This is a genomic window from Rossellomorea yichunensis (genome assembly GCF_032337515.1).
GTDB lineage: Bacteria > Bacillota > Bacilli > Bacillales > Bacillaceae_B > Rossellomorea > Rossellomorea yichunensis.
In genome coordinates, this window is record NZ_JAVYAD010000003.1 from 115,344 (window position 1) to 576,716 (window position 461,373).

Below are 461,373 nucleotides of genomic sequence, written 5' to 3' on the forward strand. Positions count from 1 at the left end.
AATCAAGCCGGGATCCATGGGGAAACCATTTCCTGGAGTGAAAGCGGCAATTGTGGATGATCAAGGAAATGAAGTGCCTCCATACCGCATGGGGAACCTAGCGATCAAAAAAGGCTGGCCGTCCATGATGAACCAGATCTGGAATAATCCACAGAAGTATGACTCATACTTCATGCCTGGTGATTGGTATGTTTCGGGAGATTCAGCTTATATGGATGAAGACGGATTTTTCTGGTTCCAGGGCCGGATTGATGATGTCATCATGACGTCTGGAGAACGAGTAGGTCCATTTGAAGTAGAAAGCAAGCTCGTAGAACATCCGGCAGTTGCCGAAGCAGGCGTTATTGGAAAGCCTGATCCGGTTCGCGGCGAAGTCATCAAAGCGTTCATCGCTCTTCGCGACGGATACGAAGTGACAGATGAGCTGAAAGAAGAGATTCGCCAATTCGTGAAAAAAGGATTAGCTGCCCATGCGGCTCCAAGAGAAATCGAATTCAGGGACAAGCTGCCAAAAACACGAAGCGGGAAAATCATGCGTCGAGTGTTGAAGGCATGGGAATTAGACCTTCCTACCGGTGATTTAAGTACAATGGAAGATTAATAGATGAAAGAACCTCTGCTCTTGGTGAGTAGGGGTTTTTTTGTGGTCTGGGGTGTGGGAGGCGAGGGTGGTGGAAATTGTCGATTTATGAGAAGTGGCAGGTAAACTAAAAAAATGGCAGATAAAAATAGAATATGGCAGATAAACTGAAAAACCGGCAGATAAAATAAAAATACGGCAGATAAATCTCCAGAATGGCATGAAAGATTATAGGGACAGTCAAAATCCAGCACTACATCCTCATCCAATATAAAAAAACGAGCAAAAAGGAAATACTTTTGCTCGTTTTTTATATTGCGATCTAATTCTGCTCAGCAGGTGGTTCAGGTTCAGTTGGTGGCTCGGTTCCTCCATCGCCACCGCCGCCGTCACCGCCTCCATCATCAGCAGGAGGTGGTGGCTCAGGCTTGTCTGGTTTAGGGGGAGGATCAGCCGGTTTATCACCAGGCGGTTTCGGATCCGTTGCCGGCTTCTCAGGCTTCGGTTCCGGTTTTGGCTCTGGTTTTCCGATTTGTACAGTGTTGGAAGCTGCAGATTGTTTTCCAGCTACATCAACGGCAACCACATAGAAATCACCATTTCCAACGGAAACTGAATAATTCCCGCCAGACTTCACACTGCCGACCTTGCCGCCAGATTTACTATATACACGATATCCGACGACATCTCCGCTTACAGAAGGGGTCCAAGTGATGGTATTACCATTAGCACTCGCTTTAACCGTCCCTGGAGCAACTCCGTCGTCAGAAATTTTGTTTTCTGCAATCAGAACATTTTTGAATCGATTGTCACCTTCTGGAATGAGTTTATTTGGATCTCCAGGTACAGAACCAAATACATTCTTCACAAAGTCAGGATTCAAGATCACTCCCGGTTGTGAAAATTCTTCCGGCGTATTAGGCAGTGCTAAATATTTCTTTCCGTTTACCATGACATAACGGCTCATGAGTAAGCTGTCATCTGTTTTGGTCGGTACATATTTAGCGTTGAATAAGTCACTTTTCACTAACCCGGCCTGACTGCATGCTTCTGATGGAAGCAATCCGGAAATGGAGCAGAAGGATCTTCTTACAATGCCTTCCGGTGCTGTGAACGAACCTTCGGGATCAATCAGTTCAGGAGCCAGGTCTCTCGTATCATTCAATAGGTATGACCATAGGCGGATATTTCGCAATCCATAATGTCCATATTGTGCTCTCGATGCTGCTGTATTTAATGATGACGGTGTATCATATCCGAACCAGGTTCCGAATGTAATGCTCGGATTGGATGCGACAAACCAGTGATCCTTGTATTCCTGACTCGTTCCGGATTTCCCGGCCCAGTCAGAACCAAAGTTCAGGAATTTCTTCGCATAGCGACCTGTCCCAAGTGAATGATCCAGGGTATCCCTCATCATATCGATGGCAAGGTAAGCCGTTTGTGGACTGAATACATCCACCGGTTCTACTTTATGTTCGAACACCACATTGCCATCTTGATCGACAATTTTATCGATCATGTAGGCATCTATGAATTTACCGCCATTTGCAAAAGTAGTATAGGCATTTACATTTTCTTCGACTGTTACACCACTTGTGGTGGCTCCCAGTGCAAGTGACAGGTTGTTATCATATCTGCTGTTTAGTGATGAAAAGCCCATTTTCAGAAGGAATTCTTTAAATGGATTTCGGTTATAGATATTGGCATATGTTCTTACAGCAGGTAAGTTCAATGATTCTGCAAGTGCATATCTTGCAGGGAAAAGTCCACGTTCATTAAGCGAGTAGTTTTCAGGCGTCCAGCCATTGATATTGACACCAACGTCAGGAATAGGGGATCCAGGTGAAATGTATCCGTATTCCAGTGCCGGGGCATAAGCAAGTAAAGGCTTCATGGTAGACCCGTTCGATCTCAGTGACTGGGTGGCGTGGTTGATTTGTTCCGTTTTAAAGTCACGGCCGCCAATGAAACTGATGATGCGCCCTGTTTTATTTTCAATCATGATCGCTCCGACCTGAACCGGCTCCTGCACCTCAACTTCTTCTCCTGTCTCAGGGTCCGTTCCCGCTACATATTTCGGAGGTCCATACATTTCGTAGGCATCTTTCGTCTTTTGCATTTGGTCATAGATTTTTTTATCGATGGTTGAGTGAATCTGATAACCGCTTTTACGAACATTGCGGTCCGCGAGCGTTCGGTATTTTTCTTCAAGTTCATCATTATTTTCAAGATCCTGTTTTGAATAGCCGTCTTTTTCGGCAAGTACATCCGTCATGATGTCCACTGCTCTGCTTTCAAGTTCGGCAGTCAGCCAAGGATATTGTTCACTCGGTGATGCCTTAGGCTTGATGAAATCTTTCGACAGGTCATAGGCAACAGCATCATCGTACTCTTTTTTCGTAATATAACCTTCTCGGTGCATTCTGTAGAGTACAGTGTTTTTTCGGCTCATTCCAGCTTCCAGATTCTCTTTCATTTCTCCGCTATTGGTAAATGGAGTATAAGAGAATGGGGCTTGTGGAAGTCCTGCAATGAACGCAGATTGAGGCAAGGTTAAGTCCTTGGCGTCGACTCCGAATATCCCTTGGGCAGCAGATTGGACCCCGGCGATATTTCGACCGGATGAATTACGTCCAAGTGTCGCTACATTCAGGTACGCTTCCAGAATTTCGTCCTTTTCAAAGAAACGTTCCAAGCGAAGGGCGAGGAGTATTTCCTTTGCTTTTCTTTCAAATGACACTTCATTCGTCAATATTTGGTTTTTGATTAGCTGTTGTGTGAGTGTACTTCCACCTGATTGAGTGGAGGAATTGGTGAATTCCTGTAGTACGGCACGCATGATCGCTTTCGGTACAACACCGTTATGTTCTTTGAAGTATTCATCTTCCGTGGCAATAACAGCATTTCGCAGATCTTCAGAAACATCTTTGAGCTTTACTTCTTCCCGCTCCAAGTCTGTTCGGAGTTTACCCAGATATACATCATTGGCAAAGTATAGCTGCGATGTTTCTTCGTAGTTGTAAATGTCCTTTTTCATTTGGTCATAAGGACGGATCGGTTCTTCCTTGACGAGAGAAGCGAAATATCCCGCTCCGACTCCTCCTGCAAATGCGAATCCCAGTACAAAGATCACGACCAGGATCAACGACAGATTCCAGAATACTCCGTATGTAATTCTTGCTCGTTTTTGAACTCCAGTATTTGAAAAGAACCTGATTGCAGGATCTAGTTTTTCGAGTAATTTGTTCCATTTTTCCTTCATATATCATTCCCCCCAGAACATTCCCATTATAGCATAATTACAGGAATGCTGTCGTAAAAAGTCAAATAAAATGGTCTTTTATCATGCGTTTAGTTGACTAATATTTTAGAATATGGTAAAAACCTTATATAGCGAAATGAATGACGATCCGGCACACAGTCGGATTTACTTACAAAAAAATGAACGTGTGATCGCAATGAGAGGAATAAGTAGTCTGCCTTCCCTGTTATAAAGAGAGTCAGTGGTTGCTGTGAACTGACACAAATGGCCGATGAATTACATCCTGGAGCTTTTGCTGTGAACCCTAGTAGCAGCAAACGGTTAAAGCCGTTATCTTTAATGAGTGAAGGATGTAATTCCTTAATTTGGGTGGTACCGCGCGACAGCGTCCCTGCATTTATGCAGGGACTTTTTTGTTGTCTTGTTTTACAAAAAAGGAGGAAAAGAACATGGATTTGATAAAGGACTTGGAATGGCGTGGAATCACGTATCAACAAACGGATGCTGAAGGGTTGAAGGACCTGTTGAATAAAGAAAGCATCTCCATCTACTGCGGGATCGATCCGACAGCAGACAGTATGCATATCGGGCATCTGCTCCCATTTTTAACATTGAGACGCTTCCAGAATCAAGGGCATCGTCCCCTTGTGCTAGTGGGAGGGGCAACCGGCTTGATTGGTGACCCGAGTGGTAAAAATGAAGAGCGTAAACTGCAGACAATTGAAGCGATTCAGGGGAATGTAGCGAGCATTAAAGTGCAGCTGGAAAGCATCTTTGATTTCGAAGGGGAAAATGGCGCAGTGATGGTGAATAACTATGACTGGATCGGAGCGATGGATGTTGTCACTTTCCTTCGTGATTTCGGTAAGCATGTGGGTGTAAATTACATGCTGGCAAAAGATACGATCGCGTCTCGCCTGGAATCTGGTATTTCGTTCACTGAATTTACGTACACCATTTTGCAAGCCCTGGACTTCAATCATCTATACGACAACTACAATTGTAAGCTTCAAATCGGTGGGAGCGATCAGTGGGGGAATATCACGACTGGCCTTGAACTGATCAGACGTACCCATGAAGAAGAAACGAAGGCATTTGGTTTCACGATTCCACTCGTCACGAAAGCGGATGGAAGTAAATTCGGTAAAACCGAAAGTGGCGCGATTTGGTTGGATCCGAAGAAGACATCTCCTTACGAGTTCTACCAGTTCTGGATCAATGCAGCTGATGCAGATGTCGTGAAATACTTGAAATACTTTACATTCCTTTCACACGAAGAGATCGATGCTTTGGCACAGTCAGTTGAAACGGAACCTCACCTTCGCAAGGCGCAAAAGGCACTTGCTGAAGAAATGACAAAACTGATTCATGGCGAAGAAGCACTGGATCAAGCGATCCGCATCACACAAGCATTATTCAGTGGTGAGATTAAATCTCTATCAGCTTCTGAAATCCTAGAAGGATTCAAAGATGTTCCTTCATTCGAGCAGTCTAAAGGAGAAGAGATCGGATTGATCGACCTTCTCGTGAATGCGAAAATTTCACCATCTAAGCGACAAGCGCGTGAAGATGTCGGAAATGGTGCAGTATACCTTAACGGTGAACGTGTAACAGACCTTCAGCATGTGATGGGTGAAAAAGACATGATCGAAGGACAATTTACCATCATTCGCCGCGGAAAGAAGAAATATTTTAGAATTCAGTACGTATAATATTATTATTGAATCTGACAGTGCGGTATCCGTTTCTCTTTTGTGGAGCGGGTACCGTGCTTTTTTTGTGTGGAAGAGGGAGTTGAAAATAAAAGTTCCAAAGTTGAAAGTATATCTGAAAAGTTGAAAAGAAATGCTTCTGATGAATAAGTCCGGTACCGAAAACCGACCTGAATCGTAATGAATTCGTATGTATTTTATATTAAATATCCAAATGCTGACTCTGCCTAATAAAGAAAAGGTTTTTAAGGCACAAAAAAACACTGCCCATAAAATGGACAGTGTCTTTCTTACAAAGATTAACGAGAGTAGAACTCAACGATAAGAGCTTCATTGATTTCAGCTGGTAATTCAGAACGTTCAGGAACGCGTGTGAATGTACCTTCTAATTTGTCAGCATCGAAAGTTAGGAATTCAGGAACAAAGCTGTTCACTTCCATCGCTTCTTTGATGATGTCAAGGTTACGTGATTTTTCACGAACTGAGATTGTTTGACCAGGAAGTACGCGGAATGAAGGGATGTCTACGCGAGATCCGTTCACTGTTACGTGACCGTGGTTAACAAGTTGACGTGCTTGACGACGAGTACGAGCTAAACCTAAACGATAAACAACGTTATCCAGGCGGCACTCAAGTAGCGCCATGAAGTTTTCACCGTGTTTACCTTGTAATTTGCCAGCTTGGTCAAATAGGTTACGGAATTGACGCTCAGTTACTCCGTACATGTGACGAAGTTTTTGCTTCTCTTGAAGTTGTAAACCGTACTCAGAGATTTTTTTACGTTGGTTAGGACCATGTTGTCCAGGAGCGTAAGGACGCTTTTCTAATTCTTTACCCGTACCGCTTAGAGAGATTCCAAGACGACGAGATAATTTCCAGCTTGGGCCAGTATATCGAGCCATGAATGACTCCTCCTTTATTGTTTTTATTTTGTTGTAAAATAAAAACACCTGTGAATAAACAATTATGTGTATTTTGTTTTCATGTACCTTCGCCCTAGCAGCAGAGGGTTACAAGATACACCTCAAAGTGTAGAGGAACAAAATACGATCATAAAGGACTTCACTGAAGCTGCATTATTTTACACAAAGAATATTATATGACGGGAGAGAATAGAAGTCAAGGAAGTATTTTAAGATGAATAGGTTTCATAGATTCTTGCGAGTATTGTTCTCTAAACAAAATAGTCCAAAAGTCATTTCTTGTGATATAATAAATAGTGGAAAATATGTTGAATAGGTGAATGTCGTTGAAAGAATCAAAAAGAGAAAAGTCCCTTCGATTTGGATTGATCGGTCTGTGCGTCCTGGTTGTTTTCGGAGGGTTTGTTTATTCTACCGATTCCTCGGAAAGAGTAGATGAGTCCGGGCAATCGATTCATGCGGAGGTATTAACTGCAGGAAGTCGAGAGCAGAACCCCGTCATCGCCGTAGCAAAGATGGCTCAAGATCAGCCTGTCCTTATTATATATGAACTTGATAGAAGTAATCAGTATTATTTCAAGGTATTACATAGTGTGTCGTTACAGAAAAGAGTGAAAAAGATAGGGCTCACCAAAGGTAAAGAGGGGATTTGGGTCCAATTAGATAAGAAGCAATGGGTGTTATTTTCAAAATCATTAGAGGTTTTACAAGAGAAGAAGGAGGCTCCATCTTCAGTGTTCTCAAGTAAAAAACCCTTTAAATATGATGAGCATCATCAGTTGATAGACATTTCCCTTATAGAGAACAAAGACCCGATACAACTGGATTTGTCAGATCATAAAGCTGAACCCGTGGAAGTCCATTCCTTATCGGTGGATCAGCCTTTATGGCTCGTGGTATTACAAGAAGATCTGGTGCTGGCTCAAGGTCATTGATGTTAATAGTTTCACAAACCTTTTAGGTGTGGGTGAGAAAAATGTACGTTGTTCATAATTCATTGCTTGAATATAAGTCAAAGCTGTTTGATTTAATCTATGAAGAAATGTCAGTTGAATTGGGGCATTCTGCTCATTTGCAAAAGTGGCTGACAATTGTTAAAGACTGCCTTGATATTGATCGGGCATTTTTATATTTTTATAGCGAGTCTGCTTATTTCTTATATCACCCCAGTGACAATGAGGAAGTTCCCCTCACACTTGCTGAAACAAAGGAGAAATACATTTTTCGACCTGTAATGGTTGAGGAAGAGGATGATTGCACCATCCGCTTTCACTTTACGAATAAAGATGGCAGTCCTCTGGCGATGCTTTTAGTAAAAAGGAATGTATGTAAAGAAGTGGAAGACGATGGCTGGCTCGATTCCTTTTGGGAAGCCAGCAATCAGTTTTTACAGCATACAGGTGGAATCCAGACCGTACTCGAAGATGAAAAACGGTACAGGGAACTATTTAAAGTAACGGAGATCTTTCACTCAACAAGAGATGTCCATACGCTTCTCGTGCAGATCATTGAAACGTTGAAGCAGGTATTTCCGATCGATGAATTTCACTTGTTATTGTCTAACGACAGGTATGAATTCGGGACACTCCCCATTAAAAATTTTGACTTTGATCGTGCCAATGAGTCTGCCATGCAGGCATTTGTCAACGGGAGTATCGAAGTGAGGGAACAGGATGTCCTGTATGCACCATTAAAAGGAAAACAGGGGATCTATGGCGTGCTCGAAGTGAAGTCAAAGGCCCATTTCACCTTTACGGAACAGAAGATCGAGTTCATTCGCTTACTTGCCTATACGGCAGGGAATGCCCTTGAAAATGCCAAACTTTATGAACAGTCTAAAAGGCTCATTACCGATTTGCAGCTTATAAATGAAACCTCCCATCAGTTAAATTTGAATTTACGATTAACGGATACGGTCTTGTTTTTAAAGAAACAGATTAAACGATCCTTTCAGGCATCAGCCATCGGATTTGTTCTCCTTCAAAAAGGGGAGTATAAAATCCTGGAAGAAAGCTCTTCTGTTTTTTTTGAAGAAGAAGGTGATAAGTATATCTCCTATGTTATGGGGAGAATCGAGAAGGAACGGGACGCCATCTTTTTAGGTGATGTAAGTGATCGATTCGAGGAGGGAGCGGTCTTTCCTTCGGTTATGGCCGTACCAATGATTCAAAATGAAGCCCTGCTGGGGTTTTGCATGGTCTTACATAAAGAACCGTACATGTTTTCATTTGATATGTACAAGCTGCTTCAGTCGTTTATCCATCATTCGACCCTGGCAATCACCAATGCAACCCTACGTGAGAAACTGGAGCAAATGGTCATTACCGATCATATGACTAAATTATTCGCACGAAATTATCTAGATGATGAAATGGAATCTTCGATGAACAAGGATTCAGTGGGAACCTTACTATTGATCGATATTGACGATTTCAAGTCGATAAATGATAATTACGGCCATCAAATTGGTGATGAAGTCATTATCGGAGTAGCGAACCTGATTAAAGATATCGTAGGTAAAGATGGATTTGTTGCCAGATGGGGAGGAGAAGAATTAGCGGTCTATCTGCCTTCTCTTGACCATGAGGCCGGTTCTGACATTGCTCAACGCATTGTCGAGGAGATTCCTGTGAATACAGATCCTTCAGTGACTTTGTCCTGTGGCTTATCCACATGGAGAGTAAGGGACGAACAGTGTCCAAAGTCTGTAAAGGAATTAGTAAAGAAAGCAGATGAAGCACTCTATCATGCGAAGAATAACGGTAAGAACCAGGTTGTGAAAGATTGTGATGGAATCATCCTGGAATAAGAGAGTTCCTGAACCCGTGAATGAGCTGCCATGGCTTTTCCGGGTTCTTCTTTGTTGGACATTTTCCTTTATCACTTTAGTGTAACCGCTTTCTTTTTTGTTGTGGTTATCATATTCTAGAATAGTAGTTACTTAGACTTAAAGGGAATACTGGGAGGAATACTATATGAAAGAAGAGAAGCGTTTTGAAACAAGGGTGATTCATGAGGGGTATGCATCATCTCAGCACTTTGATAGTTTAGCGCCGCCTTTATATCAAACTTCTACTTATACCTTTGCAAATGCGAAACAAGGGGAAAATCGCTTTGCCGGTGAAGAGGAAGGATATATATATTCAAGACTGGGTAACCCGACAGTATCGATTCTGGAAGACAGGATGGCATCATTGGAAGGGGGCGGGTCTGCCCTTGCCTTCGGTTCCGGCATGGCAGCTGTATCCGCCGTATTATTCTCCTTGACTAAATCAGGAGATCATATCCTATGCTCTCAAGGCGTCTATGGCTGTACGTTCGGTTTACTTCAGCTGCTTCAAGAGAAATTCTCCATTCAACATGATTTCTCTTCCATGAGTACAGAAGAGGAAATCCGGGAGAAAATCACTGAACATACGAGCTGTATTTATGTAGAAACACCCATCAATCCGACTATGCAGTTAATCGATCTTGAGCTTGTCGTGAAGGTCGCCCGTGAAAAGGGAATTCCTGTAGTGGTAGATAATACATTCTGTTCTCCTTATTTACAACGACCGTTGGAACTTGGATGCGATATTGTCATCCACAGCGCGACGAAGTATATCGGTGGTCATGGAGACGTGGTCGCGGGGCTCGTTGTGGGATCACAGGAGAAGATGGCAGAAATTCGCATGACGACTCAGAAGGATATTGGAGGAATCATTTCTCCTTTTGACGCATGGTTATTATTGCGGGGGTTAAAAACGTTGGCTGTGCGAATGGACCGTCACTGTGAAAGTGCAGAGAAGATTGCAGGCCTATTAGCCGAACATCCGGCAGTAGAATCTGTCATCTACCCGGGCCATTCCAATCATCCTCAACATGAGGTCATGAAGAAACAAATGAAGAAAGCCGGAGGAATGATTTCCTTTACGATTAAGGGTTCGAAGGAAGAGGCACAGAAGCTGATGGATGATCTTGAAATGATCAAGATCGCCGTGAGTCTGGGGGATGCAGAAACATTGATCCAGCATCCGGCTACCATGACTCATGCAGTCGTACCCGAAGAGTCAAGAAAAAGCATGGGAATCAGTGATACTCTCCTAAGGCTTTCCGTAGGATTGGAAGCGCCGGAGGATATTTGGGATGATTTGTCGCAGGCGTTGAATAAGGCATAAGTAAAAAAGGAAGGAACCGGGCTGGTCGGTTCCTTCCTTTTTAGTGATGTGTTGTAATCGTGATTAGTGAGCTGCTGGTGTTCACAATTTGGCGCAACAAATGCTGGAAGTGGCACAACAAACGTTGAAAGTGGAACAACAACCTGCCAAAGTGGCACAACAACCCCTCCAATTGGACCAATCCCATGCAAAAAAATAATAAGACAGACCCTATCGGCAGGGTCTGTCAGAATGGAGTTTAAAGGTGGCGCATTAGTTCTTCCACAAAAATCTCCAAGTACTTCTGATCCTCTTCGTCAAATCTGGCTTTTTCCGGACTGTCAATATCCAGAACACCGATCAGTTTTCCATCTTTCACAAGTGGGACGACGATTTCTGATTGAGAGGCTGCATCACATGCGATATGTCCGGGGAATTGATGAACATCATCGATTAAAAGTGTTTTTTGTTCGCTTGCAGATGTACCGCAAACGCCTCTGCCAAGTGGGATCCTTACGCATGCAGGAAGTCCCTGGAATGGCCCTAACACCAGTTGATTGCTTTCTTCTTCATATAAATAGAATCCTACCCAGTTAATACGGTCCATAAATTGATTTAAGAGGGCAGAAGCATTACTTAGATTCGCGATTTGATTTGGTTCGCCTTCTAATAAAGCTTTCAGTTGTTTCGTCACAAGACCAAAGCCCTGTTCCTTTGTACCTTGATATTTTTCTGCTTTAAACACCAACAACTCCCCCAATTCTACATAATGTGCGTTATTTCATGTCCGTTTGTTTCCCAAAGCCCTCTGTACAACAAATCCTGTCGAGAAATACTTAAAGGAAATCCACATGAAAACACGAATTCTTTGAGTAAACAAACTATAATAGAAACATCTATTGAACCATTTTTAGCATAATTCATCGAAACCTTCAATGATTTAGATTTTTTCATCAAAAGATTTTTAATAGATTGAATTCTTGTCACTGTTTTTTTCATACGCCTATCATATTTGAAAGAAGGGGAAATATGAAAAAACTAGATACCTCCATACCGACGAAAGATGCCATTTTTCAAGCAGCCGTTTATTTGTTTTATGATCATGGCTTTGATGGGACCTCTGTCCGGGATATAGCAAAAAGAGCGAATGTTAACCCCGCTACCATCTCCTATTATTTTAAAGGAAAGCAGGGTGTGCTGGAAGCTTGCTTCACTCATTTCTTTGAACAGTATCTGCGTTTTCTTCAGGAAGAAGTGGAAGCCTTGAACTATGTAAGTGCGGATTTATGCTTAAAGCGGGCAGTGTATAAAATCTTGAAATTCCAAAGTGAACATCATCAATTATCCAGGTTCATCTGGAGGGAAGTTTCGATTGATTCGCAGGTTGTGCGTGAAATCATTTCTTCGTATTTAATGAAAGAAAGACACTATATGAAGCGATTGTTTGAACAAGGGATGAAAGATCATGCCCTGAAGAAACAACCTGTCAGCTTTTTGGTGATTCAGCTCAAATCCATGCTGACGATGCCGTTCCTTAATAGTCAGCAACTAAGGGAAGTGTGGCAAATGTTCCCTCAGGAATATTATTTTATCGATCAATACTATAAAAATATCGATCAGTGGATTGATTTACTTCTCGTTTCCGAAGCGAAGGAAATCATGAAGAAAGAACTCATTATCTAAGCAGTGAAAAGCAACAAAAGAACTCTTCGAAGTTAATAGAAGAGTTCTTTGTTTTTATCACAGCATCTCTGCTCTAGCTTGACCGACACCTGCAGCTGTATGGGCATCGGAGCCATAAACGGTTTTGATTCCTAAAGTAAGAGCTTGTTGGATGATCTCTGTTGGGGGATAGGGCTCACCACAATAGGGCTTCACCAGGCCTGCCCCATTATAATCCAGTTCCAAATTTCTCGATGCCATTTCTTTTAATATCAAAGAAGTTTTATCTGAAAAAGCATGGGAAGCCGGATAAAGCCTTTGAAATTTCTTTACGAGGGTCATATGGCCGATCCGCTTGGGCTTATAGGGTCCCAAGTCAGCTTTGATCGACTTTATTACCGTATCATAATAGTGTTCGTAAATCGCATCGACGGATCCGTAATAATCAATCATAGAATGGAATACATCAGGACTGTAGTCCAGGCAATTCCATTTTCCTCCGTGCTTTAAAAAATGGACGGAAAGAATACTATCATCCAATCGGGGTCCGTAAATATTTAAAAATTCAGCGGTTTCTTCTTCAAAGCCTGCAATGTAATCGACCTCTAACCCTGTACGAATCGTGATTTCACCTTTGTATTTCTCCTTTAGGATATCCAGGATTTGAAAGTATTCCAAAAGATGTGATGGATCCATTCCGCTATCCTTGTCCGGGGTTGTATCTTCAAAGCCCTGGGGAAGTGGCGCATGCTCCGTAAATGTTATAACAGAAAAGTTTAAAGAGAGCGCTCTTTCAATATACATTTCAAATGTATCGGCACTTCCATGAGGACAAAAAGGGGTATGAATATGTCCGTCCACTTTCACCAAAGGTCTTCACTTCCTTGTAAATAGTGATTAATTCTAAAAAAAGGCTTTTTTCTTAAACAGTGTGAATTATAACATAGGACCTGCAAATGATCTGTTAACCAGTGTGTGCTCGATGGTAATTAAAACCATTTTTTGTCATTTGGTTTATTTTATCGTTCTCTTTACTGTTTCATTTTTTCTTAACGATAAGGGCGACCCAAATCTACTGTTATTTCCGCTCCTTTTTGGTTTAATTAGGCAGTAAGAATATAGAATCACAGAGTGGATTGGAGCGGAAGGCACTTGACTTCCTCCCCGCGGAAAGCAAGTGCCTGTAGCGGAAAGGAACGGTCCCATTTTTCATACACCACTCATTTCAAAAAAATAACACAATTTTTAACGAAAACAGCCTGAAAAATAAAAAGTAATATTAAAAATACATAAAAAAAGTCTATTTTTCCTTGAATTTGCTGAAAATGACTTTTTATCACTGAAAAATTAGAAATTAATAGTCAAAAATTGTCGTTAACATGGTATCATTATAGCAATGAGAATTTATTAATGAAACATTCAAATTGATATAGATGTCTACTGAATAGTTGAACAGGGGGCTTAAGATGCAATACGTCATCGCTGGAATAATACTTATCTTAATCATATTCCTTATCGGATTTATCTCTAGAAAAAAATATTACGCTGAAATTGATCGCTATGAAGCTTGGAAAATAGATATTATGAACAAGCCGGTTTCAGATGAACTCTCCAAAGTGAAGCAACTGAATATGACGGGGCAAACAGAAGAATTGTTTGACGGTTGGAGACAAGGATGGGATGAGATTGTTGCGGTGCAGCTTCCTGATGTTGAAGAACTGCTATTCGATGCAGAAGAGTACACCGATAAATTTCGATTTACCAAAACGAAAGAGATCCTATCCCGAATTGACAAGGTCTTGACTGAGACCGAACAGAAAATCGAGCAAATTCTGACAGAGTTAAATGAACTGATCGGCAGCGAAGAGAAGAACCGTGAAGAAATTCAATCTCTTCAAGAAGACTATCGAAATAGTAAAAAGCAGTTACTTGCGTATCGTCATACATATGGTCAAACCGCTAAGTACATAGAGAACATTTTAGATAAGCTCTCTGAACAGATGGATCAATTCAATGACTTAACAGAGCAGGGGAATTATCTGGATGCAAGAGAAATAGTCCTTAGTCTGGCACAGGAAATGAAGGATGTTTCCTACAAAATGGAGACGGTACCGAAACTGATCACCGATTGCGAAAACCTTCTGCCTACACAGTTGTCCGAGCTTGAAGCGGGATACGTGGAGATGAAAGGTCAAGGATACAAGCTTGATCATATTGATGTAGAGAATGAGGTTGCATCCCTGAAGGATACCTTGCTCCACTTTAATAAAAATCTTGAAGAGCTGAAGGTAGAAGAGGTAGAAGAAGGAATTCAGGAAATTAAAGTAAAGGTCGAGAACCTTTATGATTTACTGGAAAAAGAAGTACATGCCAAACATTTTGTCCAACAGTATAAAGATCAGACGACTGAAGGATTGATCAAGGCAAAGGAAGATAATGAAGATATTCAATCTGAAGTAACGCTTGTGAAACAAGGCTACCATCTTCAAGATGCGGACCTTGATACACCGTACGAAATTGAGACGAAGATCATTCAGCTTTCAAAGCGTCACGAAATGTTGATGAATAAAGAAGAATCGAATGGAACTGCGTACTCCTCACTAAGTGATGAGCTGAAAGAAATCCGAAACGGCCTGGAAGAATTGGATCGTGAACAGAGTGAGTTCTCCATCTACTTACAAAACTTGCGTAAGGATGAACTGGCAACCCGCGAAAAAATCCAGGAGCTTAAGAAAAAGGTGGCTGAAGCGAGCCGCATGATTTCAAAGAGTAATGTACCCGGCTTACCTGCTGATTACAAAGATCTTCTCGATGAGGTCCATCGGAAGATTGAGCAAGTGAATGCCAGCTTAACCGAAAAGCCTTTAAACATGAAGTTTGTTCAAGAAACACTACTTGGAGCAGAAGACACTGTCGATCATTTTTACACGAAGACGGGAGATCTGATCGAAAACGTACTTCTATCAGAGAAAATCATTCAATATGGAAATCGCTACCGCAGTAAGTATAGTTCAGTCAGGGATGGTCTTCAGTCTGCTGAAGAATCCTTCCGTCAATACGATTACCGCAAAGCATTGGAAGAAGCGGCAACAACGATTGAAAAAGTAGAGCCGGGTGCTCTTAAGAAAATCGAGAAAATGATGGATATTGAGGAAAAATAATAATCATCATAAATAAAAAGGACTGATTTAGAATGAACTTCTAAATCAGTCCTTTTTTCATGTAATCAACTGGCTTCAATCGTACGCTTTGTCTGTCCTGCAAGTGCGGCAATGACGAACCCAATGATTGCACCGATCATAGCAGGCACTAACCAGCCGATCCCTTGTGTATAGAATGGAAGGAATTCAAGTGATTGACTGATGGCAGTCACGTCAATCCCGGCGGTTTTAATCCCATCAATTAAACTGATCAAGCCTGTTGGAATTAAAGCTCCCACGTATACGAGGGAATATCCGTTAAATCCATTGTGCATGAACGACAGTAAAATCAATACGATGGCCAATGGATAGATGAAAATGAGTACCGGTAATGATACAGCAATCAGCTGAGTCAACCCAATATTGGCAATAATCATACTAAATACAGACATGATGATCACTAGCTTCGGATAAGATACAGGAAGAATCTTTGCGAAATATTGTGAACATGCAGAAACTAGTCCGACTGACGTAGTAATACATGCAAACGTGATCGCCAGTCCCAGGATGATTGTTCCTAAAGAACCGAATAAATGACTCGCTGCCGCTGATAGAATGGCACCACCGTTAGCTTGAGTACCGATGGAATCTGTACTTGTAGCTCCAATGTAACTTAAAGATAAATAAACAAGTGCTAAACCGATGGCAGCGATGACCCCTGCAATGATCGTTATCCGAGTCAGGTTTGCTTTACTCGTCACACCACGGTCTTTAATTGAATTAATGACCACAATCCCGAATACTAGTGCTGCGATGGTATCCATCGTCAGATACCCCTCAATGAATCCCTTGAACAGCGCTCCATCCTGATAAGCGGGGTTCGGTGCTCCGAAATCTCCCATAGGAGTTACGATACTCTTGACCACTAAGATCGTAAGGATCACGATCAGGGAAGGTGTTAAAATCTTTCCGATTCTGTCTACGAGCTTTGAAGGATTCATCGCAAGCCATGCGGTTAATCCAAAAAAGATGATCGTATAAATGAATAAAGGAGTTCCGTATTTTGCAACATCTTCAGGTAAAAATGGGATCACTCCGATTTCATAGGCAACTGTACCGGTTCTCGGAATCCCGAAAAATGGCCCGATGGCCAAATACATCACAATGGTGAAGACTAGTCCATATAAAGGATGAACTCGATTTGCAAGTGTCTGAAGATCTCCTCCAGATTTGGCGATGGCGATAACACCCAATAAAGGAAGTCCTACTCCTGTAATGAGAAATCCGAAAATACCGGTCCACACATGTTCCCCGGCCTGCTGACCTAAAAAGGGCGGGAAAATCATATTGCCTGCTCCGAGGAAAAGAGCAAAGAGCATTAATCCTATAGTAAAGATTTGGCTGAATGACAGCGCTTTCTCATTCATATATAACCCTCCGTTTGTAATCGTTATCATAAGCAAAATTATCTTATCATAAGATTGTAGAAAAATGTCGAAAAACTAAATAGTCTTACAATTTAGTATATTTAAATAACTTTTGCGATTATTTCCTTTATGATTCTCGCAAAAATTCTGTCATTTTTCAATGATTATTTTTGGAAATTGCTAAAAATTCTCGAATGATCTTAGAAAATTAGTATTGCTACAATAATATCCTGCCATGCATGTTGAATAAGATTTGGGTTCAGGATGATTTATGGTAAGATTAATGATTGTATATATTACTGTGAAATCCGCAGGTCACCATAAGTAAAAGAAGGTGAAATCTTGATTTATTTAGATAATAGTGCAACAACCAAGCCATATAAGGAAGTATTGGATACATTTCTTAAAGTGAATGAACACTTTTATGCTAATCCTTCATCGATTCATTCCTTTGGAGGGCGTATTGAAAAATTAATTCAACAGTCCAGGGAACAAGTGGCCTCATTATTAGGTATAAAGCAGAAAGAGGTATTCTTTACCTCTGGTGGAACAGAATCGAATAACCTGGCGATAAAGGGGACGGCTTTACAATACGGGCACAGAGGGAAACATATTATTACCACGAATATAGAGCACCCTTCCGTCCGGAGTGCCGTTAAACAATTAGAGTTATTCGGGTATTCAGTGACATACCTCGATGTCGATGCGCAAGGAAGGATTCAACCTGAACAAGTAAAAGACGCGATCCAGGAAGACACCATTCTCGTCTCTGTCATGCAGGTGAACAACGAAATCGGGAGTGTTCAGCCGATCAGGGAAATAGGGATGCTGCTTTCTGACTATCCAAAGATCCTTTTTCACGTTGATGCTGTTCAGGCATGCGGGAAGGTCCCCCTTATTCTCCACGAAAGGCATATTGATTTATGCAGCATTTCCGCTCATAAAATACATGGCATTAAAGGAACTGGAATGCTCTATGTGAGGGACGGACTTGAGCTATCCCCTATCATTTCAGGTGGGGAGCAAGAAGGGAATCTCAGAAGCGGTACGGAAAACACAGGTGGAATTGTGTCATTTGCAAAGGCATTAAGGATGCACCTTACGGAAAGTAAACAACAGCTTCCTATGATGGAGGAAAACCAGCGATATTTAAGAAAAGAACTGGAAAGAATGGAAGGTGTGACCGTTCATACACCAGTGGAGCACCATGCTCCTCACATCCTTAACTTTTCTATAGAAGATTTCAAAGGTGAGGTCGTCGTTCACGCATTGGACCTGCATGATGTGTTCGTGTCCACAACAAGTGCATGTTCATCAAAGCAAAGTAAGCCAAGTCGAACCCTTCTATCGATGGGTGTATCAAAGAGCCAGGCGAACAGCTCCATTCGTATCAGTCTGTCTTTTCACAATACGATGGAAGAGTGCCGTCAGTTCATACAGTTATTAAAAAAAGAAATAGAACAATTACAAAAGACAATGAGGAGATCACGATGAATTATAATCGCATATTAGTCAGATACGGTGAAATTTCAACAAAAGGCAGAAACCGAAAGATGTTCACGGCCAAGCTACGGGAAAATATTTTGCAGGCATTGAAAGATTTTCCAACGATTTCAGTTTCAGCAAGCCGGGATCGATTGCATATCCAATTAGGGGAAGAGAACGGGGAAGAAATCATTCCAAGATTGGAGAAAATCTTTGGAATCCAATCCTTCAGTCCGGTTGTAAAAGTGGCTCAGGATATCGAGGAGATCAACCAAGCAGGATTGGCCCTCGTTCAAAAGAGTTTCACACCGGGGAAAACATTCAAGGTGTCTGCCCGGAGAGCGGATAAAAAGTTCTCAATGGATACAAACGAATTGAATTACGAGGTTGGATCCTATATCCTCCGAAATATGGATGGATTAAAAGTGGATGTGAAAAATCCAGATATCAACCTTAATGTAGAAGTTAGAAAAGAGGGTGTCTATCTCTCCTCGGAAATTTATCAAGGCTCAACGGGGATGCCGGTTGGCGCAAGCGGAAAAGCGATGCTCATGCTATCAGGAGGCATCGATAGTCCGGTTGCCGGGTATTTAACGATGAAACGAGGCGTTGAAATAGAGGCGGTCCATTTCCACAGCCCACCTTTTACAAGTGAGCGGGCAAAGCAAAAGGTGATCGATCTTTCCAAGAAACTGTCTGCATTCAGTGGAAAGGTGAAGTTGCATATCGTACCGTTCACGAAAATTCAGCAAACCATTCATGATCAGGTTCCTGAAAATTACACGATGACTTCAACGAGACGTATGATGCTCCGTATTGCTGATGAGATTCGTGAAAAGAATGAAGGATTGGCCCTGGTGACCGGGGAAAGTCTTGGACAGGTAGCGAGTCAGACGTTAGAAAGCATGCAGGCCATTAATGATGTGACAAATACACCGGTACTCAGACCGCTCATCGCCATGGACAAGCTTGAAATCATTGATATCGCTCAAAAGATCGATACACATGATATCTCGATTCTCCCATATGAAGACTGCTGTACCATCTTCACGCCACCTGCACCAAAAACAAGACCTAAAAAAGATAAAGTGACGTATTATGAAAGCTTTGTTGATTTTGATACTCTTATTAAAGAAGCCGTCGAAGGTACGGAAACCATCACCATTGATGGATCAACAGGTTCAAATGTAGAAAAAACCTTTGACGAACTACTCTAAAAATTTAGGATTATTTACCAACAATTTTCTTTGCATGAAGCCATGTGTTTTTACACAATCTATACTCACAAGGAGGTGAAAACACATGGCAAACAGAAGTTCAAATCAATTAGTAGCTCCAGGAGCTCAACAAGCAATCGACCAAATGAAATACGAAATCGCTTCAGAATTCGGAGTTCAACTTGGTGCAGATGCAACAGCACGCGCTAACGGTTCTGTAGGTGGTGAAATCACTAAACGTTTAGTTCAAATGGCTGAACAACAAATCGGTGGCGGATACGCAAAATAATTAAATACAATGGCTACAAGGAGCGAGATTCTCTCGCTCCTTTTTAATTTTTTCTTTTTGGCTCTATTAAAGTCTAATGTTGTTTTTTACTATGATGAAAGAGGCTGGAACAAAACTAAAAAACCACGATATAAAGACGAACAATAGGTAGGTTCTTAATACCGCTAATGATTTCCGTGCAAGACTACGCTTTCCGCGGGTAGCTCGTGAGCCTCCACGGCAAGCCTGCGGGTGGAGAAATGCGGAGGGGCTTCGCTCAGAGGCCTTATGACATTTGCCTCTAAGCCCTATAGCTGGACAAGTCTCACATAAGTTACTTTTCCCGAGGGAGTCTTCGTCCTGCACTCCAATAAACCGCTGGAAATAGCTAAAATTAAATGTACGAAAATAAATAATAGACCGAATAAATATGCCTAATAGCCAGCAGATCTGTTCGTGTTTTTCTTAGACTAAAACACTTTAGTCCCAGCCTCTTTAGGGTGTTATTCAACTAACTTCTTCAATAATGAAATAATTTTTAATACTTTTATTGTTCTCTGATGATTTTCCGTGAATCACTATGTAATTGATAACGGGTGTAGAATTACCATTCATATTCAATATTATAAAGGTTGGTTTTATCGATTAAATGCCGTTAAGTTTGTTTCTGGGAAAAATCGTAAAAATATCTACAATAGGAGCTTTCTGGTGTTTTTCAAAACGTAATTAGGTAGCCGGAATAAGAAGCACAGAGTGGAGCGGAAAGGAACGGTCCAAGGTTACACACTACAACTCATTCAAAAGATACAAGGTTCACCGCCAGCCCCGTGAAAAGCGAGCATCCTGTAGCGGAAATCAACTATTACTTTCTTCTTTAAGATAGCTAGAAACTTTAAGACAAGAGCCTTTTTCTTTGAAAGTTGATGTTATTTTTTGATCGGATTTTGTAAATCACCCCTGATTTATGACCCTTTTGTCGAAAATCCTCATAATTTGTATATAGGAAAAATATAAACGAATAATTTAAAAAATTTGAATTATTTTGTATAATAGAGAAGAATCGACAAACAAGGGGGAGCCAGAATGAAGAGAGAAGAACTTATTGCACCAGAAAAGTACAATTTAGTAGAGGAAGTAGAGAAGTACGCAGGTGATCAACAGAAGCTTGCAATTAAATGGGAAAACGAAGAGGGAACGAAAGCCGAAATCAGCTACCGGGAATTATTGAACAATGTAAATAAAATTGGAAACGTTTTCTTGGGTTCGAACCTGGTAAAAGGCGATGTCATCCTTGTGATGGTTCCCCGTTTAATCGAAGCGTACGCTGTGTACCTTGCTGCTCTTAAATCCGGGCTCGTGGTGATCCCAAGTTCAGAAATGCTTAGAACAAAGGATCTTGAATACAGAATCGACCACGGTGACGTGAAAGGAATTGTAGCTTACTCTCCATTTGTTGAGCAGTTTGAAAACGTAAGAGGAATGGAAAATCTCCAAAAGTTCGTTGTGGGGGACAAACAAGAAGGATGGATTGCATTAGAGGATGAAATGAAAACAGCTTCTGAAGAATTATCCTTCGCTGATACAAAGCGTGATGATATGGCGTTCCTTTCTTATACGTCAGGTACGACTGGAAACCCTAAAGGAGTTGTCCATACTCATGGCTGGGCATACGCTCACTTGAAGACGGCAGCCCGTGAATGGCTATCCATTGATGAGGGAGACACGGTTTGGGCTACTGCAGGTCCGGGGTGGCAGAAGTGGATATGGAGTCCGTTCCTGTCTGTACTGGGATCCGGAGCCACTGGACTTGTATATCAAGGTAAATTCGAACCTAATAAATATCTTCAATTGCTTCAGGACAATGGAGTCAATGTTCTGTGCTGTACACCAACAGAGTATCGCCTGATGGCCAAAGTGGATAATCTAGGTTCTTATAAACTAAATCAATTACATAGTGCAGTATCGGCTGGTGAACCATTAAACAGGGAAGTTATCGATGCCTTTAAGAGACATTTTAATATAGAAGTCCGTGATGGTTATGGCCAAACCGAAAATACGCTCCTCGTCGGTATCATGAAAGGCATGGAGCTGAAACCGGGCTCAATGGGGAAACCAACTCCAGGAAACAGAGTGGAAATCATTAACGAGGAAGGGTATCCATGTGAAGTCGGAGAAGTCGGGGATATCGCGGTTCATGTAGAAACACCTGCTCTATTCAAAAATTATTATAAAGATCCCGAGCGGACTGCGATGCAATTCAGAGGGGATTATTACATTACAGGTGATAAAGCGAAAAAGGATGAAGATGGCTACTTCTGGTTCGAAGGAAGAGGAGACGATATCATCATCAGCTCCGGATATACCATTGGACCATTCGAAGTGGAAGATGCCTTAGTCAAGCACCCATCGGTTCAGGAGTGTGCCGTTGTAGGAAGTCCCGATGAAGTAAGGGGACTGATCGTGAAAGCCTTTGTCGTACTGCGAAATGATGTGAATCAAGAGGATCCCGAATTGATTCCTGCTCTACAGCAGCATGTAAAAGACTTAACAGCACCGTACAAATACCCCCGTAAAATTGAATTTGTGAGAGAATTGCCGAAAACAACTTCAGGAAAGATTAGAAGAATCGAACTGAGACAAAAAGAAATGAGTTCAGTTAAAAACTAATCAGGGATAGGGAGCCTTTAGGGCTCTCTATTTTTATGAAAAGGCTTTTTTTTGTAAAGTTTGTTGCTTATTGTAGATGGAGAAAGTAATAGTTGATTTCCGCTACAGGATGCTCGCTTTCCGCGGAGCTGGCGGTGAGCCTCCTCGGCTGCGCCTGCGGGGTCTCAACTGTCCAGCTACGGGGCTTAGGGGCTCGAGGTCATAAGCCAAGTCTGCCAAAAAGGCAAAGAGCGCCTTTCCGGCAGACTCGACTTATGCTTGTCGCCCCAAGGCAAAGCCCCTCCGCTTTTCGTACTGTCCAGCTATTCCCGCAGGAGTCGATCATCCTTCCGCTCCAGTCAACTTTCTGAGCATGAATCCTTAATGGAAAACAATTAAAACAAGAATTTTAGTAAACAATCTCATTTAAGTGTATGTAGAGATTGATTTACCTTTTAAGGAAGAATAATTTTTTTAGTTACTTTGTTTTCTTGCACACCTTGAAGCTCTGTCAAGAAAATTCTGTTAAAGATGGTGAGGGGAACTGCGTAGACTCCTGCGGAAGTACGGACGTGCCGAGACCCCGGAAGCGAAGCTGAGGAGGCTCGGCCGAACGTCCGCGGAAAGCGGAGCAGTTCCCCTCACCATCCAGCATAAACTGGTTGACAGAGCCCTCACAGATACTATTTTAGAATACAACAATCTCTATGAAAAGAACCTTATAAAAAACCTTTCTCTTTCAGATTCCTCCTATAATATGGTACATTTGAAAAACAGAATTTTTTTATAAAGAAGGGGTAAACATCATGGGCACTTTATGGAAAAACGGAATCATTTATACAATGCAAGAGGAAGGGCATCACGTTGAAGCGGTCTACACGGAAGATGGGGTCATCAAAGGAGTGGGCTCATCCGAAGACTTGGCGAAGAGTGAACAATTCACTATTGAGTCCGAAGTAGATCTTGGGAAAAAAGTGATGTTTCCCGGGTTTGTCGATAGTCACATGCACTTGATTGGGCATGGCGAAACGTTAATGAGGCTGGATCTTTCCAGTATGAATAGTAAGCAGGAAGTATTAGAGGCAATAAAAGAAAAAGCAAATGGGCTCATGAAAGGTGAATGGGTCATTGGCGAAGGCTGGAACGAAAACCTCTGGAGTGATGCGGCGGTTTTAACCAAGCAGGAAATTGATGAAGTCGTACCGGATCATCCTGTACTCCTGAAACGCATTTGCCGTCATGCCATGGTGGTGAATTCACCCGCTTTAAAAAATGCAGGTATCGATGAGGGGACTCCCGATCCTTCCGGTGGATTGATTGAGAGGGATGAAGCTGGTGAATTAAACGGATTGTTAAAGGATAAGGCTCAGGATCTGATGATCGATGCATTACCGGCCATCTCCTCTGAGTATCTTGTAGGTGCCCTGACGAAAGGAATCGAAAGCTGCTGGGAGCACGGACTGGTAGGTGGACATACAGAAGATTTAAGCTACTATGGAAACTTTAAGAAAACGTATGATGCATTTGTACAAACAATCACCGAGGGCAAGAAGAAATTCAGGGCTCATCTATTGGTTCATCATGAAGTGATTGAAGATTGGAAGGAAGATGGTCACCATTTCCTCAGCGGCAATCAATTTATTGAATTCGGTGCCATGAAGATCTTTGCTGATGGGGCTTTAGGCGGCCGGACTGCCCTATTAAGCTATCCATATGCCGATGACCCAAGCACAAGCGGAGTCAGCATCCATACAAACGAAAAACTCCTTGAACTTGTGAAGAAGGCTAGAAAGTATGATCTTCCGATTGCCGTTCATACGATTGGAGATCAGGCTTTTGAAAATGTACTCGATAGCATCATGAAAGTGCCATCTCACTTTGGAAGACGGGATCGACTCATTCATGCCCAAATCCTCCGTAAAGAGCTGATCGAGAAGATAAAGGATCTTCCGTTAATTCTTGATATTCAACCAAGGTTTGTTGCGTCGGATTTCCCTTGGGTAGTCGAGAGACTTGGAGAGGAAAACATGGAGTATAACTATGCGTGGAAAACACTTCTTGAGGAAGGCATCCCATGTGCCGGTGGATCTGATGCGCCAATCGAGCCGATTAATCCGCTTTGGGGAATTCATGCGGCGGTTACGAGAACGAATCCATTGGATCCTGACAAAACAGAGTATCGCCCTGAAGAAAAGCTTACGATGTATGAAGCCCTCTCCCTGTTTACAAAGGGAAGTGCCTATGCCTGTCACCATGAAAGTGACAGAGGGCAGATACGTGAAGGATTTACGGCGGACTTTACCGTTTTAGACATCGATCCGTTCAAAGTGGATGCCGATCAATTGTTAAACAAAGTAGTAGCTATGACGGTGGTAGACGAGACCATCGTTTATAAAAAAAATAAATAATCATTGCCCCCAAAACTTTTCATGGATATAATGGAGATATTTCGGAAATAGAAATAGTTTTGGGGGTGTTTTTATGAAGCAAAACGATCAAGCTGGAATCATCTACACAGCTTTTTCATATTTTTTATGGGGAATTCTCCCGATCTATTGGAAATGGTTGAATCATGTTTCCGCCTATGAAATTCTCGCTAACCGCATTTTTTGGTCCTTTTGGTTTATGCTACTATTTTTATTCGTAAGTAAACGCTGGAAGGACTTTTCCTTATATTTAAAAACATCTCTTACGAAAAAGAAGCAGCTGTTTGCATTACTACTCGCTTCTTTATTGATCAGTACGAACTGGTTCATTTATATTTGGGCCGTGAATACAAATCAAATGGTGGAAGCGAGCCTGGGGTATTATATTAATCCCCTGGTGAGCGTATTGTTAGGGGTATTTATCCTGAAGGAAAGCTTGTCAAAAGCTCAAATGGTCTCATTTGGTTTGGCCGCGATCGGGGTTCTGATTCTCACGATTTCCTACGGTGATTTCCCATGGATCGCTATCGGTCTTGCATTCTCTTTCGGGTTATACGGATTAGCCAAAAAGCTCATCCAGGTCGAATCATCCATCGGCCTGACCCTGGAAACCCTGACCATCGCTCCAGTGTCCCTACTCTACCTGGGCTATATGTACAATGAAGGTTCCATGTCCCTTTTCCATGTATCGTTAGGGACGGACCTCTTATTGATGGGTGCGGGGGCGGTAACCGCCATCCCTTTATTGTTCTTTTCAAAGGGTGCTCAACAAATCCCGCTTTATATGGTCGGATTCCTGCAATACATTGCACCGACCCTCACATTGATTCTCGGCATATGGGTCTATAACGAAACTTTCTCATTCACCCATCTCATTTCGTTTATGTTCATATGGCTCGCCTTAACCATCTTCACAGCTTCAAGAGTGCAATACGCCAGAAAGCGAAGACGGGAAGCGAGATTATCCGCTTGATAAAATGCGAAAAGCTCCAGCATGTGCTGGAGCTTTTTGTATAGGGACGGACCTTGGTTTTGTTCACAATTTGGAACAACAAACGGGGAAAGTGGCACAAGTTTATCCGGAAGTTGCACAAGTTTGGTCGAAAGTGGCACAAGTTAGCCTGGTTTTGGCACAACAGAGAGGAAAATGGGGTTCTGATTCCCATTCAGAACCCTATTTTTTTATAAGAACGAACGCTTCACTTTCTCCCAGAACGAATTATCCTTCAATTTCACGGTTTTAATGATTTTATCGCTTAACTTCGCTTCGACTTTTTCTACGTGTTGAATGCTAAGAGCCTCATTGTCCATTCCCATTGCAGGATAGTCATTACCGTCCTGAACGATCTTAAGAACCAGGCGGCGCTTATCGCTAAGAATGAAGGAAGACCCTAGCGTACGGTAGCGGTTATTATTCAAGGACGCCATCTCACTCACTTGAATGCAAGGCAGCATCGGATCCACGACTGCTCCGCTGACCGATTTATTATAAGCGGTACTTCCCGTCGGAGTCGCTATGATCATCCCATCTCCCCTGAACGTTTCGAAATGGTTATCATCGATGAAAACGTCCATGACGAAGGTTTTGATGATGCCGGAGCGGATGCTGAATTCATTCAGGCAATGGAAGGAGGTCTGGTTATCGACGGTAATTTCAATGGTCGGATATTTACGTACCTCGATTTGCTCGGTTGTCATCGCTTCAATCATTTTGGATGTGTCATCAATATGGAAGTCGCAATACATACTCAGGGTGCCACCTGTAGAAATACCTGCATACAAGCAATCCTGTCTGAATCCGGTTTGGCGGACGGCTTGAAGAAACGTACCATCCCCTCCGATACTGACGATGATATTGGCTGTCTTTGGAGAATCGACAATGTTGAAATCATAACGGTTGGCAAGCTCATATAATCGGTCCAGCTTTGCTTGCATCCCTTTTTCATTTAAGGCATAGAAATAAATATTTCGACGGTTATTCATCGTATGTAGTACCTCCCTGAAATAAAAAATAAGATAATTTTTCCCATTTCCATGAAATTTTGCTAGAATCTAACTTAGTGAATATTCTATCATGTTTTCACATGAGAATGATATTTATATCCTTACATAAGATAGGGTAAACAAGGGAGGAATATACAAGATGAATGCAAAAAGATGGACGGCATTAGGTATTGCTGTTGGGTTATTCTTTGTTTCTGTCGTAGTCAATTTCGCTACATCTGCGGCGACCGGTGATTTTAATAAAGCATTTGAAGACATGCTTGGCGCAACAGACAACCCTTTTTCAGAAGAAGTGATTGATGAGGGGGATGCCCAGAAACGAATCGCTGTTTTAGAAGTAGAGGGTGTCATTCAGGATACGGGTGGCGCTAATTCTCTATTTGAAAGCCCGGGATACAACCATGAACTCTTTATGGATAAGCTGGATGCGGTTCAAAAAGATAAATCTGTCAAAGGGATTATTTTAAAAGTGAATTCCCCTGGTGGCGGCGTAGTGGAGAGTGCTCAGATCCATTCGAAGCTTGTAGAAATCATGGATAAAGCGAAAAAGCCGATTTATGTATCAATGGGGGGCACGGCAGCCTCCGGAGGTTACTACATATCTGCACCGGCTACGAAAATATTCGCCAGCAAAGAAACACTGACCGGTTCACTCGGTGTAATCATGCAAAGCATCAACTATTCGGAGCTCGCAGAGAAATATGGAGTCGATTTCGTGACCATCAAGAGCGGACCGTACAAAGACATCATGAGCCCGACACGTGAAATGACGGAAGAAGAGAGAAAGATTCTTCAATCCATGATCGATAATTCCTATGAAGGCTTCGTCGATGTCATCGCAAGTGGCCGTGATATGTCAGAAGCAGAGGTCAAGAAAATCGCAGACGGAAGAGTATATGATGGAATCCAGGCCAAAGAAGTCAATCTGATTGACGAATTCGGCTATGTAGAGGATACCATTGAAGCCATGAAGAAAGATTATAAGTTAAAAGGTGCTCAAGTATTTGAATATACTGCAGGCGATCCTTTCTCCGAATTCTTCAGTATGGGTGCAAAGAAAATGATAGGGCAGGACATGGAAGCAGCGGCATTAATGAAGCTGCTATCTAAGCCGAATTCTCCACGATTAATGTATCTATACTCTGAATAAGGAAGGTGAAAGAAGTGAGTGACACACAAGATCGTTCTGTACTACATGATGAAGAGCGGGAGCGGATCGAAATCGATTCCCCTTCTCCTGATCAATCAAGGCCCGTGAATCACGATGGATATTACTTAGCAGGATTTTGGATAAGGTTCTGGGCGTACTTACTGGACCTAATCGTGATTGGCAGCATTACACGATTAGTGGTGAATCCCGTCTTTAAACTATTGGATATTTCACTTTCTGAAGGCTCCATGTTTGCACCGATTTCAATATTAACGAGTATCGTCTTCTATGGCTACTTTATTTTGATGACGAAATACTTCAGCCAAACGATCGGGAAAATGGTGTTCGGCATTAGGGTCATCGATTTAAAAGGAAGGAAGCCTTCGTGGGGAACGATTATATTTAGAGAGTTGATCGGCCGATTTATCTCTACTACGATCTTTATTCTCTACGTGGTTGTAGCCTTTACGAATAAAAAACAAGGAATACATGATTTGTTCGCTGATACTACGGTTGTTCAGGAAAAGAAGCAGCTGGAGTTTAAGCCTGCTCTTTAAATAATTGTTGTTTTGAAACCAAACCTGTTTATATGGGTTTGGTTTTTTAAAATTGAGAGAAGTATTTCGGTTTTACATTAAATGTAAAACGACGCAAAAACCGTTAAAAATGACGCAAATAATTGAAAAAAGACGCAATAAATGAAAATACGACGCAATTCCAACGGGAAACGACGTAATTATTAAAAAGCAGACGTTCAGATTCCCCTCAAGTGCCGCAATATTCATCAAATATTTCTCTTTTCCCCATAAAACAAGCCCGGTCCCCATACAAAATCTCTCCTCCCTAGTTTAATTTCCCAGGCAAAGGCCATAATAAGAGGTTGAAGGGTGTGAAAATATGAGTTGGTGGATTTGGACTATACTAATCGTTATGGCACTTATCTTGTTGATCTTATTTCTTCTGATTATTACGAAGCTTACTGTTACTCTCACGTTGTACCACGGAAATGATAATGACCATTTCAAGGTGAAGCTGAGGGCATGGTTTGGCTTGCTAAAATATACAATCGATATCCCGTTAGTCAAACTCGATGATGATGGTCCGAATATCGTGTATGAGGAAGAAAAGAAAAAAGGCAATGAAAGCAATCCATCAAATAAAAAAGTTTCTAAAAAGAAAATCACTCCAAATGATTTTATAGATAGTTTGAATGATACGAAGCAACTCATCATACATGTCCAGTCACTTCACAGAATCATCAGGTCGTTTCTCAAGAAAGTCAAACTGGATCATGTGCAATGGAAAACGTTATTCGGCACTGGCGATGCAGCTTCAACAGGGACGTTGACTGGGACAATCTGGGGGATGAAAGGAAGTATCATCGGGATTCTGAGCGGTTATATGCGCCTTCAATCCATGCCCGTCATAGAGGTGACTCCGACGTTCCAGCATGCTGTGATCCAAACGCAATTTTCATGTATTATCCAGTTTCGCATAGGGAATGCTATCCTAGTAGGTTTCAAGATACTTCGGTACTGGAGAGGCGGCATGGCTAAGTTCAAGACAAAGCCCCTTTCCACACTTTCTGGAGAAAAACATTCAGTTTAATAAGGAGGTCTTTACATGTCAGAACATCCTATTGAAGGTCTAATGACCACGGCAATGGAAAATTTAAAAGAAATGATCGATGTGAATACGATTATCGGTGATCCCGTTGAAACACCCGATGGAAGTGTCATCCTGACAGTATCAAAGGTTGGCTTTGGATTTGCTGCAGGCGGAAGTGAATTCATCCTTGATGGTGGTAAAGGAAAAGATGATGGTGGCGGAAAAGGCGGAGATAGCGGAAGCAATCAATCATCCCAGAAGCAGCAGCCATTCGGTGGAGGGAGCGGGGGCGGTGTCTCCATCACCCCGATCGCTTTCTTGATCGTCAGTTCAAAAGGAATCAAGATGCTTCATTTAGATGAAAGCACTCATCTGATCGATCGCCTGCTGGACTTAGCTCCCGGTGCCATCGAAAAGATTCAGGGCATGATGAAAAAGGACGATAACAAGCAGGACAATAACAGTCAGGGTAATCACAATCAAAAACTTGACCTGTAAAAGATAGAGAGCTTACTCGAGTATGAGTGAGCTCATCTTTTTTTTGAAAAGAACCCCTATTATTTGCTTTACCGTATCGTTTTTCTGTACTATAAACATGTACATATTATTATGGAGGAGGAACAAATAATGGCAAACATTACATTTAAGAATAACCCTGTCACTCTATTAGGTAATGAGGTAAAAGTAGGGGACAAAGCTCCTAACTTCACAGTATTAGCTAATGATTTATCGGAAGTCACACTGAATGATTCCAAAGGCAAGGTGCGTTTGATCAGTGTCGTTCCTTCCATCGATACAGGTGTTTGTGATGCACAAACAAGAAAATTCAATGAAGAAGCAACCAAGTTTGATAATGTAGAAGTATTGACGATTTCCGTGGATCTTCCATTCGCTCAAAAGCGCTGGTGCGGGGCAAACGGTATCGAAAACGTTCAAACGCTTTCCGATCACCGCGATCTTTCTTTCGGTGAAGCATTCGGCGTACACATCCAAGAGCTTCGTCTGCTTGCACGTGCTGTGTTCGTAGTAAACAGCAACGATGAAGTGACATATGTTGAATATGTAAGCGAAGCAACGAACCACCCGGATTATGACGCTGCCGTTGAAGCAGTGAAGAACGCTAAATAATTCCGTCCCAACTGAACAATGCTTAGACATGCTGACCTGACTTTCCCATGGTCAGCATTGTTTTTTTTACAAACGTTATGGACAGAGGTAAAATAGATGAATGAAATTGTGATAAAGGAATGAGTGCCGATGATTAATTCGCCAGTCGAATCATTATTTGGAATAATCGATGAAACTGCTACACTGCTGCAAGAGGAATTAGCATGCAGCTATTTAGAAGCTGTTGCCGAAACAGGTGAAAACCTATTTCAGGGTGACGTCCTGCAAGAGGAAGTAAGTGAGCTGACCAAGAAACGTTTGAACAAAAAGTACGATGAAGTGACACTTTCTCAGCTGGAGAATGAAAATATCCGTAAAGCCTTTCAATTTGCGATACTAAAAGGAATGAAAGAAAACGTACAGCCGAATCATCAAATGACTCCGGACTCACTTGGTTTATTTATCAGCTACTTAGTCAATAAATTCACCCGGGGCACGGACAAGCTCACCATCCTGGATCCGGCGATCGGAACAGGAAACCTCCTGACGACGGTATTGAATCAAATGCCAGGAAAAGAAACACAATCCATCGGGGTCGAAATTGATGAAGTATTGATCAAACTTGCATACGTAGGAGCCGATCTTCAAAAACATCCACTACAGCTCTTTAATCAGGATTCAATCGAACCACTGTTCATCGACCCTGTAGACCTTGTGTTATGTGATCTGCCAATCGGCTATTACCCGAACGATTTACGTGCACAGGACTATGAGCTGAAAGCAGAAGAAGGCCATTCATATGCCCACCATCTGTTTATGGAACAAAGCCTGAAGCACACGAAAGACGGAGGATACCTTTTCTTCATCGTGCCAAATGGACTTTTCGAATCCCCATACAGTGCACAGCTGCAAACGTATTTGAAAGAAAAGGCAGACATCCAAGGCTTCTTACAGCTGCCTCTTTCCCTGTTCAAAAACAAAAACTCAGCGAAAAGCATTCTGATCCTTCAAAAGAAAAAAGATGGCCTGAAGCCACCTAAAGAAGTATTGCTTGCCCAGCTGCCAAGCTTATCGAATCAAAGAGCCCTGCAGGACATCATGTCTAAGATCGATCAGTGGCTTGCACAGAATAAACAATAAAATTTTACTGGACTGCCTTTTGGCGGTCTTTTTTTGTGTTTTACTCTCCATCTGTTACGGGTATGAAGGAAACGAGGCATTCGATTTTGGGATATCGACCGTTTTTGCGACTTATCAACCTTTAATCGGATATATCGACCGTTATCCAGATATATCGACCGTTCTACACAATCCGACAAAAATTGCGGACCTCCAAGCTCCCGCTTCCACGCTACTATCTTTTTATCACCACGAATTCTGTTTTTTGCGAAAATATTTAATTTAACATGAAAACGATGTCATTTCAAGCTTTTTCTTGAAATAGGGGGGAGTCAGTGATTTAATGGGGAATTGAGAGATAAAAAATGATTCAATGAACAGAATAAATAAGAGTCAAGAGATCGAAAACAAAAGGAGCGATACAACGTGGCAAAAAAAGTGATTGCAATTAATGCTGGAAGCTCTTCTTTAAAGTTTCAGCTTTTTGATATGCCTGAAGAAACGGTTATTACAAAAGGTCTTATTGAACGTATCGGACTGAATGATGCGGTATTTAATATAACGGTTAATGATGAGAAACGTGAAGAAGTGACAGATATTCCGAACCATGAGGTAGCGGTTAAAATGCTGCTTGAAAAGCTGACAGGCTTTGGCATCATCGATTCACTTGATGAAATCGACGGGATCGGACATCGTGTCGTACATGGTGGCGAGGTCTTTAATGAATCCGTTCTGATCACGGACGAAGTAGTATCCAAGATTGAAGAACTTTCTGATCTGGCTCCACTTCATAACCCGGCAAACCTGACGGGTATCAAGGCATTCCATAATGTATTGCCGAATGTACCTGCGGTTGCTGTCTTTGATACAGCGTTCCACCAATCCATGCCGGAAAGCTCGTTCTTATACAGCCTTCCTTATGAGTACTATGAAGATTACGGAATCCGTAAGTACGGCTTCCACGGTACTTCCCATAAGTATGTATCCGAGCGTGCTGCGGAAATGCTTGGCCGTCCGAAAGAGCAAGTCCGCTTGATTTCTTGTCACCTTGGGAATGGGGCAAGTATCGCAGCGATCGAAGGCGGTAAATCAATCGATACATCCATGGGCTTCACTCCACTTGCTGGTGTTGCCATGGGAACTCGTTCAGGTAATATCGACCCTGCCCTTATCCCGTTCATTATGGAGAAAACGGGATCAACGGCTGATGAAGTATTGAACATCCTGAACAAGAAATCCGGTATGCTTGGTGTATCCGGGTTCTCAAGTGACCTTCGTGATATCGAGCAACAGGCTTCTGAAGGTAACGAGCGTGCGGAACTGGCTCTTGAAGTGTTCGCCAACCGTATCCATAAATACATCGGTTCTTATGCATCCCGCATGTACGGTGTAGACGCAATTGTCTTCACAGCAGGTATCGGTGAAAACAGTACGCTAATCCGTGAAAGAGTCCTTCAAGGCTTGGAATTCATGGGCGTATACTGGGATCCGGCACGTAATCAGGTCCGCGGTAAAGAAGCATTCGTTAACTACCCGCATTCACCTGTAAAAGTCATGATCATTCCGACAAACGAAGAAGTCATGATTGCACGTGATGTAGTGGAAAAAGGAAATATCTAATAAACTTACACAGGATCGCCTTTCGGGGGGATCCTGTTTTTTTACTTTCTAGTCGTAGAAAACGATAATTTTCGACAAAAGGATCATAAAATTGAAAAGCGGATCATATATGAGAATCTTGGATCATAAGTTGTCGAAACCGGTTCATATATCAGATTTCCGGTTCGAAAATTGTCAAAACCGGTTCATATATCTAAACAGAGGGTCATATAGTGGATTGGATCATGCTGGTTAAATGTGTGAAGGCTTTTAATGACCTTGATCACCCTGTTATAGTCCAATTTGTAATGGAATTTTCACTATTTCATGTAGGTTTGTTTCTGGTGATAGGGGCATTATGCTGTACAAGCTAGAGGATTCTTTAGTAAGGATCACCTTCCACGAAAAATCATGCGAGATATGATGGGAATCATTCCGGATTAGCGATTATCGTGCGGGATTTTAAAAAATCGTGCCACATTGTCGAAATGTCTATGTGCCGTCCCACAAGCATTTCACTAAGTGACTAACTTTACTGACTATTCCAAACGCTTACTCATAACAAAAGGATTGTCCTCCCTAGATATGGTATACTATACGTAATTTAACGAATGTAAAAGGAGTGGGAGAAGTGAATTGGTCAGAACGAGATAATCAGGTATGGCAGTCGATTAAAGCGTGGAGAGAAGAATTATTTGAATACGAAGCGAATGATTTGGAGCATACATATGTGAAATGGTTGGATTACGCATTTGAATCCATCCCTGAAGATGTTCAGGCTCAATTTTTCCAGCGGCTGGATGGCTGGTTGTTCCACATGCACTCTCTTATTCAAGGTTCACAGATGCAAAATGACGCCCGTGAGCGCATCCTTGTGACGGCACGAGCCTTTAATCAAGACATTCAGACGGTCGAGGATCTTCATTATTTAACGATTGATCAGCTTCATTACATAGCGGAACAGCATGCGGGACGACATCGCATCTACTCCCTGTTACAAGGAGGGGTGACGGGGACCGGCGGCCTAGTAGCGATCGGTTCTGATCTGCCTGCCATGCTCGTCATCAATCTTCGTTCGGTGCAGCTCATTGCCATCACCTATGGATTTGATGTGCAGACCCCATTTGAAATGATGACGTCACTGAAAGTGTTTCATGCAGCGACCCTTCCTGCAAGGCTCCGTGCCCTTGCGTGGGAAGATTTGATGGAGGATTTAAATAAGAAGGATTCCAATTACTTCTATGATGGATCGGAGCAGCTGACGGACTACACGTGGCTGGAAGGATCCATGAAACAGGCGCTTAAAGCCATGGCCATCACTATGTTCAAAGGGAAGAAGTGGTCCGGTCTGCCCCTTGTAAGCATCGCCATCGGAGCGGGTTCGAATTATCAGCTTTCCAGAAAAATTACCGATTTTGCGGAAAAATATTATCAGTACCGCTATTTACGCGAAAAGAAAAATGACCAATAAACGACGGGGAATGATGTGATCACATCATTCCCCTTTGTGTTTTATCCGGAGTGGTCCGATACCAGATCCATAAATCATTGATCTCTGAAGCTCTCTCGGAAATCTCTCCGTTGATCATGCAGGATCTGTCGAAATTGTCTTCCTGGGCTAACTTCGCCTGCAGTCTTTCAATCTCCTCTTCTATTTCCTGGATCCGGTCAGGAATCATTCCCCGCACGCGCTCCCATTCAAGAAGAATGATTTCCTGTTCCTCAGGAGAGTAAGAGGGCCAATCCTTCGAGACCCGGGGAAGATGAATTCCAAGTCTTGAATTATATGAAAAAAATTCGTTTTTCATCTATATGGATGCTCCTTACTTTTCATTCTTCTTTCATCCTACAATAAATGAACCGACAAGCCCAGTACAAAGGGAATCTCACATTCCATCGATAAAATATTTATACAAATTTATGAATAAGTATTGATGTATCTCTCATTAACTGCTAATATAAATTCATCTTAAAGAATAAATATTCATTTTATATAAAATCAACAGGAGGAGATACGGATGAATAAAAAAGTGGTATTAGCCTATTCAGGTGGTTTAGATACGTCAGTCGCGGTTCAATGGTTAAAGGAAAAAGGATATGAAGTGATTGCATGTTGCCTGGATGTCGGGGAAGGAAAAGATTTAGATTTTGTTCAAGCGAAGGCGCTGAAAGTAGGAGCTTCAAAAAGCTTTGTGATTGATGCCAAGGAAGAATTTGCGAATGAATATGCCCTTCTTGCATTACAAAGTCACGCCCTGTACGAAGGAAAGTATCCACTGGTATCTGCTTTATCAAGACCTTTGATTGCCCAAAAACTTGTGGAAATCGCTGAGCAGGAAAATGCTACTGCGGTCGCACATGGATGTACAGGGAAAGGGAATGACCAGGTGAGATTTGAAGTATCCATCGCTGCATTGAATCCTAATTTAGAAGTGATTGCACCGGTTCGCGAATGGAAATGGTCACGTGAGGAAGAGATTGAATATGCGAAGGACAAGGGCATTCCTATTCCGATCAATCTTGATTCTCCTTATAGCATCGATCAGAACTTATGGGGTAGAAGCAATGAATGTGGTGTTCTTGAAGATCCATGGGCCGCTCCACCTGAGGATGCATATGATTTAACGTCCAGTATTGAAGAGTCACCAAACGAAGCTGATGTGGTAGAGATTACATTCTCTAATGGTGTTCCTGTTGAATTGAATCATGTCGCATATCCGCTGCATGAGATCATTTCCAAACTGAATGTCATCGCTGGTAAGCATGGGGTCGGACGTATCGATCATGTGGAGAACCGCCTGGTCGGGATCAAGTCACGCGAAGTGTATGAGTGTCCAGCTGCCGTCACGCTGTTAAAGGCACATAAGGAGCTTGAAGACCTCACGCTTGTGAAAGAACTTGCTCATTACAAACCTGTGATCGAGAAGAAAATGACGGAATTGATTTATGAAGGATTATGGTTTTCGCCACTGAATAAAGCACTGAAAGCATTCCTTGATCAAACTCAAGTGTATGTAAATGGTGTCGTACGCGTGAAGTTATTCAAGGGTCATGCAATCGTGGAAGGAAGAAAATCACCGAATTCCTTATATGATGAAAAACTTGCGACCTATACAAAAGCCGATGAATTCGATCATGATGCAGCCGTTGGATTCATTCAGTTATGGGGTCTGCCGACAAAGGTTTCAGCAATGATCAACGCTGAAAAGAAGGAGAAAGTGACTCTATGAGCAAACTCTGGGGAGGACGTTTCACAAAGAAGCCTGAAGAATGGGTGGATGAATTCAACGCATCCATCTCTTTCGATCAGGAGCTCGTTCTAGAAGATATTGAAGGCAGCATCGCCCATGTGAAAATGTTAAAGAAATGCGGGATCTTGACTGTCAGTGAAGCGGATCAAATCCTTGACGGACTTCATGTGCTGTACGGAAAAGCCGAAAAGAATGAACTTCAGTTTTCTGTCGAGTATGAAGATATTCACCTGAATTTGGAGAAGCAGCTGATTGATTTAATCGGCGAGGTCGGCGGTAAACTTCATACAGGCAGAAGCCGAAATGACCAGATTGCGACCGACATGCATCTGTTTCTAAAGAGACGCGTGGAGGAGATCGTGAAACTCGTTGAGGACCTTCAGGAGGCGATCATCTTTCAGGCGGAAAAAAATGTAGAAACGATCATTCCCGGATATACTCATCTTCAACGTGCCCAGCCGATCTCTTTCGCTCATCATCTGATGTGTTATTTCTGGATGATCAATCGGGATAAGGAGCGTCTCGTTGACTCTCTTAAAAGAATCGACATATCTCCATTAGGCGCAGGTGCACTGGCTGGGACGACATTCCCGATCGACAGGGAATATTCAGCTGATCTTCTCGGCTTCGGTTCATGCTATGAAAACAGTCTCGATGCCGTAAGTGATCGTGATTTTATCCTGGAATTCCTGAGCAACAGTTCGATTATGATGACGCATCTTTCCCGTTTAGCGGAAGAAATGATTCTGTGGTCCACGGAAGAGTTTCGATTCATCGAGCTTGATGACAGCTTCACGACAGGCAGCAGCATCATGCCGCAAAAGAAAAACCCGGATATGGCGGAGCTTGTCAGAGGGAAGACAGGAAGAGTGAATGGAAATCTCATTTCTCTACTTACCGTTTTAAAGGGCTTGCCTCTTGCGTACAACAAGGATATGCAGGAAGACAAGGAAGGTATGTTTGATACCGTTAAAACGGTGGTGGGATCCCTGAAGATTTTCACGGGAATGATCTCTACGATGAAAGTGAACACGAAACAAATGGAGAAAGCGGTTGGTAACGACTTTTCCAACGCGACAGAGCTTGCAGACTATTTGGCGACAAAAGGGATTCCGTTCAGACAAGCCCATGAAATCGTCGGGAAGCTGGTTCTCTATTGTATTGAAAAAGGCTGCTATCTGAAGGATGTTTCTTTGGAGGAGTACGGTGAATTTTCTTCCTTGATTGAAGAAGATATTTATTCGATTTTGACTCCGTATTCGGCGGTTGAAAGAAGAAAGTCGTATGGTGGTACCGGGTTTGAACAAGTGAAGGTTCAGATTGAGAAGGGGAAAGCTCATTTGAAATACCTTACAGCTCAATCAGTGTAGAAAAAGAGAGCCGTTGAACGTAGTGATAATCTAAATTCAACGGCTCTCTTATTTTTATGAAATTACTCTTCCACTTCTTCTGTTCTTACAACAAGAACATCACAATGGGCAGCACGTGTGATATGCTCTGACACACTTCCGATGAGGAATCGTTCGACGGCGTTGAGTCCGGTTGCGCCGCATATGACAAGGTCTGCTCCTACGTTCTTTGTTGCTTCTCTTGGGATGATCACTTTCGGGGAGCCGTACTCGACATAGGTTTTCACTTTTGTTAACCCTGCTTCTGCAGCTTCTGCTTTGTACTCTTCTAACAATTCTTCAGCATACTTGATAGCTCTTTCTCCTACCGTCCGATCATAGGATTCGATTGCCGCGAAGGAACGGGTATCAATCACGTGTATCAATGAAAGAATAGCATCATTCCGTTTAGCGATGGCGATCCCTTTTTTGAATGCCCATTCCGCTTCTTTGGATCCATCTACAGCTACTAATATGTTCTGATATTTTAAACTCATTGTTATCCCCTCCTTACCATTATCATACTATATTTTTCCACTCATATCTGTAGCCAATTTTCGAACAATATAAGGGAATAGATTACTTAGTATAAGGGGGAATCGACATGAAGAAGAAGGATCCGAAAGAGCAGTTTTCGTATGATGAGCAGGCAAATGAACAGGTGAGCCAGCAGATCATGGATTCTTATACGAGCGGAGTCATTGATACGGAGAATGGTCAATATGGCACGTATGAGAATGAAGAGTATGAGAAGTAGGCTGTAAAGATATCTATTTTCTACAAGCTTCCATGCTTAGGGTAATATATATGAAGCTGAAGCTGAATAAAGGCAGTCGAAAGCAAGCAGGATATTTTCCTGCTTGCTTTTTTATTGGCTGACATTGATTGATTTTTCTTATATCAATAAGAGAATGTTATGAATGTCCTTTCAGTTTTCATATTATTCGAATGCCCCTTTTTACAGTAGAATGAAGAGTAAATGATGGGAAAATATGTTATACAGGAAATTCTACTTTGTTGTATGGGGGAGCTACAAAAATGAAAGCCGTTATTCAAAATGAGTTCGGAAATTCAGATGTACTTGTATTCACGGATGTGAAATGCCCGGAAATAAATGAAGATGAAGTGTTGATAAAAACCGCATTTACCAGTGTGAACTATGCAGATATCAAGTCACGTAAAGGTACTAAAGTGAAGGGGAACTTCCCCTTTATCCTTGGGCTGGATGTTTCGGGAACCATTGAGAAAGTTGGGAAATCGTCTGCATTTTCCGTCGGAGACCGTGTCATCGCCTTTCCCATTGGTGGCTCATACGCAGAATATGTGAAGGCAAATAAACAATTGGTATTCAAGATCCCAGACAGTCTTCCTTTTGAACAGGCTGCTGCCATGCCGACCGTATCAATCTTGTCTTATCTTCTCTTACATGAAGTCGGTCAAGTGAAAAAAGGCGATACGATCGTTATCCATAGTGCTGCCGGTGGTGTTGGTTCTATGCTTGTACAACTAGCCAAACTTGCTGGGGTAGAAACGATCATTGCAACAGTGGGGAACATTCGGAAAGAAAACTATGTGAAGAACTTAGGGGCAGATCTCGTTTGTACATATGACTCGTTTAAAGAGGAAGTCCTTACGAACACATATGATCAAGGAGCAAATGTAATTTTCGATTCAGTAGCAGGTGAAGTCACTTCCAGGAGTCTGGAATGTTTGGGACTATATGGGACCCTTGTTCAATTTGGCAACAGCAGTGGAAAAGCTGGTACCTTTAAAACAAGCGATGTTCATAGTTCCTGCAGGAATGTAAAAGGTTTCAGCTTGGGAACGACCAGGAAACATCGACCGGAACTTTTAGCCCCTGTTGCTGATCAGGTTATAAAGTTATTTGCCTCCAAGAAAGTCATCCTGCCCGTCGCACAGATCTTTGAATTGAGAGATGCAGCAAAAGCGCATGAATTGATAGAGAGTCGTGATTATGAGGGGAAAGTGTTGATTAAGGTATAAATCTTTTCTGAGAACGATTTCTCAGATTAAGAGAACACCGTTGCCCTTGAAATAGCCGAAGCGGTAGTTGAATGAAAGGGTACATGATTCTATGAACGCAGGATTGAATATGAGCATCCACATTAATATAAAGATAAAAGACCCTACCCAAAAGCGTAATCTTATAACGTCTTCGGGAGGGCTTTTTTTGTGAACAATATCCTACCTCACTCCTGACAACCCCCGATTAATAAACCGGTTCAATATCGCCGCCATCTCTTCAGGCGTCTTATCCATTCCATTCTCGACCCAATTTTTGATGACATGAATACTTCCGCTCACCATGAACATATTGATGTATTCATAGGTTTCTTGATCGATCCGGCTTTCGGTGATCCAGTTTTTGAAGATGAATTCGTGGGTGATGAGCATGCCTTTTTTTAGAAAGTACATATCGGTGTTCTCGCTGAGAAGGGCCTCGCAGATATCGCTTTTGTCGGCGATGTATTCGAATAGTTTTTCGGTCATTTGCAGGGCTTCTTCTTCTTTTGAGAAGTTATACTTACCCAGTGTGACGGTCAGGTCCTCGATGAATTCTTCTTCGATTGCTTCGAGCAGTTCGTATTGGTTTGAGTAGTGGGCATAATAGGTGGAGCGGTTGATGTCTGCAGTTTCGCAGATTTCTTTGATTGTGATGCTTGAGATTGATTTATCCTGCAGTAGTTTCAAGAGGCTTTCTTTTAAAACCATGCGTGTATATTTTTTTCGTCGGTCCATTTTTGAGTTCAAAGATCAGCGTTCCTTTCCTGCTTTTTCTGAGTTATCCAACATACGCGAAAGATGTGTTGAGTATTGAACATTCCTTATGCAACTGTCCGTTGAATATCCAACACGGTGTTTATTATAATGATAATGTGAAAATGTGAAAGAGACAAGAGAGGATGAAAGATGATAAATATTGCATCTTGGATCATAAAGCATAAGAAAGCTGTTCTGATTGCGTTTATACTGGTGACGGTGCTGTCAACGGCGGCGCAGTTTTTTGTGAAGGTCAATTATAATATGGTCGATTATTTGCCTGATGATGCCCAGTCGACACAGGCCATGGACATCATGGAAAAGGAGTTCACGGGTGACGTTCCTGATACGCGGGTCATGGTGACGGGTGTGACGTTACAGGAGGCACTCGAATTTAAAGAAAAGCTGGAAGCCATTGACGGAGTATCGGATGTGATGTGGCTGGATGATATGGTCGACCTGAAAACGCCTTTGGAAGTGGCGGACAAGGAGACAGTCGAGAATTACTATAGTGATCAGAATGCGCTGTATTCCATCAGTGTCGCTACCGGCGACGAGGTCCGGATCACCGATGAAATCTATGAGCTGATCGGTAGTGATGGTGCGATTGCCGGTGAAGCGGCCAATACGGCAAGTTCTCAGAAAATGGCCGGAAGTGAATCGATGTATGCAGGGATGTTACTGGTACCCCTCATAATTTTGATTCTGGTCGTCTCAACGACTTCGTGGATCGAACCGCTGTTCTTCCTGACGGCGATCGGGGTGTCGGTTCTCATCAACCTGGGAACGAATATCTTCCTAGGGGAGGTTTCCTTCGTCACCCAGTCGGTTGCGCCGATCCTGCAGCTGGCGGTGTCTCTGGATTACGCGGTGTTCCTGCTTCATAGCTTTTCCGATTACCGGAAAGTGACGGATGATCCCGAAGAAGCGATGAAGCTGGCGATGAAGAAGAGTTTTCCTGCGATCACGGCAAGTGCGGCAACAACGTTCTTCGGGTTTATCGCCCTTACGTTCATGGAGTTTCAGATCGGGTCGGATCTCGGGTTGAACCTTGTGAAGGGGATCGTCCTGAGTTTCATCAGTGTGATGGTGTTCCTGCCTGCATTGACGCTTGTTTTCTATAAATGGATGGATAAGACGAAACATAAGAGCTTTGTTCCGAGCTTCACGGGTATCGGGAACAAGGTATTGAAATGGAAGGTTCCGAGCCTGATCTTTGTATTTGCGATTCTGGTCCCTGCCTTCCTGGGGCAAACGAATACGTCATTCATTTACGGGTCAGGTGAGCAGCCGGAAAACACCCGTGTCGGGAGTGACTTCAAGAAGGTGGAAGAGGCATTTGGTGAAACGACACCCATCGTTCTTTTAGTTCCAAAAGGAGATACGGCCAAAGAAAAGGAGCTCGTGGAGGACATCGAATCCCTTGATTATGTGACTGGAGTCATGGCGTATGTGAATCAGGTTGGCTCTGAGATCCCCCCTGAATACCTGGATAAATCGATCACGGATGAATTCTACTCTGAAAATTACAGCCGGATCGTCATTAATACGAATCAGGGTACAGAAGGAGCGGTTCCTTTTGCCATCGTAGAGAAGGTGGAAGAAGCGGCGGCGGATTATTACGGGGATGAAGCTCTGGCGCTGGGGGAGAGCGTGACGCTTTATGACATCAAGAATACCGTCAATAAGGATAATGTGGTCGTGAATGTGCTGACGGTCGTGACGATTGCCCTTGTGCTTCTGTTCAGCTTTAAATCGATTACGATTCCGGTGGTGCTGCTCATCACGATTGAAGCAGCCGTATGGATCAATTTATCGATTCCATATTTCACGAATACACCACTCGTATTTGTAGGCTACTTGATCATCAGTACGGTACAGCTTGCCGCGACGGTCGATTATGGGATTTTATTCACTGAGGCCTATACCCATTATCGCAAGGAAATGCCTGCTAAAGAAGCAATGGTGAGAACCCTGGATGAGAAGACATTCTCGATTTCGATTTCGGCAGCGATCCTTTCGAGTGTCGGCTTTATTCTGTGGATCACCTCTTCCAATCCAATCGTTGGATCCATCGGTCTATTGATGGGCAGGGGGGCGCTGCTAGCTTTTATCATGGTCCTCTTGGTCCTGCCGGCGATGCTCCTGGTATTCGATAAAGTCATTAAGAAGACAACCTATAAAGCAAATTATTATGAGGAGAAATGATGATGAGAAAAAAACAATTACGTTATTCTGCACTCGCGTTGATGCTATTCTTGCCTTCATTTCTTAGTGTACCAGCCCAAGCGGCATCGGAAGGAAAGGTCACTTCAAAGGATGAAGTCGTGTACGTGACATTGGACGCAGCTGGAGACCTGGATTCTATCTATGTCGTGAATACCTTCGAGGTAGCTCGTGCCGGAAAGATCCTCGATTACGGGGAATTCAGCAGCGTCAAGAATCTGACGAATCTGAAGAAGCTTGAGCTGGAGGGGCAGAAGATTGAAATGGATGCCCCAGAAGGAAAGTTCACGTATCAAGGAAACATGAAAGAAGATACAAAGTTACCATGGGATGTGACGGTATCGTATAGCTTGGATGGGAAGAAAATCGATCCATCACAACTTGCAGGTAAAAGTGGACACCTCGAAATCAACATCGATACTGCTGAAAATAAGAATGCAGGTACTGTCTTCTATGAGAACTATTTATTGCAGGTTTCCCTGAACCTGCCGAATACGTATGAGAACATCGAAGCGACAGACGGAATGGTGGCGAATGCTGGGAAGAATAAGCAAATCACCTTTACCGTCATGCCTGGAAAAGAGAAAAAGCTAAGCGTGGAAGCGGATGTATCGGACTTTGAGTTCGAGGGTGTTCAAATCGCGGCGGTCCCTTCCACACTCCCAATCGATACGACGGGAACAGAAGGTATGACGGATGATATGTCGGAACTATCAGATGCCATCGGGAAGTTAAATACCGGGGTGGACGACCTGAAAAATGGTGTGTCCCAATTGAACGATGGGGCATCGAGCCTGCGTGACGGTTCGGCTCAATATAAAAATGGCATCAATGAATTGAACGGTTCTTCGTCTCAAATTGTCGGAGCCTCGAATTCTATCGTCGATGCACTGCGAACCATCAATCAGTCACTGGCTGCGAATCCTGCTGAAATGGATTTATCAGCTTTGAATGAGCTGCCGGCTGGTTTAACGCAATTGGCAGATGGCCTGACACAAGCCGCGAATGGGTTATCGACCCTGCAGAAAAACTATTCTTCAGCCTACGCAACATTGGACGCTGCTATGGCGGGAATCCCTTCTTCCGAGCTTTCGGAAGAAGAAATTGCCGCATTATATGAAAGCGGAGCGGATCCCCAGGTAGTGGATAAACTGGTGGAGTCCCATCAAGCTGCGCAAAAAGTGAAGGGGACCTATGCAAGCGTCAAGGAAGCCTTCGCGGCCGTGGAACCGACCTTGAATCAGGTGAGTGGTTCCGTGAACGAGATGAGCGGACAGCTGACTTCCATCTCGAATAATCTGTCTGCATCATTGAAAGAAACGGATATGAGCGGGTTTGCTCAGCTGCAAAAAGGACTGGGTGAATTGTCCGCCAACTACGGCGACTTCCACTCCGGATTGGTCCGCTATACAGAAGGCGTAGGTCAGTTATCCACTTCTTACGGGAAGCTTCATTCCGGCATTGCTGAACTGGCTGGAGGAACAAACGAATTAGAAGGTGGAGTCGCAGACCTTCACAGTGGAACGAGCGAATTGCATAAGGAAACGAAAAACCTTCCTGACAAAATGCAAGAGGAAATCAATAAGATGATGGCTGAATACGATAAATCGGATTTCAAGCCGGTATCCTTCGTTTCCTCCAAAAACGAAAAAGTATCTTCCGTGCAATTTGTGATCAAGACAGAAAGCATCGAAAAAGAAGAACAAGAAACGAAGAAAGCAGAGCCGAAGAAAGAAAAAGGATTTTGGGATCTGCTGATGGATTTGTTTAAGTAACCTGAAAGTATTTGATGAATGACACAAAGGTGGTTGGTTTTAGTAACCAATCTTACTTTTGTGTCATTTTTTGTGTGTCAATTTAAAAGTTTTTTATTTTGTAATAGCTTTCCTTACAATCTAAGTTCAAGCTAAAATGTAATAGAGTAGTATTAATTGTTTCAAGAGTCAGCGGGACAGTCATTGATTTAATGGGGGACGTATTGATGAATCTTATATATGAAGTGATTCCGGAAGAACAGGCAGAATACTGCCGGGATCTGTGCAATGAATTGATGGACTTTCAACAGTCAAAGGCATCCATTACACCTGAACGGTTTGACAGCATGAATTTTGATACCAGGATGCTGCCATCGATCCAAAGTGCTTTACACAATTACATAGTGGTGGTGAAGGATCCTCATAAACATGACGAAGTTGTCGCCTATGTGTATACCAACATTTCACCTAAGGAATCGTATTCGAATGATTTTGCCACATTTTTCGATCTTTCATCGGTTAAGAGAGGGAACGTAGGTTGTCTATCTCAATTTTATATTAAAGAGGGGTATCGACAATTTGGTGTGGGATCCAGGCTCTTTAACATGTCTATGGATTGGTTGAAAACATTCGAGGATGTCGAGGATTATTTTGTCTTTACATCGAATGGGAATCAAGAGGCATTGGAATTCTATCAGCGTAAAGGGTTCTCAATTTCTCATGATATCCTGGACGGATTTATCACGATTTTACGAAGTCAACGCTGTGGTTAGGGGAGTTTTTGACTATCCAGGCTTGAAAATATATAGTTGTAATCAGATAAGGTTTATCTTGAACGGCATCATTTTAAAATAGGAGGGAACAAGATGGATGTTTTTGCACCATATTTAGCAGGTATCGATAATCCCGATCACCGCAATCGATTGGAAGAAATCCTGACGTGGGTTATGGAGAAATTCCCGCAAATGGAACCAGTGATGAAATGGAATACCCCTATGTTTACCGATCACGGCACATTTATCCTCGGTATTGACGCAGCGAAGCATCATGTAAGCGTAGCACCTGAGGCGGTAACCATGACGGAGTTTGCCGAAAGGATTGAACAAGCCGGCTACAGTGCCACTAAGGGCTTGTTTCGAATTAAGTGGAAAGACCCGGTGGATTACAAATTGCTTGAGGATATGATTACATATAATATTCAGGATAAAGCAGAATACACAGCCTTTTGGCGGAAGTAGATAACACTTAGAGTCCATATAAGAAGGAGTGTTCCATGATGATAAAGCCGAATCGTAAGGTTGATGGATTTATAAAAAAAACCAAGACGTGGAAGGAAGAATTTGAGAGGTTGAGAAGCATCCTTCTTGGCTTTGAGGAGTTGGACGAAGAAATCAAGTGGATGCATCCTTGTTACACGCTAGAGGGTAAAAACATTGTATTAATGCATGGATTCAAAGACTATTGTGCTCTTCTGTTTCACAAAGGCGCCTTATTAAAGGACCCCGACGGGATTCTCATCCAACAAACGGAGAATGTGCAGGCAGCGCGCCAGATCCGGTTCACGAATGTTCAAGAAATCATAGAAATGAAGCCAATCTTGAAAGCGTATATCCAGGAAGCCATTGAAGTGGAAAAGGCCGGTTTGCAAGTGGAATTAAAAAAGACGGAAGAATACACCATTCCTGAAGAACTTCAAACTAAATTCGACGAAGTCCCTGCCTTGAAGACGGCTTTTGAAGAATTGACGCCTGGAAGGCAACGAGCCTACATTCTTTATTTCTCTAAAGCAAAACAGTCCAAAACCCGCGAATCCAGGATTGAAAAATATATGGAGCATATTCTTGAGGGTAAGGGATTGAATGATTAAAAAAGAGGAGACTAAATGACTCTATTAACACCGATAATCATAACAGGTGCCGTTCTCGCATTGGCTTGGATTGTAGGAAATAATGAGAAGGCTAACGAACAAAACAAGTGAAAAAGAAGATCCCATGAATAATAAGGACGAAGGCAAAATAGGTATATAGAAAGACTGTTGGTACAAGTTCCATTTTGTACTGAGCTCTGGATTGGGGCTGATTCTATGTATCGAAATAGAGATAGACTTGTGAATATCGTCATTGTATTGCTCTTTTGCATCCTTATCTTTCATATCATCCGGATCATCCTTCACGTTAAAGTTTACTTCGTGTATAGCATGGGGTTGGGATATCTTTTATTTATTGGACTAATCATCTTCCTGATTATGTTCCTATATTTGAAAAGGTGACGTTCCTCAAGGAAAACGCAATGAAGGAGATTGCGTTTTTTTATGGACATTTAAAGGATTTTCACAGGAGTTTAGTAGAATATGAAAAGTGAGGATACAATTTCTGTGAATGGAGGGATGTTACTTGAGAAAACTGCTCGTGTTCGGCGCAAGTGGATTAGTCGGGAAAGCGTTGGTGGAAGAGTCCAAAGGTTCCTTTGATGTATATGGTACATATGCAACCAGACCAGTAGATCTCCCTGAAGAAAAACAATTTCAATTAGAAATCAGCGATATGGATAAGATGAAAGAAATCGTTCATTCCATCAAACCCGATAGCATCATTTCATGTCTAAGAGGTGATTTTGACCAACAGCTTGAATTTCATAGGGAGCTGGCATTGGAAATCGAAAACACAGAAAGCGTACTCTATTATTTTTCAACGGCAAATGTGTTTGATGCGGATTTCACGAAGCATCATTCAGAAGAAGACATTCCTAACGCTGCATCACCTTATGGACAGTTCAAAATTGAGTGTGAAAATATGCTGCAGGAAGTTTTAAAGGAACGTGCGGTCATGATACGGATTCCGCAAATTTGGGGGAAGAAGTCTCCGAGATTGGATCAAATCAGAAGTGGAATTGAGAATAACTCAATCGATGTATACAGTAATCTGGAGTGTAATCATCTAACGGATGAATTCCTTGCAAAACAGCTGAAATACATCATCCTCCATAAACTTTCAGGAGTTTTTCACTTTGGTGCAGTCGATATGATGTCTCAAAATCGTTTTATTGAAGAATTAGTCAGCACTCTTACGGACAAAGAAATAAAATTTCATTATCGTTTGCTTCAAGATACACCGGATACATATTATTTTGGATTGAAGAGCATTCGAAACGATCTTCCGGAGAGTTTGTTGAAGACGAATAGTGAAATGATAGCCAATGTAGTTGGTTCATCATGAAGAAGTCTTATGCAGGAGGGGAAATAACGGAAAAGATCAGAGGTGATCTCTTCCGTTATTCTCCCTCTTTTTTTAGTTGATAGAGAATCACATTCACAACAATAAAAAGTCAAAAAGCGGGAAGTCTAATACGAGAAGGGGTGATCAGGAAAATGATACTGATCTTATTCACGGCATTATTTTCACTCGTATTGTTGTACTCTCTGAAGGGATTATTAAAAAGATTCAGGGCGATCGAGGTAATGATCCTCAGTTTATTCAATTCCTTTTTATGCCAACACATCAATTTCAAAATCTTTTCTGCATATGATCGACTTTCCGTTAAAGAAGAGATCATTCCCAGAGTAGTAAGTTATCTTCATTATGGATTATTACTGCCGCTCTTATTAATGTGGGTATTGTATTTCTTTCGTTCAAAGATACAAACGGTTTTTAAACTTATGATTGCCATGGTCTGGATGGGGATTGATGTTGGATCAAAATCTTTTTTATTACAAATAGGGATGTTGAAATCTGAGACTGCTGGATGGTATCCAATAGTAGATGTGTGTATCACGGCTGGAATTCTTCTATTTTCGTATATTTTCATGGTTCGTTTTGTCTTTATTTTAAAAAAGGAGCTCGTTTTTGTTGACTAACACACCAAAGATTCTAGAGCCTCTGACACCTAAAACATTCGATGAAAATGAGATTTTTGTCCTTTCTATTGTTGTCCTATGCGTGTGTATTTTGGTATTGGTCCATCATCTGGAGCCACACCTACTGCAAACAGAAATCATAGCTTTGTTTGTTTTTAACATTTTACTTGGAACAATAGGAGATCGAATCCTGGCAGAACCACCACTGGATTTATACGACACACTCGATTATGGGCATGGGGAATTTTTTGACTCCATTCTGCAAATAGTCGTATACCCCATCCCGATCATCCTTTTCATTCACTTCTATCGAAAATGGAAGCCAAACAAGGTTGTTTATATTTTATTGTATGGCTTCTTTCTTGTTGGGCTCGAATGGATTTCAGCAGAATACTTTGACGTTTTTCAATTTAAAACGTGGAAGACATCCTATTCTTATGTTTTCTATTGTTGCGTCTTAACAGTCAATCTGATTTTTGCTTGGCAGATTAAGAAATATTTAAGCAGGGGCATATAGTGAAACATTATTTTATTCTTTATATGATTTTGAAATCGAAAGGTGTATAGTGCATAGTCGGTGTCTAGATATACGAGGTTCCGTGAATGAATGAAAGACAACTGACGGATTAGGACGATAAGGGCCAGGGTATATGTGGTAAATTATTAATATAGCAAGATTTATCGGGAAATAAGTAACCTAAGAATAGAATATATACTTTTAAACCTAATCAAATCATAAATAAATGGAACAATGAAACATGAAAGTGGAACGATTACTGGCGATTATCATCAAGTTATTAAATACCAATAGAATAACGGCAAAAAAGCTAGCCCAAGAGTTCGAGGTCTCTGTACGGACGATTCAAAGAGATATCGATTCAATTAACCTGGCGGGTATTCCGATTGTTTCATATAAAGGTTCGAACGGCGGCTATGGAATTCTTGAGGAATACAAAATCAGTACAGGATTATTTAATGCTATAGAATATGAATTGCAGCTCACTGCATTAAATGGTGTATATAAAACCTATGATGATAAACAATCATAAATTGTACAGGTGGCAATAGTCATTATACACTCATATATAGAGGATGATAGATGGTGCTGCGTCTCTCTGAGGTGTTTAAATATACCGGTTGTCATTTTAGTTGAAGTACTACTAAACGAGGTGGAAGAGATGGTTAGAAGAATATAGATTGCCTCCTCAATTTGATTTGTATTAAATTTTGGAGGCTAACTAATTAAGTAGGGGTTGGAAATATTATGAAGCAAAATAAGTATGATGATGAGAACTTTTTTTCTGAATATAAAAATATGGAACGTTCCGTTAAAGGTCTTGAAAGTGCGGGAGAATGGCACGTATTAAAAGAGCTTTTACCCGAACTTCGAAATAAGAGTGTACTTGATTTGGGGTGCGGTTTTGGCTGGCATTGTCGATATGCTCGGGAACAGCAAGCAAAGTCTGTTATCGGAGTAGATATATCTGAAAACATGCTTCAACAAGCCCGTGAAATGACCGATGATCCTTTCATTTCTTACATTAAGATGCCAATTGAAGACATTGATTTTTCTAATTCACAATTTGATGTTGTGATCAGTTCACTGGCTTTTCACTATATTGAGTCCTTTGGAGCAATCTGTAAAAAGATCTATGATAGTTTACAGCCGGGAGGTTCTTTTATCTTTTCAGTTGAACATCCAATGTTCACTTCCCGACAGGAACAAGATTGGTATAGTGATGACCAAGGGAATCGGTTACATTGGCCCGTTGACCATTACCAATTAGAAGGTCTACGTGAAACAACGTTCCTGACCGAAAATGTTGTAAAATATCACCGTACATTTTCTACTTATGTCAATGACTTACTAAATGAAGGCTTTAATATAAGGAAATTGAAAGAACCGATTCCCTCTGATGAAATGTTAGAAAGTGCACCTGAAATGAAAGATGAACTCCGCAGACCTATGTTCTTGATCATCTCAGCTGAAAAGTAATGCATCTCATCGCTCCTACGGAATGTAGGGGGGATTTTCGCCTTCCCCTACAGTGTCTTCAAGCGGAAGGCGGTATGCAAGCTTTCTTCCCTTTAAGCAAAGAAGACTCGTCAATTGACGAGTCTTCTTTGCTTATATTTGCTGTCAGTATATCATTAAAGCCTTGAAGGTTGGCTTTAGTACCTCAAAAAGGACCCCCATACCGCTTCTTTCTATGAAGTCTTGACAGATTCACTTGATACAATTTTTGAAGGGACTCCGATCCCTGTTTCTTTGATGATGATGCCAGGCTTGGACTTGAAAAGAGAGAACAAGACACACCCTGCTATGACAATGACACTGCCGGCAGCTTGAAGACCATTCATCTTTTCTCCCAAAAAGACGAAGGCCAATAAGGCTGTGAATACAGGGTTGAAGTTCAAGAACAATCCTGAAGTACTCGGCCCCAGGTTATTCACCCCGATATTCCATAAGACCATGCAGACAACCGTGGAAATCACGCCGGTATATAAGATTGACTGCACGAAAGAGGCGTCTATACTGGTCACCCGGAAAGTAGAAAGATTAAAAGGAAGAAGGATGAGCAGGCCAAATAGTCCGGAGTATAAAATGGACATCATGGGAGTGACGGTCTTCATTGCCCACTTACTGCAAACGGAATAGATCCCCCACATCACAACCGCAGCCAGCATATAGAGATCCCCTTCATTAAATTGCAAGGAATAGACCATCTCCACGTTCCCTTTGGACAGGACAAGCAACACGCCAAAGAGCGAGATGAACATGGATGACAGTTGAAATGCGTTCATCTTTTCCTTCAGAAAAATAAAAGAGATCCCGGCAATGGAGAACATATTTAACGTTGAGATCAGGCCCACATTGGTGGCAGATGTCTTTTCCAACGCCATGAATTGAAGTGCCTGAAAAAGGGCTACCCCTGTCAGGCCCATGAAAAATAACGGCAGGATCGATTGAATGGGTGGAACCAGTTTTTTTTCTTTCCACCAGACAATCGGGAACAGGCAGACGACGGCGATGGCCCATCTTAATATGGTCAACGTTCCCGGGGATGCATGTTCCACAAGGGTTTTCCCCACAATGAAATTGCCTCCCCAGAGAAGACTTGTCAGTAACAACAGATAATAATATTTCACATCATTTAGCCCCTTTTCGAAGAGCCATTGTGCACAATGACATTGTCTATAAGAATAATTTTAACATTTTACTGAAAATACAAAAGAACATATTGTATAATTAGTATTAATCGAATAAATTGAAAGTTTAATAGCTATTTAGATTATGAAAATTCATTTATACATCGTTTTATCAGTGGTTTTTGGAACAATTGAAAAGGGTGGATGGAGCATGGAGACGGTTGTAAGCAGGGTTTTGGACCAAATGGATCTCAAGCTATTGGATTTGCTTCAAAAGGATGGGCAACTCAGTAATCTGGAACTTTCGAAGCGGGTCAATTTATCAGCGCCAGCCGTACACGCAAGAATCAAACGGTTGGAAATGGAAGGATATATCAAAAAGCAGGTAGCCATTCTAAACCATGAAAAACTGGGATTTGACTTATTATGCTTCGTATTTATGAGCACGAATGAACATCGAACAGAAAAGTTGGAAGCAGTGGAAGAGACATTGGAATCCATGGAAGAAGTCCTGGAATGTCATTGTTTGACCGGGGAATATGATTATCTCTTAAAGGTGGCCTGTAAGGATCGCAAGGGGCTGGAGCTCTTTATCAGAAGGCTGAATGAAATGGGGATCACGAAGATTCAGACGAGCCTTGCGTTAAGGGAGATCAAGGATTCTACGGTGTTGCCGATACAGTGGGAAAGCTAAAATCCCGGGAGGAAATGGTTACGGGTCTGCCACACAGCCCATTGGCGGAATGCTGTGGGGCAGACCCGGCCGTTTATGATGAGGTTGGATCATATATCTTGTTGCAGCTTCTCCACTCATTCCGATCTACCGATTTCTTTGTCGTTCTGTCCTATTACCTTTATAAACAGAATAGAGGACGAGCATGGCCCCCCTTACGAATTTCCGGACTGGTCCATTCGGAAGGGCGTAATCAATCGAATGCCTATGATATAATGAGAGTACACAACATAATACGGAAGATGGGGTAGCGGCTCACACTCCCGAGTGAAGGGAGGTGATACGCTAATGATTGCTGTAGGAGATGTATTACAAATCATGATTGCCTTTGGAACATTGATTGTAGCAATTGTCGCGGTTACACAAAAAAAGAAGTAACCATCGTCCCCACCGCTCATGAGGATCATTGATGATTACTTCGTTTCGATTGACTCTAAAGTGAGCCGCTGCACTTTCGATGCAGTTTATGTTGTGGAGGAGTCCTGATTGCCGTCAGGCTCCTTTTTTAGTGTACTTAACTATTTTTATTATATACATAAGTTAATACGTTAGTAAAGAATAGTGAATAAATGGATGCAGCACCGTCTATAATAAAAAAATAAAAATATTGACAAATTTAACTTGTATCATTTACATTTGTTCTAACATATATTGGATCACTTACATTCCATGACGAGAACGAGTAGGTATGGAATCTGTTCTACAGAGAGTTGACGATTTGGTGGAAGTCAACGTTCAGATCATATTGAATATCCTCTCCGAGAAGCAAAGCTGAAGGTACTTTAAGCTTTGACGGGTTTCCGCCGTTAAAAGGAACGCGTATGATTGTACGTTGAATGAGCGCTGTCAAATAAACTTGAAATCGAGTTTATGGATAGAATCAGGGTGGTATCGCGGGTTGAAACTCGTCCCTAACATTGGTTAGGGACGAGTTTTTTTATTTACAAAAAAATAGAGGTGTGATGACATGAAAAAGGTGAATGTAAACGAAAAGTCGGTCGAAAGAGAGCAGCGGATCCAGGATTTCTGGAATTCGAATCATATTTTTGAAAAGTCAGTGGCAAACCGTGAAGGGCAAAAGTCGTTCGTCTTCTATGAAGGACCTCCGACTGCCAATGGGCTACCACATGCCGGTCACGTTCTGGGGCGTGTGATCAAAGATTTTGTCGCAAGGTATCAGACTATGCGTGGATATCAAGTCAAACGTAAGGCAGGCTGGGACACACACGGTCTCCCTGTGGAATTGGGCGTCGAAAAGAAAATCGGCGTGTCCGGTAAACAAGAAATCGAGGAATACGGTGTTGAGAAATTCATTGAAGAATGTAAAAAGAGTGTGTTCGATTATGAGAGGCAGTGGCGCACCTTTACGGAGGCAATTGGATACTGGGTTGATATGGATGATCCCTATGTAACCCTTCAGAATGATTATATCGAAAGTGTCTGGCACATTCTTTCAAAAATCCATGAGAAAGGGTTGCTCTATCAAGGGCATCGGGTCGCTCCTTATTGCCCGAGCTGCCAAACCTCCCTCAGTTCCCATGAGGTAGCTCAAGGATATAAGGATGTAAAAGATTTATCCGCGACAGCTAAATTCAAGGTGGAAGGAAAAGAGCATGAATACTTTCTGGGCTGGACGACAACACCTTGGACGCTTCCTGCCAATGTTGCGCTCGCCGTCCATGAAGACGTGGATTACGTGAAAGCCAAACGGGGTGAAGAGACGTATATCCTGGCAAAGAACCTTGTGAACGATGTGTTGGGAGACGACTTCGAAATGGTCAGTGAGCATAAAGGGCACGAATTTGTAGGGGTTTCGTATCAGCCGCCGTTCAACAATCTCACGCTTGACCGCGGGCATGAAGTGATTTCGGCATCGTTTGTGACCGATGACAGCGGAACCGGGATTGTTCATCTGGCTCCCGCTCACGGTGAAGATGATTATAATGCCATCAGAGAAAGCGGATTGGATTTTGTCAATATTGTCGATGAAAAAGGCTGTTATACCAACGAATTCGCGCCTCTTGCAGGAGAATTCACAAAGGACAGCGACGTGAAGATCATCAAGATGCTCTCGGATAGCAATCTTCTCTTTTCCAAGGAGAAGTATGAACACAGCTATCCACACTGCTGGCGCTGTGACTCACCCCTCCTCTATTACGCAATGGAAGGCTGGTTCATCAAGACAACGGCCATAAAAGAGACCATCTTAAAGAACAATCAATCCGTCGAGTGGTATCCGGAACATATGAAAGAAGGAAGATTTGGGAAATTCCTTGAAAATATGGTGGATTGGAACCTGGGAAGGAATCGTTATTGGGGAACACCACTAAACGTTTGGGTTTGCGGGGAATGTGATCATCAGTATGTCCCGGGAAGCATTCAGGATCTAAAAGAACATGCGATCAGGGGTTGGCAGGACAATCTTGAACTTCATAAACCATATGTCGATGAAGTCATCGTGGAATGTCCGTCCTGTTCCCATGAAATGAACAGGACGAAAGAAGTCATCGATGTCTGGTTTGACAGTGGTTCGATGCCGTTTGCACAGTATCATTATCCATTTGAAAACAAAGAGTTATTTGATCAACAATTCCCGGCAGATGTGATTGCCGAAGGAGTGGACCAAACGAGGGGCTGGTTCTACAGTCTGTTGACGGTTTCCTCCCTCTTCACAGGGAAAGCTCCATATAAGCGTGTTCTATCACTCGGGCACATACTGGATGAAGACGGACGTAAAATGTCTAAAAGTAAAGGGAATGTCATCAATCCAATGGATCTCGTTGAGAAGTTTGGGGCAGATGCTCTCAGATGGGCATTGCTTGCAGATAGTGCCCCTTGGAATAACAAACGCTTCTCAGAAAACGTCGTCAGCCAGGCAAAATCGAAACTGGTGGACACGCTGAATAACGTTCATTCCTTTTACACCCTGTATGCAGTGATCGATGGGTTCGATCCTCATAAACACGAGGCTGGAACCCCGTCTCTACTCGATCAGTGGATGTTATCACGACTGAATTCGGTTATCAAAAACGTAACGGACCATTTAGATCAATATGACTTTACCGCAGGAGCAAGAGAATTATCCATCCTGGTTGATCAGGTGAGTAATTGGTATATCCGCAGATCACGTGAACGCTTCTGGAGCGAAGGGTTGAATGAAGATAAATTGGCAGCATACCACACATTAAATCGAGTATTAGTCAGTGTAGGCCGGTTGCTGGCACCATTCACTCCGTTCATTGCAGAGGATATCCACAAAAACTTGACCAATGAAAGCGCCCATCTGGCTGATTTTCCTAAAGAAAATCAAGAAGACATCAATCCAGCATTGGAAACGGAAATGGATCGCGTCTTACAAGTAGTCGAACTTGCCCGATCTGCCCGTAATACGACGAATATCAAAACAAAGCAGCCTCTATCCAGGCTAACGGTAGTGGGAGAGATGGAAGATACGGAATTACTTAGGAAGTATGAATACATCATTCAAGATGAAATCAATGTAAAGAATGTACAATTGCAGGACCAAGCAGGAGATTCCGTGCAATATGAATTAAAGCTGAACTTCCCGACTGCCGGTCCGAAACTCGGTAAGCTCGTGGGCCTTGTGCAGAAACATTTACAATCGTTAGATCATGAAGAAGCAAGCAAGGTTGTAGAACAAGGGCATCTTGACTTTGAGTCTCCAACCGGGGAAAAGGTATCAGTCGAGAAAGATGATCTCATCGTTCATAAAAAAACACATAAAGGGTTGGAAATGGCTTCAAACACAACCTTCAGTGTTTTCCTGGATACAACTATCACAGAGGATTTGCGTAAAGAAGGGAAGGCCCGGGAGCTTGTTCGCGCCGTCCAGCAATACAGAAAAGAATTGAATCTTGCTGTGGAAGAGCGTGTGAATCTTGTCCTGGATGTTGATATATCAATGAAAGATGTTCTGGAGCAATTCGAAGATTTACTGCAAAGCAGCCTCTTAATTAAGAGCATGGTGTTTGAGAAAAGAGAAAGCATGAAGACAGTCGAGATTGATGGTGACTGCGTAAGGATATTTGTAGAAGTGTGATCAACATAACCATTTTAGGGCTTATCCGAGTTTGGGTAAGCCCTTATTTTGTCTTGAGAATATGGAGTGCTCAGAGATCAAATATTCTGAGCTTTTTCATGGCTGATTATATTGTGATCATCGTACCTACTTCTGATTATACCCTCGTTCTCCATACGGCTGCAGTTTCTCCAACCACTTTTCTTCCAACTCATCCAGAGCTTCTTTTTCAGTGACAAATGGATCATCATTCTTTTTCAGTTTTTCCAACAGCTCGAATGTAAAAGCGTCTTTCCCGTACTGGTTCCATTCGGTTTGTAACGCTTTGCTGGTGGTGAATCCATTGTTTTCGAGCATGAACTTGATCCCGTTCAGGGTCTTCAGGTTTTTCGTCCTTCCGATATAGATTTTATTGTTTTGCTGATTCAAGATTTGAAAGACACCTGCTTCAACCGGTGTTTCTTTATACTGTTGTTTTAACTCTCTTTTTCGATCCATGTTTAGACCTCCTGTTAGTTCTTTACTTCTTTAACCAGTACTTGCTTCCGTCTGATTTACGGTCTATAAACCCATATTCAATGAGATATCTTCTGATGAGCACATAATCGTCATAAATGCCTTTTAATATTTGATTTATTTCTTTTTCCTCGTACACTTCGTCTTTCTTTAACTGTTTCGAAATCTCACGAAGAATGACCAGCCTTTGCTTTTCCTTTGGGGGGAATTTCGTCAATGCACCGTCAGAGAAGTACTTCTTCACGATTTGATCCTGTTCGGTCTGTGTAATATTGTACCGTTCGTCCACCATGGTGGCTGTCTTATGAACATGGACAAACGTCGGGGCATTTTCATCTTTTTCTTTCAGCAATTCCATCATGGTCAGGAAGGTCTTGGCTTGACGCTCCTTTTCTTTTAAAGCAAACCGGTGATGCCGGATAGTGGACGCACTTCCGATATCCAGTTCTTCTTTGATTTCTTTATCATTTTTCCCTTGATAAAAGAGGGTCAATAAACGTTTTTGGTGCTCGGTCAGACCCGTGAGCTTTTTATCCATTCCAATTAAATAATCAAATACAGACAGGTGCGTACGTTCAATGTGAACACCCATATATTTTTCAGCGAGGTAAAATTTATCTTCGTAAGGATAGACCATGCCTTTTTCAATGATCTCTCCGCACATAAGACAAATAAAGGAATCTTCTTCTTCGATAAACCCCCTTTTCATTTCTTCCAAAGAGGCACTCCAAAACAAGTTGGAAAGCTCCATTCCTTAACACATCCTATTCTTTTTATCTTTAACGAATTAATTGTTACTATATAAACGTATTTAAAATATGTTTGTCAATTTATAAACATAATATAAAATTGTTTGTTATTTGTCAAATGGGGTGTTAATGTTCCTCCATTTAAAAGTCACCAAATAGATCGATCAGCAGACTTACCCAAAAATCCAATCACAGTCTGGACCAGATGCAACGGGCGTGGTATCTTCAGATTATCAAGGTATGTAATGGAACGGAGGCCGAAATGGATGAACGACGTGACGAACATTAAATGTGAAAACATAACAGATGATATCATTCAGGAATACCAACAAAAGGGCTATGAGTTGGTATTCCAAGAATATGTGATGGAACACTCCTTAACGGACATCCCTAAAATCGAAACACCATTTCCATTTATTTTCAAAAGTTGGTCACCATCATTGAAAGAGCCATTTTATGAAGTTTACGAGGCTTCATTCAAGGACCGTCCCGGTTTTCCAGGGTGGCCCAGGGAGAAGTGGGTGGAGTGGATATCGTCCGGTTCTGATTTTCTACCGGAACGGTCCTATATCGTAACTGTCAATGACCAGGCGGTAGGTTTCATTGCAACCGATCAGGAGACTGATACAATCGGGTATATCATTCAAGTGGGTGTGATTCCGGAGTGGAGGGGAAAAGGGATCGCTGTTGTATTGACTTGTAAATGCTTAGAAGACCTCCGACAAGATGGTATGCAATCCGTCGTCCTCCACGTGAATCAAAACAATCCCGGAGCCATAAAGCTTTATGAACGTATAGGATTCAAGACTGTCCGGAAAAGAGGCACGTTTGGAATGACATCTTAGAGTGTCTGCGCAAACCGGGACGGTTCTTACTCCACTTTTCGGGAATCTAGTAGAGACGGAACCGTCCCCACTGTATCCATAATTACCATCATCTATTTCTTCACCTATTTGTAGTCTAAATATATTTTTGAATGTGTCGATATATTAAATATATTAATTTAGATGCGATGAATGGTTATCTGTATGTGGGCGCTTGGATAATCGGGGAGCAACTAGCGCAACCGGCTAATTGAACTTTACTGTTTGATTAGCTTTTTTTTATTATTGAACGTTACTTTCTATGCCCAGAAACCTAAAGATGAATGAATAATGAAGTACATAAGCAAATGTTCAAAAGAAGGGGATACGTATATGAACCAATTAACTAGTTAGGCAAGCACCCAAGTTTTAGATATAAAGGATGTTCTATTAGCTCTTGAAACAAATTTGGCTATGATAGAGTTCTCCTTAGACAGAAAGGTAATTTGGGTAAATGATAACTTCGCCGATGCAATGAATTACCGGGTACAGGAAATGCAAGGGATGGATCACAAACAGTTCTGCACGATGGAATATAGCCAAAGCAAAGAATATACAGAGTTGTGGGACAACCTCCGGCAAGGGAAAAAATCTCAAGAAAAAATTGAAAGAGTTGATAGACAGGGAAACAAACTTTGGCTGGAAGCAACATATATTCCTATTTTAGATGGAAAGGGTTCTGTCCATGCAGTCCTGAAAATTGCCACAGACATTACAAAAAGGGAAACTACAACGATAGAGATCATTTCCAAATTAAAGAGCATGCCGAATAATCTAGTTAACTCAGTTATGGACAATTCTAATGAAAAAGTAGAAGCGTTAGAGTCTTTAAGGGAACAAATTAAATTAATTGATGAAACGTCGAAATCGATAAAAAATATTTCTTCTCAAACAAACTTGCTTTCTTTAAATGCGGCGATTGAAGCAGCCAGAGCGGGTGAACACGGAAGAGGATTTAATGTAGTAGCCCAGGAAGTGAGGAAGCTCTCTGTGAATGCTGATAATGCCATTAAAGAGGTTAATGCTAACATTGAAAATATTACAAATGAACTAATAAAAGTTAATCAAATTTCAGAAGACTTACAAAGAATTGTTACAGAATCTAAAAATGAAATTGATCAAACCATTAACAAGTTAGAAAACCTTACTACAAATAAAGAGTAAGTGTAGGTAGCGGGTGCTGTGTTACATATTAGGAGAATATAAAGAGCGTGTTCTGAACAACTATGGTTAAATAGGCTCTTTAAATGCAACCCATGCAAACCGGGGACGGTCGTAAGGGAAAGGTTAAGACGGAACCGTCCCCACTCTGTCTGCACGGTGATGGATTAAAGGGTTGGTGACTGACCCAATTTTAGATTTGGATTTTAATGATTTATTTAAGATGAACTAGCATTGTTCCAACTTGGGATAAATGCTTTTTTTATGAAGTGATATTCCTAATGGATTCTATTTCTTTTTATAAATTTATTTAAAACGTGACCGATTTATTTTCATTTGCGTCTAAGTGTATAAGAAAAGGGGGAACAGTTTTGGAGCAACAAGAATTAAATGAATGGTTTAATCAATATGGAGAGTCAATCCTGACTTACATACTTTTAATGGTACGAGACTATCAACAAGCAGAGGATTTAACACAGGAGACCTTTCTTAAAGCATATAGGCGTCAACAGCAATTTGAAGGGAAATCATCTGTGAAAACGTGGCTATTTGCTATTGCTCATAATGTAACAAAGGACTATTTTAGAAAGAAAAATCCGTTAAAACACTATCTGGGCTTAACAATGGAAGAGAAAGACTGCAAGCCGCTACCTGAACAAATCGTAGAAATGAATTTCGAATCTGAACAATTATATAGAGCCATTCAACAATTAAAAACTTCTTATAGGCATGTCATCATTTTAAGGAAGTTAAAAGAATTTTCAACAGCAGAAACAGCTATTGTTTTAAACTGGTCAGAAAGTAAAGTGAAAATGACGTTAAAAAGGGCGCTAGTTGAATTGAAGAAGGTATTGAGTAAAGGAGGGATAATCGATGAAATACTCTAATGATCAATTTAAAGAATTAGAAGACCAATTTAAGATAGCAGACAAATCGAAAGAACAACTTAGAAGTAAAATAATGAAGAGTACATATAAAAATAAAAAGAGCCATTTTAAAAAATATGGTTGGATTGCAGCAGCGTGTATGCTCTTTATTGTCATATCTCCGTTCTACTCAACGACGATGGCAAGTATTGTAGAGAAAGTGTTACCAATTTCTATCACTCCTAATGTGTCAGATGGACAACAGAATCCTGATTTAACATCTAAGCTCTTTAAATTAGTCGAAAAGGAAGGATACACTGTTAATTCCGTAGGGACAACACCATCTCCATTCACCATTGAAATTTCACTCGTTTTGAAAGAATCTACATTAAAGCAAGCAAAAGAAGACCTTGAATCTAAGATCACAAATTATCTATATGAAAATGGGTATGACGAGTACGAATTAAAGATTATCGAAGCACCTGAAGTTCCCAATAATGAGCGAGGCGAAGATTCTAAAAAACTTTATGACCAGGTACGGGAGATTGTGAAGGAAGTATTCGCATCCTATGGATATGCCGAAGAGGCAGAGTATGAGTTAGCGGGAATTAAGGGAACTGACGCTACAACAATCGTCACAATTGATATGCCCGACCATATTGAAGAGTCAAAGGAAATTATTGCAGATATTGAAAAAGAAATAGAATTACAAAATTTAGATGTGAAAGGTATTGAGGTGGATACTTTCAACTTAGAACATCGTCAGCAAGATAATCGTTGGTCCTTTATTTCATCTGATATATATGACGCAATGGCAGGGAAATCGACTTATCAATTGGCAGGACTATCGTACAATGTGAAGAAAGGACACTCTTATGTATGGATAAAAACGGATTTGGATGAACCACTTTCTCAAGAACATATTGAAGAAATTGAAAAAGCAGTACAAGAATATTTAGCTTTACCAGAAACGAAAGAGCAAATTCGTAATGACGAGTATACCATTCAATTCTTATTAAAGAATGGAGAATCATTTGTGGAAATCACAAGCTGAAATTGAGGTCAGACCCTCTGAGCGAAGGTGGCATGTAGGGATAGTGGAATTAGATTCAACAGTAAGGGGTTGGAGTTCCCTAGCTTCTTCAGTCACCGGTGTAAGGGTAACAATCTTTAATGCCCTGAATCTTTGAGGATGCGGCTCGATAGATTCAGGGCTTCCTATATTTATAAAGAGATAATAGAAACTTTCGAATTTACTTATAAATATACATTCAGTTGTTTAATTTTCTAACTGCTTTTCAAGATTCTTATCGAGTACGAATACCTCCATACGCTCTCCCATTTTCGTACTGATGTCACTATGGCTCGACAGGACTTTGCATTTTGTATGCTGTTCTACTATCTCTTCGATGTTTTGGCTGTACATTTCCCGCAATACCTGACGCATTTGTTTCACGAGGACTCTACCTTTATCGTGCTCGACAAGGTGTTTTTCTTCAACCGTTAACACGCCCTTGAACCTTGCAATGACCATGTCCTCTAAGATGTATGTTCGGGTTTCCTGTGGACCGCGGCCGATCAGTTCTCTTTGCATTTTTATGAAGGCTTCGCTTAATTCAGCTTCTAATCGTCGTTTAGAGATTTTCACGTTTTCTCCCCCTTGCCACTATCAGATCAATTTCAAGGATTATCTTACTCAGACGTGTTAAAAGTTGTCAATCATTAATTTTCATAGAATAAAATAGCTGAAATAATTCGAATCAGTTAGAGATTTAGAGTATTTGATGATTTTCGTTAGAAAAATAAACCTATTTAGCTAGATTTAGAGATTTTTAATAATTTACAAATTCAATAAGCCGGGAGTAATATATTCCTTGTAAAGCACAGCTCAATATTTCGGCCTAGTCTCGGAAACGAGAACGGAGGACCCAATCAAGTGGGGTTAATTCTACGTATGTAGAAGGGATGAGATTAAAACTCTTTCGCCATCCTACCCGTCAGCTAACTTCGTCGGCTAAAGCGAAGGAGGTCATAAAGACCACCTTTTTCAGGGGGCTTTTTTTGTTGTTTTCATAATGGCAAAAGGGGCAGCTTGACTAATAAGTAGGTCTTTTTATTATGCCTATTTTGAAGAAGTGAACATGGAAGACAGAATGCATAGAAGGCTATAACAGCCGGCTAGGCGTTAAGTAGACCAATGTGTACTTTTTCTTCAGATGAACAAGAGATGTCAGAGGATCGCATTCTTTCAGGATGCTGATTCATCTTTGCTCTTGCCTGTCATACTGGGGGAAAAGTGAGCATTGGTCTATTTTTGTTTTCTGAAGGTGGATCTTTCTTCCTGTAAGGGGATCTTTTGGATGACCGTCCATGTCTTTTTCTAGGGTGTGCCTCAATGATCTCTGTAGTAAGGAATGGTAGAGGTGTGATGACTGCATTTGGAAGGAGGATTAATGTGTTCATTCAAGAACGGCAAAAGGGTACAACGCTTGTTTATATCCCCACTTGGGAAATGCTGCAGGAAATAGAGGATTGCTTAGATAGATCCCATGCTTGCTGTTTTGTTTCATCCATTCCACAAGTTGTCGAAGTTCTGAAGGGGCGAGGGTTTCAAGATGTCATGGGGCTAGGTCAATATGAAGAATTTCTCGATCATCGAAATCATTTCAATAAGGTCATCGTATTTGAAAGTCACTTTTCAGATACGTTATCGATGATGAAAATCATTCAAAACAGTACGTCCGCACCAATCATAGTGGTCACGGGTGTCCATGGTTATCCAGTGCGCCTTTATCAGTCAATCGGTGCAAGATATGTCGTGTATACAAAAAGCAGGAATGTTTCGTGTTTTCTAAGATAATATCAGGAGGTTTTACACATGTTGGATTTCATAATGATCGGTTTTTTCTTCCTTCTCCCGGTTTTAATGTCGGGGGTTGCCAATTGGTCCTCCACTGTGGTGGATCGAGGAGGTAAGGACTCATGATGCTCTTACTTGGTGTAACGGCAGTTATTACACTTTATTTATTTTATGTATTATTCAATCCTGAAAAATTCTAATTAGTTGGGGGTATCACAGGTGATGACGACCATTCTATCCATCATCATTACATTGGCGGCAATGATTCTGATTGCAAAGCCGGCCGGAGTCTATTTGGCAAAGGCGTTCGACTATAATCATACGCCTTTAGACCAAATTTTTGGTCCATTTGAACATTTACTTTTCAAGGTCAGTGGAATAAAAAAAGTAAATCAAACCTGGAAGCAATACGCATTGGAGCTTGTCTTCACGAACGGTTTCATGATTTTCATTGTTTATCTTGTTTTCAGAATGCAAGGGGTCCTGCCATTGAATCCCAGTGGCAATCCTGGAATGGATCCCACCCTTGCCTTTAATACAGCGATCAGTTTTATGACCAATACAAATCTTCAGCATTACAGCGGGGAATCAGGTCTTTCCTACCTTGGACAGATGATCGGTATTCTCTTCATGATGTTCGCCGCACCGGGAACGGCTTTGGCGGTAGCCATCGCCTTTGTAAGAGGGCTGACAGGTGCTGAAATCGGTAACTTCTTTGTCGATTTATTCAGGGCCATTACTCGTGTTCTCATGCCGATCGCCTTTGTCACTGGCTTTATTTTCATAGCGTTAGGGACCCCACAAACGTTGGAGCCATCGGTTACAGTGAACACGATTGAAGGTGGTAGCCAGGAAATCGCCCGTGGTCCTGTCGGAACGTTCTTGTCCATTAAAGAACTTGGGAATAATGGTGGAGGATTCTTCGGCGTCAATTCCGCCCATCCCTTTGAGAATCCGAATGCCATCAGCAACTTTATTCAGATTCTGTTAATGTTCCTGCTTCCATCCGCCCTGCCTTTTACGTATGGAAAGATGGTCGGGAATCCAAAGCAAGGACGTGTCCTGTTTGTATCGATGGTTATGGTTTTCGTTGTGTTCCTTTCAACGGCCCTATTCTATGAATCTCAAGGAAACCCGGCACTGAATGCCATGGGGATCCAGACCGATCAAGGCAGTATGGAAGGGAAGGAAGTGCGGTTCGGTACCGGTCAATCGATCCTTTATGCCATGGTCACGACAGCAACGGAAACAGGTGCAGTGAATACGATGCATGATACATTAACCCCTATCGGAGGGATGCTTGCCCTTTCCAATATGTTGTTGAACACAGTATTCGGAGGGGTGGGGGCCGGCTTCATCAATGTGGTCATGTACGCCATGATCGCTGTGTTCCTTTCAGGATTGATGGTTGGCCGGACACCGGAATTCTTAGGCAAAAAAATCGAAGGCAGAGAAATGAAGCTGATTGCCATTACGATGCTCATGCATCCTCTCTTAATATTAGGGGCATCTGCTCTTGCCCTTTACACTCCTCTTGGGGTGGAAGGCATTTCTAACAACGGTTTTCATGGGATTTCCCAAGTGGTTTATGAGTATACGTCATCCGCTGCCAATAATGGTTCGGGCTTTGAAGGACTTGGAGATGCCACTCCATTCTGGAACATCTCGACAGGAATCGTCATGTATATTGGAAGATTCTTTGGACTAGTCACGATGCTTGCTGTTGCCGGGTCGCTTGCATCCAAGAAAATGGTACCCGAGACCATAGGAACCTTCCGAACGGATACGTCGTTATTCGGTGTGATCCTTATTGGAACGTTCTTTATAGTCGGAGCGCTAACGTTCTTCCCGACACTTGTATTGGGCCCGGTAGCAGAATATCTGACATTGTAGATGGGAGTGGAAGAAATGGCAAATCCATTACTGAAAGAGACACATAAGGTTGCTGAGTTTCCAGGTAAAGAGCGAAAAGGTCTTCCTCCTCAGCATTCCAATCAAAATGAACAGAAGGACGGAAACAACATGATGGATAAAGAAATGGTCATGAAGGCCCTGAAAGATTCATTCATCAAGCTCGACCCTAGAATCATGGTGAAGAACCCGATCATGTTTGTAGTGGAGATTGGATTCATCATTACATTGATCCTGTGTTTTGTACCTGATGCATTCGGCAACAGTGATGTGGCACCATGGTTCAATATAACAGTCAGCCTGATTCTTTTATTTACAGTGCTGTTTGCAAATTTTGCTGAAGCATTGGCAGAAGGGCGAGGGAAAGCACAGGCCGATTCATTGAAAAAGTCAAAACAGGAAATGTCGGCCAATCTTCTTAAAGGGAATGGGAAAACAGAAAGCGTGGCTTCTACCTCTCTTAAAAAAGGGGACGTAGTCGTTGTCTACCAAGGTGAAATGATTCCCGGTGACGGTGAAGTCATTGAAGGGCTTGCCTCGGTGGATGAGTCCGCCATCACGGGGGAATCTGCTCCTGTTATCAAGGAAGCCGGCGGCGATTTCAATTCCGTCACCGGTGGAACAAGAGTCGTCAGTGACCAGATTAAAGTCCGAATCACCAGCAATCCGGGTGAGTCGTTCTTAGACCGTATGATTTCATTGGTGGAAGGGGCAGAGCGTCAAAAGACCCCGAACGAAATAGCCTTGAATACGGTTTTGACAAGCTTGACCCTGATTTTCATGATTGTTGTCGTCACTCTTCCATTCTTTACGGACTATTTGGGGTTCTCCCTGGAGATTCCTGTGTTGATTTCGCTGCTTGTCTGTTTGATTCCGACAACCATCGGGGGACTGTTGTCAGCAATCGGGATTGCGGGCATGGACCGTGTGACTCAGTTCAATGTACTCGCCATGTCAGGGAAGGCAGTGGAAGCCGCGGGGGATATCAACACCATCATTCTGGATAAGACCGGTACCATCACATTCGGTAACCGTATGGCGAGTGAATTTATACCGGTTGGGGATGCATCAAAAGAAGAGCTCTTCTACTGGACGGGAATCAGTTCGTTACAAGATGAAACACCAGAAGGACGTTCCATCATCGAACTGCTGAAAGAGAAAGGAAGCAAGTTCGATGCTTCTGTTGCAGTAGACGCTCAGTTCATCGAATTTAAAGCAGAGACGAGGATGAGCGGAATGGATCTGACAGACGGTCGCCAGGTGCGTAAAGGGGCTGTCGATTCCGTAAAGGCGTGGGTGAAAGCGCAAGGTGGTACAATCCCGGCAAGTCTGGATGAAGGGGCGAGAGAAATCGCACGTGAAGGCGGTACCCCATTGGCCGTAGCGGTGGAAGGGCGAATCTATGGATTGATCTACCTGAAAGATACCGTGAAACCGGGAATGAAAGAACGGTTTGCTAAACTCCGTCAAATGGGGATCAAAACCATCATGGCAACAGGGGATAACCCATTGACGGCTGCGACGATTGCACGGGAAGCAGGGGTTGATGAATTTATCGCTGAATGTAAACCAGAAGACAAAATTGAAGTGATCAAATATGAACAGTCACAAGGGAAATTGGTGGCGATGACAGGTGACGGTACGAATGATGCCCCTGCACTCGCCCAGGCAGATGTGGGGCTTGCTATGAACAGCGGGACCACAGCCGCAAAAGAAGCGGCGAATATGGTTGATTTGGACTCGGATCCGACAAAGATCATCGAAGTGGTTTCAATCGGGAAGCAATTGCTTATGACCAGGGGGGCGCTTACTACGTTCAGTATCGCCAACGATATCGCGAAATACTTTGCGATCATCCCTGCCATGTTCATGCTCGCCATCCCAGAGATGACAGCATTGAATGTAATGGGGCTGTCAACGCCGATATCGGCTATCCTTTCAGCACTGATCTTTAATGCCATCATCATTCCATTGTTGATTCCACTTGCCATGAAAGGAGTCGCATATAAGCCGATGAGTTCCAATGCATTATTAGGAAGGAACTTGACGATCTATGGTCTTGGCGGGGTCCTGGTGCCTTTCATAGGAATTAAACTGATCGATATGACGATTTCATTATTTATATAAATGTGAGAAAGGGAGATTAAAATGAAGCATAGCCAACTTGCCGGTCCGATTATCAGATCAAGCTTTACCATCATGGTGCTCGCGGGACTGGTGTACCCACTGGCATCAACAGGGATAGCACAGGCCATCATGCCGGATAAGGCGGATGGGAGTTTAGTTTATAATGATCGAAATGAAGTGGTGGGATCGGAATTGATCGGGCAAAACGTTAGTGATCCAACCTTCTTTCATGGAAGGGTGTCCGCCATCGAATACGATGCTTCAGGTTCTGGATCCAATAACTATGCCCCATCCAATGAGGATATGATCAACCGAACAGAGGAATCATTGGAAGTGTGGAAAAAAGCTAATCCGGACACACCGATCAGTGAAGTTCCGGTCGATCTCGTGACAGATTCAGGCTCAGGTCTTGATCCTCATATTTCGGTTCAAGGTGCACTAGCGCAGGTGAACAGAATATCAGAGATGACTGGTGTTTCGAAGGAGAAACTGAAGGAATTGATTGAAAAGAACACCAAAGGGAAGGAATGGGGGATTTTCGGAGAAGAGCGTGTCAATGTGCTCATGCTTAATCTCGACCTGCAGGAGATTTTATAAACGGAAGAGCCCTGACAATTTTGTTGGTCGGGGTCTCATCCTGCTTGGAGGTGAACAGGAGTGGAAACGGATCATCCTTATTTCAGGAGAAGGACCCCTGAAGAAATTCTCCAGACAATCACAGAATCCACACGAGGGCAATTGAAATTATATATCGGTGCTGCACCTGGAGTGGGAAAGTCTTATAAAATGCTTCAGGACGCTGCTGATTTAAAAAAGGAAGGAAAAGACGTGGTGATTGGATTCATCGAGACCCACGGACGTGCAGAAACGGAAGCTCAACTGAAAGATCTTGAGCAGGTACCGTTAAAGATCATGAATTATAAAGGAAAGAAATTTTACGAACTGAATGTTGAAGGAATCATTGAGAGAAAACCGGATATTGTCCTTGTTGACGAACTTGCCCATACGAATATAACAGGTTCCATCAATTCAAAGAGATATGAAGATGTAGCTTTGATCCTCGAGGCCGGAATCGATGTCCTGTCAGCTGTGAATATTCAACACCTGGAAAGCGTGAACGATATCGTCCAGCACATAACAGGTGTGAAAGTAAGAGAAAGAGTGCCGGATACCTTTGTCCAAAAGGCCGCTGAAATCCAACTGATAGATGTGACACCTGAAGCCTTAAGAAAGAGGCTGAGGGAAGGCAAAATTTATGCTCCCGTGAAGATTGAACAAAGTTTAACCCATTTCTTCACCACAACAAATTTATCAGCACTTCGTGAACTGGCATTAAGGGAGATTGCAAATGATGTTGATGAGAGAATTGAACAAATAAGCGGTGATCTCCAGCATGGACCCATCGGAGTGAACGAGAAAATACTGGTTTGTATCCATTACGGACCCACGGCGGAAAAGCTGATAAGAAGAGGCTGGAGGATGGCACATCGCCTGAAGGCAGAATTATATATTTTGAACATTACTTCAGAGAGATTATCCCATGCAGATCATGTTAGAGAGCAAAAAATAAAAGAATGGAAAATGCTTGCCGAACAGTTTAATGCCACATTGATATTCGAAGAACAACAAAACAGGAAGCCTGCTGCTGTCATCATCGAAGTCGCCAAAAAATATAACGTCACCCAAATCTTACTAGGGCAGTCTGCCAGAACCAGATGGGAGGAAATAAGAAAAGGATCTATCGTCAACATGATCATGAGGGAAACAACGAATATCGATATACACATCGTTGCAGATGGAAGATAAAGAGGAGGTCGGAATTTGAATATCGCTTTTTTCTTAGTTCCCAAAAGGGACGTTGCCTATATTAAATATGAATCGACTATGAGGCAGGCACTCGAGAAGATGGAGTATCATCGTTACACATCAGTCCCGCTGATCAGTGAGGATGGGAAATATGCAGGGACCCTGACAGAAGGGGATCTCCTATGGAAAATAAAAAACACCCCCGGACTCACGTTTCAAAATACCAGTAAGGTAATGCTCTCTGACATTCCTTTGCACAGGCAGCAACAACCTATTCATATAGATGCTGAGATGGAAGATATCATTTCCAAATCTATGGAACAGAATTTTGTTCCGGTAGTCGATGATCAGGATCACTTTATAGGGATCATCAGAAGAAGAGAAATCATTGATTATTGTTTCAGGCAGATGTTGAATGACGAACATAAGTTGTGAAAGTGATTTTCTCGGAAAAAGAGCATAAAGGAAAAATTAAACCAACAGGTCAAGAATGCACACAGATAAGTGTACCATTTTACTGTATGCTGAAAGGTACACTTATATTGTATTAACGTTTGTTATATTAGGTTTCCTCCACAAAGTATAGTATCTTGTCAACTCCTCATACTAACTTTAGGGAGGATGAAGGATGCCTAAAATAGAAATGTACCTAAAAGAAAACATCGAAAACATAAAGAACACCTTTCACGATACATCTGACCTTATCGTAAGAAATATAAAGTCTGGCTGCGAAGGTTCCCTAGAAATGAATATTGTCTACTTAGACGGAATTATCGATACAAATCTTATTCAGGATTATGTGGTAGGACCGTTATTAGAATCATTCAAGGCAGAAGATTTTAATGAAACACTCATCGATCAAATCATTGGAAGAATAGTTGAATCTGCAGATGTGAAAACCACTTCTCAGTATCAAGAATTGATCGATGCGATTGTACAAGGAAGTACCGTATTACTGGTTAACGGGTTTCGAGAAGGCATCCTTATACCATCTCCCAAGTGGGCAGAAAGAAGTGTCGAAGCGTCAATTGGAGAACGTTCAGTAAGAGGTCCGCAAATTGGATTAACAGAAAAGATGAAAACAAATATCAATTTGATAAGAGGTTCATTAAAAACGCCGGATTTGTGTGTGGAAACAGTAGAAATTGGCACCACTTCACCAACATCTGTTTCCATCTTATATATAGAAGGCACTGTCGATAAAGGGATATTAAAAGAAGTCAAAAAGAGGTTAAATAGTCTCAACTTAAAGTATGTCCTTAGTGAAAGAGTATTGGAGGATGTATTAGAAGGAAAGCCAAGGTCTATTTTTTCCCGGCTAAGACATTCAGAACGAATTGACGGGGCAGTCTCTTCCTTATTTGAAGGAAGAGTGGTAGTGATTGTGGACGGGTACCCTTTCGCCATTATAGCTCCTGCTTTATTTATCGATTTTATTCAAGCACCTGATGATTATCACATATCAATGGGCAAATTTACGAGCCGAATCATCCGTTTTATCGCCTTTCTATTAGGAGTGTACCTGCCAGCGGTTTACATAGCGTTAGCAAATTTTCATAAAGATGACTTACCAAACAAGATTTCGAAAGCAATCATTTCTGACGATGAACTATTGCCAACCTTTTGGGAAATCGCCATTCTTTTATTCTTGGTAAGAATATTAGTAGATGTTTCGTTTCGTCTTCCGCAAAGCGCGGTCATATTGGTGTCATTAATCGGGACGATCGTCATTGGCGAAACGGCGGTCACCGCCAAATTGATCCACCCAGTCAGTCTGATCGTCATAGGGATAACCGCTCTTTCCAGTTTCTTGGGAGCTAACAGAGGACTGGTGGAACCTGATTCCACCTTAAGGATACTTTTTTTGATAACGGCTAATTTTTTTGGATTTAATGGAATCATCATTGGGACAACCATTCTAATTTTGTATATGGTGAGTCTGAAATCGGTCTGTGTTCCTTATCTTTCACCTATCATTCCTTTTAAGATGCAGGAATTGAAGGATACGTTTTATCGAGAAGATTTACAGAAGCTTACTAATAGCAAGCATTCTTATACTGAAGATGGTGATTGATTGTAGCAATGTGCAAGTATTGACCCTCGGCACGGTGGAGAATTAATGTACCGAGGGCCAGGGCACAATAATAGATCACGGTCATTTTATCCAGTCTTTTTATTGGGATGCTGGATGTTTATTATTTTTCTCTTCTCATAGATTCGCTAAATTGGGATGAATGTTAGCACGGCAATAAAGAAATGAGGCTAGTTCTGCGAAAACCGGCATTTTACAGAAATTTTACTTTATTCATTGAAAAGAGTGAAAAATGAGTGTACGATAAAAAGAATATTCTTAGAAACGAATCCTGATAGAAGGTATAGTAGAGACACTTATGAAGCGAACTGTATGATTTTTTCATAGTAGGAGGAGAAAATCTGCATTCGTTTCGTGGAGGGGTCTCTTTTTCATATAAGGAGGATGGCGGGATGACAGATTATATAAATGAAGCAACGAATTTCTTCTGGCAGCATGACATCTTTTTCCGGATTGTGGTGAGCGCGGTCTTGGGATTCATCATCGGATGGGACCGATCCGCGAAGAACAAGCCCGCTGGATTAAAAACCTATACGTATGTGTCAGTGGCATGTACGTTGATCACAATCGTATCGATCGAAGGCGCAGAGATGCTCAGTCAGCCGGATAGCGGAAAAATGATGGATCCTTTCCGTCTGGCTGCCCAGATTGTATCAGGGCTCGGATTCTTAGGTGCAGGCGTGATCCTGAAAGACGGTCTGCGGGTGAAGGGCCTCACTTCTGCGGCGATGATTTTCTACGTGGGGGGTGTAGGAATCGGAATTGGCGCAGGGTTTTACTCGATTGTCATCTTCGCCACTCTCGTCACGTTCATCATGACGAGGATCGGAAACTTCTTTGAAGAACGGGAAATCAAGGCGATGAGTCTGCCGAAACTGCGGAAGAAAAATGATGAGAATGAGGAATAAATGTAGGGTTGAAATGGATAGGTGTTAGAGATCAACAACTACTTGATGGGGATATGAGAAATTTTACAGGGATTCTTCCTCTGTATTTCGAATGCAGTTTCCATGTCAAGCTAGTTGTTTTTTCATTTGATTACATATTCAACATCTCTCCTTTTGTGTTTACACCATAAATCATTACCGAAATTATTGTGGCTGGAGCACGTTGTTTCGTGTCGATGCTTATCGATATAATTGTCTTAAGATTTAAATTCTTCGTTTAATCACCCCGGTCTTGAGGTAACAGTCACTATAAGGAGGTGTTGTAATCATGGAAGCAATCAGTAAGCGTTTTTTCTTGTTTCTTTCCCACAACAAGGCATTGGATAAGATGGCCAAACGGTGGGGGTCAAGATTTGGGGCTAACAAGCTTGTGGGTGGAGAGACCTTTGTCCAAGCGATTCCATTGATTACTCAATTGAACGAGGAGGGATTCCAGGTTACGGTCGATCATCTTGGTGAGTTCGTCGATTCCACAGAGGTGGTGCGGGAGAATGTCCAAGGATGTATCCAGAGTATCAGTGCCATTGCTTATCATGGGCTGGAGACTGAAATCTCTGTCAAACTGACTTCCCTGGGGTTGGATATCAGTCAAGATCTTGTCATGGAAAGCATGGAGTTGATTCTAGAGAAGGCAAATGAAAGCGGAATCACGGTCACTCTCGATATGGAGGATTCCTCGAGGTGCCATGCCATCCTTGACGTTTACAAGAAGCTCCGTCAAAAGTACGACAATGTGGGGACGGTGATCCAATCCTATCTCTATGTATCAGACAAGGATGTGGATGATCTCAATCAGTTCTCCCCTTATTTGAGGCTTGTGAAGGGTGCATATAATGAATCGGGTAAAGTGGCGTTCCAGGAGAAGAAAAAGGTGGATGAGAATCTGAAGCATCTCATCAAGAAGCAGCTCTTGAACGGCCATTATACAGCGATTGCAAGCCATGACGAAGCGATCATCGATTACACCATCGGATTAGTGAAAGAACACAATATCCCGAATGACCGCTTCGAGTTTCAAATGCTTTACGGAATGCGGAACCAACTGCAGTCCGAATTGTTGGAAAAAGGATACACCGTCCGCATTTACCTGCCATATGGCGAGGACTGGTTCGGGTATTTCATGCGACGTCTGGCGGAACGGCCGGCAAACATCGCATTCGCATTAAAAGGAATCTTCAGCAAGTAACATCCAGACAGAATGTAATCAGAAAGGAATGTGAAGAGAATGAGTAACGGAATTTACAACATCCCAACACCTACAAATGAGCCTGGCAATACATATGCCCCAGGTACGAAAGAAAGAGAAACGTTAAAAGCTGAATTAGAACGCCAATCTGGTATCGAGGTTGAGATCCCGGTCATCATCAATGGCGAGAAAGTCAAGACAGATACAGTGAAGCAAGTAGTGATGCCACATGATCACAAACATGTGTTGGCGACCTATTCACAAGCTGGAGAAAAAGAGCTTCGAGATGCAGTGGAAGCAGCAATGGCTGCGAAGGATTCTTGGTCCAATATGCCATGGCAGCACAGAGCATCCATCTTCTTGAAAGCGGCTGACTTAATTTCTGGTCCATACCGTGATGTCATCAATGCGGCTACAATGTTAGGCCAATCCAAAACAGCCTACCAAACGGAAATCGATGCGGCACAAGAATTAGCTGATTTCTTACGCTTTGGGGTGGATTATGCAAACCAAATCTATCAAATGCAGCCGGACAGCATGAAGAACATCTGGAATCGCCTGGAGTACCGTGCTTTAGATGGTTTCGTACTAGCGATTTCTCCATTCAACTTCACGGCCATCGGTGGAAACTTGCCGTCAGCTCCTGCCATCATGGGGAACGTAGTTGTGTGGAAACCGGCTACAACGGCTCTACTATCAAACTACTACTTTATGCGTATCCTGGAAGAAGCTGGACTGCCTAAAGGCGTTATCAACTTCGTCCCATCCCGCGGTTCACAAGTCTCAGAGGTCGTTTTAACAGACCCACGCATGTCCGGATTCCACTTCACTGGATCCACAAGCGTGTTCCAGACGATTTGGAAGACAGTAGGGGAAAACATCACAAACTACAAATCATATCCTCGTTTAGTTGGGGAAACAGGCGGTAAAGACTTTGTCTTCGCTCACGAAACAGCTCAAGCAGACAAAGTAGTCGCTGCACTTGTTCGTGGTGCATTCGAATACCAAGGTCAAAAATGTTCAGCAGCTTCCCGTGCTTACATCCCTGCAAGCATGTGGGAAGAAGTGAAGAATGGTGTCGTGGAAGAAACGGCGAAGCTTAAAGTAGGGGATGTCAGAGACTTCAGGAACTTCATGGGTGCGGTCATTGATAAACCTGCCTTTGATTCCATCACAAGCTACATCGACTATGCGGCTGATTCTGAAGAAGCTGAAATCATTGCAGGCGGTACGTATGATGATTCTGTTGGATACTTCGTTCAACCGACTGTCATCGTGACAACAAATCCAAACTTCAAAACGATGACCGAAGAAATTTTCGGACCGGTATTGACGATCTATGTATATGAAAACGAACAATTAGAAGAAACACTGACTTCAGTGGATACTGCTTCCATGTATGCCTTAACGGGTGCGATCTTTGCACAAGACCGTGAAGCGATCATGCACTTGGAACGCCGCCTATCCGGTGCAGCTGGTAACTTCTACATCAACGATAAACCAACAGGTGCCGTGATCAACCAACAACCATTCGGCGGTTCACGCGGTTCTGGTACAAACGATAAAGCAGGCTCTATTTTCAATATGATTCGCTGGACCAGTCCTCGTATCATCAAAGAAAACTTTGCTCCAACAACAGACATTACCTATCCATTTATGGATGAGGAATAAATCGAACACGAAAAGCTCTCCCGACACGGGGGAGCTTTTCATTTTTTATTGAGGGATTTAACGCTATAATAGGAATCACAAACACTCGTGGAAAGGTAAGATTCCTATGGAAGCACTTGATATCATCCTCCAAACAGAAGATATTCATAAAGCAACGGAATTGATCAGCTCAAAATTGGGCAATCCCGTTATCATTGAAAACAAAAATTTTGAACTGATTTCATACAGTTCCTCTTCTAATAAGTTCGATCAAACACAGTTAAAGACAATCCTCACGAAAAAATGTCCGGTCTTCATCATCGATCGACTGAAAAAAGAGGGCATCGTCCACCAGCTCGAGAAACATACGGATCCGATCCGGGTACAGGCGATGGAAGAGTTAGGATTTCACCAGCGCGTCGTCATTGCCGCCAAGTACTTGGGAAACACGATGGGGTATATTTGGGTTCAGGAATCCAACCGTCTTCTCGAAAATGAAGAGCTCGCTTTCCTTGAAGAAATCTCCGCTCATCTTGGAAACCTGATCAATGATATGTTCGCAAAGGTCAATATCAAAAAGGACAGAAAAGAAGAAGTACTGTGGCATCTCCTACAGCACGAGTACGGAAGTGAAAGCCAGCTCCGCCATGATGCATCACTCGTTAAGTTGACCCTGCCTGAACGGTTCACGGTAGCGGTGTACTCGATCGCATCGTCGGACTATAAGCCTATGCTCGACCAATTGGAGAAGCTGGTCCAGGAATCCAGCTTCAACACAAAGATTTATTCACTACGAACGGAATACCAGGTGATCCTCGTTCTCTACGGCAAAGCAGACACACCATCTTCCTCCCTGGAACTAGCCAGAGATCTAGTCGAAAAGGTGAAAGAAAAAACAGGGGAAGAAGAATTCTACCACTTCCTGATTGGGATCGGGAAGGAATACACCACGTTATATCAAATGAGAAAGAGCTTCTTGGAAGCGTCAGAAGTCATTGAAACGGCCAACTTCATAAGTCCGCGTCCTGAATCGATGCCGCGGGAATTTGCTCAATTGGGCATTTATCGATACTTGCCAACGCTCTATGAGAAAAACACATCAAAGGACTATTACAGTGATGACTTGTTGGTATTGATTAAGAATGATGTGAAGAAACAGACAGACCTTCTTAAGACACTTGAGGTGTACCTGGCAAATGACGGAAAGGGTAAACAGACCGCTAATGAACTGTTCATCCATCCGAACACGTTGAATTATCGGATCAAAAAGATACAGGAACTGACTACGATTGATTTTAATGACTTTAATATGAAGGTATATTTGTATACGGAGTTGTTGTTGTTGAATAATGTGGAAGCGTATTATCAGCGGTATAAGGATGCTTTGAAGGGGATTTGACCATCATAGCCTGGTAAAAAATTATTTCAATGGGGTATGTATTGGGAAGAAAGATGTAAATGTAGGATATACCTTATTTAAACCAACAGGTGTGAAGAGCCATTTTACTAAGGTCGATTTAACAAAGAAACTTATATGAATGGGATGAAGATTGGAGGACTAGTGATAGCATTGAAGGTGACAAAATGAATATGTATTTATCAACCAGAGAGTTAGCATACTGGGGTTATCTCCATTTGAATAAAGGAAAAATAAACGAAAAGCAAATTGTTCCTAGAGAAATCATAGATATGGCAACTTCTCTTCAAAGTCCATTGACTATTCATAAAGACTTACTTCAAAATGGATTCTTGTGGTTGGTTAAGGATTTACCGGCTACAAAGACAGAGATAGGTCATCAAGTACCCAAAGGTTCATACCAAATACTCGGATTTACTAACGAATCCACAGTAAGTTTATATTGAATATCTCAAATTTGAGTATTCCGTTATACTGGCAAGTATATCAATTTTTAATCATGATAAAGTCTTAATGTTAAAAGAAAATGAACCCAATGCCATCCATAAGTGGAACTTTCCGAGTGGGCATATAGAGTATGGAGAGGATATTTTTTATTCAGCTAGGAGGGAAGCCAAAGAGGAAACGGGTTTAGATGTAAAACTGATTGGCACGACAGGGGTATATAATTTTATTAGTAATACGAACAATCAAGTCATTTTATTGGTGAGGTTACTGGAGGTATCTTACATCTTGAAGAAGATGTAATTACAGACAGCAGATGGATAAAAACGAATGACCTTTTAGCATTTGAAAAAGAGGATTTACGAGAACCGCATGTACTAAAACAAATAATTAATAACTTATTAGAAGAAAACATCTATTCAATTAGCGTAATGAATGAGCAACTTTTTAAGGGCTAAAACGAATGTCATGCTGATCATATTAAGCAATCGCCTATTTAATAAAATAATGCAGAGGGACGATTCGGTTCCCGCTGGTTATTAAGATCACCTGTCGATTTTTGGACAGGTGATTTTAGTTTTATTTAATCAGTACTTTCTTCTATATCTGCCTTCAATTCTTTAAACCATTTTAAGTTCACTAAATGGTGAGAACGGGAATTTTCGTTCATGCGACGAAAATAATCAATTTCACCAGGTAATTCCTCAATGGTAGCTAAATAATCATCGAGGAGAGCAATTCTTGCTTCAGTTTGATCAATTTGGGATTGGATTAATGCTACTAATTTGTTTTGATCGAATACATCTGCAAAGAGTATTGCCCCATATACTGGTAAGTTTACATACTCGGATTTCGTTCCGTATTTGGCCATTAATTTATCAAATTCTTCTTTTCCTAAAGACGTGATCTTAAAGGTATGAATATCACGATTGTTGTTTGGACGTACTTGATGTGTTTCTTCAATGAACCCTTTCTCTTCAAGTTGTTGCAAATTGTAATAAAATGATCCTTTTGTATAGTTTACGATATATTTGTAATGGCGTTTTTCCATTAAACTTAATAGTTCGTATCCATGAGCGCCGGGGTTTTGAATAAGTAAGCCAAGGATAAGTAAGGGAATCAAGGGTGCATTACCTTCGCCATCTGTGCTTCAAATTCAGAGTATGTGATTTTGCCCAGAGCCAAATTCATACTGTGAATATAGATTTGTTCATTTTTTGAATAGGTATGGTTTGTCTTTAGTGATTGATTTTCATCTGCAAGAGGCCCTGAGATATGACACTTTTTCGAAAATGCCTCGAAGTAGCGAAAACCGAATTTGCGTTGGGAAACGGCATTCAAATGAATACCATCCTGATTGGCAGTTAGACCTTCTGCCGATACAAAATAACAATTTGGCTGCTCATGTGCAAACCGACGTAATTCTTCGTTGATTTTTTGAAACTCTGATGAGTACTTTCCGAAACCTTCTTTCCCTAAGAAATGACCAAGCTCACCAATGATTAGTGGGACATCTTGAAGGTTTAATTCGTTACGTAACGTTTCAATGATAAGAGATAACTTTTCATAATACGTCTCATGTAGAGATTGATGGCTGTCACTCTCACCTTGATGCCAAAGGATGCCACAAATTTCACTGGTTTCAAGAGCAAAGCGGCCTTCTGACAAAGCATGTTGAAAAAGAGTATCTTGCGGGTGCCAATCATTCAAAGAACTGCCACCTTCCGCACAAGGAATCAATCCAATTTCATCATCCGGGTTGGCTTTCGAACACAGGTCGGCAAAAGAGGCTGCCAGACTAACACCAGCCACAGGACGGTCATAATTAATTGGCTCAGTCATCATTTGCCACTGTCCGTTCCGAAGCATCTTTATTTTTTCATTATAGATCGGTTCTACCTCATGCAAGAATCCACGACCGGCCATATTCGATTGTCCTACCATTAAAAAAGATTTTATCATTACAGTTTCATTCCTTTACACAATAGTCTAATTAGACTAAGCTAGTATAGAGTCTAATTAGACTATTGTCAATATACTATGAGGGGACTGATGATGTTGAAAAGTGTCAGAATGTTAATAATTCGGATGTGTGTTGGTCTATTCGTTCTAAGTCTTATCAGTCTAAGCCTCTTTGGAAACGGATTAAAGCAGACGGAGGCAAAAGAAAAAGGAGAACAATCACAAGGTACAAGTCATGGGACTGCTCATAAGTTCATGCAACTCGAGAAAAAGTTTGATGCCCGGCTCGGCGTCTATGCTATTGACACCGGTACAAATCGCACGGTGGTCTATCGACCTGATGAACGGTTCGCGTACTCATCCACCTTTAAGGCTTTGGCTGCAGGGGCAGTACTACAGCAAAACTCAATTGAAGAACTTGACGAGGTCATCACCTACACCAAAGATGACCTCGTCACGTATTCCCCAATTACTGAGCAACACGTGGATACCGGGATGACCCTTAGAGAAATTTGCGATGCGGCTATCCGGTACAGCGATAATACCGCAGGGAACCTTCTATTAGAGGAAATCGGCGGACCTGACGGCTTCGAAAATGCACTGAGGCAAATCGGCGATCATGTCACCGAGGCTGATCGCTTTGAGACGGATTTGAACAGTGCCATCCCAGGAGACATCCGTGATACCAGTACAGCAAGAGCACTAGCCATTAACCTGAAGGCTTTCACGGTCGACGACGTGCTCCCGATTGATAAGCGTACAATCCTGACAGATTGGATGAAGGGGAATACTACTGGAGATGAACTGATCCGTGCGTCTGTACCTAAAGGATGGGAGGCAGGCGATAAAACCGGAGCGGGAGGCTACGGAACGCGAAACGATATCGCTATCGTCTGGCCGCCGAATAGAGATCCCATCATCATCACGATTCTATCCAGCCGTGATACTGAGAACGCCACCTATCATAATGAACTTATAGCAAAGGCGGCCAAGGTTGTACTGAATTCTTTTAAGTGATTTTCCAAGAGGAATAGTAACTGCATTCTTTGGCATTACTATTCCTTCAGACGCGGGGACAGGTCCATTGGCTCTTTGAATAGGAGCTGTGGTGCCTGTCCCCGTGGCGCTTACTTACCAGAGCTGACAGATACACGGAAAAATTCCGCTTAACTCAGCATTACTATTTAAAAAGGCATCAGAAACATGAGAGTATTCATTGCAAGTTCCTTCTTCAGTGAGGAACAAGTTGATCGGGTACAAAGACTTGAACAATCCCTCATACGAATCCGTATGTGTCAGAAATCTTCTCCGCACGATTTCATCAATTCGGACATCTTGAATTTGGATCAAAGAATGAAGGCGGAAAGTATTCCGCAATGACCTGAGGCATTTAAGGCGTTCGGATGTAGTGTTGGGTATCCGCGATTACGAAGGCAAGTATGTGGACAGCGGAACTGGCGACATACAATTTTCACCGGATACCGAAAGCTCCGTATGAGGGGCCGGTGATTTGATGGGGTGTTAACGGAATAAAATGTCACGGCTTCTTAGAGAATGGACGGAGGCGGTGTTATTTATTTGATGATTATTCCGTTAAAGGGACAGTTATTTGAATAAGGAGATTGTTTAATTTAAAATATTTTGAAATAATTGGTATTAAATTAACGGGCAGTTTAATTGAAGAACTCAACAATCAAGTTCATTATATTTTCAAACTTAGAGGTGATATGCTTTTTCTATAATGGAATGCGTCAGGCAAAGCAACAAACTTTGCTTGTTGGAATTATGAGTATCAGGTAACTTCTTCAATATGGAGGGATATAAATGACTGTTAAATCTCAAGAAGAATACATAGCAAAATTTACTGAAGAGCATTTAATTAAGCATTGGATGTTTTTTAAAAGCACTCAAGGGAGTAAAAGTATTGATTCTGACTATTTTAAACATGTTTCAGCGAACCCCTATAATCGTGTGTTATACGCAAATCAACTTGAAATAGAAGAAAGTGAATTGAAAAAGCTACTACACAACGAAGGTGAACCTCTATTGTGGATTATAGGTCCTTCTACTAAACTCTCAGACACAGATAAATCTTTCTTAGAGGAGAATTTTAACCTTTACCAAGAATGGACTGGGATGGGTTTAAGTGTAAATCGCACTAAGTCAAAAAACGAAAAACGTTTAGGTTTTGATATCAAACGAGTTAATTCTGAAACTGAATTAAAAGAGTGGATTGATGTTTATGTAGAAGGGTACCAAAAACCAATTGCTTATAAAAGTGCACTTTATAATCGGTATAAGCAAATTATGAACAGTGACCAGGATCATTATCACTTATATATAGGTTACTTTAATAACAAACCAGCAGTGGTAGGATCTTTGTTTATGAATGATGGGATTGCAGGTTTGTATTGTATAACCACTGCCCATAATATGCGGAGAAAGGGACTGGCAACGAATTATCTAAAAAGTATATTGCAAATCGCTTCCCAACAAGGTGCTTCAGATTGTATTTTACACGCAACTGAAGCTGGCAAACATATTTACGAAAAAGTAGGTTTTATTACTAATTCTAGTTTTCAAGTCTATGCGTTTATAGGTAAGTGATGCTTACACATAGAGTCAATCTTCAACTAAAGGGGACTTTAACAGAATAAGAAGTTAATAAAAACGTAAAAACCCAGAGTCATATTGGCCTGGGTTATTACTGTTAAATACAGTGTTATTCACACTGCTATTCCTGATGCTAATTTGGGTATGATAAGGTATTCTCTCCTTAAACGGAATTGCAAATTCTTTGGGTTTTTAATAATTTTCATAAATGTGTAACGTTTCTCTTTATGAAGTTACTAAACATATGACAGCACTGAAAGGAGGCACATTATTGGATGAATTTAAACAATTATACGATAAACATGAAAAACAGATTTATAAATACTTATTTTATTTAGTTGGAAACAAACATCTCGCTGAAGAGTTGACCCAAGAGACATTTTTTCAAGCATTTAAGTCAATACATCGTTTTAAAGGCGAAAGCAAAGTGTCTACTTGGTTATTCCAGATTGCCAAGAATACATATTATACTTATATGAGGAAGAATAAGAAGATCGATAGAAATATAGATCCCGCTACTATCCAAGAGAGTTTGGCTATCCAGCAAACACCTGAGGAAATATATGAAAAAAAAGAAGAATCTATCCGCTTAATGAATGCAATAAAAAAGCTGAAACAACCGCAACAAGAAATCATGATTTTACGTTTTTATAATGAATTGAGTTTTAAGGAAATCGGTGTCATTTTTGATAAAACTGATTTATGGGCAAGGGTTAACTTCTATAGGGCTAAGGGTAAGTTGTCAAATATTCTTGATGGAGGTGTAGAAACTTGAGTAAGAAATGTAGTGTAGTTAAAGATTTACTTCCGATGTATAAAGAGGATCTTACAAGTGAAGAAACAAACCAATTTATTGAGGATCATGTGGAGTCATGTAAAGAATGTCAGGATTACTTGGAGGGTATTGAAAAGGTTCTGCCAACAGACGAATCAACAGGTTCAATTGACGATAAATCCGATCAGCAGCTACTGAACGGTGTTAAACGAAGAATGAACAACCTTATATTGTTGTCTTTGCTAGTTGGTGTTTTCATTGGTTCCTTAGTATTCTTTAACCTAATGCTATCGCTAGTTGTATTGGGTATTGCGTTGGTGTTTTTCGTGATTAGAACTAAAAATGAAGGAGTGAGGGGCAATATGAATAATAAATCGTTTTTTATTACGGTTTTAATAGCAAGTTTGTTTTCTATAATAATTTCTTTGAAACTATTCTTTAATCTGGGTGTGTATGCAGATGACTATGGTGGAAACGTAATTCAGGCTTCTGGTGGATGGTTCTGGCTGTATATGCGTTGGGTAAATGTAGGCTTAGTTCTTCTAATTCTAATATTTACTGTAAAGAAGTTAATACATCGGTAAAAGGCAATTAAGATTTAGAAACTTGTAGGGGGACTACCTCTACAAGTTTTTTTGTGTTTCTTATCTTAATGAAAAATATCCATAGACTTAATATTGTACATAATAGTGATTCATTTTGCTCTAAATATATATTGAAAAAACATTAGGCATTTTTAATTTTCTGTTATAAATTCACCTTCGATTTTCTCAACAATAATACATATACATTCCTTATTCTACTTGTTAGTTTTAATGTATAAGAAATACTGGAAATCATAAACAATTGAACATAAACTCTACTCGGTTCTGTTCATATAGGGGGAATAATTATTAAAGGGTATAAATTCATAGTTATCATTACAACATTTTTAATTGTCCTTTGTGGCATTGTTATTTTTAATTTTAATAGTACACCGAGTACAGCAACCACGAATGAAGATAAGGATAGTACAGATGTGGTAGAGGTTGAACTCAATGAAAACTCAATTAAAGACCAGCCTACTCTTGGAGATGAGGAGGTAAGTGTTCAGATAGTAGAGTTTGGAGATTTTATTTGCCCGGCTTGTCAGACGTGGAATGAAACGGTCTTTCCAATGATTGAAGAAGACTATATAAAATCAGGGAAAGCAAAATTTTCTTTCGTAAATGTGCTCTATCATGATGATTCGGAACTAGCTTCTTTAGCTGCAGAGGTAGTACACAAGAGAGATCCCAGCTCCTATTGGAAGTTTCATGACAACTTGTTCCGTCATATTAAAAAAGAAAGAGAAATAGACCAAGAAGGAATAGAAGAACTTATAAAAAAACACACAGACATTGCAATAGAGGATCTAAATGAAGATATGAAAAAGCCTGAATTCGCAAGAGAGTTGGAGTTGGATAAGAAGCTAATTAAAGAGCATGGAGTATCTCCAACACCATCTCTAATGATTAATGGAACACTTTTAGAAAACCCATTTGACTATGAAGAGATTGAAAAAGCGATCAATGGGCACGGAGAAGGGACATGAAAGAAATAGAGGATAAAGCATCGTCGAATTGGTTGCTCTACCTTGCATGGTTAGTATCCATAGCCGGGACCCTTGGAAGTCTCTATTTTAGTGAAATTAGAGGGTTTGTCCCATGTGATTTGTGTTGGTACCAACGTATTCTCATGTACCCTTTAATAGTGATTCTGGGTATAGGTACATTTTTTAAAGATTCTGCGGTTAAAAGATATGTTTTGCCTATAGCTATAATAGGGAGTCTCCTATCACTCTATCATTATCTCCATCAGAAGGTTCCAGGATTAAAGGTAGAGTCTTGCAATTATGGGGTTCCTTGCAATATGGAATACATAAACATGTGGGGTTTTATTACAATACCGCTCTTAGCAATGATTGCGTTTATGACAATAGCCATTCTGCTATCAATCAAACCGCTTAGGTGAATTTGAAAGGGGTGAGAAAAATGTAGGGACTTAGAAATTCGACATTCTGTACATAACTAAAAACAGAGAGGGGAAATTGGATGAAGAAGTTAATTGTTTTGTTCTTTGTAGCAATTATGAGTCTAAGTACGTCTGCTGCTTTCGCCGCTGAGAACACTAAAGGAAATATGAATGTTGATCAACTGAAACAAGAGAAAACGGAAATTGATAAACTGGAAAAGGATATTGCAAAAATTGAAAGTGTAAGCCCTGATGAACTAGAGAGTTTTTACGAAGAAAATAAAGAGTGGATTGCTGACGTAAACGACAGACTTGATGCTCATATGGCTAGTGTTCCTGAAGATGAAAAAGAAGCTGAATTGTTAAATTTACGTGATGGAGATAATCAATTTAGTACAATGGCTGTCTCTTCCAAATATTTCAACGATCATTATTTTCACAAAAGAAATGGTATGTGGACTTATAGTATGTGGCCAAAAACATCTACTAGATTGTTGAGATCTTATGCTAGTGCTGGATGGACTGAACTGACAAACTATTATTCAAACATTGATACAAATAGTTTGGAAGATCAATATTGGTGCCATTTTGAAGCGTTCATTGAATCAGATTGGGATATTGAACAAGGGCGACCAGATGTAGGTTTAATTAAGACAATTGCTGCTTTGTGTAATCCATAATAAAAAAAATAACCCCCTTTACCCACTAAATGCGAGAGTCGGTTGAGAGAGGCAACATTTTGAAGAACCGACGGGCAATAAAGTATTGAAACGTTTCTTAAAAAACTGAATTAAAAACTACAAATTATTTTTTATGAGAGGAGAAACAATAATGAAAAACAAATTTAAAAAAATGGTTTTCATCGCATTAACTACACTGATGGTGTTGGGCAATTTCACTCCCGCTTCCGCAGCAACTGAAACGAATGAATTTGAGTACTTAAAGGACGCAATCGCAACAATTGACGCTGTACCTTCTGAGGAAAGAACTCAATACGAAGAAGATAACCGTGAATGGATTGATGAAATTGGAGAGAGACTGGAAGCTTATTTAGAAACCTTTCCAGAAGAGGAGCAAAATGATGTAGTTAAGCGTCTTTTAAGCGATAACACTATGGTGAAAAATGCAAGTCTTAGCGATAACTCTATGGTGCAAATCGCAAGTCTTAGCGGAAATCTTGACGAATACTTTAATGACGTATGGTATCATAAACGTGGTGATTATTGGACATATTCAATGGAACCAAAGTGGTCCGTCAGACTTTGGGGACCAACAATGGAGGCTGCTTGGGATGAATTAGGAAGAAATTATTATGGTATCCGCAACGACAACGGAAGCCTATGGAACCAATATAAATGCCACTGGGATTATGATGTTTTTGGTGCAGTAGCAGGAAGCTGGGATTTAGAGGTGGGTAGACCGATTGTTTCTGGAACGAAAATGTTTACATCACGTTGCAATCCAGAGTAATTAAATGTAATAAATACGTTTTTGGTAAAAACAACTTTTTCACTTAAGAAAGGTAGCCCGGTAGATGGCTTATACAAAGCTATAAGAAAAGTGTTCCTATTTATAGGAGCACTTTTTTGGTAATACCGACCACTCAATCTATTAGCACCACATCAACTTAGGGTGGGTACTTTTTTGCTGTTCCCCTGCTTCAGTAATAGCAAAAAAACGTGTCCGTTACTACCTTGGGGTGGGAGTGCTTGCAGCAAGCTTTCGTCGCAAATGAGGTTTTGACAATTATATCGTAGTACGATATAATTTTTATATCATACTACGATATAAAAAGGTGGTGTTTAATTGGACAAAAGAATACGTAGATTTTATATGCCAATGACAGAAACTAGCTTTTATATTCTGTTTGCTTTGCAAAATGAAATGCATGGTTATAGTATCATGAAATATGTGAAAGATCTTACAGATGGTGAAATAGCTTTAGGTGCAGGGACGGTTTATACTAGTTTGTCCAAAATGGAAAAAGATGGACTAATTGTTTTTGTGAAAACAGAGAGCAAGCGAAAGTTTTATAAAATCACTGATTTAGGACGTGAAATCTTAGACATAGAAATCATGCGTATTGAGAGATTATACAAAAACACTAGAGCATAGGGGGATATTATTATGCTTAAGAAGAAATCAATCAGAAAGAATTTCTATATTTCAGATTTTGAGGAGGAGCAAGAATATTTATCATCCCAACACGATGCAGGATGGAGATTGACTGATATAAAAGGTAAGAGATACTTTTTTGAAGAATGCAATAAAGAAGCTGTTACCTATCAGATTGACTTTAATCCTAAAGAACAGCGTAAAAGTGAATATGTACAATTATTTGCTGATTTTGGATGGGACTTCATCACTGAAAAAGACGGTAGCTTTTATTTTTCAACACCTGCTCTACAGTGTAGCGAAGAGAAAATATTCAGTGATCGAGAAACGAAAATCGCTATGTGCAGAAAGATTATCAAACGTAAGTTAGTTCAACTTATACCGCTATCGGTCATTTCCGTTTTAGTTTCGTGTGTATTAGCATTAAATATGTTTCATTATAGATTTTTCCCATTAGGAATCATTTTCATTGTATCGCTGGTATCGCTTGGAGGATTAATGCTAACTCTTTACTCAACGAAGTATTTATCGGGCTTTATCAAACTTAAGAAAATAATTGAAGAAAATTAAAATTTAGAAAGGAGACATGACAATGTATGGTTTCTTAAATATCGGTAGTCTTTTGTTAGGTTTGATTGCATGGATATTGCCTATTGCAAGTCTGGCAAAGCGCAATAAAGAAAATAACAATACTTGGGTTATATTTTCTATAGTAAGTATTAGTGCCTGTGTAGTAGCCCTGATTTTTCAAATTTTATACAATGATTACTTAGTCAGAATAGAGGATTGGTCAGCGCTTATGGACACTTCTAAAGGTGTGGTCCGTCTTTCATCCCTACTAGCTATAGGAACTATAGGACTTAATGTAATTACTGCAATTGTATATAACAAAAAAAGATAATGATAGTAACTCAGGGGAACAGGAATAAGCACTTTAATTGTATTAGGGCTTACAGCTCAAAACAATGTTTATTGGGCATCGAAAAATCAACTGCAAATAGGCTTTTTTTCGCTCTCGAACGAACTTCTTACCACTAATAATCAAAGGGGTTTAATTATTTGATTCCATATAAAGGCTGAATTGAACAAAAGCAACCTCCTCATTAATATGGCTTAGGGGAGGTTGCTTAATACATAACAGAACATTTATGACGATAGATTACTTTGAAGAAGATGTGTTGACCGTCATTGTATTAATATCGCCCACTCGAGGATCTGGTAGTTCATCGTCAGCAAATGTGGATGTTGCAACAGTAGTGCCGACTAGTAATAAGAGTGTAGTAATAAATAAAGACTTTAATTTGAGTTTCATTTTCATTTCTCCTTTGATAGGTTTTTAAGTAATAGGTAAGCACTTTTGTACTTGTGGTTGTTCTCGTAATAATCAGCTAATAATTGAGTGAACTCAACTACGGTTGCCCGATCTTTTTTTGCTTTAAAGTGTGGTAAAGCGGTTGATTGCATGTATTCCTCAAAAGCGGCGGACTTCTCAGTTTTTTCTATGAAAAATTGAAGAACTTGAAATTTGATAAGATATTCGGTGTTTTCTTTATTAGAAGAATATCTACGTCCTTCTAAAGCGATTTCCTGAGCCTCTCTGTATTCTTCCAGATGTAAATGGGTTTTAGCTAAAAGGTACAAGGTATTACTTGGGTCCCCGCTCTCCCCTTTATAAGAAATAGATTTCTTATAATATTTTACCGCTTCTATATACTTCTCCATTTGGTTATGTATGAGACCCATATTGTGAAATACTTTGGCTTTTAATTTTTCATCTGAATTATTGTCTAATCCATTTAAGATGGCCTGGTACATAGCTAAAGCTTTATCGTTTTCCCCCATTTTGCGATAGTTTACTGCCAGGAGAAGATTGCAATTTTTACATAATCTGTAATTTAATATATTCTCATATCGAGAGAGAGCCATGGTTGTGTAATAGGTCGATAAAGATATATTTTCAAGTTTAGTATATACCAGGCCCATCTGGTAATATACCTCTTCGATGTCCTGTCTCTCCAATGATAGTTCTGCTTCTTTGTAGTGATGGAGAGAAAGTTTTAGGTCTCCGAGCATGTAGTTATATAATCCACAGAACCTATGATAAAAATCAAATGAAAATGGGTCGAGATATTCAGTTAAATTCAGGATTTCTGAATAGGTTTGTTCAGACCTTTCAACTAGACCCCTTAGCAAGTCGATTCTTAATGAAAATAGTTTCTTCACAAGATAGAATGAAGGGAGAGTAAGTGATTCATAATCTTTCTCAATCCTGTTGAATAAGGATACGACTTCTTCTTCTCCAGAATATTTTATTGCAGTATATAACCTCTCGATATCATCTCTAAATCTTGGAATTAGCTTTCTAGGATCATCTGATTGGATGTTCTGTATATTTAGCTTATCGCAAATAAGAGAAACGATTTCAGGATTCGGATTTATCTTATCGTTTTCAATTTTACTAAGATAAGATATTGAACATACCCCATAGGCCAGAGCGGATTGAGGGATCTCTTGCTTTTTTCTCTCGAATTTAATTCGACTTCCCAAAGTAAACTCTTGTATATTTCACACCTCCTTTTACCTACATATTATCAGAATTTGTAACATTTTGTGTGAAAATGTAATTTACAAGACTGGTTGAGAGAAGCGTCAAAAACTTTTTAAGTGCTTTAAAACAAGTATTTTTTCTTACATTTTCCTGCAGCTAATGAACGTTTAGGCTATGTAGAATCAATAGAATAGAATGGTATTATGCCTGAAACTAAAATAAGAAAAATGAAGATTATTTAGGGGAAAACCTTTAATTTTTTCAACATTAATATCTTGCGACGAGTAGGGTGAAATTTATTATATGGTTGTTTTAGCCTATGTTATTCGTGTGAAAAGGAGGAATATGAGTGGAATATAAAGGTCTGGAAACAAACCATGGGTGGACTCCACTTCGAAAAAGACGGTGAAAGTTAGTTACTTAATGATGAAAATAATGAGTTCTTACACGATACATACTATGCCCTCATAAAACTGAATGAATAAAGTTATATCCATCTTCAATAAAAAGGGACATTAATGGAGAGCCGGACAACGTTTACATGGTCTTTTGTGTCAATCATCAATATACTTCCCAGTAAAAAGGTAAAAAAGTTCAACAACTAGTTGAAAACTGGTTAAAATGCCCCATTTGATTAGTCCTCCGTAATACAATTAATTCAAAAACAGGATTGACAAACCAATTGAAATCCTTTACCATGACCCTAATGCTTAAACGTATCATAACTTTAACTTAATAAAGCAATATCTTCTTATCCAGAGAGGTGGAGGGACTGGCCCTGCGATACCTCGGCAACGGGTTCTTATGAATACCGTGCCAATTCCATCAAGTCATATGACTTGAAAGATGAGAAGAGTGGACATATACATATTTGTGCCTCTCTTCTTATGAAGGGGGGCACTTTTTATTTTCAGCCATGTCCTTCAAACACAGGCTTCAAGAAGAATACATAGCGAAAGGAGCAAGTCCTGTATGATCAGAGTTCAGAATGTTACGAAAGTATTCGAGGCGAAGGATGGACCATTCACCGCTTTGAAGAATGTTTCCTTCGAAGTGAAGAGGGGAGAGATTTATGGAGTGATCGGATTCAGCGGAGCGGGAAAAAGCACGCTTGTCCGCTGTCTCAATTTTTTAGAGAAACCATCATCGGGTGATATTTTCATAGAGGGGCGCAGCCTGAAAGATCAGTCGGCAATCGATCTGAGGAAAGAGCGGCACCGCATCGGGATGATTTTTCAGCATTTCAATCTGTTTCAATCCCGGACGGTGGCAGGGAATATCGCCTATCCTCTGAAACTTGCAAAATGGCCAAAAGAAAAGATCAGCGAGAGAGTAAAGGAGCTGCTCGTGTTTGTCGGACTTGAAGATAAAGCGAAGCATTATCCTGATCAACTGTCAGGAGGGCAGAAGCAAAGGGTGGGGATAGCAAGAGCCCTGGCGACATCGCCTTCGATTCTGCTCTGCGATGAAGCAACATCCGCACTTGATCCCCAGACGACGGATTCGATTCTGAACTTATTAAAGAGAGTCAACGCGGAGTATGGCATTACGATTGTGATGATCACCCACGAAATGGGGGTCATCCGGGAAATCTGTGATAAGGTCGCTGTCATGGAAAATGGAGAAATCGTTGAAGAAGGAAGCGTCTTCGATATCTTCTCCAACCCGCAGACCCGGACGACGAAAAATTTTGTGAAGAGTGTCATGAATGATCAGCTGCCGGCATCGGTTCTCGACAAATTGAATGACAGCAAAGAAGGGCGCATCTGCCGCCTCATTTTCAAAGGGGATTCGACGGGCACGCCGATCCTTTCCGAAACGGCAAAGAAATTCGATGCCCACATCAATGTGTTATTCGGCCAGATCACGGAACTCCAGGGTAAGCCGTTCGGGAATCTCATCGTACAGATCATTGGCAGCAAGAAAGAAACGGAAGAGATCCTGGATTATTGGAAGAACCGATTATTCGTAAGCGAGGTGGAGAAGCGTGCAAGTTAACTGGGAATTATTTTGGCCGAAAATTATAGAAGCGACATGGGATACCGTGGCGATGGTGTCATTCTCCCTCCTGTTTGCAACGTTGATTGGGCTTCCCCTCGGCATCATAGTCGTGGTCACGCGGAAGGGGCACTTACTTGAAAATAAAGTCGTCTTTTCCGTATTGAGCAGCATCATTAACGTGTTCCGTTCGGTCCCGTTCATCATCTTGATGGTGGCCATCATCCCCTTTACAAGATTGGTAGTGGGCACATCGATCGGAACGGCGGCAGCCGTCGTGCCGCTTGTCGTATTTGCGGCACCGTATATTGCAAGACTGATAGAGAGCTCGCTCCTTGAAGTGGAACCGGGTGTCATTGAAGCGGCGGAGTCCATGGGGGCCGGGCCGTGGCAGATCATCTTCGGGATACTCATTCCGGAAGCATTGAGTACATTGGTCCTGAATATCACGATCGCGACCATCGGCCTTGTCGGTGCATCGGCCATGGCCGGGGCAGTCGGAGGCGGTGGCCTCGGGGATCTGGCCATCGCTTACGGATATCAGAGATTTGAAACATCCGTCATGATCGTCACCGTCATCATTTTAATCGTGATGGTGCAGGGACTGCAGACAGCAGGGAATACCTTATCAAAAATCATCAGGAGACGTTAGGAGAGAGGAATATGAAAAAATCAATCAGCCTGGCGAGTATCGCCATTCTATTAATCACCCTTATATTGAGCGGCTGCTCGGGAGACAGCGCATCCGGTTCAGGTGAAAAAGAAGTCGTTAAAGTCGGAGTGAATGGATCTGGGGTGCCGATTTGGGAGTATATGAAGGAGAAAGCTGCGAAGGAAGGGATTGAAATCGAGATTGTGGAGTTTGCCGATTACGTGAGACCGAACCAGGCGCTGGCCGATGGGGATATCGACCTGAACGCCTTCCAGACGATTTCGTATTTTGATTCTTTCGTTGAAGAACATAATCTGGACCTTGTACCGATCGGCTCGACGATCATCGCGCCGATGGGAATCTATTCGGAAACATATAAATCGGTAGAAGACTTACCGAAAGGCAGTAAAGTAGCCGTTCCTCAAGAGGCGACGAACCTTGGCCGTGCCCTTCTCCTACTGGAGGAAGCAGGCTTGATCGAACTGAAAGAAGGATTTGATCAGTCACAGGGTCTCGAAGCCATAAAAGAAAACCCGAAAAACCTTGAATTCACACCGGTCGTCGCTGCCCAGACACCGAGGGTACTGCCGGATGTTGCAGCATCGATCATCAATAATGGTGTGGCTGTTGAAGCTGGGTTCGTACCGGTTGACGACAGCATCTATATCGAAGGTGCGGAATCCAAGCCATTCATCAATATCATCGCGGCGCAGGAAAAAGAGAAAGACAATAAAACCTATAAAAAGATTGTGGAGCTCTATCAGGAAGATGACGTAGCGGAACATATCAAGAAAACATACAAAGATTCCCTGATCCCGACATTCGTGCCGGTCAGTGAATTGCATTAGGAGGGAAAAGAGATGAGTCAACCAGCAGCGATTGCCGATCGTAAAAACAACATCGTCTCGGCAGTGGACCAACTGGCTGTGAAACTCGTGTCGGCCAGCCATCAGATCCACGACAAACCTGAAATCGGGAACGAAGAGTTCTTTGCTTCAGAGACCTTGACCACCCTCCTTGCAGCCAATGGGTTCTCCATTGAAAGGGGAGTGGCGGGTCATGAGACTTCCTTTGTGGCACGCAAACATTCAGGGAAAGAAGGGCCGGTCATCGGCTACCTGGCGGAATATGACGCACTGCCTGGACTCGGTCACGCCTGCGGTCACAATATCATCGGGACGGCAAGCTGCGGGGCGGCCATCGCCCTGTCGTCCGTACTTGATGAAACAGGAGGGGAAGTAGTGGTGTTCGGTACTCCTGCCGAGGAAGGCGGTCCGAACGGAAGTGCGAAGGGCAGTTTTGTAAAGGCAGGCTTGTTCGAAGGAGTGGATGCATGCATGATGGTTCATCCGTTCAACAGGACAACGCAGACAGGGAAAACCCTTGCAGTGGACCCCCTTGATTTCGAATTTAAGGGAAGGTCTGCCCATGCGGCAGCTTCCCCTGAAGACGGCATCAATGCCCTCGACGGAGTGATCCAGCTGTTCAACGGCATTAACGCCCTTCGTCAGCACGTGACCGATGATGTACGGATCCACGGCATCATCACCCACGGCGGGGACGCGCCCAACATCGTCCCTGACTATGCAAAAGCCCGCTTCTATATACGTGCTGCAACCAGGGAAGCATGCAATGAAGTCACGAAGAAAGTGAAAGCGATCGCTGAGGGATCGGCACTTGCCACGGGGACGAAACTGAATGTCATCAAAATCCAAAATGAAGTCGATCACTTTCAGCTCAACCGCCGTTTCGATAAAGTATTCCAGCGTTCCATCGAGTCACTAGGGGAATACTTCGACGATACGGAACGAAAGGGACTCGGCTCCTCCGATGCCGGAAACGTAAGCCGGGTGGTCCCGACCATCCACCCCTACATCAAAATAGGCCCCGAATCCCTCGTCGTCCACACGAACGAATTCAGGGAAGCGGCCAAATCCACCGAGGGTGACCGTGCCCTTGTGATCGGGGCAAAGGCACTTGCGCTGACGGGGTATGAACTGCTGACAGATAAGCAGCTTTTAGAGGGAATATGGAAAGAGTTTGGTACAAGTGAATAAGGATGAAAAGACAGTCAAATCAGGGCTGTCTTTTTTTGTGTGAAAGATATGCGGCAGTTCCAGCCAACAACCTTCCTTTAGTACTTTGATAGGCTAGGTTTATAACGTCTACTTTTGGCTTTATTTCCATGTAGAGGTTACCTCCTTATAAGTCTACTTTTAAAAGACCAAGTAAAAGTTTATAGTAAGCTATCGATAAAATCGGGAGGGGGAAGTTAAATAATTCTTAAAATTCAAATTAGTTAAAAAGTGTATTGACTTCTGAAAAAAATTCTATTATTCTTTAATTATAAATGTGTAACCGGTTACATATATTTTTTTGAATCAATGTGTAACCGGTTACATAAATCGGTATGGAAAATACAAATAAAAGAGGTTTTACAATGAATAAAAATATTCGAATACTGTCTCCTTGCGGGATGCTGGGGTATGGGTTTCCAGAGGAGTCGTTTCTAAATGGATTGAAAGAGGAGGTCCACGGGATCGTAGTGGATGCAGGATCTACAGATGCCGGTCCTCATAAACTGGGCGCTGGAGTCTCAATTGTAAGTAGAAGGGCTGCCAAGAAGGATTTAGACATTATTCTTCGAAACGGGATTTCTCGTAAGATTCCGATCATCATTGGGTCTGCTGGAGGAGCCGGGGCTAGAGTACATATCGAATGGACAATGAGTATTATCAATGAAATTCTCGAAGAAAATCAGTTGAATGCCAAGAAAGCGATCATCTGGGCAGACTTTACCGCTGAGGAAGTCATTGAGGCACTTCACACAGATAAAATCAAACCAATGGGAGAGAACATTCCGGAATTGACGGAAGAGACCATCAGAAAGAGTACATCGATTGTAGCTCAGATGGGGCATGAACCGATAGTGGAAGCATTGGAGAATGGGACAGATATTATTATTTGCGGTAGAGCGTACGATCCATCCCCATTTGCAGCAATTGGCATATATCATGGCAAAGATGCCGGTCTTTCGTATCATCTCGGTAAGATTTTGGAGTGTGGAGCATTATGCGCAGAACCGGGAACCACTAAGGATTCGATACTCGGAACGATTAGTGATGAATCTTTTACAGTTCAATCTTTAAATCCATTGAGGCTGTGCAATCCCATAAGTGTGGCTGCCCATACTTTCTATGAAAAAGAACATCCTTATCTTCTTCATGGTCCAGGTTTCAGTCTTGATTTAAGTGAATGCGAGTTTAAGGAAGAGGAACGGGGCATTGTTAGAGTTTCCGGCAGTAAATATATCCCCGATAAATCTCACTTTGTCAAATTAGAGGGTGCGAGATTAGTAGCTTATAGAACGTTTGGAATAGCGGGTGTAAGAGATCCTCTTTTACTAAATAAATTGGAAGAGGTCCAGGAGAAAGTGAGGGGACAGGCGGAGTCCTATTATAACGAAATTCCCCCCGATGATTATCAGATTAACTTCTATAACTATGGCAAAAACGCTGTTCTAGGAAGCAAAGAAGTAGAACCGTTTCATCATCACGAAATCGGTGTGCTGTATGAGGTTGTGGCAGAAACTCAGGAGATTGCAAGCAGCATCTGTTCGACTGTCAGGTCGACGCTATTGCATTACGGCTACGAAGGACGCAAATCTACAGCAGGAAACCTTGCCTTCCCGTTTGCGCCAAGTGATGTCGAATTTGGACCTGTATATGAGTTTTCCGTTTATCATCTTATGGAAATAGAAGAAAATCCTTTTCAGGTTGAATATGTATAGGAGGCAGTATGGAACCTTTATTTGAATTAGCTAAAGTTTTACGCAGTAAGAATTCAGGTCCGTTCGAGATAACACTGGATGTCCTTTTTGATTCAGTTGAAAACTACAAAAGAGTGAAGCATTCCGGAACTATAACCAAGGAAACGATCAGCAAGCTTTATCGAATAGGTGAAGATAAGATTCATCACCTGGTATTTTTTGATCAGGCATTAGGGTTTAAGGTGACGATTGCGAGGGATATATCGTCAGGTACCGTTGGTGACCGTGATGTATACGGGGCGCAGCAGCATGCTCCTTTAATGAAGATTATGATTGAATAGGATGGTGAAAGAAGTGACGAGGATTGCCGTTATTGGAAGCATCAATATAGATTATGTCGTTGAAACCGATGTACTCCCTATTATGGGAGAAACGGTTTCGGGAAAAAATTACTTTCTTTCGCCAGGAGGTAAAGGGGCCAACCAGGCTGTGGCCGCTTCCCGGTTAGGCGCAGATGTGGCTCTTTACTGCTCGGTTGGGAAAGATGAAAATGGCTCGATTCTACTTAGGAAGATGGCTAAGGAGAATATCAATTTAACCGGTGTGAATCACGTTGAGGGGGTGGCAACAGGTGCTGCTTTCATAGAACTGTGTAAAGGTGAAAATCGGATATTGATCGTGCCCGGAGCCAATGAGCTGACTAATTCAACCTATATCCGGAATGTACTAACAGAACTGATTCAATATGATGTGTTTTTATTCCAATTAGAAACCCCTATTGAAATGCTTGAGTTTCTTATTCCGATTCTTCATGAGAAAGGCAAGACGATCATTGTGAATCCGGCGCCAGCCTATAAACTCAGCAAAGCGTTGGTACAGAAGATTAGTTACTTGATTCCAAATGAACATGAATATAAAACCGTTCTCGGTACGGATCTGCCTTATGAGGAAATCATTAAGAACCACCCGAACAAACTGATTATAACAAGAGGGAAGGATGGAGTTACTTATTTCGATGGAGCGGATCCCGTCCATGTACAATCATTGGAAGTTACACCGGTCGATACGACGGGTGCGGGAGACACGTTCTCAGGTGCGTTTGCCGTGGCCATTAGTGAAGGGAAGAACCTGGTGGAAAGTATCCGGTATGGTAATATCGCTGCAGGACTTTCCATTCTGAAAAAAGGTGCCCAGAGCGGAATGCCTACAAAGGAAGAGATTGAAGAGTTCATGAATATAGGGGTGAGCAGCCATGAGAGTCAAGGCCTCTTTAAATCAAATTAGAAAAGATTGGGTCATCTATGCCATGCTCTTCCCTGCGATTTTATATTTTAGTATTTTTCATGTTATTCCATTGATAGGGATGAAGCTTGCTTTCCAGGATTATCGGATCATCGGTGACAACGTGTGGGTGGGGTGGAAGCACTTTAAAGTGTTATTCAGTACTCCTGCCTTTATGGATGTTCTAAGGAATACCATTATTCTCAGCACGATGAAGATTATTTTCTTCTTTCCGGTACCTATTATTCTATCTTTGATGATCAATGAACTTAGAAATGGAAGATTTCGCAAGTATATACAATCAGTCGTCTATTTACCTCATTTCTTATCGTGGGTGGTCATTGCTGGTATATGGATCAGTTTACTTGATCCATCCGACGGGGGGATCAATATCGTTAGAAATTTCTTCCAAATTCCGTCTCTTGATTTTATGACGAGTAAAGATCATATCCGCTGGGTGTTGGTGTTTCAGGAAATCTGGAGAAGTGCAGGTTGGGATTCGATCATCTATCTTGCAGCCATCATGAAAATAAGCCCGTCTTTGTATGAGGCAGCTAAGATCGATGGTGCTTCGAACCTTCAACAGATGAGATATATTACGCTTCCTGCCATGTTGAGTACGGTGGTGACCGTTTTCATTCTGAATCTGGGCTTCTTTATGAACGCTGGATTTGACCAGGTGTTCAATATGATGAACGACTCTGTCATCAGTGTGGTGGATATCTTAGATACGTATGTATATAGAATAGGTATATTAAATGGTCAATATTCCTATGCTACCGCAGCCAGCTTATTTAAAGGAGTAATCGGATTGATTCTTATCTTGAGTACTCACTTTATAGCTAAGCGGTTTTCAGGCAAGGGTGTTTGGTAAAGGAGGTTATCTGGATGAAGAAGCAAAACCTGACAAAGATCATCATATCGGTCACATTGTTTATAGTGACACTTACTGTGTTGATTCCAATCTTGAATTTGCTGGCGATGTCTCTATCTGACCCATTGAAAGTACATAAATTGGGAGGATTGGAGATATTACCGGAGGGATTTTCACTTATAAATTACAAAGTATTATTATCAAATCCTTTAGTGATGAAGAGTATCTTTAATACATTCTTCATTACCATTGTTGGTACATTTCTTAACCTATTTCTAACGTCCATGGCTGCTTATGTGCTGGCCAAAACCCAGTTTGTCGGGAAAAAATTAGTGGTTCTTTTTCTCATTGTGATCATGGTATTTGAACCAGGTTTAATACCTGAATATCTGTTAGTGAAAGACTTAGGTCTATTAAACACGTATTCTTCCCTTATTTTGTATAAGGCGATTAATATTTATTACTTATTCATTCTGATGAGATTTTTTGAAGACGTACCTGACAGCATATTGGAAGCTGCTCGGATCGATGGCGCTGGTCATTTTCGAATTTACACGAAAATCATGCTTCCCTTATCCAAACCGGGGTTAGCTACAATGGGATTATTCTATGGTGTCTACCATTGGAATGAATATTTCAGGGCTACCATTTATCTCACAGATCCTAACAAATGGCCACTTCAAGTCGTGTTAAGGCAGTTTGTCGTACAAAGGGACAATACAGCGATACTAGGCTCACAAAATATCCTTTCTTATGATCAAGTAGCGGCTCTTGATTTCGGTTCTTTACAAGCAGGAACCATCATCATTGCGATGGTACCATTGCTTATTTTATATCCTATGATTCTTAAGTATTATGCGAAAGGTGCTTTGGAAGGAGGGGTGAAGGACTGATAGAACTTCCAAAGTAAGTGGCAAACTATTTTATACATTAATTTATTAGGGGGAAATGGTATGAAAAAAGGGTTATTGCTGCTGGTAAGTTTGATGTTGATGTTTGGGTTGATCGCGTGCAGTTCGGACTCAAGCAACCAATCGGATAGTGGATCATCCGGTGACGGGAATACCATTCGAGTGGTCTATAAAGATGAAACCAATTCAAACCAGGTGTCAGTTAAATACTTCGATGAATTAGAAAAAGCTTTGAAGAAAGATAAAGATATGGATGTTAACTTTGAATTAGTAGATTTACCACAAGGAAATTATGCGGAAAAGCTTAACTTGCTTTTATTTAGTGGGGAAATACCGGATTTGATTTATTTCCAAGGTGGGGATCAGCAGATTTCAGATCAGGACTTGTTGGAAGATTTACGTCCATATATCAAGAAATCAGAGTATTTAAAGGACGCATTAGCTCCTTATAACAAGGAAAGGTTAGAAAATTATCCTTACCTATTATGGATCAAACCGCTTGCTCCAAAAGTGCCTGTCATCAGAAAAGACTGGTTCGATAAAATGGAAACGTCCACTGCTTTAATGGAGGACCCAACAATCGATAACTATTATGCCTTTTTCAAAGAGGTTGTAGAATCGAAGCCGGGTGGGGATAAACCTTCCTATGCTATTACAACGGCAGGGGATATGGCTGAAATCAATTACACCTTTGATATGGCTTTCGGATTAGATAAAACATGGTTGAAGAAGAGCGACGGCACTTATGAATACGCTAAAGTATCATCGAAAGAAAAAGAAAAACTGGCGTTCTATCATAAATTATATAAAGACGGGCTGCTTGACCCTCAGTATATTACGAAACAATGGGATACAAAAGAAAAGGCTTTCTATGATGGGGAAGCAGCTATCATTCCTGGAACGGCTGGAAAAGTCATTGATATTTATAACGGAAAGATGATGCAGGTGAATGGGGAAGAGTCAGAACTAGTTATTCTTCCACCAGCTAAAGGCGAAAGCCAAGGGTTTGGTGCGACTGATATCACGAAAGAAACACGCGGGCTTGGAATCTCATCTCAATCTGAAAACAAAGAACTGGTATTCGACATCCTTGATTACCTGGCAAGTCCTGAAGGTCAGAAGCTTGACCGCCTTGGATTTGAAGGGGAGCACTACAATGTGAAGGACGGAGAAATCGAACTGACAGATAAATACTATGGAGAATGGTATTCACGTTTCTGGGAGCCGACGGATATGGAACTTGATATGCCGGTTAAAACCCCTCTATTAAGTGAACCTGCGGCGAACTCTCAAGATTTAGCTACCAAGTATTATGCTGAAGACAATAATTTCATCTTACCTGAAGAGTATGTTTCCAGCTGGGATGCGATGGAGAACTTATACAAAGAGTTTTCTACAGACGTCATTACAGGGAAAAGGTCAATCGATGATTTCGACAAGTTCGTAGAAGAATGGAACAATGCCGGTGGAGAGCAAATCACCGATTATGCGAACAAACAATTAAAGTAAGGAGTTCCAAATATGACTTCATTTCAAGAACGAGTGAGAGGCGTCGTCTTATCTACCGCATTAGGTGATGCATTAGGCGCGACAATTGAGAAATTAAGCTACGAACAAATTAAGGAACAATATAAACGGGTGGAATCATTAGAGACCAAATGGTATAAAGCGGATGCTCCGGTCGAAGTGAATCTGGGTAGACAACGGGGATATGGTACGGTAACGGATGATACTCTTATGACCATTGCCTTGATCAATGTCTACAATAAAGAAGGCAGACATTTAGACGCATATGACCTGGGCAATCAGTTCGTGAAGGAGATTGCTTACAATAAAACCTACATTCCTGAATTTGGTCGGGAAGCGATGATCATCGACCGACTTTTCTATCCTGAGAAGTATATCTTTATGCGTCATGTGCTGGCGAACTGTGATCCGCGAGAAGGTGGAATTGGTAATATGGTCAATTGCGGAGCTGCCATGTATATTGCCCCAATCGGCATTGTAAATGCAGGAGATCCCAAAGCTGCATATGATGAAGCGATTCTGTTCGCAATGGGGCATCAATGCAGCTATGGGTTAGAAGCTGCAGGCGTATTGGCTGCCTGTGTAGCCAAAGCATTTGAGCATGGAGTAAATGTCGATGGCATCATTGAAACCGCCATCAGTCTTGCGAAAGACGGGACGAAAATGGCGATTGAAGAGCTTACATCGGCAGCCCGGAGTCTCCGGGATGAGGGAGTAGAGATGGATCAGGTCATTGATACTTTCCAAACCATTATGAAGAAGTATTCGCCTATGGGTGACGATGTTCACAGAAAGGTTGAGAAAGTGGGGATCCCTTCCAATCATTATACGCCAAGCCGACTATTTTCCATTGAAGAACTTCCAATGGCCCTTGCCTTTATCGTGTTAAATGATGGAGATTTCTATCCATCCATATATGATGGGATCAACTCCGGAAGGGACACAGATTCAATCGGTGTGATGATCGGGGTTATCCTTGGAGCAATGTATGGAGAAAAAGTAGTGAAAAAAGAAGATATAGAACTTCTACAAGAAACGAACAAAATCAATTTAATCGAGGTTTCCGATCGATTCTGTGAAACCGCGAAGCAAATATTGAAAAATGACTTAACGATTCAAGAAAAGAGAATGTCGTACTTCAATGAATACTGCTAATGGGGAGTGGATGATTTGATTCCAGAGAACTATTTAGAAAAAGTCTACGCAGGATTTTTAGGAATGAATGTCGGGATTCGACTGGGTGCTCCCATAGAACCCCCTGTGTGGACGGATAAGCGTATAAAAGAGGTATTTGGTGACATAAGGGGCTACACGAAGGAATACAAGACGTTTGCAGCAGACGATGATGCCAATGGACCTGTCTTCTTCATGAGGGCTTTATACGATGATGCCTCGAATAGAGAATTAACAGCAGAGGATGTCGGGAAAGCCTGGCTGAATTATTCCCGTGAAGGGATCGGGATGTTCTGGTGGGGAGGAGAAGGAATCAGTACGGAGCATACTGCGTATATGAATCTCTCCAGAGGGATACCTGCCCCTCGATCAGGATCCATTGAAATGAACGGATTGATTGAGGCAGAACAAATTGGTGGTCAGATCTTCATTGATACCTGGGGCCTGCTGTTTCCAGGAAGAATGGACAAGGCTGCGTCCTATGCAGAAAAAGCAGCAAGTGTATCTCATGATGGGAATGGCGTATATGGAGCGAAGTTTATGGCTGCATGTATCGCAAAAGCATTTGAAGCAACCTCGATGGATGACATACTGGATGCAGGACTCAGTGTGATTCCTGAGGATTCAACCTACTCAAGTGTAGTGAACGCTGTAATGGCGTTTCATAAGGACCATCCAGATGACTTTAGGGAATGCCGTCAATATCTTGAAGAAGAATGGGGTTACGATAAGTATACAGGTGTGTGTCATATCATTCCTAATGCCGGTGTTTGCATTCTTTCATTGTTATACGGTGGAGGGGATTTTGCCAGAACGATTGAAATTGCCACCATGTGTGGATGGGATACGGATTGTAACGCTGGGAATGTTGGAACCATAGCTGGAGTCTTTCATGGCATTGAAGGAATCCCTTCTCATTATAGAAAGCCTATCAATGACTTTATATGTACTTCCAGCGTATCAGGTTACCTTAACGTACTGGATATCCCGACCTTTTCGAAAGAAGTGGCGTTATTAGGGTATAAACTGGCTGAACTCGAGGCACCTTCCAAGTTAGCAGAGAGCTATAAGCCAGGGGAAGTATATTTTGATTTCATGCTTCCTGGTTCGACGCACGGATTCAGAACGGATAACGGATTTAAATCCCTTCTTTACCCTAGCGACGAAATCGGTCTTGATGGAAGAGGCTCTTTAAAAGTCGTGATTGACCGGATGATTGAAAGCGATCAGAGTAAGATCTTCTACAAACCGTTTTACAGAAGAAATGAATTTAACGATGAAAAGTATAAACCAACCTTTGCTCCAACAGTTTATAGTGGACAAAAGGTAAGCATGAAAATTTTCCTTGATCAGTGGGAAGGAGAGGGCATCACCCTTACTCCATATGTTAAAAATACGTACACGGGAGAAGAGCTTATCCAGGACGGTATTCCTTTACAGGATCAGGGCTGGAATGACCTTCAATTTATGGTGCCTGATACGGAAGGTGCATTGATCGATGAAGTAGGGTTTATCATCCGGACGACTTCCCCGCTAACAAACCGGGCTTTAGGCTGTTTATATATCGGGGAGTTCCATGTAAGTGGTAAGGCTTCCTATGGAATCGACTTTTCCAAACAGTATGTTGAATTCTTAAGCATTACTCCTTTCGCCCATCATCGAGGAGAGTGGAAGCTTGAAGAGAAGCAAATGAGATATCTTTCACCTGATAACTGTTCTTCTTACACTGGGAATTACTATTCACATGATTATGAGGTAGAAGTGAATGTACAGCCGAAATCAGGGGAAAGTCATTGCTTGATTTTCCGTGCTAACGGAATAAAGCGTCATTATCTTGTTGGATTTGATGGTGTTGGAAAAGTGTCGCTCATTCGTAATGACTTTGGCTATACGCGCTTAGAAACCGTTCCCTTTGATTGGAAACATGGAGAAAAGTATCAGTTTAATGTCCAATGTGAAGGTGAGAATCTAAAGTTCTCAATTAATGGTGAAGTGATAATGGAAGTTCAAGATGACGCGTATTCACAAGGAATGTTCGGTTTTGGTTGCTTGGAAGAAGGGGAAGGAACCCTTACCGAGTTCAAAGTAAGTGAGAAGTAATGTTTTTGTATAATAAGCATCAGAATCATGTCGGTTCTGATGCTTATTTCCCCTTTTTATTCCATCAATAGATATACTAGAAGGAAACGGCTGATAAAGAAAGAGGTACAATCTTGTGGAAAGAAAGTCAGTAACAATACGAGATGTGGCAAGAGAAGCAGGTGTATCCGTAGCCACAGTCTCAAGGTACTTGAATAATAGCGGATACATAGGTAAAGCAAGTGAGGAAAAAATCAAGAAGGTCATGGAATTATTGGATTACAAACCCAATGAAATTGCAAGAGGGCTGGCGAAGAAGAAAACAAACTCGATTGCCCTCATTATTCCGGATATCAAAAACCCATTCTTCCCTGAATTGGTCGTCGCCATAGAAGATGTGGCCAAATCAAAAGGCTACAGTCTTATCCTGGTGAACGCCGAGCATGAAGAGCTTCAGAATAATACCTTTTGGAGAACATTCCAGAATCGGTATGTGGATGGCTTTATCATTGCTTCCTTTCAATTCAGCGATAAAATGAGGGATGAATTAAAAGGACTTAATATCCCATTCGTTAAGATCGACCGAGCTGCTGATGGTGACTCATATAACTCTATTGAAGTAGATAACTATATGGGGGCCAAGCTTGCTACTGAACATTTAATTGAAATCGGATGTAAAAAAATTGCTCATGTATCAGGCTTACCCATTTCCAAGCCAGTCATCGAACGTATGAATGGATTTGTTGATACGATACGTCCTCATTACCCTGATAAAGAAATCCTGACATACGAAGGAGACTTTTCTTTAGAAAGTGGAATGAAAGTGACCAAACAAATTCTCAAGGAACATCAGGATGTAGATGGTATATTTCTAGGGAATGATCTGATGGCCCTCGGCTCCCTGAAACAACTCCAACTCTTAAAAATGAAAGTTCCGGAGGACATTGCCATCATTGGCTTTGATGGAATTCAATTAACCCAAATGGTCGAACCGGAAATTACCACCATTCAGCAGCCTATTTATGAAATTGGTGTAAAGGCCACCACCAATCTGATTGACTTAATCGAAAATAAGTCGACCGAACTTATGAAAATGGTATTGGATGTCCAATTGGTCAAGCGGGGATCGACTATCGGGTTCCGGGGGAATAGGGAATAATACTGGATTTATGCTCATTTATTTATATATTTAGGAAGCATTGGGATGAGAGTTCTCGTGCTTCTTTTTTTAAATGTAACCCCTCCTCAATGGTGCACGTCCATAGTTACAGTACTTCATCAAAGGTGATCCATTCAGGTCACTGATCTGAGAGTTAAGTTCACATGCATGAGTCACTTTATTCTCATCTGCAAACTTCTTGTACTGACTTTCCTGTGGGATAATGGGGGTCAGACCCTAGGCACAGTGGAGCGTAAATGAGGACCCACTGGCATTTGGGCTAAACATGTTGATGGAGTTTATTTTGGACCTGAGTTTGGAATGAAAAAGAGTTTAAGTGAAGAGGTAGATAATGCTTGTCTACCGGGGGTCTGACCCCATTTTTATTTGAAACGAGGCACCAGTAGCTGCAGGATTACAAACTGAGGTATGGCGAATGGTTCGATCTGAACCTCGCTTAAGGCAATGGCATTTGAACATTTCTGGAGAATAAAAGAAAATTTCTGATCAGTCATTCTGGACTGATTTTTTCAGGCGGTCAATATGGGGATTTTGAGAAGAAAAACCAAAAAACTCAGTGCTGGATCAATCATCAAGATTTAAATAAAATTTCATTTTACCTCGCAATAAAATAGGTTGTCAACCCTTAAGTTGTATTTTTATCAAAAAAATGCTATAATTATTACCTAGTGGTTTTTTATTGAACGTTTAGCTATATATCTTATTTATTTCGAAGGGAAATTCAAACAGTTTTTGTGAGCTTTTTAGGCAATAGTACCCGAGTTATTATACAAGGAGGACTAATATATTGAATTTAATCAATAAGAAAGTTACACATGAGCGGTTTGGTATGGGAAGTATCGTTAAACATAATGATACGGTAGTTGAAATACATTTCGCCTCGGAAAATAAAAAATTTGTTTACCCGGATGTATTTGGACAGCACTTGAAACTCCATGATAAAAGTGCTGCCAATTCACTTGAAAAAATTTTACACGAACAGGAAATGGAACTCAAAGAGAAAGAATTGCATAAGGAAGAGGAAAAGGAACGGCAAAGAAAATACCAGGAGCTTCGAGTGGGTCATGAAAAACTTATGAAAAATCATAAACTTCATCCCGAATCGCAGATGGTTTACCGGTGCGATATAGAAGAACAGAGTAGCTCCTTTTCAGATTGGACGGTTTCCTCTGGTGAAATAAAAAGTGGTAATAATAAGGGTAAGCCAAACAAACCCAGTCGCTTACACCAAAACAGTGCGGTCCTGCTGACAGCAGTCGATCCCGGCATGCTTGAAAAAGACAGACGGATATTAGGTGTCTATATGGTAAAGGATAATTTCATCGGTAAACTTTGTGAAGATGGAAACATTCCTGCCCATTCCCATTACAGACTCCAACTTACAGACGAGGAATCGGAGCAGATGCCTTTTTGGAAGTACTATGTCAATGAAAAATCCCCTCAAAAAACGACTTGGAATACAGGTAAGTACCGTTATTTTGATAATTCGTGGATGGCTCAGATTTTGCGCGACATCGTTTCATTGAAAAGTGACACGGAGGACCAAGAGCTGGCACAACAATTTCTGGACCACTTCTCTAAGATGAATCAAATAGTGGAGCAGGAGTTAAAAGAACCGAATGGAGCATTATTGCGTGCTTAGATAAGAACAGCGGGGGAACTGGCACATATAAGGTGAGAGAGTGTGTTAGGTTCACTGCGAATAGTGTTAAACAGGGACAAGGCGGACGCCTTGTCCCTTTTAGTCCCCGGTTAACTCGAATCGTGACATACCAGTCGTTGGATTTGATGGGAATGAAGATGAGATTACTAGCTTTCGCAATGGTAATCTGTCTGCGACTGTCGCTCAGCAGCTGAGAAGATTGGTCAGTTGGCTATACAGGCTGTGGCTGATGTGTTGCAAGGGAAGAAAGTAAAGGAGAAGTTTCCAGTGCGGTTGAAGTTGGTGCCGGAGAATGTTTGAGGAATCAGTAGAATAATTGTGATGGGAGCCCCTTTCGTGTATATGTGCGGAAGGGGTTTTTTCAGTATTTTTATAAGTTAATTTAGTAATTTCTTAACAAGAAGTATATTTTGCACTTTGGTAAATCAGCATACTTATATTGGAGTATGGATATATGACTCTTCAAGTAGGGGAGTCATTTGTTCATACCTACAAGCGGTCCATTTATTGCGTTACTTAATTGAATAGTAATTTATACATGACCTGCTTTACCTTAGGCTTCATGCACTTATATTTTTATTCAATAGTAGTAGATTTATTTGAAATATTCTCAAATTTATTGATCATTGATATAATTAGATGGATAATATTTCAATCTGGTGTTGTTAGAGCCTATTATGGAAGGAGGAGTTGTGATGGCAAGACGGGTTAGGAGTGACTGTACAGTGGGCACCTTTGAAAAGAAAAATGGTTTACCACCTGGAACTATTAGAAATCCCAATGGAAGAGATACGAGAAGTGACAAAAAAATTGGGACTATTCGAAAAGAGAATGAGAAAAGAACTAGGTGAAAATATGGTTATAAGTAATATAAGAAAGAAATAATAATTTTTTTTATGAAAAAAAGGAATTAGATGGTGGGACTCTCGGGGCTATGTATTCCTAATTCAAGCAGATAGTAAGGAGAGTACCGTACCTCTCAATTTATACCACCTAATTACAAATGTTAATATTAAGGAGGACTAACAAATGAGTGGTTTATCAATGATTGAAATGAAAGCTATGGATGATCACCAAATTGGTAAAAGGATTTATGATTCTTTATCTAAAACAGACCAACTACGTTTAGAAATTGAGTTCAATCCTCTAGGTCTTGAACAAACCATTTTGAAATTGGGTGAGTTGTATCGCGAGGCGGCAGAAGACCTGGCAATGGATGATGATGATGTGAAATTTGAGGATTTTCAAATTTTCGCTGAATATTTTCTGGATGATGAGGATGAATAGTAGTTTAGTGAAAGACCCGTATGGTATTATTTACCTCAGGAATCATAAGCACAATTACATCAAGAATAAAAATCGGTAGAATGAACTTATTTGAAAAAGCACTTATATTGGTTTAAGTCTTGGTACGATTGAGTGTTGATGTAATAGCTTACAGAATGAATTTAAATAATTATGATGATTATAAAAGTATTTCAATATAACTATTAAAAAATATTCGAACAAATTTCTAGTTTCTGAAAATATGAGTGGAGGTTTAGCTTCAATATTACACGTGAAAGAAAAATCCAAATCAAAGTAAAAATACTTGAAAAGGCTTTCTGAAAAAAGAAGAACATAATATGGTGTCTGCTCTGGTTCGTTAATAATTTGACCATTGCAGACACCATATTTTAAATTGAAAAAAATGTAAAAATATGAAAGGATATGTAGATTAAATAATTGTTAAATAGTAAGCTAGTATTAGCAAACACAAAACGAGGGAGAGAAAAAAGTTGACTCAAGTTAATGCTAACTTACAGGATTTAATCCAAAGAGGCGATGCGACTTCCTCTTGGAGTGGATTTACATATCAAGGGAATATAACAATCTATTCAGCGCTATGCCTATTGAATAAAATTGGAAATAATGTTGAGGAATTAAAAAGATATGAAATAGAGATAGAAAAACACGAGGATTTTTCAATTTTTTATGACAGGGAATTAAAATCTCTTCATCAAGTAAAGTCACTACAAAATAAGGAAAAAATTTCAGGCTATACCGAAGCTATTCTTCAACTTTTTGCAAAAGCAATAGATTTCCCTTGGGTTAGTGAAATTTCATTACATACAGCGTGTGAAGTTGAGGAATTTAAAAAAGAAGATTTAATTAGTAATCTAAAAAATTATAATCCTGCAAGTATCAGTGAAAATAAAAAAAAACTTTACGAGAGTACAAAAGAAAAGTTATTCGAGCAACAACTATTTGATGAGAAATTTAAAATTTTTAGAATCAATGATGATGTAAGCGGCTATATTCCAGCAAGAAAATCACTTCCACTTGGAGAGGTTAAAGAGAATATTCAGCTAGAACTGAAAAAATTTTATACTAACCATCACGAAAACCATACATATAAAACAAACGAACAGTATTCATATGCCTATTTAAACCTCTTAAAAAGAATGAATAAAAAGGTTTCTGAAATTCATGATGGGTCAGATAAGACATATTCTCTAAAATTAATAGATCTTTATCAAATAATTTACGATGAACATGTATTTGGTTGCACTGCTGAGACCTTAAGTAATTTTCTACTAAAAGAATTATATTCTCTTTTTGAACAATATTGTGAAGACCATCAATTAAATGATGAAAGGTTAGGGATTGTTAAAAATATATGGTTCAAACAGTGGGAGCTATTAGAGAGTCTGCCTAGTGTTGATTTCATTTTATTATGTCGCAGGTTATCCCCAGAAATAAAGAATATCACTACTGAATCACTTGACTTAAATATATATAGGAAGCTTTTGAATGAGTCAGGAGTTCGCCGGATGTTATTTTATTGCTTATTTGATTTGACCCACAAAATGGTTCATGGGGAAACTATAAAAAATATTTTTACTCTTAAAGATAATGATGATTATTTATTAACTCTTATTGACCGCAATAATCCCGATATAGTTGGAAGGGATATTATCAAAAATTTAAAAGATGATAAAAATCTTTTTGACTTACTATTTGATAATAAATACTACTTAACAGAATTGTTGGATGGGGTTTACGGGGGGAAACGTTCTGAGGATTTGATTGAAACTGAGGGTGCGATAACAGAGGGGAACCGAAAAAAAGAAAAAATCACATTACCAAAACAAATTCATTTTGTTAGTAAAGCTAAGATTTCAGGGAGGTAACCGATGATAGAAATATTTAAAAAATTATTTCATGAAGCAAATTATAATATAGAAGAAATACAGCCTGAATTTGAAGATAAAATAGATCATGGGTCATTCTTTGCAAAAGTTTCAAAACAAGACAGGTTTGACTTTTTCTTAGTAATGGAATTTAAAGAGGTTAAAATTGAAGAATCAATTCTGCAAAAGGTTGTAGATAAGTATTTTGAGTACATCGTTGAAACAAATTCGGAACAAGGCATTGATAAAAATCTCTCATTAATGATTCTCCTTCAAGAAGACACAGTTCAATTAGAGAATAAACTGAACACTTTTGTGTATGACTTAGAAGAAGATCCGTACGATTTCAAAAAATATGTTTTATCATACACAAAAGAACAGTTTGCATTGGTTGAACACCGAATTAAAAATGAAGTTAATTATACACATGTCTTTCAACAAGTAATCCAAAACAAGGAGATTTTTTCAGCCTTCAAGAACTCAAATAATAATGAGGCACGCTTAATCTACGACTTGATTTCAAAGTGTTTTATAAAACTTCATTTTTTAACGATGCAAGTAGACACTTTAAACTTATCCAACCTAGAAAATGAAATTATAAATGAATTGGCCCCTAACGAACAAGATATAAGGGATAAAATTATATCTTTTGAATCAAAGGATGAAATAAATTTAGATAGATTATTAGAAAAGCTAGAGGTGGTGAAGAAAGGTGAGTAGCAAATTATATATTAACCGACTTTATATTGAAAATTTTAAAACCATCGATAAAGCAGTAATTTCATTTGAAAATCAAGACATTACGGTTTTAGATGGTCCAAATGGATTTGGTAAAACAACCATTTTTGACAGTATTGAACTCAAAAGCGTTTTTAGATGATATTGGTATTAATTATGATCAATATTTTAATAAGAAAAAGGAATTTGTTAGCGATCTAGAGGAAAAAACTATAAAGTTTATTTCAGACTTAGAATCCCGTAAGCAAAGCACAAAACAATTTACTATGGACAATTACAAATCATTACAAGAAATTTTTATTAATATCTTTAATTCGAATTCTAGATTAGTTAATGATATTGGTGTTGAAGATATAGAACACAAGAAGCTTTATATTGAACATACTTTCTATGAGCAATCTAACCAGTTTTTTAAAGAAGTACAAAAACTTACTGACACACGTGAAAAAATAAATTCATTATGTATAAATTTAGATAGGATTATTGCTGTTTATATAAAAAAAATAAACCAGCATAGAGGGAAAATGATTAATGATTTAGAAATACCTTTTTATATTTATAGCGGAAAAGTTATTCAAAATCACCAGCGGGGCATAGGTGTATTTATAAAAGAAGAGAAAAACGACAGTGATGAAGACACTGAAGTGAAAGCCATCAATTTTGTACCACCTGAAGAAACAGACCATGATATAGTCCATTCCTTTAGTTCAGGGCAACTATCAGCTACCGTACTTTCTCTCACCTTAGCTTTAAATAAAGTTTATAATCAAAGCGGGTTAAACACGATCCTAGTAGATGATCCAGCTCAGACGTTGGATGAAATAAATATGGCTTCTTTTGTAGAGTTACTTCGAAATGATTTTTTTGATAAACAAATCATTCTCTCTACTCATGAGGACAACATATCACTATACATGAGATACAAATTTGCAAAATATGGTTTGAGGGCAGCCAATATAAATGTAAAAGAAGAACTAAATAAATAGTTTTTAGAGAGGTATGAATTCTACGAATATTTTATAAGTAGAATTCATACCTTTTTACAAACCTAGATATAAAACGGGTAGTTCTTGATTTAAGAAAAAAATGAGGAGGGAATGTTAATGCAGATAGGGGAAGATTCACTATTAATAGATGCCGTAAGAGGAGCAGTTGACTCATATATTAGAATGATTAACGAAGCTGAAAGAGATAATCTTATTGGGAAAGCAATTATTAAGCCTGAATGGTACTATTATATTGACCCGGATAATGATGATTTTGTTATATTACTTGTAGTTAGAGGAGTTCAGGAAAAAGTGACGCTAAAAAAAGGCGAGTGGAAATCCTACCAAACCAATATGCTTGGAAATGAAAAATTAATGCAATTAGCGAATAGATTGAGTTAGTCAGTAAATATATTCTACTATAAAACCCAGTATAAATCCGTGTAAAAGGGTTTGCTTATGAGTGATAAACCCAACATACATTAATGTTGGATCAGAGAAATTCACACTTATTAGCATTTGAAATCATAAGTTAAATGAGCTTTTAAGAAGTCCCCTTTTGTCAGCAAAGAGAGTGAACATGACATATCGGATTGACTCATTTTCATTAACCAAGTTTCTAAACAGCCTCCAGCCCTTCCACTCTCCCTCGTCTCTTACCAACCACATAAACCACACAAGTAACAATAAAACAACTAAACCCCGGCGACCAACCATCCGGAATCACCAAATAAAACACCATCCCAATCCCCAAAACAACCAACGCCTCACGATTAAAATTAGACTCCCCACTCGCCAGCCTCACAAGCGCACTCTCAGAAATCCTCCCTTTCCTAATAACCAAATAATCAGCCACCACAATCGCCGATATCGGAATGATCAGGATCCCGAGATAAGAAATATACTCCTGCGCATTATAAACCAGCTGCGGAAAGGAACTTAAAATAATCCCTGCGACACTAAACAACAGTGCACTTTGAATCCGCGACAGGGACGGAAGTGCGTTAAGCAAACTGTATCCGCCCGTATACGCATTACTAAGATTAATAGATATCATAGACACCATCGCACAAGCCGTGATCACCAAGAGAAGCAGACTAGAGTCGGTCAGTTGACTCGCTGCCACAAATGGATTCAAATCTTTGAACAAGCTGGCACTCAATCCTCCAAGCAGTGCGGTCATCATGAATCCGACGACGTTTCCTGCATATAAGCCCCAGAATCCGTGGCGGTCGCTTTTGCTGTAGCGGGTGATGTCGGATGATGCGCTGACGCCTGAGATGTATTGGACGAAGACGAGGCTTGAGTAGAATAGGAACGTTCCGATGGAGAATGGTTCCTGGCCTTGGCTTAGTGTTGTGAGGGAATCGGCTCCTTTTGTTAGGAATAGGTACAGGATGATTCCCTGACCGATCACTAGTATCGGAATGAATAGTTTAGTAGCTTTCTTGACGGCTTCGAAGCCGATGAGGGCTAGAAGGGTCATGATGATAGCCAGTCCAATGGCAACAGGAATGAATGGAATTGTATAGGGTGTTACTTTTTCCACCATGGAGATGATGACGAAGGTTCCTCCGATGGTTTGGACGCTGAACCAGTAGAGGGACGTCAGGGACCGGATGGGGGATGCGATGAGCATCGACAGCCGGGTTCCGATGATGGATCGCAGGACGTATTGGGCGGGCAGGCCGTAGCGGGAGCCCGGAAGAGAAAGGAATGATACGAATAGGAAGGCGACGCTTGCTCCAAGTACGGTGGAGATGAAGGCTGCCTGAAAGGATAATCCCCCTTCAAGGACGGCCAGAGCCGGGATGAGGAAGTTTCCTGCGTTCACGGAGAAGGCGAGCTGTATGATGAAGTATTCGATCCATGTAGTTGATTTTAATTGTGGTGGGACCTTTTCTAGTCCGAGTCTTTCGATCATGGGTTGTTTCATGGAATAATCTCCTTTGGGTATACTAAGATGCATCGTTTCTATTTTAAAGAATTTTTGGAAAAAAGCGAAGAAATAATCATTAAAATTTTTAAAGAAAAATAGAGATATTTCCTTATTTATTTGTTAGAATGTAAGTGCTTACAGGGTGAGTAATTGCCCTTCGCTATTATAGATGAATAGTGTTATATTTAGGAAGTAAATGCTCCAAGGAGCAATAGTGCATTTAGGAGGTTGGCTTAGTATGCGTATTGGTGTACCAACGGAAATTAAAAATAATGAAAATCGGGTGGCTATGACTCCCGCAGGTGTTGTGAATCTGGTTCTTTTTGGACATGAGGTTTACATTGAATCAGGAGCTGGATTGGGCTCAGGATTCACAGACGAAGATTACGTAGCAGCAGGTGGACACATCGTTGATTCTGCAGCGGAAGCATGGTCCATGGACATGGTCATGAAGGTAAAAGAGCCACTTCCAAGTGAGTACTCTTATTTCCGAGAGGGACTTATCTTATTTACATATTTACATCTTGCTCCAGAACCTGAATTAACGAAAGCATTAATCGATAATAAAGTGATCGGAATCGCGTACGAAACGGTTGAACTGAATCGTGCCCTTCCATTATTGACTCCAATGAGTGAAGTGGCTGGACGTATGGCGACTCAAATCGGTGCACAGTTCTTAGAGAAGATCCACGGTGGTAAAGGTGTATTACTTTCAGGTGTCCCTGGGGTTCGCCGCAGTAAAGTAACGATCATCGGTGGAGGAGTTGCCGGTACGAACGCAGCGAAAATGGCTGTCGGTCTCGGTGCCAACGTAACGATCCTTGACCTTAACCCGGATCGCCTTCGTCAGCTTGATGATATCTTCGGTAGCGACGTAACAACGCTTATGTCCAACCCATTAAATATCGAACAAGCTGTAAGAGAAGCGGACCTTGTCATCGGAGCTGTTCTGATTCCAGGAGCGAAAGCACCTAAATTGGTAACAGAAGACATGATCAAAGCGATGACGCCAGGATCTGTTGTAGTCGATATCGCCATCGACCAAGGTGGAATCTTCGAAACAACGGACCGCATCACGACTCATGACGATCCAACTTACGTGAAGCACGGCGTTGTACATTATGCCGTTGCCAACATGCCTGGTGCCGTACCTCGTACGTCTACTATCGCACTTACAAACGTAACAGTACCTTACGCGGTTCAAATCGCAAACAAAGGCTACAAAAAAGCGTGCTTAGACAACGAAGCGCTATTAAAAGGTATCAACACGTTGAACGGATATGTGACATACCAAGCTGTAGCCGAAGCACACGCTGTAGACTACTCAGATACAAGAACACAATTAGAGCAACAATAACACCACGAAGCCGACTGCATGGGAATGTTCAGTCGGCTTTTTTTTATGTAAATATAGGAGAGATTTTTAAGCCCTCAGTGTTATGTCCTTATGGTGATTGGAGTGCAATACTTTACATAAAAAAATGAGGTATACAGAAAAAGCCACATCCTGAAATGTGGCTTTTTCTGTATATCTTACTCTATTCGAGATTAGCGTGTTTTCCATACATTTTAGTAGAATCCAACCCTTTTTTCTCCATGAAGCGCAGGATGATGGCATCATAAAATAACAACATCGTTTGCTCAAATAGAGAGCCCATTGGCTGGATCGTTTTGTAATCACCTTCGGACTGGTCTTTCGTTACTCCTGGTAATGTAACGGTCAGATCAGCTAATTCTCCAATGGTTGATTCAGGAGAAATGGTTATTGCTGCGACGGTACCTCCCAAGCTTTTAGCTTTTTCAGCAATGGCCACTAACGTTTTGGTTTCTCCTGAGCCTGATCCAATGATTAATAGATCATCCTTTTCTAAGTTGGCTGTTACTGTTTCCCCAACGACATAGGCATCAATCCCCATGTGCATCATACGCATCACAAAAGATTTCCCCATCAATCCAGATCTGCCAGCACCAGCGACAAAGATTTTCTTGGATTCTAGAATCAGGTTTACTAATTTCTCTGCCTCTTCATCAGAGATTAAGTGCACTGCTTGTCTTAATTCTTCAACGACTTTGGCTAAATATTGAGTAGACTTCATCGTTTCATTACCCTTGGTGAATTAATTCCTGCATTTCACGTGCAGTCGCTCGTTTATCTTCTTTGCTTGTAATCCCGCCACCTACAATGATGAGGTCAGGCTGTTCTTTAATAACTTCCGGTAGTGTTTCTAATTTGATTCCACCGGCAATGGCAGTTTTGGCATTTTTTACAACGTTTTTGATCGTGTGTAGATCTTCAAAGGAATTTTTTCCTACAGCTTGCAGATCATAACCTGTGTGTACACAGATATAATCGGCACCAAGTTCGTCCAATTCTTTCGCACGGGCTGCAACGTCTTTCACGGCGATCATATCAACAAGGATTTGTTTCCCTTGTTTTCGGGCTTCTTCTACTGCGCCTTTGATTGACTCGTCTTCTGCCGTTCCAAGAATCGTAATGATGTCAGCACCCGCAGCAGAGGCTTGGCTTACTTCATATCCAGCTGCATCCATAATTTTTAAGTCAGCTAATACGGTTAAGTCAGGGAATGCTGCTTTTACTTCTTTCACTGCTTTTAGGCCTTCATTGATCACCACGGGTGTACCAATTTCTACAACATCAATATATTCTTCTACCTCTTTTACTAATGCAATGGCTCCTGGAATATCCACAAGATCTAATGCTAATTGTAACTTCATCTATATTCGCTCCTTATAATAAATTTTAATTGGTTATGCTAAGTGTTGTCATGAGAATGTATTTACTCACTAGCATGTTGTTTAGTATAATCAGTATGTAAATAAATTTAAAGTACGCACTTTTATCGCATATAGTGACAAAAAGTATACTATTGGATGAAATAAAGGGAGTTGACGTAAATGCCAAATTTAGGAGAGAAAAATTTTAACTGTGAGAAAGAATTAACGCTCGCAGTAATCGGTGGTAAATGGAAAATGTTAATTTTATGGCATCTAGGCAAGGAAGGAACGAAACGATTTGGTGAATTAAAGTCCCTTATGCCGGGAATTACCCAAAGAATGCTTGTAAACCAATTACGCGAACTTGAAGATCATTTAATCGTACACCGAGAAGTTTATCCTGTAGTCCCGCCTAAAGTTGAATACTCACTTACCGAGCATGGTGAAAGACTTTTACCGATTTTAGAGGCTATGTATGAGTGGGGCAAAGATTATGTCGAGAATGTATTGGAAAAGGAAACGGATGATCAATCAGCTGTAAAATAGAAAATCTCACTTACCAAGGGTTAACCTTGGTTTTTTTAATACTGTTTTTTTATATGAGTAGAGACTACAACTTAATTGCCACTACTCGCTTATTTTTATAAAATTGGGGTATAACATAAAGTAGCATACGAGAGTAAGGAAAATAGATAAGTTTATTTGGAGGAGATGCAAAATGAAGATTTCATACCATGGACATTCAGTAGTGAAAATCGAAACAAACGGAAAAACGATTTTAATCGATCCCTTTATCAATGGAAACGAACTGACGGATCTTAAAGTGGATGACGAGAAACCCGATGTGATCATCCTTACACACGGTCACAACGATCACGTAGGTGACACCGTCGAGCTTGCGAAAAAGAATGATTCGTTGGTAATCGCCAACCATGAACTGGCAACATACTTAAGCTGGCAATTAGTGAAGACCCATCCGATGCATGTCGGGGGAGCGTATGAATTTGACTTCGGAAAAGTGAAATTCACACAGGCTTTCCACGGCTCAGGTCTAATTACGGACGGCAATGAAATTATCTATATGGGAATGCCTGCGGGAATCCTCTTGATGATCGAAGGGAAAACAATTTTCCATGCTGGGGACACAGGCTTATTCTCAGATATGAAGCTGATCGGGGAGCGTCATCCGATCGATCTAGCCTTCCTTCCAATCGGAGATAATTTCACGATGGGACCTGAGGACGCGGCAACGGCTGCAAGCTTCTTAAAAGCGAAGAAAGTCGTGCCGATCCACTATGATACATTCCCGCCAATCAAGCAGGATCCGCATAAATTCATCGACATGCTCGAGGATTCTGAAGGACAAGTCATGAAGGCTGGAGATGTAATCGAATATTAAAAAGGTATGGGTGATGCATTTGCATCACCCTTTTTCTCATGTTTACACAATATCCTCCACTCTCTCGCATATACATGATACAAGCCTAGAGAGGAGGAAGAACGTTTGAAACAACGATACATCTTATGTTTACTCTTAGCAGGAGCATTTATCTATTATGGAGCTCCCCGCATGTCCATTTTTGCAGAAGGTCTTGAAGGGATCTTCGCCATCGGCTGGCTCGTACTCGCCACGTTTGTGGTAGCCGGAAACCTCGCAGCCCTTCTTTACACGCCTAAAGGAACAAGTAAGGGCAAGAAGTTGAAATCGAAGCCGGTGCGGAAAGTGAGATCAAGGTCGTATGGATAAATTTTTTAAGAAAGTGGTGTTTGTTTAAGGTGAACCTCTCAAGTTGATTGGAGCGAGCACCTGGAGCGGAAATCAACCTGCACTCTCTCTGTACAAAAGCATCAAAGTTCTCCCAATCAATGGGGCTTACACCAAAGTAAGCCCCGATTAAATTGAAACACCACGCTTTTCACATTATAATAAACATATGAAGCAGGACGTTATAAAGAAGGGTGAAAAGCTTGGCTACTAAACACGAACAAATATTAGACTACATAGATACCTTGCCAGTCGGTGAAAAAATCTCCGTCCGCCAAATTGCAAAAGCACTGAACGTGAGTGAAGGCACCGCGTACAGAGCGATTAAAGATGCGGAAACCAAAGGATATGTCAGTACCATCGAGCGGGTTGGTACGATCCGGATCGAACAAAAGAAGAAAGACAACATCGAAAAGCTCACCTATGCAGAAGTGGTCAATATCATTGATGGACAAGTTTTGGGTGGAAGAACGGGACTACATAAAATGCTCAATAAGTTCGTCATTGGAGCGATGAAGCTTGAAGCCATGATGAGATACACGGAAGCGGGGAACCTGTTGATCATCGGGAACCGGACCCAGGCCCATGAGCACGCACTGAGAGCCGGGGCAGCCGTTCTGATCACCGGGGGATTCGATACAGAAGATCATGTCAAGAAGCTTGCAGACGAGCTCGAACTTCCGATCATTTCTACTTCCTACGACACCTTTACAGTGGCGACCATGATCAACAGGGCGATTTATGACCAGCTGATCAAAAAGGAAATCGTATTGGTGGAAGATATTTTAACAAAAGCGGATGACACGGCTTACCTGCATATTAATGATACGTTGGAGGAATGGTACGAAAAAAATCAATATACATTCCACAGCCGTTTCCCGGTTGTCGATAACAATCTGAAAGTGCATGGCATGGTCACATCAAAAGACGTCATGGGGCAGGAAAAATATACGGGCATCGATAAGATCATGACCAAACAACCGATCACCGTCAGCCCGAATACAAGCGTTGCCTCAGCCGCCCATATCATGATCTGGGAAGGAATCGAATTACTCCCCGTCGTCAATGAACAAAACAGGCTCCAGGGAATCATAAGCCGTCAGGACGTATTGAAGGCACTGCAAATGATCCAAAGGCAGCCACAGGTCGGGGAAACGATTGATGATTTGATCAGTAACGGAGTAGAAGCAGCCGCTGAGAAGAAAGGCGATAAAGAAGTCTACCTTTTTGCGGTGACTCCTCAGATGACCACGGGAATTGGTACGATCTCGTATGGCGTCTTCACGACACTCATGACAGAAGCGGCCAATCGTTCATTGAAGCCCTTCAAAAAAGGCGATATCGTCATCGAAAACATGACCATCTATTTCATCAAGCCTGTCCAAATGGAGAGCATGCTCGAAATTCACCCAAAAGTGCTCGACGTCGGAAGAAAATTTGGTAAAGTGGATGTAGAAGTATATTGTGAAGGTGTAATGGTCGGAAAATCCCTGATGATTTGCCAGCTAATTGATCGTCATTAGTTCACTTTATTAACAACCCAAGTAAATGTAGTGATTAGTATGTATTTGGAAGTATTAGTTAAACAGATAATACTAATGTTGATTGGAGCGGAAGATGCTCGACTCCTGCGGGAATAGCGGGAAAGTTGAGACCCCGCAGGGCAAAGCCCGAGGAGGCTCAACTCACGCCCCGCGGAAAGCGAGCATCTGGAGCGGAAATCAACCACTACTCGCTCATTAAAAAGTACCAACAAACAAAAAAAGACTAGATAATCCATCTAGTCTTTCGTACCTTATTGGTTATCCAGTTCTTTAGCTTCCCTCTGAGCATAAGGAAGCACATGCTTGTACAGCTTATACCCAGCCCAGCAGCTTCCAAGTCCAATCAGGATGAAAAGACCGCCAATAAAATATGTCAGCGTTCCAGGGAATAAAAACAGCTGATTGATTCCAAACAAGGCAACAAATAGCCCTAGTGCGATGCTTGCCTTCGCCGATAACCATTTCTTTTCCATTGGTCGATTCGTTCGAACCTGTCTGATTTTATAAAAGACATAAAACGTGAATGTTACGACAATCAGTAGTGCGAGAAAATACATAGTTTTGTCCTCCATCGTTGACTTCTCTCGCTACTATTTTACAGATATCAGGACAGAATGCCAAATAAAAAATCCACTACAAAGGAGATTCCCATGAAAGAACAAATACTGGAACTCATCAAACAATATGAAACCATCATCGTACATAGACATGTTCGCCCGGATCCTGATGCATACGGCTCCCAGGGAGGACTGGTGGAAATGCTGAAAACGTCCTTCCCGGATAAAAAGATATATGCCGTCGGGCAAGAAGATGAAAGTCTTCATTATTTAAAACGCCTGGATGTCATTGAAGACCATGTGTTCGAAGGAGCTTTAATCATCGTTTGCGATACGGCGAATGAAGAACGGATCTGTGACCGTCGTTATAAGTTAGGGGATAAGCTCGTGAAAATCGATCATCACCCCAATGAAGATGCATACGGAGACTATTTATGGATCGATACATCCGCAAGCTCAGTAAGCGAAATGATTTATGAATTCTACTTGTTCGGTAAGGATAAAGGACTCACGCTATCCGATGAGGGCGCAAGACTTTTATTTGCCGGGATTGTAGGGGACACGGGAAGATTCCTTTATCCGAGTACAACCCAGAATACGTTTGATATTGCAGGCGAATTGATTCGCTTTGATTTTGACCGTAATGAACTATTCAATAAAATGTACGAGATCGATGCCAATGTCATCAAGCTGCACGGATATGTCCTTCAAAACTTTGAAATGGACGGGGATGGCTGTGCAAGCATGATCATGACGAAAGAAATTCTTGAAGAGCATCAGGTCATTCCTTCAGAAGCGTCTTTACTGGTCAGTACATTGGGGAACGTAAAAGGCATCAAAGCGTGGGTCTTCTTCATTGAAGAAAGTGATCAAATCAGGGTCCGTCTGCGTTCAAAAGGACCGGTCATCAACACCATCGCCAAAAAATACAACGGCGGCGGGCATCCATTGGCTGCAGGGGCTTCGATTTATTCATGGGAAGAAAAAGAAGAAGTGATGAAAGATTTAAGAGAAGTGTGCAGGAATCATCGATAAGTCTTAAGAGGAGCTGGCAGATGCCGGCTCCTCTATTTAATGTTCTAAAAATCGCCCACTTCAAATTTAATTGGGGTGTAAGTGGTTCGTACAGTATAAACCTGTTCAAGCTCCGGTCCATTGACTGGAGTGTTTTTTTGTTCTTCCCCTGTAAAATAGGCTTTTTTATCAGTAACAATACCCAGCAAGATCACATAAATTGTTTGGGAGTGTTCACATTTTAGTGAATGTACCTAAATGACAGAAATTTTTTCTTAGAAAGCTCAATTGTTTTTGTTCCTTATTGAGAGTGACATTGGGTAATTTTTTGGGGAGGTAATGAAATTGATGAATCATTTTCACAATGAACTTCAAAATCTGAATGTAGGTGATTTCCAGGCAACACAGCCTGTTTCATGGGATCAAAACATGTATGATCCGAATGACGAACGACTCTTTCTTGGATTTGGAGGCTGTTTCGGCGTTGGTTTCTCATGCTTCTTTAGCTGTTTTGGTTGTGGTGGCTGTGGTGGATGCTTCCGTTGCGGCGGGTGCGGAAGATGCGGCGGAGGTGGCCGGTGTGGCGGCTGCGGCAGATGTGGACGATGCGGCCGTTAATCAGCTTTTAGAATTTCGTGTTCAACATGATCCCTGTACGAGTCAGTGCAGGGGTCTTTTTTTATACATAAGGGACAAAGTGAGACTCATACGATGATAATGATAGTCACATTAGCGGGTGTAAGGAGGAGCGCTATGGAAAAATTGGACCCTTCTATGCGTTTAAAAGTAATGAGGGATACGTTTTATCTCCCTGAACCAAACAGCGGTGTTTTCTTTAGGAATAACCAATGCTCTTTCCGCATGGAGGGAAGTGGAATTGATCAATGGGTTGAGAAGCTGCTTCCGATGTTCAATGGGGAGTACTCCCTTGAGTATTTGACGAACGGACTGCCTGTACCTTATAAAAACAGGGTCATGGAAATAGCAGAGGTTTTGCATAAAAATGGATTTGTTCGGGACGTAAGCAAGGATCTGCCACACCAGCTGCCCCAACATGCAGTGGAAAAATTCGCATCACAGATTGAATTTGTCGATAGTTTGGCAGGTTCGGGCGCATCAAGGTTTGAAACCTACCGCGGGGCCAATGTCCTGGCAGTGGGGTCTGGTCCTTTTCTGACTTCACTCGTTTCATCGCTGATTGAATCGGGATTGGCTAAGCTGCAGGTGCTCTTGACCGATGAGGTACCGACGAATAGAGGCCGGCTGCAGGAACTCGTGGAACATGCGCGTAAAACGGATCCGGAGGTAGAGCTCCAGGAAGTCGGATTCAGTGAAGACGGATGGCGGGAGACCCTGAAGCCCTTCGATTCCATTTTATATGGTAGTCAAAACGAAAACCTTGAGGAATTGGAGCTCATTCATGCCATTTGCCGGGCTGATAAGAAGTTGTTTATTCCGGCGATTTGCAACAGGCAGACAGGAATCGCAGGACCCATCATCCACCCTGATTCCGAGGCGGGTTGGAAATCTGCTTGGAGGCGCATTCACACTACAGCCTTACGAAAAGAAGATCAGGTTTCGATCGAATCGGCGATCCCTGGAGCGATGCTTGCGAACATAGTCGTCTTTGAACTATTCAAAGAGATAACGGGAGTGACAAAATCAGATCAGCGAAATCGAATCTTTCTGCTGGATACAGAAACGCTTGAAGGAAGCTGGCATTCCTTTTTACCTCATTCCTTGGAGATTGGATATTCAGGAGCTGAAGGTGTTCAGAATGTGGAAACACGGATAGAACAGGTTTCAGAAAGATCTGACCCTGAAAAAGTGTTGTATCTCTTTACTCTGCTGACGTCTAAAGAGACGGGGATTTTTCATGTGTGGGAAGAAGGAGATACGAAGCAGCTGCCATTGGCTCAATGCCGTGTCCAGCCGGTCGATGTCCTGTCCGAGGGCCCTGCCGAACTGTTGGATGAGGTGATCTGCAGTGGCTTGACCCATGAAAAAGCACGCCGGGAAGCAGGGTTAAGGGGGATAGAGAGATACGCTTCAAGATTGGCCAGTTTGATCGTTCCTCGAGAGACGGGTGAATATATGGCCACCTGCACAGGAGCGACGTTTGCAGAATGCGTCGGCCGCGGTCTTCGGGAGTGTTTGACTGATGGGCTGAGGAAAAGAGAATCGGTTCAAAGCAGCACGATTTCCCGTCTTGAATTGGATAGGATTGAGGATGAAACATGCCGGTATTATTTACAGGCACTGACCACCATGCAAGGAAAGCCGGAAATCGGATTAGGGGAGGATTTGGCTGGATTTCCTGTCGTCTATGTTCGTGGAAGGAATGGCTGGTATGGGAATACCGATTTCACGATCACCATGGCACTGAGGCACTCTCTTAAGCATGCACTCTTTCAAGCCCAGAACGATAAGGAGGCTTTCGACGCAAAACCGGTTGTTGTTGCAATAGAGCAAGGAAAGCCAGAAAAAATCACCATTCCAGCCAGTGAAGACACACCCCAGCCCCTGAAAGAAGCAATCGAAACCTTAAAAAGGAATCAGAAGCAGGTAGTGGTATTTGAACTGAATATTGAGCCCGTTTTTAACCAGGAGCTCGGAGGCGTGTTTGGTGTGCTGCTGCGAGAGGAGGAAACCTGATGAATTCTTTCGTGGTGATTGTGGGGGATGGGCTGCTTGCGGACCTTGTATGTTCACAAATTTCAGCGCGGTATCCCGTTTTCCGGCAAGAAAACGTTGAGAAAAAGTTCCCGGCACAGACAGATTTGGTACTGACACTTGATGATACATGGAATCCGGCTGTGCATCAAATGGCGGAAGAAGTGATGCGGCAGTCGTCTATCCCATGGCTGAGAGGCTTTGTTTCGTTTGGAGAGGGAATCATCGGCCCACTGGTTCATCCGAACACACCAGGATGCTCACAATGTGCCGATTTGAGACGTCTCCTTGGAGGAAAGGAACGGAATGAGATGCGGGAGGTACAGGAAAAACTCGCTGAAGACGGTGGAATCTCGAAAGATCCATGGGCTTCGAATACCGGGTTAGTGCATATGACTCATATCATCGCAGCAGAAGTTGGCCGGGTCCTTGAAGGTGCAAAGCCACATTCCAAAGGACAGGTATGTTTAACCGACTTGAAAACATTGAACAGCTCCTGGCATTCCTTCGTTCCCGACTCATTATGCCATAATTGCAGCCCGATACCGGACGATTCGCCGGAGTTAGCTCGTGTTTCCCTCAAGCCCAGCCCGAAGATCCATGCCGGCAGTTTCCGCTGTACCCCCCTGGATGAACTGAAGAACGTCCTGATAAAAGACTATCTGGATAATCGGACCGGACTTTTCAACAGCAAGATGTATGACCTGGTGACGCCATTTGCAGATGCGAGTGTCAATATGCCGATGTTCTCCGGAGATGAAGGGACGGCCGGACGGACACAAGTCTACTCAGACAGCGAGCTGACAGCCATTCTTGAAGGATTGGAGCGTCACTGCGGCCTGGAGCCCCGGGGCAAACGGACAGTCGTCCATGATAGCTACCGACAGTTGGAGGAGCATGCACTGAATCCGCTGAAGGTCGGCGTCCACACCGAAGAAGAGTACGCGATGCCAGGTTTTCCATTTGAAAAGTTTGACCCTGACAGGGCTATTGACTGGGTGTGGGGTTATTCACTCATCGAAGAACGTCCGATTCTCGTCCCTGAGCTCCTTGCCTATTACAGTCTGGGCTGCAGCTCATCCGGTTTTGTTTATGAAACGTCCAATGGCTGTGCACTTGGAGGAAGCAGGGAGGAAGCGATTTTTTACGGAATCATGGAGGTGGTCGAACGGGACTCGTTCCTTTTGACTTGGTATGCCGAGCTCAACCTGCCGCGTCTTGATCCTCTTACATCAGGGGACGAGGAGCTGCAGTTAATGATCGAACGGATGAGGGCGGTCGCAGGGTATGATCTCTATTTATATAACTCCACCATGGAGCACGGAATTCCAAGCGTCTTTGCGATGGCCAAGAACAGGAAGGATAAGGGGTTGAATCTGATCCTCGCGGCAGGTGCCCATCTGGACCCAGTGAGAGCGGCAAAAAGCGCGATTCAGGAGCTCGCCGGGATGATGCTGAATCTGGATGAAAAATTGGAGAAGAACAAGGCGAATTATGAAAAAATGCTCGAAGATGATTCTCTAGTAAGGCAGATGGATGATCACGGCATGCTGTATGGATTGCCCCAGTCCGAGGAACGTTTCACCTTTTTACAGGATGACAGCCGACCTTCGCGAAGTTTCCAGGAGGAATTCAACTGGAGATCTCATCACACAGATCTGACGGATGACCTGAAGGACATTCTTGAAAGATTCCGAACCCGGAACCTTGATGTCATTGTGGTTGATCAAACCGCCCCAGAACTTGAAAAGAACGGACTATACTGTGTGAAAGTGTTGATTCCCGGCATGCTTCCCATGACATTCGGGCATCATCTCACCCGTCTGACAGGATTGGAAAGAGTCCTTAACGTCCCGGCGGAACTGGGATATGCCGACCGGCCATTGATCTATGAGCAGCTTAATCAAAAACCGCATCCGTTTCCTTAAGGTACTAGGAGGTAAGGAGGATGAGTCTGGAAGAATTTTTACACAATCTGCAATGTAATATCAATCGGGCCAATCAGCCAAACTGGGAAGTGGACTGGGAGGATGCCCCTCTCCCTTACAAGCTTTACCGGGGGCTGCGGGTTGTGCCATTGTCTTTGGAAGTACCTGTGTCACTGTTCGAGAGCCAGCCGCCGTCAACACCCGATTTAGAAAGAATCGGGCATTTTCTCTGGTATGTCTATGGCATCACCGGGGTAAGCCAGTCGGTGGATCCCGATGACTCCGAGCATCGGGAGTCTTACCCCATCCACTCCTATCGGCGGTTTGCTCCATCAGGAGGGGCGCTGTATCCGAATGAACTATATATCTATTTAAAGTTGGATGATTTGCCCGATGGAATTTACCATTATGATGTCGCCCACCATCGCCTCGTCCTGCTCCGGGAAGGGAATGTCGATTCGTACTTAGAACGGACATTTGGCAATCGCTGCGAGATTTCAACGTGTTTCGGCGCAGCCTTTGTTTCCACACGATTTTGGAAAAACTTCTTTAAATACAATAACTTTGCCTATCGGCTGCAGGGATTGGATGCCGGCGTCCTGATGGGGCAGCTGTTGGAGACGGCCAAACGGTTTGGATTCGAGTCAGGGGTATATGTTCAATTTCTGGATTCAGCGATCAATCGTTTACTTGGACTGACCGAGGAAGAGGAAAGCGTCTATTCCGTCATCCCGCTTTCAGTTGCTGCAACGAATTGGGCTGGAAACGGGAAAGGAGTGGAACGGGCATTCACCGCTAAAGAAGTATGCAGGGAGCTACCTGCTATTTCTGTGGAACTCTACGAAAAGTCTGAAAGAATTAGAGAGTTTCCTATGTTACTGGCAGCGAATGAAGCTTCTAAAATCGATTCAACCGGCGATTTTCAGAAACTCGGAAACCAACCGGCTTTTAGAAACGGAGAAAAAGAAATTCATCTGCCGGAGATCGAACCATTCTCCAATGATTTTGTTGAGATATGCAAAAATCGTTATTCCCCCGAAATGGATTTTGTCATGGGGAAGGTCAGTCAGCAGAGGCTTTCGACTATATTGAAAAAAGCCACTCAGTCCTACTCTTTTCGAAGTGACATCGACGAAGTTCCTTACGGAGATGAATCCCGTGTTTCGATTTTTGGCTGTTTATATAATGTGGAAGGCGTACCCAATGGCGCATACGAATATGATAGTGGCCGCCATTCATTACGGGAAATCAGCACAGGAGATTATCGTCTTCAGCTTCAATCGGGTCTGTCCCTTGATAACGTCAATTTGCTTCAAGTGCCGTTGTGCCTTCATATCATTGGAAACAAAGATTACTATCAAGCCCTGGGATACAGAGGCTACAGGATCATGCAAATGGAAGCAGGAATGCTTGTACAGCGCCTGCTTTTAGCCTCGTCTGCGGTCGGGTTAGGCGGACACCCGCTTCTTGGGTTTGATACGGCATTGACGGATAGAATGTACAAACTAGATTCAAAGGGTCAAACGACCTTGATTCAAATACCGATCGGACCATTTCGGGAGCGGGCTTGGATGAGGGGAAGTTTGATGAGTTGAGGAGGGGGGGCAATGGGGACGGGGTCACTTGGCTTTTAAAAGGAGCCTCGGTTTGATTCTTACAGATAAAGAAAATTCGATATTTTGGCACGATGATCGAATTTCTCGCATGAATGCATCTGAAACTCGCACGATTATTACGGAAGCCGCATGATTTTTCCAAATCCCGCACGTTAATTGTAAACCACGCATGAATCTTCGCTATACCCCTTTTCGAGGGGATAAGATGGAAGGACTGAAGGGTTGGAAAAGACTATTTTGAGGAAAAACTTTCAAAAAACGTCCCTTGTGCAGGCCATGGGGCGTTTTTTTGATGAAAATGAGGACGTTCCCCACTCGACTCGGATAGGAACGTCTCCAGTTAACCCTTGTTCAGTTAGAGGGCCATTTAATTGAGTAAGGGTATTGTGAATATTTGAAATTAACGGATAATAGTTGTTGAAGAACATGAGAAATAAGATGAAGCAACAAAACTTCTTAATGACTTCTTCAGGTATTTTAGGTTCGTAGGATCAACAACAGAATGATGCAAGTTAAGGAAAAAAGCGATAGGGCTAAGTGTTGTTTTCTTCAACCATTGAGATTATTCAAAAGGATAGAAGGGGGGAGAATGGATGGATCAGAAAAATATTAAATATCGAGTCTATACAAATTGGGCTAAATTTCTTGGATGTAACTATTCAGAATTGCTTGTTCCTAAAGTAAGTGTAATCCAGCATTCCGAGAGTTTAAATGGATATAATGGGTTTTACTGTTTCAACAATGGAACCTCATGTATGATATCCGCTCCTGTTAAATATGTGGGGAAGTTAGACAAAGCGGTAAGTGGACTTACACCCAACCAAGCATTTGATGCTGAATTGCTTGGTCATTCAATTGGTGATCAACATAAAAAAATCATTGGACCAGCCTTTCAAGGATATATAGATAATACTTCAGTTCTTCAAGCATCTTCTTCATCAGTGGTAGAGTATAAAACTGAACAGCACAGAACTTTACTTAAGGAATTGCGCGACTCATGTTCAGAAACTGATTGGCAACACAGTTCCATAGACGAGCAGAAGAGTCCCATTCTATTAAAGATACTTAACAAAAAAATAGTCGCAGCAGGTTCTTGGAGAAAAGGTGAGTCAGGTTTTTTTAGTATCGGGATCATTAGCCATCCTGCACATAGAGGTAAAGGACATGCAAAATCAGTTGTAAATGCCCTCACAAAGCGAGGATTATCCCGTGGTGCAACGATGCACTATCAAACTCTTGAATCAAATACCTCATCGGTTGCCATTGCTCATTCATTAGGATATGAGCGTTTAGGGAGGACCTTGGCTATTAGAATGAGTTAATGGACTTTAGTTATTCCAATATTCCATTATTGGGCAGGTTAATGGAATAAAGCCTATTAGTATAAAAAATGTTCGTATGGTAAGAACTGATAAAAAAGTTACCAAAAGGGTGGAAAAATGGAAAACTACACTAATGATAATACTGCTAGAAGATATAGAGCCCACGTTAGTATTCTTGGTACCACATAAATACACCTTAGAAACCCCTACATAATTGCTTGGTGGAGTGCAGCTTTTCCTGGTTTCGGGCATCTTCTGCTATCGAAATACCTTAGAGGATTTGTACTGTTCATTTGGGAAGTTATTGTTAATTTACAAGCCAACGTTAATTTAGCAATGATTTACTCTTTCAAGGCGAAATTGAAAAAGCAAAAGAAGTATTGGATACCCGCTGGTTATTGATTTATATACCAGTATATATATTTGGTATCTGGGATAGTTATCGGACAACTGTTGATATGAATAATATTTTTATATTGGCCTACCGTGAAGAACATCAGTTCAATTCCTTTAGTATCGGGGCGTTAGAAATTAATTATTTGGATAAGAGAAATCCTGTTATGGCTGTCCTGTGGTCAGCATTTGTACCTGGCTTAGGGCAATTATATATACACAGGATAGTGACAGCCTTCTTTGTCATCATCTGGGCTGTGCTCTTCTTTTATTATTCTCACGGATTGGAAGCAATTTCAAATTTATTTTCAGGAGAGATAAAACAGGCAACAGCAGTATTAGAACCGCAATGGTTATTGTTTTTTCCTTCTCTGTATGGGTTTGCTATTTATGATTCCTATATGAACACCGTGGAAAATAATAAGTTATACCATAAAGAACAACGCAAATATTTTTTGGAGAAGTACCAATCTCCATCTTTTATGGTACTAAAGGGACAGAAGGTGAAGTAAACATTGCAGCTCTTTTCAACATTCGAACATACCGTTCATATAGAACTGGCAGTTGCCACTTTGGAGAAAAAAGGTATTGCCAGTAAGAATATATTTATCGTTCCTTTAGATAACAACACGGAAGAGCGTAAGGTATTCGATAATATTCACCGCTCTGATGGAACTTTCATTGATTGATGTGGGAGCTGCACTAGCAACAGCTTTTTCAGTAATTGGTGCAAGCGTGGGATTTAAACTAGAATGGGGACCAATCTACTGGGGGTTAATTGGAGCAGCAGTAGGATTTCTGGCGGGTTTTGCTATTCGTCTTTTTACAGAAAAAGTGATAAAAAAGAGAAGAAGATTAATGAAAGGCTTTCATTCAGAGTTAATCTTGATAGTTGACTGTGAAGATTCTGAAGGGGAGTTAGTGGAGAATATATTGTTCAGCCACTATGCGTTAGGGGTGGCTAAAGTAAAGAAATCATACGATGTTCCATTATAGGGGGCGTTAATTCAAGAAAGATAAACGCTTTTTTAATGAATTTATTAAAAGGTGTAGCAGGCTCGTGGAAGAAGGTAATTAAAGACCGCAACGGAAGAACCGTTGGAATATAAAGGAATTGGCACTTTTTTATCATTAATGGGCTACTTGCAGGATTGAGTCCATTATGGATTGCTTCTAATTACTTTGCGGACCGTGAGTCAAGGAAACTGTCTCCTTGGTTCTTCGCCTTCTATATACGCTTAGAATCAGTCCTGCGGATATCATCTCCAGCAATATATGTGAACCTCCATAACTCATGAATGGCACGGAAACACCAGTGAGTGGAGATAAACCGAGATTCGTCAGTAGGCTTAGTATAAACTGAGCTGAAAAGACTGCAGCCAATCCTGTAATAAGAAATTTGCCATAAGGTGAATTCACACTTTTAGCGGTAATCGATATTCTACAAATAAAAAATATAACCAGGGATAAAGCCGTGATTGCGGCTAACCACCCAAACGAATAGATGATGAATGACAAAATGAAATCTGTATGGACCTCAGAAATGATTCTTGGGGTCACCTTTAGGGCACTTCCTATAAAATAAGCCTCTCCTATTTTATGATTTGTATAGGAGCTAACCATGGAATAATTATGATAATCCAACAAGTTCCAGATGGGCCATATAGAAGCAGTAAGGGTAAACGCTATAGTTTGCTTAAGGCTGGACCTTGACGTATGCATGATTGCTGCGCAGACAATGATGCTAATAATAGTAGCTGCGAAGGCTCCTGTAGTCGCCAATAAGACGATAGGTGTTGACATAATACCTATTCCAAACCAAGATTTTCGATTATCATTCCAATCCCAGGAATGAAAGATTCCTGCAAGAGCAATGACCAGTAGGAATGGAGTGATCTCAGTGAAATTAATAGTGGCAAAACCTACATTTAAAAATGGTACATCATCGACTCTAACTCCGATGAGAACGGTCAATAAGAGTATGAGGATTGTTGCCGCATAGAAGTGCTTGGAGTATTTCATCAATCTTCTGTAATCAAGCATAAATAGGCTTAGCATGAGCACGACACCCAACACGTAGAAGCCAAGACTTTTATTGAAAACTTTCAGTTCTTGAAGCTCTGTAAAAGCCGAATGAAATTGCAAATAATACATAACCAGCAGCCCAAATAGAGAAGCTGTCAGCACTGGCAGCAAGGTTTTCACATCCATTGGTGCTTTATGTGTTTTGTTAAGCTGCTTTCCCAAAACTCCTGCATCTCCCATACGTGCTAATGCTTGATCTATAGCCTCTTCTTCTGAAAGTCCCGTACTCATTGCCTCCTCTTTGAGCGTATGAAGGTGATCGTTAATTTCCAGTTTTATATGGGCATGTACATCCTTATTTTTAATCCGTTTACACAAATCTCTAATATACATTTCAAACTTATTATCTAATCCCATACGATTTTCTCCCCACTTAAAACTTCGTCAACAGCATTCTTGAAAACGGACCACTCTTCTTTTTTTTCTAGAATAAATTCTTTGCCCTGGTTATTAATCTTGTAATATTTCCTCTTTCTCTTTCCGGTCCCTTCGCCCCAGTAAGATACAATTAATTCTTTTTCCTCAAGGCTGTGAAGGATGGGATAGATCGTGCCTTCCTTAAAACTAAAAATTCCATTAGACTTCGATTCCAGTTCTTTGATAATTTCATAGCCGTACATTGGTTTAGAATTAAGCAAACTCAAAATAAGAGTAGTGGTACTACCCTTTAGCAATTCTTTGCTTATCTTCATAAAAAGTCCACCTTCCTGATGCATAGTAAATCTATGCATAGTTATTATATGTATAATTTATGATATAAATTAATTCCTGTCAATATGTCTATAAAGAAGAACGGCATGTTTTATATAACAAAGACTCATTAAGTAATTGTTAGAGCACATTCTTCTCATAAATTGCTTTTAATAGTTGAATGTGGTGTCAGTAAAAAAAGGATATGATTTTTATGTTTATGAAGCAAACATTGATTATTCAATAATCGGGGGAGTTGATCTAAGAAGGATTTACGATTTTTTTGTTGAAGTTATTGGATTAGGGGCAGGTTAATGGAAGATTCTGTTTAAGGTTAATTAATACTGTTACTAGTAAATAAAGCAGAGAACTGGTAGTTAGGTATAAGTGGGAGTTTCTATTGGAAGCCTTAAGGGCAGGTATAAATTATGTACACTTAGAATTTAAATCTGAAAAAATCACATTATCAGTGGCAACCTTTAATCAAAGAGCGATAAAACTATACAGAAAAGTTGGGTTTAAAGATGTAGAGACTTTTATGCAAGATAAAAATAGTAGTACATATGAGTTTCTAAAGATGGAGTATAAATGTCATTAACTCATCTTAATGTAACTGGAGAGAGGGTTGAAGAACGACTAATTGACCCGGCTATTCATGGGGACGGTTTTGTCGCTTCCTTTTATCGAAAAGGAAGCACAAGAACAGTCCCCATGCTTCCCGATGACTATGCAAGAAAGTCGAGAACCCGCTTGATCACAAGCTTCGTCGCGTCAGCATTGTATGAAGGTATGCTGCTGTCAGTGAAGAGATGTTCCTTGCCCTCATACAAAAAAAGCTCAGCGTGATTGGCAGACTCCACCAGTTCACGTGCCGCATTGATATCGCCGTCTTCAACGAAGAAAGGATCTTCATTCATGGCATGTATTTGCACAGGCAGGTCCGCTGGCCATGGAGATTCAAACTCCAAGGTCGGGAGGCAGGCATGGAAAAACAGTGCACCTCTTGAGCCTTCGCGGGTTTGAGCGAGCTGCTGTGCTGCCGGGACACCGAGTGAAAAACCAGCATAGACGACATCTCGCGAAAGGTCGCCGGCTGCCTGAATGCCACGCGCCATCACTTCTTCAAATCCGATTTCCTTCACATATCCTAAGCCTTCCTCCAGGGAGGAAAATGTTCGACCTTCAAATAAATCTGGCACATGCACTATATGCCCAGCATCTCTCAGCTGATCTGCGATTGATTCAATCCCCTTGGTCTTGCCTAAAACATGGTGTAACAACAAAACTTCTGCCATCATTTTCTCCCCCATTTAAATACGTCTTATGTATAAATTTCGACAAAAATACTGTTTGACCTGCCAGAACCTTAACTTCTTCCCCAAGGTCATAGATTTAATAGGAATTGTTAAATTCTTCTTGCGTTTAATCAGTTTTATTTGAAATGATTGGGATTTACAACGATACAGTCAGCATATTTAAAGGTGAAAAAGACCAAGGAGAAAACTATACCCACTTCCTTGGTCTTATTATAATGTGAAGCATTTAGTGAAATATAGTATCAAAAAAGTTAAGGGGATTTCTGTTAGTATAAGTATATAAGATTGTTCCACTAAAAGGCAGCTTAATGGAATAATATGAAACATACATAATCCGGTATCCGAATAACAATCGTGTGAATTTATTGAGAGAATTGTTTGAAATAAAAGGAAAACGACAAAATTTGTAGAATTATATTAGCATTAATAAATGAGGAAACGTTTCCATAAGGATGTGTTGGTGATGGTAACAATAAAGGAAGTTGCTAAAGAAGCTAAAGTTTCAATTTCCACTGTATCGAGAGTACTGAATAAGAGCGGATATACAAGTGAAAAAACGAAAGAAAAGGTTCTGAATGCAGTAAAGAAACTTAACTACCAAGGGAGTCTGGTAGCTGCTGCAATGAAGAAGAAACAGACATTAACTCTTGGTTTAATCATACCTGATATAAAGAATATATTTTATTCAGATTTGACTAGAACAATAGAAGATCGAGCAAATAGTCATGGATTTAACATCTTTTTATGTAATACAGATAACAATCTGCAGAAAGAAGCAGAGTATATACACCTACTGATCGCTAAGGGAGTCGATGGTATCATCTTTTCATCTCCAGAGGTTGATGATGGAAATATAAAAGAATTGAAGGAAAACTATCCTGAGCTACCAGTTGTCATATTAGGGGGGAAATTCCCGAAATTAATTCTTAATGAGATCGTAGTTGATAATGTTGATGGAGCATATAAAGCGATGAGACATCTTCTGGATTTAGGGCATAAGGATATTGCCTTTATCGGCGGGGACCTTGAAGCTTATGCATCAATCGAAAGGCACCAGGGGTACAAGTTAGCATTGAATGAACGAGGCGTGCCTATAAATGACGATTATGTGATTTTTGACAAGTTTTATATTCAAAGCGGGTATAAAAATGCAATGAGATTATTACAAAAAAATGATAGACCTACGGCAATCTTTGCGGTTAGCGATAGTGTTGCTGTAGGTGTCTACAAAGCTGCAAGGGAGTTAAATATAAGAATTCCAGAGCAATTATCAGTTGTTGGTTTTGATGATTCTCAATATGCGGAAATTTTGTCTCCTATGCTTACGACTATTCGTACTCCTATTAAAGAAATGGGTCAAAGGGCTATAGAAATCATGGTTAAAGCAATTAAGGAAAAGCAAATAATTAAAGAAACAGTCCTCTTTTATCCAAATCTAATTGAAAGGGAGTCAACTATGGCGATAGAAGCAGGTAATTCCAAAAGGATGACTTAGAATAATGTTTAAAAGACGTTTGATGATTCAGTGTTAATTAATATAATTTTATAAATTTTCAAAAAAATCATTGAAAGTGGTTTACTAAGTATGTATAATTTGATTTAAATAAGTGGAAACGTTTCCATCTTATTTAAATCATTTTTTTGTCTGAATACAATATATATTATTTACTCAACTAAATATCTTGGTATTTGTGCGATTAATAAGCTCCAAAATATACCTTTTATGTCCACAAACCTCCATAAAGCTCTAAAAAATAGCTTTTTATTCTATCTGGCTGATATCCAGATCGTAAATGTCAAAATCAAGTGGGATGGAATGAGGTCGTGTGGAAACGTTTCCAGAAATAGTCTTTTAACACTATCTGATATTCATTTACTGATCATTGATCAATCTAAACCATCTAAATTGATCTCATTTAAAATATACCTTTTGATTCATTCGAGGTATCAGACTAAATCACAACGATGAAAGGGGATTGTAATGTTCGACTACAACATATTTATTCAAGGGTTTCCCGGAAAGTCATCAACCCATGGGGGGGTAGGATGGAGTACAGTCACCTTATTGTCCCACAAGGACCAACACATTATTATTGATGTCGGCAGTTTCGGGGTCAGGCCATTAATATTAGATAAACTCGAAGCAAGAGGTTTATCTCCGAGTGACATATCGATGGTTTTACTGACACATACGCATTGGGATCATTGCGTTAATTGGACTATGTTTCCTAACGCGACCATCGTAGTGGGGCAGGCGGATATGAAGTGGGCATTAAACGAACCGCCTGGAGGATGGCATGTTCCTGAATTGTATGTGAAGGAATTAAATTCTTCTTCACAAATAAGGTTGGTCAACCATCTTGAAGAAATCGTTCCTGGGATTGTTGCGCATCAGACGGATGGACATTCACCGGGTCACTTGGCGTACACCGTAGACAATGGTGATTATAATCTGATATTCAGCGGGGATGCCGCTAAGAACAGGGCGGAACTCTTATCAAGGAATGCGGATATGACACTGAATCTATCAGAAAGCCAACAATCAATCGATTACCTTTGGAGATTGTGGAGAAAAAGGGAGAACAGTATTTTAGTACCTGGACACGATATCCCCATGAAACTTGTTAACGGGGAACCTGTTTATCTCCATGAAAGAAAAGCAGATTTGCAATACTGGTTTTCTGATACATTGGAGGATTATACAACGATCGAATTGGCAGATGAATCAGCGTTAGCTGAACAGACCAAGTAGGACTACCCATATTTCGAAAATATTTAAGGGGGTGTTCAATAAAAAAATGAAAAGGCTTACATGTATTTTCTTTCGCAAGTCAGCGTTTTAGTAATAGATAAAAATAATCGTTTGCCTGAAGAATTTAATCCAAACGAAATTGATATTGAAATTAAATGAGGTGTGAAAACAAATGAGTGATATAAAAAAGCAACGTGTGATCGTGACTGGCGGCTCTAAGGGACTTGGACGCGGAATTGCCCTGGCTTTCGCAGAGGCAGGTGCATCGGTGGTCATTGCTGATGTTGATACTGAAGCAGGCGAGCGCTGTGTGGAGGAGATCATCGAATCTGGAGGAGAAGGTCTGTTCGTCTATACGGATGTAGCGTCAAGTGAAGATGTGAAAAGCCTATTTGAGGAAGCCCGTCATTTCCAAGGCGGTATAGATGTGCTCGTTAACAATGCTGGTATTGGTCACGGGCCGCTCTCAGAAAGACACTTTCTGAAAACGGACTTCGCTATGTGGGAGAACCTCATGAATGTACACCTTAATGGACTTTACTACTGCAGCCAAATGGCAGCAAGGGCAATGGTCCACCAGGGTGAGGGCGGGAGCATTATCAATATGAGTTCTGGAGGGGCAACACGCGCCCATCGAAATCGTGTCGCTTACGATGCGACGAAGGGTGCAATTGAGGCCGCTACAAGAGCAATGGCACTTGATCTGGCTCCATGGAAAATTCGGGTGAATGCTGTGATGCCGGGCTCCATGTGGGTTGAAAACCGTACAGCAGTCGGAAATGAGTCTTCACCTGACCTTCTCATTCCACTCGGCAGGCTCGGAATGCCGCAAGACGTTGGGAATGGAGTTCGCTTCCTGGCATCGCCTGAAGCTTCATACATTACAGGTCATGTCTTAGCCATTGATGGCGGACTCACTTCTCAGCTCCGGGCGCCAAGTATGGATGCCGATGTTGCACTCTCTCTCGACGAAATCGATTTAGGGATGGCTTTAACCGGAAGCAAAGAGTAAATGCATTCCCGGACAACTCTAACTAGTTTCATAGAAAAGAGTAAATGTGCGAGATTTCTATCAGGATGAGCAGAAGTCATCCATATTAAGCACATAATAGATAGAAAAAGGAGGAGGAAAATATAGTATGAAAACGTCATTCACAAACATTTTCGGTGTGGAAAAGCCAGTATTAGGGATGGTTCATTTAGGTCCGCTGCCTGGATCACCCCTATATGAAGGGAATATCGATCAAGTATTAGAAGCTGCCATCCGTGATGCGAAAAGTCTTGAAAAGGGCGGAGCCAGCTCGGTCATGGTAGAAAACTTTAATGACTACCCGTTTTACCCTGAAACAGAGGAACCTGAAACAGTGGCAGCGATGACATTGATTGCTCATGAAATTCGACGCGAAGTGAAGCTTCCAATGGGGATTAATATCCTGAGAAACTCTTGGAAATCAGCATTAGCAGTAGCTGGAACAGTAGGGGCTGATTTTATTAGACTTAACGTCCTGACAGATGCGTATGTGACCGATCAGGGGCTCATTAACGGTACGGCGCACCTGGTGGCAAGATATCGTAAATTTCTTGGTTTAGAGAAGAAAGTCAAGATTTTCGCAGATATTCAAACAAAACATGCAGCTCCTTTAGCGGCCCGTCCTATAGATGTCCTGGCCCGTGATACTGCTTATCGTGGAATGGCAGACGCGATCATTCTTGCAGGTGAGGAATCAGCTCAGCCTCCTTCAATTGAAAATTTAGAGGCGGTGAGGAATGCAGTCCCTGATGTGCCGATCATCATCGGCAGCGGAATGAAAGTTGAAACTGCAAATCTGCTCAAATTTGCGGATGGAGCTGTCTTTGGATATGGGGCAAAAATTGATGATATTATGACGAACCCGGTTGACGAAGACAAAACACGCCGCTTCTGCGAAGGGGTAGACAGAGAAAGAAACTCTCAATTGGTTTAGTTTTAATAGAAGCAGAGTATTGAAGGCATTGGGATCGCTCATGGCCCCTCATACATACGAAACCTTATTTTCATTAAGGGTTTAGTGCTGATGTTTGTCTCTCGGTATTCTTATAGAAAAGATAATAGGAGGAGTTAACATGATGGTGGAACGAGTAATTATTGACACGGATCCGGGAGTCGACGACCTTGCCGCAATCTATCTTGCGCTCGCGTCTCCGGAACTGCGTATCGAAGCTTTAACGACAGTACATGGAAATATCGAGGTGGAAACTGCGACGCATAATGCACTTTCATTACTTGAATTAGCAGGCAGAACAGATATCCCTGTTTATCGCGGAGCAAGCAAGCCGCTTATACGCAAACCGCACTTTGCCAAGCATATCCACGGCAATAATGGTTTTGGCGGAGTAGAGGTCCCAGACCCTTCTGTATCGGAGGCGGGGGAGTATGCGGCAATGGAGATTGTGAGGATTTGTAACGAAGCACCGAACGAAATCACTATTTTGGCGATAGGTCCACTGACGAACGTGGCGCTGGCTCTCTCTATAGACCCTGGTATCGCGCAGAAAGTGAAAAGAATTATTGTCATGGGCGGTGCAGTCCGTGTCCCCGGGAACTATTCACCGGTTGCGTCCTTCAATCTGGCAGCTGATCCTGAGGCTGCAAGGGCAGTGTACGATTCGGGTGCGCCAATCGTTCAGGTCGGTCTCGATGTATGTACGAAGGTGAGAATCTCACCAGAAAATCTAAAACGCATAAGGGATACGAATACCCGTCCAGGATCCTTCCTCTTAGAGGCAGCTGAATTCCGGCGTAAGGCTTACGTTGCCGTCCAGCAATCGTCAGAAACGGAGACCGGCGTTTTCTTTAATGACGTACCAGCCGTAGCCTATGCGCTTTGGCCCGAACTCTTTGAGGTACAGCCGGCCTATGTTTCCATTGAAACGTCAGGGGAACTTACAGCTGGTCAGACTGTCACTGAGTTTACAGGACAGTGGGGTCATTCAGAACCCAATACCTCTATCCTGATGGATGTTGACGGAGAGACCCTGGCAGGACGATTTGCTGAACGTATTTCTACTTTAGAAACACAATATGCCGAATCGCCTAAATAACGCATTAAAATATTTGAATTTTTAGATAATTAGACTTCGAAGGGGTGACATCATGTCAACTCTCATTAAAAACGTCACAATCATTACGATGGATGATGATGCAGGTATCATCCAGGGCAGTGTCCTGGTGGAAAACGGATTCATAAAAGAAGTGATCCCGCATAACCCCGGGAGTGAACCGCCAATTCGAGCGAATGAAACAATCGATGGATCCGAAATGATCGTCATGCCTGGTATGACAAATGCTCATTATCATTCCTATTCAAATCTGTTAAAAGGGACAACCAGCCATTTTCCATTGGAGATATGGTCCCTTTATACAACAGCATATGGATATTCACTTGATGACGAAGATATCTACAATGCAGTACTTTTAGGTGTAATCGATATGATTAAAAGCGGTGTGACCAGTTGTATTGACCATTTTCCGCATATCAGAAGATCAGAAGCCGCACTTAAAGCATATGAGGCATCATCGATTAGAGTTGGATTTGCTCCCATGATGCATGATGTACCTGATCATCATTTCCTTCCAGTTGAGCTGTCGAGCGATAGGAAGCGAAAACTAGACGAAGCAGCACCGATATCAGTTGAAGAAATGAAAGCGTTTTATAACTCCCTTTTCAACAAGTGGCATGATAAAAATAATCGTATTCAAATTTTATTAGGACCGAATGCTCCGCAGCGATGTTCCGAGGAAATGCTGGCGTTATGTAGAGAATTAAGTGAACAAAGAGGGGCATATGTTCATACTCATCTTCTGGAAACAAAAATTCAAAAGGAAGTCGGAGATGCTGCATTTTCCGGTGGGATAGTTGGCAGACTGCGGGATCAACAATTGCTTTCAAGAAAGTTGTCAGCGGCTCATTCCATTTGGATTGAAGATGATGAGGCAGAGGTGTTAGCTGATCGCGGTGTTTCCCTTGTTCATAATCCAGTCAGTAATATGATGCTTGGCAGCGGGAGAGCGAACGTATCATCCTGTCTGCGAAAAGGAATGAATGTGGCCTTGGGGACGGATTCCTCCAATTGCGGAATCTCCCATAACCTTTTTGAAGCAATGAGGATAGCTGTTATGCACAGCCGGCAGGAACATTCTCAATTCCAAGAATGGCTGAAACCAATAGATGTGCTGAAAATGGCTACGATTGGCGGAGCACACTTATTGGGTGAAGAGAAAAAGCGGGGGAAAATTAAACAAGGTTATGAAGCGGATCTTGTTTTACTAACCAAACGTTCACCTGCTTTGGCGATGAACGAAGATCTTATCTCTCAGCTTGTGTATTACGAGAATGGGAGTTCGATAGAATCGGTCATGGTCAAGGGAGAATGGGTTCTCAGGAATCGCAGCATTGTTACATTCGATGAAGAAGCGATACTACAAGCAGTAAAAGAAAAACATGAGTCCCTAGTTGTAAAAAGCCAGGCAAGTATCCAATTGGCGAATGAATATGAGCCGTATTTCACCAATATGTATAAAAAGTTTCATCATCATCTTGGGGAGAAAAAAGCTGGCAGCAGATCGGATGCTGCTCATGAGCAAGGAATGCCTCAAGAAATTTAATCTTAGTAAAAGCCTATATTAAAAGGAGGATAAAAGATGAAAAGTATAGCAAAGGATTTTACGCTTATTTCCATATTGCTCATTCCCATTGGTGTTGCAGTCAATGTCGTTGCCGGTGAATTGGTTGAAATATTAAAGATTCCTCTCTTCTTAAATCAAATTGGCACGATGATTGTCGCGATGGTAGCCGGCCCCTGGGTCGGGGCAGTGACCGGAGGGGTCTCGAAACTGATATTTGGGATATTCAACCCTACTCAGCTTGCGTTTATGCCGGTTGCCATGGCTTCAGGGGTCGTTGTCGGTCTCATGGCAAAAAAGGGATTCACAAAAAATGCTTGGAAAGTTGCCTTTACAGGTTTCATCGTGGCCATCGTTGCCATATTAATCGCTACCCCGACAACGGTTATCGTGTTTGGAGGAGCTTCTGGAACTGGATCAGATACAGTCACTGCCGTTCTTTTAGCTTCAGGCAAAGAAATATGGACAGCTGTTTTAACACAGAAGATATTTGTTGAAAGTATTGATAAAATCCTTTCGATCATGGTTGCCTATATGATTGTTCGAAAGATGTCAGATCAATACCTTTCAAAACAGAAATACGGCCACTTGTATCTTAATACTTACAATCATAAAAACACTAAAATTGGAGCTTAAAAGCGTTGCATAAAGGCATGGGGTGAACATGTTGATAAACCTGCAGTCACTGCATCACTCACCCCATTATTTCGTACAAGAGGGCTTGAAAGCATTCATCCGATTCTTTCCATGAATCAGTGAAAAAATGTACCTTACTATGATAGGGGAGAAATACTTATGGAAAAACTAAGAAGCTTTATTCTAAGTCTTTATCCAACTACTAAATTCTTGTTTGCCGCCTTTTTGATGATGACCCCGTTACTGCTGCCAGGTTATATCTATTCCTATTTGGTTCCCGTGTTGTGTTTGATTATTGCGATGGCAGCTGGTAAAACAAAGCCGTACGTAGACTTCGTCTTAAAAGGATTAGTACCGATTGTTGTGATGATTTTTCTTTTGCAATCATTTTTCTATCCGGGAGAGACCATATTGTGGTCATGGAGCATCTTCTCCATTAAGCAAGAAGGAATTGAATTCAGTTTACAATTAACGTCCAAAATATTGGCGGTGGGATCAGCTATTGTTTTATTTTTTCAGATTACAAAAATCAATGATTTATCGCGGGCTTTAGAAATAGCAGGAGTTTCCCCAAAAGCTACCTATGTACTTTCATCCGCACTTACTATTATTCCGGAAATGAGACTGCATTTATTACGAATCATGGATGCACAAAGAACCCGCGGTGTAGAAACGGAAGGAAATCTTAGCATCCGGATTAAAGCATTTGTACCAGCATTAACCCCGCTGATTTTATCTTCATTTTCGAGCACAGATGAGAAAGCGATCACGTTGGAATCCAGAGCTTTCACAGCCCGTACCAAAAAGACAAGCTTGCACCATTTGGAAAAGACGAAGAGTGATCATGTAGTAAGAGCTATCTTATTGATTGTATTTGTTTCCATCTTGATCTGGAGGTTTTTCTTATGAGTGGAATAGAGATTAGAAATCTATCATACCAGTACCCTACTGGAAGTGAAAAGGTATTGCATGATCTGAATCTTACGATTGAAAGCGGGAAGTTCTATGCGTTCGCCGGCGTGAACGGCGGAGGGAAGACAACGCTCTGCAATGTGATCCGGGGGTTCATTCCACACTTTTTCAAGGGAGAAAGAACTGGAGAAGTGCTGATTGATGGGAAGGATGTTCAAGATTGGGATCCAAGTGATCTTGCTCAGAAAGTGGGGTTTGTGTTTCAAAATCCATTCACCCAGATCAGCGGCGTGAAGGAAACTGTTTTTGATGAGATTGCTTTCGGACTAGAGAATCTAGGGGTCGAAATCAGTGTGATTAAACAGAAAGTTCAAGACATTATTAAATTGCTGGGTATTGAGTATATCCAAGACAAAAACCCGAATGAGCTCTCTGGAGGCCAAAAACAACGGGTGGCTTTAGCCTCGATTATCGTAATGGAGCCGGATATTCTCATTTTTGATGAACCGACATCACAGCTGGATCCACAAGGTACGGAGGAAATATTCAGGGTAATCGATATTATGAAGAAAAAAGGAAAAACAATTATTTTAGTAGAGCACAAGATCGAATTGATTGCTGAATATGCAGACTATGTGATCGTTCTTCAGGATGGACAGATTAAGAAACAAGGAAGAACGGAAGAAGTGCTTTCTGAAGAGGATACACAGGACTATGGTTTAGGATTGACTCAGTATACGCTATTGGATTTACAAATGCGGAAACACAATATGCATACCGAAAGAATACCCATTACTGAGAGGGACTCCGTTCAAGTGATGAAACAATGGATGGAAGTACAAGGGGTGAAATTATGAGCTATTTAACTTTAAATGACGTTACCTATTGTTATCCCAATGGTTTTAAAGCGGTTGAGAATGTCAGCATGTCTTTCGAAAAGGGCGAATCAGTAGCCATTGTTGGACAAAATGGTGCCGGGAAAACAACAACAGTGAAAATGATGAATGGATTAACAAAGCCAACACAAGGTGATGTGATTATTGATGGTTTGAATACAAAAGATTATACAACAGCTCAGATATCTAAAAAAGTGGGGTATGTCTTTCAAAACCCTGATGATCAAATTTTTCACGAAAATGTAAAAAGTGAAATCAGGTTCGGGCCTAAAAACCTTGGATTTTCAGAGCAGAAAATTGAAGAAAACGTCATGAAGGCAGCAGAACTGACAGGCATTGTACCATTCTTGGATATCCATCCGTATAACTTGCCTTATTCCATGAAGAAATTTGTCACGATTGCCTCGGTCATTGCGATGGATACAGATACGATTATCCTGGATGAGCCGACTGCTGGTCAAGACTCTCTAGCCATTAAAAGACTGGGATACATTATTGATTCATTAGTTCAGGAAGGGAAAACGATCATTACCATTACACATGATATGGAATTTGTCGTAAATAACTTTGACCGTGTCATTGTGATGGCAAATAAGAGAGTCGTTCAGGATAGTCATAAGCAAGATGTTTTCTGGAACCATGGTGTCCTGGAAGAAGCGATGTTAAAACAGCCTCATATCAGCCGGTTATGTAATACATTAAATGTCAATGAAAAAGTATTAGATATAAATCAAATGATCGATGTGCTAAAAAAAACTTCAGGTAAGGTAAAGGTCACTCTATAAAAGGAAACTCTCTAATGACTAATGAATAGAGGAGAATCGAAATGAAAATTGGTATCATTCATGCAACTTGTAATGCTGTACCACCTTTAAATGCAGCCTTCAAACGACTGGCACCAGAAGTAACGGTCTTAAACTTTGTTGATGAGAATATCCAGTATCATGCGAACCAAATTAACGGAATCGATGACAAATTATTTCGGGATTTTGTCCATATGGCCAGTAAAGCACAGGAAGCGGGAGTGGATGCGATCATTGTAGCATGTACCGTCCTGACTCCTGTAGTGGATTCTGTGAAGCCATTTATATCAGTACCTATCTTTGCGGTGGATCGCCCGATGTTAGAAAAGGCAGTTACTACTTATTCGAAAATAGGCATCGTTGCAACGACTGCACCATCCGGACCAGCCACAAAAGCCCAATTAGAGAAGCTTGCCAAGGAATTGGGGAAAGAAGTTGAGGTAGATACAGAAGTCACTACGCAGGCTATGACAAAATTGAAGGCTGGCAATGAGGAAGAACATAATCAGCTTAATCGTCTTGCGGCAGCGGAATTGCAAAAAAGAGGATGCGAAGTCATCATTCTTGCACAGATTACACAAGCATGTGCAGAAGGTGAAACGAGTACATTGGGACTCCCGGTGTTAACAAGTCCGAAAGAAGCGGTAAAAGTGGTAATCAGTGCATTAGAACGGGATAAAGTAAACGCTTAGTTACGTAAATACAGCAAGTGCTTCTTCGATATTCAGCCCTTGAAATAATTTCAAAGAAAAAGGAGAGATTTCAATGAAAGTAAGTTTTATTGGATTAGGCGTAATGGGCACGGGTATGGCATTAAATCTTGCAAAAGGCGAAAAAGAAGGTGAGTATGAGTATCTCGTGTGTGATGCAAATCCAACTGCATTAGAGCAATTCAATACACAAGGGATTAACACCACAAACAATATTCTGGATACAGCAGATAGTGATTATATCTTTCTCTGCCTGCCGGACTTAGAGATTGTAAAAAAGGTTATAGTCGGAGAAAACGGTTTACTTAAACATATGGAGCCAGGACAGAAAATTGTTGATTTTAGCACAATAAGTTATTTAGGTGCAGTTGAAATCGCAGAAACCTGCAAAGAGAATGGAATTGACTATATGGATTGCCCTATTTCCGGTCACCCGAGAACAACGCTCGAAGGAACACTTACAATTATGTGCGGCGGGAATGAAGAACTATTTAATACAATAAAACCTATGCTTAACCGGATGGGGAAACAAATACTCTATATGGGTGAAAACGGGGCTGGACAACTGACGAAGATGATTAATAACTGTGTATTGAATATTTGTTGTGCAAGCTTCAGTGAACTATTACCAGTCGGCGTGAAACTTGGGTTGGATCCGGAAAAACTCGGTGACGTATTAATGACGGCTACTGGATCGAGTTTTGCTTCAAAAACATTGATTCCTAAGGTGTTAGAAGGGGATTTTGAGCATAGTTTTTCACTTGAAAGAGCTTATAAAGACATGGAGAGTATGAATGAAGTGTTAATGAAATACCACATTCCGCTACCAACCTTGAGTGGAACGATGCAAACGTATCAACTTGCCTTACAAAACGGACAAGGTGATTTCTACAAACATGCCATGATTTGTTATTTTGAAGATGTATTGGGTGTGAAGGTACGTAAAAAGAACTATCAAGAAGCAGAAGCTGAATTGGTGAATTAGTACATAAAACATAGGATGGGGGTGAATTTATTGCGCTTTGGTGTGATTGCAGATGATTTTACCGGTGCCAGTGACATCGCTTCTTTCTTCGTGAAAGGCGGACTTAGTACTGTTTTATACACGGGAGTACCTGAAATGGATGAAATTCCAAAGGCAGAGGTATGTGTAATCGCCTTAAAAACACGTACACAAAATCTAAAAGACGCTGTCAACGATTCACTCGACGCGATTGTCTGGTTAAAAGGGCAAGGGGCACAACAGTTCTATATAAAATATTGCTCCACATTTGATTCTACACCTGAGGGGAATATCGGCCCCATTTGTGATGCTGTATTAGAAGAGCTGGACGTTCCTTATACAATTCTTTGCCCTGCACTTCCGGTAAATGGACGTATTGTTAAAAATGGATGTTTATATGTAAATGGAGTTCCATTGCATAAGAGTCCAATGAAGGATCATCCGCTTACACCCATGTGGGATTGTGATCTGGTCCGTCTAATGGACGCACAAAGCAAATTTCCCAGTGTGAAAATGCCGGACGCTTTAGACAAGGAAGAAGTAAATGAACGGATTACAGGAATAGCAGCACAAAATAAGCATTCGCCTTTTTATATCATTCCAGATTACGAGAAAGAAGAAGACGCGGAACAGCTGGTAGAGTTATATGGAGAACTCAAACTTATTACAGGTGGAAGTGGCCTTGCCTATTCATTGGCGAAAATGGATAAGGAACATGCGGAAGCGGATGGATTTGAACGATCTCATTCACCTTCGTTACTATTAGCAGGAAGCTGCAGTGAAGCGACTCGTAACCAGATTACAGAATATCAAAGATCAGGTGGTAAAGCCTACTTCATGGATCCTCTTAAATTGATTTCAGGTGAAGAATCTGTCGAGAAGATTTGGGATGTGATCTCTCAAAACAAAGAAGAATCAATCCTGGTATACAGCAGTGACACACCTGAGAAGGTACGGGATATTCAGCAACAAGGGAAAGAAGAAGTTGCAGGAAGATTAGAAAAAGCAACGGCGGATTTAGCAGAACTTGCTGTTCAAGCCGGGTTTCACAGAATCATTGTTGCAGGCGGAGAAACGAGTGGAGCGGTGGCAAAAAGGCTTGGATACAAGGGATATCATATTGGAGATAGTATTTCACCAGGAGTACCTGTCATGATACCAATAGAAGATAAGCGTATCCGAATGGTGTTTAAAAGTGGAAACTTTGGACAATCTGATTTCTTCCTTCAAGCCTTATCTTTAACATAAGAGAGAAGTGGAAAATATGGAGCAAACATTAGATCAAAAGATTAAAGATGCTATTTGGGCTGCCAAAAGCCTCTTTCAACGCGGTAAAGCAACCGGGAGTGTCGCGAACCTGAGTTTTCTGCATGAAGGCAAAATATATGTGACTGCTACTGGTACATGCTTTGGAAATCTGAAACCGGATGAGTTTGCTGTACTGGACATGGATGGCGTCCAATATGATGAAACAAAACCAAGCAAAGAATGGCCGTTGCATTTATCGGTATACAAAGCACAACCGGATACGGGTGCAGTTCTTCATGTGCACAGCACGTATAGTGTGCTCTGGAGTTGTCTGCCTGGCCTTAATGAATCAGATTGTATGCCGGATCATACTCCATACCTAAAAATGAAACTGGGAACAGTCGGCTTAATTCCTTATGAAAAACCCGGCAGTACAGAACTGTTTCACGTTTTTAAAAAACGCGTACATGCAAGTGATGGATGGCTGTTGAGCCATCACGGTCCGGTAGTGCCGGGAAAAAGTATCATGGAAGCATTTTTTGCATTAGAAGAATTAGAGGAAAGTGCGCACATTGCTTGGGAGCTTAGAAAACTTAATACAGAGTGACTAAGTACTTTTGTCACACTTTAGAAGAAGGTGAAGACAATGTGGCATATTAAGGTATGTTAGCTGTTTTGCTGGTTTACTGATAGGCTTTTTATTTGGATTGACTGAACTTCCGATTCCAGCACCACCAACTTTATCTGGTGTGGGATGATCTTGGTATTTATTTTGGATATAAAGCCTATTTATCTATCATACCTGTAATAACAAAGTTATAATACTATTCTGATATTTCCATTATCCGGAGATATCCCTAGCCTAGGAATGATTGGTGCCGCAATCGCTGCAGCAAACTCCTCGGGGCGGGTGCTGAGAAGCGAAACATCAAAACTGTTAGTAAGAAAACCTGTCTCTACTAGAATGTCCGGGATCGGTGTTACCCCCACACCTAGTGCTGAGTTACCTTCTGACACCACAAAAAAGGGTGTAGAAGTAATCAAGCTATCAGCATCTAGAGGGGTAAGATATTGATAAAGTCGATAAAGGGGTAATAGAGGCATGTATCAGTCCCTTCAAAAAAGTTCTTCACCATCATAAGTTGTTGTCAAGTCCATGCTCCACTGGCACGATTGTTAAGAAATTATAGCCTAATTCCACAGTAATAGTGTGTTCTACATTTAACCAGAGATTAGCCCTTGGTACATAAATCAATGAATTTTAAGTATCTTCAAAGGAGAAATAAGAAGAGAACACCCCAGTGGAGGTGTTCTCTTCTTATTTATTTACTATCCGGTTATACGTCTTAACAGTCAAAATATAATAAAGAAGATAAATACCAATGAAGGCAAGCATAGCAATCAGCATTGGAACGAACATGTTAGCGCCTATCAAGTTTGACATAAAGTTGCTTGTAAAATGTAAAATAGCGGAACCGTGTATTACGCCAACTAATAATGGTAAGCCGAAGATGAAAAGCGTTTGCTTTTTAATGGACTTTGAGACTTCTTTCCTGCTGACACCCACCTTCCTTAATATATCGTATTGAGGTTTTACTTCATTAGCTTCTGTCAGCTGTTTGAAATAAATGATGCTTCCTGTTGCGGCCAGGAAAACCAGTCCTAAGAATCCCATAATAAAGAGGTTGAGGGCGTTACCTTCTTTACCTTCTTTATATTCAAGATAATAGGTTGAGGATGCCTGAAAATCTTCTCCAAACAAGCTGTTTAATTCCTTTGACGTTTCAACAGTTGCTTTTTCATCAGCCACTTCATACGCTTTATAGACCAGTGGAGCAGATTCGCTGGCGATTTCTTGAAACTTATCGTTGCTTACTACTACGAAAAAATCAGGGTAGTCAAAGGGAAGGACATTGCCTTCAACCATATCAATCATTTTCAGCTTTTCGCCAATGGCAGGCTGCTCCAGATTAATCGTTTCACCCTGAAAATCATCATCCGTGAACTTTGTCAGACGCGGTTTAATCACAGCTGCCTCATTGCCACGAAGTGAAACCGTATATTCACGGTCCAGTGCTGATGAAACTGAATTAAACGATTCTTCTGAAATGATTTTAATCGGATCAGTGAGGTAATCCAGGGAAAAGGAGAGGTCTCCTTTCGCTGTCACCATAGGTATGGTGAGCTGGGCCTTCACTGGATGTTGCCGATCATCCTTGATGATTTTTTCAATCTTTGTATCAAATGTTTCTCCTTTTGATAAATGCGAATAACTGAATGGAACATCTTCTTCTGATTGTCGGGCATTTCCGTAGTATCCGCCGTATGTCGCCCCGAAGAAGCTGATGGTTGCAGCACTTAAGATAGCAATGAGTGTGAATGTGCGTGCATTTCCTCTTAGGCGGAAGATCAATTGAGCTGTTTCTATTAGATTTGTCCCTTTATAATAATAGCCTTTCTTTTTTTGTGTCAGTTTTAACAATGAGACGGTGACGGACCTGAAGAATAGGTGCGTCCCTATGATAAGGATGATTAAAGCCGTACCGTAATTTAATTGGATATATTCGATGGTCATTTCTTCGGGAAACGGTCTCAAAATCAGCCAATAACTGATGGCAAGCAAGATTACTCCGATAATACTTGAGATTAGGGAGGCTTTTGGTTGCTGCTCTCCTTTTTTTGCTGCATTAAATAATTCTATTAATTTGAATCGATAGATCAAGCGGTACCCTTGGATAGAAGTGAACAGGATGATCACCATGAATACAAGCGCCGTTTGTGCGATGGCTTCTAGTGAAAATCCGAAATCGATCTCAGATGTGGAGCCCATGAGATGGATCAAGATCATCGAGAATAATTTTGATAAAATAGTTCCGAAAAGGATCCCTACGGCCAATGAAAGAACTCCCATAATAAGATTCTCATAAAACAACATTCTGCCAATGGTCTTCTTTTTTAACCCCAACATCGAATAGAGTCCGACTTCTCTCTTCCGATTTCTCATAAAGAATGAGTTGGAGTAGATAATGAAGACAGCTGCAAAAATGATTAAAACGAAAGAGGCAGCCATGAACATAAAGTTCATCGTGTCAGAGAGAAGAATATTTTCCTGTATTTTCTCACTATATTGAAGCGAAACGAAGGTAAAGTAAATGACCATACTGAAAACAAGTGAAATAAAGTAAACGAGGTAACTGCTGAAATTTCCTCTTATATTCTTTTTGGCAAGACTAAATAGAGTCATGTATTCCACCTCCAATGGCAGACAATACATCCATTATTTTATTGAAGAATTCTTTCCGTGAACCTTTTCCTTTCACCAGTTCTGTGAAAAGCCTGCCGTCCTTGATAAATAGAACACGCTGACAGTAACTTGCTGCAAAGGCATCATGCGTAACCATTAAGATGGTGGCTGCATCCTGTTCACTCAATTCTTTTAAGCTTTCCAATAAATCGGTTGCCGACTTAGAATCCAAAGCTCCTGTAGGCTCATCCGCCAATACAAGACTTGGATTGGCAACGATTGCACGAGCGGCTGCTGTACGCTGTTTTTGACCGCCTGAAATCTGGTAGGGGTATTTTTCTAATATGGACTGAATCCCGAATTTTCCTGTTACTTGATGGACTTTGGCTTCAAGCTCTTTTACATTCATTTTTGCCAAGGCCAGTGGCAGCAGGATATTTTCCTTCACCGTAAGTGTGTCTAACAGGTTGTAATCCTGGAAGATAAACCCCAGCTTATCCCGTCGAAATGAAGAAACTTCATCTTCCTTCATATGAAGAATGCTTTCTCCATCAATGAATAGATCGCCGGAAGTTGGCTGATCGATCGTTGCCAGGATATTTAACAGTGTGGACTTCCCGGCTCCGGAGGGCCCCATAATGCCGACGAATTCACCCTTTGATACCTCAAGATCGATTTCTTCTAGTGCTGTGAACAAATTTCCCTTGGCACCATGTATCTTTTTTAATTGGTTTGCTTTTAAGATTGAACTCATTTAGTTATCCTCCATATGAAGCATTATTGTATCTTACAGTTTCATTGTAAAAGATATCAATAGACTTCTACCTTACAGATCAGGTTTCCAACCTTACATTTTTGTCAGGATAATGCATTCCGCCGTCATTTTCTATAGTATAAGTAAGAGAATAAGCAATTATCAATTTTAAATCGGACATTTTGGAGGATACCGTTTTGAAAATCATGATCGTAGAAGATGAAGAAATAATTAGGGATATGCTGGAAGAAACAATCTTGAAATGGGGATTTGATGTAATCAAAACGGAGGAATTCAATGATGTATTTGGGCAGTTTACCAACGAAAATCCACAATTAATATTATTGGACATTAATTTACCGGCATTTGATGGTTTTTATTGGTGTAATAAAATCAGGGATGTTTCCAGTGTTCCTATTATATTCATCTCTTCCCGAAACACCCCCATGGACATGATCATGGCCATGAACATGGGGGGAGATGATTACATCCAAAAGCCTTTTGACACAGATGTGTTGATGGCAAAGGTCAATGCTCTCCTGCGCCGTTCTTATTCCTATATAAATGCAGATGCCAACATATTGGAGCATGAAGGAGTCGTTTTGAATCTGAAGGATTGGCAGTTGTCTTATGAGGGGAGTGCCAGCGAATTGACTAAAACGGAATTCACCATTCTCAAGATCCTCTTGCAAAATAAAGGGGCGGTCGTCAATAGGACGAAACTAATGAGGGCTCTTTGGAAGGATGAAAGCTTTGTTGATGACAATACATTGACCGTCAATATCACCCGATTGAGAAAAAAGCTTGCCGATTTAGGCAAAGAACAATTCATCACAACTAAGAAAGGTGAGGGGTACATCATCCAATGAGTTTACCAGATTATATTAAAGACAAACGCTACTTCTTAACTTTTTACCTGTGTATGATGGTATTCATTTCACTTGTGGTTTTCTTTGGCATTGAGCAAGAAAAAGGTTTGTCATTAATGCTGTACATCAACATCAGCTGTTTCTTTCTTCTGGTTCTTTACATCTCTGCAGGTTTCTTATACAGAAAAAAGTTTTACAGTGAATTCAAGTATCTGGTTGAAAGTAATCAAGAAGAAGTGCTTGCCGTTTTACCAGATGCTCAAAAACTAGAGCAAAGCCTTTTTTTGAATTTATTTCAAAAAATGCTGGGAAATTATCAAAATCAACTTCAACTTCTTCATCAAGAAAAGAAGGAGCAGCAAGAATTTATCCTATCATGGATTCATGAAGTGAAGCTTCCGATTGCAGCCAGCCGGCTGCTTATCGAAAATAGCGAAAACAGATCAGTGGAGTATATGACAGATAAATTCGAAGATGAACTGAATAAGATTGATGATTACGTCGAGCAGGCCCTTTTTTATTCTCGTATTGATTCATTCTCGAAGGATTATTTTATAGGAGAAGTACATGCGAATAAAATTATGATAACTAGCATAAAAAAATATGCCAAGATTTTTATTAATAAAGGTATTCGCTTACACATGACTGATGTAGAGATGAACGTTCAAAGTGATAGTAAATGGCTTGGATTTGTCATTGATCAAATCATAGCGAATTCATTGAAATACACCGATGTAAAAGGAGAGGTTTCAATCCGTTTCGAGGAAGATTCCAAGGAAAAAAGAATTCTTATAGAAGATAACGGAATTGGAATCGAAGAGGGAGATATCCGTCGTGTATTTGAAAAAGGATTTACTGGGGAAACGGGCAGGAATTATTCCAAGTCCACTGGAATGGGACTTTACCTTGCTAAGAGGTTAGCAACTAAATTAGGTCATGACCTATCAATCGAATCAAAGAAAGACATATTCACAAGGACGACCATTCACTTCCCGAAGATTAGGAGTTACTTATCATTCTAAAATAGGAAACTAATGATAGTGTGAGTTCATTTTTCTGAAATTCGTTTCTTAGTAAGGAAAATCTTGTTGGTGGGGTATTTCTACCTTCAATTAAAGACGGCGTTGATCTAAGAAGGATTAACGTGCAGATTAGTGGAAGAAGGTACTTAAACTAATGAGCAGGTTTGTCCAATAAGAAATCATAAAAGGAAGAGCATTAACTACAAAATAAGAAGATTTGACGTATGAATGTCTAATGAGAAAGTAATGCGAAAAATTGAGATGAAGCACATTAGTAATCAATAAAAATATAAGGAGGAATAGTTATGTGGGTAATATTTGGGGTTATTGCAATAGTAGCAACTATCATAAATCTTTATATGTATACAGCAGGAAAGGATTATAAGCTTGCTATGGCGATGGGACTATCATTTACAGCATTAACACTTTGTGCAGATTACAGTTATGTATCCCGGTGGGTAAAAGTGGAAGATTGGGCGGCTTTATCGGATGTAGTTCCTGGTATGGCAAGGGCATTATGGTTTTTGACAATTGTTTCTATCTTACTAAATATAGCCCCTATACTTTTAGAACGAAAAGGTAAGAGATAATTACTTATTGTTACATTATTAATATAATATGCAATTGATGTGTAAGTCTTTATGTATGACTAAAAGGGCGATAAGGCTCTCTATACCAAAAGTATAATGGAACCGTCCCCAGTCAGGCATTTAGGCATCAGCTATTTCCAGAAATCAGGCTTCATCAATGGTCTTACAGAAAGCTGGATTACAAAAAGAAGGAGTATTAAGGCAGAATAGGCTACTACACGAAAAGTATGAAGATGTTGATGTATATGGTCTTTTACGAGAAGAATACTAAAATTTTTTCTTATATATGGGTAACTGGGGAAGAAAGTAATACTCTCAATATGGAATCGATTAAGGAGAGAATTTAATGATTACAAGTAAGATGGCGAAGTTACATTTAGTCCAGTTTGACAAAAAAGACATCCCGGGTTTAATTGAACTGTCTGAATCAGTTGGGTGGGATTATGATGAACACGAGATTTGGACTGTTATGTCATCTGGTAAAGTATTTGGCCATAAAAATATTGAGGGTAAGATTGTTTCAAGCGCAGCCATTATCCCTTATGAAACGAATCTAGCCTCTATTGGTATGGTCATAGTCAACAAAGAATATAGAGGAATGGGATTAGGAAAAGAAGTGACACAACAATGTGTGAATTCTCTTTCAAGTGACTTTTCAATTATGCTAATTTCAACTGAAAATGGAAAGCCTCTCTATGAAAAAATGGGATTTCAAATCGTTGCCCATGTGCACAAGTACATATGTGATACCTATTCAACTTCTAATCCAGCCAATAGAAAAGTTATCATTGAACAATTTAATGAGAGCGACTTATATAAAATAATTGAGTTAGATGAAGAGGCTTATGGAGATAAAAGAAGCAGCTTTCTTAAACATAGAATTAATCAATCCAAGGATTGTGTAATGGTGAAAGATACCATAGGGAACATTATAGGTTTTGGATTATCTATATTAGGCCCTATCAATCTAATAATAGGTCCCATTATAGCACCGGATGCTCAGGTAGCATCTATGATTCTAGAAAAGCTGGCTATTGGACATCAAGGCAAATTAAGGATCGATATACCATCAGGTAATGGAGTGTTTATGGAAGCCGTAGAGAAATGCGGGTTTGTAAACGTGAGTAATCCACCCATTATGATGTTTAATTCCACTAAGATGCCACAGAGAAATGGTGAATTATTTGGAATTGCTGCTCAGGTGTTTGGTTAAGAGACTTCGATATTTATAATTTCTCCGATCTGAATGTCGGTAGCTTCTTGATTCGATTATCGTTGCAGTTTAGGCGAAAAAGCAGCTTTTATGCTATTGATAGTTGGCCAAATGAAGGGATAGATTACATGACTAAAGAAATGTTAGTGCAAATAAATGGTTGTAAACTATATGCAAAATTGGTGGGAGAAAATCATGAAAAACCAACTGTTGTAATGGATGCTGGATATGGTGATTTTTCCAAGGCTTGGGATTCAGTAATCGAAGATCTTTCAATGCTCTCTAATGTTCTAATTTATGATAGAGCGGGACTCGGGAAAAGTGACACAAGTTCTAATCCCAGAACTAGCGGTGAGATGGTAAAAGAATTGAAGGAACTTCTTATTGAAGCCAACATTAATCCCCCCTATATATTAGTAGGGCATTCCTTTGGTGGAGTAAACATGAGAATGTTTGCAACTGAATATCAAAATGAAGTTTGTGGACTTGTCTTGATTGATTCTACACCTGAAGATTATAGAGAAAGATTTCTCCCAACAATGTCAGAGGATTTTCAACAAGCTTACAATAAGCAATTCATTTATGAAGGGAATTATGGTGAATTTATGGAGAGCTTAAAGCAGTTGAAAGACACTAGACTTAAATTAAATGTCCCACTAATTGTTCTTTCAGCTGGAAAAAAAGCTCATTATTCAAAGGAATCACAAGAGTTATGGAATGATATGCAGAAAGAGATACTTGAAATATCCTATGTAGGTGAATTGGTGATTGCTGAAAACAGTGCTCATTATATACAAAATGATGAACCAGAAGTGGTAGTAAGTGCTGTGAAAAAGTTGATTGACAGTGTTTGAAGTTAGATTGTGAAAAATTACACTTGAATTAATCGTGGCGATAGCTAATAATGGGTCGATTCTTCAGCTTTATCGATACTCCATTATAGGGAAGGTTAATTAAACAAGAAGCATTTTGGGAAGTGACCATTATTAAAACAATATTGAGCAATGTAGCATTTGCAGTAGTGACAGTTTTTACGTTAGTTCATGTAGTAGATAATTATTTGTAAGGGATAGTTCCTTTAATAGGTTTGTGGATAATCTTTGACTACATAAAAAAATTCGAACAGAAAACGGTTGATATTAAAACGAAAAGAATCGGTGCATTTAGTTATTTTTTTACTGCCATTATAGGCTTGATATTATTCGAACTTGGGAGGGAATTCGAATAAAAAACATCAACACTAAAGAAAAGAACGAATGGAACATTATAATCTGCGGTTTAAGTATTATGGTACTTTAAAAGCATGGAATAAATGGTTGATATTTTCCTGAGCTGAACAAACATTAGTTTGTTTTTTTGAATTAGTAGCTGGAGAAACTTCAAGGATAAAGAAAAGGAGATGAAATGATGAATAAGTATGGTACATTACATGAATCAAATGGTCGTTATGCTTTAAGATTTGAACGATTTTTCCCTCAAAAGCCAGAAGATGTTTTCCTTGTTATTACAACTCCGAGGTACTTTTCCCAATGGTACCCTTTTGCCACTGGAGAGATGGATGTCAGACTTGGGGGCAAAATTGACTTCGATGACGGAGAAGGAGCGACTTATAAGGCTACCATCACTGAGTTAGAAAAGCCATATTTATTTGGTTTCCGTGAAGAAGGTGATCTAGTGAACATATCTTTGCAGGAAAGGGATAAAGGTTCTCTAATGATCTTCACCCATACTTTTGACGACGATTCATGGGCAGTTAATACCGCTGCAGGATGGCATCGGTGCTTGGATGTCCTTCGCCAGATAGTCAACGGACATCCAGTGGAATGGAAAGATAATGCCTCTGAATTAAAGGAGTATTATCAGGAAGCTTTTCGAGCGAATTAATTAAATATATTGAGTTAACCATTAGAGACTAATTGGTATAAGGTGCTTATTTCATGCAAGTGCTTTAATTGAATAAGAAAGATTGAAAGCCAACATTAGGTGCTGGCTTTTTATCATACTTAATAAAGGAAGCGGTAGGATGAAAGTCGTTGATTTTTGGTATCTAATTGGCTTGATTTGATGCTTTACTATGAGAAAGTAGAGACTTTATCTTGTATTAAAGTGTTCAACAAACGGGGGCGTTTATTGAAGAACGCGTCCTTTTCCTGTATTTGGCCAGTTAATAGAACAAATCTTTATTACAGAGTGGACTTTTACTATGTAATAACAAATAATTTTCTATTAAGTAATGCATCTTAATAGAGATTTTATTTATCGGAAATAAGTTTTCAACAATCAGGCGAGATTGTTGATCGTTTAACGAAGATTTGTTTTTTGCAAGGATTCTTACTCACCTTGAGAGGTAAGTAAGGGAAAAAGTGCTAGAAAATAGTCGGTACCATGCCTCCATCCATACGAATCGGAGAACCTTTAAAAGCGGAAGCATAAGGGCTACATATAAAGGTAGTTAATCTACCTATTTCAGCTGGCTTGATAAATCGTTGAATTTCAGATTGAGGTAGATTTTTAGTCATGAATTCTTTCTCTTTTGCTGAAAAAGTCATATCTTCATTTGGATACATCCCCTCAATTATATGATGCACATTTTCAGAGAGCGATGGTCCTGGCAAGATGGTATTGATTGTAACTTCTTTTCCTATTGTTAATTTAGATAGGCTTTTTGACAATGATAATAGCATTGATTTTGTCATACAATATTGAGGCATTTGTCCCGATGGCATAACTGCTTCTTCACTCGCAATAAAGATAATTCGGCCAAAATTATTTTTTATCATTTTAGGTAAGTAAAATTTGGATAGTCCATTTGCTGCAAGAACATTAGTACGGATATACTTTTCCCATACTTCATCGTCAACGTCCTCATACTTCATAATTTCATAAATCCCCATATTGTTAACTAAAATATCAATTTGGGGATGTTTTTTAAATAATGCTTCCCTTTGTTGATTATCTACAATATCGGCAGTAGCATTTTGAGGGAGGATATCAGGGAACTCTAGCTTAATTTCATTTACAGTTCGTTCTACCTGTTCGTAATTTCGTCCATTAATTAGTACATTAACACCTTCCTTTGCAAGTTCAATGGCAATTGCTTTACCGATCCCTCTTGTTGAACCAGTGACTAAAGCTGTTTTATTTTTTAAGTCCATATCCATAATACATTGCTCCTTTTAGATTGAAAGATATTCCTCTTCCTCTGTAGTTCTTATTCAGTTATCCTGCTGATAATACAGTGTCGAAAAGTAAACTAGTCAATTTATCAAGTTTGCACCGAGATGTTCAGTACGCCATTGTAAAGGGGTAGCACCTTCCCATATGTGAAAGGCGCGGTAGAATGAGTTTTGGTCTTCATATCCAATCAAAAAGGCAACCTCTTTAATATCCAACGACGGGTCTGCCAGGTATACTCTTGCCTCCTCATGTCGAACTTTTACTAACAAATGCTTGAAGCTTGTGCCTTCTTCAGTAAGCCGTCGTTGCAAGGTTCGATCACTTATCCCTAACTCGCTCGCAATAGTCTGAATGTCAGGGCGACCTCCTGCTAAGCTACGTTTCATGATCCACTTGACCGTCTCGCTAATTGAAGGGCTGCGTGGCTGCTCATTCAACGACTGTTCCAGTACCGGAGTCAGTATCTCTAGCAATTCTGCATTATACGAGACAAAGGGACGATCCAGATCTGCTCGATGTATAGTCAACCTGTTACAATTTGTACCGATCTGAATTCGGCAGCCGAAGTAATCTTCAAGTATCTGCATGTCGCCAATTGAATGGGTAGAAAATTCTACTAACTTTGCTGTCAAAGGTTGACCTGTGCCCCGGCGCCCCAGTTCGAGAAGAAATGCCAAAGTAATGCCAATTAATATGGACAGACCGGGTTGTTCACTATGAAATGTTTTTATTTCAATTGTACAGTGTTCACCTTCCTCGGTGATATGTAAGCTTTCAGGTGGGCAAAGTTGTTTGTACTTGGCCATTCGCTTTAAAGCATCACGGTAGTCACGAGCGTGGTAAGTTGCTAAGACAGTCGGAGGGAAATGATCTGTTTCAAAGGATGTCGCGAGCTTGATGATTCCTTTGGAGGTGTCATCAATGAGTTCGGAAAAAGCCTGCCAGATCGCAAAATATTGGGCTGTGGTGACAAATGGATCAGAAACAATGGAGATTGGCAATTGTGCTTTTCGAACTACCTCGTTGGCGACTATTCCCAATTGACGTAATCCTGTCCAAAATCCTGCAGGGATTTTTATACGATCAGAGGTATAGAACGTCATACATATGGGCCTCCTTTATCTATTTTCATTAGTAGTTTAAGCGTTTCCTTCTTTGCTAATAGTACAGTTTCATAGTAACTCTCCAACGATGCTTTGTAACTAGCGAATAGCGACAAAACACTTGCTAACTACGCCAAATTGTATTAATAACGATAGCAATACATAAAGATCTATTTACTAAATTGGTCCGTTTTTTTAAAGCTCTATCTTATTTTCCACTATTCAGCAAACAAAGCGCAATTGTTGAATAAGTACTAAGATGAGAAAATAACAGATTTATTTGCTGAGCAGTACACGAATAAAGTGCAATTACTTTTCTTATTCAAAAGACCGGGGCTTATCCTGAGCTGGCTGAGTTTCTTTTGTGTTTAAAGTTTTTCTTGAGTAAGCTGCTTGATTTTGAAATAATTGGTATTAAGTTAAAGGGCAGGTTAGTTGAAGAAGGAATCCAAATAATCGGTATCGAATTATATTATAAATTTCATAAGGAGATAACAAACGATGAAGTTCAATTCCGTTCACATTGATAGATTATTAATATAATGTACGAAAGGCTGGAATAAATCATGGCAAAAAAAGAAGCATCGAAAATTCAAACAGAACGATTGATTTTACGTCCGAGAGCAGAAAAAGACATTCCCAATATGCTTAAAATGTTTAACAATGATGAAGTAAGAGAATTTCTTGGGATTAATCCCCCTCGTGATGAAGACTCAATGTTAGAAATGGTTAGGAATCGTACTGAAACAAAATGGACTGTCGCATTAAAAGATACGGATGAATTCATCGGTGATGTAATGATTCCAGAAATAGCAGAAGGTTATCTTGGCGAAATTGGTTATCGCTTCATGAGGGAGCATTGGGGATGGGGTTTTGCGTATGAAGCGGTTTCCGCGGTCATTGAGCATTGTAAAAGCACATTAAATCTTAAACGCCTATGTGCTACTATAGATAATAAAAATATGCCGTCAAAAAAGTTAATTGAAAAACTCGGGTTTACTTTGGTAGCGGTGTTGCCTGAATCGAATTTAAGAGGCAGAGTTGCCGATATAGCTTACTATTCTCGTATAGTATAAGCATCCTTACGCTCTCCTGAGAAAGATGAACAAACAGGTGAGTGTTTAAATGGGGGGTATTTTTGGTCAAGCGATATGATTTTAGTGAAGAGGATTAGGCGGGAAAATATTGAAAGAGTGATTAAACAATTAATAATAGATGGTGAATTTGAAAGAGTATTTAGTCGTTGTGAATAATAGGCTTATTCCATTAACGGGAGCTATTGCTGAAGACCAATTAGGCAGCTGGTCTTCAGCGTTTTTTCTTTCTGACAGACTTATAAAATTCAGAAAACGATCAATTCAATAATCTTTTCGTATAAAAAAACTTATTAAGAAACATGCACTAGAAAAAATATAAATCATATATAGGTGATATCCCGTTTGAATGCTTGAGGAGGATATTATGAAACCACCTATGTTACCTAGTGAAAAATATTTCGGCAATTTAGAACTAGTTTATTCATTTTATGGGGCTATGCCTACAGGTGTTAGTGTTTCGGAAACTGGTCGTGTTTTTATTTGTTTTCCGAAATGGGGAGACGATGTTAAATTTACGGTAGCGGAAATTGTTGAGGATAAATTGCAGCCTTATCCTAATTTACAAACCAATTCGGTTAACCCTGAGAATATCACAATGACTTTCATCAGTGTCCAAAGTGTAGTTGCTGATGGAAGGGGAACGCTTTGGGTATTAGATACAGCGGCACCCAATTTTTCTGAACCAATTAAAGGTGGGGCGAAATTAGTCGCTGTTGATTTAAAAACCAATACAATTAGAAGAGTATATACCTTTACAGAGGATGTTGTCCTGCCAACAACTTACCTGAATGATGTCCGATTTGATTTTCGTGTTGGAAACGCTGGTTATGCCTATATAACGGATTCTTCTTCCAAAGGACCAGGAGCTATTATCGTCGTAGATTTAGAAAATGGAAACGCATTTAGACGGTTAAATGGGGCAAATTCAACTTCACCCGATCCCTATTTTATACCGAAAGTAGAAGGAAAAGTGTTGATGAATCGAAATAAAGATGGCGGGACTTCTCCCTTGAGATTGGCGTCTGACGGTATTGCGATTTCTCCTGATGGAAAGGTTTTGTTTTTTTGTCCACTAACAAGTCGTCATCTATTCTCGATCCCAACAGAAGCCCTGAGAGACAGAAATATACCGGACATGGATCTACCTTATCATGTGGAGTATTGGGGAGAAAAAGGTGCATCTGATGGAATGATTACAGATGCAAAAGGGGTCGTTGATGCTGGAGATTATGAGAACAATAGTATTCGAAAGATATTGCCGAATGGCATAATGGAAACCATCGCACATGATCCGAGAATTTTATGGCCGGATACTTTTTCAATTGGTCCGGATGAATACTTATATGTCATTGTGAACCAATTACATCGACAGGCGAGATTTCATTATGGAAAAGACCTGCGACAAAAACCTTATAGTTTACTTCGTATGAATATTGATGAATTACCTGCATCTACCATTTGATAATCAAAATTAGTTGGTTCATTTTTTTGTAAAATTTGACTGTAGGGCCAATAGGTCGTAATTTGTAAAAGTAAAAGAAAACGCGGTTGAAAATGAGGGGAATCGTATATTTCCCTTTTTTACGTGAGTCTCTTTATATTGTGGAATAAAGAATTGTGAAAATTGGTCATAGTAGAGCGGGGGCGGTTCTCTCTCTATCCCAAAAGTATAGTGGAACCGTCCCCAGTCAGCTATTTTAGTTGACCGAATCATGCAGATAGGAAACGGCAATCTGAAATGCCTTTATCCTTCTCTCGATGTAGGTACGCTGCCCACTTCCGGGCTTCAGCTTCTCAAGAAAGGAAGGAAGCGTAAACAGCAAACCCTCCAGAACCCCTTTTGCCTCTATCAAATCTTCTTTGCTGACATCTAAATCTTTGCCTTCCCAACATGCATGAAGCACATCTGCGCCAATCCTTGCTGCTTTCAATCGCTTCTCAAGCAACTTTGTCTGAGGAGCACCAGGTTTCATATGAGCAAGGGCATTTTCAGATTTACGAATGATGGATAGAAATGCTTCAATAGATTGCTGTTTTTCTTCCTCTGTCATATTTACCATGAGTCAATCACCTCGTTTCTCTTAGAATAGACTATTTGTAGTTTAACAAAAATACATAACCAGGACTGACATTTAATAAAGTGAAGTCTAGATACAATAGATTATTAAACTTACATAATTTTTAATAGTTCTCACCCGCCACAACTTAAAGCTAATAAAAAAATTCAAGAAATAAGGAGTTTAAACCAAATGGAAACAAAAGATAAAGTTCAAGCAGAGACCCTGCTTAACCACCTTTTCCGAGGATCTCAACTGGATGGAGTTCAATTCGGGGTATCCCCAGGTCCCTTTAGGCTATCTTTCTTTCATTATAAAAACACCGATGTCGAGGATGCCCAACTCTTTTTAAACATTGAATCTAAGTGGTGCCTTCTGTCTTCAAATGTAAAACAGTATCCTTCAAAAGAGGATGAAATAGAAGATCTTTCTGAAGAGGAAAACTATCTCCAAATCATTCGAATGAGAAGACAAGTGGTGGAAAAAATCGAACTGGTTGACGAGCATGCTCCCCACTTACTCATTCGATTTGAAAACGATTATTCATTATTTATAAACGGATATCATGACGAATTTGAATGTTGGCAAGCAGGGATTGATGGGGATAGTGAATTTGTAATTGCCTTACCAGGAAAAGACCTGGCTATTTGGACTCCTGATCATATTACTGAATGATGAATGCAGATCGCTTTGATTTGAGGAGGTAAAGAATTAGTGTAAAAAAAGTTAAAAAATACGCTTTCTCCCAGTTGGGATTGGGCGTATTTTTTGGTGCTTTTAATAAGGCAAGAAAAGTTAAGGTTCCTTTAAGCTTCCGTTAAGCTTCCTGTAAATTTCCACCATTATAATATAGAAAGAAGAATTCTTCAAAAAAAGTTGAATCGATCGATTTATCAACAGAATGTATCTTGTCAAAAGTGTGTCGACCAAGAGAAAGGTTACGTCAAACAAAATGAAACGTAAAGAGACTTATCGTGTAATAGGCATCATCGCATTGTTGTTCGGAGTAGCTCTGTTGCACTTGATTAATGAGAAGCAGCCAATCAAGGTCGCTGTACTCGATAGTGGAATTAATAAAGACCATCCGGCATTGAAAGGAAAGATACATAAATCATTTAATGCCATTCAGCCGAATCAACCGATTGAAGATCATTATGGCCACGGCACTCCGATCGCAGGCATCATAGCTGCCGAAGATTCGGGAGGCGAAATGAGCGGACTGGCTCAACATGTGTCCATTTATGATGTAAAGGTTCTAGATAAGAAAGGCAACGGGAAGGTAGCCGATTTGGTCAAAGGAATCAACTGGTGCATCCAAGAGAAGGTAGACATCATCAATATCAGTTCCGGTTTTCAAGTTGATGATCTACACCTTAAGAAGGCAATTGATGAGGCGCTTTCTTCAGGGATTATCATCATATCGGCAGCAGGTAATACACTGGGGCAAGAGGCTGACTATCCGGCACGCTATGAAGGCGTATGGTCCATCACATCTGTAAACTCCGACATGGTCCGATCTTCATTAGCGGCAAGGGGAAAGGTTGATTTCGCCGCAACTGGGACAGAGGTTCTTTCAATCAATAAAGATGGGGACTTGGAAACTTTCAGCGGTACTTCCTTCGCTGCTGCCCAAATATCTGGATATACAGCCCGCTACTTGTGAAAGCAATTCACAAAGAAGGGAGTGGGATAAAAATGTTTAAGGAAAGCATCAGTCTCCCCTTAATATATTTCTTGGCATCAACTGTTTGGCAAATAATCGATAATCGACAAGTTCAGTGGATAGATAATATAATGATCTGCTTTTTTATATTCTTGTTCTTGATGTTATATAATTGGTCGAAAATCCCTTATAAATGGAAGAAGGATAGTATCGGAAGTTTACATTAAAATCAACACAGCAAACATCAGGGGGAAAGTATATGAATATGCACATTAGAGAAGCCACCCGGAATGATTATGATGTGGTTCATCAAATCCAAAGACAAGTGCACGAAATTCATACAAAGGAAAGACCGGATCATTATAAGATGGCTGATACAACGTTAGACAAAGAGTATTTTAACAACTTGATAGAAGGAGAAAATACAAAGGTCTTCTTACTGGAAGAAGACCACCCAATCGCTTATACAATCCTTACGATCAAACATACTGAGGAAAGACCCATTCTCATTCCAAAGAAAGTGGTCTATATGGACGATTTTGGTGTTGATCGTATGTACAGAGGAAAAGGAGCGGGGAAAATATTCTTTGGGAAAATATTAGAATTCGCAAAGGATATAGAAGCAGACTCATTAGAATTAGGCGTGTGGGAGTTTAACGAAAATGCCATAAAATTTTATGAATCAATGAATGTAAAGACAAAAATGAGGAGGATGGAAATAGAGTTATAAAGCTCTCCTTGTCCCATCGTGTTCACTTGGATCTTCATGATTTGATATAATGTTTACCACGCAGCTTCAATGCTAAGGATAGGAGAGTGAAATATGGAAAATAACGTTTTTGAAGAGATGGCGAAAAGATACGATACAGAAGATCGAATAGAATTAGCTAAAGTAATTGTAAAGGAAGTAAAACAAGAACTACAAAATAGTAAATCAAAATCTCTAATCGACTACGGGAGTGGCACCGGTCTGATTAGTCTGGAATTAACGGATTTAGTGGAATCCATTTTGTTGGTTGATTCATCAGAACAAATGGTAGAGGTTGCGAAAGCAAAGATTTCTCAAAAAGCTATCACCAACTCGGAAGCACTTTATTCAGATTTTACCCAGGGAACTCCTGCTCTTAAGGCTGACATCGTGTTAATGTCACTCGTCCTTCTTCATATTCCCGATACTAAAAAGATTCTAAATGAGTTGTGCAACATTCTGAATGATGGTGGCAAGCTCATTATTGTTGATTTTGACAAAAACGATAACATCAGCCACCCGAGGGTTCATAACGGCTTTGTCCATGAAAAACTGAAAGAAAAGCTATCCGAAGCGGGATTTAAGTCAACGGAAATCAAGACATTCCATCATGGAGAACGTATTTTCATGAATCAGGATGCCTCCATGTTTATATCCAGTAGTATAAAGTGATTTAGGGGAAACAATAGCTTAACCATAGAAATCGAGTTTGAAATCATAAGGCTCTTTTCGCAAAGATTGTTGTTTTCTAATATAGAATCTGCGAGGGCTCTGTCAACCAGTTTATGCTGAATGGTGAGGGAACTTCTCCGCTTTCCGCTGACGTTAGGCCGAGCTTCCTCAGCTTAGCGGAACGGGGTCTCAGCACGCCCAAAATCCGCCCGAGTCTGCGCAGTTCCCCTCACCATCTTTAACAGAATTTTCTTGACAGAGCTTCAAGGTGTGCAAGAAAAAATTCTTCTTTCTTAAAAGGTAAATCAATCTCTACATACCTTAAATGAGATTGTTTGCTAAAATTCTTGTTTTAATTGTTCCCCATTAAGGATTCATCCTCAGAAAGTTGATTGGAGCGGAAGGATGCTCGACTCCTCCGGGAATAGCTGGACAGCTCGAAAAGCGCAGGCGGCTTGACCAGCCCCGACTAGCATAAGATGAATGGGCCGAGAAGGCGCTCTTTGCCTTCTTGGACCATTTAGCTTATGACCTCGAGGGGCTAGCCGCCGGAGCTGGACAGGTGAGACCCCGCAGGCGCAGCCGAGGAGGCTCACCGCCAGCCCCGCGGAAAGCGAGCATCCTGGAGCGGAAATCAACTATTACTTTCTCCCTCTACAATAAGCAACAAACTTTACGAAAAGAGCCAATCATAAAGATGTTAGGCTCGATTTTTTTTAGGTGGGTACACAATGATTATTCCACACTTGACATTGACGTGAATTCAATCAATGATGATGGTAATAAATGTGAGGGTGATTCAGTTGAAGGATTCAGTTGATATTCTAATAATTGAAGATGATGAGGATATTAATCGCTTACTATGTAATATTGTCAGGAAAAGTGGCTATTCCCCCAAGCCCGCATATTCAGGTACGGAAGCAGTGATCTACCTGGACAGTCAAAAATGGGATATGGTATTAATTGATCTCATGCTCCCGGGTTTATCTGGTGAAGATCTATTAAAAAAGGTCACAAATGAAAGTAATGTTCCGATCATTATCATTTCGGCAAAGCTTGAAACACAAACGAAGATCAATTCGTTAAGAGCTGGTGCAGACGACTATATTACTAAACCTTTCGATGTTGATGAGGTATCGGCCAGAATTGATTCCTGTCTTAGAAGGTACCGGGATCTATCAGATGCTCCACTGACAAATCAAATGTTTTATAAAGATATCGTATTGGACACGGACTCAAAAATAGTGACAGTGAATGATAATGAACTCAAATTAACGGCACGGGAATATGAGATATTGCTTCTCATGATGTCCTCTCCTAAAAAGGTTTTTTCAAAGGCTAATTTGTTTGAGAGTGTGTGGAATGAGAAATTCCATGGGGACGACAATACCATCAATGTTCATGTAAGTAATATCAGAAGTAAGCTTGCGAAAGCGAATCAGAATGAAGAGTATATTGAAACCATTTGGGGAATGGGCTATAAACTAAAAACTTAAGGTTTTCTTAAGATATGACTTAAGACTTTCTTACGTTTTCCTTCTTATACTTTAAGAGTGTTCAAAGAGGAGCCCTTTGAACAAGTGAATAAAGGAGGAAATATTGATGAATGGATATGTATTAAAAACCAGTCAATTATCAAAAACATATCAAAATAAAATGGCGCTTCATAAAGTGAGTGTCATGATCAAAAAAGGGTCTATTTATGGATTTATCGGTCAGAACGGTGCCGGGAAATCAACGTTGATTCGCCTAATAACCGGTCTCGCGTATCCAACGACAGGTACATTTGAATTGTTTGGAGAAAGCCAGGAACGAAATATTATTGAAGCAAGAAAAAGAATTGGAACCATCATCGAAGGGCCGGCGCTATATCCGCAAATGACCGCCGCTGAAAACTTGGAAGCTCACCGTCTGTTGAAAGGGATACCGGGAAAAGACTGTATCGAAAAGACCTTGAATTTAGTCGGTTTGCAGAATACAGGAAAAAAGAAAGCAAAGGATTTTTCATTAGGAATGAAGCAGCGTTTAGGCCTTGGTATCGCATTATTAGGGGATCCTGAGTTTCTGATTCTGGATGAACCGATCAATGGACTGGACCCTATGGGAGTTGTCGAAGTACGGGAATTACTTAAAAAGCTTAATCGAGAATATGGAATTACTATACTAATCTCCAGTCATATATTAAGTGAGCTGCATTTACTGGCCACTCACTATGGGATTATTCATGAGGGAGAATTGTTAGAACAACTTTCTGCGAAAGAACTGAATGAAAAATGTCAGCAGTACCTGCATATTAAAGTGGATGATCCAAACAAGGCTGCAACGGTAATAGAAAATCATTTTTCAACACAAGAGTTTGAAGTGATGCCTGATGGAACCATAAGGTTGTTTGCCTATGTTGACGTACCGGGTGAAGTTTCCAAAATCTTAACCAGTGAAGGGTTGGTCATAGAAGAATTTATGCCGATGGGAGAAGATTTGGAAACGTACTTTAGTCATCGCATCGGAGGTGTACAGCATGGGTAATCTACTAAAAACGGAGTGGTATAAATTAAGGAAGGACCGATCATTTCGATTCCTGACCTGGATGTTAGTTGCGGCTGCAGTGTTGTTTCCACTAATAGAATTCGATAATGGGGCTTCAGGATTACCAACTGTAAAGGATTATTATCGGGAGAGCATTCTCGGTCCTCATGCGAATATAGTGAAGCTTATTCCAAGTATTTTGGCAGGCTTCTTTATCACAAGCGAATATTCCATGGGTACGATGAAAAGTATCGTATCTTCAGGCAATAGCAGGTTCCGAATCTACTCTGCAAAGCTGATCGTATTTTCAATTGGAGCCATTATCATATCATTAATATTACCGATTATGATGACAGGATCCAGCGCCATCTATTTTGGATTTGCAGAGATGCCTGAGTGGACATATTACCTGCAAACATTGGGACTGATTATATTGTACGGGGCAGCCTTCGCTTCCATCATGGCGATCTTTTCTATCCTGTTTACAGACAGTGGGAAAACGATAGGGTTTCTTCTTCTGTTCTTTGTATTTGCTGATTGGCCCCTGCAGATGTTAGCGGCAAAAGTGCCCTTGTTTGAAACCATTTTAAATCATTCCATCTTTAAGTTGATTTATGACATTATCATTGTGGATACGTTGAAGAGCGGGGATGTATTAATCATCATAGTGGTTCCCATTCTGACGTTTCTGTTATTTGGTGCTTTAGGAAGCATGATTTTTCAAAGAAAAGAAATTAAGTAAAACGAAAGTGGGTGAGGTCAAATGATACTCTATTTATTGATGGCAGTTTTGGCAGCCTTCGCATATGTCCTCATCCGTTTTTATCTGTTGAAAAAGGAAATGAAAAGGGCAACCTTGCAACTCCGGCAATTACACCAACAGGACTCAGCGAAAAAATTGACGATTAGCTTTTATGACCGCGATTTCGAGGAGTTAGCACAGGAAATAAATAACCAGATTGATTTAACGAAAAAGGCTGAAGCAGTCAAGCGCTCCACTGAAAATGAACTAAGACAGGCTATATCCCATATTTCTCATGATATTCGAACACCCATGACATCAATCTTAGGATATATTCAATTTCTGGAATCAGATGAAATGAGCCATGAGGAAAAGAAGAAATACATTGAAACAATCAAAAATAGTGCAGGAAGGTTAAAGGTGTTACTTGAAGATTTTTTCGAGCTATCGATTATTGAACAAGCGGATTACCCTTTGAAAATGGAGAAGGTCAGTGTTAACCATTTGATTATTGAGTCACTATTAGGGTTTTATGAGGAGTTTAAAAAAAGGGATATAGAACCGGACATCCATATCCCGGAGCAAGACATTATGATGATGGCCGACTCCTCTCTCATGAAAAGAGTGATCGAAAATCTTGCAGTGAATGCCATTCGATACTCTACAGGAAATGTGACCATTCAGCTTAAAGAAATGGATACAGCCGTTCAGCTGAAAATTTCAAACTCTGTTGGGAAAATGAGTGAGCTTGACGTACATCAGATGTTCGACCGTTTTTATAAGGCTGATCAAACAAGAACCGGGAAAGGTACTGGGCTCGGTTTACCGATCGCGAAAAGCTTAATGGAAAAAATGAACGGAAGCATTCATGCTGAATTAAAAGAGAATCATTTAACGATGATTTGTGAATGGGAAGCGGAATCCGATTAATACAATACTCCACAATTACCATCAGAGCTGAAGTTTAGTCGTTACTAAAAAAATGGGCTATTATTTGATTGACAATTTGAGCTATTCTGCGATACTATATACTAGTAGTCAGTATTACTGAATATCAGTAGCACAAAATACCTGAGAGACAAATTACAGGGAGTATACGAAATACAATTGGGGGTGAACATTTGGAGAATTTTACTGAAATGCTGAAAGGAGTGCTTGAGGGTTGTGTGCTTGAAATCATCAGCCGCGGTGAAACGTATGGTTATGAAATCACGCAACAGCTGAGGGAACTTGGCTTCACGGATGTGGTTGAAGGCACAGTTTATACGATTACCATGCGCCTTGAGAAAAACAATCTGGTGGACATTGAAAAAAAGCGCTCTACTGTGGGGCCACCGAGAAAATTTTACACACTCAACGCAGCAGGTCATGAGAAGCTCGAAACTTTTTGGGGAAAATGGGATTTTGTCTCAAGCAAAATGAACGAACTCAAAACGAAAGAAATCAAAAGGAGAGGATAAGATGAAGTTTATTGAAATGATTATCGGAAATCTGGCTGACAAGCGGGAATGGAAGGCGATGGAAGCACGTGCGAAGACACTTCCTAGTGAGTACCTCAACGCATACAAAGCGATCCAAAAATATATGTGGACCGCCGGTGGTCTCACCGATTGGAAGGACACCAGCCGTATCTTTAATGGCATTCTCGATCTGTTCGAGGAAGGTGCAGCGGAAGGCAAGAAAGTAACTGACCTCACGGGTGAGGACGTAGCTGCTTTCTGTGATGAACTGGTGAAGGACTCCGAGACCTGGAGTGACAAGCATCGAGCTAAGTTGAACAATACGATTGGCCGTGAAAAAAAGTGAATGCAAAAGCGAATACCGACTGAATAGCGGGTTGAATGTGGTAGTACATTCACTATTCAGTTATTTTTTTAATCCGGTAGTAAGTATTACAGAATATCAGTCTTACTGAGTACTAGGGGAAAGGTAAACTAGCGCATTTTATAAGGAGGAAAAAAGATGAATGATGTAGCGATTTGTATAAAAGGGTTGAAAAAATCCTTTAAAGACAAGGAAGTCTTAAAGGGAGTGGACTTAGAGGTGGTCCGTGGTGAAATTTTCGCACTGCTGGGCTCTAATGGAGCGGGAAAGACAACGATCGTCAATATCCTCTCGACGTTGATGAAGCAGGATTGCGGTGAAGTGAGTATTTGCAGCTTTGATGTTCAGCGGCAACCGGATCATGTTCGCCAGAGCATCAGCCTGACTGGTCAGTTTGCAGCTTTAGACGGCATGCAAACCGGGCGGGAAAATCTGATGATGATTGCCAAGTTGCGTGGGGTTTCCAATCCCTCTCAAGTCGCCGATGATCTGCTTACAAGATTCAGTCTCACCGATGCAGCCAACCAACGTGCAGATCATTATTCAGGGGGGATGAAGCGCCGTCTTGATATTGCCATGAGCCTGATAGGGAAGCCGGCCGTTATATTTCTAGATGAACCGACCACGGGGCTTGATCCCGAAGCGCGGATTGAAGTCTGGGAGACCGTCAAGGAGCTTGCCGGCGGTGGCACGACCATATTGCTGACGACCCAGTACCTGGAGGAAGCGGAACAACTGGCGGACCGCATTGCCATCCTGCATGGCGGTAAAATCATCACGACGGGTACCCTTACGGAACTCAAGGAGATGTTCCCGCCAGCGAAAGTGGAATACATCGAGAAGCAGCCGACATTGGAAGAAATTTTCCTCGCAATCATTGGCAAAAAAGGAGGAGATGTAAATGAAAAGTAAAACAGGGGTACTACTGGGACGTTTAATGCGCAATATCTTACGCAGCCCGGATACGATTATCACGGTGGCGATCACGCCGATTATGATGATGCTGCTGTTTGTCTACGTATTTGGCGGCGCTATAGAGACTGGCACGGACAACTACGTCGATTATCTATTGCCGGGAATCCTGCTGATCACGATCGCATCCGGCGTCGCTTACACTTCTTTGCGGCTCTTTAATGATGTGAAAAGTGGTCTGATGGCGCGCTTCATTACCATGCCCATCAAGCGCTCGTCTGTATTGTGGGCCCACGTATTGACATCGCTTGTTTCCAATGCGCTTACTGTTGTGGTGGTCATCCTCGTCGCACTCTTGATGGGTTTCCGTCCCAGTGCTGATATCCTGGATTGGCTCGCAGTAGGTGGGATACTCGTGCTGTTTACATTAGCGCTGACATGGCTGGCAGTTATACCTGGATTGACAGCACGGTCCATGGAAGGAGCCACAGCATACTCGTACCCGCTGATTTTTCTGCCGTTCATCAGTTCAGCCTTTGTCCCCACTGAAACCATGCCTAAAATTGTCCGTGCGTTCGCGGAGAACCAGCCCGTGACTTCAATCGTGAATTCAATACGTGCCCTCTTATTTGAAGGGACCGTGGGCAACGATATCTGGATCTCGCTTGCCTGGTGCGTGGGTATTATGGTCATTGCTTACTTCATCGCTAGTAAAGTATTTAAACGCCAATTAGGTTGAATGCAACAATATGTTCATTACTGGTGTTGTGAATGTATTTGAAACTTCTAGATGAATTATAGGAAATCATCAACTATTTGTACTGATTTTGTAAAGGAATGTAGTTAAAGTTGAGGGGCGTTGATCTAGTATGGATGAACGCTTTTTATTGGGTTAACGGTCCAGATTGTTGAAGATGTGGTTTAGCACTGGTAGTGGGGAACCGTATCACAAATAGTGGTAAAGCAGAGGGAAGAAGTAATTCTGGATAAAGAAGTATTAAAAAGTCTAATTTATAATGAAGGAGACCGTTCGTGTAATATAGACGATCTCCTTTTGGTTTTCTTAAACTTGTACTTCACTCATCAATGCATGAGTATTATCTTCTGTATCTTTAAAAAATACCATCCACATTTCAGTTTGTCCCATTTTCGTTACCACATGTGGTTCATCGATAAAAGTAACTTCTTTACCTACTAAGCGCTCATATGTATCTTTAATATTATTTACTTGAAAATAAATAACCGAACTTGAATGAGCAAATTCCTCTTTTTCTGGAAGTGTCAACATGAGCCGCAGGCCATCGCATTCAAAAAATGCCATACTATCCGTGTTAAAATATAGAGAAAGTCCTAGTTTATCTTTATAAAAATCCAGTGCCCTATTTATATCTTTGACAGGTATTCCAATTTGCCCAACATTCTTAATCATTGTAGTATCCATAAAACATTTCTCCCTTCAAATTTCTTATTCCTAATAAGGATAAAGAATCTCCCTTATAATTACTTATCCGATCTCACTTTTTTTCGATATTCTCTAGGAGATAAACCAACATGTTGCTTAAACATTTTACTAAATGATACAGGGTTTTGAAATCCAAGTTCAAAGGTTATATCGGTCATATTACGGTCTAATTCTGCTAGTAATTGTTTTGCCTTTTGTATTCTGAATACTGAAATATGCTGATGGGGCGTTCTACCGTAAATTTGAGAGTAAGTTCTTAATAAATGGTTAGGTGATAAACAAGCAGCTTTAGCAACTTCCTCTAGTTTTATCGGTTGATTAAAATAAGATCTAATATAATCGTGTGCTATACTTACCCTTCTGTATAATTCTTCACGTGTAGAATTACGAATTGCATGTAATGATTCGATTTCTGTATATGTATTTATGTGTTCATTTAAAATAGAAAACATTATCTTATGGAATTGTTCCTCATAACCAACGGAATCAATATCAAGACTGGGTAATATCTGCATGAAATATTCCAGTTGATAAGATAGAGTATTATTCTTATGATAGGTTTTTTCAAAAAAACCAATTGAACTTGTATCCTTAAACGGATCACTTAGAAGACGCTCATTTGTTTCTTTTAAGGAATGAAGGACTTCTTCCGCAAACCCATCTTTAAAGAAAAGACAAAAGGATTCTACAACTTTAGGTTCTTCAATTGAAATGGTGTATGCACCTTCATTGAGGAGTAGGTATCTACTCTCTTCAACAGCAAAGAAGCCTTTGTTAGTCTTGTAATGGGCTTTACCATTAAAGAATGTTTTAATGGACAGTTGACCATTACCTTCCCAGTAAAACTGTTTACTTTTTGCATTCAAAACGAAATTGGTAGAATCATTTTTTGGCATAATACAATCTCCAGATAACTTATTTTTCCATAGTATTATTATACAATGGAATTTTAACTGTGTTCATATATATTACCAATGCATTTAGATGAACCGTACCATAAATAACGGCGAAATAAATCACTCCTTTTTCATTGTTATGGTACAATTGTTTGCGAAAAGATATTCCGCCAATGACTAACAGAGCTTTAATAAGGAGTTGTGTTTAATGAATAAAAATAAAAGCACAGAAATAAAACGCTCTTCAAAAGCAGAAAACATTCTATCTCAGATCAATAGTAAAACGAAGCTAGGCGACTTACGAAAAATCGCGAAGGACATTAAAAAAGATCACGAACTAGCTATGGAACTTTGGTCAACTGGAGAGTTTCTGCCAAGACTATTGGCAATCTTAATTATGGACAAAAAACTTCTTTCACAAGATGTACTAAATAAGCTTGATCAGGATATGCAGACTCACACATATGATGAGCGAAATAACTTAATGGATTGGTTAATGGCTAATCAGCTCACCAAAGACAAGAAGAACATTGCATTGATGGAGTCATGGGAAAATAGTCCATCTGCTCTTCAAAGGCGAGCTTTCTGGTATTTTCAAGCGAGATTGAGATGGACTGGACAAACACCGCCTGATAACACCGCAGACTTACTATCTGCAATTGAAGCGACTATTACGCAGGAAGAACCGGAAGTTCAATGGGCTATGAATTTCACCGCAGGCTGGATAGGCGTTTATGGTGAAAAGTATCGAGCACGTTGTATGAAACTTGGTGAGAAAACGGGTCTTTACAAAGATGAAATGGTATCAAAAGGATGTACTCCCAATTATTTGCCGGAGTTCATTACGATTGAAGTTAACAAACGAATTAATAAATAGTTACCACTGAAACATCCATAAGATTTGATGGGAAAATAAAGCAATTCAAAGCCTCAATATGGTAAGGATCTGAAAGTAACATTCCAGAATCCTTTTTGCTTGGAGGGAAATATCAAAATTTATTATGAGGAGGCTGGGACAAAAGTGTATTAGTATAAGTAAAACCCGAACTAATTTGCATTCTTAAAGGCAAATTAGTTCGGGTTTTTAATTTGTTCCAATGAACATTTAGATTTAGTGCTTTCCAGCGGTTGATTGGAGTGCAAGACGAAGACTCCTGCGGGAAAAGTAGCTTATGTGAGACCCCGCAGGCTTGCCGAGGAGGCTTACGAGCTACCCGCGGAAAGCGTAGTCTTGCACGGAAATCATTAGCGGTATTAAGAGCCTACACTTCTATTGTTCGTCTTTATTTCGTGGCGTTTTAGTTTTGTCTCAGCCTCTTTTTTTGTATCCGCAAACAATTCATTTGCAATAAAATTATTATAATAATTAATAAAAATTTATTGTAAATCGATAAACTTTGTATTAAAATCAAAATCAGAATAAATAAATGAGGTGCTGTTATGAATAAAATTACAACGATGTTCTTAAAAATAGCTGTTATTTTTTTAGGAGTCCCAATTCTTGCTCTATGCATCTTTTTGGTGCCTGAGCTGGCGGACCTTTCAGCGACATTACTTCCAGAGTTTACAGTGATAAAATATTTCGTTTTCATCGTTTTTGATGCATCAGCAATACCTTTTTATTTTGCTTTGTATCAGGCTTTTAAACTCCTGCGCTACATTGACAAAAATAAAGCTTTCTCTGATCTATCTGTAACAGCTTTAAAGAATATCAAATATTGTGCAATCACAATCAGTATTTTGCATGTACTAGTTTTGCCGCTCTTCTATATCTTTGCGGAAGTAGACGACGCTCCAGGAGTTATCTTTGTCGGATTGGTTGTTCCTTTTGCTTCGATGGTTATCTCAGTGTTTGCGGCAGTTCTCCAGAAACTTTTAAAAGAAGCAATTGATATAAAATCAGAAAATGATTTAACGGTCTGAGGTGAATAACAATGGCAATTATAATCAATATTGATGTGATGTTAGCAAAAAGGAAAATGAGCGTAACAGAGCTTTCGGGTAGGGTTGGGATAACGATGGCTAACCTTTCTATATTGAAAAATGGAAAGGCGAAAGCGATTCGATTATCCACCTTAGAGGCAATTTGTAAGGCTTTAGAGTGTCAGCCTGGGGATATATTAGAATACAAAAGTGACGAAGATAGGTAAACATTGTGGAGAGAAAATAACAATTATTAGGGGAGGTATTACGATGGAATCTAACAATTCGATTATTGAAAACATAGATAACCCTCATGAACTGGAGAGAATTTATAGAAAAGATCCAAAAGCTTTTAAACATTCATTCTTACAGGCATGGGAACAAATTCCTGACTCTCAGGTCCTTGGCGTTTGGTATGAAAGATTGCATTTTAAGGAGGCAGCTAATACAGAAAAGTCTTCCAAGGTCCAAAAAGATTTCATATTCATGGGCATTTTAGCCATTATGGCAGGGATATTTACCAGGATCATTTTCCATTTTGTCGAACAGGAAGTGATCGCTCCAATTAACCTGGCCTTTGGTATAATTCCTTTTATTGCTACCTATTTTGTTTACAAAAATACTCCGAAAAAAAGGGTTCTTTATTCCCTTGTAGGGTTGTTCCTGATTTCTGGGATTTATCTTAATATGTTGCCTTTAAATGATAAAGACAGTATTATCCTTGCTTATTTACACATTCCCATATTCTTATGGATCGTGTTAGGGCTTGCATTTACAGGAAATGAGTATTCAAAAGGTAGTACTAGATTAGCCTATATCAAATTTAATTTGGAATATGGAATTCTCTACGCCAGCATGGCTGTTAGTGGAATGATACTGGCAGCATTAACCATGCAGTTATTCAGCTTTATCGGCTTGGATATAGAGGAATTTTATTTTAGTAATATCGTTTTATTTGGTGCTTCCGCTCTCGCTATTGTGGCTGCATACCTGGTATCAATGAACCTTAAACTTGCTAAGAATATTACACCCTATATAGCTAAAATTTTTAGCCCTCTTGTCCTGGTCACATTGTTGGTCTATCTTATTGCTGTTATATGGCTCGGAAAAAATCCATTCTTGGACCGTAATTTCCTGATAGCCTTCAACGGAATACTTCTTGGTGTATTGGTCGTAACCATATTTTCCATTACCGAAAGCGACTCAGATGAGAAAAAAAACATTTCAGACTATATAAATTTTGCCCTGATTGTTCTTGCCCTTATCATTGACAGTGTGGCATTGTCAGCCATAGTGTTCAGACTTTCTTCTTATGGGATTACTCCAAACAGACTTGCTGTTTTAGGTGTAAACATACTTATCTGGGCTAATCTAATCTGGATTATGTTCTCCTATATGCGTTTTCTACAAAACAAAACCGGACCTTCAACTATTCAAGATTCCGTTACTAAGTATTTGCCGGTATACGGACTTTGGGCAGCTTTCGTAATATTTACTTTTCCTTTAATTTTTAATTAGAAAATAAGATAAGGCAGGTTAATTGAAGAAAAAGAACATTGGGAAGAGCTTAAACCCCCAATGTTCTTTTTGTTATCTATTAATGTTGTCTTTCTAAAGCCAATTTCAACCCAAAGCCAATTAATACAATACCGGTAGCTTTCTCCATCATACTTTGGATAATAGGAGTCATTAGCCATTTTCGTAGATAATTAATGAAAATTACATATACAATAAACCAGACGATGGACAATAACGTATATATTATTCCCATTAGTATAAGTTGTTTTGCTGCGTGAGATTGTGTGTTTACGAACTGAGGTAAAAATGTTAGAAAAAAGATTGCAACCTTAGGGTTCAAAACATTTGAAAAGAACCCCTGCTTAAAGGCCAATCCCTTTGCAGGTATCTCTTTCTGATTTTCTAACACCTGTTCTTTATTTTTCCCTTTTGATATAAATGATGAAACACCTAGATAAATTAAATAGGCAGCTCCAATGTATTTTACAATGTCAAAGGCAAGAGCAGATTGCATTAGCACCGCTGAAAGACCAAACGCAGCTGCAAATGTATGAACGAGAGCACCAGCTGTGATACCAAGGGCCATTTTAAAACCATCACTTTTTCCAGCTGATATCGTCCTCTTTGTTATTAAGGCGGTATCAATTCCAGGGCTCATTACTACGAACAAAGAAAGTACGATAAAAGTAAAAATGTCATTCATCATTCTGCTCCTCCTTACGATTTGAATAGCGTTATGATAAAATTATACTTAATTAAAGTTAATTTAGTTTAACATAGCTCAAAGGAAAAAGTTAAGTAGTATTTTATAAAATTAAATTGTATTTAACGGAGTGTATAATGGAAAATATCAATATAGGGAAAAAAGTTGAGCAGTACAGGAAATTAAATGATTTAAGTATTCGAGAATTAGCTAAAACAGCTGAAATAACACCTTCAATGTTAAGTCAAATTGAACGGGGGATAGCAAATCCCTCTATTCAGACTCTTAAGGTCTTAGCTAAAGTCCTAAATGTCCCCACATTTAGTTTCCTGCTGGAAGAGGTAAATACAGAAGAATTAGTCGTCAGGTCAAAGAATAGAAGGAAAATGGTGATTGATCATTTGTCATATGAATTAGTATCACCTGATATTTCTGGAAAACTGGCTACGGCTATTATGACGTTCCCTCCAAATAGTACATCCTCGGAAAAGCCCTTAGGACATAAGGGGGAAGAAGTTGCATTTGTCTTAACAGGGCAAATAAGAATTAATTTAGAACAAGAAGAATATATCCTTGAACCGGGGGATAGTGTGAAGATCCCTTCACATATGAAACATCGGTGGATAAATGACTATAATACAGAAGCAACGATCCTTTTCTCGGTCACTCCTCCCTCGTTTTAGGCAGACCATTATTCTTTTAAAGGGGGCAATAACTGGAGATCAGCTAATTGATCCGGCTATTGCCTTCTTCTATTATGGGGTCAGTCTAGTTTAAGATTGATGTTTAACTTGTATTCAACAATCGGCCAATTTAAATTGAATAAGAATACACTAAAGTCGATTTCGTAAAGGGAATCGGCTTCTTTAGTTTACCTGTAGTTCCTTCGATGAATTTAAAAAATGTTGTTGACTATTCAGTTGAACTGTAATAACTTATTATTAAGTTGTACTATATAGTTGAACTGAATAAAGGGTGAGAGTATGAAACATAAATTATTGCCTTTGTCTGAAACCATGCATTATATTTTATTAGCTCTCCGTGAGCCACTCCACGGCTATGCCGTGATGCAAAAGATAGAAACAATAAGTAATGGCACCGTTATTTTAGCAGCAGGTACATTATACGGTGCGATTGAAAACTTGAATAAACATGGTTGGATTGAACCTGTTGGAGATTCAGGCCGGAGAAAAATGTATATGATTACGACAGAAGGAAGAGCCATATTGAAAATGGAGCAAGAAAGGCTATTGCATATTTTATCATTGTATGAAGGAAGTGATTCGAATGAAGAAGTTTAAAATTTTCATTAATATTGAAAAAGAAGAGCATTGGCTGAACGAGCAATTACAAAAAGGCTATCGCTGCACAACCATTAGTGGACTGGGAATATACACTTTCGAAAAAACGGATAAAAGATATGTTATGCGACTTGATTATCAAGACTATTTATCTAAGAAAAAGTTCGTGGAATACAAAGGGATCTATGAGGATTTCGGTTGGAACTATATAAAGGGGTACTGGCTTAGTGGAATACGATATTGGCAAAAGGAAAATGATGATCAAAATGAAATCTTCTCTGATCGCCAATCAAAGGGTCATTATTATAAAAGGATAATGGGTTATTCATTTTGGTTTGGAATGATGTTTCTGGCTTATTCTTTTATGTACTACCGGGATTCGACATTATATCATGAAGGTCTTTGGAGTATGGAGAATGCATTATTTTGGAAAGCGTTTTTATTTGAAACGCCATTTGTTCTTTTGAAATTGTTTCCCGCATTTATGGTTGTTTTTTAGCTGGAAGTTATTATAAAGCTTATCGGAAGTATTCAATATTGAAAGAAGAATAGGAAGATCGTAAGCCGGGACAATCAATTTGTATAGGGAAATTATTAGAGGAGAAAAACTAACCAGAAAAGACTTTCTAACAGATGCTGGATGGATGAAACAAAGTTACTGACCTTTAGAATGGGGGGGCAGAAACCAGCACAATAACAATGAGCTGGTTTAGCCATATCATTTTTAGTCCTCTACTTCCCATTCTGGATTCCATACGACTTCCCACAAATGTCCGTCTAAATCCAAGAAGTGACCAGAATATCCTCCCCAAAATGTATCTTTGGCAGGGTCGGTGATTTTCGCCCCGGCTGTTTCTGCTTCCAGCATCACCTGATCCACTTCCGCTTTACTGCTTACATTATGGCCGATTGTGAATTCTGTGGGACTTCTGGGAGAAAGGGGTACATTTGCTTCTGCAGCTAAGCTTTTTCGTTCCCAGATGGCCAGTTTGAATCCATTTTGCAGATCGAAGAAGGCCACAGCACCATTCTCAAATTCCTGTCCCAATATCCCTTCTGTTGGAAGATGTAGACCGTTTTTATAAAATTCAAGTGATCTTTCCAGATTATCTACTCCGAGAGTTAGTACGGTAATTCTTGGTTTCATTGTTTTTTCCTCCTTGTCTCCTGATTCTTCTTCCTTAGGATACCTTATTCAAAGGGACCAAACTTGTAAAAAACGGACAACATTACGTTCGGGTAGGAAATACAATACTCGGAGCAAGTCCGTAAAATTGTTTGAATTCATTGCTGAAGTGAGCTTGATCGTAATAACCGTAGTTAAGAGCCACTTCCATAAGACGTGGGTTATGAACAGAATGAAGATCTTTCAAAATACTTTGGAAGCGGATAATACGTGAGAACTCTTTAGGAGAGACACCTAATTCATCCCGGAATACTCTTCTTATCGTTCGTTCACTGTAGCTGACCTTTTTTGCTAATGTTTGAATGGAGTTCATTCCATGATCCAAGAAAATATACTGAAGGGATGTCTGGAGTATATATGGACTCCTGTGAGTACCCAATATGTTTAAAAGGTGAATTAGTTTTGTTTCCACGATTTCCATTCTTTCAAGGTTTCCTTGCGCTTCTTGAATTTCCTCGGTAAATAGTAGACCTGCTATTCCCCATACTTCTTCAAGATAGACACGTTCATCAATAAATTCTTGTACAGGATAGTGTAGAAAACGCTGTGCGTGATTTGAAAATAGGCGAATGCCAAAAAAATGCTGCTCGCTCGTAAAGTTCAACGTATCAAAACGGGTCATGAGTCCTGTAATGAAAGCTCCTTTTGAAGGAGAGGAGGCAGTTAAGTCCACAATAATATCTATACATCCATCTGGTAATACCCTGTGGGTTTCCTGGGTATCTGAAGCATAATAATCCAGGCTCCAATAACAAGCTACATAGGGACTTAGTGAATGGTTGGGGGTGTATTCCTGATAGTTACTTCCGTTTGAATGTAAGATGGAAGGGGATTGTATTGGCAGGAAAGGATTCATGACGTCACCTCGATTAAACTTGAATAGTTCATACTACCATCTAGTTTAACCATTTCAGTGGGAGAATTCATTAGATTTGAGTGACAGGAAAGAAATATGAAAAGCACAAAGCTCCAAAGAATGCCTCCCTGGAGCTTTTTTCATGCTTATGGTTGGCTTGGGACTTTGATCTCTTTGATCATTTGTCGTATGGAGCCGAGATGGTAGGCGGAGTGGGCGATCGTTCCCAACAGACCCGTTGATGTCTGTTCATCTAAGGAGTTAAGTGAATCAATCTTTGTAAGGAGTGTGGTGTATTCTTGTTGAAGTTCAGAAGCGAACTGTGTCCATGTGTTTGTGTCTACGCTAGTGATTTTCCAGGAAGCTTCCCAGTCCTTGTCGGGTTCTTCTCCATTCAAATATGATCTCGCAACCCATAAATAATAGCGGGTATGATCGGTTTGGGCGGCGATCGTCGTACCGTTGACCGGTATAGAAGCTTCTTCTGCAGATAATCCTTCGAGCGTTCCGAATAAACCACTGCCCGGCTTCGATTCTGTGTACCAGCTTCCGCTTCCTTCAGGCCCTTGGAATGTTTCCTTCAACAACGTTTTAACAGCTGCCAACATCGAATTCTTCATCTTAGTACCTCCTGAATTTGTGATTAACCATCAAAAACACTTTAGCTGGTTATAAGTTTACTCCGGTTGTTTCTAACTGTCAATATGTATTATGATGGTTAGAGTAAAGGAGTCATGATTATGTCGGAAACAAACCCTTATATGATGGTCGGAGAACGTTTGTGTATGGACTTCATCAATACCGTCAGTTGGCGGGAAAGTGCGGAGAAAAGACGGGATTGGTTTACTAGTTATGCTAAATTGATCGACTGGTCGGTCCATGCCGAAGTCTTGACTGCCCAACAGGCACAAGATCTTCTTGTTGAAGCCGGGGAAAACCCTTCTCAAGCAGAAGAAGTCCTGAAGCAGGTGATCGAAATGCGTGAAGTCATGTATCGAATTTTCAAGAGCATTTCAAAGAAAACCTCGCCAGACGAGCAGGATCTTGCATGCTTCAATGAATACGTGAGCCACTTCTATCGTTCTTTGCAAGTCATCCATGAGAAAGATCAATACATGTTGAAGTTTAAACAACCAGAGAAAAATCTGGACACAATGCTGCCTCCCATATTGCAATCCGCTGTAAATTTACTTGTTTCAAAAAACGAATTGGAACGAGTCAAACAATGTGAGGGAGATCCTTGTGGATGGTTATTTTTCGATTCGAGCCGGAACCGGAGTCGCCGTTGGTGTTCAATGGCCGATTGCGGCAATCGTGCGAAAGTGCGACGGTTTTATCAAAAAGGGAAGTGACCATGATCGGTCACTTCCTAACTATAGGATGCTTCAGTGTTTTGGCCAGTAGTATAGTGAGTTAGCTTCATAGCATGAAGATGCATGATTTTTATAGTAATGAAGTTTTTTACACGTTAGTATTTTTCTGGAAATTCACATCTTTAATTGCTAAAATAATCCATTTTGTTATAATTAAATATGTTAAGAATTTGATTAGTGAAGGAGGTTGTAAATCGTGCGTTCAATGAAACATCATACAAGAACAATTAAATGTACGATGTCCAAACCTTCTTACTGTATATAGTAAATCATGAGCTATCTTAATCTTATTATTAAATGGGGACTATCGTATATTGATAGTCTCTTTTTTTATTCGGAAAGAGAGCAATTGTGAGTGAGGATTGTTCTTATTCATTAGGAGGAAAAAGCAGATGGTGGAGTTTCGATCAACCGAGTTGGAAATGGAAGAACATGAACTGAAAAAGTACCTACAAGAATATAAGAGTGGACAAAAACCATGGGACGTAAAGAATCATGTTGGTCTTGTCAAATCGATGATTCATTTTATCGGTACTACAGATGGTGAGCTAAGGGACAAGTTGATCTACAGTACCTTTTGTCAGTTAGCCATAGAAAACCAATTGGAGCATGAATTATTGATTGATCTATTGGATTACTGTTTTAGTGACGACATGTTATTCAAAGGGATACGTGAAAATGGCACGGATACCGTGTTTACAAGGGCGTTTACCTCACTTGTCATCGCCGTTATTTTATACAAGGATAATGAGGACGATTTTCTTCCCAAAAACGCTGTTTATAAAACAAAAGATCATTTAATCAACTACATCAACTCGGAAAATGACCTGAGGGGCTTTGTTCCAGGGAAAGGCTGGGCACATAGTATAGCGCATGTGGCAGACGCGTTTGACGAATTGATACTCAATAACAAAATCGAACAGAAAGATCTTTTAGACATGTTACGTCCACTGTGGGAGAAGATACTTGTTTCTGACAGTGTCTATGTTCATGGTGAAGACGAGAGAATGGTAACACCGATATTGGCCATGTTAGAAAAGGGAATGGACGTAGGGGAAATAGAACAGTTACTAAAAGGAGTACCCGCCGAACTGAAACGTAGGAAAGAACAAGTAAAGGAAGAGAATTATTGGTTTTTAGAAACTAACTGTAAGACATTTTTAAAAAGCTTTTACATAAAGATAAGTTCACGTGACGATTTGATTTCTCTAAACAAGAACATTGAGTTTTGTTTATCTGAATTGTAGTTACTTGCGCTTTAGAGGAAGTAGGGGATGAAAGAGAATAAAATGGTCAGAAGATTCGTTGATTCCGATACGGAATATGGTTGTTTAGTTAAAACAAAGGGGTGAAAAATATGAGAGAGCAAATTCAATCTTTATATAAACCTATCGAGATAGAAGGCGGATTAAGGTTGGTTTATCAAGAACCCAAAGAATACACTCGCTATTATTCCATTTATCATGGACAAAAAAATGCAGATTCCTATTTTAGAAGGTCCTCTGAGACTTTAATAGAAATCGCATCCATTCTTGATTGCGGATATTTTATTATGGAAGGTGAAACCGTCATTGGCGGTGTATTTCTAAAACCTAATTTCATGTCGGATTTATTTGTAGTGCCACCCTATAAGGATTATGAAGGGTTGGTCCACAAACTATTAAACTATTTAAAAAAGGTATCGAAGACTGAAGATAAAATCATTGTAAGAGAAGTTGTTGAAGATCATGTGGCAACGTATGAACAACTTGGATGCAAGATTCATGAAGTGAATGTATGGATGATTCGTCCGACGGAACCAATGATGGCCATTCTCCCTGAAGGGTATAGTTCAAGGGCTGTTTCAAGAGAAGATGCAAATGATATTGCATGCTTACTTATGAAAGCCTATACAGACAATCCGGCATATAAGCAAATCGGAACGAAAGAGGATTATCTTCTCCATGTAAACGAATTTATCGATCAACATAAACATAATAAAATCATGGATGAGTCTTCAAGAGTCGTGAGCGATAATCGTACGAACAACATTGTGGGCGTCTGTCTGCACATGGAATTTGAGGATTATCCACTTATCATGAGTTTAGTCGTGGACCCTGATCATCAACAGAGGGGACTTGGACGATACTTGTTAACCCATTCGATCAATCGTTCGAGTAAAGCGTACCCTGCATCCCGTTTATCTGTCATCAAAGATAATCAAGCGATTAGGCTTTATGAAGACCTTGGGTTTCTTAGAAGCAGATCGATAACTGATATGTATTTAGAGCACTGAAATATTGGAAGTAAGTGTTCATACTGACAGGAAAAAAATGTGAGAGGGATGTTCCCATATTTATTACAAATTGTATCTAATACTTACTCTCCTTTAGTTTTGGGCGAACACGGAATTTAGTCGTTTCTTATAATAAGTAAAGATCAAAACTAAACTGAAGGAGGATTCACATGGACAAACGGGTTCAGTTTGACTTTGAAATCGATTTTACCAATGGCGGTGGTATACAGGGGCAGGAATTCCGTCTTGATATCGAGGGGGATGACATCTCTGATCAGGAGCTGGCTGAATATATCGTAGAGGATATGAGGTTACTGATGGTAGGTGAAGTGAGGATATTGAACAAAAAGATCATTCATGAGAAGCATAAACGAAAACCTGAACAGTAACAGTGAATTCTTCGAAAGTGCATTTCAAGATTGGGAAATGCACTTTTTTGATTCGAGAATCATTATTAAGACCGTAATTGAATAGCGTGCTTTTTGGTTAAATAAAATGATTGTAAGAATTAAATGCATTTGAAATAATTGGATTAATGACATACAAAAGGGGTAGAAGCTATGTTGAGGAAACCAGAAACAAACGAATATCCTCCGTATTATAAGGAATATGTAAACAATGTCCCAGATGGAGAACTGCTCCACATTCTTGATGATCAACAAAAGGAAACAATGAATTTGTTAAGAGATTTAAGTGAGGAAATGGCCCAGTATCAGTATGCTCCAGGAAAATGGACAATCAAGGAAGTCATCGGCCACATAACCGACACGGAGCGCATTATGTGCTACCGCCTTCTCTGTATTGCAAGGGGAGAACAGGAGATGCTGCCTGGATATAATGATGATGAGTATGTGAGGAGAGGGCAGTTCAATCGCTTTTCATTATCAGACCTTTTACATCATCAAGCTCTTGTCCGCCAACACACCATTCTTCTTCTTAGCAGCATGGATGACGAATCGTTGCGCCGGCGTGGAAACGCCAATGGTTCTGAAGTGACGGCCCGTGCGCTTGGGTACATTATAGCGGGGCATGAAATTCACCATCGAAGGTTGATAAAGGATCGATATCTGAGTTCTCTTCAATAATGGGAGTTCAATCGAGCGTATCAATCCAGATAATTGAATAGTGGTTATAGTCAGGAGAAAGGATGAAAACGGATGATTTCAGAGCTTGAACAGTCTGAATTTTATAAATGCAAAGAATTATTAGTTCACGAGGGACTCTTGGAATCAAAAGCCGTCATTGAAGGTTGGAATTCCGGTCGTATATTTGTAGATGATCTTCAGGCTCCTACCTCTGGATTTATTTGGCTGGGGAGCAATAATGGGTTTATCTTTATTGGAAACGAAGAGAATGAGGGTTTTAATTGTCAACTGAACCATTTTTTTAATACAGTAATCAAACCCGAGGCCAGAAGAATGGGTTTAACAGGTTTTGAAGCAATAGGTGAGCATTCAAAATGGAATAAGACGATTAAAAACGTATTTGGCGAAAATTTGAGGGGTTACAATCAAAGGGTGTATGAATTACAAAAGGATTATTATATCCAGAAAAATGAACCTCTTTTAGAACAAGGATATGAAACTGTTAAAATCACAAAAAGTATGTTGGAAGACAAAGGTCACGTAACATATAAAAACGTTGGATTTTTGCATTCTAAACTATTAGAGTTTTGGCCATCGTTTGAAAGGTTCTTAAATCATGGTGTCGGGTATATGGTTGTTTTTGAAAAAGAAATTGTAAGCGTTTGTTTTTCAGGAGTTGTAGCTGGAAATGTGCAGGGCATTGACATTGAAACGTTACCACATCATCAAGGGGGGTGAAGCCATTGTTGTCCACAGAGAGATGTGAGTTACACATGTTAAAGGATAGTGATTCCTACCAAATAAAAAAATTATATGACAACGATCAGGTACGAAAATATTTAGGTGGAACCGTTAATGAAGAGTCATTTAAGCAAAGATTTCACGAAATGGTCCAGTCACCAAATAAAAAACATTATTGGACTATTTTCAATAAAAGTTCCCGGGAATTTGTAGGAATGGTTTTCCTTGATACCTATCATGATGGAATTCACACAGAAATCGGCTATCAATTTTTACCGGAGTTCTGGGGGAAGGGTCTTGCCAGAGAAGTAATCAATAGGGTATTACATTATGGAATTCATACCCTGAAATTAGACAAAGTCATGGCCGAAACACAGTCACAAAATAATGCATCTTGCAAACTATTATTATCGGTAGGGATGAGTTTAGAGAAGAAGATTCAACGCTTTGGAAATGAACAATCCGTTTTTGCCATATCGGGTTCTTGAAGAGTCTTTTTTTGAGAAGAATTCGGGTAGAGAGCCAAGATATAACCGGATGGCCAGTTTATCAATGAAATTACATATGGATCCGAAATGAAAATAGTAGGTGAATGCATGAGTTTATTAAAAGGTAAAAAGATCCTGATAACAAGCGGAGGTACGCTAGAGAAATGGGATACGGTCAGGGGACATACTAATTTAGCAAAAGGGACGATGGGGTGTTATCTAGCGGAAGAAGCGTTGAGTCATGAAGCAGAGGTCATTTACATACATGGCTATTTTGGAAAGCTTCCTGAAAACCATGTGAACATGCGATTGATACAATTTGAGGGCATAGAAGATTTAGGTGAGAAAATCAAATCGATTGTACAATCTGAGCCTATTGATGTGGTAATCATGGCAGCTGCCGGATCAGATTGGGTAGTCGATAAAATATTTGATCAACGAGGGAATCCGATTTTGGAGACAGGAAAAATGACGAGTGATGAACCCCCGATCATTCATTTTAAAAAAGCCCCAAAAGTATTATCAGAAATAAAGAAATGGAACCCAAACGTCTTACTCGTCGGTTTTAAGTTAGAACATACAGTTGATCATGAGTACTTATTCGAAAGGGCAAAGCTTAGAATGGAGACTGCCAAAGCGGAATTCATGGTTGCTAATAAAACAGGTTCACTCTATGGTGAAGAATCAGAACATTTTATTGTTTCTACATTTCAATTACCAATAAAGTATAGTAGTAAAAAAGAAACAGCTGAGGGATTACTACATTTACTTGCATATCATATAAACTAAATAATTGCTTTCTCATTGAACGGATAGGCAGTATTAGTATTTTACACGGAAGGGGTTCATGAATGGATAGGAATGAAAAAACATATCTAAGTATAGAAGAGCTTCTTTCAATACCAACCATATCAGGTTTAAACATAAGTGAGGATGGCATTAACGTAGCATTTGTCAAAAACACAGCTGACTGGGAAGACAATACATATAGGAATCACATATGGATATATGAAAAAAATAAGGGAGTATGTTACGCATTCACAACCAATGGGGTAGAGGGTACATGCCCATTATGGTCTCCGGATTCCAGACATATTGCCTATCTTCGCAGTGTGGATGACGGTGAGAAGAATCAGATCTTTGTGGAGTCGATCGATGGTGATGGCAGGGTTCAAATGACGGATGAGATAGAAGGGGTAAGTCAATTCAAATGGGACCCTACTGGCAAGGGCTTTTATTATGTTACACAGTCACGGGAATCTGAGGAAATCAAGAAACGCAGTAAGACGTATGGAGATTTCCATCATGTAGGAAGAGAATATAAGAATGATTGTTTATGGTATGTGGAATTAAAAGATTCAACTCGTCTTGATGAAAATGTTCCGTATCAACTAACGGACGGCAGGGATTTTCACATCCATGAATTTAATATTTCTCACAATGGGGAAAAGGTGGTGCTCATGGTTACGCCAAGCCCCGATGGAGAAGGTGGTCAGAATGGAGATCTCTACATACTCGATCGTCAATCAGGAGAGTTACAGAAGTTGAGTGGAGATAAGCTATTGGGAGGGAACGTCTGCTTTTCTCCTCATGGTAACAAAATATGTTATTCAGCAAGCATACGAGAGAAAGAGTACTATAAGACACATATCATGGACAGTACACTCGAAATCTATGATCTTATGAGCGGAAAGCGGATTCAACCATTGATAGATTTTGACCGGACGGTTACTCCAATACGTTGGACAGCTAAAGGGATTCTACTGATGTGGCAGGATAAAACAAATTATCTTATCGGCTTACTAACTGAAGATGGAAAGCTGAACATGTTAAGCGAAACAACAGAGTGCTGTATCATGGAGGCTTCTATAACAGGGGATGGAAATCACCTAGCTTATCGTAAGGCTGGACCAAATGAAACCTTCGAAGTCTATCTAGATAATAAAAAAATAACAAACGAGAATGGTCTTTTTGAGGGGAAACTCAAAAGTAACAGGGAGATCATCTCATGGAGTAGCAGTGATAATCTTGAAATAGAAGGGGTATTAACAACCCCAATAGACGTTGATTGGAATAAGAAATATCCCTTATTGGTCTTCATCCATGGCGGTCCAGCTTGGGCTTCCTTCCCTATCCATTCAAGCTGCTTCAATGAAAAATATCCTGTTGAATCGTTTATTGAAAAGGGCTTTATCGTTTTAGAACCAAATTACAGAGGAAGTTCAGGATATGGAAATGACTTCTTAAAGGCGAACTATCGAAACCTCGGAATCGGTGACTACCAGGATGTCATATCCGGGGTGGACACACTCGTGGAGCGGGGGATTGCAGATAAGGATCGAGTAGGGGTGATGGGATGGAGCCAAGGTGGTTTTATTTCAGCCTTCTGCACTACCTATAGTGATCGATTTAAGGCGATCTCGGTTGGAGGCGGAATTACTAATTGGGTCACCAATTACGTCAATACGGATTTACCTTCATTTATCAGAATGCATGTAGGAGGGACACCATGGAATGACCCAGAGATCTATGCTAAATCTTCACCCATGACCTATATTCAATCTGCCTGTACACCCACCTTGATCCAACATGGTGAAAAGGATGCAAGAGTCCCACTGGTCAATGCAAATGAGCTCTATAAAGGACTAAGGGATATGGAAGTGGATACAGAATTAATCATATTCGAAGGAATGGGATACAGCTCTGAGAAACCAGGAATACACCGGGCTATTATGAAGCAGAATCTGATGTGGTTTTCACACTATATTCTTGGAGAGAGTATGGATGGTTTTAGGGTTTTGTAATAACTGTTTAATGTCAAACTTATTGTCTAAACCAAACTGATCGTTGAAAGAAGGGAATAGAAACTATGAGTTCTGACAACAAGATAAAACTCAACGGCAGCGAATGGTGCAAAGCTTATACAGAAAGAAGAAGCATAAAAATGGGCTTTGATCTAAGAAGGATTAACGCTTTTTTTTGATGTTATTGGATTAACGGGCTGTTTAATTTTATAACAAATTTAAGTACTTTGGTCTGGAGGATTGATGTGTTCTTTGTTGAATTACACTTAATATATGAGTTTCATTAGGTCTTAATTTAAAGGTTTAGAGAGGGGAATTATATGAATCCTATTTTAATAGATGTTCCGTCACAATTAGAAACAGACAGATTAATTCTTCGGGCACCACAACAAGCTGGGGAAGGAAATGTAGTACACCAAGCTATTAAGGATTCAATTAATGAGTTAAAGCAATGGTTGGCTTTATTTCAGGAAATTCCTACTGTTGAAGAAACAGAAATTCTCCTGAGAAACGCCTATATAAATTTTTTGAAGAGAGAAAGCTTTCGCTATCTTATCTTTCATAAAGGTACTAATGATTTTATTGGAACTGCCAGCCTCCACAGAATTGATTGGAAGATTTCTAAATGTGAAATTGGATACTGGATTAACTCTCAATTTAGTGGCAAGGGATATATGACAGAAGCAGTAAGTGAGTTAACTAACCTTGGCTTTCAGCAACTCAACTTTAGAAGGATTGAAATAAGATGTGAATCAACAAACAATAAAAGTCGTTCGATTCCAGTAAAACTAGGTTTTGAATTAGAAGGAATCTTAAGAAATGATGAGTTATCCTCAGATGGCAGCAAGCTGACTGACACTTGTATTTATTCAAAAATAAAGTAAGCTTTGTGAAAGAGGATTCCACTCATTTTTATAATACTTATTCATTTAAACGGAAGCACTCTTCTATATGTAGAGGTTGTAAATTAGAGGAGTATGTGAATTGTTTCGCTTAAACGAAAGGGGGCAATAGCTGAAGATCACCAAAATGATCTCCAGCTATTGCCCTATTTATTTTTCAATGAAATGAAAAAAATCGAAACTTTCACTCTTTTAAAAACGTCTAATAGATAGTAAGTACTAGTTGATTGAGCAGGAATCCCACAGAAGGAGAATTTGGTGAAAAGTATCATCCTACTTCTTTCTACTTCGGGAAAGATCAATTTAGATAAATACAGTTAAATTTATAGCACCTCTACGGCTTTTCTTATTTTCAAGTAACGGGCCGTGAAAAGTGAATGGGGGATAAAACATGTGGGAACAAAAGCTAATTAAAACAGATCGAGGGGATTTCGAAATATTTGAAGCCGGGAATGGTGAACCATTATGTGTGACTCATCTATATAGCGAGTTTAACGAGCGTGGCTACCACTTTGCTGACCGGTTTGTGGACGACTTTAAAGTGTACCTTGTCAATTTGAAAGAATCGGGGAATTCCACTGAGATTCAAGATGAAGATGAGTTAAGCATGAGTGAAACCAGCAAGGATTTAGAAGCTATCCGATCTGCTTTAGGGTATGATAGCTGGAATTTTGCAGGACATTCCACAGGCGGGATGTTAGGGCTGGTTTATGCTGCTGATCATCCGGATTCTCTAAACCGATTAATTGTAGGTGGGGCGTCAGCTACCAATGAGTATGTGAATGATCAGGAAAGTATTTATTGTGATGAAAATCCCTATAACGACCGATTGAAAGAGGTATTTTCCATCCTGAATTCCGATGAGGCAACAAGAGAAGAACGGAAGCACGCACGCAGGGAATGGACGAAAATGTCTCTGAATGACCCATGCAGATATGATGAATACTTTTCTAAGCCAAGCAGTGGGAAAGTGGTTCAAAAACGCTTAGAGTATTATGCTTATAACGAATTGCCAACGTTTGATATCAGAGAAGACATTTCGAACATAAAAACCCCGACAATCGTTTTTTGTGGAAAACATGACTCTCAATGCCCATTTGTGTATTCAGAGGAAATTTTCAATCTTGTTCCCAATTCAACATTTTATATCTTTGAAAATAGTAACCATTCACCCCATCTAGAAGAAAAAGAAAAATTCAGCGGGATGGTGAAAGACTCTTTTCATTTGGTCTGAATGGATAGAAGTGAATAAATCAACAGAGGCTGGGACAAAAGTGTTTTAGTCTAAGTAAGACCTGAACCAATCCGCTACTTAGAGGCGGATTGGTTCGGGTTTATTATTTAATCTTGGTCCATTTGATTTTAGCAGTCTCCAGCGGTTGATTGGAGTGCAAGACGAAGACTCCTGCGGGAAAAGTAGCTTATGTGAGACCTGTCCAGCTATAGGGCTTAGAGGCAAATGTCATAAGTCAGATCGTCCATGAAGGCAAAGAACGCCTTCATGGCCAATCCGCCTTATGCCAACCGCCTCTGAGCGAAGCCCTCCACTTTTCTACCCGCAGGCTTGCCGAGGAGCCTCACGGGCTACCCGCGGAAAGCGTAGTCTTGCACGGAAATCATTAGCGGTATGAAGAACCTACACTTCTATTAATCGTCTTTATATTTCGTAATTTTGTAGTTCTGTCCCAGCCTCTTTTACCTTATGGCTAGAGTACAAACTTCCAATAAGCATAACAGATAAACGTACAAATCCACGAAACAAACCCAAAGGCGGTAACAATGGTCGTTTCACCCCAGCCATATTTTAAGCCATAGTGATAATGAATCGGAGTCATTCTGAAGATTCGTTTCCCTGTCGATTTAAATGAAGCAACTTGTAATATAACCGATAGCTGTTCAGCAAAATAGATAAAGAATAAAACGGGAATGAGAATCTCAACTTTCTCGATAATGGCAAGAAATGAAAGGGAACCCCCTATCGCTAATGACCCTGTATCCCCCATAAAAGCTCTGGCAGGAAAGATATTATAAATGAGAAACCCGAGTAAGCATCCAATCATGATTAAACAAAAAAGCTGCACCTCTGATTTGTCTGAAATCATAAAAAAGAAAAAGTAGGTAGGGATGGCCACAACTCCTAAAAGGCCGTCCAAGCCATCTGTAAAATTAATGGCATTTGCAGAACCGACAATAAATAAGGTGATGACAATGAAATATACCACTATTGGAAGATTCAAAGAGAGATTTTGATAAATACCAATCGTTGAGTTTATTCCGAGTTCGCTCATCAAATAAAAAAGCAAAGCCCCCGTAAAGAGAAATTGGAAAATAAGCTTGGTTCTACTTGATACCCCTCCAGGATCCTGGCGTGACGCTTTCCAAAAATCATCCAGGAAACCTATAAAGCTGAATAATATATACGTAATCGCCAGGAAATACATCAGTGGTGTAGGTGAAAAAAATAACGATACGATAATCCCGATAAAAAGAATGATGCCAAACATTAACGGAGTCCCTTTTTTGATTTGATGATTGGAAGGAAGTTCTTTTCGTATCGGTTGCAGGAGCTTTAATTTCCGTAAGAGTTCAATGAATAGCGGGGATAAAACGGAGACTAATATAAAAGCAATAATAGCCGGAATTAGTTGTTCGATCACTTCTTATCTTCCCCTTTTCTATTTACTATCTATAAATAAGTTCTAGTAAGAGTGGAGATATCCTCTAATCTACTTTCAAAACTTTTCTACATCTATAATGCATAAAACAAGAATTATAGAAGAAGCTGGTGAAGTTGAACTAAAATTCTTTGGGATGCAGTCAAAAACCATGTGGGCTATAAGTGAGCCTTAAAAAACTTTAAGGTCAAATGGATCTTTTTCGTATAGTTTGTTGCTATTGTAGAGGAAAAAGTAATAGTTGATTTCCGCTCCAGGATGCTCGCTTTCCGCGGGGCTGGCGGTGAGCCTCCTCGGCTGCGCCTCCGGGGTCTCACCTGTCCAGCTACGGGGCTTAGGGGCTCGAGGTCATAAGCCAAGTCTGCCAAAAAGGCAAAGAGCGCCTTTCCGGCAGACTCGTCTTATGCTTGTCGCCCCTGGGCAAAGCCCCTCCGCTTTTCGTACTGTCCAGCTATTCCCGCAGGAGTCGAGCCTCCTTCCGCTCCAATCAACTTTCTGAGCATGACTCCTAAATCGAAAACAATCTAAACAAGCTTTTTAGCAAACAATCTTATTAAAGGTAAGTAAAGACTGAATTTCCTTTTAAGGAAGAAGAATTATTTTTTCTATTTACATTGTTTTCTTGCACACCTTGAAGCTCTGTCAGGAAAATCCTGTTAAAGATGGTGAGGGGAACTGCGCAGACTCCGGCGGATTTTGGTCGTGCCGAGACCCCGGAAGCGAAGCTGAGGAGGCTCGGCCGAACGTCCGCGGAAAGCGGAGCAGTTCCCCTCACCATCCAGCATAAACCTGGTTGACAGAGCCCTGGCAGATTCTATTCTTGAAAACAACAATTATTGCAAAAAGAGCCAATCTAATAGATAAATGAAAACGATATATATATAACGGGTATTACCTTCTTCAACTATCGGATGATTGAAGAAGGAATTTGTTCTTATTTCTTGAATGTCTAACTTAAACGGAAAATGAAAGGAATTAGATAAAGGAGCGAATTTATTATGATGATAAAGGGTTTCGGGGGAATATTTTGGAGGACTAAAAATCTGGATGCTTTAAAGAAATGGTACAGTGAAGTGTTGAAGATTGAAATGGAAGATTGGAATGGGACTATTATTAAACCCCAATCAGGAAATGAAACCATTTTTTCTTTCTTTACTGAAGATGACCCTTACTTCCCAATGGAACAGCAAGTGATGTTGAATTTCCAAGTTTATAATATAAACGAGACAATTGAGCATCTGGAACAAGTTGGTGTACCCCTTGTAAAGGAAAAAGAGGTTAGTGAATATGGCACGTTTATTTGGATTAAAGATCCTGAAGGTAGACTGATTGAGCTATGGGAGAAATAAGTAAGTATACTGTATAGAAAAATGCTGATAATCAAGTCAACAGAACAGGAGGTGTCAATGTGAATCCAACAGGAACCGTACATATATTAAATGGAACAGAAATGTATAAGAATTTCAAAGAGACACAGTTTCTTGAAGCCGAATGGATGATTCCCTTCAACGAGGCCATGTGTTATGGGGAAACCTGTGGAGATTTATTTTCCGATGAATTTATCGAAATGCGTGCGAATGTTCATCAAGTAACAACTGCGCAATATGCTGAAATCACCTTAAAACCATTGCACCCTCTCTTTTGTGGGGATTTTGATCATATAGCCCTATGGTTTGATGAGGATATGTTTTGTCAAATGAACCTTCTCACGATACTCGCCTGGTTAGATCAAACAGATTATGAAGGTTCAATTGACCTCCATCTTGTCGGTGAAGATTTTCAACCTGAAAGTCATTACAGCCTAAAGGCAAAAGGATATGATCAACTCTACAAACAAGTAATGATTCATAAAGCAATGCCTAAGGAAGTTCATCCAATCCCTTTATCCAAAGGGGTTGAACTGTATTTGAATTACCTTAAGAAGGATAGTGATCTTATGTTGTATATTCAACAACACCAGGACGTCCCGATAAAAGAACTGGTGTCTCTTCTAATCGAAAATTTCAAAGACCACGGCTTAGGAGATACACAATACTTTGAAATGATAAAATCTTATCGTCAAAATTTATGACATCCAATTGAGTTAAAGCGTATATTCTAGCATGCAGCTGTTATTCCCGGTAAAGGTCTAATCCCCTTCGTACATTTTCTAAGATCTTTTCTGGCATTTCCCTGATCTTGAGATCCCTGCCGAGGAAAAGTAACCAGTTTGTGAATTCGGTTAATTCATCGGGCTTATGTACATGAACAAAAGTCTTTAGGATGGCTGTGGTTTGGTAAGGATTCGTATAGGCGATTGAAACTCTTAAAGGATGGTATTTTTTATACTGCGCAATCGCTTTTGGACCAAGTTCAAGGACAAGGTTGATTCCTTCTTCCCGCATTTTCAGTTTTTCTATAATCTCTTGCTCTCTCAGTCTTTTTTTCGGCGAGTATGGTTTGATGTCGAGGAGGAGGTCGGCGGGAAAAATCCGCTTCTTTTCTTCGGTTAAGTCAAAACCTTCAATGATCCAGGAGCTTTTTTCATGGTAAAGGTGCAGCAGATAGATGGGATAAGATTTGATATCCTTTTCTTCTTGGATCGTGAGCCATAAATATCTATCCAAAAGGAGGGTTTGGAAAAGTGTTTCCACCATGGGATGGGGGAGGTCTGATAGGTCCAGTAAGTCGGGATTATGGGGATTGGTTCCTTCAAACAGCAAGAGCTGGTTCAGGAGAATCAGGTCATCTTGCTGGCTTTCTGAGATGAGGCTGAGTAATTTTTCAGCTATTGATTGTCGGCTCTTTAGATAAGGGAGCTGCTGATTTCGTGTCGCCATAAAGGCAATAAATAGAGCTTTCACTTCATGATCGGTGAAACGGACCTCAGGCAGGACAGAATTGTGCATGACAAAATAACCCCCATCCCTTCCAGCTTCTGAGACAAGTGGCATCCCCATGGACTCAATTTCCCTGATATCTCGAATAGCTGTCGACCTGGAAACGTCAAACTCACGCATGATTTCAGAAATGGTAAAGTGAGCCCGGTTGTTGATATATCTCATAATCACATTAATTCGTTCAACTTTTTTCATCAGGACCTCCAGAAAGGTGTCATTTTTTGATACTATTTAACGCTATTATATATTTATCAAGTGATGGAGACAAATCGCTTGAAATACATGAACAAAAGGATGGTTTTAAATATGGCAGAGTATAAGTTGGAAGAAAAAGACGGTTTTATCGTAATAGGATTAGGAACCGATCTTAAGAGCGATTATACTGATTTTGCTGGATTGAGTAAGGAAAAGGCGGATTTTTGGCAAGCTGTAAGCGAAGATGGAAGGCTTGATACTTTAAAAGCCATAGCCACAAACGACTACATTTTTGCAGTGAACGAAGCAGTGAATAATAAAATGATGCATTATGCCGGCGTCATGGCAGAGGCATCGGCACCAGTACCGGATGGGGCCAGAGTGATTCAGTTTCCTAAGGGAGAATATGTGGTTGTGGAAGGCGAAGGGAAGACGGCTGAAGAATTAAATAATATGGTTACTGCCATTGCCTTTGGTCAAGTCTTACCAGAAGAAAAGGATGTTGCTTATGTCGGTGCACCAAATGCAACGGTCGAAATGGGGCACCGAAACGGGCAGGTATTTGGTGAAATGTGGATTCCTGTTGTTAGGAAATAAAGAGAACATAGGAATAAGCTTAGTTATGATGAGGGCGTAATCCTTAGACTGGATTACGCTTTTCTTATTGTATTTATTCCATAAGCGGTGATTTTAACGAAAAAACCCCATAAAAAAAGCTCTGGAGCAATATAACTCAGAGATTTTTCACAGACTATTTAATGAGGTTTAACCCTGAAAATTCGTTGTTTATTATAAATTTCGATCTCTTCCTAATACCATTATAGCATGAGGAAGATTCTTATTATAGACTGTTTATTCCCATTTTCTACTGCTAAAATCAATAGAACATTGATGGATAGGGGAGATGTAGAATGAGTTCGTTGGTTCTCAGTTTTCAGGAAATGGAACAAACGCAGCTTTTGCTCGTTGGTGGAAAAGGGTTGAATTTAGGGGAGTTATCAAAAATTCAGGGAATACAAGTACCAGAAGGATTTAGTGTGACAACCGTTGGATTTCAAAGAGCGACTGAACAAAATGAAACGTATCACGCTTTATTGGATCGATTAACCAAGCTCAAACCAGAGGACCGGGATCAAATTGGTGAAATCAGCAGGAAGATCAGACAAGTCCTTCTTGAGGTAGCCATTCCTTCCGGTGTTGCGAAAGCCGTTACTCAATATCTCTCCCGTTTCGGAGAAGACCATGCTTATGCCGTTCGTTCTAGTGCAACGGCCGAAGACCTGCCTCATGCTTCTTTTGCAGGGCAGCAGGACACTTACCTCAATATCATCGGCAAAGAAGCCATCCTGGAGCATATCAGCAAATGCTGGGCCTCACTCTTCACTGATCGTGCAGTCATCTACCGTATGAAAAACGGGTTTGACCACAGTCAGGTTCAATTGTCCGTTATCGTTCAAAGGATGATTTTCCCACAGGCTTCAGGGATTTTATTTACCGCCGATCCAGTTACGTCCAACCGGAAGGTGCTATCAATCGATGCCGGTTTTGGACTTGGAGAAGCATTGGTCTCAGGCTTGGTCTCAGCTGATTGTTATAAAGTGCATAAAGGGGAAATCATCGATAAACGGATTGCTACCAAGAAAAAGGCCATCTACGGACGAAAAGAAGGAGGAACGGAGACACAATCAATCCATCCGGATCAGCAAGATACACAAACTCTGAATGATCACCAAATTTTACAACTGGCACTTATCGGGAGACAGATAGAAGCTCATTTTGGTTCTCCTCAAGATATTGAATGGTGTTTAGTCGATGGCACCTTTTACATTGTCCAGAGTCGTCCAATCACGACTTTATACCCCATCCCGGAAGCGAATGATCAAGGGAATCATGTCTATGTGTCAGTCGGTCATCAGCAAATGATGACAGATGCAATGAAGCCACTGGGATTATCCTTTTACCTGTTAACGACCCCTGCACCGATGCGTTCAGCTGGTGGAAGGTTGTTTGTTGATGTCACACCTCGTTTGGATTCATATGCCAGCAGAAAAATGATAATAGATGCCTTGGGAAAATCCGATCCGCTCATAAAAGACGCTCTCACGACCATCGTAGAGCGAGGCGATTTTATCCAATCATCACCAGAAGATGAAAAAGTGCATAGTCCCAGCAATAGTAATAGGACTTCAAGTGATCCAACCGAAATGGAAGGTGATCCGTCAATCGTATCTGATTTGATCAAGGGTAGTCAAACCTCGATAGAACAGTTAAGGCAAACTATCCAAACGAAATCAGGACTGGAATTGTTCGATTTCATTTCAGAAGATATCCAGGAATTAAAGAAGATTCTATTTAATCCGCAAAGTTCCCGTGTGATCATGGCTGCCATGGATGCTTCATTCTGGATCAATGACCATATATACAAGTGGTTAGGTGAAAAAAACGTGGCAGACACGCTGTCTCAATCCGTCCCAAACAACATTACTTCAGAAATGGGTCTGGCCTTAATGGATGTCGCCGATGTGATTCGTCCTTATCCCGAGGTCATTGATTATTTACAACATGTCAAAGATGATACCTTCCTGGATGAACTGGTTACACTTGATGGTGGGCAGGAAACCCGGGATGCAATCGATGATTTTCTCATCAAATACGGAATGCGATGCAGCGGAGAAATTGATATTACGAAAGCCCGTTGGAGCGAGAAGCCTACTGCACTTGTCTCAATGATTCTCAGTAACATCAAAAACTTTGAACCGAATGAGAGCAAACGGAAATTTGAGCGAGGACGACAGGAAGCCTTGAAAAAAGAACAAGAGTTAGTAGATCGATTGAAGGAATTACCGGATGGTGAACAAAAAGTTAAAGAAACAAAACGAATGATTGACCTCATCCGGAATTTCAGCGGTTATCGTGAATATCCGAAATACGGCATGGTTAATCGCTACTTCGTTTATAAGCAGGCATTATGGAAAGAAGCCGAAAAACTCGTTCAAGCCAATATTCTTCAAGAAAAAGAAGACATCTACTATCTCACTTTTGAAGAACTTCGGGAAGTCGTACGCACCCATAAACTGGATGACGGGATGATCAGCAAACGAAAAGACGAATACAGACTATATGAAAAGCTGACCCCACCACGTGTGATCACGTCTGATGGTGAAATCGTTACAGGTGAATATAAAAGAGAAAATCTCCCTGCCGGAGCGATCGTTGGTTTACCTGTCTCTTCCGGAATGATAGAGGGGCGGGCACGTGTCATTTTAAATATGGAAGAAGCTGAACTGGAAGAGGGGGATATATTAGTCACTGCCTTTACCGACCCCAGCTGGACACCATTATTTGTATCCATCAAAGGTTTAGTCACCGAAGTTGGTGGCTTGATGACCCACGGAGCCGTCATTGCACGTGAATATGGCTTACCGGCTGTAGTCGGTGTTGAAAATGCTTCCAAAATGATAAGGGATGGGCAACGAATTCGCGTGAATGGAACAGAAGGGTTTATCGAAATATTGTAATGAATAAGCTATAGTCTCAAAAGGCGTATCCTTTAGGACACAGGGGATCCAAAGTATAGAAGTGGCATTTGGATTCCAGTGAAGAAAAACAACATTGGATCACGCTATATTTATACTTAAAGACACTCCTTTGTGAGTGTCTTTTTCTATTTGTCTATCAAATATGATGCGAAATTAAAAAAGAAAGTGAAGGAATGACACGGGAGCTTAAAATACCACATCTATTTAAGAATTATTTAAGAAATACATAAGAATGTTTTTAGAATTCTTCATTAAGATGAGGATATTACCGAAAGGAACACAGCGTACTCCCGAACGACTAAAATCATATAAATGAAAAGGAGTTTATCTTATGATAAAAAAATTAGGGTACTATTCAGTTATATCCCACTTATGGATACAATGGATTATGTTAGGGAGCATCTTGCTCAATACATTCATGGTCTATCCAAATATTTTTCACAACGTACCGAAAACATTTGAATCATCTATGGAATGGATGGAAGTCGCAAGTCCCCATACCTACTTTCCGCCCTTAGGATTTGTAAGTATAGTAACGGGTGTTCTAGCAACGATCTTAGGGTGGAAAGTGAAACCCGCAAGAAAGTGGATACTATTTAGTCTGCTGGCGATCATTTTGGAAGGGGCAGCTTCAATCCTATTTGAGTGGCCTCGAAATGAAATAATGTTTATTGAAGGGGTGGACGTTCATTCCGTAGAATTCCTAAAGCAAACGGTTCGAGAATTCAAAATGGTACATTGGTTCAGAGTTGCATGTAATATTTTCGGGTCATTGTTTATTTTTATAGGCTTTATTAAGTATGATCGTTTTATAACAGTAGACAAATGTAATCAAAGAGAGTTAAATATATAAAACGGGAAGCGCCGGACGGTTCTGCTTTTTTACAAGCAAGGGAAACGTCCGGTGTTTCCTCGATGTAAGGGAAATCATTTATTTTGATAGGGATGGGAAACAAATGAAAAGAATAAAAAAAGGCTTGAAAGTAACGATAGTATTCAGCCTCGCATTAACGATTTTTGTTTATCTAAATAATAGCTCTACGTTTACTGAAGAAAGAAAAGGAAAGCCAATCCTTTTGGCTCATCGGGGCTTGGCTCAAACCTTTCCAATGGAAGGGATTACTGGCGAAACGTGTACAGCAGAAATTATCAATGAACCCGAGCACCCAAACCTGGAAAACACTATTCCTTCAATGGAAGCAGCTTTCAAAGCAGGAGCAGATATAGTGGAAATTGATATCCAACCTACGGAAGATGGGGAATTTGCCATTTTCCACGATTGGACCCTTGATTGTAGGACAGATGGATCTGGGGAGACAAGAGACCATACAATGGAAGAACTGAGAAAGCTTGATATAGGATATGGTTATACAGCTGACAATGGAAAGACCTATCCTTTTCGAGGAAAAGGGTTAGGGCAGATCCCTACATTAAATGAAGTATTAACGCACTTTCCAAACAAGGAACTTTTAATTCACATTAAGAGTAATGATCCAAATGAAGGAAAACGGTTAGCCGATTACCTTTCTCAGCATTCAGAGGAAAGATTAGGCGATCTATCTGTATATGGCGGGGATGAACCTATTGAGACTCTAAAGAAGAAATTGCCTGATATGCGGGTCATGTCAAAAGAGACGCTAAAAAGCTGTCTACTTTCTTATGAAGCGTTAAGTTGGACGGGCTATATACCTGACTCTTGTAAAAATACGCAAATTCATATACCCGAGAAGTATGCATCTTACCTTTGGGGGTTCCCCGATAAGTTCATAAATAGAATGGAAGATGTCAATACGAGGGTTATTCTTGTTGCCGGTGATGGTGACTGGTCAGAAGGATTTGATGAGAAGGCAGACCTTGAGCGTGTTCCAGAGAGTTATAAAGGTGGAATTTGGACAAATCGGATAGACCGGATAGCTCCTATCATAAACAATTGATCGATGCAGGATGATGTCCTGATTAAGACAGTTCATATCATGAACTGTCTTTTTTATTTTGTCAGCTCTTATTACATTTAAGATATATTTAATAATTCGCTAAGAATTCGTTTAGAACTCCTTTGTAAGATACCTATAGAGTTTGAAACAAAGGAGGAAAATACGTGAAAGATCAAGGATTTAGGTTACGGACGGGAAGAGTGGGATTCTTTATACTATCAGTACTTTTTGCTGCATCTGTATTGGCACAGGTTTATATTGTAGGTGCCGCAACATTTGTAAACCCGGCAAACTGGGCTAAACATATAGAGTTTGTTCATCTATTCGGTTTTACTATACCGCTTTTGATGTTGATTTTTGCATACATCGGGAGATTGCCTCGTAGGAGCCTGATTCATGTCATGGGGATGATGTTAACCATTTTTATCATGTATTTCACTGCAAATATTACAAGTACACAGCCCTGGGCCGGAGCTATGCATCCAGTAATCGCTGTTGTAATGGCAGGGCAGTCAATGGCAAACGTTACAAATGCATGGAACCTGATAATCAAGAATAAAAGGGAGGAGCAAACGAAATGAGAACATTTGCGGCCATTATTTTAGGCTTAATAGGTGGCTTTGTATTAGGGATAGCTTTATCAAGTGTAATAGGAATTATAAGCATGGGATTATTCAATCAGCCATTTGGAATTAAATATCTACCATATTTTACAGCAGTGATATGTGCCATTTTAGTTCCCGTGATGGATGAAAGAAGTTTAAAGAAGGAGTGATTGAAATGTTTCTGGTGTTATAGGAGATAATATCAAAATTTAGGCTGCACTGATGATGAAAGAGTCCTCCATCTATGTGACAGGGTATTATATATAAAAGATGGACGAATAATGGAAAAGAAATGAATTGGGCTGTCAGGTCATCCTGACAGCTCAAGCTCTCCTTGTAAGGGAGAATCTGAGTCATAGTAGGTGATGGCATGTCCATAAAGAAAAGACTAATTTTATCGAATATAGGGATGATTGTCATTCCTATTGTCAGCTTATTGATTATGGAAGTAGTTGCGGGATATTTGTTTTTTTATGTGTTAAATACGAAGCCGGAAGGGGAGGATCTGCAATTTTTTCTTACCCTTCGTTTCGGGGCTATCGTAGTGATCTTAGTAATCACTAACGGCTTACTGACCTATTATATTTCCAGGAGTATTATAGAGCCTATAAAAAGGTTATCATTGGCAGCAAAAAGAATCAGTGAAGGTAATCTCGATTATAGTTGTGCTACAGAGAAGACGGATGAGTTAGGCCGATTGTCCAATACATTTGAAGAAATGCGGCTTAAACTGAAGGAAGCTGCAGCTATTCAAGAACAATACGATCTGAATCGTCAGGAGCTTATTGCCAGTATTTCTCATGATTTAAAAACGCCATTAACATCAATCAAAGGATATGTGAGCGGGATTCAAGATGGAGTTGCGTGTACTCCTGAGAAACTGAATCGCTATATGTCTAAAATTGAGAAAAACGCTAATGATATGGACGGCCTCATCGATGAATTGTTTCTATATTCGAAGCTTGACCTGGAACAATTGCCGTTTACGTTTGAGCGGGTAAAACTGAACGATTACTTTGAGGATTATATTGAAGAACTTTCTATAAAGCTTGAAAAAGAGCATGGTATAGCTGTGCTTTATCATGATAGGCATGGTTCTTATATCGTTGAGGCAGATAGGGAAAAATTAAATAGGGTCGTCATGAATATTACACAAAACAGTTTGAAATATATGGATAAAACTTATAAGGAAATTCAAGTCATTCTGAGTGAGGATCAGAGTGAAGTCCAGGTGGAAATCAAAGATAATGGAAGCGGAATCCCGAAAAAGGACGTACCTTATATCTTTGACAGCTTCTATCGGACAGACGAATCGAGAAACTCAGCCACGGGAGGTACCGGGCTGGGCCTATCAATAGCCAAAAAAATAATCGAAAAACACAAAGGGAAGATTTGGGCGGATAGTGAGCCTGGTGTGGGGACGAGTATTTATTTTACATTGAAAAAGGTGAAATAACGTGCAAAAAATACTGATAATAGAAGACGAGGCAGATATTGCTGAATTAGAGAGGGATTATTTAGAGGTGAATGGGTTTGATAGTGATATCGCATCGACTGGAGAGGAAGGGTTGAACCTGGCAAGGACCCATTCATACAGCCTTATTTTGTTAGATTTAATGCTGCCGGGAATCGATGGGTTTCAGTTATGCAAGAAACTGAGGGAGTTTCTGGATATTCCGATTTTAATGGTTACCGCAAGAAAAGAAGACATTGACAAAATCCGGGGATTTGATCGGGGAGCAGATGATTATATCGTAAAACCCTTCACTCCCAGTGAACTCGTTGCACGGGTAAAAGCTCATATTGCCAGGTATAACCGGTTAATCAACCGAGAAGAAAAGAAAAAAGAGATTGAGATTAAGAATCTTAGGGTCGATTTGGATTCACGCAGGGTATACGTCGATGAGGATGAAAAAACATTTACCGCCAAGGAGTTCGACTTATTGGTTTTCCTGGTGACCCATCCGAACAGGGTTTTCAGTAAGGAACACCTATTCGAGCGGATTTGGGGATATGATTCTTTGGGAGACATCACGACAGTTACCGTTCATATCAGGAAAATTAGAGAGAAGATCGAGCAGGATCCTTCAACCCCTGAATTTATTGAAACCATTTGGGGCGTTGGGTACCGCTTCAAGAAATAAGAGTATTGAAAACGGAATGGTATAATAAATGGACAAGAAATAGTAGACAGTATATAAATAAAATAACGAAAAAATATATGAAAGTGAGTGGAAGAGTATGAATAATCTCTCTCAAATGAGAATTCAAAAGCCGGCACATGAAATTTTTGAGGCATTTGTTGATCCTGAAAAGATAGGTAACTTTTGGTTTTCTTCAAGTTCTGAAAGGTGGGAGGAAGGAAAGACTGTTACGTTAAGATATGAAGAATACGACGCACAAGGTGATATAGACATAAAAGAAATTCAAGAACATAAGAAGATTGTCTTCGAGTGGGCAGGAAACCATAAAGTAACCATAACATTTGTGCAAGAAGAAAAAGGCAGCACAATTGTAGAGGTCAAAGAAGAAGGATTCGATGAGAACAACGAAACCCTTATCAGCCAATTACTAGACAATAAAGAGGGCTGGGTATACATGCTGACATGCTTGAAGGGATACATGGAGTATGGTGTCAATCTTAGAGCGGCGCTGGTTAAGGGAGAATTAGAGTAAGTGAAAGATAATATCATATTTTGGAAAGACATTAATCTGAGGGAAGGACCTTTAGTTTTTAGGTAAGCATAGGTCCGTCCCTCTTGTCTTACAAAGGCGGCAAAATGTCTGATTCAAGTTTGTCCAACCAGCTTTGGACCAAGGTGTTAAATACATCGACTTGCTCGATCTGGACATTATGACCAGCCATATCAACGACAGCAAACGTTGCCCTTGGATAATACTCTATTAGACGCCAGGCGTCCTGATAGCCTACTACATGGTCTTGCCGACCAGTTACAATTAACGTGGGATAGTCAAGTTTCTGTGAGAGCTCGAAGGTGAAACCATACCCATTTTCACGGATCCTGTTTACGAATTCATCATTCGTTTGGCTCGAAGGAAGCAGTATATCATCCCGGAACCTCTCCCATTCAGTCTTTTCTAGAACGACCCCCATGGAGGCAAATGCATCCGCTTCTTCTGAAGAAAGTCCTGATAGCAAATTGTGGTCTCTTTTGAAAACGGTCTTCTGAGGAAGTACTCTTTTGTCAGTTTCATCAATGACCATGGGTGCCAGAAGCATTAAGCCATGAACTCTGTCATGTCGGACCTGAACGATTCCCCTAGCCATATATCCCCCATATGAATATCCGCATACGATGAATGGTTGATCAGGAATCAGCTCGTCCAATAGCTCAACCACGGCTTCTAACATATCATCCGAGTTCTTAATGGACGATTGGGGTTTGGAAAGCCCCATTCCCGGCAGATCTATGTATATCCTTTTCCAACCGCTTCTGTTCTCGAAATTCGGTTCCATTGCATGCATCATCGCCTGATGGTCAAGCGTCCACCCATGTACCATTACAACGGGAAAGCCTTCTCCTATTACTTTATGGTAAATAGCCAAGTATCTTCTCCTCCTGTCTCAAAAACTTCCAATCTATTAAAAGTATATGTTATTTTCTGGATTAATCAAAGGATACATCTATTTGTGTGTTGAATGCTGTTAATGTAGTTTTTTAAATAAAATGAAACCAAACCCTGATTGATTCGTCTTAGCATTAAAGGGGAATGAGGTGAGGATCGTGTGGGAAAAGTTAAGGATGAAGAGGACTTTGAAGATCGGGATGCCTGGCTTGAAGCGATAATGGATGAGTATGGCGAACGGCTCACCAAGTTAGCCTATAACTATGTGAAGGATTGGAAGCAGGCCGAAGACATTGTTCAAGACGTATTTATTACATGCTACAAGAATCATGAAAAAATAGATGAGATTAAATCTTTCAAAGCGTGGATTTATCGCCTGGTCATTAATAAATCAAAGGATGTATTGAAGAGTTCTTCATTTAAGAAAGTGATGATGAATACAAGTCTTTTTTCACTTTTTACATCAAGGGATTTGTTACCTGAAATGAGTCTGCTAAAGCGAAGTGAGGAAGAGTTTCTTTCCAGGTGTGTATTGTCCTTGCCTGTAAAGTATCGTGAAGTGATCACGCTTTATTATTATGAAGAATGCTCGATTGAAGAGATTAAAGGGATATTAGGTCTGAACCAGAATACGATCAAAACGAGATTGAATAGAGGCAGGGCAAACCTGAAAAATATGATGGAAAGGTGGGGGGATGATGGAGAGCAAGCTTAAAGAATTAAAGGACGCGATGGATTCGACGACTCACAAAGGTCTTCACTTTAGGGAATTTCAAAAAAATAAGATTAGAAATGCAGTTCATACAAGTAGTACGGTCAAGACAAAAAGCCCTAATAAATTCGTTATTTTCCTCATGACCACTTTTGCCATCTGTTTAATAGGCTTCTTCGTTTCAACTGGTTTTTTGATCAAACAGAATGAAACCATCAACGGCAGCCCAAACACATGGCAAGTAATACACGATTATAAGGAGAATCAGAAAGTCGTATTCAGCATCTTTCCTGACCCTGAACTTCATGCGGGAAAGCCTAATGGCTATATTTTCAGTTTCAAGGAGCCCTTTGATATCTTTAAAGAAAAAGAACTCTCCATTTTGGCGGTTCACAAGGAAACTGGTCAACGTATTGAAGTATTATCTCCTCAAAAAATAACCGAGCCATCACCAGGGTACTCAAGTTTACAGCGCTTCACCACCAGCTTTCAAGTTCCTTATAGCGGATTATGGAGGTATGAAGTCTACCTTGACGGCGAGGCTTACGGTGATGTTGTCGTGAGTGTGGCTGAAAAGGAAGAAGAGAGGCCTGTCGTTTTACCGAAAGATATCCCGGACTACGTTAAGAAAAGTGATTTTGACAAAATCAACTGGGATCGAAAAGCAAGCACATTTGGACGTAATATAATCGGAAATGAACATCAATCAGGCATCATTGGAGCGGATATGCCAAGCTTGACAGCACAAAAATGGATGTGGCATTTGTGGAATACCCACGCTGCAGAACTAACAGTGGTTGGTTATCACCGGGAGACGAGAACCATCCACCCCGTATTGAATAATGGTGAAGGCTGGACCATTCCTCTGGGTGGAGAGAATAATGGGGCTGATGTTCATGCTCCATCGGCTGTTACCATTCCCGAACGTGGCGAGTGGGCGTTCGTGCTTTATGCGGATGGGAAGTTGTTTGATGTGGTTGTGTTAGAGATTGAAAAATGATTGTTAAGCCGGGGTTATGCCCGGCTTTTTGGTTTTTTTCTTCTTTTTACTAGCAAATGGAGGGGGGGGTTTTGCGAGTCGTAATTATAAGATCCATTTGGAACCTAAAAAGATTGAACAAATTCAGGCTACATTGAGATAAGATCCGGTTTGCGTTACTTATGATCCGGATTTTAGATTTATGATCCGCTTTCAGGATAATTGATCCTGAATTCAGATTTATGATCCTGAATTTTTATATTTGATCCAACATTAATCATTTGTGATCCGTCTGTCGAATAATCTTGGCCATCTGGCTGCAACGCTGCAAGATTCAACCTTACCTTTTATAAAATACAATTTCTTCAATATCCCCCAACCATTGCTTAGCATCAGTACCATCCTTGTTCCCTATCCACAGGTCCCTTTTCGTATCTGTTATAGATGTCCCTCTTAACCAAACGAGTTTTTCAATGGATTGGATGAACTGAGGGGCATAGTCTCCATATCCTTTAGGAGGACTCGTGATTTTCATTTGGTGATTCGAATCGATATTCAGAGTATAAAGGGCAGGCAGCGGGTGCTTACTGAAGTCATTGGTCCACTCGTGCTCTTTGATTCTTGAAACCACCAGTGATTTGTCAGTCATCCAGTCAAAATCCAGGTCAGCGAATTGGGCAGGGGTGTAAGTTCCTGAAACAGGCATTTCTTTTACTTTTAGATCTTTATTTTTGAAGCCGAATACGATTCTCCCTCCGCCTGAGATATAGGCTAGCGTATCTGTTGACGGTGACCATTTGGGTTGACCTACATCCAAAATCATCTCGTCCAGTACTTCGAAATTTTTTCCTTCCTTATTGATGACACACACCATATTGCTGTCCATGGACCAGGAAGCGGTTGGAGACACCACAAATGAAATCCACTTGCCGCTCGGTGAGTAGGTCAGCTGCTCGGCATAGACCGCAATCAGTTTGTTTTGATCACTTGTCCCAATTTCCCTTGGGAGGGTGAAAAATGGCTCAACCCCTCCAAAAAGAACAATGTCTTCATAGTTATCGCCGACTTTTTTAATGTACAAAGAGGCGCTTGACCATCCATCCGGATTGAGAGTTCCTGATGAAGAAAGAAGGAATCCACTTCCATCCGGAAGCCACGTGAAGTCACTGACCCCGGTTGCAATGTTGTAGAAACGCTTGAGGTCTGAGATATCTAAAATTCCTCTATTATTATAAGCAACATGGTTTTTATGGGGAGCCCATTCTGGAGAATGACCGTTATAAGAAATTCTCTTTTTTTCCCCGGTTTTAAGATTATAAGTCCATAGCTCTGACTGCGTTTCCCCTTTATCAAATTCAGAAGTGGTCTCTACTTGATAGGCAAGCCAGGTGCCATCGGTTGACCATTTGGGTTGAGAGCGGACGTTACCGGAATGCGTTATTTGTGTTTCTTGGTTATTTATCAAGGTCCACAAATTCCCCTCCCTAATAAAAGCAGCTTTAACTTGATTGTTTATGGATGCGGAGGGTGTTGATGGAAAAATAAGAGCAAGGATGATGGTAAAGAGGATAGCTTTTTTCATTGTGAATTCTCCTTTTCGCATATGCTCTTACTATTTTCCAGGACTGCTTACATTATGTGAAAAAGAGTGTGTGAATGAAAGAAGAGGTCTGGGCGGATTTTTGTACCGACCCTATTAAAGAAGGAGTTTTCTACTTTATGCTGAAGTACTATCAATATGAAACTTCAATTCCAAGGAGGAAAATACTCATGAAAAGAACTGACTTGCTCTTAAGAATGCTCGATACTACATACGACCAGGAAAGTTGGTATGCTCCATTCAAACCTGCAATAGAAGGACTCAAAGCAGAACAGGCTAGTTGGAGACCGGGTGGAGAGGCGACCAAAACCATATGGGAGAATGTAAATCATCTTACTTATTATAAAGAAAGACTAACCGCACAATTAGAAGGCCGTGAATGGAATCAAACTCTCGATGGAAATGAAACCTTCTATCTTACGGAACAACTAAATGATGACAAGGCCTGGAGTGCAGTTGTTGAACGTGTTGATTCCGCTCACCGTCTTTTAAGAGAAGCACTTGGTAGAACTACGACTGAAGAACTTGAACAGAATGCTCTGGAAGAAAAGCTCTTAGACATCATGCTTCATGAGGCATACCATACTGGTCAAATTATTCAAATGAGGAAAATGCAAGGTTCTTGGCCGTCACATCGTTGATTGGAGAAATAGCTGGAGGTCACTATAATAATCTTCAGCTAATTTTTGCATCTTCAATACTGGGTCTGGATAATAAGTGTGGTTAGAAATTAGAAATTAATGGATAATATTTTGTATGATAGTTTGAAGGTGGGAGTGATCCCAATGCGAGGAGTGGATCGAAATAATCATTAATCCAATAGAATTTCATATTCGTAATCTAACCTATACCATAAGGTCAGCAAGGAAAGATGATGCAAAAAGTCTCTCAGAAGTGCGATTGGAGGCAGACGGAGAGACAGAAAACATGGATAGGGAAAGGGTGAAGCATACATAGATGAGGTGGGCTTTATATACCTCATTAAAGAAGATACGGAGAGTGCCCAGAATCTCTTTTTGGTTTGTGAAGTGAACGACAGGATTGCAGGTTTCTCCAGGTGTGAGGGGAAATCATTAAAGCGTGTCGCTCATAAGGTGGAGTTTGGTGTATGTGTATTACAGGAATTCTGGGGATTCGGCATTGGGAAAAATTTATTAAAAGAGTCAATCCGCTGGGCTGATGCAAACGACATTAAGAAGATCACATTGAATGTCCTTGAAACCAATGAAAATGCCATCAAGCTCTATAAAAACAACGGTTTTGAAGTAGAAGGAGTATTGAAGAAAGATAAATTATTATCGGATGGACGTTATTACGATACCGTGGTGATGGGACGGTTGCATCCGTAAGGAGTGGTTTATATGAATCTGGGATTAAAGGAAATCAATGCTGACAATTGGGAGGAATGTGTAACCTTATCTGTTTCTGAACATCAGAAGGAGTTTGTCGCAGATAACGCTTATTCATTGCTGCAGTCAAAATATGTAGTAGATCAATTAATCCTTATTTCTCTAGCAATGGCTCATTATGAATATGCAATTTGATTTTTCATCTATAAAAAACTATTAAAAGGGTTGATACGTCAGTGAAAAAGTATAGCCTTCTTTTATTTGACTTGGATGACACGCTACTTGAAAATTCGTCTTGGTTTGATGACGGACTGGTTCAATCTCTTACAGAACATCCACTGACAAGGGACATGGATAAACAACTATTTCTGAAGAAAATAAAACAACCTCCAAAATCCTTAATAGACAAACTTGTAAGTAGGGAAACAAACACATTTGAATTTAAGAGAGAAAGATGGAAGAGTACTTTTGATTACTTTGACGTGAAGGTGAACATTGAAGCAATTGAACAGCTTGAAGCTCTTTTTACTAACACAAGTATGAAATTCATTACTGTTAACGAATATGTATTAAATTTAATGAATGAACTGAATAAGCATTATGAGATAGGGATTGTAACAAACGGACTTTATGAACCTCAACAGAAGATAATCAACATGGGCCTGGGAGATATATTCAGCCACAATAAAATCTTTCATGCTGAACAATTAGGTTTTAGAAAGCCTGATAGCAGAATCTATAATATTGCTCTAAAAACTTTTAGTAAGAAACCTGAAGAGACAATATTCATAGGTGATTCGTGGACTCATGATGTAATCGGTCCAATTGAAGCTGGAATGGAAGCAATATGGGTCAATTTTAGAGGGATAGAAAAACCAACCAATCATACTCCCTACGCAATTGTGTCTTCTATTGGGGAAATTAGATATATATTGCTAGGTAGCGGCAGTAATAAATAGTTAAGTCATTAAAGCGTGTAGAGGCCATACATAGACCAATTAAGTTATTAATCTACTTATCAACGAATCCAATTTAGAAGGTAGGAACTCAAATGTTAGCTTCAGCAAGCATTTTAAAGACATGGGGAAAATTCAATGATTTTCCCATGGAGACGTTAACGAAAGTTTGGTTTTATAACCAGGGAACTATTAAGAAACAGCGGGATGTCTCTCTTATGCGTGATCACAGGGAACAATTTGGCATGTCCGGGAATTGTTTCGATCTTGCACTCTGGTTACTTGATGAGTTTAAGAGGGATGGGGTCGAGGCGTATCCCGTCGGTCATAACCTGAACTCGGAAGATGCTCATGCGGCCGTTATCGCATTGAATGAAAAAGGGGAACGATTTCTTTGTGACCTGGGTGATCAATGGTTGAACCCCATTTTAATAGATACGGATAGCATGGATTATACCAACGAAAAGGTAAGTGGGTTCTTCCCTGCAGCCAGGGTACAGGTTCAAGATCATCCATCAGGCACAGAAATTCTGTATCATCGACCGAATGGAAAAGTATCGAAACAAGTGTTCCAGACACAGCCAATTGAAATGGATACGTTTTTAAAGGCTGCTGAGCATTCTCAACATTTAATTAAATCAGGCCCTCTACTGGAGTGCAGAATCCTATACAAATCTGAAATCGCTCATTGGGAGTTTTATAATTGGGAAAGCTTTCTGAGTACAACAGAAGGATTAATGAAGGATTCCAAGCTTGAAAAGGTGGAAGAATGGGCTGAAAGAATCCATGGGAAAACGAAATATAATAAAGAGGTTTTAATCCAAATATTAGAACGATATAAGCATATTCAAACAGAACAGGTTTAGTGTTGATCGGATATTTGAAGGAGAAAGGGAGACCAGAAATGAAAACCACTCAATGGCCAAAGGTTCAACTAAGGAAATTGATCCTACACGACACCGAGTACCGTTCTGGACCGGTTGCGGATGAGTATTCTGAGGGATGAGTTTTTCAATGGAAAATAGGAATTGTGGAGGAACAAATGGATCATCACAAATTTAATGAGTTTATCAAAATTACTAAAAACTTAAATGATAGTGGCATTATTCCATTGTTAATGGGTTCGGTTGGTTTAGAAGTGATCACGGGAAAGAGTTGGGATGCAGGGGACTTGGACATACATGTGCCTGGTGATAAGAGAGGGTGGGAAGTGCCGCCTGAATCATCGATACATAACTGGAACGAAATTGTGAACATCATGAATTCAATGGAATATCGCCTAATCGATTTGCATGAACATGAGTTCTCGAAAGATGGATTATCCGTTGAGTTTGGAATTATCGACACTTTACCTGACTTCGCAGGGATACGAGTGGAAGATCTGGAAATGCATCGAAAAGGGGATGTGAAGTACTATCTCTTAAACCCTGAGCAGTATCTAAGAGTTTACGAGTCTTCATCCAAGGACAGTTATCGGGCAGATAAAAATAATCACAAAGATATTGGGAAGATAGAGTACTTGAAGAGTCTAAAAAATAAATAATGTGCATGGCAGACTAAACCTGTGGCAAATTCAACATGAGGAAAGTGAGAGGTTTACCTTGAGGTTAAAAGCAGTTTCTTTCCTTTTGATAGTAGTTATGATTGTTGGCTGTGGCAATAGTGATGTTCTACATAATATAGACTTTGAGAAGACCATGCATTCAATGGTTGAAAATCAAAATAATAGGGAAATAAAGGTCAAACCATTAACGGACTTCAAGTGGGATAAAGCTTACTTGTTTGAACCATATACTCCTCAAGAGCATATTGAAAAGCAGATGGGGGTTGAATTTGAAGATCCGAGTAACATCAGGAGTAGAGATGATATCTACTTAATCGTTTTTCTTAATGAGGGGAACGTTGTTCAGTATGCAGAAATAACTCGTCAAAAAACGGACTTTTCGATTGGGGAAAAAGAGTATCTGTCTCCCTCAGAGGATGTATTGTTGATTGAAAGATACTAAACGAACATTTATTAAATTTTTTGTACAACTGAAAAGGAACATCTGTTTCCAAAAGTTCCCGAAATCAATTGAAAGGAGCTTATATGAATAACTATAAAATCATCTTATTCGATTTAGATGGAACACTTTCGGACCCAAAAGAAGGAATCACTAAATCGGTCCAATATGCATTAGAGAATTTGGATGTTGCGGTGCCTGATGTTCATGAGCTCGAATGTTTTATTGGGCCACCACTACAAGTTTCATTTGCTGAGTATTACGATTTTGATGAGGGAAAAACACAAAGAGCAATTGACTTTTACAGAGAGCGATTCAAGGAGAAGGGGATGTTTGAAAACAAGCTGTATTCAAATATTCCATCACTATTGGAAACGTTAAAAGAAAAAGGAATTACGTTAGTTGTTGCAACTTCAAAGCCTACTGTGTTTGCTGAACAAATAGTAAAGCATTTCAATATAGACCAGTTCTTTGCCCTGATTGCAGGAAGCAACCTTGATGGTACGAGAACGTCAAAAACTGAGATCATTCAATACATTCTGGATATCTATCATGAATATGGACTAGGCAACTTTATTATGATAGGAGACAGGAAGCACGATATTATTGGAGCACATAATACAGGAATTGACTCTATAGGAGTGACGTATGGATATGGTTCGTTTGAAGAAATAAGCCAGTCTGATCCTACTTATATTGTCAAAGATGTCGACGGGATAAAAGATGTGCTGGTAGGAAGTCGGGTAAAATGAACAAATCGTTCTTAAAGTGAGGTTATACACATGACAGACGTAATCATCCTAAACGGTGGATCCAGCTCCGGAAAAACGACGATCGCGAAATGTCTTCAGAATTCCTCTAAAGCGCCATGGCTAAGGTTCAGTATTGACGATTTGATTGAGGCTATGCCCGATGCCATGCTTAAGAAAGATAGCGGAATTAAGCTGGGTGAGGATGGGTCGGTCATTCCGGGTACGGAATTTCGTGCTCTGGAATCTGCATGGAGGCACGGTATGGGAGAGATGGCACGAAGAGGAGCACTGATCATTATTGACGATGTCTTCCTTAGTGGAATAGAAGCTCGTAAACGATGGGAAATTTCCTTGGATGGGTTGCAGGTGCTGTGGGTGGGAGTCTTGTGTGATCCCACTGTAGCGGCAGTCCGGGAGAGGGAACGAGAGGACCGCATTGAAGGTATGGCCGTTTCGCAGGCTGCAGCGGTGCACGAAGGCATGCAATATGATATTTCAGTTGATACAACTAAGACATCGCCAGAAGAATGTGCAAGAATGATCGAACGGAAAATCAAAGATTGAGAGCTGTTCAGTTGTTACTAAACAAACAATGTGAGCTGGCAGCTAAGAAATTTCATGTTCTATCTTTATTGAGGGAGTTTATCTTTGCTAGATTTACTTTAAACGCTAAAAAAGGCCATTCAAATGAATGGCCCTTTCTTATTACTGTTCACCTTGTTCTTGTGGCTCTCTATATCCCCAAAAAGTTAAATATTGACCACAATGGTCATTTATTGATATATTGAAAATGACCAAAGTGGTCATTTTGTGAAGGGAGGCAGCATAAATATTACTAAATTTAAAAATTTGAAAATAGAGAAACAAGAACGAATTATCAATGCAGCAATGAAAGAGTTTGTTAACAGTGGTTATGATAAAGCATCAACGAATGAAATAGTAAAGGAAGCACAGATTTCAAAAGGATCCCTATTCAATTATTTTAAAAATAAAAAGGATTTGTACCTGTTTTTAATTGAAGATTCAATGAAAATCATCGAGCAAATTTATGAGGAAATAGACATGAATGAAAGGGATCTCTTCAGAAGGATCTATCAAGTGGGATTGGTCAAATTAAACATTCAAAAAAAATATCCATTAGTATTTGATTTCCTTAAATCGCTTGGTGATGAGAAAGCACCGGAAGTAAAATCTGATATTGAGCGGATAAGGGGGAGCATTCTGGATGATGGCTTGAATAGGATCTACCAAAATATAGATTGGTCAAAATTCCGAGAGGGTGTTGATCCGGAAAAAGCAGTGCATATCCTTAATTGGACAATGCTTGGTTTTGCAGAATTACAAATGGCGAAGTTAGATTCTTTTCATCATGTTGGAATGGAGATATTCAATGAATGGAACAGCTATTCCGAAATTCTGAGACGTTGTTTCTATAAAGATGGGGAGGAATGAACAAATGAGCTTATTAAAAGTAACCAACTTATCGAAGAAGTTTGGCAAGTTTACTGCATTGAACAAGATCAATCTTGAGGTGAATAAAGGAGAGGTTGTAGGGTTCATCGGTCCAAATGGTGCAGGTAAATCAACCACCATCCGCGTATTATTAGGAATCTTAAAGGCATCAGACGGAGAGGTGAAAATTTTCAACAAAGACGCCTGGCAGGATGCTGTAGACATTCACAAGAACATTGCTTATGTCCCTGGGGATGTGAATTTATGGCCAAACCTGACAGGGGGAGAGGTCATTGATTTATTCGTGAAACTCAATGGTACAACGAATATGGCAAGACGAGAAGAATTGATAAGAAAATTTGATTTAGATCCATCCAAGAAGTGTAGAACATATTCCAAAGGGAATCGACAAAAGGTAGCTTTAGTCGCGGCCTTTTCATCTGATGCAGATCTCTACATTCTGGATGAACCAACTTCCGGGCTCGACCCATTAATGGAAAAGGTGTTTCAGGAATGTGTGATGGATGTAAAAAGACAAGGAAAAAGTGTCCTTCTTTCCAGTCACATATTATCAGAGGTAGAGAAGCTGTGCGACCGAGTCAGTATCATTCGCCAGGGTAAGATTATTGAGTCTGGTTCCTTAAGCGAGCTTCGTCACTTAACACGAACACAAATGCTGGTCGATACCAAGATGCCGCTAACAGGTTTAAATGAGCTGAAAGGCATCCATGAAATCGAAGAAAGCGAACATGGTATATCGTTTCAGGTTGATACTGAGCAAATGGATGCTGTTATCAAGCATATTAGTCCATTTGGTATTGTTAAGCTAGAGAGTGCCCCACCAACATTGGAAGATTTATTTATGAGTCATTATGAAGGAGCGAAGGATACAGGAGTGGGAGGTGTCCACTGATGGCAGCCAATTTAATGGCTAAAACGGCTTACCTTTCTACATTCATTTTCCGTCTTGATCGTGTCCGGATCCCAATCTGGATCATGTCCCTTACGTTTTTTACATTAGTCGTCCCAACAGCATTTAAGGATTTGTACAGCTCTCAACAGGAGAGAGATGCGATGGCCCAAACAATGGCCAATCCCGCGATGACTGCCATGACTGGTCCAGCTGATTTAAGCAACTATACGATTGGTGTCATGACCGCGCATCAGATGTTACTTATGACCGCTGCAGTGGTAGGGTTAATGTCCATCCTGCTTGTCACTCGCCACACGCGAGCTGCTGAAGAGGATGGACGTTTGGAAATGCTTCGTTCGTTACCGACGGGGCGTCTTTCCTACTTAAATGCAGTCTTACTTGTCGTAACGTCTACGTGTGTTGGAATCGCATTGATCAATGGTATTGGACTCTTTGCCCTTGGGATTGAAAGCATAGATCTTGAAGGGTCCTTACTCTATGGTACGGCATTAGGGGCGACTGGTTTATTCTTCGCCGGGGTAACAGCCATATTTGCCCAGCTGTCGGACAGTTCACGGGGTACCATCGGATATTCAATGGCCGTACTTCTTCTTTCCTATCTTCTTCGGGCCATCACGGACGTAAGCAACGAAGCGCTATCGTGGATTTCACCACTGGCATGGGTAACAAAAGCAGAAGTGTACGATACAAATAATTGGTGGCCGATTATTATCATGATTGCTGCTTCAATCGTTCTTTATGCCGCAGCGAATTATTTGAACGCCATTCGTGACTTGGATCGTGGCTTTTTACCATCCAAGCCCGGAAAAAAACATGCATCCCGCTTTTTGCAAAGTCCAATCGGTCTTGCATTAAGATTGCAACGAACCGGAATCATATCATGGGCCATCGGTATGTATGTGTTAGGTGCCTCTTATGGATCTGTTTTAGGAGATCTCGAATCCTTTTTTTCTGAAAGCGAAGCAATGAAACAGCTGCTACAACCAGCGGAAGGGGTAACGTTGATAGAACAATTCATCCCCATGTTGATGATCGTCATTTCATTGCTGGCAACTGTCCCTCCCGTTATGTCCATGAATAAACTGCGCGGGGAGGAGAAGAAGGAACGAATTTTCCACCTGTTAAGCAGAACCGTTTCACGAACCAAACTATTGGGCAGTTACTTCATCATTTCTATAGTCAATGGTTTTGTCATGATTTCCCTTGCAGCGCTCGGACTATGGTCGGCGGGTAATGCAGTGGTGGAAGGTGGATTATCCTTTGAAATGATCTTTGGCGCAGCCCTGTCCTACTATCCAGCCATGCTCGTCATGATTAGTATAGCTGTATTTCTTATGGGGTATTTGCCAAAGCTTGCGAGCATGATATGGCTTTATGTTTTTTATTCTTTTATCGTGTTGTACCTGGGAGGATTATTCCAGTTTTCGGATTGGATTGGCAACATTTCTCCATATGGTCACGTGCCTCAAACACCGATTGAAGACTTTTCTTTCATGCCACTTCTACTTTTATGCATGATTGCTTTTGTACTGACAGTGGCAGGATTTATTGGCTTTAATAAACGTGATATTGAAACTTAATAGTTGAAAAATAGGACCTCCAGTGAGCCTCACTGGAGGTCTTTGATTACTTTTGAGCCAGGATACTATATCAGAGATTAACAGAAATATATCTTTACAAATGAGAATGATAATTGTTATCATTTATATGGTATCTATTATGTGAGGAGATTGTACAATGGAAAATGCAAAATCAAATTTAGCAAAAATCATTCGGGAACGCCGTTCGATTAAAAGTGGATATATAGATAAAGAAGTGACAGAGGAAACTGTGCTTGAGATATTGGACGATGCGATCTGGGCACCGAACCATGGATTAAGAGAGCCTTGGCGTTTTATCTTTGTGTCTACCAAAGAGAAGGAAGGCTTTGTAGAAAATCTAGTGAAGACATTTTCTCCAGACATGCAGGAGAATAGAAGGAATTATTTCAGCCAACCCGCTGCTTTCCTTATTGTGGTCATGGAGGAAGATCCCAGACAAAAGCAATGGGAAGAGAATTTTGGTGCGGTCAGCTCGCTGATTCAAAACTTTCAGTTGCTGGCTTGGGAACAAAAGCTTGGAGTTGTATGGAAAACGAATCCACATATTTATGATCCAAATGTGCGTGACTTATTAGACGTGAAGCCTGGCGAGAAGATTGTAGGATTCTTGCATATGGGATACTTTGATAAAGTACCTCAGGTGAGGGATCGAACATCAGCAGAAGAGAAGTTGACGGTTTACAAGAACTAATTCCTAGGGAAAGTCCTATTTTAAAAAAGCAAACGACTCTTGACTCGCCATAACGGTTGGGTCTTTTTTTATGGTATCGGTGTTACCGCCGCTCATAAGCAAATCGTTGCCTTTTATCTTTTCAGCAAACGGGTAGTATAATAACTTATAAAAGAAATCCCAATTTTTTAAGCGAGGTAAAAAATGATCATTAGAAAGCGAAAGACAGATGAAGATCTCCCAATGGAATTACTGCTATTGGCAGATCCTTCAGAAGAAATCGTAAAAGAATATGTTACTCGGGGAGAGTGCTTTGTAGCTGAACTTGGACAGGAAATTGTTGGAGTGTATGTATTACTTCCAACAAGACCTGAGACCATCGAGTTAGTGAATGTGGCGGTTGCGGAAGAGATGCATGGCAGAGGGATTGGAAAGCAGCTGGTGATGGATGCTGTTAAGGTAGCAAGCTCCAAAGGCTACAAGACCATTGAAGTTGGTACCGGGAACTCTGGAATAGGCCAATTGGCTCTTTATCAGAAATGTGGATTTAGAATCGTTGGTGTGGATATGGACTTTTTCATCAGACACTATTCAGATGAAATATTTGAGAATGGAATTCAGTGCCGGGATATGATTCGGTTAGCTCAGGATTTATAGACGGCAGGGGGAAAGAGGATGAAACTTGAAAAAAGACCCCGTCCCTACAAGTAATTAGTTCCAACATTTAATTCTGCACACAGAATCAAACTACTATTTCATATGTGAAAATGATAAAGCAATATTTTTCACAAGAGTAATTAAACCATTATTTTTAAAAATACCTTATAATTAAGTTAAGAAACTGATGAAGTGTCGACCCATATTCTTCATAAGAAAGGGATGATAACGATGACGAAATTATCTTATAGTGGATTAAAATATGGAGAAAGTGATGTGGAAATAAAATTAATGGTGGATATACAAAATGATTGGTTTGAGGTAACCCACACCAAGGAAGTATCTCAAGTAATGAATAAGTCAACCGGTGAGTATATCCAAGTCCATCGAAACACTTTGAAATTTGAGGTTGTATCCTAGTATGAAGAAAATGCAAAATTGAATTTAATGTTAAAGCCATAACGAATAGCTAAATTCGTTATGGCTTTTCTTATGTTAATTTCACAGCTGAATTCGTAATCCTATTTATCACTCTACATTAAATCAGTACTTACCCTACAAGGGATTGGGTCTATTTCATTATGGCTGTCCTTTTTACGGAATCAATAAAATCTTTCCTGTACTTTTTCTGCTTTCCAGGTATTCATGGGCTTTTGCGCCTTCGCTTAATGGAAAGACCGTTGGTTCAGAAACCTTCAACTTTCCTTCTTGGATCCATCCGAATAATTCGTGAGAGCGGGTCACCCGTTCTTCGTGAGACGTCAATACATTCCATAGGTCTCCGCCTGTCAGGGTTTTCGAGGTGTCCATCAGCATTCGGGGATCAACGGAAACAGGATCTCCTCCAGCCATACCGAAGAATACGACCGTCCCTCCGATGCGGGTGACCTCAAAACTGTCCATTAACGTGGAACCTACGGATTCATATACAACGTCCACCCCTTTACCTTCAGTAACATCCTCAACATCCTTTTTCCAGTCATCGCTGTATAAAAACATGTGGTCGGCTCCAGTGGACAACGCCGCTTGTCTCTTTTCTTCTGAGGACGTTAAACCGATGACTGTGCCACCTAGAATCTTGATGATTTGTACAAGGAGCTGTCCCACACCGCCTGCTGCCGCATGGATTAAAGCAGTATCCCCATTTTTGATACTATAGCTGTCTTTCGTTAAGTAATGGGCAGTGAGCCCTTGTAATAAAAGGGAGGCAGCTGTTTCGTACGATATATCGTCAGGCAGTGGAATGGCTTTTTCCTTTGGTACGGCCACAAGTTCAGCGTTCGCATAGGGTACATCTGCAAAAGCTATGCGATCCCCGACCTCAATTCCTGTCACGTTGCTTCCAACACGATTGACGATCCCTGCCCCTTCATATCCACATATGTACGGAGGGTTTCCTGCTAAGTGATAGTTTCCTTTTCTTCTATATACATCGGCGAAATTCAGGCCGATTGCCTTCATTTCAACTAAAATGTCATCCCGTCCCATTTGGGGAGAATCGATCTCCTGATAATGGAGGACATCCGGTCCACCGAATTTTTCAAATATGAGTGCTTTCATCATTTACTCTCCTCTATAGAAACATTCATTTTTAGTGTAACCAGTTCCTATCCTTTTGACTAGCAATGAGCTTCCTTCTTCTTATGGGTACTTCCAGGTGCCTATGCCACTTCAAAGTACGTTCTTCCCAAAAAGTTAGCTATCCCTCATAATTCAATTTAGCTTTTCAAACAGTACCTGTTGGATTTAGCAGAAGAGGTTTGAAAGGTGTATAGAAACTTTAAAGATACTAGGGTACAAAAAAGTACTTACATGACTTTAAAGTGCGTACTTACAATATATATTTGTACCCGTTATCATGATGTGTACAGAGAAACGAAAGGCGCCTTCGATTCTCATTTCAATTAACGAATTATCCACTTTAAGGAGGAATATACGAAATGAGTTCAACCTCAGCTACAATAGATCAGTCAAAAACGAAAGGTGGCACACCGGCGTTACTTGCCCTTGCCATCAGTGCCTTTGGAATTGGAACGACAGAATTTGTACCAGTTGGACTATTATCATCGATTGCCGATGATTTATCGATATCGATTACACTTGCAGGACTATTGATTTCAGGCTACGCAATCGGAGTGGCCATTGGAGCTCCCGTATTGACTGCATTGACCAGTAAGATGAACAGGAAATCCCTTCTTATGTCGTTGATGCTTATATTCATTGTTGGGAACTCGGTTGCTGCACTTTCCACCAGTTTCGGGTTATTGCTCGTTGCCAGATTTATCACCGCATTCTCACACGGGATTTTCTTCTCGATCGGATCGACAATTGCCGCCGATTTAGTACCTGCCCATAAGCGGGCCAGTGCAATCGCCTTTATGTTCACAGGATTGACGGTCGCGACGGTTACAGGAGTACCACTCGGGACATTCATCGGTCAGGCATTCGGCTGGAGAGCCACATTCTGGGGAGTAGCCCTTCTCGGTGTCGTAGGCATCATCGCCAGTTCCATCCTTGTACCGAAGAACTTGAAGGAAGCACCACCAGCTAAGTTCAGTGAACAATTGAAGATTTTAACGAATGGTCGGTTATTATTAGCCTTTGCCATCACAGCACTTGGGTATGGCGGGACGTTCGTCGCCTTCACTTATTTAACACCTTTATTGCAGGACGTGACGGGATTCAGCGCAAAATGGGTGAGTATCATTCTTCTTGTATACGGAATTGCCGTGGCCATCGGAAATGTCGTCGGAGGGAAAGCATCCGACAAGAGTCCTTTAAAAGCGTTATTCTGGATGTTTGTGATGCAAGCCATCATTCTATTGGTTCTTACATTCGCAGCACCATTTAAAGTGGCAGGTCTGATCGCGATCTTCCTAATGGGATTATTCGCTTTCATGAACGTGCCGGGGCTGCAGGTCCTTGTTGTCAACCTGGCTGAAAAGTATGTACCGTCAGCAGTCAATGTGGCGTCAGCCTTGAATATCGCTGCATTTAACGTCGGGATTGCAATCGGTTCCTTTGTCGGTGGGATGATCGTCGATGGAATCGGCTTGATCCATACCCCGTGGATCGGTGCCATCATGGTGGCAGGAGCCGTTGTATTAACAGCATGGCTCCGCGGCATTGAACGAAAATCAGCCTAAGGACGATAGAATGGTTCAAGTATGGAAAGAGCGATCAGATCAACAGAAGATACATCGTTTGAGCGAATAAGATATTGTCATGACCAGTTGGACAGGGGCGGCCCTATACGCCGTCTCCTGTCAAATGAAAAAAGGGAGAGGAAAAGATGAATCCATTCTCACATCACAAAGCTTATAACCGCATGTATAAAGAGGGAGAATTGACGTTAGGCCTTCACATTCCTCTTGAAAATTACCGTTTCGACACCCCGACGATGGAAAAGCAGGTAGAACTGGCACAATTGTCAGAGAAACTTGGTTTCACAAGCCTTTGGTTCAGGGATGTTCTCCTCGAGGATCCGAACTTTGGAGATCCGGCAGTTGGGCAGATTTATGACATGATGATTTATTTAACCTATCTCGCCGGGAAGACCAATGATATTGCACTTGGAACGGCTGCGACGGTATTACCGCTTCGCCATCCATTGCGTGTCGCGAAGGAAATCGCCACTATTGATCAATTGTTCCCTGGAAGGGTTCTGCTCGGTGTATCATCGGGTGACCGACGGGCGGACTTTGCTGCACTCGGCGCATCCCATCCTGACCGGGGGCAGACATTCGTGGAAGCCTATCATTATCTACAGGACGTCCTGTACCGTGAATTTCCTCATATTGAGTCAACGAGAGGGGATATCCGAGGGGCGAATCTGGTTCCAAAACCGACCACACGCATCCCGACTTTCATTACAGGATATGCCCAGCAGGACATGAAGTGGTTCTCTGAACATGGAGATGGGTGGATGTACTATCCACGCAGTCCTCATGATCAAGAGCTGACCATCCGTCGTTGGAGAAGCCTTGTAGAAGAGTACCATCCAGGTCTCTTCAAGCCATTCAGCCAACCGATGCACCTGGATCTTGCCGGGGATCCAAATGAAATCCCAACACCGATCCGCCTTGGTTTCCGGATCGGCCGGAACTATCTCATTGAATTGCTGAACATCTATAAGGCCGCCGGAGTGAATCACCTCTTCTTTGCACTGTTTGACAGTGAGCGTCCGGCTGATGAAGTTATTCAAGAGCTGGGGGAGTATGTGGTACCTCACTTTCCGGCGATTCAGAAGTAGAAGGATTGACTGCACCAAAGCTCCCAGGCATTTGATCAAATGCCTGGGAGCTTTTCTTTTTTGTAGGGAAAACGACGGTAGCCCTTGAATGAGGATTTTTCGACAAACGGGTCATAAAATGATAATCAGGATTATAAGTTCCCCAAACCGGATCATATTTTCAAAAAGAGGATCATAAAGCGTCCAAACCGGATCATAAATCGCTAGAGAGAGTACTGATCGAAGGTATTACTCCGACAGAGCCCTTATTCAAGCAGTAAATACGAACATTTCAATAGATTTCTAGTTAGAATAGGAAGATTTCAGCCCTCCATTCGCCTGGTAAAATGAAAATGACCAACGTAGTATAGAGTAAATAGGAAGTTTGCAATTTGCATTTTAGAGGGGGCTAATAGATGAACATTGAAAAAACACTATTCGAAGAAGCGGTAGCCTTAATCGAAAAAAGATACCCGACAGGTTGGGGCGGTGCTGCTGCTATGTATACAAAAAGAGGAGAGGTCCTTACTAGCGTTTCTCCTGAAATCATCAATGCTTCCACAGAGTTATGTATCGAAACGGGAGCCATACTGGAAGCGCATAAACTGGATACTGAAGTGACTCATTCCATTTGTGTCGTGCGTGATGATGAAATTTCCGAGTACAAAGTTCTAACACCTTGTGATATTTGTCAGGAGAGGCTTTTCTATTGGGGAGCGAGCGTGAAGGTTGGAATTTTTCATCATGAAGGTGATCTACTATTTAAGACTTTAAAAGAACTTCAACCTTTTCATTGGTATGAGGCGTATAGAAAATAATGGAGAGCCGAATTCAAGGAACATTTCAAAAATACGGAATGTTCCTTTTTTTAATGCTATAATATGTTTTGGATAAAAAAGGGAGCTGTCGTCGTGGAGTTTGTTTCTTTACCAGTTATATCAATTGCACTATTTATTCTGATTATACATAGCATTGAAACCCTTGCTTATGCTGTCCGGTTATCCGGGGCAAGGGTGAAGCTAATCGCTTCGGGTCTATCTTTGTTTAATATGATGGTCATTGTTTCAAGGATGTCGAATATGATGCAGCAGCCTTTTACAGGCGGTCTCATCGATGCTGCACCAGATGGCAGAGAATTAGAAGTGATAGAAGGGCAATTCAGGGTGTTGATTGGTGCCTCGACTTTAGGGACAATCCTGGGAATTATATTATTGCCTACATTCGTTGCTTTGTTCTCCAGGGGAATTATCCACCTTTCAGAGCAGGGAGGTTCTGTTCCCCGATTGATCAAGCTTGGGTTTAAAAATGACCTTTATAAAAGAGGGATCAATCATATCGCCAAACCGGGTAGAAGATATTTGACGGGAATCAATTTCAGGGCAATCCCCAAGAGGTTGTTTTTCATCAATATGATGATTACAGCGGTTTACACGATTGGTGTTCTATCTGCGCTATATGCTGCGATCATCGTACCTGATAGAGGACACAGTGCGACGATGGCTTCGGGATTGATCAATGGTATCGCAACCATTTTACTTACCCTGTTCATTGATCCTAAGATTTCCGTGTTGGCTGATGATGTGGCAAATGGGAAGGGGAATTATACAGAATTAAAAGGTCTTTCCATCATGATGATCATTTCAAGATTGTTCGGGACAGTGATCGCTCAACTGATCTTTATCCCGGGCTCATACTATATTGCCTGGATGTCTCAGTTTTTTGTTAGTTAAGGAAAAGAGGAGGAATCCCATGTCTGGAAGTACATATTTTTACGCATCGGCAGTGCTTGTCCTCCTTTTTTTGATTCCATATTTAATCATAAGGGACATAAAGAAAGGGAGAAAACTCTTTGCCGTTTTTACATCCAATGTCATGCTGTTGATTTTGCTTTTTGTTGCACTGGGTGAAGTATTGAAAGTTTTTCTGAAGGAATCATCCATGATGTATTACAAGCAGGTTTTCTTTCTTGGTATTATCATACTTATTGTCTTACCGCTGTTCCTCCTTTTCTTTTACACTTTGAAAAAAGATATTCAGGAGTGGAAGGATCCTAATGAATATAAACACCAGTGGTTATTCAAATTCAGGTACCTATTGATGGCTGCTTAGGTGCTGTATTTATAGGGGCGCTGTTTCGATTTTATCAAATTTTTATTGTTTTGTTTTCGTGATTGAGAGGTAAATAAATGTGAATTTTGGAGGTTCCTTGTATGTCAATGAACAATGACCAATGGAAAAAAGATCGGATCGGGTCTGCTCATGCTGGCCGGAATCCTATGGTACTGGCCAAGATGACAAGTGGTTTTTCCGTAATGGGGGATACACAATTTTTACCTGGGTATTGTGTCTTGCTACCGTACGTTGAAGTGAATTCCTTGAACGACCTTGATACGAAACAGAGAAGTAATTATTTACTCGATATGAGCATAATTGGAGATGTCATAACGGAAGTGTGTAAACCGAAACGAATCAATTATTCGATTTACGGAAACACAGATGCCTTCTTACACGCCCACATTTTCCCCAGGTACGAATGGGAAAGGGAAGAGTATGTGACAAAACCAGTGTGGAATTATTCTCCAAAACATTGGATAGATAGTACTTACTTGTATTCAGAAGAAAAGCATTTGGTTTTAAAAGAAAAACTAATGGAGCGTTTTCATGAAAAAGGATACACGATGTAGGTGTCAATGGATAATATTGAGCTATTACACAATGAATATAAACTAAAATATCATTCAGAAGAAATTCATTTTTTGAGGAAGGAATTTCAGTTATTTGAATGTTTACTTCGGAGCCCGTCCCGTATTTTCACTCGGGATGAGCTGCTGGATGCAGTTTGGACAAGGGAAGAACCAACTGACAGGACGGTCGACGATCATATCTACAGAGTCAGAAAGAAATTGAAACCCCTTTCTTCCATTATGAGTATTGAGACCATAAGGGGAGTGGGGTATAAACTGAAGATCAGGGAAACGGTCAGGGAGAATGTCCTGCTGCAGGACGATGAAGTTTCTTTGAGTATGGCAATGCTTTTTCGTAAATATCACTTATATGGTCAAGGTGATGCCTTGAAGCTTCTGGAGGAAAATCAATCAGTGTTGGGATTTGAACTGGAGACACAGAACCGTTTGTACCTTCAATTCATGAAGGGGAATTTCAAATGGATAGCTGAATCGAGTGATCTTCCATTTTGGGATCGATGTTATTACTTACTGCACATATATTCCTACATAGCAGAGGACAAGAATAAGTGTCTGGAGTATTTTACAAAAGCCATGGCCAACCCGAACATTCCAGTAGATCACCGTACTGAAATGGAAATGTTAAATCGGTTACCCCTCCTTGTATTCACCGGGCAGCTGGAAGATGCGGAAATTCTTTTGGCACAATCAAAAAATGCGGTGCATGAAAAGAAAGTGGATGGGTTTATCCCACTCCTTTCCTTCATTGAGCTCTACATACTATTATCAAAAAAAGATGATGACCGGATAACAGGAAGACTAATGGAAATTGAGAAAGAGCTCCAACATTATCCTTTTTTAAGAGAGAGAGCAAGTTTTATGATCATTAAAGGAATTGCCTCACTCTATAAAAGGGATAGAATCGGAGCGAAACACTTTTTTGATCGGGGCTTGGACCAATTTTCACAAGCAAGATATGTCCCTGGACTATTCATCAGCCTGAATACCATTTTGTATTACTTGGCTGAATACGAGACAGACCTGGATTTATCCCGGGTATATTCCCTTCAATTGAAGAAATATGAGGAAGAGTATCAATTAATTAATCTAGAATCTATCATTCGAAACCAGCTTGATACTTATCTCTGATATTCCTCTGACATTCATCATTTATTCTTTGATAAAGAATGAATGTGGAGGGATCAGGTATGGGGAAAAATCCATCGATCTGGAAAGATCAAAATTTCATCAAGTTTTTTTCAGCTAATGCATTATCGAATCTTGGGAATTGGTTTGATTTCATCGCAGTTCTCATTCTATTCAGGTATACATGGAATGCCGACCCTATGTTGATTGCCATGATTCCTGTTATGTACGCTATTCCAAGTACGTTATTTGGCCAGTTGGCAGGGGTGTTTGTGGACCGGAAAGACAAGCTGAGAATCCTGATTTATTCAGACTGGATCAGGGGATGTCTAACGCTATTGCTGGTGTTCGTGTCCTCCCCTATTGTGGCTCTGTTCGTTCTTCTGTTAAGGAATACCGTTGGAGTGGTCGGCACCCCGGCTCAGCAAGGTTTAGTGAGGAACATTGTAGATGAAGAGAATCTAATGAAGGCTGTCACCATTAACGGTAGCCTGCTTCAATTGGTGAAAGTGGTGGGTCCGCTATTGGGTGGGTCTGTTTCGGGAGTCTTCAGCCCGGACATTTCAATAGGTATCAATTCGGTTGCCTTCATCCTCTCAGGAATCATATTATCAAGGATAGCTTTACGAAATAATGAGAACAACGAAGGAACAACCCCAGATGTTCACGCTCATTTCTTTCGTTCGTGGAGGGAAGGGTGGGAAATAGTCTTTAAGAACAGGATCTTGCTGGTAAGTATACTGTACGGGATGGTCATCACCCTGACGATTCAAATGATCGACGCTCAGCTTGTAACATTATTCAGTGAGGTGTTTCCCAACAAGACAGAGATGACAGGTTGGACGATCTCTGCTATCGGGGTCGGCTCTCTTCTGGTCATTCTTGTTCTTACTAAGCTGGATACAATCGAGAGCTATGGATGGTTCTTCGGGACTGGTAGTCTCCTGATCGGTGTTATGACAGGCGGTTTAGGTTTTCTGGATCATCAAAGTACATCCATGGTAGCGATCTCTTTTGCCTTTATCGGCGGCATTGGCACTGGGATAACATTTACGGCAGTGAATTACATGATCCAGAAGGAACCTCCCACAGAAGCGATAGGAAGAGTGTCGGGTATAGTGGACTCGACGCTAAGTATATTGTTCATTGCCGGTCCCCTTCTTGGCGGTGTACTTATTCATCACTTTGGCGTATTGCATGTGTTCAGGTGGATTGGCGTGGTCCTGATCCTTATAGGAACCGTTGGTATTATCATGAGGAAAGTCATTTGGAAAAGGAATGTGCAAGAGGCAGGAGATGTTATAGCCGGTGTTGAAAGGCGTCTGAGAAGAGAACGTGATTTAGGTTAAACCTAAGATTTTTCATTCTAATGGGAGAGCAAGCTGATGAAAATGAAGGGAATTATTGGGGGTGATACACTTGAAAAACGTCAAATTTAAACTTGAGTACATTCCTATAACGTTCATATTTATCGTGAGTTTAGTTTTACTGTTAACACTTATGAGTGGACTGTCGTCAATAAAGGAAGCTATTACATATGTATTGATCATTGTTTTACTTGGATTTTTAACCATAGATATAAAAAGGAAAACAAACAATAAAAATCATCAAGCAATGCTTATAAGTATGTGGTGTTAATATTTTTATTTTCTTATTTAGGATTATTTTAAGTGAATCATGTTTTAAGTTTTGGTATCATTGCCAAATATTTTAGCTCAGAAAGGGACGTGACGATGGGGAATTGGAAAAGGAAATTACTACATACAACACGCGGAGTATTTGAGCTATTTATCAAGGGTCAGGGAGCGCCGCTTTGTGTGACCCACCATTATTCAGAATTTAACCAAACCGGTGACTATTTTGCAGAGTCATTTACAAGGACAAACCAAGTCTTTTTAATCAACTTACGGGAAGCCGGTCAATCGGAGAAAGCAAACGAACCCTATCAGCTGAGTATGCTGGAATCCATATTCGACTTGGAAGCGATTCGTGAAGCTTTAGGGTTTCTTCAATGGGGGTTCGCCGGTCATTCAACAGGAGGGATGTTAGGGATACTTTACGGAATCCACTTTTCAGAAAGTCTCCATGTTAATGTGATCGTTGGTGCAGCTGCAAGAGAATATATGACCTTCTCAGAAGATTGTATTTATAATTCTGCGCATCAGGATTTCAACAGGATGCAGGAACTGATAGAAACGTTAAAACAGTCGGATTTACCAATGGAAAAAAGAAAAGAACTAACGGTGGAAAGGACGAAATTGTCTTTGTTCTCGCCTGGAAAATATGGTGAGCTTTTTTCACTAGACATTCATAAAGGGTTGTCTGCTGCACGAATGAACTTTTTTATCCGGGAGTTACAAGTTTATGATGTAAGTAGAAAACTGGAGTTTATTTCAGTCCCCACCTTGGTCATGTGTGGCAGATATGATGTCCAATGTCCTTTACTGTATTCCATTGAGATGGCTGAAGGTATACCTCACTCCAAATTAGTAATCTTTGAGATAAGTAACCATTATCCATTCCTGGAAGAGGCAGAGCGATTTGCGGAAGAGTATGATTTGTTTGTTAAGGGAAATCGTGAGCGTGCATTTATACGGAGTGAATGAAAGAACAGTGTAGAGGTTAAAGTCCTGGTGCAGATTAAAGAAAGATCATGCTGATGATAAGTGGCACTTTCAGCATAGTAGATGAGCTGCTTTTGGACGTGAAATGACTTTCGATTGTCTATTTTCAGCTGGAGTAGGATCCTGGACGGGTCTGAGTGGCCGGATTCGGATTGAAATTCCTGATGAGGAATCCTTCTGTGAAGAGATTGATCCGGATTGGGCTTTTTTTAATCCTGATTACAGATTATTAATCCTGTTTGGAATTAATTAATCCTGATTTTGATTTATTGATCCTCTTTTTGAATAATTGATCCTCCGTGTCGAATTTTCTTTAAATAGGTATGCATTACGACATGGAGTGCAGCTCTCCCGTCTTCGCTAACCGGCAGCAGAGGCCGCCCAAAATAAGACGAACCTCTCATCAAAAGGCACTAACGCCTCTCCAACAGGTTCGTCCACCAACATCATTCCTCATACTTCAACTCCAACGTAATCTGGGTAGTTGTATAAAAGTACATCTCACGTACTTTCAGATTAAAGGACTTATCATTCAATTTGACCGTTTTGTTTTCAATGATCTTCTTGATGAGTTCCTTATTCCCGTACACCGTTTCTAAGTCTTTAGTCAACAGGCTCCGTAAATCCTCGCTCAACTGGTCCTCTGTTTCGTGTATACTGAGTAACTCGACTTTTGTTTTCGTATTGTTGACGATCTTCACTTTGACTTCCTGGATGGTGAGTTCATGTTCGTTTTCAGTGTTTAGTTGTTTGTATTCTTCCTGAAGATAGGACAAGGTGTTTTTCAGTTTGCTGATGTCGTTTTTCTGTTCTTCTATCTTTTGGGCCTGCTTCTCATGCATGGTTCCGAACATGAATAAGAAGATCATCCAGCTGATGATTCCGCCTACAACCATCCCTGCGAAGAATCGCTGCCAGGAGGGAAGCCGATAAAAGGGTGGGATTCTCATGACGGCATATGCTCCTGTGTGAGCCATGAGATGATCATGGCAGCGGTGTTGGCTCCTCCTAAAGCGGAAAGAATTAAGAGGAATTGTTTGAAGAGTTCTTTTGTCTCCCCGTTCAGAAAGCCTTTTTCAAAGCTGTAGACCGTATCGAATGTTCCGCCGATCGCTGCGATGATGGCCCAGATGCGCAGGAAATCAGATAGTCGTCTCATTTCAATGAATAAAGGCTGTCCCATTGCGAATGAAGCCAGCCCGCCGAGGAGTGATCCCCCCAGTAATACCCCCATAGCAATAAAGAAGCTTTTGAATAATTCCGGAAAGAAAGCTTCTGCCATTTCATCATCTCCATCTATTACGTGTCTTTACGATAACTATATGGGATTAGTAGACAAGATATGAGGGAGAACATATTTTCTTTTTTGCGGTTTCTTTCCTATAATAAAAGTATATTGAGAAAAAGGTTGTGCATAACATGTCATTTGTTCATTTACAAGTAGCGAGTGCCTATAGTCTCTTGTCTAGCACGATATCGATAAATGGACTTGTACATAAAGCGAAGAATTCAGGGTATAAAGCACTGGCTTTAACCGATAAAAATATGATGTATGCCGCCATCCCTTTTTATAAGGCGTGTTTAAGAGAAAACATAAAACCGATTATCGGGTTGACCGCAGATATTGCGTCAGAGGAAGGATCCTACCCCCTTGTTCTCCTCGTGAAAAATCAAACGGGGTATCAGAATCTATTAAAGATTTCGAGTGCGATCGGGGCAAAGTCGAAAGATGGTCTCCCGTTAAAGTGGCTCTCTTCCTATAGTGAGGGGTTGATTGCCATCACTCCAGGGATCAAAGGTGAGATTGAGAACCTGTTATTGAATGATGAAAGTGAAAAAGCAAAGGAATGCATCCACACCTATCAACAGATCTTTGGCAGGAATTCCTTTTACTTAAGCCTTCAAAAGCATGGGATTCCGTCTGAAGATACACTTATTCCTTTGCTGCAGCAGGTAGCTGAAGAGACGGGAACGGATATGGTGGCTACCAATGATGTTCAGTATTTAGACCAGGAAGATCATTTCGCCCATGAATGCATGGGTGCGATCAGGGACGGTGTGAAGCTGTCTGAAGATGACAGGGACGTATTAGGTTCACAGGAGTACTACTTCAAGTCCAAAGAGCAGATGGTGGAGTTGTTTTCTGATCATGTAACGGAGCTTGAAAACACGATGAAGATTGCCGATCAGTGTCACCTGACCATCCCTTTCCATCAGCAGCTCCTCCCGAAATATCCTCTGCCTGAGGGAGTATCAGCCCTTCAGGAATTGACCCACCTTTGTGAGAAAGGCCTGAGTGAAAGGGTAGAGTCGGTTTCCGATGAGTACATAGAACGATTGGATTATGAGCTTGAAGTCATCGGCAGGATGGGATTCAGCGATTACTTCCTGATTGTCTGGGATTTTATGAAGTATGCCAAGGAAAGAAAGATCCTGACTGGACCGGGAAGGGGATCTGCAGCGGGTTCCCTGGTATCTTACGCATTGAGGATTACAGATGTGGATCCGATCGAACATCATTTGCTGTTTGAACGATTTTTAAATCCTGAACGGGTTTCCATGCCGGATATTGATATCGATTTTCCCGATCACCGACGGGACGAAGTGATCGAGTATGTGGAAGGGAAGTATGGGAGTCTTCACGTTGCCCAGATCATTACGTTCGGGACCTTTGCAGCAAAGGCAGCCCTTCGTGATACAGGTCGTGTATTCGGCTTGAATATGAAGGAGCAGGAACAAGTATCCAAGCTTGTCCCGAATCAGTTGGGGATCACACTGCAGGAAGCCTATGAAAAGTCTAAGGGATTCCGCGAATTTGTGACGAGCTCTGATCATTATAAGAAATTATTTCAGACGGCTCTTAAACTTGAAGGACTTCCAAGACACACGTCGACCCATGCGGCGGGAGTCGTGATGAGTGAAGCTCCGTTAGTGCAGTGGGTACCCATCCAGGGAAGTTCATCCGGAATCCATCTGACTCAATTCTCTATGGATATACTGGAAGAAATCGGTTTGTTGAAAATGGATTTCCTCGGACTCCGTAATCTAAGTATTTTAGAAAGAATTGTGAAGAACGTTCAAATGGGAACCAATAAATCATTCTCCATTGAGTCTATACCCATGAATGATCCTAAAACCTTTGAATTATTAAGTAAAGGACTGACCAATGGGATTTTTCAACTTGAATCAGAAGGAATGCGCAATGTATTAAAAAGACTGAAGCCTAATTCATTTGAAGATATTGTGGCCGTTAACGCGTTGTACCGTCCGGGGCCAATGGAAAACATCCCGACGTATATTAAACGGAAGCACGGCGTGGAGAAGGTGGACTATCCTTTGCCTGACTTAAAGCCGATTCTTGAAATGACTTACGGCGTCATTGTATATCAGGAACAAATCATGCAAATTGCTTCGAAAATGGCCGGTTTCTCCCTAGGGGAAGCAGATTTGCTCAGAAGAGCGGTTTCGAAGAAGAAAAAGGATGTCCTCGATCAGGAACGGGAGCATTTTGTTTCCGGTTCAATACGGAAAGGATATACCGAAGAAGTCGCGCACACCATTTATGACTTGATTGTCAGATTCGCAGATTATGGATTCAACCGATCCCATGCTGTTGCCTATAGTATGATCGCCTATCAATTGGCTTATTTAAAGGCACATTACCCTGCTTTTTTCTTATCATCCCTCCTGACATCGGTAGTGGGAAATGAGACGAAAGTGGCTCAGTATATCCGGGAAGCAAAGCTTTATGATATTGAGATCCTGCCCCCATCCATTAATACGAGTCAATTTGTATTTACGGTAGAAAGTAAGAACAGAATCCGTTACAGCTTAGGGGCTATCAAAGGAATAGGGGCAGCTGCTTTAAAGGAAATCATCCGTGCCAGAAAAGAAAAACCATTTCAGGACCTGTTTGATGTTTGCATGAGGGTATCTTCCAAAACGATTAACCGGAAAATCCTCGAAAATTTAGTATTGTCTGGGGCGTTCGATGAATTCGGAATGGACCGTGCCACGCTGCTTGCAAGCCTTGATGTAGCGGCCCAGCATGCGGAACTTGTCAACCCTGAAGGGGATCCCGATCTGTTTCATGAGGAAGAAGCGTTCCTGTTAAAGCCTAAGCATGTCGAAGTAGAGGATATGACGATCGATATCAAGCTTCAATTCGAGAAGCAGGTGCTGGGTCTTTACTTATCTGACCATCCCGTTTCATCCTACCGTCACCTGTATGATGATCTTGGCTTACAGCAAATAGCCGATCTTCATAAGGGGTCGAAAATCACTTTCGGCGGTTATATTACCGGAGTGAAATCCATCCGGACCAAAAAAGGGGAAGTGATGGCCTTCCTTGAAATCGGTGATGAAAGTGGCGAGATCGAAGCGGTGGTGTTTCCGAATGTCTATCGAAATAATATGACTCGACTAAAAGAAGGGAATATCCTCCTGTTTGGTGGAAATGTTGAAGAACGGAACGATAAGCTTCAGTTCATTGTGAATCAGGTGGAAGCGATGGAAGAAGTGCAGGCGAGAGTGAAAGCAGTGGATCAAAAGCTCTATTTGAAAATTCCCGTCGGTCAGGATGAAGAGGCGTGTACGCAGCGTATTCATCAAACGATTAACCGATTCAAAGGGGAGAATCCTGTCATCGTTTATTATGAACGTGAAAAAAAGAGTGTCCAGCTTCCGGACCATTTACGTGTGTCCCCGTCTCAAGAGGCTCTTAGGGAAATGCAGCAGGTTCTGGGTGAGGCAAATGTCATATTACAATAACATACTTTACTAAAACCAATATTTATATTATTGTTTAATAGAAAAAGGTGGTCAGACCACCTCTATAACTTTATTTTTTTCACTATATATCATGTACATTTAGAAGATTTATGTGAATCATGGATCGACATATAGCATGTAAAGAAACAGAAGGAGTGAGTTGATTGTCATTGCGTGAAGAAGCTCTGCATATGCATCGGGTAAACAAAGGGAAATTAGAAACAACATCCAAGGTGGAGGTCCGGAATGCGGAAGACCTGAGCCTGGCTTATTCCCCAGGGGTGGCAGAACCGTGTAAAGTCATTTATGACAAGCCTGAAACGGTTTACGATTACACAATGAAAGGGAATATGGTAGCCGTTGTTTCAGATGGTACGGCAGTTTTAGGTCTTGGAAATATCGGGCCGGAAGCTTCCTTGCCTGTTATGGAAGGTAAAGCGGTTCTATTCAAGAGCTTTGCCGGTGTTGATGCGTTTCCAATCTGTTTGAACACAACGGATGTGGACAAGATTGTAGAAACCGTTAAACTTCTTGAGCCTACCTTTGGCGGAGTGAATTTAGAAGACATAGCAGCTCCGAATTGCTTTGAAATCGAAGAGCGCTTGAAGAAAGAGACCAATATCCCTGTGTTTCATGATGATCAACATGGTACAGCCATTGTAACTGTGGCAGGTCTGGTGAACGCGCTCAAGATTGTTGGGAAGAAGATGTCAGAAATCAAAGTAGTGGCAAATGGAGCCGGTGCCGCGGGCATGGCGATTATTAAGCTTCTTTACCGTTATGGTGTGAGAGACATCATTATGTGTGATTCCAAGGGAGCGATTTACGAAGGTCGTCCCGAAGGAATGAATGGAATCAAGGACGAAGTAGCCAAGTTTACGAATCGTGATCAGATCAAAGGTGGACTGACAGAAGTACTAAAAGATGCAGACGTATTCATCGGTGTTTCTGTTGCAGGAGCGTTAACAGAAGAAATGGTGGCCTCTATGAAACAGGACCCGATTATCTTCGCTATGGCCAATCCTGTGCCTGAAATTATGCCTCAGTTGGCAAAAGCGGCTGGAGCAAAAGTGGTTGGAACCGGTCGATCCGATTTTCCTAATCAGGTAAATAATGTCCTTGCATTCCCTGGTATTTTCCGTGGGGCACTGGATGTTCGCGCCACTCATATCAATGAGAAGATGAAACAAGCTGCTGTTGAAGCGATTGCGGCTTTAATCGGAGAAGACGAGTTGAATGAGGATTACGTCATCCCTGCACCATTTGATAAGCGTGTAGCACCTGCTGTTGCAGCTGCAGTCGCAAAGGCCGCCATGGAGACGGGAGTGGCACGTTTAAAGGTGGATCCGGAAGATATTCGGAAAAAGACAGAAGATTTAGCGGTAATCGGGAAGAGTGAATGATGTCAGAAGTGAACTCTCTCCATTCCCACGCTAAAGTATATATTGGAATTGTTCACCAATTACGAGAAATGATATCTAAAGACGGCCTCAAGCCGGGTGATAAGATCCCTTCTGAAAGAGAGCTGTCCGAACGATTGAACGTTGGGCGCTCTTCTGTAAGGGAAGCATTACGGGCATTGGAATTGTTGGGCCTGATTGAAACCAAAAGAGGCGAAGGTACCTTTTTAAGGGACTTTCGGGATCATCACCTCATCGATTTGTTAGGAATGTTCATCCTCGAGGACCATAAAGCCCAGGAAGATATTCTTTATACGAAAATGATGATTGAAAAAGAAGCGCTGAAAGATCTATTTTCAGAAAAAAAGAAGATGGATGCCCTTTTTGAGAAAGTGTCAGAAGCGGAAAACCTGGATGATGTGTTCAGGGATATCGTGATGATGAATGCCAATCATTTGGCTCAACGGATTTGGAATATCTTAAATGATTTTGAAACATTGATTTGTGGAGAAATCAAGATTACGGAGCGAATGAGAGAAGAGATTACCCGAATGCTTCAAGGAATAGAAAACCAAGATAAAGAGACTGTGCAAGAGAAGTATAAAAGGGTCAGGGAAATTGTCGATAATGATGCGACAATTTCCAACATCTTTTTTTAAACCTTTCCATTAAACTGATAGTCAAGCAGTTATATATGTGCATTTACTACTAGAAATGAAAGCGGAAGCTGTCCCTGGGAAATTGATTTTAAAGCTGTATCACCTTCATTTTTTTCCTTCAGAAGACGTATAAGCTACTGTAATTAGTTAAGGAGGTTTCACCTTGCTTAAGGAACTTTTTAATAAATCCAAAAAGAAAAAATATGCAACGATCCCTTCTGAAGCGGCTAAACACGACGTTCCAGAAGGCATCATGACGAAATGTCCTGATTGCAAAAAGATCATGTACACGAAAGAACTTCAAAAAAACTTAAAGGTGTGCATTCATTGCGGATTCCATCATGGGATGAGCTCACCAGAGAGAGTCGATAGTTTTATAGATGAAGGTACCTTTAAAGAGCTTGATCATGATCTTGTTTCCGGGAATCCCCTGGGGTTTCCTGATTATGAAGGAAAAGTGGAAAAGGATCGGAAGAAGACAGGTATGAATGAAGCAGTATTAACTGGTTCAGGTAAGGTAAACGGAATCGAAGTGGTGACGGCCATCATGGATTCACGCTTCAGAATGGGAAGTATGGGCTCTGTGGTCGGAGAGAAAATTACGAGAGCCATCGAAGAAGCCGACAAGCGAAAAGTCCCATTCATCATCTTCACGGCATCTGGAGGCGCGAGAATGCAGGAAGGTGTCCTTTCCTTGATGCAGATGGCCAAGACCAGTGTGGCACTTAATCGATTGAGTGAAAATGGAGGACTCTTCATCTCGATCATGACGCACCCAACGACAGGCGGGGTATCCGCTAGTTTCGCATCCGTAGGGGATTATAATTTTGCTGAGCCGGGTGCACTTATTGGCTTCGCAGGCAGAAGGATCATTGAGCAGACGATCAGGGAAGACTTACCGGAAGACTTCCAAACATCAGAATTTTTATTGAAGCATGGTCAACTTGACGGAGTCATCTCGAGGCTCGAGTTAAAAGAGAAAATCGGGACAGTACTTGATATACATCAGTGGGACGGTGATCTGCCATGGTAAATGAGATGGAATTTGAAAAGCCTGTACTTGAGCTCAAGAAAAAAATAGCCGAGCTGAAGGAGTTCACTCAAAATTCAGACGTCGATTTATCAAATGAAATCGAGAAATTGGAGAGCAGGCTCACGAAGCTTGAAAATGATATCTATGAAAACATGAAGCCTTGGGAAAGGGTTCAGGTAGCTCGACATCCCAATCGCCCGACGACGCTTGATTATATCGGCTATCTCTTTACGGACTTCATCGAAATGCATGGTGACCGTCTGTATGGGGATGACGAAGCCATTGTTTCAGGCGTAGGGAAATTTCATGCTGTCCCGGTGACCATCATCGGCCACCAAAGAGGGAAAGATACAAAAGAAAATATTCGCCGGAACTTTGGGATGCCTCATCCGGAAGGGTACCGAAAAGCCTTACGCTTGATGAAGCAAGCGGACAAGTTCAATCGACCGATCATCTGCTTTATTGATACAAAGGGGGCATATCCCGGTAAAGCGGCAGAGGAAAGAGGGCAAAGTGAAGCCATTGCAAGAAATCTTGTAGAGATGGCAGGCTTGACCGTTCCCGTTATCTGCATGGTCATCGGTGAAGGTGGTAGTGGGGGTGCCCTGGCACTGGGAGTCGGAAACCATATCCATATGCTTGAAAACTCCACTTACTCCGTAATTTCACCTGAAGGGGCGGCAGCCATCCTGTGGAAGGATTCTACACAAGCGAAACGTGCGGCTGAATCCATGAAGATCACAGCACCGGATTTGAAGGAGCTTGGAATCATTGATGAAATCGTTACGGAAGTCAAAGGCGGTGCTCATAAAGATGTCGAAGAGCAAGCACAATATATCAATGATGTACTAAAGGCATCCTTGAAAGAATTAATCCCAATGAAGAAAGATGAATTGATACAGCATCGCTATGAAAAATTTAAAGCGATGGGTGAATATTCTGTTTTAAATGATTTAATTGGGGTAAAATCATAATGAACTATGGACTGACAAATAGGAAATACCATTTGTCAGTCTTTTTCATTAATTTTCCATCAAATTAAAGTTTTGTGACGGTATTTTGAAGGTTTTAACAATTAAAACGCTTCCATTTAATAGATTATTTCGTCTTTAGCATTTCCTTCGAGTAACTTGTTGAGAACCTTGTATCTTCGTGTTATTTTAGAAATAATCCATAGTCTATTGGTCCATAATAATGTAATGAATGCAACAGGATAGATTGTTCCATTTTTCCTTTTCTTAGATATATGTGAAACCATTAACAAGTTGTATAATTCATTTACATATAAAGGCATATTTCTTAATGAGGTGATCGTAGTGAGAAAGATTGGTGTATTAACAAGTGGTGGAGATTCACCAGGTATGAATGCAGCCGTTCGTGCGGTTGTGCGTAAAGCTATTTTCCTTGATATTGAAGTGTACGGTATTTATCAAGGATATAACGGATTGATCAACGGGAACATCAAGAAGCTTGAACTTGGTTCTGTTGGAGATATCATTCATCGTGGCGGAACGATGCTGTACACAGCCCGCTGTGAAGAATTCAAAACAAAAGAAGGTCAGAAAAAAGGCATAGAGCAGTTAGAGAAGCATGGAATCGAAGGTCTTGTTGTCATTGGTGGAGATGGATCGTACCAAGGTGCAAAAGCCTTAACTGAATGGGGATATCCATGTGTGGGTGTACCTGGAACGATCGATAACGATATTCCGGGAACTGAATATACAATCGGTTTCGATACGGCTCTGAACACGGTCATCGACGCGATTGATAAGATTCGCGATACGGCAACTTCACATGAAAGAACATTCATCATCGAAGTAATGGGACGCAATGCAGGAGATCTTGCCCTGTGGTCCGGTCTTGCAGGCGGTGCTGAAACCATCCTGATTCCTGAGGAGAAATTCGATCTTGATGATGTGGTGACACGTCTGAAAAAAGGTCAGGAGCGCGGGAAAAAACATAGTGTCATCATCGTGGCAGAAGGTGTCATGTCGGCAAATGAATTTGCTAATCGTTTTACTGAAGCAACAGGAATGGATACACGTGTTTCTGTCCTCGGCCATATTCAGCGTGGTGGAACACCAACTGCATCTGATCGCGTATTAGCAAGCCGCTTAGGCGCACGTGCAGTAGAGCTGTTGGTTAATGGAAAAGGCGGAAGAGCAGTAGGGATTGAGAAAAATCAACTAGTTGATTACGATATTATTGAAGCACTTGCCAAGCCACATCAAATTGACTTGGACATGTACAGACTTTCCAAAGAGCTTTCAATCTAAATTGTTGTAAGATTTCAGGAGGTAAAGAAAATGAGAAAAACGAAAATAGTATGTACGATCGGTCCTGCAAGTGAGAGTGTAGAAAAGTTATCACAACTGATCGAAGCCGGAATGAATGTTTCCCGCTTAAACTTCTCACATGGTGACCATGAAGAACATGGACAGAGAATCGTCAATATCCGTGAAGCAGCCGAAAAAGCCGGTAAAACAGTCGGGATCCTTCTTGATACAAAAGGTCCGGAAATCCGTACGAATAATATGGAAGATGGTGCCATTGAATTAACACAAGGTTCAAACGTCATCGTTTCCATGAATGAAGTACTGGGAACAACTGAGAAATTCTCCGTTACATACGAAGGATTAATCGACGATGTTCATGTTGGTTCCAAAATCCTTCTTGACGATGGTCTGATCGGATTGGAAGTAACGGAAATCGATAAAGCGAATGGCGAGATTCATACGTATGTTGCCAACAGCGGTGTGTTAAAGAACAAAAAAGGTGTAAACGTTCCGGGTGTTTCCGTAAACCTTCCAGGGATTACGGATAAAGATGCTCAGGATATCGTATTCGGTATTGGGCAGGGTGTCGACTTTATTGCGGCATCATTCGTTCGCCGTGCCTCTGATGTACTGGAAATCCGTCAATTATTGGAAGAACATGACGCTTCCCACATTCAAATCATCCCTAAGATCGAGAATCAAGAGGGTGTAGACAATATCAATGAAATCCTTGAAGTATCAGACGGATTGATGGTCGCTCGTGGAGATCTTGGTGTTGAAATCCCTGCTGAAGAAGTACCATTGGTCCAAAAAATGTTGATCAAGAAATGCAACTCAATGGGTAAGCCTGTAATCACGGCAACTCAAATGCTTGATTCCATGCAACGCAACCCTAGACCGACAAGAGCAGAAGCAAGTGACGTAGCCAATGCGATCTTCGATGGTACAGACGCGATCATGCTATCGGGTGAAACAGCTGCAGGTACGTATCCTGTTGAAGCGGTCCAAACGATGCACAACATTGCTTCAAGAGCGGAAACAGCCCTTAACTTCAATGATATCCTGGCGGCACGCAGCAAAGACAGTGAGCATAATATGACGGATGCCATCGGGCAATCTGTAGCGCACACGGCTCTTAACCTTGACGTTAATGCAATTGTGGCTCCAACGGAAAGCGGGCACACAGCACGCATGATTTCTAAATACCGTCCAAAAGCTCCAATCGTAGCAGTAACGGGAACAGATTCCGTATCACGTCGATTGGCACTTGTCTGGGGCGTTTACCCTACAGTTGGACGTAAAGTGACGACTACTGACGAAATGCTTGATATGGCAGTAGAAGAAAGCGTCAATTCAGGAATGACAAAGCATGGAGACCGCATTATCATCACAGCTGGTGTTCCGATCGGTGAATCTGGAACAACCAATCTGATGAAAATCCATGTGGTAGGCGACGTCGTTGCAAAAGGTCAAGGAATCGGCCGTAGATCTGCTTATGGTAAAGCAGTAGTGGCGATGACTGCAGATGAAGCAGTGAAGAATACTACACCAGGATCAGTTCTTGTGACAATTGGGACTGATAAAGACATGATGCCTGCTCTTGAGAAATGTTCTGCCTTGATCGTTGAAGAAGGCGGTCTGACAAGTCATGCAGCAGTTGTAGGTATCAACTTAGGAATTCCTGTAGTCGTTGGTGTGGACAATGCCACTTCTCTATTCACAAATGGTCAGGAAATTACAGTAGACGCTACTCGCGGTGTCATCTATAACGGACACGCAAGCGTATTATAATTTGAAATGTGAAAAGCCAGAGTCTGGAATGGACTCTGGCTTTTTGTCGGTAGCTAAGACAATCCTCACATAATACCTTAAAATTCTTAATATGTTATAATTAGAGCAATAAGTATTAAATTTTATGGAGGAATTCCTCATGAGATATATATTGTTATTGTTAATTATCGTGCCCGCATTGGAAATTGGGTTGCTTGTTCTTTCCGGACAAGCGTTTGGCTTGATCCCAACCGTTTTACTGATTATTACAACAGGAATTCTGGGAGCTTATTTGGCGAAGAAACAGGGAATGGAAGCACTCAGAAAAGCACAGCAGGATATGCAGTACGGTCAGCTGCCTGGAGATGCCATCATTGATGGATTGTGCATTCTGGTCGGAGGGGTCGTTCTGTTGACGCCTGGTTTTATCACCGATGCAATCGGATTCCTGCTATTACTTCCACCTACACGTAAAATGTTCAAACCGTTCATTTATAAGTTATTCAAGCGCTGGATCAATAACGGAAACGTAATTATATACAGATAATATAGAAAGCACTGCTCGCGGGGAGCAGTGCTCTTTCCTATTTTACACCCATAATAAACTTCCACGTATCTTCAAAAACACCGGCTCTTTTAAGAGTGGATAGAATGACCAGCACAACCGGACCAACGATCAAGCCAAGAAACCCGATCAGCTTAAAGCCGACAAAGAGAGCGATCAGGGTGGCGAGTGGATCGAGTCCGATGCTGGATGACAGGACTTTCGGCTCCATGATTTGGCGCTGTACAACAACAACCAAATAGAGAACGGATAAACCGATACCTAATCCGACGTTTCCTGTTATGAACTCATAAATGATCCATGGTACGAAAACCGCTCCTGTGCCAAGGTACGGTAAAATATCAACGAGACCCGTTACGAGTGCAATAGTGATAGCGTAATCCACTCTCAGAATGATCAATCCGATTAACACGATGATAGCCGTGATGGATATGAGCGTGAACTGTGCTCTTACAAATCCGAATAGGGCCCTTTTCAAATCGATGAATACTTTTCTCCCGCTGCTCATTGCCTTTCCGGGAATGATTTTCTCTGCTTTAGAAGATAATGTATACCAGTCTTTACTGATGAAAAATGTAGCTAAAGCGGCAAAAATCAAGACGGATGCCGCGTTGGGAATCCAAGAAATCAACTGAGGCAATTTGGTGAAAAAGTTTTGCAGGAAATCCCCTGCAGATGTGGCGATTTTCGTTCCGGCGGTCTGGACATTTTCTAAAATGGTATCCTGTTGCCCGGCTTCAAGGTTCTTGAATAAACCTGATAGCTGGTTGTATAGTGGAATCACCTGACCTACGATGAAATCCTCAGCATATTTGACCAGGGTCTGTACATGCTTAGGAAGCTCTTCTGCTAAATAATTCGCACCGGAAACAATCTCAGCGATCAATAAGGTGATAAGTCCCGCAAAGATCGCAATAATCAATATGAGAGATAAAGCAACTGCCCATATCCTGGGGAGCCATTTTTCAAGCCAATTCACAAGAGGATTGATGAGTAACGCGATGGCAATGGCAATGATAAAGGGATAAGCAAGCTTCCATATGTAATAGAGTGAAATCAACGAGAGCATGATGATGGCTAAAACGATTATGAACCGGATCGTTCGATAAACATATTCTACATTCAAGGGCTTCCCTCCTACCCGATCTTCTACTTCTATTTTAAAGGAGACAGGAAATGAAAGGAAGTTTAATTTAACGAGGTTGCTCAATTTTACAACAAATGATAAAAGTTGATATGGCAGGATAATGATTACGAAAGGATGAGGTAACTTATGTCACAGGCATTCCTGTTTTTGTTGCTCCTATTGGGAATTGGGTTCGCTGCAAAAAACCAGTCGATTATTATTGCCGTAACATTTCTAATCATTCTTAAGCTGGCAGGCATCGATGAAAAAGTGTTTGCGGCCATTCAGTCCAAAGGGATTAACTGGGGTGTTACAATCATCACGATTGCTGTATTGGCACCAATCGCTACAGGTGAGATCGGACTTAAAGACCTGTATGACTCATTAAAGTCACCTTATGCGTGGATTGCCCTGGCTTCTGGTATGGCGGTGGCGTTAATTGCGAAGAGCGGGTTAACTCTGTTGGAAGATGACCCTCATATTACGACTGCTTTAGTCCTCGGCACAGTCTTAGCTGTGGCATTCTTCAAAGCAGTAGCTGTCGGACCACTTATTGGAGCAGGTATTGCGTACCTCGTGATGAAGTTATATGAGTTGTTCTTATAGAATGCCAATGGAGTTCTTGTTGATTAAGGAATCTCTCTGATGAGAGTGTGTAACTGATATCATTTGACTTTGATTATACATCTTCGACATATTCAGTGATTTTATAACAGGATGAGAAACCCCTGTAATCACTCCGTTTGTACGCCTCAATGCTATGGTTTATTTTTCTAGAAAAATAATTTTTATAGAAATTGATGCGTTTTCATTCACAAAAGTCAGATAATTGTTTATAATAGGAAATGTAAGCGCATCCCAAGCTCTCGTCATATCACAGGAAGAGCCGGGAATCATTTTTTGTATAGGAATTGAGCAATCGCTCAACCTTTATTTATGTTCTTTTTAAACAAGCCTACTGACGTATTGATAGTCATGTAGGGTTTTATGCTCATATGAAAATGGGTAAAGAGAAATACTTAACAAAAGGAGAGGTTATTATGACAGCAACTCGCGGGTTAGAAGGGGTTGTAGCAACAACATCATCCATTAGTTCGATCATTGATGATACTCTTACATATGTTGGCTACAACATTGATGATTTAGCAAACAATGCCAGTTTTGAAGAGGTTATCTACTTATTATGGCATCTGAAATTACCTACTTCATCAGAGCTTCAGGAATTTACAGAACTATTAGCAGATAACGCTGAATTGCCTAAAGAGGTCATCGAGCACTTCAAGATGTACAACATCAAGGAAGTCCATCCTATGGCAGCTTTACGTTCTGCCGTGTCTTTACTTGGATTATATGATGATAAAGCAGATGTAATGGACGAAAAGGAAAACTATTTAAAAGCTGTTCGACTTCAAGCGAAAATTCCTACAATCGTTACGAGCTTTTCACGAATTCGTAATGGACAAGAGCCGATTGCTCCTCGTAAAGATTTAGGATTCGCTGCTAATTTCTTATATATGTTAACCGGGAAAGATCCTGAGCCGGTTGAAATCGAGGCGTTCAATAAAGCGCTTGTTCTTCATGCGGATCACGAGTTAAACGCTTCTACATTCACTGCACGTGTATGTGTCGCTACTCTTTCTGATGTGTATTCAGGTGTCACTGCTGCGATCGGTGCTTTAAAAGGACCGCTGCACGGTGGAGCAAACGAGCAGGTCATGAAGATGCTTACTGAAATCGGATCGGTAGATAAAGCAGAATCATATATCCTGGACAAACTAGAGAAGAAAGAAAAAATCATGGGCTTCGGTCACCGTGTATACCGTCAAGGAGACCCTCGTGCCAAGCACCTTAAAGAAATGTCTAAAAAATTAACTGAATTAACAGGACAAAGTGAATACTACGAAATGTCCGTTAAGGTAGAAGATGTATTTACATCTAATAAAGGCTTACCGCCTAATGTTGATTTCTACTCAGCATCCGTTTACCACAGCTTAGGCATCGATCATGACCTATTCACTCCGATCTTCGCTGTAAGCCGTGTATCCGGTTGGTTAGCCCATATTCTTGAGCAGTATTCAAACAACCGCCTGATCCGTCCACGTGCTGATTACGTAGGTCCTGGCAAACAGGAATATGTGCCTGTAGAACAAAGAGGTTAAAACATCAATATTTACAAATGGTGAAAATATTGGTGTAATGAATAAGGGAAGGGGACTGACTCTAAATGCATAAGGCAATTATGGGTCATCCCCTTTGATAATGAATAAATGGAGGTTACATAATGACACAAGGTGAAAAAATTACAAACCAGAACGGCCAACTTAATGTGCCAAACAATCCAATCGTCCCATTCATTGAAGGTGACGGAACGGGTCCTGATATTTGGGCAGCAGCTCAACGCGTCCTAGATGCTTCTGTTGAAAAAGCATACAAAGGTGAGCGCAAGATTTCATGGAAAGAAGTATATGCAGGGGAAAAGGCATTCAACAAAACGGGCGAATGGCTTCCAAATGATACACTTGAAGCAATCCGTGAATACTTCATCGCGATCAAAGGTCCACTTACAACTCCTGTCGGCGGCGGAATCCGTTCATTGAACGTTGCGCTTCGTCAGGAATTAGACCTGTTCACTTGCCTGCGTCCTGTACGCTACTTCGAAGGTGTTCCATCACCGGTTAAGCGTCCTGAGGACACTGACATGGTCATCTTCCGTGAAAATACTGAAGATATCTATGCAGGTATCGAATACGCAAAAGGTTCTGATGAAGTTAAAAAATTAATCACTTTCCTTCAAGATGAAATGGGTGCTAACAAAATCCGTTTCCCAGAAACATCCGGTATCGGGATCAAGCCTGTTTCTGAAGAGGGGACAAACCGTCTTGTTCGTGCAGCAATCAATTACGCGATCACAGAAGGCCGTAAATCAGTAACGTTGGTTCACAAAGGGAACATCATGAAGTTCACTGAAGGAGCTTTCAAAAACTGGGGTTACGAGCTTGCTGAAAAAGAATTCGGGGATAAAGTATTCACTTGGGCTCAATATGACAAGATCAAGGATGCTGACGGATTGGAAGCTGCTAATAAAGCACAATCCGATGCTGAAGCAGCTGGTAAGATCATCGTGAAGGATTCAATCGCTGATATCTTCCTACAGCAAATCCTTACTCGTCCGGCTGAGTTTGATGTAGTGGCAACAATGAACCTAAACGGAGATTATATCTCTGATGCATTAGCCGCTCAAGTTGGTGGAATCGGTATTGCTCCTGGAGCAAACATCAACTACGAATCAGGACATGCGATCTTTGAGGCAACTCACGGAACGGCTCCTAAATATGCAGGTATGGATAAAGTGAATCCTTCATCTGTCATCCTTTCAGGAGTGCTTATGCTTGAGCACCTTGGTTGGACAGAAGCTGCTAACTTAATCACAAAATCCATGGAGAAAACAATCGCTTCTAAAGTCGTAACATATGACTTCGCCCGTCTAATGGATGGAGCAACAGAAGTGAAATGTTCTGAGTTCGGTTCTGCTTTAATCGAAAACATGGGATAATCTTAATTTGAAATAGGGATGGGGTGCTTCGAACTGGAGCACTCCTTCCTTTACATAATGACACGAATAGGAGGAATTATGATGGCTATTAAACGTAGAAAAGTATCTGTTATCGGTGGAGGTTTTACAGGGGCGACTACAGCACTGATGCTTGCTCAGAAAGAGCTTGGAGATGTTGTACTGGTTGATATTCCTCAAAATGAAGACCCGACGAAAGGGAAAGCGCTGGATATGCTTGAAGCGAGCCCGGTACAAGGATTTGATTCAAACATTATCGGTACTTCCAATTATGAAGATACAAAGGATTCCGATATTGTTGTCATCACTGCAGGGATTGCCCGTAAACCTGGAATGAGCCGTGATGATCTGGTTCAAACCAATCAAAAGGTCATGAAATCGGTCACGCAGCAAATCGTTAAGTATTCGCCAGATTGCTACATCATCGTTCTGACAAACCCAGTGGATGCTATGACCTATACAGTATTCAAAGAATCAGGATTCCCTAAAGAGCGCGTAATCGGACAATCCGGCGTTCTGGATACAGCCCGTTTCCGCACATTTGTCGCACAGGAATTAAACCTCTCTGTGAAAGATATTACAGGATTCGTTCTTGGCGGCCATGGGGATGACATGGTTCCTCTTATTCGTTACTCGTACGCTGGAGGCATCCCTCTGGAAACATTAATTCCTAAAGACCGTTTAGACGCGATCGTCGAGCGTACCCGTAAAGGCGGAGGGGAGATTGTAGGCCTTCTCGGCAACGGAAGTGCTTATTATGCTCCTGCTGCTTCACTTGTTCAAATGGTAGAAGCCATCCTTAAGGACCAACGCCGCGTCATCCCAGCTATTGCATACTTAGAAGGTGAATACGGTTTCGAAGGTATCTACTTAGGTGTTCCGACCATCCTTGGTGGTAATGGACTGGAAAAAATCATTGAACTCGAACTAACCGAAGAAGAGAAAGCTGCACTCGCTAACTCAGCAGACGCTGTTAAAAACGTGATGTCTTCTTTGGCTTAATACACATTCAATCCAAAACTGGCTCTTTTATTAGGGCCGGTTTTTTTGTATTCCAAGTGACCGTAATAAACCTTGTTGTATGATTCACAACAGTTTTTTTATTCAACAAACGGGCAGTAAACTTATTTATTTAAGAGAGGTAGTAACTCAGAGTGATTTTTTAAAAACTACCTAACAGAAGGAGGAACTGCTCTATAAATTCATTTGCTGAATCTGACAGTGTATAATTTATATAAATAAGTAAAAGAGAGTGTGTATAGATTGAGATTAATTACATTAGAAAAAGTGATGAAACAAGAAGAGAATCGCATTGTATTGAAGAATATAGATTTAGTTATTGAAAAGACTTCACATATTGGGATGAAAATGGCCAGTGAAGAAAGTGCAGTGCTATTTGATCTGATATCAGGGGAAATTCCCCCTTCCAGTGGTAACATTGAGAGAGAAACAAAATCTATAGTATCAGAATATAAAGATGATGGCTTATACGATAATTTAACTGTTCAAAGCTACTTGAATTTTTTTAAAAAAATCGCAGGTTTTCCTCATCCTTTACAAAACCACATTGCAACATTTTCGCTTTTAGATGTTTGGCGAACTAAAATTAAGAAACTGACAGACGACCAGAAGAAAAGGGTGAGTTTACTCCGAATGTCTCTATTTTCCCCAGAAGTTCTATTAATTGAAAATCCACTTAATAATCTAACAGGCGAAGGAATTGAACTTTATTTAAAAGCATTGGAGCATCTTCGTTCAACTAATACTGCCACATTATTCACTTCCAATTCAATAGAAGATTTATTGCTGTTAAGCAACGATATCTATCGCTATAACCGACTAAGTGGACTTGAAAAAACGGATCTTACTAACGAACCTGATTCAATCTCTGGGGAAAATAATGATAGCGAAAAATTCATTCCAAACAACGTCTTCAAAGTGGCTTGTAAGTTGGCGAATAAAACGATTTTTTTCAGTCCTGATGAAATTGATTTTATTGAAAGTGTTAACAGCGTAAGTAATATACGGATAGATGATGAATATTTTCCAACAGACTTAACGATGAATGAACTAGAAAAGAGATTGTTGAAATTTGGATTCTTCAGGTGTCACCGTTCTTATTTAGTTAATTTGCAGCGGGTGTCTGAATTGATTAGTTATTCAAAGAATAGTTATACCTTAATTTTGAGAGGTAAATCTAATGTGAAACTGCCCCTTTCTCGAAATCGGTTGGAAGATATGAAAAAATTAATAGAGTTTTAAGGTTCATTTGAGGTTGAAATGAGTCCATTTCAACCTCATTTTGTTACATTCGAGCAATTTTATCGTACTATTCACCGGATATTTACGACTTTTCTATTGTTTTTTTCTAAACTAAAAGCAGTTGGCAATATTAAATGGACTTTGGTATTTATACAAATTTTTCTAGTCCACCTAAACATTCTTCATTATTAAAAAAGGAGAGAAAAGCAAATGGAAAAACACACAGTGATCCGTGTTGAACATTTATCAAAAAAGTTCAATGACGAATCTGCTTTAAAAGATCTCAACTTTTCAGTTCATTCGGGAGAAATATTTGGTTTTCTTGGACCTTCTGGTTCAGGAAAAACAACAACTATCAAAATATTGACTGGACAATTAGTGCAAACTTCGGGAAAAGCAATGGTTTTAGGAAAACCCGTTGAACAAATTAATGAAAGTATTTATGAACAAGTGGGAATTGTCACAGACAATAGCGGAATATACGAAAGAATGACCGTTTACAGTAATATGAAATTTTTCGCCAACATTTTAGATGTTGAGAAAGAACGTATTGATTTCCTTCTAACCAGAGTTGGTTTATTTGAACACAAAGATAAAATTGCCAGTAAATTATCCAAGGGAATGGCCCAACGATTAGTCCTTGCAAGAGCTCTTTTACATCAGCCGAAGGTACTTTTCTTAGATGAGCCTACCAGCGGGTTAGATCCCAGTACAGCTTTAGCAGTTCATGAACTACTTTCTGAATTAAAAGGGAATGGGACAGCAATATTCCTTACGACCCATAATATGGACGAGGCGACGAAACTTTGCGATAATGTTGCCCTTCTGAATGATGGAATCATTGTAGAGCATGGAACCCCTAAAGCTTTAAGCCTAAAGTACAATAAGGATAAAAGCTATCAGATCGTGTTAAAGGGTGAAAAGGAGTTCACACTCCCTCACTCTGATGATACGGCAAAGAAAATTAATCAGTGGATAGCTAACAATGAACTTGTAACCATTCATTCAACTGAACCGACATTAGAAAGAGTCTTCATAGAATTGACCGGGAGGGAATTACTGTGAGAATTTCAATAAGAAAGATAAAAGCAATCATAGGAATGAAATTTCAGACATTGCTAAGTAATACCAGTGTTATGTTAGGACCCATTCTTGCCTTAGGGTTTGTATTTGCTATAAAAAATATAATGCCAGATTTAGATGTAAATAAGGAAGGAATTAGCTTTTCTACGAATGCATTTGTGCTTAGCTTCGGGATTATCTTTAATATTGCAATAGCTGGTATTTCAATGAGCAGTAGCCCTTTAGCAGAAGAAAAGGAAAAAAACACTTTAAGAGTTCTAATGACATCTTCCGTAAACGGCTTAGAGTACTTGATCGGGACTCTTCTGCCACCATTATTTATCCTGATTCTAGTGAATATTCTAATGATTCCTGTAAGTGGATCCTCTTTTGAAGAGGTTCAGTTTGGAAGTTACTTGTTAATGACAACAGTAGCTAGCTTGATCAGCCTTTTAATTGGATACATTATTGGAATTCTTACAAAAAACCAAACACAAACATCATTATATACAATGCCTATTACATTACTTTTAACATCAGTGCCTGCAGTAAAACTCTTCAAAGAAGATTTGTCGGAAATTCTGGACTACACTTATACAGGTGTGTTAACAAACTTTGCAAACAGCATATTTTCTGAGACTGGATATCAATGGAACCTAACTGATATTAGCGTTCTCTTCGGTTGGTTCATTATTTGTTTAGTTATCTTTGTTTATGCGTACAAGAAAAATGGATTAGATAGTTAACTACTGGGGAAAATTTACTGTATGACATGCAGTATTTTTTTATCATCCCAGGAATATTTAGACTAAGAATCAAAAATTATTTATAAGGAGAGGTAAATGATGTTCAAAAAAAAAGGTGATAAACGTTTTGATGAAAAGTTGGTGCAAAATTCTCAGCAGGGCATTTTAATATCTATATGGGTTGATCGTCAAACAGGTGTAAATTATTTATACACATGGAGTGCGCAAGGATGCGCTCTTACCCCTTTATTAGATAAGAATGGTGAAGTAGTAGTGTCACAGGTAGAAGAAGCTAATTAACAATAATTATACGTATACAGAGGCTGGGTCAAAAGTGTTTTGTCTAAGTTAATCCAAACTAATTTGCATGCCAGGAGGCAAATTAGTTTGGTTTTTTTTATTCAATGTTCTTTTAGATTTTAGCTCTCTCCAGAGAAGTTAAGCCGTTTCTTACTATCAATCATCAAACTCATTGAACATGGCGTAACAGCTAAGTTAGCTGCGAAATAACGTACAAATAGTTTGCTATTAAAAATCACTGACCTACGCGTAAAAACTCTTTGTATGGAAACCCTATAAATGATAAAATAGTAATAGACAGATAATAAAAACAATTTTTATTATTTAAAATTGTAATCGTTTACATACGCGGAGGTGCTTCTTATGTTATTAGGGAAAAAGAGAAAACTGGGAAGGAAAATCGAAGAAATGACGATAGGTGAAAAGCTGACCCTTACAGAAAAAATAGAAGATAACGAACTGCTTCTTTACTTAGGGCTCACAAATGATGCCAATCCATTATACATCCAGCATGATTATGCTTCTCAGACGCCATTCAAAAAACCGATTGTGCCTTCAATCATGTTAACGGGCATCATCACATCTGCCGTTTCTAAATACTTACCGGGTCCGGGTTCTCATATAGTAGAGCAAAACATTGAATTCCCTAAACCGGTCTATCATTATGCAACAGTACAATTCCTGTTTGAAGTGATGGAAGTGGATCCCCACACTCATTTGGTAACTATCGAAGTAACAGCTACCAATGAAGAAGAGGAGAAGGTCATCAACGGTACCATCAAAGTATGCCCCCCACACCGCTTAGAGAAAATGAATAGCCATGCATTAGAAAACTTCTAACACCTGAAAGAGCTATGATATCCATAGCTCTTTTATTATGCAAAAAATGATAAAGAAAGCGGGAGAAGTGCATCATATAAAAGAAGAGAATAAGGTTTGGGTCGGTTTAGTAACGTACGGCAAGAAAACTAAAAAGTATTAAATCTCTCTAAATGATGGTAACCCTCAAGATTTATATTATAATGAAAGTACAATTACATAATTACGTTGGATGTTGGGGTTAATTTTCTTTTGTATGGAGGCACAACAAATGAGCAAAAAAATCTTGGTAGTCGATGATGAACAGTCTATTGCAACACTCTTAAAGTACAATCTTGAGCAATCAGGTTATTCCGTTACTACGGCACATGACGGTGAAGAAGGAAGGGATAAAGCGATTGAGCAATACCCGGACTTAATTATTCTTGACCTGATGCTTCCTTCCATGGATGGAATCGAAGTGTGTAAAGAACTGCGACAAAGGAAGATTAATATCCCCATTCTTATGTTAACGGCTAAGGATGACGAATTTGATAAAGTTCTTGGACTGGAGCTTGGGGCAGACGACTATATGACAAAGCCGTTCAGTCCTCGTGAAGTGGTTGCTAGGGTCAAGGCTATTCTAAGACGCAGTCAAGCCATACAGGAAGCGGCGGAACCAACTTCCGTTGAACCGACAGATTACAAGGAAGTGGGAGAATTAAAGGTTTATCCGGAACAGTATGAAGCTTATTTCCAAGGTGATCTAATGGAGTTGACACCCAAGGAATTCGAACTTCTTTTATATCTAACAGAAAATAAAGGCAGGGTCTTAACGAGAGATCAGCTATTAAGTGCGGTATGGAATTATGATTTTGCCGGGGACACAAGAATAGTGGATGTTCATATCAGTCATTTACGGGAAAAAATAGAATCCAACACGAAAAAACCAACTTATATAAAAACCATCCGAGGGCTTGGATATAAATTGGAGGAGCCTAAAAATCGATGACCAAGTTTAGAACAAAACTTCTTTTTGCTCTAATCACCCTGATCATCGCTGTATTGATAGGACTTGGGTTGCTTCTGGGTCAAATTTTCAAGAATTTCTATCTGGATACATTTAATTCCCGGATTCAAAAAGAGGCAAGGTTACTGGCAAATTCCATTGAAGAAAACGGGACACCGAAAGAAATCGATCCCGAGATGATCAAAGAATTGAGTGACATATTGGATGTCAGGATTACGATTCTTGATAACTCAGGAAGTGTAGTCCATGATACGGAAACCTCGGAATCACTGGTCGGTCCTCAGCAAAAGAGGATCATAAATGAAATCCAGGAGAACTGGGATGTAAAGCAAAAGCATAGAAAACTGGTGACAGCAGGTGTGGAGTACAGGTATTATTGGTACCCGCTAAAGGGCGGTGATAACCAGTTAAATGGATTGCTTATCATGAGTACCGAGGTAGAAGCCTTTGAGAAAGGAATACAGCAAATTTGGTTTGTGCTATCCATTTCCTTAGGTCTTGCATTAATCCTCATTATCATTCTGGGATCGAGAATTACGGTGAGGTATACAAAGCCCATTGAATCGGCAACGAATGTGGCAATGGAGCTCGCCAAGGGGAATTATCGGGCGCGGACATACGAAGACCGCCTGGATGAAACGACTATGTTAAGTACCTCCATTAACATTCTCGCCCGTAATCTGCAGGAAATGGTGAATTCACAGGAAATGCAGCAGGATCGTTTAACGACGCTGATTGAAAACATGGGGAGCGCCCTTCTCTTAATTGATCATCGCGGTTTTGTTGTATTGACGAACCGGACGTTCAGGGACTTCTTTAATCTGAAAGAAAGCCAGCTGAAAAAAGTCAGATACCATGAGGTCATTCACTATCAGGAAGTGAATAAGCTTGTGGAAGAAATCTTCATGACAGAAGAACGGTTAAGAAAGCAGATCCTTCTTCCTCACAAAATAGAAAGAAAGCATTATGAAGTATATGGGGCGCCTATCATCGGTCATAACGATGAGTGGAAAGGGATTGTCGTTGTATTCCATGACATCACGGAGCTTAAAAAGCTCGAGCAAATGAGAAAAGACTTCGTAGCGAATGTCTCTCACGAATTGAAAACACCGATCACATCCATTAAAGGTTTCTCTGAGACACTATTGGATGGGGCGATGAATGATCCCGATACGTTAAAGTCTTTCCTGGATATCATTCTGATGGAAAGCGACCGCCTGCAATCCCTTATACAAGACTTATTGGAATTGTCCAAGATTGAAAAACAGGGGTTCGAGCTTTCCCTGCATGAAGTAGAGATTGCCGGTTTAATTGAAGATGTGATTCCGATATTGAAAGAAAAAGCGAAATCAAAAGACATTTCCCTTCAAACGTCATTTGAGTCAAGGGGCCATGCGGAAGTAGACTCCTACAGACTAAAACAGGTTTTCATTAATCTGGTCAGTAATGCGATCGTGTACACTCCAAAGGGCGGGTATGTCTTGATTTCAGTGACGGAAGATAAAGAAATGGTTCATGTGAGCGTCAAGGATAACGGGATGGGAATCAGTAAAGAAGAACTTCCCCGCATTTTTGAACGGTTTTATCGCGTGGACAAAGCAAGAAGCCGTAATTCAGGCGGAACGGGCTTAGGTTTAGCCATTGTGAAGCATATCATCGAAGCCCATGAAGGAAAAATCGAAGTAGACAGTGAAGTGAATGAAGGTACGACGTTCACAGTTTCCTTATACAAGCAGTCTTCAAGCTATACGCTGGGTGAAGGGAAGAGCAAATCTTAGTAAGTTTACAATTATTTTACATTGCATTTACAATAGGTTTAAATCCTGTTAATAAAAGGGTGTTACGATACTAAGTGAAACCCCTTCATCCAAGGTGTTAAGAAAAGGCGAGAGCTAACCCCGTTCTCGTCTTTTCGCTTTTTTATTTTGAAAGCGCTATCAGTCTAATGAACAACACTTTACTTCCCCGCTGGCGCATGCATACAGTTAGGAACCCATTCATCTCGAGCACACAATATCAACTCCCTCTTTTGTCATCTTCTCTTAATATTATTGAAACCTTTTTGTAGTAAGTCCGTATATCTTAGTAGGTGATTAATAAGATATAGAGATAGAAAAGGGAGGGCGCATATGAGTTTAAAACGAATTTACATGGTGACAGGGATGGTTGTAGCGGCCATTATTTTAATTGTTGTGTTATTGACTTCCTGGTATACCGTTGATGAATCAGAACAAGCGCTTGTATTGACATTTGGAGAAGCGGGAGAGCCGGTCGTCGAGCCTGGGCTGCACTTCAAGATGCCATGGCCGATGCAATCAGTGGAAGTTCTGTCTAAAGAAACCTTCAGTCTCCAATTTGGATATGAAGAAAAAGACGGGAAGATCAAGGACTTTCCGAAAGAAACGAAAATGATCACGGGAGATGAGTACATCGTTCTCGCTGATCTTGTGGTTCAATGGAAGATCACGGATCCCGAAACGTACTTATTTAACTCAGACAACCCGAAGGAAATCCTTTACGATGCAACTTCATCTTCTTTAAGAAGCATTATAGGGAGCTCCTTGATAGATGATGCGTTAACATCTGGAAAAGCGGAAATCGAGGCGGAAGTAAGAGATTTACTAACGACCCTGATTGATGATTATGATATTGGTATTTCCATTCTTGCAGTGAAACTGCAGGATGTCGAGCTGCCGAATGCAGAGGTCCGATCAGCTTTTACAGCCGTAACGGATGCAAGGGAAACGATGAACACGAAAATCAATGAAGCAAAGAAATATCGGAACCAGCGATCAAATGAAGCAAAAGGTGAAAAAGATGCGATCATGTCCAGGGCAAAAGGGGATAAAATTGCGCGTGTGGAGCAGGCCCGTGGAGATGTAGCCGTATTTGATAAGCTGTACAACGAATACAAATCGAATCCTGAGATTACGAGAAAACGACTTGTATTAGAAACCTTGGAAAATGTTCTTCCAAATGCGGAAATCTATATTATGAAGGATAGTGGAGAAACGTTGAAATACTTCCCGATTCGACAGCTTGAAAATCAAAACGGCCCGGTGAAGCAGGAAGGGAGTGAAGAGAATGAGTGATCAAAACGTCTTTGACATCAATCAAAAGAAGAAAGACCCTATCGAGTGGAAGCGCTATACAAAATTAGGAATCTTCCTTGTCATTCTCGCTGCCGTCATTCTTCTGCTGTTTACCAGTCTCTTCATTGTCAAAGAAGGAGAGTATAAAGTCGTCCGTCAATTCGGGGAAGTCGTAAGAATAGACAAAGAACCCGGTTTGAAATATAAGGTCCCGTTCATTCAGTCTGTTACTACCCTGCCTAAGCATCAAATGACGTATGATGTAACGGAAGCTGAAATCAATACAAAAGATAAAAAGCGGATGCTCATCGACAACTATGCCGTGTGGCGTATCGAAGATCCTCTTAAAATGATCAAGAATGCAAGAACGGTCATTAACGCAGAGACAAAAATGGAAGAGTTCATCTACTCAGTCGTCAGGTCGGAGCTCGGACAATTAGAGTATGATGAAATCATCAATGATGAAAAGTCTTCCCGGGGAAGTTTGAACGATCGGGTGACGGACAAAGTGAACGAGCTTCTTGAACGGGATGGATACGGAATTGTCGTTCAGGATGTCCGCATGAAGCGTACGGATTTACCGGAAGCAAATGAGAACTCTGTCTATACGCGTATGATTTCAGAACGTGAATCAAAGGCTCAGGAATACCTCTCAATGGGGGATGCCGAGAAACAACGAATCACTGCTGAAACAGATCGTGAAGTAAAGGAGCTTCTGGCAAAAGCAGGAGCTGACGCCAATGTCATCAGGGCGGAAGGAGAATCCGAAGCTGCACAAATCTACAACAAATCGTTCTCCAAGGATCCCGATTTCTATGACCTGTATAAAACGCTGGAAACATATAAGAAAACAGTGGATGATAAAACGGTTATCATCTTACCATCTGACTCGCCGTATGCTAGGCTGTTGATGGGGTATACAGAATAAAAGGAGCTGTTGAAGATTGAGGTAATCTCATTCTTCAACAGTTTTTTTGTTCATTTAGGCTAATGGTTCGCTTGATTAAAGTATATTTGACGAGTTTTTAATGAAAATATGCTTCAATTATCCTTTTCAGGCGGTTAATACTTTGAAAATTATGCTCTCGATCACTTTATGATCCAGTTTGCGTTACTTATGATCCGCTTTTCGGATATATGATCCGGAATTTTGATATATGAACCACTCTCGGCGATTTATGATCCGAAATTCTGATATATGATCCCTTTTTTCCATTTGATGATCCGTTTGTCGAAAAATCATAATTTCCATAGAGATGACTCGAATTCAAAAATGAAATGAAAGTCATCTTAGAGGACTTAATAAGGCCCCCATTTTTCCTTTCATTCCCCAACATGATAGAATAAACATATAGATTCAGAAGCCTTTACAGGAGGTACTTACATGTCCAAAAAATTAGTATTGATCGACGGCAATAGTATTGCTTACCGTGCATTCTTCGCACTGCCTTTATTAAACAACGACAAAGGTGTACATACAAACGCAGTATACGGTTTTACCACCATGCTGCAAAAAATACTCGAAGACGAAAAACCATCTCATATTTTAGTCGCCTTTGATGCAGGGAAAACGACTTTCAGACATAAGACATTCAAAGAATACAAAGGCGGCAGACAAAAGACTCCACCGGAATTGTCCGAGCAATTTCCATATATCCGCGAGCTTTTGGATGCATACGGAATTAAACGCTATGAAAAAGAAAACTATGAAGCGGATGATATTATCGGAACGCTCTCCCTGCAGGCGGAATCTGACGGGTACGAGGTAAAAGTATATTCCGGGGATAAGGATTTGACACAGTTAAGCTCGAAGACTACTACGGTTTGTATAACGAGAAAGGGCATAACGGATATCGAAGTGTACACTCCGGAGCATATAAAAGAAAAGTGGGAAATCACTCCTGATCGGATCATCGATATGAAAGGCCTGATGGGGGATAGCTCTGATAATATTCCAGGCGTGCCGGGTGTAGGTGAGAAAACGGCGATCAAGCTGCTAAAAGAATTTGATTCCCTTGAAAAGCTGCTAGACTCCATTGACCAGGTCAGTGGGAAGAAATTAAAAGAAAAGCTCGAAGAAAATAAAGAACAAGCGATCATGAGTAAGGAACTCGCCACCATCCTAAGAGAAGCTCCAATCGAGATTGGTGTGGAAGAGCTGAATTATGACGGAATGGATGAAGGGAAACTAAAGGAAGTATACCGGGATCTCGGATTCAACTCATTACTCGAGAAGATGGGTGAGTCCACCCAAGAGGAGCCCCAGGAGCTGGATGATATCTCCTTTGAGGTAGTTGAAACCATCAAAGAAGAACATCTTTCAAACGAAAGTTCATTATACATTGAAATGCTGGAGGAGAATTACCACCTCGGAGAAGTAATCGGGATGAGTCTGCACAATGAGAAAGGCACGATTTTCTTTACGCTCGAGACCGCATTGAGTTCTGAAGCATTCAAGGAATGGGCTGAAAACGAAAGCGCAGCAAAGTATGTGTATAACTCGAAGGAAACGGTAGTGGCGCTAAAGAGACAGGGAGTTGACATAAAAGGGATCGAATTCGATCTGCTGTTGGCATCTTACATTATCAATCCTTCTGAATCGAGTGAAGACTTCGCTACTATTTCAAAAGGACACGGCCAGCCTTCTATTGAATCGGATGAATCGGTATATGGAAAAGGTGCCAAGCAGAAGGTCCCCTCCACTGAGATTCTATCAGAGCATCTTGCTCGAAAAGCATTCATTCTTCATGAATTGAAGAACACATGTATGGAAGAGTTAAAAGAAAATGATTTATATGAATTATATGCAGAGCTAGAATTACCCCTTGCCCTAATTTTAGCCGAAATGGAATTCACCGGAGTGAAAGTGGATCAAGAGCGTTTACTCACCATGAAAGAAGAGCTTTCACACCGCCTGGAAGAACTGGAAAAGAACATACATGAACAAGCAGGAGAGAGCTTTAATATTAATTCTCCGAAGCAGCTTGGCGTGATCCTTTTTGAAAAGCTTGGTTTACCGGTCGTGAAGAAAACTAAAACCGGTTATTCCACTTCTGCTGACGTACTGGAAAAACTGCAGTCCAAGCATGAAATCATTGACCATATCCTTCACTACCGTCAGCTAGGGAAGCTGCAATCCACGTATTTAGAGGGATTATTGAAGGTCGTCCATAAAGATTCGAGTAAAATTCATACACGATTCAACCAGGCACTGACTCAAACGGGCCGATTAAGCTCGACGGACCCTAACCTGCAAAATATTCCGATCCGACTTGAAGAAGGCAGGAAGATCCGTCAGGCGTTCATTCCATCTGAAAAGGGCTGGGTCATGTTCGCTGCAGACTACTCTCAAATTGAGCTTCGTGTACTGGCTCATATCGCCAAGGATGAGAAATTGGTTGAAGCTTTCAGAAATGATATGGACATTCATACGAAAACAGCGATGGACGTCTTTGGGGTGGCGAAGGAAGAGGTCACATCCAATATGAGAAGGCATGCGAAAGCCGTTAACTTCGGAATCGTATACGGAATCAGTGACTACGGTCTTTCTCAAAGCCTTGATATTACACGAAAAGAAGCAGGGGAATTCATTAAGAAGTACTTGGAAAGCTTCCCTGGTGTTAAAGAATATATGGATGATATCGTACAGGATGCAAAACAGAAGGGCTATGTGACTACTCTGCTTAATCGCCGACGTTATCTGCCGGAAATCACCAGCCGCAATTTCAACTTAAGAAGTTTCGCTGAACGTACAGCTATGAACACGCCGATTCAAGGAAGTGCAGCCGACATCATCAAGAAGGCCATGATTGATATGGCAGAAAGATTAAAAGAAGAAAATCTTCAATCACGATTATTGCTGCAGGTGCATGATGAATTGATCTTTGAAGCGCCTGAAGAAGAAATCGAAGTGTTAAAGAAGATTGTTCCTGAAGTAATGGAGAATGCGATGGAGCTAGAAGTCCCATTAAAGGTCGATTACTCATACGGTCAAACATGGTACGACGCGAAGTAGAGATTGATAAGGAGGTGGCAGAGTGCCGGAGCTGCCTGAAGTAGAAACGGTCAGGAGGACGTTAGAGCTTCTTGTAATTGGGAAGAAAATCAAAGACGTCTCGGTTTTTTGGCCTAAGATGATTAAAAGCCCCGACGAATCCGATGAGTTTGTTCATAGCTTGAAGGGGCAGGAAATACTTGAAATGAGAAGACGAGGGAAATTCCTGATCTTTTATTTAAACGACGTGGCCCTGGTTTCTCACTTGAGAATGGAAGGAAAGTACAACTTGTCCGACAGCCGGGACCCCATTGAGAAGCATACCCACGTCATATTTCATTTTACGGATGACACAGAACTCAGGTACCGTGATGTCCGGAAGTTCGGGACGATGCACCTATTCAGGAAAGGGGAGGAATTGCTTCATCTTCCCCTTCTGCAGTTGGGACCGGAGCCATTCCAATCCGAATTTACAGCCGGCTACTTGGCTGAAAAACTGGGCAAGACAGAAAGAATCGTGAAAGCCACATTATTAGATCAGACGGTCCTTGTAGGCCTGGGGAATATCTATGTGGATGAAGCGTTATTCCGTGCAGGCATACATCCTGACCGAAAATCGAAATCTCTTTCACAGGAAGAAATTGAACGTTTGCAGAAAGAAATCATTCATACCCTGACCGAAGCCGTTGAAATGGGAGGAAGTACGATTCGCTCCTATGTGAATTCTCAGGGACAAATGGGTATGTTCCAACAGAACCTCTTCGTGTATAGCCGGAAAGAAGAACCTTGTCGAAAATGTGGTACTCCCATTGAAAAGAAGGTTTCAGCGGGAAGAGGGACGCACTATTGTCCCGATTGCCAACGTTAGAAAGAACAATTAACATCTGATAAGCCCTTACCATATAGTATTGTAATGATTTTTGGGAGGGCTATTAGATGAGTGAAACAATCTCCTTATTACTGCTGGCGTTTGCTGTAAGTCTTGATAGTTTTAGCACAGGTTTAACTTACGGATTACGAAAAGTGAAAATCCCTACAAAATCAATCAGCATCATATCCATTTGTTCGGCAAGCTCCTTGCTGTTGGCCATGTTGCTTGGTCAGACCATCGGATCCATTATCTCTCCGCTTTGGGCTGGAAGGATCGGCGGACTGATTCTGGTTGTGATCGGGGCGGCGGTACTGTACCAGTTCTTTAGACCGGAAAAAGAAACGGTATTATCCCAAGAAAAAACGTTAATTAACTTTGAGATTAAATCCATAGGATTAGTGGTTCAAATTTTAAGAAGGCCGTTAACGGCAGACTTTGATAGATCAGGTACGATTACCGGTATTGAAGCATTTATGCTTGGAATCGCACTGTCATTGGATGCATTCGGTGCCGGAATTGGCGCTGCGTTATTAAATTTCTCGCCATTCATACTTACTTTAGCCATCCTGGTGATGAGCTTTACGTTCTTATTCTCAGGATTGAAGATGGGGGAATTCTTCTCTCATTTACGCTGGATTCATCGAGTGTCATTTCTCCCTGGAGTTCTGCTGATCCTTATAGGGATCCTGAGGTTTTAATGGCTGAGCTAGAAAGGAATAGGATAATGGCTAGCATTATAGGATTAACAGGTGGTATTGCAAGTGGAAAAAGTACAGTTTCCAAAATGTTAAATGAAAAAGGCTATACAATCATTGATGCTGATCTTGCAGCCCGTATGGTGGTTGAAGTTGATCAGCCGGCATACCTTGCGATCGTGGAAGAATTCGGTGAACACATACTGCACGATCACGATTCAACCATCAATCGGGAAAAACTCGGCCAGATCATCTTTAACTCTGAAGAAAAACGAAAAAAGCTGAATGGAATCGTTCATCCTGCCGTCAGAAGCATGATGCTCGCACATAAAGATGAAGCCATTCTTGCTGGTAAAAACACGGTTTTCATGGATATCCCCCTTCTATTCGAAAGCAACTTGACGTGGATGGTAGATCGCACAGTCGTGGTATACGTGAACGAAGAAACCCAACTATCCCGCCTAATGGAACGGAACAACTTTAACCATGAAGACGCATCATCCCGCATCGCTTCCCAATTCCCCTTAAAGGATAAAGCAAGCCTTGCCGACGCAATCATCGACAACAACGGATCTCTACACGAAACCAAACAACAGCTTGATGCACTACTAGTGGAATGGGATCTAAAACCATAGAATGACATATAAGCCGACAAGGAAACCTCTTGTCGGCTTTTTATTTGGTCCACTAGATAATTAGTAGTTATGACGATAAATATTGATTTTTTGGTTTGCGTTTGTATAAAGGAAAAATTCTAATCGTAACTATTGAGGCTTGATGGTGTTTGTCTGTCAAATGTATAGGCACTAAACATATATCAGCACAGAGTGGATTGAGCGGAAGGCACTTGACTCCTGCGGGAATAGCGGGACAGGTGAGACCCCGCAGGCGCAGCCGAGGAGGCTCACCGCCCGCCCCGCGGAAAGCAAGTGCCTGGAGCGGAAAGGAACGGTCAACGTTTAAATCAATTTCATTGAAAAAATGTATGAATTCAAACCGCAAAAATATACATTCAATAAGCTCATTTGTCAGAATAATAAAACATTAAAAATCCGCAAAATACTTATTAACATATTCTCTAAATATGTTATACTATTTTTAGCAAATAAACATATAAGTATAACATTAATATAGAGGGGAGCCGGATTTATGAAGGCGAAAATTGCAATCAATGGTTTTGGACGTATTGGGAGAATGGTTTTCAGGAAAGCAATATTAGAGGAAAACTTAGAGGTTGTAGCCATTAACGCAAGCTACCCGGCTGAAACATTAGCACATTTAATTAAGTATGACACAAATCATGGGACATTTCAGGCAGATGTGGTGACGGAAGATGATGCACTCATCGTCAATGGAAAACGTGTCCTACTATTAAGCAATCGTGATCCTAAAGCATTGCCTTGGGGAGAATTAAATATCGACATTGTGATTGAAGCTACCGGAAAATTCAATTCGAAAGATCAAGCGAGCCTTCATTTAGAAGCGGGAGCGAAAAAGGTCATCCTGACTGCCCCTGGTAAAAATGAAGACGTAACCATTGTGATGGGTGTAAATGAAAGCGCATTAAATATTGAAGAACACAGCGTCATTTCGAATGCATCTTGTACAACGAACTGCTTAGCGCCGGTTGCGAAAGTATTAGATGAGCAATTTGGTATTGAAAACGGACTTATGACGACTGTCCATGCTTACACAAATGACCAAAAAAATATTGATAATCCACATAAAGATTTGAGAAGAGCGAGAGCGTGCGGTCAATCGATCATCCCGACCACGACTGGAGCAGCAAAAGCATTATCATTGGTTCTGCCTCAATTAAACGGCAAGCTACACGGAATGGCATTGCGTGTCCCTACACCCAATGTTTCACTAGTGGACCTGGTTGTGGATGTGAAAAGAGACGTAACAGTAGAAGAAATCAACGAAGCTTTCATTACGGCTTCGGTTAGTTCTTTACACGGGGTGCTGCAATTTACAACAGAACCTTTAGTTTCAATCGACTTTAACACAAATCCTCATTCGGCGATCATCGACGGATTATCCACGATGGTAATGGGAAATCGAAAAGTGAAGGTACTGGCCTGGTACGATAATGAGTGGGGCTACTCATGCCGCGTCGTCGACCTGGCTAAATTCGTTGCATCAAAAATGAACGCAAAACAAGAAGTCAACGTTTGAAAGAATCCAAATAAAAAATAAGCCTCACCCTTAGAACGTACCTTTCACGGTGCGTTCTTTTCTTTTATTAAACTTTTTATAAATAGAAGGCATCGGACAGATCTATTAGGTAGTTGATGTATTTAGGATCCTTTGGCAGAAAGTTTGTTTTAGGAACAACTTTATACCAAAGAACTTTTTTTAGTGCTTATCTATTAAAATGTATAGTTAGTAAAAGTGAAGTATCACAGAGTGGATTGTAGCGGAAGGCACTTGACTCCTGCGGGAATAGCGGGACAGGTGAGACCCCGCAGGCGCAGCCGAGGAGGCTCACCGCCCGCCCCGCGGAAAGCAAGTGGCTGGAGCGGAAAGGAACGGTCAAGGTTTAGACTATAGCCAAATCAAACGATCTTCTACCCATATAAAAAAGTTTAAAAAAATTTATTGCAAAAGAGTTTTAAACAAAGTATACTATTTTTCGTGAACTTCTTATTAGCAAATGAATACTGATTTAGCTACTTAAAGGGTTAGGACCTCTTCGGACTAACTTTCCCCCGTGGTAGTTAAGATTTTGCCAAAGGACACGTTCATTTTGACGAAAAAAATTATGTCAAAGGGGGAAACACGAAAATGGAAACAATGGGTCGTCATGTAATCTCAGAATTATGGGGTTGCGATTTTGAAAAATTAAACGATGTAGTAGGAATTGAAAAAACATTCGTAGATGCTGCGCTTAAATCAGGTGCAGAGGTACGTGAGGTAGCTTTCCATAAATTTGCTCCTCAAGGTGTTAGTGGAGTTGTGATCATTTCAGAATCACATCTGACTATTCACAGTTTTCCTGAACATGGTTATGCCAGTATTGATGTATATACTTGCGGTGATTTAGATCCTAACATCGCTGCTGAATATATTGCAGATGCTCTTGGTGCTGACACACGTGAAACAATTGAATTGCCACGTGGTATGGGTCCGGTACAAGTGAAGAAGTCTCAGGCTCAAGCCCTTTAATCGAAGATAACTCAGAAGAGATGCGTATTAGATGCATCTCTTTTTTTATGCATTTGTACAGGAATTGATTTTGAATTTTCATTCCTGTGGTTTTCGTGTAAAATAAGGGTAAATAAAGGGAGGAACTTTAAATGAGCGGAATACGTACTTTTTTTAAACGGTTTCAATCAGAATGTGAGACTTCTGATCAGCACGAAGATAAAGACCTGAAATCACGCTATTATAAATCCATGCATCAAGGTGCATTTAATGCAGTGTTAGAGTTATTCTCATCCTCTGAGTATGAGGTGATTTCCCAGTCTAAGGACAGAGGTGAAATTACGGTCCGTAAAAATGGTACTCCCCAATTGTTTATTGTCGCAACGATCATCACGGTAAGGCCATTTGAGACGGCAGTCGATTTCAAGATCAGTGCGGATAAAGGGAGAATCTTTGGTACATATACGGTTTTAAAAGCACAGATTAACCATTATTATCAAAAGCTTGATAGCGAATTGACCAAAGTGAAATAACGGTAAAACCTTTATAAGCTTGTGTAAGTCGCAGCTTTTTAATATGATGAAAGTAATAGTATGTAATAACGGAGCTGATATTATGAAGTGCCCGTCTTGCCAGCATAATGGTACACGAGTAGTGGACTCCCGTCCTGCTGATGAAGGACGTTCAATCAGAAGAAGAAGAGAATGTGAAGAATGTAATTTCCGCTTCACGACCTTCGAGAAGGTTGAGGAGCTTCCTTTAATTGTGGTGAAAAAAGAAGGGGTAAGAGAAGAGTTTAGTCGAGAGAAGATTTTGAGAGGGTTGATCAAGGCTTGTGAGAAACGCCCGGTCCCTCTTGAGAGATTAGAAAAGATCTCAACGGATATTGAAAAGGAACTCCGTAATCAAGGTGCTTCTGAAGTAGAATCGGTTAAGATTGGTGAGATGGTCATGGATCAACTGGCTAAGGTAGATGAAGTTGCATACGTACGCTTTGCATCTGTGTATAGACAATTCAAGGATATCAATGTATTTATAGATGAACTGAAAGAATTAATAAAAAAAGAGTAGAAGAATGAGCTGAAGATGTAATTCTTTAGCTCTTTTCTCTTTATTTTTTTGAAAGGTAGAATCCAACTATGATGAAGAAGCATTGGAATGAAATACAACCAATCGATCACTACACGGTAGGGACAAATGGGATTCTTCAGGAATACGATCGGAAAATCATCACGTTTCTGTACCAGCCTTTAATTGGTTCGGTTTGTTACAGTCTTTATATGAGTTTATGGGGAGAAGTAGAAGAAAACAGGCTATGGTCCACACATTCTACCCATTATCACCTGATGAACATTCTGTCTGTCAATCTTCAGGAAGTATATGAAGCGAGAATGAAGCTTGAAGGGATAGGTTTGTTAAAGGCATACGAAAAAAGGGATAGCGAGGATCGGAGCTTTCTATATGAACTGCAGCCCCCTCTTACCCCGCAGGAATTCTTTCATGATGGTATGTTAAATGTGTATCTTTACCGTAAAATCGGCAGAACTCATTATTTGCGTTTAAAGAAATTCTTCACCGACGAATCGGTAGATAAACAGCAACACGTAAACATCACACGATCCTTTCAAGATGTTTTCACATCGGAACAAATTAATTTTCTCCACCACGATGCAAATATGGATTCCGAGACAAAGTCTGGTGAACAATATATGAAATATGGGAAGAATGGTGGTCTTCCACTGGATGATATCGATTTTGATTTTCAGTTACTACTTGCAGGGTTATCTGAATCAATGGTTCCACGAAAAGCCTTTACAACTAATGTAAAGGAAACGGTTCTGAAGCTGAGTTATCTGTACGGTATTGATCCTCTTCAAATGAAAAATATCGTCCTAAGCTCCCTGGATGCAGATGATACCATCGATATAGAGCTGCTGCGCAAAACCGCACGTGATTGGTATGGGGTTCAGACGGGCGATCAACTGCCAGATTTGACTACGAGAATAGAGACCAAGGCGCCTGTGAAATCGGATAAACCCCTCACGAAAGAAGAAGAGCTCATTGAATATCTGGAAACAACGTCACCAAAGGATGTTCTATCTGACATATCAAATGGAGGTGCTCCTTCTAAGTCAGACCTTCAGGCTGTTGAAGAGGTGCTCATGTCACAGAAGTTGCCGATTGGTGTCATGAATGTCCTGGTCCAATACGTTTTGCTGAAAACGGACATGAAGCTCACAAAAGGATATATGGAAAAAATAGCGTCCCATTGGTCGAGAAAAAAGGTGACGACTGCAAGTGAAGCCATGGAATTAGCGAAAAAAGAACACAAGCAGTATCTTGAGTGGGCTGAAGGGAAAAAGGAAAATAAAACGAATAGACGAAGAAAGCCGATTCGTACGGAGAAACTCCCGGATTGGTTCCAAGAGGGTGAAACCGAGAAAGAAAATGATTCTTCCCTTGATGGATATGATTTCGAAGCAGAAAAGAAGAAACTCGAAGAAGAGCTTAAAAATTTTCGGAAGTAGGTGAACGTAGCGGTGGAGAAAATAAATAACACCCTGAAAAGGTTGGCGGCTTCTGGTTCGTTTCAACAAAGATATGAGCAAATGAAAAAAGAGATACTTGAAAACAATGATGTGAAGGATTTTATTCGCAGGAATGAAGGCCGTGTAACAGGGGAAATGGTAAATGAGAGTCTGATGAAGTTATATGAATACATCTCTCAAAGTAAAGAATGTCGATACTGTCCTTCTTTACAGGAGTGTAAGAATATGATGGAAGGGTATGACCCTCATTTGGTGATAAGAGGAAACACCATCGACATCGATTACCATCGCTGCCCTCGAAAAGTCATTCACGATGAAAGAACGAGCGCACAGCGTTTAATCAAAAGCCTGTATGTGCCGAAGGATATTTTACAAGCATCTTTCTCAACCCTGGATCTTGATTCGAAAAGCCGATTGGAGGCTGTCCGATTAGCAAAGAATTTCGTGGAGAACTATACAGAAGGTACAAAAATGAAAGGACTCTATTTTTACGGCAAGTTCGGAGTGGGTAAGTCCTATTTGTTAGGGGCTATGGCCAATGAACTCGCCGAGAAAAAAATCGCGTCCCTGATTGTCTACGTCCCTGAGTTCTTTAGAGAAATCAAGCAATCGCTGGGAGACAACTCGGTAAATGAGAAACTGGAAATGGTTAAAGCTGCACCGATCCTCATGCTCGATGACATCGGCGCAGAAACCATGTCAAGCTGGGGGAGAGATGAAATCCTCGGGACGATCCTGCAGTACAGAATGCTTGAAAACCTCCCGACATTCTTCACCTCCAACTTCAACTTCAACGAACTCACCCACCATTTGACATACAGTCAACGGGGAGAAGAAGAAAAGCTGAAGGCTGCACGGATCATGGAGCGGATTAAATACCTGTCCCAGCCTGTGTTGATCGATGGAAGGAATAGAAGAGAATAGAATTAAGTGAAAAAGGAGAAGGTCATTCGCTTAGCGTTTGACCTTCTCTTTTTCATTAATGAATTTTCGGTGAAATAGATTCATTTATTTATTTATTTATTTCCTAAGCATTGTTCCAATAAGGGTTTATTCTATTGAATGAATGATAACGAATCCTGAGATGTTTAAAAATAACAATGTTGATTGGAGCGGAAGGGGGCTCGACTCCTGCGGGAATAGCGGGAAAGTTGAGACCCCACAGGGCAAAGCCCGAGGAGGCTCAACTCACGCCCCGCGGAAAGCGAGCCCCCTGGAGCGGAAATCCCACTACTCGCTTTATTTATTATTAATAGATTCAAAAAGAAACAATTAAATTCCCACATCAACTTCTAAAAGATACAAGCCTCCCATATATATAAATCAGGGATTTGGGTTTAAGGAGGCGAGAAAGTTTGATTGAATTTATTTTCAAGCAAAAAAATGATGCGTTAAAGCTTCAAGAACACCTCAATAAAGAGTTCATCCAATCATGGTTCCATGAAACACTCTTTCAACATTCAACTCACTATAATCTGACGGTAGAGGTTTCCCCCTTCTTCAAGGAAAAAGAAAAGCTGTTCAACGGGGTTTCCCACTTTGTCTTAAATGATAAATGCATGGACTGGTCCGAATCGGCCCTGAAAGAAAATTACTTCTATGAAGATATTGATGAAATCAATCAAATATTAGAGATCGTATCAGAGATGAGGATGGGTGAACGACCTGAATTGATGGAGCTGATCGGTGAATGGGACGAGGCAGAATACGTCCACGACAGCCTGGAGCTTTTGTTGGGAGGGACGGCCCCCATATCATTCGACTCTTTCAGCAAATTCAGGCTGAAGAAGCTTCAGGAGAGACTGCTCCTCATGCTGGATCTTGCTATCGATGAATACAAGATGGAGCAGGAGTATCAAATGTTTGTCCATATGCTGCGGGAGTATCTGGCATCAAGGGAGCAGAAAATGCGCACGATCCATCTGTATTCGACTGGTTACGGTTTTCGTTTCTTTGATGAAGACATGAAAGAGGTGACAAGGCAGGAATTGACGAAGGCGATTGATAAACGCCTTCTGACGAATCACCCGTTATACGTTGATTCGTACACCATCGCTCCGTTATTATCCCTTGCACCGGAGAAGATACTCGTTTACGGAAATGGGGACCATCAATTGATCAGGACGCTTCAGAATATTTTTGAAGAACGGATCGATCTTTTACCGATGAGTTATTTCCCTGATACACTACTCTATCCTTCCTGGGATATCGCGAATGAATAGGCTGCTTATTTTATGGAATGCTCTTGCTTTTCAAAACATAACCGATTATAATACCTACATAATAAGTCAATAAATAAAGGTTATGATGAGGACAACAATATTCCTATTCCATTCACAGAGAGGGAAGTCTTTTGGCTGCAAGCTTCCTAATTCGTTAGTGATATTTACCACCTCTGAACTTCAATTATGAACTGAATCTTCACGGATTCACAGTAATGATTGACGGCTAAATGTCGTTATTCGTTTTCAATGAAGTCATTGTCTGTATTTTTCGCACAATGAGAAGTTGGGTGGAACCACGAGTTTATTTATTAACCTCGTCCCTTCAAACGTGAAGGGGCGGGGTTTTTTATGTTTAATAGAGATTACTTAAGGAGTGAAATCACATGTCAGAAGTAGTGAAAATGCAGTTCCCTGATGGAAATGTCAAGGAGTTTCCTAAAGGGACGACAACAGAAGAAATTGCTGCGTCCATCAGTCCCGGACTGAAGAAAAAGGCGCTCGCTGGTAAAATAAATAATGTATTAATTGACTTGCGTACAGGGATTCAAGAGGATGGGGCTATTGAAATCGTTACACCTCCAGGAGAAGATGCACTGGAAATTCTTCGTCACAGCACAGCTCATTTAATGGCACAGGCCATTAAACGCCTATATCCTGAAACAAAGCTTGGGATCGGACCGGTCATTGAAGGCGGATTCTATTATGATATTGATTCCGAGCACACGTTCACTCCGGAAGATCTTCCACTGATCGAGAAAGAAATGAAGAAAATCACTGGAGAAAACTTAGAAGTTGTCCGTAAAGAAGTGAGCCGCGACGAAGCTCAGAAAATGTATGAAGAAGTCGGAGACGAGTATAAGCTTGAATTACTTGAGGCGATTCCTGAAGGAGAACAAGTTTCCATTTACGAGCAAGGGGAATTCTTCGATTTATGTCGTGGAATCCACATCCCTTCCACTAATAAAATTAAAGAATTCAAGCTGTTAAGCATCGCCGGGGCATACTGGCGCGGGAACAGTGATAATAAAATGCTTCAACGAATCTACGGAACAGCCTTCTTCAAGAAAGAAGACCTGGAAGAGCATCTGCGTCTTTTAGAAGAAGCAAAAGAGCGTGATCACCGTAAAATCGGTAAAGAATTGAATCTATTCATGAATTCGCAAAAAGTGGGACAAGGCCTGCCGATGTGGCTGCCTAAAGGTGCCACGATCCGTCGTATCATCGAGCGTTACATTGTCGATAAAGAAGAGCGCTTAGGCTATGATCACGTATACACACCTGTCATGGGAAGCGTTGAGCTATACAAAACAAGCGGTCACTGGGATCATTACCAGGAGAATATGTTCCCGGTCATGGAGATGGATAATGAAGATCTTGTCCTTCGCCCGATGAACTGCCCTCATCATATGATGATTTACAAAAACGGCATTCACAGCTATCGTGAGCTTCCGATCCGTATCGCCGAACTTGGTCTGATGCACCGTTACGAATTATCAGGAGCACTATCAGGACTTCAACGTGTACGTGGAATGACTCTGAACGATGCTCATATCTTTGTCCGTCCCGATCAAATCAAGGAAGAATTCAAGCGTGTCGTGCGCCTGGTTCAGGAAGTGTACAAAGATTTTGATCTGAAGGACTATTCTTTCCGTCTATCTTATCGTGATCCTGAGGATACGGAGAAATACTTCGATGATGATGAGATGTGGAATCGTGCACAAGGTATGATCAAGGAAGCGATGGATGAACTGGACGTTGAGTACTTTGAAGCAGAAGGGGAAGCGGCATTCTACGGCCCTAAACTGGACGTTCAAGTGAAAACGGCCCTTGGTAAGGAAGAAACTCTATCAACGGTTCAACTGGATTTCCTACTACCGGAGCGCTTTGACTTAACATATGTAGGGGAAGACGGGAAGCAGCATCGTCCGGTTGTCATTCACCGTGGTGTCGTATCCACAATGGAACGCTTCGTGGCATTCCTGATCGAAGAATACAAAGGAGCATTCCCGACATGGCTCGCTCCAACTCAGGTTCAGGTGATCCCGGTTTCCCCGGATGTTCACTTCGACTATGCGAAAGAAGTGAAAGAAAAGCTTCAGGCTGAAGGGCTTCGTGTAGACATCGATGACCGTAATGAAAAGATCGGTTATAAGATCCGTGAAGCACAGATGAGTAAGGTCCCTTACATGCTTGTAGTGGGAGACAACGAAATCAAGGAAACGGCTGTAAACGTCCGTAAATACGGAGAGCAAAAATCAGAAACGATTTCCCTTGATGAGTTCATCGGCCATATCACAAAAGAAGCGAAACGCTAAATAAGGAAGAGGGACGGACCTTGCTTCAAGGTCCGTCCCTCCTGCATAAATTTCTAAAAAACTATTGCACTCTCCTAAGATGTCTGATATTATGAAATACGTTGTGATATTAAATGATTATTTGACAGCGGTATTGTCATGTGATATATTATCTAAGGTGAATTGAATACAGTTTGGTACAAGAAGAAGCTACCCGCTTCTCACCTGAATAACGCGTTCGTGCTGTTTACAGGTATGTGATTGACTATTAAAGCCATTTATATATGCTTAATAATCAGGTGCGGGTGTTTCGACACTCGCATCTTTTTTTGTGTGTTGCACACAAAAAAGAAGCGAGTGCGTCGGCCAAAGCCGTGTATTCTTTTAATAAACCTTGGAGGTGGCTAATTATTAGCAAAGACATGATCTTAAACGAAACGATTCGTGCCCGTGAAGTACGTCTTATCGATCAAAACGGTGAGCAACTTGGGATTAAATCCAAGAATGAAGCTCTTGAAATTGCTGAACGTGTAAATCTTGATCTTGTTCTTGTTGCTCCAAATGCTAAACCACCCGTTGCTCGTATCATGGACTACGGTAAGTTTAAGTTTGAACAACAGAAGAAAGAAAAAGAAGCGCGTAAGAATCAGAAGATCATCAATCTTAAAGAGGTTCGTTTAAGCCCGACGATTGATGAGCATGATTTCAATACCAAGCTTCGTAACGCTCGTAAGTTCCTTGAAAAAGGAGACAAAGTTAAAGCGTCAATCCGATTTAAAGGTCGTGCAATTACGCACAAAGAAATTGGTCAACGTGTTCTGGATCGCTTCTCTGATGAGTGTAAAGATGTAGCAACCGTTGAATCAAAACCGAAAATGGATGGTCGCAGTATGTTCTTGGTGCTTGCACCAGTTAACGAAAAATAAAGGACCCGAGGAGGAAAAGCACATGCCAAAAATGAAAACTCACCGCGGCTCAGCTAAGCGTTTCAAGAAAACAGGTTCTGGTAAACTTAAACGTTCACACGCTTACACAAGCCACTTATTCGCAAACAAATCTACTAAAGCAAAGCGTAAGCTACGTAAAGCGGCTGTTGTCTCTAAAGGAGATTTCAAACGCATTCGTCATATGCTTGACAACCTAAAATAAGAAGTAATAGAAACAGGAGGGAATTATTATGCCACGCGTAAAAGGCGGAACAGTAACACGCAGACGTCGTAAAAAAGTTCTTAAATTAGCCAAAGGTTATTTCGGTTCAAAACATACTTTATATAAAGTAGCAAACCAACAAGTCATGAAATCATACATGTATGCTTATCGTGACCGTCGCCAAAAGAAACGTGATTTCCGTAAATTATGGATCACACGTATCAATGCGGCTGCTCGTATGAACGGTCTTTCTTACAGCCGTTTAATGCACGGTTTAAAGCTTGCTGGTATCGAAGTTAACCGTAAAATGCTTGCTGAGCTTGCGATTGCTGACGAAAAAGCATTCAACCAATTAGCAGATGCTGCTAAAGCTCAACTTAACAAATAATTAACTGCTGACTAAGTTAGCAGACAAAAAGGACTGGCCTATGGCCGGTCCTTTCTTATATAAAACTCATTGGAAAGCAGGTAGAAATCATGGGTACATTAGCAGGTATCTTATATCTATATGCCATTGTCATCAATATCATCGGCTTTATCATCATGGGCAAGGATAAGAGAAAGGCGCAGCGAAATGAATATCGCATCAAGGAAAGTACTTTGTGGCAGGTGGCGATTCTCGGAGGCAGCATCGGCGCCTATATGGGAATGAAGGTATACAGGCATAAAACGAAACATAAAGTATTCGCTTTCGGCTTTCCGCTGCTTGTCATGCTTCATAGTCTGCTTTTTATCTGGCTGAACACTAAGTTGTAGAAATTGAAGTTTTCATTCTTTAACCCGTCTCCATTACATACTATATAGAGAGTGTCTATAACAGCTTAGAAAAGCAGAAGGAGGTCACCTTAGCCATGGACGAACGGTTAGTTGCTGCATTCGCCCTCATGGAAGCTAGTGGGTATTTGGCTCCTGTTCTGTTTGTTTTATTTCATATTCTAAGGCAATTTCTGTTCATCCCTGTAGCCCTTGTATGTATGGCGGGAGGAGTGCTGTTCGGAAGTATATTCGGCACTCTGTATTCATTAATCGGATTAACGCTCTTATCTGTTACTTTTTATTTTGTCATAAAGAGCTTTACCTCATTCTATGAAAAGCTCCTGAGATTGAAGGAAAAATGGTTTGGAAGAAATGCTACACTCACAACCGGTCAAATTGCTATTCTGAGGCTAATTCCTTTTGTCCATTATCAGCTTTTGAACCTTTGTTTACTTGAACGTAAGAAAAAGCTTAAACCTTTCATCCGGGCCTCTGTTATTTCTAATATTCCCCTGGCGTTTTTTTACACGGTTTTCGGTCAATACATCAAACAATTCTCCCCTCCTATTCTCGTCATGATTTTTCTGGCACTCATCGTCCTATTTTACCTTCTAAGAGAAAAGGTAAAAGTGATTGAATGGAGAGAGTTCTTTCCGGGTAAATAAAAAATGGCTAGTACTTCTAGCCATTTTTTTATTGCTTTTTTTGAAGGAATTCATGGATCGGGCTTTTCCAATCCAGCTTTGCATTCGGGTATCTTTCTTTAATTTCATTCTGAAGGTATTGAAAATCTTCTTGAGTCAGTCCCTTTAAAGAAGAGATGTTTTTTGACCAAACAAAGATGGAAACCACCTCAAAGGATTTTTCTGTTGCTCCTAAATATTTTTCTCCTTCGAAAAGAACTCCTTTATACGTTACGTGAAAATTCTTACGTACATTTTCCTGATCATCGAGAAAGTAAAAACGTTTCTGTTCCTGGGCAAGTTCCAGCTTTCGCTTTGGGTCTATAATGTATTTTACACTGCGGTATAAAAGATAAAGAATAAGGAAAAAAATCACTAACCGAATAAGCCAAAGCATTACCATTACCTCCCTAGGCATAAGTCTTCTCCTATTATTTACGATAAAAACAGAAAAAGGTTTCATTTTATTTAAAATTTCTTTGAAAATTTGTCATACTAAGAGAGAACATCAGAAAAATAGGCATCATGAGGGGAGAAAACGTCATGAATATTGAAAAGTTATTGGACATGCAAGAGAAGCTCGATCAACATATCGAACAAGAACACGGATTAGAAAACGCAGATTTAATTGAAAAGAAAATCCTTGCCTTGCTTGTTGAAGTGGGGGAACTGGCCAATGAAACAAGAAGCTTTAAATTTTGGAGTAAGAAATCATCTTCATCGAAGGAAGTGATCCTTGAAGAATTTGTAGATGGAATCCATTTCATCCTGTCACTGGGACTTGAAATCGGCATCCAGCAATTCGATTTAGGGGAAACCAATTACGCAAATGAAGATGTCACGAAACAATTCCTGGAAGTATTCAAATCGGCGAATCACTTTTCGGAAGAGCGTTCAGTTGAGCATTTTCAACAGTTGTTCAGGCATTATGTCTATTTGGGAGAGCTGTTAGGATTCTCCCATGAAGAGGTGTTTGACGCTTATGTAAAGAAGAATGAAGTGAATTATAATCGTCAAAAAGAAGGATATTAATCCGGTTCATCAGCGATAGTTTAAGAAGATTCAGGAAATTTTGATGAATCGGACAGGTTTTAGTATAATGAGAGTGTATAAACATTTAGGGGGTCGAAACAGTGACGAAATTAGATGAAACATTGACAATGCTCAAGGATTTAACCGATGCAAAAGGTGTACCGGGGAATGAAAGAGAAGTACGAAACGTAATGAAGCGATACATAGAACCATTTGCAGATGAAATCACAACGGATAACCTCGGAAGCTTAATTGCTAAAAAAGTCGGCGATGAAAACGGACCTAAGATTATGGTGGCCGGACATCTTGATGAAGTCGGCTTCATGATCACTCAAATCGACAGCAAAGGGTTCCTGCGTTTTCAAACAGTGGGGGGCTGGTGGTCACAAGTGATGCTTGCCCAGCGAGTGACGATCGTGACGAGTAAAGGGGAAGTAACGGGAGTGATCGGTTCCAAGCCACCGCATATCCTGCCTCCGGAAGCCCGTAAAAAGCCGGTTGATATTAAAGATATGTTTATCGATATCGGAGCTTCAAGCCGTGAGGAAGTACAGGAGTGGGGAGTAAAGCCAGGGGATATGGTTGTCCCTCATTTCGAATTCACGGTGATGAACAATGAGAAGATGCTTCTTGCGAAAGCATGGGATAACCGCATCGGCTGTGCGATTGCCATTGATGTATTGAAAAACCTGAAAGGTCAAGAGCATCCAAACGTGGTATATGGTGTAGGTACAGTGCAGGAAGAAGTCGGCCTGCGTGGAGCGAGAACGTCAGCAGCCAAGATCCAGCCTGATATTGCCTTCGGTGTAGATGTTGGTATTGCAGGGGATACACCTGGCGTTTCCGACAAGGAAGCATCAAGTAAAATGGGTGAAGGCCCGCAAATCATCCTGTATGATGCATCCATGATTTCTCACAAAGGGCTTCGTGACTTTGTAACAGATACAGCGGATGAGCATAACATCCCTTATCAATTCGATTCGATTGCCGGTGGTGGAACGGATTCCGGTGCGATTCATCTAACGGCAAATGGAGTTCCTGCGTTATCCATTACCATTGCAACCCGCTATATCCATTCCCATGCGGCAATGTTGCATCGTGATGATTACGAGAATGCGGTTAAACTGATTACAGAAGTGATCAAGAAGTTAGATAAAGATACAGTGGCGAAGATTACATTTGATTGATTGTAAGGAAAGAGACCCTATTGGATTTAGGGTCTCTTTTTCATGAGATAGTGGAGCTGGCATTAAAAAGTCATTTGATCAGATAAGCTCATGTCGGCACCGATCGTTTTTTTAATAATGCGAATGGCACTCTCATTGTCCCCGTCCGACTCTGAAGCCATGCAATCCTTCGGTATCGAGATTTCATACTCTCTCATATAGGCATCATTGGCGGTGTATAGTACACAGATGTCTCCAGCTATTCCTGTTAGTATCAGGTGTTTAACTTCCAGCTGGTGAAGCAGGATATCAAGTTGCGTGCCGAAAAAACAGGAATGCTTCGGTTTGATGATAAAATAGTCATCTGTATCCGGGTGAATTTTTTCGATTACGGTTTCTCCTTTTTTCTTTTTGCAATGCTCGATGATGTCATTCATATTGTCCTGCCATAGACCGTAGTTATCATTCACATATATGACCGGAATGCCGGAATCCTTCGCTTTCCTCTTGAGTCCGCGGATATTATCTACAATTTTCAAAGTGTTTTCAAATAAGTTCTCTCCACCTTGGAAATCAAAAGTATTAATCATATCGATGATCAATAATGCGCTTTTCTCTTGAATCATACATTCGTTTCCCCTTCCATTTAGCTTTGTATGTTTTCAATACCACTGAAAGAGTAATACTAAAACAAAACTGGAGAAAATTTAAAATGGGGAAGGAAAAAACAAGGGCAACCCCTGGAAAGGGTCGCCCATGTTCTTACTGTGTTTGTTGCTGTTGCAATGATTCCTCTAATGTTTCGAGGACCATTTTTTGTTCCTGTGGATCTGCGTTTTGCCAGAAGACTTCAAGGAGTACCCCCAGTCCAGGAAGGGTTTTTTCTTCTCCTCCTTGGATTGCATCGACGATGGTGTCTCTCAGTTCGTCCTGGTTGTTGCCAGATACGTTGTGTATGATTGCTTTTCGTAAGTTAAGATTCATCACACATTTCTCCTTTTTGCTAGGATGAGGAATTCATTGTTATCTTGTCTCAAATTGAATTTATTATGTAGGAAAGTTAAGGTATAATGAGACCCTGAATAGTAATTAAAAGGAGCGGATACGATTGAAGTATATTCAATCCTCGAAAAATCCTGTTGTGAAGCAGTGGAAGAAGTTATTGACCAAAAAAGAACGGGACCTCACCCGTACATACATAATTGAAGGCTTTCACCTTGTGGAAGAAGCATTGAAACAGGAGGATACGGTCCTTGAACTGATCCAAGTGGAAGGAATCGATCTTCCTCAGAAATGGAAGGTGGACTCGGTTTCCATGACCATGGTGTCGGATGAAGTTGGAAAAGTCCTTTCAGATACGGAAACATCACAAGGGATTTTTGCTATTTGTAAGCAAAAAGAAGATGAGCATGATCGCGAAAAAGCAGAAACATTCATGCTTCTGGATGGCCTTCAAGATCCCGGGAATATTGGAACCATCATTCGGACGGCCGATGCAGCGGGGATTGATATGGTCGTGTTAGGAAAGGGGACGGTGGATCCATATAACCCTAAGGTTTTGCGCTCTGCACAAGGAGCTCACTTCCACTTACCGATTATCAGAAGGGATCTTACTGAAACCATTCCAGAGTTGAAAGAACGGAACATCCCGGTGTATGGAACAGCCCTGGAAAATGGTGCAGAGTACACAACGATCAAGCCCCAATCTTCTTATGCACTGATAGTGGGTAACGAAGGAAATGGCATGTCGAAAGAACTCTTGACTGAAACCGATCAGAATCTCTATATACCCATTTATGGGAAAAGCGAATCGTTAAATGTAGCGATCGCTGCGGGGGTTTTATTATACTATTTTAAAAATGGGCAGTGAATTTCTTGAAAAGGTTTGAAATTTGCCTGGAAATTAACTATAATAATGCACATATAACTTAAAAAACGTTGAAAGAGGAAAGTAGCACATGACCTTCTTTAAGGGAGAGAATGCCCTGGACTGAAAGCATTCTTAGGAACGCATGATGTGAAGATTTCACCTCTCGAGTTGGCATCGGGACCATTCATTTGATGAATGTAAAGATGCTCCGGCAAAGCCGTTATCCGAATGAAGTGAGCATGTCTGCCTATAAGGTTTTTTGCGAAAGCAAAATAACCATGGGATATGCTTATAAGGGTGGTACCGCGATATAAACCTCGTCCCTTTTTGGGATGGGGTTTTTTTATTTGTTTTTAAACCAATCCAGTACGATCATTCGGACGATATACATTAAAGGAGGAAGTATAAATGGAGGACAAATTACGATCCCTTCAACAAGAAGCAATCGAAAAAGTGAACGAAGCACAGGACTTAAAAGAACTGAACAATATCCGTGTAGCTTATCTGGGTAAAAAAGGACCTGTAACCGAAGCCTTAAAAGGAATGGGGAAACTTTCAGCGGAAGAGCGTCCTAAAATGGGGGCCCTTGCGAATGAAGTACGTGGAGCGATTACAGAAACCATTGAAGCGAAGCAGGCCGTGCTTGAAAAAGAAGCGGTTGAAAAGAAGCTTCAATCTGAAACGATCGATGTTACGTTACCAGGGCGCCCTGTTAAAAAGGGAAATCATCATCCGCTTACGATGATTGTGGAAGAAATTGAAGATTTATTTATCGGAATGGGCTATACCGTTGCTGAAGGACCGGAAGTGGAAAAGGATTATTATAATTTTGAAGCACTGAACCTTCCCAAGGGACACCCGGCCCGTGATATGCAGGATTCTTTTTATATCACTGAAGAAACCCTTCTGCGTACTCATACTTCTCCGGTTCAGGCAAGAACGATGGAACTGGCCAAAGGAAAAGGACCTATTAAAATTATTTGTCCAGGGAAAGTGTATCGTCGTGATACAGATGACGCAACACACTCTCATCAATTCACTCAAATCGAGGGACTCGTCATTGATGAAGACATCCGCATGAGTGACCTGAAAGGAACGCTTAATGTGTTTGCCAAGAAAATGTTCGGCGAAGATCGTGAAATCCGCTTACGCCCAAGCTTCTTCCCGTTCACTGAGCCATCAGTCGAGATGGATATTTCATGTAAAATCTGTGGTGGTAAAGGCTGTCGTGTATGTAAAGGAACTGGATGGATCGAAATTCTTGGAGCAGGAATGGTTCACCCGAACGTACTCGAAATGGCAGGGTTTGATTCAAAGAAATACACAGGATTTGCATTCGGAATGGGACCTGAACGTATTGCCATGCTGAAATACGGAATCGATGATATCCGTCATTTCTACACTAACGACACGCGTTTTGTCACTCAGTTCGGAACAGAAGAGTAAAAGAAAATCGGTAGGAGGTACTAATACATGTTTGTTTCATATAAATGGTTAGAAAATTATGTAGACTTATCGGGTGTCACACCTGAAGAGTTAGCAGAGAAGATTACAAGAAGCGGGATTGAAGTTGAAGGTGTAGAACGAATCGGTGAAGATATCAAAAATGTGGTCGTCGGCCATGTATTACAGTGTGAGCCACATCCGGATGCGGATAAATTAAATAAATGCTTAGTGGATGTAGGAGAAGAAGAACCTGTCCAAATCATTTGCGGTGCACCAAACGTGGCAAAAGGTCAAAAAGTGGCTGTCGCAAAGGTTGGAGCGGTTCTGCCGGGTAACTTCAAAATCAAGAAAGCCAAGCTTCGCGGTGAAGCATCTCACGGGATGATTTGTTCCCTGCAAGAGCTTGGAGTAGAAGGAAAGCTTGTACCGAAAGAACATGCAGAGGGAATTTATGTGTTCTCGGATGAAGCTGAAGTTGGCAGAGATGCAGTGGAATTATTGAATCTTGATGATGCGATTCTTGAATTGGGCTTGACGCCTAATCGTTCTGATTGCTTAAGCATGCTGGGAGTGGCGTATGAAGTAGCAGCCATTTTGGATCGTGAAGTGAAGCTTCCCCAAACGGAGTTATCCGAAGGCAGTGAAAAGGCGTCGGATTATGTATCGGTAAAAGTGGAGGCGAAAGAAGATAACCCTCTATACGGTGCTAAAATCATTAAAGATGTGAAAATCGGTCCAGCTCCATTATGGATGCAAAATGCGTTGATCTCAGCCGGGATCCGACCACATAATAACGTAGTCGATATTACGAATTATGTGTTATTGGAATATGGTCAGCCTCTTCACGCGTTTGATTACGACCGACTTGGTTCAAAAGAGATCCTTGTCCGCCGTGCGACTGAGGGCGAGACATTCGTCACACTTGATGATGCAGAAAGAACCTTATCAAGCAGCCAGCTTGTCATTACAAATGGTACGGAGCCTGTCGCTCTGGCAGGCGTGATGGGTGGAGCGAATTCTGAGGTCCAAAACGATACAACGACTGTCCTTCTTGAGGCAGCTTATTTCACCGGGGCGATTGTCAGAGGGGCCTCCAAAGATCACGGACTGCGTAGTGAAGCGAGCACACGATATGAAAAGGGAGTCGATCCTGATCGTGTCCTGAAAGCAGGGGAGAGAGCTGCGCAACTGATGGCAGAATATGCACAGGGGAAAGTGCTTGAAGGAACGGTATTATTTAACGAACTTGAAGTTGAGCCTGTGAAAGTAGAGATTACGTTAGAAAAAATCAACTCTTCACTAGGAACGTCCATCTCGTCTGACACAGTTGTAGATATCTTCCGTCGACTTCAATTTGACGTAGAAGTCAATGGAGAAACGTTTGTTGTAACGGCTCCTACAAGAAGAGGGGATATTACAATCCCTGAAGATTTACTTGAAGAGGTGGCACGTCTATTCGGTTATGACAACCTTCCGCTGACTCTTCCCAAGGGAGAATCAACACCTGGCGGACTATCGAACCATCAGTTGAAACGCCGTACGGTCCGCCGTTATTTAGAGGGAGCAGGACTCCTGCAAGGGATTACCTATTCACTTACAAACGATAAGAAAGCAACACAATATGCATTAGACGTAAGAGAGCCTGTCCGTTTATTGATGCCGATGAGTGAAGAGCGAAGCAATCTCCGCTTAAGCATCATTCCACAGCTTCTTGAAGTGCTTTCGTACAATAAAGCACGTCAAAATGACTCACTTGCCTTTTATGAAGTGGGATCCGTTTTCTTACAAGAATCAGGAGAAGAGCTGCCTAAAGAAGAGGAGCATATTGCAGGGGCTATGACGGGCCTTTGGCATCTGCATCCTTGGCAGGGAGAAAAGAAGCCTGCTGACTTCTATGTGGCGAAAGGTATCCTTGAAGGACTGTTCGAAGAAATCGGCGTTTCTGAAGCAATTTCTTACCGACAGGCAGCGATAGACGGCATGCATCCGGGAAGAACGGCTGAAATACTATTGGACGATGAAGTCATCGGTTTTGTTGGAGCGATTCATCCTGAAGCGGAAAAAGCCTTGGACCTGAACGAAACCTATGTGTTCGAACTGAAGGCATCACCAATCTTCCATTACGAAAAGCCGGCATTAAGCTACACGCCAATCCCACGCCATCCATCGATTACAAGAGATATCGCCCTGGTAGTCGATACAGAGGTGAAAGCGGGAGAATTGCAATCCATAATTAAAGTCGCAGGAGGCAAGCTGCTGAAAGAAGTATCCGTCTTCGATCTTTATGAAGGGGAACATATGGAAGCAGGCAAGAAATCCCTTGCGTTCTCGTTAAAATACTTCGATCCGGCTAAGACATTAACGGACGAAGAAGTGGTTAAAGTACATGATAAAGTACTGCAAACAGTGAAGGAAAAAGCCGGAGCAGAGTTGAGAGGGTAATACAGCTCAAAGTGGAAGGTGTCAGACAATGGTCTGGCACCTTTTTGCTGTTTGGAGTTGGTTTTGCCTGTTAAAAAATGAACGAATTTTAACAGGCGAATATTGAAGTGATTTCAACAGGAGAACATTCCGGAAATTTCATCAGGAAAATATCATCCATAATTCAACTGGTGAATCCAAGATAACACTGCCATCCAAAGAGAAATCCCCACCGGCATAACCGATGGGGATTTTATTTATTTCCCGGCTAACTTTATCGCCTTTTCACTATTGGCAAAATGCCATTTCGTCATAGATTTTAATTCTTCAATCCCTTTTCGTTTAATGATTTTCGCAGCTGCAACGTCTACATGCTTACCGGCACCTTTAGGTATTTCGACACCAGCTTTTTCACTCAATTTGTCCATTTCCTTTAAGAAGGCGAAACGTGCGATGATTGAGGCAGCGGCTACAGCAAGATGGATGCTTTCACCTTTTGTGCTGAAATACACGCGGTCCCGTTGGATTTTCTTTTGTGCAGAAATATGTTTGTAGTATGTATTCTTTTCGACAAACTGATCAATCAATATTCCTTCAGGTAGTTCCGGGGCCATTTTTTCCAAAAGATTCAGGATCGCCTGATTGTGCAAGAGAGCCTTCATCTTCCCCTGTGTCATTCCTTTGGCTTGCATCGCATTGTATTTAGGGTTATGCAGAATGAGTAGTGAATATGGTATGGCGGCTATTAAATCCCTGGCTATTTTGATGATTTGAGGGTCGGATAAATTTTTGGAATCCTTTACTCCGAGTTCCTTCATAAGGGGAAGGTGCTCTCTCTTCACGTAAGCACTTACCACCGTGATCGGCCCGAAGAAGTCGCCTGTGCCCACTTCATCTGATCCGATGACAGACCAGTCGGCGAAGTTTTCAGGCAGTGTCGTCGTACCCTTGGAAGGCGATTTTACCTTTGGAGCCTCAACTTTGCCCCACTGACTTGATTCTCCTTCTCCGTTAGATCCCTGAAACAACACTTTCCCCGATTTATAGGCAGTGATCGTGCATCCGGATGGCTTTGCTACAAAAACGGCACCCGGTGGCAGTTTGTCCGTTAATACGTTTTTGTAGTGGCCTTTCATTTTCTCGATTGTTTCTTTGTTTGCTTGAATGACGGTATTAGCCAAGTTCCTCTCTCCTTGTGACAAAATTCTTGTATATAATAAAAAATGTGAGCTAATATGACAAATTCCTTCCAAAATCAAAAGATTTCGTGGTATGATTATGTTTAGGATTCTTATGAATGGGGGGCTTTCAGGTTGTCTGAACAACAAAAAAATCGCACCACTGTAGACATATATGGTCAACAATATACGATTGTTGGGACTGAATCAACTAGTCAAATCCGATTTGTTTGTTCTAAAGTGGATGACAAGATGAGAGAAATAAACTCCATGAATCCATCTCTCGACACAAGCAGGCTTGCCGTTCTGACAGCGGTGAATGCCGTAAATGATTATCTCAAACTACAAGAAAAGTTTGAAGAGCTGGAACGAGAAATCAAACGTTTAAAGGATTGAAAAAAAGATGCTGGATTTAGCTTTGTTAATCATCCTGGTGATAGGATTTTTAATAGGTTTAAAACGTGGATTCATTTTGCAGGTGGTCCACATATTCGGATTTATTGTTTCTTTTATTGTAGCATACATATATTATGATCAGCTTGCACCGAAGTTAACATTATGGATTCCTTATCCTGTATTGGACGAGCAATCCACATTGAATATGATTTTTGAGTCGACCAATTTAGATCAGGCTTATTATCGTGTGATCGCATTTGCAATGATTTTCTTCGCAGCTCGGATCATTCTTCAAATCATTGGATCGATGCTCGATTTTGTCGCACATCTTCCTTTATTAAAGCAGTTGAATGTTCTTGGCGGAGGGGTATTAGGCTTTATTGAAGCATATTTAATGATCTTCATACTATTATTCATTGCCGTATTATTGCCGATCGAGTCGGTTCAAACATTCATTAATAACTCATTTATTGCGCAAGCGATGGTTAAACATACTCCTGTTTTCTCTGATTTGGTGAAATCTTGGTGGATTGAATATGTAGCCTGAAGAAGGGGCTGACTATAAGTATGCAATTCAAATTCGTTAGGGATGCCTTGGCGGATTTGTTCATCTTATAAGTCAGTCTTTTTTCTTTTTTTATCAATTTTGCTACTATATAGATGGGATCGTTTTGCTTTTGCAACTGACGGGGAGTCATAAAGGACCCTAATCGTTAATTCTAAGTTAGTAGGTGAATCTCTTGAATAAAAAAGATATTATAAAATTATTAGAGCAAATCGCGATATATATGGAATTGAAAGGCGAGAATTCATTTAAAATCTCTGCCTACCGAAAAGCGGCGGCGGCACTTGAGAATGATGACCGTAGCTTACAGGAAATCAGTGACTTTACGAAGCTGAGCGGAATCGGCAAAGGAACGGCTGGAGTAATCGAGGAATACATAAACGAAGGCACATCTTCTGTCCTTGAAGAGTTAAAGGAAGAGGTTCCAAAGGGATTGATCCCCCTCCTTCAATTACCTGGTTTAGGTGGAAAGAAAATTGCCAAGCTTTATAGTGAACTTGGGGTAGAAAATATAGAAGATCTGGAGCAAGCGTGTAAAGCAAATAAAGTACAAGGTTTAGCAGGCTTCGGTAAGAAGACGGAAGAGAAGATCCTGGCATCCATCGAACAGGTTGGCAAGAGACCTGACCGTCTGCCGATCGCTTTTATGAACGGGATCGCTGAGGAGATTGAAGGTTTTCTTCTCGGTATGGACAGCATCCAAACCTTTTCAAGAGCGGGAAGCTTAAGGAGAATGAGAGAAACCATCAAGGACCTTGATTTCATTCTGGCAACAGAGCATCCCCAAGAAGTAAAAGAAGGTCTGTTGAAGCTGCCCAATATCGTAGAAACCATAGCAGCAGGGGAAACAAAAGTTTCTCTGACTCTTTCGTATCATTGGGATGTCAGCATCGATTTCCGGATCGTAAAGACTGAAGAATATGCTACGGCCCTTCACCATTTTACCGGTTCAAAGGATCATAATGTCCGCATGCGCCAGCTTGCCAAAGAACGCGGGGAAAAGATCAGTGAATATGGCGTAGAGAATAGTGAAACCGGTGAGATACAGACATTTAAAACCGAAGAAGAATTTTATCACCATTTTGATTTGCCCTTGATCCCACCAGAGCTGCGGGAAGATGGGAAAGAAGTGGAAGAGTTCCATAAGGATTATTCCCTCATCACATTACAAGATATAAAAGGGGATCTTCATATGCACTCCACCTGGTCGGATGGTGCATTTTCGATTGAAGAAATGGTAGAGGCTTGCCGTGCCAAAGGTTATCAATACATGGCCATCACAGATCACTCCCAGTACTTACGTGTGGCAAACGGGCTGACTACAGAACGATTACTTAAGCAAATCGATGAAATTAAAGAAATCAACAAGAAGTATGATGATATAGAAGTCCTTTCAGGAATCGAGATGGATATTCTTCCTGATGGTACATTGGATTATGAGGATGAAATTCTTGAAAAAGTAGACCTTGTGATTGCCTCGATTCATTCGAGCTTTTCACAATCCCAAGAAAAGATCATGGAGAGGCTGACCACTGCCCTGAAGAGTGTCCATGTGGATATCATCGCTCATCCAACAGGGAGAATCATTGGCAGAAGAGAAGGTTATGACGTAGATATGGATCTTCTTATCCAGTTGGCGAAAGAAACGGATACGGCATTGGAGCTTAATGCAAATCCGAATCGGCTGGATCTGTCTGCAGAAAATATCCGAAAAGCCCAGGAAAAGAATGTAAAGCTCGTCATCAACACAGATGCACACAGTATCGACCACCTGGAATTCATGAAGGTCGGAATCGGGACAGCTCGAAAAGGCTGGATCAAGAAAGATACTGTCATCAATACATGGGATAAAAAAGAGTTAATCAAATTTATTAAGCGAAACTGATAAAAGGTGGAATACATTCCGTGAATTCTAAAGTATTAAAAACGTTAGAGTTTGATAAAATCAAAGAATTATTAAAGCAATATGCTGCATCTGCACTCGGTCATGCTAAGGTATCTTCTCTCATGCCTTCCGTTGAGTACGAAGAGATTACAGCTCTTCACGAAGAAACAGATGAAGCCATGACCATCCTCAGGTTGAAGGGTCATGCACCATTAGGCGGGATTTTCGATATACGTCCACACGTCAAGCGTGCTCAAATAGGCGGAATGCTGTCCCCTTCTGAATTCGTTCAGGTAGCGAGTACGATCCGAGCCAGCAGGAAGCTGACGCTTTTTGTAGAGGAGTTATTGGAAGAAGAGGTGGACATTCCCCTTCTGCAGGAGAAAATGGGAACGGTCATTCCTCTTCCCTATTTAGAACAGGATATAAGGAAAGTCGTGGATGATAACGGGGAAATCCTTGATACAGCCAGTGAAGCACTCCGCACGATCCGTACTCAGCTACGGGCCAATGAAGGACGGATCCGGGAGAAACTTGAACGAATGATCCGCTCTTCCAATGCTCAAAAAATGTTATCCGATGCGATCATTACCATTCGTAACGATCGATATGTGATTCCGGTTAAACAAGAGTACAGGGGCCAATATGGTGGGATCATTCATGACCAGTCATCATCGGGTCAAACGTTATTTATTGAACCGGAAGCCATCGTTCAATTGAATAATCAACTTCGCGAGCTTCGATTAAAAGAGCAATCTGAAATTGAAAAGATTCTCCGGGAGCTGTCTGAAAGTGTGCAAGAATCAGGAGAGGAGCTGCTCTTGATTGTCAGCGTCCTTTCAGACATTGATTTCATGTTCACCAAAGCGAAGTTCGGACGTTCCATTAAAGGGTCTAAACCGACGATCAATAATGAACGCCGGGTGAGGCTGAACAAAGCACGGCATCCCCTTCTGCCGATAGATGAAGCGGTGGCGAATGACATCGAGTTGGGGACTGACTTTTCTTCCATTGTCATCACAGGGCCAAATACCGGGGGGAAAACCGTTACCCTGAAAACATTGGGATTAACGAGCTTAATGGCACAGGCCGGTCTCCCGATCCCGGCTCTCGATGGATCAGAAGTGGGCGTCTTCCGTACCATCTACGCGGATATCGGAGATGAGCAATCGATTGAACAAAGTTTAAGTACCTTTTCGTCTCATATGGTCAATATCGTGGACATCCTTAAAAAGGTAGATCATGAGAGTTTAGTGCTGTTTGATGAACTGGGTGCCGGTACAGATCCTCAAGAAGGTGCCGCGCTTGCCATCTCCATTTTGGATGAAGTACATGGAACGGGTGCAAGGGTCGTTGCTACCACTCACTATCCTGAATTAAAAGCATATGGGTACAATCGTGAAGGAGTCGTGAATGCAAGTGTGGAATTTAATGTAGAAACATTAAGTCCTACCTATAAGCTTTTGCTCGGGGTCCCGGGAAGAAGTAATGCATTTGAGATTTCGAAGCGTTTAGGGCTTTCAGATTCAGTCATTCAGAGAGCGAAGTCCCATATCGGAACGGATAGTAAAGAAGTGGAAAATATGATTGCTTCCCTCGAAGACAGCAGACGTCAGGGTGAACGGGAGCTTGAGGAAGCCCATGAACTTTTAAGACAAGCCGAGAAAATGCATAAAGATATGCAGAAGCAAATGATGGAGTATTATGAGAAAAAGGATACACTGTACGAAAAAGCTCAACAAAAAGCCACTGAAGTCGTTGAAAAGGCGAAGGCAGAAGCTGAACAAGTGATCAAAGATTTACGAAAAATGCAGCATGAAAAATCAGCTCAAATCAAGGAGCATGAACTGATCCAGGCGAAGAAACAATTGGAAGATGCTACACCGAAATTGAAAACATCCGGTCAAAAGAAGAAAGTCAATCAGGCGAAGCATGAGTTAAAACCAGGGGACGAAGTCAAAGTCTTAAGCTTTGATCAAAAAGGTCACTTGGTCGAACGAGTGTCTGCGAAAGAATGGCAAGTACAGATGGGCATCATGAAAATGAAGGTGAAGGAATCAGATCTTGAATTCATCCAATCTCAACAGAAGGTAGAGACGAAACCACTGGCCACAGTGAAAGGGAAAGATTTTCACGTCAGCCTTGAGCTTGATCTACGTGGTGAGCGTTTCGAAAATGCATTATCCAGAGTGGAGAAATACATCGACGATGCGCTTCTTGCCGGTTATCCCCGCGTTTCCATCATTCATGGGAAAGGTACGGGGGCTTTAAGGCAAGGTGTGCAGGAATACTTAAAAAATCACCGATCGGTCAAAAACATTCGGTTCGGGGATGCAGGTGAAGGCGGAACCGGCGTAACAGTCGTTCAATTCAAATAATAGCCTTTAGACTGCTCATATGTCCTGATTTTCATAGTGAAAATAATAGAGTGGTTTAAATAAAGCGGTAAAGGGAGCTTTACGATGAAGAACTTTTGGGAAAATGAATTTGTTCAAACGGCTGGGAATTATAGCGTGGTCATACTATGTTTGGTCCTGTTCTTAGCTATCTTCGAACTGGTCACAAAGTATAAGAATTGGGAAGAAATAAAAAAAGGCAACTTGGCCGTGGCGATGGCAACTGGTGGGAAAATATTTGGGATTGCGAATATTTTCCGCCACTCCATCAGCCACAATGATACCATCCTGACTACAATCGGATGGGGTGTGTTTGGCTTTTTTCTATTACTGATCGGCTATTTCATTTATGAATTCCTCACACCCAAATTTAAAATCGATGAAGAAATCGCTAATGATAACAGGGCGGTTGGCTTCATTTCATTAGTTATTTCAGTTGGTTTATCCTATGTCATAGGAGCCGGTATATCGTAAGGAGAGGGAATATGGAAACATTGGCAAAGGTATTGCTCACTTTATGTGGGGGCTTTTTACTCGTTGGGATCATTTATATGCTGTTCTTTACGTAACGTTTGAATAACGAGATACAAAACAATCGATGCACTCTGTGAAGAGAGCTTGGAGATTGAAACAATGCTAAAATAATAATAATGTACGAGCAGACTGTCATAGGGTTGAATAGGCAGTCTTTTTTCTTTATTAAAATCATCTGTAAGGAAGGTCAAGCCTGAGAAATAGGAAAAAAGTATCGAGTGGATTGATTTCAAATTGTAACTGAAGTCCCCTTATATTATAATAGTGAATAGAAGAAATTTTCTAAAAATTCACAAGGAGGGATTACAATGAATAAACCATGGTTTGCTGAATATCCAGCAGAGATTCCCACGGAGTTAAATTTAATCGAAAAACCACTGCAGTCCTATTTAACTGAAGCAGCGACCCTTTATAGCAGTAAGGTTGCCATTCAATTTATGGGCAAGGAAATGACCTACACAGAATTACATGAATCCGCACTCAAGTTCGCTCATTACCTTAAGATCCTTGGAATTAAGAAAGACGATCGGGTTGCGATCATGCTGCCGAATACTCCTCAATCCGTAATCGCGTACTATGGCATTCTCTATGCAGGTGGAATTGTCGTACAGACCAATCCTTTATATATGGAAAGGGAAATTGAATACCAAATGAAGGACTCAGGTGCCAAAGTGATGCTGACATTGGATATTTTATATCCAAGAGTGTCAAAAGTAATGAAGAATACCGGACTTGAGCACATTATTGTAACCGCTATCAAAGACTACCTTCCATTTCCTAAAAATCTCATCTACCCATTCATCCAGAAGAAACAATACGGCATTGTTGTGAAAATCGACCACTCAGGACAGAATCATTTATTTACGGAGATCATGAAAACAGCCAAACCGGAAAGTACCGATCATGAATTTGACTTTGAAAACGATGTGGCTCTTCTTCAGTACACAGGCGGGACGACAGGTTTCCCAAAAGGGGTTATGCTTACCCATAAGAACCTTGTCGCCAATGCCTCCATGTGTGATGCGTGGCTTTATAAATGTAAAAAAGGAGAAGAGCGTGTCCTTGGAATTCTTCCATTCTTTCATGTGTACGGTATGACAGCCGTTATGATATTATCCGTCATGCAGGGATATAAAATGATCTTACTCCCTAAATTTGATCCGGAAACAACTTTGAAAACCATTCAAAAGCAGAAACCTACCCTGTTTCCTGGTGCACCTACCATCTATATCGGCCTGCTGAATCATCCTGAACTGAAGAATTATGACTTATCCTCCATCGATTCATGCCTTAGTGGTAGTGCCCCATTGCCTGTTGAAGTGCAGCAGCAATTCGAAGACGTCACCGGCGGGAAACTGGTTGAAGGGTATGGATTGACTGAATCTTCACCTGTCACACATTCCAATTTCCTTTGGGATAAAGAAAGAATAAAGGGAAGCGTCGGAGTTCCTTGGCCAAGTACGGATGCAGCCATCTTCTCACTGGAAACAGGAGAACCGCTTCCACCGAATGAAATGGGTGAAATCGTCGTGAAAGGTCCTCAAGTGATGAAGGGTTACTGGAATCGTCCAGAGGAAACCGAACAAACGTTAAGGGATGGCTGGCTATTGACCGGAGATTTGGGGTATATGGATGAGAGAGGTTACTTCTATGTTGTGGATCGCAAAAAGGATATGATCATTGCGGGAGGATTTAATATTTACCCTCGTGAAATCGAAGAGGTCCTTTATGAACATCCTGCGATTCAAGAGGTTGTAGCTGCAGGTGTTCCGGATGAATACAGAGGAGAAACCGTAAAGGCGTATGTGGTCCTGAAAGAAGGAGAAGTCCTGACAGAGGAAGAACTCAATGAATTTGCCCGTAAATACCTGGCTGCCTACAAGGTGCCCCGGATCTATGAATTTAGAAAAGAGCTTCCCAAAACGGCTGTTGGAAAAATATTACGCAGAGCACTTGTAGAAGAAGAACGCCAAAAAATAGAGGAAGAACAGAAAACAAGTTAAATGAATACCATTGGGCTTTTTCTTTTTGTTGTAAAATGGGACAAGGCATCTCTTCTTGACAAGTAAAGAGAAACCTTTTATTATAAAAATATGAATGAACAGTCATTCATATTTTCTTAAGGCAGGTCAAGAACTCATGAAACGAAATAAACCTAAATACAAGCAAATTATCGATGCTGCTGTTATAGTTATAGCAGAAAATGGTTATCATCAGGCACAAGTATCCAAGATTGCAAAGCAGGCTGGAGTCGCTGATGGAACGATTTATCTCTATTTTAAAAATAAAGAAGATATCCTGATTTCGTTGTTTAAAGAAAAAATGGTACTCTTTGTGGAAAAAATTGAGGAAGTTATAGCAGGAAAACAGACAGTTTCAGAGAAATTATTAGTGATGATTGAAAATCATTGTAAAATTCTGTCGGATGATCACCATCTGGCGATTGTGACACAACTGGAGCTCAGGCAGTCCAATAAAGATATCCGCTTAAAGATCAACGATGTATTAAAAGGATATCTGCAATTAGTCGATAAAATTCTGATTAGCGGAATAGAATCCGGTGAATTTTCAAGTGACCTGGATGTCAGGCTGGCTCGTCAAATGATCTTCGGGACTCTGGATGAAATGGTGACAACGTGGGTGATGAACGAACAGAAATATGACTTAGTAGCTCAAGTCCCTGCTATTCACAAACTATTACTTCATGGGTGTGGCGGCAGGAACTAAATTAGTTTAGGGGGATGAGAGATGGAAAGTTTATCATGGTCATTAGAGGGAAAGGTAGCAACGGTTCTGATCCAAAGACCTCCTGCTAATGCTTTAGCCAGTGGACTTATTAAAGAAATCGATTCAGTTCTGGATGAGCTTGAAGAAAACGCTGAAGTCCGGGTGATCTTACTGAAGGGTGAGGGTCGATTCTTCTCTGCAGGAGCTGACATTAAAGAATTCACAACGATTGAAACGGGTGAAGAATTCTCTAAATTGGCGAAAAAAGGCCAGGACGTTTTTGAACGGATGGAGAACTTTTCAAAGCCGATCATTGCAGCAATCCATGGCGCAGCTCTAGGCGGTGGTTTGGAGCTTGCAATGGGATGTCACATCCGATTGGTAAGCGAGAATGCAAAGCTCGGTCTACCGGAGCTTCAGTTAGGACTTGTACCCGGATTTGCAGGCTCTCAGCGCTTGCCGAAATTGGTTGGAAGAGCAAAAGCGGCAGAAATGCTATTAACGAGTGAGCCAATCAGTGGAACAGAAGCTGTACAGTGGGGACTTGCCAATAAAGCATATCCTGAGGATCAGCTCTTCGATAAAGCGAAGGAAATGGCCGATAAGATAGCGAAGAAAAGCCCAGGGGCGATGAAAGCAGCCATTGAGTTGTTAAGTTATACTAAAGATGATCGTTTCTATGAAGGTGTAATGAGAGAATCGGATCTTTTCGGTGAAATTTTTGTATCAGCTGATGCCAAAGAGGGTATTTCAGCTTTTGTTGAAAAGAGAGAACCGCACTTTAAAGGCTAGAATACATTCTTGTAATATAGTAAACTCTTATTGAGGGGCAGTCTTGAATGTTCAAGCTGCCCATTCAAAGGGGTTAAATTGTCAAAATCTTTTTAAGGGAAAGAATGTTTACATTATTAGGAGGGACTTACGCATGAACATCTATGTACTTTTGAAAAGAACGTTTGATACCGAGGAGAAAATTTCGATCCTAAACGGTCAAATTGCTGAAGATGGAGCTGAATTTATCATAAATCCTTACGATGAATATGCAGTGGAAGAAGCTATTCAAGTTCGCGATGCACATGGTGGAGAAGTGACGGTTGTGACAGTTGGCGGAGAAGAAAGTGAAAAGCAACTGAGAACAGCACTGGCAATGGGTGCAGATAAAGCAGTCCTGATCAACACAGAGGATGACCTTGATCATGGTGATCAATTCACTACAGCCAAAATCCTTGCCCACTATTTGAAAGAACAGGAAGTAGATTTAATCCTGGCAGGTAATGTCGCCATTGACGGTGGATCTGGACAAGTTGGACCACGTGTGGCAGAACAGCTTGATATCCCTTATGTAACTACGATTACGAAATTAGAAATTGATGGCGGAACGGTAACGGTCACACGTGACGTAGAAGGGGATTCAGAAGTAATTGAAACATCCCTGCCTTTACTGGTAACGGCACAGCAAGGATTGAACGAACCACGATATCCATCGCTTCCAGGAATCATGAAAGCGAAGAAAAAGCCACTAGATGAAGTAGAATTGGATGATATTGATTTAGATGAAGATGAAGTAGAAGCGAAGACAAAAACAATTGAAATCTACCTTCCACCGAAGAAGGAAGCAGGTAAAGTATTAGAAGGCGAATTGGATGCTCAAGTATCAGAGCTTGTTTCACTTCTTCGCAATGAAGCGAAAGTTATATAAGTCTGACTCATAGTAATAACTAACATTCAGGGGGTATTTAACATGGCGAGAAAAGTATTAGTACTTGGAGAAGTTCGGGACGGATCATTACGTAATGTTTCCTTTGAAGCGATTGCGGCAGGTAAAACAGTATCTGAAGGCGGAGAAGTAGTAGCCGTTTTAATCGGCAAAAGTGTAAGCGCTTTAGGTGAGGAAATGATTCAATATGGTGCGGACAAAGTAGTGGTTGTGGAAGATGATAAACTGGAGCAGTATACGTCAGATGGCTATTCACAAGCCGTTCTAGCAGTTATCGACCAAGAGAAGCCTGAAGGAATCATCTTCGGACATACTGCACTTGGAAAAGACTTGTCTCCTAAAGTGGCCAGTAAGCTAAGCACAGGATTGATTTCTGATGCAACCGATCTTGAAGAAGCTGGCGGGAACCTGGTATTTACAAGACCGATTTATTCCGGGAAAGCATTTGAAAAGAAAATTGTGACAGGCGGTGTGCTTTTTGCGACGATCCGTCCAAATAACATCGAGCCGTTAGCGAAAGATGAGTCACGTACAGGAGAAGTTTCTTCCCTTTCCGTTGATATTAAAGACTTACGCACAATCATTAAAGAAGTCGTACGTAAAGCAAGCGAAGGTGTGGACCTGTCTGAAGCGAAAGTCATCATCGCCGGCGGACGCGGAGTGAAAAGTGAAGATGGATTCAATCCTCTTAAAGAACTGGCGGATGTTCTTGGTGGAGCTGTTGGAGCATCACGTGGAGCATGTGATGCCGACTATTGTGACTATTCCCTGCAAATTGGTCAAACAGGTAAAGTCGTAACGCCTGACCTATATATTGCATGTGGTATATCTGGAGCTATCCAGCATTTAGCGGGTATGTCGAATTCTAAAGTCATCGTTGCGATCAATAAAGATCCTGAAGCGAACATCTTTAACGTAGCAGATTATGGAATCGTGGGTGACCTGTTCGAAGTGGTACCGATGCTGACTGAAGAGTTTAAAAAGCTTAAAGTATCTTCTTCTTGATTCAATTCACGTTTTGAAGTAGCGTCTATAGGGTATGAACATATTATGTAGTGAAAATAAGGATGCAGCCGGATGGCTGCTCCTTATTTTTCTTCCCTGTATATTCCGTTATCTGAAGGGAATATTACCTACGAGCAGATTAATAGCATCACAAAAAAAACGGTGATATACTAACGTTACATTCAAAGTTTTAGGAGGCGCATATAAATGGCAATTACACATGCTACTGATCAATCATTCTCTACTGAAACAAATTCCGGACTGGTATTAGCGGATTTCTGGGCACCTTGGTGTGGGCCTTGTAAAATGATCGCTCCAGTACTGGAAGAGTTAGATGGAGAAATGGGCGACAAAGTGAAAATCGTCAAAGTTGACGTTGATGAAAATCAGGAAACAGCAGGTAAATACGGGGTTATGAGTATCCCGACTTTAGTTGTCCTTAAAGATGGCGAAGTTGTAGACAAAGTAATCGGTTTCCAACCTAAGGAAGCACTTGCTGAACTATTAAACAAACACGTATAAGATAATCTTTGATACACCGGGCCTCGATTTGTGAGCCCCGGTGTTTTATTGTATTAAACTATCTATCAGACAGTTGGATCCTGAGCATGCAGCCCTGATACTTGTTGCCTTTGACCAAGCCGCCTCGTTTTAAGGGAATCAAAAAAATCAGATAAATGTTAAACCTTAAACCAACTTTAAATTGGAATCCATTCATTGAAAGCCTTACAATAGGCTAAGAAGGAATTCCAGACTGAGTTGGTTTTTATATGAAGAGAAACGAAAAAAAATAAAAAGTGACAAACAATAAAAATGAACTTCCTTTTACTTCACTCTATTCTCCGGGATACCAAAGTGAAAAAATATTCACAGGAACAACTCGATCCTGTTTATTCAACAAACACCGTCTATAACAGGGCAGATAAGAAGGGAGAGAGTCGATGAACCCTACCATTACGAATAAATTAGCTCTATTACCGGATCAACCCGGTTGTTATTTAATGAAAGACAGACAAGGTACGATTATTTATGTGGGGAAAGCGAAAGTATTGAAGAATCGTGTGCGCTCTTATTTCACCGGTTCTCATGATGCCAAGACTCAACGGCTGGTAGGTGAAATCGAGGACTTCGAATACATCATGACTTCATCTGATCTGGAAGCCCTGGTGCTTGAAATGAACCTGATCAAAAAATATGATCCTAAATACAATGTCATGTTAAAGGATGATAAAAGTTATCCGTTTATCAAGTTAACGAACGAGAGACACCCAAGACTTATTACGACCCGCAAAGTCCAAAGGGGGAAAGGGCGTTACTTTGGACCGTATCCCAACGCAGGAGCCGCTAATGAAACAAAAAAGCTTCTGGATCGGCTGTATCCGTTACGAAAATGCACGACCCTTCCTGATCGGGCATGTCTTTACTATCATATGGGTCAGTGTCTTGCTCCTTGTATCAAAGAAGTAAGTAAAGACACTTATAGAGAAATGACTGACGAAATTTCCAGGTTCCTGAATGGCGGATATAAAGATATCAAGAATCAATTAACGGTGAAAATGAATGAAGCAGCAGAGAATCTGGAATTTGAGAGAGCGAAGGAATTCCGCGATCAAATCCTTCACATTGAAGCGACAATGGAGAAGCAAAAGATGACCATGACCGATTTCACTGATCGGGATGTGTTCGGATATTCCGTTGATAAAGGCTGGATGTGTGTTCAGGTATTCTTTGTGCGTCAAGGTAAGCTCATTGAGCGGGATGTGTCACTCTTCCCACTCTATAATGAACCCGAGGACGAATTTCTGACTTTCTTAGGTCAGTTTTATTCGAAATCCAATCATTTTAAGCCAAAGGAACTTTTCTTGCCTGAGGAGATTGATGAAGAATTGGCGGCTAAGCTGATCGAGGTGAAAATCACCAAGCCTAAACGTGGAAAGAAGAAAGAGTTGGTCAAGCTTGCCGAAAAGAATGCGAAACAGGCACTTGAAGAAAAGTTCGCCTTGATTGAAAGAGATGAAGAACGGACGATCAAGGCGATCGAACGTCTCGGGGAGCATATGGGCATTTATACTCCTTTCCGGATCGAAGCATTTGATAACTCGAATATCCAGGGTTCGGACCCTGTGTCTGCGATGATTGTATTCCTCGACGGGAAACCTGCGAAGAAAGAGTATCGAAAGTATAAGATTAAAACCGTGAAGGGGCCTGATGATTATGAATCCATGCGGGAGGTCGTACGCAGACGGTACTCGAGAGTTTTAAAAGATGGTCTTCCTTTACCCGATCTCATTATCATCGATGGGGGAAAAGGGCAGATTGAAGCGGCGAGGGATGTCATTGAGAATGAATTGGGGTTGGATATCCCACTTGGCGGCCTTGCAAAAGATGATAAGCATCAGACATCGGAACTGCTGTATGGGAATCCATTGCAAATCGTTCCTCTTGAAAAGAGAAGCCAGGAATTCTACTTACTACAGAGGATCCAGGATGAAGTCCACCGATTTGCCATCACCTTCCACAGACAGCTCAGAGGAAAAAGCGCATTCCAGTCTACCCTCGACGACATTGACGGCATAGGACCGAAACGGAAGAAGCAGCTTCTCAAGCACTTTGGCTCCATGAAGAAGATGAAAGAAGCAACGGTGGAGGAATTTATTGAGATAGGGATTCCGGAAGCCGTGGCTAAGGAATTGGCTGAGAAGTTGAAGTAAGTAATAGTAAAACAAGTAAGAATGTGTTTTCTTTTGATTGGGCTTATATTTAAAAGAGTGTTGTTTTTATAATGGTTTTGTTTCGAAGTAACTGGTTGACTATGATAGTTGATTGGAGCGGAAAGCGAGCACCTGTAGCGGAAATCAACCACTACTCGCTCCTACTAACTATCAAAAAGGTTTACGACGTGAAACAAAAAATGAATTTTATTTTGAATTGTGCATTGAATCACAATTTTTTGTATGCTATAATTAACGAAAATTTATAACATTATCACTTTTTAAAGTGGTGATAGAGGTGCGAACTTCAAAAGTACAGGTAAAGAGGAGTATGAGCTCTGTTGAGATGCCTGGAAAGGGGAGAGTCGCCGAAGTGGTTTCGGTCTCATGCTGATTCCGCTGGTTCTACGTTTAAGAAATGTAGGATTGTCAAGATGATTCAATCTTGGAGAGCTATCTCACAATGCCCATGAACCTATTTAGTATGTTCTGCTGTATGTTCATAAAGCAATGAGATATTATTCTCATTGCTTTTTTTATTATCCAGCGCAGGTGATGAACCTGTTCCATGAACGTTTAGGATGATTGTGATTGTACTCTTCACCATCAAAGAATGAGTCTTAACCAAGCACTCGAGTGAGAAAGAGGGAGAAGCAGTGAGTATTATTGTTCAAAAATTCGGTGGGACTTCAGTAGGTTCTGTGGAAAGAATTCAAAATGTTGCGTCAAGAATCGCAGAAGAAAAAGAAAGAGGAAATGATGTTGTGGTCGTGGTATCTGCCATGGGGAAAACGACGGATACACTCGTTGGATTGGCAAGGGAAATTACATCGCAACCAAGTAAGAGAGAAATGGATATGCTTCTCTCTACAGGGGAGCAAGTCACCATTTCGCTCCTCACGATGGCCCTGATTCAATCCGGACATGATGCCATCTCATTCACAGGCTGGCAGGCCGGGATCGAGACGGAGTCCGTTCACAGTAATGCGAGGATCACCAATATCCATACTGAAAAGATGTTGAGTCACCTTCAATCGGGAAGAGTGGTGATCGTAGCGGGATTCCAAGGGATGACGGAATCTGGGGAAATTACAACTCTCGGTCGTGGCGGATCGGATACAACCGCCGTGGCGATCGCGGCTGCCCTGAAAGCAGAGCGCTGTGATATTTATACAGATGTAGACGGGGTATACACAACGGACCCGCGTTATATTAAAGGAGCAAGGAAATTACCGTCCATTTCATATGATGAAATGTTGGAACTCGCTAATTTAGGGGCTGGAGTCCTGCATCCACGGGCAGTGGAATTTGCCAAGAATTATCAAATTCCGTTAGAAGTCAGATCCAGTATTGAGAAAATTGAAGGAACGTATATTGAGGAGGAAGCAAGCATGGAACAAAACCTGATCGTGAGAGGCGTAGCATTTGAAGGTGAAATCACACGTGTAACTGTATTTGGACTAGGAAACGCATTAACGGGACTATCTTCAGTGTTTACCACCTTAGCCAAAAATCACTTGAATGTAGATATTATCATTCAAAGCCAAACCGATCAGAATACGACCAATTTATCATTCTCTATTAAAGAACAGGACCTGGTGGAAACCCTTGCTGTTCTGGAACGAAACAAAGAGCAATTAGGCTTTACCCATGTTGAGCATGAAAGTGAGCTTGCAAAAGTATCGATCGTTGGCTCCGGTATGATCTCAAATCCAGGTGTGGCAGCGGAAATGTTCGAAGTGTTAGCTCAAAACGACATTGTGGTGAAAATGGTCAGCACGTCTGAAATCAAAGTATCTGCTGTCGTAGACGAGGAAAATATGCAAAAAGCAGCAGGCGTCCTACATACTGCATTTAACCTGGATGCGGTGAAGATGGAAGAAATCACGTTATAATACTAAAGGAGCAAAAAGCGGAACAAGTGAAAAAGGGTTGCCTGTCATGGGCAACCCTTTATTAGAGTAGGAAAAGGATGTCGGTAAGGACTACTCTACTTTATCTTTCTCGTCCCATCTTACAATCACTTTCACTGAATGACTCCGTTTATGTAGTTCGTCGGCAGCCTCTGCCACACATTTCTTTTGTAACTGTACTTGTTCGGCTAGAAAGCCCGTTTCCAGTTTGAATGTTACATCCGACTTTAAGGCAAGGCGTCGTTCTAACACCGGTCCGCTTATTTCAAAGGTCATCTCATTCTTTTTTTGTTCCAGCAGTGTAAGAGTTCCCCAGCCGGCTTCAGCGAAAAACGATATCAGTTCCTCTGATGACTGAAGGGGGAATTTCCGAGAGAGCTGTTTTCCACCCCAGTATAATATATCGGGTGTATGCTTTCCTAAAATTTCTGGAATCAATATGTCACGTAACATTTCATATCCGAAGATTGGAACGGACGGTTGATGTACTTCTTCTTTTTTCTGTTCCAAGTAAATCCCCTCTTTCTATAAAACTATTATATACATGAAAAGTGGATTTATCATCCCATACCTTGAAAAATGACCTTGGGATATTTTGGTGATATAATTTTTATTTGATATTTATTTGAATTTTCGAACATTTAACGTGGCAATACCTCATCTTTTCTGTTATCAATAAATTGAAAATATTTTTGCGGTATTGTCGAAATTATGTATACGTTTTCTTGACGCTTCCACTCCTTGGGAGTAAAATGGACATGTCACATTATTGTTACAATATAAAATATGTATCGTCGTCTAATCATTCTTGAAAATTCATTAGAAAACGAATTCATATTTTATCATTAAGGGGGGTAAATCATGGCTGGAAATCGAGAATTTAATTATCGCAGGCTTCATTCATTGCTAGGTGTTATTCCAGTTGGATTATTTTTAACACAACATTTAGTCGTGAACCATTTTGCCACTGGCGGGGAAGAATCATTTAACCAGGCGGCACACTTCATGGAAAGTTTACCTTTCCGTTATATCCTTGAAATTTTTATCATCTTCCTTCCATTGTATTTCCATGCAATCTACGGAATTTACATTGCATTCACGTCTAAGAACAATGCAAGTAAGTTTGGTTATTTCCGTAACTGGATGTTTTTACTTCAACGTGTGTCTGGAGTAATCACATTTATTTTTGTTACTTGGCATGTATGGGAAACAAGGGTAGCAGCAGCATTTGGGGCTGAAGTGAACTTTCAAATGATGGAAAACATCTTATCTAATCCATTTATGCTAGGATTTTATGTGCTGGGTGTTCTTTCAACGATCTTCCACTTTGCGAATGGTTTATGGTCATTCTGCGTGAGCTGGGGAATTACAGTTTCACCTCGTTCTCAATTAATTGCTACATATGTTACGATCGGAATCTTTGTAGCGTTATCGGTTGTCGGTATGCGTGCAATTTTTGCCTTCGTATAAGAAGAAATAGATACGAGTCTAATAGATTAAATAAGTGCTCTCGAAGTATGGTAGGAAAAGGAGTGAGTCACGATGAGTAAAGGCAAAATCATCGTTGTCGGTGGCGGTTTAGCCGGCCTGATGGCCACAATTAAAGCAGCAGAAAAAGGAACGCAAGTAGATTTATTCTCACTGGTACCCGTTAAGCGTTCTCACTCTGTATGTGCACAAGGTGGTATTAACGGAGCCGTTAATACCAAGGGAGAAGGAGACTCTCCTTGGGAACATTTTGATGATACAGTGTATGGTGGGGATTTCTTAGCGAATCAACCGCCCGTTAAAGCAATGACTGAAGCGGCACCGGGAATTATTCATTTACTCGATCGTATGGGAGTAATGTTTAATCGTACACCGGAAGGATTACTGGATTTCCGTCGTTTCGGTGGAACGCAGCATCATAGAACAGCTTTCGCGGGTGCTACGACCGGGCAACAATTATTGTATGCCTTGGACGAGCAGGTTCGACGTCATGAAGTAGCCGGGCTGGTGAATAAGTTCGAAGGTTGGGAATTCCTTGGAGTCGTTGTGGATGACGAAGGAGTGGCAAGAGGAATCGTTGCTCAAAACCTGCAAACGATGGAAATTAAATCGTTTGCAGCTGATGCCGTGATCATGGCAACCGGTGGCCCTGGAATTATCTTCGGTAAATCCACGAACTCTGTCATTAATACAGGTTCAGCCGCATCGATCGTATATCAACAAGGTGCATATTATGCAAATGGTGAGTTCATTCAAATTCACCCGACAGCCATCCCTGGGGACGATAAGCTTCGCCTCATGAGTGAATCGGCCCGTGGTGAAGGGGGACGAGTCTGGACGTATAAAGACGGTAAGCCTTGGTACTTCCTTGAAGAGAAGTATCCTGCATATGGAAACCTTGTACCACGTGATATCGCAACACGTGAAATCTTTGATGTGTGCGTAAACCAAAAGCTTGGTATTAACGGTGAAAATATGGTCTACCTGGATCTTTCTCATAAAGATTCGAAAGAGCTTGATATTAAGCTTGGAGGAATCATCGAAATCTATGAGAAGTTCATGGGTGATGACCCACGTAAAGTACCAATGAAAATTTTCCCTGCGGTTCACTATTCAATGGGTGGACTATGGGTGGATTATGATCAAATGACCAATATCCCTGGTTTATTCGCTGCTGGTGAGTGTGATTATTCTCAGCACGGAGGTAACCGCTTAGGAGCGAACTCATTACTATCCGCTATATATGGTGGTATGGTTGCGGGTCCTAATGCTATTAAATATATTGCAGGACTTGAGAAAACTGTTGAATCCGTACCTTCTTCTTTATTTGACCGCTATGTAAAACAGGAAGAAGAAAAATGGAACAACATCATGTCCATGAATGGTACTGAGAATGCCTATGTCATTCATAAAGAACTTGGTGAGTGGATGACGGATAATGTGACTGTTGTTCGTCATAACGATAAGCTGAAACAGACAGATGAAAAGATCCAGGAATTAATGGAACGTTACCAAAACATCAATATCAATGACACGGCTAAATGGAGCAACCAGGGGGCAACATTCACACGTCAATTGTGGAACATGCTGCAGCTTGCCCGTGTTATTACAATCGGTGCTTTAAATCGTAACGAGAGCCGCGGAGCTCACTATAAACCTGACTTCCCTGAACGTAATGATGAAGAATTCCTGAAAACGACGATGGCTAAATACAATGCTGCAACGAATTCACCTGAATTCCATTACGAGGAAGTAGATACTTCACTGATTGCACCACGGAAGCGTGACTATTCTAAGAAAAAAGGGGGAAATAAATGATGAGTGAAAACAAAAGAGTCCGTTTTATCATTACTCGTCAAGATGGCCCGGAAACAGCCCCTTTCCAAGAAGAGTTCGAGCTTGATTACCGTCCCAATATGAACGTTATTTCTGCACTGATGGAAATCCGTCGTAATCCGGTCAATGCAAAAGGGGAACATACTACTCCGATTAACTGGGATATGAACTGTTTGGAAGAAGTATGTGGAGCTTGTTCAATGGTGATCAACGGGAAGCCAAGACAGTCTTGTACCGCTTTAGTTGATCAATTGGAACAACCGATCCGCTTGGAGCCTATGCGCACTTTCCCGGTTGTTCGTGACCTGCAGGTAGACCGCAGCCGCATGTTCGACAGCTTAAAGAAAGTAAAAGCATGGATTCCGATTGATGGAACATACGATCTTGGTCCCGGACCTCGTATGCCTGAGAAGAAACGTCAGTGGGCATATGAATTGTCGAAGTGTATGACATGTGGAGTTTGTTTGGAAGCATGTCCGAACGTAAACAGTAAATCGGACTTCATCGGTCCTGCTCCATTATCACAGGTCCGTTTGTTCAATGCCCATCCAACGGGTGCGATGAATCAGGATGAGCGTCTTGAGTCGATCATGGGTGACGGAGGCCTTGCAAACTGCGGGAACTCTCAGAACTGTGTTCAATCATGTCCAAAGGGGATTCCTCTAACGACTTCGATTGCAGCACTGAACAGAGAGACGACTTTCCAAATGTTTAAAAACTTCTTCGGAAGCGACCATATGGTTGATTAACAGTTAAACAAAAAGCACTTTCCTTTGGGGGAGTGCTTTTTTTTGCTTTTAAGGTTTCTTATTTTTCAGAAAAAGCTTATAATAATGAATGACCATTCATTTTCTTATTCTATATTCATTTCCCAAAAGGAGGAGCCAATTTGAAACATTTTACATACATTGAAGATATAGTAACATGGCAAAAAGAATTTTCGTTTTCAATCCATATAAAGGTTCGGTTTTCCGAGACTGATATGTTTGGACATATGAACAATACAATTCCATTCACTTATTTCGAAGAAGCTAGAATCGAATTTCTTAAACACAAAGGGTTTATGCAAGACTGGGTAAAACCTGAACACGATACGATTCCTGTCGTTGCGGATCTACAATGTGATTTTGTCAAACAAGTATTCTTCGACGAACAGCTCAAGGTGTGTGTAAAGGCGAATAGTGTGGGGAAATCTTCAGTGGATTTACACTATATGGGTCTGAATGAGAAAGAAGAGGTTTGCTTTACAGGTAGAGGAACCATGGTCCAAATATCAAAACAGACTGGAAAAGGTGTCCCTTGGACGGAAGAAATGAAGGCAAAGCTTGACTGCAAAATGGCGGTTTCTTAGCCCAGTGTAGTATGTGAAAAACCGTTGCCTATTTTTCATTTAACTTCCTCCTCTATGTCACTCTAAACCCTCCCTTCACATATGATATTCTGACGACCAACAATACCCATCCCCGCGGTTTAAAGCTGGCGAAGGCAAGGAGGGTTACCATAATTGAAGGACAATGATTTTACACACAAACCGTTGCTCACCAAAAGAGAAAAAGAAGTATTCGAACTGTTAGTTCAAGACAAAACAACTAAAGAAATTGCTAGTGATCTATTTATTAGCGAGAAAACAGTTCGAAATCATATTTCCAACGCCATGCAAAAGCTTGGAGTGAAGGGGCGATCTCAAGCTGTTGTAGAGCTTCTTCGCATGGGGGAACTCAAGCTTTAAATGTAAGGGACTGATTCTAATGGCAAACAATTAACGGGTCTTCCGCGGATGCCTATTAATGTTTGAATGAGAGTCAGTCTCTTTTAGTTCTGTCCCATTTGCGAACTTGTCTTGAATTTTTACCCGAAAAAGGCGAAAATGCTAATAGGGGAAGTCTAGGCTGAAAGAAAGGCCGCTTTTGTCCCATAATATAATAGAAGCTAAAGCAGGAAGGTCTTATGTGATCGATTCCCGTTTTCAATAAGGAGTACATGTCCAGTTTCTGATTTTAAAAGGAGAGTAATCATGACGAATTCTAAAGAAATCATTGGAGAACTACAAGTTGTTGCAGATATAGAAAAAGACCTGCGCTACATATCATCGATCATTAAACAAAAAGGAAGGGAAATATTAAGTCAGTACACCATCACTCCGCCGCAGTTCATCGCGTTGCAGTGGTTATTTGAGTATGGTGACATGACCATTGGTGATCTTTCAAATAAAATGTACCTTGCCTGCAGTACCACAACCGATCTCGTTGATAGAATGGAGAAAAATCAGTTGGTGGAACGTGTGAAGGATGAAAATGATCGCAGGGTCGTCCGGATTCATATGCTAAAAGAGGGCGAAAGGATTATTGAAGAAGTCATCAATAAAAGGCAAAATTATTTACAGAGTGTCCTGACGGATTTCTCCGAACAAGAAGTGTTACTATTAAAAGATAATTTAGCAAAGCTTCATCAAGAAATGAAACCAGAATGAGGGAATAACGTGATTCAACCAATTGGCATCATTGATTCTGGGGTTGGGGGGCTTACCGTTGCCAGAGAAGTGATGCGTCAGTTACCGAAAGAGACCATATACTATCTTGGTGACACAGCCCGTTGTCCCTACGGACCCAGAACAGCTCAAGAAGTGAAAACATTCACATGGGAAATGACCCATTATCTAATGCAATATGATATGAAAATGCTGATCATCGCATGTAATACCGCCACTGCGGTTGTGCTGGATGAAATTCAGACCCATTTGGACATCCCGGTTATAGGCGTCATTCACCCTGGGGCCAGGGCGGCAATCAAGCATACTCATAATAAGAGAATCGGTGTCCTTGGAACAGTGGGGACGATTAATAGCGGTGCCTATGTAGAAGCGCTCCACTCCCTGCATGGCAGCTTGGATGTTACGTCACTGGCCTGTCCCAAATTTGTCCCTTTAGTAGAGAGTGGAGAATACAATAGCTCCATGGCGGACGAAATCGTAGAAGAGACTCTCCGCCCTATTAAAGATACGGATATTGATACGTTGATTCTGGGGTGCACCCACTACCCTCTATTACAGCCTAAGATCAAAGCCTACATGGGTCAGGGGATCAGTGTGATAAGCTCTGGAGATGAAACGGCACGGGAAGTAAGTACGATTCTTGATTATTACAATCTCCTATACAGGGGAGTACAAAAGCCTGAACACCGCTTTTTCAACACAGGGTCATCGGCCATCTTTTCACGCATTGCCTCGGATTGGCTGACAGTTGGAGAAGTGAAAGCAGAAACCATTCGATTACAGGATTAGTATCTTGTGATCGGATGGTTCTTTTATTTTTTATGGGCAATCGGGGTATGAATGGGCTGAAAGTTGGTGAAATCCGCTATGGTGGAGGGATTTAACTGCTTCGGGGGAATGAAGCGAGTGCGGTGGCAGGGGTATCGACCGTCATTTCAATATATCAACCGTTTTTCCAACATATCAACCTTATTTTCAGTATATCGACCGTTCCACAAAATTAGACACACCGCCGTTTAAGTTCAGGACCAAGGCACCTCCGCATTAGGTTGTACTATTTTTATTAAAGTTTCGGTCTATTTTATAGAGCGGGCTCGTATATATGTTAGTACAAACTGTCTTTTAGGAGGTTTCCCAATGGCAAAAAAAGCAAAGGTGTCAATTGCTGTAACGGTTTTAGCTTCTTCTGTATATCTTTCAGGTTGTGGATTACTTAGTTTCGGTGATGATAAAGAGAAAATCGATCCTCCTCAAGACCTATCCTACTTAAAAGAAGGGGAGAAAGTGGATACGGCTAAAGGAGAAGACGCAGAAAAAGAGGTGAGCAAGGAAGAAGCGAAAGCAGAAACGGTCATGACAGAGCTTTATTTGATCGATAAAAATGGATATGTTGTCTCACAATCACTGCCGCTCCCAGGTGAAGATAGTGTGGCTAAACAAGCTCTTGAGTATCTGGTCGTAAATGGCCCGGTTCAAAATGTGCTGCCGAATGGTTTTAGAGCTGTTCTTCCGGCAGATACGCAAGTGACAGTCGATATTAAAGACGGAACGGCCATTGCCGATTTCTCTCCGGAATTCAATAACTACCAGCCGGAAGATGAGCAGAAAATTCTTCAATCCGTCACGTGGACGCTTACTCAATTTGAATCTGTTGAAAAAGTAGAGCTTAGAGTGAACGGATATCCACTGACTGAAATGCCTGTTAACGGAACGCCGATTGATGAAAAAGGATTGACGAGAAAAGTCGGTATTAACGTGGATACTTCAGGTGTAGTGGATCCTACCAGTACAAAACCGTTAACGGTGTATTATGTGTCACAAACCGATGATAAATCGTATTACGTACCTGTTACCAAGCGCGTGAGCTCAAATTCAGTGGATGAAGTAACGGCAGTTGTGAATGAATTGATTGACGGTCCGGGGTATTCCTCTTCGCTTGCAAGTGATTTTACAGGTGCGAAACTATTAGACGAACCGAAACTTGAGGATGGGACCGTTACATTGAATTTTAACGAAGCAGTTTATGGAAGCCTTGAAGAAAAAATGGTTTCGGAACATATGTTGAATTCTCTCGTTCTCTCTTTAACGGAGCAAAAAGGAATTAAAGGAGTCTCTGTTTTAGTGAATGGTGAAGCAACGGTAGTGTCTAAAGACGGCGAAACCATCACAGAACCAGTGACAAGACCAGAAAATGTGAATGCAATTAGTTTTTAAATAACAATTTTTTGATATACTATTATAGAAGCATCCGAAAAGAGGTTGGCATAATGCCGCCTCTTCTATTTTTGATTAGACCGTTTTTACATAACGTAAGAAAATACAGGAGGTAATGATATGAGAACAGATGGTAGAGAAAAGAATCAATTGCGGAATATTGAGATCGAGACAGATTATGTGAAACATCCGGAAGGTTCCGTCCTTATAACGGTTGGAGAAACGAAGGTCATTTGTAATGCCAGCATCGAAGAACGAGTGCCTCCTTTTATGAGAAACAGTGGAAAAGGGTGGATCACGGCTGAATATTCCATGTTGCCAAGAGCAACGGAAACGAGAAACATTCGTGAATCTTCTAAAGGGAAGGTTTCAGGAAGAACAATGGAAATTCAACGTCTTATTGGAAGGGCGTTAAGGTCTGTAGTCGATTTAGATGCTTTAGGAGAACGTACAATCTGGATTGATTGTGATGTCATTCAAGCAGACGGCGGGACGAGAACGGCTTCGATCACGGGAGCTTTCGTTGCTACGGCAATCGCAGTGGCTAAGCTTCAAGACAGCAAAAAAATCTCATCTTTTCCACTGAAAAGTTTCTTGGCAGCCACAAGTGTGGGTATTGTTGAAGAGCACGGGGCGGTTCTAGATTTGAATTATATTGAAGACAGCAGCGCATTAGTGGATATGAACATCATCATGACGGGTGAAGGCGAATTTGTAGAGCTGCAGGGAACAGGGGAAGAAGCAACCTTTACGATGGATCAATTGCATCAACTGTTAAAACTCGGACAAGAAGGAATCCACGAGCTATTCCAAATTCAGCAGCAATCATTAGGTGAAATAGTAAAGAGATTTCAATAAAGGGATGAGATTGTAGATGACAAAACGAGTGATCATAGCCACTAAAAACAGGGGAAAAGCAAAAGAATTTCAACATATGTTTGTTCCATACGGATATGAGGTACAAACATTACTAGACCTTCCTCATATTGAGGATGTTGAAGAAACCGGTGAAACGTTTGAGGAAAATGCCATTCTGAAAGCTGAAACGGTTGCGGAAATATTAGGTGAACTGGTGATCGCAGATGATTCCGGTTTGGCCATCGATGCCTTGGAAGGCCGTCCGGGAGTGTATTCTGCACGCTATGCCGGTGAAGAAAAGAGTGATGAGGCGAACATGGAGAAGGTATTAGGAGAGCTGGAATCTGTTGGAGAATCCGACCGCACCGCACGTTTTCACTGTGTTTTAGCGATTGCCGGACCAAATAGGGAAACCAGAACCGTTACAGGAACATGCGAAGGCACGATTTTACAAGAAAAGAGAGGAACGAATGGGTTTGGGTACGATCCGATTTTCTACGTTCCTGCTCTTGGAAAATCCATGGCTGAACTAACTCAAGAAGAGAAGAGTCAAATCAGCCATCGTGGAAACGCATTAAAAAAACTTAAGAACATAATCTCAGACTTTATTTAAAGGGTGAGCGGAATGAAACTATTGGTTGTAAGTGATAGTCACGGTTCAAGAGAAGAGCTATTGGAGCTATCGGAGAAATATCATTCTACCGTAGATGCCATGGTACACTGCGGAGATTCTGAATTAAGTGCAGATGATCCCGCATTATCCCCCTACCTTGTAGTGAGGGGGAACTGTGATATGGATGCCAGGCTACCCGACGACCTTATTGAAAAGGTAGAGGGCAGTTCAATCATGGTGACACACGGTCATGTGTATGGAATTAAAATGTCACTGATGAAGCTGCGTTATAGAGCAGAAGAAGTGGGAGCGCAATTTGTTTTCTTTGGCCATTCACACACACTCGGTGCAGAATTGAATAGTGGCACTTTGTTCTTGAATCCGGGAAGCATTCTTTTGCCAAGAGGCAGGAGAGAACGCACCTACGCATTGGTAGAAGCAAACGATCAGGAAATAAAGGTAACATTCTTAACGAATGATCATGTAGTTCTGGACGATTTGACTCAATCCTTTCAATTGTAAAATCATTGTGGGAACCTGCCACGGCGGGTTCTCTTCCAATAGTTCAGTTAGAAAAAACGGTTCCGGAAAAATAAATAAAACTTTTTTTGAAAATCTGTTGACTTATTGATGCTATGTGAATATAATAAATATTGTCCTTGAAAAACAAATCACGTCCCAGTAGCTCAGCAGGATAGAGCAACGGCCTTCTAAGCCGTCGGTCGGGAGTTCGAATCTCTCCTGGGACGCCATAAATCCTACATACACAAAGCTTACCTGAAAAGGGTAGGCTTTTTTTGTTATCCAAAAGATATCGTGCTAAACTAAAGGCAACTATAAATTATAGGCAGGTACGTTTTATGACTAATGGAAACCATGAAGGAAAAGGAAAAATCGTCCAATTTCCAGGATTGAAGGATCGGCTGCTGGAAAAGGGTGTGCAGGCACTTGAGAAAGGAGAGGTTCATGAATCCTCTCAGTTGCTCACGCAAGCCTATGAATTAGAGCCTGATAATCCTGATATTAATACTGCACTCGTGCTTTCTCTTTATGAAAGCAAGCAGTACGACAAAGCCAGATACATATGTAAGGAGATGCTCCTTGAAGGGATCGGGGACTATTTCGAAGTCGTAGATATGTATTTGATGATTCTCATCCAGCTTCATCAGCACAGGGAAGTGGTCGACACGATCAATGCACTGTTTGATGAAAAAGAAGTGCCCTTTGAAAAGGAAGAACATTTCAGGAAACTACTCCAATTCAGTGAAAAAGTAGTGAACGGAAAAGCGCAAATTCCTGAAGAAGCATCAGAAGAGGATCAATCGTCTATCTTATCCGGGAAGAGCCTGGAGGAACAGACATTGATCGTGGCACAACTGGTTCATCGGAACATTCAACCGTTCATTGGGGAGTTGTTATCAGTTTTAAAGGAACCAGCCGCCCACCCATTTCTTCAAACGATGATCTTAAATGTTTTAAGGGAGCATGGAATGGATAAAGAAGTAGATGTAGCGAAGTTTGGGGTGAAGGAGCAGGTGTCTCCGTCCGCATTGGAAGATGTGTTCGAGTCTGATTTCTTTAGGTTGGTCACAGACGCTTTGGACGATCTGCTGGCACAAACGAATCCTACCCTATTTCAGCACGCTCAAGAATTACTGAAAAGGCATACCTTTCTTCTCTATCCTTTTACAATTGAGGAGGAACCGAAAGCAATCGCTTCGGTGTATGCATACTACACGGCAGGGATGTTTGCCGATGCCATCCTTGAAGAAGAGTTAAAAGACCAGGTTGAAAACACACAGTCTCAGTGGATTCTAACAAGACTTAAGGAACTAGAGGAAATTTCCTCTCCTAATATTTAAATGCTCTCTGTTGAAAGACAGTGGCTGTATGTTATAATGTAATGGTTGTAATGTAAAAGTTTTTCATATATTTACGATGATAGTGCTAGATTCATACGGGACTATCTACTACTATGCGTAAAAATACAAGATCAATTATAGATTGTTGGAGGGAACAGTATGTCTGCAAAATGGGAAAAGCAAGAAGGAAACCAAGGAGTACTTACAATTGAAGTTGAAGCTGCAAAAGTAAACGAAGGTTTGGACGCAGCATTCAAAAAAGTTGTAAAACAAGTTAACGTACCAGGATTCCGTAAAGGGAAAATGCCTCGCGGAATGTTCGAAAAACGTTTTGGTGTTGAATCACTTTACCAAGATGCTTTAGATTTCATCTTACCTGAAGCGTATGCGAAAGCAATCGAAGAAACTGGAATCGATCCAATCGACCGTCCGGAAATCGATGTTGAGCAAATGGAAAAAGGCAAAGAGCTTATCTTCACTGCTAAAGTACAAGTGAAACCAGAAGTGAAGCTTGGAGAATACAAAGGTCTTGAAGTAGAAAAAATGGAAACAGAAGTAACAGCTGAAGATGTAGAAGCTGAACTTACTTCACTTCAAGAAAAACAAGCTGAGCTAGCTGTAAAAGAAGAAGGCAAAGCTGAAGAAGGCGACACTGTAACAATGGATTTCGAAGGATTCGTTGACGGAGAAGCATTCGAAGGCGGCCAAGCTGAGAACTATTCTCTTGAATTAGGTTCAGGTCAATTCATCCCAGGTTTCGAAGAGCAATTAATCGGGGTTGCATCTGGAGAAGAGAAAGAAGTAGAAGTTAACTTCCCTGAAGAATACCATGCAGCTGAACTTGCCGGTAAGCCTGCTACATTCAAAGTGAAAGTCCACGAAATCAAAGCGAAAGAACTTCCGGCATTAGATGACGAGTTCGCTAAAGATGCTGACGAAGAAGTTGAAACACTTGCTGAACTTAAAGAAAAAATCGAAAAACGTCTTCAAGAGTCTAAAAAGAACGAAGCTGAAACAGCCGTTCGTGAAACTCTTGTAAATAAAGCTTCTGACAACGCTGAAGTTGAAATTCCAGAAGTAATGGTAAAGGCTGAAGTAGACCGCATGATGCAGGAGTTCGAACAACGCCTACAAATGCAAGGTATGAACCTTGACCTTTACTTCCAATTCTCTGGTCAATCAGAAGAAGATCTTCGCGGTCAAATGACAGAAGATGCTGGTAAACGCGTTCGCACAAACCTAACACTTGAAGCAATCGCTGCAGCTGAAAACCTTGAAGTAACTGACGAAGAAGCAGAAGAAGAAGTTAACAAAATGGCTGAACAATACAACATGTCTGCTGACAACATCAAACAAGCTCTAGGCGGCCTTGACACACTTAAAGCTGACCTTAAAGTGCGTAAAGCAGTAGAATTCCTTGTTGAAAACAGCAAAACTGTAGCATAATAAAAATAGCAAACAAGGCGCGATTTCTTCGTGCCTTGTTTTGTACAATGAACGGTCATATTACACCGTATTTTGGCTCATTCGTGTGAAACGAACGTTTCACACGCTTTTCAGCAGAGCTGAAAAGTTGCCACAGAAACAAAAAACGAAGGAGCAAACGAGTTTGCTCCAGGCGTTTTTTGTTTCTGTGGCAAAATGAGCCAAAATACTATACTCTATCTAATAAGAAACTTTATCCATCAAACAAGAATAAGAACCACTATTTTTGGAAAAAGCTTATTTAACGGGGTTGCATTATTTTTCACCAGGAACATACATAATTAGATTTCTTACATTACCTGACTTCAATTGGACAAGATACTAACTAGCAATGTAAAATATTTGCTAAAATGCGTGTTACATAATAAGATGATTCTTAAGAATCGTATCAATTTCTTTACGAACATATAATATGATAAAATGCAGTACATAACTTTAGGTAATGGGATGTAAGAAATCGTTCGTTTATTGAAAATAGCACGATTTTATGAAGTTTTAACTAAGGGGTGAAAATCATTGTTTAAATTTAATGATGAAAAAGGACAACTGAAATGTTCTTTTTGCGGAAAAACACAAGACCAAGTTCGTAAACTAGTCGCTGGACCAGGTGTGTATATCTGTGATGAATGTATCGAACTTTGCACGGAAATCGTAGAAGAAGAGCTTGGGACGGAAGAAGAAGTAGAATTTAAAGACGTCCCGAAACCTCGTGAAATCCGGGAAATCCTGGACGAATACGTAATTGGTCAGGACCAGGCAAAGAAATCTCTCGCTGTAGCCGTATACAACCACTACAAGCGTATCAACTCAAGCAGTAAAGTCGATGACGTTGAATTGTCCAAGAGTAATATTGCGATGATCGGACCGACAGGTAGCGGTAAAACCTTACTGGCTCAAACACTTGCCCGTATTCTTAACGTTCCTTTCGCCATTGCTGACGCCACTTCACTGACTGAAGCTGGTTACGTAGGGGAAGACGTAGAGAATATTCTATTGAAATTAATTCAGGCAGCTGATTACGATGTAGAAAAAGCTGAAAAAGGAATCATCTACATCGATGAAATCGATAAAGTAGCACGTAAATCTGAAAATCCATCAATCACTAGAGACGTTTCAGGTGAAGGTGTTCAGCAGGCACTTCTGAAAATTCTTGAAGGTACGGTAGCAAGCGTTCCTCCACAAGGTGGTCGTAAGCACCCTCATCAGGAATTCATCCAAATCGATACGTCCAATGTACTATTCATTTGTGGTGGAGCATTTGATGGAATCGAACAAATCATTAAACGCCGTTTGGGACAAAAGGTGATTGGCTTCGGTTCTGATCCAAAAAACGCTGAAGTAAAAGAAGACAAATCCCTTCTTTCTAAAGTTGTTCCTGAAGATTTATTGAAGTTTGGATTAATTCCAGAATTCATCGGTCGTTTACCTGTGATTTCAAGCCTTGAGCCTCTAGATGAAGAAGCGCTTGTTGAAATCCTGACAAAACCAAAAAATGCGTTAGTAAAACAATATCAAAAAATGCTTGAATTAGATGATGTAGAGCTTGAGTTCACTGAAGATGCTCTGCTTGAAATCTCTAAAAAAGCAATCGAACGTAAAACGGGTGCCCGCGGACTACGTTCAATCATCGAAACCATGATGCTGGATGTAATGTTCGATCTTCCTTCCCGTGATGATATTAAAAAATGTATCATTACGAAAGAAACGATCCTTGAAGATGCGGCTCCACATCTAATGCTCGAAGATGGAACCATGATCGACCCGAACGAAGAAAAAACATCAGCTTAACAACTTAAAGTAAAGCCAAGAATGATTATTCATTCTTGGCTTTTTTAATTCGTGAACAGCTGTACAGGAGACCCTCTGTCCTTGCATTGAAATTTAATATAGAAGCAGGAGAGCTATCATAATGAGGTTGTTTGCTGCTCCTTTGTAGATGGTATTGGAATAACCCCTCAACCTATCTACAAAAAAGAGTTTCTTTGTTTATCTCTGTCATTAGGCAGTTGGAATAGAAGCACAGAGTGGATTGTAGCGGAAGGCACTTGACTCCTGCGGGAAATAGAGGAAAGGTCGAGACCCCACAGGGCAAAGCCCGAGGAGGCTCGACTTCCTCCCCAGGGAATCTTGTGACTGGAGCGGAAAGGAACGGACTCTATTTTCACACTTACTTGTTTAAAAGAAGAATTTATTTTTTCGGAATGGTGGAGCAAGCAGGTAAGGCTCACCGCCAGTCCTGAAGAAAGCGAGCACCCGGAGTGGAAATCAACCATTTCATGCTTAGTAGCAGTTAGGAATAGCCCCATGTTTCTTTATTTTACTCATTTTAGAACCAGAATTTTTTTGTTTATTCCCACAGGGTCAAGGAGATACTAACCGATAACAACTTGTATCTACTTGGAGGGAGACGAATGAGCTTTACTAGCATCGCTTTGTTTATCCAATTATTCTTCGGAATCATCATTGGATTGTATTTCTGGAACCTATTGAAAAATCAGCGAACGCAAAAAGTTTCCATTGATCGTGAGTCAAAAAAAGAAATGGAAGAGTTACGTAAAATGAGATCCATTTCATTAACTGAACCTCTTGCAGAGAAAGTAAGACCATCAAGCTTTGAAGATATTGTCGGCCAGGAAGATGGAATTAAAGCCTTGAAAGCAGCCTTATGCAGTCCGAACCCTCAGCATGTGATCATCTATGGTCCGCCTGGAGTCGGGAAAACCGCAGCTGCCCGGCTGGTCCTGGAAGAAGCCAAGAAGAATATGAAATCGCCTTTTAAACCTGCCGCCGTTTTTGTTGAACTGGATGCCACAACCGCACGTTTCGATGAACGGGGAATTGCGGATCCATTGATTGGGTCTGTCCATGACCCCATCTATCAAGGAGCGGGAGCCATGGGACAAGCAGGGATTCCCCAGCCGAAGCAAGGGGCTGTAACGAATGCCCATGGAGGAGTATTGTTCATTGATGAAATAGGAGAATTGCATCCTATCCAAATGAATAAATTATTAAAAGTACTTGAAGATCGCAGAGTGTTTCTTGAAAGTGCCTACTATAATGAAGAAAATCATCAAATCCCTACCCACATACATGATATTTTCAAAAATGGCCTTCCGGCAGATTTTCGTTTAATCGGTGCGACCACCCGTACCCCAAGTGAAATTCCGCCTGCCATTCGCTCAAGATGTATGGAAGTTTTCTTTAGAGAGCTTGAGCATGATGAAGTGAAAAAAGTAGCTGCCAGAGCCGTTGAAAAAGTAGAGATGATGATTAGTGACAAGGGCCTTGAAACGCTTGCCTCCTATGCCCGTAATGGACGTGAAGCGGTTAATATGGTTCAGATTGCGGCTGGAGTGGCCATTACCGAAAACAGAAAAGAAATCTTTGATCATGAACTCGAGTGGATCATCCAATCCAGTCAGCTTTCTCCCCGCTATCAGAAAAAAATCAATGAACAAGCAACGATCGGTCTAGTAAATGGGTTAGCCGTAACAGGCCCTAATACGGGTTCATTACTCGAGATTGAAGTAACGGTTATCCCTGCAACGGATAAAGGACTGATCAATGTGACGGGAATTGTGGAAGAAGAAAGCATTGGGGATCGTAGTAAATCAGTCCGAAGAAAAAGCATGGCGAAAGGCTCCATCGAAAATGTGATTACCGTGCTCCGTTCCATGGGAGTACCTGCTGATCAATATGATATTCATGTGAACTTTCCTGGTGGAGTCCCTGTAGACGGACCTTCTGCCGGAATCGCCATGGCACTTGGCATCTACTCTGCCATTTACCGTATACCAGTGAAACATACCATTGCTGTTACCGGTGAGATCAGTATCCACGGTCTCGTGAAACCAGTCGGGGGCGTGACCGCGAAAGTGAAGGGTGCAAAATTGGCAGGTGCAACCATAGCGATCATCCCTTATGATAACCAGCAAGCCATGTTAAGTGAAATTGAGGGGATTGAAGTGATCCCGGTGAAACAGCTTAAAGAAGTATTGGATCTTGCTCTTATGAAGGAAGCACCACAGCAAACTGATCTTATAACAGAACAAAATAAGAAAAGTGTATAGACTGTTGACCGATTCGGGTCTATCCGAATCGGTTTGTTTTTGAATGGAAGAGAAACTGGAATAAGCGATAAACGGTGTGAATAAAGTTGTAAATACCTATTTAATAGACACTACCTAGTAAATAAGTTAGAATTGTACAAAGACTTAGAGCAAAATTCGGAGGTGTTATATGTGGCAAATCAAAATAATTTAACGGTTCCCCTCCTTCCATTAAGAGGCTTACTTGTGTATCCAACAATGGTCTTGCATTTAGATGTTGGACGTGAGCGCTCCGTACAAGCTTTAGAAAAAGCAATGATGGATGATCATTTAATTTTCTTAACCACTCAAAGAGATATGAATATAGATGAGCCAACACAAGAAGATTTTTACGAAATGGGAACTCTTACAAAGGTAAAGCAGATGCTTAAATTACCGAATGGAACAATCAGAGTTCTGGTTGAAGGTTTAAACAGGGCGTCTATTGAAACATTTACTGATCAAAAAGACTTTTATGAAGTGGAAATTAAGGAATTCAAAGATTCCGATGTGAAAGAATCAGAAACAGACGCTTTAATGAGGACGTTATTGAATTATTTCGAACAATACATAAAGCTATCAAAAAAAGTTTCAGCCGAAACGTACTCCACTGTGTCAGATATTGAAGAGCCGGGAAGACTTGCGGATATCGTTGCCTCCCATCTTCCTTTGAAGATGAAAGAAAAGCAAAACGTTCTTGAAACACTGGATATCAAGAAAAGGCTTCAAATGGTGATCGAGACCATTAACAATGAAAAAGAAGTGCTTAGCCTTGAGAAGAAAATCGGGCAGCGTGTGAAGCGTTCCATGGAAAGAACCCAAAAAGAATACTACTTACGGGAACAAATGAAAGCCATTCAAAAAGAATTAGGCGACAAAGAAGGAAAAACCGGTGAAATTGAAGATTTGACATCAAAGATTGAACAAGCGGATATGCCTGAGGATGTTGAAAGAACCGTATTGAAAGAGTTGGCCCGCTACGAGAAAGTGCCATCAAGCTCGGCTGAAAGCTCTGTCATTCGTAATTATATCGAATGGCTTGTATCGCTTCCTTGGTCGACTGAAACTGAAGATCAATTGGATATCAAGCGTTCTGAACAGATCTTAAACCGCGATCATTACGGGCTTGAAAAGGTAAAAGAGAGGGTGCTTGAATACCTGGCCGTTCAACAGTTAACGCAATCTCTAAAAGGGCCTATCCTATGTCTTGCCGGACCTCCGGGTGTCGGGAAAACGAGCTTAGCCCGCTCGGTGGCTGAATCACTGGGTCGAAACTTTGTCAGGATTTCCCTTGGAGGCGTCAGGGATGAGTCGGAGATCAGAGGTCACAGGCGTACGTATGTGGGTGCGATGCCAGGGAGAATCATTAGGGGCATGAAAAAAGCAGGTACCATCAACCCTGTCTTCCTTCTTGATGAAATTGACAAAATGTCAAGTGACTTCAGAGGTGATCCTTCGTCAGCGATGCTTGAAGTACTTGATCCAGAACAGAATTCGAACTTCAGTGATCACTATATTGAAGAAACGTATGATTTATCCAAGGTCATGTTCATCGCAACAGCGAATGATTTATCGACCATTCCAGGTCCACTCAGAGACAGGATGGAGATCATCACGATTGCAGGTTATACGGAGCTTGAAAAATTAAATATAGCGAAGCATCATTTATTAGATAAGCAGATCAAAGATCATGGCTTAAATAAATCGAAGCTTCAAGTCAGGGATGAAGCGATTGTCGATATTGTTCGCTATTACACAAGAGAAGCAGGCGTGAGAAGTTTAGAACGCCACCTTGCAGCCCTTTGTAGAAAAACGGCGAAGATCATTGTCTCCGGTGAGAAGAAGCGAGTCGTGATTACGTCCAGTAATATTGAAGAGTTCCTGGGGAAGAAAAAGTTCCGTTATGGTCAAGCGGAAATAGAAAACCAAATCGGGGTTTCAACAGGTCTTGCTTACACGACCGTTGGCGGAGATACTTTGCAGATCGAGGTATCCTTAGCCCCTGGTAAAGGGAAGCTTGTGCTGACAGGTAAATTGGGAGATGTCATGAAGGAATCCGCTCAGACGGCATTTAGTTATGTTCGTTCGAAAGCGAAAGACCTTGGGATCGACGAGTCATTCCACGAGAAACATGATATTCACATCCACGTTCCTGAAGGAGCAGTCCCAAAAGACGGTCCTTCAGCAGGGATTACAATAACAACGGCACTGGTATCAGCACTGACAGGTAAATACGTCAATCGTGAAGTAGGAATGACAGGTGAAATGACTCTGAGAGGAAGAGTACTTCCAATCGGAGGAGTAAAAGAAAAAACATTAAGCGCTCATCGTGCTGGCATTAAAACGATTATCCTTCCCAAAGATAATGAAAAGGATATTGACGATATTCCTGAAAGTGTAAGGGAAGAATTAACGTTTATCCTTGTATCCCATATCGATGAAGTCTTAGAGAAAGCATTAGTAGGTGAAAAGAAGTGAAAGTAAATCAAGTTGAGCTAGTCATCAGTGCAGTCAGGCCCGAACAATATCCTGGGGATATTCTTCCTGAGTTTGCATTAGCGGGACGCTCGAACGTAGGGAAATCCTCATTCATCAATAAAATGATCGGTCGTAAGAGCATGGCAAGGATTTCATCCAAGCCGGGTAAAACCCAGACGCTGAACTTCTATAAAATAGAAGAAACCCTCTATTATGTGGACGTGCCTGGATATGGTTTTGCCAAAGTATCCAAAACAGAACGGGAAGCATGGGGGAAGATGATTGAAGCATACATCACTTCCCGTGAGCAGCTGAGGGCGGTTGTCCTCATCGTGGACCTGCGCCATGCGCCAACCAATGATGATGTGATGATGTACGATTTCCTCAAGCATCATGAGCTTCCATGCATCGTCATCGCCACGAAAGCCGACAAGATCCCAAAAGGCAAATGGCAGAAACACTTAAAAGTAACAAGAGAAACGCTAAATATGGACAAAGAAGACGATCTCATCATGTTCTCTTCCGAAACAGGCCTTGGAAAAGACAAAGCCTGGGACGCCATCAAGTCGTATTATAAATAAGTCTTAAAAAGAACCGGTTTCCACATATATGGAGATTGGTTCTTTTTTTATGACCAAATAGTGACAGCACCACTATAGCTTAAAAGTAGTATAAAAGAGGGTCTACAGAAGTCCGTATAAGGTTTTTTGACCTATAACACCAAAGCATATGAAAGGAAATAAAAGGATAGAGACGCATATGTACCTGTAAATGAGCTGAATCCGTTTCATCCACTAAAATGGAAAATTATAAGCTGTGGAAGCTATATTTGAATTTTGAGAATTTTCTCTTTTGTTGATAAAATTATGAAAGATTAAAAATATTACAAGCTACATAAGGGGGACTCTAGCCAGTGAAGAATTGGAAAAGCCTAGTCTTGTTAGTCATTTCTGTGCTTCTTCTATCAGCCTGTGGCGACAAAGCCACAACGGAAAATGGTGCGAAGTTAGTAGAGGAAGGCAAATTCATTTATGCAGCTTCAGGTGAATTCAAGCCATTCAGTGTAACAAATAATGATGGAACCATGTCAGGTTTCGATATTGAAGTGGCAGAAGCCGTTGCGAAAGAAATGGGTCTTGAACCTGAACAGAAGAAATTTAAGTTTGCAGGAATTGTAGAAGGAGTGAAATCGGGTCGTTTTGATGCAGCGGTTGCCAGCCATACGATCACGGATGAGCGCTTGAAGGAAGTAGACTTCTCAACTCCTTATTATTATTCCGGCCCGCAGATTTTCGTTCGTCCGGACAGTTCTGTAGAAACGCTGGATGACCTGGAAGGAATGGAGATTGCCGTTTCAAAGGGATCTACTTATGCAGAGACTGCCCAGGGAGTAACGGATAATATTCAACAATATGATAGTGACGTAGTCGCATTAGAAGCATTAAATAAGGGCAAGCATGATGCCGTTATCACCGACTTCATTACAGGCAAAGAAGCGATTGCTGCTGATTTGAATATCGAAGCGCGTGAGCTGATCGGCCGCAGTGAACAAGCCATCGCTGTAAGCAAAGAAAATGAAGCGTTACTGGATGAAGTCAATAAAGCTTTAGAAACATTAAGAGAAGACGGAACGCTCAAGAAAATCAGTGAAAAGTATTTCAATACAGATATCACATCAGATCCCGAAGAAGAGTAAAGGCAGCATGACACAGAGCGAATGTGCTTCTATGCGCATTCGCTTTTTGTCCGTTATTTACACGGATTGAATAGACTGGAGGGAAGTTCATGCACTTTTTTGAAACGTTAACAAGTACATATGATGTTTTTCTTAAAGGGATGTTATTAACATTCCAATTAACCTTTGTATCTGTTCTGATTGCGATTGTGATTGGTTTGTTTTTCGCTTTTCTCAAGATTTCCGGAATCAAGCCATTGGAACTTTTAGCGGATTTATATATTTTCGTAGTACGTGGAACACCATTGATTGTTCAAATCTTTATTTTCTACTTTGGATTAACCTCATTAAATATCTCAGGCTTCTGGTCTGTCGTAATGGGACTTGCCTTCCATAACGGGGCCTATATCGCCGAGATTTTCCGTGGAGCCATTCAGTCCATTGATAAAGGACAAATGGAAGCGGGACGGTCCCTCGGGATGTCTCTCGGGTTGTCCATGAGAAGAATCATTCTTCCACAGGCATTCAGACGGGCCCTGCCGCCACTGGGCAATCAGTTCATCATTGCATTAAAGGATTCATCTCTTGCATCATTCATCGGGATGTTCGAATTGTTCAGTGTGGCAACGACGCTTGGTTCCAACAACTTCGATTACATGACTTACCTGCTCGTTGTAGCGATCTATTATCTGGTACTGGTACTGGTATTCTCAACGATTGTCAATATCATAGAAAAACGGATGTCGGTTAGTGATTAATAAAGATGCGGGAGGGATGAGTGTGAGTCAGGAAATGATTAAAGTTGAAAAATTAAATAAATCCTTTGGTGATTTACATGTATTGAAGGACATTGATATCAGCGTAAAGGAAAGTGATGTGGTTTGCCTCATTGGAGCCAGTGGATCAGGGAAGAGTACATTGCTCCGCTGCTTAAACTTCCTGGAACTGAAAGACAATGGAAAGGTTGTCATCGAAGGCGATGAAGTCAACCAGGATACACATGATTTAAATAAAATCCGTCAAAAAGTTGGAATGGTGTTTCAACATTTCTACCTTTTCCCTCACAAAACGGTCCTGGAAAATGTGATGGAAGCACCTGTTTACGTAAAAGGTGTTCAGAAGTCCCAAGCAAAAAAGGATGCGAAAGAATTATTAAAGAAGGTTGGACTTGGGGATAAGGAAAATGTATACCCATCCAAGCTATCCGGTGGACAGAAACAGCGTGTGGCCATTGCAAGGGCACTTGCCATGAAGCCTGAAATCATGCTCTTCGATGAACCCACCTCTGCACTGGATCCTGAATTGGTCGGAGAGGTTTTGGCAACCATGAAAGAGCTTGCTTTAGAGGGGATGACGATGGTCGTCGTGACCCATGAAATGGGATTTGCCCGCGAGGTAGCCGATTGGGTCGTGTATATGCACGATGGCAGGATCGTGGAAGTGGGACCTCCCCAGGAATTGTTCAACGCTCCAAAAGAGCAGCGGACGAGAGAGTTTTTGGATTCAGTCCTCTAATAGTACGTACAAAAGCCCGGAGCAAATTCCGGGCTTTTATTATGGATTATTCAGGACTATTTTTTCTTTATAAACAATAAGTAGACACCGATTCCAATAATGATAATCGGCCAGAATTCCCATGCAGTCTCCACATTTCCTCCTATGAAACCAAACCATCCCACCACTTTGTCATAGAATAAGAGAATAATAGAAAGGGTTAAAAAGAGCACCCCTTGAAATAGCCCTGCTCTCGTTTTCTGGTACCTGAGCAGAAAACCCAATGCAATGATCAGAATGAAAGTCCCCATGTGATCCGGCCAGATTTCGAGTTTATTGACAACATGAAAGTGGAGACCGAATCCAACGAGAATCGTACCCGGTAATATCGCTTCATAATCTCTCCCGCCATATCCCTGTCCGAGAAAAGCAAATCCAACAATCATCAGTAAAGTTGGCCACGTGAAGAACTCCTGAAACAGGACTATGTTCGCTTGTTGTAAGTAAAAGTATGCCCCAAAGCCGATTAAGATCATTCCTGGGAAAATTCTTTGTTGTTGTTTCATACTCTTCCTCCCGTATCTTTTAATACTAAATGTTTTAAATGCTGTTTTTTCAGGGAAAATAATACATACTAATGATAATAAGCCCGGATGTCCAGGCGAAAAACCTTTCCATTACTTGATTCTTTAGGCTTGTTTTGGTACCCTACATTAGTAGGGAATGTCGAAATATAGAAGATTTTTTTAGAATTGAAAATGCTTTCATGCACATTCTTTATTAATCTTAAATGTATATGATGAAATGAATGTTTTGCAAGTATCGGAAGAAGCATGCCTTCTTTCCTTTATAAATGTATCATACTTAGGTTTCAATTTCTGTTCACATTTTGGTGTCGGGAGCTTTTTAGGACATGTTATAATAAGAGTAATGATTTTAGTTGGGGGTGTAGTGCATAGCATGTATACAATAGTCGTTGGTTTGAATTACAAAACGGCCCCTGTTGAGATTCGTGAGCGTTTATCATTCAATGAAACTGATCTTCCTTTCGCTATGAAGGCTTTGAAGGAAAAGAAGAGCATTCTGGAAAATGTGATTGTTTCTACATGTAATAGAACGGAAGTCTATGCAGTAGTGGATCAGCTTCATACAGGTCGTTATTATATTAAAGATTTCTTATCTCAATGGTTCGATATAGATAAAGAGGAGTTCACGCCTTATCTTTTCATTTATGAACAAGAAGGAGCGGTCGAACACCTTTTTAAGGTTGCGTGCGGATTGAATTCAATGGTGTTGGGGGAAACCCAGATTCTTGGACAGATTCGTTCAAGCTTCCTGAATGCACAGGAGTCAGGTGCGACTGGTACAGTATTTAATCATCTGTTCAAGCAGGCAGTGACGGTAGCGAAAAAGGGTCACTCTGAAACAGATATTGGTTCCAATGCTGTGTCTGTCAGCTATGCAGCCGTTGAATTAGCTAAAAAAGTATTCGGCAGCCTGGAGAAAAAGCATGTTCTTATTCTTGGTGCCGGTAAAATGGGAGAACTTGCGATCCAAAACCTTCATGGCAGCGGAGCCACTAAAGTGACGGTCATCAATCGTACGTTTGAAAAGGCTCAAACCTTGGCAGACCGTTTCAGTGGTAATGCCAAAACATTGAAGGAGCTTCAATGTGCCCTTGTAGAGGCGGATATTATGATCAGTTCTACCGGTGCAAAGGATTTTGTCATTACAAAAGAAATGATGTCACATGTGGAAAGCATGAGGAAGGGACGTCCTCTTTTCATGGTGGATATTGCGGTACCTCGTGACCTGGATCCTTCCATCGGAGAATTAGAAAGTGTCTTCCTTTATGATATCGACGATTTAGAAGGCATCGTTCAGGCGAACCTGGCTGAGCGAAAGAAAGCCGCTGAGGAAATCGAAATCATGATTGAAGCTGAAATTGTAGCTTTTAAAGAGTGGTTGAATATGCTTGGAGTTGTTCCGGTTATTTCAGCACTGCGACAAAAAGCACTTTCCATTCAAGCTGAAACGATGGAAAGCATTGAACGGAAAATGCCCGACTTAACTGATCGGGAGCGAAAAGTGTTAAATAAGCATACGAAGAGTATAATCAATCAGTTGTTGAAGGATCCGATCCTTCAAGCGAAGGAATTCGCAGGACTTCCTGATGCTGAAGATAAACTGGATTTATTCATCAATATCTTTAGTATTGAACAACAAGTGCAAGAGCAGAAACAAGTGAAAGCAGCCAATGAAAAGACTGAGAGCGATCTTAAGCTTGTACCACAACCTTCTTTTCAAGCATAAGTGAGGTTATTGTCTATGTTTGAACAAACGATGACTAGGCTGCATGAACTTATGATTGTTCTGTATGCTATTAGTATTCTCTTTTACTTTATAGATTTCTTAAACAAAAACCGGAAGGCGAATCTGTTTGCCTTCTGGTTACTTGCGATTGTTTGGATCCTTCAAACAATCTTTTTATTTCTATACATGATGAATACAGGCAGGTTTCCAGTCCTCACCATCTTTGAGGGACTTTATTTTTATGCCTGGGTCCTCATTACACTATCACTTGTCATCAATCGATTATTAAGAGTGGATTTTACGGTGTTCTTTACAAATGTACTGGGATTCATCATCATGGCGATCCATACGTTTGCACCGGTACAGGTTGAGTCACGGGCGATGGCAGAACAGCTCGTATCTGAATTATTGTTGATTCATATTACGATGGCCATCCTTTCGTATGGGGCATTTTCACTATCCTTTGTGTTTTCCTTGCTTTACCTCCTGCAATTTAAACTTTTGAAGGAGAAAAAATGGGGACAAAGGTTATGGCGGATCAGCGATTTGTCCAAACTTGAAAAGATTTCATATATATCGAACTCCATTGGTGTAGCCATGCTTCTATTGAGCTTGATACTGGGGCTGCAATGGGCATACATCAAACTGCCGGAATTCCTATGGTATGATCCGAAAATAGTAGGGTCATTCATTCTATTAATTTTATATAGTAGTTATTTATATCTTCGCATTAAAAAGAACGTATTTGGTAAATCTTTAGCTTTTCTTAATGTTGCAGCCTTTTTGATCATTTTAATTAACTTTTTCTTGGGTAGTAGGTTGTCTTCATTTCATTTCTGGTATTCATAAGTTTTCAGGAGGTCATTATGAGAAAAATCATTGTTGGATCGAGACGAAGTAAATTAGCACTGACACAAACAAATTGGGTGATCAATCAGTTGAAAGCACTGGATCCCTCTTACGAATTCGAAGTGAAGGAAATCGTTACAAAAGGGGACCAGATCCTTGATGTCACCCTGTCAAAAGTCGGCGGAAAAGGCTTGTTTGTAAAAGAAATTGAACAAGCGATGATGGATAAAGAGATCGATATGGCCGTTCACAGTATGAAAGACATGCCTGCGGTCTTACCTGAAGGATTGACCATCGGATGTATACCGATTCGCGAGGATCACCGAGATGCGTTCATCAGTAAAAATCATGTGGCGCTTAAAGACTTACCTGGCGGTGCAATCATAGGAACGAGCAGTCTGCGAAGAGGGGCACAGATTTTATCCGTTCGTCCGGATCTTGAAATCAAATGGATACGTGGAAATATCGATACGCGCTTATCGAAGCTTAAAAATGAGGATTACGACGCGATCATCCTTGCAGCGGCAGGGTTATCACGTATGGGCTGGACATCAGATGTTGTAACGGAATTCCTTGATCCAGACCTTTGCCTGCCTGCAGTCGGTCAAGGTGCGTTATCCATTGAATGCAGGGAAGATGATTCTGAGTTGCTGGAGCTTCTTCAGAAGTTTGCGTGTGTTGAGACGACTGAGACCGTTACGGCTGAAAGAGCGTTCCTTCATAAAATGGAAGGCGGATGCCAGGTGCCGATTGCAGGATTTGCTGAGCTGAAAGACAATGGGGACGTAGCTCTAACGGGGCTTGTAGCTTCACCTGATGGAAAAACGATTTATAAAGAATACATGGTGGGACCAAATCCTCAGCAAGTAGGGGAGAAAGTCGCTGAAAGCTTAACAGACCTGGGAGCCAAGGCTTTAATCGATCAGGTGAAAGAGGAGCTAGATCAATAATGAAGGGTAAAGGGCCTTTAGAAAACATAAAGGTTTTGATTACTCGCGGAAGTGAGGGATCCAGTGAAACGGCTTCCCTCATTGAAGACGTGGGAGGGGTTCCGATTGTGGTGCCGCTCCTTCATTTTCAACCTCATGAAGATGAGTGGGAAACGAATCTTCACACAACCATACATACGTACGAATGGATTATTTTCACAAGCAAAAATGGAGTAAGATTCTTTCTACAAGCATTGAAACGATTACAGCTCGATTTATCTTCTTTTTCCGGGAAGTTTGCTGCAGTCGGAAGTAAAACGGAACAATATTGCAGGAAATATGGGATTCCTGTTTCCTTCGTGCCCGATCATTTTACAGGAGATGACTTTGCAGACGAATTCATTTCGAAAGTGAAGCCTTCAGGAGACGTTCTGATCCCCAAAGGGAACCTGGCAAGAAACGTCATTGCTTCAGAGCTGGCCTCTGCAGGGGTATCCTGTCAGGAATGGATCGTCTATGAAACCGTCCTTCCAGAAGGGTGCATCGGTCAGTTGAAGGACATCATTGAAAAAGAACAACTTGATATCATTACGTTTACCAGCTCATCAACGGTTCATCATTTTATGAAGGTGGTCAATCAGTACAATCTTCATGATAAAATCGGGGACATACCCATTGCCTGCATTGGTCCCATTACAAAAAATACGGCTGAAAAGTACGGATTACATGTAAAAATTTGTCCAGGCATTTATACTGTAAATGAAATGGTAAACGAAATGAAAGAATTTATCACGAATAGACCATCAAAATAAAGCTTTATTTACTTAGGAGGTTTACACATGAAAGACCTGCATTTTAACCGTCATCGCCGCCTGCGTCAATCAGATCATATGCGTGCGTTAGTAAGGGAAACTCATCTAAGAAAAGAAGATTTAATTTATCCACTGTTTGTAGTTGAAGGGGAAAATATTAAGAATGTCGTTCCTTCCATGCCAGGGGTTTTTCACATTTCCCTGGATAACTTAAAAGCGGAAATGGATGAAGTGGTTTCCTTAGGTATCAAATCCATCATTTTATTCGGTGTTCCAGCTGAAAAAGATGAGGCAGGAACCCAAGCATATCATGACCATGGAATCGTCCAAAGAGCAACCCGATTTATGAAGGAACATTATCCTGAGCTTGTCGTCATTGCCGATACTTGTTTATGTCAATATACGAGCCACGGACATTGTGGAATCGTTAAAGATGGAAAAGTACTGAATGATCCTACGCTTGATTTATTAGCAAAAACGGCGGTAAGCCAGGCTGAAGCAGGAGCTGATATCATTGCTCCTTCGAATATGATGGATGGATTCGTTGCAGCAATCCGCCACGGATTGGACGAGGCCGGCTATCATGATGTGCCGATCATGTCATATGCCGTTAAGTACTCTTCAAGCTTCTATGGTCCATTCCGTGATGCCGCACACTCTACTCCGCAATTCGGAGATCGCAGAACGTATCAGATGGATCCTGCCAATCGCCTCGAAGCGTTAAGAGAAGCACAATCGGATATAGAAGAAGGCGCAGACTTCTTAATTGTCAAACCTGCCCTTTCCTATTTAGATATCATGCGGGAAGTGAAAGACCGTTTTAATGCCCCTGTTGTCGCTTATAACGTAAGTGGAGAGTACAGCATGGTGAAAGCAGCGGCTCAAAACGGCTGGGTAAACGAACAGGAAATCGTAATGGAAAAGCTGACAAGCATGAAACGTGCGGGTGCAGACCTTATTATTACGTATTTCGCAAAAGATGTAGCGAATTGGTTATCCTAAATGGTGGAAAGTTCCTGTAAGGATGACGAAAAGATCACTAAAGGAGGAAACCGGAATGCGTTCATATGAGAAATCGAAGCAAGCGTTCAAAGAAGCAGTAAAACTGATGCCTGGCGGAGTAAACAGTCCTGTACGGGCATTCAAATCTGTAAAGATGGATCCTATTTTCATGGAAAGAGGAAAAGGAGCTAAAATTTACGATATCGATGGAAATGAATATATTGACTATGTTCTATCCTGGGGACCACTCATTCTTGGGCACAGCAATGACCGCGTGGTGGAGTCCATTAAAAAAGTAGCGGAAAACGGGACAAGCTTCGGTGCCCCGACAGAGATTGAAAACAAACTTGCCGAATTAGTCATTGAAAGAGTTCCAAGTATCGAAGTGGTCCGTATGGTGTCCTCTGGTACGGAGGCGACGATGAGTGCCCTGCGTCTTGCGCGTGGATACACTGGACGCAATAAAATCCTCAAGTTCGAAGGCTGCTACCACGGTCATGGAGATTCCTTATTAATCAAGGCAGGATCAGGTGTTGCGACTCTCGGATTGCCCGACAGCCCTGGTGTACCTGAAGGCGTAGCAAAGAATACGATTACGGTGCCTTATAATGACTTGGAAAGCATCCGTTATGCCTTTGAACAATTTGGTGATGACATCGCTGGTGTGATCGTAGAACCTGTTGCAGGTAATATGGGTGTCGTTCCACCTCAGCCGGGCTTCCTGGAAGGCCTTCGTGAAATAACGGAAAATCATGGTTCTCTGCTGATATTTGATGAAGTCATGACTGGATTCCGTGTCGGATACGGATGTGCCCAAGGCTATTACAATGTAACTCCGGACTTAACTTGTTTAGGAAAAGTCATTGGTGGAGGTCTGCCGGTAGGTGCATACGGCGGTAAAGCTGAAATCATGGAAAGAATCGCTCCAAGCGGTCCGATTTATCAAGCCGGAACCCTTTCAGGGAATCCATTGGCCATGACGGCAGGATACGAAACACTGAGCCAGCTGACTCCTGAAACATACACAGAGTTCGCACGCAAAGCAGACCTGTTGGAAGAGGGCTTAAAGAAAGCGGCAGAAAAGCATAACATCCCTCACAGAATCAATCGTGCCGGTTCCATGATCGGGATCTTCTTCACCAATGAAGAAGTAACCAACTACGAAGGTGCGAAATCATCAGACCTGGAGATGTTTGCCGATTACTACCGTGAAATGGCCCATGAAGGAGTATTCTTACCACCTTCCCAATTTGAAGGACTTTTCTTATCTACCGCTCATACAGATGAAGATATTGAAAAGACCCTTGAAGCTGCTGAAAAAGCGTTTGAAAAGATTAGTAAGAAGTAATGATGATAGCCGATCCTTTTTATAGGGATCGGCTATTTTTTTACGGAAGCGGGGATGGCAGGAGTGTGTCGAATATTGTAGAACAGCCGATATCTTGAAAAAACGGTCGATAAATCCATCTGAAGGTCGGTAAATCAAAATAACGGTCGATAAATCAAAATAACTGTTGATAAATTAAAAGAACGGTCGATAATTCCAAACGACCAACATCAATCCGAAACACACCCCGGTTTCTAAATCAAAATCCCCACACTACCCACAACTTTTCGTTTTCCTATCATATTCCTCCTTTTCAGTTCATAAAGTGATAATGGCATTGTTTACTATTTCTTTGTTTGGAACCTGAAAGGAGGAATTTCTTTTGTCACAAGAACAACAATCGTGTTTGCGATTTTCCTTGGAAGAATCAATTTGGTTTAAAAAAGGACAGGAAGTTGAAGAATTGCTATCTATCTCCTTAGATCCTCATATAACGATACAAGAGCAAGAGCAGTATGTACTTATCAGGGGAAGCCTTGATCTTTCCGGTGAATATTTACCAACCTCACCGAGGGATGAAGAAGAGGATGAGTTTGAAGCGGGTGGTAAGTTTGTCCAAATAGTTGAAAAGAGGGAAAAAGGTGAGTATGAATTTGTCCACCGTTTCCCGGTCGATGTGACGATTCCGAAAAATAGAATTGCCAATCTTGGTGATATCGACGTGTTCGTGGAGTCATTCGATTATATGGTTCCTGAGAATGCTTGCTTAAAATTGAATGCCGATCTGACGATTACAGGGATTTATGGAGAACAGCAGACGCACACTCCCCTTGAAGCTGAATTTAGCAGAGAGGAAGATTACGAGCCGCTATACCGTTCGAGTGCAGTTGCTGAAGTAGAAGAGGAAACAACCGAAGAAGAAATAGAGACAGAGGAAGAGCAAGAAGAAAGAGAAGAAGTATACGAGTATGAGAACTACGACGTGGAAGAATTAACGGCGAACGTTGAAGAACAGGAGGAAGAAGAGGATTCTGCAGACGACGAGTACCAGCCGTTTAATCTGGAAGGTCGGACACCGCCATCTGAAGAAGACGATGAGATACCTGTACAGATTCAATACGATGCTCAGCCTGCTCATACCTTTGAGGAAAATTATTTCCGAAAAGAAAACGTGTTTGAAATGCCACAGCATGAACTGAGCGAGTCATCTGAAGAACAGCCGGCTGCACCAAAGACAGCCTACACACCGCCTCCTAAATATAATCAGCAGGAGGAGGAAGAAGAGTCCTCTTCATCATCCGCAGTAGAAGCAGAAATGGAAGATAGCGAAGAAGAGAAGGATGAAAAGAAAAAGACTAAAGGTAAAAAGAAATATGAGAGCATTTCCCTTACCGATTTCTTTGCGAGAAAAGAAGAGGAAAGGGGTGCAACATTAAGGGTATGCATCGTTCAAGAGGGAGAGACGCTGGATTATATAGCAGAAAAGTATGATCTGACCATTCCTCAGCTATTGAGGGTCAATCAGCTTGAAGCCAATCAAGACGTCTATGTAGGGCAGGTTCTATATATCCCGAAAAGCGAATTTGTCTTCAAGGGTTAAAAAAGGAATATAGCAAGGTCGCTCCCATCTGAGAAGAGCGCAATTGCAATATAGAAGGAACTACGGGGCTGACACCAAATTCATTGGAGTTAGTCCGTTTTTTTTAGAAAAGTAATCTTAGAAGGTGAGAGGTATGGTACAAACGCTGGAGGGATTAAAGCCTGTCTTACAACCTTATGGTGTCGAACCCCATTTTGTTGAGAATTACGGGAAGATTTCCAAAGTATTCTCCAATAAAGGGACACTTGCTGTAAAGCAGCTGACCGCCCAAACTGGAGTTGATTTTGTCAGGAATGTACAGATGTTGTTTCAAAGGGGCTATAACCGTATCGTACCGATCTATCCGACATTGGATGGGCGCTATGCGGTGTGGAACGATGGGCAGTTATATTATGTCATGCCCTGGCTCTTGAACCAGGAAAGGGAAGATCAATTTGAAAAGCATCAGAAAATGTTCCGGGAATTGGCAAGACTTCATACTCTCTCCTCTCAAGAAGTAAAGATTGATAAAGAAGAGAGAGAATCTCATTACGAGCAGCTGACATCCAGATGGGATAAAGAACAGCAGTTTCTCGATGAATATGTGGAAACATGTGAAAGGACAACGTATATGTCTCCTTTTCAATTCCATTTTTGCATGTACTATAAGGACGCTTCCCAGGCACTGAAATTTTCCCGGAAAATGCTGGATGAATGGTATGAGGAAACGAAGGAGCTTGAGAAGGTCAGAACGGTCATTACACATGGAAAGATATCGACGGAGCATTTTTTATTCGATGAGAGAGGCATGGGGTATTTTCACAACTTTGAGAACTCAAAAATGGCATCACCCTTCCATGACCTGCTGCCGTTTTTGTCCAGAACATTGAAAACCTATCCTAAGTATTATGAGGAATGTATCGAGTGGCTAACCACCTATTTTCAGCATTTTACCGTCCGTAATGAGGAGCGGCTCCTGTTCATGAGTTATTTGGCTTATCCAAGTTCTGTCATCGCTGTGGTGGAAAAGTATTTTCATACAGCGAAGGATAAACGGAATGAACGGAAATCTCTTAAGAAGCTGCAACGGCATTACTGGCTTCTGAAAAACACGGAATACGTGGTCATGCGTTTAGATGAAATGGAAAAAAAGAAGCAGGAGCAGGCGGCCGAGGCAGAATGAAAAAAGGACTGGCGAAGTCCACATTTCGTCAGTCCATTAAATCCAATCGAAATAAATGGCAAGGCCTATACCGATAAAAAGAGTTAAAAGAAGGACATCAAAAGTGGTGGGAAGCAAAATGGTCCGGACCCCTTGAAAGATCGTAAAGGGTATGATGAATTGCTTACATATTAACCGGGCGTTCCCCATCCATTTCTGCATGGTGTATTGATTGATTTTCTTCATATTCGTCCACTCACTTTCCTGGGTATATTCACTACTTTATTCTATGAATTGAGAAAAAGAATGGTGCATGAGTAGGCGAAATGAATATTTTCATGGAAAATTGGCGATAATGATTGACGAAAGTTTATCTTTTCCTATACTATAATGAGTAAATAAATAATACCTGAAAAGCAATGAACAGGAAGAGTACATTGATCCTTACTTTCAGAGAGGAAAATCATTAGCTGAGAGATTTTCTACGTTAAGACAATGGAAGGTCGCCTGAAGAGCTGTTTCTATGAATTTCAGTAGTAGAAGCCGGTTAAAAGCCGTTATGATCGTCGAGAGTTCAGGAGGCTTATTTCTCCTGAGAAAAAAGGTGGTACCGCGAATGGAATCCTTCGTCCTTTTCATAGGACGGGGGATTTTTTTATTTTTTTTAGAAAAGTGTAGTTATTCGCACTACTATAGGAGGAAAACAAATGGAAACTCAAGATCAGCAATTATCCATGCCGACAAAATATGATCCCAATGCCATTGAGCAGGGCAGATACAAATGGTGGCTGGAAGGTAAATATTTCGAAGCCAAAAACGATAAGGAGAAGGAGCCGTACACAATTGTCATTCCTCCTCCGAACGTAACAGGAAAACTTCATCTTGGTCATGCTTGGGACACAACGCTGCAAGATATCCTGACTAGAATGAAGCGCATGCAGGGTTACGATGTATTATGGCTGCCGGGTATGGACCATGCAGGGATTGCGACACAGGCAAAAGTAGATGAAAAACTTCGCAATCAAGGCATTTCACGTTATGACTTAGGTCGTGAAAAGTTCGTAGAAGAAACATGGAAATGGAAAGAAGAATATGCTGAGCATATCCGTCAGCAATGGTCTAAGGTTGGATTAGGCTTAGATTATAGCCGTGAACGTTTCACGTTGGACGAGGGCTTATCGGAAGCTGTACAAAAGGTATTTGTAGACCTATATAACAAAGGCCTGATTTACCGTGGTGAATACATCATCAACTGGGACCCGGCAACGAAAACGGCCCTTTCCGACATTGAGGTTATTCACCAGGATATACAAGGTGCATTCTATCATATGAGATATCCGTTGGCTGATGGAAGTGGTCACATTGAAATTGCCACAACACGTCCAGAAACGATGCTTGGTGATACGGCAGTTGCGGTTCACCCGGAAGATGATCGCTACAAACATTTAATCGGCAAAAACGTTACCCTTCCAATCGTGGGACGTGAAATTCCGATCGTAGGAGATGACTACGTTGATATGGAATTCGGTTCCGGTGCAGTGAAAATAACGCCTGCTCACGATCCGAATGACTTCGAAATCGGTAATCGTCACAACTTAGAACGCGTTCTTGTGATGAACGAAGACGGAACGATGAATGACAAGGCGGATAAATACCAAGGCATGGATCGTTTTATGTGCCGCAAAGAAATTGTAAAGGACCTACAAGAAGCAGGAGTTCTATTCAAGATTGAAGAGCATATGCATTCAGTCGGTCACTCAGAAAGAAGTGGAGCGGTGGTTGAGCCTTATCTATCGACTCAGTGGTTCGTTAAGATGGATCCTCTCGCAGAAGAAGCGGTAAAACTTCAGCAGGAAGAGAATAAGGTCAACTTTGTACCTGATCGCTTTGAAACGTCTTACCTGCGCTGGATGGAAAACACGCGAGACTGGTGTATTTCCCGTCAGCTTTGGTGGGGACATCGCATCCCGGCCTGGTATCATAAAGAAACAGGCGAAATCTATGTAAACAACGATGCGCCGAAGGACATTGAAAACTGGACACAGGAAGAGGATGTACTGGATACATGGTTCAGTTCAGCTCTATGGCCGTTTTCAACGATGGGTTGGCCGGATCTGGATGCAGAAGATTTTAAACGCTATTACCCAACGAATACACTTGTGACCGGCTACGATATTATCGGTTTCTGGGTATCGCGCATGATCTTCCAAGGACTGGAGTTCACAGGAGAACGTCCATTTAAAGACGTACTGATTCACGGACTCGTTCGGGATGCAGATGGACGCAAGATGAGTAAGTCATTAGGTAATGGTGTAGACCCGATGGATGTCATCGAAAAGTATGGTGCAGATTCCCTTCGCTACTTCCTATCTACAGGCAGCTCGCCGGGGCAGGATCTTCGGTTCTCCTTTGAGAAAGTAGAATCTGTTTGGAACTTTGCGAATAAGATCTGGAATGCATCACGCTTCGCCCTTATGAACATGGACGGAATGACGTATGACGAAATCGATCTTTCCGGCGAAAAATCAGTTGCGGATAAATGGATTCTTACCCGTTTAAATGAAACAATCGAAACCGTGACACGATTAGCCGATCGATATGAATTTGGTGAAGTGGGACGCGTTCTTTACAACTTCATCTGGGATGATTTCTGTGATTGGTATATTGAAATGGCGAAACTGCCTCTATATGGAGAAGATGAAGCGGCTAAGAAAACAACCCGTTCGATTCTGGCTTATGTACTCGACAACACAATGAGACTTTTACACCCATTCATGCCGTTTATTACCGAGGAAATATGGCAGAACTTGCCGCATCAAGGCGAATCCATTACTGTAGCTGCATGGCCGACGGTTCAAGATGAACTTACAGACGAAGCGGCAGCGGAAGAGATGAAGCTGCTCGTTGACATCATTCGTGCTGTACGTAATGTACGTGCAGAGGTAAACACTCCGATGAGCAAGCAGATCAACTTGATGCTGAAAGCAAAAGATGCACACACCCTAACGATCATCGAGAAGAACAAAGCGTATATCGAAAAGTTCTGTAATCCAGAGAAGCTGGAAATGGGTACAGATTTAGATACACCGGATAAAGCGATGACGGCGGTTGTAACAGGTGTAGACTTATTCCTTCCATTAGAAGGATTAATCAACATCGAAGAAGAGATTGCCCGTCTTCAAAAAGAACTGGAGAAGTGGACGAAAGAAGTTTCCCGCGTTCAAGGCAAATTAAACAACGAAAAATTTGTGAGCAAGGCGCCTCAAAATGTAGTGGATGAGGAAAAAGCAAAAGAAAAAGATTATTTAGAGAAACAAGCGACTGTTAAAGCAAGAATTGAAGAGCTTAAATCACTATAATCTTTTGATCAGAGGATAAGAAGAGGGCTTTAGAATCGGGTCTGATTGTTGAGGTTGAGGGGATGCATCAAGGTTTTCTCTCCGGCAATCTGCCCCGACCTGAGCCCTCTTTCTAATGAAACCTTAAGGGGAGTGACTGAAATTGTTAACCTATGAGAAGGCCGTTGGATGGATACACTCAAGACTAAGACTTGGAATCAAGCCGGGTCTAGAGAGAATGCAGTACTTACTAGAGAAGCTTGGGAATCCTCATGAAAAGCTTAAAACCGTTCATATCGGGGGTACAAACGGAAAGGGTTCTACTGTCACTTATTTACGAAATATATTACAGGAATCAGGGTATTCAGTCGGCACCTTTACTTCACCCTATTTTGAGAGGTTCAATGAGAGGATCAGCATTAATGGAGAGCCTGTATCAGATGAAGATTTAACTCTTCTTGTGGAAAAGATCAAACCCATTGCAGAAAGCATGGAGCATTCTGAATGGGGAACCCCCTCTGAATTTGAAGTCATAACAGCTATGAGCTTTTATTATTTTGCTGAAATGCAACCGGTCGACCTCGTCCTTTATGAGGTTGGGCTTGGAGGAAGGCTTGATTCGACGAATGTCATCACACCTATGGTTTCAGTCATTACGAGCATCGGTCTGGATCATATGCAATTCCTGGGAAGCAGATTAGAAGACATAGCCTTTGAGAAAGCTGGGATCATCAAACATTCTGTTCCTGTCATATCAGGGGTTCACCAGAAAGAAGCGGCTGAAGTGATAAGAAAGAAAGCGTTGGAAATGAATAGTGACCTGTTTGAACTTGGAGAGGATTTTTCTGTGGAACAAAAAGCCTTACTCGAAAGAGGTGAGAGATTCCATTACACATCTCCCGTTCAGAATGAAACGTATGAGCTTTCCATGATTGGTGCACACCAAATCAATAATGCAGCGATTGCAATTAAAGTGATAGAGCTTCTTAGTGAAAAGCATAATATAGCAAGCACGCATATCAAAGAGGGGTTAAAAAAGGCATCATGGCCAGGCAGAATGGAAGCTCTATCATACAATCCCGGGATTTATATTGACGGTGCCCATAATCCTGAAGGGGTACAAGCCTTGGTGAAAACCATTAAGGACCGCTTTATGAATAAAAGAGTAACTGTTCTTTTATCGGCACTCCACGACAAAGAATTAAAACCGATGATCACTCAATTGGAAGAAGCGGTGGAGGAAATCGGATTTACAACCTTTGACTTTCCACGGGTCGCTTCAGTTGAAGAGCTTTATGAATTATCTTCCCATCCAAACAAGAAGAAAGTTCACCAATGGAGAGACTACGTTACTGAAAAAATACAAGGAATGAAAGAAGAAGAAGTGCTGTTAATAACAGGTTCACTTTACTTTTTATCTGAGGTAAAACCATATCTGGTGGACCAACTGGAAAATTACAGAAAATAATAAGTGACTTTATTGAACTGCTTTGATAAAATATTCTTAAACTTGTGACTATTTAACTAGTATAGTATGATCGAACTATATTAAATTGATTGTGGCCTATGGGGGATAGATATGACGTTATCAGTAAAGAAGAAGCTTTACATATTACTGACCTGGCTTTCAGTTGTACCCGCCGGTTTGTATATTACATATCAATACTATCCTCCTGAAAATATTGCAGGAAATGAATTAGAGCTCTTAACATTGGTGGCTTTTGCTACCTTTATCCCGCTTATGCCCATTGTGATAAATGGTGCGACCATCTTCTTCATCCAGTGGGTGACACTTGTAGGGTTCATAAAGTATGGTTTATTTGTTGAAATCATCCTCATGCAGTTCTCAATTATTCCATTACTCATCCGGCTTCAATTGACTAAACATGATTGGCATAGAATCCCCTTGAATTCTGTCATGTTCTTTATCGTTTCATTAGTCAGTGGTCTAGTCTATTTTTTATTTGGTGGAGAAGTCGGATTAAGAGATATAAATCAATTAATACTCCCTATCCTGAGTTATCAAATCGTATCGATCATGGTTAACCAGATACTGCTCCTGCTATATCAACACTATCTGGTAAATAGTGATGTCCGCTTTTACAGCAAGGATTTTGTATGGGATTTTACGGCAAACATGATCATGTTCCCCCTTTCTTTATCTCTCTATTATTTAACGTTTGAACTGGGAGCCGTTGCTTCTTTATTGATTGGTATCCCTTTTGTGAGCTTATCTATCATCTTGAAGATGTATAACTCTTCTGAAAAGATCAATGAATACCTTCAAAAAGCGGGTGAAATCGGTCACCAATTAACGGAAAGCCTTAAAGTAAATGAAGTGCTTGATATATTCATCGAGAAGATCATTGAGACTCTTCCGGTTGAATATGCCTATATCCTTGACTGCCAGGAAGAAGAACTTGTCCTGTTAAGACGGGTTGAAAAGGGAGAAATGAAGTCTAATAACCTGCGACCATTAAAGAAAAGCCAGGGTATCAGCGGTGTAGTATGGGAAACAGGGAAGTCCGTCCTCTATACTTCACGATCTGAATGGACCGGGATCGCTGAAGGGTACATGCCAGATGGAGTGGAAAGCGTTCTGTGCGTACCCATTGTAAGAAGTCAAAAGGTACGGGGAATCCTTCTATTGGCTTCTTCCAAAAAGAAAGCCTATGAAAAATATCAATTGATGATCGTCGATATTTTATGCTCCTATTTCGGAGTGGCGATCGCAAATGCCAGGCATCATGAACGGACGAAGAAGAACAGTGAGAGATGTGCCCTGACAGGACTATATAATTACCGCTATTTTGAAGATCTCCTGTACCTGGAATTCAGTCATCTCGATGTTGGGAAAAGGAAGAGTCTTTCCCTCATCATGCTCGACCTTGATCATTTTAAGGTCATCAACGATAACTATGGTCACCAGAGCGGTAACGAAATCCTGATTGAACTTGCAGACCGCCTTCGTACCCTGATTGATACCAGGGGAACGGTTGCGAGGTATGGAGGGGAGGAATTTGTCATCCTCCTTCCGGATACGAATCGGGATGAAGCGCTCAGCCTGGCAGAGCATGTCAGGAGTGCGATAGCCAACAACCCCTTCACCATCCATGATAGCCTGGATGAATCCAACAAACAAATGATGGTCCGGATCACCGCAAGCATCGGAGTTTCGACCGCACCTGAAGATGCTGAAGATACCCTGGCGCTCATCCGTCATGCAGACCGTGCGCTTTATACGGGGGCGAAACAGGCCGGGCGGAATCGGGTGGCTCAGTATATGAAATAGTTAAAGGGTGTCTATTCGACAATAGACATCTTTTTTCTTTGTTTTTGAGCATTTAGTCCTATTATAATAGTTTGAAGATTGATATAATAAAAGCATTATAGGATAACCAAATGAGGGATATTATGAGAATTCAGGGAAAGATTTCACTACTATTACTTTTCATCCTCTTTCTAGCATTTATTTTAAATTCAACCGGCACCTATGCCAAGGGAACTGCAGATTTAAAAGTAGACTTCAATGTTACCCCGTCCCAGGAAGTAATTGTAAAACCAGTGGATAGTAATGCCAAAGCTTCATTAGACTTTCATATCAATCCAATAGGAGAGGTGAAAGAAACGAATCGACCTCCTATAGACGTCGTTTTTGTCTTTGATAAATCGGGATCGATGAATAGTACCAGGGATAAAATGCAAAATGCAAAGGATGGGGTGACCAATGCCTTACAATTCTTTGAGAAGAACAAACAAAGTAATGATCGATTCTCTCTTATAACGTTTTCTTCAGATATAGAAACGATACTTCCATTAAGTAATGACCTCGATGCCATTAAAACTTCGATGTTACATACCACCGCTTATGGAGGCACCAATTACACAGACCCCTTGCGTGCAGCGAAGAATATGCTGAAAGATTCCAAGAATGAAAAGTATATTGTCTTCTTAACTGATGGACAGCCGATGATTGCGACGGCGGTCGAAAAAGTGAAAAAAGAGGTGTGTACGAGGCCACTTTGGTTTTTTTGCGGTGAAACAAATGTTGTCGAGAGCGATCAACAATTGGTATATGACTTTCAAAATAGATACAGTTACAATCGATGGATGCATAAAATATATTCCCTTGATAATAGTAAATTGAAGTCTTTATACATTCCGTCATTTACTATGGATGGTACGTCATTTAATGCTGGTTGGTACAACCCTGGTGAGCTGGAAACCAACAGTCAGCAAATGGAGGCTTTGATCAAACAAAAAGGTCTCGAAGTATCCAAGGAGATCTACAACGATAAAATCACCATGCACACACTGGGTTACGGTGAAGGAGATCTTGATGACAGATATCTTGAAATGCTGGCACAACAAACGTCGGGTAGCTTCATCAAAGCAAGTGAAGGAAGTGTCTCCGATGCATTTGAAAAATTGGCGAATAAATTAAATTCAGTCAAATTGGATGGAGAAATCGTCGTACAGTTGCCGGAAAATGTGACAGTTGACCAAAATCAATACAACGTGATTAATAATACAGTGTATCTGCCATTTTCCACAGTATATGAAGTAGGACAGGGCGTACCGACACCAATTACAGTATCACTTCCGGTGGAATTCTCTAAAAAGGGATCCTATACGTTTAAGGATTTGAAAGTGCAGTATAAAACGGCAGAAGAAACAGACTTTCGCTCAAGTGATAAAAAGTCGGTGACGATTGAAGTGAAAGATGATGCACCCGCATCGGTAACAGGAAGGGTAGACTTAAATAGAATCAATCAGGACCTGTTCAATTTAATTATTGAGGATGGAAAAGAAACGAATACTTTTACCGGAGTGTTCAAACTGGATTTTGGCGGATTGGTAAATCCGAAAGCAAAAGGTTATTTAAGTGAGATCATTATACACCAGCCCTTACCTGAGGGGATCATTGTTAAAGAAAGTCCGGATATATCAATCCAGAATATGAATGGACAGAAAATTGCCATCATTAATGTTAAACAAAAGATGAGCTTTGAAAACGGTGCGTTTACTATACCTGTACTTGAGATACCTGTAACAATGAACGCCGTCTGGGCCATAAATAATGTAAAAATGCCACAAGCGAAAGTCTATTATGTCGATTCAAGATACGGGAACAAAGTAAGTAGTAATCTAAGCCCGAATAATAACGAAATCAGTGCGAAAGTTAGAACTCGTCAGCTGCAATATGGAAAAGAATTTGCATTTGATGGTTATTCAAACGGTACGATCAAAAAGGTGAAAATACAGGGGCAAACGGAAAATGTTGTAGCATCACTGGAAGCTGGAGTGGATGGTCGATACCCGATTATGCCTGTAAAGTCTTTAGTCAGTAGCCCAACCCACCTGAATATCAGCTACAGGGATAACGGGACAGCCATTTTACCATTCGTTCCTGAATTGATTGTTAAAGACCCACTCACTGATAAAATTTTAGATGATGGTTCTTCTGTATCGAATGAAGTGGAATTCTATCTCTCAAACGGTATTCCTGGAAGGGATGTTTCTTACAACTATCAACTTCTTAATGATGAAGAAACTACTGGAGAATGGACAGAAATTGAGTTGGGAGAAACGAAAACCATTGAACGTTTCGGGAAGAATGAAATCCGGGTAAAAGCCGTTGGCGGTTTTGCAATCGAGGATTATATTATTGAAAAAACCATTTGGATCGAGGGTGACGATTTAATACGTGTACCTTCACTAATTGAATTATATGTAGGAGAAACTCAGTCATTCAATATCGATATCTTCCCGTTTGGAAAACCGAACAATAATTATAATGTGAAGGTTCTGCAAGGTGATGACGGAATGATCAACTCCTCTTACAGTCAAGTCAATTCCACCAAAGAGAACCGGATGACAGGATTATATCCCGGCGAAGATTTAGTGGAAGTTCAAACTAAGAATGGGAAATACAAAAAGTTGATTCGAGTCATTGTTAAGTCAAGGATTGTAAATTTGAAAAGCATGGACTTCACAAAATCGAAGTACACTCTATTGCTTGAAGGGAACGCGTTCGATATACACTCTCATTTAGTATTCAATCCTGAAAATGCAACCAATAAAAACATAAAGAACGTCTTCGACACAGGTAACAATGTTGTAGACATCGTGCAAGAAAATGGAGTTTGGAAGGTCATACCTAAAAATGCAGGGGTGACGACCATAACGGTTACTTCTGAAGAAAACCCTCGTTTAAAGGCGATAGCGATTTTTGAAGTCGTTGCGGGAGATGATGAAACCGAAAATCCGGAGACCGGAGACGGGGATATCGATGGAAGATGGTGATAAGAAGGGAGGCCCACGTTGATGGACCTCCCTTTTTTCATTCAACTATGATCTCATCACTTATTAATGAGAGTGCTTCAACCTTTGGTAAAGTATCCAGTTTAGAAAGAAGGACATCTTTGTTATAGTTTACGATGAATCTTGACAATTTCTCTTGCTGCTTAGAGGGGGAGCTCTGATATGCGTCATCGATATTGTCTACGTCCCCACGCACAGCATTCACTGTAAGGTTTCCTTTTGAAAAGACACCTCCGTTAACATAAAATAATGAACCAACCCCATAAAGGGTAGCGTCGCTGTCAGTGTAGAAGAAAGCTTGTAACGGCTTGATACTTTCAACTGGATCCGGCAACAAATGGAATTCATTCTTTTCACTCTCCTGAGCATAATACTGAAATTCATTCATTCGTGTTAACAGTAACTCTCCTCTTGAGAGTAAAATTAATTTTCCAGTATTGTTAGTACCATCTTCATCTTCTTTACCGGTAATATTCAAGTTGGAAATGCTTGTTTTTCCCTTTGCGTAAATGACGGAATCAAATTTAATTTCATCATTCTCACCGGATGGATCATTGGCATCGCCCAGTATGGTTAAATTCCTGCCTGAAAATACATTCCCCGCTATAACCGAAGTGGAATTCTGTGATTGAAAAGAGATATTATCAAAACTAACTATATTCTCCTCCAGCTTTACGGGTGAATTTGCCTCTATTGATACTCTTCCTGCTGCAACGATATTATCAATGGTCATTTCCCCAATTAAATTAGAAATCGTCACATTACCAGTCGAAATAATATTCCCGACCTTCATTGGAGAACTTGAGATAATATTTACATCACCATCTACAAGCAGGTCCACCCCTGAACTCCGTAGCCCTCTAATAGTAATATTTCCACTCACTTTAACCTTCCCCTGTGAGTTTTCATTCAATATCCCACCTTCTACAAGAGCAGGAGAGAAGGAATTTGAAAGAAGAGCCGTTCTGATTGCGGTCATTAAATTTGTTTGGGTACCGTCATTTCTTATTGATAGATCAAGAGATTCTAATACTTTGCTAACCTCTTCTTCATACGTTTGATTAAATGAAATATCAGTAAATTGACTATCCTGTTTTACTTTGGGAGGTTCTATTAGCGGATAGAACTGATTTGAAGTTATCAAGCTTTTCATATGTTCATAATTCGCTTTATTATAGCTTGTATACAAGTCCCCGATAACGGAGGGAAATGGTGCCGGGAATGTTTTATCCTTTTTATTAGAAAGCTGGTAGTTTGCCTCTTCACTTATGCCTAAAGAGTTAGCATAGATGTTACCAACCAGATGTGGAGATCCGTTCAATCGAAGCTGTTCTCTTGAGCCTAGAGTATACTTGAGGAAGCTTGGGACGGGCGATAAAATGATCCTCTTTCTAACGGTCTTTTCGACTTTCCCTTGTTCAGAAGAAGGATTCTTTGTTTGAATCAGGATTTCATATACTCTCGTAAGGTTGGTACCAAGATAGTCCAGCTCAAAGGTTTTGAAATCAGGGATATTGGATTTGGTACAGGTGTCACCCAGCAGGTTTATTGCACTGGTCCCGCTCACATCAATGACTGTGACACATTTTATTCTATCAAGAGACTGATAGGATGGAAGAATGGAAGATTGAAAAAAATCTGCTACTTTTGTATTGATATTTGCTGGTGTCAATTTGCTCATTTCTAACTCTCTTGAGGGCTGCAATTGATAGACAAGCTTGGATGAAATTTCTTCAGCTGCCTTTAGCCCTTCATATGTAATGTCAATGTCGGTCTCTCTGACTTCGGTTCGTTTCGCTCCACCTATCGTCGAACTTATGATAGCCATACCGATTGTCACCATAACAAGAGATGTAATTAATACGGTAAGTAAGGCATTTCCTCTTTGATTGGTTAACAAGCTGTTTTCTCCCTTCTAAAATCCGAAGCTGCTCTCTAAATTAAGGGTTTTATCGAAATTGGGATGTGAAACTTTGTAAGATAATTGTATAATTGCTTCATTGCACGGTTTGGATGTGCAGGTAGAAGTGATAACGGACCCCGTAAAGTCAGATGGAGTAGTTATTATTTCCTCATCAAAGCTCCATTGTTTTTTCTCCCCGATTTGAACTAATTGCAGAATTTGTTCATCATTCACAATCTCTTCATCTTCTACCTGGTAGAAGGATTTACCTGAATAGGGCGCTACAGATAATGCACTGCTGTTTATAAACTTTACACAAGTAGTAGAGGCTGGCACGCACTCTTCAATTGTGTCGAAGGGGTATGAATATAGCTTCTTCATTACCATCGCAGAAACATAATCTGCGTCTTCTCTCAATTGAGCATCGATCGAAACTTTTTCATAAATCTTATAGCCGGTGATCATTGCACCGTATGTAACGGGTAACAGGATAGCAGATATGGATAGGGTAAGTAATAACTCAATAAGGGTAATGCCTCTATTATCGAATATCTTCGCTTTTAACTTTTCCATCAACTGTCGTACTGTATTCTCTATCATTGATATTCCACCTAACTTCGATTGTAATAGGAATATAGTAATCTGATTCATCAAGGTTCGTGACTTCCCCGGAATAAATTTCAGTCTCATATTCTAACCCGTTTATATTAATATTTTTCTTGTTCGGACAGGAATCAATCATTTCTGATTCAGTAGAGAAGTTAGGGAAGGTTTGGTATTCATCCCCGCAAATGAATAATTTTAAAAATTCATCTGTTGGATTTTCACTGCCTATATTCACTTCATAGAAAAAGTCCCTGACCTCAAGGAAGTCTTGTTTTTCCATGAACATCAAGACATTCCTGGCTACATTGATCCCGACTGTCTTCTTTTGATTGCCATTCGTATATGTACTGGATTGAAGGAAAAAATTCATGAAACTAAGAAGGACGATCCCCAGGATTGTAACCGAAACCAAAAGTTCAATTAAAGTGAAGCCTCTATTATTTCTATATATTTTTATTAGTTTCAACCCAACACCTGCTTTCAAAATACCTGACTTTATTATACAATATCTAGTAGTCGAAACTTGTAAAAAAAAGTCTGATTTATAAGAAATATATCATAGGGAGGAGATGAATGTAAGATGATATACCTATTTTCGTTGCTGGCACTCATTTTGTTGCTACCTATTTTATATTTTATACCGATAGGCATCAGTGTAAAAGGGAAACTACTCATTGCTGGTATTGCATTTGGGTTAACGCTCCTTGGACTAGTCGCATCGACCCAATATTCAATTTGGATGATCGGCATCATGTTAATGATTTTGTTAGGCCTTTCTTCTTATATGATTGAACAACGATTCAGTGGTCTTATAGTCCTGACTGCAGGCACTGAGATGGATTCAGGAGAAGAACCTGTGCAAATAGTCCATGATCATAAGGGATTAAAGGATCATTTACATAATAAAAAGGATGAATCACAAGTTGAGGATACTGTGGATTCCACTCAGGTTGAAGTTGATATGGCTCCAATTGAAATGGAAGATCTCTATGAAATTGAAGTGGACGTTGCAGAAGAAGAATCAGAAAATGATACCTCTATAGAACAAGATGAACCATTGCAAGCTTCGGAGATCAAAGAGATAATCCCTACTGTTGAAACAGAATCGATAAAGGTCGATGACGATGAAAGTGAATGGTTCATTGAGAATGCCAATGAATACGAAGATATTGGAAAAATGAATGAAACGGAAGAAGAAAATGAGTCTTCTGATATCGTTTTAAGTGAGATTGAGAGATTAATAAATGAACCTGACGAGACCATTGAGTATGAAAAGGAAGAAATGAAGGAAGCATTTGATGATGATTCGGAAGCTGTAGAAGACTTAGAGGGCTTACTTGCTTCAGAAGATGAATTGGAAGATGCTTTAGTTGATGATTTTGTAGAAGATGAGAAAGCTGAAATATCTGAGGGAACCCAGGATCGTATTGTTGAAGGTATCAGTGAAGAGGATCTTCACGTACATGCATTTCCTAAAAGGTCCAGGATCATGAGAGAGGTTATGAAGACCATGATTGAACAAATCACACTCTCGAAGAGTATATTATCCTCCCATCAGATGGAAAACATGATTAAGCATTACTTGCATCCAAGTTTACACGATCAAGACTACTATACATTTGCAAGAATATTAATGGATCATTACATTTCAACAGGGCAATATGAAGACTTACACATTTTTACTGAAAGGATTGCTGCTAAGAGATTCATAGAGTATCCGTACATTCAAATGGATATCGAACAAACAAATGAGTTTGCATGGAAAAAGTTAAACGAAATTAAAATGACAGAATAGGTGAGATGACATGAAAAAGAGTGCAGAAATGAAAGCTTTACCGATTATCAGTATATCCGATGGAAGTGAAATAGGGAGAGTCAAATCCCTTGTAATCAATCCGGAAAAGGGCTCGGTTGATTTTCTGACCATCGAGCATGAAGATTGGCAGGTCAGTGTGAAGGCGATCCCGTTCAAAAAGGTAGTCGGTATAGGCGAGTATGCCGTCACTGTCGAAAATGAGAATGCAGTGATCGACTTAAATGAAATCCCGATTGCAAACCAGCTGGTGAACAAAAAAATTAAAATCAACGATACCCGTGTGATGACCCGTAAAGGCCAAATGATCGGAAACATTCAAGAATTTTATGTGGATGATGAAACCGGGGCTATTGTTTCCTTAGAATTAAATGCCCAAGACAACACGTTTTTCCTTGGTACGGAACATGTACTGACATTTGGAAAAGATATCATTATTGTGAACGAAGACGCTGCAGAATATTTTAAAGGATCATTTGATCAACTTGTAAGCCATGAGCCTGTGTTCGAAGCAGAGACTGAAATTTTACCAACGCAACAACATGGCCTAGAGACAATTAAAACGAAACAGACTCAATTACTTACAGGAAAAAGTGTGATTGAAGATATATATAATTTAGAGGGTAATCTATTGATTGCTAAAGGTTCATCTCTAACGGAAGCCGATATTAAAGCTGCTCAGGACGCTGGTCCATCTGTTTTCGTTGATTTAACGATGAATATTAAGTAGGAGTCAGGAAGGAGCGCCTAGTGTGAAAAAAGGTCTATTTGGTAAGCTGATGACCGTTTTGTTCTTATCCACATTTTTTCTATATGGTTTTTCTCATTTAGGCGTCTTTGCTTATGAAACGTTCTTTGTTAAGTCACTCAATCTATCGAAACATGCAGCGGTTGCATCTATTAATCTGGGTGGAGCAAACAAAGAGGAAGCAATGAAGATACTGGATGAGAAAGTAGAGGAATGGAAGCTAAATCAAAACCTACTGCTGGATTTCAATGGAGAAAGTGCAAAAATCGATCCATCTCTCTTTCAATTTCATTTGGAAGAAAGCATAGAGAAACTTGTTGATGATGAAAGTACAAGTTTAATTGTGACGATGGATGAAAATGCATTCGATGCGTTTCTTTCAAATCAGTTCCCTGACTATAGGGGTGAAGACCTAAACCTTCCTTCTTTAATAGAGTATCTCCTCTCCTTGGCTGGTAGTCTTCATAAAGAAGAGAGCGTAAAGATATATGATTATGCAGCAAGCAATGAATCACCACAAGTAATTTTTGAGGCCGTGTCGAATGAATTAGAGGTTACACCAATGATCAAGAGCTTTATAGACAATTATCCCTCCATTCCCATTGCACCCAATTCGCAGTTTTCGTTTTCGGATTTTCTGGAAACAGAAGGATTTGTAGTCGAATCACAGGCTGATTTAAGTCCGGTTGCATCATTACTCTATCAAATCACCTTACATTCCAACTTTTCGATCATCGAACGAAATATAAGCAAGCTGCTTCCGGACTATGTGACACTAGGCTTTGAAGCGAAATTCAATCCGATGAATAACCAGGATTTTGTCATCACCAATCCTAATTCAACCGGTTATGAGCTGAAGCTTGCCATCCAAGAGAATAGAATCAAGGCTCAATTGCAGGGAATCCCTTTCCCAAACTCATATAATGTCCGTTTGTCTGAAAAAGAAACGTTTCCCCCAAGAGTCATTAAACAGTTTAGCCCTTTTGTTGAAAAAGGAAGCGTCGATATCCAACAAGAAGGGAAAGATGGGGTACTGATCCGGGTTTATAAGCAAAAATTGAGCTCTTCAGGTGAAATCCTTTCAGAAGAACTGATCAATGAAGATTTTTATGGACCACAGCATAAGATTGCGGTTTATCCGTTGCAGGAATTACAGGAAACCCCAAACGGAACATTTGATAATGTACCAACCGGGACGAATGGGGAAGAAGCGACGAATGAAGAATCGGGTGATGGGGAAAAAGATGAAACTTCCTCAATGGACGAGGAAGATAACGAGAGCAGTTCCACAGGGAAGGAAAGTGAAGGTACAGCCGATCAGGATTCTTCAAGTCCATCAGACGATGAAGTAAAACCAAAGAAAAAAGAGAGAAAATAAGTCGTAAAAGCGGGTGATAATGTGACCACGATTAGAAAGAGACTTGGAGACCTGCTCGTTGAAGCAGGAATCATATCCGAATCCCAGTTACAAGATACCCTGAAAGATAAAGCGAAAGGGCAGAAGTTGGGGGATGCCCTGCTTCAAAGGGGATATATTACAGAGCAGCAGTTGATTGAAGTATTGGAATTTCAATTGGGAATTCCCCATGTCAGCTTATACAGATACCCCTTTGAAACGAACTTATTCCACTTGATTCCTAAAGATTCGGCTAAGCGGAACCTGATGATCCCACTCAAAAAAGAGGGGGATAGGCTTTTCGTCGCGATGAGCGACCCGTTGGACTTTTACGCCATCGAGGATCTGCGTTTGGCCACAGGCTTTCAAATCGAGACAGCGATTGCGACCAAGGATGATATTTTGAAAGTCATCAATAAGTTTTATGACTTAGAGGATGGATTTGAAGACCTTTTCCAGGAGAATCGGGATCAAAATAGAGTAGAAGAAAATACGGTGGTGGATTCCGATTCACCCATCGTTCGATTAGTGAACGGAATCCTTTCAAATGCGGTGACCCAAAAAGCTAGCGATATACATATTGACCCCCAGGAAACCAAAGTCGTCATACGTTACCGGGTGGACGGCATTCTTAGAAACGAAAGAAATCTCCCGAAGCACATGCAAAGTATGCTGATTGCCAGGCTTAAAATCATGGCGAATCTCGACATAACCGAATTCAGGGTGCCTCAGGACGGACGAATCAAAGTGAATATCGACTTTCATCCAATCGATCTGCGTGTGTCGACTTTGCCGACGGTCTATGGAGAGAAAATAGTGTTGAGGATTCTGGATTTAGGTTCGAGTTTGAATGACCTGTCAAAACTGGGTTTCAACAAAGTAAATCAACAGAGGTTCATGAAGATGATCCAGCAGCCGACAGGGATTGTTCTCATCACGGGACCAACCGGTTCGGGGAAGTCTTCCACTTTATATGCAGCCTTGAATCATCTCAACAGTGAAGAAGTGAACATTATTACGATCGAGGATCCCGTTGAGTATCAGCTGGAGGGCATCAATCAGATCGGTGTGAATCAGAATGTCGGTTTGACCTTTGCCAAGGGGCTGCGTGCCATTTTGCGTCAGGATCCGAATATCATCATGGTCGGGGAAATTCGGGACAGGGAGACCGTTGAAGTCTCCATACGGGCTTCCTTAACTGGACATCTCGTGTTGAGCACCATCCATACCAATGACTCAATCAGTACGGTGACGAGACTACTGGATATGGGTGTAGAACCATTTTTAGTTGCTTCTTCACTGAGCGGGGTCGTGGCTCAACGCTTGATCAGGAAAGTTTGCCGTGATTGCAAACAAAAGATGGCGGCGACCAAACGGGAAATTGAGATATTCGCCAAAAGGGGAATGAAGATCGAGACCATTACGAGAGGGCAGGGTTGCTCTTCCTGTAATATGACAGGATACAAAGGCCGGATTGCCATTCATGAGGTCCTCGTCATGAATGATGACATGAAGAAGGTCATTCTGAACAACGAACCCTTCTCCAAGTTAAGGGAGCATGCCGTACGGAATAAAACCATCTTCTTAATCGATGACGGCTTGCTGAAAGTGAAGCAGGGCATGACCACGACCGAAGAAGTATTAAGAGTAGCGATTTCAGAGTAGGTGAATGAATTGAAAGAAAAAGTTGATTATCTTCTAAAGTCTGCTTTCGAGCTGGGCGCGTCCGATATCCATCTTACAGTCGGCTCACCTCCTATCTTCAGGATACATGGAGACCTTAAAAGGTTCGGTAAAGAAAATTTGCTGCCTGATAACACGGAAATGATGGCAAAGGCCATCATTTCTGAAACGATGTATCCTGCCTTTGAAGAAGTGGGTGAATTGGACTTTTCCTATGGAATCCCGGGCGTTTCAAGGTTCAGGGTGAATGCATTCAAACAACGATCATGCATATCTTTGGCCATACGTGTCATTCCGACTTCCATCCCTACAATGGAGGAATTATTTCTCCCCCATGCATTGAAGACGATTGCTGAAAAACCACAGGGTCTTTTCCTTGTTACCGGACCCACAGGGAGTGGAAAGTCGACCACGTTGGCATCCATCGTGGATTATATGAACCGGAAAATGAGGAAGCATATCATTACCCTGGAAGACCCCATCGAATACCTGCACAAGCACGGGGCATGCATCATCGATCAGCGGGAAGTGGGATTTGATACAAGGTCATTTTCAAAAGGCTTAAGAAGTGCCTTGAGACAGGATCCAGATATTATTCTCGTAGGGGAAATGAGGGACCTGGAGACGATACATACTGCCATAACGGCAGCGGAAACCGGACACCTTGTTCTGGCGACACTTCATACATCCAGTGCCCCGGCCACCATCGAGCGAATCGTAGACGTCTTCCCGCCGGAGCAGCAGTCACAAATCCGCGTTCAATTGGCATCGGTCCTTGTCGGGATCCTTTCACAGAGATTGTTTGCCACGGTAGATAAAAAAGGAAGAAGGGCCGCGACAGAGCTCCTGATGAATAATGCAGCAATCGGCAATTTGATCCGTTCAGAAAAGGTCCACCAAATTCAAAATGTCATGCAGACGTCCAAAACTTCAGGCATGCACATCATGAGCGACAGTGTGATGAAGCTTTATGAGAGTGGCATCATTTCAAAGGATATGGCGTTTCCTTATAGCAGAGAGGAGATTCCTCAATAGATGGGACGTTATAAGTACACAGGCAGGGACCAAAAAGGAAAGAAATCGGGCATCATCACGGCCACATCAAAGAAGGATGCCCTCATTCAGTTGAAGAAGCAGGAAGTAAGGGTCATTGAAATCCTGGAAATGCCTGAGACACTCATGACCAAAGACATAACGATCGGAAATCCGGTGAAGTTACAGCATCTTGTTATTTTTTTGCGACAGTTTGCGACCCTTCTTCAAGCTGGGGTTACAGTGGTTGATTCGACTCATATTCTGGCCGAGCAGACGGAGAGTAAGGCACTCGGCAAAGCACTTACGGAAATCGAAGATGAATTGCGGGACGGGAATCCGTTATCGGAAGCCTTCTCCCGTCACAAAAAGATTTTTGAACCTCTGATGATCAATATGCTGAAGGCAGGGGAAGCGTCAGGCAGCCTGGATGAAACATTGGAAGGGCTCGCCACTCATTATGAAAAGCAGCATATCACGAAACAGAAAATCATTTCGGCGTTAGCTTATCCTATGGTTGTCGGCGTTATTGCCATCGGTGTCGTCATATTCCTGCTGGCTGCCGTTGTGCCGACCTTCGTGAATATGCTGTCCGATTTCGGAGGCGAATTGCCAGCCATCACACAATTTGTTATTGCTTCAAGTGAATTCATGCAAAAGTTCTGGTACATCATCATTTTGTTTTTTGTATTCATTGCTATCACTCTGGCTATGTTAAGAAAAGACAAACGATCGAAGTATTATCTTGATTATGCCATCCTGAGAGTGCCGATTTTCGGGAAGATGCTGCAAAAAGCGGTACTCGCGAGAATGACACGGACACTTAGTTCATTATTTTCAAGCTCAGTCCCTATTTTGCAGGCATTAGCGATTGTTGAAAAGGTTGTGGAAAATGAAGTGGTGGCCCGTGTGATCGGCGAATCCCGCAGATCATTGGAGAAGGGGACGTCCCTAACAGACCCGATGAAGCGGCATTGGGCTTTTCCTCCATTGGTGACGCAAATGATCGCCATAGGAGAAGAGACAGGGTCCCTGGACTCGATGCTTGCGAAGGTCGCCGACTTCTATGAAAAAGAAGTGGAAAGTGCCACGGATCGTCTGAAATCATTGATTGAACCACTCATGATCGTCATGCTGGCAGGATTGGTCGGGACCATCGTCACTTCGATTCTCGTTCCGATGTTCGAAATCTTCAATAATGTTCAAAACTATTAGAAAATACCTATAATTTTACAAAAAATATGATTTTTTTGTCGGATGAGTGTTGTATACTAGTACTAGATTACTAGTTTTTAGTAAAAGATATATAAACAGGAGGAATTACCATGTTAAAGAAGATGGGTCAAAGACTGAAAAATGAGCGCGGATTGACGCTTATCGAATTACTTGCTGTTGTCGTTATTTTAGGAATTATCGCTGCGATTGCAATTCCTAGTATTGGTGGGTTGATTAATAACTCTCGTGCGGATGCCCATATTGCGAATGCTCAGCAGATGGTTAATGCTGCCAGATTAGCCATGACAGCAGAAGAAATTGCAGCTGGAGGTACTATTGATTTAGATACATTGGTTGATAATGGATATCTTGAGCAAGTTGATAACCCATCGGGCGGTGATTATGATGGAGAAGAATCATTGGTAACTATTGTTGCAGGTGGAGACCATACTGTTACCTTATCAAATGGTACGAATGTATATCTTCAAAATGCAAACCCAGATGAAATCACTCGAGAAGATGTAGATATGTAACATGGGTGTAATAGTATTCACCTACGGTCTCCTCCTAGGCTCCTTCTACAACGTAGTCGGCCTCCGGATACCGCTCAAAAAGTCAATCGTCAAACCAAGATCAGCCTGCCCGTACTGCCGGCACACGCTGACGGCCAAGGAACTGATACCAGTACTATCCTATATTATGCAAGGTGGAAAATGCGCTCAGTGTAAGGGGCGCATTTCTCCTCTTTATCCATTGATGGAAATAACTACCGGACTCTTATTCTTACTTTCTTATATTATGTTAGGCATACAGCCGGAGCTGGTTGTCGCTCTTACTCTCGTCTCCCTGTTCATGATCATCACGGTCAGTGACCTGAAATATATGGTCATTCCCGATAAAGTGCTGTTGTTTTTTTTAGTTTTATTTATCATAGAACGAATATTCATCCCGTTAAACCCGTGGTGGGACAGCGTTGCGGGCAGCGTTGCCGGCTTTTGCCTGCTTCTTCTGATTGCCATCATCAGCAAGGGAGGAATGGGCGGCGGTGATATCAAATTATTCGCTGTCATTGGTTTCGTCGTGGGGGTCAAGGTGATGCTTTTTTCCTTTTTCCTCGCTACCCTTTTTGGGGCGGTCGCTGGTATTACAGGCCTGATGCTTGGCTTTTACAAGAAAGGGCAACCCATTGCTTTCGGTCCATATATCGTAATAGGCACACTCGCAGCATACTTCTTTCACCAGCCAATCCTGCATTGGTATTTTTCTTTATATAGCTAAAGGGGTCATTCAAGATGTTATCACGTCTCTTCAATAAGAATAAAAATAAAATCAATATCGTCATCAGTGATCAATGGATTCGATTTGTAGAAATGAAATCTGTTTCTCCTTTACATATTCACCATTTTGGAGAGAAACGAATTGCTGACGGGATGATCTCAGATGGCAAAATCATTGAGAAAGAAGCTTTTCAAGCACTGTTGGAAGAGTGTGTCCTCGATTGGGGTATAAAGAAAAGGGAAGTTCAATTCATCGTTCCGAATACTCAGATGATCATCAGGAAGATGGAGATATCATCCGATATTGAGGACGATGAGGTGAAGAGCCACTTGTTCCTGGAAATCGGGACGAGTATACATCTGCCTTTTGAGAACCCGGTATTTGATGTGGTGGTTGTAGGAAATAAAGGAGACAAGAAAGAAATCATCCTGGTGGCGGCACCGGAGGATATTGTCATGGAATATCAGCAGCTATTGACTGATGCCCATTTAAAGCCGGTTGTGGCTGATATTAGTCCACTTGCCTTTTACCGATACGTACACTCTTTGGATTTAACTCGTAAAGAAGACCATGAAATGCTCCTCTATTTCAATCAGGCTAATGTGGCCGTGTCCATCTTCCATGATCATCAGCCTGTATTTTTCAGGCCGATTGGATTAGGTGAGGATCGGGAAGTGATGGATGAGAGGGTGTATCACAATGATTTCCAATCCCTTCAATTTGATGACGTGATGAAAGAAATCGACAAAGTCATCAGCTTTTACCGATATACACTTACAAATGATGAAGCAATGATTAATAAAGTATACGTAACCGGTGACCATCCCATGGTAGGGGATATCCAGACCCTTTTATCAGAACGGTTTGAAATCGACATTATCAAGGTGCCAACCGCTGCACGCGACGCCTACACCAATGAAGAACTATCGAGTGCGTTTTTACTCGCTATTGGTTTAGGGTTAAAAGAGGTGATATAGTGCTCGTCGATATCAATTTATTACCTCAAAATGAAAAAGGAAGCCGTCAGTGGGTGTATGTGGTTATCGGTGTGCTATCCGTCGGAATCCTTGCTCTTATGATTCTATTATTTCTTGCTGCGAATATCGGAAAAGATGTGGACGTCCTGACGACGGAATTACAGGGTACCAAGCAGCTCAGAGCGGAAAAAGAGCAAAGCATTTCTGATTTTGAATCATCGGATGCCTGGGTACAATTGGAGAGTGCTGTCAGCTGGGCGGAAAGCTACCCCATCGATACTGTGCCTGTCTTGAATCACCTGGTCGAATTACTGCCGGAGCGGGGTTTCGTGAAGGAATTTACATACGCGGAAGATGGGAGTATCCAACTCTCGATTCAATTTGATATAAGCAGTGAAGCTGCGTATTATTTAACGCATCTGAAGGGATCCAGGTACATTCAGGAAGCAACCTTATTGTCGCTGGCTACAGAAACCATCTCTGAAAATGATAGTTTAACAGCCGTTAATACGGAGACCATTTTACCAAGGTATATAGGTCAGTATGAAGTAACGTTAAATAGAACAGAGATAAAGGAAATGGAAACAGAGGAAACTTCCGAAGAGCAGGGAGGCGATTCGGAATGAATATACGATTCGAAAAAAGAGAATGGCTGCTGATCAGTACTTCGATTGTGATAGCAATAATCCTAATCCTCGGAGCAATATGGTTCTACTATCTACCCGTGAAAAATCAGAAGGAAAATCTACTGAATGAAATCAAAACGGAAAAGAAGCTGATTGAAGCATTGGATTCTAAGATTTCTTCCATTAAACAGGCTTCCTTTGAAAATTCGAGTTCACTGCAACAGAAGGTTCCAGTCAAGCCTCTCACTCAACAGCTGCTAATCGATTTTGAAAAAGCAGAAATCGTCTCGGACAGTTTTGTCACAAGCATTGAATTTACGGAAGGTGCTGTAGATCTTCCTGCAACTGAATCCTTGGGCGCAGGGGATGATGTTTCCCAAACGGATGTTGAAGTTACTGAAGAAGGCACTGAAGTGAATCCGGCATCTGATGTGGTCCTTCCACAAGGCCTTCAAAAACTGACAGCCACGATTTCTGTAGAAGCAAAGAGCTATTTTCATATAGAGGAGTTCATCAATAAATTAGAAGAGCTGCATCGTATCGTAGAGGTTGAACAGATTTCTTTCAGCGGACCGGCTGAATTACAGCAATACGAAGATGAAATCGAAAATATTCAATTGAATCTAGTCGTATCCGCCTTTTATTTACCTGGTTTAGTAGAACTAGAAACGGAGCTGCCAAAACTCGATGCACCTCCTCCGTCAAACAAAAAGAATCCTTTTCAGCAGTTCCCTGAACAAAAGTCAGAAGAACAAGATACCAATTAAAGGTCTGATGTAAATGCGAGAAAATGAAAAAGGATATACTCTAGTAGAATTACTGGCTGTGATTGTCATACTGGGAATCATTGCTGTCATTGCCACCTTAGCGATAAACAACCTGATTGAAGAATCCAAGAAACAGGCGTTTGTGGCAAACGCCCTTACGATGAAAAGTTCAGCGCAATACTATGCGAAGGATGCCATGCTTCAAGAGAAGGTAACGGGTAAGATTACGTATAAAGAGTTGATAGATGCTCAATTGATTGAACCGATATTGGATCCGCATTCTAAAACAGTCATGGCACCGGATGAATCCTCTTATGTTTTGGCTGATGGGGAGAGTGTGGTATCCATCTGTTTATGGGGGGAAGAGTATAATCTCTGTACAAATGTAGATGGAGATAAAGAAGAAATACCGTTTTCTACCCTTTCAGTTCAATCCCTGCAGAAAAACTAAAAAATTTGACGAAAACCTGTTAGGACAAGACGACAAAAGTCTTGTTCTTTTTTTTATTGGATGTGATAGCATGGAAAAAAATAGATGAAGGAGGGTGGCGATGATGAATAATAAAAGAGACGAAGATAAAAAGATATCTATTAAAATTAATGGTGAAAAAACAAATTTTAACGAAGATCTTCTTGTGTATGATTGGAAGTTGGGGGAGACTGAAGCAGCTGCCGGGGAAGAAGCGGAAGACAAAGGATTCGATTGGATCCTACCCGACGATGAGGAAGCTCAGCCTCCTAAGGAATACAAAAAAATCAATTATGTGACAGGGAACAAAAAGAAGCGCAAGTCGTTCAAAAATCCTTTTCAGGATTCTGTTAATCTTTTAATGTCGATAATTGGTGCGGTAGTGGTAGGAGCTGTGCTGGGGTTCGGCACGCTTAAAGTCATTACGACAACGGATGGTCCAGCGACGCCGGCGGCAACGTTGCAAGATACGACGGCAGAAGCAAATGCGGAAGGGAAGCAGTCCGTATCGGCAGTTGAATTACAGGATTTCTCAACGTCGATTCTTCAAGGCGGTGTGTTTTCAACAGAGGAATCTCTTAATGCCATGAAGGACAGCTTAGCAGGAAAAGGGTTGAGCAGCGCAAGTGTGGAAAAGGATGGACAATTCTTTCTTTTATTGGGTGTTTCGGGAGATCTTGAAACAGCCAAATCACTTGGGGCAGAATTGAAAGAACAAGGGGTGGACGTTTTTGCGAAAGATTTTGTATTTGGAGCTAAAGGAATAAATGCTTCAAAGGAAGAGAAATCCTTTTTGGAAAAGGGAAATGGGCTCTACAACACATTAGCTATGGAGAGCAGCAGTGGAATGATCGGTGGAACGCCTGACGAAAAAACGATTCAAACCATTCAATCTGGAGTGAAGGAACTGGAAGGAATCAAGGTGGGGCAAGATTCCATTGCCTCCATGAAAGAGTCCTTAGTCAATGCAGGGAATCTTGCGGCAGGGATGAAGACCCCGGATGATGCCCAAAAAGTTCAGGAAGAGTTATTATCCTACCTGCAACATTACAGTGGATTATAATTTCGACTGTATTAGACTATTTTCTAGGAAATAATATGATGTCTACAATAGGGCCTCTCTCATTTTGTCAGATTCAAGCTTACTGACCAAAGAGAGTTGGCTCTATTTTTACTTGTTTAAAAAGGCGGATTTTGGTAGTATAGTCATGTATCTCCCAATTTCTACTCTGAAAGGATTGGTATGGTGTGTCCAACCTCATACTCGCTTCACAATCTCCTCGTCGAAAAGAACTTCTGCAACAAATTCAACTTTCTTTTTCCGTTATCAGCTCTACAGTTGAGGAAACTTTTTCATCTGATTTAATGCCCCATGAAGTCGTCATGTATCTTGCCCGCAAAAAAGCGAAAGAAATCTCGAATCAATACCCCAGCCACTATGTAATCGGTTCAGACACTGTCGTAGCGAAGGATGACCGGATTCTTGGTAAACCGGAATCGAAAGAAGAAGCGAAAGAAATGCTATCAATGCTTTCAGGTTCTACTCATTCTGTCTACACGGGGGTTGCCATTCTGCATGGTGACGTGGAGGAACTCTTTTATGAAAAAACGGATGTAACGTTTTGGGAGTTGACTTCTAAAGAGATAGACGATTATATTGCATCTGAAGAGCCTTTTGATAAAGCCGGTTCATATGGTATTCAAGGAATCGGAGCGAAATTTGTCAAAGAAATTAAAGGCGATTATTTCTCCGTCGTTGGTTTACCCATCTCACGAGTGAATCGTGTATTACTTGAAATGGGCTATCTTCAACCATAATGACTCCCGAGCGTACAAAAAGGAGGAACCAATGGTTAAAACAATACCTCAGCAGGAAGAAAACAGGCTTATGATCCGGGATTTCCCTCAGGACGAAAGACCACGTGAAAGGCTGATTCAAAGCGGGGCGGCAAGCCTGTCGAATCAGGAGCTACTGGCTATCTTACTCCGGACCGGAACGAAATCCGAGTCTGTTCTGCAGCTGTCCAACCGGCTGCTCAACCACTTTGATGGATTAAATCTATTAAAGGATGCTTCCCTGGAAGAGATTACGAAAACGAAGGGAATCGGCCTTGCGAAGGCAGTTCAAATCATGGCCGCCGTCGAATTCGGTCGAAGAATCAGCAACTTGGCTTTTGATGACAGATATAGCATCCGTTCCCCCGAAGACGGAGCCAATTATGTCATGAACGATATGAGATTTTTGGCCCAGGAGCATTTTGTATGCCTATACCTCAACACAAAGAATCAAGTTCTCCACAAACAAACCATCTTTATTGGAAGTCTGAATGCTTCCATCGTCCACCCCCGGGAGGTCTTTAAAGAAGCCTTCAGACGATCCGCCGCATCGATCATTTGTATCCATAACCATCCCTCTGGTGATCCGACTCCAAGCAGAGAAGATATAGAAGTGACAAAAAGATTAGTGGAATGTGGTCGAATCATTGGTATTGATATACTCGATCATCTTATAATAGGGGAGAAGAAGTTTATCAGTTTAAAGGAAAAAGGGTATTTATGACACTATGATTTTTTTCCTGGTTGCGATATAATTAAGCTTATGATTTTTACAAACAATATGGTGATTCAATATAACGCAGTCTTTGAAAAAGAGAGTCATTCTTCAAGGGAATGAGTCTTTTCGTTATGCATGAACGAACAATTATTGTGACGAAAATTACGAGGATAGAGAGTGATTGGACGACTCTCCTGTGAAAGCACATATAAAACGTTAAAAACCAGCCAATTTGTATCAGAAAGGGAGATACCATTCATGTTTGGAACGAAAGATTTAGGGATTGATTTAGGAACAGCTAACACATTGGTGTACTTGAAAGGCAAAGGGATTGTCGTTCGCGAACCTTCTGTTGTCGCACTTCAAACAGATAACAAGCATATCGTTGCAGTCGGGAATGATGCTAAGAATATGATCGGTAGAACACCGGGAAATGTCGTGGCTCTTCGCCCGATGAAAGATGGGGTAATCGCTGACTACGAAACAACAGCCACGATGATGAAGTACTACATAAGACAAGCGACACGGAATAAAGGAGCTTTTTCCCGAAAACCTTACGTCATGGTCTGTGTACCTTCAGGAATTACCGGTGTTGAAGAAAGAGCGGTCATCGATGCGACAAGACAGGCGGGAGCAAGGGATGCTTATACGATTGAAGAGCCGTTTGCAGCTGCAATTGGAGCGAACCTGCCAGTATGGGAACCGACAGGAAGTATGGTCGTAGATATCGGTGGAGGAACGACGGAAGTAGCCATCATCTCTTTAGGAGGGATTGTGACAAGTCAGTCGATCCGTGTAGCCGGGGATGAGATGGATGATGCGATCATTAACTATATCCGCAAAACGTATAACCTGATGATCGGGGACCGTACAGCGGAAACGATCAAAATGGAAGTCGGTTCTGCCGGTGATTCTGAAGGAATTGAAGCAATGGAGATTCGCGGACGTGACCTTTTGACCGGTTTACCGAAAACGATCGAAGTAACCGCAGTTGAAATTGCATCTGCTCTTCATGATACCGTATACACGATTGTCGATGCTGTTAAGAGTACATTAGAGAAAACACCGCCAGAACTCGCGGCTGATATCATGGACAGAGGAATCGTGCTGACAGGTGGCGGGGCGCTTCTTCGTAATCTTGATAAAGTGATCAGCGATGAGACGAAAATGCCGGTCCTCATTGCAGAGGAACCTCTGGATTGTGTGGCAATCGGTACGGGGAAAGCCCTTGACCACATCCATCTATTTAAAAATCGGGGAAAATAAACATAATTAATGAATGGGGGGACGTTTCCTTAAGGATGCTTGGGTAGCCTTAAGGTCGGCCCCATCTTTTTTCGAACAACCATGAATATTTTGACGAATGATATCAAAAATAAACGATTTTTGATATAGTATTTACTAGAATGAGAAAAGGTTGAGGTGTACATCATGCCACAATTCTTCCTGAATAAACGTTTGATCATTCTGCTCGTCAGTGTCATAGTCCTTGTTGGATTAATCGGATTTTCTTTGCGGGAGCGAGATAGCATCAGCTGGCCTGAGCAGTTTGTAAAAGATATGGTAGGATTCGGACAGTCATTGGTTTCAAAACCTGTTAACTATGTAGCGGGAGTTGTTGAAAACGTTCAAGATCTTCAAAATACATACACAGAAAACGAAAAATTAAAAACACGTTTAGATGAATTAGTGAAGCTTGAAACAAAGGTGAAAGACCTGAAACAAGATAATAATGAATTAAGGGCGGTCCTTGAAAAGAAGGAAGACCTTCGTGCCTATAACACGATTCAAGCTACCGTCATTGCAAGGAATCCTGATCGCTGGCAAGAGCTCCTGACGATTGATAAAGGCGAAGTGAACGGGATTAAGTCAGACATGGCCGTGATTTCATCGGCTGGATTGATCGGAAAGATTAAAAGCGTAAATGAATTTTCATCTACTGTTGAATTAATTTCGACCAATAATACAAAAAACCGGATTTCCACTGTGATACAAGGGAAAGAACAAGACATCAACGGATGGATTGAAGGGTACGACAGCGATAAAAAAGAAATTTTGGTTAAACGGATTTCCAACGATATGAAAGTCGACAAAGGCTCTAAAGTGATGACATCAGGATTGGGAGGAGTATTTCCTAAGGGGCTGGTCATCGGGGAAGTGAAAGAAGTGAAACCGGATCAATACGGGTTGACTCAAACGGCATATGTAAAGCCTGCTGCTGATTTCTATCACTTGGAGCACGTCATGGTCATCGACCGTGACATCCAGGGTGTGACGGAACAGGAAGCGGATGCTGAGGAGGATGGCAATGATCAGTAGGCTCCTCCTCCCGTTTATGACCCTGCTTTTCTTTTACAGTGAGAGTTTATTTGTTCATCTTTTTCCAAATGAAGAGTGGTTTGATCAGAAAATCATTGTTCCGCATTTCCTGATTATCGTGCTGTTCTTTATTTGTGCGTTTTATCAATACCGCACTGCATTGCTTTACGGATTCATCTTTGGCTTTCTATTTGATATTTATTACACAGAAATCAATGGGATTTACTTAGTGCTCTTCCCATTTGTCATCTTTTTATCTCACCAGATGATGAGGGTATTACATAATAACCTCTTTGTATTGGGGATTATTTCACTTGTGAACCTTTCCGTATTGGAGTTTTTGGTGTATCAAATCAATTTAATTATCCAACGTACTGATTTGACTTTTATGCAGTTCGTGGACTGGCGTTTGTGGCCGACATTGGTCCTTAATATAGTGTTTTATTTAGTTGTGGCATTTCCACTCAGGAACTATCTTCTCCGAAAACGGAAAGAGTGGCTGGATGAATAAATTCTATTAGTAATTTTTTCATAAAAAGAGGAAATGGCACTGCTTATGTCGAATTTAATAGACGACTGAGGTGAAAAATTGCGCCATGAATAAAAAGCCAAATGTGATGATAAAAGGAACAAAAGAAGGATTGACCCTTCATCTCAATGATCAATGCTCCTTTCATGAGTTAAAGAAGGAATTGGACGATAAGCTGTCTGCACATTACCGGGAAACAGAAGGGACTCCACTGCTCACGGTCAATATCCAGACAGGGAATCGCTACCTGACGGATGAACAGGTAGAAGAGTTGAAAGAGATCGTAAGGCAAAAACGTAATTTAGTAGTGAATGAAGTATGGAGTAATGTGATTACAAAGAATGAAGCAGAGAAACTCATAGATGAACGAAATATAGAAACTTTAACCGGCGTGATCCGATCTGGACAAGTCGTGGAAGTGTCAGGGGACATCCTTATTGTCGGCGATGTCAATCCTGGCGGGAAAGTGCTGGCTGGAGGGAATATTTACATATTGGGTTCGTTGAAAGGAATTGCCCATGCAGGCCACAACGGAAACATGGAGGCTGTCATTGTCGCATCCAAAATGGTTCCGTCCCAGCTCCGGATAGGGGACTCCCTGAACAGGGCACCTGATTGGGTGGAAGAAGATGATGAGCACGAAATGGAATGTGCTTATGTCGATGATCAGGGACAAATTGTTGTGGATCGATTACAAGTTTTAAAGCATCTTAGACCAAATATTACTAGTTTTAAAGGAGGAAGCTAATGTGGGTGAAGCCATAGTTGTTACTTCAGGTAAAGGTGGAGTGGGAAAGACGACTACTTCTGCCAATGTTGGTACAGCATTAGCTCTACAAGGCAAAAAGGTTTGTTTAATTGATACAGATATCGGCCTCAGAAACCTCGATGTGGTGATGGGACTCGAAAACAGAATCATTTATGACTTAGTAGACGTTGTAGAGGGCCGCTGTAAAGTACATCAAGCTCTGGTAAAAGATAAGCGTTTCGAGGATAAACTATTTTTACTGCCAGCTGCACAAACAAGTGATAAATCCGCTGTTAACCCTGAGCAAATGAAGAAGCTAGTAGTAGATTTAAAGCAAGACTATGATTATATCATTATTGATTGTCCTGCGGGGATCGAGCAGGGGTATAAGAATGCTGTGGCAGGTGCCGATCGTGCGATTGTCGTCACGACACCGGAAATTTCAGCTGTACGTGATGCGGATCGAATCATCGGTTTGCTGGAGAAAGAGAATATTGAACCACCGAAGCTCGTCATTAACCGCATACGCAATCATATGATGAAAAATGGTGAAATGTTGGATGTGGATGAAATCACAGCCCATCTTTCCATCGACCTTCTTGGTATTGTTGCCGACGACGATAATGTGATCAAATCTTCCAATAAAGGTGAGCCCATCGCTCTGGATTCAACAAGCAAAGCCTCCATTTCCTACCGGAATATTGCCAGACGAATCCTTGGTGAATCGGTTCCGTTACAGTCTTTGGAAGATGAACGGACAGGAGTCTTTTCAAGAATTAAAAAATTATTCGGTGTAAAAGCATAAGAATCAATTCAGTCCCGGTAAAGCGCTTCGAGCGTTTTACCGGGACTTTTTTATTTTCCCCATGAATATTCTTTCAGGACAAGTCATACATTGTAGCAAATCATGTGTAATCGAATGGAGCTCTTTTTAATATGGATCTAACAACCCTTGTCCCTCATCATGACCAGAACCATTTAGTATAGAATCACTCTTGAACGGAGTGGCTCAGACGTTTATGAAACAATACCTTATAAAAAGGAATGGTGTACATGGGGAATCGTGCGGATGAAATACGTAAGAGGATAGCGAAACGAAAGAAAACGAATCCAGGCGAGAACTCTTCATACTTTCTCCCATCGGACGAGGAGCGCTATGGAATGGAACGGCAGACAAGCTTTGAAGGGGGACCGCCACCTGAGGGTATGCATCCATTATTTAAAAAGGAAACCTTTATGCTGAAAATACTTGGAGCGGGAATCATGGTATTAGTGACGGCGATTATGTTTAAGAGTCCTTCACCTGTATTCAATGAAGCGAAATCCGTGGTCACGAAAACCATGGATACAGAATTCCAGTTTGCCGCCATTTCCACGTGGTATGAGGACCAATTCGGAAAACCATTAGCGTTATTACCGACAAGTAATACCAAGAAAGAATCAACTAGTGCGCAAAGTGCGGAATATGCCGTACCTGCGTCGGGGAAGGTCGTTGAAAATTTTAAAACCAATGGACAAGGCATTATGCTTGAAACGGGCCTAGGTGAAGATGTAGCGGCAATGAAGGGGGGCTTGATTATATTTGCAGGCAAGAAAGAGGAGCTTGGGAACACAGTCGTCATTCAACATGCAGACAAATCAGAATCCTGGTATGGTCACCTCGAATCGATTGATGTGAAACAGTATGAATCGATCGAGAAGGGATCACTTGTAGGCAAGGTTTCCACCAGCAGCCAGAACGATGTGACAGGAGAGTTTTATTTCGCGATAAAAATGGGTGATGAATTTATCGACCCGATACAGGTGATGTCATTTGACTAATATATTTTCACTTTTGAAAAAATTTTATGTTCACCCTTTGCTATGGCTCGTCATTGCCATTGCGATTATGACGGCTCACTTTTTTGAACTGATACTGCTTCTCTTCATCATTACGATTCATGAATTGGGACATGGACTGATGGCCCATTCTTTTTCCTGGAGAGTAAAGAAAATCGCCCTGCTGCCTTTTGGTGGGGTTGCGGAGATGGATGAGCATGGAAACCGTTCTTTGCGGGAGGAGTTCTGGGTGGTGGCTGCGGGTCCCTTGCAGCACATATGGCTCATAGCTTCAGGTTGGGGGCTTATGGAGACCGGCGTGATCAGCCCGGATTCATTTTCGCTTTTTTTTCAGTTGAATATGATGGTGCTGCTGTTTAATCTTCTGCCCATTTGGCCGTTGGATGGAGGGAAGCTGGTTTCCTTGCTGTTGGCAACGAAGCTTAATTATTTGAGAGCATATGAATACACGCTTCTCTTTTCTTTTGGTTTACTATTGCTGTTTCACCTGGTTGTACTCATCATCGCTCCCCTTCATCTGAATCTGTGGATCGTTCTATCGTTCCTGTACTTTTCATTATGGGTGGACTGGAAACAGAGGCGGTATGCGTTTATGAAGTTTTTGTTAGAACGGTATTATGGGAAGAGTCATCAATTTATGGAACTGCGGCCACTTCCCATTGAAAGTGAAGATTCCATCATTACAGTAGTGGAGAAGTTTCAACGGGGGGTAAAGCATCCCCTCGTTGTCTTCGAAAAAGGAATTGAAGTAGGGAAGCTGGATGAAAATGAGCTCCTGCACGCCTTTTTTGCAGAAAAAATGACCTCGGCCAAAACGAAGGATCTCCTCTACCTTTATTGACGAATGAACACGAACTGTATAAAGTAAGGACATACTGGTAAAAGGGTTGGAAACAACCCTTTTTTCTTATGACTTTTTTCGTGGGAAAGGGGCTTTCGGTGTGGAAGAAATCATTGTACACAGTAAGGGCAGGGAAAAACGGTGGGTATACCGATCAGATAATGAAATCATTGGATTATATACATATCAGCCTGGAGAGGAAAGCTTAACAGGCAATATTTATCTTGGGAGAGTCGTCAAGGTTCAAAAAGGGCTGGGTGCGGCATTTGTAGATTTTGGCGGGGGTAAAAATGGCTACCTTCATGAAAAAGACATTCCGCAAAACATAGAGGCATACCATGCGGGAAACGATCCTCACCCCATTGGAAAATGCGTGCATGAAGGGCAAAAAATCATCGTGCAGGTCATGAAGGACGAGATGGGAACGAAGGGAGCAAGATTGACGGCCGTTATCGAGCTCAAAGGGGAACATCTTGTGTACATGCCACAAGGGTATTATGTGGCGGTATCTAAAAAAGTGGATGATGAAAACAGGAAGGTCTTAAGACGATTGGGGAATGAATGGAAAAATACGCAAGAAGGCATTGTGATGCGAACCAATGCGGTTGAAGTGAGAGAAGGTGTGTTACAAGAGGAACTGCACTCATTACGTTCAAGATATGAAAGCCTGGAAAGGGTGTCTCTGAGAGCAAAATGTCCTTCACTCTTATCCCGGCAGGACACTTTCTATGAGGATCTCCATGAACAACTGAAAAAGGGGAGTGGAGGAAGTATTGTAGTCGATGACTATGAAAGTCTTCTTCATCTAGAAGAAATGAGCGGAGCCGGGATAAAAGATAAGTGGACCTTCGAACACTATCAAGGCCATGAAAATATTCTCCGTCATTACCATGTTGCCTCTGTATGGGAGAACGCACTGAAAAAAGTGGTATGGCTCGATAATGGGGCATTTATTGTAATCGAGTCAACAGAAGCCATGACCGTTGTGGATGTGAATTCAGGAAAGTTTACAGGTAAAGACGATTTAGAACAGACTATATTACAAACAAATAAACTGGCAGCGAAAGAAATGGCGAAGCAACTCACCCTTCGGAATTTAAGCGGCATGATTCTCATCGATTTTATCGATATGAAAAAGGAAAGTAATAAACAGGAAGTGGTGGATGCACTTTCAGATGCGTTGGTATCGGATAAGCAGCGCACGACGATCGTGGGCTTTACACCCCTTGGCATTCTTGAATTGACGCGAAAAAGAACCCGTCAGCCCCTGTCTGCCTACTTGACTCGTCCTTGTTCAGTGTGTCAAGGTACAGGGAGGGAAATGACACCTGAGACGCTTGCATTCCAGCTTGAACGTGAGCTGTGGGAAATGCAGGCGATGGATGGCTCCCTGATCGAAGTGGAAGCGACTGGGGAAGTCGCAACCGTCTTTTCCGGATTGCAGAACGTTCACCTTAAAAGATTGGAAAAAGCGTTGGGGAAAGAAATCAAAATAAAAGAAATCACTCATGAACATCCTTATTATCATGTATCAAAGTTTATATGAATTTCTTGATTGTTATTGACAGTGCATCGATTTTTATGATAGGATTCTAATGTTATTGATTGTAGCACCCGTGCTACAACCGCTCATTACAGGTACAAAAGTGTGGAGCAATCCAACACCTGTCATTGGCGAGTCTGAGTTTATAAGGAGGTGCGATTATGTACGCAATTATCGAAACAGGTGGTAAGCAAATCCGTGTGGAAGCTGGTCAAGCTATCTACATCGAAAAGCTAAACGCAGAACAAGGCGATACGGTAACATTTGACAAAGTTCTATTCGTTGGTGGCGACGATGTGAAAGTAGGAAGTCCGTTAGTGGATGGAGCTACTGTAACAGCGAAAGTCGAAAAGCAAGGCCGCGCGAAAAAGCTTGTAGTATTCAAATACAAAGCGAAAAAGAACTACCGTCGTAAGCAAGGTCACCGTCAACCTTACACTAAAGTTGTCATTGACGAAATCAACGCGTAAGGCGTGATGAAATGATTAACGTTTACGTAGAGCGTTCATCCGGGAAAAGAATCCGTTCTTTCTCTATGGATGGACATGCTGATTTTGCCGAAAATGGGCAAGACATTGTTTGTGCAGGTGCTTCTGCTGTTTCATTTGGCAGTATTAATGCCATTATGGCGTTAACCGGTGTAGAACCGGCCATCGAGCAATCCTCTGATGGTGGTTATCTTCGCTGCGTCATCCCTGATGATCTTCCGGAAGAAACAGAGAGCAAGATTCAGCTGCTACTGGATAGCATGCTTATCAGCCTCCAAACGATTGAAAGAGACTATAGTGAGTTTATTAAAATAACCTTCAAAAAGTAGGAGGTGGAACAGATGTTAAGATTAGACCTTCAGTTTTTTGCGTCTAAAAAAGGAGTAGGTTCGACTAAAAATGGTCGTGACTCTATCTCAAAGCGTCTTGGTGCTAAGCGTGCAGACGGTCAAATGGTTACTGGTGGATCAATTCTTTACCGTCAACGCGGTACGAAAATTTATCCAGGCCTAAACGTCGGCCGTGGTGGCGACGATACACTTTTCGCTAAGACCGACGGTGTTGTTCGTTTCGAACGCATGGGTCGTGACAAGAAAAAAGTGAGCGTATACCCAGTTGCGAATGAAGCTTAATCGCATATCTTTAACGAAAACTCTAACCGACTTTCGGTTAGAGTTTTATTTTTATCAGGGATATGGGTGATGGCTCGGGTTTGATGGTGTTTCAGACAGATTTATATTGAATTTGGACTTTTTTTACTGAGAATTAGGGTTAAGATCGAGAGTATTTGATTCAAAAGCAGGTGTAAAAGCGATTTATTTTTAACTTTGACCTATTTATTTTCAAAAATTGAATTTTATTTTCAATTTCCACCCATTTATTTTCAAATTTAACGATTAATTTTCAATTCCTGTAAATCAAGCATCCCACCTAATCTTCATTCACCACCAATTTTACAGAAACAATATACGCGAGAGTCCCATCTTTGATATACTTACAGGTAGCACTTAAAGTATAGGAGTTAGATTATGAGCGAAAAATGGGGTGTAGTCGAGGCGTTAAGGCATGCTCGCCACGACTGGATGAATGATTTGCAATTAATAAAAGGCAACTTGGATCTTGATCGCGTGGAGCGGGCGAAGCAAGTGATCGAGGAAATGGTTCTCGTTGCACAAAATGAGTCGAAGCTATCGAATTTAAAGCTTCCATTATTGGCAGAATGGATATTAACATATAATTGGTCAAGACATTTGATTAAGCTGGATTTTGAAGTGATTCAATCGGAGTCATCACACGGGCTTGAAGATCGGAGACTTTACAACTGGTGCAAGGAGTTGCTAGAATTCCTTGAATCAAATGTAATGAACAATGTAGAAAATCAATTATCCATCTTACTGGACATTACAAAAGAACAATCCCGTTTTATATTTGATTTCACAGGTATACTAAAGAGTAGAAGCTTGGTGGAAGACTGGATAAAGAATCAACGATCAAACGGAGAAAATATAGAAATAGAACAACTTCAAGAAGAGGTTCTTGTCATTCATGTAGTCGCCCGATGAGGCGATTTCACGGATAAGTTAGGAGTGAGAGTATGTTTATAGATCAGGTCAAGGTTTATACAAAGGGCGGTGACGGCGGAAACGGTATGGTTGCCTTCCGTCGTGAGAAATATGTACCTAAAGGTGGTCCTGCCGGAGGAGATGGCGGTCACGGTGCAGACGTCATTTTTGAAGTGGATGAAGGCTTAAGAACGTTGATGGATTTCCGTTATCAGCGTCATTTCAAAGCCACTCGTGGAGAGCACGGGATGAGTAAGAATCAGCATGGACGCAACGCAGAAGATATGGTTGTAAAGGTTCCACCTGGAACAGTCGTGAAGGATGATGATACAGGTGAAACGATTGCAGACCTTGTTCAGCATGGTCAGCGTGCCGTGATTACGAAAGGTGGCCGCGGTGGTAGAGGGAATTCCCGTTTCGCTACGCCTGCCAACCCAGCTCCTGAGCTTTCTGAAAAAGGGGAGCCGGGACAAGAGCGTTATATCGTGATGGAATTGAAGCTACTAGCAGATGTTGGACTGGTTGGATTCCCGAGCGTAGGGAAATCCACATTGCTTTCAGTTGTTTCAGCTGCCAAGCCAAAGATTGCTTCGTACCATTTCACAACCATCGTTCCGAATCTTGGAATGGTTGAAACAGGAGATGGGAGAAGCTTCGTCATGGCTGATTTGCCTGGGTTAATTGAAGGAGCCCATGAAGGTGTCGGACTCGGTCACCAATTCCTGCGCCATATTGAACGTACACGTGTTATTGTTCACGTGATCGATATGAGTGGAATGGAAGGAAGAGATCCATACGAGGATTATCTGACAATCAATGAAGAGCTTAAGCAATACAATCTTCGTTTAACGGAGAGACCTCAAATCATCGTTGCCAATAAAATGGACATGCCTGATTCAGAAGAAAACCTGAAGATCTTCAAAGAGAAACTGCAGGAAGATTTCCCTGTTTTCCCGATCTCAGCTGTTACGCGTCAAGGGCTTAGTGAGCTTCTATATGCCGTAGCTGATAAAGTGGAAACAACTTCTGAATTTCCTATTCATGAAGAAGAGGAAACGGGTATCCACCGTGTCCTTTACAAGCATGAAGAAGAAGAGAGAGAATTCGAAATCACTCGTGATCCTGATGGAACATTCGTTGTCAGCGGTGCGAAAATTGAGAGGTTGTTCAAGATGACGGACTTCTCCCGGGAAGATTCTACGAGACGATTCGCAAGACAGCTTCGTTCGTACGGAGTGGATGAAGCCCTTCGTGAGCGTGGTGCCGAGAACGGCGACACGATCCGCTTGTTAAAATATGAATTCGAATTTGTCGATTAAGTTTCATCCTTCATCTATTTCAGACAGAAGAGCATTGACGGCTTTTATTAGCGGATGATGCTCTACAATAGTAAGCTGGGAGGTTTTCTCAGGGGCTTGATCTTTGCCCCTGTCCTCTTGAGCAAGACAATTGGAGGAATAGTCATTGGGGAAAAAATTTCAAGAGGGCAAGTTTTATTTAGTACGTGAAGATGTGCTGCCCGAAGCAATGAAGAAAACCCTGGATGCGAAAGAATTGATTGAAAGAGGCAAGGCAGACTCAGTATGGGAAGCGGTCCATCGGGTTGATTTAAGCCGGAGTGCCTTTTATAAATATCGTGATACTGTGTTTCCTTTTCACACCGTGGTGAAGGAGAGAATCATCACGCTATTCTTCCATCTGGAAGATCGTTCAGGAACGCTGTCTCATTTACTCAGTGAAACAGCCAAGCATGGTTGCAATATATTAACGATTCATCAGACAATCCCATTGCAGGGAAGAGCGAATGTCACGCTATCACTTAATGTGACTGACCTTACGATAGGATTGGAAGATTTGCTTTCAAAGCTGAGACGATTAGAATTTGTAGAAAAAGTAGAAGTATTGGGTTCCGGAGCCTGATGCTTCTTTTTTTTTGCTTAAAAACTCTTTCTCTTTGATGCTATACGTGTTAGAATGTTCAATAAATTTGGTGAGAGTGAGAGGAAGATCAGAGTGAAAATTGCCTATTTAGGACCCCAGGCTTCCTTTACAGATTTAGCTGTCAAGAAGGCATTTCCAGAACAAGATACGGTACCGTATGTAACGATTCCTGATTGCATTGAAGCGGTGATAGAGAATGAGGTGGATTATGCCGTTGTTCCATTAGAAAATGCCTTGGAAGGCTCAGTACATATTACAGTCGATTATTTGTTTCATGAAGCGAATTTAGCGATTACAGCAGAATTGACGTCCGCGATTCAGCAGCACTTGATGATACACCCGGAATGGAGCGATAGCGAAGAATCGATTCGAAAAATTCTTTCCCATTCCCATGCATTGGCACAGTGCCATAAGTTTTTACATAAGCGGTTTCGGGGCGTCTCTTTAGAACAAACGACCAGTACGGCAGCCGCGGCCAAATTCGTGAGTGAGAACCCTGATACGTTTCTCGGGGCGATCGGGAATGAGTTGGCGGCTGAAAAATACGGGTTACGGATCCTGCATGAAAACATTCATGACTTTGCCTATAATCATACAAGGTTCATCGTATTACATAAGACGGCCGATCCCTTGTCGCTTTCCCAGGAAAAAGCGATAGAGAAGACGACCTTGATGGTGACTCTCCCGAAAGATCGATCAGGAGCTCTCCATCAGGTCTTATCAACCTTTGCTTGGAGACAATTGAACTTAAGCAAAATTGAATCCAGACCGTTGAAAACAGGGTTAGGGGATTATTTCTTCTTGATTGATGTGGCCCACGAAATGGATGATGTGCTACTGCCGGGAGCGATCAGTGAAATGGAAGCCCTCGGATGCAAAGTTAAAATGATCGGGACATATTCTTCTTATTTATTGGATAATTGAACAGTGAAAAGGCAGATTTCTAATTAGAAATCTGCCTCTTTTATTAAGATTGAATAAGGAATCCTGCTTCTTGCAGGGCATTTTCTGCACTTTCGAGGGATTTTTCTGTTGATGCCATTAACGTATGTAAATGGACACCATCTGTCAGTTCAGATAAAAAGGAAGCGCCTGTGTCTTCTATCTTCTTCATGAACTGTTCTACCTCTTTGCGATTTGAGACCATGATGGATGCGGTTAAATCTCCGTATACCCCGTGCTCGATCTTCACATCTTTCACGGTTACGCCGTGATCGACAAGTAAGAATAGTTCTTCTTCCGAACGATCAGGCGGGTGCTGACAGGCAACAGTGCGTTCAATCAGCGTTTCCTGATTGGAAGTCGGCATGTACAGATAGCCTTGACTGGTCGCAATGATGGGCTCTCCTTTTGCTTTCAGCAATGTGATATCACTTACGATGACTTGTCGACTGACATTGGTCTGTTTTGCGAGATCTCCACCTGTTACAGGGGCATGTGTTGTGATTAGTTTATCGAGGATCCATTGTCTTCTCTCATCCCCAAGGATCTTTTTTCCTGCCAAAGATATCTCCTCCGTCCCCAATTTTATATAGGAAATCATACCACAACTCGTTCTTCAAGTTAAGGAAGATACATGAGCCGCATGGATTTCAGATAAAGTTTGTACCAATGCTCCTACATGTTCTTCCTTCGTATCTCTCCCGAATGAAATCCGGATGAATTCTTTTCCGGCTCTTTGGCCGACTCCCATACTTGTCAATGTCTTAGACATATCCTGTGAACCTGCCGCGCACGCACTGCCTGTTGAGATGCCCATTCCACGCCTGTTGCATTCGAGCATGAGCCATTGACCCTCGAGGCCGTGAATCCCAAGTCCGACCACATGTGGAAGCTGTGCGGGTGCAGGGCCTTCATAGAGGGTGTATGTTCCCGGCAGTTGTTCTTCCAATTGTGATAAGAAACGTGTTCTCAACCGAAAATAATGCGGTGTTGAAATTGAGTCATGACATATACTGGCGGCTGTCACGAATCCAGCGATCCCCGGGAGGTTCACCGTGCCTCCCCTGAACCCGTCCTCATGAGTCTGTCCCGGAATCATGGGAGATACATCAAGGGAAGGATTGATATAAAGAACGCCGACTCCCTTTGGTCCATAAATTTTATGAGAAGAGAGTGTGAAACTGTCGACGATGGTAGTGAATTCCGTGATGTCCATTTTCCCGAATGATTGAACCATATCGCTGTGCAGCAATATGTCACGGTTTATTAGCAGATTCTTAATGTCCTGCAATGGCTGGATCGTGCCGATTTCTCCATTGACGTGTCCGATGCTGACAATGATGGTTTCTTCTGAAATCGATTCTTCTAATACCTGAAGGTCAATCAATCCTTGAGAGGTGAAAGGGATCTTTGTAACGGTAAAGCCAAATTGCTCAAGAAAAGCTGCTGAAGAATGCAGGGATGAATGTTCAGCGCCACCCAGGATGATGTGCTTTCCTTTTTCTTGTCTGCTAAGTGCCAATGTGACAAGGGCCAAATGATTACCCTCTGTCCCTCCGGAGGTAAAGTATATTCCTTTAGACGGGACCCCAAGCATCCCTGCCAATTTTTCTCTGCATTTAGTCAGTAGATGCTGTGCTTTTCCGCCAATGTCGTGAAGACTGCTAGGATTGCCCCAGAACTCCTCACTGACTGTTTGAACCACAAGTAAACTTTCAGGATCTATAGGGGTTGTAGCGGCGTAATCAAAATAGTTCATCTTGTAACCTGCCTTTTATGAAAATAGTCTGAATATATGAGTCTGGTAAAAAACTCTTGTCATTAGTTTAAATATGTGTAAATATATGTGTCAAGACACCTGTAAATAATCAGGAGGGTTTTTGATGGGAAAAACCGATATTATTATCGTAGGAAGTGGCATTGCCGCCTTGCAATTGGCACGTCAACTTCAAAATCATTTTTATGTGATGATTATCACAAAGGATAAAATAAAAAGTGGTAACTCTTACCTCGCTCAAGGCGGGATTGCGGCACCTTTAGGACTGAAGGATTCTGTAAATGCTCATTTTAAAGATACATTGGAAGCAGGCCGCTATCACCAGGACGAAGATGGTGTGAATCAACTCATAGCAGATGGAAAAAGAATCGTACAATCCCTGGTGGATGAAGGAGCACCCTTTGATCGAAAAGTGGATGGAAGTCTCTCGCTGGGCATGGAGGGGGCACATAGTGAACATCGGATCCTGCATAGTGGTGGAGATCAAACGGGGAAATATTTAGTGAAGTACTTATTGAAATCCCTTTCAATGGAAAAGGTTGAATTCATCGAAGGGGAAATGGTTTACGAGCTTGTTAAAGACGACAACGGCCATTGCTGCGGGGTGAAAACAAAGGATAAGAATGATTCAATCCGCTATTACTATGCTTCCCATGTCGTCCTCGCCACTGGGGGAATCGGCGGTATATATTCCTCTACATCCAATCATCCAGCTGTGACGGGAGATGGAATGGCGCTTGCCTTTCTTGCAGGGGCAAAGCTATCAGATATGGAATTCATTCAGTTTCATCCGACCCTCCTTTGGCTGGACGGGAAAACATGCGGTCTTATCTCAGAGGCCGTCAGAGGGGAAGGTGCACTTCTGTTAAATGATAAGGGAGAAAGGATCATGGAGGGTGTCGATCCACAACTGGAACTTGCCCCCCGGCATATTGTCGCTGAACGTATTTATAAGGAGCGGCAAAGGGGAAGGGAAGTGTATCTGGATATTAGTAGAATAGAAGATTTCATGGGGAAATTCCCTTCCATCTCCACTCTTTGCTTGAAACATAACATTTCCATCAAGGAAGGGATGATCCCTGTTTCCCCTGGTTGTCACTTTATGATGGGTGGGGTCGTAACAGATCATGCCGGGAGAACGAATATCCCAGGGTTATATGCCATCGGGGAAGTTGCATGCACCGGAATTCACGGGGCTAATCGACTGGCAAGCAATTCATTATTAGAAGGATTGGTGTTCGGGGAACGCCTGGGTAAATTTCTTATTCAAAAGGGAGTCAGCCCCTCGCCTCATCTCCACTCCACATCCGATCAGATTAAAGAGGGAGAGTCCCTTAATATCCCCTTACAATCTGCAGATATAAAAGAAGGTATGATGGAGCGTGTCGGGATCATTCGGGATGAAGATGGGCTGCTCGCACATTTGAAGTGGTTAAAGGCACAGCCCCTGACATTCCATGAGCTTCTCGATTTTAATTCACGTGAAGAGATTCACATATATTTCATGTGGATCGTAAGCTTGCTCGTGACAAAGTCCGCTTTATTACGGAAGGAAAGCAGGGGAGGTCATATCCGATCAGACTTCCCTCGTGAAGATAATGATCAATGGTTAAAACGGAAAATGGTTTTACAAAACAATGATGGTAGATTGAGGGTGGAATATCATGAACAAAATGAAACTAAAATCTATGCTTGAAGACTTTTACCGTGAAGATCTGGGTGATGGAGATCACTCTTCTGAAATTCTGTTTTCTAAAGACGATGAAGGATCTTTTTCATTCCTGATGAAAGAGAGCGGTATATTTTGTGGGAAAGATGTGATCGAGGTTGGGTTCGGGCTCTTCAATCCATCAATCCAAGCAAGAGTGTTCATTGAAGATGGAGAAATGGTCGAAACGGGACAATTGATAGCTGAAATCAGAGGTCCTATGAGGGATCTTCTCCAGGCTGAAAGAGTTGTCCTCAATTTGATTCAGCGCATGAGCGGTATTGCCACCGAAACCCATCGAGCCGTACAGCAGGTTAAAGGGAGTGGCGTCCGATTATGTGATACACGGAAAACAACCCCGGGGTTACGGATGCTTGAGAAGTATGCCGTAAGGACCGGTGGAGGATTCAACCACAGAAATGGCCTTTATGATGCCGTCATGCTGAAGGATAATCACATTTCATTTGCCGGATCGATTTCAAAAGCTGTGAATAAGGTGAAGAGTCAAATCGGTCATATGGTGAAAGTGGAAGTGGAAATCGAAACAAGGGAGCAGTTGGTGGAAGCGATCGAAAGCGGAGCAGATGTCATTATGTTCGATAACTGTAGTCCAGAGACGATCCGGGAGTGGATCCCTCTTGTTCCCTCTCATATCGTGACGGAAGCATCGGGTGGGATCACGAGGGAAAGTCTCAATGCTTATGCAGAGACAGGTATCCATTATATCTCCCTCGGGTACTTGACCCATTCGGTGAAATCACTTGATATCAGCGCAAGAGTAAGAATAGCGAAAGGGGTATGAACATGGGGTTACTGGATGAATTAACAAAAGAAACGGGTGTATTACCTGAATCGATTACAAGCCTCACAACGGAAGAAATGGAAAACAGAGTGAGGGAAATCAAACGTCAATTAGGAAAGAAGCTTTTTATTCCAGGTCATCATTATCAAAAAGATGAAGTGATCCAATTTGCTGATGCCGTCGGGGATTCCCTTCAACTTGCCCAAATATCCGCTCAAAATAAAGAAGCGGAATTCATTGTGTTTTGCGGAGTCCATTTTATGGCCGAAACGGCAGATATTTTAACGGATGAAAATCAAGTTGTCATCTTACCCGATATGAGGGCGGGGTGTTCCATGGCAGATATGGCAGATATTTATCAAACGGAAAAGGCATGGGGCAAACTGACGGAGCGATTCGGTGATACAATCATTCCCCTCACGTATGTCAATTCCACCGCAGCAATCAAAAGCTTTGTTGGAAAGAATGGAGGAGCAACGGTTACGTCATCAAATGCACACAAAATGGTGGAATGGGCTTTAGGGCAGAAGGAACGGATTCTCTTCTTGCCTGATCAACACTTAGGACGTAACACAGCAGCAGATCTTGGTGTTTCCTTAAGTGAAATGGCTGTCTGGGATCCGATTAGAAACGAGCTGATCCATGATGGGGACCTTGATGGTGTGAAAGTGATCCTGTGGAAAGGCCACTGTTCCGTACATGAAAACTTCACAGAGAAGAATATAGAGGAAATCCGAAAAAATCATCCTGACATGAAGATCATCGTTCATCCTGAATGTCGCCGTGAAGTGGTGGAGAAATCAGATTTTAATGGAAGCACGAAATTTATTATAGAAACGATCGACCAGTCGGCTCCAGGATCTTCCTGGGCGATAGGAACAGAAATGAATCTTGTGAAAAGACTGATCAATCAACATCCCGATAAGACGATCGTTTCCTTAAATCCATATATGTGTCCTTGTTTAACGATGAATCGCATCGATTTGCCCCATTTAGTATGGTCATTGGAAAAGATTATGGAGGGAGTACCCGAAAATATCATTACAGTGGATGAAGATACTGCACGAAATGCGATTTTCGCCTTAGAACGCATGTTAGCCCGTGCTTAATGAAGTTAAATAATTATTCGTCCAAGCTGAAATATACCTTTCCATCGTCCGGGACGGTATATTTTTTTTGAATCACTCATAAGTTTTTATGTAGATGATTAGCAATTTGCCTATCTTGTCATAGGATATATAGACTTATGCCTGAGGAGGGAAAAAGAGTGAAAATCCATATTGTTCAAAAAGGGGATACTCTATGGAAGATCGCCAAGAAGTATGGCGTGAATTTCGAAGAGTTAAAACAGATGAATGCCCAGCTATCAAACCCTGACATGATTATGCCTGGCATGAAAATTAAAGTGCCGACTACAGGCGGATCCGTAAAGAAAGAGACACAGATCAAGTACGGTTCCAAGGAAATGCCAAAGAAGGAGATGCCTAAAGCAGAGCATCCGTTCAAAGAGCAGAAGCCTATGGCCATGCCAGTCGAAGAGCCAAAGAAAGAAAAGCCGAAAGAAGTACAAAAGCCATTTGCACCTAAAATGCCTCAACCAGTGGTGCCGGAAATTGATATTAACAACTACTACATGATGAATATGGCGAATATGCAAATGCAACAGCCAATGCAACAACCAAAGCAGCAAGCAAAGCCAAAACCAAAACCTCAAACGCCGCCTAAACCTACTAATGTACTTCCAAAAGCAAAAGAACAGCCAAAGCCAAAACCAAAGCAAGAAGCCGTTCAAGGTGTTCAAGAAGAAGAAAGCTTACAAATGCCATCTCAACCACAAGGAGGGAACAACCAGCCTATGTTTAACCCAAATAATTGCGTACCCGTATCACCTGTAATGCCAGGATCAGGTTTCTGTCCACCACATGGATGGGGAATGCATCCAGGAGGATATGGAATGCCGATGGGCCAAGGAATGCCAATGGGGCCTGGAAGCGGGGTTCAGGGAGCTTCCATGATGCCTGGAATGCAACAGATGCCGATGATGCCGCAAATGGGGCATGAAGAAGAGTCTTCATCTGTCATGCCATACATGCCGCATGGTCAAATGCCGATGCAACAGCCGATGCAACAGCCGATGCAACAGCCGATGCATATGCAACAGCCGATGCAAATGCCAATGCAACAACCAATGGGTCAGCCGTCCGGAGTAATGGGTGTGTCAGATGAAAATGACTATCCATCCGTTCAAATGCCGCAACAAGTATCACCGGCCATGATGTATCCTCAGAATTGCTATCCAGTCTCTCCTGTCATGCCGGGACCAGGATTCCATGGTGGGTATCCAATGGGGCCGGGAGGTCAAGTTCAGGGAGCAATGTCAGAAGAGTCTCCTTCTTCGATGTATGGACATCAAATGCCGATGGGCCAGCCATCAGGAGTCATGGGAGCCCAAATGGGTGGCCAGATGCCGATGGGTCAGCCATCAGGAGTCATGGGAGCCCAAATGGGTGGTCAAATGCCAATGGGTCAGCCGTCCGGAGTAATGGGAGCAAGCGACCAAGGTGATTGCGGATGCGGTGGACCTCAAGGATATGGGCCAATGATGCATCATCCGATGATGCAACAGCAAATGCACCATCAAATGCCTCAAGGAATGCAGCAACAACCATACGGCTTCGGACCAGGAATGATGGGGCAGGGAATGCCTGGCCAAGGTATGCCTGGCCAAGGAATGCCGATGGGACCCCAAGGTCAGGGAATGGGCATGCCAATGGGACCACAAGGAATGTTTGGTCCAAGGGCATTTTCCATGCCGAACTTCAATGACGATGACTTTGAGGGCTAACATGCATGTACGAGGGGACGATTATTCACATCGTCTCCTTTCTTTTTTACAATCTAAGTTAAACGATCCCGGAGCAACCCTTAAAATGCTAAAAGAAGGAAAATGGAAGCTCAAAAGCAATGGAAGAAAGTGGTTTGTGAAACGATTTCCAAATCAACTGAGGTTCTTACATCAGGAACGGCTGATTTCAACGTTGTTAAGGGAAAAGTTTTATCACGTACTGCCGTTTCATCCTATTCACGAGCGGGAGATATTACTATTTGAAGGATCTCCAATCGGTATTACCACATGGTTAGAAACGTCCCGGTCCATCCGTTATGATCAACCTGAAGATAGGGATGATGCTTTAAAGGTACTGAAAAAATTTCATTCAGTATCGAAAAAAATCAACCATTCATGGACAACTGAGATTCCACGATACAAATGGCTGAAAAAATGGAAAAAACGAATGATGCAGTTTCAATATAATCTTCCCTATTTGCAAGCCTTCATTCAACCTTATTATTTGTATACGTATTTAGAATGGGGGAAGTGGGCATTGAAAGAATTAAAATCGATCGACATCGAAGAGTATGGAAAGTGCATTACTCATGGAGATGTAGCACATCATAATTTCTTAAGAGGAAAGAACGGGATGGTGTATATGATTGACTTTGATTTAATGTCACTTTCTACAGAGTTAACCGATGACCTGCAGTTTTGTAACCGGATTTTACCTTATATAAATTGGTCTCTAAGTGACGTCAAAAGACTGACACCATTCAAATCATATGAGGATGAGCTCATCTTTTATCTTGGTTTAATGTATCCATCAGATGTGTTTCGAGAGTGGAATCGATTCATCCGTGAAGATCAATCCTATAAGCAGCGTGTTTGGGGTTACTTAATCAATTTAACCCTTCATCAATTTTCACAGCGAATGCAATTCAATCAAGAGCTGCATGGAGAAGTAAAAAGGATCAATACCCAATTGTAGGGGATGTCTCCAAACTTTGACCCGAATGAAAGGTGAGATCCTTTCACAACCTAATGGTGAGCACAAATTATGCTCAAGTATTGGGTTGAAGGAGGAATCACCATTGAATAAACGATTATTCATGGTACCATTAACAGCCGTCATGACATTGGGCCTTGCTGCATGTAACACTGGAGAAGAAGAAGCCCAAGATCGCTATACAGACTCCTATGAGCCCCTCGGCTTCTATTCAAACGAAGGCCACGGGGGAGATAAGGAAGATGAGAGGGACGGACCTCTAACTGAAATGTATGATCATTCTGTTGGGAGGGAAGGGCAGGATATCCGTCAAAAGAAACGTGATTTCCTTCAAGTGAAGGATGAAAATGGAAATCCTCAAAACCCTTCAAGACCACTCGCTGACTATGACGAGAATTTCATGGCCCAAGACGGCCGCGCGAGCCATGGTGATGCGAATTACCACGGTCATCTTGATGATAATACGCGAAATGCGAAGAGATCTTACTACACAGCTTATGAAGGTGACCTGGCTGAGAAAATTGGTGATGTCACAGGAAAAGTTGAAAATGTCAGTGACGTTCGTGCGGTAGCTTATGGTTCTGATGTCCTGATTGCTGTAGAGCTTGATGACCATAGCAAAATAGAAGAAACGAAAACCAGAGTGAAAAAAGCCGTACAGCCATATCTTCATGGAAGAACGGTTTCGGTCGTGACCGATGAAGGTACATTCAGTCGAGTCAGGAACATTGACAATGATTTACGTGACGGCGGCCCAAGAGAAGGTATTAACTTTGATATGCACGATATGTTTAAGTCAGTAAAGCACCGCAACAATGAGTAAGCAAGGTGAGACTACTTAAAGAGTTCAATCTCTTTGGTAGTCTTTTTTTGTTCTTTCAAAGTTCACCTTCTTGAGTAGGGAATGATGAAACAATGCTCCTTGAGGTCCGTCCCTCGAAAAAATTCACTTAGACTGGATATTCTTAACATGGTTTGGCAAGACTAGTGAATAGAGCGTTACATAATTTAAGTTCGAGGTGATCACGATGACGATTAAGGTTCGAATCGTGTTTATGGTGATGTTGTTGATAGGTGCTTTTTACTTCACGTTTTTTTATACAGAAGAGAAGCAGGCTGCTGATGGAGGCGAGCTGAATGAAACGCCGGCAGAGGTTGCGTCCGCCCACACAATCACGGTGATACTGGAAAGAGTATACATGGATGGTGAGGTCAGTGAGGAAATCGTGCAGGAAACGATTTGGAGCATGGAAGACTTCTGGGCTGCATACGAGGATTGGCAGCTAGTGGATATGACGGAAGAACAGGTCGTGTTTCAAAAACAGATGGATGATATATCCCCTCTCCTAAAGACAAATGGATACTTCGGTATATCCGATAATGGTGTTCTATCCATTTTTAATGGAAAACCGGGACAGGCAGAGATTATTCAATCCTTCTTCCAGATTGATGTAGAGAAGCTTGAAAGTAAGCGGCATGATGATTTAGTCAAAGGCATCCCCATTAAGTCGAAGCAGGAGTATGAAGAGGTTCTCGAACAATTTAAAGCGTACTCCGTCCCTAAATAAGAGTGTAAAACCAGTGCACATGCCACTGGTTTTTTTTCGTAGAAGTTTCCCCTGCCCAAGCTTTTCATAATCCGATAAAATTAGAACAAGTGTTTCTTTTTTGTCTCCCTTCCCCATCACTTCAAATAGTGATATGATACAATAGGTTTTATATGACTTCTGAAAAGGCTCTTTATGTAAGGTTTGTTGCTATCTTAGAGAAGAAAGTAGTAGTTGATTTCCGCTACAGGATGCTCGCTTTCCGCGGGGCTGGCGGTGAGCCTCCTCGGCTTTGCCTCCGGGGTCTCACCTGTCCAGCTATTCCAGCAGGAGTCGAGCACCTTCCGCTCCAATCAACTTTCTGAGCATGTATCCTTTAAAGAAACATATAAAATCAATAATTATTGCAAATAACCTCATATAAAGTGAGTAGTACTTGATTTCCTTTTGTTGAAGAGAAACTATTTTTTCTATAGATTTTACTTTGTCACTTTTGAGCTCTGTCACGAAAATCTTTTAAAGGTGGTGAGGGGAAATGCGTAGACTCCTGCGGAAGAACGGTCGTGCCGAGACCCCGTCCGGCTAAGCTGAGGAGGCTCGGCCGAACGCTAGCTGCAAGCGAAGCAGTTCCCCTCACCATCCAGCACACACTGATTGACAGAGCGTAGGCAGATAATATGTTAAAAACAACAACCTTTGCAAAAAGAGTCTTTTGAATTTGGATGAGAGACTAAAGATAAAGTAGTGAGATGTACCATTAGGGGAGAGAATGAGATGTATGAATATATAAAAGGGACAGTGACTCAAGTGGGTCCCGAGTACGTAGTGGTGGAGAATAATGGGATCGGGTATCAGTTGTATACGGCGAATCCGTTTGTTTATTCTAAATATCAAAATCAAGAGATTCAGATTTTTACATATCAGCATGTACGTGAAGATCTTATTGCCCTTTATGGTTTTCTGGAAATGGAAGAAAAATTGCTATTTATGAAACTATTAAATGTTTCAGGAATTGGTCCAAAAGGAGCTTTAGCGATTCTGGCTTCAGGTGCCCCCCAGCAGGTAATCACCGCCATCGAAGAAGAGAATGAGAGTTTCTTGACGAAGTTTCCCGGTGTGGGTAAGAAGACAGCTCGTCAGATGATCCTGGACTTAAAAGGGAAGCTTCAGGATGTTGTGCCTGATTATTTTCCAAGTTTATTCTCAAATCCGGAGGAGTCCGAAGTGTCCTCAGGGAAGGATGAAGCATTTGATGAAGCGATTCTTGCCCTTAAAGCCCTGGGCTATTCAGAACGTGAAATCAAGAAAATCACTCCAAAGTTAAAAGGAGAAGGGCATACATCAGACGAAATCATCAGGAAAGCTCTTCAGCTTCTATTGAAATAAGTGGATTCCATGAAGGGAGGAAGTCTGAATGGAAGAAAGAATCGTATCAGGCGAATCAGAGATAAATGAAGATTCCTTTGAATATTCCTTGCGTCCTCAGACAATAAAACAATATATTGGACAAGATAAAGTAAAGCATAACTTGGAGGTTTTCATTGAAGCGGCAAAGATGCGTCAGGAAACCCTGGATCATGTTCTTCTTTATGGGCCACCGGGATTGGGGAAAACAACCCTCGCTGCTGTGATTGCAAATGAAATGGGCGTAAACCTGCGCACCACATCCGGCCCTGCCATTGAGAGACCGGGAGATTTAGCTGCCGTCCTGACGGCACTGGAGCCCGGTGATGTGTTGTTCATCGATGAAATCCATCGTTTGCCACGGGCGATCGAAGAGGTTCTTTACCCGGCAATGGAAGACTTTTGTTTGGATATTGTCATAGGGAATGGTCCGAGTGCCCGGTCTGTTCGTTTGGACCTTCCGCCTTTCACACTCGTGGGAGCGACGACCCGCGCCGGTGCATTATCAGCCCCTCTTCGTGACCGATTTGGAGTTTTATGCCGTTTGGAATATTATAATGAGGAACAGTTGAATGAAATTGTTCAGCGGACAGCGGCGATTTTAAATACAAAGATCGAAGCGACTGCTTCTGAAGAATTGGCCAGGAGGTCGAGGGGCACCCCACGTATCGCCAATCGGTTACTCAGAAGGGTGCGGGATTTTGCCCAGGTGAAGGGCAATGGTGATATTACGACCAACCTTTCAAGGGAAGCCCTTGAGCTTCTTCAAGTGGACAAACTGGGCCTAGATCATATCGACCATAAGCTTCTAAAGGGCATCATCGAGCGCTTTAGAGGCGGTCCGGTAGGACTTGATACAATCGCCGCAAGTATCGGGGAAGAGTCACACACGATTGAAGATGTATACGAGCCGTATCTTTTGCAAATCGGGTTTATCCAACGGACTCCAAGAGGAAGGATCGTCACTCATCTTGTGTATGAACATTTCCAGCTGGAGGTGCCAGACAATTGACGGGAAAGTTACTGATGATTATAGGTGGAATCATTCTTATTATCGGATTCCTGATGCAATTTATCAAAATAGGTAAGCTTCCTGGAGACATTATTATTAAAAAAGAAAACACAACATTTTATTTTCCACTTATGACTTCTATTCTGTTAAGTGTTATACTTTCCGTTGTCTTTTATTTAATTGGGCGATTTAAATAGGAATCATGGGTGAGATTTAAATAAGCTAGGTGACAAATTGTGAAAGTAGAAGATTTTGATTTTCATTTACCGGAAGAACTGATTGCCCAGACTCCCCTGGAAAATCGTTCCGAGAGTAAACTGATGGTATTGGATAAAAATGATGGGTCCACAGATCATCTCCATTTTAAAAATATCGTGAATTTCCTGCACGAAGGGGATTGTCTCGTTTTAAATGACACAAGAGTACTACCGGCACGTCTTTTTGGACAAAAAGAAGATACGGGTGCCAATATTGAAGTGCTTCTTTTGAAACAAGAGGATGGAGACCGGTGGGAGACGCTTGTAAAGCCTGCCAAACGAATTCGCGTAGGCACTGAGATCGTGTTCGGGGACGGAAAGTTAAAAGCAACCTGTGTCGGCTTGAAAGACCATGGTGGGAGAATCCTTGAATTTCAATATGAGGGGATATTCTACGAAGTGCTCGATGAACTAGGGGAAATGCCTTTGCCTCCATATATCCGTGAGCGTTTGGAAGAACAGGACCGCTACCAGACTGTATTTGCCAGGGAAAGAGGTTCAGCGGCAGCTCCGACTGCAGGTCTCCATTTTACGGAAGAACTGTTGGATGAGCTGAGGGAAAAGGGTGTACATATTGCATTCATTACCCTTCATGTGGGACTGGGGACGTTCAGACCGGTTTCCGTCGATACGATCGAGGAACATGATATGCATGCCGAGTTCTATCAGGTATCCGAAGGGACCGCCCGTCTATTGAATGAAGTAAGGGCAAATGGCGGGCGCATCATTACAGTCGGAACCACATCCACCCGGACTCTGGAAACCATTGCTTCAAAGCACGGGACTTTCGTGGAAGAGAATGGCTGGACGAATATTTTCATTTATCCGGGATATGAGTTCAAGGGGATCGATGGTCTCATCACGAATTTCCATTTACCGAAGTCTACCCTGATCATGCTTGTCAGTGCCTTTGCGGGACAGGAAAACGTGATGCATGCCTATGAAACGGCAGTTAAAGAGAAGTACCGCTTCTTCAGCTTTGGAGATGCGATGTTTATTAAGTAATACGCTGATTGAACAAACTATTTACCCCTTTATGGAAAGTGGAAGGAGATTTCACACGTTGACTGCAATAAAATATGAATTGATTAAAACATGTAAACAAACCGGTGCAAGACTGGGCCGCGTCCATACGCCACACGGTTCATTCGAAACGCCAGCCTTCATGCCTGTAGGAACCATGGCCACTGTAAAAACCATGTCACCGGAGGATTTGAAATCCATGGAATCCGGCATCATTCTTAGTAATACCTATCATCTATGGTTACGTCCCGGTCATGAAATCATCAGGGAAGCTGGCGGCCTTCATAAATTCATGAACTGGGACCGTGCCATCCTTACTGATTCAGGCGGATTCCAAGTGTTCAGTTTGAGTAAGCTTCGCCAGATTGAAGAAGAAGGGGTCCATTTCCGTCATCATCTAAATGGGGATAAGCTCTTCCTCAGTCCGGAGAAAGCGATGGAGATTCAGAACGCATTGGGCTCTGATATCATGATGGCTTTCGATGAATGTCCACCGTATCCTGCTGAATACGACTATATGAAGAGTTCTGTAGAGCGTACGACACGTTGGGCAGAGCGCTGTCTGGAAGCTCACCAGCGACCGCAGGATCAAGGGTTATTCGGAATCGTCCAAGGTGGGGAGTACGAAGAGCTTCGGAAGCAAAGTGCCCGTGACCTTGTATCCATGGATTTCCCCGGTTATGCCGTAGGTGGCCTTTCTGTCGGCGAACCGAAGGACGTCATGAACCGCGTACTTGATTTCACGACGCCACATCTTCCTTCAGATAAACCTCGTTACCTGATGGGGGTTGGATCTCCGGATTCACTGATCGATGGTTCGATGCGCGGAATTGACATGTTTGATTGTGTCCTCCCAACCCGTATCGCCCGTAACGGTACCCTTATGACAAGCGAAGGCCGCCTGGTTGTGAAAAACGCTAAATTTGCAAGGGATTTCAGACCGATCGATGAGAATTGCGATTGCTATACATGTAAAAATTACAGCCGTGCGTATATCCGTCATTTAATTAAATGTGACGAAACGTTCGGAATTCGCCTTACGACTTATCATAACCTTCATTTTCTGTTAAAATTAATGGAGCAAGTCAGACAAGCGATTCGCGAAGATCGTCTAGGAGACTTTAGAGAAGAATTTTTCGAGCAATACGGATTCAACCGGCCTGATGCGAAAAACTTCTAAAAGCTAAACCATAAATAGATAGATGAAAGGAGGGGAAAAGAATGGGAGGAAGTTTAGGAACAATTCTACCTTTAGTATTAATGTTCGTTCTGTTTTACTTTTTACTGATCCGTCCTCAGCAAAAGCGTCAAAAAGCTATTTCAAAAATGCAAAATGAACTTGCTAAGGGTGATAGAATCATCACGATCGGTGGATTGCATGGTGCGATCGATGCCATCGAAGAAGGAAAAGTAGTCATTCTATGTGGTGACGGCAGCCGTCTTACATATGATCGTAATGCGATCAGAGAAGTAGTGAGAGCAGATCAAGTATAATAAAAAAGGGTTCCTCATCATTGTGCCAAGGCACTTTGGGAGGGACCCTTTTTTATTTGGTGAGGGAACTAGTTCTCCCTGTTTCCACCACTCATATTCACCCCGAGGATCCCTCCCATCATGGCTGTGAGGATATAGCAGCCATGATAGATGAGCTGCTCCATTGAAAATAGACTATCGTACCCGAGGTATTGAAATAAGAAGATGACCAGGGTGTAAATGAGCCCTGTTGATCCTCCGAGAACCCATCCTTTTGTCTTTCCTTTCCCACCAGACATAAATCCGCCAACAAATAAAGACAGAAACGATATGATGGTGACAAATAATGTGATGGAGCTTTCAGTCAGTTCCGTAAACCGAAGCAGCAAAGAGAATAATAAGCTTGCGACAATCGCTATGACAAATATGGTTGTTGTCCCGTATAGAACGGCACCTCCCATTTTTTTCGCCTCGATGATGGTCCTCTCCCTTCTAACTCATTAAATTTTATTCATGTGATAGTACAAGCATATTCATCCATCCCATGAAAAAGACTAGAAATTTTTCATGGTCAAGCCTCATAGACTAGTATGAAACTTCCTGGAGAAGGAGGGGGTGTGACCATGTCTCCGATGATCGTGTTGATTGTGTTTGTTTCTGTATACATCCTGCTGATAACTGAGAAATGGAACCGGGTACTCGCTGCCATGGCAGGCGGTGTTGCCATGCTTTTAATTGGGGCTTTTCCCATTGAGAAGGCGTTGTTTACGTATATAGATTGGAAAACCATCACTCTGCTTTTTTCCATGATGTTAATTGTAACGTTGACGAGTAAAACGGGGTTCTTTGAATATATCGCCATCCGGTTCGCACAATGGGTGAATGGGAATGGACTGGCTCTTCTTACCCTATTTTCCTTATTGGCTGCGGTCGGCTCTGCCTTTTTGGCTAACGTAACGATTGCCATGTTATTAGTTCCGATCCTTTTTAAACTGACGAAGCTTCTTGAACTTCCTCCCATCCCTTTTCTCATCATGACGATCCTCGCTTGTAATATTGGCGGAACGGCGACTTTAATTGGCGACCCGCCTAATATGATGATCGGTCAAGCGGTAAAACACTTTACGTTTAATGCATTTATTGAAAATTTATTACCCGTCGTTTTGATGGTTTACGTCGTTACTTTACTTATCATGTGTGTCCTTTACAAAGAAGTCCTCCTTGTAAAGGAAGACAGAAAGTTACTCCTGAAAGGAATTAAGGCAGAGGAGTATTTAAAGAAAGACAGGGGGCTCCTTCAGTCTCTGTTTGTGCTTGGCCTGGTGTTGGTCGGATTTTCTTTATATCCGATGTTTCATCTCGATGTGACGACCGTTTCCCTTGCCGGGGCTGTCCTGTTAATGCTGCTTCTCGAAAAGATTTATCCTCCGGAATCGATATTAAAAGAGGTGGAGTGGGGAACGCTGTTTTTCTTTATGGGCTTATTCCTTCTTGTGGGAGGGATCGAAGAAGCGGGATTCATAGATGAAATCGCCCGGGAAATTTTGCGGTTAACAGATGGAGATATGAAGAAAACGGCATTCGTCATTTTGTGGGGAACCGGTATATTGTCTGCCATTGTAGATAACATTCCATTTGTAGCTGCCATGATTCCGGTCATCCAGGAATTTGGTGAATTCGGTATGGTCAATATGGATCCATTATGGTGGTCGTTGGCTCTGGGTGCTTGTTTAGGCGGGAACGGTACATTGCTTGGTTCTTCATCAAATCTTGTGATTGCAGGACTGGCATCGAAAGAAGATGTACATATCAAGTTCTATCAATATTTACTTATTGGTGTACCCGTGACGTTGATCTCCCTTGCTGTTTCAACGATATATGTGTATTTCAAATATATTCAGCCATTTTTAGGTGGATAAATATTCCTCCCATTAATTTTCTCTATCTGTCGATACTACAAAAGACGAATGTATGAGGGGGAAAAGTAGTGGAGGAATATTTCCTAATTATTATACGCACTCTTTTTCTTTATTTTTTGATCATCTTTATTTTTCGAATCATGGGAAAAAGAGAGATCGGTGAACTGAGCATACTCGATTTAGTGGTCTTTATCATGATTGCCGAGATGGCTGTCATGGCCATTGAACAACCTAAGGACCCCATCATCCACACGTTGCTTCCAATGGGGGTCATTGTATTGATACAAATCGTATTTGCATGGGTTTCCCTAAGGTCCAAACCGTTTCGTGAACTGTTGGATGGGAAACCATCCGTTATCATCCATAACGGAAAAATCGACGATAAAATGATGAAAAAACAGAGGTATAACTATGATGATTTACTCCTGCAATTAAGAGAAAAGGATATCTTCAATCTGGCAGATGTGGAGTTTGCAATCTTGGAACCTTCCGGGAAATTATCGGTATTAAAGAAAGAAGATGGGGAGGAAGGTTCTCAGTCCATGACTTTGCCGTTGATATTAGATGGCGAGGTCCAAACCACTCATTTGGATATGATCGGGAAAACGGTTTTCTGGTTACGAAAGGAAATGAGGGATAGAGGCTTTAAAAATATACAAGAAATTTCATTCTGCAGCTTTCAGAATGGGCAATTCTATATTGACGAAAAAAATCATTAGTCTTATTTGTCAACGTTCACACAAAAACTCCTCAACAACATGTTGAGGAGTTTTTGTGTGATGGTTATACCGTAATAAATCGGCGGATGAATGGAATGCGTGCAAGGTCATTTTTAACGATAAGCTTAAGGCCGATGGAGAGGAGAAGGTATACAATCGTTGAAGACATGACTCCAAACAATAAGCGGAACACGAGGCCGTCACTGCTGAATAAGTATAGATACGAATAATGAGCCCATAATCCTGTGGCAATCAGTACGAATCCGGTCTTTAAGTAATCCCTTAAGTAAATCGTCATCGGGATATATTTAAGGATAGTCATGAAGTGAAGCAAGGTAACGAGCATAAATCCTGTTACAATACCGAGAGCAGCGCCATTGATGCCAAATGCGGGTTGAGAGGCAAGAATGAAGATGACCCCGGTTTTCACCACAGCTCCTATCAAACTGTTGATCATAGCGGCTCTTGCAAGGTTCAGAGCTTGGAGAACAGCTTGCAGGGGCCCTTGATAGTAATAAAATATAAAGAATGGGGCCATAATCATTAAGAAACCTGCACCACTCTCGCTCCCGTACATCACCTGCATGAGAGGCTTGGCATAAACATAAAGGATGACAACGGATATGCCTCCCGTAATCAAGCAGAATCTCAGCGCCTGTTGGAGCCTGTGCTCGATTAATGTGAAGTTTTTTTGAGAATTGGCTTCGCTTATGGCTGGTACAAGAGATTGAGATAATGAGAGTGTAATGAATGACGGGAGGAACAAGAGAGGCAGCGCATACCCTGTAAGGGATCCATACTGCTTCGTTGCCATCCCGGCCGCCACTCCAGCAAGGGCTAAGCTGTTGACAACGACGATCGGTTCGAAAAACCAGGCAATCGACCCGATCATTCTACTCCCGGTCGTAGGCAAGGCCACACTCATCAATTCGTTAAACGTCTCACGGCCGTTTCGGATCGAGGTGAAGAAATTTCGTCTGATTTTGAACTTTTTCTTTAATTTGAAGCTGGTGAAAAGGTAAAGAAGGGATGCGAGTTCTCCTAATACTGACGCCACCATGGCAGCAGCGGCTGCATATTCAATCCCATATGGAAGGAAGGTTTTCGTTAATACGGCAATCAACGTAATCCGGACCACTTGCTCAATGACCTGGGAATAAGCAGAAGGCTTCATGTTCTGTCTTCCCTGGAAATACCCTCTGATGACAGAGGAAATTGCTACAATCGGAATGATTGGAGCGATGGCAACTAAAGGATAATAGATTCGATCATCTGTAAATAAAGCTTCAGTCAAGTACGGAGCAAGTAGAATGAGAGCCGGTGTGAAAATGATGGAAAGCCCGAGTGTGATCGATAAGGAAACCACCAATATTTTTTTCACCTTCCGGATATCCCCCCTGGATTCAGCTTCAGCCACATTTTTTGAGATGGCTACGGGAAGGCCCAGTTGAGTGATGGTGATGACAAGGATCAGGGTCGGAAAAGCCATCATAAAAAGACCGACGCCTTCTTCACCGATGAATCTTGCGACGACGATCCGGTTTACAAACCCTAATATTCTAGTAATAAAGGCTGCCATCATTAAGATCATAGTGCCCTTAAGAAATTTTGACATAAAATTCCCTGCCTTCTCAAAATTGGTATTATCGTATACAATGATGTATATGCACAAGGGTGGACAAAGCATGACAAGTAGTGAACAATTCCGGCTATATTTAGCCCAGATGGGGTGAACGGGGAATGAAGAATAATCAGCATCCTTATGATCGTTTCTATGAATCGTTAGAACCAGCACTAATAAGCAAAGTAGAAGAATTTGAAATTCTTGGCTATGGAAAAGCAGATGTCTGTCGACTTTGGTCCTACTTAACGAAGAAGAAATGGAAGAAACCCGAAACGGATGTGAAATTCTTTCAGCTAGTGAGTGATGTGTTAACGGTTAAACCCGGGGAGTATATGAGCTTTGAAACGATTGAAGCATACAGGTCTCCCAATTGGTTTGCAGATGTGAATGAAGATGAATTGAACGAACTTCTTCGTCCGAATAAGCACGGAAAATAGCCCGAAAAGAAATTGACACCTTTTTCTTTCTCATAGATAATGAGAATGCCTGAAGTTTTTAGGAATTATATTACTTTTTGAAGCACATAGTTCGTATGGTTTTTAAAACGGCAAGGAGGATCTATACATAATGGTAAAGCGTGGCCGAATAATTGCCTTCTTTATACTTGTGGTATTACTTGCAGGTACTATGGGAGGAACAACGAAGAGTATTGTCGATAACATTAAATTAGGTTTGGACCTGCAAGGCGGATTTGAAGTTCTATATGAAGTTCAACCGATTAAGAAGGGGCAGGAAATTACGAAAGAAACGGTGTCCAATACAGCCGATGCATTGGACAAGCGTATTAACGTATTGGGTGTCAGTGAGCCTAATATCCAAATTGAAGATGGAAACCGGATCCGTGTTCAATTAGCTGGAGTGGAAGATCAAAACGAAGCAAGAGAAATCTTGTCCACTCAAGCCAACCTGTCGTTCCGCGACGTAAATGATAAAGTCCGGTTGGATGGTTCGGATCTTGCATCCGGTTCTGCGAAGCAAACCTTTGATGACAAGAACAATCCAATCGTTTCCTTGAAATTAAAAGATCGTGAAAAATTCTATGAATTGACGAAGGAAATATCTGCAATGGCTCCTCAAAATCAGCTGGTGATCTGGCTTGATTTCGAGGAAGGAAAAGATTCTTATCAAGCGGAAGTGGGGAAAGAAGATCCGAAATTCTTGTCGGATCCCGCTGTAAGACAGCCGATCAACTCCGATGAAGTCATCATTGAAGGGAATTTCACCGTTGAGCGTGCCCAGAATCTTGCTTCCTTATTGAATGCAGGAGCACTCCCTGTAAAGCTGGATGAAAAATATTCAACTTCTGTGGGGGCAAAGTTCGGTCAGCAGGCCCTTGATAAAACAGTCACTGCAGGGATCATCGGGATTGCGATCATCTTCTTATTCATGATTGCGTATTACCGTTTCCCGGGTCTGATTGCTACGATTACACTTTCAGTTTATATTTACTTAATTCTATTGATTTTCGATTTAATGAATGGGGTCCTGACACTGCCTGGAATTGCAGCCCTCATCCTTGGGGTCGGTATGGCCGTTGATGCCAATATCATTACCTATGAACGGATCAAAGAAGAAATGCGCGTTGGAAAGCCTATTCGTTCAGCCTTCCAAGCGGGTAATAAATCTTCGTTCTTAACGATATTGGATGCTAACGTAACAACGATCCTTGCAGCAACGGTACTATTCTTATATGGAACAAGCTCTGTAAAAGGATTTGCAACGATGTTGATTGTCAGTATCCTGACAAGCTTCGTAACAGCTGTATGGGGTTCACGTTTATTACTGGGACTGTGGGTAAACAGCCGCTTCTTTAATAAAAAACCAGGCTGGTTCGGCGTGAACAAAAACGAAATCAAAGACCTGGCGGAAAATTACGATACGCTGGATCTGCCAACTCGTTTCGATGGCTTTGATTTTGCTGCACAGCGCAAAAAATTCTTCGGATTATCAGCTATCCTGATCACGGCAGGAATCATCATCCTGGCCATTTTCAGATTGAATCTGGGGATTGACTTCGTGAGTGGTTCACGTATGGAAATCCTTGCTGATCAAAGCTTAAAGACAGAAGAGATTCAAGATGAATTGAAAGAAATGAAATTGCCTTCTGAAGATGTAGTGATTTCAGGGGATGATGGGAATATCGCCGTCGTTCGCTATACGGAAGATTTAAACAAAGATGAGATTGCCGCATTAAAGGACCGATTTAACGAACTGTACGGTGCGGAACCAAGCATCAGCACCGTTTCACCAGTTATCGGGAAAGAGCTTGCTAAGAATGCGATGATCGCTGTAGCGATTGCATCGATCGGGATTGTCATCTATGTGACGTTCCGCTTTGAATGGAGAATGGCAGCCGGTGCAATCCTTGCACTCCTGCATGATGCATTCTTTATCATTGCCTTCTTCAGTTTAACAAGACTCGAGGTAGATCTTACATTTATCGCAGCAGTCTTAACCATTGTCGGTTACTCGATAAATGATACGATCGTTACCTTTGACCGGCTGAGGGAAAACCTTCATAAGAAGCGCAGGCTGAAAACGGATAAAGATATAGAAGATGTCGTGAACCAAAGTATCAGACAAACGATGGGCCGTTCGGTGAATACCGTATTAACCGTGGTGTTTACAGTTCTTGCTCTTATGATCTTTGGTAGTGAGTCCATCCGTAACTTCTCCATTGCCTTATTGGTCGGGTTGATTTCAGGTACGTATTCTTCTGTATTCATTGCCTCTCAAGTTTGGCTTGTGTTGAAGAAGAGAGAACTGAAGAAAACAGGTACGATCAAAACCGTAAAAGAAAAGAAGACGTGGTCAGACGAACCGCAAGTATAAGAGTATGAATGGGTCCGGGGAGAGCTTCTCACCGGACCTGTCTTTTTTTGTTTTTTTACGGTATTGGGTTACAATACTAGTAGTTGAAAGGAGGCGACACCGCTTGAATCATGAAGACCGTTTTAGGAAAGCTGAAATAGCTGCAATGATTGGTGTTGTAGGGAATATTGTACTGGCGGTTATTAAGTGGGGAGCCGGTATATTAGGGAATAGTAGAGCGTTGATTGCAGATGCCGTTCACTCTGCCTCGGATGTTGCAGGGTCTCTCGCCGTCTTTATCGGATTACGTGCAGCTAAGCAGCCTCCTGATCAGGATCATCCATATGGACACGGGAAGGCCGAGTCGATAGCAGCAATCATTGTGGCAGTCTTATTGTTCTTAGTCGGGATTGAGATTGGAAAATCGTCTATAGAATCTTTCTTTCATCCTTTAACACCTCCAACAGCGATTGCTATCTATGCCGTCATCTTTTCCATTATTGTGAAGGAAGCAATGTTTCAATACAAATATCGATTGGGTAAAAGAATAAAGAGTGATGCTTTGATCGTCAATGCATATGAGCATCGTTCAGATGTCTTTTCATCCATTGCCGCACTTGTCGGGATTTCCGCATCCATCCTCGGGGGGAAATTCGATGTAGGCTTTCTTGTATACGCCGATCCGGTAGCGGGTATCTTTGTTTCACTCCTTGTCCTCAGGATGGCTTGGCACTTGGGAGCTGAATCCATACATAATACGCTGGATCACGTCATGCACGAGGAGGATATCGTACCCTTCCGTAAAATTGTGGACTCTGTACCTGAAGTGAAGGAAATCAATGAACTCCATGCCAGGGAACATGGGCATTACGTCATCATTGATTTGAAAATCAGTGTAGATCCGCATATGACTGTCGAGGATGGTCATCGCGTCGGGAAGCAGGTAAAGAAGAAACTTCTGGAGGAGTCCAATGTGAATGATGTATTCATTCATATTAATCCCTACAATCCGGCTTCTGAAGAAAGGGATGAACAAATAGACTTATCATAAGGAGGGGAATCCGATGAAATTTCAGTGGACATTATTATTAGGTATTTTCTTTGCATTGGTTGTTTCCGTTTTCGCTGTCATCAATGTAGATCCTGTCACCGTCAATTATTTCTTTGGTGAAGCTGATTGGCCTCTTATATTAGTTATACTTGGATCTGTATTCATGGGGGGAATCATTATCGGGTCGGTTGGATTGTTTCGATTATTCGTCGTCCAACGAAAAGTAAAGGCTTTAGAGAAAGAAAATTTACTATTAAAAGAACAAGCTGAAAATATGCATAAAGAAAAGGCCGAAAAAGTCCCTTTGAAAAAGAGTGCTCCCGGCTCAGTAGGGGAAACAGGGGAGTAAACAGCTTGGTGGATTTGCCACCAGGCTGTTTTTTTATTGAATAAGAAAAAAAACCCTCCTTCTATTAAGATTGAAACCACACCTTCCTTTTTGTATAATGAGTAAGGCTGAGGGGTGAACGTATGTTAAACTCAAAAACACGTTGGATGATGACAGAATCAGATCAACATAAAATATCAGAACTTGCAAATGAATTAAAAGTACCTTCGCTTGTGGCGAAATTATTAATCAACCGGGACCTGGACGACGTAGAAGAAGCCCGGAATTTTCTATTTGATACAGGCGATTCATTTCACGATCCATTTCTATTTGAAGATATGAAAAAAGCAACGGAAAGAATCCATAAAGCCATTGAAAATGGGGAAAGGATTCTTGTTTATGGTGACTACGATGCTGATGGAGTAAGCAGTACATCAGTATTGATGACAGTGTTAAGGGACCTTGGTGCAGAGGTGGAATTCTATATCCCAAATCGGTTCAGTGAAGGATATGGCCCTAATGAAGGTGCCTTTCGCTGGGCAAAGGAAGAGGAATTCACACTCATCATAACAGTAGATACGGGAATATCCGCTGTGAATGAAGCAAAATTGGCTAAAGAACTGGATATCGATTTGATCATTACAGATCACCATGAACCCGGACCGGAATTACCTCCGGCGTTTGCCTTGATTCATCCAAAGGTCGAAGGTACCACCTATCCATTTGGAGAACTGGCAGGAGTAGGGGTGGCATTCAAACTGGCTCATGCCCTTTACGGGGAACTGCCTGTCCACCTGCTTGACCTTGCTGCGATTGGGACCATTGCCGATTTAGTACCATTAAGAGGAGAAAATCGCCTTCTGGCCAAGCGTGGGATTGCCCAGCTACGGGTTTCAAACCGATTGGGAATCAAAGCATTATGCAGGATTGCAAATGCACAACAACAGGAGATTACGGAAGAATCCATTGGGTTCATGATTGCTCCCCGTATAAATGCTGTCGGCCGGTTAGGGGATGCAGATCCTGCCGTTGATCTTATGCTTACAGAAGATGCCGAGGAAGCAAAGGCCCTGGCTGAAGAAATTGACAGCTTGAATAAAGAAAGACAGGCGATCGTGTCTCAAATGACCGAAGAAGCGGTTGAGATGGTGGAGAATGATTTTCCCCTGAAGGATAACGCTGTACTTGTAATCGGGAAAGAAGGCTGGAACCCTGGAGTAGTCGGTATTGTAGCTTCACGCTTAGTCGACAGGTTTTACCGTCCGACCATCGTGCTCAGCTTTGACTCTGAAAAGGGAACAGCAAAGGGTTCGGCAAGAAGTATCGCAGGGTTTGATCTGTTCAAGAATTTATCAACCTGCCATGATATTCTGCCCCATTTTGGGGGACATCCGATGGCTGCAGGTATGACCTTACAGTTAGACGATGTAGCCCAGTTCAGAAATCGATTAAATGAGTTGGCTTCGACTGAATTAACGGAAGATGACTTTATACCGGTCACACAGCTTGATGCTTCTGTTACAGTGGACGAAATCTCCGTAGAGTCTATTGAAAAGCTTCAGCTTCTGGCCCCTTTTGGGATGCATAACCCAAAACCGAAGTGGATCATAGACAATGTAAGCATCGAACACTATAAAAAAATCGGATCTGCACAAAATCATCTGAAGCTGGTCTTAGAAGACAAAGGTGTACAATTGGACGGTGTCGGGTTTGGATTGGGAGAACTGGCCGATCATATGACCCCATTTTCGAATGCCTCTGTTATAGGTGAATTATCGATTAATGAATGGAATAATCGCAAAAAGCCTCAGGTGTTTTTACAAGATGTGAAAATTGATCATTGGCAATTATTTGATGTTCGCGGGATTAAACAAGTGCATAAATGGAATGGGCTTATCCCTGATGAAAAAAAAATAATTATTTGTTTTAATCCGGCTACTATAGAAAAGCTGAGTCTGGAAAAAGATGAAGTGACGCTTCTTGAGGATGGTTCATCACTTGAAGGACTTGCAACCGATAAGGCAAGCCTGGTTCTTCTGGATCTGCCCACTTCCAAACCAATACTTGAAGAGCTATTGAAGAAAGGTCATCCACATCGGATCTATGCTCATTTCTTCCAGGAAGAAGATCATTTTTTCAGTACGATGCCAACCCGTGATCATTTCAAATGGTACTATGGATTTTTAACAAAGCGTGGTTCATTTGATTTAAATAAACATGGTGATGACCTGGCGAAATACAAAGGCTGGTCAAAAGAAACAATAGATTTCATGTCACAGGTGTTTTTTGATTTGAAGTTTGTTACAATAGTGAATGGATTTATTTCTCTCAATCCTGAGAAAACCAAGAAAGATCTTTCTGAATCTCTAACATATCAGAAGAAACAACAACAATACGAGCTTGAAAACGAATTGTTATATTCTTCCTATCAAGAGTTGAAGACTTGGTTTAATGAAAGGATAGAAGAGTCTGTTACAATTGAGGAGGAAGTAAAAGCATGGACTTAAAACAATATGTTACGATCGTTGAGGATTGGCCTAAAGAAGGAATTAAGTTTAAAGACATCACTACATTAATGGATAATGGTGATGCATATAGATACGCGACAGATCAAATCGTAGAGTATGCAAAAGAGAAACAGATCGACCTGGTTGTGGGGCCGGAAGCACGAGGCTTCATCATTGGATGCCCAGTGGCGTATGCCTTGGGAGTGGGTTTTGCTCCTGTACGTAAACCTGGTAAGTTACCGCGTGAAACGATTCAAAAAGAATACGGATTAGAGTACGGTAAAGACGCTCTGACGATTCATAAAGACGCAATCAAGCCTGGACAACGAGTTCTTATCACGGACGACTTGCTTGCAACGGGTGGCACGATCGAAGCTACCATCAAGCTTGTAGAAGAGTTAGGTGGAATTGTTGCCGGTACAGCATTCTTAATCGAATTAACGTACCTGGATGGACGCGACAAGCTCGACAACTATGATATTCTTACATTAATGCAATACTAATATTGTTTATCAATTCTCATACACGTATATAATATGTGATATACTGTTAACTTAAGGGACTGACATCTGGTTTTGAATGTCAGCCCTTATTTTTTATTTGGAAGGGTCAAATCGATGATAGATGTGAAATTTTTCTCATCGACAATTATCGACAAAAATAGATGAAATCTGAGAATTTTATTCTAACCCCTTTACATAACCCTATTTTTTTTTGATAATAGTAACAATCATTAAAATCGAACACTAGTGAAATATATTAAAATACAAAGGTGATTTTGATCATGGCTAAAGATCAAGTACTAACCCCTGAACAGGTTATTGATAAAACAAGAGAATATTTAAATGATGAGCATGTAGAGATGGTTCAGAAAGCCTATGAGTATGCAAGGGATGCACATAGTGAGCAGTATCGTAAGTCTGGGGAACCCTATATCATTCATCCCATCCAGGTAGCGGGAATACTCGCGGATCTGGAAATGGATCCGTCAACCGTCGCTGCCGGTTTTCTTCATGATGTAGTGGAGGATACCGGTGTTTCTCTTGGGGAAATCGAGGAAGCATTCAATGCTGAAGTGGCCATGCTTGTAGATGGGGTCACAAAACTTGGAAAGATTAAATACAAGTCACAGGAAGAGCAGCAGGCTGAAAATCACCGGAAAATGTTTGTGGCGATGGCCCAGGATATCCGTGTCATCCTGATTAAATTGGCAGATCGTCTGCATAATATGAGAACGTTGAAACATTTGCCACAAGAGAAGCAGCGAAGAATTGCAAATGAGACACTTGAAATCTTCGCTCCATTGGCACATCGATTAGGGATTTCGAAGATTAAGTGGGAATTAGAGGATACGTCGTTGAGGTATTTAAATCCTCAACAGTATTACCGCATAGTCAATCTTATGAAGAAAAAGCGTGCGGAGCGTGAAGAGTATTTAGAGGACGTTGTCAATGAGGTTAAGGATAAGTTAGGCGACGTGAAAATCGTGGCGGAAATTTCTGGACGACCTAAGCATATTTACAGCATTTATCGTAAAATGGCCCTTCAAAACAAGCAGTTCAATGAAATATATGATCTATTGGCAGTACGTGTGGTAGTAGATAGCATTAAGGATTGCTATGCCGTTTTGGGAATCGTCCACACGTGTTGGAAGCCAATGCCTGGCAGGTTTAAAGACTATATTGCCATGCCAAAACCTAATATGTACCAATCTCTTCATACAACTGTCATCGGTCCAAAAGGGGATCCTCTTGAAGTGCAAATCAGAACGCTTGAAATGCACCAAATCGCTGAGTACGGTGTGGCGGCACACTGGGCATATAAAGAAGGAAAAGAAGCGAACGAAACGGTATCCTTCGAGAAGAAGCTCTCATGGTTCAGGGAGATATTAGAGTTCCAAAACGAATCTGCCAATGCGGAAGAGTTCATGGAGTCTCTTAAGATTGATCTCTTCTCTGATATGGTCTTTGTGTTCACACCTAAAGGAGATGTACTTGAGCTTCCATCGGGATCTGTTCCGATAGACTTTTCTTATCGTATTCACTCTGAAATCGGTAACAAAACGATCGGTGCCAAGGTAAATGGTAAGATGGTCACTCTTGACTATAAGTTGAAAACGGGGGATATCATTGAAATTCTCACGTCCAAGCATTCTTACGGCCCCAGTCAGGACTGGTTGAAGCTTGCGCAAACATCCCAAGCGAAGAATAAGATCAAGCAATTCTTCAAAAAACAGCGAAGAGAAGAAAATATTGAAAAAGGCCGGGATTTAGTAGAAAAAGAAATCAAGAATCAAGATTTCGATGTGAAAGAAATCCTTACTCCTGAAAATATTAAACGTGTATCTGAGAAGTTTAACTTTTCAAATGAAGAAGATATGTATGCAGCCGTTGGCTATAACGGGATTACGGCAGCTCAAATCGCCAACCGCTTAACGGAGAGAGACCGGAAAAAACGTGAACAGGAAGACAGCCTGGAAGAAACGATGAAGGAATTGAATGCCCAACCGGTCAAACGTAAAAAAGATGCCGGTGTCCAGGTAGAGGGCATTGACAATCTTCTTATTCGTTTATCCCGTTGCTGCAGCCCTGTTCCAGGGGATGAGATCGTAGGTTTTATCACGAAAGGCCGTGGGGTTTCTGTGCATCGTGCTGACTGTACAAACGTTATGGCTGATGAAGTAGAGCAGCGTCTTATTCCAGTGTCATGGGAAAGTGATAGAAATGACCGTAAAGAATACAATGTGGATATTGAAATCTCCGGTTACGATCGCAGAGGCCTTTTGAATGAAGTGCTTCAGGCGGTAAACGAGACGAAGACGAATATATCGGCCGTAAGTGGAAAATCCGATCGAAATAAAGTGGCAACCATCAATATGTCCATTTCGATTCACAATATATCCCACTTACACAAAGTCGTGGAAAGAATTAAACAAATTTCAGATATTTATGCTGTAAGAAGAATCATGAACTAAAGGAGATTTCTTTATGAAGGTTGTACTGCAAAGAAGTAAAGAAGCCTCCGTCACTGTTGATGGAGAAGTAAAGGGAGCCATTCGTTCAGGTGCTGTATTGCTCGTGGGGATCACCCATGAAGATACGGAAGAAGATGCTCGTTATGTTGCAGACAAAGTAGTGAACCTGCGTATTTTTGAAGATGAAGAGGGGAAGATGAATCATTCTTTGCTGGATGTAGAAGGCGAGATTCTCTCCATCTCTCAATTCACTCTTTACGGGGACTCTCGTAAGGGAAGAAGGCCAAACTTCATGAATGCAGCGAAGCCCGATCACGCAGAGTCTGTTTACGACTACTTTAATAAGGTATTAAAAGAAAAAAGTATCAAAGTTGAAACGGGCGTATTTGGAGCCATGATGGACGTGAATTTAACGAATGATGGTCCTGTTACGTTAATTATAGAAAGTAAATAAAGAAAAGCTGATCCTGCAATTTGCAGGATCAGCTTTTCTTTATTTTATTCATATAGCATGTTGTTCACATCGCAGCATCAGTCGGAGAAATAATCCCCTAATCCATGATAGATTGCCGTTGCCGCCAGGTCTTGAAAATACTGTGTATTGACATTGGCTTCCTCTGCCGGATTACTTAAGAATCCAAGCTCCAAAAGGACAGCCGGCTGATTGTTTTCACGAACAACGTGATAATCTCCTACCCGTACACCCCGGTCTTTCGTCGGTAACCGATCTGCAAGTCTTCCATGAATTTCCTCTGCCAGTTCTTCCTGGTGACCTTGATAATAGTAGGTAGTATGTCCGACGATAGAGGAATCTAGAATGCTGTCAAAATGGAGGCTGATAAAGGCATCAGCCTGATAATAATGAGATAATGATACCCTTGATGGTAATGAAAGATATTCATCGTTTTTCCTTGTTAAGACCACTTTGGCTCCAGCGCTCTTTAGCTTTTCGGCAAGGAGTTCCCCGGTTCTCATGGTAAGGAGCTTTTCCAATGTCCCACTTGCTCCCGTCGTTCCGCTGTCCCTGCCTCCATGCCCCGGATCAATCACCACGACTTTATCTTGTAAGCCGCCGCTCCGCTTGCGTGAAGGAGTAGTGTTTTCCCCGGTGCTGGATCGGATGGACACCACCCAGCCGGCAACAAAACCTGCACTGCCGTCCTCTAATTCAATTTCATACCAATCTCCGTTTTTGCTGATAACGGGGAAGGTGTCACCACTTGAGCCCCGTTCGATGACGCTTGCCCGGGCGTTTGCTTCACTTCTGATATTTGTACCGTTGTAAAGGATTGTGACGTTTTCATTTTCTGAAGATGGTTCACTCTCATAAGCGGAGGCAGTAACGGTTTTTTGGACATACCAACCGGCAATCCAGCCCTTTTTCCCATTTGAGAGCTCAATCTGATACCAATTGTTTTTCTCTTTTAATAAGGAATATTTCTCCCCTTTTGAGACCTTTCCAACGACACTCCCGTTTAAAGAGGTTTCATCACGGACATTTAAACCGTGAACCGTAATGATTCCAATAAGATCTGTGGACGGGGAAGAAGGCTCCTCTTCATCAGCCCTCGAAGAGAATTCTACATATGCATCGTTCACCCATGCCTTGTCGCTGCCAAATTGAATCTCGTACCACCCGCTGACACTTCCTGTTACATCTACGTGATCACCCTTATTTAATACTCCCAGGACGGAACTTTGAAGAGAAGGGGAGGTTCGAACATTAAGGGAGTTGTCGGTGATGATACCTTGTTTATTCTCACTTTTTTTCGATGGGGAAGAAGTTGTGTTGTTTTCCGACACGTATTCCTCATGCACCCAGCCGCTTTCATTTCCCCATTCGATGAGTAGCCATTCACCCTCTTCGTCGGAAACGGATATTCTATCACCCGTGTTTAAAACCGTCACGACTCCTTCAGAGGTGCTTGGCCCTTTTCTGACGCGTAACCCATCGGTGTTAACCCGTCCTTCCTGTTTGGGAGAAACATCGGAAGCGGCAGATTCTACTGATACTAACCATTCGGCTACCCAGCCCTCACCACTATCGGTCCTGACCTTATACCAATCATTTTGTGTGTCTACTATACTGTACTCTTCCCCTCTATGTACCTTCGTCAGAACCGGGTAACTGAGTCCTGGCCCCGTACGGACATTCAGAGTCGAAACACTGATCGTGGCCGTGCCTGTTTCTGCATGTGCATAATCAGCTTCGAGTGACTGAAAAGGAATGATCATGAGCACAATCAGCATCGATGCAATTATTTTCTTAATCATCTTCACCTCCTGTTAGAAATACAAACACCCATAGTAATATCGGATCTTTTCACTTAGATATTGATCAAAATTTCGACGATTTATCGAAAAAATCCCTTAAGGGTTTAATACGATAAAAAAAATTAAATTCCTCTAAAACGAAATAAAAATAGGTAATTGGAAATGATAGAGTTAAGGATTGTTTTGAAAGGGTGATGGAAATGAGGTCAAGTGAAAAAGGGTTTATGAATGCAAATGGTGATAACCAGCTGTTCGGTGTGGATTTTCATCAGTTTCTAGAACGTGAGAAAGATGCCTTAAACGTGGAACTTGCTTCCGAGTTCGGATTATCGTTGAAAGAAGTTAAGCTACTGAAAAAGAAAATGGAGAGATCGTAACGAAATTTTCTTTAACCTCTTGACATGAACTAACGGCATCCGTATCATTATAGAAATAAAATAACATTTACAAAAACCGTTGATCGAGCATAGTAGCTGATACCCACGTGTAAAGAGAGGAAATGCCTTGGCTGAGAGCATTTCTACAATGTGACTTAGTGAATGAACACTCAGGAGGTTTCTCTCTGAAAAAGTATCTTTAGTAGGAGATGAACGTACCAGGCGTTAACTGGCTAAGTGGAGGTCTTTATAGGCTTCAATTAGGGTGGCACCACGGGAATAACAGCTCTCGTCCCTTGTATGATATACAAGGGATTGAGGGCTTTTTTTATTTACATAAATATCAATGTGCTAGATAAAAGGAGGAAATCAACTTGTCCATTCAGATTCCACGAGGTACACAGGACATTCTACCAGGTGAAGTAGAAAAATGGCAGTATGTAGAGGAAGTGGCGAAGAATCTTTGCCACGCCTATCAGTATAAAGAAATCCGCACACCAATCTTTGAGGCGAGCGAGTTGTTTACCAGAGGAGTAGGGGATACGACGGATATCGTGCAAAAAGAAATGTATATGTTTGAAGATCGCGGAGGCAGAAGCTTGGCGCTCCGACCTGAAGGAACCGCTTCTGTTGTTCGCTCCTTTGTAGGAAATAAGATGTTCGGGCATCCAAATCAACCAACGAAGCTCTTTTACTCCGGTCCAATGTTCAGGTACGAAAGACCACAAGCCGGCCGCTACCGCCAATTTGTACAGTTTGGGGTTGAGGCATTGGGAAGTGAAGACCCGGCGATTGATGCAGAAGTGATTTCATTGGCAATGGGGATTTATCAGAAACTGGGACTTACTCAATTAAAGTTAGTCATTAATAGTCTTGGCGATACGGGTAGTCGAAATGCTCACAGAGAAGCCCTCATCAATCACTTTAAACCAAGAATCGGTGAATTCTGCGGAGACTGTCAGAATCGTTTAGAGAAGAATCCATTACGCATTCTGGATTGTAAAAAAGACCGTGACCATGAATTAATGTCTACAGCACCCTCGATTCTCGATTACTTAAACGACGAATCAAAAGCATATTTTGAAAAAGTCCAAACGTACCTAACAGGGATGGATGTTGAATTCGTGGTCGATCCGACTCTTGTTCGCGGCCTTGATTATTATAATCACACAGCTTTTGAAATCATGAGTGACGCAGAAGGATTTGGAGCCATCACGACCCTTTGTGGTGGAGGACGTTACAATGGATTGGTGGAAATGATCGGTGGTCCGGAAACTCCAGGAATCGGTTTTGCCTTTAGTATTGAAAGACTACTTTCCGCACTGGAAGCTGAAAACGTTGAACTTCCAATCGAGCAAGGCGTCGATTGTTTTATCGTTTCACTGGGAGAAGAAGCGAAGGACTATGCAGTAAAGCTTCTTCACAATTTAAGACAGGTGGGAATTTCATCAGAAAAGGATTACCTGGATCGCAAGGTAAAAGGTCAATTTAAAGCAGCGGACCGTTATGAAGCGAAATATGTAGCCGTCATTGGCGACAATGAATTACAGGAAAATAAAATCAACCTGAAAGATATGTCTACTGGTGAGCAGGAAGAAGTAAGTCTTGATCGTTTTGTAGAGAATGTGAAAAGCAAACTTGGTAAATAGAACCCGTTGATTTTGACAAGGAGGAGAACATGATGACAAAAAGAACAGCATATTGCGGAGACATCACAGAATCATACATCGGTGAAAAAATAACGATTAAAGGCTGGGTACAAAAGAGAAGGGATCTGGGTGGATTAATCTTCATCGACCTTCGTGACAGAGAAGGAATCGTACAAGTCGTCTTTAATCCGGATTTATCAGAAGAAGCCCTCGCCCTTGCGGAGAAAATTCGTAATGAGTATGTACTTAGTGTGACAGGTACTGTCGTGGCAAGAGGAGAAGGAACCGTCAATCCTAACCTGAGAACCGGGAAAGTTGAAATTCATGTAGAAGAGGTTCAAATCATAAATGAAGCGAAGACCCCTCCTTTCATGGTTGATGATCAAATGGAAGTGTCGGAAGATGTCCGCTTGAAATATCGTTACGTAGACCTTCGCCGCCCAGCGATGATGGAAACGTTGAGAATGCGTCATAATGTGACGACATCGTTCCGTACCTTCTTGAACGAAAATGGGTTCCTGGATGTAGAAACACCGATTTTAACAAAGAGTACGCCAGAAGGTGCCCGTGATTACTTAGTGCCAAGCCGTGTTCATCAAGGTGAATTTTACGCGCTGCCACAATCACCGCAAATCTTCAAACAATTGCTGATGGTATCCGGCTTCGACCGTTATTACCAAATTGCCCGCTGTTTCCGTGACGAAGATCTTCGAGCAGATCGTCAGCCGGAATTCACTCAGATTGATATGGAAATGAGTTTCATGGATACAGAGCAAATCATTACCCTTGTAGAAGATATGATGAAGAAACTGATGAACGATGTGAAGGATCACAATGTTCAATTACCATTCCAAAGAATGACGTATGATGATGCCATGAGTCGATACGGCTCTGACAAACCGGATACTCGTTTTAAAATGGAACTGATCGATGTATCGGAAATCGTGAAGGAATCCGGATTTAAAGTATTCGCAGGCGCAGTAGCAAGCGGTGGTCAGGTGAAACTGATCAACGTAAAAGGCGGTGCTTCCCAGTATTCCCGTAAAGACATCGATGGGTTAACAGAGTTTGTTTCCCGATACGGTGCAAAAGGACTTGCCTGGTTAAAGGTAGAAGAAGAAGGCTTAAAAGGACCTATTTCCAAATTTGTAACAGAAGAGGATGCATCGCAAATCTCTGCTTCAGCAAATGCAGAATCGGGAGACTTATTGCTATTCGTTGCGGATAAAAAATCAGTAGTGGCAGATGCCCTCGGTGCTCTTCGCCTGAAATTAGGAAAAGAGTTGAAACTTATCGATGAAACAAAATTCAATTTCTTGTGGGTGACCGACTGGCCGTTGTTTGAATTTGATGAAGGCGAGAATCGTTATTATGCTGCCCACCATCCTTTCACAATGCCGGTGAGAGAAGACCTGGAACGTTTCGAGACGGATCCTTCTTCTGTCCGTGCCGAAGCATATGACCTTGTATTGAATGGGTACGAACTTGGAGGGGGATCCCTTCGGATTTATGAGCGTGATATTCAAGAAAAGATGTTTAAAGTTCTTGGTTTCTCAAAAGAAGAAGCAAAAAAGCAGTTTGGGTTCCTATTGGAAGCCTTTGAATATGGAACACCTCCACATGGTGGAATTGCACTTGGTCTCGACCGTTTAGTCATGCTTCTTGCAGGACGCACAAATCTCCGCGATACGATTGCCTTCCCCAAAACGGCGAGTGCAAGCTGTGTATTGACGGATGCTCCTGGTGAAGTGAGTGAAGCTCAATTAAAAGAGTTATCTTTGTCGCTGGATGTAGAATAATGTAAATAAGTTCCGGGGGACATTCGTTGAAATCATCAAGGTGATATGATATTATTTAAACAATCACAAACGAGTCCTGATGTGTGCGACGTTTTTACCTAACAGTTTTGACCGAACACTTCAAACTTTGGGAGCTTGACGTTTCTGCTAGGCGTTCATGCCTCATGCCGAGGACTAACAAATAGTGGAATAAAGCACCCACCTGCCGAGAGCGGGTTCAAAACGAAGGAAATGATGGCGGCGGCACGATTGGGACTCGTCCAAATACGATTTTAATTGAAGATCCTATAAATGAAGAGTCAGGCTCAAAGTAGCCTGGCTTTTTTTGTTGAGTCTAAACCTTCTCTTAATAGGGTAAACGATAGAGGAGGACAACATTTCATATTGATTTTCGTTTCTCTATCCTTTATTCTAATTCAGTATAAACCTAGTTGAATACTTATAATGGAGTTGATTATTTTGCTACACCAGTTTTCAAGAAATGAACTAGCGATCGGTAAGGAAGGTCTTCAAACCCTTAAGAATAGCACGGTGGCAGTACTCGGAATCGGGGGAGTGGGATCCTTTGCAGCTGAAGCTTTAGCCAGGTCAGGTGTAGGCCGTCTTGTATTAGTGGATAAAGATGATGTGGATATTACAAACGTGAACCGTCAAGTTCATGCATTGCTTTCTACAGTAGGTCAGCCGAAAGTCGATCTGATGAGAGACCGCATCATGGATATTAATCCGGACTGTGAAGTCATCTCCTTGAAGATGTTCTATACGGAAGAAACCTACGAAGAATTCTTCAATCAAGGATTGGATTACGTAATAGATGCTTCTGATACGATTTCGTATAAAATACACTTAATGAAAGAATGTTTAAAGCGCGATATCCCATTGATTGCGAGCATGGGAGCGGCGAATAAAACCGATCCGACACGCTTCAAGATTGCCGATATCAGCAAGACTCATACGGATCCAATCGCAAAGGTGATCCGGACCCGCCTGAAGAAAGAGGGCATTAAAAAAGGTGTAACGGTTGTTTTCTCTGATGAGAGTCCCATCGTCATCCGTGAAGATATCAGAAAAGAAGTAGGGAAAGATGATGCAAAGATTCGTAAAGCCCAGCTTCCCCCTTCTTCAAACGCATTTGTCCCATCGGTTGCAGGTCTTATTGCAGCAAGTCATGTGATGAACCAGCTGTTAAAGCATATTGAAATCAAAAGAGTAAAAGACAAATAATGGTCATGTAATTGTAAGGACTGGATCCATTTTCGGATTCAGTCCTTTTTTGTTGAGAAGGATCAATGAATAATAGCAGACTTCCAATATTAGTTGATCTTCTTCCTCAGTCCGAAGTTATTTTTTCTTTTTCATTTCCCATCCTCTTCTCCTCTTATCACTAAACACACCAGCAAAAAAATAATTCCATTAATTAGGTGAATAAGGTATTGACGGTATAATGTGTCATAGTGTACTATCTAACTAGAACACTAAAACGCGTTATGAAGGAGTGCAAGTATGAAGGCATTTAAAGGTCTTCTTTGGAAAGACTTTAAAACCTCCAAGGTTTGGTTCTATGGATGGATTGGCATAATTTTTCTGATTTACATCATAGGAATGGTGATCGGAAACTTTGTCAACGAGCCAATAATCGTTCAAATATTCATTATCATGATCGGTGTATTTCACTTTGCATTTCTACCGGGCATTGTTCTGTCCATGCTTCGATTGGAAGGAAAGACGCAGCTTTGGCTCCATAGTCCGTATAGTGGATTCATTCTTTTATTGCCGAAACTGATTATTGCCATTATTTATTCTACGGCGTCACTTCTATTAGTGGATCTTTTAGGTGTTATCACCTTGGCTGTCTTCCCTAAAGACTCTCTTTTTTCCTATTGGCCAATCAAAGAAGGAATCCTATTTAATTTAGGAGTAACAGTAGTTGGCCTATATTTTTCCGGATGGACGATTTTCTTGTGGACCTTCTACCACTCACTTTCAAAGTTTCCATCCATCAAGAATATACGATGGATTTTTGTAGCTGGTTTTATCATTGTGTATCAAAGTGTTGTTGCATTTCTTATGAGCATTAAATGGGTGGAAAAAATACTCTTCAATGCTTTTACAGTTGAAGTGAGTTCGGGTGTCTTTCTCTCGATTGGTTCTAATGAGGCGAATGCCGGTTTTGAGCCTGAAATGATCCAGCTGCCCTTGCTGCCGTTTGTGTTTGAAGGAATGATCATGATAATCGTATTTATCATTTCCTGCTGGCTATTAGATCGTAAGGTTGAGGTGTAATACATGACAGAAGAATATACAGCCTCCAAGCCGATATACCTCCAAATAGCTGATCGGATCATACGTGAGATTGTAAGAAAAGAATTATCTCCCGGTGACAAACTGCCTTCTGTCCGGGAAATGGCCGTTCAATCCGGGGTGAATCCAAATACCATTCAGCGTACGTATAGCGAATTAGAGAGGATGGACATTGTGGAGACGAGGAGAGGGCAGGGAACATTTGTCACGGAAAAGGAAGAGGTTCTTTCGGTTTTGAACGAAAAGCTCCAAGAGGAAGTAATCGAGTTGTTCATTAAAAACATGAAAGAACTGGGGTTATCAAAAGAACAAATGATAAAAAGCGTCGAGAGATATCTTGCCGAAAGAGGGGGGGAATAGGGGTGGTTGTGAAATTTGAAGCTGTCACCAAAAAATATGGAAATGAATTGGCCTTGAAGAATACGTCGTTTCACTTCGAAAAAGGGAAGATTTATGGTCTGCTAGGCCCAAATGGCAGCGGGAAATCGACCACTTTAAAGATGATCGCGGGATTGGTTCTTCCAAGTGCTGGTTCAGTGACCATGAACGGTAAGCCGATCACCCGGAAACGAGCCGGTGAAGTGGCGTATTTAACAGAGTTGGATATGTTTTATGAAGCATTTACCGTTGATGGGATGATCCGGTTTTACTCTTCTCAGTTTTCGGACTTTGATATACAGCGGGCACATGAGCTAGTGGAATTCATGGAACTGGACAGTAAGAAAAAAATCAAGCATTTATCAAAAGGGAATCGCGGCAGACTGAAGCTTGTTCTTGCCCTGTCCCGAAATACGGAGGTCCTGCTCCTGGATGAACCATTTTCAGGGTTGGATCCCATGGTAAGGGACTCCATCGTGAAAGGCCTCTTATCCTATATCGATTTCGGGAATCAGACAGTGATCATAGCAACCCATGAAATCGATGAAATTGAAGGGATACTTGATGAAGCGTTTATCATCAATGATGGAGAAATTAAAGGGCACTGTCAGGTAGAAGAGCTTAGAGAAATAGAAGGATTGTCTGTCCTGCAGTGGTTGAAGCAAACATCGAAAAAAGAAGGGAAGATGAAATGATGAAGACGGTTGTGCAATTACAGGGTGTCTCAAAAGTTATTAAAGGCAAGACCATTATCGATAATTTATCCTTTGATGTGTATGAAGGGGAAGTATTCGGTTTTCTGGGCCCGAATGGAGCAGGAAAAACGACGACGATCCGAATGATAGTAGGATTAATGAATATTTCAAAAGGAGACGTTCTGATTTCTGGGAAAAGCATCAAAAAAGATTTCGAAGGTGCCATTAAGGATGTTGGTGCCATCGTTGAAAACCCGGAGCTCTATAAGTTCATGTCGGGATATCAAAACTTAAAACATTTTGCCCGCATGCAAAATGGAATCACCGAAGAAAGAATGAAGGAAGTCATCGAACTGGTAGGTTTAACAGACCGCATCAATGATAAAGTGAAAACCTATTCACTTGGAATGAGACAGCGCTTGGGTCTGGCGCAATGCCTGCTCCATAAACCAAAGCTTCTCATACTCGATGAGCCTACAAATGGCTTGGATCCTGCCGGTATCCGTGAAATTCGTGCGTATATAAGAAAGCTTGCACAGGAAGAGGGTATGGCGGTAATCGTATCTAGTCACTTATTATCTGAAATGGAAATGATGTGCGATCGAATCGGGATCATCCAATCCGGAAAGCTTGTGGATGTTCAGCAGGTACGTGATTTCGTTGAAGGTTCCGAACAGGTTTACCATTTTGAGGTGAATGAGGTAGAAAAGGTCAAAGCTGTACTAAAGAAGTTCGATCCTGGAATCAAATATGAAACGAAGGGTTCGGAAGTACAGGTCGCTTTAACGAAGGAACAAGTACCGAATGTCATACGGGCATTTGTGGAAGCAGATGTTCAAATCTATAGTGTCATGCCAATTGCCAAGACATTGGAAGATAGATTCTTGGAAATCACGAATGAAAAAGGAGAGGTCGTGCATGCTTAGTCTCATTAGAAATGAATGGACAAAAATATTTAAAAGGGTCGGAACATATGTCATGCTCGGATTGCTTATTCTCATTATCGGAGTGACGGCAGCTTTTACGAAGTATGATGACGGGAAAGCGAAGGAATCGGAAAACTGGAAGCAGGAACTCACAGCGCAAGTGGAAGCAGATAAACAAATGTTGTCGGAAAATCCAAATATGAACAAATTCATAGAGAAAGACACGGAACGAAGAATTGCGTTAAATGAATATCGCATTGAAAATGACATTCAGCCGAAAGTGAAAGAAACGGTTTGGACGTTTGTTGAAACGAATGCCTTTTCCGTACTTGTTGTAGGTCTGTTTGCCATCATTGTGGCAGCGGGAATTGTCGCAAGTGAGTTCAGCTGGGGTACGATCAAGCTTTTACTCATTCGTCCTATCTCAAGGACAAAGATCCTTCTATCGAAGTATTTCACCGTCATCTTATACGGAATGAGCATGCTACTAGTATTATTCGTCGTATCGTTCCTGATCGGGCTTCTATTATTTGGCGGTACAGATCAGTCCACCCACCTGGCGTATGTGGATGGGAAGGTAGTCGAACAGAACATTGTCGGGTATTTGCTCAAAACCTACTTATTGAAAACCATTGATGTCGTGATGATGGCTACAATGGCCTTCATGATTTCAACTGTGTTCAGAAGCAGCTCACTGGCTATCGGGATTTCCCTGTTTCTATTATTTGTGGGAGGCAATGCAACGAGCCTGCTCGCTCTTCGATTCGACTGGGCGAAATTCAGTTTGTTCGCGAACACAGATCTGACTCAATACACAGGTTTCACTCCACCGCTAGTGGACGGCATGACCATGGGCTTCTCGATCACCATGCTCATCATCTACTTCATCATCTTCCAGCTTCTTGCATTCATCGTCTTTAATAAGAGAGATGTGGCGGCATAGAAAAGCGTAGGCGGCTTGGTCAGACCCGACAAGCATAAGGCGAAGTTCCCGGAAAGGCGCCCTTTGCCTTCATGGGAAGTTTGACTTATGACCTCGAGGGTCTAGCCGCAGCAGCTGGACAACTAAAAATTAACAAAAAAGTGACGGACTCATCAGAGTTCGTCACTTTTATGCATACCGGTATAAATCTGAAAACTTCAAACGTGTGACTTGTTGAAGGAGAAAGGCTGATTCAGTAGAATCTTTTTTTCGAAGAGTATTTAAAGCTTCTATCATTTCATCATGAGTCATGATTCCCACACCGTGACCAAAATACTGATCCTCTTCTAAGAAAACAGAATTTTCCCCCATCCATATCGGATCGTCATAGTCAGGGTTAGAGAAATAGTAAACATCCCCTGGAATATAGTCAACGCCTTCATAGGTGACCATGCTCATATCATCGTCATAATTGTGACCCCAGACTAATAGGGGAGAGAACAGTTGATTAAAATAAGAAGTCCTGATCGTATCAAGAATCGATTTATAGTATATGAGGACAATGCTGGTGACGCATTCGAAGCTATAGGCAGAGCTATTTATGAATATATCTTCAATGGCCTCTGATGGAAGCTTCGAGTCGCGAAGTCTATATCCGTAGGGAGTCTTGATCCAATAAGTAGAGTTAAAATAGGAGTATTCAAAAGCAGCGAATTTGGCGTCACCTTCATCCATGCTCCTAGCATTGGCAATGAACCGTTCCCGCATCCTCAACTCAAATCTTAGCTCTCCTAAGTTACGGTAGCGATACTCAGTAGGACTGCTTTCCAGCGCTTTAACGATTCTTTCTTCTACAGGTGATAGATTCTGCAACCCAATACTTGACAATCCATTTTCAATGATAATCAATCCATACACCTCCAGGCCTTTTTACTAATGTATGATTGGGTGGAGAGATATGGCATTGCCACGTTAAAAAAAGAGCTTATCCCTAAAATAAACCTGCCAAAAAGGCAAAGAACGCGCCTTTCCGCCAGGTATGCCTTATGCTTGTCGCCTCTGAACGAGCCGCCTCCGCTTTTGTGACATCCAGCTCCGGCGGCTAGAGGCTCGAGGTCATAAGTCAAACCTGCCAAAAAGGCAAAGAACGCGCCTTTCCGGCAGGTTCGCCTTATGCTTGTCGCCTCTGAACGAGCCGCCTCCGCTTTTGTGACATCCAGCTCCGGCGGCTAGCCCCTCGAGGTCATAAGCTAAATTGGCCAAGAAGGCAAAGAACGCCTTCCAGGCCAATTTAGCTTATGCTTGTCGGGGCTGAACGAGCCGCCTCCGCTTTTGTTATTTCATCTGCTTATTAATTTTCTCATACACCTGAGCAATCGCCTGTTCAAACTTGCCTGTCGATTTAGGAGTATAGTATTGAGCGTTCTTAAGTTTTTCTGGTAAATAGGTTTGGGGTACCCACCCTGATTCATAGCTGTGTGGATACTTGTATTCGATCCCTCTACCAAGTTCTTTTGCCCCCTGATAATGGGCGTCTTTCAAGTGATCCGGCACCTCGCCGCTTTTTCCCTTACGGATATCACCGAGTGCTAGGTCGATGGCCGTGATCGCCGAGTTCGATTTAGGTGAGAGACAAAGCTCTATAATCGCGTTGGCTATAGGAATTCTCGCTTCCGGAAACCCGATTTTCTCAGCTGTTTCGACTGCCGCCAGTGTTCTTGGTCCCGCTTGGGGGTTGGCAAGTCCGATATCTTCATAGGCAATCACCAATAGTCTGCGGGCGATGCTCGGAAGGTCCCCGGCTTCAACGAGTCTGCCTAAATAATGAAGAGCGGCATTCACGTCACTTCCGCGGATCGATTTCTGAAACGCGCTTACGACATCGTAATGAGCGTCTCCATCTTTATCGTGTGAAAAACTTTTCTTTTGCAGACACTCTTCTGCGATGCTGACATCAATATGAATCACACCGTCTTCATCCGGTGAAGTGGACAAGACAGCCAGTTCCAATGCATTCAGCGAACTCCTCACATCTCCAAAGCTGCTGCTTGCAAAGTGGTCAATCGCTTCGGCGGTTACATCAAGTGAATATCCACCTAATCCACGTTCTTCATCTCCGATGGCCCGATGCAAGGCGATTTTCATTTCATCGATCGTCAGCGGCTTTAACTCAAAAATTTGGCATCTGCTTCTGATCGCCGGATTAATGGCATGGTACGGGTTGCTCGTCGTTGCACCTATCAATGTGATCATACCGTTTTCCAAATAAGGAAGGAGAAAGTCCTGCTTCCCTTTATCCAAGCGATGCACCTCATCCAAAAGAAGGATCACTTTCCCGGACATTTTGGCTTCTTCTGCTACAATTTGAATATCTTTTTTATTATTGGTTACGGCATTCAGTGTTTTAAAACGGTATTTCGTACTTCCGGCAATGGCGCTCGCGATGGATGTTTTTCCGATACCCGGTGGACCGTATAATATCATGGATGACAGCTGCTTCGCTTTTACCATCCTGTCTATGATTTTTCCTTCTCCAACTAAATGCTGCTGCCCGATGATCTCATCAATAGTCCTCGGTCTCATCTTAAATGCAAGTGGTTTAATCGACATGAAACATCTCTCCAAACTGACGTTCTAGTTAAATTCACTTTATCATAGGAGGTTCTCTTAAGGAAATATTGTGGCTGGGAAAAAAGGGGGGGGAGTGTATGAAGCCGCCCCTTTCACAGTGAGAGGACGGATATGCTATAATAACAAAAGTCAATATAGTAGAAAAATACGTCCCGATAAACGAGACGTTATTAAATATAGTAGAGGTGCTGGACATGAAGATATCAACTAAAGGCCGATACGGTTTAACGATTATGATTGAATTAGCTAAACGCCATGGTGAAGGGCCGACTTCACTGAAAACAATCGCACAGCAGCATGAGCTGTCGGAACATTATCTTGAACAGCTGGTTGCGCCACTGCGTAATGGCGGTCTTGTTAGAAGTATCCGGGGGGCTTACGGTGGGTATGTGTTGGGACATGAGCCATCTGAAATCACAGCGGGAGATATTATCCGGATCCTTGAAGGGCCCATTAGTCCTGTAGAAGGAATTGAAGATGAAGAACCGGCAAAACGTGAGCTATGGATCCGGATCCGTGATGCCGTTAAAGAAGTACTCGATAATACAACGATAGAAGATTTAGCCAGTCATTCAGATGACGGTGAATCAGATGCATACATGTTCTATATCTAGGAGGTAACGAAAAATGGAAAGAGTGTACCTGGATCATGCTGCAACGTCTCCCATGCATCATGAAGTAATTGAAGAAATGACTTCAGTGATGAAGGAGTACTTTGGTAATCCATCGAGCATTCATTCATTTGGCCGTGCATCACGTCATCTTGTCGACTCTGCACGTACCATCATCGCTCAAAGCATTCATGCAGATTACAATGAAATCATTTTTACCAGCGGAGGAACTGAAGCGGATAATTTAGCAATTATCGGTTCAGCCGGGGCGAATAAAGGAAAAGGAAATCATATCATTACGACACAAACCGAGCATCATGCGGTTTTACATGCGTGTGAATTTCTTGAATCCCAAGGATTTGAAGTGACCTATCTACCGGTTGACCGTACTGGCAGAATATCAGTGGAGGAACTGCAAAGGGAACTTCGAGATGATACGATACTTGTTACGATTATGTTTGGGAATAATGAGGTAGGAACGATTCAGCCGATTAAAGAAATTGGACAGCTCCTTCGAAATCATCAGGCTTATTTTCATACAGATGCTGTACAAGCGTTTGGCTTGACACACATTGACGTGAAGGAGCTTGGAATCGATTTGCTTTCGGTTTCGGGTCATAAAATAAATGGTCCTAAAGGAATAGGCTTTCTTTATTCACACAAAAACGTGGAACTTCAGCCTGGATTATATGGTGGAGAACAGGAAAGAAAGCGCCGAGCAGGTACAGAAAACGTCCCTGCCATTGTTGGTCTTGGAAAGGCTGTAGAAATTGCTCAAAAAACCATTGAAGAGAAGAATTCTCAATACCCTCGTTTCAAGGTTTTACTGAAAGAGACCTTAGCCGGAGAAGGCATTGATTTTGAAGAGAACGGATCTCTTGAGCATGGATTGCCCCATGTGCTAAACTTAAGCTTTCCCGGCACGGATGTAGAGTCCATGCTGGTGAATCTAGATATGTCAGGTATCGCTGTATCAAGCGGTTCTGCTTGTACGGCTGGATCTATAGAGCCTTCACATGTATTGGTCGCGATGTTTGGCAAACAGTCAGGGAATTCAAGGAACTCCATCCGTTTCAGCTTTGGTCAGGGGAACACGGATGAGCAGATTGTCTGGACTGCCCATGAAGTCGCAAAAATCGTGAAGCGATTAACAACTTAAGAAAGTCGTCTGAAAAGGGCGATTGAACGAATAAGGAGGTGGCGTTAGTGAAAAAAGAACCAAAGGATACGAGAGTGGTCGTTGGGATGTCTGGTGGAGTAGATTCTTCCGTAGCCGCATTATTATTAAAGCAACAAGGCTATGAAGTCATCGGGATTTTCATGAAAAACTGGGATGATACCGATGAAAATGGGTTTTGTACCGCAACAGAAGATTACAACGACGTGATTCGGGTATGTAACCAAATTGGTATTCCTTACTACGCTGTGAATTTTGAAAAACAATACTGGGATAAAGTGTTTACGTATTTCCTGGATGAATATAAAGCAGGAAGAACACCAAACCCGGATGTGATGTGTAATAAAGAAATTAAGTTCAAAGCATTCCTTGATCATGCACTGAAACTTGGTGCAGATTATCTCGCAACCGGCCACTATGCACAGGTTGAATACCGTGATGGAGAATACAAGATGCTCCGCGGTGTCGACAACAATAAGGATCAAACGTACTTCCTCAATCAGTTAGGGCAGGAGCAACTTGAAAAAGTGATGTTTCCCCTAGGCGGCATCGACAAGAAAAAGGTTAGGGAAATTGCTAAGGAAGCGGGCCTTGCAACTGCTGCCAAGAAAGACAGTACGGGGATTTGCTTCATCGGTGAACGCAACTTCAAAGATTTCCTAAGCAATTACTTACCTGCCCAACCGGGAACGATGGAAACATTAGATGGTAAAGTGATGGGAAAGCACGATGGATTGATGTACTATACGATTGGCCAACGTCATGGACTGGGTATAGGTGGAGCAGGTGAGCCTTGGTTCGCCATCGGTAAGGACCTTGAAAGAAACGTGCTCTATGTAGGTCAAAGCTTTGAGCATCCTGCCCTTTATTCCGATTCCATTCTAGCAACGGATGTCCACTGGACTTCAAATGGAGAGAAACCAGCTGAATTCGCCTGTACGGCAAAATTCCGTTACCGTCAGGATGATAACAACGTAACGGTCATTCCTTTAGAAGATGGTAAGGTGAAAGTCATCTTTGACGAGCCTATACGTGCTGTTACACCAGGACAAGCCGTTGTTTTCTACAACGGTGATGAGTGTCTGGGTGGAGGAACCATCGATACCATTTATAAAGATGAGAAAAAACTTACGTACGTAGGTTAAGGCTACCCACAAAAAGGACTGAGAAGAAGAGATGTACAAACTCTCTTCTCTCAGTCCTTTTTTCATCATTGATGGATATCAATATTGAGAGTACCTTATGTTATACTAGAAGGCGATACGCGGGAAAGTACCTTACTCAACTTGCATACATAAATCATAACAATATAGAGGTGTTTGAATTGGATAAGAATTTAAAAGGAATTGAGTTATTACAAGAAGGAAAAGTAGAAGAGGCTGTGAAGCTTTTTACAGAAGCCATCGAAGAAAACCCTAAGGATCCTGTCGGATATATTAATTTCGGGAACGTATTAATGTCAGTTGGAGACAATGAAAAGGCGAAGAAGTTTTTCGAACGGGCGATCTCGATCGACGACAATGCAGGGGCAGCATACTATTCCCTGGGGAACCTGTACTTTAATGAAAATAACTTTGATGAAGCAAAGGATCAGTTTGAAAAAGCTGTTTCAAAAGGTATGGAAAATGCCGACGTTTACTTCATGCTTGGAGTCAGTTTGTTCCAATTAGAGCAGCCGAGGCTCGCTCTTCCTTACTTACAACGAAGTGTCGAACTGAATGAAGAGGACACAGAGGCACGCTTCCAGTTAGGTCTATGCTTAGCGAAGGTTGAAGCATACGAAGAAGCGATTGTGCAATTATCTCAAGTAGTGGAAGCAGACCCAACTCACGCAGATGCTTACTACAACTTAGGGGTTGCCTATGCTGGCCATAAGGATGATGCAAATACGGCGCTGATGTATTTCAACAAAGCAATCGAAGTTCAACCAGATCATATGCTGGCGGGCTATGGCATCAAGATGATCGAAAAGCTGAAAAATGAACAAAGTGAATAGTTAGGAGGTTCACTGATTTGAGCCAGCAAGATTCTTTAAAGCTGTTTGGTGAGGAAGAAATCTATATAAAAGGAAGGCACCTTGTCACGATTTTTCATAATGAGGAAAATCTCTATACCGTCGTCCGTATCCGGGTAGATGAAACGAATGATACTTATGAAGACAAAGAAGCGGTCGTAACCGGGAATTTTCCTAAGATTCATGAAGATGAGACCTACGTGTTTTACGGGAGGTTTCAAGAGCACCCAAAGTTTGGCATGCAGTTTCATGCAAAGCATTTCAAGAAAGAAATCCCACAAACCACACAAGGTGTCGTCCATTATTTATCAAGTGATTTATTTAAAGGAATCGGGAAGAAAACAGCTGAGAAAATTGTGGAACATATCGGGGAAAATGCCATTACCAAAATACTCGAAAATCCAAGCCTCCTTGATGAAATTCCAAAGCTTCCAAAGGAAAAGGCGAAAAGTATTTATGATACGCTTTCCGAGCATCAAGGCTTGGAGCGGGTCATGATCATGCTGAATGATCTGGGGTTTGGACCCCAAATTTCCATGAAGGTCTATCAAGCCTATAAAGAGCAGGCGCTTGAGATCATTCAAAATAACCCCTATAAGCTCGTGGAAGATATTGAAGGAATCGGCTTTACCCGGGCCGATGAGATTGGTTCTAAGATTGGTTTGACAGGCAGTCATCCCGACCGGATCAAAGCAGGCTGTTTGTACACCCTTGAACAAACATGTGTAAAGCAGGGCCATGTGTATCTCGAGGCAGAAGAACTCATTGTAACGGTGAAGGAGCTCCTTGAGAAAAGTCAGCCCGAAAAGGTCGATTACACTGAAATATCCAGTCAACTGGTTTCTTTGGAGGAAGAGGGGAAAGTCATTGGAGAAGGCACAAAAGTGTATGTTCCTTCTCTTTACTTCTCGGAAAAAGGGATCGTGACAAACATCGAAAAGATTTTGTCTCAAACCCAATATGAAGATCAATTTCCTCAATCCGAATTTCTTCTGTCACTTGGAGCACTGGAGGACCGACTGGGAGTTCAATACGCACCTTCCCAAAAACAAGCCATCGAAACAGCGTTGATGTCTCCCATGCTCCTGTTGACCGGTGGACCCGGAACCGGTAAGACGACCGTCATTCAGGGGATTGTCGAGCTGTTTGCTGATCTCCATGGCTGCTCCTTGGATCCCAAGGATTACAAAGATGAACCCTTCCCTGTCTTACTGACAGCCCCGACTGGTCGAGCGGCGAAGAGAATGACAGAATCCACGGGCCTCCCTGCCATGACAATTCACCGTCTTCTAGGCTGGAACGGTCAAGAAGGATTTCAGAGTGATGAAGAACGTGCTATTGAAGGGAAGTTGTTAATTGTGGATGAAGTGTCCATGGTCGACACATGGCTTGCCCATCAATTATTGAAGGCCCTGCCTGAAGATATTCAAGTGATATTTGTCGGGGATGAAGATCAATTACCGTCTGTAGGTCCCGGCCAGGTACTAAAGGATCTATTGAAATCGGAAGTGGTGCCGACAGTCAGGTTAACGGATATTTATAGACAGGAAGAGGGCTCTTCCATTATTGAACTTGCTCACTATATGAAAAGGGGACAGGTTCCTGCAGATCTGACCAAACAGCAAAAGGATCGATCCTTCTTTCCATGCAGAACCAATCAAATATCCGAAGTCGTTCAAAAAGTCGTTGAGAACGCCAAGAAAAAAGGGTACTCCCCGAGAGATATACAGGTCCTTGCTCCTATGTATCGCGGCCCTGCAGGTATCGATCGATTGAATGAACTCCTTCAGGAAATCTTCAATAGCAATGACGGTACCCGGAAAGAGATCGCATTTGGAGATGTGAAATATCGTATTGGGGATAAGGTTCTTCAACTTGTCAATCAACCTGAAAACAATGTTTTCAACGGGGATATCGGTGAAATCGTCTCGATCTTTTATGCGAAGGAAAACACTGAGAAGCAAGATATGATCATTGTTTCATATGAAGGAAATGAGGTCACCTATACGAGACAAGATCTCATGCAAATTACCCATGCGTATTGCTGCTCGATTCATAAGTCACAAGGAAGTGAGTTTCCCATTGTGATCTTACCTGTCGTGAAAAGCTATTATCGGATGCTGAGAAGGAATCTTCTTTACACTGCCATTACCAGGAGCAAGCAATTCCTCATTCTTTGTGGGGAGCTTGATGCTTTTACGCTTGGAGTTGAGAGAGAAGATGATTTTCTCCGCAAAACAACCCTAAGTGAAAAACTGAACGGTTTAACCGCTGCAGAGAACACGGCAATTTCTTCTGAAGAAGACTTACCCATTGAAGAAATCTTGCTGAATGAGGATCCAATGATTGGAATGGAAGGCATCAGCCCCTATGATTTCATGAAAGCATAAGGTCAACGAATGAATATTTCTCCTGGAGAAATTATTCATTCGTTGACCTTTTTCTATACACTCTTTTGGAATCTCTTCCACTGATTATGCTGAGTCAGGTCAGGAGAAGTAAATTTATCTTTTGAATGAATGTTAGTCAAAAACATAGGAAAACATAGACCGTTCCTTTCCGCTCCAGGCACTTGCTTTCCTCGGGGAGGAAGTCAAGTCTCCTCGGGCTTTTGCCCTGCGGGGTCTCGACCTTTCCTCTATTTCCCGCAGGAGTCAAGTGCCTTCCGCTACAATCCACTCTGTGCAAGTATAGATAAACAAATTATATACAAAAGAGTAAAAATATTATGTTAACTCATAATTTGGAAGAACAGTGGACTTACTTTCAATTGGTTAATCAATTCCTTTAATTCGTCTGTGTATGGTACCAAATGTTAACTGCAGGATTAGCTATATCCTTTCCTTGAATGACAAAAAAATAGGATCGAAAAATAATCTTATCTGTACATAATCTTTTTTGCTCCGCGTTAAATTACCTCTAGTGAAGGGCAGTGGTCGCCTTCAATAGTGTAATGAAATTCTGTTTTCTATAGATTGTTTTTGTCACTTTTAATCTCTTTCACGCGATTTTCTTATAGATGGTGAGGGGAACTGCGTAGACACCTGCGGAAGTACGGGCGTGCCGAGACCCCGTTCGGCTAAGCTGAGGAGGCTCGGCCGAACGTCCGCGGAAAGCGGAGCGGTTCCCCTCACCATCCTGCACACACTAATGGACAGAACCAAGCAGATCTTCTGTTAAAAAGATCAATCTTTACGAATTGGACATATTAGTAACAATTATTGTTAACTATAAATAAATTTAAGTTGACATATATTTAAAGAAAGCGATATCCTTATCTTGTAGAAAAAAGACAGATGGGGGAAGACAGATGAACAGAAAATTAAGGACAATCGATCTTACACTGGCAGGGATGTTTGTTGCACTTATGGCGATAGGTGCCAACATCACGACATTCGTACCTTTTATGGTAGTGGGCGGCGTTCCCATTACGTTACAAACGTTCTTCGCCATTTTAGCAGGGGCGATCCTTGGAAGCAGGGTCGGGGCGATTTCCATGACAGTATACGCACTGGTGGGACTCGTGGGTGTTCCGGTATTTGCACGATTTGGAGCAGGATTATCCTCTATTGTGAGCCCGACATTCGGATTTATCGTTTCGTTTATTTTCACAGCATACATTACAGGTAAAATCGTAGAAAAACATAAAGGAATCAAGGTCTACATTTTCGCGGCGCTAGTCGGGATGACTGTCAATTATGTGGTTGGTACGAACTGGATGTATGCAGCATACAAGCTTTGGGCTGCAGCTCCTGAAGGATTTACATATAAACTTGCATGGGGCTGGATGGTGGTTCCTTTACCGAAGGATATCATATTAGCCGTGTGTGCAGGAATTATGGCTCATCGCCTGGAGAAATCGGTCCTGTCAAAGAGTACATTTAAGAATATAAAAAGAGCGGCATAAAAGGGGAGGAATTTCACATGAAAACGTGGAAGGAACTGGCACTTGGAGTGATCGAGGGAGAAGAAATCACAAACGAAGAGGCTTTATCGATTTTACAAAGTCCTGATGATGAGCTTCTGGAATTATTGCATAGCGCTTACCTGATTCGAAAACATTATTATGGGAACAAAGTGAAATTGAATATGATCATCAATACGAAATCAGGTTTATGCCCTGAAAACTGCGGATATTGTTCACAGTCCATTGTTTCAAATGCTCCGATCGAGAAATATCGCATGGTGGATAAAGAGACAATATTAAAAGGAGCCCAAAATGCTCACCAGCTAAATGTGGGAACATATTGTATTGTGGCGAGTGGAAGAGGCCCGAGCAATCGTGAAGTCGATCATGTGGTTTCGGCAGTAAAGGAAATCAAAGAGCAGTATAACTTAAAAGTATGTGCATGTTTAGGCTTATTAAAAGACGATCAGGCGAAACGGTTAAAGGAAGCAGGGGTCGACCGTTATAACCATAACATCAATACTTCAGAGAACCATCATGAAAATATCACCACTTCCCATACATATGAAGACAGGGTGAACACCGTTGAACAAGCGAAAGCACAAGGGATTTCTCCCTGTTCGGGAATCATTGTCGGCATGAAAGAGACATTGCAGGATGTGGTTGATATGTCCCGCAGCTTAAAGGTGTTGGATGCCGACTCCATTCCAGTGAATTTTTTACATGCTATAGATGGTACACCTCTTGAAGGAACAAACGACCTCGATCCGAGATATTGTTTGAAGGTTCTTTGTTTAATGCGCTTCATCAACCCGACAAAAGAGATCCGTATTTCAGGGGGACGGGAAGTGAATCTGCGCAGTTTGCAGCCACTGGGCCTTTATCCGGCAAACTCGATTTTCGTTGGTGATTACTTAACGACAGCCGGCCAGGAAGGTACAGCCGATCACCAAATGCTTGAAGATCTGGGGTTTGAGGTTGATTATGTGAAGGAAGTAAGTGAGCAGACAACATAATAAATAAATTTAGGTGGGTGCTTTGGAAAAGGTTACTCCTTATGAAATCAAGAAAATATCCCACACTATATAAGAACGGTGATTAAACATCGTTTGGGCGGATATTCTCATTGAACAAGTATAAAAAGAGCTCGGATTGGTCATGATGGTAGGGAATACACACCAGGTTTGGTGTAATAGAGGTGAACCTTACCGATGAAGTGTCCAAATTGTCAGAGCAAAGATATCGGAAAGATCGGCATCAACCAATATTATTGCTGGGGTTGCTATATAGAGCTTTCATTGTCAAAGGGAGTCATTCATACTCATCAAGTGGAAGAGGATGGATCACTGAGCTCCTTAGACGACTTGTTTGATGAGGAAGAACGCCGACTAAGCTAGGAAGAGGTGTCTTTCTTGAACAAAACATTTGCATCCATCGTTGGTTTTGGAGCAGGAATCGCTGCTTCTATCTATTCACAAAGATCCAATATGATGAACCAAAGACAAATGAAACGAATTCGTAAACAAGTAAAGAAACTTTTTTAACAGCTAAAAAGGCTGACTTTCGGGTCAGTCTTTTTTTATTTTCCTGGTTTTTTATATGAAGAGAACTTAGATCAGAAGAAAAAATCACTAAATCTTTATTGATATAGAAGCTGCTATTTGGATATCAGCGGAATTTTTGTTTTATCAGCGAAAACTCACTTTTATCAGCGGAATTTCCGATATATCAGCGAAATCCCAGCTTTATCAGCGGAATTTTAAATATATCAGCGAAAAGGCTCTCGCTCCTTACATCCCCACGATTTATTGTCGGGTATGCCCAAGCTGCCCATCACGTTTTGTTTAAGTCCAATGAATAAAATACCCTTCTATCTTCCAACAATATAGAAGAGAAGGGAGTGTAGATGATGGAAAAGAAACCCTATGCCAAATGGTTGTACCGACTTTCAATAGCTCTTATTCTTGCTATATTCCTATATATTCTCTACTTATTAAAGCCTGTATGGCATCCGGTCCTGGAAGTATTGTTCTTTTCGCTTCTACCCTTTTTGATAGGGGGATTCATTGCCTATTTGCTTCATCCAATAGTAGAAAAAATCCATGAGGCGGGCATTCATAGAGGGATAGCGATCATGCTCATCTACATCCTTTTCTTCGGAGGATTAGGGTATGCGGTCTATAAGGGGACTCCCATCATCATACATCAGCTGAAAGATTTATCAGAGAATGCGCCACTTTTTACAAAACAATACCAGAGGTGGCTGGACTATGTGCAAAGCGAGACCTCCACTTGGCCTGACGGAATACAATCTCAATTAGAGGAAAGAATTGACGGGATCGAAGCCTGGTTGACGGGGCTTGTCGCAGTCGTTCTGGCCACTGTGATGAAGTTCATGAACAGCTTGCTGCTTGTTGCAATAATTCCCTTTGTATCCTTTTATTTATTAAAGGATATTACGAAAGTGAAAAAATTCCTGTGGCAGCTTACCCCAAAAAAATGGAGGAACAGCGCGATTTCATTTTCAAAGGATGTGGATGAATCGCTGGGAGGCTATATCCGGGGACAGCTTTTAGTTTGTTTGATCATTGGGGGACTTTCAGCATTAACACTCTGGTTGATCGGTATGAAGTATCCCTTGATCCTCGGATTGATCATTGGAGTAACCAATGTAATCCCCTATTTCGGACCTATTATCGGAGCGGTTCCAGCAGCCATTGTGGCAAGTACGATCTCTGTCAATATGATGATATATGTCGTCATCATGGTCGTAGTTCTCCAATTCCTGGAGGGCAATATCTTATCGCCCCTCATTGTGGGAAAAAGCCTTCATATGCATCCTCTGTTTATTATGGCTGCCCTTATCATTGGTGGTGAAGTAGGGGGTGTGATCGGAATGATTGTTGCAGTACCTTTTTTAGCTGTGGTAAAAGTAGCGATTTTACATGGACGAACCCATTTCATTCATGCAGCAGGGGAAGATTAGCTGAAAAATTAAGAATCAACATTGACAAATACAGTGAATATTTCTATAATCCAACATATACAAGTATTCGTATAAAATGAAAGCTATGAAGGATCGAGTACGTTATAGTCCATCTACCAGAGAGGAATCCCCCAGGCTGTAAGGGATTTTAGATGAAGGATAACCGAATGCTAATCCTGAGTGCAGGTAAAGCCTGCCGTCTATCCGCGTTAAGGTGTTTTGAGGGATGAATAAAAGAAAAGCGGAAGGGCTTTCCTTTATTCATAACCAGGGTGGTACCGCGAGAAACAGCTCTCGTCCCTGTTTTAGGGATGAGGGCTTTTTTGTATTCTTTTTTAACCATACATATAAAGGAGGAAGCTTGAAAATGAACAAATTAACAGGCGCAGAAATTCGTCAGAAGTTTTTAGATTTCTTTCAAGAAAAAGGACACGGGGTGGAACCAAGTGCATCATTGGTTCCGCATGAGGATCCGTCCCTTTTATGGATCAATAGTGGGGTAGCGACATTAAAGAAATATTTTGATGGACGTGTCATCCCTCAAAATCCAAGAATCGTGAATGCCCAAAAGTCGATTCGTACAAATGATATTGAAAATGTAGGGAAAACAGCACGTCATCACACTTTTTTCGAAATGCTTGGAAACTTCTCGATCGGAGAATATTTTAAAGTAGAAGCAATTGAATGGGCTTGGGAATTTTTGACCGACGCGAAATGGGTCGGCTTTGATCCCGAGAAGCTTTCCGTTACCATTCACCCCGAAGATCATGAAGCATTTGACATCTGGAACAAAAAAGTAGGCGTACCAGCTGAACGAATCATCCGAATTGAAGGGAACTTCTGGGATATCGGAGAAGGTCCAAGTGGCCCGAATACAGAAATTTTCTACGATCGCGGGCCGGAATATGGGGACAATCCTGAAGACCCTGAATTATATCCGGGTGGAGAGAATGATCGTTACCTTGAGGTATGGAATCTTGTGTTCTCACAATTCAATCATAACCCTGACGGAACGTACACTCCGCTCCCTAAGAAGAATATCGATACCGGTATGGGACTTGAACGTATGGCATGTGTCGTACAAGAAGTACCTACAAACTTTGATACCGATTTATTCATTCCGATCATAAAGGCGACAGAAGAAATTTCCGGTAAGTCTTACGGAAAAGACAGTGACATAGACGTAGCGTTCAAGGTCATCGCTGATCATATCAGAACGGTTTCCTTCGCTATCGGTGACGGAGCACTTCCATCCAATGAAGGCCGTGGCTATGTATTAAGAAGACTGCTTCGCCGTGCGGTTCGATTTGCGAAACAAATTGAAATCAACCGTCCATTCATGTATGAGTTGGTTCCGGTTGTTTCTGAAATCATGGTGGATTTCTATCCGGAAGTGAAACAAAAAGCGGAATTCATCCAAAAAGTAGTGAAAAATGAAGAAGATCGTTTCCACGAAACATTGAACGAGGGGCTTGCTATTCTTTCTTCCATCATCAAGGTACAAAAATCTGCAGGTAACAAGATCGTTCCTGGTGAGGATGTCTTCCGTTTGTATGATACGTACGGATTCCCGGTTGAATTAACGGAAGAATATGCAGAAGAAGAAGGATTAACAGTTGATCATGATGGTTTTGAAAAAGAAATGGAAGCTCAGCGTGAAAGAGCGAGATCGGCTCGCCAGGATGTAGGAAGCATGCAAGTGCAGGGTGGAGTCCTTAGTGACATCACGGTAGAAAGTCACTTTGTAGGTTATGACACGTTAGAAACGACTGCTACTATTCTTGAACTGTTGGTTGACAATGAACGCCAGCCGAAAGTAGATAAAGGACAGGAATGTCAATTCATTCTGGACCAGACACCATTCTACGCAGAGAGCGGAGGACAAATCGGCGATAAAGGATACATTGAAGCTATGGGTGTGAAAGTTTTGGTAACAAACGTCAAAAAAGCTCCTAATGGCCAAAACCTTCACTCTGCCATCGTTGAAGTGGGTACGTTAGAGCAAAAAGCACAAGTTCTTGCGAAAGTGTCCCGTGAATCCAGAACAAGAGTGGAGAAAAATCACACAGCTACTCACATCCTTCATCAGGCATTGAAAGATGTTCTTGGAGATCATGTAAACCAGGCAGGTTCATTAGTGGAACCAGATCGCCTGCGATTCGACTTCTCTCATTTCGGTTCTGTTTCCCAGGAAGAGATTGAGCGAATCGAAACCATCGTCAATGAGAAGGTTTGGAAGGCTATTTCAGTGAACACAGCCCTTAAATCATTATCAGAGGCAAAAGCGATGGGGGCTATGGCTTTATTCGGTGAAAAATACGGCGAAGAAGTTCGCGTCGTATCGATTGGAGAATATAGCTTAGAACTTTGTGGTGGCTGTCATGTATCAAACACGTCTGAAATCGGGTTATTTAAGATCCTTTCTGAAAGTGGAATCGGAGCAGGCACGAGAAGGATTGAAGCTGTTACAGCAGAGAATGCTTATAAAGTGTTGAATGATCAAGTTTCTCAACTGAAGGAAGTAGCAGGCAAACTTAAAGCGAATCCTAAAGAAGTCGTCAACCGAGTGGACTCTTTATTAGTAGAAATGAAAGAGCTTCAGAGAGAAAATGAATCATTATCCGCAAAGTTGTCTAACATAGAAGCAGGTAGCTTAACGGATCAAGTCAAAGTCATTGACGGGGTGAATGTTCTTTCCGCGAAAGTGGCTGCTGGGGATAGCAATGGATTACGTACAATGATGGATGATCTTAAACTGAAATTGGGCTCAGGGGTTATTGTATTGGCAACAACTGGAGACGATAAAGTTACGATCATTGCAGGAGTTACGAAGGACTTAGTCGAAAAAGGATATCATGCTGGAAAACTTGTTAAAGAAGTGGCTTCACGCTGTGGTGGAGGAGGCGGTGGCCGTCCGGACATGGCTCAAGCTGGGGGTAAACACCCGGAAAAAGTAGAAGAAGCCCTGCAAATTGTAGAAGAATGGGTCAAATCCATTTAACTCCGTGTGAAAGTGGTGTACAATGTAGGTAACGATTAACAATTCGGTTGTCAAAAAGACAAGCCTAAAGAGAGGTGCTAAAAATGAGTTCTTTTGACAAAACGATGCGATTTGATTTTTCAGAGGAGCCGTTCGAACATGACGTGAAGGAAGTACTCCTGCAAGTTCATGATGCTCTTCAAGAAAAAGGGTACAACCCAATCAATCAAATCGTAGGGTACTTATTATCTGGAGATCCTGCTTACATTCCTAGACATCAAGATGCCAGAAATATCATCCGCCGTTTAGAACGTGATGAGATCATCGAAGAATTAGTCAAATCGTATTTGAAACAGCACAAAGAGGGATAATACATGCGTGTAATGGGTTTAGACGTCGGCTCTAAGACAGTGGGAGTCGCAATTAGCGATGAGCTTGGTTGGACCGCTCAAGGAATTGAAACGATTAAGATTGACGAAGATCAAGGTGTGTTCCGGATCGACAGATTAAAGGAACTTGCCGAAGAGTACCAGGTGGACACAGTTGTAGTCGGATTGCCTAAAAATATGAACAACTCAATTGGTCCCCGGGGAGAAGCGTCTAAAGCTTATGGTGAATTAATTCAGCAAGAGTTATCCCTTCCCGTTAAATACTGGGATGAACGACTGAGTACAATGGCTGCGGAACGAGTTCTTTTAGAAGCCGATGTAAGTAGGAAGAAACGTAAGAAAGTAATTGATAAAATGGCTGCAATGATGATCCTCCAAGGATACCTTGACAGCCAAAAATAATGAGGTGAATGTTCATGGAACACGGAGAAAAACAAATTACAGTAGTTGACGAACAAGGAAATGAACAATTATGCGAGGTTCTTTTCACGTTTGAATCAGATAAATTCAATAAATCATATGTCCTTTACTATCCACTGGGAGCAGATGAGAACGACGAAGAAGAAATTGAAATTCATGCTTCTGCTTTCCTTCCTGGAGACGAAGGTCAAGAAGGCGAATTAAAGCCGATTGAAACTGAAGAAGAGTGGGACATGATCGAGGAAATGTTAAACACTTTCTTAGACGAAGAAGAAGACGCAGAATAAGCAGTAAGCTATAGTTTCATAAGAAACAGGGACCGCAAAAAGGGACAAAAAATTCACCTTTTTGCAGGTCCCTGTTTCACTTTGTGCAAAATATTGTATAATAGTGGAGATGATGTCGAATTACCTTTAACGGATATCCCGCTTTTTTGCTCGAAAGGGGGAAATATAGCTTTGGAAAAGAACAAAAATATAAAAGAGACACTCATGAAAAAATTGCTGGAAAGACAAGAGGAGGCAAAGGTCATTAGAAAAATAGTAGGACTTGTCATTCTTTGTCTTGTCATCATTATTGGAGGAACGGCCATTGGTGGGTACCTTTACGTGAATTCAGCATTAAAACCCGTCGATCCGGACAATACGAAACCCGTAAAAGTTGAAATACCTATAGGCTCTGGAGTGACATCCATCGGGAACATTCTGGAGGAAGAAGGAATCGTTAAGAATTCTACAATCTTTAAATACTATGTGAAATTTAACAATGAATCCGGTTTTCAAGCAGGTTCATATGACTTGACACCTTCCATGACATTAAATGAAATTGTTAATAGCTTAAAAACAGGTAAGGTAATGAGAAAAGCAGAATTTAAGATTACCATACCTGAGGGACTGCAATTAGATCAAATCGCTGAGCTTATTGCTGATAAGTCGCCATACAAAAAAGAAGAAATTGTAGATAAATTAAATGACAAGAAATGGATCGAGCAATTAAAACAGGAATATCCGGCATTGATAACTGATGAAATATTGAAGAAAGAAATTAAACGTCCTTTGGAAGGATATCTATATCCTGCGACGTACCCTTTCTATGAGAAAAAGCCTTCGTTAGAAGCGATATTAATGAAGATGATTGCCCAAACGAACGAAGTCCTCGCTCAATATGAGGGAGCAATGGCAGATAGGGAATACACGGCCCATGAGCTTCTTACGTTATCTTCCCTCATTGAAGAAGAAGCAACAGAAAAAGCAGACAGAGGAAAAATCTCAAGTGTCTTTTACAATCGTATTGAAGAAGGTATGCCTCTTCAAACCGATCCGACAGTGCTTTATGCGTTAGGTAAACATAAAAAAAGAACCGTCTACAAAGATCTTGAAGTGGATTCACCCTATAACACTTATAAAGTGAAGGGGTTACCGCCAGGTCCGATCGCGAATGCAGGGGTGTCTTCGATTGAAGCGGCTTTGGAACCGGAGGATACAGAGTATTACTATTTCCTGGCTTCTGCCAATGGATCCGTCTATTATTCTGAAACATTAGAAGAACATAACGAGAAAAAGGCGAAGTACATTACAAACAAAGAAGAATAGAGCGGTGAGAAGAGGAAAGAAATATTCGCTTTCCTCTTCTCTATGTGATAAAATAGTACAAGTTATTTTTATATACGGGCGATATCTTTATGAAGATGTGTGTGAAGTAGAAAGCTCATTGTAGCTTTCTTCTTTTCATGTTGTCTAAAGAATGGATCGTTACCCGAGACCACTTATGAACATGATCGTGAGGCTTATTTATGAACGAACAGGTTATTCACTATATAGAATCAATCGTAAAAGAACGTTCCCCTTTACTTGCTGAGATGGAACAGTACGCAGAAGCTCATAACGTTCCGATTATGGAACTGGTAGGGATTGAAGCATTGCTGGGGATGTTACGTATACAACAACCGAAACGCATCTTGGAAATTGGGACTGCGATTGGGTATTCCGCTCTCAGAATGGCGGAGGCTCTTCCTCACTCGACAATCGTTACCCTTGAACGTGACGAAGAAAGATTCGACGCAGCCGAGGGCTATCTGTCTCGTTCTGAGTTTGGAAAGAGGGTCGTAACTTTATTCGGTGATGCATTGGAGCTCGGCGAAGAAGTGGAAAAGCACGGTCCTTTTGATGCCATATTTATAGATGCCGCCAAGGGTCAATACCTTAAATTCTTTGAACTCTACTCAGAAATGCTTTCAGGAGAAGGGGTCGTCTATTCGGATAATGTCCTGTTTAAGGGACTTGTCGCACAAGAAGAGGTAGAACAGAAAAGAATTCGGAACATGGTCAAAAAATTGAAGAATTATAATGAATGGCTCATGAATCATGGGCAATTTGATACGAGTATTTTACCCGTTGGAGACGGCATTGCCATCAGTAAAAAAAGAGGTGATCGCTCATGAAAAAACCAGAATTACTCGTGACCCCTGTCTCTGTTTCTCATATCGAAACGTTAGCATTGGCGGGAGCGGATGCGTTTATGATTGGCGAACAAAGGTATGGCTTAAGGCTTGCAGGAGAGTATTCAAGAGAAGATGTAGCAGAAGCGATCAAAGTGGCACACAAACACGGTAAAAAAGTGTATGTAGCCATGAACGCCCTCTTCCATAATGATAAAATTTCTGAACTTGAGGACTATATTGCATTTCTTCAAGAAGCCGGCGCGGATGCGATTGTGTTCGGGGATCCTGCTGTGTTGATGGCAGCCCGGGAAGTGGCACCGGATATGTCTCTTCATTGGAACACGGAAACGACTGCCACCAATTGGTATACATGTAATTATTGGGGTAGAAAAGGGGCAAAACGCGCTGTTCTGGCCAGGGAATTAAGCATGGATACCATTGTGGAGATGAAAGAGAATGCAGAAGTTGAAATCGAGGTCCAGGTCCACGGAATGACCTGCATGTTTCAATCAAAACGCTCTTTACTTGGTAACTATTTTGAGTATAGAGGCAAGGCGATGGAGATTGAAAACCGTAAAGAACAACGTAATATGTTCCTTCACGATGAAGAACGTCATAATAAATACCCAATATATGAAGATGAGAATGGCACTCATATTATGAGTCCGAATGATATGTGCATAGTCGATGAATTGGGTGAAATGATTGAAGCCGGAATTGATTCCTTCAAAATCGATGGTGTCCTGAAATCATCAGACTATATACTTGGGGTGACGAAACTATATCGAAAAGCCATTGATCTATGTATAGAGGACGAAGTTCAATATGACGAGCAGAAAGACGGATTTTTAGAAGAAGCGAAAAGATTGCAACCAGAAAATCGTCCATTGGATACTGGATTTTTCTTTAAAGAAACGGTGTATTAAGAACGAAATGAAGTTTGATCAGAACGGAGGAGTTACGATGGCCACGGTTGAGAAAAAACCAATATCCAAGATAGTAGATGGAAGACGTGTCATTGTGAAGAAACCTGAGTTACTGGCTCCTGCCGGTAATCTGGAGAAATTGAAGATAGCTGTCCATTACGGTGCAGATGCAGTTTATATTGGCGGGCAGGAATACGGTCTGCGCTCAAACGCCGGGAATTTCACCTTCGAACAAATGAAAGAGGGCGTGGATTTTGCTAGAGGTTATGGCGCGAAGATTTATGTAACAACCAACATCTATGCCCATAATGAGAATATGGATGGCCTGGAAGACTACTTACGTGGACTTCAGGAGGCGGGAGTCGCTGGGATTATTGTCGCTGATCCACTCATCATAGAAACATGCAGAAGAGTCGCACCAAATGTGGAAGTGCATTTAAGTACCCAACAGTCCCTTTCAAACTGGAAAGCAGTCCAGTTCTGGAAGGAAGAAGGACTTGACCGAGTGGTATTGGCACGTGAAGCAAGCGGCGACGAAATCCGTGAAATGAAAGAAAAGGTAGATATTGAAATCGAGACCTTTATCCATGGTGCCATGTGTATTGCCTATTCCGGCAGATGCACTTTAAGTAACCATATGACGGCCCGTGACTCAAATCGTGGCGGTTGCTGTCAATCATGCCGTTGGGATTACGATTTATATGAAGTCGACGGAGAAAATGAAAATCCTCTTTACGGAGATGGTGATGCACCATTTGCCATGAGTCCTAAAGATTTAAAGCTGGTTGAATCGATACCGAGAATGATTGAATTGGGCATTGACAGCTTAAAAATCGAGGGACGCATGAAATCCATTCACTACGTATCCACTGTCGTAAGTGTATACCGTAAAGTGATTGACGAGTACTGTAAAGATCCCGATAACTTTACGATTCGAGAAGAATGGCTGGAAGAGCTAGATAAATGTGCAAATCGTGAAACAGCTCCAGCGTTCTTTGAGGGAGTTCCAGGCTTCAAGGAGCAAATGTTTGGTGTTCATAATAAGAAAAACACAAATTATGAATTTGTCGGACTTGTGCTAGATTACGACGAAGAAACTCAAATCGTCACCCTGCAACAAAGAAACCATTTTAAAATAGGACAGGAAGTAGAATTTTTTGGTCCTGAGATCTCCAACTTTACACAAGTTGTCGAGAAGATGTGGGATGAAAAAGGAAATGAGCTTGATGTTGCACGTCACCCATTACAAATTGTGAAATTCAAGGTTCATCAGAGAGTATATCCTGATAACATGATGCGAAAGGAGAACACCTAATACTTATGAAGCATAAACCCGTTGTGATTGGTGTAGCAGGAGGATCCGGCTCAGGTAAAACAAGTGTTACCAAAGCCATATATGAACAATTTCAAGGTCATTCGATTCTAATGCTGCAGCAGGATTATTATTATAAAGATCAATCGAATCTACCTTTTGAGGAACGTCTTAAAACGAATTATGATCATCCATTGGCATTTGATAATGATCTATTAATTCAACATTTGAACGGTCTAATTGATCATCAGCCTGTAAATAAACCGGTCTATGATTATAAAATGCACACCCGTTCTGAGGATACGATTCTCGTTGAACCGAAAGATGTTATTATTTTAGAAGGAATTTTAGTATTAGAAGATGAAAGATTGCGTAACTTAATGGATATTAAGCTATATGTAGATACAGATGCCGATCTTCGCATCATCAGAAGAATGCTTCGCGATATTAAAGAGCGCGGCCGTTCCATCGATTCCGTCATCGATCAATACATCACAGTCGTTCGTCCTATGCATAATCAATTCATTGAACCAACAAAGCGATATGCCGATGTGATCATTCCTGAAGGCGGGCATAATCACGTGGCAATCGATTTAATGGTAACAAAAATTCAAACAATTCTTGAACAAAAGTCATTTTTGTAATACGATAGCATAGATAAAGACATATAGGTAGATTTTACATTTTCCCACATTGTAAAGAAGCAGGGAATGGAGAGAGAATGAATTCTCTCTCCATTCCCTACCTTTACATAACCTGCAAATGAACATTTACATAAAGAGTATGGGGAAACTCTTAGATAGAAAAGGAGTGAAGAGGGTCATGAGTACAGATAAAGTATTTCCGATGACAGCAGAAGGTAAAGAGAAGTTAGAAAAAGAACTGGAGAATTTGAAAACGGTTAAACGTAAAGAAGTTGTTGAGCGTATTAAAATCGCCCGCAGCTTTGGAGATTTATCCGAGAACTCAGAGTACGACGCAGCGAAAGATGAACAAGCATTTGTTGAAGGTCGTATATCTACTTTAGAGAACATGATTCGCAATGCGAAAATCATTCAAGAAGATGATATGAACTCAGATACAGTACAATTAGGTAAAAAAGTGACGTTCGTTGAATTGCCGGACGGAGACAAAGAAACATACACAATCGTTGGTAGTGCAGAAGCGGATCCATTTGAAGGGAAAATTTCAAATGATTCACCAATCGCGAAAAGCCTTCTTGGTCATAAGGTAGGAGCGAAAGTAAGCGTTCAAACTCCAGGTGGAGAAATGAATGTGAAGATTGTAGAAGTAAGCTGATCATGTAGAAGGGACTCATAAGCGAGTCCCTTCTTTTTTTATGCTGTGAATAAGATTATTTCACATGAAACTCGTCAACAATGGGGACGAGGTGACAAAATGAAACGAAAACGAATCAGGTTACTCAGTATCTTTTTATTACTTGCTCTTTTTGGGCTAGCAGCTAGACTGATGCAATTGCAATTATTCCAAACAGAATCTTATTCGAAACATCAAATCAATCTTCTCGAAGAAAGTGTCTCTCAACGAACGCAACAATTGGTGATTGATGAAGGCAGGGGAGAATTTCTCGATCGGAACGGGGAACCACTTACTTATACGGAGAAAAATGTTCTTGTTCTTTTTCCTTTCCTGAAGAAAATGGACTGGCCTGCAGAAAAAGTGGCAGATATTCTCCATGTACCACCTCAAACAATCCTATCAAAGCTTGCGGAAGCGAAAGGACCGATCATCTTTGGCGGAAGAGAACCGTTACAGCTGACGGAAAGCCAAATGAGTGACATTAATGCCCTTGAAATTCAGGGAGTGTTTGCACTCACTAAAAAGTTCAAAAGCACCGAAGTCCCTGCTTCTCAGTTGATCGGCGTAACAGGAGAAAATACAGAGGTATTTCATGAGCGCTATCCTGATAAAGTAAAAGGAGCGAATCAGAAAATTGGCGTGTCAGGCCTTCAAGAAAGCTTTGACGAGTGGCTGGTCGCAGAGGAAGAAGCAAAGCTGATCTATCATGTGGATGCCATCGGTGGTCCCCTTTTCGGTGTAGACGTGAAATATCTTGCCCCTGCCAATCCCTTCTACCCCCTTAATGTGAAAACGACAATCGATGCAAGGATGCAGCAAGCATTGGAAGAAGTCGCCGATACGTATAACATTCAAAAGGGTGGATTACTGCTTCTTGATATTGAAAAAAGTGAAATTGTAGCCAGTGTATCAAGGCCTTCCATGAGCAGCAAGGACCCGTTTAGTGGCGGGGCAACGAACCATATGCTGAAGGCGTTGATCCCCGGCTCCGTATTTAAGACCGTTGTCGCCGCTGCAGCCATGGACGAAGGGATTGTGGATGAAAGCAGGCTGTTTGCATGTGATGAAGATATTCTAGGTGGTCCTGCGGAAAAACCCCATGGGAACATTAATATTAAAACGAGTATCGCTGTCAGCTGTAACCGAACATTTGCGGATTTGGCGAATGAACTAACGGAGAAGGATGACCGTCTTCTTGATGAGTATGCTGAAAAGATCGGCTTGCTTGGAGACATTGCCTGGAAAGGGAACGTCTTTCATTATGAAAGTTTTCCTCAGCTTCAAGTGAGTGAAGGAAGGATTTTCGCGAATGAAGAACACAGAAATGAACCAAAACTTGTTTCTCAAACAGGCATTGGACAACAGGAAGTACGAGTCACCCCCCTTGGTATGGCCAATATGATGGCCACCATCGCAAGGGGAGGGGAAAAATATCAGGTTAGTGCCGTATCCGCAGTCGAGTACCAAAACGGAACGAAGATGTTTTCCTTCCCCAAACAGGAGGCAAAGGGTGAAACGATCACTCCATTTACGGCCATGAAGCTTCAGCAGTATTTAAGGGGAGTGGTGAACTCCAATGAAGGAACAGCTCCATACCTGCAAACAGCTGCCTACACGATTGCCGGGAAAACGGGAACGGCCCAAACAGGGAATTATCGGGGAGCAGAAACGAAGGAAAATGAATTATACAATAAATGGTTCGCCGGATATTTTCCCTTTGAAAATCCCAAATACTCCCTCGTTGCCGTCAACATGGATGTGAAGATCGATGAGGGAGGGATCTATCCGATTTTCAAAGATAGCGTAGATGCCATATATAATCTTGAGAATAATTAGCCCTGTTGTACAATGGTCCTGCGACCTTTTTCCCTTTCTTATGAAAGTAACTAAAACCAGCTGAGATGGATAATGTTTCGCTTTATTCTTTTCCTCTAATCATGTTAAAATGTTTAGGATAATAGGGAGGGAACGTAATGGCGAAATACCAATCTCGATTAGATAAACGATCCAAGAAGAATTCTAATAAAATTTTGAACATAATGATCGCAGTCGTACTTTTATTGATTATCGTTGTCGGAGCAACAATAGTGATGGGAGGCGGCGATGAGAAGGCATCATCTAACGTTGCTGATACAGAAACAAAAGGCTCAAGCGATAAGGATGCTGAAAAAGAAGATAAATCTGTTTCTCTAGATGAGGATAAAAAATCTGAGGAAAAAGATAATGAAGATAAAAAAGAAGAAGAAAAGAAGAGCGATGAAGAAAAACAAAAAGACAAAGCTTCTGATGAAGAGGACACTGTTGCATTAGAGGGGGAAGACCAAAGCGAATTAAAAGTGGAAGATAGTGACGAACCCAATGTGAAGAAAACAATGGTGCATCCTGACTGGAAGCCGGTTGGGACTGAGCAAACCGGTGAACACGTGTCTGTATATGATGAAGGCACTGTAGACTGGCAGGAAAAAATCAAGGCTACTTCTTATGCAACAGGCATTCCCGAAGAAAACATGACCGTTTGGTGGATGGAAGGGAATGGCGGACCTCAGAAGTCCATGGCTACCGTGACGGCTAAAGATACAAAAACCCCATACAGAGTTTATCTCCAATGGGTGGAAGGCAAGGGATGGCAGCCTACGAAAGTACAGGAATTAGTGGAAAATGATAAAGATTAATATGTGATGAAAAGGCTCTCCCTTTTAATAGGGAGAGCCTTTTTTGAATCAGTTTTTCACTTTAAAATGAACCGCCGCGCTATACAATCTTCTGCCATTTTCATCAATGGAAACGGCGTGATCTACATGATGAACGCTCAGCATGATCGCTTTATTATGCTGGATTTGTTCATCCACCTTCTTTTCCAATGTTCGTAAGCTATCTGCTTCAAAAAACTCTACTTTATCTTCTATTAAGTCAAATGAAATATTCATATGTTTATCCTCCTCTTTTACTGTGATCCCCTTACAGACAGGTTATCTCCCTTATTTTAGAGCCGGAAAACGGATTTTACAATTATTAATTGTTGAATTCATTCAAAGAATATGATAATTTAATAACAGTTTTTATTTTAATTCATAGTATGTTTATAGGAATTATAAACTTAATGTAGCTGAGGTGCATAACCATGGGTAGAGAATTTTTGGATTTGTTCCAGGATTGGGCAGATTCTTATGATGATACAGTAACGGGGAAAGACGTTGAATATCAAGCGGTTTTCGAGGACTATGAATCCATTCTTGACGAAGTAGTTTCCCGGTCAAAGGGAAGAGTAGTTGAATTTGGCCCGGGGACAGGGAATCTGACCAGAAGATTACTGGACGGAGGACTTGAAGTGGTTCCTTTTGAACCTTCCCCTGAAATGAGGGCCATTGGAATGCAGAAGCTTGGAAAAGAGGTAACGTTCATGGATGGAGATTTTCTCGACTTTTCTTTAGAAGGAAAGGCAGATTCCATCGTTAGCTCCTATGCATTTCATCACTTAACAGATGAAGAAAAGGGAAAAGCTTTTCGCATATATGGAAAGCTCCTAGCACATGGTGGTAAAATAGTATTTGCAGATACGATGTTTGAAACGGATCAGCACTATAAAGCCGCCATATCACAAGCAATCAAAAAAGAGTATTACAACCTTGCTGAAGATTTAAAACGGGAATATTACACTACCTTGGATGTTCTAAAGGAATTATTGGACCAAAATGGGTTTTCAGTCACTTTTAAGCAAGTAAATACCTTTGTGTGGATTATGGAGGCGACTAAACAGTAGAAAGAGGTTTTAGTAATGAAAATCGCCATCATTGGAGCAATGGAAGAAGAAGTAGCCTTACTTAGAGAAAATATTTCAAACCCGAAAGTGGAAACAATCGCAGGGTGTGAATATACAAGTGGAACGATGAAAGACAAAGATGTGATTTTACTTCGCTCAGGGATCGGCAAGGTGAATGCAGCGATGTCAACAGCCGTTCTTCTGCAGCATTTTAAACCGGATTGCATCATCAATACAGGGTCAGCTGGAGGATTCGATCCTTCACTAGATGTTGGTGATGTTGTCATCTCAACAGAGGTAAGACATCACGATGTGGACGTGACGGCTTTTGGATATGAATACGGTCAGGTACCGCAGCTTCCTGCCGCATTTACAGCAGACGAGAAATTAATGCAGACAGCCATCGATAGCGTGAGGGAACTTGGAGATGCACAAGTGGTGTCCGGGTTGATTGCCACGGGAGATTCATTTATGAATGATCCAAAGCGTGTAGAAGCGATCCGTGACAAATTCACCGGGTTACAGGCAGTTGAAATGGAAGCAGCCGCCATTGCGCAAGTGGCTCATCAATTCAACGTACCATTTGTCATCATTCGCTCACTTTCTGATATTGCAGGCAAGGAATCAGATGTTTCCTTCGAACAATATTTAGAAAAGGCAGCCCTCCACTCTGCCAAAATGGTTATGAGCATTGTAAAGTCTGTTTAATACGAGGAAATTACGGCTGACCCGGGTACCAACTTTCTCATCAAAACATACGGAACGGATGTGTTCAGTCGAGCCCTCCAATCGTATGCATTTGAGGACAGGGGAAGTGCATGGGGTCAGCTTTTTTTATGAAGGGGGATTGAATACATGGACGTGTATAACAGCGTACATGACCTGATTGGGAATACACCGATTGTCGAGCTTACAAACTTCCCATTAAAGAAGGGAATTCGCCTCTTTGCTAAGCTGGAATTTTTCAATCCTGGAGGTAGTGTGAAGGATCGCCTGGGCAGGGAATTATTAGATGATGCCATCCGTAACGGTAAAATAGAACCGGGAGGCACCATAATCGAACCGACTGCAGGGAACACGGGAATCGGCCTGGCGCTTGCAGCTGTGAATTCCGGATACAATGTCATGTTCTGCGTACCAGAAAAATTCAGCATAGAAAAGCAGGAGCTTATGAAAGCATTAGGCGCCAAGATCATTCATACCCCAACCGAGGAAGGAATGAAGGGGGCCATTGCAAAAGCAAATGAACTTGTAAAGGAAATCCCGAACTCTTATTCTCCGCAGCAATTTGGGAATGCGGCCAATCCGGAAACGTATTACAAAACGTTGGGACCTGAACTATGGAATCAGATGGATGGCAACATTCAAACATTTGTCGCAGGGGCAGGGACAGGTGGTACCTTCATGGGGACTGCTCAGTACCTGAAGGAAAGAAATAAGGACATCAAAACAGTCATTGTTGAACCTGAAGGCTCCATCTTGAACGGTGGACCATCAGGCCCTCATAAAACAGAGGGGATCGGCATGGAATTCTTACCTCACTATATGGATCCAAGCTATTTTAATAGCATCCATACCGTGACTGATGACAATGCTTATAAACGAGTAAAAGAGCTTGCGCTGATGGAGGGCTTGCTGGTCGGAAGTTCTTCAGGTGCAGTGCTGCATGCAGCATTACAGGAAGCGGAAGAAGCAGAGCCGGGAAGTCATATCGTCACGATTTTCCCGGACTCGAGTGAGCGCTATTTAAGTAAGAAAATATATGAAGGAGGACTCTAAACATGAAAAAGAAAACACAACTAATTCACGGCGGTATCCCTACAGATCCTCAAACAGGTGCGGTATCCACTCCCATCTACCAGGTGAGTACGTATAAGCAGGATGAAGTAGGAAAGCATAAAGGTTTTGAATATTCACGTTCAGGAAACCCGACAAGACATGCGCTTGAAGAGTTGATTAAAGATCTGGAAGGCGGAGAAAGAGGCTTTGCATTCGGATCGGGAATGGCAGCTATTACGGCAGTTATGATGATGTTCAATAGCGGAGATCATATAGTGATGACCGACGACGTTTATGGCGGAACGTATCGTGTCATGACCAAGGTCTTAAACCGCATCGGCATCGAGTCCACTTTCGTTGATTCGAGTGATATCGGCAATATTGAACGTGCTATTCAGCCGAATACAAAGGCTGTATACATTGAAACACCAACGAATCCACTGCTGAAAATTACCGATATCGAGGCAGCGGCTTCCTTGGCCAAGAAGCACAATCTATTGACGATCGTGGATAATACGTTCAGCACGCCATACTGGCAAAACCCAATCAGCCTGGGAGCAGACATCGTTCTTCACAGCGCAACGAAATACATCGGCGGACACAGTGACGTGGTGGCAGGACTGGTTGTTGTGAATTCTGAAGAGCTTGCTGAAGAATTATTCTTTGTACAGAATTCAACCGGCGGGGTTCTTGGACCACAGGATTCATGGTTACTGATTCGAGGCATTAAAACCTTAGGTCTGAGAATGGAAGAGCATGAAGAAAACACGAAGAAAATAGTCGAGTATCTTACATCACACCCGAAAGTATCAAAGGTTTACTATCCAGGATTAGAAACGCATCCGTACCATGCCATTGCCAAGAAACAGGCATCCGGCTTTGGGGGAATGGTTTCATTTGATGTAGGAAGTGAAGAAAATGCAGATCGTCTGCTCACGAACACGAAATACTTCACATTGGCAGAAAGTCTTGGCGCTGTAGAAAGTTTAATCTCGGTACCTGCCCGCATGACTCACGCGTCCATTCCGGCAGATCGCCGAAATGAGTTAGGGATCACCGATGGTTTGGTACGTATCTCTGTCGGTCTTGAAGACGTAGAGGACCTGATTGAAGATATTGAAAATGCCCTTTCCAAGTAATTCGACTATTGGCAGAACTGGTATCAATTACATGGTAGATGATATGCTTCAGTATGTTACCATAGAATGAGAGTTTACTAGTTCTAAAGTAGGTGAATGCGCATGAAGAACGCAAAAAAAAGAACCATTCAACAAAAAATGAACGACTTCAAACGATTTGGTTTTACGTTACTTGCACTTAGTGTCTTTATGTATTTAGGGGTTATTATTCCAACAGAAACCGTCACACCAAGTAAAACGATCACCCTCATGACAGGCACCGTTGTTTTACTCGGATTGTCACTTATATTTTTTACAAAAGCGATCAAATACAAAAGAGATATGCAATCTATAGATGAATAGATCATGTAAAGCGGGTTCTCATTGAGGACTCGTTTTTTCATGTCGTTTTCAAAGGGTGCTGGCGGTGAGTTTTGAATAGATTCCCAAAAGGTAAATTCATTTTTTATATGAGTGAAGTGCGAAAACCCGGACCGTTACTTTCCCCTCCAGTCACAAGATTCCCAGGGGAGGAAGTCGAGCCTCCTCGACGTCGCGTCTGTGAGGTCTCGACCTTTCCTCTGTTTCCCGCAGGAGTCAAGTGCCTTTCGCTCCAATCCACTCTGTGCTATTTATTTTTTGTAATCAAAAATAGTTCCCATTGTAGAAAATTTGTTTCTAAAAAAAACTATCTGGAAAGAAAGCACAAAACATCTATTGGTAACTCATAAACCGGTCATTAATCAATGTTTACTCTTCTTATTGCCACATTGAATCATTGGAATTGATATCCTATACATTCTATATTTGTTATTCTGATCTTTAAGCTCTGTCACGAAAATCTATTATAGATGGTGGGGAGAACTGCGTAGACTCCTAGGGAAGAACGGTCGTGCCGAGACCCCGGAAGCGTAGCTGAGGAGGCTCGGCCGAACACTAGCTGCAAGCGAAGCAGTTCCCCTCACCATCAAGCACAATACTCATTGACAGAGCACCGGCAGACCAGATGTTTTAAAATCATAAACCTGAAAAAAGAACATTCTAGAACCATGTGGAAATTTGTAGAAAAAATAATGAGGAAAGTGGTTTACTTTACTGTGAAAATTGGATATACTAACCAATGTAAGAAAAAAATCACAAGAGGGAGGTCGAAGAAAATGTTCGTGCTTAATGGAAAAAAAGACACAACTTCATATTGTTTTAATCATTCGACCACTTGTGGGATGCTTTACGCTTAATTTTAAATCCATTAAATGATAGCCACAGGGAGAATGAAGGTTCCTGTGGCTTTTTTGTGCCACAAGGATCGGTCTCTTTGTGGTTTTTTAGTATGCCTGGCAACTCACGAGGCACTTTGAAAGGGGTGATACGTATGACACTTAATCTTTTATTTATAACGGTAACGTTCAATAAGAAACAAGAAACGTTTGAAGAAGCGACGCACAATGAAACGGTTTCAAAATCCTATGAAGAAACGAAAACCAAGAACCAATACATGTCGCAATTGTTCTAAGGATATCTGAAAATGGAGAGGAGAATAAAATATGATTTATGTACAGGAGAAAATGCTTAATGCGCTATGGGTAGAGAAGGATACTGCCTAACGAAACAAAAGGTGGGTGGAACGATGTTTTTAAATATTGTTTTTTGGTCGGCTTTCTTCCATAAAAAGAAGAAGCAGGATAAGAAATAAGAATGAATGAGGAGGATGCCTTTCTATGAGGGTGTCCTTCTTTGTTTTTATTGGGGTTACGAGAGACGTAACACAGACACAGTTCTGTCAATCTTTAGTAATAAGTTGTTCACGAATGAAAGGGAAGAATCCGGCTTTTCGTGATACATTAATAGTAAGAAGTGCAGGTAGTAATGACTGTTAAAGAGGGAGTGATATTACGATGTTTTCAATGATAATGGGTCTTGTCGTAACATCTGTGATTGGTCTGATTATTGCCGCTGAAGTCAGTGTAGAATAGAGAATGAAAAAAAGCGATCCGAGTTTGGATCGCTTTTTCATGATTTGTTTCGCTTTTCTTTTTCCTCACGATAAAATTCATGAAACATCTTCATGAGTGCCCTTTTCTCGATTCGTGATACATAGCTTCTTGAGATTCCTAATTCCTTGGCAATTTCCCGTTGGGTTTTTTCCTCTTTCAAGTCTAATCCGAATCGCCCGACGATCACTTCTTTTTCCCTTTCGTCCAGCACACAAATGTATTTTCTTACTTTTTCAAGTTCCATACTTAATTGAATCGTATCGATGACATCATCACTTTCAGACTTTAAGATATCAATTAAGCTGATTTCGTTTCCTTCTTTATCTTGACCGATAGGATCGTGAAGAGAGACATCTTTTTTCGTTTTCTTGAGTGCACGAAGATGCATAAGAATCTCATTCTCGATACAACGTGCCGCATAGGTTGCAAGTTTCGTACCTTTGCCTTCTGAATAACTTTCAATTGCTTTAATCAATCCGATGGTCCCGATGGAAATTAGATCTTCTGGATCTTCCCCTGTGTTTTCGAATTTCTTGACGATGTGAGCAACCAATCGCAGGTTATGTTCAATGAGCATATTACGGGCATGCTCATCTCCTTCTGCCATCAGCCTTAAATATTTTCGTTCATCTGCTGCAGATAGAGGTTGAGGGAATGCATTGTTCTTTACGTAAGAAACGAGGAAAATTAACTCTTTAATGAAATACCCCAGTGCCGTTAGAACTCCAGACATATTCACACCTCCATGAGGACTTAAGCCTATACTCATTCATATGATAAGAAAGGGATGTCCTTGCATGTCCCTGGAAAGTAATCAAAGAAATCGTAAACTTTCTTTCCGGAGAATTCGGGTAATAAAGTTGGAAACTGCCTATACGCTATTTCCCTATGGACATATACTAGTAGTAAAAGTAGGTGAGGAGGTATTGCAATGCCGTATGGATACCCTTGTTATGGACCAGTCTATCCAGGTTATTATGGTGGTGGCGGATTTTACTTCGCTCTAGTCGTTGTATTACTAATCTTACTTTTCCTATTTGGTGGATGGTGGTACTACAATAACTGTTAGCCTGACAAGCACAACATTTATAACCTGACAGAGCCCTGTTCACAAGGTGAACAGGGCTAGTCATACCTCCTTACATCTTCTTCAATGTAAAAGGACTTACCATTAATACAGCTAGAGTAATTGTCATACATAAAATCAGCACACCTGAAACAAAAGGGATAGCCAGGTAGCACAGAGTCAGTAAACATCCGGCTACGGTGATCGGCAATCCTGTAAAGTAGCCATCGTTTTCTGAAATATTGAAGCGGGCTAACCGAAAAGCTCCACATCCAATATAAAATATGGTGAAAAACATCCCCGGAAAGTCATACTGATTAAGAACGGCTATATACAGGAGCAGGGCAGGAGCAATGCCAAATGATATGATATCACTCATGGAATCCAGCTGTTTTCCTAACTCTGACTCAATGTTCATTTTCCTCGCAACCATCCCATCGAAGCGGTCTGTTAAGGCAGCGATGAAAATCAATAACAAGCTTAGGTTTAATTGATTATGAAGTATTGAAATAATAGCAAATCCGCCTAATGATAAGTTGGACAAAGTAATGAGGTTGGCCGTTTGACTTTTTAGCTTTTTAAATGTTTGGTCGACGACTTCGGAGAGAAACAAACATCACTCACTCCCTTTGAATAAGTTTGTTCACTACTGAACATGTTTTCTGGCTAACATATTCACTCTACATACGTTTGCAGAAACAATTGGAATGGTAACCACAATATATGTTAAATCCCGCAGTGAAAAAAGATTCTTATAAATATAGTATATAATAATATTTTATTATATACTTATTAAACTGTTAAAGTTAATCGTTTTTTAGAAATTTGTGAGGGATATTAATGAAGCAATCCATTTATCGTCTATTTATCGAACTAACAAATAAAAAATGGTCCTCTTATATGATCAGGAAATTTGTACAGTCTTCATTGAGTCGGCCATTTATTTCATCATTTATAAAAACGTACAAAATAAATGTGGATGAAATAGAAGGCCGTGTAGCTGATTATGAAACGCTGCATGATTTCTTTATAAGAAATCTGAAAGAGGATGCAAGGGTCGTGAACTATAGTGAGGAACAAGCGGTCAGTCCAGTTGATGGATTACTGGCCGATACCGGCAGCATTTCCGATGACCTTGTAATTGAAGTCAAAGGAAAGCCCTACTCCGTTCTTGATATGCTTGGCAGTGAAGGGAAAGCTTCTGATTATAGTGGGGGGGAATTCGCAGTATTTTATTTGAGCCCTGCGAATTATCACCGTATTCACAGCCCGGTATCAGGCACGATTTTAAGCAGGTGGTCACTGGGACAGCATTCCTACCCGGTCAATGAACTGGGATTGTTGTACGGAAAAGAAGCCCTTTCAAAAAACTTCCGCTCTATTACGGAGCTGAAGCATGTAAGAGGGAAAGTAGCTGTCGTAAAAGTAGGAGCCATGTTTGTCAACAGCATTGATTATATTCATGAGGAAAAAGAATGGACACAAGGCGAAGAGGTCGCATACTTCAGCTTCGGCTCCACCGTCATTCTCCTTTTTGAAAAAAATACGTTCCGATTGTCGCCGAATAAAGAAGTACCTAGAAATGTGACGGTAGGGGAAACGATTGGAGATTTCATTAAATAACGCTGCTTTCTAAAGATTGAAGCGGAAATCAGGCACTGCTTCCTCAGTCACATCGTTACGAAAACATCCTTATATAAAAAAGAGGACGGATTTTAAACAAATCCGTCCCATTTCATGTTAGTATTCTACGATGAAGCTTTTATTTTATTAGTAAGAGATCGACGGTGAATTTCCATTTCGATGAGGCGAATGAATTCTGTATTGAGTTTCAACTCCAACGCTTTGAAATATGAATCAATCAACAGTTCGTCCGATAATTTCCTCATTAATGCCACCTCCAATAACCATCAACTTTTTTGTATTTCGAAACATAATGTTAGTACGTTTTTAAGTAGTAATTAAACTTTACCAAATTTGTTTTTTCAGAACAAGCGTTCCGTTATCCACAGTTCACGGTGGATAAGTTGTGACTAACTTGTATATAACTGGTAAATAAGCGATGTTTATGTCTTGTATAATGTGAATAAGGTTATCCACAACCATGAAAGCATCTGGAAATTTGTCGAAAAATATTTATTCTCCTTGGGAATATTTATGGAATTCCAGGAATATATGTGATTTATTTTGAATCTGCAGGAAAAATTGGTTATCATTAATCTGTTATACGTTAAAAGGTACTATAGAGAGAATCGATATCCGCAGAAACAATGGACGTTTGAGCTATACGACAAAGAAGAAAAGTAAACATTAAAGTATATAAATGATTATGAAATTTGAGGTGCTGCAAGTGATAAAGCAATTTTTACCCGATGAACAGGTTCAAGATATTTTCAGTATCAGACCGGAGTATTTAAAAGAAAAAGGAATTAAAGCGATCATTACAGATTTAGATAATACGTTAGTGGAATGGGATCGTCCCAATGCCACCCCTAAGTTAATCCAGTGGTTTAAAGAAATGCAGGAGCATGGAATCCTTGTGACCATTGTGTCCAATAATAACAAAAACCGGGTGGGAGCATTTGCAGAGCCTTTGGGCGTTCCGTTTATATTCCAGGCACGTAAGCCAATGGGACGTGCTTTCAAAAGGGCGATTCAGGAAATGGGTGTGAAGAAGGAAGAGTCGGTAGTCATTGGAGACCAGCTGTTGACGGATGTTTTAGGCGGGAATCGAAACGGCTTCCATACGATACTGGTTGTTCCCGTGGCACAATCAGATGGGTTCATCACAAAGTTCAATCGCCGTGTAGAACGAAGAATAATGAAGTTTTTCAAGCGTAAAGGCATGCTTGAGTGGGAGGATAAAAAGTGAGTCAAGTTGTATGTATAGGATGTGGCGTTGAAATCCAGACGGAGAATAAGGAAGGAATGGGGTATGCACCACCTTCTTCTCTTCAGAAAGAAGAGATCATTTGTCAACGTTGCTTTAGATTAAAACATTATAATGAAGTCCAGGATGTCCCCTTAACGGATGATGACTTCTTGAAAATATTAAATGAACTTGGTAATTCAGAAGGGTTGATTGTCAAGATTGTCGATATATTTGATTTCAATGGGAGCTGGCTGCCTGGATTGCATCGTTTCGTAGGATCTAACCCGATTCTGCTCATTGGTAACAAAGTGGATCTGCTTCCCAAGTCTGTAAAACCCACCAAGCTGATTCATTGGATGAAACATGAAGCAAGTCAATTAGGGTTAAAGCCTATTGATGTTCAGTTAGTGAGTGCTGCGAAAGGTCAGGGAATTACTGATGCAATCGAAGCGATTGAACATTATCGAAATGGAAAAGACGTGTATGTAGTAGGGTGTACAAACGTAGGGAAATCAACGTTTATAAACCGTATTATCAAGCATGTATCAGGTGAACAAGATGTCATTACGACTTCTCACTTCCCTGGCACCACTCTCGATATGATTCAAATTCCACTTGATGACGAAGAGTCACTCATAGACACGCCGGGAATTATTAATCACCATCAGATGGCCCATTTTGTTGATAAACAGGATCTGAAAATCATTACTCCTAAGAAAGAGATTAAGCCGAGAACCTTCCAGTTAAATCCAGAACAAACCCTTTTCTTCGGGGGATTGGCACGATTTGACTTCATGGCTGGTGAGCGTCAGGCATTTACCTGTTATTTCTCAAATGAGCTATCCATTCATCGCACAAAGATTGAGAAAGCCGATGAGCTCTATAAGAATCATGCAGGAGAAATGTTGCAGCCGCCAAGAAAAGATGATATGGACACATTCCCTCCACTTGTGAGGCATGAGTTCAGAATTAAAGAAGCAAAAACGGATATCGTCTTCTCAGGTTTAGGATGGATTACAGTGAATGACAGAGGGGCTACCATTGCTGCCCATGTTCCTAAAGGCGTTAGTGTTTTCTTGAGAAAATCATTAATCTAGGAGGGATTCTGTGGCTCTATATGGTGTTATAGGAGATCCAATTGCCCATTCTATGTCTCCCGAGATGCATAATGCTGCGTTTCAAGAATGTGGAATGGATTCTGCTTATGTGAAATTTCACGTGAGAAAAGAGCAGCTTTCCCAAGCCATTGATGGAATAAAGGCGTTGGGAATTCAAGGAGTGAATGTGACAGTTCCCCATAAGGAAAATGTCATGCCTCTTTTAGAAGAAATCGATCCATTGGCAGAGGCAATCGGGGCAGTGAATACGATTGTCAATGAAAATGGCAAGCTGATCGGTTATAATACAGACGGTCTTGGGTTTGTGGAAGGCTTGAAAAATATAGCGGATGAACAACTTGAAGATAAATCGATGCTGATTATCGGTGCCGGTGGTGCTGCAAAAGCCATTTATTATTCCCTTGCTTCTCTAGGGGTGAAGAGAATCGATGTGACCAACCGGACGCCACTGAGAGCTGAAAAGATGATCGAAGCGTGCCCTTTCGATTTGAACTCAGGTTTCATATCTTTAGAGGCTGCTGAAAACTCATTGGACCAATATGATGTGATCATCCATACAACATCTATAGGAATGTTTCCTCATATTGAAGACAGTCCATTAACGATCAAAGAGTTAAAAGAGGGATGCATCGTCAGTGACATTATCTATAATCCTTTGGAAACAGCATTGTTGAAACAAGCGAATCAGAAAGGTGCCCGTACTCAAAATGGTCTTGATATGTTTGTGTACCAGGGAGCCCTTTCATTTGAAAAATGGACGGGAATCTTTCCACCATATTCGATTATGAAAAACACCGTTTTACAACAACTAGGAGGTCAACATGTTAACAGGTAAACAAAAAAGATATTTACGTTCAGAAGCACATCATTTAAATCCGGTTTTTCAAGTAGGAAAAGGCGGAGTCAATGAGAATATGATCAAAACAATCGGAGAAGCGATTGAAGTAAGAGAATTGATGAAAATCAGCATTCTTCAAAACTGTGATATGGATAAGTCCGAGGTTGCTGACGAGTTATCCAAAGGTGTAGGGGCGGAAATCGTCCAAATCATTGGAAATACAATTGTTCTATACAAGGAATCGAAAGAAAACAAGAAATTAATCCTCCCACGATAAGGATTGATAGAATGATGAAAAAGGTTGGACTCCTTGGAGGGACATTCAATCCTCCTCATATGGGCCATTTGGTTATTGCGGAACAAGTTTTAGAGAAGGCGAATTTGGATGAAATACGATTTCTACCGAATCACGTTCCTCCTCATAAACAGGCGGATGAAAGTGTATCAGTAGAACAGCGTCTCTTCATGCTTCAAAAAGTGATTAAGAGCAACCCTCACTTTTCCATCGAACGGATTGAACTTGAAAGAGAGGGTGCCTCATACACTTACGACACCATTAAGCTATTAACCGAGAGGGAAAAGGAGACCGAGTTTTCATTTATAATAGGCGGGGATATGATCGAATATCTCCCGAAGTGGTACCGGATAGAGGAACTTCAGGAAATGGTCAGGTTCATTGGTGTTAATCGTCCTTCCTATTCACATGATACTTCGTTTAATGTTCAATTGGTGGAAGTACCGGCCATTGATATTTCTTCTTCCTACATTCGCAACACAGTGAAACTGGGGCGATCGGTACGCTACTTAGTCCCCGACGATGTGTATCGATTCATAAAGGAGGAGAAATTGTATGAATAGGGAAAAAGCCTTGGAAATCGTGAAAGAACATTTAACGGAACATCGTTATATACACACTTGTGGAGTCATGGAAACAAGCATAGAGCTTGCAAAGCGATATGGAGCCGATGAGAAAAAGGCAGAAATAGCGGCGATTTTCCATGACTATGCGAAGTTCCGGGATAAAGAGGAAATGCAAACGATCATTGTAGAAGAGAAGCTGGATCAGGATCTTTTACTGTACAATAGCGAGCTTTGGCATGCACCGGTAGGAGCGTTTCTTGTTGAGCGTGAAGTGGGTATACAGGATGAAGATATATTAAATGCCATCCGATACCATACTTCGGGTAAAGAAGAGATGACCAAGCTGGACAAAGTGATCTATTTAGCTGATTATATCGAACCGAATCGACAATTTCCCGGGGTGGAAGAAGTCAGGGAACTCGCAAAAGAGTCATTGGACCAAGGGTTGTTGAAGGCACTTCAAAATACAATGACGTTTCTTATGAAAAAAAATCAAGCGATCTACCCAGATACATTTCGCTTTTATAACGGATTAATTTTAAACAAGAGGAGATGAAGGAATGGAACAAAATTTAGTAGAATTAGCGTTTAATGCCGCTGATGATAAACGTGCTGAAGATATTGTTGTATTAGATATGAAAGGTGTTTCTTTAATTGCGGATTATTTTTTGATCTGTCACGGTAACTCAGACAAACAGGTGCAGGCCATTGCACGGGAATTAAAGGACAGAGCAGAAGAAAACGGCTATACAGTCAAACGGTTGGAAGGCTTTGATCAAGCACGCTGGATCTTAGTCGACTTAGGTGATGTCGTCGCTCACGTGTTCCATAAAGAGGAAAGAGGCTACTATAATCTAGAGCGTTTATGGGGAGATGCATCCTTCGTCGAAGTTGGACAAGGTGAGAGTCACTAAATGAGTTATGAACGTTTTGCTTATGTGTACGATTATTTAATGCAGGACGTCCCATACGACGGCTGGTTGGAGTTTGTCAATAAGCAAGCTAAAGCTTATTCAATCCAAGGGGGAAAAGTCCTTGACATCGCTTGTGGCACCGGGGAATTATCACTGCGCCTTGTCCGGGACGGCTACGATGTGACAGGTGTCGATCTCTCTCAGGATATGCTTATGGTAGCTCAGGAAAAGGCTTTTGAAATGAACGTAAAGATAAATCTGTTTCAACAGGATATGTCAAAGCTTGATTCCCTTGGTGAATACGATCTTATTACGATTTTTTGTGATTCCCTGAATTACCTGGAAGACGAAAAAGATGTGAAAAATACGTTCGAAAGTGTATATGCTCATCTTAAGCATGATGGCTTATTCCTATTTGATGTGCATTCCATTTATAAAATGACGCAAATATTTATTAACCAGACATTTACCCTTTCGGATGACCACGTCTCATACATTTGGGATTGCTTCCCTGGAGAAGTTCCCAATAGTGTAGAGCATGAACTGACCTTTTTCGTGAAAGATGAGGAAACGAATCAGTACGAAAGAGTAGAAGAGCTTCATAAACAGCGCACATACCCCATCCTGACCATGAAAGAATGGTTGGAGGATGCAGGGTTCGAAGTGTTGAACGTCTCCGCAGACTTCACACAGGAAGCCCCTACAGACCATAGCGAAAGAATTTTCTTTACGTGTAAGAAGAAATGATAAAAGCCGGATCGTCTCTTGAAAAGAGATTGATCCGGCTTTTTTATGAAAAAGATTTTTTAAAAAAAGAAGGAAAATATCAATTAGTGTCGAAATATAAAAAAGGAGCCTGTCTAGACTCCAAATTGTGACTTCGTTCCTTCAATATCATCCACGAACTTTTCCTGTGTGGCTTCAAATAATTTCTCGAAAACATCTCCCAGTTCTCTTTCCATTACGGAAATCCCTATTCCAGTCACTCCGCCTTTTACACAGACTTTTTCTTGAAGTGTCGGTAATGTATAAATATTTTTCTTCAATAAGTCCCCAAGACCAACAAGCATTTCAGATGCCAAAACAGTAGCTGTTTCCCTGTCTATTTCTGTTACTTCTGCAGCAGCGTTAATAAACCTTTGCGTAACATAACTGAAAAAAGCAGGTCCACAGCTCACAATGTCAGAAGCCACTCGCGTCACATTTTCATCAATGACTACCGGTGTGGAGATATGTTCAACCAGTGTCATTAAATCCTGCCTCCATTTATCTGAACAATGACTTCCATAAGTTAAAAGTGACACTCCGCTTAATGCACGATTCGTAATGCTAGGAATGAATCGGGCACAGGAACTGGTCAAGATCGATTCTAATTGTTCCACGCTTACCGGACTGGTTATTGAAACAACGCATTTATCCCTGGTGAAGCTTTTTTTATTCTCCTGAATCACATCATACACATCATGAGGTTTCACACAAATGAAGATTAAGTCAGCTGACTTGATCACTTCTTCATTTGAATGGCTTACATTCACTTTATTCCATTTTTCTTTTATACCTTCTGCTTTTTTTAATGAACGATTCGTAATATGAAGATGTGAAGGAGAAATCGCCTTTGATTCAATGAGAGCTTCAATAATGATTTTCCCCATGTTCCCCGTTCCAATGATACCCACTTTCATGTGCAGCCCTCCTTCTATCACACTCTCTCCTAAAACTTATGAATCCCTTTCAACGAATATTCCACCAGAGGTGATTTCCCGTGCAATCCTTAATTGAAAAATATAGAACGGTTCTTGTGATTCTTGCGATTTGTGCCATTGTCCTGATTGCATATATATTAAAGAATGCAACCGCCCCTCCTGTGAAAGAGGCTTCTTTTACTGCCGCTCCCGTAAAAAAAGAAACGGAGCCTGAAGAATTGAAAATTGTCGAAAAAGTATTTGTAGACGTAAAGGGAGAGGTTGTGAAACCTGGATTATATGAGGTCAGGCAGGGTGACAGGTTGAAGTTTGTGATCGATCGAGCCGGTGGTTTCACCGCAGAAGCAGATAAAAAAGTGATCAATTTAGCGGTAAAGGTATCAGACGAAATGATGATTTATGTCCCTAAAATCGGGGAAATAGAACCGCCCCTGTTGGCTTCTCCAATGCCTGGGAACGATCCGGGAAAGGATCGTATCAACATTAATACAGCCACTCAACAGGAATTCGAAACACTGCCAGGAATCGGCCCTGCGAAAGCTTCAACCTTTATCCAATATCGCGAAGAACATGGTCCGTTTGAGACTATAGAAGAGATTCAAAACATCTCTGGAGTCGGAGAAAAAACGTTTGAGAAATTAAAAGAATATATTTATGTCCAATGAATTGACGAAACATAGGAAGTCTTTATACACTTAAACAAGCAAATGAAAATTCACCTAAAAATATAGAAGGGGGAATGGTGATGGAAAGAATCGCTTGGCATCAATATTTTATGGCCCAAAGTCAGCTCCTTGCCCTGCGCAGTACGTGTACAAGACTGGCGGTTGGGGCAACTATCGTTCGTGAAAAACGAATCATTGCAGGAGGCTATAACGGCTCCATTGCAGGAGGGGATCATTGTATAGATGAGGGGTGCTATGTGATTGACAATCACTGTGTGAGGACCATTCATGCCGAAATGAATGCCCTGCTGCAATGTTCTAAGTTCGGGGTCGGAACGGAAAATGCGGATATTTATGTTACTCACTTCCCCTGTCTTCAATGCTGTAAGGCTCTTATCCAGGCAGGAATCAAAACGGTTTATTATGCAAAAGATTATAAAAATCATCCTTATGCCATCGAACTATTCCAAAAGGCAAACGTCCATGTAGAGAAAGTACCCTTTCAAGAGAGCAGCATCGACGTAAAACACAATGAAAAAGCCTCCATGATGCTTCAATTAATCGATGACTTGAGAAATCAAGGTGCTGAAGCCGAGAAGCTTGCTTACTATGAACAAGAATACATAAAACTATTCAATGAATAGGGGGATTTTCCTTTACCTGGCATTTTCAGTACTTTCGGGGACGCTACTTGCACTTCAATTTCATTGGGGTGCAGTCGTTCTTGCTCTGCTCCTTCTATCCCTTTTCCTCAGAAAAAAGACCACCACCATCCTATTTCTGTGCCTCCTATTTCTCTTTATTTCCTTTCTCAACAGCACTATTCAGGAAAAGAGACAGAAAACCGTCCTGTCATCAGAACCTGAACCGGTCGACTTACAAATTGTGATCAATGACATTCCATCCATCGATGGGGATTCCTTTGTTTCCCTCGCTCAAATAAAGAATGAGAAGGTCCTCATGCGCTATTATTTCTCTTCAGAGAAAGAAAAACGAAAATTCCAACATATGAAACCTGGTTTTCTGTGTGAAGTGAAGGGGGAGCTTACAGAACCCAAACCGAATAAAAATCCAAACTTGTTTCATTATAAAAATTATTTGGCTCATCGAGGAGTTTATTGGATACTTGACGTACAAGCATTCGGGGGATGCGTGGATGAAAGCAAATGGAAACACGCCCTCTTACATCTAAGGTTTGATGGATTGAAAAAAATAGAGAGGGATTTCCCATCTTCAACAGTAGGAGTGACCCAAGCGTTACTGTTTGGAGAAACAGGGATGATCGCAGAAGACACAATGAAGGCGTTCAGAGAGCTGGGTGTCGTTCATTTATTGGCAATTTCAGGCCTGCACGTTGGGCTGATCTTTGCGATTCTTTACTACTGCCTATTGAGGATCGGTGTCACAAAAGAATCGGTGACATGGATATGTATTGTTTTTCTTCTATGTTATATCGTACTGACGGGCGCATCTCCTTCCGTTACGAGGGCATCTTCCATGCTGATCGTGATTCTGCTCAGTAGGAAAGTGGCAAATAAGTTAAGTACAATCGAGAGTTTGTCCATTGTATTTGTGATGTTAGTTTTATATGACCCATATTATGTATTCAATGTTGGATTTCAGCTGTCATTTATGGTGAGTTTTTCTCTTGTAGTATCTTCAAGCATTATTCTAAATACTTCCTCATCCATTTCACAATTGGTGAAAGTAACACTTGTTGCCCAACTGTCTTCGTTACCCATCATCATCTATCATTTTTATGAATTTTCTTTGATAGGCTTTTTTACGAATCTTCTTTATGTACCCCTATTCTCAGTCATTGTTCTTCCCTTGACCATCCTCGTCTATATTCTGTCAGTTGAATGGTTGATCCTGCTCCATAAATATCTTATGGATGGAATACAGTGGGTATCTACCATTATCGCTTCTTTTCCATTCAGTACAATTGTGATGGGAAAGCCTCCATTTCTATTCTTGATTGGTTACCTCATCGCTATTTATGTTGTGTTTGTTTGGTTTGAAAAGAAAAAGTACATACTTTCCATGCTGCTCTTGATTTTCTGGGCATCCATTCACATGCTAATCAACACTTATAATCCTTATGGAGAGGTTGTATTCCTGGATGTTGGGCAGGGTGATGCTACACTGATCATGCTGCCGTACAATCGGGGGACCTATCTTATCGATACAGGTGGGGAAGTGCAGTTTCCGAAAGAAGAATGGGAAGAGAGGAAGAATCGTTTTTCTGTAGGGGAAGACATCGTCGTTCCTTTTTTGAAAAGTAAAGGGGTCACGTCCATTGACGCCCTGATCTTAACACACGGGGATCTCGATCATATTGGCGGATCAGAGGCGGTTCTTGAGGAAATGAAAGTGAAGGAAGTCTTGATCAGCCCTAACAGTGAAGAGAAAGGCGAAATGAGGAAAATCATGAAAATCGCCAGAAAAAAGAAAGTTCCTGTTAAAGAAGCACATTATCCATACAGATGGGCAGGTGATAATGATGGATTGCATATTGTTTCCCCGCAGGATGAAGAGTATGAAGGAAATAATGATTCCATTGTATTATATGGAGAAATCGGTTCATTGAAATGGTTATTTACTGGAGATTTAGAAGAGCAAGGGGAAAAAGAGTTCATCAGAAACTTCGATCTGCCTATTGATGTGTTGAAAGTAGGTCACCATGGGAGTAATACGAGTACAACCGAAGAGTTCCTCGTTGAGACGAATCCGTCTGTGGCGGTGATCTCTGCGGGTGAAACCAATCGCTTTGGGCATCCTCATCCTGAGGTAGTGGAACGATTGGAGATAAGAGGAATAACTATATATAGCACGGGAGAAAATGGGGCGATCACCTATCGTTTTTGGGATAAAAAAGGAACGTTTTCAGCCCACCTGCCATAGGATGTATGACAAAACAAATTAAGCGCTAATGAAAAAGGGGCAGACCTATCACAAGGAGTCAGGCACCTTCAAGCCATCTGTATGATACACCAGTACCATATATGGAAGTTGAAGAAACCGGATTCTGTAAGGTCTGCCTCCTATATTCATTAAGAGCCGATTAACTTAATAACAGTTGCAATAACGAACATTGTCGCAAAGAATCCAAAAGAAACAATAAATCCAACGCCTGAATCTACTGCATCATTTCTTTTTGATTGTACATTCTTTTCAAATTGGTTCACAACTACCCCTCCTATTTCTATTCTAGTATAGAACATCGCTAATGAAAAATCTATACTTCCCTTTACTTTTTCCTTTACTGACAAGAGTTGTCACCTATAAGTTTCCCGAGCTCAGGTGACACTAATCAATACAAAGGAAATACCGCTTGACGGAGATGGTTCCTAGGTCTTCTCCGTTAACGTTAATATAGATATAGGGGGTGTCCCATATGACGGATGTCCCCTTTACCACTTGCCAAAACCAAAAAGCTTTTTTACCATAGAGTAGAGAAAAGACTTAATGGAGAGTGCTGACTTGGTTATTGATATATGGAAAAAAATAGAGAAATCTCAATTTGGAGCTATGTATTTAGTTTACGGAAATGAGTCATTTATTATTAATGAAACGAAACAAAGAATTGTTTCAAGTGCCCTTTCAGAAGAAGAAATGGATTTTAATTTTTCCAGTTATGATCTGGAGGAAACCCCTGTGGAAGTGGCGATAGAAGATGCAGAAACCTTTCCATTTATGGGGGAGAGAAGGGTCGTCATCCTACAAAACCCTGTTTTTTTGACAGCAGAAAAAACAAAAGAGAAGGTAGAGCACAATATTAAAAGACTGGAACAATACATACAATCTCCTGCTCCCTATACGATTTTGGTCATTACAGCCAATTACGAAAAACTGGACGAGCGTAAGAAAATCACAAAGTCCTTGAAGAAACTGGCAGAAGTGGTAGAGGCCAAAAAGCTGAATGAGCATGAATTAAAGTCCTGGGTAAGAGAACGTGCTGCCTCTAATAGTGTTCAGATAGATGAAGATGCGATTGAACTATTACTGACCCTCGCTGGAACAAATTTAATGATGCTCACACAGGAGCTGGACAAACTTTCTTTATATGCAAGCGATACAAACAGAATCGACGTAGAAGTGGTGGAACGATTAACAGCCCGGTCCCTGGAACAAAATATTTTCACATTAGTGGACAAGGTCGTTCACAGAAGAATCGATGAGGCATTGAGAATTTATTATGACCTTCTCAAACAAAACGAAGAACCGTTGAAGATTCTATCGATCCTGGCAGGGCAGTTCAGATTGATATATGGAACGAAGGAACTATCACGAAGAGGTTACGGGCAGCAAAAAATTGCTTCCTACCTAAAAGTACACCCTTTCAGAGTGAAACTTGCAGCAGGACAGGCAAAGCACTTCAACGATAAACAACTCGCCCATATCATCGAATTGCTATCTCAAGGAGATTATGAAATCAAAACAGGGAGAATCAAAAAGGAATTAATGATTGAAATGTTTCTTTTTAAACTTCATGATCAGAGCTTTATGTGATCAGTGAATAATAAGCAAAAGAAAAACCACCTGGCCATGGGCGAGGTGGTTTTTTTTTCAATTAGTTCGCTTTTTTCATAAGGCGAGACTTTTGACGATCCGCAGCGTTTTTGTGGATAAGACCTTTTTGAGCTGCTTTGTCTAATTGACGAACCGCTTCTGTTGCTAATTCTTTAGCGTTATCTGCGCTGTTTGCAGCTGCAGCTTCTGCTTTCTTGATAGCAGTACGCATTGTAGATTTCACGGCAGCGTTTTGAGCGTTACGCTCGTTGCTAGTTTTTACACGCTTGATAGCTGATTTGATATTTGGCATTCCTGTCACCTCCTATAAAAGGATCGAGATTCTATGTGACTCGATTTAAATTCCTAAACAATAAGAACAAATGATATTTTATCAAACGAACAGTGATATTGCAATACTATGTAGTGAAATTAAACGAGTGAATGAACCCATACGAAAAAGGTAAACATAAAAAAATAGTAGATATCATCCCAAGCCTGGAGGTAGAGTCGAAATGAAAAAAGAAGAAATCGATTACAGTAAATATTCCATTCGTACCGATCTTGCCGTTGAAGCAAGAGAAATGGTCGTCACTGATAAAGCGGAAGATACGTCATCCATTCAAGGAGTCATGATTAAAGAGAAAGAAGAGGATGGGATAAAAGTTTCCCTTGTCACCGTTACACCAGAAGGAGAAGAGAAAATCGGTAAAAAACCTGGTAATTACTTAACCATCGAGGCTCATGGAATTCGCCAGGAAGATGCAGAACTGCAACAAAGAGTTGAAAAAGTTTTTGCGAACGAATTTAATCAATTTTTGATTAATAAAAAAATCAGTAAAAATGCAAGCTGCTTAATCGTTGGTCTCGGTAACTGGAATGTAACCCCCGATTCATTAGGACCCCGCGTCTGTGAAGACATCATTGTGACGAGACATCTATTTGAACTGCAGCCGGAATCTGTGGAGGAGGGCTATCGGCCGGTCAGTGCCCTCGTACCTGGTGTGATGGGGCTCACGGGTATTGAAACGAGCGATATCATTTTCGGAGTAGTGGAGAAATCCAAACCAGACTTCATCATCGCCATCGATGCCCTGGCATCCCGTTCCATTGAGCGTGTCAATTCAACCATCCAGATCTCGGATACAGGCATCCATCCTGGGTCAGGAGTAGGGAACAAGCGAAAAGGATTGGATCAGGAAACGTTAGGGGTTCCGGTTATTGCCATCGGTGTTCCGACCGTACTTGATGCTGTCACAATCGTAAGCGATACAGTCGATTTTCTTTTAAAGCATTTTGGAAAGGAAATGAGAGAAGGGGACCGTCCATCCAGATCCCTTGCCCCGGCAGGGTTGAGCTTCGGTGAGAGAAGGAAATTAACAGAAGAAGATCTTCCGGAAGAACAACACCGTCAAGCCTACATGGGGATTGTAGGTACACTCGAGGATCATGAAAAACGAAAATTGATTCATGAAGTATTGGCTCCCATCGGGCATAATCTGATGGTCACACCTAAAGAAGTCGACGTGTTCATGGAAGATATGGCCAACCTTATCGCAAGCGGCTTGAATGCTGCACTGCATGATGCGGTTGACCAGGAGAATACGGGATATCAGACGAGATAGATTGCAGATGAAAGCAGCGCCTTAGGGGTAGGTATTGACCCTTGAGGCGTTCTTTGATGAATTGGGAATAGAGTGCTCGGGTCTTGAGGGAATTTGTCAGCTCTCGAATCTCCCGGTTCGGGAATCAGTGTGCTCTAAAGTTTAGAAGAAATGATCGTTTCGCTGATATATTTGAAATTTCGCTGATAAAAGTGACGATTTCGCTGATAAAATCAGTATTTCGCTGATAAAATGAAAAATTCGCTGATATCCAAAAAGAGGAAAGCATTTTTCTGTAAAAATTGGAGCTTATTTTACCTCTGAAACCGAAAATATTAGATTTTTACGTAAAAGGGGTTATTCCCCCGCCTCAAAAATCGTGATTATCACTTTAAAAAGAAATTTCCTACCCATCTAATTTCACTCCAGCTTTCAATTCCCAACCCCCATCTACTTCTGATCCACTAAAAATAATAGATTCCCCCGTTTAACTTTCCACCAATAACCTCATAATGACTACTAAATATAGTTCTACTATCTCTAGTAATGACATACGTTGTACTAGAGTAGATTAAAGGAAAGGGTGGGAGAATGAGGTCGTATAATGCGCCTAATTATGTAGTAGCGATTAATATGTCAACGATACTGAAAGGGATGTTGATTTTCGTTGTAGGATTGCTCTCGATTTTTTCGATAACGGGCATCCTCACTTCCTTGAACCCTGAGTATAGAATTACATCGAATTCATTGAATCAAGCGGCTTCCAATGTGAAGGGTGATGCATTATATAAGATCTTGGCATTAGAAAACCGGTCTTTTAATCAGATTTTAACTGAAGAAGAGCAGGCTATACCGAATGTGTCATCCCTCCTTTTTCAGGTGGCTACCAATGTGAGCTTAGAAGATCCCCGAAGTTTCCTGGGGAGAGAGCTTCCGGGATTCTCGATTTTTGACGGGGATATCCTTGTGGCAGGGGAAGGAACGGATTTTACGAATATGCCGATTGAGTCGGTCCCACCTCCTGAAGCACTCGAAGCAGGGAATGAGGCACCACTCAAGAATGTTGAGAATCTTAAAGACCCGGATCAAAAGAGTGGGGATGTGGCACCTCCATTATCCACAGGGAATAAAAAAACCGTTCATCTTTATTTCACTCATACCCGAGAATCCTATCTCCCTTATTTGGATGGTGTGACCAATCCCGATTCAGCCATGCACTCAGAAGTCAATGTCACCAAGGTGGGGGACATGGTGAAGAGGAACTTAGAGGACCAGGGTATCGGAACGAGCATAGATAAAACCGACGTGATTCAGACCTTAAACAAAAAAGGATTGGATTATTGGGCTGCTTACCAGGAGTCGAGACCTTTAGTGCAGGCTGCCATGACAAGTAATAAAGACTTGCTGTATCTCGTTGATATCCATCGTGATTCTCAAAGAAGGGCTGTCACGACGGGAACGATCAAAGGAAAATCTTATGCTAAGCTTGCATTTGTCGTTGGGGAAGAGCATCCGAATTACGAGCAGAATTTAAAGGTGGCAACAGAGCTTCATAAATTATTGGAAGCGAACTATAAAGGGATTTCACGTGGAG

General features: G+C 41.4%; 447 protein-coding genes, 1 tRNA gene, 1 other RNA gene, 5 pseudogenes, 4 riboswitches and 8 other annotated features (2 of these 466 running past the window's edge). Of the genes and pseudogenes, 388 read left to right on the forward strand and 66 right to left on the reverse strand.

Going from position 1 to position 461,373, the window contains the following annotated elements:
• Positions 1-601, forward strand: partial view of an acetate--CoA ligase gene (gene acsA, locus RSX31_RS08455; RefSeq protein WP_315634259.1) — the 3' portion only. 1,118 nt of this gene lie to the left of the window's left edge; the window shows 601 of its 1,719 coding nt (coding positions 1,119-1,719); its start codon lies beyond the left edge, outside the window; the stop codon is at positions 599-601.
• Between the two features lie 301 nt (positions 602-902).
• Here acsA and RSX31_RS08460 read toward each other — a convergent pair whose 3' ends face one another.
• Positions 903-3,845: a transglycosylase domain-containing protein gene (locus RSX31_RS08460; protein WP_315634260.1), complete on the reverse strand. Its 2,943-nt coding sequence runs from the start codon at positions 3,843-3,845 to the stop codon at positions 903-905.
• A 187-nt stretch (positions 3,846-4,032) separates the two neighbouring features.
• Positions 4,033-4,241, forward strand: a binding site (T-box leader).
• Positions 4,242-4,294: 53 nt separating this feature from the next.
• Here RSX31_RS08460 and tyrS point away from each other — a divergent pair.
• Positions 4,295-5,557, forward strand: a complete 1,263-nt coding sequence (gene tyrS, locus RSX31_RS08465; protein WP_148996131.1) for a tyrosine--tRNA ligase — start codon at positions 4,295-4,297, stop codon at positions 5,555-5,557.
• Positions 5,558-5,856: 299 nt separating this feature from the next.
• Here tyrS and rpsD read toward each other — a convergent pair whose 3' ends face one another.
• Positions 5,857-6,459 carry a 30S ribosomal protein S4 gene (gene rpsD / locus RSX31_RS08470; RefSeq protein WP_034765742.1) on the reverse strand — a complete coding sequence of 201 codons (603 nt, stop codon included), beginning with the start codon at positions 6,457-6,459 and terminating at the stop codon, positions 5,857-5,859.
• 347 nt (positions 6,460-6,806) lie between these two features.
• Here rpsD and RSX31_RS08475 point away from each other — a divergent pair, with 347 nt between their 5' ends.
• From RSX31_RS08475 to megL, 3 genes are all read left to right on the forward strand, one after another.
• Positions 6,807-7,415 carry a hypothetical protein gene (locus RSX31_RS08475; protein WP_315634261.1) on the forward strand — a complete coding sequence of 203 codons (609 nt, stop codon included), beginning with the start codon at positions 6,807-6,809 and terminating at the stop codon, positions 7,413-7,415.
• 41 nt (positions 7,416-7,456) lie between these two features.
• Entirely contained in the window at positions 7,457-9,289 is a 1,833-nt protein-coding gene (locus tag RSX31_RS08480; RefSeq protein ID WP_315634262.1) for a sensor domain-containing diguanylate cyclase, read from the forward strand.
• Between the two features lie 166 nt (positions 9,290-9,455).
• Positions 9,456-10,637, forward strand: coding sequence for a methionine gamma-lyase (megL, locus tag RSX31_RS08485; protein ID WP_315634263.1), 1,182 nt, complete (start codon positions 9,456-9,458; stop codon positions 10,635-10,637).
• 238 nt (positions 10,638-10,875) lie between these two features.
• Here the strand turns inward: megL and RSX31_RS08490 are convergent, their stop codons facing one another.
• The gene (locus tag RSX31_RS08490) at positions 10,876-11,361 is read right to left on the reverse strand and encodes a GAF domain-containing protein (protein WP_315634264.1); all 486 of its coding nucleotides are present in this window, start codon (positions 11,359-11,361) and stop codon (positions 10,876-10,878) included.
• A gap of 284 nt (positions 11,362-11,645) precedes the next feature.
• Here RSX31_RS08490 and refZ point away from each other — a divergent pair, with 284 nt between their 5' ends.
• A complete protein-coding gene (gene refZ, locus RSX31_RS08495; protein ID WP_315634265.1) occupies positions 11,646-12,299 on the forward strand; it encodes a forespore capture DNA-binding protein RefZ in 654 nt (217 codons plus the stop codon).
• A 57-nt stretch (positions 12,300-12,356) separates the two neighbouring features.
• Here the strand turns inward: refZ and hisJ are convergent, their stop codons facing one another.
• Positions 12,357-13,145, reverse strand: coding sequence for a histidinol-phosphatase HisJ (gene hisJ / locus RSX31_RS08500; protein ID WP_315634511.1), 789 nt, complete (start codon positions 13,143-13,145; stop codon positions 12,357-12,359).
• A 599-nt stretch (positions 13,146-13,744) separates the two neighbouring features.
• Between hisJ and ezrA the strand changes: the two genes are divergently transcribed.
• Positions 13,745-15,439, forward strand: a complete 1,695-nt coding sequence (gene ezrA / locus RSX31_RS08505; protein ID WP_315634266.1) for a septation ring formation regulator EzrA — start codon at positions 13,745-13,747, stop codon at positions 15,437-15,439.
• Positions 15,440-15,504: 65 nt separating this feature from the next.
• On the opposite strand, the gene brnQ is transcribed toward ezrA, so the two are convergent.
• Positions 15,505-16,845, reverse strand: coding sequence for a branched-chain amino acid transport system II carrier protein (gene brnQ / locus RSX31_RS08510; RefSeq protein ID WP_315634267.1), 1,341 nt, complete (start codon positions 16,843-16,845; stop codon positions 15,505-15,507).
• Positions 16,846-17,187: 342 nt separating this feature from the next.
• Between brnQ and RSX31_RS08515 the strand changes: the two genes are divergently transcribed.
• From RSX31_RS08515 to rarD, 6 genes are all read left to right on the forward strand, one after another.
• Positions 17,188-18,339, forward strand: coding sequence for a cysteine desulfurase family protein (locus RSX31_RS08515; protein ID WP_315634268.1), 1,152 nt, complete (start codon positions 17,188-17,190; stop codon positions 18,337-18,339).
• A complete protein-coding gene (gene thiI / locus RSX31_RS08520; protein WP_315634269.1) occupies positions 18,336-19,547 on the forward strand; it encodes a tRNA uracil 4-sulfurtransferase ThiI in 1,212 nt (403 codons plus the stop codon). The genes RSX31_RS08515 and thiI overlap by 4 nt, the downstream gene beginning before the upstream one ends.
• A gap of 85 nt (positions 19,548-19,632) precedes the next feature.
• On the forward strand, positions 19,633-19,836 hold the full coding sequence (locus RSX31_RS08525; protein WP_315634270.1) for an alpha/beta-type small acid-soluble spore protein: 204 nt from the start codon (positions 19,633-19,635) through the stop codon (positions 19,834-19,836).
• A gap of 1,062 nt (positions 19,837-20,898) precedes the next feature.
• Positions 20,899-22,482 (forward strand): acyl-CoA synthetase MbcS, encoded by a 1,584-nt coding sequence (gene mbcS / locus RSX31_RS08530; RefSeq protein ID WP_315634271.1) that lies wholly within the window; start codon positions 20,899-20,901, stop codon positions 22,480-22,482.
• A 785-nt stretch (positions 22,483-23,267) separates the two neighbouring features.
• Positions 23,268-24,869 (forward strand): amidohydrolase, encoded by a 1,602-nt coding sequence (locus RSX31_RS08535; protein WP_315634272.1) that lies wholly within the window; start codon positions 23,268-23,270, stop codon positions 24,867-24,869.
• Positions 24,870-24,942: 73 nt separating this feature from the next.
• Complete coding sequence (rarD, locus tag RSX31_RS08540; RefSeq protein WP_148996122.1) at positions 24,943-25,860, forward strand: EamA family transporter RarD; 918 nt, start codon at positions 24,943-24,945, stop codon at positions 25,858-25,860.
• A gap of 209 nt (positions 25,861-26,069) precedes the next feature.
• Here the strand turns inward: rarD and RSX31_RS08545 are convergent, their stop codons facing one another.
• Positions 26,070-26,870, reverse strand: a complete 801-nt coding sequence (locus tag RSX31_RS08545; RefSeq protein ID WP_315634273.1) for an NAD kinase — start codon at positions 26,868-26,870, stop codon at positions 26,070-26,072.
• Between the two features lie 160 nt (positions 26,871-27,030).
• Here RSX31_RS08545 and sppA point away from each other — a divergent pair, with 160 nt between their 5' ends.
• From sppA to RSX31_RS08585, 8 genes are all read left to right on the forward strand, one after another.
• Positions 27,031-28,041, forward strand: coding sequence for a signal peptide peptidase SppA (sppA, locus tag RSX31_RS08550; protein ID WP_315634274.1), 1,011 nt, complete (start codon positions 27,031-27,033; stop codon positions 28,039-28,041).
• A gap of 71 nt (positions 28,042-28,112) precedes the next feature.
• Positions 28,113-28,598, forward strand: coding sequence for an RDD family protein (locus tag RSX31_RS08555; RefSeq protein ID WP_315634512.1), 486 nt, complete (start codon positions 28,113-28,115; stop codon positions 28,596-28,598).
• Positions 28,599-28,938: 340 nt separating this feature from the next.
• Positions 28,939-29,649, forward strand: coding sequence for a DUF2953 domain-containing protein (locus RSX31_RS08560; RefSeq protein ID WP_315634275.1), 711 nt, complete (start codon positions 28,939-28,941; stop codon positions 29,647-29,649).
• Positions 29,650-29,664: 15 nt separating this feature from the next.
• Complete coding sequence (ytfJ, locus tag RSX31_RS08565; protein ID WP_148970926.1) at positions 29,665-30,147, forward strand: GerW family sporulation protein; 483 nt, start codon at positions 29,665-29,667, stop codon at positions 30,145-30,147.
• Between the two features lie 129 nt (positions 30,148-30,276).
• Entirely contained in the window at positions 30,277-30,777 is a 501-nt protein-coding gene (gene tpx, locus RSX31_RS08570; RefSeq protein WP_148996118.1) for a thiol peroxidase, read from the forward strand.
• Positions 30,778-30,909: 132 nt separating this feature from the next.
• On the forward strand, positions 30,910-31,896 hold the full coding sequence (locus tag RSX31_RS08575; protein WP_315634513.1) for a class I SAM-dependent methyltransferase: 987 nt from the start codon (positions 30,910-30,912) through the stop codon (positions 31,894-31,896).
• A 405-nt stretch (positions 31,897-32,301) separates the two neighbouring features.
• Positions 32,302-33,495, forward strand: a complete 1,194-nt coding sequence (locus RSX31_RS08580; protein ID WP_148970924.1) for an acetate kinase — start codon at positions 32,302-32,304, stop codon at positions 33,493-33,495.
• 610 nt (positions 33,496-34,105) lie between these two features.
• Positions 34,106-34,945, forward strand: coding sequence for an EcsC family protein (locus tag RSX31_RS08585; RefSeq protein WP_148970923.1), 840 nt, complete (start codon positions 34,106-34,108; stop codon positions 34,943-34,945).
• 19 nt (positions 34,946-34,964) lie between these two features.
• Here the strand turns inward: RSX31_RS08585 and RSX31_RS08590 are convergent, their stop codons facing one another.
• On the reverse strand, positions 34,965-35,282 hold the full coding sequence (locus tag RSX31_RS08590; protein ID WP_315634276.1) for a hypothetical protein: 318 nt from the start codon (positions 35,280-35,282) through the stop codon (positions 34,965-34,967).
• Between the two features lie 210 nt (positions 35,283-35,492).
• Between RSX31_RS08590 and RSX31_RS08595 the strand changes: the two genes are divergently transcribed.
• Complete coding sequence (locus RSX31_RS08595; RefSeq protein WP_282138909.1) at positions 35,493-36,704, forward strand: argininosuccinate synthase; 1,212 nt, start codon at positions 35,493-35,495, stop codon at positions 36,702-36,704.
• A complete protein-coding gene (gene argH, locus RSX31_RS08600) occupies positions 36,701-38,095 on the forward strand; it encodes an argininosuccinate lyase (protein ID WP_315634277.1) in 1,395 nt (464 codons plus the stop codon). Before RSX31_RS08595 ends, argH begins: the two co-directional genes overlap by 4 nt.
• 62 nt (positions 38,096-38,157) lie before the next feature.
• Here argH and RSX31_RS08605 read toward each other — a convergent pair whose 3' ends face one another.
• Positions 38,158-38,610, reverse strand: coding sequence for a universal stress protein (locus RSX31_RS08605; protein WP_113969746.1), 453 nt, complete (start codon positions 38,608-38,610; stop codon positions 38,158-38,160).
• A gap of 107 nt (positions 38,611-38,717) precedes the next feature.
• Here RSX31_RS08605 and RSX31_RS08610 point away from each other — a divergent pair, with 107 nt between their 5' ends.
• Positions 38,718-38,870: a hypothetical protein gene (locus tag RSX31_RS08610; protein ID WP_282138907.1), complete on the forward strand. Its 153-nt coding sequence runs from the start codon at positions 38,718-38,720 to the stop codon at positions 38,868-38,870.
• A 281-nt stretch (positions 38,871-39,151) separates the two neighbouring features.
• Complete coding sequence (locus tag RSX31_RS08615) at positions 39,152-40,117, forward strand: quinone oxidoreductase family protein (protein ID WP_315634278.1); 966 nt, start codon at positions 39,152-39,154, stop codon at positions 40,115-40,117.
• A gap of 201 nt (positions 40,118-40,318) precedes the next feature.
• Here the strand turns inward: RSX31_RS08615 and RSX31_RS08620 are convergent, their stop codons facing one another.
• Positions 40,319-40,885 carry a TetR/AcrR family transcriptional regulator gene (locus RSX31_RS08620; RefSeq protein WP_282138906.1) on the reverse strand — a complete coding sequence of 189 codons (567 nt, stop codon included), beginning with the start codon at positions 40,883-40,885 and terminating at the stop codon, positions 40,319-40,321.
• Positions 40,886-41,044: 159 nt separating this feature from the next.
• Here RSX31_RS08620 and RSX31_RS08625 point away from each other — a divergent pair, with 159 nt between their 5' ends.
• From RSX31_RS08625 to RSX31_RS08670, 10 genes are all read left to right on the forward strand, one after another.
• Positions 41,045-43,102 (forward strand): efflux RND transporter permease subunit, encoded by a 2,058-nt coding sequence (locus tag RSX31_RS08625; RefSeq protein WP_315634279.1) that lies wholly within the window; start codon positions 41,045-41,047, stop codon positions 43,100-43,102.
• Between the two features lie 2 nt (positions 43,103-43,104).
• Positions 43,105-44,895, forward strand: coding sequence for a YhgE/Pip domain-containing protein (locus RSX31_RS08630; protein WP_315634280.1), 1,791 nt, complete (start codon positions 43,105-43,107; stop codon positions 44,893-44,895).
• Positions 44,896-45,101: 206 nt separating this feature from the next.
• A complete protein-coding gene (locus tag RSX31_RS08635) occupies positions 45,102-45,647 on the forward strand; it encodes a GNAT family N-acetyltransferase (protein ID WP_315634281.1) in 546 nt (181 codons plus the stop codon).
• A gap of 93 nt (positions 45,648-45,740) precedes the next feature.
• Positions 45,741-46,112 (forward strand): iron chaperone, encoded by a 372-nt coding sequence (locus tag RSX31_RS08640; RefSeq protein ID WP_148996109.1) that lies wholly within the window; start codon positions 45,741-45,743, stop codon positions 46,110-46,112.
• Positions 46,113-46,150: 38 nt separating this feature from the next.
• Positions 46,151-46,741, forward strand: coding sequence for a YdeI/OmpD-associated family protein (locus RSX31_RS08645; protein WP_148996205.1), 591 nt, complete (start codon positions 46,151-46,153; stop codon positions 46,739-46,741).
• A 526-nt stretch (positions 46,742-47,267) separates the two neighbouring features.
• Positions 47,268-48,089: a sugar nucleotide-binding protein gene (locus tag RSX31_RS08650; RefSeq protein WP_315634282.1), complete on the forward strand. Its 822-nt coding sequence runs from the start codon at positions 47,268-47,270 to the stop codon at positions 48,087-48,089.
• Between the two features lie 152 nt (positions 48,090-48,241).
• Entirely contained in the window at positions 48,242-48,727 is a 486-nt protein-coding gene (locus RSX31_RS08655; RefSeq protein ID WP_315634283.1) for a hypothetical protein, read from the forward strand.
• Positions 48,720-49,244 (forward strand): hypothetical protein, encoded by a 525-nt coding sequence (locus tag RSX31_RS08660; protein WP_315634284.1) that lies wholly within the window; start codon positions 48,720-48,722, stop codon positions 49,242-49,244. The genes RSX31_RS08655 and RSX31_RS08660 overlap by 8 nt, the downstream gene beginning before the upstream one ends.
• Positions 49,245-49,485: 241 nt before the next feature.
• Positions 49,486-49,776 (forward strand): helix-turn-helix transcriptional regulator, encoded by a 291-nt coding sequence (locus RSX31_RS08665; protein WP_315634285.1) that lies wholly within the window; start codon positions 49,486-49,488, stop codon positions 49,774-49,776.
• A 215-nt stretch (positions 49,777-49,991) separates the two neighbouring features.
• The gene (locus tag RSX31_RS08670; RefSeq protein ID WP_315634286.1) at positions 49,992-50,723 is read left to right on the forward strand and encodes a class I SAM-dependent methyltransferase; all 732 of its coding nucleotides are present in this window, start codon (positions 49,992-49,994) and stop codon (positions 50,721-50,723) included.
• 212 nt (positions 50,724-50,935) lie between these two features.
• On the opposite strand, the gene RSX31_RS08675 is transcribed toward RSX31_RS08670, so the two are convergent.
• Positions 50,936-51,877 (reverse strand): DMT family transporter, encoded by a 942-nt coding sequence (locus RSX31_RS08675; protein ID WP_315634287.1) that lies wholly within the window; start codon positions 51,875-51,877, stop codon positions 50,936-50,938.
• 211 nt (positions 51,878-52,088) lie between these two features.
• Between RSX31_RS08675 and RSX31_RS08680 the strand changes: the two genes are divergently transcribed.
• From RSX31_RS08680 to ileS, 3 genes are all read left to right on the forward strand, one after another.
• The gene (locus RSX31_RS08680) at positions 52,089-52,571 is read left to right on the forward strand and encodes an Lrp/AsnC family transcriptional regulator (protein ID WP_315634288.1); all 483 of its coding nucleotides are present in this window, start codon (positions 52,089-52,091) and stop codon (positions 52,569-52,571) included.
• 327 nt (positions 52,572-52,898) lie between these two features.
• On the forward strand, positions 52,899-52,988 hold the full coding sequence (locus RSX31_RS08685) for a putative holin-like toxin (RefSeq protein WP_219927342.1): 90 nt from the start codon (positions 52,899-52,901) through the stop codon (positions 52,986-52,988).
• Positions 52,989-53,270: 282 nt separating this feature from the next.
• Positions 53,271-53,526 (forward strand) — a binding site (T-box leader).
• Positions 53,527-53,577: 51 nt separating this feature from the next.
• Positions 53,578-56,670 (forward strand): isoleucine--tRNA ligase, encoded by a 3,093-nt coding sequence (gene ileS, locus RSX31_RS08690; RefSeq protein ID WP_315634289.1) that lies wholly within the window; start codon positions 53,578-53,580, stop codon positions 56,668-56,670.
• 126 nt (positions 56,671-56,796) lie between these two features.
• On the opposite strand, the gene RSX31_RS08695 is transcribed toward ileS, so the two are convergent.
• Both RSX31_RS08695 and RSX31_RS08700 read right to left on the reverse strand, forming a co-directional pair.
• Positions 56,797-57,147 carry a GIY-YIG nuclease family protein gene (locus RSX31_RS08695; RefSeq protein ID WP_282138890.1) on the reverse strand — a complete coding sequence of 117 codons (351 nt, stop codon included), beginning with the start codon at positions 57,145-57,147 and terminating at the stop codon, positions 56,797-56,799.
• Between the two features lie 22 nt (positions 57,148-57,169).
• A complete protein-coding gene (locus RSX31_RS08700) occupies positions 57,170-57,916 on the reverse strand; it encodes a DUF2087 domain-containing protein (RefSeq protein WP_315634290.1) in 747 nt (248 codons plus the stop codon).
• A gap of 264 nt (positions 57,917-58,180) precedes the next feature.
• Between RSX31_RS08700 and RSX31_RS08705 the strand changes: the two genes are divergently transcribed.
• The 4 genes from RSX31_RS08705 to RSX31_RS08720 all read left to right on the forward strand — a co-directional run bounded on the left by RSX31_RS08705 (position 58,181) and on the right by RSX31_RS08720 (position 61,858).
• The gene (locus tag RSX31_RS08705; protein WP_187443700.1) at positions 58,181-58,759 is read left to right on the forward strand and encodes a GNAT family N-acetyltransferase; all 579 of its coding nucleotides are present in this window, start codon (positions 58,181-58,183) and stop codon (positions 58,757-58,759) included.
• A gap of 151 nt (positions 58,760-58,910) precedes the next feature.
• Positions 58,911-58,995: riboswitch (cyclic di-GMP riboswitch) on the forward strand.
• Positions 58,996-59,185: 190 nt separating this feature from the next.
• Entirely contained in the window at positions 59,186-59,941 is a 756-nt protein-coding gene (locus tag RSX31_RS08710) for a methyl-accepting chemotaxis protein (protein WP_315634291.1), read from the forward strand.
• Positions 59,942-60,309: 368 nt separating this feature from the next.
• On the forward strand, positions 60,310-60,825 hold the full coding sequence (locus RSX31_RS08715) for an RNA polymerase sigma factor (protein WP_148996095.1): 516 nt from the start codon (positions 60,310-60,312) through the stop codon (positions 60,823-60,825).
• Positions 60,812-61,858 carry a DUF4030 domain-containing protein gene (locus RSX31_RS08720; RefSeq protein ID WP_315634292.1) on the forward strand — a complete coding sequence of 349 codons (1,047 nt, stop codon included), beginning with the start codon at positions 60,812-60,814 and terminating at the stop codon, positions 61,856-61,858. The genes RSX31_RS08715 and RSX31_RS08720 overlap by 14 nt, the downstream gene beginning before the upstream one ends.
• Positions 61,859-62,083: 225 nt before the next feature.
• Here RSX31_RS08720 and RSX31_RS08725 read toward each other — a convergent pair whose 3' ends face one another.
• Positions 62,084-62,452 (reverse strand): DUF2294 domain-containing protein, encoded by a 369-nt coding sequence (locus tag RSX31_RS08725; RefSeq protein ID WP_148996093.1) that lies wholly within the window; start codon positions 62,450-62,452, stop codon positions 62,084-62,086.
• A gap of 240 nt (positions 62,453-62,692) precedes the next feature.
• Positions 62,693-62,835: riboswitch (cyclic di-AMP (ydaO/yuaA leader) on the forward strand.
• A gap of 364 nt (positions 62,836-63,199) precedes the next feature.
• Here RSX31_RS08725 and RSX31_RS08730 point away from each other — a divergent pair.
• The 14 genes and pseudogenes from RSX31_RS08730 to RSX31_RS08790 all read left to right on the forward strand — a co-directional run bounded on the left by RSX31_RS08730 (position 63,200) and on the right by RSX31_RS08790 (position 77,547).
• The gene (locus tag RSX31_RS08730; protein WP_315634293.1) at positions 63,200-63,664 is read left to right on the forward strand and encodes a hypothetical protein; all 465 of its coding nucleotides are present in this window, start codon (positions 63,200-63,202) and stop codon (positions 63,662-63,664) included.
• A gap of 125 nt (positions 63,665-63,789) precedes the next feature.
• Positions 63,790-63,864 carry a potassium-transporting ATPase subunit F gene (locus RSX31_RS23330; RefSeq protein WP_397548089.1) on the forward strand — a complete coding sequence of 25 codons (75 nt, stop codon included), beginning with the start codon at positions 63,790-63,792 and terminating at the stop codon, positions 63,862-63,864.
• A 22-nt stretch (positions 63,865-63,886) separates the two neighbouring features.
• Positions 63,887-65,557, forward strand: a complete 1,671-nt coding sequence (kdpA, locus tag RSX31_RS08735) for a potassium-transporting ATPase subunit KdpA (protein WP_148996203.1) — start codon at positions 63,887-63,889, stop codon at positions 65,555-65,557.
• 132 nt (positions 65,558-65,689) lie between these two features.
• Positions 65,690-67,702: pseudogene (gene kdpB / locus RSX31_RS08740) on the forward strand (potassium-transporting ATPase subunit KdpB); the annotation flags it as partial.
• Between the two features lie 21 nt (positions 67,703-67,723).
• Positions 67,724-68,299: a potassium-transporting ATPase subunit KdpC gene (kdpC, locus tag RSX31_RS08745; RefSeq protein WP_148996090.1), complete on the forward strand. Its 576-nt coding sequence runs from the start codon at positions 67,724-67,726 to the stop codon at positions 68,297-68,299.
• A 60-nt stretch (positions 68,300-68,359) separates the two neighbouring features.
• Positions 68,360-69,508, forward strand: a complete 1,149-nt coding sequence (gene kdpDN / locus RSX31_RS08750) for a KdpD-like non-kinase potassium sensor (RefSeq protein WP_315634294.1) — start codon at positions 68,360-68,362, stop codon at positions 69,506-69,508.
• Between the two features lie 15 nt (positions 69,509-69,523).
• Complete coding sequence (locus tag RSX31_RS08755) at positions 69,524-69,943, forward strand: CBS domain-containing protein (RefSeq protein WP_315634295.1); 420 nt, start codon at positions 69,524-69,526, stop codon at positions 69,941-69,943.
• Between the two features lie 193 nt (positions 69,944-70,136).
• A complete protein-coding gene (locus tag RSX31_RS08760) occupies positions 70,137-71,582 on the forward strand; it encodes a spore germination protein (protein WP_315634296.1) in 1,446 nt (481 codons plus the stop codon).
• Between the two features lie 410 nt (positions 71,583-71,992).
• Complete coding sequence (locus RSX31_RS08765) at positions 71,993-72,508, forward strand: MgtC/SapB family protein (RefSeq protein WP_148996086.1); 516 nt, start codon at positions 71,993-71,995, stop codon at positions 72,506-72,508.
• A gap of 307 nt (positions 72,509-72,815) precedes the next feature.
• Positions 72,816-73,733: a proline dehydrogenase gene (locus tag RSX31_RS08770; protein ID WP_315634297.1), complete on the forward strand. Its 918-nt coding sequence runs from the start codon at positions 72,816-72,818 to the stop codon at positions 73,731-73,733.
• A 39-nt stretch (positions 73,734-73,772) separates the two neighbouring features.
• On the forward strand, positions 73,773-75,404 hold the full coding sequence (pruA, locus tag RSX31_RS08775) for an L-glutamate gamma-semialdehyde dehydrogenase (protein WP_315634298.1): 1,632 nt from the start codon (positions 73,773-73,775) through the stop codon (positions 75,402-75,404).
• Positions 75,405-75,510: 106 nt separating this feature from the next.
• Positions 75,511-76,782 carry a PucR family transcriptional regulator gene (locus RSX31_RS08780; protein WP_315634299.1) on the forward strand — a complete coding sequence of 424 codons (1,272 nt, stop codon included), beginning with the start codon at positions 75,511-75,513 and terminating at the stop codon, positions 76,780-76,782.
• Positions 76,783-76,967: 185 nt separating this feature from the next.
• Positions 76,968-77,246 carry a hypothetical protein gene (locus RSX31_RS08785; RefSeq protein ID WP_187443699.1) on the forward strand — a complete coding sequence of 93 codons (279 nt, stop codon included), beginning with the start codon at positions 76,968-76,970 and terminating at the stop codon, positions 77,244-77,246.
• A gap of 67 nt (positions 77,247-77,313) precedes the next feature.
• Entirely contained in the window at positions 77,314-77,547 is a 234-nt protein-coding gene (locus RSX31_RS08790; RefSeq protein WP_315634300.1) for an NUDIX hydrolase, read from the forward strand.
• A 280-nt stretch (positions 77,548-77,827) separates the two neighbouring features.
• Here the strand turns inward: RSX31_RS08790 and RSX31_RS08795 are convergent, their stop codons facing one another.
• Both RSX31_RS08795 and RSX31_RS08800 read right to left on the reverse strand, forming a co-directional pair.
• Positions 77,828-78,367 carry a PadR family transcriptional regulator gene (locus RSX31_RS08795; protein ID WP_148996082.1) on the reverse strand — a complete coding sequence of 180 codons (540 nt, stop codon included), beginning with the start codon at positions 78,365-78,367 and terminating at the stop codon, positions 77,828-77,830.
• Positions 78,364-79,206 (reverse strand): sialate O-acetylesterase, encoded by an 843-nt coding sequence (locus tag RSX31_RS08800; RefSeq protein ID WP_148996081.1) that lies wholly within the window; start codon positions 79,204-79,206, stop codon positions 78,364-78,366. The genes RSX31_RS08795 and RSX31_RS08800 overlap by 4 nt, the downstream gene beginning before the upstream one ends.
• A gap of 90 nt (positions 79,207-79,296) precedes the next feature.
• On the opposite strand from RSX31_RS08800, the gene bla reads away from it, so the two are divergent.
• The 11 genes from bla to RSX31_RS08855 all read left to right on the forward strand — a co-directional run bounded on the left by bla (position 79,297) and on the right by RSX31_RS08855 (position 87,602).
• Entirely contained in the window at positions 79,297-80,223 is a 927-nt protein-coding gene (gene bla / locus RSX31_RS08805) for a class A beta-lactamase (RefSeq protein ID WP_397541207.1), read from the forward strand.
• Between the two features lie 807 nt (positions 80,224-81,030).
• Entirely contained in the window at positions 81,031-81,813 is a 783-nt protein-coding gene (locus RSX31_RS08810) for a GNAT family N-acetyltransferase (RefSeq protein WP_315634301.1), read from the forward strand.
• Between the two features lie 277 nt (positions 81,814-82,090).
• The gene (locus RSX31_RS08815) at positions 82,091-82,594 is read left to right on the forward strand and encodes an RNA polymerase sigma factor (RefSeq protein WP_315634302.1); all 504 of its coding nucleotides are present in this window, start codon (positions 82,091-82,093) and stop codon (positions 82,592-82,594) included.
• On the forward strand, positions 82,591-83,178 hold the full coding sequence (locus RSX31_RS08820; protein WP_315634303.1) for a zf-HC2 domain-containing protein: 588 nt from the start codon (positions 82,591-82,593) through the stop codon (positions 83,176-83,178). The genes RSX31_RS08815 and RSX31_RS08820 overlap by 4 nt, the downstream gene beginning before the upstream one ends.
• Positions 83,179-83,612: 434 nt before the next feature.
• Positions 83,613-84,167, forward strand: coding sequence for a DsbA family protein (locus tag RSX31_RS08825; protein WP_187443697.1), 555 nt, complete (start codon positions 83,613-83,615; stop codon positions 84,165-84,167).
• Positions 84,164-84,586, forward strand: coding sequence for a disulfide oxidoreductase (locus RSX31_RS08830; protein ID WP_148996076.1), 423 nt, complete (start codon positions 84,164-84,166; stop codon positions 84,584-84,586). Before RSX31_RS08825 ends, RSX31_RS08830 begins: the two co-directional genes overlap by 4 nt.
• Before the next feature lie 80 nt (positions 84,587-84,666).
• A complete protein-coding gene (locus RSX31_RS08835) occupies positions 84,667-85,266 on the forward strand; it encodes a DUF2599 domain-containing protein (protein ID WP_148996075.1) in 600 nt (199 codons plus the stop codon).
• A 151-nt stretch (positions 85,267-85,417) separates the two neighbouring features.
• Positions 85,418-86,056, forward strand: a complete 639-nt coding sequence (locus RSX31_RS08840; RefSeq protein ID WP_315634304.1) for a DUF2599 domain-containing protein — start codon at positions 85,418-85,420, stop codon at positions 86,054-86,056.
• A gap of 336 nt (positions 86,057-86,392) precedes the next feature.
• Positions 86,393-86,701 carry a PadR family transcriptional regulator gene (locus RSX31_RS08845; RefSeq protein ID WP_148996073.1) on the forward strand — a complete coding sequence of 103 codons (309 nt, stop codon included), beginning with the start codon at positions 86,393-86,395 and terminating at the stop codon, positions 86,699-86,701.
• Positions 86,702-86,713: 12 nt separating this feature from the next.
• Positions 86,714-87,271 (forward strand): DUF2812 domain-containing protein, encoded by a 558-nt coding sequence (locus tag RSX31_RS08850; protein ID WP_315634305.1) that lies wholly within the window; start codon positions 86,714-86,716, stop codon positions 87,269-87,271.
• Between the two features lie 22 nt (positions 87,272-87,293).
• Complete coding sequence (locus RSX31_RS08855) at positions 87,294-87,602, forward strand: hypothetical protein (protein WP_315634306.1); 309 nt, start codon at positions 87,294-87,296, stop codon at positions 87,600-87,602.
• Between the two features lie 413 nt (positions 87,603-88,015).
• Here the strand turns inward: RSX31_RS08855 and RSX31_RS08860 are convergent, their stop codons facing one another.
• Complete coding sequence (locus RSX31_RS08860) at positions 88,016-89,248, reverse strand: helix-turn-helix domain-containing protein (RefSeq protein WP_315634307.1); 1,233 nt, start codon at positions 89,246-89,248, stop codon at positions 88,016-88,018.
• A 749-nt stretch (positions 89,249-89,997) separates the two neighbouring features.
• Positions 89,998-90,102, forward strand: a riboswitch (SAM riboswitch).
• A gap of 119 nt (positions 90,103-90,221) precedes the next feature.
• On the opposite strand from RSX31_RS08860, the gene RSX31_RS08865 reads away from it, so the two are divergent.
• The 21 genes from RSX31_RS08865 to RSX31_RS08965 all read left to right on the forward strand — a co-directional run bounded on the left by RSX31_RS08865 (position 90,222) and on the right by RSX31_RS08965 (position 111,655).
• Positions 90,222-91,247 carry a methionine ABC transporter ATP-binding protein gene (locus tag RSX31_RS08865; protein WP_315634308.1) on the forward strand — a complete coding sequence of 342 codons (1,026 nt, stop codon included), beginning with the start codon at positions 90,222-90,224 and terminating at the stop codon, positions 91,245-91,247.
• Positions 91,237-91,899 (forward strand): methionine ABC transporter permease, encoded by a 663-nt coding sequence (locus tag RSX31_RS08870; RefSeq protein ID WP_148970879.1) that lies wholly within the window; start codon positions 91,237-91,239, stop codon positions 91,897-91,899. Before RSX31_RS08865 ends, RSX31_RS08870 begins: the two co-directional genes overlap by 11 nt.
• 11 nt (positions 91,900-91,910) lie before the next feature.
• Complete coding sequence (locus RSX31_RS08875) at positions 91,911-92,747, forward strand: MetQ/NlpA family ABC transporter substrate-binding protein (RefSeq protein ID WP_315634309.1); 837 nt, start codon at positions 91,911-91,913, stop codon at positions 92,745-92,747.
• A 12-nt stretch (positions 92,748-92,759) separates the two neighbouring features.
• Entirely contained in the window at positions 92,760-93,956 is a 1,197-nt protein-coding gene (locus RSX31_RS08880; protein ID WP_315634310.1) for a M20 family metallopeptidase, read from the forward strand.
• 383 nt (positions 93,957-94,339) lie between these two features.
• Positions 94,340-95,689 carry an acyclic terpene utilization AtuA family protein gene (locus tag RSX31_RS08885; RefSeq protein WP_315634311.1) on the forward strand — a complete coding sequence of 450 codons (1,350 nt, stop codon included), beginning with the start codon at positions 94,340-94,342 and terminating at the stop codon, positions 95,687-95,689.
• An 8-nt stretch (positions 95,690-95,697) separates the two neighbouring features.
• Positions 95,698-96,009, forward strand: a complete 312-nt coding sequence (locus RSX31_RS08890; protein ID WP_315634312.1) for a DUF4387 domain-containing protein — start codon at positions 95,698-95,700, stop codon at positions 96,007-96,009.
• Position 96,010: 1 nt separating this feature from the next.
• Positions 96,011-96,952, forward strand: coding sequence for a ribokinase (locus RSX31_RS08895; protein ID WP_315634515.1), 942 nt, complete (start codon positions 96,011-96,013; stop codon positions 96,950-96,952).
• Positions 96,921-97,823 (forward strand): ABC transporter permease, encoded by a 903-nt coding sequence (locus tag RSX31_RS08900; protein ID WP_315634313.1) that lies wholly within the window; start codon positions 96,921-96,923, stop codon positions 97,821-97,823. The genes RSX31_RS08895 and RSX31_RS08900 overlap by 32 nt, the downstream gene beginning before the upstream one ends.
• 14 nt (positions 97,824-97,837) lie before the next feature.
• Positions 97,838-98,716: a carbohydrate ABC transporter permease gene (locus RSX31_RS08905; protein ID WP_315634314.1), complete on the forward strand. Its 879-nt coding sequence runs from the start codon at positions 97,838-97,840 to the stop codon at positions 98,714-98,716.
• Positions 98,717-98,776: 60 nt separating this feature from the next.
• Entirely contained in the window at positions 98,777-100,243 is a 1,467-nt protein-coding gene (locus RSX31_RS08910) for an extracellular solute-binding protein (protein ID WP_315634315.1), read from the forward strand.
• A 12-nt stretch (positions 100,244-100,255) separates the two neighbouring features.
• Positions 100,256-101,416 carry an ADP-ribosylglycohydrolase family protein gene (locus RSX31_RS08915; RefSeq protein WP_315634316.1) on the forward strand — a complete coding sequence of 387 codons (1,161 nt, stop codon included), beginning with the start codon at positions 100,256-100,258 and terminating at the stop codon, positions 101,414-101,416.
• A 6-nt stretch (positions 101,417-101,422) separates the two neighbouring features.
• Positions 101,423-103,534: an ADP-ribosylglycohydrolase family protein gene (locus RSX31_RS08920; RefSeq protein ID WP_397548083.1), complete on the forward strand. Its 2,112-nt coding sequence runs from the start codon at positions 101,423-101,425 to the stop codon at positions 103,532-103,534.
• A gap of 115 nt (positions 103,535-103,649) precedes the next feature.
• On the forward strand, positions 103,650-104,672 hold the full coding sequence (locus tag RSX31_RS08925; RefSeq protein ID WP_315634318.1) for a LacI family DNA-binding transcriptional regulator: 1,023 nt from the start codon (positions 103,650-103,652) through the stop codon (positions 104,670-104,672).
• An 808-nt stretch (positions 104,673-105,480) separates the two neighbouring features.
• Positions 105,481-106,335, forward strand: coding sequence for a malate synthase (locus RSX31_RS08930; RefSeq protein WP_315634319.1), 855 nt, complete (start codon positions 105,481-105,483; stop codon positions 106,333-106,335).
• A 716-nt stretch (positions 106,336-107,051) separates the two neighbouring features.
• Positions 107,052-107,207 carry a hypothetical protein gene (locus RSX31_RS08940; protein WP_315634320.1) on the forward strand — a complete coding sequence of 52 codons (156 nt, stop codon included), beginning with the start codon at positions 107,052-107,054 and terminating at the stop codon, positions 107,205-107,207.
• Between the two features lie 178 nt (positions 107,208-107,385).
• Entirely contained in the window at positions 107,386-107,643 is a 258-nt protein-coding gene (locus RSX31_RS08945; RefSeq protein WP_315634321.1) for a hypothetical protein, read from the forward strand.
• A 491-nt stretch (positions 107,644-108,134) separates the two neighbouring features.
• Positions 108,135-109,529: an ABC-three component system protein gene (locus RSX31_RS08950; protein WP_315634322.1), complete on the forward strand. Its 1,395-nt coding sequence runs from the start codon at positions 108,135-108,137 to the stop codon at positions 109,527-109,529.
• Positions 109,530-109,532: 3 nt separating this feature from the next.
• Positions 109,533-110,249 carry an ABC-three component system middle component 1 gene (locus RSX31_RS08955; RefSeq protein WP_315634323.1) on the forward strand — a complete coding sequence of 239 codons (717 nt, stop codon included), beginning with the start codon at positions 109,533-109,535 and terminating at the stop codon, positions 110,247-110,249.
• Positions 110,242-110,409: an AAA family ATPase gene (locus tag RSX31_RS23335; RefSeq protein ID WP_397548084.1), complete on the forward strand. Its 168-nt coding sequence runs from the start codon at positions 110,242-110,244 to the stop codon at positions 110,407-110,409. The genes RSX31_RS08955 and RSX31_RS23335 overlap by 8 nt, the downstream gene beginning before the upstream one ends.
• A complete protein-coding gene (locus tag RSX31_RS08960; protein ID WP_315634324.1) occupies positions 110,351-111,253 on the forward strand; it encodes an OLD family protein in 903 nt (300 codons plus the stop codon). The genes RSX31_RS23335 and RSX31_RS08960 overlap by 59 nt, the downstream gene beginning before the upstream one ends.
• Positions 111,254-111,370: 117 nt before the next feature.
• Positions 111,371-111,655 (forward strand): hypothetical protein, encoded by a 285-nt coding sequence (locus RSX31_RS08965; RefSeq protein ID WP_315634325.1) that lies wholly within the window; start codon positions 111,371-111,373, stop codon positions 111,653-111,655.
• Positions 111,656-111,872: 217 nt separating this feature from the next.
• Here the strand turns inward: RSX31_RS08965 and RSX31_RS08970 are convergent, their stop codons facing one another.
• Positions 111,873-113,189, reverse strand: coding sequence for a purine-cytosine permease family protein (locus tag RSX31_RS08970; protein ID WP_315634326.1), 1,317 nt, complete (start codon positions 113,187-113,189; stop codon positions 111,873-111,875).
• A gap of 241 nt (positions 113,190-113,430) precedes the next feature.
• Here RSX31_RS08970 and ald point away from each other — a divergent pair, with 241 nt between their 5' ends.
• Complete coding sequence (gene ald / locus RSX31_RS08975; RefSeq protein WP_148970863.1) at positions 113,431-114,549, forward strand: alanine dehydrogenase; 1,119 nt, start codon at positions 113,431-113,433, stop codon at positions 114,547-114,549.
• Between the two features lie 181 nt (positions 114,550-114,730).
• Here ald and hxlB read toward each other — a convergent pair whose 3' ends face one another.
• Both hxlB and hxlA read right to left on the reverse strand, forming a co-directional pair.
• The gene (hxlB, locus tag RSX31_RS08980; protein ID WP_315634327.1) at positions 114,731-115,288 is read right to left on the reverse strand and encodes a 6-phospho-3-hexuloisomerase; all 558 of its coding nucleotides are present in this window, start codon (positions 115,286-115,288) and stop codon (positions 114,731-114,733) included.
• Positions 115,289-115,295: 7 nt separating this feature from the next.
• Positions 115,296-115,928, reverse strand: coding sequence for a 3-hexulose-6-phosphate synthase (gene hxlA / locus RSX31_RS08985; RefSeq protein WP_315634328.1), 633 nt, complete (start codon positions 115,926-115,928; stop codon positions 115,296-115,298).
• A gap of 180 nt (positions 115,929-116,108) precedes the next feature.
• Here hxlA and RSX31_RS08990 point away from each other — a divergent pair, with 180 nt between their 5' ends.
• The 4 genes from RSX31_RS08990 (at position 116,109) to RSX31_RS09005 (ending at position 119,216) form a co-directional block, all read left to right on the forward strand.
• On the forward strand, positions 116,109-116,474 hold the full coding sequence (locus RSX31_RS08990) for a winged helix-turn-helix transcriptional regulator (protein WP_148996044.1): 366 nt from the start codon (positions 116,109-116,111) through the stop codon (positions 116,472-116,474).
• A 172-nt stretch (positions 116,475-116,646) separates the two neighbouring features.
• Complete coding sequence (locus RSX31_RS08995; protein ID WP_315634329.1) at positions 116,647-117,327, forward strand: metal-dependent hydrolase; 681 nt, start codon at positions 116,647-116,649, stop codon at positions 117,325-117,327.
• A gap of 105 nt (positions 117,328-117,432) precedes the next feature.
• A complete protein-coding gene (locus RSX31_RS09000; RefSeq protein WP_315634330.1) occupies positions 117,433-117,675 on the forward strand; it encodes a hypothetical protein in 243 nt (80 codons plus the stop codon).
• A gap of 221 nt (positions 117,676-117,896) precedes the next feature.
• Complete coding sequence (locus RSX31_RS09005; RefSeq protein WP_148970858.1) at positions 117,897-119,216, forward strand: DRTGG domain-containing protein; 1,320 nt, start codon at positions 117,897-117,899, stop codon at positions 119,214-119,216.
• Between the two features lie 272 nt (positions 119,217-119,488).
• Here RSX31_RS09005 and RSX31_RS09010 read toward each other — a convergent pair whose 3' ends face one another.
• Complete coding sequence (locus RSX31_RS09010; protein WP_148970857.1) at positions 119,489-119,794, reverse strand: YtpI family protein; 306 nt, start codon at positions 119,792-119,794, stop codon at positions 119,489-119,491.
• Between the two features lie 93 nt (positions 119,795-119,887).
• Between RSX31_RS09010 and RSX31_RS09015 the strand changes: the two genes are divergently transcribed.
• The 8 genes and pseudogenes from RSX31_RS09015 to RSX31_RS09050 all read left to right on the forward strand — a co-directional run bounded on the left by RSX31_RS09015 (position 119,888) and on the right by RSX31_RS09050 (position 129,736).
• A complete protein-coding gene (locus tag RSX31_RS09015) occupies positions 119,888-120,829 on the forward strand; it encodes a DHH family phosphoesterase (RefSeq protein ID WP_148970856.1) in 942 nt (313 codons plus the stop codon).
• A 327-nt stretch (positions 120,830-121,156) separates the two neighbouring features.
• Positions 121,157-121,426, forward strand: a complete 270-nt coding sequence (locus tag RSX31_RS09020) for a heterocycloanthracin/sonorensin family bacteriocin (RefSeq protein WP_148970939.1) — start codon at positions 121,157-121,159, stop codon at positions 121,424-121,426.
• A 135-nt stretch (positions 121,427-121,561) separates the two neighbouring features.
• The gene (locus RSX31_RS09025; protein WP_315634331.1) at positions 121,562-123,463 is read left to right on the forward strand and encodes a putative thiazole-containing bacteriocin maturation protein; all 1,902 of its coding nucleotides are present in this window, start codon (positions 121,562-121,564) and stop codon (positions 123,461-123,463) included.
• Positions 123,463-125,409 carry a TOMM precursor leader peptide-binding protein gene (locus RSX31_RS09030; RefSeq protein WP_315634332.1) on the forward strand — a complete coding sequence of 649 codons (1,947 nt, stop codon included), beginning with the start codon at positions 123,463-123,465 and terminating at the stop codon, positions 125,407-125,409. Before RSX31_RS09025 ends, RSX31_RS09030 begins: the two co-directional genes overlap by 1 nt.
• Before the next feature lie 20 nt (positions 125,410-125,429).
• Entirely contained in the window at positions 125,430-127,004 is a 1,575-nt protein-coding gene (locus RSX31_RS09035) for a SagB family peptide dehydrogenase (RefSeq protein WP_315634333.1), read from the forward strand.
• Positions 127,005-127,618: 614 nt separating this feature from the next.
• Positions 127,619-128,347, forward strand: coding sequence for a GNAT family N-acetyltransferase (locus tag RSX31_RS09040; RefSeq protein WP_315634334.1), 729 nt, complete (start codon positions 127,619-127,621; stop codon positions 128,345-128,347).
• A 117-nt stretch (positions 128,348-128,464) separates the two neighbouring features.
• Positions 128,465-129,252: pseudogene (locus RSX31_RS09045) on the forward strand (hypothetical protein).
• 3 nt (positions 129,253-129,255) lie between these two features.
• Positions 129,256-129,736: pseudogene (locus RSX31_RS09050) on the forward strand (hypothetical protein).
• A gap of 177 nt (positions 129,737-129,913) precedes the next feature.
• Here RSX31_RS09050 and RSX31_RS09055 read toward each other — a convergent pair.
• From RSX31_RS09055 to RSX31_RS09065, 3 genes are all read right to left on the reverse strand, one after another.
• Positions 129,914-131,182, reverse strand: coding sequence for an FtsW/RodA/SpoVE family cell cycle protein (locus RSX31_RS09055; RefSeq protein WP_315634335.1), 1,269 nt, complete (start codon positions 131,180-131,182; stop codon positions 129,914-129,916).
• On the reverse strand, positions 131,173-131,517 hold the full coding sequence (locus RSX31_RS09060) for a PadR family transcriptional regulator (RefSeq protein WP_256816753.1): 345 nt from the start codon (positions 131,515-131,517) through the stop codon (positions 131,173-131,175). Before RSX31_RS09060 ends, RSX31_RS09055 begins: the two co-directional genes overlap by 10 nt.
• Positions 131,518-132,240: 723 nt before the next feature.
• Positions 132,241-132,810, reverse strand: coding sequence for a dienelactone hydrolase family protein (locus RSX31_RS09065; protein WP_315634336.1), 570 nt, complete (start codon positions 132,808-132,810; stop codon positions 132,241-132,243).
• Positions 132,811-133,294: 484 nt separating this feature from the next.
• Between RSX31_RS09065 and RSX31_RS09070 the strand changes: the two genes are divergently transcribed.
• From RSX31_RS09070 to RSX31_RS09140, 15 genes are all read left to right on the forward strand, one after another.
• Positions 133,295-134,326: a LacI family DNA-binding transcriptional regulator gene (locus tag RSX31_RS09070; RefSeq protein WP_315634337.1), complete on the forward strand. Its 1,032-nt coding sequence runs from the start codon at positions 133,295-133,297 to the stop codon at positions 134,324-134,326.
• A 486-nt stretch (positions 134,327-134,812) separates the two neighbouring features.
• Positions 134,813-135,583, forward strand: a complete 771-nt coding sequence (locus tag RSX31_RS09075; RefSeq protein ID WP_315634338.1) for an MBL fold metallo-hydrolase — start codon at positions 134,813-134,815, stop codon at positions 135,581-135,583.
• Positions 135,584-135,755: 172 nt separating this feature from the next.
• Positions 135,756-136,595, forward strand: coding sequence for an SDR family NAD(P)-dependent oxidoreductase (locus RSX31_RS09080; protein ID WP_315634339.1), 840 nt, complete (start codon positions 135,756-135,758; stop codon positions 136,593-136,595).
• Positions 136,596-136,722: 127 nt separating this feature from the next.
• Complete coding sequence (locus tag RSX31_RS09085; protein ID WP_315634340.1) at positions 136,723-137,547, forward strand: BtpA/SgcQ family protein; 825 nt, start codon at positions 136,723-136,725, stop codon at positions 137,545-137,547.
• A gap of 142 nt (positions 137,548-137,689) precedes the next feature.
• The gene (locus RSX31_RS09090; RefSeq protein WP_315634516.1) at positions 137,690-138,664 is read left to right on the forward strand and encodes a nucleoside hydrolase; all 975 of its coding nucleotides are present in this window, start codon (positions 137,690-137,692) and stop codon (positions 138,662-138,664) included.
• A 52-nt stretch (positions 138,665-138,716) separates the two neighbouring features.
• On the forward strand, positions 138,717-140,228 hold the full coding sequence (locus RSX31_RS09095) for an amidohydrolase family protein (protein ID WP_315634341.1): 1,512 nt from the start codon (positions 138,717-138,719) through the stop codon (positions 140,226-140,228).
• A 36-nt stretch (positions 140,229-140,264) separates the two neighbouring features.
• On the forward strand, positions 140,265-140,882 hold the full coding sequence (locus RSX31_RS09100) for an ECF transporter S component (protein ID WP_282139165.1): 618 nt from the start codon (positions 140,265-140,267) through the stop codon (positions 140,880-140,882).
• 159 nt (positions 140,883-141,041) lie between these two features.
• Positions 141,042-141,791 carry an energy-coupling factor transporter transmembrane component T family protein gene (locus RSX31_RS09105; protein ID WP_315634342.1) on the forward strand — a complete coding sequence of 250 codons (750 nt, stop codon included), beginning with the start codon at positions 141,042-141,044 and terminating at the stop codon, positions 141,789-141,791.
• Positions 141,788-142,651: an energy-coupling factor ABC transporter ATP-binding protein gene (locus RSX31_RS09110; RefSeq protein WP_315634343.1), complete on the forward strand. Its 864-nt coding sequence runs from the start codon at positions 141,788-141,790 to the stop codon at positions 142,649-142,651. Before RSX31_RS09105 ends, RSX31_RS09110 begins: the two co-directional genes overlap by 4 nt.
• Positions 142,648-143,475, forward strand: a complete 828-nt coding sequence (locus RSX31_RS09115; protein ID WP_315634344.1) for an energy-coupling factor ABC transporter ATP-binding protein — start codon at positions 142,648-142,650, stop codon at positions 143,473-143,475. The genes RSX31_RS09110 and RSX31_RS09115 overlap by 4 nt, the downstream gene beginning before the upstream one ends.
• A 41-nt stretch (positions 143,476-143,516) precedes the next feature.
• The gene (locus tag RSX31_RS09120) at positions 143,517-144,185 is read left to right on the forward strand and encodes an aspartate/glutamate racemase family protein (protein ID WP_315634345.1); all 669 of its coding nucleotides are present in this window, start codon (positions 143,517-143,519) and stop codon (positions 144,183-144,185) included.
• Between the two features lie 73 nt (positions 144,186-144,258).
• On the forward strand, positions 144,259-145,188 hold the full coding sequence (locus RSX31_RS09125) for an NAD(P)-dependent oxidoreductase (RefSeq protein ID WP_315634346.1): 930 nt from the start codon (positions 144,259-144,261) through the stop codon (positions 145,186-145,188).
• Between the two features lie 30 nt (positions 145,189-145,218).
• Entirely contained in the window at positions 145,219-146,454 is a 1,236-nt protein-coding gene (gene otnK / locus RSX31_RS09130; protein WP_315634347.1) for a 3-oxo-tetronate kinase, read from the forward strand.
• A 16-nt stretch (positions 146,455-146,470) separates the two neighbouring features.
• A complete protein-coding gene (locus RSX31_RS09135; RefSeq protein ID WP_282139158.1) occupies positions 146,471-147,061 on the forward strand; it encodes a class II aldolase/adducin family protein in 591 nt (196 codons plus the stop codon).
• A gap of 82 nt (positions 147,062-147,143) precedes the next feature.
• Positions 147,144-147,212 (forward strand): hypothetical protein, encoded by a 69-nt coding sequence (locus RSX31_RS09140; RefSeq protein ID WP_315634517.1) that lies wholly within the window; start codon positions 147,144-147,146, stop codon positions 147,210-147,212.
• A 560-nt stretch (positions 147,213-147,772) separates the two neighbouring features.
• Here RSX31_RS09140 and RSX31_RS09145 read toward each other — a convergent pair.
• Positions 147,773-149,698 (reverse strand): ABC transporter permease, encoded by a 1,926-nt coding sequence (locus RSX31_RS09145; RefSeq protein ID WP_315634348.1) that lies wholly within the window; start codon positions 149,696-149,698, stop codon positions 147,773-147,775.
• Positions 149,685-150,452, reverse strand: coding sequence for an ABC transporter ATP-binding protein (locus RSX31_RS09150; protein ID WP_315634349.1), 768 nt, complete (start codon positions 150,450-150,452; stop codon positions 149,685-149,687). Before RSX31_RS09150 ends, RSX31_RS09145 begins: the two co-directional genes overlap by 14 nt.
• Positions 150,453-150,649: 197 nt before the next feature.
• Between RSX31_RS09150 and RSX31_RS09155 the strand changes: the two genes are divergently transcribed.
• From RSX31_RS09155 to RSX31_RS09180, 6 genes are all read left to right on the forward strand, one after another.
• Positions 150,650-151,321, forward strand: a complete 672-nt coding sequence (locus RSX31_RS09155) for a response regulator transcription factor (protein ID WP_315634350.1) — start codon at positions 150,650-150,652, stop codon at positions 151,319-151,321.
• Positions 151,318-152,343, forward strand: coding sequence for a sensor histidine kinase (locus RSX31_RS09160; protein WP_315634351.1), 1,026 nt, complete (start codon positions 151,318-151,320; stop codon positions 152,341-152,343). The genes RSX31_RS09155 and RSX31_RS09160 overlap by 4 nt, the downstream gene beginning before the upstream one ends.
• 305 nt (positions 152,344-152,648) lie before the next feature.
• Complete coding sequence (locus RSX31_RS09165; protein ID WP_315634352.1) at positions 152,649-152,933, forward strand: hypothetical protein; 285 nt, start codon at positions 152,649-152,651, stop codon at positions 152,931-152,933.
• 346 nt (positions 152,934-153,279) lie between these two features.
• Entirely contained in the window at positions 153,280-154,146 is an 867-nt protein-coding gene (locus tag RSX31_RS09170; protein WP_315634353.1) for a GNAT family N-acetyltransferase, read from the forward strand.
• Positions 154,147-154,274: 128 nt separating this feature from the next.
• Positions 154,275-155,000 (forward strand): alpha/beta fold hydrolase, encoded by a 726-nt coding sequence (locus tag RSX31_RS09175; protein WP_315634354.1) that lies wholly within the window; start codon positions 154,275-154,277, stop codon positions 154,998-155,000.
• A 553-nt stretch (positions 155,001-155,553) separates the two neighbouring features.
• Entirely contained in the window at positions 155,554-156,030 is a 477-nt protein-coding gene (locus RSX31_RS09180; protein WP_282139152.1) for an SRPBCC family protein, read from the forward strand.
• A 482-nt stretch (positions 156,031-156,512) separates the two neighbouring features.
• Here the strand turns inward: RSX31_RS09180 and RSX31_RS09185 are convergent, their stop codons facing one another.
• Both RSX31_RS09185 and RSX31_RS09190 read right to left on the reverse strand, forming a co-directional pair.
• A complete protein-coding gene (locus RSX31_RS09185; protein WP_315634355.1) occupies positions 156,513-157,307 on the reverse strand; it encodes an SDR family NAD(P)-dependent oxidoreductase in 795 nt (264 codons plus the stop codon).
• Between the two features lie 96 nt (positions 157,308-157,403).
• Positions 157,404-158,426: an AraC family transcriptional regulator gene (locus RSX31_RS09190; RefSeq protein ID WP_315634356.1), complete on the reverse strand. Its 1,023-nt coding sequence runs from the start codon at positions 158,424-158,426 to the stop codon at positions 157,404-157,406.
• A gap of 566 nt (positions 158,427-158,992) precedes the next feature.
• On the opposite strand from RSX31_RS09190, the gene RSX31_RS09195 reads away from it, so the two are divergent.
• The gene (locus RSX31_RS09195; RefSeq protein ID WP_315634357.1) at positions 158,993-159,502 is read left to right on the forward strand and encodes a GNAT family N-acetyltransferase; all 510 of its coding nucleotides are present in this window, start codon (positions 158,993-158,995) and stop codon (positions 159,500-159,502) included.
• 367 nt (positions 159,503-159,869) lie between these two features.
• The gene (locus RSX31_RS09200; RefSeq protein WP_397548085.1) at positions 159,870-160,985 is read left to right on the forward strand and encodes an L-dopachrome tautomerase-related protein; all 1,116 of its coding nucleotides are present in this window, start codon (positions 159,870-159,872) and stop codon (positions 160,983-160,985) included.
• A gap of 235 nt (positions 160,986-161,220) precedes the next feature.
• Here RSX31_RS09200 and RSX31_RS09205 read toward each other — a convergent pair whose 3' ends face one another.
• A complete protein-coding gene (locus tag RSX31_RS09205) occupies positions 161,221-161,583 on the reverse strand; it encodes a hypothetical protein (RefSeq protein ID WP_282139139.1) in 363 nt (120 codons plus the stop codon).
• A 189-nt stretch (positions 161,584-161,772) separates the two neighbouring features.
• Between RSX31_RS09205 and RSX31_RS09210 the strand changes: the two genes are divergently transcribed.
• From RSX31_RS09210 to RSX31_RS09265, 12 genes are all read left to right on the forward strand, one after another.
• Positions 161,773-162,255 (forward strand): hypothetical protein, encoded by a 483-nt coding sequence (locus tag RSX31_RS09210; RefSeq protein ID WP_282139138.1) that lies wholly within the window; start codon positions 161,773-161,775, stop codon positions 162,253-162,255.
• 277 nt (positions 162,256-162,532) lie between these two features.
• Positions 162,533-163,243 carry a S8 family serine peptidase gene (locus tag RSX31_RS09215; protein ID WP_315634359.1) on the forward strand — a complete coding sequence of 237 codons (711 nt, stop codon included), beginning with the start codon at positions 162,533-162,535 and terminating at the stop codon, positions 163,241-163,243.
• A 259-nt stretch (positions 163,244-163,502) separates the two neighbouring features.
• The gene (locus RSX31_RS09220) at positions 163,503-163,973 is read left to right on the forward strand and encodes a GNAT family N-acetyltransferase (RefSeq protein ID WP_315634360.1); all 471 of its coding nucleotides are present in this window, start codon (positions 163,503-163,505) and stop codon (positions 163,971-163,973) included.
• A 93-nt stretch (positions 163,974-164,066) separates the two neighbouring features.
• On the forward strand, positions 164,067-164,663 hold the full coding sequence (locus RSX31_RS09225; RefSeq protein ID WP_315634361.1) for a class I SAM-dependent methyltransferase: 597 nt from the start codon (positions 164,067-164,069) through the stop codon (positions 164,661-164,663).
• Positions 164,664-165,466: 803 nt separating this feature from the next.
• Positions 165,467-166,159: a response regulator transcription factor gene (locus RSX31_RS09230; RefSeq protein WP_315634362.1), complete on the forward strand. Its 693-nt coding sequence runs from the start codon at positions 165,467-165,469 to the stop codon at positions 166,157-166,159.
• Positions 166,160-166,265: 106 nt separating this feature from the next.
• A complete protein-coding gene (locus RSX31_RS09235) occupies positions 166,266-167,189 on the forward strand; it encodes an ABC transporter ATP-binding protein (RefSeq protein ID WP_315634363.1) in 924 nt (307 codons plus the stop codon).
• Entirely contained in the window at positions 167,182-167,931 is a 750-nt protein-coding gene (locus RSX31_RS09240; protein WP_315634364.1) for an ABC transporter permease, read from the forward strand. Before RSX31_RS09235 ends, RSX31_RS09240 begins: the two co-directional genes overlap by 8 nt.
• A gap of 21 nt (positions 167,932-167,952) precedes the next feature.
• On the forward strand, positions 167,953-168,861 hold the full coding sequence (locus tag RSX31_RS09245) for a sensor histidine kinase (protein WP_315634365.1): 909 nt from the start codon (positions 167,953-167,955) through the stop codon (positions 168,859-168,861).
• A 191-nt stretch (positions 168,862-169,052) separates the two neighbouring features.
• Positions 169,053-169,391 (forward strand): PadR family transcriptional regulator, encoded by a 339-nt coding sequence (locus tag RSX31_RS09250; protein WP_148969987.1) that lies wholly within the window; start codon positions 169,053-169,055, stop codon positions 169,389-169,391.
• A 1-nt stretch (position 169,392) separates the two neighbouring features.
• Positions 169,393-169,737: a DUF1048 domain-containing protein gene (locus RSX31_RS09255; protein WP_315634366.1), complete on the forward strand. Its 345-nt coding sequence runs from the start codon at positions 169,393-169,395 to the stop codon at positions 169,735-169,737.
• A gap of 156 nt (positions 169,738-169,893) precedes the next feature.
• Positions 169,894-170,667 (forward strand): ABC transporter ATP-binding protein, encoded by a 774-nt coding sequence (locus tag RSX31_RS09260; protein ID WP_315634367.1) that lies wholly within the window; start codon positions 169,894-169,896, stop codon positions 170,665-170,667.
• On the forward strand, positions 170,657-171,406 hold the full coding sequence (locus tag RSX31_RS09265; protein WP_148995989.1) for an ABC transporter permease: 750 nt from the start codon (positions 170,657-170,659) through the stop codon (positions 171,404-171,406). The genes RSX31_RS09260 and RSX31_RS09265 overlap by 11 nt, the downstream gene beginning before the upstream one ends.
• 324 nt (positions 171,407-171,730) lie before the next feature.
• Here RSX31_RS09265 and RSX31_RS09270 read toward each other — a convergent pair whose 3' ends face one another.
• Both RSX31_RS09270 and RSX31_RS09275 read right to left on the reverse strand, forming a co-directional pair.
• Positions 171,731-172,108: a VOC family protein gene (locus RSX31_RS09270; RefSeq protein ID WP_315634368.1), complete on the reverse strand. Its 378-nt coding sequence runs from the start codon at positions 172,106-172,108 to the stop codon at positions 171,731-171,733.
• A 59-nt stretch (positions 172,109-172,167) separates the two neighbouring features.
• Positions 172,168-173,025: a helix-turn-helix domain-containing protein gene (locus RSX31_RS09275; RefSeq protein WP_315634369.1), complete on the reverse strand. Its 858-nt coding sequence runs from the start codon at positions 173,023-173,025 to the stop codon at positions 172,168-172,170.
• A 208-nt stretch (positions 173,026-173,233) separates the two neighbouring features.
• On the opposite strand from RSX31_RS09275, the gene RSX31_RS09280 reads away from it, so the two are divergent.
• From RSX31_RS09280 to RSX31_RS09295, 4 genes are all read left to right on the forward strand, one after another.
• The gene (locus RSX31_RS09280; protein ID WP_315634370.1) at positions 173,234-173,902 is read left to right on the forward strand and encodes a DNA alkylation repair protein; all 669 of its coding nucleotides are present in this window, start codon (positions 173,234-173,236) and stop codon (positions 173,900-173,902) included.
• Between the two features lie 563 nt (positions 173,903-174,465).
• On the forward strand, positions 174,466-174,948 hold the full coding sequence (locus RSX31_RS09285; RefSeq protein ID WP_315634371.1) for a DUF2975 domain-containing protein: 483 nt from the start codon (positions 174,466-174,468) through the stop codon (positions 174,946-174,948).
• Positions 174,949-174,959: 11 nt separating this feature from the next.
• Positions 174,960-175,175, forward strand: coding sequence for a helix-turn-helix domain-containing protein (locus RSX31_RS09290; protein WP_148995982.1), 216 nt, complete (start codon positions 174,960-174,962; stop codon positions 175,173-175,175).
• A gap of 43 nt (positions 175,176-175,218) precedes the next feature.
• Positions 175,219-176,466, forward strand: a complete 1,248-nt coding sequence (locus RSX31_RS09295; RefSeq protein ID WP_315634372.1) for a DUF4153 domain-containing protein — start codon at positions 175,219-175,221, stop codon at positions 176,464-176,466.
• Positions 176,467-176,545: 79 nt separating this feature from the next.
• On the opposite strand, the gene RSX31_RS09300 is transcribed toward RSX31_RS09295, so the two are convergent.
• Positions 176,546-177,169 carry a LysE family translocator gene (locus RSX31_RS09300; protein ID WP_315634518.1) on the reverse strand — a complete coding sequence of 208 codons (624 nt, stop codon included), beginning with the start codon at positions 177,167-177,169 and terminating at the stop codon, positions 176,546-176,548.
• Between the two features lie 137 nt (positions 177,170-177,306).
• On the opposite strand from RSX31_RS09300, the gene RSX31_RS09305 reads away from it, so the two are divergent.
• From RSX31_RS09305 to RSX31_RS09315, 3 genes and pseudogenes are all read left to right on the forward strand, one after another.
• Positions 177,307-177,852 carry a cupin domain-containing protein gene (locus tag RSX31_RS09305; RefSeq protein ID WP_148969973.1) on the forward strand — a complete coding sequence of 182 codons (546 nt, stop codon included), beginning with the start codon at positions 177,307-177,309 and terminating at the stop codon, positions 177,850-177,852.
• Positions 177,853-178,152: 300 nt separating this feature from the next.
• Complete coding sequence (locus tag RSX31_RS09310) at positions 178,153-178,470, forward strand: PadR family transcriptional regulator (protein WP_315634373.1); 318 nt, start codon at positions 178,153-178,155, stop codon at positions 178,468-178,470.
• Positions 178,457-179,022 (forward strand): annotated as a pseudogene (locus RSX31_RS09315) (DUF2812 domain-containing protein). Before RSX31_RS09310 ends, RSX31_RS09315 begins: the two are co-directional and overlap by 14 nt.
• A gap of 172 nt (positions 179,023-179,194) precedes the next feature.
• Here RSX31_RS09315 and RSX31_RS09320 read toward each other — a convergent pair.
• From RSX31_RS09320 to RSX31_RS09330, 3 genes are all read right to left on the reverse strand, one after another.
• Complete coding sequence (locus RSX31_RS09320) at positions 179,195-179,617, reverse strand: VOC family protein (protein WP_315634374.1); 423 nt, start codon at positions 179,615-179,617, stop codon at positions 179,195-179,197.
• A gap of 82 nt (positions 179,618-179,699) precedes the next feature.
• Entirely contained in the window at positions 179,700-180,512 is an 813-nt protein-coding gene (locus RSX31_RS09325) for an AraC family transcriptional regulator (RefSeq protein ID WP_315634375.1), read from the reverse strand.
• Between the two features lie 146 nt (positions 180,513-180,658).
• Complete coding sequence (locus RSX31_RS09330; protein WP_148969970.1) at positions 180,659-181,132, reverse strand: hypothetical protein; 474 nt, start codon at positions 181,130-181,132, stop codon at positions 180,659-180,661.
• A 120-nt stretch (positions 181,133-181,252) separates the two neighbouring features.
• On the opposite strand from RSX31_RS09330, the gene RSX31_RS09335 reads away from it, so the two are divergent.
• The 11 genes from RSX31_RS09335 (at position 181,253) to RSX31_RS09385 (ending at position 191,414) form a co-directional block, all read left to right on the forward strand.
• Complete coding sequence (locus RSX31_RS09335) at positions 181,253-181,864, forward strand: CGNR zinc finger domain-containing protein (RefSeq protein ID WP_315634376.1); 612 nt, start codon at positions 181,253-181,255, stop codon at positions 181,862-181,864.
• A gap of 413 nt (positions 181,865-182,277) precedes the next feature.
• On the forward strand, positions 182,278-183,132 hold the full coding sequence (locus tag RSX31_RS09340; RefSeq protein WP_315634377.1) for a DUF2785 domain-containing protein: 855 nt from the start codon (positions 182,278-182,280) through the stop codon (positions 183,130-183,132).
• A 110-nt stretch (positions 183,133-183,242) separates the two neighbouring features.
• Positions 183,243-184,160, forward strand: a complete 918-nt coding sequence (locus RSX31_RS09345) for a GNAT family N-acetyltransferase (RefSeq protein ID WP_315634378.1) — start codon at positions 183,243-183,245, stop codon at positions 184,158-184,160.
• A 170-nt stretch (positions 184,161-184,330) separates the two neighbouring features.
• Positions 184,331-184,549, forward strand: a complete 219-nt coding sequence (locus RSX31_RS09350; protein WP_148969966.1) for a cyclase — start codon at positions 184,331-184,333, stop codon at positions 184,547-184,549.
• Positions 184,550-184,720: 171 nt separating this feature from the next.
• Entirely contained in the window at positions 184,721-185,245 is a 525-nt protein-coding gene (locus RSX31_RS09355) for a DinB family protein (protein WP_315634379.1), read from the forward strand.
• A gap of 72 nt (positions 185,246-185,317) precedes the next feature.
• A complete protein-coding gene (locus RSX31_RS09360; RefSeq protein WP_315634380.1) occupies positions 185,318-185,983 on the forward strand; it encodes a GNAT family N-acetyltransferase in 666 nt (221 codons plus the stop codon).
• A gap of 5 nt (positions 185,984-185,988) precedes the next feature.
• Positions 185,989-186,474 (forward strand): GNAT family N-acetyltransferase, encoded by a 486-nt coding sequence (locus RSX31_RS09365; protein WP_315634381.1) that lies wholly within the window; start codon positions 185,989-185,991, stop codon positions 186,472-186,474.
• A gap of 108 nt (positions 186,475-186,582) precedes the next feature.
• Entirely contained in the window at positions 186,583-187,263 is a 681-nt protein-coding gene (locus RSX31_RS09370) for a phosphopantothenoylcysteine decarboxylase domain-containing protein (protein ID WP_315634382.1), read from the forward strand.
• Positions 187,264-187,325: 62 nt separating this feature from the next.
• Positions 187,326-189,278: a S9 family peptidase gene (locus RSX31_RS09375; RefSeq protein WP_315634383.1), complete on the forward strand. Its 1,953-nt coding sequence runs from the start codon at positions 187,326-187,328 to the stop codon at positions 189,276-189,278.
• 320 nt (positions 189,279-189,598) lie between these two features.
• Positions 189,599-190,162 (forward strand): GNAT family N-acetyltransferase, encoded by a 564-nt coding sequence (locus tag RSX31_RS09380; protein ID WP_282138681.1) that lies wholly within the window; start codon positions 189,599-189,601, stop codon positions 190,160-190,162.
• Positions 190,163-190,571: 409 nt separating this feature from the next.
• Entirely contained in the window at positions 190,572-191,414 is an 843-nt protein-coding gene (locus RSX31_RS09385) for an alpha/beta fold hydrolase (RefSeq protein WP_315634384.1), read from the forward strand.
• 472 nt (positions 191,415-191,886) lie between these two features.
• Here the strand turns inward: RSX31_RS09385 and mraY are convergent, their stop codons facing one another.
• Positions 191,887-192,837 carry a phospho-N-acetylmuramoyl-pentapeptide-transferase gene (gene mraY / locus RSX31_RS09390; RefSeq protein ID WP_315634385.1) on the reverse strand — a complete coding sequence of 317 codons (951 nt, stop codon included), beginning with the start codon at positions 192,835-192,837 and terminating at the stop codon, positions 191,887-191,889.
• A 1,019-nt stretch (positions 192,838-193,856) separates the two neighbouring features.
• Between mraY and RSX31_RS09395 the strand changes: the two genes are divergently transcribed.
• Together RSX31_RS09395 and RSX31_RS09400 are read left to right on the forward strand one after the other, a co-directional pair.
• On the forward strand, positions 193,857-194,204 hold the full coding sequence (locus RSX31_RS09395; RefSeq protein WP_148995966.1) for a VOC family protein: 348 nt from the start codon (positions 193,857-193,859) through the stop codon (positions 194,202-194,204).
• A gap of 59 nt (positions 194,205-194,263) precedes the next feature.
• A complete protein-coding gene (locus RSX31_RS09400) occupies positions 194,264-194,926 on the forward strand; it encodes an AraC family transcriptional regulator (RefSeq protein WP_315634386.1) in 663 nt (220 codons plus the stop codon).
• Positions 194,927-194,966: 40 nt separating this feature from the next.
• Here the strand turns inward: RSX31_RS09400 and RSX31_RS09405 are convergent, their stop codons facing one another.
• Entirely contained in the window at positions 194,967-195,929 is a 963-nt protein-coding gene (locus RSX31_RS09405; RefSeq protein WP_148995963.1) for a helix-turn-helix transcriptional regulator, read from the reverse strand.
• A gap of 111 nt (positions 195,930-196,040) precedes the next feature.
• Between RSX31_RS09405 and RSX31_RS09410 the strand changes: the two genes are divergently transcribed.
• The 9 genes from RSX31_RS09410 to RSX31_RS09450 all read left to right on the forward strand — a co-directional run bounded on the left by RSX31_RS09410 (position 196,041) and on the right by RSX31_RS09450 (position 204,683).
• On the forward strand, positions 196,041-196,526 hold the full coding sequence (locus RSX31_RS09410; protein WP_315634387.1) for a GyrI-like domain-containing protein: 486 nt from the start codon (positions 196,041-196,043) through the stop codon (positions 196,524-196,526).
• A gap of 314 nt (positions 196,527-196,840) precedes the next feature.
• The gene (ppsA, locus tag RSX31_RS09415) at positions 196,841-199,447 is read left to right on the forward strand and encodes a phosphoenolpyruvate synthase (protein ID WP_315634388.1); all 2,607 of its coding nucleotides are present in this window, start codon (positions 196,841-196,843) and stop codon (positions 199,445-199,447) included.
• Between the two features lie 352 nt (positions 199,448-199,799).
• Positions 199,800-200,321, forward strand: coding sequence for a hypothetical protein (locus RSX31_RS09420; RefSeq protein WP_315634389.1), 522 nt, complete (start codon positions 199,800-199,802; stop codon positions 200,319-200,321).
• 103 nt (positions 200,322-200,424) lie between these two features.
• Complete coding sequence (locus RSX31_RS09425) at positions 200,425-201,402, forward strand: glycerophosphodiester phosphodiesterase family protein (RefSeq protein ID WP_315634390.1); 978 nt, start codon at positions 200,425-200,427, stop codon at positions 201,400-201,402.
• A gap of 164 nt (positions 201,403-201,566) precedes the next feature.
• Positions 201,567-201,983: a DUF6220 domain-containing protein gene (locus RSX31_RS09430; protein ID WP_315634391.1), complete on the forward strand. Its 417-nt coding sequence runs from the start codon at positions 201,567-201,569 to the stop codon at positions 201,981-201,983.
• Positions 201,980-202,177 (forward strand): DUF5957 family protein, encoded by a 198-nt coding sequence (locus RSX31_RS09435; RefSeq protein WP_315634392.1) that lies wholly within the window; start codon positions 201,980-201,982, stop codon positions 202,175-202,177. The genes RSX31_RS09430 and RSX31_RS09435 overlap by 4 nt, the downstream gene beginning before the upstream one ends.
• Positions 202,178-202,377: 200 nt before the next feature.
• On the forward strand, positions 202,378-203,463 hold the full coding sequence (locus tag RSX31_RS09440) for a sensor histidine kinase (protein WP_315634393.1): 1,086 nt from the start codon (positions 202,378-202,380) through the stop codon (positions 203,461-203,463).
• 1 nt (position 203,464) lies between these two features.
• Positions 203,465-204,151 (forward strand): response regulator transcription factor, encoded by a 687-nt coding sequence (locus RSX31_RS09445; RefSeq protein ID WP_315634394.1) that lies wholly within the window; start codon positions 203,465-203,467, stop codon positions 204,149-204,151.
• 97 nt (positions 204,152-204,248) lie between these two features.
• On the forward strand, positions 204,249-204,683 hold the full coding sequence (locus tag RSX31_RS09450) for an SRPBCC family protein (protein ID WP_315634395.1): 435 nt from the start codon (positions 204,249-204,251) through the stop codon (positions 204,681-204,683).
• Between the two features lie 88 nt (positions 204,684-204,771).
• Here the strand turns inward: RSX31_RS09450 and RSX31_RS09455 are convergent, their stop codons facing one another.
• A complete protein-coding gene (locus RSX31_RS09455; RefSeq protein WP_315634396.1) occupies positions 204,772-205,575 on the reverse strand; it encodes an alpha/beta fold hydrolase in 804 nt (267 codons plus the stop codon).
• 180 nt (positions 205,576-205,755) lie between these two features.
• Here RSX31_RS09455 and RSX31_RS09460 point away from each other — a divergent pair, with 180 nt between their 5' ends.
• Both RSX31_RS09460 and RSX31_RS09465 read left to right on the forward strand, forming a co-directional pair.
• Positions 205,756-206,310, forward strand: coding sequence for a sigma-70 family RNA polymerase sigma factor (locus RSX31_RS09460; protein WP_315634397.1), 555 nt, complete (start codon positions 205,756-205,758; stop codon positions 206,308-206,310).
• Complete coding sequence (locus tag RSX31_RS09465) at positions 206,294-207,307, forward strand: hypothetical protein (RefSeq protein WP_315634398.1); 1,014 nt, start codon at positions 206,294-206,296, stop codon at positions 207,305-207,307. Before RSX31_RS09460 ends, RSX31_RS09465 begins: the two co-directional genes overlap by 17 nt.
• A 319-nt stretch (positions 207,308-207,626) precedes the next feature.
• On the opposite strand, the gene RSX31_RS09470 is transcribed toward RSX31_RS09465, so the two are convergent.
• Positions 207,627-208,868 (reverse strand): TolB-like translocation protein, encoded by a 1,242-nt coding sequence (locus RSX31_RS09470; protein WP_315634399.1) that lies wholly within the window; start codon positions 208,866-208,868, stop codon positions 207,627-207,629.
• A 188-nt stretch (positions 208,869-209,056) separates the two neighbouring features.
• Here RSX31_RS09470 and RSX31_RS09475 point away from each other — a divergent pair, with 188 nt between their 5' ends.
• From RSX31_RS09475 to RSX31_RS09545, 15 genes and pseudogenes are all read left to right on the forward strand, one after another.
• Positions 209,057-209,527 (forward strand): DinB family protein, encoded by a 471-nt coding sequence (locus tag RSX31_RS09475; RefSeq protein WP_315634400.1) that lies wholly within the window; start codon positions 209,057-209,059, stop codon positions 209,525-209,527.
• A gap of 163 nt (positions 209,528-209,690) precedes the next feature.
• Positions 209,691-210,235: pseudogene (locus RSX31_RS09480) on the forward strand (N-acetyltransferase family protein).
• 12 nt (positions 210,236-210,247) lie between these two features.
• Positions 210,248-210,430, forward strand: a complete 183-nt coding sequence (locus RSX31_RS09485; protein ID WP_315634401.1) for a hypothetical protein — start codon at positions 210,248-210,250, stop codon at positions 210,428-210,430.
• A gap of 41 nt (positions 210,431-210,471) precedes the next feature.
• Positions 210,472-211,194, forward strand: coding sequence for an HAD family hydrolase (locus RSX31_RS09490; protein WP_315634402.1), 723 nt, complete (start codon positions 210,472-210,474; stop codon positions 211,192-211,194).
• A gap of 92 nt (positions 211,195-211,286) precedes the next feature.
• Positions 211,287-212,057 (forward strand): hypothetical protein, encoded by a 771-nt coding sequence (locus RSX31_RS09495; RefSeq protein ID WP_315634403.1) that lies wholly within the window; start codon positions 211,287-211,289, stop codon positions 212,055-212,057.
• Between the two features lie 176 nt (positions 212,058-212,233).
• Complete coding sequence (locus RSX31_RS09500) at positions 212,234-212,734, forward strand: phosphoribosylanthranilate isomerase (protein ID WP_282138704.1); 501 nt, start codon at positions 212,234-212,236, stop codon at positions 212,732-212,734.
• Positions 212,735-212,792: 58 nt separating this feature from the next.
• Positions 212,793-213,197 (forward strand): hypothetical protein, encoded by a 405-nt coding sequence (locus RSX31_RS09505; RefSeq protein ID WP_282138705.1) that lies wholly within the window; start codon positions 212,793-212,795, stop codon positions 213,195-213,197.
• 83 nt (positions 213,198-213,280) lie between these two features.
• A complete protein-coding gene (locus RSX31_RS09510) occupies positions 213,281-213,946 on the forward strand; it encodes an HAD family hydrolase (protein ID WP_315634404.1) in 666 nt (221 codons plus the stop codon).
• 30 nt (positions 213,947-213,976) lie between these two features.
• Positions 213,977-214,510: a chloramphenicol phosphotransferase CPT family protein gene (locus tag RSX31_RS09515; RefSeq protein WP_315634405.1), complete on the forward strand. Its 534-nt coding sequence runs from the start codon at positions 213,977-213,979 to the stop codon at positions 214,508-214,510.
• Positions 214,511-214,756: 246 nt separating this feature from the next.
• The gene (locus tag RSX31_RS09520) at positions 214,757-215,398 is read left to right on the forward strand and encodes a TetR/AcrR family transcriptional regulator (RefSeq protein WP_315634406.1); all 642 of its coding nucleotides are present in this window, start codon (positions 214,757-214,759) and stop codon (positions 215,396-215,398) included.
• Positions 215,399-215,402: 4 nt separating this feature from the next.
• On the forward strand, positions 215,403-216,311 hold the full coding sequence (locus RSX31_RS09525; RefSeq protein WP_282138709.1) for an ABC transporter ATP-binding protein: 909 nt from the start codon (positions 215,403-215,405) through the stop codon (positions 216,309-216,311).
• Positions 216,311-217,912, forward strand: coding sequence for an ABC transporter permease (locus tag RSX31_RS09530; protein ID WP_315634407.1), 1,602 nt, complete (start codon positions 216,311-216,313; stop codon positions 217,910-217,912). Before RSX31_RS09525 ends, RSX31_RS09530 begins: the two co-directional genes overlap by 1 nt.
• A 157-nt stretch (positions 217,913-218,069) precedes the next feature.
• Positions 218,070-218,624 carry a nitroreductase family protein gene (locus RSX31_RS09535; RefSeq protein ID WP_315634408.1) on the forward strand — a complete coding sequence of 185 codons (555 nt, stop codon included), beginning with the start codon at positions 218,070-218,072 and terminating at the stop codon, positions 218,622-218,624.
• A gap of 183 nt (positions 218,625-218,807) precedes the next feature.
• Entirely contained in the window at positions 218,808-219,260 is a 453-nt protein-coding gene (locus RSX31_RS09540; RefSeq protein WP_148995940.1) for a GNAT family N-acetyltransferase, read from the forward strand.
• Positions 219,261-219,491: 231 nt separating this feature from the next.
• Entirely contained in the window at positions 219,492-219,680 is a 189-nt protein-coding gene (locus RSX31_RS09545) for a hypothetical protein (RefSeq protein WP_148969922.1), read from the forward strand.
• A gap of 174 nt (positions 219,681-219,854) precedes the next feature.
• Here the strand turns inward: RSX31_RS09545 and RSX31_RS09550 are convergent, their stop codons facing one another.
• Positions 219,855-220,820 (reverse strand): quinone oxidoreductase family protein, encoded by a 966-nt coding sequence (locus RSX31_RS09550; protein ID WP_315634409.1) that lies wholly within the window; start codon positions 220,818-220,820, stop codon positions 219,855-219,857.
• Between the two features lie 380 nt (positions 220,821-221,200).
• Between RSX31_RS09550 and RSX31_RS09555 the strand changes: the two genes are divergently transcribed.
• The 10 genes from RSX31_RS09555 to RSX31_RS09600 all read left to right on the forward strand — a co-directional run bounded on the left by RSX31_RS09555 (position 221,201) and on the right by RSX31_RS09600 (position 230,198).
• Positions 221,201-222,406 (forward strand): MFS transporter, encoded by a 1,206-nt coding sequence (locus tag RSX31_RS09555; RefSeq protein WP_315634410.1) that lies wholly within the window; start codon positions 221,201-221,203, stop codon positions 222,404-222,406.
• A gap of 146 nt (positions 222,407-222,552) precedes the next feature.
• Positions 222,553-223,512 (forward strand): LLM class oxidoreductase, encoded by a 960-nt coding sequence (locus RSX31_RS09560; protein WP_315634411.1) that lies wholly within the window; start codon positions 222,553-222,555, stop codon positions 223,510-223,512.
• Between the two features lie 395 nt (positions 223,513-223,907).
• Positions 223,908-224,309 (forward strand): cytidine deaminase, encoded by a 402-nt coding sequence (locus RSX31_RS09565; RefSeq protein WP_315634412.1) that lies wholly within the window; start codon positions 223,908-223,910, stop codon positions 224,307-224,309.
• Between the two features lie 93 nt (positions 224,310-224,402).
• Positions 224,403-225,221, forward strand: a complete 819-nt coding sequence (locus tag RSX31_RS09570; protein WP_315634413.1) for a lipid II flippase Amj family protein — start codon at positions 224,403-224,405, stop codon at positions 225,219-225,221.
• A 19-nt stretch (positions 225,222-225,240) separates the two neighbouring features.
• A complete protein-coding gene (locus tag RSX31_RS09575; protein WP_315634414.1) occupies positions 225,241-225,600 on the forward strand; it encodes a hypothetical protein in 360 nt (119 codons plus the stop codon).
• Positions 225,601-225,701: 101 nt separating this feature from the next.
• Positions 225,702-226,175 carry an HIT family protein gene (locus RSX31_RS09580; RefSeq protein WP_282138716.1) on the forward strand — a complete coding sequence of 158 codons (474 nt, stop codon included), beginning with the start codon at positions 225,702-225,704 and terminating at the stop codon, positions 226,173-226,175.
• Between the two features lie 6 nt (positions 226,176-226,181).
• A complete protein-coding gene (locus RSX31_RS09585; protein WP_315634415.1) occupies positions 226,182-227,324 on the forward strand; it encodes a winged helix-turn-helix domain-containing protein in 1,143 nt (380 codons plus the stop codon).
• A 59-nt stretch (positions 227,325-227,383) separates the two neighbouring features.
• Complete coding sequence (locus tag RSX31_RS09590) at positions 227,384-228,670, forward strand: MFS transporter (RefSeq protein WP_315634416.1); 1,287 nt, start codon at positions 227,384-227,386, stop codon at positions 228,668-228,670.
• Between the two features lie 384 nt (positions 228,671-229,054).
• Positions 229,055-229,927, forward strand: coding sequence for an alpha/beta fold hydrolase (locus tag RSX31_RS09595; RefSeq protein WP_148996189.1), 873 nt, complete (start codon positions 229,055-229,057; stop codon positions 229,925-229,927).
• A gap of 103 nt (positions 229,928-230,030) precedes the next feature.
• Complete coding sequence (locus tag RSX31_RS09600; protein ID WP_282138719.1) at positions 230,031-230,198, forward strand: hypothetical protein; 168 nt, start codon at positions 230,031-230,033, stop codon at positions 230,196-230,198.
• 193 nt (positions 230,199-230,391) lie between these two features.
• On the opposite strand, the gene ytrI is transcribed toward RSX31_RS09600, so the two are convergent.
• Complete coding sequence (ytrI, locus tag RSX31_RS09605; RefSeq protein ID WP_148969916.1) at positions 230,392-230,895, reverse strand: sporulation membrane protein YtrI; 504 nt, start codon at positions 230,893-230,895, stop codon at positions 230,392-230,394.
• Complete coding sequence (locus RSX31_RS09610) at positions 230,892-231,227, reverse strand: YtrH family sporulation protein (RefSeq protein WP_044339284.1); 336 nt, start codon at positions 231,225-231,227, stop codon at positions 230,892-230,894. Before RSX31_RS09610 ends, ytrI begins: the two co-directional genes overlap by 4 nt.
• Positions 231,228-231,364: 137 nt before the next feature.
• Here RSX31_RS09610 and dnaE point away from each other — a divergent pair, with 137 nt between their 5' ends.
• From dnaE to RSX31_RS09650, 8 genes are all read left to right on the forward strand, one after another.
• Positions 231,365-234,715 (forward strand): DNA polymerase III subunit alpha, encoded by a 3,351-nt coding sequence (gene dnaE / locus RSX31_RS09615; RefSeq protein ID WP_315634417.1) that lies wholly within the window; start codon positions 231,365-231,367, stop codon positions 234,713-234,715.
• Positions 234,716-234,879: 164 nt separating this feature from the next.
• Complete coding sequence (locus RSX31_RS09620; RefSeq protein WP_148969914.1) at positions 234,880-236,118, forward strand: NAD(P)-dependent malic enzyme; 1,239 nt, start codon at positions 234,880-234,882, stop codon at positions 236,116-236,118.
• Entirely contained in the window at positions 236,118-236,774 is a 657-nt protein-coding gene (locus tag RSX31_RS09625; RefSeq protein ID WP_262371963.1) for a FadR/GntR family transcriptional regulator, read from the forward strand. Before RSX31_RS09620 ends, RSX31_RS09625 begins: the two co-directional genes overlap by 1 nt.
• Before the next feature lie 163 nt (positions 236,775-236,937).
• On the forward strand, positions 236,938-237,807 hold the full coding sequence (gene accD / locus RSX31_RS09630; RefSeq protein ID WP_148995928.1) for an acetyl-CoA carboxylase, carboxyltransferase subunit beta: 870 nt from the start codon (positions 236,938-236,940) through the stop codon (positions 237,805-237,807).
• Positions 237,801-238,781 (forward strand): acetyl-CoA carboxylase carboxyl transferase subunit alpha, encoded by a 981-nt coding sequence (gene accA / locus RSX31_RS09635; protein ID WP_148995927.1) that lies wholly within the window; start codon positions 237,801-237,803, stop codon positions 238,779-238,781. The genes accD and accA overlap by 7 nt, the downstream gene beginning before the upstream one ends.
• Before the next feature lie 342 nt (positions 238,782-239,123).
• Complete coding sequence (pfkA, locus tag RSX31_RS09640) at positions 239,124-240,083, forward strand: 6-phosphofructokinase (RefSeq protein WP_148969910.1); 960 nt, start codon at positions 239,124-239,126, stop codon at positions 240,081-240,083.
• A 30-nt stretch (positions 240,084-240,113) separates the two neighbouring features.
• Entirely contained in the window at positions 240,114-241,874 is a 1,761-nt protein-coding gene (pyk, locus tag RSX31_RS09645) for a pyruvate kinase (RefSeq protein ID WP_148969909.1), read from the forward strand.
• Between the two features lie 139 nt (positions 241,875-242,013).
• The gene (locus RSX31_RS09650; protein WP_148969908.1) at positions 242,014-242,400 is read left to right on the forward strand and encodes an FxsA family protein; all 387 of its coding nucleotides are present in this window, start codon (positions 242,014-242,016) and stop codon (positions 242,398-242,400) included.
• A 37-nt stretch (positions 242,401-242,437) separates the two neighbouring features.
• Here the strand turns inward: RSX31_RS09650 and ytvI are convergent, their stop codons facing one another.
• The gene (gene ytvI / locus RSX31_RS09655; protein WP_148995925.1) at positions 242,438-243,544 is read right to left on the reverse strand and encodes a sporulation integral membrane protein YtvI; all 1,107 of its coding nucleotides are present in this window, start codon (positions 243,542-243,544) and stop codon (positions 242,438-242,440) included.
• A gap of 147 nt (positions 243,545-243,691) precedes the next feature.
• On the opposite strand from ytvI, the gene RSX31_RS09660 reads away from it, so the two are divergent.
• From RSX31_RS09660 to RSX31_RS09805, 30 genes are all read left to right on the forward strand, one after another.
• A complete protein-coding gene (locus RSX31_RS09660; protein WP_315634418.1) occupies positions 243,692-244,150 on the forward strand; it encodes a DUF441 domain-containing protein in 459 nt (152 codons plus the stop codon).
• 434 nt (positions 244,151-244,584) lie between these two features.
• Entirely contained in the window at positions 244,585-245,703 is a 1,119-nt protein-coding gene (gene citZ, locus RSX31_RS09665; RefSeq protein ID WP_148969905.1) for a citrate synthase, read from the forward strand.
• A gap of 122 nt (positions 245,704-245,825) precedes the next feature.
• Positions 245,826-247,097: an NADP-dependent isocitrate dehydrogenase gene (icd, locus tag RSX31_RS09670; protein ID WP_148969904.1), complete on the forward strand. Its 1,272-nt coding sequence runs from the start codon at positions 245,826-245,828 to the stop codon at positions 247,095-247,097.
• An 81-nt stretch (positions 247,098-247,178) separates the two neighbouring features.
• Positions 247,179-248,117 (forward strand): malate dehydrogenase, encoded by a 939-nt coding sequence (gene mdh, locus RSX31_RS09675; RefSeq protein ID WP_113969592.1) that lies wholly within the window; start codon positions 247,179-247,181, stop codon positions 248,115-248,117.
• 252 nt (positions 248,118-248,369) lie between these two features.
• Complete coding sequence (locus RSX31_RS09680) at positions 248,370-249,377, forward strand: LytTR family transcriptional regulator DNA-binding domain-containing protein (RefSeq protein ID WP_315634419.1); 1,008 nt, start codon at positions 248,370-248,372, stop codon at positions 249,375-249,377.
• Positions 249,378-249,587: 210 nt separating this feature from the next.
• A complete protein-coding gene (locus tag RSX31_RS09685; protein ID WP_315634420.1) occupies positions 249,588-250,442 on the forward strand; it encodes an ABC transporter ATP-binding protein in 855 nt (284 codons plus the stop codon).
• Entirely contained in the window at positions 250,439-251,185 is a 747-nt protein-coding gene (locus tag RSX31_RS09690) for an ABC transporter permease (protein ID WP_148995920.1), read from the forward strand. Before RSX31_RS09685 ends, RSX31_RS09690 begins: the two co-directional genes overlap by 4 nt.
• Before the next feature lie 99 nt (positions 251,186-251,284).
• The gene (locus RSX31_RS09695) at positions 251,285-251,485 is read left to right on the forward strand and encodes a DUF6440 family protein (protein ID WP_315634421.1); all 201 of its coding nucleotides are present in this window, start codon (positions 251,285-251,287) and stop codon (positions 251,483-251,485) included.
• 363 nt (positions 251,486-251,848) lie between these two features.
• Entirely contained in the window at positions 251,849-252,325 is a 477-nt protein-coding gene (locus RSX31_RS09700) for a MaoC family dehydratase (protein WP_148995919.1), read from the forward strand.
• Between the two features lie 250 nt (positions 252,326-252,575).
• Positions 252,576-253,295, forward strand: a complete 720-nt coding sequence (locus RSX31_RS09705) for a response regulator transcription factor (RefSeq protein WP_315634422.1) — start codon at positions 252,576-252,578, stop codon at positions 253,293-253,295.
• The gene (gene pnpS, locus RSX31_RS09710) at positions 253,292-255,091 is read left to right on the forward strand and encodes a two-component system histidine kinase PnpS (protein WP_315634423.1); all 1,800 of its coding nucleotides are present in this window, start codon (positions 253,292-253,294) and stop codon (positions 255,089-255,091) included. Before RSX31_RS09705 ends, pnpS begins: the two co-directional genes overlap by 4 nt.
• A 351-nt stretch (positions 255,092-255,442) precedes the next feature.
• A complete protein-coding gene (hflK, locus tag RSX31_RS09715; protein WP_282138731.1) occupies positions 255,443-256,405 on the forward strand; it encodes an FtsH protease activity modulator HflK in 963 nt (320 codons plus the stop codon).
• Positions 256,398-257,333: a protease modulator HflC gene (hflC, locus tag RSX31_RS09720; protein WP_148995916.1), complete on the forward strand. Its 936-nt coding sequence runs from the start codon at positions 256,398-256,400 to the stop codon at positions 257,331-257,333. Before hflK ends, hflC begins: the two co-directional genes overlap by 8 nt.
• A 456-nt stretch (positions 257,334-257,789) precedes the next feature.
• Complete coding sequence (gene polA, locus RSX31_RS09725; protein WP_315634424.1) at positions 257,790-260,420, forward strand: DNA polymerase I; 2,631 nt, start codon at positions 257,790-257,792, stop codon at positions 260,418-260,420.
• Positions 260,421-260,442: 22 nt separating this feature from the next.
• Positions 260,443-261,267 (forward strand): DNA-formamidopyrimidine glycosylase, encoded by an 825-nt coding sequence (gene mutM / locus RSX31_RS09730; protein ID WP_315634425.1) that lies wholly within the window; start codon positions 260,443-260,445, stop codon positions 261,265-261,267.
• Between the two features lie 68 nt (positions 261,268-261,335).
• A complete protein-coding gene (ytaF, locus tag RSX31_RS09735; protein WP_148969893.1) occupies positions 261,336-261,968 on the forward strand; it encodes a sporulation membrane protein YtaF in 633 nt (210 codons plus the stop codon).
• A 26-nt stretch (positions 261,969-261,994) separates the two neighbouring features.
• Entirely contained in the window at positions 261,995-262,600 is a 606-nt protein-coding gene (gene coaE / locus RSX31_RS09740) for a dephospho-CoA kinase (RefSeq protein WP_315634426.1), read from the forward strand.
• Between the two features lie 514 nt (positions 262,601-263,114).
• On the forward strand, positions 263,115-264,143 hold the full coding sequence (locus RSX31_RS09745; protein WP_148969891.1) for a glyceraldehyde-3-phosphate dehydrogenase: 1,029 nt from the start codon (positions 263,115-263,117) through the stop codon (positions 264,141-264,143).
• A gap of 609 nt (positions 264,144-264,752) precedes the next feature.
• Positions 264,753-265,133 (forward strand): adenosylmethionine decarboxylase, encoded by a 381-nt coding sequence (gene speD, locus RSX31_RS09750; protein WP_034756998.1) that lies wholly within the window; start codon positions 264,753-264,755, stop codon positions 265,131-265,133.
• 131 nt (positions 265,134-265,264) lie between these two features.
• Positions 265,265-265,645, forward strand: coding sequence for a cytosolic protein (locus RSX31_RS09755; protein WP_148969890.1), 381 nt, complete (start codon positions 265,265-265,267; stop codon positions 265,643-265,645).
• Between the two features lie 82 nt (positions 265,646-265,727).
• The gene (nrdR, locus tag RSX31_RS09760; RefSeq protein ID WP_148969889.1) at positions 265,728-266,183 is read left to right on the forward strand and encodes a transcriptional regulator NrdR; all 456 of its coding nucleotides are present in this window, start codon (positions 265,728-265,730) and stop codon (positions 266,181-266,183) included.
• A gap of 71 nt (positions 266,184-266,254) precedes the next feature.
• Positions 266,255-267,640: a replication initiation and membrane attachment family protein gene (locus RSX31_RS09765; RefSeq protein WP_148970050.1), complete on the forward strand. Its 1,386-nt coding sequence runs from the start codon at positions 266,255-266,257 to the stop codon at positions 267,638-267,640.
• Between the two features lie 12 nt (positions 267,641-267,652).
• Positions 267,653-268,585 carry a primosomal protein DnaI gene (gene dnaI / locus RSX31_RS09770; RefSeq protein WP_148995911.1) on the forward strand — a complete coding sequence of 311 codons (933 nt, stop codon included), beginning with the start codon at positions 267,653-267,655 and terminating at the stop codon, positions 268,583-268,585.
• Between the two features lie 431 nt (positions 268,586-269,016).
• A complete protein-coding gene (locus tag RSX31_RS09775; RefSeq protein ID WP_315634427.1) occupies positions 269,017-269,883 on the forward strand; it encodes a putative sporulation protein YtxC in 867 nt (288 codons plus the stop codon).
• A 73-nt stretch (positions 269,884-269,956) separates the two neighbouring features.
• Positions 269,957-270,211 (forward strand) — a binding site (T-box leader).
• A 58-nt stretch (positions 270,212-270,269) separates the two neighbouring features.
• The gene (thrS, locus tag RSX31_RS09780) at positions 270,270-272,201 is read left to right on the forward strand and encodes a threonine--tRNA ligase (RefSeq protein WP_148995910.1); all 1,932 of its coding nucleotides are present in this window, start codon (positions 270,270-270,272) and stop codon (positions 272,199-272,201) included.
• A 174-nt stretch (positions 272,202-272,375) separates the two neighbouring features.
• Positions 272,376-272,515 (forward strand) — a sequence feature (ribosomal protein L20 leader region).
• A gap of 87 nt (positions 272,516-272,602) precedes the next feature.
• Positions 272,603-273,106: a translation initiation factor IF-3 gene (gene infC, locus RSX31_RS09785; RefSeq protein ID WP_034757009.1), complete on the forward strand. Its 504-nt coding sequence runs from the start codon at positions 272,603-272,605 to the stop codon at positions 273,104-273,106.
• Between the two features lie 22 nt (positions 273,107-273,128).
• On the forward strand, positions 273,129-273,329 hold the full coding sequence (gene rpmI, locus RSX31_RS09790) for a 50S ribosomal protein L35 (protein WP_032087387.1): 201 nt from the start codon (positions 273,129-273,131) through the stop codon (positions 273,327-273,329).
• Positions 273,330-273,357: 28 nt separating this feature from the next.
• Complete coding sequence (rplT, locus tag RSX31_RS09795; RefSeq protein WP_113969573.1) at positions 273,358-273,717, forward strand: 50S ribosomal protein L20; 360 nt, start codon at positions 273,358-273,360, stop codon at positions 273,715-273,717.
• An 89-nt stretch (positions 273,718-273,806) separates the two neighbouring features.
• Entirely contained in the window at positions 273,807-274,085 is a 279-nt protein-coding gene (locus tag RSX31_RS09800) for a DUF1294 domain-containing protein (RefSeq protein WP_148969885.1), read from the forward strand.
• Between the two features lie 95 nt (positions 274,086-274,180).
• A complete protein-coding gene (locus RSX31_RS09805) occupies positions 274,181-274,750 on the forward strand; it encodes a TVP38/TMEM64 family protein (RefSeq protein ID WP_315634428.1) in 570 nt (189 codons plus the stop codon).
• A gap of 28 nt (positions 274,751-274,778) precedes the next feature.
• Here the strand turns inward: RSX31_RS09805 and RSX31_RS09810 are convergent, their stop codons facing one another.
• Entirely contained in the window at positions 274,779-275,165 is a 387-nt protein-coding gene (locus RSX31_RS09810; protein WP_148969883.1) for a sigma-w pathway protein ysdB, read from the reverse strand.
• 146 nt (positions 275,166-275,311) lie between these two features.
• Here RSX31_RS09810 and RSX31_RS09815 point away from each other — a divergent pair, with 146 nt between their 5' ends.
• Together RSX31_RS09815 and RSX31_RS09820 are read left to right on the forward strand one after the other, a co-directional pair.
• Positions 275,312-275,800 (forward strand): dUTP diphosphatase, encoded by a 489-nt coding sequence (locus RSX31_RS09815; protein ID WP_282138737.1) that lies wholly within the window; start codon positions 275,312-275,314, stop codon positions 275,798-275,800.
• 101 nt (positions 275,801-275,901) lie between these two features.
• Entirely contained in the window at positions 275,902-276,987 is a 1,086-nt protein-coding gene (locus tag RSX31_RS09820) for a M42 family metallopeptidase (RefSeq protein ID WP_148969881.1), read from the forward strand.
• 62 nt (positions 276,988-277,049) lie between these two features.
• On the opposite strand, the gene RSX31_RS09825 is transcribed toward RSX31_RS09820, so the two are convergent.
• Both RSX31_RS09825 and sspI read right to left on the reverse strand, forming a co-directional pair.
• Positions 277,050-277,592: an isochorismatase family cysteine hydrolase gene (locus tag RSX31_RS09825; protein WP_315634429.1), complete on the reverse strand. Its 543-nt coding sequence runs from the start codon at positions 277,590-277,592 to the stop codon at positions 277,050-277,052.
• A 136-nt stretch (positions 277,593-277,728) separates the two neighbouring features.
• On the reverse strand, positions 277,729-277,950 hold the full coding sequence (sspI, locus tag RSX31_RS09830) for a small acid-soluble spore protein SspI (protein ID WP_113969566.1): 222 nt from the start codon (positions 277,948-277,950) through the stop codon (positions 277,729-277,731).
• 124 nt (positions 277,951-278,074) lie between these two features.
• On the opposite strand from sspI, the gene RSX31_RS09835 reads away from it, so the two are divergent.
• The 3 genes from RSX31_RS09835 (at position 278,075) to pheT (ending at position 282,724) form a co-directional block, all read left to right on the forward strand.
• Complete coding sequence (locus tag RSX31_RS09835) at positions 278,075-278,836, forward strand: TrmH family RNA methyltransferase (protein ID WP_315634430.1); 762 nt, start codon at positions 278,075-278,077, stop codon at positions 278,834-278,836.
• Between the two features lie 408 nt (positions 278,837-279,244).
• Positions 279,245-280,282, forward strand: a complete 1,038-nt coding sequence (gene pheS, locus RSX31_RS09840) for a phenylalanine--tRNA ligase subunit alpha (protein WP_148969878.1) — start codon at positions 279,245-279,247, stop codon at positions 280,280-280,282.
• A 27-nt stretch (positions 280,283-280,309) separates the two neighbouring features.
• Entirely contained in the window at positions 280,310-282,724 is a 2,415-nt protein-coding gene (gene pheT / locus RSX31_RS09845) for a phenylalanine--tRNA ligase subunit beta (protein ID WP_315634431.1), read from the forward strand.
• Between the two features lie 236 nt (positions 282,725-282,960).
• Here the strand turns inward: pheT and rnhC are convergent, their stop codons facing one another.
• Complete coding sequence (rnhC, locus tag RSX31_RS09850; RefSeq protein ID WP_315634432.1) at positions 282,961-283,884, reverse strand: ribonuclease HIII; 924 nt, start codon at positions 283,882-283,884, stop codon at positions 282,961-282,963.
• 132 nt (positions 283,885-284,016) lie between these two features.
• Here rnhC and zapA point away from each other — a divergent pair, with 132 nt between their 5' ends.
• From zapA to RSX31_RS09915, 13 genes are all read left to right on the forward strand, one after another.
• Positions 284,017-284,277: a cell division protein ZapA gene (gene zapA, locus RSX31_RS09855; protein WP_148969875.1), complete on the forward strand. Its 261-nt coding sequence runs from the start codon at positions 284,017-284,019 to the stop codon at positions 284,275-284,277.
• 7 nt (positions 284,278-284,284) lie between these two features.
• Entirely contained in the window at positions 284,285-284,824 is a 540-nt protein-coding gene (locus RSX31_RS09860; RefSeq protein WP_148995901.1) for a CvpA family protein, read from the forward strand.
• 193 nt (positions 284,825-285,017) lie between these two features.
• On the forward strand, positions 285,018-286,727 hold the full coding sequence (gene polX, locus RSX31_RS09865; RefSeq protein WP_315634433.1) for a DNA polymerase/3'-5' exonuclease PolX: 1,710 nt from the start codon (positions 285,018-285,020) through the stop codon (positions 286,725-286,727).
• A gap of 20 nt (positions 286,728-286,747) precedes the next feature.
• On the forward strand, positions 286,748-289,105 hold the full coding sequence (locus RSX31_RS09870; RefSeq protein ID WP_282138743.1) for an endonuclease MutS2: 2,358 nt from the start codon (positions 286,748-286,750) through the stop codon (positions 289,103-289,105).
• Between the two features lie 84 nt (positions 289,106-289,189).
• Complete coding sequence (locus RSX31_RS09875; protein WP_148969871.1) at positions 289,190-289,597, forward strand: DUF350 domain-containing protein; 408 nt, start codon at positions 289,190-289,192, stop codon at positions 289,595-289,597.
• Between the two features lie 368 nt (positions 289,598-289,965).
• Positions 289,966-291,660, forward strand: coding sequence for a long-chain-fatty-acid--CoA ligase (locus tag RSX31_RS09880; RefSeq protein ID WP_397548086.1), 1,695 nt, complete (start codon positions 289,966-289,968; stop codon positions 291,658-291,660).
• Between the two features lie 136 nt (positions 291,661-291,796).
• Positions 291,797-292,384 carry a TetR/AcrR family transcriptional regulator gene (locus RSX31_RS09885; protein WP_113969555.1) on the forward strand — a complete coding sequence of 196 codons (588 nt, stop codon included), beginning with the start codon at positions 291,797-291,799 and terminating at the stop codon, positions 292,382-292,384.
• Between the two features lie 21 nt (positions 292,385-292,405).
• Positions 292,406-293,176, forward strand: a complete 771-nt coding sequence (locus RSX31_RS09890) for an enoyl-CoA hydratase (protein WP_148969869.1) — start codon at positions 292,406-292,408, stop codon at positions 293,174-293,176.
• 133 nt (positions 293,177-293,309) lie between these two features.
• Entirely contained in the window at positions 293,310-294,083 is a 774-nt protein-coding gene (locus RSX31_RS09895; protein ID WP_315634434.1) for an electron transfer flavoprotein subunit beta/FixA family protein, read from the forward strand.
• Positions 294,084-294,125: 42 nt separating this feature from the next.
• Positions 294,126-295,106, forward strand: coding sequence for an electron transfer flavoprotein subunit alpha/FixB family protein (locus tag RSX31_RS09900; protein WP_315634435.1), 981 nt, complete (start codon positions 294,126-294,128; stop codon positions 295,104-295,106).
• Between the two features lie 207 nt (positions 295,107-295,313).
• A complete protein-coding gene (gene trxA / locus RSX31_RS09905) occupies positions 295,314-295,628 on the forward strand; it encodes a thioredoxin (RefSeq protein WP_148969866.1) in 315 nt (104 codons plus the stop codon).
• Positions 295,629-296,047: 419 nt separating this feature from the next.
• Complete coding sequence (gene uvrC / locus RSX31_RS09910; RefSeq protein ID WP_315634436.1) at positions 296,048-297,817, forward strand: excinuclease ABC subunit UvrC; 1,770 nt, start codon at positions 296,048-296,050, stop codon at positions 297,815-297,817.
• Positions 297,818-298,102: 285 nt separating this feature from the next.
• Positions 298,103-298,281: riboswitch (Lysine riboswitch) on the forward strand.
• A gap of 192 nt (positions 298,282-298,473) precedes the next feature.
• The gene (locus RSX31_RS09915; RefSeq protein ID WP_148969864.1) at positions 298,474-299,712 is read left to right on the forward strand and encodes an aspartate kinase; all 1,239 of its coding nucleotides are present in this window, start codon (positions 298,474-298,476) and stop codon (positions 299,710-299,712) included.
• A gap of 90 nt (positions 299,713-299,802) precedes the next feature.
• Here the strand turns inward: RSX31_RS09915 and RSX31_RS09920 are convergent, their stop codons facing one another.
• A complete protein-coding gene (locus RSX31_RS09920; RefSeq protein ID WP_262371960.1) occupies positions 299,803-300,240 on the reverse strand; it encodes a YslB family protein in 438 nt (145 codons plus the stop codon).
• A 351-nt stretch (positions 300,241-300,591) separates the two neighbouring features.
• Between RSX31_RS09920 and RSX31_RS09925 the strand changes: the two genes are divergently transcribed.
• The 21 genes from RSX31_RS09925 to RSX31_RS10025 all read left to right on the forward strand — a co-directional run bounded on the left by RSX31_RS09925 (position 300,592) and on the right by RSX31_RS10025 (position 322,333).
• Positions 300,592-301,200 (forward strand): succinate dehydrogenase cytochrome b558 subunit, encoded by a 609-nt coding sequence (locus RSX31_RS09925; protein ID WP_148969863.1) that lies wholly within the window; start codon positions 300,592-300,594, stop codon positions 301,198-301,200.
• A 72-nt stretch (positions 301,201-301,272) separates the two neighbouring features.
• The gene (sdhA, locus tag RSX31_RS09930) at positions 301,273-303,036 is read left to right on the forward strand and encodes a succinate dehydrogenase flavoprotein subunit (protein WP_148969862.1); all 1,764 of its coding nucleotides are present in this window, start codon (positions 301,273-301,275) and stop codon (positions 303,034-303,036) included.
• A complete protein-coding gene (gene sdhB, locus RSX31_RS09935) occupies positions 303,036-303,803 on the forward strand; it encodes a succinate dehydrogenase iron-sulfur subunit (RefSeq protein WP_148970048.1) in 768 nt (255 codons plus the stop codon). The genes sdhA and sdhB overlap by 1 nt, the downstream gene beginning before the upstream one ends.
• 140 nt (positions 303,804-303,943) lie before the next feature.
• Positions 303,944-304,405 (forward strand): acyl-CoA thioesterase, encoded by a 462-nt coding sequence (locus tag RSX31_RS09940; protein ID WP_148969861.1) that lies wholly within the window; start codon positions 303,944-303,946, stop codon positions 304,403-304,405.
• 153 nt (positions 304,406-304,558) lie between these two features.
• Positions 304,559-304,783, forward strand: coding sequence for a helix-turn-helix domain-containing protein (locus RSX31_RS09945; protein ID WP_032087424.1), 225 nt, complete (start codon positions 304,559-304,561; stop codon positions 304,781-304,783).
• A gap of 285 nt (positions 304,784-305,068) precedes the next feature.
• The gene (locus RSX31_RS09950; protein ID WP_148995893.1) at positions 305,069-305,524 is read left to right on the forward strand and encodes a MarR family winged helix-turn-helix transcriptional regulator; all 456 of its coding nucleotides are present in this window, start codon (positions 305,069-305,071) and stop codon (positions 305,522-305,524) included.
• 9 nt (positions 305,525-305,533) lie between these two features.
• Positions 305,534-306,334, forward strand: a complete 801-nt coding sequence (racE, locus tag RSX31_RS09955) for a glutamate racemase (RefSeq protein ID WP_148995892.1) — start codon at positions 305,534-305,536, stop codon at positions 306,332-306,334.
• A gap of 348 nt (positions 306,335-306,682) precedes the next feature.
• Positions 306,683-307,759, forward strand: coding sequence for a GerMN domain-containing protein (locus RSX31_RS09960; RefSeq protein WP_148969858.1), 1,077 nt, complete (start codon positions 306,683-306,685; stop codon positions 307,757-307,759).
• 120 nt (positions 307,760-307,879) lie between these two features.
• A complete protein-coding gene (gene rph / locus RSX31_RS09965; protein ID WP_148995891.1) occupies positions 307,880-308,617 on the forward strand; it encodes a ribonuclease PH in 738 nt (245 codons plus the stop codon).
• Positions 308,618-308,633: 16 nt separating this feature from the next.
• Entirely contained in the window at positions 308,634-309,230 is a 597-nt protein-coding gene (locus RSX31_RS09970) for an XTP/dITP diphosphatase (RefSeq protein ID WP_315634437.1), read from the forward strand.
• A 12-nt stretch (positions 309,231-309,242) separates the two neighbouring features.
• Complete coding sequence (locus RSX31_RS09975; RefSeq protein WP_315634438.1) at positions 309,243-309,752, forward strand: metallophosphoesterase; 510 nt, start codon at positions 309,243-309,245, stop codon at positions 309,750-309,752.
• A 153-nt stretch (positions 309,753-309,905) separates the two neighbouring features.
• A tRNA-Arg gene (locus RSX31_RS09980) sits at positions 309,906-309,982 on the forward strand.
• A gap of 108 nt (positions 309,983-310,090) precedes the next feature.
• The gene (locus RSX31_RS09985; protein ID WP_148995888.1) at positions 310,091-311,092 is read left to right on the forward strand and encodes a tetratricopeptide repeat protein; all 1,002 of its coding nucleotides are present in this window, start codon (positions 310,091-310,093) and stop codon (positions 311,090-311,092) included.
• A 159-nt stretch (positions 311,093-311,251) separates the two neighbouring features.
• A complete protein-coding gene (gene tig / locus RSX31_RS09990) occupies positions 311,252-312,538 on the forward strand; it encodes a trigger factor (RefSeq protein ID WP_148995887.1) in 1,287 nt (428 codons plus the stop codon).
• A gap of 555 nt (positions 312,539-313,093) precedes the next feature.
• Entirely contained in the window at positions 313,094-314,365 is a 1,272-nt protein-coding gene (gene clpX, locus RSX31_RS09995; RefSeq protein ID WP_113969530.1) for an ATP-dependent protease ATP-binding subunit ClpX, read from the forward strand.
• A 623-nt stretch (positions 314,366-314,988) separates the two neighbouring features.
• A complete protein-coding gene (lonB, locus tag RSX31_RS10000) occupies positions 314,989-316,647 on the forward strand; it encodes an ATP-dependent protease LonB (protein WP_315634439.1) in 1,659 nt (552 codons plus the stop codon).
• Between the two features lie 171 nt (positions 316,648-316,818).
• Positions 316,819-319,143: an endopeptidase La gene (gene lon / locus RSX31_RS10005; protein WP_315634440.1), complete on the forward strand. Its 2,325-nt coding sequence runs from the start codon at positions 316,819-316,821 to the stop codon at positions 319,141-319,143.
• Positions 319,140-319,724 carry a ribosome biogenesis GTP-binding protein YihA/YsxC gene (yihA, locus tag RSX31_RS10010; RefSeq protein WP_315634441.1) on the forward strand — a complete coding sequence of 195 codons (585 nt, stop codon included), beginning with the start codon at positions 319,140-319,142 and terminating at the stop codon, positions 319,722-319,724. The genes lon and yihA overlap by 4 nt, the downstream gene beginning before the upstream one ends.
• A 332-nt stretch (positions 319,725-320,056) precedes the next feature.
• Complete coding sequence (locus RSX31_RS10015; protein WP_148969848.1) at positions 320,057-320,839, forward strand: transporter substrate-binding domain-containing protein; 783 nt, start codon at positions 320,057-320,059, stop codon at positions 320,837-320,839.
• An 89-nt stretch (positions 320,840-320,928) separates the two neighbouring features.
• The gene (locus tag RSX31_RS10020) at positions 320,929-321,576 is read left to right on the forward strand and encodes an amino acid ABC transporter permease (RefSeq protein WP_148969847.1); all 648 of its coding nucleotides are present in this window, start codon (positions 320,929-320,931) and stop codon (positions 321,574-321,576) included.
• A gap of 16 nt (positions 321,577-321,592) precedes the next feature.
• Positions 321,593-322,333, forward strand: coding sequence for an amino acid ABC transporter ATP-binding protein (locus RSX31_RS10025; RefSeq protein WP_148995885.1), 741 nt, complete (start codon positions 321,593-321,595; stop codon positions 322,331-322,333).
• A 56-nt stretch (positions 322,334-322,389) separates the two neighbouring features.
• On the opposite strand, the gene RSX31_RS10030 is transcribed toward RSX31_RS10025, so the two are convergent.
• Positions 322,390-322,878, reverse strand: coding sequence for a LiaI-LiaF-like domain-containing protein (locus RSX31_RS10030; RefSeq protein ID WP_148995854.1), 489 nt, complete (start codon positions 322,876-322,878; stop codon positions 322,390-322,392).
• A gap of 394 nt (positions 322,879-323,272) precedes the next feature.
• Between RSX31_RS10030 and hemA the strand changes: the two genes are divergently transcribed.
• The 8 genes from hemA (at position 323,273) to ysxE (ending at position 332,306) form a co-directional block, all read left to right on the forward strand.
• Complete coding sequence (gene hemA, locus RSX31_RS10035) at positions 323,273-324,625, forward strand: glutamyl-tRNA reductase (RefSeq protein WP_315634442.1); 1,353 nt, start codon at positions 323,273-323,275, stop codon at positions 324,623-324,625.
• A gap of 15 nt (positions 324,626-324,640) precedes the next feature.
• Positions 324,641-325,474, forward strand: coding sequence for a cytochrome c biogenesis protein CcsA (gene ccsA, locus RSX31_RS10040; protein ID WP_148995852.1), 834 nt, complete (start codon positions 324,641-324,643; stop codon positions 325,472-325,474).
• Positions 325,475-325,491: 17 nt separating this feature from the next.
• A complete protein-coding gene (hemC, locus tag RSX31_RS10045; RefSeq protein WP_148995851.1) occupies positions 325,492-326,424 on the forward strand; it encodes a hydroxymethylbilane synthase in 933 nt (310 codons plus the stop codon).
• A complete protein-coding gene (locus RSX31_RS10050; protein ID WP_315634443.1) occupies positions 326,424-327,215 on the forward strand; it encodes a uroporphyrinogen-III synthase in 792 nt (263 codons plus the stop codon). Before hemC ends, RSX31_RS10050 begins: the two co-directional genes overlap by 1 nt.
• Positions 327,216-327,242: 27 nt before the next feature.
• Positions 327,243-328,217, forward strand: coding sequence for a porphobilinogen synthase (gene hemB / locus RSX31_RS10055; protein ID WP_315634444.1), 975 nt, complete (start codon positions 327,243-327,245; stop codon positions 328,215-328,217).
• 55 nt (positions 328,218-328,272) lie between these two features.
• Positions 328,273-329,565 carry a glutamate-1-semialdehyde 2,1-aminomutase gene (gene hemL, locus RSX31_RS10060; RefSeq protein ID WP_315634445.1) on the forward strand — a complete coding sequence of 431 codons (1,293 nt, stop codon included), beginning with the start codon at positions 328,273-328,275 and terminating at the stop codon, positions 329,563-329,565.
• Between the two features lie 361 nt (positions 329,566-329,926).
• Positions 329,927-331,144, forward strand: coding sequence for a stage VI sporulation protein D (gene spoVID / locus RSX31_RS10065; protein ID WP_315634446.1), 1,218 nt, complete (start codon positions 329,927-329,929; stop codon positions 331,142-331,144).
• 133 nt (positions 331,145-331,277) lie between these two features.
• The gene (gene ysxE, locus RSX31_RS10070) at positions 331,278-332,306 is read left to right on the forward strand and encodes a spore coat protein YsxE (RefSeq protein ID WP_148995847.1); all 1,029 of its coding nucleotides are present in this window, start codon (positions 331,278-331,280) and stop codon (positions 332,304-332,306) included.
• Positions 332,307-332,342: 36 nt separating this feature from the next.
• Here ysxE and RSX31_RS10075 read toward each other — a convergent pair whose 3' ends face one another.
• The gene (locus RSX31_RS10075) at positions 332,343-332,531 is read right to left on the reverse strand and encodes a hypothetical protein (RefSeq protein WP_044339496.1); all 189 of its coding nucleotides are present in this window, start codon (positions 332,529-332,531) and stop codon (positions 332,343-332,345) included.
• 164 nt (positions 332,532-332,695) lie between these two features.
• Positions 332,696-332,922 (forward strand) — a binding site (T-box leader).
• A 70-nt stretch (positions 332,923-332,992) separates the two neighbouring features.
• Here RSX31_RS10075 and RSX31_RS10080 point away from each other — a divergent pair.
• From RSX31_RS10080 to RSX31_RS10095, 4 genes are all read left to right on the forward strand, one after another.
• Positions 332,993-335,644: a valine--tRNA ligase gene (locus RSX31_RS10080; protein ID WP_315634447.1), complete on the forward strand. Its 2,652-nt coding sequence runs from the start codon at positions 332,993-332,995 to the stop codon at positions 335,642-335,644.
• Between the two features lie 142 nt (positions 335,645-335,786).
• The gene (locus RSX31_RS10085; protein WP_262371938.1) at positions 335,787-337,091 is read left to right on the forward strand and encodes a bifunctional folylpolyglutamate synthase/dihydrofolate synthase; all 1,305 of its coding nucleotides are present in this window, start codon (positions 335,787-335,789) and stop codon (positions 337,089-337,091) included.
• A 111-nt stretch (positions 337,092-337,202) separates the two neighbouring features.
• On the forward strand, positions 337,203-338,915 hold the full coding sequence (locus RSX31_RS10090) for a sensor domain-containing diguanylate cyclase (protein ID WP_148995845.1): 1,713 nt from the start codon (positions 337,203-337,205) through the stop codon (positions 338,913-338,915).
• A gap of 122 nt (positions 338,916-339,037) precedes the next feature.
• Complete coding sequence (locus RSX31_RS10095) at positions 339,038-341,929, forward strand: vWA domain-containing protein (protein WP_315634448.1); 2,892 nt, start codon at positions 339,038-339,040, stop codon at positions 341,927-341,929.
• A 37-nt stretch (positions 341,930-341,966) separates the two neighbouring features.
• On the opposite strand, the gene RSX31_RS10100 is transcribed toward RSX31_RS10095, so the two are convergent.
• Genes RSX31_RS10100 through RSX31_RS10110 form a run of 3 tightly spaced genes read right to left on the reverse strand, consistent with a single transcriptional unit; the run spans position 341,967 to position 344,922 of the window.
• Positions 341,967-343,847, reverse strand: a complete 1,881-nt coding sequence (locus RSX31_RS10100; protein WP_315634449.1) for a polymer-forming cytoskeletal protein — start codon at positions 343,845-343,847, stop codon at positions 341,967-341,969.
• A gap of 15 nt (positions 343,848-343,862) precedes the next feature.
• Complete coding sequence (locus RSX31_RS10105; protein WP_315634450.1) at positions 343,863-344,450, reverse strand: prepilin-type N-terminal cleavage/methylation domain-containing protein; 588 nt, start codon at positions 344,448-344,450, stop codon at positions 343,863-343,865.
• Complete coding sequence (locus tag RSX31_RS10110) at positions 344,392-344,922, reverse strand: type IV pilus modification PilV family protein (protein WP_315634451.1); 531 nt, start codon at positions 344,920-344,922, stop codon at positions 344,392-344,394. The genes RSX31_RS10105 and RSX31_RS10110 overlap by 59 nt, the downstream gene beginning before the upstream one ends.
• Positions 344,923-345,036: 114 nt before the next feature.
• On the opposite strand from RSX31_RS10110, the gene RSX31_RS10115 reads away from it, so the two are divergent.
• The 30 genes from RSX31_RS10115 (at position 345,037) to pheA (ending at position 371,748) form a co-directional block, all read left to right on the forward strand.
• Positions 345,037-346,251 (forward strand): hypothetical protein, encoded by a 1,215-nt coding sequence (locus RSX31_RS10115; RefSeq protein ID WP_315634452.1) that lies wholly within the window; start codon positions 345,037-345,039, stop codon positions 346,249-346,251.
• A gap of 10 nt (positions 346,252-346,261) precedes the next feature.
• Complete coding sequence (locus tag RSX31_RS10120; protein ID WP_148995839.1) at positions 346,262-346,999, forward strand: PRC-barrel domain-containing protein; 738 nt, start codon at positions 346,262-346,264, stop codon at positions 346,997-346,999.
• A 22-nt stretch (positions 347,000-347,021) separates the two neighbouring features.
• Positions 347,022-348,395: a VanW family protein gene (locus RSX31_RS10125; protein WP_315634453.1), complete on the forward strand. Its 1,374-nt coding sequence runs from the start codon at positions 347,022-347,024 to the stop codon at positions 348,393-348,395.
• A gap of 21 nt (positions 348,396-348,416) precedes the next feature.
• Positions 348,417-350,078 carry a GspE/PulE family protein gene (locus RSX31_RS10130; protein ID WP_315634454.1) on the forward strand — a complete coding sequence of 554 codons (1,662 nt, stop codon included), beginning with the start codon at positions 348,417-348,419 and terminating at the stop codon, positions 350,076-350,078.
• Between the two features lie 9 nt (positions 350,079-350,087).
• On the forward strand, positions 350,088-351,131 hold the full coding sequence (locus tag RSX31_RS10135) for a type IV pilus twitching motility protein PilT (RefSeq protein WP_315634455.1): 1,044 nt from the start codon (positions 350,088-350,090) through the stop codon (positions 351,129-351,131).
• A complete protein-coding gene (locus tag RSX31_RS10140; RefSeq protein ID WP_315634456.1) occupies positions 351,132-352,343 on the forward strand; it encodes a type II secretion system F family protein in 1,212 nt (403 codons plus the stop codon). It begins immediately after the preceding gene.
• A gap of 110 nt (positions 352,344-352,453) precedes the next feature.
• Complete coding sequence (locus tag RSX31_RS10145) at positions 352,454-352,876, forward strand: type II secretion system protein (RefSeq protein WP_315634457.1); 423 nt, start codon at positions 352,454-352,456, stop codon at positions 352,874-352,876.
• A 1-nt stretch (position 352,877) separates the two neighbouring features.
• Positions 352,878-353,621 carry a prepilin peptidase gene (locus tag RSX31_RS10150; RefSeq protein ID WP_315634458.1) on the forward strand — a complete coding sequence of 248 codons (744 nt, stop codon included), beginning with the start codon at positions 352,878-352,880 and terminating at the stop codon, positions 353,619-353,621.
• Positions 353,622-353,635: 14 nt separating this feature from the next.
• Positions 353,636-354,598: a type IV pilus biogenesis protein PilM gene (pilM, locus tag RSX31_RS10155; RefSeq protein WP_315634459.1), complete on the forward strand. Its 963-nt coding sequence runs from the start codon at positions 353,636-353,638 to the stop codon at positions 354,596-354,598.
• Positions 354,598-355,224: a hypothetical protein gene (locus RSX31_RS10160; RefSeq protein WP_315634460.1), complete on the forward strand. Its 627-nt coding sequence runs from the start codon at positions 354,598-354,600 to the stop codon at positions 355,222-355,224. Before pilM ends, RSX31_RS10160 begins: the two co-directional genes overlap by 1 nt.
• Positions 355,221-355,991: a hypothetical protein gene (locus RSX31_RS10165; RefSeq protein WP_315634461.1), complete on the forward strand. Its 771-nt coding sequence runs from the start codon at positions 355,221-355,223 to the stop codon at positions 355,989-355,991. The genes RSX31_RS10160 and RSX31_RS10165 overlap by 4 nt, the downstream gene beginning before the upstream one ends.
• Before the next feature lie 13 nt (positions 355,992-356,004).
• The gene (locus tag RSX31_RS10170; protein WP_315634462.1) at positions 356,005-356,442 is read left to right on the forward strand and encodes a type II secretion system protein; all 438 of its coding nucleotides are present in this window, start codon (positions 356,005-356,007) and stop codon (positions 356,440-356,442) included.
• A gap of 103 nt (positions 356,443-356,545) precedes the next feature.
• Complete coding sequence (locus RSX31_RS10175) at positions 356,546-357,523, forward strand: SPOR domain-containing protein (RefSeq protein WP_315634463.1); 978 nt, start codon at positions 356,546-356,548, stop codon at positions 357,521-357,523.
• 185 nt (positions 357,524-357,708) lie between these two features.
• Complete coding sequence (locus RSX31_RS10180) at positions 357,709-358,278, forward strand: Maf family protein (RefSeq protein WP_282138769.1); 570 nt, start codon at positions 357,709-357,711, stop codon at positions 358,276-358,278.
• Between the two features lie 31 nt (positions 358,279-358,309).
• Positions 358,310-359,020: a RadC family protein gene (radC, locus tag RSX31_RS10185; RefSeq protein ID WP_148969818.1), complete on the forward strand. Its 711-nt coding sequence runs from the start codon at positions 358,310-358,312 to the stop codon at positions 359,018-359,020.
• A gap of 252 nt (positions 359,021-359,272) precedes the next feature.
• The gene (locus RSX31_RS10190) at positions 359,273-360,280 is read left to right on the forward strand and encodes a rod shape-determining protein (RefSeq protein ID WP_148969817.1); all 1,008 of its coding nucleotides are present in this window, start codon (positions 359,273-359,275) and stop codon (positions 360,278-360,280) included.
• 165 nt (positions 360,281-360,445) lie between these two features.
• Entirely contained in the window at positions 360,446-361,333 is an 888-nt protein-coding gene (gene mreC, locus RSX31_RS10195; protein WP_148969816.1) for a rod shape-determining protein MreC, read from the forward strand.
• Positions 361,323-361,844: a rod shape-determining protein MreD gene (mreD, locus tag RSX31_RS10200; RefSeq protein ID WP_187443294.1), complete on the forward strand. Its 522-nt coding sequence runs from the start codon at positions 361,323-361,325 to the stop codon at positions 361,842-361,844. Before mreC ends, mreD begins: the two co-directional genes overlap by 11 nt.
• A gap of 85 nt (positions 361,845-361,929) precedes the next feature.
• Complete coding sequence (gene minC, locus RSX31_RS10205) at positions 361,930-362,610, forward strand: septum site-determining protein MinC (RefSeq protein WP_315634464.1); 681 nt, start codon at positions 361,930-361,932, stop codon at positions 362,608-362,610.
• A 1-nt stretch (position 362,611) separates the two neighbouring features.
• Positions 362,612-363,415, forward strand: coding sequence for a septum site-determining protein MinD (gene minD / locus RSX31_RS10210; protein WP_148969813.1), 804 nt, complete (start codon positions 362,612-362,614; stop codon positions 363,413-363,415).
• A gap of 248 nt (positions 363,416-363,663) precedes the next feature.
• Positions 363,664-364,431, forward strand: a complete 768-nt coding sequence (locus RSX31_RS10215; RefSeq protein WP_148969812.1) for a M23 family metallopeptidase — start codon at positions 363,664-363,666, stop codon at positions 364,429-364,431.
• Positions 364,424-365,290 carry a M50 family metallopeptidase gene (locus RSX31_RS10220; RefSeq protein ID WP_187443293.1) on the forward strand — a complete coding sequence of 289 codons (867 nt, stop codon included), beginning with the start codon at positions 364,424-364,426 and terminating at the stop codon, positions 365,288-365,290. The genes RSX31_RS10215 and RSX31_RS10220 overlap by 8 nt, the downstream gene beginning before the upstream one ends.
• Positions 365,291-365,390: 100 nt before the next feature.
• Positions 365,391-366,836: an Rne/Rng family ribonuclease gene (locus RSX31_RS10225; RefSeq protein ID WP_187443292.1), complete on the forward strand. Its 1,446-nt coding sequence runs from the start codon at positions 365,391-365,393 to the stop codon at positions 366,834-366,836.
• Positions 366,837-366,903: 67 nt separating this feature from the next.
• Positions 366,904-366,982 (forward strand) — a sequence feature (ribosomal protein L21 leader region).
• A 12-nt stretch (positions 366,983-366,994) separates the two neighbouring features.
• On the forward strand, positions 366,995-367,303 hold the full coding sequence (rplU, locus tag RSX31_RS10230) for a 50S ribosomal protein L21 (RefSeq protein ID WP_034757222.1): 309 nt from the start codon (positions 366,995-366,997) through the stop codon (positions 367,301-367,303).
• An 11-nt stretch (positions 367,304-367,314) separates the two neighbouring features.
• Complete coding sequence (locus RSX31_RS10235; RefSeq protein WP_148969810.1) at positions 367,315-367,650, forward strand: ribosomal-processing cysteine protease Prp; 336 nt, start codon at positions 367,315-367,317, stop codon at positions 367,648-367,650.
• Positions 367,651-367,662: 12 nt separating this feature from the next.
• Positions 367,663-367,953 (forward strand): 50S ribosomal protein L27, encoded by a 291-nt coding sequence (rpmA, locus tag RSX31_RS10240; protein ID WP_044339518.1) that lies wholly within the window; start codon positions 367,663-367,665, stop codon positions 367,951-367,953.
• 396 nt (positions 367,954-368,349) lie between these two features.
• Positions 368,350-368,883, forward strand: a complete 534-nt coding sequence (locus RSX31_RS10245) for a Spo0B C-terminal domain-containing protein (protein WP_148969809.1) — start codon at positions 368,350-368,352, stop codon at positions 368,881-368,883.
• 32 nt (positions 368,884-368,915) lie between these two features.
• On the forward strand, positions 368,916-370,202 hold the full coding sequence (gene obgE / locus RSX31_RS10250) for a GTPase ObgE (RefSeq protein WP_148969808.1): 1,287 nt from the start codon (positions 368,916-368,918) through the stop codon (positions 370,200-370,202).
• Positions 370,203-370,347: 145 nt separating this feature from the next.
• Positions 370,348-370,803, forward strand: a complete 456-nt coding sequence (locus RSX31_RS10255; RefSeq protein WP_044339521.1) for an ACT domain-containing protein — start codon at positions 370,348-370,350, stop codon at positions 370,801-370,803.
• Positions 370,804-370,896: 93 nt separating this feature from the next.
• Positions 370,897-371,748: a prephenate dehydratase gene (gene pheA, locus RSX31_RS10260; protein WP_315634465.1), complete on the forward strand. Its 852-nt coding sequence runs from the start codon at positions 370,897-370,899 to the stop codon at positions 371,746-371,748.
• Positions 371,749-371,791: 43 nt separating this feature from the next.
• Here the strand turns inward: pheA and RSX31_RS10265 are convergent, their stop codons facing one another.
• Both RSX31_RS10265 and RSX31_RS10270 read right to left on the reverse strand, forming a co-directional pair.
• Positions 371,792-372,367 carry a transcription repressor NadR gene (locus RSX31_RS10265; protein ID WP_315634466.1) on the reverse strand — a complete coding sequence of 192 codons (576 nt, stop codon included), beginning with the start codon at positions 372,365-372,367 and terminating at the stop codon, positions 371,792-371,794.
• A 15-nt stretch (positions 372,368-372,382) separates the two neighbouring features.
• Positions 372,383-373,525: an IscS subfamily cysteine desulfurase gene (locus RSX31_RS10270; protein WP_148969805.1), complete on the reverse strand. Its 1,143-nt coding sequence runs from the start codon at positions 373,523-373,525 to the stop codon at positions 372,383-372,385.
• Between the two features lie 124 nt (positions 373,526-373,649).
• Between RSX31_RS10270 and nadB the strand changes: the two genes are divergently transcribed.
• The 13 genes from nadB (at position 373,650) to yajC (ending at position 386,629) form a co-directional block, all read left to right on the forward strand.
• The gene (gene nadB, locus RSX31_RS10275) at positions 373,650-375,239 is read left to right on the forward strand and encodes an L-aspartate oxidase (RefSeq protein ID WP_315634467.1); all 1,590 of its coding nucleotides are present in this window, start codon (positions 373,650-373,652) and stop codon (positions 375,237-375,239) included.
• The gene (gene nadC / locus RSX31_RS10280) at positions 375,208-376,053 is read left to right on the forward strand and encodes a carboxylating nicotinate-nucleotide diphosphorylase (protein WP_148969803.1); all 846 of its coding nucleotides are present in this window, start codon (positions 375,208-375,210) and stop codon (positions 376,051-376,053) included. The genes nadB and nadC overlap by 32 nt, the downstream gene beginning before the upstream one ends.
• Positions 376,054-376,055: 2 nt before the next feature.
• Positions 376,056-377,162, forward strand: a complete 1,107-nt coding sequence (gene nadA / locus RSX31_RS10285; RefSeq protein ID WP_315634468.1) for a quinolinate synthase NadA — start codon at positions 376,056-376,058, stop codon at positions 377,160-377,162.
• A gap of 158 nt (positions 377,163-377,320) precedes the next feature.
• Positions 377,321-378,898, forward strand: a complete 1,578-nt coding sequence (safA, locus tag RSX31_RS10290) for a SafA/ExsA family spore coat assembly protein (protein WP_262372475.1) — start codon at positions 377,321-377,323, stop codon at positions 378,896-378,898.
• A gap of 1 nt (position 378,899) precedes the next feature.
• Positions 378,900-379,874 carry a phosphotransferase gene (locus RSX31_RS10295; RefSeq protein ID WP_282138777.1) on the forward strand — a complete coding sequence of 325 codons (975 nt, stop codon included), beginning with the start codon at positions 378,900-378,902 and terminating at the stop codon, positions 379,872-379,874.
• A gap of 103 nt (positions 379,875-379,977) precedes the next feature.
• A complete protein-coding gene (locus tag RSX31_RS10300; protein ID WP_148969800.1) occupies positions 379,978-380,715 on the forward strand; it encodes a YhcN/YlaJ family sporulation lipoprotein in 738 nt (245 codons plus the stop codon).
• Positions 380,716-380,920: 205 nt separating this feature from the next.
• Positions 380,921-381,460: an intercompartmental signaling factor BofC gene (locus RSX31_RS10305; protein ID WP_148969799.1), complete on the forward strand. Its 540-nt coding sequence runs from the start codon at positions 380,921-380,923 to the stop codon at positions 381,458-381,460.
• A 753-nt stretch (positions 381,461-382,213) separates the two neighbouring features.
• A complete protein-coding gene (ruvA, locus tag RSX31_RS10310; RefSeq protein WP_315634469.1) occupies positions 382,214-382,825 on the forward strand; it encodes a Holliday junction branch migration protein RuvA in 612 nt (203 codons plus the stop codon).
• Between the two features lie 28 nt (positions 382,826-382,853).
• The gene (gene ruvB, locus RSX31_RS10315) at positions 382,854-383,855 is read left to right on the forward strand and encodes a Holliday junction branch migration DNA helicase RuvB (protein ID WP_148969797.1); all 1,002 of its coding nucleotides are present in this window, start codon (positions 382,854-382,856) and stop codon (positions 383,853-383,855) included.
• Between the two features lie 14 nt (positions 383,856-383,869).
• Positions 383,870-384,052, forward strand: coding sequence for a DUF2905 domain-containing protein (locus RSX31_RS10320; protein WP_148970044.1), 183 nt, complete (start codon positions 383,870-383,872; stop codon positions 384,050-384,052).
• A 39-nt stretch (positions 384,053-384,091) separates the two neighbouring features.
• Positions 384,092-385,117 carry a tRNA preQ1(34) S-adenosylmethionine ribosyltransferase-isomerase QueA gene (gene queA, locus RSX31_RS10325; RefSeq protein WP_148995814.1) on the forward strand — a complete coding sequence of 342 codons (1,026 nt, stop codon included), beginning with the start codon at positions 384,092-384,094 and terminating at the stop codon, positions 385,115-385,117.
• A 31-nt stretch (positions 385,118-385,148) separates the two neighbouring features.
• The gene (gene tgt / locus RSX31_RS10330) at positions 385,149-386,315 is read left to right on the forward strand and encodes a tRNA guanosine(34) transglycosylase Tgt (protein ID WP_187443312.1); all 1,167 of its coding nucleotides are present in this window, start codon (positions 385,149-385,151) and stop codon (positions 386,313-386,315) included.
• 41 nt (positions 386,316-386,356) lie between these two features.
• Positions 386,357-386,629, forward strand: a complete 273-nt coding sequence (gene yajC, locus RSX31_RS10335) for a preprotein translocase subunit YajC (RefSeq protein WP_148969794.1) — start codon at positions 386,357-386,359, stop codon at positions 386,627-386,629.
• A 68-nt stretch (positions 386,630-386,697) separates the two neighbouring features.
• On the opposite strand, the gene RSX31_RS10340 is transcribed toward yajC, so the two are convergent.
• Positions 386,698-387,069, reverse strand: coding sequence for a TIGR04086 family membrane protein (locus RSX31_RS10340; RefSeq protein ID WP_148995813.1), 372 nt, complete (start codon positions 387,067-387,069; stop codon positions 386,698-386,700).
• 162 nt (positions 387,070-387,231) lie between these two features.
• Here RSX31_RS10340 and RSX31_RS10345 point away from each other — a divergent pair, with 162 nt between their 5' ends.
• On the forward strand, positions 387,232-388,527 hold the full coding sequence (locus RSX31_RS10345; RefSeq protein ID WP_148995812.1) for an ArsB/NhaD family transporter: 1,296 nt from the start codon (positions 387,232-387,234) through the stop codon (positions 388,525-388,527).
• Positions 388,528-388,595: 68 nt separating this feature from the next.
• A complete protein-coding gene (locus RSX31_RS10350; protein ID WP_262371931.1) occupies positions 388,596-389,246 on the forward strand; it encodes a DUF421 domain-containing protein in 651 nt (216 codons plus the stop codon).
• Between the two features lie 64 nt (positions 389,247-389,310).
• On the opposite strand, the gene spoVB is transcribed toward RSX31_RS10350, so the two are convergent.
• On the reverse strand, positions 389,311-390,861 hold the full coding sequence (gene spoVB / locus RSX31_RS10355; RefSeq protein ID WP_148995811.1) for a stage V sporulation protein B: 1,551 nt from the start codon (positions 390,859-390,861) through the stop codon (positions 389,311-389,313).
• A gap of 125 nt (positions 390,862-390,986) precedes the next feature.
• Here spoVB and RSX31_RS10360 point away from each other — a divergent pair, with 125 nt between their 5' ends.
• From RSX31_RS10360 to dtd, 8 genes are all read left to right on the forward strand, one after another.
• On the forward strand, positions 390,987-391,307 hold the full coding sequence (locus RSX31_RS10360; RefSeq protein WP_315634470.1) for a post-transcriptional regulator: 321 nt from the start codon (positions 390,987-390,989) through the stop codon (positions 391,305-391,307).
• 130 nt (positions 391,308-391,437) lie between these two features.
• A complete protein-coding gene (secDF, locus tag RSX31_RS10365; protein ID WP_315634471.1) occupies positions 391,438-393,702 on the forward strand; it encodes a protein translocase subunit SecDF in 2,265 nt (754 codons plus the stop codon).
• 145 nt (positions 393,703-393,847) lie between these two features.
• The gene (locus RSX31_RS10370; protein WP_315634520.1) at positions 393,848-394,732 is read left to right on the forward strand and encodes a cation diffusion facilitator family transporter; all 885 of its coding nucleotides are present in this window, start codon (positions 393,848-393,850) and stop codon (positions 394,730-394,732) included.
• 13 nt (positions 394,733-394,745) lie between these two features.
• A complete protein-coding gene (locus tag RSX31_RS10375; RefSeq protein ID WP_315634472.1) occupies positions 394,746-395,081 on the forward strand; it encodes a LapA family protein in 336 nt (111 codons plus the stop codon).
• A gap of 122 nt (positions 395,082-395,203) precedes the next feature.
• The gene (gene recJ, locus RSX31_RS10380; protein WP_315634473.1) at positions 395,204-397,567 is read left to right on the forward strand and encodes a single-stranded-DNA-specific exonuclease RecJ; all 2,364 of its coding nucleotides are present in this window, start codon (positions 395,204-395,206) and stop codon (positions 397,565-397,567) included.
• A complete protein-coding gene (locus RSX31_RS10385) occupies positions 397,558-398,070 on the forward strand; it encodes an adenine phosphoribosyltransferase (protein ID WP_044339542.1) in 513 nt (170 codons plus the stop codon). The genes recJ and RSX31_RS10385 overlap by 10 nt, the downstream gene beginning before the upstream one ends.
• A 281-nt stretch (positions 398,071-398,351) precedes the next feature.
• The gene (locus RSX31_RS10390; RefSeq protein WP_148969785.1) at positions 398,352-400,541 is read left to right on the forward strand and encodes a RelA/SpoT family protein; all 2,190 of its coding nucleotides are present in this window, start codon (positions 398,352-398,354) and stop codon (positions 400,539-400,541) included.
• 13 nt (positions 400,542-400,554) lie between these two features.
• The gene (gene dtd, locus RSX31_RS10395; protein ID WP_148969784.1) at positions 400,555-400,995 is read left to right on the forward strand and encodes a D-aminoacyl-tRNA deacylase; all 441 of its coding nucleotides are present in this window, start codon (positions 400,555-400,557) and stop codon (positions 400,993-400,995) included.
• A 77-nt stretch (positions 400,996-401,072) separates the two neighbouring features.
• Here the strand turns inward: dtd and RSX31_RS10400 are convergent, their stop codons facing one another.
• Entirely contained in the window at positions 401,073-402,815 is a 1,743-nt protein-coding gene (locus RSX31_RS10400; RefSeq protein WP_315634474.1) for an SH3 domain-containing protein, read from the reverse strand.
• Between the two features lie 200 nt (positions 402,816-403,015).
• Here RSX31_RS10400 and RSX31_RS10405 point away from each other — a divergent pair, with 200 nt between their 5' ends.
• The 10 genes from RSX31_RS10405 to RSX31_RS10450 all read left to right on the forward strand — a co-directional run bounded on the left by RSX31_RS10405 (position 403,016) and on the right by RSX31_RS10450 (position 411,883).
• Positions 403,016-403,192: an RNA polymerase subunit sigma-70 gene (locus tag RSX31_RS10405; protein ID WP_113971304.1), complete on the forward strand. Its 177-nt coding sequence runs from the start codon at positions 403,016-403,018 to the stop codon at positions 403,190-403,192.
• Between the two features lie 70 nt (positions 403,193-403,262).
• Positions 403,263-403,492 (forward strand) — a binding site (T-box leader).
• 74 nt (positions 403,493-403,566) lie between these two features.
• Entirely contained in the window at positions 403,567-404,841 is a 1,275-nt protein-coding gene (gene hisS / locus RSX31_RS10410) for a histidine--tRNA ligase (protein ID WP_148995807.1), read from the forward strand.
• A 32-nt stretch (positions 404,842-404,873) separates the two neighbouring features.
• On the forward strand, positions 404,874-406,640 hold the full coding sequence (gene aspS, locus RSX31_RS10415; protein ID WP_148995881.1) for an aspartate--tRNA ligase: 1,767 nt from the start codon (positions 404,874-404,876) through the stop codon (positions 406,638-406,640).
• Positions 406,641-406,710: 70 nt separating this feature from the next.
• A non-coding RNA gene (ssrS, locus tag RSX31_RS10420) (6S RNA) lies at positions 406,711-406,900 on the forward strand.
• Between the two features lie 199 nt (positions 406,901-407,099).
• Positions 407,100-407,864: a tRNA threonylcarbamoyladenosine dehydratase gene (locus RSX31_RS10425; RefSeq protein WP_315634475.1), complete on the forward strand. Its 765-nt coding sequence runs from the start codon at positions 407,100-407,102 to the stop codon at positions 407,862-407,864.
• 279 nt (positions 407,865-408,143) lie between these two features.
• The gene (locus RSX31_RS10430; protein WP_315634476.1) at positions 408,144-408,923 is read left to right on the forward strand and encodes a hypothetical protein; all 780 of its coding nucleotides are present in this window, start codon (positions 408,144-408,146) and stop codon (positions 408,921-408,923) included.
• Between the two features lie 3 nt (positions 408,924-408,926).
• Positions 408,927-409,301, forward strand: coding sequence for a GntR family transcriptional regulator (locus RSX31_RS10435; RefSeq protein ID WP_148969779.1), 375 nt, complete (start codon positions 408,927-408,929; stop codon positions 409,299-409,301).
• Positions 409,302-409,303: 2 nt separating this feature from the next.
• Positions 409,304-410,014, forward strand: a complete 711-nt coding sequence (locus tag RSX31_RS10440; protein ID WP_148969778.1) for an ABC transporter ATP-binding protein — start codon at positions 409,304-409,306, stop codon at positions 410,012-410,014.
• Entirely contained in the window at positions 410,014-410,940 is a 927-nt protein-coding gene (locus tag RSX31_RS10445; protein ID WP_148995880.1) for an ABC transporter ATP-binding protein, read from the forward strand. The genes RSX31_RS10440 and RSX31_RS10445 overlap by 1 nt, the downstream gene beginning before the upstream one ends.
• Positions 410,933-411,883, forward strand: a complete 951-nt coding sequence (locus RSX31_RS10450) for an ABC transporter permease (protein ID WP_148995804.1) — start codon at positions 410,933-410,935, stop codon at positions 411,881-411,883. Before RSX31_RS10445 ends, RSX31_RS10450 begins: the two co-directional genes overlap by 8 nt.
• Before the next feature lie 168 nt (positions 411,884-412,051).
• On the opposite strand, the gene RSX31_RS10455 is transcribed toward RSX31_RS10450, so the two are convergent.
• On the reverse strand, positions 412,052-412,771 hold the full coding sequence (locus RSX31_RS10455; RefSeq protein WP_315634477.1) for a protein-glutamine gamma-glutamyltransferase: 720 nt from the start codon (positions 412,769-412,771) through the stop codon (positions 412,052-412,054).
• Between the two features lie 426 nt (positions 412,772-413,197).
• A complete protein-coding gene (locus tag RSX31_RS10460; protein ID WP_315634478.1) occupies positions 413,198-414,472 on the reverse strand; it encodes a replication-associated recombination protein A in 1,275 nt (424 codons plus the stop codon).
• A 215-nt stretch (positions 414,473-414,687) separates the two neighbouring features.
• On the opposite strand from RSX31_RS10460, the gene cymR reads away from it, so the two are divergent.
• The 22 genes from cymR (at position 414,688) to RSX31_RS10570 (ending at position 437,647) form a co-directional block, all read left to right on the forward strand.
• Positions 414,688-415,107, forward strand: a complete 420-nt coding sequence (cymR, locus tag RSX31_RS10465; protein WP_044339554.1) for a cysteine metabolism transcriptional regulator CymR — start codon at positions 414,688-414,690, stop codon at positions 415,105-415,107.
• Between the two features lie 13 nt (positions 415,108-415,120).
• Positions 415,121-416,263 (forward strand): cysteine desulfurase family protein, encoded by a 1,143-nt coding sequence (locus RSX31_RS10470; RefSeq protein WP_148995801.1) that lies wholly within the window; start codon positions 415,121-415,123, stop codon positions 416,261-416,263.
• A gap of 47 nt (positions 416,264-416,310) precedes the next feature.
• Entirely contained in the window at positions 416,311-417,426 is a 1,116-nt protein-coding gene (gene mnmA, locus RSX31_RS10475) for a tRNA 2-thiouridine(34) synthase MnmA (RefSeq protein ID WP_148995800.1), read from the forward strand.
• 179 nt (positions 417,427-417,605) lie between these two features.
• Positions 417,606-418,277 carry a tetratricopeptide repeat protein gene (locus RSX31_RS10480; RefSeq protein ID WP_148969772.1) on the forward strand — a complete coding sequence of 224 codons (672 nt, stop codon included), beginning with the start codon at positions 417,606-417,608 and terminating at the stop codon, positions 418,275-418,277.
• Between the two features lie 17 nt (positions 418,278-418,294).
• Positions 418,295-420,685: an SF1B family DNA helicase RecD2 gene (recD2, locus tag RSX31_RS10485; RefSeq protein WP_315634479.1), complete on the forward strand. Its 2,391-nt coding sequence runs from the start codon at positions 418,295-418,297 to the stop codon at positions 420,683-420,685.
• 920 nt (positions 420,686-421,605) lie between these two features.
• Positions 421,606-422,202, forward strand: a complete 597-nt coding sequence (locus tag RSX31_RS10490) for a biotin transporter BioY (RefSeq protein WP_315634480.1) — start codon at positions 421,606-421,608, stop codon at positions 422,200-422,202.
• Positions 422,203-422,219: 17 nt separating this feature from the next.
• Positions 422,220-423,218 (forward strand): biotin synthase BioB, encoded by a 999-nt coding sequence (gene bioB / locus RSX31_RS10495; protein WP_315634481.1) that lies wholly within the window; start codon positions 422,220-422,222, stop codon positions 423,216-423,218.
• A 195-nt stretch (positions 423,219-423,413) separates the two neighbouring features.
• Positions 423,414-423,599: a hypothetical protein gene (locus RSX31_RS10500; protein ID WP_034757353.1), complete on the forward strand. Its 186-nt coding sequence runs from the start codon at positions 423,414-423,416 to the stop codon at positions 423,597-423,599.
• A gap of 6 nt (positions 423,600-423,605) precedes the next feature.
• Positions 423,606-423,746: a YrzQ family protein gene (locus RSX31_RS10505; RefSeq protein ID WP_113971292.1), complete on the forward strand. Its 141-nt coding sequence runs from the start codon at positions 423,606-423,608 to the stop codon at positions 423,744-423,746.
• A gap of 365 nt (positions 423,747-424,111) precedes the next feature.
• Positions 424,112-425,188 (forward strand): AI-2E family transporter, encoded by a 1,077-nt coding sequence (locus RSX31_RS10510; protein WP_315634482.1) that lies wholly within the window; start codon positions 424,112-424,114, stop codon positions 425,186-425,188.
• Between the two features lie 76 nt (positions 425,189-425,264).
• Positions 425,265-425,493: a binding site (T-box leader), on the forward strand.
• 62 nt (positions 425,494-425,555) lie between these two features.
• A complete protein-coding gene (alaS, locus tag RSX31_RS10515) occupies positions 425,556-428,189 on the forward strand; it encodes an alanine--tRNA ligase (protein WP_148995796.1) in 2,634 nt (877 codons plus the stop codon).
• 83 nt (positions 428,190-428,272) lie between these two features.
• Positions 428,273-428,539: an IreB family regulatory phosphoprotein gene (locus tag RSX31_RS10520; RefSeq protein WP_034757362.1), complete on the forward strand. Its 267-nt coding sequence runs from the start codon at positions 428,273-428,275 to the stop codon at positions 428,537-428,539.
• A 3-nt stretch (positions 428,540-428,542) separates the two neighbouring features.
• Complete coding sequence (gene ruvX, locus RSX31_RS10525) at positions 428,543-428,959, forward strand: Holliday junction resolvase RuvX (RefSeq protein WP_148969767.1); 417 nt, start codon at positions 428,543-428,545, stop codon at positions 428,957-428,959.
• Positions 428,960-428,973: 14 nt separating this feature from the next.
• Complete coding sequence (locus RSX31_RS10530) at positions 428,974-429,264, forward strand: DUF1292 domain-containing protein (protein ID WP_044339564.1); 291 nt, start codon at positions 428,974-428,976, stop codon at positions 429,262-429,264.
• A gap of 165 nt (positions 429,265-429,429) precedes the next feature.
• On the forward strand, positions 429,430-430,569 hold the full coding sequence (mltG, locus tag RSX31_RS10535) for an endolytic transglycosylase MltG (RefSeq protein ID WP_315634521.1): 1,140 nt from the start codon (positions 429,430-429,432) through the stop codon (positions 430,567-430,569).
• A 200-nt stretch (positions 430,570-430,769) separates the two neighbouring features.
• Positions 430,770-431,417 carry an O-methyltransferase gene (locus RSX31_RS10540; RefSeq protein ID WP_148995795.1) on the forward strand — a complete coding sequence of 216 codons (648 nt, stop codon included), beginning with the start codon at positions 430,770-430,772 and terminating at the stop codon, positions 431,415-431,417.
• Positions 431,414-432,343, forward strand: a complete 930-nt coding sequence (locus RSX31_RS10545) for a peptidase U32 family protein (RefSeq protein WP_315634483.1) — start codon at positions 431,414-431,416, stop codon at positions 432,341-432,343. Before RSX31_RS10540 ends, RSX31_RS10545 begins: the two co-directional genes overlap by 4 nt.
• A 37-nt stretch (positions 432,344-432,380) precedes the next feature.
• On the forward strand, positions 432,381-433,658 hold the full coding sequence (locus RSX31_RS10550) for a peptidase U32 family protein (protein WP_148995793.1): 1,278 nt from the start codon (positions 432,381-432,383) through the stop codon (positions 433,656-433,658).
• Between the two features lie 5 nt (positions 433,659-433,663).
• Positions 433,664-434,299, forward strand: coding sequence for a uridine kinase (gene udk, locus RSX31_RS10555; protein WP_148969763.1), 636 nt, complete (start codon positions 433,664-433,666; stop codon positions 434,297-434,299).
• A 178-nt stretch (positions 434,300-434,477) separates the two neighbouring features.
• Complete coding sequence (gene greA, locus RSX31_RS10560; RefSeq protein WP_148969762.1) at positions 434,478-434,954, forward strand: transcription elongation factor GreA; 477 nt, start codon at positions 434,478-434,480, stop codon at positions 434,952-434,954.
• A gap of 99 nt (positions 434,955-435,053) precedes the next feature.
• A complete protein-coding gene (locus tag RSX31_RS10565) occupies positions 435,054-436,811 on the forward strand; it encodes a peptidoglycan D,D-transpeptidase FtsI family protein (RefSeq protein ID WP_315634484.1) in 1,758 nt (585 codons plus the stop codon).
• Positions 436,812-436,948: 137 nt separating this feature from the next.
• Positions 436,949-437,647 carry a DUF1510 family protein gene (locus RSX31_RS10570; protein ID WP_315634485.1) on the forward strand — a complete coding sequence of 233 codons (699 nt, stop codon included), beginning with the start codon at positions 436,949-436,951 and terminating at the stop codon, positions 437,645-437,647.
• Between the two features lie 48 nt (positions 437,648-437,695).
• On the opposite strand, the gene RSX31_RS10575 is transcribed toward RSX31_RS10570, so the two are convergent.
• Positions 437,696-437,902 carry a DUF2536 family protein gene (locus RSX31_RS10575; RefSeq protein WP_148995790.1) on the reverse strand — a complete coding sequence of 69 codons (207 nt, stop codon included), beginning with the start codon at positions 437,900-437,902 and terminating at the stop codon, positions 437,696-437,698.
• Between the two features lie 194 nt (positions 437,903-438,096).
• On the opposite strand from RSX31_RS10575, the gene RSX31_RS10580 reads away from it, so the two are divergent.
• The 6 genes from RSX31_RS10580 to RSX31_RS10605 all read left to right on the forward strand — a co-directional run bounded on the left by RSX31_RS10580 (position 438,097) and on the right by RSX31_RS10605 (position 443,145).
• Positions 438,097-438,735, forward strand: coding sequence for a class I SAM-dependent methyltransferase (locus RSX31_RS10580; protein WP_148995789.1), 639 nt, complete (start codon positions 438,097-438,099; stop codon positions 438,733-438,735).
• A 15-nt stretch (positions 438,736-438,750) separates the two neighbouring features.
• The gene (gene mtnN / locus RSX31_RS10585) at positions 438,751-439,443 is read left to right on the forward strand and encodes a 5'-methylthioadenosine/S-adenosylhomocysteine nucleosidase (RefSeq protein WP_148995788.1); all 693 of its coding nucleotides are present in this window, start codon (positions 438,751-438,753) and stop codon (positions 439,441-439,443) included.
• A 147-nt stretch (positions 439,444-439,590) separates the two neighbouring features.
• Positions 439,591-440,514: a PLP-dependent cysteine synthase family protein gene (locus tag RSX31_RS10590; RefSeq protein ID WP_148995787.1), complete on the forward strand. Its 924-nt coding sequence runs from the start codon at positions 439,591-439,593 to the stop codon at positions 440,512-440,514.
• A gap of 2 nt (positions 440,515-440,516) precedes the next feature.
• A complete protein-coding gene (locus RSX31_RS10595; protein WP_315634486.1) occupies positions 440,517-441,653 on the forward strand; it encodes a bifunctional cystathionine gamma-lyase/homocysteine desulfhydrase in 1,137 nt (378 codons plus the stop codon).
• A 102-nt stretch (positions 441,654-441,755) separates the two neighbouring features.
• The gene (locus RSX31_RS10600) at positions 441,756-441,995 is read left to right on the forward strand and encodes a YrhC family protein (protein ID WP_187443678.1); all 240 of its coding nucleotides are present in this window, start codon (positions 441,756-441,758) and stop codon (positions 441,993-441,995) included.
• A gap of 1,009 nt (positions 441,996-443,004) precedes the next feature.
• Positions 443,005-443,145, forward strand: coding sequence for a YrzI family small protein (locus RSX31_RS10605; protein WP_187443287.1), 141 nt, complete (start codon positions 443,005-443,007; stop codon positions 443,143-443,145).
• 497 nt (positions 443,146-443,642) lie between these two features.
• On the opposite strand, the gene sigK is transcribed toward RSX31_RS10605, so the two are convergent.
• A complete protein-coding gene (gene sigK, locus RSX31_RS10610; protein WP_315634487.1) occupies positions 443,643-444,359 on the reverse strand; it encodes an RNA polymerase sporulation sigma factor SigK in 717 nt (238 codons plus the stop codon).
• Positions 444,360-444,557: 198 nt separating this feature from the next.
• On the opposite strand from sigK, the gene RSX31_RS10615 reads away from it, so the two are divergent.
• Complete coding sequence (locus RSX31_RS10615; RefSeq protein ID WP_172655779.1) at positions 444,558-444,695, forward strand: hypothetical protein; 138 nt, start codon at positions 444,558-444,560, stop codon at positions 444,693-444,695.
• A 70-nt stretch (positions 444,696-444,765) separates the two neighbouring features.
• Here RSX31_RS10615 and pssA read toward each other — a convergent pair whose 3' ends face one another.
• The gene (gene pssA, locus RSX31_RS10620; RefSeq protein ID WP_148995772.1) at positions 444,766-445,305 is read right to left on the reverse strand and encodes a CDP-diacylglycerol--serine O-phosphatidyltransferase; all 540 of its coding nucleotides are present in this window, start codon (positions 445,303-445,305) and stop codon (positions 444,766-444,768) included.
• 227 nt (positions 445,306-445,532) lie between these two features.
• Here pssA and RSX31_RS10625 point away from each other — a divergent pair, with 227 nt between their 5' ends.
• Positions 445,533-446,315 (forward strand): phosphatidylserine decarboxylase, encoded by a 783-nt coding sequence (locus RSX31_RS10625; protein WP_315634488.1) that lies wholly within the window; start codon positions 445,533-445,535, stop codon positions 446,313-446,315.
• A 125-nt stretch (positions 446,316-446,440) separates the two neighbouring features.
• Here RSX31_RS10625 and sda read toward each other — a convergent pair whose 3' ends face one another.
• Complete coding sequence (gene sda, locus RSX31_RS10630; RefSeq protein WP_113970654.1) at positions 446,441-446,581, reverse strand: sporulation histidine kinase inhibitor Sda; 141 nt, start codon at positions 446,579-446,581, stop codon at positions 446,441-446,443.
• A 440-nt stretch (positions 446,582-447,021) separates the two neighbouring features.
• Between sda and RSX31_RS10635 the strand changes: the two genes are divergently transcribed.
• Genes RSX31_RS10635 through RSX31_RS10670 form a run of 8 tightly spaced genes read left to right on the forward strand, consistent with a single transcriptional unit; the run spans position 447,022 to position 452,042 of the window.
• Positions 447,022-447,564 (forward strand): YqeG family HAD IIIA-type phosphatase, encoded by a 543-nt coding sequence (locus RSX31_RS10635; RefSeq protein WP_395940719.1) that lies wholly within the window; start codon positions 447,022-447,024, stop codon positions 447,562-447,564.
• Positions 447,561-448,661, forward strand: coding sequence for a ribosome biogenesis GTPase YqeH (gene yqeH / locus RSX31_RS10640; RefSeq protein ID WP_315634489.1), 1,101 nt, complete (start codon positions 447,561-447,563; stop codon positions 448,659-448,661). Before RSX31_RS10635 ends, yqeH begins: the two co-directional genes overlap by 4 nt.
• 10 nt (positions 448,662-448,671) lie before the next feature.
• Positions 448,672-449,517, forward strand: coding sequence for a shikimate dehydrogenase (aroE, locus tag RSX31_RS10645; protein ID WP_315634490.1), 846 nt, complete (start codon positions 448,672-448,674; stop codon positions 449,515-449,517).
• Positions 449,504-449,797 carry a ribosome assembly RNA-binding protein YhbY gene (yhbY, locus tag RSX31_RS10650; RefSeq protein ID WP_315634491.1) on the forward strand — a complete coding sequence of 98 codons (294 nt, stop codon included), beginning with the start codon at positions 449,504-449,506 and terminating at the stop codon, positions 449,795-449,797. Before aroE ends, yhbY begins: the two co-directional genes overlap by 14 nt.
• Before the next feature lie 14 nt (positions 449,798-449,811).
• Complete coding sequence (locus RSX31_RS10655) at positions 449,812-450,378, forward strand: nicotinate-nucleotide adenylyltransferase (RefSeq protein WP_148995878.1); 567 nt, start codon at positions 449,812-449,814, stop codon at positions 450,376-450,378.
• A complete protein-coding gene (yqeK, locus tag RSX31_RS10660) occupies positions 450,371-450,937 on the forward strand; it encodes a bis(5'-nucleosyl)-tetraphosphatase (symmetrical) YqeK (protein WP_148995768.1) in 567 nt (188 codons plus the stop codon). The genes RSX31_RS10655 and yqeK overlap by 8 nt, the downstream gene beginning before the upstream one ends.
• A gap of 4 nt (positions 450,938-450,941) precedes the next feature.
• Positions 450,942-451,295: a ribosome silencing factor gene (rsfS, locus tag RSX31_RS10665; protein ID WP_044339584.1), complete on the forward strand. Its 354-nt coding sequence runs from the start codon at positions 450,942-450,944 to the stop codon at positions 451,293-451,295.
• Positions 451,296-452,042: a class I SAM-dependent DNA methyltransferase gene (locus RSX31_RS10670; RefSeq protein WP_315634492.1), complete on the forward strand. Its 747-nt coding sequence runs from the start codon at positions 451,296-451,298 to the stop codon at positions 452,040-452,042. It begins immediately after the preceding gene.
• A gap of 113 nt (positions 452,043-452,155) precedes the next feature.
• Here the strand turns inward: RSX31_RS10670 and comER are convergent, their stop codons facing one another.
• Positions 452,156-452,977 carry a late competence protein ComER gene (gene comER / locus RSX31_RS10675; RefSeq protein ID WP_148969744.1) on the reverse strand — a complete coding sequence of 274 codons (822 nt, stop codon included), beginning with the start codon at positions 452,975-452,977 and terminating at the stop codon, positions 452,156-452,158.
• 80 nt (positions 452,978-453,057) lie between these two features.
• Between comER and RSX31_RS10680 the strand changes: the two genes are divergently transcribed.
• From RSX31_RS10680 to RSX31_RS10690, 3 genes are all read left to right on the forward strand, one after another.
• Positions 453,058-453,663, forward strand: a complete 606-nt coding sequence (locus RSX31_RS10680; protein WP_148995766.1) for a helix-hairpin-helix domain-containing protein — start codon at positions 453,058-453,060, stop codon at positions 453,661-453,663.
• 80 nt (positions 453,664-453,743) lie between these two features.
• The gene (locus tag RSX31_RS10685) at positions 453,744-454,307 is read left to right on the forward strand and encodes a ComE operon protein 2 (protein WP_148969742.1); all 564 of its coding nucleotides are present in this window, start codon (positions 453,744-453,746) and stop codon (positions 454,305-454,307) included.
• Positions 454,300-456,567: a DNA internalization-related competence protein ComEC/Rec2 gene (locus tag RSX31_RS10690; protein ID WP_148995765.1), complete on the forward strand. Its 2,268-nt coding sequence runs from the start codon at positions 454,300-454,302 to the stop codon at positions 456,565-456,567. Before RSX31_RS10685 ends, RSX31_RS10690 begins: the two co-directional genes overlap by 8 nt.
• A gap of 149 nt (positions 456,568-456,716) precedes the next feature.
• Here the strand turns inward: RSX31_RS10690 and RSX31_RS10695 are convergent, their stop codons facing one another.
• Positions 456,717-456,851 carry a YqzM family protein gene (locus RSX31_RS10695; RefSeq protein ID WP_044339687.1) on the reverse strand — a complete coding sequence of 45 codons (135 nt, stop codon included), beginning with the start codon at positions 456,849-456,851 and terminating at the stop codon, positions 456,717-456,719.
• Between the two features lie 295 nt (positions 456,852-457,146).
• On the opposite strand from RSX31_RS10695, the gene holA reads away from it, so the two are divergent.
• Positions 457,147-458,175, forward strand: coding sequence for a DNA polymerase III subunit delta (holA, locus tag RSX31_RS10700; protein WP_148995764.1), 1,029 nt, complete (start codon positions 457,147-457,149; stop codon positions 458,173-458,175).
• Between the two features lie 61 nt (positions 458,176-458,236).
• Here holA and rpsT read toward each other — a convergent pair whose 3' ends face one another.
• Complete coding sequence (gene rpsT / locus RSX31_RS10705) at positions 458,237-458,488, reverse strand: 30S ribosomal protein S20 (protein WP_044339591.1); 252 nt, start codon at positions 458,486-458,488, stop codon at positions 458,237-458,239.
• A 202-nt stretch (positions 458,489-458,690) separates the two neighbouring features.
• Here rpsT and gpr point away from each other — a divergent pair, with 202 nt between their 5' ends.
• Positions 458,691-459,800, forward strand: a complete 1,110-nt coding sequence (gpr, locus tag RSX31_RS10710; protein WP_148995763.1) for a GPR endopeptidase — start codon at positions 458,691-458,693, stop codon at positions 459,798-459,800.
• 570 nt (positions 459,801-460,370) lie between these two features.
• Positions 460,371-461,373, forward strand: partial view of a stage II sporulation protein P gene (gene spoIIP / locus RSX31_RS10715; protein ID WP_315634493.1) — the 5' portion only. It continues 206 nt past the right edge of the window; the window shows 1,003 of its 1,209 coding nt (coding positions 1-1,003); the start codon lies at positions 460,371-460,373; the stop codon falls past the right edge of the window.

What these genes read in the sequence shown, in the direction of transcription:
- RSX31_RS08460 (WP_315634260.1), bottom strand. Translation starts at nt 3,845, where the DNA reads ATGAAGGAAAAATGGAACAAATTACTCGAAAAACTAGATCCTGCAATC.
- tyrS (WP_148996131.1), top strand. Translation starts at nt 4,295, where the DNA reads ATGGATTTGATAAAGGACTTGGAATGGCGTGGAATCACGTATCAACAA.
- rpsD (WP_034765742.1), bottom strand. Translation starts at nt 6,459, where the DNA reads ATGGCTCGATATACTGGCCCAAGCTGGAAATTATCTCGTCGTCTTGGA.
- RSX31_RS08480 (WP_315634262.1), top strand. Translation starts at nt 7,457, where the DNA reads ATGTACGTTGTTCATAATTCATTGCTTGAATATAAGTCAAAGCTGTTT.
- megL (WP_315634263.1), top strand. Translation starts at nt 9,456, where the DNA reads ATGAAAGAAGAGAAGCGTTTTGAAACAAGGGTGATTCATGAGGGGTAT.
- refZ (WP_315634265.1), top strand. Translation starts at nt 11,646, where the DNA reads ATGAAAAAACTAGATACCTCCATACCGACGAAAGATGCCATTTTTCAA.
- ezrA (WP_315634266.1), top strand. Translation starts at nt 13,745, where the DNA reads ATGCAATACGTCATCGCTGGAATAATACTTATCTTAATCATATTCCTT.
- brnQ (WP_315634267.1), bottom strand. Translation starts at nt 16,845, where the DNA reads ATGAATGAGAAAGCGCTGTCATTCAGCCAAATCTTTACTATAGGATTA.
- thiI (WP_315634269.1), top strand. Translation starts at nt 18,336, where the DNA reads ATGAATTATAATCGCATATTAGTCAGATACGGTGAAATTTCAACAAAA.
- RSX31_RS08525 (WP_315634270.1), top strand. Translation starts at nt 19,633, where the DNA reads ATGGCAAACAGAAGTTCAAATCAATTAGTAGCTCCAGGAGCTCAACAA.
- mbcS (WP_315634271.1), top strand. Translation starts at nt 20,899, where the DNA reads ATGAAGAGAGAAGAACTTATTGCACCAGAAAAGTACAATTTAGTAGAG.
- RSX31_RS08535 (WP_315634272.1), top strand. Translation starts at nt 23,268, where the DNA reads ATGGGCACTTTATGGAAAAACGGAATCATTTATACAATGCAAGAGGAA.
- rarD (WP_148996122.1), top strand. Translation starts at nt 24,943, where the DNA reads ATGAAGCAAAACGATCAAGCTGGAATCATCTACACAGCTTTTTCATAT.
- RSX31_RS08545 (WP_315634273.1), bottom strand. Translation starts at nt 26,870, where the DNA reads ATGAATAACCGTCGAAATATTTATTTCTATGCCTTAAATGAAAAAGGG.
- sppA (WP_315634274.1), top strand. Translation starts at nt 27,031, where the DNA reads ATGAATGCAAAAAGATGGACGGCATTAGGTATTGCTGTTGGGTTATTC.
- RSX31_RS08560 (WP_315634275.1), top strand. Translation starts at nt 28,939, where the DNA reads ATGAGTTGGTGGATTTGGACTATACTAATCGTTATGGCACTTATCTTG.
- ytfJ (WP_148970926.1), top strand. Translation starts at nt 29,665, where the DNA reads ATGTCAGAACATCCTATTGAAGGTCTAATGACCACGGCAATGGAAAAT.
- tpx (WP_148996118.1), top strand. Translation starts at nt 30,277, where the DNA reads ATGGCAAACATTACATTTAAGAATAACCCTGTCACTCTATTAGGTAAT.
- RSX31_RS08590 (WP_315634276.1), bottom strand. Translation starts at nt 35,282, where the DNA reads ATGAAAAACGAATTTTTTTCATATAATTCAAGACTTGGAATTCATCTT.
- RSX31_RS08595 (WP_282138909.1), top strand. Translation starts at nt 35,493, where the DNA reads ATGAATAAAAAAGTGGTATTAGCCTATTCAGGTGGTTTAGATACGTCA.
- argH (WP_315634277.1), top strand. Translation starts at nt 36,701, where the DNA reads ATGAGCAAACTCTGGGGAGGACGTTTCACAAAGAAGCCTGAAGAATGG.
- RSX31_RS08605 (WP_113969746.1), bottom strand. Translation starts at nt 38,610, where the DNA reads ATGAGTTTAAAATATCAGAACATATTAGTAGCTGTAGATGGATCCAAA.
- RSX31_RS08610 (WP_282138907.1), top strand. Translation starts at nt 38,718, where the DNA reads ATGAAGAAGAAGGATCCGAAAGAGCAGTTTTCGTATGATGAGCAGGCA.
- RSX31_RS08615 (WP_315634278.1), top strand. Translation starts at nt 39,152, where the DNA reads ATGAAAGCCGTTATTCAAAATGAGTTCGGAAATTCAGATGTACTTGTA.
- RSX31_RS08625 (WP_315634279.1), top strand. Translation starts at nt 41,045, where the DNA reads ATGATAAATATTGCATCTTGGATCATAAAGCATAAGAAAGCTGTTCTG.
- RSX31_RS08630 (WP_315634280.1), top strand. Translation starts at nt 43,105, where the DNA reads ATGAGAAAAAAACAATTACGTTATTCTGCACTCGCGTTGATGCTATTC.
- RSX31_RS08635 (WP_315634281.1), top strand. Translation starts at nt 45,102, where the DNA reads ATGAATCTTATATATGAAGTGATTCCGGAAGAACAGGCAGAATACTGC.
- RSX31_RS08640 (WP_148996109.1), top strand. Translation starts at nt 45,741, where the DNA reads ATGGATGTTTTTGCACCATATTTAGCAGGTATCGATAATCCCGATCAC.
- RSX31_RS08645 (WP_148996205.1), top strand. Translation starts at nt 46,151, where the DNA reads ATGATAAAGCCGAATCGTAAGGTTGATGGATTTATAAAAAAAACCAAG.
- RSX31_RS08655 (WP_315634283.1), top strand. Translation starts at nt 48,242, where the DNA reads ATGATACTGATCTTATTCACGGCATTATTTTCACTCGTATTGTTGTAC.
- RSX31_RS08665 (WP_315634285.1), top strand. Translation starts at nt 49,486, where the DNA reads ATGAAAGTGGAACGATTACTGGCGATTATCATCAAGTTATTAAATACC.
- RSX31_RS08670 (WP_315634286.1), top strand. Translation starts at nt 49,992, where the DNA reads ATGAAGCAAAATAAGTATGATGATGAGAACTTTTTTTCTGAATATAAA.
- RSX31_RS08680 (WP_315634288.1), top strand. Translation starts at nt 52,089, where the DNA reads ATGGAGACGGTTGTAAGCAGGGTTTTGGACCAAATGGATCTCAAGCTA.
- RSX31_RS08685 (WP_219927342.1), top strand. Translation starts at nt 52,899, where the DNA reads ATGATTGCTGTAGGAGATGTATTACAAATCATGATTGCCTTTGGAACA.
- ileS (WP_315634289.1), top strand. Translation starts at nt 53,578, where the DNA reads ATGAAAAAGGTGAATGTAAACGAAAAGTCGGTCGAAAGAGAGCAGCGG.
- RSX31_RS08695 (WP_282138890.1), bottom strand. Translation starts at nt 57,147, where the DNA reads ATGGATCGAAAAAGAGAGTTAAAACAACAGTATAAAGAAACACCGGTT.
- RSX31_RS08700 (WP_315634290.1), bottom strand. Translation starts at nt 57,916, where the DNA reads ATGGAGCTTTCCAACTTGTTTTGGAGTGCCTCTTTGGAAGAAATGAAA.
- RSX31_RS08705 (WP_187443700.1), top strand. Translation starts at nt 58,181, where the DNA reads ATGAACGACGTGACGAACATTAAATGTGAAAACATAACAGATGATATC.
- RSX31_RS08720 (WP_315634292.1), top strand. Translation starts at nt 60,812, where the DNA reads ATGAAATACTCTAATGATCAATTTAAAGAATTAGAAGACCAATTTAAG.
- RSX31_RS08730 (WP_315634293.1), top strand. Translation starts at nt 63,200, where the DNA reads ATGATCTCTGTAGTAAGGAATGGTAGAGGTGTGATGACTGCATTTGGA.
- kdpA (WP_148996203.1), top strand. Translation starts at nt 63,887, where the DNA reads ATGACGACCATTCTATCCATCATCATTACATTGGCGGCAATGATTCTG.
- kdpC (WP_148996090.1), top strand. Translation starts at nt 67,724, where the DNA reads ATGAAGCATAGCCAACTTGCCGGTCCGATTATCAGATCAAGCTTTACC.
- RSX31_RS08760 (WP_315634296.1), top strand. Translation starts at nt 70,137, where the DNA reads ATGCCTAAAATAGAAATGTACCTAAAAGAAAACATCGAAAACATAAAG.
- RSX31_RS08765 (WP_148996086.1), top strand. Translation starts at nt 71,993, where the DNA reads ATGACAGATTATATAAATGAAGCAACGAATTTCTTCTGGCAGCATGAC.
- RSX31_RS08770 (WP_315634297.1), top strand. Translation starts at nt 72,816, where the DNA reads ATGGAAGCAATCAGTAAGCGTTTTTTCTTGTTTCTTTCCCACAACAAG.
- pruA (WP_315634298.1), top strand. Translation starts at nt 73,773, where the DNA reads ATGAGTAACGGAATTTACAACATCCCAACACCTACAAATGAGCCTGGC.
- RSX31_RS08780 (WP_315634299.1), top strand. Translation starts at nt 75,511, where the DNA reads ATGGAAGCACTTGATATCATCCTCCAAACAGAAGATATTCATAAAGCA.
- RSX31_RS08785 (WP_187443699.1), top strand. Translation starts at nt 76,968, where the DNA reads ATGAATATGTATTTATCAACCAGAGAGTTAGCATACTGGGGTTATCTC.
- RSX31_RS08790 (WP_315634300.1), top strand. Translation starts at nt 77,314, where the DNA reads ATGTTAAAAGAAAATGAACCCAATGCCATCCATAAGTGGAACTTTCCG.
- RSX31_RS08800 (WP_148996081.1), bottom strand. Translation starts at nt 79,206, where the DNA reads ATGATAAAATCTTTTTTAATGGTAGGACAATCGAATATGGCCGGTCGT.
- bla (WP_397541207.1), top strand. Translation starts at nt 79,297, where the DNA reads ATGATGTTGAAAAGTGTCAGAATGTTAATAATTCGGATGTGTGTTGGT.
- RSX31_RS08810 (WP_315634301.1), top strand. Translation starts at nt 81,031, where the DNA reads ATGACTGTTAAATCTCAAGAAGAATACATAGCAAAATTTACTGAAGAG.
- RSX31_RS08830 (WP_148996076.1), top strand. Translation starts at nt 84,164, where the DNA reads ATGAAAGAAATAGAGGATAAAGCATCGTCGAATTGGTTGCTCTACCTT.
- RSX31_RS08835 (WP_148996075.1), top strand. Translation starts at nt 84,667, where the DNA reads ATGAAGAAGTTAATTGTTTTGTTCTTTGTAGCAATTATGAGTCTAAGT.
- RSX31_RS08840 (WP_315634304.1), top strand. Translation starts at nt 85,418, where the DNA reads ATGAAAAACAAATTTAAAAAAATGGTTTTCATCGCATTAACTACACTG.
- RSX31_RS08850 (WP_315634305.1), top strand. Translation starts at nt 86,714, where the DNA reads ATGCTTAAGAAGAAATCAATCAGAAAGAATTTCTATATTTCAGATTTT.
- RSX31_RS08855 (WP_315634306.1), top strand. Translation starts at nt 87,294, where the DNA reads ATGTATGGTTTCTTAAATATCGGTAGTCTTTTGTTAGGTTTGATTGCA.
- RSX31_RS08865 (WP_315634308.1), top strand. Translation starts at nt 90,222, where the DNA reads ATGATCAGAGTTCAGAATGTTACGAAAGTATTCGAGGCGAAGGATGGA.
- RSX31_RS08875 (WP_315634309.1), top strand. Translation starts at nt 91,911, where the DNA reads ATGAAAAAATCAATCAGCCTGGCGAGTATCGCCATTCTATTAATCACC.
- RSX31_RS08880 (WP_315634310.1), top strand. Translation starts at nt 92,760, where the DNA reads ATGAGTCAACCAGCAGCGATTGCCGATCGTAAAAACAACATCGTCTCG.
- RSX31_RS08885 (WP_315634311.1), top strand. Translation starts at nt 94,340, where the DNA reads ATGAATAAAAATATTCGAATACTGTCTCCTTGCGGGATGCTGGGGTAT.
- RSX31_RS08890 (WP_315634312.1), top strand. Translation starts at nt 95,698, where the DNA reads ATGGAACCTTTATTTGAATTAGCTAAAGTTTTACGCAGTAAGAATTCA.
- RSX31_RS08895 (WP_315634515.1), top strand. Translation starts at nt 96,011, where the DNA reads ATGGTGAAAGAAGTGACGAGGATTGCCGTTATTGGAAGCATCAATATA.
- RSX31_RS08900 (WP_315634313.1), top strand. Translation starts at nt 96,921, where the DNA reads ATGAGAGTCAAGGCCTCTTTAAATCAAATTAGAAAAGATTGGGTCATC.
- RSX31_RS08905 (WP_315634314.1), top strand. Translation starts at nt 97,838, where the DNA reads ATGAAGAAGCAAAACCTGACAAAGATCATCATATCGGTCACATTGTTT.
- RSX31_RS08910 (WP_315634315.1), top strand. Translation starts at nt 98,777, where the DNA reads ATGAAAAAAGGGTTATTGCTGCTGGTAAGTTTGATGTTGATGTTTGGG.
- RSX31_RS08915 (WP_315634316.1), top strand. Translation starts at nt 100,256, where the DNA reads ATGACTTCATTTCAAGAACGAGTGAGAGGCGTCGTCTTATCTACCGCA.
- RSX31_RS08940 (WP_315634320.1), top strand. Translation starts at nt 107,052, where the DNA reads ATGGCAAGACGGGTTAGGAGTGACTGTACAGTGGGCACCTTTGAAAAG.
- RSX31_RS08945 (WP_315634321.1), top strand. Translation starts at nt 107,386, where the DNA reads ATGAGTGGTTTATCAATGATTGAAATGAAAGCTATGGATGATCACCAA.
- RSX31_RS08955 (WP_315634323.1), top strand. Translation starts at nt 109,533, where the DNA reads ATGATAGAAATATTTAAAAAATTATTTCATGAAGCAAATTATAATATA.
- RSX31_RS08960 (WP_315634324.1), top strand. Translation starts at nt 110,351, where the DNA reads ATGGATTTGGTAAAACAACCATTTTTGACAGTATTGAACTCAAAAGCG.
- RSX31_RS08965 (WP_315634325.1), top strand. Translation starts at nt 111,371, where the DNA reads ATGCAGATAGGGGAAGATTCACTATTAATAGATGCCGTAAGAGGAGCA.
- RSX31_RS08970 (WP_315634326.1), bottom strand. Translation starts at nt 113,189, where the DNA reads ATGAAACAACCCATGATCGAAAGACTCGGACTAGAAAAGGTCCCACCA.
- ald (WP_148970863.1), top strand. Translation starts at nt 113,431, where the DNA reads ATGCGTATTGGTGTACCAACGGAAATTAAAAATAATGAAAATCGGGTG.
- hxlB (WP_315634327.1), bottom strand. Translation starts at nt 115,288, where the DNA reads ATGAAGTCTACTCAATATTTAGCCAAAGTCGTTGAAGAATTAAGACAA.
- hxlA (WP_315634328.1), bottom strand. Translation starts at nt 115,928, where the DNA reads ATGAAGTTACAATTAGCATTAGATCTTGTGGATATTCCAGGAGCCATT.
- RSX31_RS08990 (WP_148996044.1), top strand. Translation starts at nt 116,109, where the DNA reads ATGCCAAATTTAGGAGAGAAAAATTTTAACTGTGAGAAAGAATTAACG.
- RSX31_RS08995 (WP_315634329.1), top strand. Translation starts at nt 116,647, where the DNA reads ATGAAGATTTCATACCATGGACATTCAGTAGTGAAAATCGAAACAAAC.
- RSX31_RS09010 (WP_148970857.1), bottom strand. Translation starts at nt 119,794, where the DNA reads ATGTATTTTCTCGCACTACTGATTGTCGTAACATTCACGTTTTATGTC.
- RSX31_RS09015 (WP_148970856.1), top strand. Translation starts at nt 119,888, where the DNA reads ATGAAAGAACAAATACTGGAACTCATCAAACAATATGAAACCATCATC.
- RSX31_RS09020 (WP_148970939.1), top strand. Translation starts at nt 121,157, where the DNA reads ATGAATCATTTTCACAATGAACTTCAAAATCTGAATGTAGGTGATTTC.
- RSX31_RS09025 (WP_315634331.1), top strand. Translation starts at nt 121,562, where the DNA reads ATGGAAAAATTGGACCCTTCTATGCGTTTAAAAGTAATGAGGGATACG.
- RSX31_RS09030 (WP_315634332.1), top strand. Translation starts at nt 123,463, where the DNA reads ATGAATTCTTTCGTGGTGATTGTGGGGGATGGGCTGCTTGCGGACCTT.
- RSX31_RS09035 (WP_315634333.1), top strand. Translation starts at nt 125,430, where the DNA reads ATGAGTCTGGAAGAATTTTTACACAATCTGCAATGTAATATCAATCGG.
- RSX31_RS09040 (WP_315634334.1), top strand. Translation starts at nt 127,619, where the DNA reads ATGGATCAGAAAAATATTAAATATCGAGTCTATACAAATTGGGCTAAA.
- RSX31_RS09055 (WP_315634335.1), bottom strand. Translation starts at nt 131,182, where the DNA reads ATGGGATTAGATAATAAGTTTGAAATGTATATTAGAGATTTGTGTAAA.
- RSX31_RS09060 (WP_256816753.1), bottom strand. Translation starts at nt 131,517, where the DNA reads ATGAAGATAAGCAAAGAATTGCTAAAGGGTAGTACCACTACTCTTATT.
- RSX31_RS09065 (WP_315634336.1), bottom strand. Translation starts at nt 132,810, where the DNA reads ATGGCAGAAGTTTTGTTGTTACACCATGTTTTAGGCAAGACCAAGGGG.
- RSX31_RS09070 (WP_315634337.1), top strand. Translation starts at nt 133,295, where the DNA reads ATGGTAACAATAAAGGAAGTTGCTAAAGAAGCTAAAGTTTCAATTTCC.
- RSX31_RS09075 (WP_315634338.1), top strand. Translation starts at nt 134,813, where the DNA reads ATGTTCGACTACAACATATTTATTCAAGGGTTTCCCGGAAAGTCATCA.
- RSX31_RS09080 (WP_315634339.1), top strand. Translation starts at nt 135,756, where the DNA reads ATGAGTGATATAAAAAAGCAACGTGTGATCGTGACTGGCGGCTCTAAG.
- RSX31_RS09085 (WP_315634340.1), top strand. Translation starts at nt 136,723, where the DNA reads ATGAAAACGTCATTCACAAACATTTTCGGTGTGGAAAAGCCAGTATTA.
- RSX31_RS09090 (WP_315634516.1), top strand. Translation starts at nt 137,690, where the DNA reads ATGGTGGAACGAGTAATTATTGACACGGATCCGGGAGTCGACGACCTT.
- RSX31_RS09095 (WP_315634341.1), top strand. Translation starts at nt 138,717, where the DNA reads ATGTCAACTCTCATTAAAAACGTCACAATCATTACGATGGATGATGAT.
- RSX31_RS09100 (WP_282139165.1), top strand. Translation starts at nt 140,265, where the DNA reads ATGAAAAGTATAGCAAAGGATTTTACGCTTATTTCCATATTGCTCATT.
- RSX31_RS09105 (WP_315634342.1), top strand. Translation starts at nt 141,042, where the DNA reads ATGGAAAAACTAAGAAGCTTTATTCTAAGTCTTTATCCAACTACTAAA.
- RSX31_RS09110 (WP_315634343.1), top strand. Translation starts at nt 141,788, where the DNA reads ATGAGTGGAATAGAGATTAGAAATCTATCATACCAGTACCCTACTGGA.
- RSX31_RS09115 (WP_315634344.1), top strand. Translation starts at nt 142,648, where the DNA reads ATGAGCTATTTAACTTTAAATGACGTTACCTATTGTTATCCCAATGGT.
- RSX31_RS09120 (WP_315634345.1), top strand. Translation starts at nt 143,517, where the DNA reads ATGAAAATTGGTATCATTCATGCAACTTGTAATGCTGTACCACCTTTA.
- RSX31_RS09125 (WP_315634346.1), top strand. Translation starts at nt 144,259, where the DNA reads ATGAAAGTAAGTTTTATTGGATTAGGCGTAATGGGCACGGGTATGGCA.
- RSX31_RS09135 (WP_282139158.1), top strand. Translation starts at nt 146,471, where the DNA reads ATGGAGCAAACATTAGATCAAAAGATTAAAGATGCTATTTGGGCTGCC.
- RSX31_RS09145 (WP_315634348.1), bottom strand. Translation starts at nt 149,698, where the DNA reads ATGACTCTATTTAGTCTTGCCAAAAAGAATATAAGAGGAAATTTCAGC.
- RSX31_RS09150 (WP_315634349.1), bottom strand. Translation starts at nt 150,452, where the DNA reads ATGAGTTCAATCTTAAAAGCAAACCAATTAAAAAAGATACATGGTGCC.
- RSX31_RS09160 (WP_315634351.1), top strand. Translation starts at nt 151,318, where the DNA reads ATGAGTTTACCAGATTATATTAAAGACAAACGCTACTTCTTAACTTTT.
- RSX31_RS09165 (WP_315634352.1), top strand. Translation starts at nt 152,649, where the DNA reads ATGTGGGTAATATTTGGGGTTATTGCAATAGTAGCAACTATCATAAAT.
- RSX31_RS09170 (WP_315634353.1), top strand. Translation starts at nt 153,280, where the DNA reads ATGATTACAAGTAAGATGGCGAAGTTACATTTAGTCCAGTTTGACAAA.
- RSX31_RS09175 (WP_315634354.1), top strand. Translation starts at nt 154,275, where the DNA reads ATGACTAAAGAAATGTTAGTGCAAATAAATGGTTGTAAACTATATGCA.
- RSX31_RS09180 (WP_282139152.1), top strand. Translation starts at nt 155,554, where the DNA reads ATGAATAAGTATGGTACATTACATGAATCAAATGGTCGTTATGCTTTA.
- RSX31_RS09185 (WP_315634355.1), bottom strand. Translation starts at nt 157,307, where the DNA reads ATGGATATGGACTTAAAAAATAAAACAGCTTTAGTCACTGGTTCAACA.
- RSX31_RS09190 (WP_315634356.1), bottom strand. Translation starts at nt 158,426, where the DNA reads ATGACGTTCTATACCTCTGATCGTATAAAAATCCCTGCAGGATTTTGG.
- RSX31_RS09195 (WP_315634357.1), top strand. Translation starts at nt 158,993, where the DNA reads ATGGCAAAAAAAGAAGCATCGAAAATTCAAACAGAACGATTGATTTTA.
- RSX31_RS09200 (WP_397548085.1), top strand. Translation starts at nt 159,870, where the DNA reads ATGCTTGAGGAGGATATTATGAAACCACCTATGTTACCTAGTGAAAAA.
- RSX31_RS09205 (WP_282139139.1), bottom strand. Translation starts at nt 161,583, where the DNA reads ATGGTAAATATGACAGAGGAAGAAAAACAGCAATCTATTGAAGCATTT.
- RSX31_RS09210 (WP_282139138.1), top strand. Translation starts at nt 161,773, where the DNA reads ATGGAAACAAAAGATAAAGTTCAAGCAGAGACCCTGCTTAACCACCTT.
- RSX31_RS09215 (WP_315634359.1), top strand. Translation starts at nt 162,533, where the DNA reads ATGAAACGTAAAGAGACTTATCGTGTAATAGGCATCATCGCATTGTTG.
- RSX31_RS09220 (WP_315634360.1), top strand. Translation starts at nt 163,503, where the DNA reads ATGAATATGCACATTAGAGAAGCCACCCGGAATGATTATGATGTGGTT.
- RSX31_RS09225 (WP_315634361.1), top strand. Translation starts at nt 164,067, where the DNA reads ATGGAAAATAACGTTTTTGAAGAGATGGCGAAAAGATACGATACAGAA.
- RSX31_RS09235 (WP_315634363.1), top strand. Translation starts at nt 166,266, where the DNA reads ATGAATGGATATGTATTAAAAACCAGTCAATTATCAAAAACATATCAA.
- RSX31_RS09240 (WP_315634364.1), top strand. Translation starts at nt 167,182, where the DNA reads ATGGGTAATCTACTAAAAACGGAGTGGTATAAATTAAGGAAGGACCGA.
- RSX31_RS09245 (WP_315634365.1), top strand. Translation starts at nt 167,953, where the DNA reads ATGATACTCTATTTATTGATGGCAGTTTTGGCAGCCTTCGCATATGTC.
- RSX31_RS09255 (WP_315634366.1), top strand. Translation starts at nt 169,393, where the DNA reads ATGAAGTTTATTGAAATGATTATCGGAAATCTGGCTGACAAGCGGGAA.
- RSX31_RS09260 (WP_315634367.1), top strand. Translation starts at nt 169,894, where the DNA reads ATGAATGATGTAGCGATTTGTATAAAAGGGTTGAAAAAATCCTTTAAA.
- RSX31_RS09265 (WP_148995989.1), top strand. Translation starts at nt 170,657, where the DNA reads ATGAAAAGTAAAACAGGGGTACTACTGGGACGTTTAATGCGCAATATC.
- RSX31_RS09270 (WP_315634368.1), bottom strand. Translation starts at nt 172,108, where the DNA reads ATGGATACTACAATGATTAAGAATGTTGGGCAAATTGGAATACCTGTC.
- RSX31_RS09275 (WP_315634369.1), bottom strand. Translation starts at nt 173,025, where the DNA reads ATGCCAAAAAATGATTCTACCAATTTCGTTTTGAATGCAAAAAGTAAA.
- RSX31_RS09280 (WP_315634370.1), top strand. Translation starts at nt 173,234, where the DNA reads ATGAATAAAAATAAAAGCACAGAAATAAAACGCTCTTCAAAAGCAGAA.
- RSX31_RS09285 (WP_315634371.1), top strand. Translation starts at nt 174,466, where the DNA reads ATGAATAAAATTACAACGATGTTCTTAAAAATAGCTGTTATTTTTTTA.
- RSX31_RS09290 (WP_148995982.1), top strand. Translation starts at nt 174,960, where the DNA reads ATGGCAATTATAATCAATATTGATGTGATGTTAGCAAAAAGGAAAATG.
- RSX31_RS09295 (WP_315634372.1), top strand. Translation starts at nt 175,219, where the DNA reads ATGGAATCTAACAATTCGATTATTGAAAACATAGATAACCCTCATGAA.
- RSX31_RS09300 (WP_315634518.1), bottom strand. Translation starts at nt 177,169, where the DNA reads ATGAATGACATTTTTACTTTTATCGTACTTTCTTTGTTCGTAGTAATG.
- RSX31_RS09305 (WP_148969973.1), top strand. Translation starts at nt 177,307, where the DNA reads ATGGAAAATATCAATATAGGGAAAAAAGTTGAGCAGTACAGGAAATTA.
- RSX31_RS09310 (WP_315634373.1), top strand. Translation starts at nt 178,153, where the DNA reads ATGAAACATAAATTATTGCCTTTGTCTGAAACCATGCATTATATTTTA.
- RSX31_RS09320 (WP_315634374.1), bottom strand. Translation starts at nt 179,617, where the DNA reads ATGAAACCAAGAATTACCGTACTAACTCTCGGAGTAGATAATCTGGAA.
- RSX31_RS09325 (WP_315634375.1), bottom strand. Translation starts at nt 180,512, where the DNA reads ATGAATCCTTTCCTGCCAATACAATCCCCTTCCATCTTACATTCAAAC.
- RSX31_RS09330 (WP_148969970.1), bottom strand. Translation starts at nt 181,132, where the DNA reads ATGAAGAATTCGATGTTGGCAGCTGTTAAAACGTTGTTGAAGGAAACA.
- RSX31_RS09335 (WP_315634376.1), top strand. Translation starts at nt 181,253, where the DNA reads ATGTCGGAAACAAACCCTTATATGATGGTCGGAGAACGTTTGTGTATG.
- RSX31_RS09340 (WP_315634377.1), top strand. Translation starts at nt 182,278, where the DNA reads ATGGTGGAGTTTCGATCAACCGAGTTGGAAATGGAAGAACATGAACTG.
- RSX31_RS09345 (WP_315634378.1), top strand. Translation starts at nt 183,243, where the DNA reads ATGAGAGAGCAAATTCAATCTTTATATAAACCTATCGAGATAGAAGGC.
- RSX31_RS09350 (WP_148969966.1), top strand. Translation starts at nt 184,331, where the DNA reads ATGGACAAACGGGTTCAGTTTGACTTTGAAATCGATTTTACCAATGGC.
- RSX31_RS09355 (WP_315634379.1), top strand. Translation starts at nt 184,721, where the DNA reads ATGTTGAGGAAACCAGAAACAAACGAATATCCTCCGTATTATAAGGAA.
- RSX31_RS09360 (WP_315634380.1), top strand. Translation starts at nt 185,318, where the DNA reads ATGATTTCAGAGCTTGAACAGTCTGAATTTTATAAATGCAAAGAATTA.
- RSX31_RS09370 (WP_315634382.1), top strand. Translation starts at nt 186,583, where the DNA reads ATGAGTTTATTAAAAGGTAAAAAGATCCTGATAACAAGCGGAGGTACG.
- RSX31_RS09375 (WP_315634383.1), top strand. Translation starts at nt 187,326, where the DNA reads ATGGATAGGAATGAAAAAACATATCTAAGTATAGAAGAGCTTCTTTCA.
- RSX31_RS09380 (WP_282138681.1), top strand. Translation starts at nt 189,599, where the DNA reads ATGAATCCTATTTTAATAGATGTTCCGTCACAATTAGAAACAGACAGA.
- RSX31_RS09385 (WP_315634384.1), top strand. Translation starts at nt 190,572, where the DNA reads ATGTGGGAACAAAAGCTAATTAAAACAGATCGAGGGGATTTCGAAATA.
- RSX31_RS09395 (WP_148995966.1), top strand. Translation starts at nt 193,857, where the DNA reads ATGATAAAGGGTTTCGGGGGAATATTTTGGAGGACTAAAAATCTGGAT.
- RSX31_RS09405 (WP_148995963.1), bottom strand. Translation starts at nt 195,929, where the DNA reads ATGAAAAAAGTTGAACGAATTAATGTGATTATGAGATATATCAACAAC.
- RSX31_RS09410 (WP_315634387.1), top strand. Translation starts at nt 196,041, where the DNA reads ATGGCAGAGTATAAGTTGGAAGAAAAAGACGGTTTTATCGTAATAGGA.
- ppsA (WP_315634388.1), top strand. Translation starts at nt 196,841, where the DNA reads ATGAGTTCGTTGGTTCTCAGTTTTCAGGAAATGGAACAAACGCAGCTT.
- RSX31_RS09420 (WP_315634389.1), top strand. Translation starts at nt 199,800, where the DNA reads ATGATAAAAAAATTAGGGTACTATTCAGTTATATCCCACTTATGGATA.
- RSX31_RS09425 (WP_315634390.1), top strand. Translation starts at nt 200,425, where the DNA reads ATGAAAAGAATAAAAAAAGGCTTGAAAGTAACGATAGTATTCAGCCTC.
- RSX31_RS09435 (WP_315634392.1), top strand. Translation starts at nt 201,980, where the DNA reads ATGAGAACATTTGCGGCCATTATTTTAGGCTTAATAGGTGGCTTTGTA.
- RSX31_RS09440 (WP_315634393.1), top strand. Translation starts at nt 202,378, where the DNA reads ATGTCCATAAAGAAAAGACTAATTTTATCGAATATAGGGATGATTGTC.
- RSX31_RS09450 (WP_315634395.1), top strand. Translation starts at nt 204,249, where the DNA reads ATGAATAATCTCTCTCAAATGAGAATTCAAAAGCCGGCACATGAAATT.
- RSX31_RS09465 (WP_315634398.1), top strand. Translation starts at nt 206,294, where the DNA reads ATGGAGAGCAAGCTTAAAGAATTAAAGGACGCGATGGATTCGACGACT.
- RSX31_RS09470 (WP_315634399.1), bottom strand. Translation starts at nt 208,868, where the DNA reads ATGAAAAAAGCTATCCTCTTTACCATCATCCTTGCTCTTATTTTTCCA.
- RSX31_RS09475 (WP_315634400.1), top strand. Translation starts at nt 209,057, where the DNA reads ATGAAAAGAACTGACTTGCTCTTAAGAATGCTCGATACTACATACGAC.
- RSX31_RS09485 (WP_315634401.1), top strand. Translation starts at nt 210,248, where the DNA reads ATGAATCTGGGATTAAAGGAAATCAATGCTGACAATTGGGAGGAATGT.
- RSX31_RS09495 (WP_315634403.1), top strand. Translation starts at nt 211,287, where the DNA reads ATGTTAGCTTCAGCAAGCATTTTAAAGACATGGGGAAAATTCAATGAT.
- RSX31_RS09500 (WP_282138704.1), top strand. Translation starts at nt 212,234, where the DNA reads ATGGATCATCACAAATTTAATGAGTTTATCAAAATTACTAAAAACTTA.
- RSX31_RS09510 (WP_315634404.1), top strand. Translation starts at nt 213,281, where the DNA reads ATGAATAACTATAAAATCATCTTATTCGATTTAGATGGAACACTTTCG.
- RSX31_RS09515 (WP_315634405.1), top strand. Translation starts at nt 213,977, where the DNA reads ATGACAGACGTAATCATCCTAAACGGTGGATCCAGCTCCGGAAAAACG.
- RSX31_RS09525 (WP_282138709.1), top strand. Translation starts at nt 215,403, where the DNA reads ATGAGCTTATTAAAAGTAACCAACTTATCGAAGAAGTTTGGCAAGTTT.
- RSX31_RS09530 (WP_315634407.1), top strand. Translation starts at nt 216,311, where the DNA reads ATGGCAGCCAATTTAATGGCTAAAACGGCTTACCTTTCTACATTCATT.
- RSX31_RS09535 (WP_315634408.1), top strand. Translation starts at nt 218,070, where the DNA reads ATGGAAAATGCAAAATCAAATTTAGCAAAAATCATTCGGGAACGCCGT.
- RSX31_RS09540 (WP_148995940.1), top strand. Translation starts at nt 218,808, where the DNA reads ATGATCATTAGAAAGCGAAAGACAGATGAAGATCTCCCAATGGAATTA.
- RSX31_RS09545 (WP_148969922.1), top strand. Translation starts at nt 219,492, where the DNA reads ATGACGAAATTATCTTATAGTGGATTAAAATATGGAGAAAGTGATGTG.
- RSX31_RS09550 (WP_315634409.1), bottom strand. Translation starts at nt 220,820, where the DNA reads ATGAAAGCACTCATATTTGAAAAATTCGGTGGACCGGATGTCCTCCAT.
- RSX31_RS09555 (WP_315634410.1), top strand. Translation starts at nt 221,201, where the DNA reads ATGAGTTCAACCTCAGCTACAATAGATCAGTCAAAAACGAAAGGTGGC.
- RSX31_RS09560 (WP_315634411.1), top strand. Translation starts at nt 222,553, where the DNA reads ATGAATCCATTCTCACATCACAAAGCTTATAACCGCATGTATAAAGAG.
- RSX31_RS09565 (WP_315634412.1), top strand. Translation starts at nt 223,908, where the DNA reads ATGAACATTGAAAAAACACTATTCGAAGAAGCGGTAGCCTTAATCGAA.
- RSX31_RS09575 (WP_315634414.1), top strand. Translation starts at nt 225,241, where the DNA reads ATGTCTGGAAGTACATATTTTTACGCATCGGCAGTGCTTGTCCTCCTT.
- RSX31_RS09580 (WP_282138716.1), top strand. Translation starts at nt 225,702, where the DNA reads ATGTCAATGAACAATGACCAATGGAAAAAAGATCGGATCGGGTCTGCT.
- RSX31_RS09585 (WP_315634415.1), top strand. Translation starts at nt 226,182, where the DNA reads ATGGATAATATTGAGCTATTACACAATGAATATAAACTAAAATATCAT.
- RSX31_RS09590 (WP_315634416.1), top strand. Translation starts at nt 227,384, where the DNA reads ATGGGGAAAAATCCATCGATCTGGAAAGATCAAAATTTCATCAAGTTT.
- RSX31_RS09595 (WP_148996189.1), top strand. Translation starts at nt 229,055, where the DNA reads ATGGGGAATTGGAAAAGGAAATTACTACATACAACACGCGGAGTATTT.
- RSX31_RS09600 (WP_282138719.1), top strand. Translation starts at nt 230,031, where the DNA reads ATGACTTTCGATTGTCTATTTTCAGCTGGAGTAGGATCCTGGACGGGT.
- ytrI (WP_148969916.1), bottom strand. Translation starts at nt 230,895, where the DNA reads ATGAGAATCCCACCCTTTTATCGGCTTCCCTCCTGGCAGCGATTCTTC.
- RSX31_RS09610 (WP_044339284.1), bottom strand. Translation starts at nt 231,227, where the DNA reads ATGGCAGAAGCTTTCTTTCCGGAATTATTCAAAAGCTTCTTTATTGCT.
- dnaE (WP_315634417.1), top strand. Translation starts at nt 231,365, where the DNA reads ATGTCATTTGTTCATTTACAAGTAGCGAGTGCCTATAGTCTCTTGTCT.
- RSX31_RS09625 (WP_262371963.1), top strand. Translation starts at nt 236,118, where the DNA reads ATGTCAGAAGTGAACTCTCTCCATTCCCACGCTAAAGTATATATTGGA.
- accA (WP_148995927.1), top strand. Translation starts at nt 237,801, where the DNA reads ATGGTAAATGAGATGGAATTTGAAAAGCCTGTACTTGAGCTCAAGAAA.
- pyk (WP_148969909.1), top strand. Translation starts at nt 240,114, where the DNA reads ATGAGAAAAACGAAAATAGTATGTACGATCGGTCCTGCAAGTGAGAGT.
- RSX31_RS09650 (WP_148969908.1), top strand. Translation starts at nt 242,014, where the DNA reads ATGAGATATATATTGTTATTGTTAATTATCGTGCCCGCATTGGAAATT.
- RSX31_RS09660 (WP_315634418.1), top strand. Translation starts at nt 243,692, where the DNA reads ATGTCACAGGCATTCCTGTTTTTGTTGCTCCTATTGGGAATTGGGTTC.
- citZ (WP_148969905.1), top strand. Translation starts at nt 244,585, where the DNA reads ATGACAGCAACTCGCGGGTTAGAAGGGGTTGTAGCAACAACATCATCC.
- icd (WP_148969904.1), top strand. Translation starts at nt 245,826, where the DNA reads ATGACACAAGGTGAAAAAATTACAAACCAGAACGGCCAACTTAATGTG.
- mdh (WP_113969592.1), top strand. Translation starts at nt 247,179, where the DNA reads ATGGCTATTAAACGTAGAAAAGTATCTGTTATCGGTGGAGGTTTTACA.
- RSX31_RS09685 (WP_315634420.1), top strand. Translation starts at nt 249,588, where the DNA reads ATGGAAAAACACACAGTGATCCGTGTTGAACATTTATCAAAAAAGTTC.
- RSX31_RS09695 (WP_315634421.1), top strand. Translation starts at nt 251,285, where the DNA reads ATGTTCAAAAAAAAAGGTGATAAACGTTTTGATGAAAAGTTGGTGCAA.
- RSX31_RS09700 (WP_148995919.1), top strand. Translation starts at nt 251,849, where the DNA reads ATGTTATTAGGGAAAAAGAGAAAACTGGGAAGGAAAATCGAAGAAATG.
- RSX31_RS09705 (WP_315634422.1), top strand. Translation starts at nt 252,576, where the DNA reads ATGAGCAAAAAAATCTTGGTAGTCGATGATGAACAGTCTATTGCAACA.
- pnpS (WP_315634423.1), top strand. Translation starts at nt 253,292, where the DNA reads ATGACCAAGTTTAGAACAAAACTTCTTTTTGCTCTAATCACCCTGATC.
- hflK (WP_282138731.1), top strand. Translation starts at nt 255,443, where the DNA reads ATGAGTTTAAAACGAATTTACATGGTGACAGGGATGGTTGTAGCGGCC.
- hflC (WP_148995916.1), top strand. Translation starts at nt 256,398, where the DNA reads ATGAGTGATCAAAACGTCTTTGACATCAATCAAAAGAAGAAAGACCCT.
- polA (WP_315634424.1), top strand. Translation starts at nt 257,790, where the DNA reads ATGTCCAAAAAATTAGTATTGATCGACGGCAATAGTATTGCTTACCGT.
- ytaF (WP_148969893.1), top strand. Translation starts at nt 261,336, where the DNA reads ATGAGTGAAACAATCTCCTTATTACTGCTGGCGTTTGCTGTAAGTCTT.
- coaE (WP_315634426.1), top strand. Translation starts at nt 261,995, where the DNA reads ATGGCTAGCATTATAGGATTAACAGGTGGTATTGCAAGTGGAAAAAGT.
- RSX31_RS09745 (WP_148969891.1), top strand. Translation starts at nt 263,115, where the DNA reads ATGAAGGCGAAAATTGCAATCAATGGTTTTGGACGTATTGGGAGAATG.
- speD (WP_034756998.1), top strand. Translation starts at nt 264,753, where the DNA reads ATGGAAACAATGGGTCGTCATGTAATCTCAGAATTATGGGGTTGCGAT.
- RSX31_RS09755 (WP_148969890.1), top strand. Translation starts at nt 265,265, where the DNA reads ATGAGCGGAATACGTACTTTTTTTAAACGGTTTCAATCAGAATGTGAG.
- nrdR (WP_148969889.1), top strand. Translation starts at nt 265,728, where the DNA reads ATGAAGTGCCCGTCTTGCCAGCATAATGGTACACGAGTAGTGGACTCC.
- RSX31_RS09765 (WP_148970050.1), top strand. Translation starts at nt 266,255, where the DNA reads ATGAAGAAGCATTGGAATGAAATACAACCAATCGATCACTACACGGTA.
- thrS (WP_148995910.1), top strand. Translation starts at nt 270,270, where the DNA reads ATGTCAGAAGTAGTGAAAATGCAGTTCCCTGATGGAAATGTCAAGGAG.
- infC (WP_034757009.1), top strand. Translation starts at nt 272,603, where the DNA reads ATGATCTTAAACGAAACGATTCGTGCCCGTGAAGTACGTCTTATCGAT.
- rpmI (WP_032087387.1), top strand. Translation starts at nt 273,129, where the DNA reads ATGCCAAAAATGAAAACTCACCGCGGCTCAGCTAAGCGTTTCAAGAAA.
- rplT (WP_113969573.1), top strand. Translation starts at nt 273,358, where the DNA reads ATGCCACGCGTAAAAGGCGGAACAGTAACACGCAGACGTCGTAAAAAA.
- RSX31_RS09800 (WP_148969885.1), top strand. Translation starts at nt 273,807, where the DNA reads ATGGGTACATTAGCAGGTATCTTATATCTATATGCCATTGTCATCAAT.
- RSX31_RS09805 (WP_315634428.1), top strand. Translation starts at nt 274,181, where the DNA reads ATGGACGAACGGTTAGTTGCTGCATTCGCCCTCATGGAAGCTAGTGGG.
- RSX31_RS09810 (WP_148969883.1), bottom strand. Translation starts at nt 275,165, where the DNA reads ATGCTTTGGCTTATTCGGTTAGTGATTTTTTTCCTTATTCTTTATCTT.
- RSX31_RS09815 (WP_282138737.1), top strand. Translation starts at nt 275,312, where the DNA reads ATGAATATTGAAAAGTTATTGGACATGCAAGAGAAGCTCGATCAACAT.
- RSX31_RS09825 (WP_315634429.1), bottom strand. Translation starts at nt 277,592, where the DNA reads ATGATTCAAGAGAAAAGCGCATTATTGATCATCGATATGATTAATACT.
- sspI (WP_113969566.1), bottom strand. Translation starts at nt 277,950, where the DNA reads ATGAATCTTAACTTACGAAAAGCAATCATACACAACGTATCTGGCAAC.
- pheS (WP_148969878.1), top strand. Translation starts at nt 279,245, where the DNA reads ATGGAGGACAAATTACGATCCCTTCAACAAGAAGCAATCGAAAAAGTG.
- pheT (WP_315634431.1), top strand. Translation starts at nt 280,310, where the DNA reads ATGTTTGTTTCATATAAATGGTTAGAAAATTATGTAGACTTATCGGGT.
- RSX31_RS09860 (WP_148995901.1), top strand. Translation starts at nt 284,285, where the DNA reads ATGCTGGATTTAGCTTTGTTAATCATCCTGGTGATAGGATTTTTAATA.
- RSX31_RS09875 (WP_148969871.1), top strand. Translation starts at nt 289,190, where the DNA reads ATGAAGAACTTTTGGGAAAATGAATTTGTTCAAACGGCTGGGAATTAT.
- RSX31_RS09880 (WP_397548086.1), top strand. Translation starts at nt 289,966, where the DNA reads ATGAATAAACCATGGTTTGCTGAATATCCAGCAGAGATTCCCACGGAG.
- RSX31_RS09885 (WP_113969555.1), top strand. Translation starts at nt 291,797, where the DNA reads ATGAAACGAAATAAACCTAAATACAAGCAAATTATCGATGCTGCTGTT.
- RSX31_RS09890 (WP_148969869.1), top strand. Translation starts at nt 292,406, where the DNA reads ATGGAAAGTTTATCATGGTCATTAGAGGGAAAGGTAGCAACGGTTCTG.
- RSX31_RS09895 (WP_315634434.1), top strand. Translation starts at nt 293,310, where the DNA reads ATGAACATCTATGTACTTTTGAAAAGAACGTTTGATACCGAGGAGAAA.
- RSX31_RS09900 (WP_315634435.1), top strand. Translation starts at nt 294,126, where the DNA reads ATGGCGAGAAAAGTATTAGTACTTGGAGAAGTTCGGGACGGATCATTA.
- trxA (WP_148969866.1), top strand. Translation starts at nt 295,314, where the DNA reads ATGGCAATTACACATGCTACTGATCAATCATTCTCTACTGAAACAAAT.
- uvrC (WP_315634436.1), top strand. Translation starts at nt 296,048, where the DNA reads ATGAACCCTACCATTACGAATAAATTAGCTCTATTACCGGATCAACCC.
- RSX31_RS09925 (WP_148969863.1), top strand. Translation starts at nt 300,592, where the DNA reads ATGGCTGGAAATCGAGAATTTAATTATCGCAGGCTTCATTCATTGCTA.
- sdhA (WP_148969862.1), top strand. Translation starts at nt 301,273, where the DNA reads ATGAGTAAAGGCAAAATCATCGTTGTCGGTGGCGGTTTAGCCGGCCTG.
- sdhB (WP_148970048.1), top strand. Translation starts at nt 303,036, where the DNA reads ATGAGTGAAAACAAAAGAGTCCGTTTTATCATTACTCGTCAAGATGGC.
- RSX31_RS09950 (WP_148995893.1), top strand. Translation starts at nt 305,069, where the DNA reads ATGACGAATTCTAAAGAAATCATTGGAGAACTACAAGTTGTTGCAGAT.
- RSX31_RS09960 (WP_148969858.1), top strand. Translation starts at nt 306,683, where the DNA reads ATGGCAAAAAAAGCAAAGGTGTCAATTGCTGTAACGGTTTTAGCTTCT.
- rph (WP_148995891.1), top strand. Translation starts at nt 307,880, where the DNA reads ATGAGAACAGATGGTAGAGAAAAGAATCAATTGCGGAATATTGAGATC.
- RSX31_RS09970 (WP_315634437.1), top strand. Translation starts at nt 308,634, where the DNA reads ATGACAAAACGAGTGATCATAGCCACTAAAAACAGGGGAAAAGCAAAA.
- RSX31_RS09975 (WP_315634438.1), top strand. Translation starts at nt 309,243, where the DNA reads ATGAAACTATTGGTTGTAAGTGATAGTCACGGTTCAAGAGAAGAGCTA.
- RSX31_RS09985 (WP_148995888.1), top strand. Translation starts at nt 310,091, where the DNA reads ATGACTAATGGAAACCATGAAGGAAAAGGAAAAATCGTCCAATTTCCA.
- tig (WP_148995887.1), top strand. Translation starts at nt 311,252, where the DNA reads ATGTCTGCAAAATGGGAAAAGCAAGAAGGAAACCAAGGAGTACTTACA.
- lonB (WP_315634439.1), top strand. Translation starts at nt 314,989, where the DNA reads ATGAGCTTTACTAGCATCGCTTTGTTTATCCAATTATTCTTCGGAATC.
- RSX31_RS10020 (WP_148969847.1), top strand. Translation starts at nt 320,929, where the DNA reads ATGCACTTTTTTGAAACGTTAACAAGTACATATGATGTTTTTCTTAAA.
- RSX31_RS10025 (WP_148995885.1), top strand. Translation starts at nt 321,593, where the DNA reads ATGAGTGTGAGTCAGGAAATGATTAAAGTTGAAAAATTAAATAAATCC.
- RSX31_RS10030 (WP_148995854.1), bottom strand. Translation starts at nt 322,878, where the DNA reads ATGAAACAACAACAAAGAATTTTCCCAGGAATGATCTTAATCGGCTTT.
- hemA (WP_315634442.1), top strand. Translation starts at nt 323,273, where the DNA reads ATGTATACAATAGTCGTTGGTTTGAATTACAAAACGGCCCCTGTTGAG.
- ccsA (WP_148995852.1), top strand. Translation starts at nt 324,641, where the DNA reads ATGTTTGAACAAACGATGACTAGGCTGCATGAACTTATGATTGTTCTG.
- hemC (WP_148995851.1), top strand. Translation starts at nt 325,492, where the DNA reads ATGAGAAAAATCATTGTTGGATCGAGACGAAGTAAATTAGCACTGACA.
- RSX31_RS10050 (WP_315634443.1), top strand. Translation starts at nt 326,424, where the DNA reads ATGAAGGGTAAAGGGCCTTTAGAAAACATAAAGGTTTTGATTACTCGC.
- hemB (WP_315634444.1), top strand. Translation starts at nt 327,243, where the DNA reads ATGAAAGACCTGCATTTTAACCGTCATCGCCGCCTGCGTCAATCAGAT.
- hemL (WP_315634445.1), top strand. Translation starts at nt 328,273, where the DNA reads ATGCGTTCATATGAGAAATCGAAGCAAGCGTTCAAAGAAGCAGTAAAA.
- ysxE (WP_148995847.1), top strand. Translation starts at nt 331,278, where the DNA reads ATGGTACAAACGCTGGAGGGATTAAAGCCTGTCTTACAACCTTATGGT.
- RSX31_RS10075 (WP_044339496.1), bottom strand. Translation starts at nt 332,531, where the DNA reads ATGAAGAAAATCAATCAATACACCATGCAGAAATGGATGGGGAACGCC.
- RSX31_RS10080 (WP_315634447.1), top strand. Translation starts at nt 332,993, where the DNA reads ATGGAAACTCAAGATCAGCAATTATCCATGCCGACAAAATATGATCCC.
- RSX31_RS10090 (WP_148995845.1), top strand. Translation starts at nt 337,203, where the DNA reads ATGACGTTATCAGTAAAGAAGAAGCTTTACATATTACTGACCTGGCTT.
- RSX31_RS10095 (WP_315634448.1), top strand. Translation starts at nt 339,038, where the DNA reads ATGAGAATTCAGGGAAAGATTTCACTACTATTACTTTTCATCCTCTTT.
- RSX31_RS10105 (WP_315634450.1), bottom strand. Translation starts at nt 344,450, where the DNA reads ATGATAGAGAATACAGTACGACAGTTGATGGAAAAGTTAAAAGCGAAG.
- RSX31_RS10115 (WP_315634452.1), top strand. Translation starts at nt 345,037, where the DNA reads ATGATATACCTATTTTCGTTGCTGGCACTCATTTTGTTGCTACCTATT.
- RSX31_RS10120 (WP_148995839.1), top strand. Translation starts at nt 346,262, where the DNA reads ATGAAAAAGAGTGCAGAAATGAAAGCTTTACCGATTATCAGTATATCC.
- RSX31_RS10140 (WP_315634456.1), top strand. Translation starts at nt 351,132, where the DNA reads ATGGGACGTTATAAGTACACAGGCAGGGACCAAAAAGGAAAGAAATCG.
- RSX31_RS10145 (WP_315634457.1), top strand. Translation starts at nt 352,454, where the DNA reads ATGTTAAAGAAGATGGGTCAAAGACTGAAAAATGAGCGCGGATTGACG.
- RSX31_RS10150 (WP_315634458.1), top strand. Translation starts at nt 352,878, where the DNA reads ATGGGTGTAATAGTATTCACCTACGGTCTCCTCCTAGGCTCCTTCTAC.
- pilM (WP_315634459.1), top strand. Translation starts at nt 353,636, where the DNA reads ATGTTATCACGTCTCTTCAATAAGAATAAAAATAAAATCAATATCGTC.
- RSX31_RS10165 (WP_315634461.1), top strand. Translation starts at nt 355,221, where the DNA reads ATGAATATACGATTCGAAAAAAGAGAATGGCTGCTGATCAGTACTTCG.
- RSX31_RS10170 (WP_315634462.1), top strand. Translation starts at nt 356,005, where the DNA reads ATGCGAGAAAATGAAAAAGGATATACTCTAGTAGAATTACTGGCTGTG.
- RSX31_RS10175 (WP_315634463.1), top strand. Translation starts at nt 356,546, where the DNA reads ATGAATAATAAAAGAGACGAAGATAAAAAGATATCTATTAAAATTAAT.
- radC (WP_148969818.1), top strand. Translation starts at nt 358,310, where the DNA reads ATGGTTAAAACAATACCTCAGCAGGAAGAAAACAGGCTTATGATCCGG.
- RSX31_RS10190 (WP_148969817.1), top strand. Translation starts at nt 359,273, where the DNA reads ATGTTTGGAACGAAAGATTTAGGGATTGATTTAGGAACAGCTAACACA.
- mreC (WP_148969816.1), top strand. Translation starts at nt 360,446, where the DNA reads ATGCCACAATTCTTCCTGAATAAACGTTTGATCATTCTGCTCGTCAGT.
- mreD (WP_187443294.1), top strand. Translation starts at nt 361,323, where the DNA reads ATGATCAGTAGGCTCCTCCTCCCGTTTATGACCCTGCTTTTCTTTTAC.
- minC (WP_315634464.1), top strand. Translation starts at nt 361,930, where the DNA reads ATGAATAAAAAGCCAAATGTGATGATAAAAGGAACAAAAGAAGGATTG.
- RSX31_RS10215 (WP_148969812.1), top strand. Translation starts at nt 363,664, where the DNA reads ATGGGGAATCGTGCGGATGAAATACGTAAGAGGATAGCGAAACGAAAG.
- rplU (WP_034757222.1), top strand. Translation starts at nt 366,995, where the DNA reads ATGTACGCAATTATCGAAACAGGTGGTAAGCAAATCCGTGTGGAAGCT.
- RSX31_RS10235 (WP_148969810.1), top strand. Translation starts at nt 367,315, where the DNA reads ATGATTAACGTTTACGTAGAGCGTTCATCCGGGAAAAGAATCCGTTCT.
- rpmA (WP_044339518.1), top strand. Translation starts at nt 367,663, where the DNA reads ATGTTAAGATTAGACCTTCAGTTTTTTGCGTCTAAAAAAGGAGTAGGT.
- RSX31_RS10245 (WP_148969809.1), top strand. Translation starts at nt 368,350, where the DNA reads ATGAGCGAAAAATGGGGTGTAGTCGAGGCGTTAAGGCATGCTCGCCAC.
- obgE (WP_148969808.1), top strand. Translation starts at nt 368,916, where the DNA reads ATGTTTATAGATCAGGTCAAGGTTTATACAAAGGGCGGTGACGGCGGA.
- RSX31_RS10265 (WP_315634466.1), bottom strand. Translation starts at nt 372,367, where the DNA reads ATGATTTCCTATATAAAATTGGGGACGGAGGAGATATCTTTGGCAGGA.
- RSX31_RS10270 (WP_148969805.1), bottom strand. Translation starts at nt 373,525, where the DNA reads ATGAACTATTTTGATTACGCCGCTACAACCCCTATAGATCCTGAAAGT.
- nadB (WP_315634467.1), top strand. Translation starts at nt 373,650, where the DNA reads ATGGGAAAAACCGATATTATTATCGTAGGAAGTGGCATTGCCGCCTTG.
- nadC (WP_148969803.1), top strand. Translation starts at nt 375,208, where the DNA reads ATGAACAAAATGAAACTAAAATCTATGCTTGAAGACTTTTACCGTGAA.
- nadA (WP_315634468.1), top strand. Translation starts at nt 376,056, where the DNA reads ATGGGGTTACTGGATGAATTAACAAAAGAAACGGGTGTATTACCTGAA.
- RSX31_RS10295 (WP_282138777.1), top strand. Translation starts at nt 378,900, where the DNA reads ATGCATGTACGAGGGGACGATTATTCACATCGTCTCCTTTCTTTTTTA.
- RSX31_RS10305 (WP_148969799.1), top strand. Translation starts at nt 380,921, where the DNA reads ATGACGATTAAGGTTCGAATCGTGTTTATGGTGATGTTGTTGATAGGT.
- ruvA (WP_315634469.1), top strand. Translation starts at nt 382,214, where the DNA reads ATGTATGAATATATAAAAGGGACAGTGACTCAAGTGGGTCCCGAGTAC.
- ruvB (WP_148969797.1), top strand. Translation starts at nt 382,854, where the DNA reads ATGGAAGAAAGAATCGTATCAGGCGAATCAGAGATAAATGAAGATTCC.
- RSX31_RS10320 (WP_148970044.1), top strand. Translation starts at nt 383,870, where the DNA reads ATGATTATAGGTGGAATCATTCTTATTATCGGATTCCTGATGCAATTT.
- tgt (WP_187443312.1), top strand. Translation starts at nt 385,149, where the DNA reads ATGGAAAGTGGAAGGAGATTTCACACGTTGACTGCAATAAAATATGAA.
- yajC (WP_148969794.1), top strand. Translation starts at nt 386,357, where the DNA reads ATGGGAGGAAGTTTAGGAACAATTCTACCTTTAGTATTAATGTTCGTT.
- RSX31_RS10340 (WP_148995813.1), bottom strand. Translation starts at nt 387,069, where the DNA reads ATGGGAGGTGCCGTTCTATACGGGACAACAACCATATTTGTCATAGCG.
- RSX31_RS10345 (WP_148995812.1), top strand. Translation starts at nt 387,232, where the DNA reads ATGTCTCCGATGATCGTGTTGATTGTGTTTGTTTCTGTATACATCCTG.
- spoVB (WP_148995811.1), bottom strand. Translation starts at nt 390,861, where the DNA reads ATGTCAAAATTTCTTAAGGGCACTATGATCTTAATGATGGCAGCCTTT.
- RSX31_RS10360 (WP_315634470.1), top strand. Translation starts at nt 390,987, where the DNA reads ATGAAGAATAATCAGCATCCTTATGATCGTTTCTATGAATCGTTAGAA.
- secDF (WP_315634471.1), top strand. Translation starts at nt 391,438, where the DNA reads ATGGTAAAGCGTGGCCGAATAATTGCCTTCTTTATACTTGTGGTATTA.
- RSX31_RS10370 (WP_315634520.1), top strand. Translation starts at nt 393,848, where the DNA reads ATGATTGGTGTTGTAGGGAATATTGTACTGGCGGTTATTAAGTGGGGA.
- RSX31_RS10375 (WP_315634472.1), top strand. Translation starts at nt 394,746, where the DNA reads ATGAAATTTCAGTGGACATTATTATTAGGTATTTTCTTTGCATTGGTT.
- recJ (WP_315634473.1), top strand. Translation starts at nt 395,204, where the DNA reads ATGTTAAACTCAAAAACACGTTGGATGATGACAGAATCAGATCAACAT.
- RSX31_RS10385 (WP_044339542.1), top strand. Translation starts at nt 397,558, where the DNA reads ATGGACTTAAAACAATATGTTACGATCGTTGAGGATTGGCCTAAAGAA.
- RSX31_RS10390 (WP_148969785.1), top strand. Translation starts at nt 398,352, where the DNA reads ATGGCTAAAGATCAAGTACTAACCCCTGAACAGGTTATTGATAAAACA.
- dtd (WP_148969784.1), top strand. Translation starts at nt 400,555, where the DNA reads ATGAAGGTTGTACTGCAAAGAAGTAAAGAAGCCTCCGTCACTGTTGAT.
- RSX31_RS10400 (WP_315634474.1), bottom strand. Translation starts at nt 402,815, where the DNA reads ATGATTAAGAAAATAATTGCATCGATGCTGATTGTGCTCATGATCATT.
- RSX31_RS10405 (WP_113971304.1), top strand. Translation starts at nt 403,016, where the DNA reads ATGAGGTCAAGTGAAAAAGGGTTTATGAATGCAAATGGTGATAACCAG.
- aspS (WP_148995881.1), top strand. Translation starts at nt 404,874, where the DNA reads ATGACAAAAAGAACAGCATATTGCGGAGACATCACAGAATCATACATC.
- RSX31_RS10430 (WP_315634476.1), top strand. Translation starts at nt 408,144, where the DNA reads ATGAAGGCATTTAAAGGTCTTCTTTGGAAAGACTTTAAAACCTCCAAG.
- RSX31_RS10435 (WP_148969779.1), top strand. Translation starts at nt 408,927, where the DNA reads ATGACAGAAGAATATACAGCCTCCAAGCCGATATACCTCCAAATAGCT.
- RSX31_RS10445 (WP_148995880.1), top strand. Translation starts at nt 410,014, where the DNA reads ATGAAGACGGTTGTGCAATTACAGGGTGTCTCAAAAGTTATTAAAGGC.
- RSX31_RS10450 (WP_148995804.1), top strand. Translation starts at nt 410,933, where the DNA reads ATGCTTAGTCTCATTAGAAATGAATGGACAAAAATATTTAAAAGGGTC.
- RSX31_RS10460 (WP_315634478.1), bottom strand. Translation starts at nt 414,472, where the DNA reads ATGTCGATTAAACCACTTGCATTTAAGATGAGACCGAGGACTATTGAT.
- cymR (WP_044339554.1), top strand. Translation starts at nt 414,688, where the DNA reads ATGAAGATATCAACTAAAGGCCGATACGGTTTAACGATTATGATTGAA.
- RSX31_RS10470 (WP_148995801.1), top strand. Translation starts at nt 415,121, where the DNA reads ATGGAAAGAGTGTACCTGGATCATGCTGCAACGTCTCCCATGCATCAT.
- RSX31_RS10490 (WP_315634480.1), top strand. Translation starts at nt 421,606, where the DNA reads ATGAACAGAAAATTAAGGACAATCGATCTTACACTGGCAGGGATGTTT.
- bioB (WP_315634481.1), top strand. Translation starts at nt 422,220, where the DNA reads ATGAAAACGTGGAAGGAACTGGCACTTGGAGTGATCGAGGGAGAAGAA.
- RSX31_RS10500 (WP_034757353.1), top strand. Translation starts at nt 423,414, where the DNA reads ATGAAGTGTCCAAATTGTCAGAGCAAAGATATCGGAAAGATCGGCATC.
- RSX31_RS10510 (WP_315634482.1), top strand. Translation starts at nt 424,112, where the DNA reads ATGGAAAAGAAACCCTATGCCAAATGGTTGTACCGACTTTCAATAGCT.
- alaS (WP_148995796.1), top strand. Translation starts at nt 425,556, where the DNA reads ATGAACAAATTAACAGGCGCAGAAATTCGTCAGAAGTTTTTAGATTTC.
- RSX31_RS10520 (WP_034757362.1), top strand. Translation starts at nt 428,273, where the DNA reads ATGAGTTCTTTTGACAAAACGATGCGATTTGATTTTTCAGAGGAGCCG.
- ruvX (WP_148969767.1), top strand. Translation starts at nt 428,543, where the DNA reads ATGCGTGTAATGGGTTTAGACGTCGGCTCTAAGACAGTGGGAGTCGCA.
- RSX31_RS10530 (WP_044339564.1), top strand. Translation starts at nt 428,974, where the DNA reads ATGGAACACGGAGAAAAACAAATTACAGTAGTTGACGAACAAGGAAAT.
- RSX31_RS10540 (WP_148995795.1), top strand. Translation starts at nt 430,770, where the DNA reads ATGAACGAACAGGTTATTCACTATATAGAATCAATCGTAAAAGAACGT.
- RSX31_RS10545 (WP_315634483.1), top strand. Translation starts at nt 431,414, where the DNA reads ATGAAAAAACCAGAATTACTCGTGACCCCTGTCTCTGTTTCTCATATC.
- RSX31_RS10550 (WP_148995793.1), top strand. Translation starts at nt 432,381, where the DNA reads ATGGCCACGGTTGAGAAAAAACCAATATCCAAGATAGTAGATGGAAGA.
- udk (WP_148969763.1), top strand. Translation starts at nt 433,664, where the DNA reads ATGAAGCATAAACCCGTTGTGATTGGTGTAGCAGGAGGATCCGGCTCA.
- greA (WP_148969762.1), top strand. Translation starts at nt 434,478, where the DNA reads ATGAGTACAGATAAAGTATTTCCGATGACAGCAGAAGGTAAAGAGAAG.
- RSX31_RS10565 (WP_315634484.1), top strand. Translation starts at nt 435,054, where the DNA reads ATGAAACGAAAACGAATCAGGTTACTCAGTATCTTTTTATTACTTGCT.
- RSX31_RS10570 (WP_315634485.1), top strand. Translation starts at nt 436,949, where the DNA reads ATGGCGAAATACCAATCTCGATTAGATAAACGATCCAAGAAGAATTCT.
- RSX31_RS10575 (WP_148995790.1), bottom strand. Translation starts at nt 437,902, where the DNA reads ATGAATATTTCATTTGACTTAATAGAAGATAAAGTAGAGTTTTTTGAA.
- RSX31_RS10580 (WP_148995789.1), top strand. Translation starts at nt 438,097, where the DNA reads ATGGGTAGAGAATTTTTGGATTTGTTCCAGGATTGGGCAGATTCTTAT.
- mtnN (WP_148995788.1), top strand. Translation starts at nt 438,751, where the DNA reads ATGAAAATCGCCATCATTGGAGCAATGGAAGAAGAAGTAGCCTTACTT.
- RSX31_RS10590 (WP_148995787.1), top strand. Translation starts at nt 439,591, where the DNA reads ATGGACGTGTATAACAGCGTACATGACCTGATTGGGAATACACCGATT.
- RSX31_RS10595 (WP_315634486.1), top strand. Translation starts at nt 440,517, where the DNA reads ATGAAAAAGAAAACACAACTAATTCACGGCGGTATCCCTACAGATCCT.
- RSX31_RS10600 (WP_187443678.1), top strand. Translation starts at nt 441,756, where the DNA reads ATGAAGAACGCAAAAAAAAGAACCATTCAACAAAAAATGAACGACTTC.
- RSX31_RS10605 (WP_187443287.1), top strand. Translation starts at nt 443,005, where the DNA reads ATGACACTTAATCTTTTATTTATAACGGTAACGTTCAATAAGAAACAA.
- sigK (WP_315634487.1), bottom strand. Translation starts at nt 444,359, where the DNA reads ATGTCTGGAGTTCTAACGGCACTGGGGTATTTCATTAAAGAGTTAATT.
- RSX31_RS10615 (WP_172655779.1), top strand. Translation starts at nt 444,558, where the DNA reads ATGCCGTATGGATACCCTTGTTATGGACCAGTCTATCCAGGTTATTAT.
- RSX31_RS10625 (WP_315634488.1), top strand. Translation starts at nt 445,533, where the DNA reads ATGAAGCAATCCATTTATCGTCTATTTATCGAACTAACAAATAAAAAA.
- sda (WP_113970654.1), bottom strand. Translation starts at nt 446,581, where the DNA reads ATGAGGAAATTATCGGACGAACTGTTGATTGATTCATATTTCAAAGCG.
- RSX31_RS10635 (WP_395940719.1), top strand. Translation starts at nt 447,022, where the DNA reads ATGAAATTTGAGGTGCTGCAAGTGATAAAGCAATTTTTACCCGATGAA.
- yhbY (WP_315634491.1), top strand. Translation starts at nt 449,504, where the DNA reads ATGTTAACAGGTAAACAAAAAAGATATTTACGTTCAGAAGCACATCAT.
- RSX31_RS10655 (WP_148995878.1), top strand. Translation starts at nt 449,812, where the DNA reads ATGAAAAAGGTTGGACTCCTTGGAGGGACATTCAATCCTCCTCATATG.
- yqeK (WP_148995768.1), top strand. Translation starts at nt 450,371, where the DNA reads ATGAATAGGGAAAAAGCCTTGGAAATCGTGAAAGAACATTTAACGGAA.
- rsfS (WP_044339584.1), top strand. Translation starts at nt 450,942, where the DNA reads ATGGAACAAAATTTAGTAGAATTAGCGTTTAATGCCGCTGATGATAAA.
- RSX31_RS10670 (WP_315634492.1), top strand. Translation starts at nt 451,296, where the DNA reads ATGAGTTATGAACGTTTTGCTTATGTGTACGATTATTTAATGCAGGAC.
- comER (WP_148969744.1), bottom strand. Translation starts at nt 452,977, where the DNA reads ATGAAAGTGGGTATCATTGGAACGGGGAACATGGGGAAAATCATTATT.
- RSX31_RS10685 (WP_148969742.1), top strand. Translation starts at nt 453,744, where the DNA reads ATGGAAAGAATCGCTTGGCATCAATATTTTATGGCCCAAAGTCAGCTC.
- RSX31_RS10690 (WP_148995765.1), top strand. Translation starts at nt 454,300, where the DNA reads ATGAATAGGGGGATTTTCCTTTACCTGGCATTTTCAGTACTTTCGGGG.
- rpsT (WP_044339591.1), bottom strand. Translation starts at nt 458,488, where the DNA reads ATGCCAAATATCAAATCAGCTATCAAGCGTGTAAAAACTAGCAACGAG.
- gpr (WP_148995763.1), top strand. Translation starts at nt 458,691, where the DNA reads ATGAAAAAAGAAGAAATCGATTACAGTAAATATTCCATTCGTACCGAT.